427 protein-coding genes, 1 tRNA gene, 2 pseudogenes and 2 riboswitches (2 of these 432 only partly in view) are annotated in these 457,647 nt (G+C 69.8%); of the genes and pseudogenes, 278 read left to right on the forward strand and 152 right to left on the reverse strand.

Translation table 11 applies throughout. From position 1 onward, the window contains the following. On the reverse strand, positions 1–67 hold the start of the coding sequence (locus BZB76_RS25755; RefSeq protein ID WP_420534820.1) for a LacI family DNA-binding transcriptional regulator. 956 nt of this gene lie to the left of the window's left edge; the window shows 67 of its 1,023 coding nt (coding positions 1–67); the start codon lies at positions 65–67; its stop codon lies beyond the left edge, outside the window. A 489-nt stretch (positions 68–556) separates the two neighbouring features. Between BZB76_RS25755 and BZB76_RS25760 the strand changes: the two genes are divergently transcribed. Further along, positions 557–787 carry a transcriptional regulator gene (locus tag BZB76_RS25760; RefSeq protein WP_067902439.1) on the forward strand — a complete coding sequence of 77 codons (231 nt, stop codon included), beginning with the start codon at positions 557–559 and terminating at the stop codon, positions 785–787. A gap of 454 nt (positions 788–1,241) precedes the next feature. Here BZB76_RS25760 and BZB76_RS25765 read toward each other — a convergent pair whose 3' ends face one another. Further along, complete coding sequence (locus BZB76_RS25765) at positions 1,242–2,168, reverse strand: C40 family peptidase (RefSeq protein WP_246007214.1); 927 nt, start codon at positions 2,166–2,168, stop codon at positions 1,242–1,244. A gap of 150 nt (positions 2,169–2,318) precedes the next feature. Beyond that, positions 2,319–2,524: riboswitch (cyclic di-AMP (ydaO/yuaA leader) on the reverse strand. 267 nt (positions 2,525–2,791) lie between these two features. Here BZB76_RS25765 and BZB76_RS25770 point away from each other — a divergent pair. The 6 genes from BZB76_RS25770 (at position 2,792) to BZB76_RS25795 (ending at position 10,417) form a co-directional block, all read left to right on the forward strand. Continuing rightward, positions 2,792–3,313 (forward strand): amino-acid N-acetyltransferase, encoded by a 522-nt coding sequence (locus tag BZB76_RS25770; protein ID WP_420534821.1) that lies wholly within the window; start codon positions 2,792–2,794, stop codon positions 3,311–3,313. A 5-nt stretch (positions 3,314–3,318) separates the two neighbouring features. Further along, positions 3,319–4,116, forward strand: a complete 798-nt coding sequence (locus BZB76_RS25775) for an RDD family protein (RefSeq protein ID WP_121437024.1) — start codon at positions 3,319–3,321, stop codon at positions 4,114–4,116. A 4-nt stretch (positions 4,117–4,120) separates the two neighbouring features. Continuing rightward, positions 4,121–4,843, forward strand: coding sequence for an RDD family protein (locus BZB76_RS36080; RefSeq protein ID WP_246007215.1), 723 nt, complete (start codon positions 4,121–4,123; stop codon positions 4,841–4,843). A 1,077-nt stretch (positions 4,844–5,920) separates the two neighbouring features. Beyond that, positions 5,921–6,244, forward strand: coding sequence for a histone-like nucleoid-structuring protein Lsr2 (locus BZB76_RS25785; RefSeq protein WP_117404450.1), 324 nt, complete (start codon positions 5,921–5,923; stop codon positions 6,242–6,244). Positions 6,245–7,111: 867 nt separating this feature from the next. Continuing rightward, entirely contained in the window at positions 7,112–9,649 is a 2,538-nt protein-coding gene (locus tag BZB76_RS25790; RefSeq protein ID WP_121437025.1) for an ATP-dependent Clp protease ATP-binding subunit, read from the forward strand. Between the two features lie 102 nt (positions 9,650–9,751). Then, complete coding sequence (locus BZB76_RS25795; RefSeq protein WP_121437026.1) at positions 9,752–10,417, forward strand: nucleotidyltransferase domain-containing protein; 666 nt, start codon at positions 9,752–9,754, stop codon at positions 10,415–10,417. On the opposite strand, the gene add is transcribed toward BZB76_RS25795, so the two are convergent. Beyond that, a complete protein-coding gene (gene add, locus BZB76_RS25800) occupies positions 10,404–11,408 on the reverse strand; it encodes an adenosine deaminase (protein ID WP_121437448.1) in 1,005 nt (334 codons plus the stop codon). The two genes, BZB76_RS25795 and add, sit on opposite strands and share 14 nt — an antisense overlap. Positions 11,409–11,829: 421 nt before the next feature. Next, positions 11,830–12,708, reverse strand: coding sequence for an HhH-GPD family protein (locus BZB76_RS25805; protein WP_121437027.1), 879 nt, complete (start codon positions 12,706–12,708; stop codon positions 11,830–11,832). Between the two features lie 69 nt (positions 12,709–12,777). Here BZB76_RS25805 and BZB76_RS25810 point away from each other — a divergent pair, with 69 nt between their 5' ends. Next, positions 12,778–13,386 (forward strand): hypothetical protein, encoded by a 609-nt coding sequence (locus BZB76_RS25810; RefSeq protein WP_121437028.1) that lies wholly within the window; start codon positions 12,778–12,780, stop codon positions 13,384–13,386. Positions 13,387–13,629: 243 nt separating this feature from the next. On the opposite strand, the gene disA is transcribed toward BZB76_RS25810, so the two are convergent. From disA to BZB76_RS25830, 4 genes are all read right to left on the reverse strand, one after another. Continuing rightward, positions 13,630–14,712 carry a DNA integrity scanning diadenylate cyclase DisA gene (gene disA / locus BZB76_RS25815; RefSeq protein ID WP_121437029.1) on the reverse strand — a complete coding sequence of 361 codons (1,083 nt, stop codon included), beginning with the start codon at positions 14,710–14,712 and terminating at the stop codon, positions 13,630–13,632. Positions 14,713–14,825: 113 nt separating this feature from the next. Further along, complete coding sequence (radA, locus tag BZB76_RS25820; protein ID WP_121437030.1) at positions 14,826–16,253, reverse strand: DNA repair protein RadA; 1,428 nt, start codon at positions 16,251–16,253, stop codon at positions 14,826–14,828. A 31-nt stretch (positions 16,254–16,284) separates the two neighbouring features. Beyond that, complete coding sequence (locus tag BZB76_RS25825) at positions 16,285–17,421, reverse strand: alpha/beta fold hydrolase (RefSeq protein WP_121437031.1); 1,137 nt, start codon at positions 17,419–17,421, stop codon at positions 16,285–16,287. Between the two features lie 65 nt (positions 17,422–17,486). Further along, positions 17,487–18,185 (reverse strand): class I SAM-dependent methyltransferase, encoded by a 699-nt coding sequence (locus tag BZB76_RS25830; protein ID WP_121437032.1) that lies wholly within the window; start codon positions 18,183–18,185, stop codon positions 17,487–17,489. A gap of 185 nt (positions 18,186–18,370) precedes the next feature. On the opposite strand from BZB76_RS25830, the gene BZB76_RS25835 reads away from it, so the two are divergent. From BZB76_RS25835 to BZB76_RS25900, 14 genes are all read left to right on the forward strand, one after another. Continuing rightward, positions 18,371–19,255, forward strand: a complete 885-nt coding sequence (locus tag BZB76_RS25835) for a sugar phosphate isomerase/epimerase family protein (protein ID WP_121437033.1) — start codon at positions 18,371–18,373, stop codon at positions 19,253–19,255. Further along, positions 19,252–19,884: a TetR/AcrR family transcriptional regulator gene (locus tag BZB76_RS36465; protein WP_121437034.1), complete on the forward strand. Its 633-nt coding sequence runs from the start codon at positions 19,252–19,254 to the stop codon at positions 19,882–19,884. Before BZB76_RS25835 ends, BZB76_RS36465 begins: the two co-directional genes overlap by 4 nt. Positions 19,885–19,994: 110 nt before the next feature. Next, positions 19,995–21,224 carry an LCP family protein gene (locus BZB76_RS25845; RefSeq protein WP_121437035.1) on the forward strand — a complete coding sequence of 410 codons (1,230 nt, stop codon included), beginning with the start codon at positions 19,995–19,997 and terminating at the stop codon, positions 21,222–21,224. Positions 21,225–21,300: 76 nt separating this feature from the next. Further along, positions 21,301–22,221 (forward strand): proline dehydrogenase family protein, encoded by a 921-nt coding sequence (locus BZB76_RS25850; RefSeq protein ID WP_121437036.1) that lies wholly within the window; start codon positions 21,301–21,303, stop codon positions 22,219–22,221. Positions 22,222–22,288: 67 nt separating this feature from the next. Next, a complete protein-coding gene (gene proC / locus BZB76_RS25855; protein WP_117401572.1) occupies positions 22,289–23,083 on the forward strand; it encodes a pyrroline-5-carboxylate reductase in 795 nt (264 codons plus the stop codon). Positions 23,084–23,164: 81 nt separating this feature from the next. Next, positions 23,165–23,599 carry a hypothetical protein gene (locus BZB76_RS25860; RefSeq protein ID WP_121437037.1) on the forward strand — a complete coding sequence of 145 codons (435 nt, stop codon included), beginning with the start codon at positions 23,165–23,167 and terminating at the stop codon, positions 23,597–23,599. A 79-nt stretch (positions 23,600–23,678) separates the two neighbouring features. Then, positions 23,679–24,899 carry an acetoin utilization protein AcuC gene (locus BZB76_RS25865; protein WP_121437038.1) on the forward strand — a complete coding sequence of 407 codons (1,221 nt, stop codon included), beginning with the start codon at positions 23,679–23,681 and terminating at the stop codon, positions 24,897–24,899. Between the two features lie 7 nt (positions 24,900–24,906). Next, positions 24,907–25,758 (forward strand): phosphatase, encoded by an 852-nt coding sequence (locus tag BZB76_RS25870; protein WP_420534822.1) that lies wholly within the window; start codon positions 24,907–24,909, stop codon positions 25,756–25,758. 330 nt (positions 25,759–26,088) lie between these two features. Then, positions 26,089–26,292 (forward strand): helix-turn-helix domain-containing protein, encoded by a 204-nt coding sequence (locus BZB76_RS25875; RefSeq protein WP_021591693.1) that lies wholly within the window; start codon positions 26,089–26,091, stop codon positions 26,290–26,292. A 390-nt stretch (positions 26,293–26,682) separates the two neighbouring features. Continuing rightward, positions 26,683–26,781 carry a 30S ribosomal protein bS22 gene (locus BZB76_RS25880; RefSeq protein ID WP_018654693.1) on the forward strand — a complete coding sequence of 33 codons (99 nt, stop codon included), beginning with the start codon at positions 26,683–26,685 and terminating at the stop codon, positions 26,779–26,781. A gap of 38 nt (positions 26,782–26,819) precedes the next feature. Continuing rightward, positions 26,820–27,827: an NAD-dependent epimerase/dehydratase family protein gene (locus BZB76_RS25885; RefSeq protein ID WP_121437450.1), complete on the forward strand. Its 1,008-nt coding sequence runs from the start codon at positions 26,820–26,822 to the stop codon at positions 27,825–27,827. Further along, the gene (locus tag BZB76_RS25890; protein WP_121437039.1) at positions 27,824–28,666 is read left to right on the forward strand and encodes a lysophospholipid acyltransferase family protein; all 843 of its coding nucleotides are present in this window, start codon (positions 27,824–27,826) and stop codon (positions 28,664–28,666) included. Before BZB76_RS25885 ends, BZB76_RS25890 begins: the two co-directional genes overlap by 4 nt. A gap of 103 nt (positions 28,667–28,769) precedes the next feature. Then, entirely contained in the window at positions 28,770–28,949 is a 180-nt protein-coding gene (locus BZB76_RS34950) for a low temperature requirement protein A (RefSeq protein WP_170180741.1), read from the forward strand. An 87-nt stretch (positions 28,950–29,036) separates the two neighbouring features. Beyond that, on the forward strand, positions 29,037–29,534 hold the full coding sequence (locus BZB76_RS25900; RefSeq protein WP_147449545.1) for a hypothetical protein: 498 nt from the start codon (positions 29,037–29,039) through the stop codon (positions 29,532–29,534). 43 nt (positions 29,535–29,577) lie between these two features. Here BZB76_RS25900 and BZB76_RS25905 read toward each other — a convergent pair whose 3' ends face one another. After that, the gene (locus BZB76_RS25905) at positions 29,578–30,153 is read right to left on the reverse strand and encodes a hypothetical protein (protein ID WP_147449546.1); all 576 of its coding nucleotides are present in this window, start codon (positions 30,151–30,153) and stop codon (positions 29,578–29,580) included. 252 nt (positions 30,154–30,405) lie between these two features. Here BZB76_RS25905 and BZB76_RS25910 point away from each other — a divergent pair, with 252 nt between their 5' ends. From BZB76_RS25910 to BZB76_RS25925, 4 genes are read left to right on the forward strand one after another with little or no spacing between them, the layout of a single operon-like run. Beyond that, a complete protein-coding gene (locus tag BZB76_RS25910; RefSeq protein WP_121437042.1) occupies positions 30,406–31,443 on the forward strand; it encodes a permease in 1,038 nt (345 codons plus the stop codon). Beyond that, positions 31,440–32,159 carry a TIGR03943 family putative permease subunit gene (locus tag BZB76_RS25915; protein ID WP_121437043.1) on the forward strand — a complete coding sequence of 240 codons (720 nt, stop codon included), beginning with the start codon at positions 31,440–31,442 and terminating at the stop codon, positions 32,157–32,159. The genes BZB76_RS25910 and BZB76_RS25915 overlap by 4 nt, the downstream gene beginning before the upstream one ends. A gap of 53 nt (positions 32,160–32,212) precedes the next feature. Then, positions 32,213–32,638: a helix-turn-helix domain-containing protein gene (locus BZB76_RS25920; protein ID WP_121437044.1), complete on the forward strand. Its 426-nt coding sequence runs from the start codon at positions 32,213–32,215 to the stop codon at positions 32,636–32,638. Further along, positions 32,631–32,993, forward strand: coding sequence for a DUF4180 domain-containing protein (locus BZB76_RS25925; RefSeq protein WP_211343190.1), 363 nt, complete (start codon positions 32,631–32,633; stop codon positions 32,991–32,993). Before BZB76_RS25920 ends, BZB76_RS25925 begins: the two co-directional genes overlap by 8 nt. A 22-nt stretch (positions 32,994–33,015) precedes the next feature. Here the strand turns inward: BZB76_RS25925 and BZB76_RS25930 are convergent, their stop codons facing one another. Then, complete coding sequence (locus tag BZB76_RS25930; protein ID WP_121437045.1) at positions 33,016–33,945, reverse strand: phytanoyl-CoA dioxygenase family protein; 930 nt, start codon at positions 33,943–33,945, stop codon at positions 33,016–33,018. Between the two features lie 143 nt (positions 33,946–34,088). On the opposite strand from BZB76_RS25930, the gene BZB76_RS25935 reads away from it, so the two are divergent. After that, the gene (locus tag BZB76_RS25935) at positions 34,089–34,808 is read left to right on the forward strand and encodes a response regulator transcription factor (RefSeq protein WP_121437452.1); all 720 of its coding nucleotides are present in this window, start codon (positions 34,089–34,091) and stop codon (positions 34,806–34,808) included. Further along, entirely contained in the window at positions 34,795–36,561 is a 1,767-nt protein-coding gene (locus BZB76_RS25940) for a sensor histidine kinase (RefSeq protein ID WP_211343191.1), read from the forward strand. The genes BZB76_RS25935 and BZB76_RS25940 overlap by 14 nt, the downstream gene beginning before the upstream one ends. Before the next feature lie 10 nt (positions 36,562–36,571). On the opposite strand, the gene BZB76_RS25945 is transcribed toward BZB76_RS25940, so the two are convergent. From BZB76_RS25945 to BZB76_RS25955, 3 genes are all read right to left on the reverse strand, one after another. After that, a complete protein-coding gene (locus BZB76_RS25945) occupies positions 36,572–37,465 on the reverse strand; it encodes an HAD family hydrolase (protein ID WP_121437046.1) in 894 nt (297 codons plus the stop codon). A 9-nt stretch (positions 37,466–37,474) separates the two neighbouring features. Next, positions 37,475–37,663, reverse strand: a complete 189-nt coding sequence (locus tag BZB76_RS25950; protein WP_121437047.1) for a hypothetical protein — start codon at positions 37,661–37,663, stop codon at positions 37,475–37,477. 122 nt (positions 37,664–37,785) lie between these two features. Next, positions 37,786–38,427, reverse strand: a complete 642-nt coding sequence (locus BZB76_RS25955; protein WP_121437048.1) for a sigma-70 family RNA polymerase sigma factor — start codon at positions 38,425–38,427, stop codon at positions 37,786–37,788. A gap of 195 nt (positions 38,428–38,622) precedes the next feature. On the opposite strand from BZB76_RS25955, the gene BZB76_RS25960 reads away from it, so the two are divergent. From BZB76_RS25960 to BZB76_RS25995, 8 genes are all read left to right on the forward strand, one after another. Further along, a complete protein-coding gene (locus BZB76_RS25960; RefSeq protein WP_121437049.1) occupies positions 38,623–40,008 on the forward strand; it encodes a putative quinol monooxygenase in 1,386 nt (461 codons plus the stop codon). A gap of 37 nt (positions 40,009–40,045) precedes the next feature. Continuing rightward, positions 40,046–40,291 (forward strand): glutaredoxin family protein, encoded by a 246-nt coding sequence (locus BZB76_RS25965; RefSeq protein ID WP_121437454.1) that lies wholly within the window; start codon positions 40,046–40,048, stop codon positions 40,289–40,291. 257 nt (positions 40,292–40,548) lie between these two features. Continuing rightward, positions 40,549–41,292 carry a redox-sensing transcriptional repressor Rex gene (locus tag BZB76_RS25970; protein ID WP_121437050.1) on the forward strand — a complete coding sequence of 248 codons (744 nt, stop codon included), beginning with the start codon at positions 40,549–40,551 and terminating at the stop codon, positions 41,290–41,292. Between the two features lie 49 nt (positions 41,293–41,341). After that, positions 41,342–42,844, forward strand: a complete 1,503-nt coding sequence (locus tag BZB76_RS25975; RefSeq protein WP_121437051.1) for a glutamyl-tRNA reductase — start codon at positions 41,342–41,344, stop codon at positions 42,842–42,844. After that, on the forward strand, positions 42,841–43,803 hold the full coding sequence (gene hemC / locus BZB76_RS25980) for a hydroxymethylbilane synthase (RefSeq protein WP_121437052.1): 963 nt from the start codon (positions 42,841–42,843) through the stop codon (positions 43,801–43,803). The genes BZB76_RS25975 and hemC overlap by 4 nt, the downstream gene beginning before the upstream one ends. Before the next feature lie 26 nt (positions 43,804–43,829). Further along, positions 43,830–45,431, forward strand: coding sequence for a bifunctional uroporphyrinogen-III C-methyltransferase/uroporphyrinogen-III synthase (locus BZB76_RS25985; RefSeq protein WP_281273921.1), 1,602 nt, complete (start codon positions 43,830–43,832; stop codon positions 45,429–45,431). A 32-nt stretch (positions 45,432–45,463) separates the two neighbouring features. After that, the gene (gene hemB, locus BZB76_RS25990; RefSeq protein ID WP_121437054.1) at positions 45,464–46,468 is read left to right on the forward strand and encodes a porphobilinogen synthase; all 1,005 of its coding nucleotides are present in this window, start codon (positions 45,464–45,466) and stop codon (positions 46,466–46,468) included. 104 nt (positions 46,469–46,572) lie between these two features. Next, positions 46,573–47,235, forward strand: a complete 663-nt coding sequence (locus BZB76_RS25995; RefSeq protein WP_121437055.1) for a bifunctional DNA primase/polymerase — start codon at positions 46,573–46,575, stop codon at positions 47,233–47,235. A gap of 4 nt (positions 47,236–47,239) precedes the next feature. Here BZB76_RS25995 and BZB76_RS26000 read toward each other — a convergent pair whose 3' ends face one another. Next, positions 47,240–48,967, reverse strand: coding sequence for a serine/threonine-protein kinase (locus BZB76_RS26000; protein WP_121437056.1), 1,728 nt, complete (start codon positions 48,965–48,967; stop codon positions 47,240–47,242). A gap of 110 nt (positions 48,968–49,077) precedes the next feature. Here BZB76_RS26000 and hemL point away from each other — a divergent pair, with 110 nt between their 5' ends. After that, positions 49,078–50,373 (forward strand): glutamate-1-semialdehyde 2,1-aminomutase, encoded by a 1,296-nt coding sequence (hemL, locus tag BZB76_RS26005; protein ID WP_121437057.1) that lies wholly within the window; start codon positions 49,078–49,080, stop codon positions 50,371–50,373. An 18-nt stretch (positions 50,374–50,391) separates the two neighbouring features. On the opposite strand, the gene BZB76_RS26010 is transcribed toward hemL, so the two are convergent. Together BZB76_RS26010 and BZB76_RS26015 are read right to left on the reverse strand one after the other, a co-directional pair. Further along, on the reverse strand, positions 50,392–51,258 hold the full coding sequence (locus BZB76_RS26010) for a dihydrodipicolinate synthase family protein (protein WP_121437058.1): 867 nt from the start codon (positions 51,256–51,258) through the stop codon (positions 50,392–50,394). A 6-nt stretch (positions 51,259–51,264) separates the two neighbouring features. Further along, entirely contained in the window at positions 51,265–52,185 is a 921-nt protein-coding gene (locus BZB76_RS26015; RefSeq protein ID WP_121437059.1) for an EamA family transporter, read from the reverse strand. Positions 52,186–52,257: 72 nt separating this feature from the next. Here BZB76_RS26015 and BZB76_RS26020 point away from each other — a divergent pair, with 72 nt between their 5' ends. The 8 genes from BZB76_RS26020 to BZB76_RS26055 all read left to right on the forward strand — a co-directional run bounded on the left by BZB76_RS26020 (position 52,258) and on the right by BZB76_RS26055 (position 59,603). After that, positions 52,258–53,184, forward strand: coding sequence for a LysR family transcriptional regulator (locus tag BZB76_RS26020; protein WP_121437060.1), 927 nt, complete (start codon positions 52,258–52,260; stop codon positions 53,182–53,184). Between the two features lie 90 nt (positions 53,185–53,274). After that, a complete protein-coding gene (locus tag BZB76_RS26025) occupies positions 53,275–53,913 on the forward strand; it encodes a histidine phosphatase family protein (RefSeq protein WP_121437061.1) in 639 nt (212 codons plus the stop codon). 64 nt (positions 53,914–53,977) lie between these two features. Next, the gene (locus BZB76_RS26030) at positions 53,978–54,574 is read left to right on the forward strand and encodes a TlpA family protein disulfide reductase (protein WP_121437062.1); all 597 of its coding nucleotides are present in this window, start codon (positions 53,978–53,980) and stop codon (positions 54,572–54,574) included. A 46-nt stretch (positions 54,575–54,620) separates the two neighbouring features. Next, positions 54,621–55,364 (forward strand): cytochrome c biogenesis CcdA family protein, encoded by a 744-nt coding sequence (locus tag BZB76_RS26035; protein WP_121437063.1) that lies wholly within the window; start codon positions 54,621–54,623, stop codon positions 55,362–55,364. A gap of 1 nt (position 55,365) precedes the next feature. Beyond that, a complete protein-coding gene (gene resB, locus BZB76_RS26040) occupies positions 55,366–57,090 on the forward strand; it encodes a cytochrome c biogenesis protein ResB (RefSeq protein WP_121437064.1) in 1,725 nt (574 codons plus the stop codon). 15 nt (positions 57,091–57,105) lie between these two features. Next, entirely contained in the window at positions 57,106–58,119 is a 1,014-nt protein-coding gene (gene ccsB, locus BZB76_RS26045) for a c-type cytochrome biogenesis protein CcsB (protein WP_121437065.1), read from the forward strand. Between the two features lie 139 nt (positions 58,120–58,258). Next, complete coding sequence (locus BZB76_RS26050) at positions 58,259–59,275, forward strand: hypothetical protein (protein ID WP_121437066.1); 1,017 nt, start codon at positions 58,259–58,261, stop codon at positions 59,273–59,275. A gap of 49 nt (positions 59,276–59,324) precedes the next feature. Next, on the forward strand, positions 59,325–59,603 hold the full coding sequence (locus BZB76_RS26055) for a hypothetical protein (RefSeq protein ID WP_121437067.1): 279 nt from the start codon (positions 59,325–59,327) through the stop codon (positions 59,601–59,603). Positions 59,604–59,716: 113 nt separating this feature from the next. On the opposite strand, the gene BZB76_RS26060 is transcribed toward BZB76_RS26055, so the two are convergent. Next, positions 59,717–59,920, reverse strand: a complete 204-nt coding sequence (locus BZB76_RS26060) for a BldC family transcriptional regulator (protein WP_117401189.1) — start codon at positions 59,918–59,920, stop codon at positions 59,717–59,719. Positions 59,921–60,166: 246 nt separating this feature from the next. Between BZB76_RS26060 and BZB76_RS26065 the strand changes: the two genes are divergently transcribed. From BZB76_RS26065 to BZB76_RS26155, 19 genes are all read left to right on the forward strand, one after another. After that, positions 60,167–61,207, forward strand: a complete 1,041-nt coding sequence (locus BZB76_RS26065) for a threonine ammonia-lyase (RefSeq protein WP_121437455.1) — start codon at positions 60,167–60,169, stop codon at positions 61,205–61,207. 19 nt (positions 61,208–61,226) lie between these two features. Beyond that, positions 61,227–61,466: a DUF4229 domain-containing protein gene (locus tag BZB76_RS26070; RefSeq protein WP_121437068.1), complete on the forward strand. Its 240-nt coding sequence runs from the start codon at positions 61,227–61,229 to the stop codon at positions 61,464–61,466. Then, a complete protein-coding gene (locus tag BZB76_RS26075) occupies positions 61,463–62,164 on the forward strand; it encodes a demethylmenaquinone methyltransferase (RefSeq protein WP_121437069.1) in 702 nt (233 codons plus the stop codon). Before BZB76_RS26070 ends, BZB76_RS26075 begins: the two co-directional genes overlap by 4 nt. Positions 62,165–62,268: 104 nt before the next feature. Continuing rightward, entirely contained in the window at positions 62,269–63,543 is a 1,275-nt protein-coding gene (locus BZB76_RS26080; RefSeq protein WP_281273922.1) for a geranylgeranyl reductase family protein, read from the forward strand. A gap of 214 nt (positions 63,544–63,757) precedes the next feature. After that, on the forward strand, positions 63,758–64,117 hold the full coding sequence (locus BZB76_RS26085; RefSeq protein ID WP_117401193.1) for an NADH-quinone oxidoreductase subunit A: 360 nt from the start codon (positions 63,758–63,760) through the stop codon (positions 64,115–64,117). A 2-nt stretch (positions 64,118–64,119) separates the two neighbouring features. Next, on the forward strand, positions 64,120–64,665 hold the full coding sequence (locus BZB76_RS26090; RefSeq protein WP_117401194.1) for a NuoB/complex I 20 kDa subunit family protein: 546 nt from the start codon (positions 64,120–64,122) through the stop codon (positions 64,663–64,665). Next, on the forward strand, positions 64,665–65,411 hold the full coding sequence (locus BZB76_RS26095; protein ID WP_121437456.1) for an NADH-quinone oxidoreductase subunit C: 747 nt from the start codon (positions 64,665–64,667) through the stop codon (positions 65,409–65,411). Before BZB76_RS26090 ends, BZB76_RS26095 begins: the two co-directional genes overlap by 1 nt. Next, positions 65,408–66,754 carry an NADH-quinone oxidoreductase subunit D gene (locus BZB76_RS26100; RefSeq protein WP_121437071.1) on the forward strand — a complete coding sequence of 449 codons (1,347 nt, stop codon included), beginning with the start codon at positions 65,408–65,410 and terminating at the stop codon, positions 66,752–66,754. The genes BZB76_RS26095 and BZB76_RS26100 overlap by 4 nt, the downstream gene beginning before the upstream one ends. Before the next feature lie 281 nt (positions 66,755–67,035). Beyond that, the gene (gene nuoE, locus BZB76_RS26105; protein ID WP_121437072.1) at positions 67,036–67,815 is read left to right on the forward strand and encodes an NADH-quinone oxidoreductase subunit NuoE; all 780 of its coding nucleotides are present in this window, start codon (positions 67,036–67,038) and stop codon (positions 67,813–67,815) included. Then, positions 67,812–69,110: an NADH-quinone oxidoreductase subunit NuoF gene (gene nuoF / locus BZB76_RS26110; protein ID WP_121437073.1), complete on the forward strand. Its 1,299-nt coding sequence runs from the start codon at positions 67,812–67,814 to the stop codon at positions 69,108–69,110. Before nuoE ends, nuoF begins: the two co-directional genes overlap by 4 nt. Continuing rightward, complete coding sequence (locus tag BZB76_RS26115; RefSeq protein ID WP_121437074.1) at positions 69,107–71,551, forward strand: NADH-quinone oxidoreductase subunit G; 2,445 nt, start codon at positions 69,107–69,109, stop codon at positions 71,549–71,551. The genes nuoF and BZB76_RS26115 overlap by 4 nt, the downstream gene beginning before the upstream one ends. Then, entirely contained in the window at positions 71,548–72,882 is a 1,335-nt protein-coding gene (nuoH, locus tag BZB76_RS26120; protein WP_121437075.1) for an NADH-quinone oxidoreductase subunit NuoH, read from the forward strand. The genes BZB76_RS26115 and nuoH overlap by 4 nt, the downstream gene beginning before the upstream one ends. Then, positions 72,869–73,498 (forward strand): NADH-quinone oxidoreductase subunit NuoI, encoded by a 630-nt coding sequence (gene nuoI, locus BZB76_RS26125; RefSeq protein ID WP_121437076.1) that lies wholly within the window; start codon positions 72,869–72,871, stop codon positions 73,496–73,498. Before nuoH ends, nuoI begins: the two co-directional genes overlap by 14 nt. Beyond that, the gene (locus BZB76_RS26130) at positions 73,495–74,415 is read left to right on the forward strand and encodes an NADH-quinone oxidoreductase subunit J (protein ID WP_121437077.1); all 921 of its coding nucleotides are present in this window, start codon (positions 73,495–73,497) and stop codon (positions 74,413–74,415) included. Before nuoI ends, BZB76_RS26130 begins: the two co-directional genes overlap by 4 nt. Beyond that, complete coding sequence (gene nuoK / locus BZB76_RS26135; protein ID WP_117401203.1) at positions 74,412–74,711, forward strand: NADH-quinone oxidoreductase subunit NuoK; 300 nt, start codon at positions 74,412–74,414, stop codon at positions 74,709–74,711. Before BZB76_RS26130 ends, nuoK begins: the two co-directional genes overlap by 4 nt. 13 nt (positions 74,712–74,724) lie before the next feature. After that, on the forward strand, positions 74,725–76,641 hold the full coding sequence (gene nuoL, locus BZB76_RS26140; RefSeq protein WP_121437078.1) for an NADH-quinone oxidoreductase subunit L: 1,917 nt from the start codon (positions 74,725–74,727) through the stop codon (positions 76,639–76,641). After that, positions 76,638–78,218, forward strand: coding sequence for an NADH-quinone oxidoreductase subunit M (locus tag BZB76_RS26145; RefSeq protein WP_121437079.1), 1,581 nt, complete (start codon positions 76,638–76,640; stop codon positions 78,216–78,218). The genes nuoL and BZB76_RS26145 overlap by 4 nt, the downstream gene beginning before the upstream one ends. Next, positions 78,215–79,822 (forward strand): NADH-quinone oxidoreductase subunit NuoN, encoded by a 1,608-nt coding sequence (gene nuoN / locus BZB76_RS26150; protein ID WP_121437080.1) that lies wholly within the window; start codon positions 78,215–78,217, stop codon positions 79,820–79,822. The genes BZB76_RS26145 and nuoN overlap by 4 nt, the downstream gene beginning before the upstream one ends. Positions 79,823–79,832: 10 nt before the next feature. Then, entirely contained in the window at positions 79,833–80,867 is a 1,035-nt protein-coding gene (locus BZB76_RS26155) for a polyprenyl synthetase family protein (RefSeq protein WP_121437081.1), read from the forward strand. A 14-nt stretch (positions 80,868–80,881) separates the two neighbouring features. Here the strand turns inward: BZB76_RS26155 and BZB76_RS26160 are convergent, their stop codons facing one another. The 7 genes from BZB76_RS26160 to BZB76_RS26190 form a co-directional block, all read right to left on the reverse strand. After that, a complete protein-coding gene (locus tag BZB76_RS26160) occupies positions 80,882–81,508 on the reverse strand; it encodes a GTP-binding protein (RefSeq protein ID WP_121437082.1) in 627 nt (208 codons plus the stop codon). After that, positions 81,489–81,935, reverse strand: coding sequence for a DUF742 domain-containing protein (locus BZB76_RS26165; protein ID WP_121437083.1), 447 nt, complete (start codon positions 81,933–81,935; stop codon positions 81,489–81,491). The genes BZB76_RS26160 and BZB76_RS26165 overlap by 20 nt, the downstream gene beginning before the upstream one ends. Further along, on the reverse strand, positions 81,932–82,357 hold the full coding sequence (locus tag BZB76_RS26170) for a roadblock/LC7 domain-containing protein (protein ID WP_121437084.1): 426 nt from the start codon (positions 82,355–82,357) through the stop codon (positions 81,932–81,934). The genes BZB76_RS26165 and BZB76_RS26170 overlap by 4 nt, the downstream gene beginning before the upstream one ends. Further along, positions 82,354–84,831 (reverse strand): sensor histidine kinase, encoded by a 2,478-nt coding sequence (locus BZB76_RS26175; protein ID WP_121437085.1) that lies wholly within the window; start codon positions 84,829–84,831, stop codon positions 82,354–82,356. The genes BZB76_RS26170 and BZB76_RS26175 overlap by 4 nt, the downstream gene beginning before the upstream one ends. A 212-nt stretch (positions 84,832–85,043) precedes the next feature. Beyond that, on the reverse strand, positions 85,044–86,819 hold the full coding sequence (locus BZB76_RS26180; RefSeq protein WP_246007217.1) for a prenyltransferase/squalene oxidase repeat-containing protein: 1,776 nt from the start codon (positions 86,817–86,819) through the stop codon (positions 85,044–85,046). Then, positions 86,816–87,697, reverse strand: a complete 882-nt coding sequence (locus BZB76_RS36095; protein ID WP_121437086.1) for a terpene synthase family protein — start codon at positions 87,695–87,697, stop codon at positions 86,816–86,818. The genes BZB76_RS26180 and BZB76_RS36095 overlap by 4 nt, the downstream gene beginning before the upstream one ends. Next, on the reverse strand, positions 87,694–89,064 hold the full coding sequence (locus BZB76_RS26190; RefSeq protein ID WP_121437087.1) for a cytochrome P450: 1,371 nt from the start codon (positions 89,062–89,064) through the stop codon (positions 87,694–87,696). Before BZB76_RS26190 ends, BZB76_RS36095 begins: the two co-directional genes overlap by 4 nt. Before the next feature lie 619 nt (positions 89,065–89,683). On the opposite strand from BZB76_RS26190, the gene BZB76_RS26195 reads away from it, so the two are divergent. Further along, positions 89,684–90,889: a hypothetical protein gene (locus tag BZB76_RS26195; protein WP_246007218.1), complete on the forward strand. Its 1,206-nt coding sequence runs from the start codon at positions 89,684–89,686 to the stop codon at positions 90,887–90,889. Further along, the gene (locus BZB76_RS26200; RefSeq protein ID WP_121437089.1) at positions 90,873–91,637 is read left to right on the forward strand and encodes an alpha-ketoglutarate-dependent dioxygenase AlkB; all 765 of its coding nucleotides are present in this window, start codon (positions 90,873–90,875) and stop codon (positions 91,635–91,637) included. Before BZB76_RS26195 ends, BZB76_RS26200 begins: the two co-directional genes overlap by 17 nt. Positions 91,638–91,644: 7 nt before the next feature. On the opposite strand, the gene rarD is transcribed toward BZB76_RS26200, so the two are convergent. Further along, positions 91,645–92,529, reverse strand: coding sequence for an EamA family transporter RarD (gene rarD / locus BZB76_RS26205; protein ID WP_337959773.1), 885 nt, complete (start codon positions 92,527–92,529; stop codon positions 91,645–91,647). A gap of 75 nt (positions 92,530–92,604) precedes the next feature. Between rarD and msrA the strand changes: the two genes are divergently transcribed. Next, on the forward strand, positions 92,605–93,261 hold the full coding sequence (gene msrA, locus BZB76_RS26210) for a peptide-methionine (S)-S-oxide reductase MsrA (protein ID WP_121437091.1): 657 nt from the start codon (positions 92,605–92,607) through the stop codon (positions 93,259–93,261). 402 nt (positions 93,262–93,663) lie between these two features. On the opposite strand, the gene BZB76_RS26215 is transcribed toward msrA, so the two are convergent. Then, positions 93,664–94,029 (reverse strand): hypothetical protein, encoded by a 366-nt coding sequence (locus tag BZB76_RS26215; protein WP_147449547.1) that lies wholly within the window; start codon positions 94,027–94,029, stop codon positions 93,664–93,666. After that, the gene (locus tag BZB76_RS26220; protein ID WP_147449548.1) at positions 94,019–94,387 is read right to left on the reverse strand and encodes a hypothetical protein; all 369 of its coding nucleotides are present in this window, start codon (positions 94,385–94,387) and stop codon (positions 94,019–94,021) included. Before BZB76_RS26220 ends, BZB76_RS26215 begins: the two co-directional genes overlap by 11 nt. Before the next feature lie 226 nt (positions 94,388–94,613). Between BZB76_RS26220 and BZB76_RS26225 the strand changes: the two genes are divergently transcribed. The 4 genes from BZB76_RS26225 to BZB76_RS26240 all read left to right on the forward strand — a co-directional run bounded on the left by BZB76_RS26225 (position 94,614) and on the right by BZB76_RS26240 (position 96,214). Further along, on the forward strand, positions 94,614–95,420 hold the full coding sequence (locus BZB76_RS26225) for a helix-turn-helix domain-containing protein (RefSeq protein ID WP_170180753.1): 807 nt from the start codon (positions 94,614–94,616) through the stop codon (positions 95,418–95,420). Further along, on the forward strand, positions 95,417–95,605 hold the full coding sequence (locus tag BZB76_RS26230) for a DUF397 domain-containing protein (protein WP_121437095.1): 189 nt from the start codon (positions 95,417–95,419) through the stop codon (positions 95,603–95,605). The genes BZB76_RS26225 and BZB76_RS26230 overlap by 4 nt, the downstream gene beginning before the upstream one ends. Before the next feature lie 127 nt (positions 95,606–95,732). Then, complete coding sequence (locus BZB76_RS26235) at positions 95,733–95,918, forward strand: DUF397 domain-containing protein (protein ID WP_121437458.1); 186 nt, start codon at positions 95,733–95,735, stop codon at positions 95,916–95,918. Positions 95,919–96,034: 116 nt separating this feature from the next. Then, the gene (locus BZB76_RS26240) at positions 96,035–96,214 is read left to right on the forward strand and encodes a DUF397 domain-containing protein (protein ID WP_121437096.1); all 180 of its coding nucleotides are present in this window, start codon (positions 96,035–96,037) and stop codon (positions 96,212–96,214) included. A 249-nt stretch (positions 96,215–96,463) separates the two neighbouring features. Here BZB76_RS26240 and BZB76_RS26245 read toward each other — a convergent pair whose 3' ends face one another. Beyond that, positions 96,464–96,973: a pyridoxamine 5'-phosphate oxidase family protein gene (locus tag BZB76_RS26245; protein WP_121437097.1), complete on the reverse strand. Its 510-nt coding sequence runs from the start codon at positions 96,971–96,973 to the stop codon at positions 96,464–96,466. Between the two features lie 188 nt (positions 96,974–97,161). On the opposite strand from BZB76_RS26245, the gene BZB76_RS26250 reads away from it, so the two are divergent. Beyond that, positions 97,162–97,923, forward strand: coding sequence for a methylenetetrahydrofolate reductase (locus BZB76_RS26250; protein ID WP_121437098.1), 762 nt, complete (start codon positions 97,162–97,164; stop codon positions 97,921–97,923). Here BZB76_RS26250 and BZB76_RS26255 read toward each other — a convergent pair. Continuing rightward, the gene (locus BZB76_RS26255) at positions 97,920–98,531 is read right to left on the reverse strand and encodes a response regulator transcription factor (protein ID WP_121437459.1); all 612 of its coding nucleotides are present in this window, start codon (positions 98,529–98,531) and stop codon (positions 97,920–97,922) included. The genes BZB76_RS26250 and BZB76_RS26255 overlap by 4 nt on opposite strands. Beyond that, a complete protein-coding gene (locus tag BZB76_RS26260) occupies positions 98,528–99,616 on the reverse strand; it encodes a sensor histidine kinase (RefSeq protein WP_121437099.1) in 1,089 nt (362 codons plus the stop codon). Before BZB76_RS26260 ends, BZB76_RS26255 begins: the two co-directional genes overlap by 4 nt. Positions 99,617–99,899: 283 nt before the next feature. Between BZB76_RS26260 and BZB76_RS26265 the strand changes: the two genes are divergently transcribed. The 3 genes from BZB76_RS26265 (at position 99,900) to BZB76_RS26275 (ending at position 102,556) form a co-directional block, all read left to right on the forward strand. Continuing rightward, positions 99,900–101,063: a tannase/feruloyl esterase family alpha/beta hydrolase gene (locus BZB76_RS26265; RefSeq protein ID WP_246007219.1), complete on the forward strand. Its 1,164-nt coding sequence runs from the start codon at positions 99,900–99,902 to the stop codon at positions 101,061–101,063. Between the two features lie 371 nt (positions 101,064–101,434). After that, positions 101,435–101,830 carry a VOC family protein gene (locus BZB76_RS26270; protein WP_121437461.1) on the forward strand — a complete coding sequence of 132 codons (396 nt, stop codon included), beginning with the start codon at positions 101,435–101,437 and terminating at the stop codon, positions 101,828–101,830. Positions 101,831–101,929: 99 nt separating this feature from the next. After that, entirely contained in the window at positions 101,930–102,556 is a 627-nt protein-coding gene (locus tag BZB76_RS26275; RefSeq protein ID WP_246007220.1) for a TetR/AcrR family transcriptional regulator, read from the forward strand. On the opposite strand, the gene BZB76_RS26280 is transcribed toward BZB76_RS26275, so the two are convergent. From BZB76_RS26280 to pdhA, 3 genes are read right to left on the reverse strand one after another with little or no spacing between them, the layout of a single operon-like run. Continuing rightward, positions 102,543–103,916, reverse strand: coding sequence for a dihydrolipoamide acetyltransferase family protein (locus BZB76_RS26280; protein ID WP_121437101.1), 1,374 nt, complete (start codon positions 103,914–103,916; stop codon positions 102,543–102,545). The genes BZB76_RS26275 and BZB76_RS26280 overlap by 14 nt on opposite strands. Continuing rightward, complete coding sequence (locus BZB76_RS26285) at positions 103,913–104,926, reverse strand: alpha-ketoacid dehydrogenase subunit beta (protein ID WP_121437102.1); 1,014 nt, start codon at positions 104,924–104,926, stop codon at positions 103,913–103,915. Before BZB76_RS26285 ends, BZB76_RS26280 begins: the two co-directional genes overlap by 4 nt. Beyond that, positions 104,923–106,023: a pyruvate dehydrogenase (acetyl-transferring) E1 component subunit alpha gene (gene pdhA / locus BZB76_RS26290; RefSeq protein ID WP_121437103.1), complete on the reverse strand. Its 1,101-nt coding sequence runs from the start codon at positions 106,021–106,023 to the stop codon at positions 104,923–104,925. The genes BZB76_RS26285 and pdhA overlap by 4 nt, the downstream gene beginning before the upstream one ends. 108 nt (positions 106,024–106,131) lie before the next feature. Between pdhA and BZB76_RS26295 the strand changes: the two genes are divergently transcribed. Together BZB76_RS26295 and BZB76_RS26300 are read left to right on the forward strand one after the other, a co-directional pair. Further along, entirely contained in the window at positions 106,132–106,650 is a 519-nt protein-coding gene (locus BZB76_RS26295; RefSeq protein ID WP_121437104.1) for an Lrp/AsnC family transcriptional regulator, read from the forward strand. Positions 106,651–106,769: 119 nt separating this feature from the next. Further along, positions 106,770–108,281 (forward strand): MDR family MFS transporter, encoded by a 1,512-nt coding sequence (locus tag BZB76_RS26300; RefSeq protein WP_121437105.1) that lies wholly within the window; start codon positions 106,770–106,772, stop codon positions 108,279–108,281. 86 nt (positions 108,282–108,367) lie between these two features. Here the strand turns inward: BZB76_RS26300 and BZB76_RS26305 are convergent, their stop codons facing one another. The 3 genes from BZB76_RS26305 to BZB76_RS26315 are packed head-to-tail and all read right to left on the reverse strand — an operon-like array spanning position 108,368 to position 111,071. Next, positions 108,368–109,030 (reverse strand): hypothetical protein, encoded by a 663-nt coding sequence (locus tag BZB76_RS26305; RefSeq protein ID WP_121437106.1) that lies wholly within the window; start codon positions 109,028–109,030, stop codon positions 108,368–108,370. A 30-nt stretch (positions 109,031–109,060) separates the two neighbouring features. Continuing rightward, a complete protein-coding gene (locus tag BZB76_RS26310; RefSeq protein WP_121437107.1) occupies positions 109,061–109,834 on the reverse strand; it encodes a methyltransferase domain-containing protein in 774 nt (257 codons plus the stop codon). A 34-nt stretch (positions 109,835–109,868) separates the two neighbouring features. Then, the gene (locus BZB76_RS26315; RefSeq protein ID WP_121437108.1) at positions 109,869–111,071 is read right to left on the reverse strand and encodes an erythromycin esterase family protein; all 1,203 of its coding nucleotides are present in this window, start codon (positions 111,069–111,071) and stop codon (positions 109,869–109,871) included. Positions 111,072–111,211: 140 nt separating this feature from the next. Between BZB76_RS26315 and BZB76_RS26320 the strand changes: the two genes are divergently transcribed. From BZB76_RS26320 to BZB76_RS26340, 5 genes are all read left to right on the forward strand, one after another. Beyond that, positions 111,212–111,526 carry an ArsR/SmtB family transcription factor gene (locus BZB76_RS26320; RefSeq protein ID WP_121437462.1) on the forward strand — a complete coding sequence of 105 codons (315 nt, stop codon included), beginning with the start codon at positions 111,212–111,214 and terminating at the stop codon, positions 111,524–111,526. A gap of 44 nt (positions 111,527–111,570) precedes the next feature. Beyond that, complete coding sequence (gene arsB / locus BZB76_RS26325; RefSeq protein ID WP_121437463.1) at positions 111,571–112,599, forward strand: ACR3 family arsenite efflux transporter; 1,029 nt, start codon at positions 111,571–111,573, stop codon at positions 112,597–112,599. Continuing rightward, the gene (locus BZB76_RS26330) at positions 112,592–113,038 is read left to right on the forward strand and encodes an arsenate reductase ArsC (RefSeq protein ID WP_121437109.1); all 447 of its coding nucleotides are present in this window, start codon (positions 112,592–112,594) and stop codon (positions 113,036–113,038) included. Before arsB ends, BZB76_RS26330 begins: the two co-directional genes overlap by 8 nt. Further along, a riboswitch (cobalamin riboswitch) is annotated at positions 113,026–113,221 on the forward strand. (Overlaps the previous gene by 13 nt.) A gap of 32 nt (positions 113,222–113,253) precedes the next feature. Continuing rightward, a complete protein-coding gene (gene bluB, locus BZB76_RS26335; protein ID WP_121437110.1) occupies positions 113,254–113,868 on the forward strand; it encodes a 5,6-dimethylbenzimidazole synthase in 615 nt (204 codons plus the stop codon). 97 nt (positions 113,869–113,965) lie between these two features. Then, a complete protein-coding gene (locus tag BZB76_RS26340; RefSeq protein ID WP_121437111.1) occupies positions 113,966–114,175 on the forward strand; it encodes a hypothetical protein in 210 nt (69 codons plus the stop codon). A 271-nt stretch (positions 114,176–114,446) separates the two neighbouring features. On the opposite strand, the gene BZB76_RS26345 is transcribed toward BZB76_RS26340, so the two are convergent. Further along, a complete protein-coding gene (locus BZB76_RS26345; protein ID WP_170180754.1) occupies positions 114,447–117,671 on the reverse strand; it encodes an RHS repeat-associated core domain-containing protein in 3,225 nt (1,074 codons plus the stop codon). A gap of 815 nt (positions 117,672–118,486) precedes the next feature. Between BZB76_RS26345 and BZB76_RS26350 the strand changes: the two genes are divergently transcribed. The 6 genes from BZB76_RS26350 (at position 118,487) to BZB76_RS26375 (ending at position 124,089) form a co-directional block, all read left to right on the forward strand. Continuing rightward, positions 118,487–119,068 (forward strand): M15 family metallopeptidase, encoded by a 582-nt coding sequence (locus BZB76_RS26350; protein WP_211343194.1) that lies wholly within the window; start codon positions 118,487–118,489, stop codon positions 119,066–119,068. Beyond that, positions 119,065–120,195, forward strand: coding sequence for an alanine racemase (alr, locus tag BZB76_RS26355; protein WP_121437113.1), 1,131 nt, complete (start codon positions 119,065–119,067; stop codon positions 120,193–120,195). Before BZB76_RS26350 ends, alr begins: the two co-directional genes overlap by 4 nt. After that, positions 120,192–121,178 carry a D-alanine--D-alanine ligase family protein gene (locus BZB76_RS26360; protein ID WP_121437114.1) on the forward strand — a complete coding sequence of 329 codons (987 nt, stop codon included), beginning with the start codon at positions 120,192–120,194 and terminating at the stop codon, positions 121,176–121,178. The genes alr and BZB76_RS26360 overlap by 4 nt, the downstream gene beginning before the upstream one ends. A 62-nt stretch (positions 121,179–121,240) precedes the next feature. After that, on the forward strand, positions 121,241–121,936 hold the full coding sequence (locus tag BZB76_RS26365) for a response regulator transcription factor (protein ID WP_121437115.1): 696 nt from the start codon (positions 121,241–121,243) through the stop codon (positions 121,934–121,936). Beyond that, positions 121,929–123,077 (forward strand): sensor histidine kinase, encoded by a 1,149-nt coding sequence (locus tag BZB76_RS26370; protein WP_121437116.1) that lies wholly within the window; start codon positions 121,929–121,931, stop codon positions 123,075–123,077. The genes BZB76_RS26365 and BZB76_RS26370 overlap by 8 nt, the downstream gene beginning before the upstream one ends. A gap of 52 nt (positions 123,078–123,129) precedes the next feature. Continuing rightward, entirely contained in the window at positions 123,130–124,089 is a 960-nt protein-coding gene (locus tag BZB76_RS26375) for a carbohydrate kinase family protein (protein WP_211343195.1), read from the forward strand. A gap of 22 nt (positions 124,090–124,111) precedes the next feature. Here BZB76_RS26375 and BZB76_RS26380 read toward each other — a convergent pair whose 3' ends face one another. The 6 genes from BZB76_RS26380 to BZB76_RS26405 form a co-directional block, all read right to left on the reverse strand. Then, positions 124,112–125,662, reverse strand: a complete 1,551-nt coding sequence (locus tag BZB76_RS26380; protein ID WP_121437117.1) for an MFS transporter — start codon at positions 125,660–125,662, stop codon at positions 124,112–124,114. Next, positions 125,659–126,225, reverse strand: coding sequence for a TetR/AcrR family transcriptional regulator (locus tag BZB76_RS26385; RefSeq protein WP_121437118.1), 567 nt, complete (start codon positions 126,223–126,225; stop codon positions 125,659–125,661). Before BZB76_RS26385 ends, BZB76_RS26380 begins: the two co-directional genes overlap by 4 nt. Before the next feature lie 66 nt (positions 126,226–126,291). Beyond that, the gene (locus tag BZB76_RS26390) at positions 126,292–128,148 is read right to left on the reverse strand and encodes a PucR family transcriptional regulator (RefSeq protein WP_121437119.1); all 1,857 of its coding nucleotides are present in this window, start codon (positions 128,146–128,148) and stop codon (positions 126,292–126,294) included. Positions 128,149–129,179: 1,031 nt separating this feature from the next. Further along, complete coding sequence (locus BZB76_RS26395) at positions 129,180–129,647, reverse strand: DUF3515 domain-containing protein (protein ID WP_246007221.1); 468 nt, start codon at positions 129,645–129,647, stop codon at positions 129,180–129,182. Positions 129,648–129,714: 67 nt separating this feature from the next. Then, on the reverse strand, positions 129,715–130,392 hold the full coding sequence (locus tag BZB76_RS26400; protein ID WP_121437120.1) for a hypothetical protein: 678 nt from the start codon (positions 130,390–130,392) through the stop codon (positions 129,715–129,717). Further along, positions 130,389–131,228, reverse strand: a complete 840-nt coding sequence (locus BZB76_RS26405; protein WP_211343196.1) for an ATP-binding cassette domain-containing protein — start codon at positions 131,226–131,228, stop codon at positions 130,389–130,391. Before BZB76_RS26405 ends, BZB76_RS26400 begins: the two co-directional genes overlap by 4 nt. A gap of 489 nt (positions 131,229–131,717) precedes the next feature. Here BZB76_RS26405 and BZB76_RS26410 point away from each other — a divergent pair, with 489 nt between their 5' ends. The 17 genes from BZB76_RS26410 (at position 131,718) to BZB76_RS26490 (ending at position 150,617) form a co-directional block, all read left to right on the forward strand. Then, on the forward strand, positions 131,718–133,253 hold the full coding sequence (locus BZB76_RS26410; RefSeq protein WP_170180755.1) for an ABC transporter substrate-binding protein: 1,536 nt from the start codon (positions 131,718–131,720) through the stop codon (positions 133,251–133,253). A gap of 72 nt (positions 133,254–133,325) precedes the next feature. Continuing rightward, positions 133,326–134,270 (forward strand): ABC transporter permease, encoded by a 945-nt coding sequence (locus BZB76_RS26415; RefSeq protein ID WP_121437122.1) that lies wholly within the window; start codon positions 133,326–133,328, stop codon positions 134,268–134,270. Further along, positions 134,267–135,196, forward strand: a complete 930-nt coding sequence (locus BZB76_RS26420; protein WP_121437123.1) for an ABC transporter permease — start codon at positions 134,267–134,269, stop codon at positions 135,194–135,196. The genes BZB76_RS26415 and BZB76_RS26420 overlap by 4 nt, the downstream gene beginning before the upstream one ends. Further along, positions 135,193–136,212, forward strand: coding sequence for an ABC transporter ATP-binding protein (locus tag BZB76_RS26425; RefSeq protein WP_121437124.1), 1,020 nt, complete (start codon positions 135,193–135,195; stop codon positions 136,210–136,212). The genes BZB76_RS26420 and BZB76_RS26425 overlap by 4 nt, the downstream gene beginning before the upstream one ends. Beyond that, a complete protein-coding gene (locus BZB76_RS26430; protein ID WP_121437125.1) occupies positions 136,209–137,300 on the forward strand; it encodes an ABC transporter ATP-binding protein in 1,092 nt (363 codons plus the stop codon). Before BZB76_RS26425 ends, BZB76_RS26430 begins: the two co-directional genes overlap by 4 nt. A gap of 102 nt (positions 137,301–137,402) precedes the next feature. Beyond that, entirely contained in the window at positions 137,403–138,083 is a 681-nt protein-coding gene (locus BZB76_RS26435; RefSeq protein ID WP_121437126.1) for a GntR family transcriptional regulator, read from the forward strand. A 53-nt stretch (positions 138,084–138,136) separates the two neighbouring features. Beyond that, positions 138,137–139,267: a thiolase family protein gene (locus tag BZB76_RS26440; RefSeq protein WP_121437127.1), complete on the forward strand. Its 1,131-nt coding sequence runs from the start codon at positions 138,137–138,139 to the stop codon at positions 139,265–139,267. A 13-nt stretch (positions 139,268–139,280) separates the two neighbouring features. Continuing rightward, a complete protein-coding gene (locus BZB76_RS26445) occupies positions 139,281–139,709 on the forward strand; it encodes a Zn-ribbon domain-containing OB-fold protein (RefSeq protein WP_121437128.1) in 429 nt (142 codons plus the stop codon). A gap of 15 nt (positions 139,710–139,724) precedes the next feature. Further along, the gene (locus tag BZB76_RS26450; RefSeq protein WP_121437129.1) at positions 139,725–140,531 is read left to right on the forward strand and encodes an enoyl-CoA hydratase/isomerase family protein; all 807 of its coding nucleotides are present in this window, start codon (positions 139,725–139,727) and stop codon (positions 140,529–140,531) included. 14 nt (positions 140,532–140,545) lie between these two features. Then, positions 140,546–142,852, forward strand: a complete 2,307-nt coding sequence (locus BZB76_RS26455) for a CaiB/BaiF CoA-transferase family protein (protein WP_170180756.1) — start codon at positions 140,546–140,548, stop codon at positions 142,850–142,852. Further along, complete coding sequence (locus BZB76_RS26460; RefSeq protein ID WP_121437131.1) at positions 142,849–144,021, forward strand: thiolase domain-containing protein; 1,173 nt, start codon at positions 142,849–142,851, stop codon at positions 144,019–144,021. Before BZB76_RS26455 ends, BZB76_RS26460 begins: the two co-directional genes overlap by 4 nt. Beyond that, positions 144,021–144,455, forward strand: a complete 435-nt coding sequence (locus BZB76_RS26465; protein ID WP_121437132.1) for a Zn-ribbon domain-containing OB-fold protein — start codon at positions 144,021–144,023, stop codon at positions 144,453–144,455. Before BZB76_RS26460 ends, BZB76_RS26465 begins: the two co-directional genes overlap by 1 nt. Positions 144,456–144,492: 37 nt before the next feature. Continuing rightward, positions 144,493–145,887, forward strand: a complete 1,395-nt coding sequence (locus BZB76_RS26470; protein ID WP_211343197.1) for a 3-oxoacid CoA-transferase — start codon at positions 144,493–144,495, stop codon at positions 145,885–145,887. Positions 145,888–145,894: 7 nt separating this feature from the next. After that, the gene (locus BZB76_RS26475; RefSeq protein WP_170180757.1) at positions 145,895–147,325 is read left to right on the forward strand and encodes an amidase; all 1,431 of its coding nucleotides are present in this window, start codon (positions 145,895–145,897) and stop codon (positions 147,323–147,325) included. Then, positions 147,322–148,761: an aldehyde dehydrogenase family protein gene (locus BZB76_RS26480; RefSeq protein ID WP_121437134.1), complete on the forward strand. Its 1,440-nt coding sequence runs from the start codon at positions 147,322–147,324 to the stop codon at positions 148,759–148,761. The genes BZB76_RS26475 and BZB76_RS26480 overlap by 4 nt, the downstream gene beginning before the upstream one ends. 9 nt (positions 148,762–148,770) lie before the next feature. Continuing rightward, positions 148,771–149,817: an Ldh family oxidoreductase gene (locus BZB76_RS26485; RefSeq protein WP_121437135.1), complete on the forward strand. Its 1,047-nt coding sequence runs from the start codon at positions 148,771–148,773 to the stop codon at positions 149,815–149,817. Next, on the forward strand, positions 149,814–150,617 hold the full coding sequence (locus BZB76_RS26490) for an N-acyl homoserine lactonase family protein (protein WP_121437136.1): 804 nt from the start codon (positions 149,814–149,816) through the stop codon (positions 150,615–150,617). Before BZB76_RS26485 ends, BZB76_RS26490 begins: the two co-directional genes overlap by 4 nt. Positions 150,618–150,718: 101 nt before the next feature. On the opposite strand, the gene BZB76_RS26495 is transcribed toward BZB76_RS26490, so the two are convergent. Then, positions 150,719–152,098, reverse strand: a complete 1,380-nt coding sequence (locus BZB76_RS26495; protein ID WP_121437137.1) for a carbohydrate-binding protein — start codon at positions 152,096–152,098, stop codon at positions 150,719–150,721. Between the two features lie 344 nt (positions 152,099–152,442). On the opposite strand from BZB76_RS26495, the gene BZB76_RS26500 reads away from it, so the two are divergent. From BZB76_RS26500 to BZB76_RS26515, 4 genes are all read left to right on the forward strand, one after another. Then, positions 152,443–153,459 carry a helix-turn-helix transcriptional regulator gene (locus BZB76_RS26500; RefSeq protein ID WP_121437138.1) on the forward strand — a complete coding sequence of 339 codons (1,017 nt, stop codon included), beginning with the start codon at positions 152,443–152,445 and terminating at the stop codon, positions 153,457–153,459. A gap of 373 nt (positions 153,460–153,832) precedes the next feature. Further along, positions 153,833–154,999, forward strand: a complete 1,167-nt coding sequence (locus BZB76_RS26505; protein WP_121437139.1) for an NAD-dependent epimerase/dehydratase family protein — start codon at positions 153,833–153,835, stop codon at positions 154,997–154,999. Positions 155,000–155,013: 14 nt separating this feature from the next. Further along, positions 155,014–155,781 (forward strand): class I SAM-dependent methyltransferase, encoded by a 768-nt coding sequence (locus BZB76_RS26510; protein WP_121437140.1) that lies wholly within the window; start codon positions 155,014–155,016, stop codon positions 155,779–155,781. Beyond that, entirely contained in the window at positions 155,781–156,287 is a 507-nt protein-coding gene (locus BZB76_RS26515) for a GtrA family protein (RefSeq protein ID WP_121437141.1), read from the forward strand. Before BZB76_RS26510 ends, BZB76_RS26515 begins: the two co-directional genes overlap by 1 nt. Here BZB76_RS26515 and BZB76_RS26520 read toward each other — a convergent pair. Beyond that, positions 156,176–157,003 carry a glycosyltransferase family 2 protein gene (locus BZB76_RS26520; protein ID WP_121437142.1) on the reverse strand — a complete coding sequence of 276 codons (828 nt, stop codon included), beginning with the start codon at positions 157,001–157,003 and terminating at the stop codon, positions 156,176–156,178. The two genes, BZB76_RS26515 and BZB76_RS26520, sit on opposite strands and share 112 nt — an antisense overlap. Beyond that, positions 157,000–157,947, reverse strand: coding sequence for an NAD-dependent epimerase/dehydratase family protein (locus BZB76_RS26525; protein ID WP_246007222.1), 948 nt, complete (start codon positions 157,945–157,947; stop codon positions 157,000–157,002). Before BZB76_RS26525 ends, BZB76_RS26520 begins: the two co-directional genes overlap by 4 nt. Positions 157,948–158,044: 97 nt before the next feature. On the opposite strand from BZB76_RS26525, the gene BZB76_RS26530 reads away from it, so the two are divergent. Then, a complete protein-coding gene (locus BZB76_RS26530) occupies positions 158,045–159,316 on the forward strand; it encodes a hypothetical protein (RefSeq protein WP_121437144.1) in 1,272 nt (423 codons plus the stop codon). Here the strand turns inward: BZB76_RS26530 and BZB76_RS26535 are convergent. From BZB76_RS26535 to BZB76_RS26550, 4 genes are all read right to left on the reverse strand, one after another. Beyond that, positions 159,259–159,954 carry a LamG domain-containing protein gene (locus BZB76_RS26535; protein WP_121437145.1) on the reverse strand — a complete coding sequence of 232 codons (696 nt, stop codon included), beginning with the start codon at positions 159,952–159,954 and terminating at the stop codon, positions 159,259–159,261. The two genes, BZB76_RS26530 and BZB76_RS26535, sit on opposite strands and share 58 nt — an antisense overlap. Before the next feature lie 4 nt (positions 159,955–159,958). Beyond that, positions 159,959–161,149, reverse strand: coding sequence for a non-hydrolyzing UDP-N-acetylglucosamine 2-epimerase (wecB, locus tag BZB76_RS26540; RefSeq protein WP_121437146.1), 1,191 nt, complete (start codon positions 161,147–161,149; stop codon positions 159,959–159,961). Positions 161,150–161,326: 177 nt separating this feature from the next. Continuing rightward, positions 161,327–162,577: a glycosyltransferase family 2 protein gene (locus BZB76_RS26545; RefSeq protein ID WP_121437147.1), complete on the reverse strand. Its 1,251-nt coding sequence runs from the start codon at positions 162,575–162,577 to the stop codon at positions 161,327–161,329. Further along, a complete protein-coding gene (locus tag BZB76_RS26550; protein WP_121437148.1) occupies positions 162,574–162,810 on the reverse strand; it encodes a hypothetical protein in 237 nt (78 codons plus the stop codon). The genes BZB76_RS26545 and BZB76_RS26550 overlap by 4 nt, the downstream gene beginning before the upstream one ends. A gap of 273 nt (positions 162,811–163,083) precedes the next feature. Here BZB76_RS26550 and BZB76_RS26555 point away from each other — a divergent pair, with 273 nt between their 5' ends. After that, positions 163,084–164,901 (forward strand): DUF2334 domain-containing protein, encoded by a 1,818-nt coding sequence (locus BZB76_RS26555; RefSeq protein WP_211343198.1) that lies wholly within the window; start codon positions 163,084–163,086, stop codon positions 164,899–164,901. 269 nt (positions 164,902–165,170) lie between these two features. Here the strand turns inward: BZB76_RS26555 and BZB76_RS26560 are convergent, their stop codons facing one another. Continuing rightward, on the reverse strand, positions 165,171–166,040 hold the full coding sequence (locus BZB76_RS26560; RefSeq protein WP_121437149.1) for an alpha/beta fold hydrolase: 870 nt from the start codon (positions 166,038–166,040) through the stop codon (positions 165,171–165,173). Between the two features lie 293 nt (positions 166,041–166,333). On the opposite strand from BZB76_RS26560, the gene BZB76_RS26565 reads away from it, so the two are divergent. The 11 genes from BZB76_RS26565 to BZB76_RS26615 all read left to right on the forward strand — a co-directional run bounded on the left by BZB76_RS26565 (position 166,334) and on the right by BZB76_RS26615 (position 177,667). After that, the gene (locus tag BZB76_RS26565; RefSeq protein ID WP_170180758.1) at positions 166,334–168,070 is read left to right on the forward strand and encodes an amidohydrolase; all 1,737 of its coding nucleotides are present in this window, start codon (positions 166,334–166,336) and stop codon (positions 168,068–168,070) included. A 432-nt stretch (positions 168,071–168,502) separates the two neighbouring features. Then, positions 168,503–170,041: a peptidase inhibitor family I36 protein gene (locus tag BZB76_RS26570; protein ID WP_147449549.1), complete on the forward strand. Its 1,539-nt coding sequence runs from the start codon at positions 168,503–168,505 to the stop codon at positions 170,039–170,041. Then, entirely contained in the window at positions 170,038–170,655 is a 618-nt protein-coding gene (locus BZB76_RS26575; protein WP_121437152.1) for a helix-turn-helix transcriptional regulator, read from the forward strand. The genes BZB76_RS26570 and BZB76_RS26575 overlap by 4 nt, the downstream gene beginning before the upstream one ends. Then, positions 170,655–171,269 carry a Pvc16 family protein gene (locus BZB76_RS26580; RefSeq protein ID WP_121437153.1) on the forward strand — a complete coding sequence of 205 codons (615 nt, stop codon included), beginning with the start codon at positions 170,655–170,657 and terminating at the stop codon, positions 171,267–171,269. Before BZB76_RS26575 ends, BZB76_RS26580 begins: the two co-directional genes overlap by 1 nt. Next, the gene (locus BZB76_RS26585; protein ID WP_121437154.1) at positions 171,266–173,257 is read left to right on the forward strand and encodes an ATP-binding protein; all 1,992 of its coding nucleotides are present in this window, start codon (positions 171,266–171,268) and stop codon (positions 173,255–173,257) included. The genes BZB76_RS26580 and BZB76_RS26585 overlap by 4 nt, the downstream gene beginning before the upstream one ends. Before the next feature lie 143 nt (positions 173,258–173,400). Then, complete coding sequence (locus BZB76_RS26590; protein WP_147449550.1) at positions 173,401–173,787, forward strand: hypothetical protein; 387 nt, start codon at positions 173,401–173,403, stop codon at positions 173,785–173,787. Continuing rightward, complete coding sequence (locus tag BZB76_RS26595; protein WP_211343199.1) at positions 173,753–174,286, forward strand: DUF6879 family protein; 534 nt, start codon at positions 173,753–173,755, stop codon at positions 174,284–174,286. The genes BZB76_RS26590 and BZB76_RS26595 overlap by 35 nt, the downstream gene beginning before the upstream one ends. Before the next feature lie 21 nt (positions 174,287–174,307). Further along, positions 174,308–175,195, forward strand: coding sequence for a helix-turn-helix domain-containing protein (locus BZB76_RS26600; RefSeq protein ID WP_121437156.1), 888 nt, complete (start codon positions 174,308–174,310; stop codon positions 175,193–175,195). Positions 175,196–175,347: 152 nt separating this feature from the next. Then, positions 175,348–176,469: a radical SAM protein gene (locus BZB76_RS26605; RefSeq protein WP_121437157.1), complete on the forward strand. Its 1,122-nt coding sequence runs from the start codon at positions 175,348–175,350 to the stop codon at positions 176,467–176,469. A 78-nt stretch (positions 176,470–176,547) separates the two neighbouring features. Then, positions 176,548–176,733 carry a hypothetical protein gene (locus BZB76_RS26610; RefSeq protein WP_121437158.1) on the forward strand — a complete coding sequence of 62 codons (186 nt, stop codon included), beginning with the start codon at positions 176,548–176,550 and terminating at the stop codon, positions 176,731–176,733. Positions 176,734–176,881: 148 nt separating this feature from the next. Further along, positions 176,882–177,667 carry a GNAT family N-acetyltransferase gene (locus BZB76_RS26615; protein WP_170180759.1) on the forward strand — a complete coding sequence of 262 codons (786 nt, stop codon included), beginning with the start codon at positions 176,882–176,884 and terminating at the stop codon, positions 177,665–177,667. 181 nt (positions 177,668–177,848) lie between these two features. On the opposite strand, the gene BZB76_RS26620 is transcribed toward BZB76_RS26615, so the two are convergent. Continuing rightward, on the reverse strand, positions 177,849–178,037 hold the full coding sequence (locus BZB76_RS26620; RefSeq protein WP_121437160.1) for a DUF397 domain-containing protein: 189 nt from the start codon (positions 178,035–178,037) through the stop codon (positions 177,849–177,851). Further along, on the reverse strand, positions 178,028–178,936 hold the full coding sequence (locus BZB76_RS26625) for a Scr1 family TA system antitoxin-like transcriptional regulator (protein WP_121437161.1): 909 nt from the start codon (positions 178,934–178,936) through the stop codon (positions 178,028–178,030). Before BZB76_RS26625 ends, BZB76_RS26620 begins: the two co-directional genes overlap by 10 nt. Positions 178,937–178,971: 35 nt before the next feature. On the opposite strand from BZB76_RS26625, the gene BZB76_RS26630 reads away from it, so the two are divergent. Next, positions 178,972–179,364 (forward strand): ATP-binding protein, encoded by a 393-nt coding sequence (locus BZB76_RS26630; protein WP_211343201.1) that lies wholly within the window; start codon positions 178,972–178,974, stop codon positions 179,362–179,364. A gap of 73 nt (positions 179,365–179,437) precedes the next feature. Here BZB76_RS26630 and BZB76_RS26635 read toward each other — a convergent pair whose 3' ends face one another. Then, complete coding sequence (locus tag BZB76_RS26635) at positions 179,438–180,895, reverse strand: COG1470 family protein (RefSeq protein ID WP_147449552.1); 1,458 nt, start codon at positions 180,893–180,895, stop codon at positions 179,438–179,440. A gap of 387 nt (positions 180,896–181,282) precedes the next feature. Between BZB76_RS26635 and BZB76_RS26640 the strand changes: the two genes are divergently transcribed. The 12 genes from BZB76_RS26640 (at position 181,283) to BZB76_RS26695 (ending at position 195,587) form a co-directional block, all read left to right on the forward strand. Beyond that, on the forward strand, positions 181,283–182,122 hold the full coding sequence (locus tag BZB76_RS26640) for a toxin glutamine deamidase domain-containing protein (protein ID WP_246007267.1): 840 nt from the start codon (positions 181,283–181,285) through the stop codon (positions 182,120–182,122). A gap of 140 nt (positions 182,123–182,262) precedes the next feature. Further along, the gene (locus BZB76_RS26645; RefSeq protein ID WP_121437164.1) at positions 182,263–183,831 is read left to right on the forward strand and encodes a phage tail sheath family protein; all 1,569 of its coding nucleotides are present in this window, start codon (positions 182,263–182,265) and stop codon (positions 183,829–183,831) included. Between the two features lie 44 nt (positions 183,832–183,875). Further along, positions 183,876–184,325, forward strand: a complete 450-nt coding sequence (locus BZB76_RS26650; RefSeq protein WP_121437165.1) for a phage tail protein — start codon at positions 183,876–183,878, stop codon at positions 184,323–184,325. Further along, positions 184,325–184,729 (forward strand): hypothetical protein, encoded by a 405-nt coding sequence (locus BZB76_RS26655; protein ID WP_211343202.1) that lies wholly within the window; start codon positions 184,325–184,327, stop codon positions 184,727–184,729. The genes BZB76_RS26650 and BZB76_RS26655 overlap by 1 nt, the downstream gene beginning before the upstream one ends. Then, positions 184,726–184,869 (forward strand): DUF6760 family protein, encoded by a 144-nt coding sequence (locus BZB76_RS34955; RefSeq protein WP_170180762.1) that lies wholly within the window; start codon positions 184,726–184,728, stop codon positions 184,867–184,869. Before BZB76_RS26655 ends, BZB76_RS34955 begins: the two co-directional genes overlap by 4 nt. Before the next feature lie 3,594 nt (positions 184,870–188,463). Beyond that, positions 188,464–188,889, forward strand: coding sequence for a phage tail protein (locus tag BZB76_RS26660; protein ID WP_121437166.1), 426 nt, complete (start codon positions 188,464–188,466; stop codon positions 188,887–188,889). Further along, entirely contained in the window at positions 188,889–189,593 is a 705-nt protein-coding gene (locus BZB76_RS26665; protein ID WP_117401291.1) for a CIS tube protein, read from the forward strand. The genes BZB76_RS26660 and BZB76_RS26665 overlap by 1 nt, the downstream gene beginning before the upstream one ends. A 2-nt stretch (positions 189,594–189,595) precedes the next feature. After that, positions 189,596–191,431 (forward strand): VgrG-related protein, encoded by a 1,836-nt coding sequence (locus BZB76_RS26670; RefSeq protein WP_121437167.1) that lies wholly within the window; start codon positions 189,596–189,598, stop codon positions 191,429–191,431. 13 nt (positions 191,432–191,444) lie between these two features. Next, on the forward strand, positions 191,445–191,882 hold the full coding sequence (locus BZB76_RS26675) for a GPW/gp25 family protein (protein WP_121437168.1): 438 nt from the start codon (positions 191,445–191,447) through the stop codon (positions 191,880–191,882). Further along, on the forward strand, positions 191,882–193,834 hold the full coding sequence (locus BZB76_RS26680; protein ID WP_121437169.1) for a putative baseplate assembly protein: 1,953 nt from the start codon (positions 191,882–191,884) through the stop codon (positions 193,832–193,834). Before BZB76_RS26675 ends, BZB76_RS26680 begins: the two co-directional genes overlap by 1 nt. Then, complete coding sequence (locus BZB76_RS26685; RefSeq protein WP_121437170.1) at positions 193,831–194,382, forward strand: phage tail protein; 552 nt, start codon at positions 193,831–193,833, stop codon at positions 194,380–194,382. The genes BZB76_RS26680 and BZB76_RS26685 overlap by 4 nt, the downstream gene beginning before the upstream one ends. Further along, complete coding sequence (locus BZB76_RS26695) at positions 194,379–195,587, forward strand: NADase-type glycan-binding domain-containing protein (RefSeq protein WP_147449554.1); 1,209 nt, start codon at positions 194,379–194,381, stop codon at positions 195,585–195,587. Before BZB76_RS26685 ends, BZB76_RS26695 begins: the two co-directional genes overlap by 4 nt. 182 nt (positions 195,588–195,769) lie before the next feature. Here the strand turns inward: BZB76_RS26695 and BZB76_RS26700 are convergent, their stop codons facing one another. The 9 genes from BZB76_RS26700 to BZB76_RS34325 all read right to left on the reverse strand — a co-directional run bounded on the left by BZB76_RS26700 (position 195,770) and on the right by BZB76_RS34325 (position 205,188). Beyond that, positions 195,770–196,354, reverse strand: a complete 585-nt coding sequence (locus BZB76_RS26700; protein WP_121437173.1) for a hypothetical protein — start codon at positions 196,352–196,354, stop codon at positions 195,770–195,772. Then, positions 196,351–196,569, reverse strand: coding sequence for a hypothetical protein (locus BZB76_RS26705; RefSeq protein WP_121437174.1), 219 nt, complete (start codon positions 196,567–196,569; stop codon positions 196,351–196,353). Before BZB76_RS26705 ends, BZB76_RS26700 begins: the two co-directional genes overlap by 4 nt. Before the next feature lie 338 nt (positions 196,570–196,907). After that, a complete protein-coding gene (locus BZB76_RS26710) occupies positions 196,908–197,873 on the reverse strand; it encodes a hypothetical protein (protein ID WP_147449555.1) in 966 nt (321 codons plus the stop codon). A gap of 342 nt (positions 197,874–198,215) precedes the next feature. Further along, on the reverse strand, positions 198,216–199,124 hold the full coding sequence (locus BZB76_RS26715; RefSeq protein WP_246007223.1) for a DUF5753 domain-containing protein: 909 nt from the start codon (positions 199,122–199,124) through the stop codon (positions 198,216–198,218). Between the two features lie 363 nt (positions 199,125–199,487). After that, positions 199,488–200,303, reverse strand: coding sequence for an SAM-dependent methyltransferase (locus BZB76_RS26720; protein ID WP_246007224.1), 816 nt, complete (start codon positions 200,301–200,303; stop codon positions 199,488–199,490). A gap of 374 nt (positions 200,304–200,677) precedes the next feature. Beyond that, complete coding sequence (locus BZB76_RS26725; protein ID WP_121437177.1) at positions 200,678–201,142, reverse strand: hypothetical protein; 465 nt, start codon at positions 201,140–201,142, stop codon at positions 200,678–200,680. Positions 201,143–201,355: 213 nt separating this feature from the next. After that, positions 201,356–203,818 (reverse strand): M28 family peptidase, encoded by a 2,463-nt coding sequence (locus BZB76_RS26730; protein ID WP_211343203.1) that lies wholly within the window; start codon positions 203,816–203,818, stop codon positions 201,356–201,358. 293 nt (positions 203,819–204,111) lie between these two features. Then, the gene (locus BZB76_RS36550; protein WP_211343204.1) at positions 204,112–204,861 is read right to left on the reverse strand and encodes a hypothetical protein; all 750 of its coding nucleotides are present in this window, start codon (positions 204,859–204,861) and stop codon (positions 204,112–204,114) included. Between the two features lie 120 nt (positions 204,862–204,981). After that, complete coding sequence (locus tag BZB76_RS34325) at positions 204,982–205,188, reverse strand: hypothetical protein (RefSeq protein ID WP_147449556.1); 207 nt, start codon at positions 205,186–205,188, stop codon at positions 204,982–204,984. Positions 205,189–205,270: 82 nt separating this feature from the next. Between BZB76_RS34325 and BZB76_RS26740 the strand changes: the two genes are divergently transcribed. Then, positions 205,271–205,999, forward strand: coding sequence for a L,D-transpeptidase family protein (locus BZB76_RS26740; RefSeq protein ID WP_121437178.1), 729 nt, complete (start codon positions 205,271–205,273; stop codon positions 205,997–205,999). Positions 206,000–206,020: 21 nt separating this feature from the next. Here BZB76_RS26740 and BZB76_RS26745 read toward each other — a convergent pair whose 3' ends face one another. Next, positions 206,021–207,283, reverse strand: a complete 1,263-nt coding sequence (locus tag BZB76_RS26745; protein WP_147449557.1) for an alpha/beta hydrolase family protein — start codon at positions 207,281–207,283, stop codon at positions 206,021–206,023. Between the two features lie 181 nt (positions 207,284–207,464). On the opposite strand from BZB76_RS26745, the gene BZB76_RS26750 reads away from it, so the two are divergent. From BZB76_RS26750 to BZB76_RS26770, 5 genes are all read left to right on the forward strand, one after another. Then, entirely contained in the window at positions 207,465–208,664 is a 1,200-nt protein-coding gene (locus tag BZB76_RS26750) for a sensor histidine kinase (RefSeq protein WP_121437180.1), read from the forward strand. Next, on the forward strand, positions 208,661–209,452 hold the full coding sequence (locus BZB76_RS26755) for a response regulator transcription factor (protein WP_121437181.1): 792 nt from the start codon (positions 208,661–208,663) through the stop codon (positions 209,450–209,452). Before BZB76_RS26750 ends, BZB76_RS26755 begins: the two co-directional genes overlap by 4 nt. A 51-nt stretch (positions 209,453–209,503) precedes the next feature. Then, positions 209,504–210,073: a hypothetical protein gene (locus BZB76_RS26760; RefSeq protein WP_147449558.1), complete on the forward strand. Its 570-nt coding sequence runs from the start codon at positions 209,504–209,506 to the stop codon at positions 210,071–210,073. Positions 210,074–210,328: 255 nt separating this feature from the next. Continuing rightward, on the forward strand, positions 210,329–211,099 hold the full coding sequence (locus tag BZB76_RS26765; RefSeq protein WP_211343205.1) for an AAA family ATPase: 771 nt from the start codon (positions 210,329–210,331) through the stop codon (positions 211,097–211,099). A gap of 319 nt (positions 211,100–211,418) precedes the next feature. Beyond that, entirely contained in the window at positions 211,419–214,253 is a 2,835-nt protein-coding gene (locus tag BZB76_RS26770) for an AfsR/SARP family transcriptional regulator (protein ID WP_121437184.1), read from the forward strand. Positions 214,254–214,430: 177 nt separating this feature from the next. Here the strand turns inward: BZB76_RS26770 and BZB76_RS35400 are convergent, their stop codons facing one another. Next, on the reverse strand, positions 214,431–214,730 hold the full coding sequence (locus BZB76_RS35400; RefSeq protein WP_211343206.1) for a hypothetical protein: 300 nt from the start codon (positions 214,728–214,730) through the stop codon (positions 214,431–214,433). Between the two features lie 276 nt (positions 214,731–215,006). Here BZB76_RS35400 and BZB76_RS26780 point away from each other — a divergent pair, with 276 nt between their 5' ends. From BZB76_RS26780 to BZB76_RS26795, 4 genes are read left to right on the forward strand one after another with little or no spacing between them, the layout of a single operon-like run. Continuing rightward, positions 215,007–216,500: a DUF3375 domain-containing protein gene (locus BZB76_RS26780; protein ID WP_121437185.1), complete on the forward strand. Its 1,494-nt coding sequence runs from the start codon at positions 215,007–215,009 to the stop codon at positions 216,498–216,500. Continuing rightward, on the forward strand, positions 216,493–217,164 hold the full coding sequence (locus BZB76_RS26785; RefSeq protein ID WP_121437186.1) for a DUF4194 domain-containing protein: 672 nt from the start codon (positions 216,493–216,495) through the stop codon (positions 217,162–217,164). Before BZB76_RS26780 ends, BZB76_RS26785 begins: the two co-directional genes overlap by 8 nt. Then, positions 217,161–220,505: an ATP-binding protein gene (locus BZB76_RS26790; RefSeq protein ID WP_121437187.1), complete on the forward strand. Its 3,345-nt coding sequence runs from the start codon at positions 217,161–217,163 to the stop codon at positions 220,503–220,505. Before BZB76_RS26785 ends, BZB76_RS26790 begins: the two co-directional genes overlap by 4 nt. Next, positions 220,502–221,737 carry a Wadjet anti-phage system protein JetD domain-containing protein gene (locus tag BZB76_RS26795; protein ID WP_211343207.1) on the forward strand — a complete coding sequence of 412 codons (1,236 nt, stop codon included), beginning with the start codon at positions 220,502–220,504 and terminating at the stop codon, positions 221,735–221,737. The genes BZB76_RS26790 and BZB76_RS26795 overlap by 4 nt, the downstream gene beginning before the upstream one ends. Positions 221,738–221,752: 15 nt before the next feature. On the opposite strand, the gene pntB is transcribed toward BZB76_RS26795, so the two are convergent. Beyond that, a complete protein-coding gene (gene pntB, locus BZB76_RS26800; RefSeq protein ID WP_121437189.1) occupies positions 221,753–223,210 on the reverse strand; it encodes a Re/Si-specific NAD(P)(+) transhydrogenase subunit beta in 1,458 nt (485 codons plus the stop codon). A gap of 3 nt (positions 223,211–223,213) precedes the next feature. Next, complete coding sequence (locus BZB76_RS26805) at positions 223,214–224,746, reverse strand: Re/Si-specific NAD(P)(+) transhydrogenase subunit alpha (protein WP_121437474.1); 1,533 nt, start codon at positions 224,744–224,746, stop codon at positions 223,214–223,216. A 311-nt stretch (positions 224,747–225,057) separates the two neighbouring features. On the opposite strand from BZB76_RS26805, the gene BZB76_RS26810 reads away from it, so the two are divergent. Then, positions 225,058–225,681 (forward strand): DUF305 domain-containing protein, encoded by a 624-nt coding sequence (locus tag BZB76_RS26810; RefSeq protein ID WP_121437190.1) that lies wholly within the window; start codon positions 225,058–225,060, stop codon positions 225,679–225,681. 94 nt (positions 225,682–225,775) lie between these two features. Further along, on the forward strand, positions 225,776–226,147 hold the full coding sequence (locus tag BZB76_RS26815) for an SCO4402 family protein (RefSeq protein ID WP_420534825.1): 372 nt from the start codon (positions 225,776–225,778) through the stop codon (positions 226,145–226,147). Positions 226,148–226,154: 7 nt separating this feature from the next. Here BZB76_RS26815 and BZB76_RS26820 read toward each other — a convergent pair whose 3' ends face one another. From BZB76_RS26820 to BZB76_RS26835, 4 genes are read right to left on the reverse strand one after another with little or no spacing between them, the layout of a single operon-like run. Beyond that, the gene (locus BZB76_RS26820; protein WP_121437192.1) at positions 226,155–226,394 is read right to left on the reverse strand and encodes a hypothetical protein; all 240 of its coding nucleotides are present in this window, start codon (positions 226,392–226,394) and stop codon (positions 226,155–226,157) included. Positions 226,395–226,403: 9 nt separating this feature from the next. Then, positions 226,404–228,536 (reverse strand): alpha/beta hydrolase family protein, encoded by a 2,133-nt coding sequence (locus BZB76_RS26825; protein WP_121437193.1) that lies wholly within the window; start codon positions 228,534–228,536, stop codon positions 226,404–226,406. Further along, positions 228,533–230,122, reverse strand: a complete 1,590-nt coding sequence (locus BZB76_RS26830; protein ID WP_121437194.1) for a peroxidase family protein — start codon at positions 230,120–230,122, stop codon at positions 228,533–228,535. Before BZB76_RS26830 ends, BZB76_RS26825 begins: the two co-directional genes overlap by 4 nt. Before the next feature lie 2 nt (positions 230,123–230,124). Continuing rightward, positions 230,125–231,384: a cytochrome P450 gene (locus BZB76_RS26835; protein ID WP_121437195.1), complete on the reverse strand. Its 1,260-nt coding sequence runs from the start codon at positions 231,382–231,384 to the stop codon at positions 230,125–230,127. 194 nt (positions 231,385–231,578) lie between these two features. Between BZB76_RS26835 and BZB76_RS26840 the strand changes: the two genes are divergently transcribed. From BZB76_RS26840 to BZB76_RS26860, 5 genes are all read left to right on the forward strand, one after another. Next, the gene (locus BZB76_RS26840) at positions 231,579–232,526 is read left to right on the forward strand and encodes an acyl-CoA desaturase (RefSeq protein ID WP_121437196.1); all 948 of its coding nucleotides are present in this window, start codon (positions 231,579–231,581) and stop codon (positions 232,524–232,526) included. 62 nt (positions 232,527–232,588) lie between these two features. Further along, on the forward strand, positions 232,589–233,071 hold the full coding sequence (locus BZB76_RS26845; RefSeq protein WP_121437197.1) for an MSMEG_6728 family protein: 483 nt from the start codon (positions 232,589–232,591) through the stop codon (positions 233,069–233,071). Between the two features lie 127 nt (positions 233,072–233,198). Beyond that, on the forward strand, positions 233,199–233,765 hold the full coding sequence (locus BZB76_RS26850; RefSeq protein ID WP_121437198.1) for a response regulator transcription factor: 567 nt from the start codon (positions 233,199–233,201) through the stop codon (positions 233,763–233,765). After that, positions 233,752–234,294, forward strand: a complete 543-nt coding sequence (locus BZB76_RS26855; protein ID WP_246007225.1) for a helix-turn-helix transcriptional regulator — start codon at positions 233,752–233,754, stop codon at positions 234,292–234,294. Before BZB76_RS26850 ends, BZB76_RS26855 begins: the two co-directional genes overlap by 14 nt. Before the next feature lie 140 nt (positions 234,295–234,434). Continuing rightward, positions 234,435–236,300 carry an AfsR/SARP family transcriptional regulator gene (locus tag BZB76_RS26860; protein WP_170180763.1) on the forward strand — a complete coding sequence of 622 codons (1,866 nt, stop codon included), beginning with the start codon at positions 234,435–234,437 and terminating at the stop codon, positions 236,298–236,300. A gap of 503 nt (positions 236,301–236,803) precedes the next feature. Here BZB76_RS26860 and BZB76_RS26865 read toward each other — a convergent pair. The 6 genes from BZB76_RS26865 to BZB76_RS26890 form a co-directional block, all read right to left on the reverse strand. Then, complete coding sequence (locus BZB76_RS26865) at positions 236,804–238,771, reverse strand: TOMM precursor leader peptide-binding protein (RefSeq protein WP_121437201.1); 1,968 nt, start codon at positions 238,769–238,771, stop codon at positions 236,804–236,806. An 85-nt stretch (positions 238,772–238,856) separates the two neighbouring features. Beyond that, positions 238,857–239,072 carry a hypothetical protein gene (locus BZB76_RS26870; RefSeq protein ID WP_199487592.1) on the reverse strand — a complete coding sequence of 72 codons (216 nt, stop codon included), beginning with the start codon at positions 239,070–239,072 and terminating at the stop codon, positions 238,857–238,859. A 13-nt stretch (positions 239,073–239,085) separates the two neighbouring features. Next, the gene (locus BZB76_RS26875) at positions 239,086–239,259 is read right to left on the reverse strand and encodes a thiazolylpeptide-type bacteriocin (RefSeq protein WP_121437202.1); all 174 of its coding nucleotides are present in this window, start codon (positions 239,257–239,259) and stop codon (positions 239,086–239,088) included. A gap of 23 nt (positions 239,260–239,282) precedes the next feature. Then, positions 239,283–239,456 carry a thiazolylpeptide-type bacteriocin gene (locus BZB76_RS26880; protein ID WP_121437203.1) on the reverse strand — a complete coding sequence of 58 codons (174 nt, stop codon included), beginning with the start codon at positions 239,454–239,456 and terminating at the stop codon, positions 239,283–239,285. A gap of 36 nt (positions 239,457–239,492) precedes the next feature. After that, a complete protein-coding gene (locus tag BZB76_RS26885; RefSeq protein ID WP_121437204.1) occupies positions 239,493–239,669 on the reverse strand; it encodes a thiazolylpeptide-type bacteriocin in 177 nt (58 codons plus the stop codon). A gap of 11 nt (positions 239,670–239,680) precedes the next feature. Next, entirely contained in the window at positions 239,681–239,866 is a 186-nt protein-coding gene (locus BZB76_RS26890; protein ID WP_246007226.1) for a thiazolylpeptide-type bacteriocin, read from the reverse strand. A 218-nt stretch (positions 239,867–240,084) separates the two neighbouring features. Here BZB76_RS26890 and BZB76_RS26895 point away from each other — a divergent pair, with 218 nt between their 5' ends. From BZB76_RS26895 to BZB76_RS26930, 8 genes are all read left to right on the forward strand, one after another. After that, entirely contained in the window at positions 240,085–240,978 is an 894-nt protein-coding gene (locus BZB76_RS26895) for an ABC transporter ATP-binding protein (RefSeq protein ID WP_121437206.1), read from the forward strand. A gap of 25 nt (positions 240,979–241,003) precedes the next feature. Next, positions 241,004–241,744, forward strand: coding sequence for an ABC transporter permease (locus tag BZB76_RS26900; RefSeq protein WP_121437207.1), 741 nt, complete (start codon positions 241,004–241,006; stop codon positions 241,742–241,744). 306 nt (positions 241,745–242,050) lie between these two features. Then, positions 242,051–244,108 carry a TOMM precursor leader peptide-binding protein gene (locus BZB76_RS26905; RefSeq protein ID WP_147449559.1) on the forward strand — a complete coding sequence of 686 codons (2,058 nt, stop codon included), beginning with the start codon at positions 242,051–242,053 and terminating at the stop codon, positions 244,106–244,108. Position 244,109: 1 nt separating this feature from the next. Continuing rightward, positions 244,110–246,035 (forward strand): TOMM precursor leader peptide-binding protein, encoded by a 1,926-nt coding sequence (locus BZB76_RS26910; RefSeq protein ID WP_170180764.1) that lies wholly within the window; start codon positions 244,110–244,112, stop codon positions 246,033–246,035. Positions 246,036–246,061: 26 nt separating this feature from the next. Beyond that, positions 246,062–247,681, forward strand: a complete 1,620-nt coding sequence (locus BZB76_RS26915; protein WP_121437210.1) for a SagB family peptide dehydrogenase — start codon at positions 246,062–246,064, stop codon at positions 247,679–247,681. A gap of 27 nt (positions 247,682–247,708) precedes the next feature. Beyond that, a complete protein-coding gene (locus tag BZB76_RS26920; RefSeq protein ID WP_246007227.1) occupies positions 247,709–250,519 on the forward strand; it encodes a lantibiotic dehydratase in 2,811 nt (936 codons plus the stop codon). Between the two features lie 25 nt (positions 250,520–250,544). Continuing rightward, a complete protein-coding gene (locus tag BZB76_RS26925; protein WP_121437211.1) occupies positions 250,545–251,687 on the forward strand; it encodes a lantibiotic dehydratase C-terminal domain-containing protein in 1,143 nt (380 codons plus the stop codon). Further along, a complete protein-coding gene (locus BZB76_RS26930; protein ID WP_121437212.1) occupies positions 251,684–252,847 on the forward strand; it encodes a M50 family metallopeptidase in 1,164 nt (387 codons plus the stop codon). The genes BZB76_RS26925 and BZB76_RS26930 overlap by 4 nt, the downstream gene beginning before the upstream one ends. Before the next feature lie 3 nt (positions 252,848–252,850). On the opposite strand, the gene BZB76_RS26935 is transcribed toward BZB76_RS26930, so the two are convergent. Next, entirely contained in the window at positions 252,851–253,207 is a 357-nt protein-coding gene (locus BZB76_RS26935) for a hypothetical protein (RefSeq protein WP_121437213.1), read from the reverse strand. Positions 253,208–253,312: 105 nt separating this feature from the next. Continuing rightward, positions 253,313–253,885 carry a hemerythrin domain-containing protein gene (locus BZB76_RS26940; protein ID WP_121437214.1) on the reverse strand — a complete coding sequence of 191 codons (573 nt, stop codon included), beginning with the start codon at positions 253,883–253,885 and terminating at the stop codon, positions 253,313–253,315. A gap of 199 nt (positions 253,886–254,084) precedes the next feature. On the opposite strand from BZB76_RS26940, the gene BZB76_RS26945 reads away from it, so the two are divergent. After that, complete coding sequence (locus BZB76_RS26945; RefSeq protein ID WP_121437215.1) at positions 254,085–255,278, forward strand: hypothetical protein; 1,194 nt, start codon at positions 254,085–254,087, stop codon at positions 255,276–255,278. 188 nt (positions 255,279–255,466) lie between these two features. Further along, on the forward strand, positions 255,467–255,817 hold the full coding sequence (locus tag BZB76_RS26950) for a hypothetical protein (protein ID WP_211343208.1): 351 nt from the start codon (positions 255,467–255,469) through the stop codon (positions 255,815–255,817). A 4-nt stretch (positions 255,818–255,821) separates the two neighbouring features. Here BZB76_RS26950 and BZB76_RS26955 read toward each other — a convergent pair whose 3' ends face one another. Next, the gene (locus BZB76_RS26955; protein ID WP_121437217.1) at positions 255,822–256,244 is read right to left on the reverse strand and encodes a MarR family winged helix-turn-helix transcriptional regulator; all 423 of its coding nucleotides are present in this window, start codon (positions 256,242–256,244) and stop codon (positions 255,822–255,824) included. Positions 256,245–256,328: 84 nt separating this feature from the next. Between BZB76_RS26955 and BZB76_RS26960 the strand changes: the two genes are divergently transcribed. Together BZB76_RS26960 and BZB76_RS26965 are read left to right on the forward strand one after the other, a co-directional pair. Next, positions 256,329–257,321, forward strand: a complete 993-nt coding sequence (locus BZB76_RS26960) for a quinone oxidoreductase family protein (RefSeq protein WP_246007228.1) — start codon at positions 256,329–256,331, stop codon at positions 257,319–257,321. 121 nt (positions 257,322–257,442) lie between these two features. After that, the gene (locus BZB76_RS26965) at positions 257,443–259,407 is read left to right on the forward strand and encodes a pectate lyase family protein (protein ID WP_147449560.1); all 1,965 of its coding nucleotides are present in this window, start codon (positions 257,443–257,445) and stop codon (positions 259,405–259,407) included. 23 nt (positions 259,408–259,430) lie between these two features. Here the strand turns inward: BZB76_RS26965 and BZB76_RS26970 are convergent, their stop codons facing one another. Both BZB76_RS26970 and BZB76_RS26975 read right to left on the reverse strand, forming a co-directional pair. Then, positions 259,431–260,255, reverse strand: coding sequence for a CHAT domain-containing protein (locus tag BZB76_RS26970; RefSeq protein ID WP_121437219.1), 825 nt, complete (start codon positions 260,253–260,255; stop codon positions 259,431–259,433). A 769-nt stretch (positions 260,256–261,024) separates the two neighbouring features. Continuing rightward, entirely contained in the window at positions 261,025–261,879 is an 855-nt protein-coding gene (locus tag BZB76_RS26975) for a hypothetical protein (RefSeq protein WP_147449561.1), read from the reverse strand. An 83-nt stretch (positions 261,880–261,962) separates the two neighbouring features. Here BZB76_RS26975 and BZB76_RS26980 point away from each other — a divergent pair, with 83 nt between their 5' ends. Together BZB76_RS26980 and BZB76_RS34965 are read left to right on the forward strand one after the other, a co-directional pair. After that, a complete protein-coding gene (locus BZB76_RS26980) occupies positions 261,963–262,442 on the forward strand; it encodes a hypothetical protein (protein WP_121437221.1) in 480 nt (159 codons plus the stop codon). Position 262,443: 1 nt separating this feature from the next. Beyond that, entirely contained in the window at positions 262,444–263,943 is a 1,500-nt protein-coding gene (locus BZB76_RS34965) for a CpaB family protein (RefSeq protein WP_170180742.1), read from the forward strand. A 6-nt stretch (positions 263,944–263,949) separates the two neighbouring features. Here BZB76_RS34965 and BZB76_RS27000 read toward each other — a convergent pair whose 3' ends face one another. Beyond that, entirely contained in the window at positions 263,950–265,182 is a 1,233-nt protein-coding gene (locus BZB76_RS27000) for an acetyl-CoA hydrolase/transferase family protein (RefSeq protein ID WP_121437225.1), read from the reverse strand. A 176-nt stretch (positions 265,183–265,358) separates the two neighbouring features. On the opposite strand from BZB76_RS27000, the gene BZB76_RS27005 reads away from it, so the two are divergent. Both BZB76_RS27005 and BZB76_RS27010 read left to right on the forward strand, forming a co-directional pair. After that, positions 265,359–267,731: a phosphoketolase family protein gene (locus BZB76_RS27005; protein ID WP_246007229.1), complete on the forward strand. Its 2,373-nt coding sequence runs from the start codon at positions 265,359–265,361 to the stop codon at positions 267,729–267,731. Positions 267,732–267,735: 4 nt separating this feature from the next. Then, the gene (locus BZB76_RS27010) at positions 267,736–268,854 is read left to right on the forward strand and encodes an acetate/propionate family kinase (RefSeq protein ID WP_121437226.1); all 1,119 of its coding nucleotides are present in this window, start codon (positions 267,736–267,738) and stop codon (positions 268,852–268,854) included. A 155-nt stretch (positions 268,855–269,009) separates the two neighbouring features. Here the strand turns inward: BZB76_RS27010 and BZB76_RS36470 are convergent. Beyond that, a pseudogene (locus BZB76_RS36470) lies at positions 269,010–269,207 on the reverse strand (glyceraldehyde 3-phosphate dehydrogenase NAD-binding domain-containing protein); the annotation flags it as partial. A gap of 338 nt (positions 269,208–269,545) precedes the next feature. Here BZB76_RS36470 and BZB76_RS27020 point away from each other — a divergent pair. From BZB76_RS27020 to BZB76_RS27035, 4 genes are all read left to right on the forward strand, one after another. Beyond that, positions 269,546–270,424 (forward strand): universal stress protein, encoded by an 879-nt coding sequence (locus BZB76_RS27020; RefSeq protein ID WP_121437227.1) that lies wholly within the window; start codon positions 269,546–269,548, stop codon positions 270,422–270,424. Between the two features lie 107 nt (positions 270,425–270,531). Continuing rightward, positions 270,532–271,416, forward strand: a complete 885-nt coding sequence (locus tag BZB76_RS27025; RefSeq protein ID WP_121437228.1) for a universal stress protein — start codon at positions 270,532–270,534, stop codon at positions 271,414–271,416. Then, entirely contained in the window at positions 271,413–271,937 is a 525-nt protein-coding gene (locus BZB76_RS27030) for a flavodoxin domain-containing protein (protein ID WP_211343209.1), read from the forward strand. The genes BZB76_RS27025 and BZB76_RS27030 overlap by 4 nt, the downstream gene beginning before the upstream one ends. Before the next feature lie 11 nt (positions 271,938–271,948). Continuing rightward, positions 271,949–272,989, forward strand: a complete 1,041-nt coding sequence (locus BZB76_RS27035) for a zinc-dependent alcohol dehydrogenase family protein (protein ID WP_121437230.1) — start codon at positions 271,949–271,951, stop codon at positions 272,987–272,989. Between the two features lie 65 nt (positions 272,990–273,054). On the opposite strand, the gene BZB76_RS27040 is transcribed toward BZB76_RS27035, so the two are convergent. Beyond that, the gene (locus BZB76_RS27040; protein WP_121437231.1) at positions 273,055–273,741 is read right to left on the reverse strand and encodes a response regulator transcription factor; all 687 of its coding nucleotides are present in this window, start codon (positions 273,739–273,741) and stop codon (positions 273,055–273,057) included. Between the two features lie 191 nt (positions 273,742–273,932). Here BZB76_RS27040 and BZB76_RS27045 point away from each other — a divergent pair, with 191 nt between their 5' ends. Further along, a complete protein-coding gene (locus BZB76_RS27045; protein WP_246007230.1) occupies positions 273,933–274,940 on the forward strand; it encodes an Acg family FMN-binding oxidoreductase in 1,008 nt (335 codons plus the stop codon). A 219-nt stretch (positions 274,941–275,159) separates the two neighbouring features. Next, positions 275,160–275,723 (forward strand): DoxX family membrane protein, encoded by a 564-nt coding sequence (locus BZB76_RS27050; protein WP_121437232.1) that lies wholly within the window; start codon positions 275,160–275,162, stop codon positions 275,721–275,723. Between the two features lie 81 nt (positions 275,724–275,804). Here BZB76_RS27050 and BZB76_RS27055 read toward each other — a convergent pair whose 3' ends face one another. Beyond that, positions 275,805–277,292: a bifunctional aminoglycoside phosphotransferase/ATP-binding protein gene (locus tag BZB76_RS27055; RefSeq protein ID WP_121437233.1), complete on the reverse strand. Its 1,488-nt coding sequence runs from the start codon at positions 277,290–277,292 to the stop codon at positions 275,805–275,807. Between the two features lie 33 nt (positions 277,293–277,325). Next, the gene (locus BZB76_RS27060) at positions 277,326–277,766 is read right to left on the reverse strand and encodes a universal stress protein (RefSeq protein WP_121437234.1); all 441 of its coding nucleotides are present in this window, start codon (positions 277,764–277,766) and stop codon (positions 277,326–277,328) included. A gap of 158 nt (positions 277,767–277,924) precedes the next feature. On the opposite strand from BZB76_RS27060, the gene BZB76_RS27065 reads away from it, so the two are divergent. Beyond that, on the forward strand, positions 277,925–278,350 hold the full coding sequence (locus BZB76_RS27065; protein WP_121437235.1) for an OsmC family protein: 426 nt from the start codon (positions 277,925–277,927) through the stop codon (positions 278,348–278,350). A gap of 121 nt (positions 278,351–278,471) precedes the next feature. After that, positions 278,472–278,957, forward strand: a complete 486-nt coding sequence (locus BZB76_RS27070) for a Crp/Fnr family transcriptional regulator (protein WP_211343210.1) — start codon at positions 278,472–278,474, stop codon at positions 278,955–278,957. Between the two features lie 136 nt (positions 278,958–279,093). Here BZB76_RS27070 and BZB76_RS27075 read toward each other — a convergent pair whose 3' ends face one another. Then, positions 279,094–279,948 carry a universal stress protein gene (locus BZB76_RS27075; RefSeq protein WP_121437236.1) on the reverse strand — a complete coding sequence of 285 codons (855 nt, stop codon included), beginning with the start codon at positions 279,946–279,948 and terminating at the stop codon, positions 279,094–279,096. 18 nt (positions 279,949–279,966) lie between these two features. Next, entirely contained in the window at positions 279,967–280,194 is a 228-nt protein-coding gene (locus BZB76_RS27080; RefSeq protein ID WP_121437237.1) for a hypothetical protein, read from the reverse strand. 250 nt (positions 280,195–280,444) lie between these two features. Here BZB76_RS27080 and BZB76_RS27085 point away from each other — a divergent pair, with 250 nt between their 5' ends. After that, the gene (locus BZB76_RS27085; RefSeq protein WP_121437238.1) at positions 280,445–281,314 is read left to right on the forward strand and encodes a universal stress protein; all 870 of its coding nucleotides are present in this window, start codon (positions 280,445–280,447) and stop codon (positions 281,312–281,314) included. 1 nt (position 281,315) lies between these two features. On the opposite strand, the gene BZB76_RS27090 is transcribed toward BZB76_RS27085, so the two are convergent. Then, positions 281,316–283,631: a heavy metal translocating P-type ATPase gene (locus BZB76_RS27090; RefSeq protein WP_121437239.1), complete on the reverse strand. Its 2,316-nt coding sequence runs from the start codon at positions 283,629–283,631 to the stop codon at positions 281,316–281,318. A 235-nt stretch (positions 283,632–283,866) separates the two neighbouring features. Between BZB76_RS27090 and BZB76_RS27095 the strand changes: the two genes are divergently transcribed. The 3 genes from BZB76_RS27095 (at position 283,867) to BZB76_RS27105 (ending at position 289,395) form a co-directional block, all read left to right on the forward strand. Continuing rightward, entirely contained in the window at positions 283,867–284,715 is an 849-nt protein-coding gene (locus BZB76_RS27095; protein WP_121437240.1) for a universal stress protein, read from the forward strand. Between the two features lie 111 nt (positions 284,716–284,826). Next, complete coding sequence (locus BZB76_RS27100; RefSeq protein WP_121437241.1) at positions 284,827–286,545, forward strand: GAF domain-containing sensor histidine kinase; 1,719 nt, start codon at positions 284,827–284,829, stop codon at positions 286,543–286,545. 198 nt (positions 286,546–286,743) lie between these two features. Beyond that, positions 286,744–289,395 (forward strand): winged helix-turn-helix domain-containing protein, encoded by a 2,652-nt coding sequence (locus BZB76_RS27105; protein WP_121437242.1) that lies wholly within the window; start codon positions 286,744–286,746, stop codon positions 289,393–289,395. Positions 289,396–289,406: 11 nt separating this feature from the next. On the opposite strand, the gene BZB76_RS27110 is transcribed toward BZB76_RS27105, so the two are convergent. The 3 genes from BZB76_RS27110 to BZB76_RS27120 form a co-directional block, all read right to left on the reverse strand. After that, positions 289,407–289,637 (reverse strand): hypothetical protein, encoded by a 231-nt coding sequence (locus BZB76_RS27110; protein ID WP_211343211.1) that lies wholly within the window; start codon positions 289,635–289,637, stop codon positions 289,407–289,409. A 41-nt stretch (positions 289,638–289,678) separates the two neighbouring features. Next, entirely contained in the window at positions 289,679–290,236 is a 558-nt protein-coding gene (locus BZB76_RS27115; protein ID WP_170180765.1) for an HdeD family acid-resistance protein, read from the reverse strand. 146 nt (positions 290,237–290,382) lie between these two features. Further along, positions 290,383–292,023: an MFS transporter gene (locus BZB76_RS27120; protein WP_121437244.1), complete on the reverse strand. Its 1,641-nt coding sequence runs from the start codon at positions 292,021–292,023 to the stop codon at positions 290,383–290,385. Positions 292,024–292,204: 181 nt separating this feature from the next. Here BZB76_RS27120 and BZB76_RS27125 point away from each other — a divergent pair, with 181 nt between their 5' ends. After that, positions 292,205–292,618: an SHOCT domain-containing protein gene (locus tag BZB76_RS27125; protein WP_121437245.1), complete on the forward strand. Its 414-nt coding sequence runs from the start codon at positions 292,205–292,207 to the stop codon at positions 292,616–292,618. Between the two features lie 91 nt (positions 292,619–292,709). Here the strand turns inward: BZB76_RS27125 and BZB76_RS34970 are convergent, their stop codons facing one another. Beyond that, positions 292,710–292,868 (reverse strand): hypothetical protein, encoded by a 159-nt coding sequence (locus BZB76_RS34970; RefSeq protein ID WP_170180766.1) that lies wholly within the window; start codon positions 292,866–292,868, stop codon positions 292,710–292,712. Between the two features lie 242 nt (positions 292,869–293,110). On the opposite strand from BZB76_RS34970, the gene BZB76_RS27130 reads away from it, so the two are divergent. The 4 genes from BZB76_RS27130 to BZB76_RS27145 all read left to right on the forward strand — a co-directional run bounded on the left by BZB76_RS27130 (position 293,111) and on the right by BZB76_RS27145 (position 296,812). Beyond that, positions 293,111–293,701 carry an RNA polymerase sigma factor gene (locus BZB76_RS27130; protein WP_121437246.1) on the forward strand — a complete coding sequence of 197 codons (591 nt, stop codon included), beginning with the start codon at positions 293,111–293,113 and terminating at the stop codon, positions 293,699–293,701. Next, entirely contained in the window at positions 293,698–294,639 is a 942-nt protein-coding gene (locus BZB76_RS27135; RefSeq protein ID WP_121437247.1) for a hypothetical protein, read from the forward strand. Before BZB76_RS27130 ends, BZB76_RS27135 begins: the two co-directional genes overlap by 4 nt. Before the next feature lie 357 nt (positions 294,640–294,996). Then, complete coding sequence (locus BZB76_RS27140; protein WP_121437248.1) at positions 294,997–295,983, forward strand: FkbM family methyltransferase; 987 nt, start codon at positions 294,997–294,999, stop codon at positions 295,981–295,983. Between the two features lie 16 nt (positions 295,984–295,999). Then, positions 296,000–296,812, forward strand: a complete 813-nt coding sequence (locus BZB76_RS27145) for a class I SAM-dependent methyltransferase (RefSeq protein WP_121437249.1) — start codon at positions 296,000–296,002, stop codon at positions 296,810–296,812. Positions 296,813–296,986: 174 nt separating this feature from the next. Here BZB76_RS27145 and hpaD read toward each other — a convergent pair whose 3' ends face one another. Further along, on the reverse strand, positions 296,987–298,003 hold the full coding sequence (gene hpaD, locus BZB76_RS27150; protein WP_121437250.1) for a 3,4-dihydroxyphenylacetate 2,3-dioxygenase: 1,017 nt from the start codon (positions 298,001–298,003) through the stop codon (positions 296,987–296,989). A 252-nt stretch (positions 298,004–298,255) separates the two neighbouring features. On the opposite strand from hpaD, the gene BZB76_RS27155 reads away from it, so the two are divergent. Both BZB76_RS27155 and BZB76_RS27160 read left to right on the forward strand, forming a co-directional pair. Continuing rightward, positions 298,256–298,897 carry an ABC transporter ATP-binding protein gene (locus tag BZB76_RS27155; protein ID WP_121437251.1) on the forward strand — a complete coding sequence of 214 codons (642 nt, stop codon included), beginning with the start codon at positions 298,256–298,258 and terminating at the stop codon, positions 298,895–298,897. Further along, on the forward strand, positions 298,894–300,315 hold the full coding sequence (locus tag BZB76_RS27160) for a DUF6297 family protein (RefSeq protein WP_121437252.1): 1,422 nt from the start codon (positions 298,894–298,896) through the stop codon (positions 300,313–300,315). Before BZB76_RS27155 ends, BZB76_RS27160 begins: the two co-directional genes overlap by 4 nt. Before the next feature lie 130 nt (positions 300,316–300,445). Here BZB76_RS27160 and BZB76_RS27165 read toward each other — a convergent pair whose 3' ends face one another. Continuing rightward, positions 300,446–300,706, reverse strand: a complete 261-nt coding sequence (locus BZB76_RS27165; RefSeq protein ID WP_121437253.1) for a DUF397 domain-containing protein — start codon at positions 300,704–300,706, stop codon at positions 300,446–300,448. A 168-nt stretch (positions 300,707–300,874) separates the two neighbouring features. After that, complete coding sequence (locus tag BZB76_RS27170; RefSeq protein ID WP_147449562.1) at positions 300,875–301,534, reverse strand: hypothetical protein; 660 nt, start codon at positions 301,532–301,534, stop codon at positions 300,875–300,877. A 423-nt stretch (positions 301,535–301,957) separates the two neighbouring features. Between BZB76_RS27170 and BZB76_RS27175 the strand changes: the two genes are divergently transcribed. The 4 genes from BZB76_RS27175 to BZB76_RS27190 all read left to right on the forward strand — a co-directional run bounded on the left by BZB76_RS27175 (position 301,958) and on the right by BZB76_RS27190 (position 309,442). After that, entirely contained in the window at positions 301,958–302,803 is an 846-nt protein-coding gene (locus BZB76_RS27175) for a helix-turn-helix domain-containing protein (protein ID WP_246007231.1), read from the forward strand. 176 nt (positions 302,804–302,979) lie between these two features. After that, positions 302,980–303,447, forward strand: a complete 468-nt coding sequence (locus BZB76_RS27180; RefSeq protein WP_121437256.1) for a hypothetical protein — start codon at positions 302,980–302,982, stop codon at positions 303,445–303,447. Continuing rightward, on the forward strand, positions 303,444–305,720 hold the full coding sequence (locus BZB76_RS27185; RefSeq protein ID WP_121437257.1) for a M48 family metallopeptidase: 2,277 nt from the start codon (positions 303,444–303,446) through the stop codon (positions 305,718–305,720). The genes BZB76_RS27180 and BZB76_RS27185 overlap by 4 nt, the downstream gene beginning before the upstream one ends. Positions 305,721–306,508: 788 nt before the next feature. Next, positions 306,509–309,442: an AfsR/SARP family transcriptional regulator gene (locus BZB76_RS27190; RefSeq protein WP_121437258.1), complete on the forward strand. Its 2,934-nt coding sequence runs from the start codon at positions 306,509–306,511 to the stop codon at positions 309,440–309,442. Positions 309,443–309,560: 118 nt separating this feature from the next. Here BZB76_RS27190 and BZB76_RS34975 read toward each other — a convergent pair whose 3' ends face one another. From BZB76_RS34975 to BZB76_RS27200, 3 genes are all read right to left on the reverse strand, one after another. Then, on the reverse strand, positions 309,561–309,737 hold the full coding sequence (locus BZB76_RS34975) for a hypothetical protein (RefSeq protein ID WP_170180767.1): 177 nt from the start codon (positions 309,735–309,737) through the stop codon (positions 309,561–309,563). Between the two features lie 116 nt (positions 309,738–309,853). Further along, complete coding sequence (locus BZB76_RS27195; RefSeq protein WP_147449563.1) at positions 309,854–310,480, reverse strand: hypothetical protein; 627 nt, start codon at positions 310,478–310,480, stop codon at positions 309,854–309,856. Between the two features lie 148 nt (positions 310,481–310,628). Then, positions 310,629–310,949 carry a hypothetical protein gene (locus BZB76_RS27200; RefSeq protein WP_121437260.1) on the reverse strand — a complete coding sequence of 107 codons (321 nt, stop codon included), beginning with the start codon at positions 310,947–310,949 and terminating at the stop codon, positions 310,629–310,631. 385 nt (positions 310,950–311,334) lie between these two features. On the opposite strand from BZB76_RS27200, the gene BZB76_RS27205 reads away from it, so the two are divergent. Next, the gene (locus BZB76_RS27205; RefSeq protein WP_121437261.1) at positions 311,335–311,532 is read left to right on the forward strand and encodes a hypothetical protein; all 198 of its coding nucleotides are present in this window, start codon (positions 311,335–311,337) and stop codon (positions 311,530–311,532) included. A gap of 103 nt (positions 311,533–311,635) precedes the next feature. Here BZB76_RS27205 and BZB76_RS27210 read toward each other — a convergent pair whose 3' ends face one another. Then, complete coding sequence (locus BZB76_RS27210; RefSeq protein ID WP_246007232.1) at positions 311,636–312,319, reverse strand: LysR family substrate-binding domain-containing protein; 684 nt, start codon at positions 312,317–312,319, stop codon at positions 311,636–311,638. Positions 312,320–312,374: 55 nt separating this feature from the next. Between BZB76_RS27210 and BZB76_RS36475 the strand changes: the two genes are divergently transcribed. The 3 genes from BZB76_RS36475 to BZB76_RS27220 all read left to right on the forward strand — a co-directional run bounded on the left by BZB76_RS36475 (position 312,375) and on the right by BZB76_RS27220 (position 314,256). Further along, the gene (locus tag BZB76_RS36475; protein ID WP_281273913.1) at positions 312,375–312,500 is read left to right on the forward strand and encodes a hypothetical protein; all 126 of its coding nucleotides are present in this window, start codon (positions 312,375–312,377) and stop codon (positions 312,498–312,500) included. Then, positions 312,497–312,757, forward strand: coding sequence for a DUF5997 family protein (locus tag BZB76_RS27215; RefSeq protein ID WP_246007233.1), 261 nt, complete (start codon positions 312,497–312,499; stop codon positions 312,755–312,757). Before BZB76_RS36475 ends, BZB76_RS27215 begins: the two co-directional genes overlap by 4 nt. Before the next feature lie 290 nt (positions 312,758–313,047). Beyond that, entirely contained in the window at positions 313,048–314,256 is a 1,209-nt protein-coding gene (locus BZB76_RS27220; RefSeq protein ID WP_147449564.1) for a PIN-like domain-containing protein, read from the forward strand. 141 nt (positions 314,257–314,397) lie between these two features. Here BZB76_RS27220 and BZB76_RS27225 read toward each other — a convergent pair whose 3' ends face one another. From BZB76_RS27225 to BZB76_RS27235, 3 genes are read right to left on the reverse strand one after another with little or no spacing between them, the layout of a single operon-like run. Next, entirely contained in the window at positions 314,398–315,030 is a 633-nt protein-coding gene (locus tag BZB76_RS27225) for an isochorismatase family protein (RefSeq protein WP_121437263.1), read from the reverse strand. Positions 315,031–315,079: 49 nt separating this feature from the next. Beyond that, complete coding sequence (locus BZB76_RS27230; RefSeq protein ID WP_211343212.1) at positions 315,080–315,727, reverse strand: NAD(P)H-dependent oxidoreductase; 648 nt, start codon at positions 315,725–315,727, stop codon at positions 315,080–315,082. Then, positions 315,724–316,812, reverse strand: a complete 1,089-nt coding sequence (locus tag BZB76_RS27235; RefSeq protein WP_211343213.1) for an LLM class flavin-dependent oxidoreductase — start codon at positions 316,810–316,812, stop codon at positions 315,724–315,726. The genes BZB76_RS27230 and BZB76_RS27235 overlap by 4 nt, the downstream gene beginning before the upstream one ends. 147 nt (positions 316,813–316,959) lie before the next feature. On the opposite strand from BZB76_RS27235, the gene BZB76_RS27240 reads away from it, so the two are divergent. Together BZB76_RS27240 and BZB76_RS27245 are read left to right on the forward strand one after the other, a co-directional pair. Further along, positions 316,960–317,412 carry a MarR family winged helix-turn-helix transcriptional regulator gene (locus tag BZB76_RS27240; protein ID WP_170180768.1) on the forward strand — a complete coding sequence of 151 codons (453 nt, stop codon included), beginning with the start codon at positions 316,960–316,962 and terminating at the stop codon, positions 317,410–317,412. A gap of 147 nt (positions 317,413–317,559) precedes the next feature. Continuing rightward, a complete protein-coding gene (locus tag BZB76_RS27245; RefSeq protein WP_246007234.1) occupies positions 317,560–319,404 on the forward strand; it encodes an FAD-dependent monooxygenase in 1,845 nt (614 codons plus the stop codon). A 429-nt stretch (positions 319,405–319,833) separates the two neighbouring features. Here the strand turns inward: BZB76_RS27245 and BZB76_RS27250 are convergent. Together BZB76_RS27250 and BZB76_RS27255 are read right to left on the reverse strand one after the other, a co-directional pair. After that, positions 319,834–319,909: transfer RNA gene (locus tag BZB76_RS27250), tRNA-Lys, on the reverse strand. Between the two features lie 43 nt (positions 319,910–319,952). Further along, positions 319,953–321,227 carry a cytochrome P450 gene (locus tag BZB76_RS27255; protein ID WP_121437485.1) on the reverse strand — a complete coding sequence of 425 codons (1,275 nt, stop codon included), beginning with the start codon at positions 321,225–321,227 and terminating at the stop codon, positions 319,953–319,955. Between the two features lie 18 nt (positions 321,228–321,245). Between BZB76_RS27255 and BZB76_RS27260 the strand changes: the two genes are divergently transcribed. Next, entirely contained in the window at positions 321,246–321,647 is a 402-nt protein-coding gene (locus tag BZB76_RS27260; RefSeq protein WP_211343214.1) for a PaaI family thioesterase, read from the forward strand. A 1-nt stretch (position 321,648) separates the two neighbouring features. Then, positions 321,649–322,326, forward strand: coding sequence for a dienelactone hydrolase family protein (locus BZB76_RS27265; RefSeq protein WP_121437266.1), 678 nt, complete (start codon positions 321,649–321,651; stop codon positions 322,324–322,326). Between the two features lie 365 nt (positions 322,327–322,691). Here BZB76_RS27265 and BZB76_RS27270 read toward each other — a convergent pair whose 3' ends face one another. Next, the gene (locus BZB76_RS27270; protein ID WP_121437267.1) at positions 322,692–325,481 is read right to left on the reverse strand and encodes a helix-turn-helix transcriptional regulator; all 2,790 of its coding nucleotides are present in this window, start codon (positions 325,479–325,481) and stop codon (positions 322,692–322,694) included. Between the two features lie 101 nt (positions 325,482–325,582). Here BZB76_RS27270 and BZB76_RS27275 point away from each other — a divergent pair, with 101 nt between their 5' ends. Beyond that, positions 325,583–326,656: an alkene reductase gene (locus tag BZB76_RS27275; protein WP_121437268.1), complete on the forward strand. Its 1,074-nt coding sequence runs from the start codon at positions 325,583–325,585 to the stop codon at positions 326,654–326,656. A 928-nt stretch (positions 326,657–327,584) separates the two neighbouring features. On the opposite strand, the gene BZB76_RS27280 is transcribed toward BZB76_RS27275, so the two are convergent. After that, the gene (locus BZB76_RS27280) at positions 327,585–327,929 is read right to left on the reverse strand and encodes a C40 family peptidase (protein WP_246007235.1); all 345 of its coding nucleotides are present in this window, start codon (positions 327,927–327,929) and stop codon (positions 327,585–327,587) included. 879 nt (positions 327,930–328,808) lie between these two features. On the opposite strand from BZB76_RS27280, the gene BZB76_RS27285 reads away from it, so the two are divergent. The 3 genes from BZB76_RS27285 to BZB76_RS27295 all read left to right on the forward strand — a co-directional run bounded on the left by BZB76_RS27285 (position 328,809) and on the right by BZB76_RS27295 (position 330,494). Further along, positions 328,809–329,420, forward strand: coding sequence for a nucleotidyltransferase (locus tag BZB76_RS27285; RefSeq protein WP_246007236.1), 612 nt, complete (start codon positions 328,809–328,811; stop codon positions 329,418–329,420). A 61-nt stretch (positions 329,421–329,481) separates the two neighbouring features. Next, a complete protein-coding gene (locus tag BZB76_RS27290) occupies positions 329,482–329,736 on the forward strand; it encodes a BON domain-containing protein (protein WP_121437270.1) in 255 nt (84 codons plus the stop codon). Further along, positions 329,733–330,494, forward strand: a complete 762-nt coding sequence (locus BZB76_RS27295; protein ID WP_121437271.1) for a metallophosphoesterase family protein — start codon at positions 329,733–329,735, stop codon at positions 330,492–330,494. Before BZB76_RS27290 ends, BZB76_RS27295 begins: the two co-directional genes overlap by 4 nt. A gap of 3 nt (positions 330,495–330,497) precedes the next feature. Here BZB76_RS27295 and BZB76_RS27300 read toward each other — a convergent pair whose 3' ends face one another. Together BZB76_RS27300 and BZB76_RS27305 are read right to left on the reverse strand one after the other, a co-directional pair. Next, positions 330,498–331,520: a DNA topoisomerase IB gene (locus tag BZB76_RS27300; protein WP_246007237.1), complete on the reverse strand. Its 1,023-nt coding sequence runs from the start codon at positions 331,518–331,520 to the stop codon at positions 330,498–330,500. Positions 331,521–331,549: 29 nt separating this feature from the next. Continuing rightward, entirely contained in the window at positions 331,550–332,398 is an 849-nt protein-coding gene (locus BZB76_RS27305) for an SDR family oxidoreductase (RefSeq protein ID WP_121437273.1), read from the reverse strand. A 222-nt stretch (positions 332,399–332,620) separates the two neighbouring features. Here BZB76_RS27305 and BZB76_RS27310 point away from each other — a divergent pair, with 222 nt between their 5' ends. The 5 genes from BZB76_RS27310 to BZB76_RS27330 all read left to right on the forward strand — a co-directional run bounded on the left by BZB76_RS27310 (position 332,621) and on the right by BZB76_RS27330 (position 340,265). Then, complete coding sequence (locus tag BZB76_RS27310; RefSeq protein ID WP_121437274.1) at positions 332,621–333,394, forward strand: SDR family NAD(P)-dependent oxidoreductase; 774 nt, start codon at positions 332,621–332,623, stop codon at positions 333,392–333,394. Positions 333,395–333,406: 12 nt separating this feature from the next. Further along, a complete protein-coding gene (locus BZB76_RS27315; RefSeq protein ID WP_121437275.1) occupies positions 333,407–334,216 on the forward strand; it encodes a crotonase/enoyl-CoA hydratase family protein in 810 nt (269 codons plus the stop codon). Positions 334,217–334,308: 92 nt separating this feature from the next. Beyond that, positions 334,309–337,227, forward strand: coding sequence for a helix-turn-helix transcriptional regulator (locus tag BZB76_RS27320; protein WP_121437276.1), 2,919 nt, complete (start codon positions 334,309–334,311; stop codon positions 337,225–337,227). 304 nt (positions 337,228–337,531) lie between these two features. Then, on the forward strand, positions 337,532–339,364 hold the full coding sequence (locus tag BZB76_RS27325) for a M4 family metallopeptidase (protein WP_211343215.1): 1,833 nt from the start codon (positions 337,532–337,534) through the stop codon (positions 339,362–339,364). A gap of 97 nt (positions 339,365–339,461) precedes the next feature. Beyond that, positions 339,462–340,265 (forward strand): SAM-dependent methyltransferase, encoded by an 804-nt coding sequence (locus tag BZB76_RS27330; protein ID WP_121437488.1) that lies wholly within the window; start codon positions 339,462–339,464, stop codon positions 340,263–340,265. A gap of 83 nt (positions 340,266–340,348) precedes the next feature. Here BZB76_RS27330 and BZB76_RS27335 read toward each other — a convergent pair whose 3' ends face one another. Beyond that, positions 340,349–340,717 carry a nuclear transport factor 2 family protein gene (locus BZB76_RS27335; protein WP_121437277.1) on the reverse strand — a complete coding sequence of 123 codons (369 nt, stop codon included), beginning with the start codon at positions 340,715–340,717 and terminating at the stop codon, positions 340,349–340,351. A 102-nt stretch (positions 340,718–340,819) separates the two neighbouring features. Between BZB76_RS27335 and BZB76_RS27340 the strand changes: the two genes are divergently transcribed. Beyond that, positions 340,820–341,317, forward strand: a complete 498-nt coding sequence (locus tag BZB76_RS27340) for a winged helix-turn-helix transcriptional regulator (RefSeq protein ID WP_121437278.1) — start codon at positions 340,820–340,822, stop codon at positions 341,315–341,317. Here BZB76_RS27340 and BZB76_RS27345 read toward each other — a convergent pair whose 3' ends face one another. The 6 genes from BZB76_RS27345 to BZB76_RS27370 form a co-directional block, all read right to left on the reverse strand. After that, positions 341,318–341,911, reverse strand: coding sequence for a hypothetical protein (locus BZB76_RS27345; protein ID WP_121437279.1), 594 nt, complete (start codon positions 341,909–341,911; stop codon positions 341,318–341,320). A 256-nt stretch (positions 341,912–342,167) separates the two neighbouring features. Further along, positions 342,168–342,593: an alternative ribosome rescue aminoacyl-tRNA hydrolase ArfB gene (arfB, locus tag BZB76_RS27350; RefSeq protein ID WP_121437280.1), complete on the reverse strand. Its 426-nt coding sequence runs from the start codon at positions 342,591–342,593 to the stop codon at positions 342,168–342,170. A 606-nt stretch (positions 342,594–343,199) separates the two neighbouring features. After that, complete coding sequence (locus BZB76_RS27355) at positions 343,200–344,744, reverse strand: sensor histidine kinase (protein ID WP_281273914.1); 1,545 nt, start codon at positions 344,742–344,744, stop codon at positions 343,200–343,202. Continuing rightward, entirely contained in the window at positions 344,744–345,472 is a 729-nt protein-coding gene (locus BZB76_RS27360; RefSeq protein WP_121437281.1) for a response regulator transcription factor, read from the reverse strand. The genes BZB76_RS27355 and BZB76_RS27360 overlap by 1 nt, the downstream gene beginning before the upstream one ends. A 119-nt stretch (positions 345,473–345,591) precedes the next feature. After that, positions 345,592–346,122, reverse strand: a complete 531-nt coding sequence (gene def / locus BZB76_RS27365; protein ID WP_246007238.1) for a peptide deformylase — start codon at positions 346,120–346,122, stop codon at positions 345,592–345,594. A gap of 79 nt (positions 346,123–346,201) precedes the next feature. Continuing rightward, complete coding sequence (locus tag BZB76_RS27370; protein ID WP_121437490.1) at positions 346,202–347,161, reverse strand: DivIVA domain-containing protein; 960 nt, start codon at positions 347,159–347,161, stop codon at positions 346,202–346,204. A gap of 533 nt (positions 347,162–347,694) precedes the next feature. On the opposite strand from BZB76_RS27370, the gene BZB76_RS27375 reads away from it, so the two are divergent. From BZB76_RS27375 to BZB76_RS27395, 5 genes are all read left to right on the forward strand, one after another. After that, positions 347,695–348,216, forward strand: coding sequence for a gamma carbonic anhydrase family protein (locus BZB76_RS27375; RefSeq protein ID WP_121437283.1), 522 nt, complete (start codon positions 347,695–347,697; stop codon positions 348,214–348,216). Positions 348,217–348,319: 103 nt separating this feature from the next. After that, on the forward strand, positions 348,320–352,270 hold the full coding sequence (locus tag BZB76_RS27380) for an AAA family ATPase (protein ID WP_147449565.1): 3,951 nt from the start codon (positions 348,320–348,322) through the stop codon (positions 352,268–352,270). A gap of 213 nt (positions 352,271–352,483) precedes the next feature. Further along, the gene (locus BZB76_RS27385; RefSeq protein ID WP_337959774.1) at positions 352,484–352,666 is read left to right on the forward strand and encodes a hypothetical protein; all 183 of its coding nucleotides are present in this window, start codon (positions 352,484–352,486) and stop codon (positions 352,664–352,666) included. Positions 352,667–353,081: 415 nt separating this feature from the next. Beyond that, positions 353,082–353,699 (forward strand): DUF47 domain-containing protein, encoded by a 618-nt coding sequence (locus BZB76_RS27390; RefSeq protein WP_121437285.1) that lies wholly within the window; start codon positions 353,082–353,084, stop codon positions 353,697–353,699. Beyond that, the gene (locus tag BZB76_RS27395; RefSeq protein WP_246007239.1) at positions 353,696–354,892 is read left to right on the forward strand and encodes an inorganic phosphate transporter; all 1,197 of its coding nucleotides are present in this window, start codon (positions 353,696–353,698) and stop codon (positions 354,890–354,892) included. The genes BZB76_RS27390 and BZB76_RS27395 overlap by 4 nt, the downstream gene beginning before the upstream one ends. A 37-nt stretch (positions 354,893–354,929) precedes the next feature. Here the strand turns inward: BZB76_RS27395 and BZB76_RS27400 are convergent, their stop codons facing one another. Beyond that, positions 354,930–356,609, reverse strand: a complete 1,680-nt coding sequence (locus tag BZB76_RS27400; RefSeq protein WP_121437493.1) for a bifunctional metallophosphatase/5'-nucleotidase — start codon at positions 356,607–356,609, stop codon at positions 354,930–354,932. 98 nt (positions 356,610–356,707) lie between these two features. Here BZB76_RS27400 and mshD point away from each other — a divergent pair, with 98 nt between their 5' ends. Next, positions 356,708–357,568, forward strand: a complete 861-nt coding sequence (mshD, locus tag BZB76_RS27405) for a mycothiol synthase (protein WP_121437494.1) — start codon at positions 356,708–356,710, stop codon at positions 357,566–357,568. Positions 357,569–357,670: 102 nt separating this feature from the next. Here mshD and BZB76_RS27410 read toward each other — a convergent pair whose 3' ends face one another. Then, positions 357,671–357,937: a hypothetical protein gene (locus tag BZB76_RS27410; protein ID WP_147449566.1), complete on the reverse strand. Its 267-nt coding sequence runs from the start codon at positions 357,935–357,937 to the stop codon at positions 357,671–357,673. Positions 357,938–358,320: 383 nt separating this feature from the next. Here BZB76_RS27410 and BZB76_RS27415 point away from each other — a divergent pair, with 383 nt between their 5' ends. The 5 genes from BZB76_RS27415 to pstB all read left to right on the forward strand — a co-directional run bounded on the left by BZB76_RS27415 (position 358,321) and on the right by pstB (position 362,741). Beyond that, on the forward strand, positions 358,321–358,545 hold the full coding sequence (locus tag BZB76_RS27415; RefSeq protein ID WP_147449567.1) for a hypothetical protein: 225 nt from the start codon (positions 358,321–358,323) through the stop codon (positions 358,543–358,545). 321 nt (positions 358,546–358,866) lie between these two features. Then, positions 358,867–359,970 carry a phosphate ABC transporter substrate-binding protein PstS gene (pstS, locus tag BZB76_RS27420; protein WP_121437288.1) on the forward strand — a complete coding sequence of 368 codons (1,104 nt, stop codon included), beginning with the start codon at positions 358,867–358,869 and terminating at the stop codon, positions 359,968–359,970. A 92-nt stretch (positions 359,971–360,062) separates the two neighbouring features. Then, on the forward strand, positions 360,063–361,058 hold the full coding sequence (pstC, locus tag BZB76_RS27425) for a phosphate ABC transporter permease subunit PstC (protein WP_121437289.1): 996 nt from the start codon (positions 360,063–360,065) through the stop codon (positions 361,056–361,058). Beyond that, positions 361,055–361,939, forward strand: coding sequence for a phosphate ABC transporter permease PstA (gene pstA / locus BZB76_RS27430; protein ID WP_121437290.1), 885 nt, complete (start codon positions 361,055–361,057; stop codon positions 361,937–361,939). Before pstC ends, pstA begins: the two co-directional genes overlap by 4 nt. 25 nt (positions 361,940–361,964) lie before the next feature. Then, positions 361,965–362,741 (forward strand): phosphate ABC transporter ATP-binding protein PstB, encoded by a 777-nt coding sequence (gene pstB / locus BZB76_RS27435; RefSeq protein ID WP_121437291.1) that lies wholly within the window; start codon positions 361,965–361,967, stop codon positions 362,739–362,741. Positions 362,742–362,747: 6 nt separating this feature from the next. Here the strand turns inward: pstB and BZB76_RS27440 are convergent, their stop codons facing one another. Further along, on the reverse strand, positions 362,748–363,461 hold the full coding sequence (locus BZB76_RS27440; protein ID WP_121437292.1) for a winged helix-turn-helix transcriptional regulator: 714 nt from the start codon (positions 363,459–363,461) through the stop codon (positions 362,748–362,750). Positions 363,462–363,622: 161 nt separating this feature from the next. Next, positions 363,623–364,363, reverse strand: a complete 741-nt coding sequence (locus BZB76_RS27445) for a hypothetical protein (protein ID WP_121437293.1) — start codon at positions 364,361–364,363, stop codon at positions 363,623–363,625. Positions 364,364–364,483: 120 nt separating this feature from the next. On the opposite strand from BZB76_RS27445, the gene BZB76_RS27450 reads away from it, so the two are divergent. From BZB76_RS27450 to BZB76_RS27490, 10 genes are all read left to right on the forward strand, one after another. Continuing rightward, entirely contained in the window at positions 364,484–364,744 is a 261-nt protein-coding gene (locus BZB76_RS27450) for a MoaD/ThiS family protein (protein ID WP_121437495.1), read from the forward strand. Between the two features lie 116 nt (positions 364,745–364,860). After that, a complete protein-coding gene (locus BZB76_RS27455) occupies positions 364,861–365,562 on the forward strand; it encodes an LmeA family phospholipid-binding protein (protein ID WP_121437294.1) in 702 nt (233 codons plus the stop codon). 18 nt (positions 365,563–365,580) lie between these two features. Then, a complete protein-coding gene (locus tag BZB76_RS27460) occupies positions 365,581–366,123 on the forward strand; it encodes a sigma-70 family RNA polymerase sigma factor (protein WP_117401437.1) in 543 nt (180 codons plus the stop codon). Next, complete coding sequence (locus BZB76_RS27465) at positions 366,120–366,821, forward strand: anti-sigma factor family protein (RefSeq protein WP_121437295.1); 702 nt, start codon at positions 366,120–366,122, stop codon at positions 366,819–366,821. The genes BZB76_RS27460 and BZB76_RS27465 overlap by 4 nt, the downstream gene beginning before the upstream one ends. 50 nt (positions 366,822–366,871) lie before the next feature. Then, the gene (locus BZB76_RS27470; RefSeq protein ID WP_121437496.1) at positions 366,872–367,294 is read left to right on the forward strand and encodes a thioredoxin family protein; all 423 of its coding nucleotides are present in this window, start codon (positions 366,872–366,874) and stop codon (positions 367,292–367,294) included. A gap of 117 nt (positions 367,295–367,411) precedes the next feature. Next, complete coding sequence (locus BZB76_RS36755) at positions 367,412–367,477, forward strand: putative leader peptide (protein WP_353819285.1); 66 nt, start codon at positions 367,412–367,414, stop codon at positions 367,475–367,477. 76 nt (positions 367,478–367,553) lie between these two features. Further along, positions 367,554–367,991 carry a DUF4395 domain-containing protein gene (locus BZB76_RS27475; protein ID WP_121437296.1) on the forward strand — a complete coding sequence of 146 codons (438 nt, stop codon included), beginning with the start codon at positions 367,554–367,556 and terminating at the stop codon, positions 367,989–367,991. Next, complete coding sequence (locus tag BZB76_RS27480) at positions 367,988–368,827, forward strand: sulfurtransferase (protein ID WP_121437297.1); 840 nt, start codon at positions 367,988–367,990, stop codon at positions 368,825–368,827. The genes BZB76_RS27475 and BZB76_RS27480 overlap by 4 nt, the downstream gene beginning before the upstream one ends. A 31-nt stretch (positions 368,828–368,858) precedes the next feature. Next, a complete protein-coding gene (locus tag BZB76_RS27485) occupies positions 368,859–369,167 on the forward strand; it encodes a DUF1416 domain-containing protein (RefSeq protein ID WP_121437298.1) in 309 nt (102 codons plus the stop codon). A gap of 117 nt (positions 369,168–369,284) precedes the next feature. After that, a complete protein-coding gene (locus tag BZB76_RS27490; protein WP_147449568.1) occupies positions 369,285–370,589 on the forward strand; it encodes a hypothetical protein in 1,305 nt (434 codons plus the stop codon). Between the two features lie 459 nt (positions 370,590–371,048). Here BZB76_RS27490 and BZB76_RS27495 read toward each other — a convergent pair whose 3' ends face one another. Both BZB76_RS27495 and BZB76_RS27500 read right to left on the reverse strand, forming a co-directional pair. After that, positions 371,049–371,642 (reverse strand): hypothetical protein, encoded by a 594-nt coding sequence (locus tag BZB76_RS27495; RefSeq protein WP_121437300.1) that lies wholly within the window; start codon positions 371,640–371,642, stop codon positions 371,049–371,051. A gap of 8 nt (positions 371,643–371,650) precedes the next feature. Beyond that, positions 371,651–372,250, reverse strand: a complete 600-nt coding sequence (locus tag BZB76_RS27500; protein WP_121437301.1) for a hypothetical protein — start codon at positions 372,248–372,250, stop codon at positions 371,651–371,653. Between the two features lie 162 nt (positions 372,251–372,412). On the opposite strand from BZB76_RS27500, the gene BZB76_RS27505 reads away from it, so the two are divergent. After that, positions 372,413–373,558, forward strand: a complete 1,146-nt coding sequence (locus BZB76_RS27505; RefSeq protein WP_121437302.1) for a S8 family serine peptidase — start codon at positions 372,413–372,415, stop codon at positions 373,556–373,558. A 244-nt stretch (positions 373,559–373,802) separates the two neighbouring features. Here BZB76_RS27505 and BZB76_RS27510 read toward each other — a convergent pair whose 3' ends face one another. From BZB76_RS27510 to eccCa, 5 genes are all read right to left on the reverse strand, one after another. Next, entirely contained in the window at positions 373,803–374,249 is a 447-nt protein-coding gene (locus tag BZB76_RS27510) for a YbaB/EbfC family nucleoid-associated protein (protein ID WP_121437303.1), read from the reverse strand. Between the two features lie 29 nt (positions 374,250–374,278). Further along, complete coding sequence (locus BZB76_RS34330) at positions 374,279–374,836, reverse strand: hypothetical protein (protein WP_147449569.1); 558 nt, start codon at positions 374,834–374,836, stop codon at positions 374,279–374,281. A gap of 17 nt (positions 374,837–374,853) precedes the next feature. Continuing rightward, on the reverse strand, positions 374,854–375,540 hold the full coding sequence (locus BZB76_RS27515; RefSeq protein WP_121437304.1) for a hypothetical protein: 687 nt from the start codon (positions 375,538–375,540) through the stop codon (positions 374,854–374,856). Positions 375,541–375,593: 53 nt separating this feature from the next. Continuing rightward, the gene (locus BZB76_RS27520; RefSeq protein ID WP_121437305.1) at positions 375,594–375,899 is read right to left on the reverse strand and encodes a WXG100 family type VII secretion target; all 306 of its coding nucleotides are present in this window, start codon (positions 375,897–375,899) and stop codon (positions 375,594–375,596) included. Between the two features lie 257 nt (positions 375,900–376,156). After that, on the reverse strand, positions 376,157–380,140 hold the full coding sequence (gene eccCa, locus BZB76_RS27525) for a type VII secretion protein EccCa (protein WP_121437306.1): 3,984 nt from the start codon (positions 380,138–380,140) through the stop codon (positions 376,157–376,159). 261 nt (positions 380,141–380,401) lie between these two features. On the opposite strand from eccCa, the gene eccD reads away from it, so the two are divergent. The 11 genes from eccD (at position 380,402) to BZB76_RS36105 (ending at position 394,429) form a co-directional block, all read left to right on the forward strand. Further along, positions 380,402–381,799 (forward strand): type VII secretion integral membrane protein EccD, encoded by a 1,398-nt coding sequence (gene eccD / locus BZB76_RS27530; RefSeq protein ID WP_121437307.1) that lies wholly within the window; start codon positions 380,402–380,404, stop codon positions 381,797–381,799. A gap of 8 nt (positions 381,800–381,807) precedes the next feature. Beyond that, positions 381,808–383,217, forward strand: coding sequence for a type VII secretion protein EccB (eccB, locus tag BZB76_RS27535; protein WP_121437308.1), 1,410 nt, complete (start codon positions 381,808–381,810; stop codon positions 383,215–383,217). Positions 383,218–383,464: 247 nt separating this feature from the next. Then, positions 383,465–383,785, forward strand: a complete 321-nt coding sequence (locus BZB76_RS27540; protein ID WP_117401452.1) for a WXG100 family type VII secretion target — start codon at positions 383,465–383,467, stop codon at positions 383,783–383,785. Positions 383,786–383,827: 42 nt separating this feature from the next. Beyond that, positions 383,828–384,115: a WXG100 family type VII secretion target gene (locus BZB76_RS27545; RefSeq protein WP_117401453.1), complete on the forward strand. Its 288-nt coding sequence runs from the start codon at positions 383,828–383,830 to the stop codon at positions 384,113–384,115. A 158-nt stretch (positions 384,116–384,273) separates the two neighbouring features. After that, a complete protein-coding gene (locus BZB76_RS27550; protein WP_121437309.1) occupies positions 384,274–384,642 on the forward strand; it encodes a hypothetical protein in 369 nt (122 codons plus the stop codon). Between the two features lie 31 nt (positions 384,643–384,673). Continuing rightward, the gene (locus BZB76_RS34335) at positions 384,674–385,894 is read left to right on the forward strand and encodes a hypothetical protein (RefSeq protein ID WP_147449570.1); all 1,221 of its coding nucleotides are present in this window, start codon (positions 384,674–384,676) and stop codon (positions 385,892–385,894) included. 139 nt (positions 385,895–386,033) lie between these two features. Continuing rightward, positions 386,034–387,344, forward strand: a complete 1,311-nt coding sequence (locus BZB76_RS27565) for a S8 family peptidase (RefSeq protein WP_170180770.1) — start codon at positions 386,034–386,036, stop codon at positions 387,342–387,344. Between the two features lie 507 nt (positions 387,345–387,851). Further along, on the forward strand, positions 387,852–389,054 hold the full coding sequence (locus BZB76_RS27570) for a S8 family serine peptidase (RefSeq protein ID WP_170180771.1): 1,203 nt from the start codon (positions 387,852–387,854) through the stop codon (positions 389,052–389,054). A 484-nt stretch (positions 389,055–389,538) separates the two neighbouring features. Next, entirely contained in the window at positions 389,539–390,759 is a 1,221-nt protein-coding gene (locus tag BZB76_RS27575) for a S8 family serine peptidase (protein ID WP_170180772.1), read from the forward strand. 351 nt (positions 390,760–391,110) lie between these two features. Then, positions 391,111–392,460: a S8 family serine peptidase gene (locus tag BZB76_RS27580; RefSeq protein ID WP_121437315.1), complete on the forward strand. Its 1,350-nt coding sequence runs from the start codon at positions 391,111–391,113 to the stop codon at positions 392,458–392,460. A gap of 1,063 nt (positions 392,461–393,523) precedes the next feature. Next, positions 393,524–394,429, forward strand: a complete 906-nt coding sequence (locus tag BZB76_RS36105) for a MinD/ParA family ATP-binding protein (protein WP_246007241.1) — start codon at positions 393,524–393,526, stop codon at positions 394,427–394,429. A 23-nt stretch (positions 394,430–394,452) separates the two neighbouring features. Here the strand turns inward: BZB76_RS36105 and BZB76_RS27590 are convergent, their stop codons facing one another. After that, positions 394,453–395,250, reverse strand: a complete 798-nt coding sequence (locus tag BZB76_RS27590; RefSeq protein WP_170180773.1) for a hypothetical protein — start codon at positions 395,248–395,250, stop codon at positions 394,453–394,455. A 249-nt stretch (positions 395,251–395,499) separates the two neighbouring features. Here BZB76_RS27590 and BZB76_RS27595 point away from each other — a divergent pair, with 249 nt between their 5' ends. Then, positions 395,500–395,940 carry a hypothetical protein gene (locus BZB76_RS27595; protein WP_121437318.1) on the forward strand — a complete coding sequence of 147 codons (441 nt, stop codon included), beginning with the start codon at positions 395,500–395,502 and terminating at the stop codon, positions 395,938–395,940. Positions 395,941–395,957: 17 nt separating this feature from the next. On the opposite strand, the gene BZB76_RS27600 is transcribed toward BZB76_RS27595, so the two are convergent. Continuing rightward, a complete protein-coding gene (locus BZB76_RS27600; protein ID WP_121437319.1) occupies positions 395,958–397,397 on the reverse strand; it encodes a DUF1266 domain-containing protein in 1,440 nt (479 codons plus the stop codon). An 80-nt stretch (positions 397,398–397,477) separates the two neighbouring features. Further along, a complete protein-coding gene (locus BZB76_RS27605) occupies positions 397,478–398,419 on the reverse strand; it encodes a DUF6177 family protein (protein WP_246007242.1) in 942 nt (313 codons plus the stop codon). 144 nt (positions 398,420–398,563) lie between these two features. On the opposite strand from BZB76_RS27605, the gene BZB76_RS27610 reads away from it, so the two are divergent. Together BZB76_RS27610 and BZB76_RS27615 are read left to right on the forward strand one after the other, a co-directional pair. Then, positions 398,564–400,003, forward strand: a complete 1,440-nt coding sequence (locus BZB76_RS27610; RefSeq protein WP_147449572.1) for an LCP family protein — start codon at positions 398,564–398,566, stop codon at positions 400,001–400,003. Between the two features lie 179 nt (positions 400,004–400,182). Beyond that, positions 400,183–401,166 (forward strand): glycosyltransferase, encoded by a 984-nt coding sequence (locus tag BZB76_RS27615; protein ID WP_121437322.1) that lies wholly within the window; start codon positions 400,183–400,185, stop codon positions 401,164–401,166. Positions 401,167–401,270: 104 nt separating this feature from the next. Here the strand turns inward: BZB76_RS27615 and BZB76_RS27620 are convergent, their stop codons facing one another. Both BZB76_RS27620 and BZB76_RS27625 read right to left on the reverse strand, forming a co-directional pair. Next, positions 401,271–404,429 (reverse strand): beta propeller repeat protein, encoded by a 3,159-nt coding sequence (locus tag BZB76_RS27620; protein WP_147449573.1) that lies wholly within the window; start codon positions 404,427–404,429, stop codon positions 401,271–401,273. A 90-nt stretch (positions 404,430–404,519) separates the two neighbouring features. Then, entirely contained in the window at positions 404,520–406,025 is a 1,506-nt protein-coding gene (locus tag BZB76_RS27625) for a sulfatase family protein (RefSeq protein ID WP_170180774.1), read from the reverse strand. 158 nt (positions 406,026–406,183) lie between these two features. Here BZB76_RS27625 and BZB76_RS27630 point away from each other — a divergent pair, with 158 nt between their 5' ends. Next, the gene (locus tag BZB76_RS27630) at positions 406,184–407,668 is read left to right on the forward strand and encodes a family 43 glycosylhydrolase (protein WP_170180775.1); all 1,485 of its coding nucleotides are present in this window, start codon (positions 406,184–406,186) and stop codon (positions 407,666–407,668) included. 6 nt (positions 407,669–407,674) lie between these two features. Here BZB76_RS27630 and BZB76_RS27635 read toward each other — a convergent pair whose 3' ends face one another. From BZB76_RS27635 to BZB76_RS27645, 3 genes are read right to left on the reverse strand one after another with little or no spacing between them, the layout of a single operon-like run. Then, positions 407,675–408,709 (reverse strand): glycosyltransferase, encoded by a 1,035-nt coding sequence (locus BZB76_RS27635; protein WP_121437326.1) that lies wholly within the window; start codon positions 408,707–408,709, stop codon positions 407,675–407,677. Next, positions 408,706–409,902, reverse strand: a complete 1,197-nt coding sequence (locus BZB76_RS27640; RefSeq protein WP_121437327.1) for a hypothetical protein — start codon at positions 409,900–409,902, stop codon at positions 408,706–408,708. Before BZB76_RS27640 ends, BZB76_RS27635 begins: the two co-directional genes overlap by 4 nt. Continuing rightward, positions 409,899–411,260 (reverse strand): hypothetical protein, encoded by a 1,362-nt coding sequence (locus BZB76_RS27645; RefSeq protein ID WP_121437328.1) that lies wholly within the window; start codon positions 411,258–411,260, stop codon positions 409,899–409,901. Before BZB76_RS27645 ends, BZB76_RS27640 begins: the two co-directional genes overlap by 4 nt. Positions 411,261–411,391: 131 nt before the next feature. Between BZB76_RS27645 and glf the strand changes: the two genes are divergently transcribed. The 12 genes from glf to BZB76_RS27705 all read left to right on the forward strand — a co-directional run bounded on the left by glf (position 411,392) and on the right by BZB76_RS27705 (position 430,428). After that, the gene (gene glf / locus BZB76_RS27650) at positions 411,392–412,597 is read left to right on the forward strand and encodes a UDP-galactopyranose mutase (RefSeq protein ID WP_121437329.1); all 1,206 of its coding nucleotides are present in this window, start codon (positions 411,392–411,394) and stop codon (positions 412,595–412,597) included. Continuing rightward, positions 412,594–414,645: a glycosyltransferase gene (locus BZB76_RS27655; RefSeq protein WP_246007243.1), complete on the forward strand. Its 2,052-nt coding sequence runs from the start codon at positions 412,594–412,596 to the stop codon at positions 414,643–414,645. The genes glf and BZB76_RS27655 overlap by 4 nt, the downstream gene beginning before the upstream one ends. Then, positions 414,642–415,511, forward strand: a complete 870-nt coding sequence (locus BZB76_RS27660; protein WP_121437330.1) for an ABC transporter permease — start codon at positions 414,642–414,644, stop codon at positions 415,509–415,511. The genes BZB76_RS27655 and BZB76_RS27660 overlap by 4 nt, the downstream gene beginning before the upstream one ends. A gap of 3 nt (positions 415,512–415,514) precedes the next feature. Further along, the gene (locus BZB76_RS27665; RefSeq protein WP_246007244.1) at positions 415,515–416,309 is read left to right on the forward strand and encodes an ABC transporter ATP-binding protein; all 795 of its coding nucleotides are present in this window, start codon (positions 415,515–415,517) and stop codon (positions 416,307–416,309) included. Positions 416,310–416,372: 63 nt separating this feature from the next. Then, positions 416,373–419,051, forward strand: a complete 2,679-nt coding sequence (locus BZB76_RS27670) for an HAD family hydrolase (RefSeq protein WP_121437331.1) — start codon at positions 416,373–416,375, stop codon at positions 419,049–419,051. Positions 419,052–419,091: 40 nt separating this feature from the next. Beyond that, complete coding sequence (locus tag BZB76_RS27675) at positions 419,092–420,159, forward strand: class I SAM-dependent methyltransferase (RefSeq protein ID WP_211343216.1); 1,068 nt, start codon at positions 419,092–419,094, stop codon at positions 420,157–420,159. Between the two features lie 8 nt (positions 420,160–420,167). Continuing rightward, on the forward strand, positions 420,168–421,790 hold the full coding sequence (locus BZB76_RS27680; RefSeq protein WP_170180777.1) for a DUF2142 domain-containing protein: 1,623 nt from the start codon (positions 420,168–420,170) through the stop codon (positions 421,788–421,790). Position 421,791: 1 nt separating this feature from the next. Further along, positions 421,792–422,616, forward strand: coding sequence for a class I SAM-dependent methyltransferase (locus tag BZB76_RS27685; protein ID WP_147449574.1), 825 nt, complete (start codon positions 421,792–421,794; stop codon positions 422,614–422,616). 399 nt (positions 422,617–423,015) lie between these two features. Next, entirely contained in the window at positions 423,016–425,025 is a 2,010-nt protein-coding gene (locus BZB76_RS27690) for a hypothetical protein (RefSeq protein WP_121437334.1), read from the forward strand. 70 nt (positions 425,026–425,095) lie between these two features. Then, positions 425,096–428,122 carry an ATP-binding protein gene (locus tag BZB76_RS27695; RefSeq protein WP_121437335.1) on the forward strand — a complete coding sequence of 1,009 codons (3,027 nt, stop codon included), beginning with the start codon at positions 425,096–425,098 and terminating at the stop codon, positions 428,120–428,122. 102 nt (positions 428,123–428,224) lie between these two features. After that, positions 428,225–430,057 carry a hypothetical protein gene (locus tag BZB76_RS27700; RefSeq protein ID WP_147449575.1) on the forward strand — a complete coding sequence of 611 codons (1,833 nt, stop codon included), beginning with the start codon at positions 428,225–428,227 and terminating at the stop codon, positions 430,055–430,057. Next, entirely contained in the window at positions 430,054–430,428 is a 375-nt protein-coding gene (locus BZB76_RS27705; protein WP_121437337.1) for a DUF5955 family protein, read from the forward strand. Before BZB76_RS27700 ends, BZB76_RS27705 begins: the two co-directional genes overlap by 4 nt. A 3-nt stretch (positions 430,429–430,431) precedes the next feature. Here the strand turns inward: BZB76_RS27705 and BZB76_RS27710 are convergent, their stop codons facing one another. Next, positions 430,432–431,169: a hypothetical protein gene (locus tag BZB76_RS27710; RefSeq protein WP_121437338.1), complete on the reverse strand. Its 738-nt coding sequence runs from the start codon at positions 431,167–431,169 to the stop codon at positions 430,432–430,434. A gap of 242 nt (positions 431,170–431,411) precedes the next feature. Then, on the reverse strand, positions 431,412–433,163 hold the full coding sequence (locus tag BZB76_RS27715) for a hypothetical protein (RefSeq protein WP_121437339.1): 1,752 nt from the start codon (positions 433,161–433,163) through the stop codon (positions 431,412–431,414). Between the two features lie 431 nt (positions 433,164–433,594). Between BZB76_RS27715 and BZB76_RS27720 the strand changes: the two genes are divergently transcribed. The 4 genes from BZB76_RS27720 to BZB76_RS27735 all read left to right on the forward strand — a co-directional run bounded on the left by BZB76_RS27720 (position 433,595) and on the right by BZB76_RS27735 (position 436,717). Continuing rightward, positions 433,595–434,845 (forward strand): Mur ligase family protein, encoded by a 1,251-nt coding sequence (locus BZB76_RS27720; RefSeq protein WP_117401485.1) that lies wholly within the window; start codon positions 433,595–433,597, stop codon positions 434,843–434,845. Beyond that, the gene (locus BZB76_RS27725; protein WP_121437340.1) at positions 434,835–435,545 is read left to right on the forward strand and encodes a type 1 glutamine amidotransferase; all 711 of its coding nucleotides are present in this window, start codon (positions 434,835–434,837) and stop codon (positions 435,543–435,545) included. The genes BZB76_RS27720 and BZB76_RS27725 overlap by 11 nt, the downstream gene beginning before the upstream one ends. A 145-nt stretch (positions 435,546–435,690) precedes the next feature. After that, the gene (locus tag BZB76_RS27730) at positions 435,691–436,185 is read left to right on the forward strand and encodes a pyridoxamine 5'-phosphate oxidase family protein (RefSeq protein ID WP_121437341.1); all 495 of its coding nucleotides are present in this window, start codon (positions 435,691–435,693) and stop codon (positions 436,183–436,185) included. A 184-nt stretch (positions 436,186–436,369) separates the two neighbouring features. Continuing rightward, on the forward strand, positions 436,370–436,717 hold the full coding sequence (locus BZB76_RS27735) for a hypothetical protein (RefSeq protein WP_233526208.1): 348 nt from the start codon (positions 436,370–436,372) through the stop codon (positions 436,715–436,717). A gap of 59 nt (positions 436,718–436,776) precedes the next feature. Here BZB76_RS27735 and BZB76_RS27740 read toward each other — a convergent pair whose 3' ends face one another. Continuing rightward, a complete protein-coding gene (locus tag BZB76_RS27740; RefSeq protein ID WP_121437342.1) occupies positions 436,777–437,412 on the reverse strand; it encodes a PepSY domain-containing protein in 636 nt (211 codons plus the stop codon). Between the two features lie 144 nt (positions 437,413–437,556). Between BZB76_RS27740 and BZB76_RS27745 the strand changes: the two genes are divergently transcribed. From BZB76_RS27745 to BZB76_RS27755, 3 genes are read left to right on the forward strand one after another with little or no spacing between them, the layout of a single operon-like run. Beyond that, a complete protein-coding gene (locus BZB76_RS27745) occupies positions 437,557–438,336 on the forward strand; it encodes a response regulator transcription factor (protein ID WP_121437343.1) in 780 nt (259 codons plus the stop codon). Further along, positions 438,337–439,794 (forward strand): sensor histidine kinase, encoded by a 1,458-nt coding sequence (locus BZB76_RS27750; RefSeq protein WP_211343217.1) that lies wholly within the window; start codon positions 438,337–438,339, stop codon positions 439,792–439,794. An 11-nt stretch (positions 439,795–439,805) separates the two neighbouring features. Continuing rightward, entirely contained in the window at positions 439,806–440,525 is a 720-nt protein-coding gene (locus BZB76_RS27755) for an SDR family oxidoreductase (protein ID WP_121437344.1), read from the forward strand. A gap of 8 nt (positions 440,526–440,533) precedes the next feature. Here BZB76_RS27755 and BZB76_RS27760 read toward each other — a convergent pair whose 3' ends face one another. Continuing rightward, entirely contained in the window at positions 440,534–441,550 is a 1,017-nt protein-coding gene (locus tag BZB76_RS27760; protein WP_121437345.1) for a TerC family protein, read from the reverse strand. Positions 441,551–441,846: 296 nt separating this feature from the next. Between BZB76_RS27760 and BZB76_RS36845 the strand changes: the two are divergent. Continuing rightward, positions 441,847–442,272: pseudogene (locus tag BZB76_RS36845) on the forward strand (DUF2238 domain-containing protein); the annotation flags it as partial. Positions 442,273–442,296: 24 nt separating this feature from the next. Here BZB76_RS36845 and BZB76_RS27765 read toward each other — a convergent pair. Both BZB76_RS27765 and BZB76_RS27770 read right to left on the reverse strand, forming a co-directional pair. Beyond that, entirely contained in the window at positions 442,297–442,659 is a 363-nt protein-coding gene (locus BZB76_RS27765; RefSeq protein ID WP_117401492.1) for a DsrE family protein, read from the reverse strand. Between the two features lie 157 nt (positions 442,660–442,816). Further along, positions 442,817–443,485: a GIDE domain-containing protein gene (locus tag BZB76_RS27770; RefSeq protein ID WP_170180778.1), complete on the reverse strand. Its 669-nt coding sequence runs from the start codon at positions 443,483–443,485 to the stop codon at positions 442,817–442,819. Between the two features lie 112 nt (positions 443,486–443,597). Between BZB76_RS27770 and BZB76_RS27775 the strand changes: the two genes are divergently transcribed. From BZB76_RS27775 to BZB76_RS27790, 4 genes are all read left to right on the forward strand, one after another. Beyond that, entirely contained in the window at positions 443,598–444,083 is a 486-nt protein-coding gene (locus BZB76_RS27775) for a heme-binding beta-barrel domain-containing protein (protein WP_121437347.1), read from the forward strand. 327 nt (positions 444,084–444,410) lie between these two features. Continuing rightward, a complete protein-coding gene (locus tag BZB76_RS27780) occupies positions 444,411–444,827 on the forward strand; it encodes a Fur family transcriptional regulator (RefSeq protein WP_117401495.1) in 417 nt (138 codons plus the stop codon). 9 nt (positions 444,828–444,836) lie between these two features. Beyond that, the gene (gene ygfZ / locus BZB76_RS27785) at positions 444,837–445,823 is read left to right on the forward strand and encodes a CAF17-like 4Fe-4S cluster assembly/insertion protein YgfZ (RefSeq protein WP_121437348.1); all 987 of its coding nucleotides are present in this window, start codon (positions 444,837–444,839) and stop codon (positions 445,821–445,823) included. A gap of 80 nt (positions 445,824–445,903) precedes the next feature. Beyond that, a complete protein-coding gene (locus tag BZB76_RS27790) occupies positions 445,904–446,383 on the forward strand; it encodes a hypothetical protein (RefSeq protein ID WP_121437349.1) in 480 nt (159 codons plus the stop codon). Between the two features lie 2 nt (positions 446,384–446,385). On the opposite strand, the gene dtd is transcribed toward BZB76_RS27790, so the two are convergent. Beyond that, entirely contained in the window at positions 446,386–446,811 is a 426-nt protein-coding gene (gene dtd, locus BZB76_RS27795) for a D-aminoacyl-tRNA deacylase (RefSeq protein WP_121437501.1), read from the reverse strand. 19 nt (positions 446,812–446,830) lie between these two features. Here dtd and BZB76_RS27800 point away from each other — a divergent pair, with 19 nt between their 5' ends. Continuing rightward, entirely contained in the window at positions 446,831–447,658 is an 828-nt protein-coding gene (locus BZB76_RS27800) for a beta-keto acid cleavage family enzyme (RefSeq protein WP_121437350.1), read from the forward strand. On the opposite strand, the gene BZB76_RS27805 is transcribed toward BZB76_RS27800, so the two are convergent. Both BZB76_RS27805 and BZB76_RS27810 read right to left on the reverse strand, forming a co-directional pair. Beyond that, entirely contained in the window at positions 447,645–448,490 is an 846-nt protein-coding gene (locus BZB76_RS27805; protein ID WP_121437351.1) for a PaaX family transcriptional regulator C-terminal domain-containing protein, read from the reverse strand. The two genes, BZB76_RS27800 and BZB76_RS27805, sit on opposite strands and share 14 nt — an antisense overlap. Next, a complete protein-coding gene (locus BZB76_RS27810; protein WP_211343218.1) occupies positions 448,483–449,040 on the reverse strand; it encodes a GNAT family N-acetyltransferase in 558 nt (185 codons plus the stop codon). Before BZB76_RS27810 ends, BZB76_RS27805 begins: the two co-directional genes overlap by 8 nt. Positions 449,041–449,280: 240 nt before the next feature. Between BZB76_RS27810 and BZB76_RS27815 the strand changes: the two genes are divergently transcribed. Further along, a complete protein-coding gene (locus BZB76_RS27815; RefSeq protein WP_246007245.1) occupies positions 449,281–450,480 on the forward strand; it encodes a DUF418 domain-containing protein in 1,200 nt (399 codons plus the stop codon). On the opposite strand, the gene BZB76_RS27820 is transcribed toward BZB76_RS27815, so the two are convergent. From BZB76_RS27820 to BZB76_RS27830, 3 genes are read right to left on the reverse strand one after another with little or no spacing between them, the layout of a single operon-like run. Further along, on the reverse strand, positions 450,434–450,640 hold the full coding sequence (locus BZB76_RS27820) for a BldC family transcriptional regulator (protein ID WP_420534827.1): 207 nt from the start codon (positions 450,638–450,640) through the stop codon (positions 450,434–450,436). The genes BZB76_RS27815 and BZB76_RS27820 overlap by 47 nt on opposite strands. After that, complete coding sequence (locus BZB76_RS27825) at positions 450,637–450,849, reverse strand: hypothetical protein (RefSeq protein WP_121437354.1); 213 nt, start codon at positions 450,847–450,849, stop codon at positions 450,637–450,639. Before BZB76_RS27825 ends, BZB76_RS27820 begins: the two co-directional genes overlap by 4 nt. Then, a complete protein-coding gene (locus tag BZB76_RS27830) occupies positions 450,846–451,283 on the reverse strand; it encodes an ATP-binding protein (protein ID WP_337959775.1) in 438 nt (145 codons plus the stop codon). The genes BZB76_RS27825 and BZB76_RS27830 overlap by 4 nt, the downstream gene beginning before the upstream one ends. 59 nt (positions 451,284–451,342) lie before the next feature. Between BZB76_RS27830 and BZB76_RS27835 the strand changes: the two genes are divergently transcribed. The 4 genes from BZB76_RS27835 to BZB76_RS27850 are packed head-to-tail and all read left to right on the forward strand — an operon-like array spanning position 451,343 to position 452,813. Then, positions 451,343–452,158: a helix-turn-helix domain-containing protein gene (locus tag BZB76_RS27835; protein ID WP_121437356.1), complete on the forward strand. Its 816-nt coding sequence runs from the start codon at positions 451,343–451,345 to the stop codon at positions 452,156–452,158. Further along, positions 452,146–452,340: a DUF397 domain-containing protein gene (locus tag BZB76_RS27840; RefSeq protein WP_121437357.1), complete on the forward strand. Its 195-nt coding sequence runs from the start codon at positions 452,146–452,148 to the stop codon at positions 452,338–452,340. The genes BZB76_RS27835 and BZB76_RS27840 overlap by 13 nt, the downstream gene beginning before the upstream one ends. Before the next feature lie 48 nt (positions 452,341–452,388). Further along, on the forward strand, positions 452,389–452,574 hold the full coding sequence (locus BZB76_RS27845; RefSeq protein ID WP_281273916.1) for a DUF397 domain-containing protein: 186 nt from the start codon (positions 452,389–452,391) through the stop codon (positions 452,572–452,574). A gap of 53 nt (positions 452,575–452,627) precedes the next feature. After that, on the forward strand, positions 452,628–452,813 hold the full coding sequence (locus BZB76_RS27850) for a DUF397 domain-containing protein (protein WP_281273917.1): 186 nt from the start codon (positions 452,628–452,630) through the stop codon (positions 452,811–452,813). A gap of 62 nt (positions 452,814–452,875) precedes the next feature. Here the strand turns inward: BZB76_RS27850 and BZB76_RS27855 are convergent, their stop codons facing one another. Next, positions 452,876–453,964 carry a methyltransferase domain-containing protein gene (locus BZB76_RS27855; protein ID WP_170180780.1) on the reverse strand — a complete coding sequence of 363 codons (1,089 nt, stop codon included), beginning with the start codon at positions 453,962–453,964 and terminating at the stop codon, positions 452,876–452,878. A 672-nt stretch (positions 453,965–454,636) separates the two neighbouring features. On the opposite strand from BZB76_RS27855, the gene BZB76_RS34340 reads away from it, so the two are divergent. Beyond that, on the forward strand, positions 454,637–455,143 hold the full coding sequence (locus BZB76_RS34340; protein ID WP_147449576.1) for a hypothetical protein: 507 nt from the start codon (positions 454,637–454,639) through the stop codon (positions 455,141–455,143). A 63-nt stretch (positions 455,144–455,206) separates the two neighbouring features. On the opposite strand, the gene BZB76_RS27865 is transcribed toward BZB76_RS34340, so the two are convergent. After that, complete coding sequence (locus tag BZB76_RS27865) at positions 455,207–455,656, reverse strand: RICIN domain-containing protein (RefSeq protein ID WP_121437362.1); 450 nt, start codon at positions 455,654–455,656, stop codon at positions 455,207–455,209. 122 nt (positions 455,657–455,778) lie between these two features. Between BZB76_RS27865 and BZB76_RS27870 the strand changes: the two genes are divergently transcribed. Beyond that, the gene (locus tag BZB76_RS27870; RefSeq protein WP_121437363.1) at positions 455,779–456,732 is read left to right on the forward strand and encodes an asparaginase; all 954 of its coding nucleotides are present in this window, start codon (positions 455,779–455,781) and stop codon (positions 456,730–456,732) included. On the opposite strand, the gene BZB76_RS27875 is transcribed toward BZB76_RS27870, so the two are convergent. Next, entirely contained in the window at positions 456,722–457,129 is a 408-nt protein-coding gene (locus BZB76_RS27875) for a hypothetical protein (RefSeq protein WP_121437364.1), read from the reverse strand. The genes BZB76_RS27870 and BZB76_RS27875 overlap by 11 nt on opposite strands. A 41-nt stretch (positions 457,130–457,170) precedes the next feature. Next, on the reverse strand, positions 457,171–457,647 hold the final stretch of the coding sequence (locus tag BZB76_RS27880; RefSeq protein WP_246007249.1) for a CynX/NimT family MFS transporter. The gene runs 780 nt beyond the window's last position; the window shows 477 of its 1,257 coding nt (coding positions 781–1,257); the start codon falls outside the window, past its right edge; its stop codon occupies positions 457,171–457,173.

A 457,647-nucleotide genomic window follows, 5' to 3' on the forward strand; every position in this document is an offset into this window, starting at 1 on the left:
CATTCGAAACGGTCCCAACTGAGACTCCAGCACGCCTCGCGACCTCACGAATACTGGTCTGTGGCAACTCGCTCCTCGTCCCGTCCCGGGACTGTTTCCCCAGGTAGTGGCGTTTTGCAGGGTGCATTGGCGGATAGGCGGTCACGTACCGCTACCATCCGTGCACGCATTGCACTGAACCAGCGCTTGACGGGCCGGATCCGGCCGCCTAGCGTTCCGAGCCGAAGCGTAGCTTGAAACGATTCACGATCTTCGACCACGGCGAGATCTGGCGAGTCCAACGAGAAGGGCGGGGGCGGATGGCTGGCGATCTCATCCCGACTCCCTCGGCTGGCCAACGAGTGAATCGTGACCCGGAGTTCCCCCCTACACCCCCGCAATCGGCCCAACGGCCACCTCCGGCCAAGCGCGCGAGACCGAAAAAACCCCCGATGATCTAAGTCCGGAGGACCTCCGGACCCGGCAACCCAACGCGCGTACAGATCGAGGCCAACCCGTGCCTGTGCAGCGGACGGCTGCATCCCCGCGGTCATCACCACGGACGAGGGAGGACGGAGTGGAACAGGCCACACTCGCACGTCGTGGCACCGACGATTTCGGGCTGAGCGAGGAGGAGATCCGCCTGCTCGCTCAGATCGCCAGCGGTGTCACCGCCGATGTGGCGGCACGAAAGCTGGAACTGAGCGCCCGGACCTTGCGGCGCCGGTTGCGGACCATCTGCGACCGGCTGGAGGTCAACACCCCTATCGAGGCCGTGGTGTGGGCGGCCCGAAGGCAGCTCATCTAGCAGTACGACCCACGACGCTCGTCCGGGGAGGACGGCGAGCGTCACCGAAATCCAGGCGGCGAGATCTTCTGAACTTCCGTCCGCCCCCGCGGCGGCGGCGCCCACAGCCCGGCAGGTAGGTCCCTGCTGAAGGCGTCGCCGCGGACGGTGTTCAGAAGACGCCCCGGATTCAGTCGAGCGTGCCCTGCGGGGCTCGCCAACGTCCGTTCGGCGCTTCCGTCTCCGGCGAGCGCCCCGCCGCCCGTCTGGCCCGCTCCCAGACGGCGGAGGCCCGAGGCGCTTCGCCGCGCCCACGAACGCCATGCCGTGCCGCGCGAGTGCGACGCCGTCCCGCGCGAGTGCGAGGCCGTCCCGCGCGAGTGCGAGGCCGTCCCGCGCGAGTGCGACGCCGCCGGTTGTCTCCCGTCGGGCGGCGCGTTCCCGTCGGACGACGCGTTCCGGTCGATCGTGGCGGTCAGGCGACTCGAACGCCTCCGGCGAAGGGACGTCCACCCATGGGAGCGATCTTCACGACGTCACCGGTGCGGGGTGCGTGCAGCATCTTGCCGTCGCCGACATAGATGCCCATGTGGTGCAGGTCGGAGTAGAAGAACACCAGGTCGCCCGGCTGGAGTTCGCTGCGCGACACGCGGGTGCCCGCGTTCCACTGGCTGCCGGTGTAGTGCGGCAGGTTGATGCCGACCTGCTTGTAGGCCCACATCGTCAGACCCGAGCAGTCGAAGGAGCTCGGCCCTTCGGCGCCCCACACATACGGGGAGCCGATCTTGGTCATCGCGAGGCGGAGCGCCTGCGCGGCCTTGCCGGTGCCGATGACGGGAAGCTTGGCGAGCTGGGTCGGGTCCCGCTTGACGAGCTGGCCGCGAACCTTCTCGTAGGCGTCGGTGACCTTTTTGCGCTGCGCTTCGAGCTGTGTCCGCAGCTCGGTCACCTGCCGGGCGCGGGCCTCGGCGGACTTGCGGGCGCGCTGTGCGGCCTGCATGGCCTGCATCAGCTCGAGGACCTTGCTGCTGTCGCGCGTGGCGAAGTAGCGGAGCGTGGAGGCCTGGTCGAGGACGGCCTGCGGGTCCTGGGAGGCGACGAACGAGACCGTCGGGTCGGAGCCGCCCTGCATGTAGCTGGTGGCGGCCAGGGAGCCGACCTTCTCGCGCAGGGTCTCGAGGGTCTTCTCCTGCCGCGCGGCGTTGTCGGCGGCGACCTTGGCGGCGCGCTGCGACTGCTCGAGCTTGACCTTCAGGCCGTTGTACTGCTCGGTGAGCTGCTCCAGCTGGTCGGCGAGCTTGAGCGCCTTGGACCGGAGTTCCTGCGTGGACGGCTCGGGGTCGGCATGGGCCACGGTGATCGTCTGCGGTGCGATCGAGAGGGCGACCAGCGCGCCCGCCACGGTGATCGCCCGACCACCGAACCGCGCCGTTCGGCTCCGACCGGATCCGGACGCCGAGAGCCGGGAGCCCGGCCGACGGGAGCCGGTCCGGGCGGATCGCGTACGAGCAGTAGAACGCGAAAGGGAACCAGGGCGCGACGGTTCCACGAATTCTCCTCTCCTCGTCCGCCTACCGGGTTAGCTGACGGGTTCGGGCTGGAGCAGCCCGTCCGCGGGCGCACGCGGAGCGTTCTCCACGCGGGCTGCGGATTCACCCCTCACGGTGTCAGCCCGGGAGGATCCCCGAACGCTCCGGAAGTGGGTCCCCGGCTCCTCGGAGCGCTGGTTGCGGCCCGGGGACTCGGCGGTTCGGCCTCCGTCCTGCGGTCGGCCGTATGTCAGCGCAGGACACTAACGGAACCGGCATCGAATGCCAACCAGAACCCGGAAACTCGCTGGTGGCGAGGCCTGTCGGCCGACCGGCACCGGGTCGCGGCAAGGGGCCGAAAGTGTGGTCTCCGTCACGAGAGGCGAGGCTTGATCGTATCTCGATGTACCTGCCCGATCACCTGGTGTCGTCGGCGGCGTCCCCGGGGGCCACCGGCGGTCGGCGGAGGCGCGGCGTTCGATAATCTCGCCTGTTTGTGGAGGTCGTGATCCGGCGAGCCCGTACCGCCGACGTTGCCCAGATCCGCCGGCTGGTCGATCTGTACGCCGGGTCGGGACGACGGCTGCTGAAGAAGTCCACGGTGAAGCTGTACGAGGACGTCCAGGAGTTCTGGGTCGCCGAGGACGTCCAGCACGGTACGCCGGGACGAATCGTGGGGTGCGGGGCCCTGCACGTGATGTGGGAGGACCTCGCGGAGGTCCGCTCGGTCGCCGTGGACAAGGAGTACGGCGGTCGCGGCATCGGGCACCGTATCGTCGCCCGCCTCCTGCAGACCGCCCGCGAACTCGGCGTGCGGAGGGTTTTCTGTCTTACCTTCGAAGTGGAGTTCTTCGCGCGCCATGGCTTCCAGCAGATCCTGGGGACTCCGGTGGCGCCAGAGGTGTACGAGGAACTCCTCCGTTCCTACGACGAGGGCGTTGCGGAGTTCTTGAACCTCGATCGGGTCAAGCCCAATACGTTGGGGAACACCCGGATGTTGCTTCGCCTGGAGGACTGACCCAAATGAGCGATTACCCCGACCGCGGGCGGCGATACCAGCCGCAGCAAGGGCAGGGGTCCTACGGCCCGCCACCCCCCTATCAGGGTCCCCAGTGGCAGCAGCCCCAGCAGCAACCCCCACCCCCGCAACAGCCGCAGCAACAGTGGCAGGACCAGTGGGGGCAACAGCAGCCCGGTCACCACGAGCCGTATGACGCCTCGTATGACCAGTACGGCGGTTCCCACGATGGTGACCAGCCGCTGGCACCGATCCACCGCCGTGCGGGTGCGCGCCTCATCGACAACGCGCTCGTGGCGGTCTTCGGGTTCGCGCTCGTCCTGCCGATCACGATCGGCGCCTTCGGTTTGGGCAAGCCGGGGAGCAAGACCGAGGACGAGGGCGGCGTGTGGAACTGGCCCATCATTTTCACGCTCTTCTGTGTTCTGTCGGTGTTGCCGTTCCTCTATGAGGCCGTTCAGTTGTCCATGTCCGGACGGACGCTCGGCAAGCGCGTCATGGGGCTCGGCATCGTCCAGGCCCCCGCCGGAGGGCCCCTGACCACCACACAGGCCATCTGGCGTGCCGGAATCGTCCATGTGGCCTACCAGCTCGGTGTCTTCTTCTTCCTCGTCATCGCGGTGATGGTGTGGGCCTACGCCGCGTACGGGATGGTGCTGGTCTGGGCGGGCGCGCTGATGGCCTACCTGTGGGCGATCTGGGACCAGCCGCTGCACCAGGCTCTGCACGACCGCTTCGCCGGGACGCTCGTCGTCGACGAGCGGATCGGATACGACGAGTACGACGACGAGTACACGGGATAGGCCCGTGACGGAGGCACCGCTCGCCGAGCCGGGGCAGCGCCTCCTGGCGCGCATCGTCGACACGCTCGTCGTCGGTGTGCCGGTCATCATCGTCGTCCGCGAGTTTGTTTCCGGGCCCACCGTGGACGTCGTCGCTCCGCCCGCTCTAGCCGGATGCCTGTTCCTCTATGAGGCCGTCCAGCTCGCCATCTGGGGACGGACGCTCGGCAAGCGTTTCGCAGGTATAGAGGTCGTCGCCGTCCCCGACGTGTTGCCTGTGCCCGACGCGGCGCAGGCTCAGGCGCAGGCGCGTAGTGGCGAAACCGCCGGGCCGACGCCCCCCTCAGGGGGGTCAGGGGACGAGACGGACTCAGAGGCGATCACAGCGACCTCCGAGCCCGCCACGCCCCTTGGAGAGCCGGGTGGGTTCGGTGGCGTCATGGACGCTGAGATGACGGCTGAGGCGATCCCGGAGGCGGACGTTCGGCCAGAAGACACTCGGGACGCCGAAACGGACTCGGTTCGGGCTTCGCATCGTTTGGGCGTTGTCCGCGCAGTTGCCCGTGCGGCGGTCTATTCGCTGCCGATCGCGGCTCGCCCGATTCCCGTTGCGGGGGTACTCGCGAGCATCTTCTGGGTCGTGAACGCGGGAGCCCTGTACGAGGGCCCGCTTCGTCAGGCCGGCCACGACAGGCTCACCGGGACGGTGGTCGTAAAACGCCCGCCCACCGATTCATCGGCGTTCTGAGATCGTCTCTCGCGCGTCTTCGCCCGGACGGGCGGCGGCTGATCCGACTCCGCCCGTCCGGTGATCTCTGAGGGATGTGGACTGGGCTCGCGGGTCCCTCCCGGCTTTCGTGGAGATGCCCGCTCTGTTTCGGACGCACCGCGCGCCGGCGGCGAATGCCAGCTCGTTCAGGTTACGGCCCTGAATCGACGCGGGATGTGCACCGTCCCGGACGCTTCCTCCGCTTTGAGTGGCCGCTTCGAAGCCCGCTTCCGAAGCGCTTCCGAACCGTTGCCTTCGGTCCGCTCCTCGTCCTACTTAGCGCACTGGACTTACTTCGGATGTGACGCCGCCTCCCATGGAACGGACCTTTCGCCCGGCGTGTGCGGCGGGCGTTGGTCGTACCTGTACGCGTTCGGTGGCCAGTCCCGGACGCGGCTTGAAGAAGTGGAGCGAAGGTGGGATTGTGGCGCAATCTCCTGATTCCCAGAGGGACGAGTGCCGACCGCTTCTACGTAAGGACCGCGGATGGTGACTTCCCGTCACGAGGTGATGGCAACAGTTTTCGGTACCGGCCGACCGGCCGTTATCCGTCCACACCGCGCGGCGCGGACGTCGATCAGTGGCCGGGGTGGAGGTCTGTCGATGCCCGGCTCATTACCGTCCAGGTGCGGTTAGTGCCGTTACGGCAGAGATAATCGATGGGGGCGGTGCCGCTGTGCCCGGCCTGTTAAGGTCGTCGCGCAGGGCCTTTTACCCCCGGACGGCGCCTGCCCGAAAGCCGGAGCGACCGTCCACAAACCCCCGGTCAATGCGCGGGCGCCGCCCCAGGTCAGCGCGGCGCGTCGTGACATCGGTCACGCCCGAAAACACCACGGCCGCGTCGGCGGACAAGGAATTGACGGGTCGCCTCCGCTTGCCCGTACACGCCACCGGACGAGCGGGAAACAACGAGACGATTACGCCCGGTCACCGCCACGAAGGTGACTTGGTCACGAGTACGGGTTCAAGTCTGGCGGTTGAATTGTCATCGGCGCGCATCTCGGTATATGTTTGTCAACCGAATGCAGTTTGCTCAAGCCGAAAGGGTCTGTCCCCATGGCACAGAAGGTTCAGGTGCTTCTCGTCGACGACCTCGACGGTGGCGAGGCGGACGAGACCGTAGCGTTCTCGATCGACGGCGCCTCCTACGAGATCGACCTGAGTGGCGCCAACGCTACGAAGTTGCGTGATTCTCTTAAGCCGTTCGTGGACAAGTCGCGCAAGGCGGGCACGGGCACCCGCCGTCGTAGGCAGCGCGGCGCGTCCAGCCGCGAGCGCAGCGCCGAGATCCGCGCCTGGGCCAAGAACAATGGCATCAAGGTCAATGAGCGCGGCAGGATCCCGGCCCATGTGATCGAACAGTACGAGGCGGCCAACTGACCCCTCGACGTCCGGCGGCCCGTCTCCGTTCGTGAGACGGGCCGTTCGTGTGCGGTGCCGTTCGTTGTTCAGTTCACTTCACACGCCTGTTCGGTCGGCGACTTCACGACACGGTTGCGTTCCCTTGGCGACGTTCACACGGCACCGACGAACACACGGCACCCGTGTTCCTAACGCCGCTGTTCCCTAAGCCTTCGCTCGATGGGTCTTGAGGTCCGGCGTTCCTCTGTGGCCCATTGGCTGCGCCCGTTTCGCTCGTAACACCGTTCTCTTCGGCGCCACTGCCGTTCGCTTAGCCGACGCGCCCGGCCGTTGGCATGGACGACCCCTTGTCCGCATCCCGTGGCATGTTTCGCTTGCGACGTGGTTCGCCTGCCGCACGCCGCCTTCGCGCGTTCCTCGTCCCCGTGAACTCATCCTGTCCTCAGCGGGGTTCGCGTGGTCAATTTCCCGCACAGCACCCTTCACCGCCCAAGTTCTCCCAGGGGCTCGTCTGGGCCCCGGACGCTCGTCTTCCGAAGACTGTTCGTTCGGGAGCGCCATCTGGATGCGTTCGCTTATGGCGAAGCGCGCGGACGGTTCGCGCCCGCGCGCGAGAGGTACGGAGGCCGTGCTCGTGCACCGTCACCCCCATTCGGCGCCCTGGTCCCGACGCCTTGATCCACCTGCGGAAAGGCACCGTTCGCTTGGGGCGTAGCGGGAACACGACGCACCGATGCGGTAGTTGGATGAGACTGAACAGCGCTTAGCTGGGGAACGTCTCCTGGTGGGAGTGCACCGGGTGGCCTCCTCGGGGCGGGCTAGCATGCGGAAGGACAGGTTCGGACGTTCCGGACACTGGCCAACCGCTCTGTGAGGAGCGACGAGATGTTCGAGAGGTTCACCGACCGCGCGCGGCGCGTTGTCGTCCTGGCCCAGGAGGAGGCCAGGATGCTCAACCACAACTACATCGGCACCGAGCACATCCTCCTGGGCCTGATCCATGAGGGTGAGGGTGTCGCCGCCAAGGCTTTGGAGAGCCTGGGAATCAGTCTCGAGGCGGTGCGCCAGCAGGTCGAGGAGATCATCGGCCAGGGGCAGCAGGCGCCGTCGGGGCACATTCCGTTCACTCCGCGCGCCAAGAAGGTCCTTGAGCTGTCGTTGCGTGAGGCGTTGCAGCTCGGCCACAACTACATCGGCACCGAGCACATCCTGCTGGGTCTGATCCGTGAGGGTGAGGGTGTCGCCGCGCAGGTTCTGGTGAAACTGGGCGCCGACCTGAACCGGGTGCGCCAGCAGGTCATCCAGTTGCTGCACGGCTACCAGGGCAAGGAGCCCGCCGCCTCCGGCGGTCCTTCGGAGTCGGCACCGTCCACCTCCCTCGTCCTCGACCAGTTCGGCCGCAACCTGACCCAGGCCGCCCGTGAGGGCAAGCTCGACCCGGTGATCGGTCGTGGCAAGGAGATCGAGCGGGTCATGCAGGTCCTGTCGCGCCGGACCAAGAACAACCCGGTGCTGATCGGCGAGCCCGGCGTGGGCAAGACCGCCGTGGTGGAGGGCCTGGCCCAGAAGATCGTCAAGGGCGAGGTGCCCGAGACCCTCAAGGACAAGCAGCTCTACACCCTCGACCTGGGCGCGCTGGTCGCCGGTTCCCGCTACCGCGGCGACTTCGAAGAGCGCCTGAAGAAGGTCCTCAAGGAGATCCGCACCCGCGGCGACATCATCCTGTTCATCGACGAGCTGCACACGCTCGTCGGCGCGGGCGCCGCCGAGGGCGCGATCGACGCCGCGTCCATCCTGAAGCCGATGCTCGCCCGCGGCGAACTCCAGACCATCGGCGCGACGACGCTGGACGAGTACCGCAAGTACCTGGAGAAGGACGCCGCCCTGGAGCGGCGGTTCCAGCCGATCCAGGTGGCCGAGCCGTCGCTGTCGCACACGATCGAGATCCTCAAGGGTCTGCGGGACCGGTACGAGGCGCACCACCGTGTGTCGATCACCGACAGCGCGTTGGTCGCGGCGGCGCAGCTCGCCGACCGGTACATCTCCGACCGGTTCCTGCCCGACAAGGCCATCGACCTGATCGACGAGGCCGGCTCCCGGATGCGGATCCGGCGGATGACCGCTCCGCCGGACCTGCGCGAGTACGACGAGAAGATCGCGGACGTGCGCCGGGAGAAGGAATCGGCGATCGACGCCCAGGACTTCGAGAAGGCCGCCGCGCTGCGCGACTCCGAGAAGAAGCTCCTCGGCCAGAAGGCCCAGCGGGAGAAGGAGTGGAAGGCCGGCGACATGGACGTCGTCGCCGAGGTCACCGACGAGCTGATCGCCGAGGTGCTGGCCACCGCGACCGGCATCCCGGTGTTCAAGCTGACCGAGGAGGAGTCGACCCGGCTGCTGCGGATGGAGGACGAGCTGCACAAGCGGGTGATCGGTCAGGAAGACGCGATCAAGGCGCTGTCGCAGTCGATCCGCCGGACCCGTGCCGGGCTGAAGGACCCCAAGCGTCCGGGTGGCTCGTTCATCTTCGCCGGCCCGTCCGGTGTCGGTAAGACCGAGCTGTCCAAGACGCTGGCGGAGTTCCTGTTCGGTGACGAGGACGCGCTGATCCAGCTGGACATGTCCGAGTTCATGGAGAAGCACACCGTCTCGCGGCTGTTCGGCTCCCCGCCCGGATACGTCGGGTACGAGGAGGGCGGCCAGCTGACCGAGAAGGTCCGGCGCAAGCCGTTCTCGGTGGTGCTGTTCGACGAGATCGAGAAGGCCCACCAGGACATCTTCAACAGCCTGTTGCAGATCCTGGAGGACGGTCGTCTCACCGACGCCCAGGGCCGCGTGGTCGACTTCAAGAACACCGTCATCATCATGACGACGAACCTCGGGTCCAAGGACATCTCCAAGGGCGTGTCCATGGGGTTCGCGCGGCAGAACGACGAGCAGGGCTCGTACGAGCGGATGAAGGCGAAGGTCTCGGAGGAGCTCAAGCAGCACTTCCGGCCCGAGTTCCTCAACCGCGTCGACGACACGGTGGTGTTCCACCAGCTCACCCCGAACGAGATCATCCAGATCGTGGACCTGATGATCGCCAAGGTCGATGACCGGCTCAAGGACCGCGACATGGGGATCGAGCTGCAGCAGGAGGCCAAGGACCTGCTGGCCATCCGCGGCTACGACCCGGTGCTGGGCGCGCGTCCGCTGCGGCGCACGATCCAGCGGGAGATCGAGGACCAGCTGTCGGAGAAGATCCTCTACAGCGAGCTGAAGGCCGGGCAGATCGTGCTGGTCGGCACCGAGGGCTTCGACCCGGACGACAAGGAGAACTCGGCCGAGAACGCCAAGTTCACCTTCAAGGGCGTGCCGAAGCCCACCACCGTCCCCGACAGCCCGCCGCCCATCGAGGGCGCGGTCAACTTCAACAAGGACTGACCAACGTCCAGAGGGCCCGCACCGGATCCGTCCGGTGCGGGCCTTCCGCACGCCCGGGCGCCTCCGCTCCGTGATGTCGGACGCGGGCCGTAGTGTTCGAACATGCGATCGAATCCGGCGGGATCTCGACGGGAAGGACCCTCGTATGGGACGCGGGTCGCGCGGGCGTTCCCGTGCGACGTCCACGCCCCCGCACCGGCCCAACTACCGATCTTCCGGTCGCGCCTGCAGGGCGAACTCCTCGCCCGGCTGCTGCTGGGCCCGGAACGCGAGATGTCGATGCTCGACCTCGCCGTGATGCTCCACACCGACCTCGCCTCCGTGATGCGCGAGGCGGAGCCGTTGGCCCGGGCGGGCATCCTCGCCCTCCGCCGCACCCTGGCCGGACGCCTGGTGAGACGAAACGTCGACAGCCCGCTGTACGAGCCGCTCGCCCATCTCCTGATGTTGACCTTCGGCCCGGCCGCGGTGGTGGCTGAGGAGTTCGGTCGGCTGCCCGCCGTCCGGCGGATCTATCTCTTCGGCGCTTGGGCGGACCGGTACGAGCACCCGTCCGGCCCGCACCCGGTCGATGTCGACGTCCTGGTCATCGGGCACCTCCCGCCGGACACCGCGTTCGACGCCGCGCAGGAGTCCGCCGCACGACTCGCGCTCCCCGTGCACCCCGTCGTCCGCACCCCGTCCCAGTGGCGGGACGACACCGACCCCTTCCTCCGCGAGATCCGCAACGGCCCCGTAGTGGCCGTCCAACCCCTCAGCCCGACGTGAAGGGCCCGGCGGGGTCAGCGGGAGCGGTTGTTAGCCAGGTCGTGATCGCCGCGTGGAGGCGGGCCTTGGTGGCGTCGGGGGCGAAGGAGGCGTCCACACCGGCGCGGGCGAGGTCGGCGAGGTCCCGGTCGCCGTAGCCGAAGGTGTCGCGGACGCGGGCGTACTCGGTGGCGAGAGGCGTGCCGATGAGCGCGGGAATGTCGGTGTTGAGGGTGACGGTCAGACCAGCGTCGCGAAGGCGGGGGAGGGGATGTTCGTCGAGGACGGCGAAGCCCAGCGCGACGTTCGACGACGGGCACACTTCGAGCGGTATGCCGCGTGCGCGGACCTCGGCGACAAGGTCCGGGTCGTCCAGGATCCGGATGCCGTGGCCGAGACGCTCGGCCCCACCCGGGCCCAGCGCGTGCCGGATGCTGGCCGGGCCTTCGCTCTCGCCCGCGTGATGAACGACATGAAGGCCCGCGTCGCGAGCGGCGACGAACACCTCGTTGAACGGGTCGCCGGGATGGGCCTCGTCGCCGGCGAGCCCCACGGCGACGACTCCGTCGTGGCGGCGGGCGAGATCGAGGGTCCGCCAGGCGCGTTCGACGGATCGGCGGCGGGAGTGATCGAGGATGAGGCGGCACTCGATCCCGAACGCCTCCCGTCCGGCTTCCAGGCCCTCCAGGACGGCCGCCAGCGGCATGTCCAGGTCGCCGAGCCGCTCGCCGTGCGCGGCGGCGGTGAAGGACGCCTCGGCGTAGCGGGTGCCCTGCGCGGCCTCGTCCGCGCAGAACTCGTAGGCGATCCTGCGGAAGTCGGCGGGACGGCGCAGGCAGGAGCGCACAAGGTCGTTCTGCGCGAAGAAGGCGGCGAAACTGCCGAACGTCCCCACATCGTCGGGCACCCGCACGCCGTTGGCCGCGCCGATCTCCCGCAACGTGGCCCACCGGACGGTGCTCTCCAGATGGACGTGCAGGTGGGCTTTCGGCAGGCTCAGCAGATCGCGCACGCTCGCACCGTAGGCAACACCGGACACTGCTGACCAGTCATTTTCGCGCTGCCAAAGTCCGATTGACGCGCGGCCGGCGGTGATCCAGACGCAAGCGCGTTCCCACGTGTACACCAGTCGGTGCAAGCGCCGCGGCCGTCGTTTCGAAGTGGCCTCAGCCCGCACGTGAACGCGTTACCCGCCCGGTGTAGCGATGCTGAAGGCGAGCAGAACCGGGCGGATCGCGAAGCGATGCGCGTTCGCACCAGGACAGGTCACGTAGCGAGCCGCCAGGCGAGCGCAGTGGGCCTGGCCTGCAATCAACACAGCGAGCCGCAAGGCGAGTGCAGTGGGCCGGGCCTGCGATCAACACAGCGAGCCGCAAGGCGAGTGCAGTGGGCCGGGCCTGCGATTAATCGGGCCGGGCCTGCGATTACTACGGTCAGGAGGGGAGGGCGTAGCGGCCGTCGTCCAGCGGGTCGACCAGGCCGTCCGCGATCAGGCCGTCGAGGGCGCGTTCCCGCTGGGGGCCGTCCGACCAGACGACGTCGATGGCCGGTTTCGGAACCGGGCCCTCTGCGTCGCGGAGGACGGCGAGGATGCGGCCCCGGCACTGGCGGTCGGTGCCCGCGTAGGTCTGGCCACGGCGCGGTGGGCCGTCGTAGGCGGGCCGACCGTTCCGCTGCCACGCGCACCTGTCCAGGACCGGGCAGTCGACGCACCGGGGCGCTCGGGCGGTGCAGACCAGCGCGCCCAGCTCCATGGTCGCGACGGACCAGCGGGCGGCCGTGGGCGGATCGGCGGGCAGCAGAGACTCGGCGAGCTTCACCTCCGCCCTCGTCTGGGACTTCGGCGGATACTCGTCGCCGGACAGCAGCCGGGCCAGGACGCGCCGGACGTTGGTGTCGAGGACGGCATGCCGCTGCCGGAACGCGAAACTCGCGACGGCCGCGGCGGTGTAGGCGCCGATGCCGGGCAGCGCGAGCAGGTCCTCGTGCGACGACGGGACCTCGCCGCCATGCCGTTCGGTGATCGCGCGGGCGCTCTCGTGCAGTCGCAGCGCGCGGCGCGGGTAGCCGAGCCGTCCCCAGGCCCGCACGGCCTCCCCGGACGGTTCGGCGGCCAGCGCGGCGGGCGTCGGCCAGCGGGTCAGCCAGGCGTCCCACACGGGCAGGACACGCGACACCGGTGTCTGCTGGAGCATGATCTCGCTGACGAGGACGCCCCACGGTGTCGCGTCCGGGGCCCGCCACGGAAGGTCACGGGCATTCGCCTCGTACCAGTCGAGGATCGGGGCGGTGTAGGCGGTGTCGTAGTTCATGGCGCGCCGCCATTGTGGCACGCGGCGGGTCGTCCGCTCTTTCCGGTCCGGGAAATGCATACTGACCGTATGGGGTTGGACGCTGAACGTGACCCTGGCGGTTCTCGACTCAATCCATACCGGCGGCGTCGCGCGGCGGCCCTGGCCTGCGCCCTGGTCGTCGTCGGCGCGCTCGCCTGGGCCTGCACCGGTGACACCGGGGACGAGGAGCCGGTCCGGCAGGCGGGCGCGGTCGCCGGCGCGACCTCCGCGCCCCCGCCGACGGCGATGCCGACGGTCACCGTCACCGCGACGACCACCCCGCGACCGCCGGACGGCGGAGGCCCCTGCCGTGCCCGCGACCTCGTCGTCAACCTGTCGGCGGGCAGGGACACCTACTCGGGCCGCGCCCGGCCCGAGTTCCGGGTCACGGTGGTCAACATGGGCGGCGGGTCATGCTTGTTCGACCGCGCCTCGATGGATCTCCGCGTCACCTCCGGCTCCGACCGGATCTGGTCATCCGCCGAATGCCGCCGCGGCGAGTCGTCCAAGACGACACTCCGACGCGGCATCCCCCTGGTCGAGACCATCATCTGGAACCGCGGCCGCGGCTGCGCCCGCACCACCCCCGCCCGTCCCGGCACCTACGTCGCCACCCTGAAGGGCCACGCCAAACGCCAGGTCTTCTACCTGCGCTGACCGACGCGGGGGCCTTGAGACGTGCCATTGTGCGCAATCGACGTCTGAGCCATGAGCGCGGCTCCCAGCCTGTCCCGACGCTTATGCCGCCGACCCGAGGGGCCCCGACGTCAGGGGGCAGGTTGAGGCGGGGGCCGTTTCGCGTGCCGTTGGTCGGTATCGTCGGCTGCGGTCGCGGCACCTACGTCGCGCCCTGAGGGGCGCGCGACGTCGCGCGGCAGGTTTCGGCTGGGCTGGGCGGGGTCAGACGTAGCGTTCGAGGATGGAGGATTCGGCGAGGCGGGAGAGGCCTTCGCGGACGCTGCGGGCTCGGGACTCGCCGACGCCGCCCACGGCCTGGAGGTCGTCGATGCTGGCGGCGAGGAGTTTCTGTAGGCCGCCGAAGTGTTCGACGAGACGTTCGACGACCATGCTCGGCAGGCGGGGGACCTTCGCGAGGAGCCGGAAGCCCTTCGGGCTGACGGGCAGGTCGAGCGCGTCGGGGCCGGAGAAGCCCATCACGTCGGCGACCGTGGAGAGGTCGAGCAGTTCGGTGGCCGAGAGGGTGTCGAGCGCCGAGAGGATCGCGGCTACGCCGCGGGCGCGGGTGTCGTCGGACGGGTAGTCGCGGACGATCAGTTCCCGGTCGACGTCGACGCCGGAGACCAGTTCGTCGAGCTGGAGGGAGAGGAGGCGGCCGTCCGTGCCGAGTTCGACGACATAGCCCTCGATCTCGTCGGCGATGCGGCGGACCATCTCCAGGCGTTGGACGACGGCGCTGACGTCGCGGACGGTGACGAGGTCCTCGATCTCCAGTGCGGAGAGCGTGCCGGACACCTCGTCCAGCCGCAGTTTGTAGCGTTCGAGCGTCGCCAGGGCCTGGTTGGCCTTGGAGAGGATCGCCGCCGAGTCCTCGAGGACGTAGCGGATGCCGTCGAGGTACAGCGCGATGATGTGCATCGACTGGCTGACCGAGATGACCGGACAGCCGGTCTGGCGGGCGACGCGTTCCGCGGTGCGGTGGCGCGTTCCCGACTCCTCGGTGGGGATGGTCGAGTCCGGCACGAGATGGACGGCGGCGCGGACGATGCGGTTGTGGGTGTCGTCGAGGACGATCGCGCCGTCCATCTTGGCGAGCTCGCGCAGCCGGGTGGCGGAGAACTCGACGTCGAGTTCGAAGCCGCCCGTGCACAGGTCGCGGACGGGTTTGTCCCACCCGAGCACGATGAGGCCGCCGGTGTGGCCCCGCAGAATCCGCTCCAGTCCGTCGCGAATCTGGGTGCCCGGGGCCACCGCGGCCAATGTGGCGCGGCGGCGTTCGTCATGACCCTTGTCGTGTGATGGCACCTGACCCCCGGAGGTCGCTGGACGGCGTCAGTTTACCGAGGAGGGCCGGGCGCCGGTTCCTCCCCTGGTCGCAAGCGTCGATCGCGCTGAGTGACACTCTAGTGCCATTCGCGTTACGGTGCCGTGAAAGAGACCTGTAGGGCCTGCTGGAGGCTGTCCACTTCCATGACCTTCATTCCCTCGTAGCTGGTGAGCTGCGGGTCGGCGCGGCGTAGTGGCCCGTCGGCGAGTTCGAGGGAGCCGCGCGGGACGACGGCGTGCTTGAACCCGAGCCGGGCGGCCTCGCCGAGGCGTCGTTGGACGCCGGGCACGACACGGACCTCACCGGCGAGCCCGACCTCGCCGAGGGCGATGAGGGTGCTCGACAGGGACTGTTCGACGGTCGATCCCGCGACGGCGAGGGCGAGCGCCAGGTCGACGGACGTCTCGGTGAGCCGCACTCCGCCGACGGTCGACACGTACACGTCCTGCTCGTGCATGGAGATCTTGCAGCGTTGCGCGAGGACGGCGAGGACCATCGCGACACGGGAGGTGTCCAGCCCGGACGTGGCGCGTCGCGGCGAGGGCAGATGCGACTTGGCGACCAGCGACTGCACCTCGGCGACGAGCGGACGGCGGCCTTCGAGCGTCACGGTGACGCAGGTGCCGGGGACGGGCTCGTCCCGCCGGGTGAGGAACAGCCCGCTCGGGTCGGGCAGCCCGACGATGCCGACCTCGGACAGGTCGAAGCAGCCGAGTTCGTCGGTCGGCCCGTACCGGTTCTTCACGGCGCGGATCATGCGGAGCCGGGAGTGCCGGTCGCCCTCGAAGTACAGGACGACGTCGACGAGGTGTTCCAGCAGCCGGGGCCCGGCGATCGCGCCGTCCTTGGTGACGTGGCCGACGAGCACGACGGTGATGCCGCGTTCCTTGGCGACGCGGATGAGGTTGGCGGCGACCTCGCGGATCTGTGTCACGCCGCCGGGGGCGCCGTCGACCTCGGACGTCCCGATCGTCTGGATGGAGTCGACGACGAGCAGCGACGGCTCCACCACGTCGACGTGCCCGAGGATGGCGGACAGTTCGGTCTCGGCCGCCAGGTACAGGTCGTCGGTGATCGCTCCCACACGGTCGGCGCGCAGCCGCACCTGCTCGGCCGACTCCTCACCCGTCACGTAGAGGACGCGTGACTTCTCGTCCGGTTCGCGCTTCTCCGTGGACGAGGCGAGCGCGGCGACCTCCAGCAGCAGCGTCGACTTGCCGATGCCCGGCTCGCCCGCCAGCAGCAGCACGGCCCCCGGCACGATGCCGCCGCCGAGGACCCGGTCGAGTTCGTCGAGCCCCGTGGCCTTCGTCCGCGCGGACCGCACGTCCACCTGACCGATCGGACGGGCGGGAGCGCTGACCGGCCCGGCGGACACGACCCGCGCCGGGGTGGCGGACGCCGCCTCGGTGACCGTGCCCCAGGTCTGGCACTCGCCGCAGCGCCCCACCCACTTGGACGTCTGCCAGCCGCACTCCGAACACCGGTAGGCGGCCTTCGCCGTCTTCGCCTTCGCCATGGCGAAAGCGTAGAGCCGCCATGTGACAACTTCAGGACGCGGCGGACGGCGGCACCGACAGCAGGAGCTTCTGGAGATGGTCGGTGACCAGGTCGGGGCGTTCCATCATGACCATGTGGCCCGCCGCCGGGACGATCTCCAGCCGCGCGTCCGGCACACAGGCGGCGATCTTGAGGCTGTGCTCGATCGGGGTGAGCCGGTCGTGCTCCGCGCCGATGACGAGGTTGCGGGCGCCGGCCAGGGACGCGCAGTCGCTGATCAGCTCCGTCGTGATCATCGAGCGGAGGAATCCGGCGAACGCGTCCATCCGGGTCTCGACCATCATCCGTTCGGTGAAGGCGACGGCGGCGGGCCCGGCGTCGGGACCGAACGCGATCACGTCCTCCAGGAGGGTGACGGCGCCGCGCCCGAGATGGCGGACCCGCTCGACGGCGGCGGACCCGACGCCGAGCGCGGCGAGCGCGCCGGGCAGGACCCGGTGGGCGGTGCGCGCGAGCAGCGCGGGGCCGCCGAAGGTGAGTTCGCTGAGGCCGCTGGACGAGGTGCACAGCAGCGCGGTGGCGGCGATCCTGCCGCCGATGAGGTCGGGGTTCTCGTCCGCGTAGCGCAGGATGGTCATGCCGCCCATGGAGTGGCCGACAAGGACGATCGGCGTCCGCTCGGGGACGGTCGCGTCGATCACGGCGGCGAGGTCGGCGGCGAGTCGGGAGAGCGCGTAGCCGTCGCGGGCGCAGCCGCCGGACCGGCCGTGGCCCCGGTGGTCCCAGAAGACGAGACGGGCGTGGCCGCGCAGGGCCCTGCGCTGGAAGTGCCACGAGTCCTGGGTGAGCGTCCAGCCGTGGCAGAACACGACGGCGAGGTCGGTGCGGTCGTCGCCGTCGATCTCGACGTACAGGCGGGTTCCGTCGCCGGCGCGGACGGAGACGGGACGGCCGCGCAGCGAGCCGAACGGCTCACCCGCGAACGGGTCGGGGCGCAGTTCGAGGCGGCGCAGGGCGCGGCGCTGGACGGCCAGCCCGGCGAGCCCGGCACCGGCGCCGGCGGTGCCGAGCGCCGTGGCGGCGAGGAGTCCGCGCAGGGCCCGGCCCCGGGCGACGGGTCGGGGAGCGGCGTGGTCCCGGGGGGTCGTGGTGGGGGCGCTGGGGCTCGACTTGGCGGCACGGCCCATGGTCGATCCTCCGTATCTCAAGGTCGCGGCACGCCGTCCGACAGGCTGTCCGACCCGCCGGTAATTCAGGGGCAACGCCACCACAAATTGACCGCATAGTCCACCTCCAGGCCGGGGTGCTCGCGCAGGCACGCGTCCGCCACTTCAGGAGGAAACTCGATGCGTAGGACGGCGGCGAAATCCTCGCGGTTCCGAAAGGACCAGCGGATCGTCAACGGCTTCCGGGTGTAGCCGCGCCGCGTCCAGAACCGCTCGACTGCGTCCGGTTCGTATTTCGGCAGGCTGCGCCTGAACCAGCGGCCGAACGTGGACCGTGTCGCGTCGTTGTCGATGATGAGGATCGCGCCGCCGCGCCGGACGACCCGGTCGAGTTCCTTGAGGCCCGGCTCGCAGCCCGGTCCGAAGAAGTACGCCCATCTGGCGTGGACGACGTCGACCGACGCGTCCGGGAGGGGCAGCGCCTGCGCGGTGCCGACGCGGACGGTGACGTTCGGCAGGTCCCGCGTCCGGCGCGCGGCCGCGGAGGCGAGGCCCGCGTGGGGCTCGACACCGATCACCCGGCGCGCGTCGGCGGCGAAGAACGGCAGGTGGAAGCCGGTGCCGCAACCGACGTCCAGGACGTCCGACCCCGTCCACGGGCGGATCGCGCGCATGGCGTCCGCGAGCACGCCGTCGGGGTCCACGGCGCGGTTCTCCAGCTCGTAGATGTGGGGCGTGTTCCAGATGTTGGGGCTCGGCACGGCGCCCCGGGCGATCTCGGCCACGGGCACAGAGGGTAGCCGCCACGCCGGTTACCACGGGCCGGTGCACTCCGGTGCAAGAGATACCGGCATCACGCGGGGCAAGGGTTTCATCACCGCGGAGTCCGCATAGGCTTTGCTTGCGTACAGCACCTTTCGACCGTCGGCCCTACGAACACTGTCGAGCGACCATTCCTGGCGAGGAAGCCTTGACCGCGCAGCACAATGGCGTCCCTTCACCGGCCCTTCGCGTCCCGGACGCGCCGATCACGCTGTCCACCGCGTCGGTGTACCCGGAGAAGGTTCCGAGCGCGTTCGAGATCGCCGCGCTGCTCGGCTACGACGGCATCGAGGTCATGGTCTCCACGGACGCCTCCTCGCAGGACCTGAACGTCCTGCGCCGGCTGTCCGACTACCACCAGATGCCGATCACGTCGATCCACGCGCCGTGCCTGCTGCTCACCCAGCGGGTCTGGGGGCGTGAGCCCTGGGGCAAGTTGGTGCGTTCCAAGGAGGTCGCCGAGGAACTCGGCGCCGAGGTCATCGTCGTCCACCCGCCGTTCCGGTGGCAGCGCGAGTACGCGAAGGAGTTCGTCGACGGCATCGCCCGCATGCAGGACGAGACGGACGTGCTGTTCGCGGTGGAGAACATGTTCCCGCTCAAGGCGCGCGGCGCCGAGGCGGGCATGTACCTGCCCGACTGGAACCCGGTCGACCAGGACTATCCGCATGTGACGCTCGACCTCTCCCACACCGCCGTCTCCGGTTCCGACGCCCTCGACATGGCGGAGTCCCTGGGGGACAGGCTGCGGCACATCCATCTCGCCGACGGCGTGGGCATCACGAACAAGGACGAACATCTCGTGCCCGGCCGTGGCAACCAGCCGTGCGCGGAGATGCTGGAGAGCCTCGCCGAGGGCGGTTTCGGCGGACATATCGTCATGGAGATCAACACGCGCCGGGCGTCGAGCCGGGTGGAGCGGATGGAGGATCTCGCCGAGGCGCTGGCGTTCACCCGGCTGCACCTCGCCGCCGCCGACCGCACCTGGCAGGTCACCCCGGCGGGGGAGGTCACCCGCCGAGGCTCCCGGTGACCGACCCCTCGCGAACCGCGGGCGAACAGGGCAGGGCACGTTCCGGACGCGATCCCGAACGCAGGCCCGGTCGGCGACCCGGACCCACGGAGACGCGCGAGGAGATCCTCGCGGCGGCACGCGACCTCTTCGCCGAGAAGGGCTATGACGGGACGTCGCTGCGCGCCATCGCCCGCGCCGCAGGAGTCGACCCCACCCTCGTCCACCATTTCTTCGGCAACAAGGAAGGCGTGTTCGTCGAGGCGCTGCGCTTTCCGGTGGATCCGGCGGTCGTCCTGTCGCGCGTCGCGTCCGTCCCCAGGGACGAGGTCGGTGAGCTGATGACCAGGACCTTGCTGGAGGTCTGGCGGGACGAGGAGCGCCGCGCGCCGCTGCTCGCGATGCTCCGCTCGGCGATGACGAACGAGCGCGCGGCGGCCCTGCTGCGCGAGTTCGTCACGTCCGTGCTGTTCAGCCGGGCGGGCAAGACCATCGACGCGCCCGCGCTCCGGGTTCAGGCCGCCGCCGGTCAACTGATCGGGTTGATGATCCTGCGCCATGTCGTGCGCGTCGAGCCGCTGGCGTCCGCATCCGAGGACGAACTGGTCGAGCTGGTGGCGCCCGCCGTCCAGCGTTATCTCGCGCCCTGACGACCCCTGCGCCGGTGGTTGGGTTTACCCCGGCCCCGTGGGTCGCCTGATTCGGACATCCCGCTCGGCTTAGGCGTTCCCGGCCTGATCGGGCTGGTAGCTTCGGCGGCATGACCTCCGGAGATCTCCCCGGCGCCACCACGCCACAGCAGTCCGGCGAGCCACGCGAGGGCGGCGCTCCGGGCGGCGGTGCAGGCGGCGGTCCGGGCGGCGGTGCAGGCGGCGCTCCGGGCGGCGGTGCAGGCGGCGGTCCGGGCGGTGGGGCCGGGACGGACGGCGCCGAGAACGCGGTGTTCTGGGGGGACGGCGGCGGCGACGGCACGCGGACGCGTAAGCGCCGCTGGCCCCGCCTCCTGATCGCGGTCGGGGTGTTCATCGCCCTTGTCGTGGCGGGCGTCGGCGGGCTGGCGTGGCAGCGGCAGTCGGCCTACAACGGCAACATCGACCGCATCAAGGGCGTGATGCCCGCGGGGCCGCAGCGGCCGGGCCCGAACGTGGAGGGCACCGAGAACTGGCTGCTCGTCGGCTCGGACTCGCGCGAGGACGCCGCCACGACCGGCGAGGGCAACCAGGTCTGGAAGCCGGGGCAGCAGCGCACCGACACGATCATGCTGTTGCATCTGCCGGCGGACCGGAAGAAGGCGTACATCGTCTCGTTCCCGCGTGACTCGTGGGTCGAGATCCCCGGCTACGGCAACCAGAAGATCAACGCGGCGTTCTCGTTCGGCGGGCCGAAGCTGCTGATCGAGACGATCGAGAACCTCACCGGCATCCGCGTCGACCACTACGGGGCCATCGACTTCGAGGGGTTCAAGTCGATGACGGACGCGCTCGGCGGCGTCACCGTCAACATCAAGCAGAGCGTGTACGACCCGGCGCGCAAGAAGCAGTGGACGGCGGGCAAGCACAAACTCGACGGTGAGGAGGCGCTGCTGTTCGTCCGGCAGCGCTACAACCTGCCGAACGGCGACTTCGACCGGATCAAGCGGCAGCAGGCCTTCCTCGGGGCCCTCGCCCGGCAGGCCTCGGCCCGGGGGACGCTCACGAACCCGCTCAAGCTCGACCGGTTCCTGTCGGCGCTCACCAAGTCGATCAGCGTGGACGAGGAGGTCTCGGCGGGCGACCTGCGTTCGCTGGCGCTCAGCATGCGGGGCGTCCGGGCGTCGGACGTGGTGTTCTTGACCGCCCCGCACAAGGGCACGGGCACGCGCGCCAAACAGAGCGTCGTGTTCCTGAACCAGGAGAAGGCGAAGGCGCTGTTCGATGCGGTCAAGACGGCCCGCATGGACGAGTACGTGCAGCAGTACGGCGGCGGGAACGGCCTCGACACCGTGTCCTGAGCGGGAGCCTGAGCGTCGGGCTTCTCAACGGCGAAGATAACCTGGTCGTGAGGTCCGTTAACGAGGAGTTCGCACAGTGCTTCGTCAGGCGTTGCTCGCCGCGTCGCGCAGTGGCGGCGCGCGCAGGGTCGTGGAGACCGCGCCGTTCACGGACGACGTCGTCCGCCGGTTCATCGCCGGTGAGACGATCGAGGACGCGGAGCGCGTCACCACCGACCTGACCGGCGAGGGCCTGCTCGTCACCCTGGACGTGCTGGGTGAGGACACCCACGACAAGGGTCAGGCGGAGACGAGCGTCCAGCGGTACGTCGAGCTTCTGGAACGGCTCGAGTCCACCGGTCTCGGTACACGCGCCGAGGTGTCGCTGAAGCTGTCGGCGGTCGGGCAGACCTTCGACGAAGACCTCGCCTTGGACAACACGCGTCTGATCTGCCTGGCGGCCCGTTCCGCCGGTACGACGGTCACGCTCGACATGGAGGGGCACACCACCGTCGATTCGACGTTGCGGATCGTCCACGAACTGCGGCGCGACTTTCCCGACGTGGGCGCCGTCGTCCAGGCGTATCTGCGGCGAGCCGAGGAGCACTGCGCGGAACTGGCGTACGAGGGGTCGCGGGTCAGGCTGTGCAAAGGCGCCTACGCCGCGCCCGCGTCCGTCGCGTTCACCGACAAGGACGAGATCGACAGGTCGTTCGTGCGGTGCATGAAGGTGCTCATGGCAGGTAAGGGCTATCCGATGCTCGCGACGCACGATCCGCGGCTCATCGACATCGCCGGCGCGCTGACCGTGCTGAACGAACGCGACCCCGACACGTTCGAGTACCAGATGCTGTACGGGATCCGTCCGCAGGAGCAGCGCAGGCTCGCCGCGCAGGGCGCGCAGGTCCGTGTCTACGTCGCGTTCGGGCACGACTGGTACCGGTACGTCATGCGGCGTCTCGCCGAGCGGCCCGCCAATCTCCGCTTCTTCATGCGCGCCCTGGTCGGACGCTCCTGAACCGCGCCGGGAAAGGGCGCGGCGATAGGCTGGACCGATCGATGTTCTCCCACGTCAAGGTATGCCGATGATCGCGATTCTGGGTGCCGGGAAGATGGGCGAGGCGCTGCTGTCCGGGGTGCTCCGGGCCGGGCGCCGCCCGTCCGAGCTGATGGCGACCGTCCGCCGCGAGGAGCGGGCCGCGCTGCTGCGGGAACGGTACGGCGTCGAGATCGTGTCGAACGCGGAGGCCGCCGCGACGGCCGAGACGCTGGTCCTCGCCGTGAAACCCCAGGACATGGGCGTCCTGCTGGACGAAATCGGCGCGCGGGTCCCGCCCGGACGGCTGGTGATCTCGATGGCGGCGGGCATCACGACCGGGTTCGTCGAGGCGCGGCTGCCGGAGGGCGTGCCGGTGGTGCGGGTCATGTCGAACACGCCGGTCCATGTGGACGAGGCGATGAGCGTGATCTCGGCCGGGTCGCACGCCGGGGAGGAGCATCTGAAGCTGGCGGAGGAGCTGCTGTCGCCGGTCGGGAAGGTGCTGCGCATCCCCGAGTCGTTGCAGGACGGCGCGACGGCCCTGTCCGGCAGCGGCCCCGCGTACTTCTACTACCTCGTCGAGGCGATGGTGGACGCGGGCATCCTGCTCGGCATGCCGCGCGCCGCCGCGCTGGAGATGGTCGTCCAGTCGGCGGTGGGCGCCGCGGTGATGCTCCGCGACTCCGGGGAGCATCCGGTGCTGCTGCGCGAGGCGGTCACGTCCCCGGGCGGGACGACGATCTCCGCGATCCGCGAGCTGGAACGGCATGGCGTCCGCGCCGCCGTCCTGGAGGCCATCGAGGCGGCCCGGAACCGGGGCCGCGAGCTGGCCGAGGGGTGAACCCGGCCGCCCCGGCCGCCCCCGAGCGAAAGTTCATCTTTCAACATTGAGCCGATCCGGGGTTCCGCCCGTGTAGGAGGTATGGGACTCATACTCCGCCTGCTCGTCGCCGCAGGACTGGCGGCCGACGCGATCGTGCACTGGAGATTCGCCCCGGAGATGGCCTTCGTCCAGGGCGGTTCCATCGACGGTGACCTGCTCTTCCGTGTCCAGGCGGCGATCGCCGGGGTCGTCGCGGTGGTGATCCTCGCCTACGCGACCCGCTGGTCGTACCTGCTGGCCTTCCTTGTGGCGGGCAGCGCGGTCGGCGCGCTGGTGTTCTACTACTACGTCGACGTCGGCGCGATCGGACCGCTGCCCTCCATGCACGAGCCCGTCTGGTACACCGAGAAGACGATCAGCCTGGTAGGCGAGGGCGTCGCGACGGTCGCCGCGCTGATCGGGTTCCTCACCGCGGCACGTGGGAGGCGCCGGGACGACGAGGCCCCGAGCCGCGAGCACGCGGGTCACGCCTGACCCGGCGGTTCGGTTCCCGGACAAGCGTTCGCGGTGCGCGCGAAGTAGGGCCGTCAGCCGGCCGCGATACCGTGAGTCCATGTGCAGTGCCGCGTCCGCCGGGCCGTCGAGGCCCGAGAACTGCGGGTTGGAGATCTTCTGGGACGAGCGGCTCGTCTCCTACGACTTCGGCTCCGGCCATCCGCTGAACCCCGTCCGCGTCGAGTTGACGATGGCGCTGGCCCGGGAACTCGGCGTACTGGACCGGCCCAACGTGCGGGTGTCGGGGTTCGAGCCCGCCGACGACAAGCTGCTCCGGCTCGTCCACGAGGAGCCCTACATCGCGGCCGTCAAGCGGGCGGGCGCGACCGGCGCGGCCGATCCCCGGCACGGGCTCGGCACCCCCGACAACCCCGTGTTCCCGGGCATGCACGAGGCGTCCGCGCTGGTCGCGGGCGCGTCCGTGGCCGCCGCGGAGGCGGTGTGGTCGGGACGCGCCGAGCACGCCGCCAACATCGCCGGTGGCCTGCACCACGCGCTCGGCGGGGCCGCCAGCGGCTTCTGCGTCTACAACGACCCGGCCATCGCCATCGCGTGGCTGTTGCGCAACGGCGCCGAGCGCGTCGCCTACGTCGACATCGACGTCCATCACGGCGACGGCGTCCAGGCCGCCTTCTACGACGACCCGCGCGTCCTGACGATCAGCCTGCACGAGACGCCGCGGACGCTGTTCCCCGGCACCGGGTTCCCGGACGAGACGGGCGCCGCGGGCACGTCCGCCAACATCTCGCTGCCGCCGGGCGCCGGCGACGGGCCATGGCTGCGCGCGTTCGACGCGATCGTCCCGCCGCTGCTGCGCCGGTTCCGCCCGGACGTCCTCGTCACACAGCAGGGCGCGGACGGCCACACGCTCGACCCCCTCGCGCATCTGACCCTCAGCGTGGACGGGCAGCGGACGGCGTACGGGCTGTTGCACGGGCTCGCGCACGAGACCGCGGGCGGCCGCTGGGTCCTCACCGGGGGCGGCGGCTACGAGCTGGTGCAGGTCGTGCCGCGTGCCTGGACCCATCTGCTGGCGGAGGCGGCGGGCGCCCCGATCGCGCCGGAGACGCCGACGCCCGGAGGGTGGCGCGACTTCGTCCTCCAGCGGACCGGGCAGGTCGCTCCCCGCAGGATGACCGACGGGACGGACACGGCGAAAGTGGAGGTCAACAGGTGGGGCGACGGCTACGACCCGGCGAGTCCGATCGACCAGGCGATCCTGGCGACGCGGCGGGCGGTGTTCCCCGAGCATGGAATCGACCCGATGACGGACGAGTGACGGCCCGATGACTTCGATCCCCCCGGTCCCGTCCCGAGACGAGCTGCGCGCCCATATCGTCCGAAACATGATCGCGGGCGAGGTGGCGACACCCCGCGAGAACAACCTGCGGCACTACCGGCGAATGGTCGCCGGGCACCCGTACTACCAGTTCGGCCTCGAACTGAAGCCGTCGTGGACGGAGGAGACCGTCCTGGAGATGATGGTCGAACGCTGCGGCGTCGACCCCGACCCCCGCCACGAGACCGGGGTCGACACGATCGACCCGGAGATCACGCTCGACACGCTGGAGGCGATGGGCGACCGCATCGGTCTCGCCGCCCGCCGCCGCGAGAACGTGGTGCTGGCGACCGGCCACCCGGCGACGTTGGCGCCGCTGTACCAGACGGTCGCGCTGGCACTGGAGCGGGCCGGGTGCCGTCTGCTGACTCCCGCGGCGGGCTGGACGTACGAGATCGAGACCTTTGACGGCGGCTCTGACCTGCGCCGTATCGTCTATGCCCAGCCGGGCGTGGCGATGCTGGAAGACGATCACCGGACGCATCACACGCATGATCCGCAGCCGATGGAGGCCATGCTGCGCGAGCTGGCCGATAGCGTTTCCATGGACTCCACGAAAGCTAAACCTGATTTTTGGCCGGATCTGGCCATTGCCGACCATGGCTGGGCCGGAGCCGCCGGACAGGCGGGCATCGACACCGTCGGATTCGCGGACTGTAACGATCCGGCGCTGTTCGCCGGCGCCGCCGAAGGCAAGATCGACGTGGTCGTTCCGCTCGACGACGGCGTGTCTCCGCAGCTCTACGCGCCGCTGACCGCCTACATCCTGGGGCGCGCGGGCCTGCGGCACCCCGGCTGACCTCCCGGCCGGGGCGCCCCGTCTGTCACTGCCTGTGACAGGGCTGCCGTATCGGGACGCATGAGCTTGCGCAACACCATCGGGAACGTTGGAACCGCAGGTCAGGCCGGGGTTCCGGTTGACAACCGTTCGTCTGCCACTCCTTGTGCCGTCTTGTCCACGCTGTGTGTGGAATCAGCACTGTGTCCTCCAGGTCAGGTCGGGATACGGAAATGTGCGGAACTCCCCTCTTGCGACTGCCGGTGCGCGATTTACGCTGGAGGATGTACACGTGCGTGATCAAAGTCACCCGAAGGGCCGGTGCGCGGCACGTGTGGAAGAGGGCGTCCGATGACCTCAGGCGAGCGACCTCTGAGCGAGGTCAGGTTCCTGACCGTGGCCGAAGTGGCGGCGGTGATGCGGGTGTCCAAGATGACCGTCTACCGCCTCGTCCACTCGGGCGAGCTTCCCGCGATCCGCGTGGGCCGCTCGTTCCGGGTTCCCGAGCAGGCCGTTCACGACTACCTGCGCGACGCGTACATCGAAGCCGGATAACGGGTAAGGGCGGGGAATGGACCATGACCCCGCCGCCTACTCCATACCCGGCCGTGCAGGGGGCGTCGGGACGGTCCCCAGGGATCGTCCCGAAGCTGGGGAAACAGAACGAGGACCGGTAAAACGGTCCGGACATCGAGTGGGACGGGCGGTGGCGGCCACGGCCACCGGGCAAGCCCGCCCACGCGGAACGGTGCCCGGCGCCGCGCGACGCGCGGTGCCAGGCCCCGTACGCTCATCGGATCCCGCGCGTCCATCACGCGGCCCAACGCGAGAAACCTCTCGGTACAGCGGTACCCTTGGGCGGCGGACCGTGCCCGCGTTTCGAGTGATGCTCGCCTGCGGCACGTCCGTCTCCTGCACACCACCGGAAATGCCGAGCGAGGTCTCGTGGGCTCTGTCATCAAGAAGCGTCGCAAGCGGATGGCCAAGAAGAAGCACCGCAAGCTGCTGAAGAAGACGCGCATCCAGCGACGCAACAAGAAGTAGCCGTCACGCCGTAAGGGGTGGGGCGCACAGTGTCCTCCTTGCCCGCCGCCGCGGCCCGTGTCGTCCTCGTCACGGGCGTGTCCCGTTTCCTGGGGGCGCGGGTCGCGAACACGCTCCAGGCCGATCCCGGCATCGAGCGTGTCATCGGAGTGGACACCGTGCCGCCCGACACGTCGCACGGCGTGTCCCTCGGCCGCACCGAGTTCGTCCGCGTCGACATCCGCACCCCGAGCATCGCGAACCTCATCGCGTCGGCCGGGGTCGACACCGTGGTGCATCTCAGCCTCGTCACGTCCTCGTCCGTCCCGCGGGCGAAGGCGAAGGAGCTGAACGTCATCGGCACGATGCAGCTGCTCGCGGCGTGCCAGCGTTCGTGCGACATGCGCAAGCTCGTCGTGCGGTCATCGGCGGCCGTCTACGGTTCCTCCCCGATGGACCCGGCGGTGTTCACCGAACGGGACGAGCCGGTCGAGGCGCCGCGGTCGGGCTACGCCAAGGACGCGGGTGAGATCGAAGGCTACGTCCGCGGGCTGATGCGGCGCCGGTCCGATTTGACCGTGTCGGTGCTGCGGTTCGCGAACTTCCTCGGCCCCGGCGTCGACTCCCTCGTCACCCGGTATCTGCGGCTGCCGGTCGTCCCGACGGTGCTGGGCTTCGACCCGCGACTCCAGTTCGTCCACGAGGACGACGGCGTCGAGGTGCTGCGGCGCATGACCGTCGAGGACCATCCCGGCTGCTTCAACGTGGCCGGAGACGGTGTGATGCTGCTCTCCCAGGCCCTTCGCCGCGCGGGACGCCCGTACGTTCCCGTCCCGTCGCCGTCCCTGTCGGTGCTCGGCGACATGGGACGACGGTTCGCCGGACTGTCCGGGTTCTCACCGGAGCTGCTGCGCTGGCTCAAGTTCGGCCGTGTCATCGACACCGCGGCTCTGGAGAACGAGCTGTCGTGGCGTCCCAAGTACAGTACTGAGGCCGCCTTCGCCTACTTCACCGCCGCCCAGGGCCACGGCCCGCTGACCGCCCTCCTCGGACGGACATCGCGATGACCGAACGCGGCGCTCTGGAACGCGGTATCGCGTCCGGTCTGGCCTTCCTGCGGCGTCGCCTGTCCGGTGACTACGAGGTGGACGAGTTCGGCTACGACCCCGACTTCACGTCCGCGGTCCTGCTGCCCCCGGCCCGCGCCCTGTACGAGCACTGGTTCCGCGTCGAACTGAGCGGTGTCGACAACATCCCGGACGGCGGCGCGCTCCTCGTCGCGAACCACTCCGGCACCATCCCCGTCGACGCGATCATGCTGTCGGTCGCGGTGCACGACCACGTGGGCCGCCGGGTCCGCCTCCTCGGCGCCGACCTCGTCTACCAGATCCCGATCCTCGGGCAACTGGCCCGCAAGGGCGGGCACACGCTCGCCTGCAAGTCCGACGCCGCCCGGCTGCTGGCCAAGGGCGAACTCGTCGGCGTGTTCCCCGAAGGGTTCAAGGGCGTCGGCAAACCGTTCTCCGAACGGTACAAGCTGCAGCGCTTCGGCCGTGGCGGCTTCGTCGGCACCGCCCTGCGCGCGGGCGTCCCCATCGTTCCGTGCGCCATCGTCGGCGCCGAGGAGATCTACCCGAAGATCGGCGACATTCCGGCGCTGGCCCGCCTGCTCGGCCTTCCGTACTTCCCGGTCACCCCGACGTTCCCGTTGCTCGGCCCGGCGGGCCTGATCCCGCTGCCGTCCAAGTGGATGATCAGGTTCGGGGAACCCATGACCCTCGACGAGTACGACGCCGACACCGCCGACGACCCGATGACGGTCTTCAACATCACCGATCACGTGCGGGAGAACGTCCAGGGAATGCTCTACGAGACCCTCCTCCGCCGGGGCCCCGCGTTCCTTTGACAGAGTGAGCGCACGGATGCGCTCCGTAGCCGGATGGTCGCCCGGGACGTGGACGAGCCACCGAGGAGGACCACACCGGGGACGCCGTACCGCCGTTCCTCTGGTGTTCTTGGCCATCTGGTGGGCGTGGATGAGCTTCACCTGGTTCGCGTCCTCCGTCCCGCCGATCGCGGAACGTGCGGGCACGACGACGTGGCATCCGCACCACATCGGCGAACGCTACGGGCTGTTCACCATCATCCTGCTGCTCCTCATCAGTCGACCGAAAACAGCCGCCCTGTGAGAACCGGGAATGGACGATGACGGCGTCCCCTCGACGCCATACTGAAGGTCTCATCTGTAGGTGTGGATAACGGGAGTAGAGACCTAGATGAGGCTTGACCGATTTCATCCATGGGCAGAGCAGACCCTCGCCGATGCGAAGAGTGCGGCGATTTCTGGGATGGAGTCCGGTGTGGATGGGCTTGCGTTCGGTACGCGTATCGTCCTGGCCAACAAGGCGCAGGTGCACATTCAGTGGGTGCGTACCGCGCCGCCCAGCGGGGACGCGTCCGGCTCGGCCGAGAAGATCGTCAAGGGGGAGTCGCCCACGCCGGTAGATGTCCCCGACCTGCCGCCCACGGGGCCTTACGCCACCGCGGACGTGGAGCGTCACCTGGCAGCGTTGCTGAACAACGGCGGTAACGACGAACTGGCCGAGGTCCGTGGCTACTCACAGGACTCCAAGCTCGGTACGACGCAGCAGCCGTTCGGAATCCGGGTCCTGTGCCATTCGGGCGCGGTCGTCTTCGGACTCTTCCGCCACACGCTGGGCGCCGGGCAACAGCCCACCAAAGAGGGCGCGTTCAAACAGCGAGAGACCCTCTGACACGACGGTGGCCGTTGCCCGGCGAAGCTATGCCGGCCCGGCGTCAGGCGTCAGGCGTCAGGCGCAGAGCTCGGACGAGGTCGGCGACGTACTCCTCGCACGGAGGCAGGATGTCGTCGCCGAGCAGGAGGACGGTGAAGACATGGTTGAGGCAGGCGCCGAGCAGCAGCCGGGCCGTGCCCAAGGTCTCCACGTCCGCCGCGACCCGTCCCAGCTCCTGCTCCTGGCGCAGGTAGGCGGCGACCGCCTGCTCCGCCTGGTGGGGGCCGAGTTGGCGGGGGAGCATCACCTCCCGCAGCCGGACCAGTTGCGCGGGGCTGGCCAGGACCGCCGCCTTCGCGGTCAGGACCTCGCGGTAGAAACCGATGGTCGCCTCCGCGACCAGCATGAGGTTCTTGCACACGTCGGCCTGCCCGACCTGGGAGTGGAGATCGGTGACCGTGCCCACGTAGATCGGTAGCCGGTCTTGCAGGAGCGCGAGGTAGAGGTGCAGTTCACCGTGTTCGACGTGCCGGACCGAGGACATCGCGTCGCTGACGGCCTCGACCACACGGCGCCGTACGAGGTCGGCTCGACTTTCGGGGACGGGACCGGTCGCGGGTTCCGGTAAGGGCCGCATGATCTCCTTAGATCATTTTCGACATTTCGTGTCGCGTAGGGTGCACGGGTTCCCGGGCGGAACGCATGCCCGAAGCCGCGACATCTAATGATCGTTACCGCCGCGGCAAGGGCGCGGTCGGTACCAGCAATGGCCCCAGCCACGATAATGGGCCGCGCGTTTTCTCGGGCCCGGAAACGCAATTTCGCATGGAATCAGTGTGCTTCGTGTCATGCCGGAGTTCGGTGAGGTCGTCCGTCCGCCTCTGGAACGATGACGGGCATGAGCGACCGCGCCGGCCTCCGGGTGGCCGAGGACGACCTTCTTCCGCCGCCGGACTGGGGACGCCGTGGAGCCGCCGCGCCCGGTGTTCGCGCCGCGTGGACGTTCGGCCCGCTCGCCGCGTTACTCGTGGCCGGACGGATCTGGGTCGCCCCCGAGATCGGCGCACGCGAGCTGGACGCGTGGGCGACCATCTTCGTGGCGGTGTGCGTGCAGGCGCTGCCGTTCCTGGTGTTCGGGGTGGCGCTGTCGGCGGCGATCACCGCGCTCGTGCCGGCGTCGGTGTGGCGGCGGGTGCTGCCGCGCCGGCCGGGCGCCGCGGTGCCGGTCGCGGGCGCCATGGGGGCGGTCCTGCCGGGCTGCGAGTGCGCGTCGGTGCCGGTGGCGGGCGGGCTGATGGCGCGCGGGGTGGCCCCGGCCGCCGCGCTGACCTTCCTGCTCGCCGCCCCCGCGATCAACCCGGTCGTGCTGGTCGCCACCGCGGTCGCGTTCCCGGGGAACCCGGGGATGGTCGTCGGCCGGTTCGTCGCATCGCTGCTGGTGGCGGTGCTGGCCGGATGGACATGGCTGCTGGTCGGGAAGGGCGAATGGCTCAGGATCCCGTCCCGGCCGCACGCCGAGGGCACGGCCGGGCGTCTGGAGGCGTTCCGCCAGGACATGCGGCACGACGTCCTGCACGCCGGCGGCTTCCTGGTGGTCGGCGCCGCCGGTGCCGCCACCATCAACGTCGTCGTGCCCGCCGAATGGGTCGACGCAGCGGCGGGAAGCCCGTGGCTGTCGGTGCTGCTCCTGGCCTTGCTGGCGGTGCTGATGTCCATCTGCTCGGAGGCCGACGCCTTCGTCGCGGCCAGCCTGACGCAGTTCTCGACGACGGCCCGGCTGGCGTTCCTGGTGGTGGGGCCGATGGTCGACCTGAAGCTGATCGCCCTCCAGACGGGTTTCTTCGGCCGCCGGTTCGCCGTCCGTTTCGTTCCGCTGACCTTCTGCCTCGCGGTCGGGGTCAGCGTGGCCGTGGGAGGTCTGCTGTGAGCAGGGCCGCGCAGAACCTGCTGCTGATCCTGGTCGCGGGGGCGATGTTGTGGATCACCTTGGGCAGCGGCGAGTACGTCAACTACGTCAGGCCCGGGTTCCGGTTCCTGCTGGTGCCCGCCGCGCTCGCCCTGCTGGCCCTGGGCGCCGCCGGACTGCGCCGCGAGTGGCGGCACACCGCTCCGGCCGACGACGGGCACGAGCACTCGCGGGGGCCACGGGCGGCCTGGCTGCTGTGCCTTCCGATCCTGGCCGTCTTCCTGGTCGCCCCGCCCGCGCTCGGCTCGTTCACCGTCAGCCGCGACACCGGCCGCGCGGCGCCGCCACCCGTCCGTCCGGACGAGGGGTTCGAGAGACTGCCCTCGAACGGGCCGCCGGTCCCCATGACCATGCAGGAGTTCATCGGCCGCGCGTGGGAGGCGCAGACCCGCGACCCCTCCAAGCTTGAGGGCGTACCGGTGCGGCTGACCGGGTTCGTGACCCCGGACCGGCGGGGCGGCTGGCATGTCACCCGACTAAAGATCGCGTGTTGTGCGGGGGACGCCGTGCCGTTCCCGGTGCGCGTGCGCGGCCTTCCACGGCCCCCGGAGGACACGTGGGTCGAGGTCGTCGGCGTCTGGCGGCCGCCGAAACCCGGCACGAAGGCCACGGTCGTCCAGGAGTTGAGCGGCCGCTCCCTCCAACGGATCAGGAAGCCCAAGAATCCCTACGAGTGAAGAGATTCCCTAAACGTACGTATCGTTCCCTATATCAGGTAACTTAGGGGGTGATGGAGGATAAACTGTACTCGGTCGAGGAGGTCGCCGACCTTCTGGGCCTGCACGTCCGCACCGTGCGGGGTTACATCCACGCCGGACGTCTGCGCGCGGTGCGGATCGGCAAGCAGTACCGGATCGCCGCCGCCGACCTTGAGGCTCTGATCGGGCGGCCTCGGGTCGGTGGCTCCGCGTCGGTCGAGGTGTCGAGCATCGTGCAGGTCGAAGGAGTCGACCGGCTCGCGGCCGACCGGCTCGGCACGCTCGTGCTCGCCGCGGTGAACACCGGTGGGAACTCCGGTCGGCAGTTGCGGGTGCAGGTCGTCCACGACGTGGAACGGAGCCGGATGAAGTTCGTGATTCTGGGCGGTGCCGCCGACACCGCCGACGTACTGCGACTCCTCGACGACGTACTCGCCCAGGAGGACGACGGTGGCTGACGAGATGCGCGAACTGGGCGGCACCCAGGTGCTGGTCTGCGACCCGGACGGCCCGCCCGTGGCGACCGTGGACGACGCCCTCGACCTGATCGGCGCGGTGTTCCTCGGCGCGGAGGTCGTGGCCCTGCCCGCGTCCCGGTTCGACGAGCGCTTCTTCGAACTCGGCACCCGGTTCGCCGGGGAGGTCATGCAGAAGTTCGTCAACTACCGGCTGCGCCTGGCGGTCGTCGGCGACATCTCCCGGCATGTAGAGACGAGCAAGGCCCTGCGCGCTCTCGTCCAGGAATCGAACGGCGCCGGACACGTGTGGTTCGTGCCCGACCTGGAGGCACTCACCGCACGACTGCGCGGGTAGCCGTTCCCGAGGGGCGGGGCGGTCAGCGCAGGTAGTGGTGGCTGCGGTCGAGCAGTCCCCGGGCCTTCAGCTCCGCGCGCAGCGGGATGGCGTCGTCCCACACCCCCGACTCCAACGTGAAGCCGAAGTGGCTGGCGGCCTCGTCGGCGTCGCCCAGCAGTTGGCGGCGCAGCGGGCTCAGCCGCCGCCACCAGTCGCCGTGGCGGTTGATCGCCACGTCGTCGCGCCAGCGGATCCAGCGGTAGGTGTAGCAGAGGAACACCATCTTGCGGGTGACGGTCGACAGGTTGGCCGAGCGGGAGTGCCGCAGCCGCCGGTCGAACACGAACGCGTCGCCCGGCTCGGCGGAGATCTCCACGGTGCCGGGCGGGCGCGGGTAGTGACCGTCCGGACCGGGCTCGGTGCGCTCCAGGGTGTTGCCGTACTGGCTGCCCGGCAGGACCAGGGTGCCGCCGCGACCCGGTTCGGACAGGTCGCTGAGCACGTACGCGACCTTGAGGGAGAACATCGGCCGCGGCTCCATGTCCAGGTCGGCGTTCTGCCGGTAGCCGTCCTGATGCCAGCGCCAGGCGGGCGGCTCGTCCCGGGTGACCGGCGGGTTGACGTCGATGTGGCTGTGGTGCACGTAGATGTTCCAGCCAAGCTGCCCCCACACGCAGGGGAACGTGGCGGGGAGGTCCAGCAGTTCGGTCAACGTCTCGTCGCGGAACACCGCGCCGAGCACGTGCATGTCACCGTTCGGACCGAGTCGTCCGGCCCGCCGCTCGCCCGCATAAACCCGGTCCACCGCCTGCTCGACGCGGTTCCGCAGCGGCTCGTCGAGCGCGCCCCGGACCAGCAGATAGCCCTGCTCGGCGAAGGTGCGGCGGTCGGCGTCGCTGAGACGCGCGTACCGGTCGCCGTACGGGCGGGACGCCTGCTCGGCGGGCGGTGGGGGCGTGGTCTGGGCCATGTCGCTGTCCCTTCGGAGGGCAATTCCGGCGGGAGAAGACTGAAACCGATGACCATGAAGATCCGATGAAGAACCCGCGGAGAAGCGATCATGGTCGCGGCACGGGCGCGGAGCGGATCGGCCGGGAGCGCTACGGTCGGGGCATGCGCAGCGGCTCACGCGTCCTGGTCGCCGAGGACGACCCCAAACAGGCGCGGCTCGTCCAGGTGTACCTGGAACAGGCCGGACACAGTGTGATCGTGGTCGGCGACGGTCGGCGGACGCTGGAGGAGGCCCGTGCCCGCCGCCCCGACCTGCTGGTGCTGGACGTCATGATGCCGAGCGTGGACGGCCTGGACGTGTGCCGGATCCTGCGCGCGGAGTCACAGGTGCCGATCCTGTTGCTGACCGCCCGCTCCCGCGAGGAGGACCTGCTCCTCGGCCTGGACCTCGGCGCCGACGACTACGTCACCAAGCCGTACAGCCCGCGGGAGTTGACGGCGCGTGTGCGGGCGCTGCTGCGCCGGGCCGGGGCGCTGCCCGGGGTCGGCGCGGGCCCGGCAGGTGGGGAGGCGGTGCTGCGCGTCGGCGAACTGGAGGTCGACCCGAACCGGTTCGAGGTGCGGGTGGCGGGACGCCGGGTGGAGCTGACCGCCAAGGAGTTCGGGATAGTGCAGATCCTGGCGGGCGAGCCCGCCCGGGTCTTCACCCGGGCGCAGATCCTCACGCTCGCCTTCGGGTTCGACCACCACGTTCTGGAGCGGACCGTGGACGCGCACGTGATGAACCTGCGCCGCAAGATCGAGCCGGATCCCGCCGACCCGGTCTACGTGCAGACGGTGTACGGGCGCGGGTATCGGATGGGGCCCGGTGCCGCGCCCTAGGCGGTCGGTTCCCGGACTGCGCCGCTTCCGGGTCCGGGTGTTCGCCCTCATCGTGCTGGTCACGCTGGTCGCGACCGGGGCGACCGCGTGGCTGACGGTCCGCGCGACCACCGCGCAGCTCACCGAGTCCGTCGCGGTGGAGAAGCGCACCGCCGATCTGATCAACCAGACCCTGGTCGACTACGCGACGCTGCACGGCACCTGGGAGGGCGTGGCCGGCGTGGTCCAGGGCCTGGAGGAACGCACCGGGCAGCGCATCCGGTTGAGCACGCTCGACGGGATCGTCGTCGCCGACACCGACATCTTGAAGGGGTGGACCGCCCGGGCGCCGTCGACCCGTCCGGCGACGATCCTGGACGCCCGACCGCAACTGTCGGTCGACCAGGTCATCGTGCGCTTCGGTGCGCCCTCCCCGCGGCCGGGCGCCACGGACTCGGTCGGGTTCCTCAGACTGATCGAGCAGCGGCGCCATGTGCTGCGCCTGGCCGCCTGCCTGACCCGTGACCGCATCCCGATCAACCGGCGGGTCGTCTACGGCGTCGGCTGGACGGTCGAGGCGTCGGGCGGCGTCAACGAGGGGACGCTGGAGCGTTGCCACCGGGAGAGCCAGAGCACCGCGACGGAGCGGAAGGCCGACCAGAGGGGTTACACGGACTGCCTGGCGAGAACCCGGCCGCCGCCCCACGGGACGTCCGCCCCGAACGGGGACGCGCTCCGACGCTGCACCGAACACGTCTACGCCCGGCGGCTGGAGCCGGTGGCGCCGGTCCCGTTGCAGCTCAAGCTCGGTTTCAGCAACGACCAGGCACGCCGGGTCAGCATCGAGCCGCAGCGGGCCCTGGCCGCGGCCGGGCTGGTGGCCGCGTTGATGATCGTGAGCACGGTGCTGCTCAGCCGGCGCATGCTGTCCTCGATCGCCGCGGTGAGCCAGGCCGCGCGGCTGCTGGGCGCCGGCGACCTGTCCGGGCGGGTGCGGGTCCGCGGCGACGACGAGATCGCCGACCTGGCCGTCGCGTTCAACCGGATGGCCGACTCGCTGCAACGCGGCGAGGAACGGCAACGCCGGATGATCAACGACATCGCGCACGAGCTGCGCACGCCGCTGGCCAACATCCGCGGCTATCTGGAGGCCTTGCACGACGGGGTGCTGCCGCCGGACCGCGAGCTGTTCGCCTCCCTGCACGAGGAGGCGGTGCTGCAACAGCGGCTGATCGACGACCTCCAGGAGCTGGCGTTGGCGGAGTCGGGCGAGCTGATGCTGAACCGCGTCCGGGTGGACGCCGAAGAATTGCTGGAGACCCTGCGGACCGCGCATCGCGCGAACGCCGAGACCGCCGGGGTGGCGCTGGAGGTTCTAACGCCGGAGTCGGATCCGCCGCTGGTCGACGCCGACCCGGACCGGTTGCGCCAGGCCATCGGCAATCTGGTGACGAACGCCGTGCGGGCCGCGTCGCCGGGCGGCTCGGTGACGCTCGCCGCGCACCGTTCGGACGACCCGCGCAAAGGCGGCACGGTCATCACCGTGGCCGACACCGGGCACGGCATCGCGCCGGACGACCTGCCGAACGTCTTCGACCGGTTCTGGCGCGCCGACAGCGCCCGGGGCCGCGACACCGGCGGTCGCGGGCTCGGCCTGGCCATCGCCCGGGAGATCGTCCTCGCGCACGGCGGGACCCTCGCCGCGGAGAGCACCCCGGGGACGGGCTCGACGTTCACCATCTGGCTGCCCGTCGCCGACTCCGGGGAGGGCTGAGCGGGGCCCGTCAGTTCGCGCGGTAGAGGCGGCGGAGGGCGATGCCGGCCGCGACGCCGCCCGCGAGGGCGCCCGCGCCCGCGGCGGCGGGGAGGGCGATCATCGTCACGCGGCGGCCGGTGCGGAAGTCGTGGATCGGCCAGCCGTTCGCCCTGGCGTGCTCGCGGAGCGCGGCATCGGGGTTCACGGCGTGCGGGTGGCCGACCGCCGTCAGCATCGGCAGGTCGTTGATCGAGTCGCTGTAGGCCGAGCAGCGGGCCAGGTCGAGACCCTCCCGCTGCGCGAGGGCCCGGACCGCCTCCGCCTTCGCGGGCCCGTGCAGGAGGTTCCCGACGAGCCGTCCGGTGTACACGCCGTCGCTCGTCTCGGCGACGGTGCCGAGCGCGCCGGTGAGGCCGAGCCGGTGCGCGATCGTCCGGGCGACCTCCACGGGCGTGGCGGTGACGAGCCACACCTGCTGGCCCACGTCCAGATGCTGGAGGGCCAGCGTCCGGGTGCCGTGCCAGATCCGGTCGGCCATCACCTCGTCGTAGATCTCCTCGCTGAGCCGGACGATCCCGTCGACCTTCTGCCCGGCGACGAACGCGAGCGCGGCCTCCTTGGCGCTGCCGATGTGCTCGGAGTTCTCCGTGCCCCGCACCCGGAACGCGGCCTGCCCCCAGGCGAACATGGCGAGGTCGCGCATGGTGAACAGCCGGCGTGCCGCGAGCCCGCGCGCGAAGTAGTAGATGGACGCCCCGCGCATCATCGTGTTGTCGACGTCGAAGAACGCCGCCGCGGCGGGGTCGGGCGCGGGCAGCGGCGCCTGGTCGGCCGCGGCCGCGGCGGCGGCCGCCTTACCGGCACGGACCGGATCCTCGTCCCTGCCGCGGGCCCAGAACGGACGCTGCCTCAACGAGATCATGGAGTGAGCCTAGTCAACCGCCTCTCCCCGGCCGTCGCCTCGCCCGTGGTTGTGACAGTCCTCGCTCCGGTCGCCCGCGGCCGCGACGAGCCGCGCGCGCAGCACCTCCCGGAAGCGCGGGTCGGGCCCGGCGTCGCCGACCCGCAGCCGGGCCAGCGCGTTTCCCTGTTGGACGATCTTTCCTCGCCCGGCTCTCACTGGTCGCTCCCTTGCGGAATCCAGGCGTCAACGCTCTCTTGCCCGCAAAACGATCGGGGGGACGGGGGGTTACGGGTGGGTCGACCGGACGGTGCGCCCGGGACGTGCCGGCGAGGGACGGGTCACTGGCGGAGGTCGTCGGGAAGCAGGCGGGCCAGGGACCGGACGGCCCGGTACTGCAGCGCCTTGATCGCCCCCGCCTTCTTGTCCATGATCAGGGCCGTCTCGGCGACCGACAGGCCGTGCAGGAACCGCAGGACGATGCATTCCTGCTGCTCGGACCCGAGTCGGCGGACGGCCTCCAGAAGGGTCCGGTTCGTCATCGAGTCCAGGACGGCCCGCTCCGGCCCCTCCTGCGGGCGCTCCGGCTCGACCAGTTCGGCGGTGCAGACCTCAAGCCGGTAGCGGCTGGACTTGAAATGGTCGGCGACCAGGTTCCGTGCGATCGTGACGAGCCAGGCGCCGAAGTCCTTGCCCTGCCAGTGGAAGTCGCAGATCCGGCGGAGCGCGCGCAGGAACGTCTCGCTGGTCAGGTCCTCGGTGAGCGAGTGCGTCCCGACCCGGTAGTAGACGTAGCGGTAGACCAGTTCGACATAGTGGTCGTAGAGGGAGCCGAACGCCTCGGCGTCGCCGTCCCGGGCCCGCAGAACGAGTGCCTTGAGGACCTCGGCGCGGTCGCTGTCCCGTTCGGCGGCCCGGTCGGGGAAGCCGCGGGCGGGCCGGGGGAGCGGAAGAAGTCCGGCGTCGAGGGACAAGCTGCTCATGCAGTTCTCCTCGGGGCGTACACGACCTCCGGCGTGATCTGCCACTCTAGATACCGAGAGGTACGCGGGGCAATGGCGGACGGCGCCCAAAGCCGTCCGATGACGTCCGGAGGTGTCCGGTCGCGGCCGGCGGCGGAACGCGTTCACCGGACGCGGTTACCCCTCCGACTCCCGCATCGGGCACCATGGGGCGCGATGGTCGATGCTCTGCTCGCGCTTCTCGCGGCCCTGGGTGCCTTACTGGCCACCGGGTTGCTGATTTCGCGTGCCTCCAAGGAACGGCTGCTCTACCTCATCGCCTGGTCCTTCACCCAGGTCGGGCTGTCGTTGGCGCTGCTGTCCATGGGGATCGGCTTTCTGGCGGGGTTCAACGGCCTGTTCTTCCGCGTCATGGAACTGGGCGCCGCGCTGATCGGGCCGCTCTGGCTCGCGCTCGGCATGATCGAGCTGATCGCACGGTACGTCCAGGTACGGTTCGCGGCCTGGCTGTTCGTGATCTCCTACACGGTCGTCGCGACCGTCATCCTCATCCTCGACCCGCTCAAGGGCACCCTGTCCAAGGACCTGCCCAAGCCGGGCTCCACCTACGACGCGCTGCCGCTGCTGCTGATCGACGGCGCGCATGTCGTCGCGGTGATCGCGCTCGTGGGCTGCACCGGGGTCACCGCGTGGCTGGCGAGCAAGCGTGACCGGGAGGCCGGTGACCTGCTCATCCCCGTCGCGCTGGTCGCGCTCGCCGGGGTGCTGGTGGTCAGCGGCACCCGCGGGTTCCTGCCCGCGCCGATCGCGGTGATCGCGCTCGGCGCCGCGGCCGGGCTCGTCTGGTACGGCGCCATGCGCACGATTCCGGTGTACGAGGACGACGACGGCTACGAGGACTACGACGAGTACGACGACCGGAACGACTACAAAGACGAATATCGGGAGGAACCCGTGACCGGGTACGAGGAGCAGGGCTACACACCACCGCGGCACGAGCCCGTCCCGGCGCCGACCCCGCAGCCGGACCCGAGGCGCGGGGAGCTGCGGTTCCCCGACCCGGTGCCGCCGGCTCCGGTGCCGCCCGCCGCGGCGGAGGAGCTGCGCTTCCCCACCGAACCGGCGGAGGAGTTCCGCTTCCCGGGCGACCCGGCGGGCCCGACCGCCGTGGACGGCGTCGACCTGTTCGGCGGGCCCCTGGCCGCCGCCGGCGTTCCCGAGCAGGCGCCCCCGGCCCCGCAGCCCCGGCGGGCCATGGGCGGCGAGCTGTCGGGCGCCTGCGGCCAGATCACCGTCTACACGCTGCTGGACGGCCGCGAGGAGGCCTTCGACCGGCTCGCCACCGAACTGGTGAAGGCCGCCCTGGTCGCCGAACCCGAAACGATGATCTTCGCCTGCCATGAGGTGGTGGGCAGCCCGACGCAGCGGATCTTCTACCAGCTTTTCCGCAACGACTCGGCGTTCGCGGCGCATCGCCGGCAGCCGCATCTACAGCGGTTCCTGGCGGAGTCCCGCACGCATGTGCTGACCACAAACGTGATCGAGCTGCGGCTCGGCCCCGCCAAGGTGCCGCTGGCCGCGCCGGAGTTCCCCGGGAGGTGACGCCGTGACGCCCGTGCCGGAAGGCGGCGGCGCGATCATGATCACGCTGCTGGGGAAGCCGGGCTGCCATCTGTGCGACGACGCCCGCGCGGTGATCGAGCGGGTCGCCCGTGACCTGGACGTCCCGTGGGAGGAACGTGACATCACCCGGTCGGAGCGGGACACCGAGCTGTACTGGGAGCAGATCCCGGTCACGCTGATCAACGGTGTCCAGCACGACTTCTGGCGGGTCGACGAGCAACGCCTCCGCGACGCCGTCGCGGCCCTGCGTTCCGAACGCTGACCGAATGTCTGGTCGGTCACATCCGGCCGCCGTCCGGCCCGCGCGCCGGGCCCGGGAAGCCCCTGTTGGCACGGGCGTTTCGTGATCACGCCCGGCCCGGCGCGGAACCGTCTCCCGGGACCCGACTTTGTGCGCGTATTCACAAGGGCTTAACCTGGGGGACAGCCCCGGAGCGGTCGGGCCGCGGCCGTCCGGCCCGCGCGAACCGGGGCGCGGGGCGCGCGCCCCGTCCCCAGCGTCGAGCCGAAGAGCAGGCCGTGACATCTCGACAGAACCGCCAACGCGACCGCGCGGGCCGCGGCATCCCCGAAGCCACCGTGGCGCGGCTGCCGGTGTACCTGCGGGCCCTCACCGGGCTCCAGGAGCGCGGCGTCGCGACCGTGTCGTCCGAGGAGCTCGCCGCGGCCGCCGGGGTCAACTCGGCCAAGCTCCGCAAGGACCTGTCCCATCTGGGCTCGTACGGGACGCGCGGCGTCGGGTACGAGGTCGAGTACCTCGTCTACCAGATCTCCCGGGAACTCGGCCTCACCCAGGACTGGGTCGTCGCGATCATCGGTGTGGGTAACCTGGGCCGTGCGTTGGCGGGCTATGGCGGTTTCGCCTCCCGCGGCTTCCGCGTGGCGGGCCTGCTCGACGCGGACGACTCCATCGTCGGCCAGGACATCGCCGGGATGACGGTGGAGCACATCGACCGGCTGGAGGACATCATCGCGGACCACGGCGTCTCCATCGCCGTGATCGCGACCCCCGCGGGCGCGGCCCAGGGGGTGTGCGATCGCGTCGTCGCCGCGGGCGTGACCAGTGTCCTGAACTTCGCGCCGGTCGTGCTGACGGTCCCCGACGGGGTCGACGTGCGTAAGGTCGATCTGTCCATCGAGCTGCAGATCCTCGCGTTCCACGAGCAGCGCAAGGCCGGGGGCCCCGACGGTCTCGCCTCCCTGACCGGGGGCGACGCGCCGCCCGGCACCAAGCAGTACGTGGAGACGGTCGTCGAGGCATGAGGGAAGCGAAGCGCCGGGTCACGCGCCCGGAACACGCGGGAGGCAGGCCGTGAGCATTCTGGTCGTGGGGCTCAGCCACCGGAGCGCGCCCGTGGCGGTGCTGGAGCGGGCGGCGGTGGCCGGGGACGACCTGGTGAAGTTGCTGCACGCGGTGCACGCGTCCCCGAACGTCGCCGAGGCCGCGATCGTCTCGACGTGCAACCGGGTCGAGATCTACGCGGTGGTCGACCGGTTCCACGGCGGTGTCTCGGCGATCTCCGAGCTGCTGGCCCTGCACTCCGGCGTCCCGACGGACGATCTGACCCGCCATCTGTACGTCCACTACGAGGAACGGGCCGTCCAGCACGTGTTCGCCGTGGCGTGCGGGCTGGAGTCGATGGTCGTCGGCGAGGGGCAGATCCTCGGGCAGATCCGGCAGGCGTTCCGCGTCGCGCAGGAGGAGGGCACGCTCGGCCGTGACCTGCACGACGTTCTGCAGCAGTCGCTGCGCGTGGGCAAGCGCGCCCACCACGAGACGGGCATCGACAAGGCGGGCGCGTCGCTGGTCGGCGTCGGCCTGGACGTGGCGACGCGGTATCTCGGCCCGCTGGAGGGCGTCCGCGCGCTGGTGGTCGGCGCCGGTTCGATGAGCTCGCTCGCCGCGGCGACGCTGAGCCGCGCCGGGGCCCGCGAGGTCGTCGTGGCGAACCGGACCCACGAACGGGCCGTGCGGTTGGCGGAGTCGCTGGACGCGCCGTCCCGGGCGATCGAACTCGACGTGGTCCACTCCGCGATCCCCGACGCCGACCTGGTCGTCTCGTGCACCGGCGCGACCGGGCTGGTCCTCACGTCGCAGCGGCTCAGGGAACAGGGCGTCGGCGCCGACGGCCGCCGCCGCTTCTTCCTCGACCTGGCGTTGCCGCACGACATCGACCGGTCCGTCCGCGACCTGACCGGCGTCGGGTTGGCCGGGCTCGACGACCTGCGGACGGCGGAGGAGGCCGCGCACGCCATCGGCCCGGCGGCCGTCGAGGCCGTCCGGCGGATCGTCTGCGACGAGGTGGAGGCCTATGTCGGCGCGGCCCGGGCCGCCGCCGTCGCCCCGACGGTCGTCGCGCTGCGGAGCATGGCCGCCGATGTCGTCGAGGCCGAGCTGTCCCGCCTGACGGGACGGCTGCCCGAGATGGACGTCCGTGCCCGCAGGGAGATCGAGCAGACCGTCCGGCGCGTGGTCGACAAGCTGCTGCACGCGCCGACCGTCCGGGTCAAGGAGCTGGCGGCGGCGCCGGGCGGCGACTCCTACGCCGACGCGCTGCGCGAGCTGTTCGACCTCGACCCGAAGGCCCCGGAGGCGGTGGCCCGCGCCGACATGCGCGAGGAACCGGCGGCGGGGTGGAGTGCTCCCTCGTACACGTCCGTGGACTGCGCCGAAGCCGACTGTGTGAGCACGATGCCGTCCGGCCCGGACGGTCAGGGCGTGACGACCGTACAAGACGTGAACGCGCAAGCCGCGAACGTCCGGGCGGTGAGCACCCGTGAATCCGTGGCCGGGCGCGAAGGAGACGAGGGATGAGCGGAGAAGAGAGCGCGGAGGCGGTCCGGGAGGGGAGTCCGCTCGGCGCGGGCACGCGTCCGCTGCGCCTCGGTACGCGCAAGAGCCTGATGGCGATGACGCAGTCCCAGCAGGTCGCGGACGCGTTGACGGCGCGGACCGGGCATGGCGTGGAGCTGGTCGGGGTAACGACGCAGGGTGATGTCTCCAAGGCCCTGCTCGCCCAGATCGGCGGCACGGGGGTCTTCGTCAACGCTCTTCGTGACAGGGTGCTGTCCGGCGAGGTGGATTTCGCCGTGCACTCGCTGAAGGACCTGCCGACGTCGGAGTCGCCGGGCATCGTCCTCGCGGCGACGCCCCTCCGCGACGACCCGCGCGACGCCCTGTGCGGCCCCGCGAAGCTCGCCGATCTGCCGCGCGGGGCGCGCATCGGCACCGGCTCCGCGCGCCGCGCCGCGCAGTTGCGCGCGATGCGACCCGACCTGGACATCGTCCCGATCCGCGGCAACGCCGACACCCGGCTCCGCAAGGTCGCCGACGGTGAGGTGGACGCGGTCGTCCTCGCGTACGCGGGGTTGAAGCGGATCCGTCGCCTGGACGCGGTCGCCGAGGTCTTCGAGGCCGACCAGATGCTGCCCGCCCCCGGGCAGGGCGCGCTCGCGCTCGAGTGCCGTACCGACCGCGCCGACCTGCGGGCGCTGCTGGAGGCCGTCGACGACCCCGCGACCAGGCGTGCCGTCATCGCGGAGCGGACGGTGCTGGCCGTGCTGGAGGGCGGGTGCTCCGCGCCCGTGGGGGCGTACTCGGTCGAATTTGATGAAAGGCTGCATCTGACGGCGACCGTCGTGTCCTACGACGGCAGCCGCCAGCTGAGGCTGTCCGCAAGCGGCCACCCGGATGACGCCGAACGGCTTGGACGCGATCTCGCGAACCGGCTGCTCGCGCAGGGGGCCGACCAGTTGATAGGGGAGCGCGATTGAGCCCCGCCACGAAGAGCACGGCCCCGGTGGGCACCGCCGGTACGGTCACGAGTTCAGAGGGCGCCGCGAGCACGACCGTCGAACAGGGGCGGGTCGCGATCGTCGGAATGGGGCCGGGAGATCCCGGTCTGCTGACGCTCCGCGCCGCCGCCGAGCTGGAGCGCGCCGACACGGTCATCGTGAACCGCGCCCACTGCCCGGCCGAGATCCTGGCGCACTGCCGTTCCGATGTGGAGATCATCGATTCGGCGGACGGTGACCCGGTCCAGCACGCCCGGCGCGCGGCGCGGGAGGGACGGCGGGTCGTGCGGCTGCTGCTGGGCGACCCGGGCCTGGCGTGCGGGCTGGCCGACGAGGGCGGCGCGCTGGCGCAGGCCGGTGTCCCGTTCGAGGTGGTTCCGGGCGTGTCCGCCGTGACGGGCGTGCCGGGATACGCGGGCATCCCGCTCACCGACGCCGACAACCGCGAGGTCAGGGTCATCGACGTCTCCCGGGGCGGGGTCGACTGGGAGCGGTTCGCCGCCTCCGGCGCCACCCTCGTGATCCTCGGCGCGGAGAACGCGGTCGGGGACGTGTGCAAGAGCCTCGTCGCCGCCGGACGGCCCGACTCGACGCCGGCCGCGATGACGAGCCACGGCACGACCACCGAGCAGGAGACCGTCGTTTCGACGCTGCAGAAGCTGGCGTCCGACACCAAGGGCATGGAGTCTCCGGCGCTGATCATCGTCGGGGACGTGGTGGGCTGGCGCGACCGGCTGTCCTGGTTCGAGACGAAGCCGCTGTTCGGCTGGCGGGTCCTGGTGCCGCGGACGAAGGAGCAGGCCGCGTCGCTGTCGGACCAGCTGCGCGCGTACGGGGCCGTCCCCGACGAGGTCCCGACGATCTCCGTCGAGCCGCCGCGCACCCCGCAGCAGATGGACCGCGCCGTCAAGGGCCTGGTCACCGGCCGGTACGAGTGGGTGGTGTTCACCTCCACCAACGCGGTCAGAGCCGTCCGGGAGAAGCTCGTCGACTACGGGCTCGACGCCCGCGCGTTCGCCGGGCTGAAGGTCGCCGCCGTCGGTGAGCAGACCGCCGCCGCGCTCGTCGAGTTCGGCGTCCAGCCCGACCTGACGCCGTCCGGGGAGCAGTCCGGGGAGGGCCTCGCGCGGGAGTGGCCGCCCTACGACGAGGACCTCGACCCCATCAACCGGGTGCTGCTGCCGCGCGCCGACATCGCGACCGACGTGCTGATCGCCCGGCTGACCGAGCTCGGCTGGGAATGCGATGACGTGACCGCCTACCGCACGGTCCGCGCCGCGCCGCCGCCCGCGCCGATCCGTGAGGCGATCAAGGGCGGCGGGTTCGACGCCGTGCTGTTCACCTCGTCGTCCACGGTGAAGAACCTGATCGGGATCGCGGGCAAGCCGCACAAGGTGACGATCATCGCCGTGATCGGACCGCAGACGGCGAAGACGGCCGAGGAGTACGGGCTGCGCGTCGACGTCATGGCCGAGAAGCCGTCGGCGGCGGCGCTGGCGGAGGCCCTCGCCGAGTTCGGCACCCGCTGGCGGGCGAGCCGGGCGGAGGCGGGCGAGCCGCCCCGCAAGCCCAGCCAGATGCGCCGCGGCGCCCGCCGCCGCAGGTGAGGGGATCCACCGCAAGGAACGGGGAGAAGATCATGTCCGCTCGGTTTCCGGTCGCGCGGCCGCGGCGGCTGCGGCGCACGCCCGCATTGCGCCGGATGGTGGCCGAGACCCGGCTCGATCCGGCCGGTCTGGTGCTGCCGATGTTCGTCAAGGAGGGCATCGCCGAACCGCAGCCCGTCTCGTCCATGCCGGGCGTCGTCCAGCACACGCGCGACAGCCTGCGCAAGGCCGCGCACGAGGCGGTCGAGGCGGGCGTCGGCGGGATCATCCTGTTCGGCGTTCCGGCGGTGAAGGACGGCACCGGCTCCGCCGCCGACGACCCGGACGGCATCGTCCAGCTCGCCCTCCGCGATCTGACGTCCGACCTCGGCGACGCCACAGTGATCATGACGGATCTGTGCCTGGACGAGTACACCGACCACGGGCACTGCGGCGTCCTCACCGCGTCCGGTGAGATCGACAACGACGCGACCCTGGAGCGGTACGCGGCCATCGCGCTCGCGCAGGCCGAGGCGGGCGCCGCGGTCGTCGGCCCGAGCGGCATGATGGACGGCCAGGTCGCCGCCATCCGCGCGGCGCTCGACGGCGCCGGCCGCACCGACGTCGCGATCATGGCGTATTCGGCGAAGTACGCGTCGGCGTACTACGGCCCGTTCCGTGACGCCGCCGAGTGCGCGCCCCGGTTCGGTGACCGCTCCACCCACCAGCAGGATCCGGCCAACGCGGACGAGGCCGTCCGCGAGGTGCTGCTCGACCTCGACGAGGGCGCCGACATGGTCATGGTGAAGCCCGCGGGCGCCTACCTCGACATCATCGGCCGCGTCCGTGACACCGTGGACGTCCCCGTCGTCGCCTACCAGGTGAGCGGCGAGTACGCGATGATCGAGGCCGCCGCCGAGAAGGGCTGGATCGACCGAACCCGGACGATCATGGAGTCGTTGATGTCGATCCGCCGGGCGGGCGCCGACATCACGCTCACCTACTGGGCCACCGAGGCGGCCCGGATTCTGCGGGCGTCGAACGTTCGGGATGTCTAGTCACTTGGGGTCGTTTCGGGGGGTTGCCGTGTCGACCCCCACCCTCGCCGGGCATCATCGATAGCCAGGAACCCACGTTCGACCTTGGGGTATTGGGGGCGGAGATGCTGGCTGTCTCGGGGAACAGGCGGTTGAGGGCGGCGCGCGACCGGATGGCCTCGGCCGCGCGGGAGTACGCCGAACTCGGCTGGTCCTGCTTTCCCGGCGCGCATCCGCCGCGAACCGGTGTGCGCAAAGGCGGTGACCGGGCGTGTTCGTGCGACCGGATCGGCTGTCCCGACCCCGGTGCGCATCCGGTGTCGGCGGCGTGGGCGCACCAGGCCACCGTGGACTCCGCCGTCATCGAACGCTGGTGGTCCGAACGTCCGCAGGCCAACATCATCCTGCCGACCGGGCGGGTCTTCGACGTGTTCGACGTCCCCGCCGCCGCGGGCGCCGCCGCCCTCGACCGGATCGACCGCGACGACCTGCCCGTGGGGCCGGTCGCGTCGTTCGGCGGCGACCGGCACCTGTTCTTCGTCGCGACCCGCGGCGCCCCGGTCGACGAGGACGAATGGTGGTCCTGCCACCTCGACTGCTTCCCGGAGGACGTCCTGGAGACCCCCGGCATGCGGTGGCACTGCCGGGACAGTTACGTGACCGCGCCGCCGTCCCGGCTCCCGTCGGGGCGTGAGGTCGCCTGGCTGAGGCCCCCGACGACCGGACCGCTCCCCGACCCGCTCCGCCTCCTCGAAGTCCTCTCCGACAGTTGCGACACCGCCGGCTGAGCGGTCAGGGGGCGTTCGGGGGCGCCTGGATGGCGGGCTTCTGGCCCCACCCGGTGTAGGAGCCGCGCAGCGTCTGGTTGCGGCCGTTCTCCGGCCCGGCACGGACCCAGAACTTGATGGGCCGGTGTTCGGTGTCGAGTTTGATGGCGAACGCGATGTCCTGGGCGCCGGTCGCCTGCGCCATCCGCGTGTACATGGGGCCGACGCCGGGGTTCTGCGCCAGCGCCGCGGCCGGGGCCGCACCTTCGTAGATCACACCGGACTTGTTGGACGAGGTCTGCGTGAGCTTCGTCGCCGACCGCAGCAGCACGGTCAGGTTCGCCACCGAGCTTCCGACGCGCACCTGGTCGGCGAGCGCCGGGTAGCCGCGCCCGCCGAGCGGCGACGACTTCCACGTCTTCCCGGCGCGGACGTAGAGCCGGTCCTGGACGATCACGGCCCGGACCGGTTTGCGGGCCGCGCCCGTCCCCGACAGCGTCAGCGTGTAGGACGGCCGCCCGCCGGGGACCACGCCGAGCGTTCCCTTGCCGGCGGCGCCGGGGAGGCCGCAGCAGCCCGTCTGCCGGTAGTTGAACAGCGCGCCGGGCGCCTGTGTGACGGCCTGGTCGATCCGCGCGACGAGCGGCGCCGGGTCGACGCCTCCCTCCGGCAGCGTCGGCTGCGGGGTGCTGACCTGCTGCGCGGACGTCGGTTCCGGCGGCGGCTCCTTCTCGCCGCCGGTCAGCAGCGTCACGGCGCTCACCACCGCGATGACGACGGCGAGGGCGGCGACGGCGGGGACGGCCCACCGCGTCCGGGAGCCCGCGCCCCGGTTTCCGGGGACGACGATCGGGTTGCGTCCGCTGCTGCGCGGCGGCTTCGGTTTCGGCGGCTCGGGCCGGAGGGCGGCCTGCGCGGCGAGTTCGGTGACGCGTCCGCGGCCCTGCGCCTCCCAGGACGGCCCGTACGCGGACACGGCCGCCTCCTCCAGCGCGGCGAGGTAGTCGGCGGCCGACGCCGGGCGCTGAGCGGGATCCTTCGCCAGGCCCCGGTGGATCAGGTCGCGCAGCGGGCCGGGGACCTCGTCGGCGGGGATCGGCGCCTCCCGGTGCAGCCGCGCCATGTTCCGTCCGGCGAACGGGGGCTGCCCGGTGAGACACTCGTAGAACACCGCGGTGGCCGCGTACAGGTCGGTGGCGACGGAGACGGACGCGCCGTCCCACAGTTCGGGCGCCGCGTACGGTGGACCGGACTGCGCCACCGTCCCGGCCGACGAGGTGCCGAAGTCGGTGAGCCGCGCGTTGCCCTCCTTGTCGATCATGATGTTGCCCGGGCGCAGCGCGCCATGGACGAACACGGCGTGCTCGTGCACCGCCGCGAGGCCGAGGAGCACCCCGCCGAACAGGGACAGGGCCGCGAGCGGCCCGGTCGGGCCCTGTACGCCGAGGACGTGTCGCAGGCTGACGCCCTCGACGTACTGCATCACGATCGCGGCGCCGTCCGGAGTCTCCACGAAGTCGTACAGGTCGACGACGTTGGGGTCCTCGAGCTGGGACAGGCTCCGCGCGGCGGTGCGGAACCGCGTCAGGAACACCTCGTCGGCGCACAGCGCGCCGTCGAGATACTTGATCGCGACCTTGGTACTCGTCAGGTCGTCGACCGCGAGTACCACCCGGCCCGTGGCGCCGTCACCCAACTCCCGCTCGTGGGTGAAGCCGGGGACCGTCCAGCCGTTGACCACCGTGAAAGCCATCCCCCTCCGAAGAACACCCGCCCGGCCTCGATGCCGTACTTGGTGGAATATCGGCCCGTACCCGGCGAGGTCAAGGCAAGTCGCCGAACTGCAACTGAGAGACTGAACCGGTGACTGGTATTGATCTCTCTCAGCAGTGGTTCGATCGTGCCGTCGATGTGGTCCCCGGTGGGGTGAACTCGCCGGTTCGGGCGTTCGGCGCCGTCGGCGGGACGCCCCGTTTCATGGCGTCCGGGCGCGGCCCGTACCTGACGGACGCGGACGGCACCGAGTACGTCGACCTGGTCTGCTCGTGGGGCCCGATGATCCTCGGTCACGCGCATCCGGCCGTCGTGGCGGCGGTGCGGGACGCGGCGGGTCGCGGCACCTCCTACGGGGCGCCGACGCCCGGGGAGGTCGAGCTGGCCGAGGAGATCACGGCACGGACCCCGGTGGCGAAGGTCAGGCTCGTCAACTCCGGCACCGAGGCGACGATGTCGGCGATCCGGCTGGCGCGCGGTTTCACCGGACGCACCAAGATCGTGAAGTTCGCGGGCTGCTACCACGGGCATGTGGACTCGCTGCTCGCCGCGGCGGGCTCCGGCGTCGCCACGTTCGGGCTGCCCGACACCCCCGGCGTGACGGGCGCGACCACCGCGGACACGCTGATCCTGGCGTACAACGACGTCGCGGCGGTGGAGACGGTGTTCGACGAGCACGGCACCGACATCGCGTGCGTCATCACCGAGGCCGTGCCGTGCAACATGGGCGTGGTGCCGCCGCTGTCGGGCTTCAACGCGCTGCTGAAGCGCCTCTGTGAGAGGTACGGCGCCCTGCTGGTGCTGGACGAGGTGCTCACGGGCTTCCGGGCGTCGAGGTCCGGATGGTTCGGCATCGAGGGCGTGGCGGGCGACCTCATGACGTTCGGGAAGGTGATGGGCGGCGGGCTGCCCGCCGCCGCGTTCGGCGGACGCGCCGACATCATGGACCAGCTCGCCCCGGCCGGGCCCGTCTACCAGGCGGGCACCCTGTCCGGGAACCCGCTCGCCACCGCCGCCGGGCTGGCCACGCTGCGGCACGCGACCGACGAGGTGTACGCGGCGGTCGACCATGCGGCGGAGATCGTGTCCAAGGCCGTGTCGGAGGCGCTGACCCGGGAGGGCGTCCCGCATTCGGTGCAGAACGCGGGCAACCTCTTCTCGGTGTTCTTCACCGACGGGGCGGTGGGCGACTTCGCCGCCGCGCAGCGCCAGGACGTCAAGGCGTACGGCGCGTTCTTCCACGCGGCGCTGGAACGCGGCGTGTACCTGCCGCCGTCCGCGTACGAGGTGTGGTTCCTGTCCGCCGCGCACGACGAGGAGGCGCTGGGACGCGTCCTGGACGCCCTCCCGCACGCCGCCCGAGCCGCCGCCAGGTCGGCCGCCTGACGAGGCCAGGGCGGCCGCCTAGCCGACGCGGAGGGCCCGCAGGGCGGCGGTGACGGACGCGGGGTCCGGTGCGTGCAGGGGCGCGCGCACCGCCGGGGTGTCGATCAGGCCCTCCTCGGCCAGGCAGGCCTTGAGGACGGACGGCGACGGCTCAGCGAACAGCGCCCGCACCATCGGAAGCAGCGCGTTGTGGATCGCCAGCCCGCGCGCCGCGTTGCCGTCGCGGACCGCGCGGTCCATCGCGGCGTAGGCGGCGGGCGCGAGACAGGCGGACGCGGCGACGCCGCCGGACGCGCCGAGCTGGAGCATCGGATAGATGTACATGTCGTCGCCGCACAGGATCCCCTGGTCCGCACCGGCGGCGAGCAGGGCGATGGTGTCGGCGTCGACGGCGCCCGCGCACTGCTTCATGCCGGTGACGCAGTCCAGCGCGAGGATCTTGAGGAGGGTGTCGGCGCCGAGCTGCTTTCCCGTCCGGTAGGGGATGTTGTAGGGGACGAGCGGGACGTCCACGGCCGCGCCCACGGCGGCGAAATGGTCGACGACGGCGTCGTCGGACGGGCGCAGGTAGTACGGGACGACGACGAGCAGCGCGTCCGCCAGCGGGGCGCGTTCCCGGGCCTGCCGGATCGAGTCCTCGGTGCCCATCGTTCCGGCGCCGACGATGAGCGGCGTCCCGTACGTGATCGAGACGGCGCGGCACACCTCCAGCACCGTCCGCTGCTCGGTGGGGCTCAGCAGCGCCGCCTCGCCGGTCGTGCCCAGCGCGACCAGGCCGTCCGCGCCGTTCTCCAGGCAGTGCACGGCGAGCCGTTCGAGCGACTTGGCGTCCACCTCACCGGAGTGGGTGAACGGCGTCACGAGCGACGCGTGGATTCCGCGCATCGTCTCTCACCTCGTTTCGACGGGTTGGGGTTCGGGCGGCGCGATCTGGACGCGGGGCCGTGTCCGGACGCTGCCCGCGGCGACCCCCGCGATGATCAGAGCCGCGGCGACGAGCCGGGGCGCGTCCACGTGCTCGCCGAGCAGCAGGGCGGCCGAGACCAGCCCGAACGGCGGGACGAGCAGCGAGTACATGGCGACGGTGCTGGCCTCGTACCGGCGTATCAACCAGCCCCACACGCCGAAGCCGAACAGCGTGGAGATGTAGGCGATGTACGCCAGCGAGCCGAGCCCGGTCAGGGACAGGTCGCGCGCGGCGTCCGGCACCGCCCCCGGCCCCTCGAAGATCAGCGACAGGCCGAACAGCGGCAACGGCGGCACCAACGACACCCACACCATGAACCCGAACGCGTCGATCGGCCCGGTGGCCGCCTTGTTCATCTGCCGCATCCCGACGTTCGCCAGCCCCCAGCAGGCGGCGGCGCCGAGGCAGACGAGAAAGGCGTCGACCGGACTGCCGCCTTCGGACTGCACCATGCCGAGCAGCGCCACGCCGCAGAACGCGACGGCCATGCCCGCGACCTGCCGGACGCCGAGCCGTTCGCGCAGCAGCAGTCCCGCGAACAGCGCCGTGAAGATCGCCTGGATCTGCAGGACGACCGACGCCAGCCCCGCGGGCATCCCCATGTGCATGCCGACGAACAGCAGCCCGAACTGCCCCACGCCGAGCGGAAGGCCGACCAGGACGAGCCAGCGCGCCGGAACCGGCGGACGCCGCACGAAGAACACGGCGGGCACCGCCGCGAGCACGAAGCGCAGCGCGGCCATCAGCAGCGGCGGGACGTCTTCAAGAGCCCAGTGGATGGGTACGAAGTTGAAGCCCCACAACGCCGCGATCAGCGTCGCCAGCAGGACATGGCGCAAACTCATAACTTGATCGTGAGGAAACACTTGCTTTAGGACAAGCGAGAACTTCTTGACACCTCGATTTAGTATTGCTTCATGCTTGATCTGGAACGGCTGCGTGCGCTGCACTCCGTCGCGACCTACGGTTCGGTCAGCGCGGCCGCCGACGTCCTGCACGTGACCACCTCGGCGGTCTCCCAGCAACTGGCGAAGCTGGAGCGGGAGACCGGTCAGAAGCTTCTCGAACGCAACGGCCGGGGCGTGCGCCTCACCGACGCCGCCGAACTGCTCGTCGCCCACGCCGCGCGGATCCTGTCGCTCGTGGAGCAGGCGCAGGCCGATCTGGAGGCCCACCGCGGCTCCGTCGTCGGGCAGCTCACCGTGGCCGCGTTTCCCACCGCGATCCGCGGGCTGATGCCCGCGGCGCTGCGCTCCCTCGGCGTCGAGCATCCCGACCTGCGCGTGCAGGCCATCGAGGAAGACCCGATGCGCAGCATGCCGCTGGTGTCGCGCGGCGATTACGACATGGCCGTCGTCCAGGACTGGAACAACGAGCCGCTGCCGCTGCCAGAGGGCCTGCACAAGGGCGTCATCTGCGACGACGTCGCGGACGTGGCGGTCCCGGCGACCCATCCGCTCGCCGGACGCGCCACCGTCGACCTGAAGGAACTGGCCGGCGACCCGTGGATCAGCTCCTCGCCGGACAGCATCTGCTGCCACTGGCTGCTGCGAACGCTGCGCGCCGTCGACAGCGAACCCAGGATCGACCACATGGCCTACGAGTTCGCCACACAACTCGCCCTCGCCGCCGCCGGTCTCGGTAACGTCATCCTGCCGCGCCTCGGCCGTTGCGACGTCCCGCCCGGCGTGGTGATCCTGCCGCTGGCGGCGCCGCTGTCGCGCCGCGTGTACGCGGTCTGGCGCGAGGAGGCCGCCCGCCGTCCCGCCATCCGCGCCGCCGTCACCGCGCTGCGCGCCGCCGTCCCCGCCGACATTCCCGCCGTCGCGCCCGTGCCGCACTGACCGCCCGTCCGCGAACGAGACGAAGCGCACGTCGCCAAGGGCGTGGCCGGTGGGTAGGGCGAGGCAGGGGCGTAGGTAATCTGACGAGCGATGACCGAGAAGACGATCGTTCACCTCTTGCGGCACGGTGAGGTGCACAACCCCCAGGGAATCCTGTACGGGCGACTGCCCGGCTACCGCCTGAGCGAGGACGGCGTCCTCATGGCGAAGGCCGCCGCCAAATGGTTCTCCGAACGGGACGTGGCCGCCCTGTTCTCCTCACCGATGCAGCGGGCGCTGGAGACGGCCGCGCCCCTGGCCGACGCGTTCGACCTGCCCGTGACGGTGGACGACCGGCTGATCGAGGCCGGCAACCATTTCGAGGGGCTGACGTTCGGGGCCGGGGCCGGTTCGCTGCGCCGTCCCGAGCACTGGCGGCACCTGGTCAACCCGTTCCGGCCGTCCTGGGGAGAGCCCTACAAGGAACTCGCCGCCCGGATGCGCTCCGCCGTGATCAGGGCGCGGGAGGCGGCGCGGGGCCACGAGGCCGTCTGCATCAGCCACCAGCTGCCGATCTGGGTGCTGCGGCTGCACGCCGAACGCCGCCGCCTCTGGCATCACCCGCAGCGGCGGGAGTGCGGGCTGGCGAGCCTCACCAGCCTCACGTTCGAGGGCAGCCGACTGGTGGACGTCGCCTACTGTGAACCCGCGGCCGGGATCGCCAAGGGCCCCAGTGTCGCGGGTGCCTGACCGCACCACTAGGTTGTGTACTACATCCTGTAGTAGCACATGGACGGTGAAGTAGGAGGGTCCGTTGAGCCCCCGAGTCTCCCCACCGCGCGCCGTCGTCGCGGGCGTCGCCGTGGCGCTCTGCGGGCTGCTGGCCGGGTGCGCCGGGACCAGCGCCTCCGAGAACGGGCAGGGCGACGACGACACGCGGTTCGTGTCCGGCGACGGCAGCCTGACCGAGTTCAAGCCCGGCGCCCGCAAGAACGTCCAGGGCGTCGGCGGTCAGCGGCTGGACGGGACACAGGTCAAGCTCACCGATCTCAAGGGCAAGGTCGTCGTCGTCAACTTCTGGGCGTCGTGGTGCGCGCCCTGCCGCGGCGAGGCGCCGTCCCTCCAGCAGGTGTACGACGCGAACAAGGCCAAGGGCGTCGAGTTCCTCGGCGTCAACTTCAAGGACTCCAAGGACAACGCGCTGGCGTTCGAGCGCCGGTTCAAGGTCACCTATCCGAGCCTGTTCGACGCGGACGGGCAGGTCACCCTGGCGTTCCGGGAGGTGCCGCCCAGCGCGATCCCGAGCACGCTCGTCCTCGACCGGCAGGGACGCATCGCCGCCCGCGTCATCGGCGCGACGACGTACTCCAAGCTGAACCCGCTGGTCACCAAGGTCCTCGCGGAGAAATGAGCCGGTGAGCACACGAGCATGAGCGCAGGATCATGAGCACGGGCACATGAGCACCGTCACCGAGACGGTCGTCAGCGGGTCGCTGGTCGCGGCGGCACCGCTGGCGGCGCTCGCCGGGCTCGTCTCGTTCGCCTCGCCGTGCGTCCTGCCGCTCGTCCCGGGCTACCTGTCGTACGTGACGGGCATGTCCGGCGCCGACCTCGCCGACCAGCGGCGCGGCCGGCTCCTCGCGGGCGCGATCCTGTTCATCGCCGGGTTCAGCGTCGTGTTCGTCAGCTACGGCGTGATCTTCGGCGGGCTCGGACGCTGGCTGCTGGAGTACCAGGATCCGATCACCCGCGTCCTCGGCGTCATCACGATCGTGTTCGGTCTCGCGTTCATGGGCCTCATCCCCGGGCTGCAACGGACCGTGAAGTCGGGCCGGCTGCCCGCGGCGGGGCTCGCGGGCGCGCCGCTGCTCGGCGTGCTGTTCGGGCTCGGCTGGACGCCCTGCATCGGCCCGACGCTCGGCGCGGTGCAGAGCCTCGCCGTCACCGAGGCCAGCGCCGGACGCGGCGCGCTGCTGTCGCTGGCGTACTGCGCGGGGCTCGGCCTGCCGTTCATCGCCGCGGCGATCGCCTACCGCCGGGCGCTCGGTGCGTTCGGCGCGGTGAAACGCCACTACCCTCTGGTCATGCGGACCGGCGGCGGCATGCTCGTGCTCATCGGAGCGCTGCTGGTGAGCGGCCTGTGGGGCGACCTGACCATCGAGCTGAAGTCGTGGATCAGCGGCTTCCAACCCGTTATTTGAGATGACTGACATCTGGGACGACGTCAAGGAGTCCGAGCCCGAGTCGGGCACGCGGGCCCCCGCGGCGCGGCAGGCGCCGGAGGAGGTGCCGCGCCCGAGCGGCATCGGCCCGCTCGGCTGGCTGCGCTGGGGCTGGCGGCAGCTGACCACGATGCGCACGGCGCTGATCCTGCTGTTCCTGGTGGCGCTCGGCGCGGTTCCCGGGTCGGTCCTGCCGCAGCGGGGACAGGCGCCGGAGAAGGTCGTGGCCTACCTGGACGAGCACAGGACGCTCGGTCCGTGGCTCGACCGGTTCTCCATGTTCGACGTGTTCGCCGCGCCGTGGTTCGCGGCGATCTACATCCTGCTGTTCGTCTCGCTCGCCGGATGCGTCATTCCTCGCGCGGGCAAGCACTACCGGTCGATGCGGGCCCGTCCGCCCGCGGCACCCCGCCGTCTGGAACGGCTGCCGCAGTCCGCGCGGTTCGAGACGGACACGTCCCCTGACGACGTCCTCGCCGAGGCCCGCAAGGTGCTGCGCGGGCGGCGGTTCCGGGTGGACGTGTCCGACGGCGCGGCGTCCGCCGAGAAGGGCTACCTGGGCGAGACCGGCAACCTGCTGTTCCACCTGGCGTTGCTGGCACTGCTGTTCGCGCTCGGCCTCGGGAACCTGTTCGGCTACCGGGGAGACGTGCTGCTGACCGAGGGCAAGACGTTCGCCAACTCCCTCAACCAGTACGACCAGTTCACGCCCGGACGGGCCTTCAACGACGGCGAACTCGCCCCGTTCACCATCAGCCTCGACGACTTCAAGGCGACCTACGAGACCGAGGGCGGCAAACGCGGCCAGGCCACCGGGTTCAACGCCGCGATCCGCTACCGGGCCGAGCCCGACGGCAAGGACGAACGGTACGACCTGCGGATCAACCATCCGCTGAAGGTCGGCGGCACCAAGGTCTACCTGCTCGGCCACGGGTACGCGCCGGTGTTCACCGTCCGGGACGCCAAGGGCGACGTCGCGTTCCGGGACGCGGTGCCGTTCCTGGAGATGGAGCCCAGGAACCTGACGTCCGAGGGCGTCATCAAGGCTCCCGACGCCCGGCCGGACCAGCTCGCCTTCTACGGGATCCTGTGGCCGACCGCGATGGCCGACGAGAGCGGCAAGCAGATCGTTTCGGCGTTCCCGGCGCCGCTGCGTCCGGTCGTCACGATCTCCTCGTTCAAGGGCGACATCGGCCTGGACACCGGAACCCCGCAGTCCGTCTACCGGCTGGAGGGCATCGGCAAGACGCTCCAGCCCGTCAAGGACGGCCAGAAGCTGCTGGAACCGGGGGAGACGTTCAAGCTCCCCGGCGGCGCGGGCTCGATCACGTTCGAGGGGCTCAAGGAGTACGCGACCCTGTCGGTCAACCACGACCCCGGACGCGTCCCGGCCCTGATCGCGGCCATTCTCGCGGTGCTGGGCGTGGTGGCCTCGTTCATGGTGCGGCGGCGCAGGGTGTGGGTCCGTGCGAGCGCCGAAGAGGGCGGGCGTACGGTGGTCGAGGTCGGCGGCCTCACGTTGGGGAACCCGACCGCGGAGTTCGACGACATCGTGACCGCGCTGCGCGGCCCGGAACAGGAGCCGGAGCCCGAAGCCGACCAGGACGCCGCCGACCAGAACGACGACGCCGAGCCCGAGCCCGAAGCCGAGCCCGAAGCCGACGCCGATCCGGACTCCGGCCCGGCGACAGAATCGAAGGAGTGACGAGGTGAGCAACAGGTGAACAGCGCCGACCTCGCGAACCTGAGCGACAAGCTCATGCTGACCACCGTGGTGATGTACATCGTCGCGCTGGTCGCCTACGCCGCCGACATGGGCTTCGGTCGTCGCGGCGCCGCGACGACCGCCGTCGCCAAGGCGTCCGTCCGGGAGAAGGCCGAGGCCAAGGTCCTGGTCGGAGCCGGTGGCGCCGAGGCCATCGCCGACACCGCCGACACCGCCGCTCCCGCCCCCGCCACGGACGCTCCGGACGGGGAGGAGCCGGGCGGCTCCCGGTTCGACTGGGCACGCCTCGCGGTGTTCCTGAGCGTGCTGGGCGTCGGCGCGCACCTCGGGGTGCTGGTGAGCCGCGGGCTGGCCGCGGAGCGGTGGCCGTGGGGCAACATGTACGAGTTCCTCACCGCCATCTCGTTCGCCGCCGTCACCGCCTTCATGGTCGTGATGGTCAAGTACAAGGCCCGCTTCCTCGGCGTGCCCGTGATGTTCGCCGCCGTCATCGCGTTGGGCGTGGCGAACATCTACCTGTACGACTCGGTCGGCCCGGTCACCCCCGCGCTGGACTCCTACTGGATCGCCATCCACGTCACCGCCGCGATCATCGCGACCGGGGCGTTCACGGTCGCGGGCGCCGCGACCGTCCTCTACCTGCTGAAGGCCCGCGAGGACGCCCGTGGCGGCGCCCCGAGCGTCGCGCTGGCCCATGTGCCGTCGGCCGAGACGCTCGACCGGCTCGCGATGCGGGTCACGATGTTCGCGTTCCCGATCTGGACGGCCGCGATCATCATGGGCGCGATCTGGGCCGACCAGGCCTGGGGCCGCTACTGGGGCTGGGACCCGAAGGAGATCTGGTCCTTCGTCACCTGGATCATCTACGCCGCCTACCTGCACGCCCGCGCGACCGCCGGATGGAGGGGACGCAAGGCCGCGATCCTGTCGCTGGTGGCGTTCGCCGCGCTGCTGTTCAACTTCTTCGGCGTCAACTACATGTTCGAGGGGCTGCACTCCTACGCGTGACGTCCATGCCCGGGAATTTCGTCCTTCGTGACACCCGGGGATGACGGAGTGTCGGGTTCCGGCTTACCCTTCCTCCGGGACCCGGTCGCGCGGCGGACGCCGCTCGATCCCCCGCGGGTCCCGTGGACAGAGGAGCCCGATGCGCTTCAAAGGCGTCCATCGCAAGCCCCGGGAGCCGCGGCACCGGGAGTGGCCGCGTGCCGGGCGGAGCCGCGGTGACGGCCGTCCCGGGGGAGACGCCTACGCGCCCTCGCCGCCCGACTCCGGGCAGGTGCGGCCGCGCAGCAACCAGCCGCGCGACCGGTTCGGCCGGTTCCGCAAGGCGGGCCGCGACGACGACTTCGCGTTGGGCCCCGGCGGCGCACCGGACGACCGCGCCGGACGTGACGGCCCCGACACGGGCGACACGGCGGGCGACCCGCCGGGCGGGTTCACGGGCAGGTTCGGCAGGCGCAGGCGGGGCAGGCCCCGGCAGGGCGACTACTCGTGGAGCGACTTCGAGCTCGAGGACGACCGGCTGCGCGTGGAGCCGTACCCGCCGGGCACTCCGCATGTCGCCGACGGCCGCCGCCACTGCGGCGTCCTGGAGAACGTCCTGTACCGCCAGTGGGACGTCCGGGAGGGCCCGCCGAGCCCCGAGGTGATCGCGGCGGTGGACAGCCTGGCGTCGCTGCCCGAGCCGCTGAAGGAGAAGCTCGCGGCCGGGCTCGACGGCATCTATGTGGGGCCGGGCGGCGTTCCACAGCTCGACGACATGGGCCATCTGCGCGACCGTCCGCTGCCGTCCGGCCGCGCCACCTGGGACATCTGCGCCGGCGCCTATGGCGACCACAAGATCATCGTCGGTGATCGGCCGTCGCCGACGCCGGACGTGATGCTGCACGAGGTCGGGCACGCGCTCGACGACCTCGACGGCGAAGGCGACGAGTGGGCCTCCGACAGCCCCGCCTTCCAGCGGCTCTACGAGGAGTGCCTGCCGCATCTGGCGAGCGCCTTCCACCGCCAGCCGAACACGCTCGGCCGCCGGGAGTTCTTCGCGGACGCGTTCGCCGCGATCTCCTCCCGGCAGCGTCCCGCGCTCGTGGATATGCTCGCCGGCAACATCAGATTGGCATTGGAGGTCATGCTCTTCTTCAACCGCGGATTCGGGATCTAGGACACCGGCGAAGGTGAGCGGCAATGGGAAATCGCGAGGGTGATCGACGATGTATGTGATCCGGCTTCCCGACGGCACGCTCCGGGTACCGCACAGCGTCCTCGCCGATGTCGACGAGTCCGGGCCGCAGGCGTCCCAGGGGCGGATCATCGCCGACGCCTATATCGAGATCAAGCCGGGCGACCCCGACTACGACCGGCTCCTCGCGGAGTCGCTGACCGAGCAGGAACTGGCGGACCGGCGGCGCCGCTGGCGGGACGGGGACGCCGACCTGCTCCGCCGTTTCGAGGAATGGGCGGCGAACGACGCCGAGGGGAACGCGGACTGAGCCCGGAAACGGAAGCGGCCCCGGCCGCCCGGGCGAGGGACTTCCCCCTGAAGGACTACCTCACGCGGCGGTCCGGGCGGCAAGGGCCGAATACGTACAACGCGCCCCGCGGGTCAGTGTGCCGAATGCTCGGCGATGGGCTCCTCGCCGCGCAGCAGCGCGTGCACCTCGGACTCGCGAAAGCGCCGGTGGCCCCCCGGTGTCCGGATGCTGCTGATCCGGCCCGCGGCGGCCCACCGGGTGACCGTCTTCGGGTCGACCCGGAAGAGGGCGGCGACCTCTCCTGGGGTCAGCAGGCGCTCGCTCGTGCTCTCCACGTTTTCTCTCCCCCTTTGTCCCGCTCTCGGCGCGGGTGGACTGTTTAACAGTGTGGCGGGTCAAGACCGATTTCTCCCTATGTTTGGGAAAAGATCACGGAGAGTAGTCGGCCTATCTGGCCGGATCACCCACGGTGCGCGCCCCATGCGGAGCGAGCCTCCCTTTGACCGCACTCGACCTGCCAGGTCAGCACCGGAACGAGCTTAGGCCGCGACCGGTGCGGCGCTCGAAGTAGTCTCTTGATCATGTCCGATCTGATACCTCTGCCGGAGATCGAACGGGCCGCCGAGCGCATCGCCGGCGTCGCCGTCCGGACTCCGCTCGTCCCGTTCCGCCATGACCCCGCCGCCACGTCGGCGACCGGCTCGGCGGGCGGTGCCTCGGACGGTGCCTCGGACGGTGTCTCGGGGGGCACGGGGGGCGGGCCGTCGCTGTTCGTGAAGGCGGAGTCGTTGCAGCCTATCGGCGCGTTCAAGCTTCGCGGCGCCTACTCCGCCATCGCGTCTCTCACACCCGAGGAACGGGCCCGCGGCGTCGTGACGCACTCCAGCGGCAACCACGCGCAGGCCGTCGCGTACGCGGCCCGCGCGCTCGGCGGCAGGGCCGTGCTGGTCATGCCGAACACCGCCCCGAGGGTGAAGGTGGACGCGTGCGTCGCGCTCGGCGCCGAGGTCGTGTACGTGGAGCCGACCATGCGGGCCCGGGAGGAGACCGCGGCCAAGCTCGCCGCCGCGCACGGCTTCGCGGTGATCCCGCCCTTCGACGACGCCCGGGTCATTGCGGGGCAGGGCACGGTCGGGCTGGAGATCGTCCAGGACCGCCCGGACGTGGACGTCGTGCTCGCCCCCGTCGGCGGGGGCGGGCTCGTCTCCGGGGTCGCCGCCGCCGTCAAGGCGCTGCGCCCCGAGGCGCTGGTGGTCGGCGTCGAACCGGAACTCGCCGCCGACGCACAGGAGTCGATGGCCGCCGGACATCCCGTCACGTGGGAGGCGGAGCGGACCGGTCGCACCATCGCCGACGCGCTCCGCCTCCAGCGGGTCGGCGATCTGCCGTTCGCGCACATGCGCGCTCATGTAGACCGTGTCGTCACGGTCACCGAGGACCAGATCCGCCTCGCCATGCGCCGTCTCGCCCGCGAGACCCGGCTGGTCGCCGAACCCGCCGGGGCGGTCGCCACCGCCGCGTTCCTCTACCGGCGCGCCGAGCTGCCCGAGGCCCGCACCTACGTCTCGGTCCTGTCCGGTGGCAACGTCGACCCGGCCCTGTTCCGCGACGTGCTGAGGTAGGCATTACTCTCGAAGGACCATGCGTTCCGTCATCTTCTACACCGTGGCGCGGCTCGCGATCTTCGCGGTGACCGCGGGCGTGCTGGCGCTGTTCGGGGCCCGCGGGTTCCTGCTCCTGCTGCTGGCGCTGGCGATCAGCGGCGTCGTCAGCTACGTCCTGCTGTCCGCCCAGCGCGACCGGATGTCGGCCGCCGTCGCGCACGGCGTCCGGTCGCAGCGACGGCGGTTCGAGAAGTCGATGACGAAAGAGGACGCATGAGCCGCGCCTCCCTCGACAAGCGGCCCGCCGACGTCGCCGCGATGTTCGACGGCACCGCCGCGCGCTACGACCTGCTGAACACGCTGATGACCGGCGGGCTCGACCGGCGGTGGCGGCGGGAGGTCGTCCGGGCGGTCGGCGCCCGGCCGGGCGAACGGATCCTCGACCTCGCCGCCGGGACGGGAACGTCCTCGGTGCCGTTCGCCGAGGCGGGCGCCGAGACGGTGGCGTGCGACTTCTCGCTCGGCATGCTGCGCGTCGGGGTGCGGCGCCAGGCTGGGGTCCGGGGGCTGAGCTTCGTCGCGGGGGACGCGCTCCGCCTCCCGTTCGCGGACGGCTCGTTCGACGCGGTGACGATCTCGTTCGGCCTGCGCAACATCGTCGACACCGGGAAGGCGCTGCTGGAGTTGCGGCGGGTCGCCAAGCCCGGCGGGCGGCTGCTGGTGTGCGAGGTGAGCCACCCGCCGAACGCGCTGCTGGCGTTCGGGCACCGCACGCATCTGCGGTACGGGCTGCCCTTGCTGGCGCGGGTCAGTTCCAATCCCGACTCCTACAACTATCTCGCCGAGTCGACACTGGCGTGGCCCGACCAGGCGGGGCTGGCGCGGCTGATCCAGGAGGCGGGTTGGGACGACGTGCGCTGGCGCGACCTGACGTTCGGTGTCGCCGCGATGCACCGCGCGGTCAATCCGGGCTGAGCCGCGGGTCACTTCAGCCGTGACCGGCCCTGAATTACGCACCGGTCGTGATAAGGGAATAGACTCCCCTCGGAACCTTGTGAAGTACTTCACAAGCGAACGAGCTGAAGAGGACATTCGCCGTGACCGACTCCGCCCGGCACGCAGATGTGATCGTCGTCGGGGCAGGCCCCGCCGGGGCGTCGACCGCCTACTGGTTGGCGCAGGCCGGCCTGGACGTGTTCCTGTTGGAGAAGGCCACCTTTCCCCGCGACAAGATCTGCGGCGACGGCCTCACCCCCCGCGCGGTGCGCGCGCTCATCGGCATGGGCGTCGACGTGAACGACCCGGCGTGGGGACGCAACCGGGGCCTGCGCATCTACGGCGGCGGCGTCAAGGTGGAGCTGCCGTGGCCGGAGCTCGCGAGCTTCCCCGACTTCGGGCTCGTCCGCAAACGCACCGACCTCGACCAGCTCCTCGCCGAGCACGCCGCCAAGGCCGGCGCCCAGCTGCTTCAGGGCTGCAACGTGACCGGCCCGATCGTCGACGAGCGCACCGACCGCATCGTCGGCGTCACCGCCGAACACGAGGGGGAGGAGGTCGAGTTCCGCGCGCCGCTGGTCGTCGCCGCCGACGGCAACTCGACCCGGCTGTCCCTCGCCATGGGGCTGCGGCGGCGCGAGGACCGTCCGATGGGCGTCGCGGTCCGCCGCTACTTCCAGACCCCGCGCCATGACGACGCGTTCATGGAGGCGTGGCTGGAACTGTGGGACGGTCAGCGTCTCCTGCCCGGCTACGGCTGGGTCTTCGGGGTCGGGGACGGCACGTCCAACGTCGGCCTCGGGCTCCTCAACACCAGCAAGGCGTTCCAGAACGTCGACTACCGCGGCATGTTGAAGCGCTGGTGCGCGCAGATGCCGGAGGACTGGCAGTTCGACGAGGACCACGCCACCTCCAAGATCCGCGGCGCGGCGCTGCCGATGGGCTTCAACCGGCAGCCGCACTACACCCGGGGCATGCTGCTCGTCGGCGACGCCGGCGGCATGATCAATCCGTTCAACGGGGAGGGCATCGACTACGCGCTGGAGTCCGGGCGGCTCGCCGCCGACGTCATGGTGCAGGCGCTCGCGCGCCGCACCCCCGCCCAGCGCGAACGGACGCTGTACGAGTACCCGCGCATTCTGAAGGACGAGCACGGCGGCTACTTCACGCTGGCCCGACTGTTCGTCCAGGCCATCGGCGACCCGCGCGTCATGAAGTTCCTCACCGCGCACGGCCTGCCGCACCCGACGCTGATGCGGTTCACGCTGAAGCTGCTCGCCAACCTGACCGACCCCAAGGGCGGCGACGCGATGGACCGCGTGATCAACGCGATGCAGAAGGTGGCTCCCGCGGCATGAGGCACGGCATGGAAAGGCAAGCTTCCGCAGGTGAGCGGACTACAGTGCAAGACCGACCCCCTGAGGGGAGTTCTATTGATCGCCTTGGCTAGGGTGGCGGCGGCTCGCGGAGGGGCCGACTCGTCGAGCGGAGCTCGTCCGTTGAATGGTGGTGGGTGGGGGCTGGAGGACGGTCCGTACACCGTTGTACGTCGCGAGGAGAGGCTGTAGAGACATGGATCTCTATATTCCGGTCATTGTGCTGGGGGTGCTCGCCTTCGGCTTCGCCGGGTTCTCGGTGGTGATGGCCTCGCTCACCGGGCCGAAGCGATGGAACCGGGCCAGACTCGACGCCTACGAGTGCGGAATCGAGCCGACTCCGCAGCCGGTCGGCGGCGGGCGCTTCCCGATCAAGTACTACCTGACGGCGATGCTGTTCATCGTCTTCGACATTGAGATCATCTTCCTTTACCCCTGGGCGGTCGCGTTCGACCGGATGGGGCTGTTCGGCCTTGTCGAGATGGTCCTCTTCATCGTCACCGTGCTCGTCGCGTACGCCTACATCTGGCGGCGCGGCGGTCTGGAGTGGGACTAACCATGGGTCTTGAGGAGAAACTCCCCAGCGGCTTCCTGCTGACCACGGTCGAGCAGGTGGCGGGCTGGGCGCGAAAGAGTTCGGTGTGGCCCGCGACGTTCGGGCTGGCGTGTTGCGCGATCGAGATGATGGCGACCGGTGACCCCCGGCACGACTTCTCCCGGTGGGGCATGGAGCGCGCCTCGGCGACGCCCCGGCAGGCCGACCTGATGATCGTGGCCGGCCGGGTGAGCCAGAAGATGGCCCCGGTGCTGCGCCAGATCTACGACCAGATGACCGAGCCCAAGTGGGTCATCGCGATGGGCGTGTGCGCCTCGTCCGGCGGCATGTTCAACAACTACGCCATCGTGCAGGGCGTGGACCATATCGTCCCGGTGGACATCTACCTGCCCGGCTGCCCGCCGCGCCCGGAGATGCTGCTGGACTCGATCCTGAAGCTGCACGACAAGATCCAGAACACCAAGCTCGGTCCGCAGCGCGCGAAGCAGATCGCCGAGCTCGAAGAGGCGAAGCGGCGCAGGCTGCCGCTGCTCGGACAGGGGGCGTGATGAGTTCGCAGCACCCGGAGCAGCAGGCCGAGCAGGCCGCCGACCGGCTCCCCGCGCACGCCGAGGAGGACCGCCGGGAACAGCCGGTCGTCCGCAGGGGCATGTTCGGCGCCAAGACGACGGGCGACACGTCCGGGTACGGCGGGCTCGTCATCCGGCAGAGCCCGAAGGTGTCGGCGTCCCGCCCGTACGGCGGGCCCGGCGGCACCGCCGAGCCCGGCGAGTTCGACGAGATCGCCGACGAGTTGGAGCGCGCCTACCCCGACTTCGGCGACGCCATCGAGCGGGTCGTGGTCGACCGTGGTGAGCTGACGTTCTTCGTGAAGCGCGAGCATTTGCGCGAGGTCGCGAAGACCATGCGGGACGAGCCGTCCCTGCGTTTCGAGCTGTGCTCGGGCGTGTCGGGCGTGCACTACCCGCAGGACGAGGGCGCCGAGCTGCACTCCGTCACGCACCTGCTGTCGATCACCCACAACCGGCGCGTCCGGCTGGAGACGACCTGCCCGGACGCCGACCCGCACGTCCCGTCGCTGGTGCCGGTCTACCCGACGAGCGACTGGCACGAGCGCGAGACCTACGACTTCTTCGGGATCATCTACGACGGTCATCCCGCGCTCACGCGCATCGAGATGCCCGACGACTGGGTCGGCCATCCGCAGCGCAAGGACTACCCTCTCGGCGGTATTCCCGTCGAGTACCGCGGAGCGGAGATCCCGCCGCCGGACGAAAGGCGGTCGTACGTATGAGTTCGACCAAGTACACCGAGTACGACGCCTACGCCGCCGACGAGGCGGCCGAGGGCAGGGTGTTCGACGTCGGCGGGCAGGACTGGGACAAGGTCGTCGCCGGGGCCGAGGACCTTGGCGACGAACGGCTCGTCGTCAACATGGGGCCGCAGCACCCGTCCACGCACGGCGTGCTCCGGCTGATCCTCACGCTCGACGGTGAGACGGTGAACGAGGCCCGCGTCGGCATCGGTTACCTGCACACCGGCATCGAGAAGAACATGGAGTACCGCACCTGGACGCAGGGCACCACGTTCTGCACCCGAATGGACTACCTCGCGCCGATCTTCAACGAGACGGCGTACTGCCTGAGCGTGGAGAAGCTGCTCGGCATCACCGACCAGATCCCCGAGCGGGCCCAGATCATCCGCGTGATGATGATGGAGCTGAACCGGATCTCCTCGCATCTGGTCGCGATCGCCACGTTCGGGCTGGAGCTCGGTGCGACGACCGTCATGCTGAACGGGTTCATCGAGCGCGAGTACACCCTCGACCTGTTCGAGGAGATCACGGGCCTGCGGATGAACATGGCCTACGTCCGTCCGGGCGGGGTCGCGCAGGACCTGCCGAGCGGCGCCACCAGCAAGATCCGCGACTATCTGGACCGGATGCCGAAGCGGATCCAGGCGCTGCGGAAGCTGATGGACGCCAACCCGGTGTTCCTGGCCCGCACGAAGGACGTCGCGTACCTGGACCTGACCGGCTGTATGGCGCTCGGCGTCACCGGACCCGTCCTCCGCTCGACCGGCCTGCCGTGGGACCTGCGCAAGTCGCAGCCGTACTGCGGTTACGAGACCTACGACTTCGAGGTCGCCACGCAGGACACCTGCGACGTGTACGGCCGCTACCTCGTCCGGATGGACGAGATGGAGGAGTCGCTGAAGATCGTCGAGCAGTGCCTGGACCGGCTGCAGACCGCCAAGGGCCCGGTGATGATCGAGGACAAGAAGATCGGCTGGCCCGCGCAGCTGGCGATCGGCGCGGACGGCATGGGCAACTCGCCCCGCCATATCGCGCACATCATGGGCACCTCGATGGAGGCGCTGATCCACCACTTCAAGCTGGTCACGGAGGGCTTCCGGGTCCCGGCGGGGCAGGCGTACGCGCCGATCGAGTCGCCGCGCGGAGAACTCGGCGCGCATGTGGTCAGCGACGGCGGCACTCGCCCGTACCGCGTGCACTTCCGCGAGCCGTCATTCGTCAACCTGCAGGCCACACCCGCGATGTCGGAGGGCGGCATGGTCGCCGACATCATCGCGGCGGTCGCCAGCTTGGACCCGGTGATGGGAGGCGTGGACCGATGAGCATTGCGCGTGGTTCGGCCTGCGGCATGGTCGCACCTGCCAGCTTCGCGGCGGTCGCCAGCTTGGACCCGGTGATGGGAGGCGTGGACCGATGAGCATTGCGCGTGGTTCGGCCTGCGGCATGGTCGCACCTGCCAGCTTCGCGGCGGTCGCCAGCTTGGACCCGGTGATGGGAGGCGTGGACCGATGAGCATTGCGCGTGGTTCGGCCTGCGGCATGGTCGCACCTGCCAGCTTCGCGGCGGTCGCCGGCCTCGATCCGGTCATGGGGGGAGTGGACCGATGACGTACGAACCCGACGTTCGCGCACGCCTGGAGCGGGACGCGAAGGAGATCATCGGCCGTTATCCGCGGCCGAGGTCGGCGCTGCTGCCGATGCTGCACCTGGTGCAGTCGGTGGAGGGACATGTCACGCAGGACGGCATCGAGTTCTGCGCGGAGCAGCTCGGGATCACCCCGGCGCAGGTGAAGGGCGTCGCGACGTTCTACACCCAGTACAAGAAGGCGCCGGTCGGCGAGTACCACGTCGGCGTGTGCATCAACACGCTGTGCGCGGTGATGGGCGGCGACCAGATCTGGGACGAGCTGAGCGAGCACGCCGGGGTCGGGCACGACGAGGCCACCCCGGACGGCAAGGTCAGCCTGGAGCGGATCGAGTGCAACGCGGCCTGCGACTTCGCGCCGGTGATGATGGTCAACTGGGAGTTCTTCGACAACATGACTCCCGAGAAGGCCAAGCAACTCGTCGACGACCTGCGGGCCGGTAGGCCGACGCGGCCGTCCCGTGGCGCGGAGCACCTCGCCACGTGGAAGGAGGCGTCTCGGGTGCTGGCCGGGTTCCCGGACGGACGCGCCGGAGAGGGCGTCCAGGCCGGGCCCGAGTCGCTGCGCGGTCTGGAGCTGGCCAAGGAGCGGGGCTGGACCGCACCGCGCGCGGACGTCGACCGGGAACGGCCGGAGGAACCGGTGAAGCCGGAAGAGATGGGCGAGCCGCCGCACGAGCCGGGCAAGCCCGTCACGGGTGAGGCCAAGCCCGGCAGCCAGGAGGGACGGAACCAGTGACCACGCTCACCCCCGTTCTCACCGGCAACTGGGACCAGGCCGACTCGTTCACCCGCGCGGGTTACGAACGCGACGGCGGGTACTCGGCGCTGCGCAAGGCGCTCCGGATGGAACCGGACGAGATCGTCCAGGCGGTCAAGGACTCCGGGCTCCGGGGCCGTGGCGGCGCGGGCTTCCCCACCGGCATGAAGTGGGGCTTCCTGCCGCCGACCAGCCCGAACCCGCGCTACCTCGTCGTCAACGCCGACGAGTCCGAGCCGGGGACCTGCAAGGACATCCCGCTGATGATGGCCAACCCGCATGTGCTGGTCGAGGGCGTCATCATCAGCTCGTACGCGATCAAGTCGAACCAGGCGTTCATCTACGTGCGCGGCGAGGTGCTGCACGTGATCCGCCGCCTGCACCAGGCGGTCGCGGAGGCCTACGCGGCCGGCTACCTCGGCAAGGACATCCTCGGGTCCGGCTACGACCTGGACGTCGTCGTCCACAGCGGCGCCGGGGCCTATATCTGCGGCGAGGAGACGGCGCTGCTGGACTCTCTCGAAGGGTTCCGCGGTCAGCCCAGGTTGAAGCCCCCCTTCCCCGCGGTCGCGGGCCTGTACGGCGGGCCCACTGTCATCAACAACGTCGAGTCGATCGCGTCGGTTCCCTCGATCATCGGGAACGGGCCCGACTGGTTCGCGTCGATGGGCACCGAGAAGTCGCAGGGCTTCGGGATCTTCTCGCTGTCCGGGCATGTCACCCGGCCCGGCCAGTACGAGGCGCCGCTCGGCATCACGCTGCGGGAGCTGCTCGACATGGCGGGCGGCATCCGCGAGGGGCACCGGCTGAAGTTCTGGACGCCCGGCGGATCGTCCACGCCGATCTTCACCGAGGAGCATCTGGACGTGGCGCTGGACTTCGAGTCCGTCGGCGCCGCCGGGTCGATGCTCGGTACCCGGGCCCTCCAGATCTTCGACGAGACGACCTGTGTCGTCCGGGCGGTGCTGCGCTGGTCGGAGTTCTACGCGCACGAGTCGTGCGGCAAGTGCACGCCGTGCCGTGAGGGCACCTACTGGTACAAGCTCATGCTGAAGCGGCTGGAGGCCGGTCAGGGCACCGAGGAGGACCTGGAGACGCTCCTCGACATCTCCGACAACATCCTCGGCCGCGCGTTCTGCGCCCTCGGCGACGGCGCGACGAGCCCGGTCGTGTCGTCCATCAAGCTGTTCCGGGACGAGTACCTCCAGCACTTCGAGCAGGGCGGCTGCCCCTTCGACCCGGCCAAGTCCACCCTCTGGGGAGGTGCCAAGTGACCGTCACCGACGACAAGGGGGCGGTGGAGAAGGCCGTGGAGATGGTCTCCTGCACCATCGACGGCTTCGAGATCGAGGTGCCCAAGGGCACGCTGATCATCCGGGCCGCCGAGCTGCTCGGCATCCAGATCCCCCGGTTCTGCGAGCATCCGCTGCTGGACCCGATCGGGGCGTGCCGCCAGTGCCTGGTGGAGATCCCCGACGCGGGCAACGGCCGCGGGATGCCGAAGCCGCAGGCGTCGTGCACCACCGCCGTGATGCCGGGCATGGTCGTCAAGACCCAGCTCACCTCGCCCGCGGCCGACAAGGCCCAGCACGGCATCATGGAGTTCCTGCTCATCAACCACCCGCTGGACTGCCCGGTCTGCGACAAGGGCGGCGAGTGCCCGCTCCAGAACCAGGCGATGTCGAACGGACGTGGTGAGACCCGCTTCGTGGAGACGAAGCGGACGTGGCCGAAGCCGCTTCCGTTGTCCAGCCAGGTGCTCCTCGACCGCGAACGCTGCATCCAGTGCACCCGCTGCACCCGGTTCTCCGAGCAGATCGCCGGCGACCCGTTCATCGACCTGTTCGAACGCGGCGCGAAGGAAGAGGTCGGGGTCGCCGACGACCGGCCGTTCCAGTCGTACTTCTCCGGCAACACCGTGCAGATCTGCCCGGTCGGGGCGCTGACCGGCGCCGCGTACCGGTTCCGGTCGCGTCCGTTCGACCTGGTGTCGACGCCGAGCGTGTGCGAGCACTGCGCGTCGGGCTGCGCGATGCGGACCGACCACCGGCGCGGCAAGGTCACCCGGCGGCTCGCCGGGGACGACCCGCACGTCAACGAGGAATGGAACTGCGACAAGGGCCGCTGGGCGTTCACGTACACGACGCAGCCGGATCGGCTCACGCACCCGCTCGTCCGCAACGAGGACGGCGTGCTGGAACCGGCGTCCTGGCCGGAGGCGCTCACCATCGCGGCCGAGGGGCTCGCGGCGGCGCGCGGCTCCGCGGGCGTGCTCACCGGCGGCCGCGTCACCCTTGAGGACGCCTACGCCTACGCCAAGTTCGCCCGGATCGCGCTCGGCACCAACGACGTCGACTTCCGGTCCCGCCCGCTGTCGGACGAGGAGACCCGGTTCCTCGGCTCGTCCGTCGCGGGACGTCCCATCGAGGTGTCGTACGCCGACCTGGAGAAGGCGCCCGCGGTCCTGCTCGCCGGGTTCGAGCCCGAAGAGGAGTCGCCGATCGTCTTCCTGCGGCTCCGCAAGGCGTACCGCAAGAACCGGCTGAAGGTGTACGGCGTCGCGCCGTTCGCGACGCGCGGGCTGACCAAGCTCGGCGGCACGCTGCTGGCGGCGCGGCCCGGCGCTGAGGCCGAGGCCCTCGGCGACATCGTCGGCGACTCGGGACGCGCCGACATCCGCACGCTGCTGGAGACGCCCGGCGCCGTGATCCTCGTCGGTGAGCGGCTCGCGACCAGCCCCGGCGCGCTGACGGCGGCGGTGCGGCTCGCGCAGGTGACCGGCGCGAAGCTGGCGTGGGTGCCGCGCCGGGCCGGGGAACGCGGCGCGATCGAGGCCGGGGCACTGCCCGGGCTGCTGCCGATCGGCCGTCCGGTCACCGACCCGGACGCGCGGGCGGAGGTCGCCCGCAGATGGGGCGTCGCGGAACTGCCCGCCGCGCCCGGCCGGGACACCGACGGGATCGTCGCGGCGGCCCTGGACGGTCAGGTCGGCGCGCTGCTCGTCGGCGGCGTCGACCCCTACGACCTCGCCGACCCGGACGCGATGCTGCGGGCCCTGGACGCCACCCCGTTCGTGGTGAGCCTGGAGCAGCGGCCGAGCGCGGTCACCGACCGCGCCGACGTCGTGTTCCCCGTCGCGGCCGTCGCGGAGAAGTCCGGCACCTTCGTCGACTGGGAGGGCCGTGGCCGCCAGTTCGACGTCGTGCTGAAGGCGGCGGGACGGATGGCCGACCTTCGGGTCCTGGACGCGCTCGCCGACGAGATGGACGTCCATCTGGCCCTCCCCGAACCGGCCGCGGCCCGCCGCGAACTGGCCGAACTCGGCGCCCACCGCGGTGAGCGTCCAGAGCCGCCGGGCGTCGCGCAGCCGCTGCCGCCGCACCTCGAGCGGGGCGAGGCGCTGCTGGCGACCTGGCGGCTGCTGCTCGACCGGGGCCGACTCCAGGACGGCGAGCCGTTCCTCGCGGGCACCGCCAAGGCCGCGGTCGCCCGGCTGTCGCCCGCGACGGCCGCGGAGATCGGCGCGACCGACACGGTCACGGTCTCGGGCCCGCGCGGTGAGGTCACGCTGCCGCTGGAGATCACCGCGGACCTGCCCGACCGGGTGGTGTGGCTGCCGACGAACTCGGCGGGCTGCGCGGTGCATCGTGACCTGGGCGCGGTCGCCGGCGGCGTCGTGCGGATCGCGAGCGAGAACGCTGGAGGCGTGAAATGAACCCGTCGGCCCCCGCTCAGACGCCACTGGAGGGCTTCGGCAACGACCCGTGGTGGCTGATCGGCGGCAAGGTCCTCGTCGTCTTCGCGTTCCTCGTCGTGACCGTGCTGATGACGATGTGGATAGAACGCCGCGTCATCGGCCGGATGCAGCTGCGCGTCGGCCCGAACCGCGCGGGACCGTTCGGCCTGCTCCAGGGCCTCGCGGACGGCGTGAAGCTGGCGCTGAAGGAGGACATCGTCCCCCGCCAGGTCGACAAGGTCGTGTTCGTCCTCGCGCCCGTCATGGCGGCGGTCCCCGCGTTCGTCTCGTTCGCGATCATCCCGTTCGGGCCGCAGGTGTCGATCTTCGGCCATGAGACGGCGTTGCAGCTCACCGACCTGCCGGTCGCGGTGCTGCTCGTCCTGGCGATGTCGTCGATGGGCATCTACGGCATCGTGCTGGCGGGCTGGTCGTCGATGTCGCCGTACTCGCTGCTCGGCGGGCTCCGCTCGTCCGCGCAGATGATCTCCTACGAGATCGCGATGGGCCTGTCGTTCGTCGCGGTGTTCATGTTCGCGGGCTCGATGTCCACCTCGGAGATCGTCGCGGCGCAGCAGGACAAATGGTTCGTGATCCTGCTGCTGCCGTCCTTCATCGTCTACGTGATCACGATGATGGGCGAGTCGAACCGCATCCCGTTCGACCTGCCCGAGGGCGAGGGCGAACTGGTCGGCGGGTTCCACACCGAGTACTCGTCGCTGAAGTTCGCGATGTTCTTCCTCGCGGAGTACATCAACCTCACGACGCTGTCCGCGCTCGCCACCACGCTGTTCCTCGGCGGCTGGCGCGCCCCGTTCCCGATCTCCACGGTCTGGGCGGGCGCCAACTCCGGCTGGTGGCCCGTCCTGTGGTTCCTGATCAAGATCTTCCTGTTCATCTTCTTCTTCATCTGGCTGCGCGGCACGCTCCCGCGGGTTCGCTACGACCAGCTGATGAAGCTGGGCTGGAAGGTGCTGATGCCCTTCTCGCTCGGCTGGATCCTGCTGGTCGCCACCATCCGCGCGCTGCGCAACGACGGCTACGACATGCGGCAGATCGTGATCTACGCCGCGGTGGCCGCGGCGGTGGTGCTGGTCGCCACGGTGATCTGGGAGATGGTCCGGGGCGGCGAGGACCGCAAGGAGGCCGCGCCGGGCGCGGCGGAGGCGGGCCCGCGGCCCGATCCGGCCGCCGGCGGTTTCCCGGTGCCGCCGCTGGACGCGCCCCACTACCACGGACGGGCCCGCGAGCCGGCCGGGGCTTCCACGTTCCCAACCCCTCCCGAGGAGGTCACCCGTGGGACTCACTGATTTCCTGAACCCGGTCAAGGGGTTCGGGGTCTCGTTCCACCAGATGTTCATGAAGAGCGAGACCGTTCAGTACCCCGAGGTGAAGAAGCCGACCGCCCCGCGCTTTCACGGGCGGCACCAGCTCAACCGGTGGCCGGACGGTCTGGAGAAGTGCATCGGCTGCGAGCTGTGCGCCTGGGCGTGTCCCGCCGACGCCATCTTCGTCGAGGGCGCCGACAACACCGCCGACGAGCGGTACTCGCCCGGTGAACGGTACGGCCGCACCTACCAGATCAACTATCTGCGGTGCATCCTCTGCGGGCTGTGCATCGAGGCGTGCCCGACGCGGGCGCTCACGATGACGAACGAGTACGAACTCGCCGACGACAGCCGCGAGAGCCTGATCTACACCAAGGAGATGCTGCTGGCGCCGCTGCGCGAGGGCATGGAGGCGCCGCCGCACGAGATGCGGCTCGGCGACACCGAGGAGGACTACTACCGCCTCGGCCTCCAGCAGCAGGACGACGCCGCCGCGCCGACCGCCCCGACCATCCCGTCCGAGGACGGCGGCCGGGCCAGCGTCGACCAGGCCGTGAAGCGCGAGAAGGCGAAGCGCAGAGGCGGTGAGAAGAAGTGACCTCCGCTCACCTTCTCGCCGCACCTGTACTCGCCGCAGAGGTCGCGGACAAGCAGTCCGGGGAACCGTTCTTCTTCTGGCTGCTCGCCGTCGTGTCGGTCTGCGCCGCGCTTGGCATGATCCTCGTGCGCAAGGCGGTGCACTCGGCGCTGCTGCTGGCGACCGTGATGCTGTCGCTCGCCGCGCTGTACGCGGTCCAGAACGCGCCGTTCCTGGCGTTCGTGCAGGTGATCGTGTACACCGGCGCGGTGCTGATGCTGTTCCTGTTCGTGCTGATGCTCGTCGGCGTCACGTCCACCGACTCCCTGGTGGAGACGATCCGGGGGCAACGCTTCTGGGCGGTCATCGCGGCGGTCGGGTTCGCCGTCCTGCTGACGGTCGGTCTCGGGAACGCGGCGCTGAGCAACGCGGCGGGCCTGGACCAGGCCAACGCCGAGGGCAACGTCGTGGGCCTCGCCCGGCTGCTGTTCTCCAAGTACGTGTTCGCGTTCGAGGTGACCAGCGCGCTGCTGATCACCGCGGCGCTCGGCGCGATGGTGCTGGCGCACCGGGAGCGGACGGAGCCGAAGCCGACGCAGAAGGACCTGTCCAAGGGACGGTTCCTGTCCGGCGACCACCCGGGCCCGCTGCCCGGCCCCGGCACCTACGCCCGGCACAACGCCGTCGACATGCCGGCGCTGCTGCCCGACGGGACGCCGTCCGAACTGTCGGTCAACCCGGTCATCGCCGCCCGCACCGACACCGCGGAGCGGCACGCGGACCTGTACGGCGGCACCGAGGAAGAGGCGGTCGAACGCGATGTCCGCGCCGTGCGGGCCGCGACGGAGGAGGCGAAGGACGCGGACGCCGAGTCCCGCTCCGTCAAGTCCGGGTCGCCCGCGACAGGCGGCAATCGTGAAGGCGAGGCTGGTTCATGAGTCCGGGGCACTACCTGGCGCTCTCGGCGATCCTGTTCACCATCGGAGCGCTCGGCGTCCTCGTACGCCGCAACGCGATCGTGGTGTTCATGTGCGTCGAGCTCATGCTGAACGCGACGAACCTGGCGTTCGTGTCGTTCTCCCGCATGCACGGCAACCTCGACGGCCAGATCATCGCGTTCTTCGTGATGGTGGTGGCCGCGGCGGAGGTCGTGGTCGGCCTGGCGATCATCATGACCGTCTTCCGGACCCGCAGGTCGTCGTCGGTGGACGACGTCAACCTGCTGAAGTACTGAGAGGCCGGACGGAATGAAAGCGGAAGGCATCCAGGCCGCGTCCTGGCTCCTCATCGCGCTCCCGCTCGCGGGCGCCGCGATCCTGCTGCTCGGCGGGAAGCGCACCGACAAGTGGGGGCACCTGCTCGGCGTCACCATGTCGGTCGCGTCGTTCGCGGTGGGCGCGGCGATGTTCGTGCAGATGCTCGGGTACGAGGCCGAGGAACGGCGCCGCACCCTGCACCTGTGGGACTTCATCGACGTCGGCTCGTTCAAGGTCGGCATGGACCTGCTGGTGGACCCGCTGTCCATCAGCTTCGTCCTGCTGATCACCGGAGTCGGGTCGCTGATCCACATCTACTCCATCGGCTACATGGCCGAGGACCCCGAGCGGCGCAGGTTCTTCGCCTACCTGAACCTGTTCGTCGCGGCGATGCTGCTGCTGGTGCTCGGCGAGAACTTCCTCGTCATGTTCCTCGGCTGGGAGGGCGTCGGCCTCGCCTCGTACCTGCTGATCGGGTTCTGGCAGTACAAGCCGACCGCGGCGACCGCCGCGAAGAAGGCGTTCGTCGTCAACCGTGTCGGCGACATGGGGCTGATCATCGCGATCGCGCTGATGTTCGCCACGTTCGGGACGGTCGACTACGGCTCGATCCTCGGCACCGGCGCCGAGCACGCGGGGCTCGCGACCAAGCTCAGCACCGGCACCGCCACCGCGATCGGGCTGCTGCTCCTGCTCGGCGCGTGCGGCAAGTCGGCGCAGCTGCCGCTCCAGTCGTGGCTGCTGGACGCGATGGAGGGCCCGACGCCCGTGTCGGCCCTCATCCACGCCGCGACGATGGTGACCGCCGGGGTGTACCTGATCGTCCGGTCCGGGCCGATCTTCGAGATGTCCGACACCGCGCAGCTGGTGGTGACGATCGTCGGCGCGGCCACGCTGCTGTTCGGCGCGATCATCGGGTGCGGCAAGGACGACATCAAGAAGGCCCTCGCCGGGTCGACGATGTCGCAGATCGGCTACATGCACCTCGCCGCGGGCCTCGGCCGGGCCGGGTACGTGTTCGCCATCGCGCACCTCATCGCGCACGGCTTCTTCAAGGCGGGCCTGTTCCTCGGCGCCGGTTCCGTCATGCACGGCATGAAGGACGACGTGAACATGCGCCACTACGGCGCGCTCCGCTCGGTGATGGTCCTCACCTACGGCACGTTCGGGCTCGGGTACCTCGCCATCATCGGGTTCCCGGGCCTGTCCGGCTGGTTCACCAAGGACGGCATCATCGAGGTCGCGTTCGACAAGGGCGGCACGTCCGGCGCGATCCTCGGCTCCTGCGCCCTGATCGGCGCGGGCATCACCGCGTACTACATGTCGCGGGTGATGTTCATGACGTTCTTCGGGGAGAAGCGGTGGTCGGAGGACGTCCACCCGCACGAGTCCCCGGCCGTCATGACCTGGCCGCTGATCCTGCTGGCCTTCGGGTCGGTCTTCGCGGGCGGGTTCCTCGTCCTCGGCGGGTTCGGCGACTTCATCGAACCGGTCGTCGGGGCGCCCGAGCACGCGCACGAGTTCAAGCCGCTCGCCATTCCCGGCATCGCCACCTTCGTGCTGATGGTCATCGGGGTGGCGATCGCGTGGCGGCAGTACGGCGCCCGGAAGGTGCCGCGTGAGGCGCCGAAGGGTTCGTTCGTCACCGTCGCGGCCCGCAAGGACCTGTACGGCGACGCGCTCAACGAGTCGCTGCTGATGCGTCCCGGCCAGTGGCTGACGCGGCTCGCGGTCTGGTTCGACGGGCGCGGCGTCGACGGCGCCGTGAACGGCACCGCCGCCGGGATCGGTGGGACGTCCGGCCGGTTCCGGCGCGTCCAGACCGGCTTCGCCCGCTCCTACGCCCTGTCGATGTTCGTCGGCGCCGCCCTCGTCGTCGCGACGCTCCTGGTGGTGAACGTTTCATGAGCGACTTTCCGTGGCTGAGCGTCCTCATCGCGCTGCCGCTGGTCGGCGCGGTGCTGCTCAGCGTCATCCCGCGCGAACGGGAGACGCTGGTCAAGCAGTTCGCGCTCGGTGTCTCCCTCGTCGTCGCGGCGCTCACCGGCGTCATGGCGGCGGGCTTCGACCCGGACGGCGCCCGCTTCCAGTACGAGGAGAAGTACTGGTGGATCAAGGAGTTCGGGGTCCACTGGGCGCTCGGCGTCGACGGTGTCGCGCTGGTGCTGATCCTGCTGTCGGTGATCCTCGTCCCGCTGGTGATGCTGGCGTCATGGACGCAGGACGACCGGTCCGGCGGTGTGGACGTCCCCGCGAAACGGTCCGTGAAGACGTACTTCGCGCTGCTGCTGTCCCTCGAAGCGGCCATGATCGGCGTGTTCGCCGCGACCGACGTGTTCCTGTTCTACGTCTTCTTCGAGGCGATGCTCATCCCGGTGTACTTCATCATCGGGTACTACGGCGGCGCGCAGCGTTCCTACGCGGCGGTGAAGTTCCTGCTGTACTCGCTGTTCGGCGGGCTGCTGATGCTCGTCGCGGTGATCTGGCTGTACCCGCTGTCGAGCAAGCCCACCTCTGAGGGCGGCCTTGGACGCGGCACGTTCATGTTCGACGAGCTGTCGCAGATGAACATCGACCCGACCACGGCGAAGTGGCTGTTCCTCGGCTTCTTCGTCGCGTTCGCGATCAAGGCGCCGATGGTGCCGGTGCACACCTGGCTGCCGGACGCGGCGCAGCAGTCCCCGCCCGGCGCCCTCGTGCTGATCGTCGGCGTCCTCGACAAGGTCGGCACGTACGGGATGCTGCGGTTCTGCCTGGAGCTGTTCCCCGGCGCGTCGAAGTGGGCGACGCCGGTCGTGCTCGGGTTCGCGGTGCTCAGCATCATCTACGGCGCGGTCCTCGCGATCGGGCAGGTCGACCTGAAGCGCCTCATCGCCTACACGTCGGTGTCGCACTTCGGGTTCATCGTCCTCGGCATCTTCGCGATGACGTCGCAGGGCCAGTCCGGCTCGGCGCTGTACATGGTGAACCACGGGTTCTCCACCGGCGCGCTGTTCCTCGTCATCGGCTTCATGATCGTCCGGCGGCGGTCGGCGAAGATCTCCGACTATGGCGGGGTGCAGAAGGCGGCGCCGGTCCTCGCCGGGACGTTCCTCGTCGCGGGCCTGTCCGGACTGTCGCTGCCCGGCCTGTCCACGTTCGTCTCGGAGTTCCTGGTGATCGTCGGGACGTTCGACCGCTACAAGTGGGCGGGTGCGCTCGCGGTCAGCGGTGTCGTCCTCGCCGCGATCTACATCCTGTGGATGTACCAGCGGACCATGGGCGGCCCGAAGGCCCCCGCGGTCGAGGGCATGAAGGACCTGAACGCCCGGGAGAAGTGGGCCGTCGCCCCGATCATCGCGATCATCATCGCGATGGGCGTGTTCCCGCAGCCGGTGCTGAACGTCATCAACCCGTCGGTGAAGGAGACCCTCGTCCGGGTCGAGAAACAGGACCCGGCGCCGGACATCACCGGCAATGTCGCCGAGAACGGAGCCCGCCCATGAACACCGGCGGTCAACTGAGCGCCCAGGCAGGCGCCGCCCTCGCGCCGGGGGGTGACATCCCCGCGCCGCACATCGAGTACGGGCAGCTCGCCCCGATGCTGCTCGTCTTCGGCGTCGCCGTGGTGGGCGTCCTGGTCGAGGCGTTCGTCGGGCGCCGCGCCCGCTACTACATCCAGGTGCCGCTCGCGTTCCTCGGCCTCGCCGGGGCGTTCGCCTGGACGGTCGTGCTCGGCTGGCGCGACGACCCGCACCATGTCGCCGCCGAGGGCGCCCTCGGTGTGGACGGCCCCACCCTGTTCCTCCAGGGCACCATCCTGATTCTGGCGCTCGTCAGCCTCCTGCTGATCGCCGAGCGCGGCGACGGCCGGGCGGGCGCGGTCGGCGGGCACTTCGCCGCGCAGGCGTCCGCGCTGCCCGGCTCGGAGGCCGAACAGCGCACCGCCCAGGCGGGGATCACCCAGACCGAGGTGTTCCCGCTGATGATGTTCGCCGTCGGCGGCATGATGATGTTCCCGGCGGCCAACGACCTGCTCACGATGTTCGTGGCGCTGGAGGTCCTGTCGCTGCCGCTGTACCTGCTGTGCGGGCTCGCCCGCCGGCGGCGCCTGCTGTCGCAGGAGGCGGCGGTCAAGTACTTCCTGCTCGGCGCGTTCTCCTCGGCGTTCTTCCTGTACGGCGCGGCGCTGCTGTACGGGTACGCCGGGTCGGTGCGGCTGTCGGACATCTCCGCGCAGATCGGCAAGGACGCCGGCAACGAGACGCTGCTGCTCGCCGGTGTCGCGCTGCTGTCGGTGGGGCTGCTGTTCAAGCTCGGCGGCGTCCCCTTCCACATGTGGAAGCCGGACGTGTACCAGGGCGCCCCGACGCCGATCACGGCGCTGATGGCGTCCTGCACGGTCGTGTCCGCGTTCGGCGCGATCCTGCGGGTCTACTACGTCGTGTTCGAGACCCTCGAATGGGACTGGCGGCCGTTCATGTGGGCCGTGGCGATTCTCACCATGGCGATCGGGTCGATCATCGCGATCACGCAGACCGACATCAAGCGGATGCTGGCGTACTCGTCCATCGCGCACGCCGGTTTCCTGCTCATGGGCGTGATCGCCGCGTCGCCGAACGGCCTGTCCAGCACCCTGTTCTACCTGCTGGCCTACGGATTCACCTCCGTCGGCGCGTTCGCGGTCGTCACGATGGTGCGGGACGCGGGCGGCGAGGCGGGCCACCTGTCGCGGTGGGCGGGGCTCGGCAAGCGGTCCCCGGTCGTCGCGGGCGTGTTCGCCTTCTTCCTGCTCGCCTTCGCGGGAATTCCGCTGACCAGCGGGTTCACCGGGAAGTTCGCGGTGTTCAAGGCGGCCGTGGAGGAGGGCGCGACCCCGCTCGTCATCGTCGCGGTCGTGTCGTCGGCCGTCGCCGCGTTCTTCTACGTCCGTGTGATCGTCGTCATGTTCTTCAGCGAGCCGGACGCGGACGGGCCGGTCGTCGTGGCCGGGCCCGCCACCGCGGTCGCGGTCGCGCTCGGCGTGACGGCTACTGTGGTACTCGGCGTGCTCCCACAGCCCGTGTTGGACCTTGCGGGACAGGCCACGACCCACATGTTCGTCCGGTAGGGAGACCTGGGTGAGCCACCCGTCCACCGAGAGACCCGGCGGGCCGGAGGAGACCGGCCCGTTCGGGCTCTCCCTCGACGCCGCGCTCGCGGCCGACGCCACGAAGCGTCTCGGCGCCGTCGAGACGCTGCTCCTCGACTGCGTGCGCGGCGAGGACCCGCTGCTCACCGACGCGTCCAAACACCTTCTGGAGGCGGGCGGTAAGCGGTTCCGGCCGATGCTGGTGCTGCTCGCGTCCCACTTCGGCGACCCGTCGGCGCCGGGCATCGTCCCGGCCGCCGTCGTCGTCGAGCTGACGCACCTCGGCACCCTCTACCACGACGACGTGATGGACGAGGCGACCGTCCGGCGCGGCCAGCCGTCGGCGAACCTGCGCTGGACGAACACCGTCGCGATCCTCACCGGCGACTACCTGTTCGCCCGCGCGTCCGACCTGCTCGCCGACCTCGGACCCGACGCGGTCCGCATCCAGGCCCGCGCGTTCGGCCGGCTCGTCCGCGGCCAGATCCAGGAGACCGTCGGGCCCGCCCCGGGGGCCGACCAGCTGGAGCACTACCTCCAGGTCGTCGCCGACAAGACCGGCTCGCTCATCGCGGTCTCGGGTCATTTCGGGGCGCTGCTCGCGGGCGCTCCGCCGGAGGTCGTACGGACCGTCACGTCCGCGTGCGAGAAGATCGGCATCGCGTTCCAGCTGTCCGACGACATTCTCGACATCGCGTCCGAGACGGAGGAGTCCGGCAAGACACCGGGCACCGACCTCCGCGAGGGCATCCGCACCCTGCCGGTGCACCACGTGTTCGGCGGTGTCGGCTTCGGCCCGGACGACGCCCGGCTCCGGGAACTCCTCGTCCAGGACCTGACCGACGACGCGCTGCACGGTGAGGCGCTCGCCCTGCTGCGCGCCCACCCGGCCATGGACCGCGCCCGCGCCGACCTGCGCCGGTGGGCCGAGGACGCCCGCCGGGAGCTGCTCACCCTGCCCGCCATCCCCGCCCGGGACGCGCTGACCCACCTCTGCGACTACGTCGTCTCCCGGACGGGCTGAGCCGCCGCGGCCGCTCAGGCCTTCTGGGGCTCGGCCTCGGTGAGTCCGCGGTACTTCATGGCATGCAGGACGAGGTTGATCAGAACCTGCTTGCAGGACTCCAGGCTGCGGGCGTCGCAGAGCATCACCGGGACCTTCGGGCCCAGGTTGAGCGCCATCTCGATCTCGGCGAGCTCGTACTGTTTCGCGCCCTCGAAGCAGTTGACGGCGACGACGAACGGCGTCTTGCGGCGCTCGAAGTAGTCGACCGAGGGGAAACAGTCGGACAGGCGGCGCGTGTCGGCGAGGACGACGGCGCCGAGCGCGCCGAGCGTGACCTCGTCCCACATGAACCAGAAGCGTTTCTGGCCGGGGGTGCCGAACAGGTAGAGGACGTACTCGTCCCGCATCGTGATGCGGCCGAAGTCCATCGCGACCGTGGTGGTGTCCTTGCGTTCCACGCCCGCGACGTCGTCCACGCCGATGCTCTGGTCGGTGAGGAGTTCCTCGGTGCGCAGCGGCCGGGTCTCGGAGACCGTCCCCACCATGGTGGTCTTGCCGACCCCGAAACCGCCCGCGATCACTATCTTCACCGCGGTGGGGAGCCGGCGGGCGCGCACACCGCGGTTCGGCGCGTCGCGTCTAGAGGGCCCGGAGACCATCGATCACCGCCTTGTAGAGCCTGATGTCGTGCATGTCCGCCTCCGGTTCCGGTTCCTGCAGGGAGACGAACCCCTTGTCGAGCAGATCGCCGAGCATCACCCGCACGGTAGCGACGGGAAGGTCGAGGTGTCCGGTGAGTTCGGCGACCGACATCACGTTCTGGCAGAGCCGGATGATCGCCAGATGTTCGGGCCCCAGCCCGATCGTGGTGTCGGGTTCCACACCGACCGCGACCACCAGCGTGATCAGGTCGAATTTGCCATGGGACGGCTCGATGCGACCGCTCGTCATCACATACGGGCGCACCATGGGGCCGGCCCGGTCGTCGAGCCAGCGTTCGGCGTTCTCCGGCGCCGGTGCAGGCGCGGGCGGCTGCGGCGGGTCCTCGGACCAGAAGTCTGGCGTGGGGTCCTCGGGGGGCATCATGTGGAGCGTGCCTCCGTGGCGACCTCCGCGCGGGACGGAGACGTGAGGTGGTGCCCCATCGCCGTGACGAGCATGGCCATCTCGTAGGCGATGAGGCCCACGTCGGCGTCCTCCTCGGCCAGCACCGCCAGGCACGCGCCCTTGCCCGCCACCGTCACCAGCAGGTACGCCGACTGCATCTCGACGATCGTCTGCCGGACCGGCCCACCACCGAACCTGGTTCCCGCCCCCTTGGCGAGGCTCTGGATTCCCGCGGCGACGGCGGCGAGATGCTCCCCGTCGTCCTGGGTCATGCCCTCCGACGCCGCCATGAGCAGGCCGTCCGCCGACAGGACGACGGCGCTACGGGCATGCGGCAACCGGTGGACGAGGTCGTCCAGCAACCATCCCAGATCGGATGCGGAACCGGTCTTCTGCGTCACTGATCTTCCTCGCCTTCCGCTGCGTTGCTGTGGTCACGCTGCTGCGTCCGGGCGGCGTCAGAGCGGCCCTGCCTGCTGCCGCGCTGATAGGAGCCCATGATCCGCTGGATTTCCTCGGGAGAGCGGCCGGGGTCGTCAGGCTCCTCCGGCTCTTCGGTGACGACCGGTTCGTCGGTGCGCAAGGGTTCGGCAAGGTTCGCCTGCGGCACCCGGACGGGAAGACCGGACGGGGTGGTGGAGATGTCGGGCACGGGTGGCTGGTCCTCCGACTGGGGGTGCTGGTCGTCCTCCGGCAGGGGCCGCGGATCCGGGGGACCCGGGTCCGTTCGAGGCGCCGGATCACCCTGGGGCGCCGGGGCGGCCTGGATCGGTTCGACGATCGGTTCGACGATCGGTTCGACGATCGGCTCGGCGGTCGGTTCGGCCTGGGACGGCCGGTCGACGCGGGCCGGCGGCACCGCCATCAGCGCGGGCGGGGCGGTCGGTGAGGAGGCGACCGCCGAGTGGTGCGTTCCCGTCGTGGCGCCGACCGTGGTGGGTCGGCGGACCTCCAGCCCGTTCTGGGTGGTGGCGCGGACCGGGGCCGGTTTCTCCTCGACGACGAGTTCCCTGGGAATGACGATGACGGCCGTGGTCCCGCCGTAGGCGGAGCGCTTCAGCGAGACCTGCACGTTGTACCGCTCGGCGAGCTTGCTGACCACGAACAGGCCGAGCTGGACGGAGCTCTGCAGGTTGAAGTCGGGCGGGTTCGCGATCCGCTCGTTGATCTCGGCGAGCTTCTCGTCGGTCATGCCGAGCCCGCGGTCCTCGATGTCGATGGCGTAGCCGCTGGCGACGAGGTGCCCGCCGACCTGGACGATCGTGTCCGGCGGGGAGAACGACAGCGCGTTCTCGATCAGCTCGGCGAGCAGGTGGGTGATGTCGCCGACCGCGCGTCCGACCAGCTCGACCGGGCCGAACGGCAGCACGGTGACGCGGGTGTAGTCCTCGACCTCGCCGACCGCGGCGCGGACGACGTCCACCATCGGGACGGAGTTGCGCCAGCCGCGGGCGGGCAGCGCGCCGGACAGCACGATGAGGTTCTCGGCGTTGCGCCGCATCCGGGTCGCGAGATGGTCGAGCCGGAACAGCTCCTCCAGCTCCTTGACCTCGATGTCGCGGCGGCGCTCCATGGTGTCGAGCATGGCGAGCTGCCGGTGCACGAGGGTCTGGGTGCGGCGGGCCAGGCTGAGCAGGACGTCCCGGATGCCGCGGCGCAGTTCGGCCTGCTCGACGGCGGTGCGGATCGCGGTCTCCTGGACGACGTTGAACGCCCGCCCCACCTGCCCGATCTCGTCGGTGCCGAACTCCAGCGGCGGCGCTTCGAGCGCGACGTCCACCTTCTCGCCGTGCCCGAGGCGTTCGACGACGCCGGGCAGCCGCTGCTCGGCCAGTTCCCGCGCCGCGTTGCGGAGCCGTTCGAGCTGCCGCACCAGCGCACGCGCGGTGGTGATCGACACGATGACGGACGCGATGACCGCGAGCAGCCCGAGCCCACCGGCGAGCGCCAGCCGGATGATGACGCCGAGGGCGATCGGTTTGGCGCGTTCGACCAGCCGGTCGCCGGCGTTCTGGATGGTGGTGCGCATCTCGGCGAGCGCGGGTTCGGTGGTCGTCCGCCACTCCTCGGCGGTGACCCGGAACCGGGGGACGGGCCTGCCCGGCCTGGCCCGCGAGAGCAGGGCGTCTTCTAGGGCCCTGACCTCCGCGAGCCTCTTGTTGCCGGTCAGCTCGATCCAGGCCCGCCGGTCGGCGGGTTCGAGGTCGACCATGGCACGGTCGAAATGCAGCCGCCGGGCGCCGACGGTCTGGGCGATCTCCAACTGGTCGGCGGTGGTGTACCGGCCGGTCGCGAGCACCCCGGCGATGACCGCGTCCTCGTGGGCCAGCAGTTCCCAGGACCGGTTGACGGCGATCTCCGCGCGCAGTGCGGTGGTGAAGCCCCTGTCGTCGAGCGTGGTCGTTCCGTCGTACATACGGAAGATCGACTCGATGGCCGCGGAGTAGATCTGGATGACCTTGCGGCGGTCGGCGGTCCCGGTGTCGATCGCCTGGCGGTCCTGGTCGAGGCCGCGCAGCAGTTCGACCATGTCGTCCAGCCGTTCGTCCATGGCGTCGTCCGCGGCGCGGTGGACGGACCCGCTGTTGGCCCGTTCGATCACCACGGACCGTTCCCGGTCGGTACGGGCGCGTTGGGCCGCGAGCAGGTCGGGACGGCGCTGTCCGGACGCGATCAGCGTCACCGTGAGGCGGCGTTCGTGTTGGAGTTCGACGAGCAGCGGGTCGCTCGGGCCCACCACGCTGTCGAGGGTGCTCACGAACAGCAGATTCACACCTTCGCGCAACGTCACCCAGGCGGCGAAGGCCCATAGCGCGGTCATGGAGACCAGCAGGGCCACAATCTTGGTCCGCAGCCGTGAGTTGCGGAAACGCATGATGATCGCCCCAACAATTGTCAAGGTGTCCGCAATGCGAGGGTGCTCTGGCCCGGCTGCGAGACACTGGTGGCGGTGAGTGCGGGTGGCGCTCTGCCGGGTGACCGGTCAGCGCACCGCTGAACCTTACCAACGCCACCAAATCACCTCAAGGTGAATGGTTTACCTTTCCCAGGTCGGGACGTGGCGGTAGCGGAGTGGAGTGATGCAATTCACTTTCTGGAAACGTGGATGTCAGCTACTTCGTACCGGGCGAGGTGAAGAGCGCTGAGAACCGCCGCCTGCACGATCGTTATAGGACGATATAGGTCCTTATCGTGCCAAAGAGGTGGTTTGTCGGAGTCGATGTCCCCGAACCCGCTGGTCGAAGCCGTGCGCACGGCCGCGCGTAGGTAGGCGGTGCCGCGCCGTACGGCTCGTCCGACCGCCGCCGTCCGTGCGGGGTCGCGTCCGGCCCGGGGGAGAGTCAGGATCTGGACGGCGTAGGCGGTCTCCTCGGCCGTGCCGCCCCATCGTCCCCATGAACCGTCGGCGAGTTGTCCGTCCAGCACCCATCCGGCCGCGCGATCCACGGCGTCCGCCGATTCCGGCCCGCCGAACGCGTTCAACGCCAATGCGCAGCAGGCGGTGGCGTACATCGGTGAGGCATGCCAGCGGTCCTCCCACCGACCGTCCTCCTTCTGCCGGTCGATCAGCCATGAGGTCACTTTTCGGATGGTCGCCACGTAACGTTTACGAGGTCCGGTATCCGCACACTGCAAGTAATGGCCGAACGCTTCTAGGACGTGGGCGTTGGTCGTGACCGAGCGCCCGTTTTCACCGGGCCAACTGCAGAAATGCGTGTCCGTTTCGTACTGCCAGAGCAGGTCGGGCGGGTGCGGTTCACCGAGCAGTGAGAGCGCGTAAAGAAGACCGGAACTCGTGTCGGCGTCGCGTGGCAGGCCCGGCCCGCCCGGTGCCCCGTCCTCCCCGAGCGCCGCCCGCATCTGGCCGAGCAACTCCGGCGGCACGCTGAGCGGAATTCCGGCCCGCGCGAGCCAGCTCAGCACCCAGCCGCGCTCGAAGTTGGTCATCGGCACCGTCACGGGCACCGGGCCGTCATGCTGCTCGACGGCCGCCTCCAGATAGCGTCGCACCGGTGCCTCGTCGCGTGGGCCACGGCCGCAGTGCGCGGTCCGGACGCCCTGCGCGGCGCGAGGCCCGCCCAGCCAGGCGGCCGTGGCCGCGGTCGACGCGCCGACGGTCGCGAAAGTCTTGCGCTCGTCCTCTGGGCCCGGCACCGGACGCGCCGGTATGGGGATCGACACGGGACGGACCGCGCGGGCACGTCCCGCGACGGGGCCCGCGATCTCCAGGGCGTGCAGCATCTTCGGCGGTACGGCTCCGCCCGTGCCGAGATGGTCCCGGACGGCGGCGACGACCGCGCCGTCCATTCCCGCGGGCGGGCTCAGCCGGCCGCTCGGACACCAGAGGGCCAGGGCGCCGGGCGCGTGCGGGCGCAGCCGGTCGAGATGCCCGTTGATCTGCTCGACGAGCACCGGGGTGATGTGTTCGATGGCCGGGACGTCCGGGTAGTCCGCGGCCTTGCTGCCGTCGAGGCGGCGCGCCAGGGTTCGCAGTGCCCTGCCGACCGCCCGCACGATCTCGGTGTGCAGCGGACAGTACGGCCGGAGTCTTTCGTGCGGACGCAGGGTGGAGAGAAGGGCCTCGCTCGCGCTCAGTGTCGGGACGAGCGCGTATCCGGGGTCGGGTGGGCCCCATGTGCCGTCCCGCCGCTGCGTGTCCAGCAGGAACCGGAGCCGTCGAGCGTGTCCGGTCAGCCATGGGGCGAGGCTCACCAGCCGTCCGGTCTCGTACACCGACGGGGAGGACCGTCCCCATGGTTCGTGGACGAGCCCGGTCACCAGCGCGGCCGCGGCCGCGGTCAGATCGTCGGGGTCGGACGCGACCGTGTCGGTGGACGCCGGATTCGCCTCTTCAACGGTCACAGTGACCCCCAGTAGTCGCTCAGGCCGTAGAACCCGGTGCTGTAGCCGATCTGTCGTTCGAGGTAGGCGACCGCGTCTGGGCAGTCGGCCCGAAGCGGCCGGAGCAGTTCCCGGCAGCGCGCCACGATCTCGTCGATCCTGGCGGTGATCGTGGCGCGGTCCACACCGAGCATCTGGGCGTTCAAATCGCCCCATGTCATGTCGCGCTCGTAGGTCGCCAGGTCGTTCAGCAGCCGGAGGACGCGTTGCACCTCCCGGCTCACGACCTGGAGTTCACCGATGTGGGCGAGGACGCCCTCGTCGGCGTGGACGATCCAGTGCGAGACGTTCACCCAGGCCGAGCCGTAGTTGTCGGCGTTGTCCAGGTACTCGTCGAAGGTGGGCCAGTTCGCCCGGTCACCCGACTTCCACGTCCACTCCCGGGCCCCGCACTCCAGCAGCCTGCGGAGCTGCGCCAGCCAGTCGTCGCGCAACACCTCGAAGGCGGACGACTTCGCGGCGTCGTCCCGGATCTCGGCCAGGAAACGGGTGAGGCCGTCCCCCGGCACGGGCGGGCCGCCGGCCGCGACGGCGAGGCAACGCCGGTTGACGTCGTCGACGACGGACCGTTCCGCGGCGACATGATCCACCAGCCAGTCCAGGCCGAAGATCCACAGCGAGGTACGGGCCGCCATCCGGATGCCGGCCGCGTCGAGGTCCGGCGACCCGAACGCGTTCGCGCAGGCGACCGCGTTGAACAGCGTCTCGTCGATCGGCTTGGCGTCGAACAGGTCGGGGTAGGCCGCGGCGCGGTCGGCGAGATCGCGGGCGCATCTCACGGCCCGGGCCATGACCAGCCCGGCGTCGCGCGCTTCCGTGAGTGCGTCCGGCCGCGTCACCTCTCCCGCCCGACGGGCGTCAGCGTCATCTCCAGCGACTGCCGCGGGCGCAGGGTCGCGCCGATACGGGGCATGGCCGGGATCGTCTCCGAGAGGGAGGGGCGGAATCGGCTGAGAATGCTCGTCAGGATCATCTGCGCCTCGACGTTGAACACATGCCGGCCGAGGCATTGGTGCGGTCCACCACCGAACGGGAAGTAGGCGTAGCGGTGCCGCTTGCGGGAGTTCTCGGGCGTGAACCGCTCCGGGTCGAACTCCAGCGGCCGGTCCCACACCGACGCCAGCCGGTGGGTGAGGAACGGACTGATGAGCACGGGATCGCCCGGCTCGATGGGGACGCCGCCGAGCACGGTCGGCCTGGTCGCCATGCGCGGGAACATCCAGCCGACGGGATAGAGGCGCAGGAGTTCCTGGACGACCCGGGACACGTACGGCAGGTCGGGCAGGTGCTCCGGACGGACGCGTGCGCCGCCGACGACGCCGTCGATCTCCGCGACCAGCCTCTCCTCGACGTCCGGGTGGTCGTGCAGCAGCGGCCACAGCCAGGTCAGCGCCAGCGTCGTCGTCTCGGTGCTGGTGGCGAACATGGCGAGCAGGTTGTCGCGGATCCACCGGTCGTCGGGCGGGCCGCCGTCCTCGGTCGGGGCCTGGCAGAGCGCGGTGAAGATGTCGCTGCCGTCGCCCGGATCGTCCCGGTACCGTGCCACGAGGTCGAAGAGCACCTCGTCCATCACCCGGACGGCGTCCTTGAACGCCCGGTCACCGGGCAGCGGGATCGCCCGCGGGACGAACGGCAACAGGAACCGGAAAGAGATCGACGTCGCGATCTGGTCGAACGTGGGTATCAGCCGGTCGGCGTCGGCGGGCGAGATCTTGTCGCCGAACAGGACCTTGATCACGGTCTCGTTGACGATGCGGCCCATCTCCGGCAGCACGTCGATCGGCCGCCCCTCCCGGGCCGGTTCGTCGAGCGCGTCGACGGCGTCGTTGATCGCCTCGGCCATCAGCCCGGTGAGCCTGTTGACATTGCGCGTGGTGAACACCGGCTGCAGGGTCCGCTTGCTGTGCTCCCACTCGGCGCCCTCGGCGAGGATGCTGTCGCCCATGAGGTCGCGCAGCGGGCGCCAGAAGACGCCGTCCCGCTGGAAGTTCTCCGCCTCGCGCCGGAGCACCTGCTGCACATGGTCGGGATGGGTGGCGAGGTAGGGGCGCGATGCGCCGAGGTCCAGCCGGATGAGCCGGCCGTCTCCCGCCGTGCTGATCCGCTCCAACTGCTGGAGCGGGTCGCGGACGAACCCGGCGACCGTGCGATAGAGCGGGAAGTTCTTGGGCTTCTGGCGTGAAACCGCGCCGACGTCAACGGACATGTACCGATGGCCCCTCGGGTTAAGCGTCGCGTCCTGTGGCTTGCGCACGAGGAGGTCCGCCACCCGCAGCACAGGCTCGGTCACACTCCCCGTTGGGTCGGATGGGTGTTAAGAGTCTTCTGTTGCTTCTTGCGATCTATGGGCGATATGTAAGTTTCGCTGGAAGTATCACATGATCATTTAACATCAACAAGGTTTATCACGTTAGGTATTTTGGTCGCCACTGGGTGACTCGTGTCACTATCTGGATGGGTTGTCTCATTTGTTGCGTCAACTTGACGCGTCCGCCCAGGTGGGAGCGCTTCGACCGGACCGCGGCGCCTCGGCGAGGTCCTCCGGGCGGGGGGAGCTCGGGCCGACTCAGGCCAACCACTTGCGGGCGTCTCCCACCGGGAGGCCTCCGAGCGACGCGCGATGATCTTGAATGGCATAGGCGCGACGCCCAACTCGAAGCTCCGCCACACCATGATCACTTTCGGGCCTCGCCGGCGGTGAGCACCGTGGCCAGGGCATGATCAGCTGTAGGCTGCGGACCATACGTCCGCTACTGTCCGGTTGTCGCTGAGATGGGTCGGACGAAGTGCGAATGGCGAGTACGGGGTTGGACACAACGGAGCCGGTGGAAGCCGACATCGACGATGCGAGCAATATTCTGGTCGTGCCGTCGGCGTTTCACGATGATGACCTGACCGGAGCCTTCTTCGGGTCGACGGTCACGCTGGAGGAACTCGCTTCAGGGTCGGTGGAGCTTGCGGAGAAGACCGTCTACCTTTGTGGCGATGTCTCCGGGATCAGTGGCCGCCAACTGCATGCGGCGGATCGAGTGTTCGTCGTCCGGGAACATTCACACGGCTACCACGACGAGGACAACAAACCCTGGACCGTCGTCGACCTCGGCCGAGTCCCCATCCGCGTACACGGCGCCGGCGTGTACTACCGCCGCTTCTTCGACCCCGACGCCGATCACATCAAAAAGATCTGTGCGGAGCACGAGTTCCAATCACTGACGGAGTCGACCAAGCCCGGAACGGCCCGTCGCAGTGGTATCTATCTAACACCCGTCACACAAGACGGGGATGAACTACATTTTCGCCTGCTCCGATGCTCCACGAATCTCTCGGGCCCGACCGAGAACTTCGGCCCGACCGACACACGCATCGTCGAGGCCCTGAACCGCGAGGCCGTCACCGTCTTCCGAAACCAGGCGCCGCTCAATCACGTCCTCGCTCAGATCTACCACAACACCCCTGCCACCGCCGGGCGCAAGCAGTCCAAGGCCAAAATCTCCTCCCACGCCGACAAGACCAAGGACATGCCCGCCAACGGCATCATGGCCTTCTGCACCTTCTACGACCGGCTCGACAGATTGCAGCGCCGCGCCGAAGACCCCTTCGACCACGGTATGCGGGGCACCAGCGGCCTGACCAAGCTCCACTTCCGCCTCAAAGAGCCGACCGAAGCACGCGCCGGAATCCCTTCGAAGTTCGACCTGACGCTTTACCCCGGCTCCGTGTTCTTCATGCCCCTGTCCACCAATCGCCTGTACACCCACGAGATTCGGCCCTCAGCACTGGACGCGGAGTCGCTCCCCATCCGTCTGGGCTACGTGGTGCGCTGTTCGAGCGCCGAAGCCGTCCACAAGAAGGGTCACACGTACCTCATAAAAGACGGAGACCGGGTGAAGTTGGGCCCACCCACACCCGAAGGCATGAAAGAGCTGCGCAGGCTGTACGCCGAAGAGAACAGAACCTCGTCCTTCATCGACTACGGCGACGATCTCCTCTTCAGCATGAATACAGGAGACTACGTTGCCCCTCGAGTCTAGAATCTCGGCCGAAATCCTGACGCACACGTTGTCGACCAACGAGAACCTATTCGCACAACTCTCCGCATCGGTTCATTGGGAAGACGTAGGAAAAGGCCGGCGAGGCGCCGTCCTCATCAGGATCGACGAGACCGGCGGCGTACCTCTCGTACGCACCACCACGCGATACAACAGCCCAACGCAGTGTTTCCAGCCGACACACGAACGCCTGGCGCAACAGATTCAAGAGAAGTTGGCGCTTCCGGCCGACTTCAACAACGCCCTCATCGAGATCTACACGAACGCGTACAGGACCATGGGCGGCCACTCCGACCAGGCCCTCGATCTGGCCGACGGATCGTCCATCGCCGTCTTCTCCTGCTACGAGCACCCCGAGGCGGGCCCACCAAGAAAGCTGATCTTCGAATCGAAAACTCCCGGCAACGAAAGATTCGAGGTCACCCTCACCCACAACAGCATCGTCGCGTTCTCCCTCGCCTCGAACCGTCGACTCAGACACAAGATCGTCGCGGACACGTCCACAGCGGAAAACCAGTGGCTCGGAGTCACCTTCCGAACCTCCAAGACCCTCCTCCACTTTCACGACGGGCACGCCCACCTCCCCCAAGGCGAGCGCCTCACGCTGGCCGACGACGACCAAAGACGCGACTTCTACCGGCTACGACGCCGCGAGAACACCGAAGTGGACTTCACCTACCCCCCGCTCACGTACACCATCAGCGAGAGCGACCTGCTTCCCCCCACCTGACCAAGGACTAGGGCGTTTCGAGGACGGGCTCACGCCGCGCGGCGTTCAAGCCGTCCCAGGTCAGCATCACCAGCGCGACCCACACCAACAGGAACCCCGCCCACCGGCTCGGGGGCATCTCCTCATGGTGGACGGTCAACCCGATGACGAACTGCAACATCGGCGCCAGGTACTGCAACATGCCGATGACGGACAGCGGCAGCCTGATCGCCGCCGCGTTGAACAGCAGCAGCGGGACGGCCGTCACTACACCCGCCAGCGCGACCAGCACCGCGTGCCCCACGCCGTGATGCCCGAACGCCGCGTCCCCCCGCCCCTCCAGCACGAGCACGAACCCCAACGTGGGGAGGAACAGCATGGCCGTCTCCACCGCCAGCCCCTCGGCCGAGGGCATGTCGGCGAACTTCTTGAGCAGCCCGTAAATCCCGAATGCGAAGGCCAACACCAGGGCGACCCAGGGCGGACGCCCGTAGTCGACGGTCAGCACGAGCACCGCCAACGTCCCCATCCCGACCGCGCACCACTGCCACGTCCGCAGCCGCTCCCGGAAGATGAGGACACCGAACACCACGCTGATCAGCGGGTTGATGAAGTACCCCAGAGCCGACTCGATCGTCTTGCCGCTGTTGACGGCATAGATGTAGGTGCCCCAGTTCACACTGATCACCACCGCGGCCAGCGCGAGCAGGACGCCCTGCCGGACGGTCAGCGTCCTGACCCATCCCCACCTGCGCCGCAGGGCGAGCACCGCGACCACCGCGATCAGCGACCACATGATCCGATGCGCCAGGATCTCGACGGCCCCCGCGGGCTTCAGCAGCGGCCAGTAGAGGGGGAACAGCCCCCAGAGCACGTACGCCCCGGCCCCGAACGCCATCCCGCGCTTCACCACGCAGGCAACCTACCAGGACGTAATCAGCCAAAAAGATCCACGCTCATGACTCCGCCCGCGAGCTAACCTGAAGGCATGTTCGGCTTCGCGAAGACCCAGATGGTCACCCCGGAGAAGGCCCTCCCCGGCAGGGACCAGCCACTCCCGGTACCGCCGCGCCACGAGGTCCTCGACGCCCCGCTGGCCCCGCCCTTCCCGGACGGCACGGAGATCGCCGAGTTCGCCCTCGGCTGTTTCTGGGGCGCCGAACGCAAGTTCTGGCAGACCCCGGGTGTCGTCTCCACCGCCGTGGGCTACGAGGGCGGCTACACGCCCAACCCCACCTACGAAGAGGTCTGCAGCGGCCGAACCGGCCACACCGAAACCGTCCGCGTCGTCTACGACCCCACCGAGGTCACCTACGACGACCTGCTCCGCGTGTTCTGGGAAGCCCACAACCCCACCCAGGGCATGCGCCAGGGCAACGACATCGGCACCCAGTACCGCTCAGCCGTCTTCTACCGCACCGACGCCCAACAGAAGTCCGCCGAAGCCTCCCGAGACGCCTACCAGGCTGTTCTTACGAAGGCAGGCCACGACCCCATCACCACCGAAATCACCGAGGCCACCGACTTCTACTACGCCGAGGACTACCACCAGCAGTACCTCTCGGACACCAAAAACCCCAACGGCTACTGCGGACTAGGCGGCACCGGCCTGACCTGCCCCGTAGGCGTAGCCCACACCGAGTAACGACCGATCAATCACGCCTCGCCCCGTCTGAGCACTCCACTCGGACGAAGACCCCGGTGTTTCTGCGTAGAGCTGACGACGTCGGCCGCTCCCCGGAGCCGGATCTCTCGTGTCCGGCTCCTCCAGCGGGACGGTGCGGGACCCCGGGCCTGGGCTGGCAACGATCGACAGGGGCACACGGACGGCCCCCGGGAGTGCCGATGATCCCGGGGGCCGTCCTCCTGTCCGGGTGACCTCGCCCGTATGGCCCACCCCACCTACGGGGGTCACGCGCCGGACAGCGGCCCCTTCCACGCTCGTGCTGCTGCGAGACCTACACGCGCGGATCGGGGCGATGGGTGCCCCGGGACTCAGATCGGGGGAACGGGTCCCGGGGCGCTCACGCGAGGGGACGTCGGGGGATTACGCCCGCCGCGTGAGGGTTCGGAAGCCAGAAAGAGACTCCGGGGTCGTCTCGGTCTCGTTCAATGTGTCCCGCATGATCCCGGACGCCAGCGACCGCAGCCGGTTCGCGGTGTCCGGGAGGTAGCCCTGCGTCAACAGAACTGAACGCATGACGGGGTGCACCACGTCGCACGCTGTTCTGAGAGCGTCGCTGGCGCGCGTCTCCGCAGTCGCAGCCAGCAAACCCCGGGCCTCGTCCTCTGCGATCGCGAGAACGACATGCCCCAGCCTCATGGGCATCCGCTCTGTACGCCATGCCTGCTCGTACGCGGCGACCGCCACGGGCACCAGTGCCTCTGGACGCGCGGTCAGTTCACCGGTCACGGCCCGGCCCTCCCACCAAGAGCTCAACCACTGCGCGCGCCGCGTAGTGGAGCCGATTGACGTCGGCGATCCAACGCGTGTTCTCGCCCCAGCCGGTCACGAACCACCAAGCGCCAAGGCCCCGGTAGTACGCACATCCGACCAACAGGGACCCGCGCCCGTCCAGCCGTGCGACGCGCAACGCCGGATACCCGCGATCCTCGGTGATGACGGCTGCGAGCCGCCTGTCCGGCGTCAGAATCTCCTGCAATTCTCTGAGCGCCGCCAGCCGCTCAGTATGCACCGGCGAAAGCACCTGAAGGATATCCAGCATCGCGGACGCATCCGGCACATCGGGCACATCCGGAATACGACGCACGGTGTGCTGCTGTGTCTCCTCACGGGCATTTGGATCCTGCCTTGCCGTTCCAGCCTGTGCCGTTTGAGCTTGCACTGGCGGTCGGACGGAATGCCTTCCATGCATGCTCATGCCCGATACCAACTCCCAGGGCAGATGTTTGTATCTCGGGCCACAAGAATGCGCTCCTCCGGTATAGGTTCTCTACGTTCGCGAACCTCAGTAACACTCGGAGGTGCCCGTGGCAGTGCGTGAGGAACTGGATCCGGACCGCTCAATCTGGCACTTCATATCCCTTGAAGTGCTGCGACTCCGCAAGTTGTCCGGTTTGACCGGCCAAGCCCTTTCCGACATCGTGGGATGCCATCGTTCTTATGTTTCCCGCGTAGAGAACGCATCCATCCATCTGTCGATCAAGTACGCGGAACGGCTGGACGAACTCTGGAAGCCCGTGATCCCGTTCGCGCGGCTCGTACGCTGGGCGGAAGCGTCTGACGACGGCGACTGGTTCACGGGCCTAACGTGGCACGAGGCACGGGCGACACGTCATCGCATGTGGGAAGCGCTTCTAGTCCCTGGCCTGTTCCAGACTGAGAACTACGCGCGGGCCGCACTGGCTACGGGGATGGTTGATGACGTCGAACGAGCCGTGAAGACGAGACTCGCTCGGCAGGAAGCCGTGTTCGGGCGACCCGACCCGCCACGCTTCACGGTCATCCTGAGTTGGGCGGTGCTCGCTCAACCCGTAGGGGACAACGACGTGATGAGCGAGCAGCTCAGCCGCCTACTTACAGTCGCGCAGCTACCCAACGTCAACCTGCGTATTCTCGAGCGAAGTGCGAGGTCCCATGTCGGCCTTGACGGCTCATTCTGCATCATGACGGTGGATGATAGGGATGTCGCATTCGCGGACGCTCCGGAACGCGGACGGCTCGTCACCGACCTAGGGGACGTCCAGAAGTACGCGGTAAGGTACGACCGGATAAGCGACACGGCGGAAGGAATCGGCTCAACCCGGGCCATCCTCGAACGAGCTTTGGAGACCTATCGATGATCGTTTGGCGTAAGGCGTCACGTAGCAACACGTCTGGAGGCCAATGTGTGGAGGTTGCGCAGCGTCCAGGAAGCATCGGAGTACGGGACAGCAAAGACCCGAACGGCCCTAAGCTCGCACTTCCCGCCGCGCGCTTCCATGAGCTGGTGAACTCGATCAAACGCGGGGATTTGGACATGGCCTAAACCAAGCTCGGCGGCCCATCCTGGATGGGGCCGTGCCCGCGGCTTAGGCGGCACCGGGCCTCTTCAGGCCCGCAGGCGTGACCCAACGAGTGACTTCGAGAGGTTGTCGAGGTACTTGGCAATGATCATGTGGAGGAAGTCCAGCCGTAGCGCCAACTCCGGGGATTCGGGTTGTGTGGAAGTAGCGGCACTTGCCCGTGACATCGGCGTGCGTGACTCCAAAGACCCCGACGGTCCCCGCGTCGCGCTCCCTGTCCCGAAGTTCCGCGAGCTCGTGACAGCGATCAAACGCGGCGACCACGACATGCCCTAGCAGGCAGGTAACGGCTCCGTCCCTGGACGAGCCTGGGGTGGGGCCGTGCACGCGGCCTGAGCGGCACCTGTCGGCAGGTCGCGAACCATCCTCAAAGAGAGCATGGAGACCTATCAATGACCGAGTGGCGTAAGTCGTCTCACAGCGGCACGGGCGCGCAGTCCGATTGTGTGGAGATGGCGGCCCTCCCCGGCGCGGTCGGCATCCGCGACAGCAAGGCTCCGGATGGGCCGAGGTTCGCTCTCCCGGCGTCCGCCGCGCGTGAGTTGCTGACTCGTATCAAGCGGGAGACCTAGGCACGGTGTAACACTCGCACGCCAGGGCCCCGCCGGTGACTCTGTCTGGGCGGGGCCTCGTCATCCCTGCCGGACTGTCCGGCACTCATGCGGTAGGTCTGCGCGGGGGCTGCCTCGGGTTGCGCGGTGCGGTACGTGCGACCGACCACGCACCCGGTCCCCGCGGCTCGGATACCAACTACCGTTCGCGATGCGGGTGGCGGTGGGGAGCTCTGCTTCGCGGGGGTTGGTCGTTGACGGCTGGGATTCTTAGGCGGGGAAGTTGTAGGTGGTGTGGGTGAAGGTGCCCTTGCCGAAGGCGAGGATCTTGGTCGGGTGCACGGCGAAGACCAGGGCTGTTTCGGAGGCTTCGTGAGAGAAGCCGGTGTCGGTGGGGTGGAATTGCCATTGGCCGTCCCACTTTGTTGCCCATACAGTGGCTAGGCGTTCGAGGGTGGGGCGGTCGGTGATGCGGTGGGTCTCGCCTTCGACCATGACGTCCAGGCCCTCGTTCCAGGTGTTGCAGCCGGTGGTCAGGACGACGTGGGGATTTGTGGTCAGGTTGTGCGCCTTCTGCTCGCCGGGGCCGGTGCAGAAGTGAAGGGCGTCGTCTAGCCAGACGGCGACCAAGGGTGTGACGTGGGGGTGTCCGTTCGCGCGGACGGTTGTGATCCAGAACAGTTGCGCGTTCTCCAGTGTTTCGCGTGTGGTCGCCCAGGGGGTGGCTTGTGCGTCGGGGTCGCTGAACCGAGGGTCCAGGGTGGGTGTCGGGTCGGACATGGCACTCCTGAGTGGTGATTTGGCCGATGTCCGACGGGGTGTGGGTCGGACGCCTTTGCGGTGTAGAAGAGCGTGACCTGCATAGCATCTCGGAGGAGGGGGTGATCAGGCCTGCTCTTCGGGGGTGTGGTGGTCACGTTTTTTTGGTTGCGAGGGACGGGGGCGGACACGCCCGGTACGGTCGGGGGATGGGATTTGAGGTGGTGTGTGAGGTTGAGCCGCCCACGCGGCCGGATTTGACGCGGGTGCGGCATCAGATCGGGGTGTTGAGTCCGGTGGCGGACTCGTTTCTCATTCCGGACAACCACATTGGGCGGGCGACTGTTTCCAGTGTGGCGGTGGCGCATGAGGTGCAGGCGATGGGGGCGCGGGGGATCGCTTGTTTGAACTCGCGTGATCGTAATCTTCTGGGGTTTCGTCGGGATCTGTTGACGGCTGCTGCGTATGGGGTTGAGCGGTTTCTGTTTGTATATGGGGATAAGCCGTCTGTGGGGGGACGGACCAGTGAGTTGACCGTTCGGGCGATGATGGATGAGGCTCGGGACGCTGTTTTTCCTGGGTGTGAGCCGTTTCAGGTTGGTGTGGCGGCCGGGCTGCGGAAGGTGCCGGAGTGGAAGCGGGCGGCCGACTTCATGTTCGTGCAGGTCAGTTATTCGATGGAGAAGCTGCTGCGGTGGCGGGAGAGTGTTGGGGTGGACGGGCCCGTGTACGCGGGTGTGATGGTGTTGGCCAGTGCGGGCATGGCCCGGAGACTGGCGGGGGCCATTCCGGATATCGAGATTCCCGAGGAGCTCGTCAACGCCGTCGAGCGGGATCGGGCTGCGGGGGTCGCGGCGGCGTGTGAGCAGGTGCTCGCCATTCGGGACAGTGGCGCGTTCGACGGGGTGCATTTGGTGCCGGTGAGCCGGTATCGGGAGGTCGCCGCTGTTTTGGAACGCGAGCTGGGCTAGAGCAGGTTCTGGTCGCGGGCGTAGAGGGCGGCCTGGGTGCGGTCGCGTAGGCCCAGGCGTTGCAGGATGCGGGAGATGTGGTTCTTGACCGTGCCTTCGCTGAGGTAGAGGCGTGCGGCGATCTCCTTGTTGGTGGCGCCTCCGGCGATCAGGCGCAGTACCTCCGTTTCGCGGGGGGTGAGGACGCCCGGGTCGGGGAGGGCGGCGGCGAGGCGGCGGGTGATCGTGGAGTCGAGTTGGGTGATGCCGGAGGCGGCCAGGCGGGCGGCGGCGGCCAGTTCGGCGGCCGGGAGGTTCTTGAGGAGGTAGCCCGCCGCTCCGGCCCGCATGGCCTGGACGACGTACTCGTCGTCGTCGAAGGTTGTGAGCATCACGACCTTGCAGGACGGGTGGCGGGCGAGGATCTGCGTGGTGGCGGTGACACCGTCCATGCCGGGCATGCGGACGTCCATCAGGACGACGTCGGCGGACGCGGACGCGTCCAGGGCGGTGGCCCCGTCCGCGGCGGTGCCGATCACCTCGATGCCGGGTTGGATGCCTAGGAGTGACGCGATGCCCTCGCGGACGAGTTCCTGGTCGTCCACGACGAGGACGCGGACGGGCCTCACCACGGCACCTGGATCGAGATCGTCGTTCCGGCGGAGGTGCTTGCCAGGTCTAGGTGGCCGTTCAGGGCCGCGATGCGTTCGCGCATGCCGCGCAGACCGAACCCTTCGCGCAGGTCGAAGCCGTGGCCGTCGTCGGTGACGGTCAGGCTCGCGCCCGAGTTCTCGTAGGAGAGGGACAGGCGGACGTTGGTCGCGCCGGAGTGGCGGCACGCGTTGGTGAGGGCCTCCTGTGCGGCGCGGTACAGCGCGTGGAGGGGGGTCAACGGGCGGCCGTCCTCGTCGCCGGTCACGTCCAGGCTGACGGTGAGGCGGTCGTTGTTGAGGTGGTCGATCAGTTCGGTGAGGGCGTCGGTGAGCCGGAAGGGGCGTTGTCCGAGGGCTCGGACCGAATGCCTGACCTCGGTCAGGGCCTGGTTCGCCGACCAGCGGGCGCTGGCGACGGCGTTTTGGGTGCTGTTCGGGTCGAGGTCGGCGAACGCGGTGGCCTTCTCCAACTGGACGGCGATCGCGGTGAGGTGGTGGCCGAGGCTGTCGTGGATCTCGCGGGCGAGCCGATTGCGTTCCTGGGCGGCCGACAGCGCCTCGACCTCGCACAGGGTCGCTTCGAGGCGGACGCGGGCCTCCCGCTCGCGGACGGCTACCGCCGCCATCGTGATCGCCAGGACGATGCCGAGCGCGAACATCACGACGTCGGACACGCGCTCCGCATTGGTCTGCCAGTTCGGGATGGTGAGGCTGAAGAGCAGCGGCAGTGCGGTGATGCAGCCTGTGCCGAGGATGATCGCGGTGCGGGGGCCGAGGGTGAAGTACGCGGTGAACGGGACGAGGACGATCAGGGCGCGCGAGATGCCCGAGTCGTCCAGCGTGTTGACGGCGATATAGAGCGCGGCCTGGACGAGGAGGAGCGCGGGCGCGGGGATGTGGCGGTCTATGAAGTCGAGGCCGATGAGGAGGAGCAGGAGCGCGGTGAAGCCCGCGAGGTGGAGTGACGGGCCGTCGTCCACGAGGGCGTAGTACGCGCCGCCGACCAGTACCGCCAGGCAGAGGAGGGGCGACACCCACGGCACCGGGCGCGTCGAGGACATGGACGGAGATTACGCGGGGCGCGGACCGCCCGACCACCGGCACGGTGAAAACAGGCCGAAGGTCATGTGCCGTTCGGAGGGGGCGAGTTCGGCCGTTTCGCACTTACCCGCGAAAGGCGGCGCTTATTACGGTGCGTGAATTCCCTCACGGAAGGTGTTCGACATGTTGCGTGCCCTGGCGCTTGTTCCCGCTCTGGTGGCGTCACTGGCCGTTCCGGTCTCGGCGGATACGGGTTGTGGAGAGAAAGGGCTGCGGGTTCCCGGGGCTGCCCGGTCTGCTGCCGTGTGTCTGACTGATCTGACGACGGCCGGGACGGTCCCGGGCGGGCACACCGATCCGGCGGACTGGGCGGGGTTGGAGGCGCCCGGGACGGTCAATCCGTCGGGTGTTCCCGGAATCCAGATCGACGGCTATTTCCCTGACTCGTCCAAGACCAACGTCACGCATGGGTGGAATCACGACTCGCAGTTCGTCATCCGGCTGCCTCGGCGTTGGAACGGGGGGCTGGTCGTGAGCGGTCCACCAGGAGTCCGGGAGCAGTACGCCAACGACCGGATCATCGGTGACCATGTCCTGGCCAGGGGATACGCGTTCGCGGCTACGGACAAGGGCAACACCGGGTCCACCATCTACAAGGACGGGCGCCGACCGGGTGACGCCATCCAGGAATGGCACTGGCGGCTGGCCGAGTTGACGCGGGCGGCCAAGCGTGTCGCGGCGCAGAGGTACGGTCGTCCGCCGCGCCACACGTATGTCGCGGGACTGTCCGCCGGGGGTTATCTCGTTCGGGGACAGCTCGAACGGTTCCCGTCGCTGTACAGCGGAGGCGTCGACTGGAATGCGTTGTTCTTCGCGGCTGAAGGGCCCAGTCTGCTGACGACACTGCCGCCTGCGCTGCGCGCCTATCCTCGGTACGCGGCGGGCAAGCCGGGGGCGCGTGAGGAGATGCTCGCCGCCGGATATCCGGCGGGGTCGGAGCCGCTCTGGGAGTACCACCACAAGAATCTGTGGGACTTCCTGCAGCGGATCGTCCGGGAGGAGCTGGACCCGTCCTATGACGGTCCCGGGGAGGCGGGAACGCCGTTCTGCCAGGAGGGTTCGGGCGCGGGATGCGACACCGACTATCGCTATGAGTCACGTCCGCGGGAGGTGCACGCAGCCGTCCGGCGGGTGTCGTTGACCGGGCGGATCGCCCGTCCGCTGATCAGCGTCCAGGGCACGCTCGACGTTCTGACGCCGAGCAGTGAGTACGGCGACGTGTACGCCGGGATGGTCCGGAAGGCGGGACGGGAGAAGCTGCACCGGTACTACCGAGTGCCCGGCGGCACGCACACCGATGGGCTGAGCGGCGCGTTTCCCGGGCTCGTCCGGCCGATGCAGTCCGACTTCCTGACCGCGTTCGACCGGCTGGTCGCGTGGACGCAGCGTGGCGTCCGTCCGGAGTGATCGGGTTGAAACGGTCAGTACGGCAGGAGGCGGCCAGATGGGGTCCGAAGGTCGGGTGGGCTCGGTTGACGCGGGGGTCTGGGGCGTTTGATGAGCTGCTGCCGTGCCATGTTGATCATCTCCCCTCGCCGGGCCCGGATGTAACCCGGCGATTCGAGCCGATGTCGCCGCCGCACTAGGTAGGACGCCCGCACCGCATGCGAGGTTCGCTGAGCTTATGCGACAAACTCTGCCTTTTCGACCGATTTTCAAACCATGATCGTCGCGTTGCGTGGCCGGACGGGCGCGCAGGGCTCTGGCCAGGGCGGACCCGTGCGAAGCGATCAGGAATCGAGAAGCGGCCGGATCAGGCCGCGCCTAGCGTGAACCGCATGAACACGAAACTGAAGGTGAGCGCCATAATGCTCGGCGTCGCGGACGTGGCCCGCGCCAAGAAGTTCTACGCCGAGGGGCTGGGCTGCGAGATCGTCCAGGACTACGGCGACTACGTGAAGTGCGACCTCGGCGACGGGTCCTCGGCGCTGGTCCTCTACCGGTGGGAGGCGGCGGCGCAGGACGCGGACGTCTCCGCGGAGGGCTCGGGGTTCCGTGGCTGCTCGTTCCACTTCGTCACCGACTCCAAGGACGCGGTGGACGAGGTCATCCGCGCCGCGGTGGCCGCCGGAGGCGCCGTCGTCAAGGAGGCGGCGGCGGTCGAGTGGGGCGGGTACTCCGGCTACTTCCGCGACCCTGACGGCCATCTGTGGAAGGTCGCCACCGGCGCCTGAAACTTCGACGGGTCCGCCGTCCGAGCGTTCGGCGGGCCCGTCCGGAGGAACCTACCGGCCGTTCGGTCAGAGGGCGGCGGCGCTGCGATAATGGCGACCGTGAACAATGTGCGCGACGGGCGGGCGACCCGGCGAGGACGGCCCGGCTACGACAGGGAGTCGCTGCTGCGCGTCGCCGTCAAGGTGTTCAACGAGCGCGGCTATGACGGCACCAGTATGGACGAACTGGCCAAGCGCCTCGGCATCAGCAAATCGGCGATCTACTACCACGTGTCCGGCAAGGACGAGTTGCTGAGGCTCGCCGTCGACCGCGCGCTCGACGGGCTGTTCGCCGCCGCCGACGAGGCCGCCGCCGTGGAGGGGCGCGCGATCGACCGGCTGGAACACCTGGTCAGGGCCAGCGTCGCCGTCCTCGTCGCGGAACAGCCGTTCGTCACCCTGCTGCTGCGGGTGCGTGGCAACACCGCCGTGGAGAAGCGGGCGCTGGCGCGGCGGCGGGAGTTCGACCGGCTGGTGGCGGGGCTGGTCGAGCAGGCCGAGGCGGACGGCGACATCCGTCCCGACATCGACCCGGCGATCACGGCACGGTTGCTGTTCGGCCTGGTCAACTCGCTGATCGAGTGGTACAGGCCGCGGCGTGGCGGAGCGGGCGCGGACGAGATCGCCGACGCGCTGTGCAAGGTCGCGTTCGACGGGCTGCGCCGCCGCGCCGCTACAGGTGGGTGACGAGCGTCTCGGGACGCTCCACGCAGTCGGCGACGAAACGGAGGAACCCTCCGGCCACCGCGCCGTCGCAGACCCGATGGTCGAAGGTCAACGACAACTGGGTGATCTTGCGTGACCGGACCTTTCCCTTGTGCGTCCAGGGCCGGTCGGCGATCCGGCCGACGCCGAGCATCGCGGCCTCCGGATGGTTGATGATCGGGGTGGAGCCGTCCACGCCGAACACGCCGTAGTTGTTGAGCGTGAACGTGCCGCCGGTGAGGTCGTCCGGTGACAACCGGCCGTCGCGGGCCGCGCCGGTCAACCGCTTCAGCTCGGCGGCGAGTTCCGCCAGCGTCAGGCGGTGCGCGTCGCGGACGATCGGCACCATGAGGCCCCGGTCGGTCTGCGCGGCGAACCCGAGATTGACCTGCGGCACCTGGACGATCTCGTGGCGTTCGACGTCCACATGGGCGTTGAGCTCGGGGAATCGGCGGAGCCCCGCCACGCAGATCCGGGCGAACAGGGCGAGCATCCCGACGGCCGCGTCCGGGTCGGTGCGCTGGATGTTCCTCCTGAGTTTCAGCAGGCGGGTGGCGTCCGCGTCGACCCAGGTGGTGGCGTCCGGGATCTCGCGGCGGCTGCGGGTCACCCGGTCCGCCGTCGTCCGGCGCACCCCCCTGAGCGGGATGCGCACCACGTCCGCGCCTTCTCCCGGGGACGTTGTCGCGGCGGCGGCCTCCTCGCGGGCCCTTTCGATGGCCGCCTCGACGTCCTTGCGGAGAATGACGCCCCCCGGGCCGCTCGGCACGAGCGCGGCGAGATCGACACCGTGCTCCCTGGCCAGACGCCGCACCACCGGGGAGATGACGCGCGCTGTTCCCGCCCGTGAGGTCTCCACCCGTGGTGTCTCTGCCCGTGGTATTTCGGTGCGTGTACTTCCAGAGCGTGAGGCTTCCGGACGGGAAGTCTCAGAGTGTGGAGTCTCCGGGCGTGGAGTTTCTGGGTGTGGGGATCTGGAGAGACGGGTGGCGGCGCGGCGGGAGCGGCGGGTCGTGCTTGTTCCGTAGCCGACGAGGACGTTGCCGGATCCGGCCCGTTCCTCCTCCCGGTACCGCTCGGCGGCCTCCGTCCCGGCGGGCTTCGGGGCGGTCACCGCGATGAGGGGCGCGCCCACGTTCACGACCGTCCCCGCCTCGCCGTACAGCCGCGTCACGGTGCCGGCGATCGGGACGGGCACCTCCACGGCCGCCTTCGCGGTCTCCACCTCGACGACGGACTGGTCGACGGTCACGACGTCCCCGACCGACACCTTCCATTCGACGATCTCCGCCTCGGTGAGCCCCTCACCCAGGTCCGGCAGCCGAAAGATCGATTCGCTCATGCGGCACCGTCCCGGACGTCGAGGTACCGGGTGTCGGGACGGTCGTCGCGCTGGAGCCGGTCGAGGGCGTCGAGGATGCGGTCGACGTCCGGCAGATGGTGGTGCTCCAGCATCGGCGGCGGGTACGGGACGTCGAAACCCGTCACGCGCAGCACCGGCGCCAGCAGGCTGTGGAAACAGCGTTCCTGGACGCGGGCTGCGATCTCCGCGCCGACCCCGGCGAAGCCCGCGGACTCGGCGACGACGACGCAGCGTCCGGTGCGTCGCACGGACGCCGCGACGGTCGCGTCGTCGAACGGGACGATCGTCCGCAGGTCGATGACCTCCAGGTCCCAGCCCTCGGCCGTGGCGGCGTCGGCGGCCTCCAGCGCGACCGGCACCCCCGGCCCGTACGCGACGACCGTCGCGTCGGCGCCGGGGCGGCGTACGGCGGCGCGGCCGAACGGTTCCGTGCGTTCCAACCGCTCGATGTCGGCCTTCGACCAGTACAGCTTCTTCGGTTCCATGAACACGACCGGGTCGGGGTCGTCGATCGCCTCCAGCAGGAGCGAGTACGCGTCCTGGACCGTCGCGGGAGTGACGACTTTCAATCCGGGCGTGTGGGCGTAGTAGGCCTCGCTGGAATCGCTGTGGTGCTCGACGCCGCCGATCCCGCCCGCGTAGGGGATGCGGATGACGAGCGGCAGTTCGATCCGGCCGCGCGTACGGTTGCGCATCTTCGCCACATGCGAGGCGATCTGCTCGAAGGCCGGGTAGGCGAACGCGTCGAACTGCATCTCCACGACGGGCCGGAAACCGCCCATCGCCATTCCCACGGCGAACCCGACGATGCCGGATTCGGCGAGGGGGGTGTCGAAGCAGCGGTCGTCCCCGAACTTCGCGGCGAGCCCGTCGGTGACGCGGAACACGCCGCCGAGGGCCCCGACGTCCTCGCCGAACACCAGAACGCGTTCGTCGCCGTCCATGGCGTCCTGGAGTGCCGTGTTGAGGGCCTGCGCCATTGTGGTCATGACAGCGCCTCCGGAGTGGAGTCGAGTTCCGCGCGGAGCAGCGCCCGCTGCTCGTCGAGTTGCGGTGTCGGTGTGCCGTAGACGTGGTCGAACAACCCCAGCGGGGCGAGTTCCGGATCGGCGTTCATGCGGGTTCTGAGGCCCTCGGCGAACTCCTCGGCCTCGGTGGAGAACGCGGCGACATCGGTGTCGGTGAGGTGGCCGCGACGCCGCAGATAGGCCTCCAACCGTGCGATCGGATCGCGCCGCCGCCATTCCTCGGCCTCCGCCTCCGTGCGGTAGCGGGACGGGTCGTCGGCGTTCGTGTGCGGTTCCAGCCGGTAGGTGTGCGCCTCGACGAGAAACGGCCCGTTTCCCTCCCGGGCGTGCTCGACGGCCGCCGACAACACGGCCAGCACGGCGACCGGGTCGTTTCCGTCCACCCGTTCGGAACGCACCCCGTATCCGATTCCCTTGTGGGCCAGTGAGGGCGCGGCGGTCTGGCGTTCCAGCGGCACCGAAATGGCGTACCGGTTGTTCTGGACGAGGACCACCACCGGCGCCTTGAACACGGCGGCGAAATTGAGCGCCTCATGGAAGTCGCCCTCGCTGGTGCCGCCGTCGCCGACGCACACCAACGCGACCCGTCTGGTCCCCTTGCGGCGCTCCGCGTACGCGAGCCCGGCCGCGTGCAGTGCCTGCGTCGCGAGCGGCGTGCACTGCGGCGCCGTGTGGTGGCGCCGGGGATCGTAGCCGCAGTGCGAATCGCCCCTCAGGAGGGAGAGCACCTCGACCGGGTCGATGCCGCGCGTGACCAGCGCGACCGATTCCCGGTAGGTGGGGAAGAACCAGTCGTTCTCGTCGAGGACGAGCGCCGCGCCGACCTGGCACGCCTCCTGCCCGCGGCTGGACGGGTACACGGCCAGGCGCCCCTGCTTGGTCAACGCGGTCGCCTGCGCGTCGAACCGCCGTCCGACGACCATCGCCCGGTAGGCCCGGCGGAGGAGTTCGGGGTCGGGCGCCGGGTAGTTCGTCCGTCCGCGTGCCGCCGCACCGCTGTCGGTCAGGAACCGCACGGGCTCCGCCGAGGGGAGCAGCGTCTCCGTTCGACCGGCCATCGACCCCACCTCCGAACTCGATCGATGCTAAAAATATGAACCGGGCAGAACATAAGTCTCAAGACGCCGCCGCAAAATGGGACACTTGGTCGATCAAAGGGGAGCTTCATGGACCAATCGTCTTCCGAGGCGCCGTTGCCGCCCGGTTCCGCCGGACGAACGCCGCCGCCCCTCGACGACATCGACCGGGCGATCCTGCGCGAGTTGGCCGCCGACGGTCGCCTGTCCATGCGGGCGCTCGCCGAACGGGTCAACGTGTCGCGCTCCAACGCCTACACGCGCGTCGAGCGGCTGATCGCCGACGATGTCATCACCGGTTTCACCGCCCGGGTGAACCCGGCCCGGGTGGGCCTCGGCACCGCCGCCTACGTTCTGATCAACATCGAGCAGAACTCATGGCGGAACGTGTCGGCGCAGCTCCGGAGGATCCCCGGAATCGAGCACATGGCCTTCGTCGGCGGCGATGTCGATCTGATCATGCTGCTGCGCACGCCCGACAACGCCTCGCTCCGCGAGATCGTCCTGTCCCGCATCCATACGGTGGAGGGCGTCCGCTCCACCCGCACGTGGCTGATCTTCGACGAGACCCCGCCGGTCCCCGACGACGGCCCCGCCGCGACCGCGTAGACGACGGCGGCGCCGTCCGCACCGACGAATCGGTCGAGGTCGGCGCCCGCTTGACGATTACGTGGACGAATCTTGGCGTCGACCGATGAGTTCTCGCGGCGGCACGGGTCTACCCCGGCATGAAGAGCTCACCCGAACCCGCCGCCCCCAAGCAGGGCGCCCGCCATGGCGTCCCGTCCGGCCGAACCTCCCAGACCCGCAAGACCCCCGCCGTGGTCCGGCTGCTGGTGCTCGCGACGTTCGTGGTCATCCTCAACGAGACGATCATGATCAACGCGATTCCGCGGTTGATGACGGACCTGGACATCACCGAGCAGGCCGCGCAGTGGCTGTCGACGGCGTTCATGCTCGCGATGGCCGCGGTGATTCCGGTGACCGGTTGGTTCCTGCAGCGGGTCACCACCCGCCGCGCCTACGCCATCGCGATGAGCGTGTTCCTCGGCGGCACCGCCCTCGCCACGGTCGCGCCGGTGTTCGAGGTGCTGCTGTTCGCGCGGATCGTCCAGGCGACCGGCACGGCGGTGATGATGCCGCTGCTGATGACGACCCTGATGACCGTCGTGCCGGAGGAGGACCGCGGCCGGGTGATGGGCAACGTCACCATGGCGATCTCCGTCGCCCCGGCGATGGGCCCGGCGATCTCCGGGGTGATCCTGCAACTCGGCTCGTGGCGGCTGCTGTTCGCGGCGGTCCTGCCGATCGCGGGGTTGATCACCTGGCGCGGCATGGCGAAGCTGGAGAACGTCGGTGAGCCGCGGCTCAGCACCATCGACTGGTTCAGCGTCGGCGCCGCGGCCTTCGGTTTCGGTTCCCTGGTGTACGGGCTGAGCCGCTTCGGTGAGGGCGGCGCGACCGCTCCCACGCTGATCGTCCTGGTCGGCCTGGCCACCATCGCGATCTTCGTCGTCCGGCAGCTTCGGCTCCAGCGCCGCGGCACGCCCCTGCTGGACCTGCGCATCCTCCGCCACTCGACCTACACGCTGTCGCTGGTGCTGATGTCGCTGGGCTTCATGGCGATGCTGGGCTCGATGATCCTTCTGCCGCTCTACCTGCAGAACCTGCGCGACCTCACCCCGCTGGAGACCGGCCTGCTGGTGATGCCGGGCGGGCTCGCGATGGGCCTGATCGGACCGTCCGTCGGACGGCTCTTCGACCGCTACGGCGCCCGCAAGCTGATCATCCCCGGCTCCATGGTCATCGTGCTCGCCCTGGCGGGCCTCAGCCGGATCTCCATGGCGATGCCGTACTGGCAGATCCTCGGCCTGCACGCCGTGCTGATGGTCGCGCTGGCCGCGACGTTCACCCCGGTGTTCACCCTCGGCATGGGCGCGCTGCCCGCCGACCTGTACTCCCACGGCAGTTCGATGCTGGGCACCCTCCAGCAGGTCGCCTCGGCCCTCGGCACCGCCCTGGTCGTGACCGTGATGGCGGGACGCGCGGAGAGCCGGATCGCGGACGGTGTCGGCGCGGCCGTCGCCCAGCTCGACGGGATGCGGCTGTCGTTCGTCGTCATCACCGCGCTGTCCGTCGTGACGATCGGCATCGCGTTCCTGCTGCCGAAGCGTCCGAAGCCCGCCGAAACGCCGGACGCCGCCACCGCGGACGACCCGGAATTCGAACCGGTCTGCTGACCTGCCCGACCCAACGCCCACGGCGCCGATCACGCGATCGGCGCCGTGGCGCGTCCGGGAATGGTCGGCGACCCTCGCCGAAAAGATCAGCCGGATCCTCCCGACGGGGTGAATTCGCGACTGACCAGGTAATGGACGACGGGCATGGCCAGGATTGCCGCCACCACCAGTACAGCCAGGACGGTGCTTCGCAGCCACAGCGGTTCCAGCAGGGCTGCGGCGCCTCCGATTCCGGCGGCGACCAGGTAAAGGACGAACGCCACCGCGATGGCGGCCAGAACGCAGCCGTGCCGCCTCAAAGCGGGATCGAGGTCGGCGTAAATTCCCTGGGCCTCGTCGATTTCGATCCGGTTCCTCGCCAGTTCCCGCATACGGTCGGCGGCCATCCAGCGGGCCACGCCCAGGCCCGTCGTCGCCAGTCCCGCTCCGGCCCCGACCGCGGCGACCAGACGGGCCCACCGCCTTTCCCGGCCGAGCCACCGCACGGCCAGCGCACCGGCGATCACGGCGCAGACCTGGCCCACCTCGCTTCCGGAGGTGTAGGCGAGCACGGCCGCGCCGCGCCATGCCGCCAGCCGCTGCCGGTCGTCCTGCGGGTCGGTGACGAGATCGAGCCCGACATCGACGCTGAAGTCGAACAGAACGACGGCCGCGAAACCGGTGATCAGAAGCAGGCCCCCGTACGCGACACCCAGTACGGCATTGCGCCGTACCGCGGGTGATAACCGAACAAGCTGTGGGCTCGTCATCCACGCACCCTACTCACAAAACACGAATGTTCATCGGCGCGTGGCGGCGGTCACGAACATGGGGAGGGCGAAGAACAGCCGTCCGTTCCGGCCTCGGTCACGTTGCTCGTCGATCCAGGATTCGGCCTGCGCGTCACTGATCGCCCCGGCCGCGTGCGCCTTTCCGGCCAGGTCGACCAGTACGGGCAGCATCGTCTCGTCGGTGAAGACCGCCGTGTGGACCTCGACGGTGATGTCGGTGAAGCCCGCGTCCAGCAGAAGGTTGCGGGAGCGGCGGACGACGCGAGGATTCACGACCTGGTCGGCGCGGGCGTGCACGATGGTGCGCGTGAGCGCCGGGTCGTCGGCGTCGATGACGAAGGTGTCCCAGTCCTGCCCGACCAGCACGACGCGTCCGCCGGGGGCGAGCACGCGTCGCGCCTCTTCGACCGCGCGGGCGGGGTCGTCCAGGACGTGGAACACCTTGTCGGCCCGGTATCCGTGCAGCTCCCCGTCGTCGAAGGGCAGCTCGTAGGCACCGGCGACACGGAAGTCCATGGTGGGCCAGCGCCTCCAGGCCACTCCGACCATCCGCTCGTTGGGATCGACGCCGACCGCCCGCGCGCCGTGTGCGGCCAGCTCCGTGACCGCTCGTCCGGCCCCGCATCCGACATCGACCACCCCCGCTCCGGGGGTGATTCCGAGCAACTCGTAGGAACGCGCGCGCAGTTCGCTCGCCTGAGGCAGGGTGTCCGCGAGGTCGAGCAGGGCGATGAGCGCGTCGGTGGCATCGCCGGTACGGTCGGTGGCCTGGTTCGTGTCCATGCCCCCGATCGTGCGACTTCAAGTTCGCTTGAAGTCAAGCCGGTGAGCGGGCGTCCTTGACGAACACGATCCCGTCCTCGTGCGCCGCGCGGACCGGGTCCAGCGGGAAGTAGCCGAACCAGGGGGACTCTCGGGCAGCGGGCGTCGCGTCGCCGAAGGCCTCCGCCAGTCGGCGGGGGTCGACGACGCATCGGTCCTGGGGGAGCGCGTACAGGAGCCCCTCGACGGTGTCCGGCGGCGGGGCCCCGACACCCCGATGCCAGATCGTGCCGAGGGCCGTGGCCACGAAGGCGTACCCCTCGCCCAGCCGAGCGCTGACGATCGCCCCGGCGCACCACCATTCCTGCGGCTGACCGCCCATCCGCATCGAGCTCTGGTGCCGCTGGAGATGGAGGTTGTGGGCGCTCACCAAGGTCGGGCCCCGGTCGGCGAGGGCGAGCAGGTTGGCGGCCATCATCGAGTCCCGCCCCGCGAGCAGCCTGGCCATACGGGTCGGTGACGTGTCCGCCATCCAGTGGTGGTACCGCAGCAATCCCGTGGCGGTCCGTCCGTACATGCGCGCACGGTCCCAGTCGTCTGGTGAGGACGTCGCGACCAGGCGCGGTGACTGCGCGTCGAGCAGGGCGACCAGGTCATCGACGAGCAGCCGCAGCCGCTGGGCCTCGTCCGTCCGCCCCACGGACTGGGACGGCTCCATCATCGCGGCCGGATTCGTCCATTGGTCGTCGGCGCCGAGTAGCTCGTCGAGTGTTTCCGCTGTACAGGGCAGCAGGCCGCCGTCGACCCGTTCGGCGAGATACGCGTGGAGCGCCGTGACGGCCTGTCGTGGGCTCGCGGCGCCGGTGATCTCCAACGGGCCGTCGAACCCGGCGAACCGCAGCCGCTCGGACGCGGGACGTTCCGCGTTGTACGCGCGCATCCAGCGCACCAGTTCGCGGTTTCCCGGGAAGGCGCCCCACTCGTGGCTGAATCCGCGCGCCATGACGTCGTCGAGGTCCCCGGTGCCCGAGGTGACGTGGTCGTCCACGATCAGGCCCATCATGCAGTCGCTCTCGATCGTGATCGTCCGGTAGCCCTCCAGCTCGACGAGTTGCCGGAAGAGTTCGTTGCGCACCGCGAGCAGATCCTCCTCGCCGTGCGTGGGTTCCCCGAGCGCGAGCAGCCGCGGCCGAGCCGAGAGCAGCCCCATGACAGTGGTGACGTCAACGGCATGGACGGCGTTCTCAATGGCAGTCATGCCTTAAACGCTAGCGTTGAAAGGACGATAAGTACTTTTTGGAGAAAACGCCAGGAAAGCCGGTTGGAACTCTCAAACGCGAGTACATGTCGGTTGGCGTGGTCGCTTCCGGGGTGGACGGTCGGATAACGTATCAGCCTATGGTGATGTCAGTAGAGGCTGATGTGTTGAAGGTGCTGGCGGATCCGCTTCGGGCCAGGATCGTGACGTTGCTCGCCGAGGAGGCGTTGTGCACGTGTCACCTGGTCGAGGAGACCGGGGCCAGGCAGACCAACGTCTCCAACCATCTGCGGGTGCTGCGGCACGCCGGGCTGGTGGAGGCCGAGCCGTCCGGGCGGTTCACCTACTACCGGCTCCGGCCGGACGCGCTGGACGCGGTCGCGGTGTGGCTCGGTGAACTCGCCGCCACGGCCCGTGCCGTCCAGGGCGAAGGTCGCAGGAGGCCCTGCACGTGACCGCGCGGACCGGAGCCGAGACCGGGCTGGTCGGAAGGCTGTCCATGCTGGACCGGCTGCTGCCGGCGTGGATCATGGTGGCCATGGCCGCGGGGCTCGGACTCGGCCGCGCTGTGCCGGGGCTGGACGACGTTCTGTCCGCGGTCGAGGTCGGGGGAGTCTCGCTGCCGATCGCGGTCGGGCTGCTGGTCATGATGTACCCGGTCCTGGCCAAGGTTCGGTATGACCGGCTCGACACCGTTACGGGCGACCTGCGGCTGATGGTCTCGTCGCTGTTGCTCAACTGGGTCGTCGGGCCCGCGGTGATGTTCGCGTTCGCGTGGGTCTTCCTGCCTGACCTGCCGGAGTACCGGACCGGGCTGATCATTGTCGGGCTGGCCCGCTGTATCGCCATGGTCATCATCTGGAACGACCTGGCGTGCGGTGACCGGGAGGCCGCAGCCGTCCTCGTCGCGTTGAACTCCGTCTTCCAGGTCGTCGCGTTCGGTGCGCTGGGTTGGTTCTACCTCAAGGTGCTGCCGGGGTGGCTCGGCCTGGCCACTGACGACCTGCACCTGTCGACCGGCAAGATCGTGGTGAACGTGCTGGTATTCCTCGGGGTGCCGCTGGCAGCCGGGTACTTCACCCGCCGCGCCGGAGAGGGGGCGCGTGGTCGGGACTGGTACGAGAACCGGTTCCTGCCCCGGGTCGGTCCGGTCGCGTTGTACGGTCTGCTCTTCACCATCGTCGTACTGTTCGCCCTCCAGGGCGAAACGATTACCGACCGGCCCTATGACGTCGCCCGCATGGCGGTGCCGCTGCTGATGTATTTCGCGGTGATGTGGGGCGGAGGGTTCATCGTCGGTCGCGCCGTTCGGCTGGCCTATGCGCGGACGGCGACGTTGGCGTTCACCGCCGCCGGAAACAATTTCGAACTCGCCATCGCCGTCGCCATCGGCACTTTCGGTGTCACCTCCGGCCAGGCCCTGGCGGGTGTGGTGGGGCCGCTCGTCGAAGTGCCCGTCCTGGTGGCCCTGGTGTACGTCTCCCTGTGGGTTCGCCGCCGTACGGAAGCGAGGACGATCGATGCCTGACAAGCCCAGTGTCCTGTTCGTCTGCGTGCACAACGCCGGGCGTTCGCAGATGGCCGCCGCATACCTCACCCACCTCGCCGGGGAGAGCGTCGAGGTGCGTTCTGCGGGGTCGATGCCCGCCGAGCACGTCAATCCGGTGGTGGTCGAAGTAATGGCGGAAGAGGGAGTCGACATCACCGCCGAGACGCCCAAGGTGCTCACCGTGGACGCCGTCCAGGCGTCGGACGTGGTCATCACCATGGGGTGCGGCGATGTCTGTCCTGTCTTTCCCGGCAAGCGTTACCTGGACTGGCGGCTCGACGATCCGGCAGGACAGGGGGTGGACGCCGTCCGCCTCGTCCGCGACGAGATCCGTGCCCGGGTCGAAACCCTCGTCGCCGAACTCGCCGCCGGACACCGCGGCGGCGGACACCGGTACATTCGAGGCGGCATGTACTGATGCGAGGTGCCCCTTGTGGGGAGAATCGGGAAGCCGGTGAAATTCCGGCACGGGCCCGCCGCGGTAACCGGGGAGCCGTCGTCCATGCGCGTCACGCGCGGTCACTGACCGTCAGGTCGGGAAGGCGGACGATTCGAGCGTCGATCCGGAAGTCCGAAGACCGGCCTCGCTCCGGCGGCCACCATCATGGTGGCCCTACGCAGCGGGAGCCTGCCTTGAACATCTACGACGTCATCCACCGCCGCCGCGACGTGCGCGCCGAGTTCACCGGGGCGCCGATTCCGAACGACGCGCTCGACCGCGTTCTCGCGGCCGCGCACGCCGCGCCCAGCGTCGGGTTGTCACAACCCTGGGATTTCGTCCTCGTCACCGATCCGGCCGTACGGCGCGCCTTTCACGCGCACGTCCAGACCGAACGCGCGACCTTCGCCGCGACCCTTGAAGGGGACGCCGCGGACCGGTTCGCCGGAATCAAGGTCGAGGGAATTCTGGAGTCGAGTCTCTCGATCGTGGTCACCTACGACCCCGAGCGCGGCGGACCGGCGGTTCTCGGACGCCATGCGATCGCCGACACGGGCCTGTACTCGGTGTGCCTGGCCATCCAGAATCTGTGGCTGGCGGCGACCGCGGAACGGCTGGGAGTCGGCTGGGTCTCGTTCTATCGGGAGCCGTTTCTGCGTCGCCTGCTCGGCATTCCGGCGACGATTCGTCCGGTGGCCTGGTTGTGCGTCGGCCCGGTCACCCGCCATCACGACACCCCGGATCTCGAACGGCACGGCTGGCGCCGTCGCCGGCCCTTGAGCGAGGCCCTCCACCACGACCACTGGTAAGGCACCGTCGAATCGTCGTGCCGGCCCGGCGTCGTTTGGCTCGACCAGTGAGGGAATAAGGAAGGGTCGACGCCGAACTCAGCGTGGGTGATACAGCATGGACGCGATCTTCGTGGTGGTACTCGCCTTCATGATCATTGTGATGGCGGTGACGTTGTTGAGACTGCGGAAGAGAGGACCCGGGCCCGCCGTGCTCTGGGTCCCGCGACGCCTGCGTTCTCGCGTCAACCGCAATTACGCCGAGCAGGGCTGGTCAACGCCCTACGACGAGCGAGGCCACCGGAAACGGGACCGCGAACTTCCTTGATGCCGGGCGTCGGCGACGATCACCGTCCACAATGATTGGAGGCTTGCGATGCGCGGTCCGATATCCGCCGGGAACATCATCGCGGCCAACGGAATCAACAGTCCGATAGCGGTGGTTCTGACCGCGGTGCTGATCGTGGGAATCCTCGTGATGACCCTTGTGACATTGTCCCGGATGGCGCGGCGGAAGTGACCAGGGCCGGCGTGGTCCCGGCCGCTGCTCCACAAGGGGAGAACGGCCGGGACCACGCCGTCACGGAAACACGCGGACGTCACATGGTGAACGTCTCCTCCAAGGCACATCCGTACTCGGTGCCCGTGGTCACCCCCGCGCTGGCACCGGCCTCGCCGGTCATCGAGATTTCGGACGCGGCGGTGAGGCCCGGTGCGCTGCAGCTACCACCGACCGTGAGCCCCGACTGGACCTGGCCGGTGTTGGCGGTCGCGGAGCCGCCGACGCCGACGTCCAGGCCGAGGCCCACCGAGCCGATCGGACGTGTCCCGCCGTCCCCGGTCGCGACCCCGACCCCGACACAGGCGAAGTAGCAGACATCGATCTTGAACTGCTCGTAGAAGTGTCCGGTCGGATCGAGGTTGTTGATCGGATTGTCGCCGGCGTAGGCGTAGCGGTTGCCGGTCCTGGGGTCGCCGATGGCGTTGACGACGTCCTGTTGGGTGAAGCGGCCCCGACCCTGGTCATAGAAGCGATCACCGAGTTTGAGCAGGCCGCTCGCCGGTTCGTGAAGACCGCCCGTGTAGCGCATGAGGTTGAGGGCCGACTGCGGGCCGTCGTCCGCGGTGGTCTCGCCGTACGGACCGTAGGTGTAGGCGGCCTCCCGCGTGCCGGCCTGGGACACGATCGAGGTGACCGAGCCCAGGCCGTCGCTTCCGAACGCGTGCGGCTTGCCGTCGTCGAGGTAGCCGAGCGGAGTCCCGCCGCTGTCATGGATCATCCAGAAGGTGGTGCTGCCGTAGGTGTAGGAGACGATTCCGCCGCTCGTGCCCGCAGACCGCCCGTAGACCACCGACAGGCCTTTCGCGCTTGTCATCTCGGCCTGGCCGGGGCCGGCGTACGCGTACGGGATCGTGCTGGTCCCCCGGGTGAACCGGGTGGTCTGGCGGGCCGCGTTGTAGGTGCCTTCGAGACCGTTTCCGGCGGTGCGGTTGCCCGCGGCGTCGTAGGTCTCGCCGCCGGTCGTCACCTGGTTGGCGGAGTTGAAGGTCAGCCGCTGTGTCTCGGTTCCGTCCCTAGTGACGGAGGTGCGGTTGCCGCGTTCGTCGTACCGGTACTCGTAGGTGTGTCCGGCGACGTTGGTGGCCTTGGTCAGGCGGTTGCCCTTGTCGTAGGTGTAGTCGCTGATCGTTCCGGTGAGGTTGTCCTTGCTCCACTGCCGCAGACCGCTGTCGTTGGACTTGCCGGTGTCGCACGACGTGGCGGAGCCCCGTTTGGAGTAGCAGTAGGAGACATCGGAGATCTTCTTGCCGTCGTCACCCGCCCGCGAGGTGACGATGCGGGTGATCCGCCCGGAACCGTCATAGGTGTTGCGGGTGTGCATCGCCCATGCGGTGGAGGAGGTCCGGTTGAAGTAGGTGTCGGTGCGGTTGCCGTCGTCGTCGTGGTCGAACTCCCACGTCCTGCCCGCGTAGTCGGTCATGCTGGCCAGCAGGTTGCGGACGCTGTGCACGTAGTGCAGGGTGCCGGCGTCGTTGAGCTGGTCGACCAGGTTTCCGGTGGCGTCGTACTGCCAGGTGATCTCGCCGCCACCCGAGGTGGAGTGCCGCCCGCCGAGCAGGTTGCGTTGGGTGTACGTCCAGGTGGTGGTGCCGGTCGCGTCGGTCCGGGTACGGACGTTGCCGGCCCGGTCGTACGTGTAGGTGACCGACGGGGTGCCGTCGGAGTAGGCGATCGTCAGGACGCGGTCGTTGTCGTCGTAGGTGTAGCCGGTCTTCTTGCCGTTCCCGTCCGTGACGGTGTCCAGCCGCCCGTAGCCGTCGTAGGTGAAGCTCTTGCGCCCGAGGCTGTTACCGGTCGGCGGGGTGACCGACTTCAGCTGGTGGCCGTCGTCGTAGGAGTAGGTGGTGGAGTTGGTGCCGTTGCCGGGGTCGGTGGACTCCTTGACGGTGCCGTCGTCGTTGTAGGCGAGCTTGGCCTCGGCCGCGAGCGCGTTCTTGGCCGAGGACAGATTCCCCGGACCGTCGTAGGTGTAGGCGCTGGCGTTCCCCTGGGTGTCGGACCCGGCCGAGGGCTGGTACGCGGCGGTCGGGTTCTGGTCCGTGGGCGAGTTGCCGTACGTGAGCGACGACGTGGCGCCGGTCGGCGACGCGGACCGGGTCGGCGACTCGCCGCCGTTGGCGCCGAAGGTGTTGGAGGTCATGCCCTGGTTGGCGTTCTCGTACGAGGCGACGTCGCTGAACGGGGTGTAGGTCTTGGAACGGGTCTTGCCCGCCGGGTCGACGGTCTTGGTGACCCGGTCGTTGGAGTTGAGCGTGTAGGTGGTGTGCGGGACGTCCTCGACGGGCTTGGACTGGTCGGTGTTGGGGTCGGCCACCTGCGTCTCGGTGTCGGACGGGTAGGCCAGTCTCGTCACCTGCCGGTTGGTGGACCCCACCCGCGTGACCGACAGGACGCGGTGGTCGCCGTCATAGACCAGTTCGGTGACCGCGCCCTTCCCGTTGGAAATGGAGTTGAGCCGTCCGGAGCCGTCGTAACCGAACGACATCACCTCACCCGCCGGCTCCTGGATTCGCTGGAGCCGGTCGGCGCCGTCGTAGGTGTAGACCGCGATACGGCGACCGCCCCCGGCTTTGTCCTGGGCGTACCGGGTGAGGCGATCGCCGTACGAACCGACCTTGATCTGCCGACCGGTCGTTTCCCCCTTGGGTTTGTAGGTGATCGTGGAGATGTTTCCGGAGGTGTAGCCGAAATCGGTGACGTTGCCGTTGCGGTCCTCAAGTTTGGTCGGCAGGCCCGAGGAGTCGAAGTAATGCCGCTGACCCGAGCCGTGGTCGGTGTACTTCCATCCGCCGCCGGACTGGGTCACCAGGTCGCCCTTGAACTCCTTGGGCGAGGTGTAGCCCGATCCGGACGGGGTGAACACGCCCGACACCCCGTCCGGTCCGGTGAAAGTGACCGAGTCGTCGCTGTTCTCATATAACCGGACGTCCTGGCCGAGGCGGGTGCGCCAGCCCGGCGAGACGACACCGGTCGGCGCGTCGGCGGCATGCAGCAGGCTGTTGTAGGCGGCCCCCACCGTCACGTTGCCGCCGACCCCGGGAAGCGACATGTCGGTGGTGCGCACCATCGCGTTGCCGGAGCCGGTGTTCACCTTGAGTTGCAGGTAGTCGGCCAGGTTGAAGGAGAGGAAGGTACCGTTGCGGACCGGGCCGATCCCCACCGGTACCGACGCGAGGGCGGCGGTCCTGGGGGTCCGGGTGCCGGACGGCGCGCGCGCCGGAATCCTCGTCTTGGAGGCGTCCGCGACCGTTCCCGGACTCACCAGGCGCACTCCGCCTCGTTTGGACGGTCCTAACCTGGGATTGGCCGCGTTCGGAGATCCGATTTCCGGGTACAGGCGCTGGAATTGGTGGGCTCGCGGGGCGTCGGCGACGGTGTCGGCGGTGGCGGGTGGCGCGAAGCCAGAGACCGTGAGCGCCGAAACGGCGACCCACGTCGCAGGTTTTCTGAACACGTTCGTTTCCTTCTTTTCGGCGTAGAGCGCCGTACCGGTTTCACCCCAGGGCATGGCGAAAGAATTTCGCGTTGTTCTGTGATGCCCGGGGGAGGCGAGATGGGCGTGGCCGTGCCGACGGCGATGCTTGTCGGACAGGACGGAAACCGGCCGGCCGGAAGGCCCTTTCTGCGGGGGGTAGGAGGAGACGTTTTTTCGCCGTGATCTTGACGACATGGATTATGGTGGACTTGAAATCATCAAAAGTAAACCCCCTGGAACGGGTTTGAACGGATGGCCGCAGGCGGTTGTCGGAATTCTTTCCGACAACCACCTGCCGAGAGCGGCAGGGCGTGACCCGTCTCCCGGATGGCCGAGAACGGTTGGAAGGTCCGCCGGGGCGAGGGCGCCGCGGTCGGAACCCGCGTCGATGTATCGCGGGTGTATCGAAAACCGGATACGCCCTGACAACGGCCCGCCGCCTTCAGTGGAGGCATGGACCACAGCGCATCTCCGTCATCACCGTCCCGTTGTCCGCGCGGATCCGTGCCGGTCGTCGGCCCGGCGATCCTCGGTGGCGGGCCCTGCCGAAGATCGGACGGTCGTCGTCGCGATCGGGGTATCGGCGAGCGCGGCGGTGAGCGGTGAAGACATCGTCCCTGGAAATCAAGGTTCGCGTCCTGGCCGTCCTCACGCGGCTCGTCGGAGTGCTGCTGGTGCCGGTCGCCTGGTGCCGTGCGCCTGGCCAGGCCCGGTTCCTGGCCTGCCAGTGGGCGCTGGGGATGCGTTTTCCCGCCGAAGACCTGCGTGGGCTGGCACCGGAGGCGTTGGCGGCGTTCACCCGCGCGCGGACCGAGGCGTTCTGGCGGTACGGGCAGTTGATCGGCCTCACCTCGGGGTACCGCGACCCGGCCGAGCAGTACCAGATCTTCACGAAGGAGGTGCGGCGCACCGGCTCGGTGGCGGCGGCGCGGCGCCGGGTGCTGCCGCCGGAGGAGTCCAGCCATGTGCGGGGGCTCGCGGTCGACGTCCGGCCGACCGAGGGCGCGCGGTGGCTCGAACAGCACGGTGGACGGTACGGGCTCTACCGCGTCTACGACAACGAGTGGTGGCACTTCGAGTACCGCACGGTTCCCCCGGTCCGGTTGCCGCATCCGGGTGAACGGCATCCCCGTGCCGCAGGCGACGGTCGCCCTCCGATGTTCACGCCCGGGACGCGCCCGTGAACGGGGTCACGGCCGCCCCTGAGCGCCGCGCGGAGACTCTGGAGCCGCCGACCTTGCAGACGCTGCCGGTGGCGTTGACCGCGAACGTGGCCAGGATCCGCGCGCGGACCCAGAGCACGATCATGGCCGTGGTCAAGGCCGACGGCTACGGTCACGGCGCCGTCGCGGTCGCCAGGGCCGCGGTCGCCGCCGGTGCGGGGTGGCTGGGGACGACGAGCGTCGCGGAGGCCTGCGCGTTGCGCGCCGCGGGGTTGACGGTGCCGATCCTGACCTGGCTGCACCCCGATGGGATCGATGTCGGGGCGGCGGTGGCCGCCGGGGTCGACGTCGCGGTCGGGTCGGTGGACGAACTGGGTGCGCTCGTCGCGCGGGCCACGTCGCCGGTGCGGGTCCATCTCCACATGGACACCGGGATGTCGCGGGGTGGTTGTCCGCGCGGGCGGTGGGACGAACTCGTCGATCTCGCTCGGCGGGGTGGTGAGGCCCGCAAGGTCCGCGTCGTCGGGATCATGGGGCATCTCGCGCTGTCCGACCGGGCCGATCCCGCCGCGAACGTCCCGGCGGTCGCCGCCATGCGGCAGGCGCGGCGGGCCGTCCAGGCGGGCGGGCTCGGGTCGCCGCCGGCCCATCTCGCGGCCACGTCGGGGACGCTGACCGACCCGGCGACCCACTTCGACATTGTTCGCGTGGGGGCGGGACTGGTCGGCATCGATCCCTCCGGAACCGTGGACATGCACGGCGCGTCCCGTCTGACCGCGCCGATCGTCCACACCACGGCGGTCCCTTCCGGTACGCCGGTCGGATACGACGGCGCGTACGTCACCGACCGCGCCACCCACCTCAGCGTCCTGCCCGTCGGGTACGCCGACGGGATCCCACGAGAGTGCTCGTCCGAGGCCGGTGTCGAGGTCCATGGGTGGCGTTTCCCGGTCGTCGGACGGATCTCCATGGATCAGATCGTGATCGACACCGGCGCTCGGGCGTTCCCGGTCGGCACGTCCGCGACCCTGTTCGGGCCGGACGGGGGAGCGACGCCCACCGTCCAGGACTGGGCCCGCTGGGCCGGGACCATTCCGCACACCATCGTCACCGGCATCGGGCCGCGCGTGCGAAGGAGCATCGGATGACACGGCGGATCGTGGTGGTCGGTGGCGGCGAGAACGCCGAGCACGACGTCTCCGTGGCCACGGCCGGGGCGATCGCGCGGGGGCTGCGCGAGGGCGGGTTCGACGTCGAGGAACTGATCATCGACCGTGACGGGACGTGGCGAGCGGGGGCCGCCGCGCTCGGATCGCGGGTGGCCTGCTCCCTGGCGGCGGCGTTGGGTGTGATCGAACGCGCCGACGTCGTCTTCCCGGCGGTGCACGGCCCGTCCGGTGAGGACGGCACTCTCGCGGCGTTGTGCGCCCTGGCGCACGTCCGGATGGTCGGCTCCGCCCTGCGCGCCGGAGCGGTCGGCATGGACAAGTGGACGACCAAGCTCGTCGCCCAAGCCGTGAACATCCGCACCGCACCCGGCCGCCTGGTCGCGGCGACGGACATCGCCGGTATCGGGTTCGAGAAGGAGGTCGTGGTGAAGCCCGCCTCGGCCGGGTCGAGTTACGGTGTCGCCCTGGCCCGCGACGCCGCCGAACTGCGCGAGGCGCTGTGCCACGCGGCGCGGTTCGACGACCGGATCCTGGTCGAGGACGTCGTGGCGGGACGGGAGATCGACGTGGCCGTCCTGCGCGAGGCCGATGGCCGTCGATGGGCGTCGCCGCCGCTGGAGATCCACGCCGACGGCCTGTTCGACACTCAGGCGAAATACGACGGGTCGGCCCGGTTCACCGTGCCCGCCGATCTTGACGCCGCCGACCGGGCGGCCCTGACCGACGCGGCGCTGCGGATGTTCGACGCGCTCGGCTGCGCGGGCGTCGCCCGCATCGACTTCTTTCTCACCGACCACGGGCCCGTCCTCAACGAGATCAACACCATGCCGGGCATGACGGCCCACTCGCAGGTGCCCAGGATGTTCGCCGCGGCCGGGCTGCCCTACCCCGGGCTCCTGGCGCGGCTGGTCGACGCGGCCACCGTGCCCGACCCCACCGGCGCGGTGCGGCGAGACTCATGATCCCTGGCAGGGGGTCCCGTTTGCATATGCTGGCGATATGTCCTGTTGCATACCCTTCGGGGATGCGCGTGCTGATCGTAGAGGACGAGCCCTACCTGGCCGAGGCCATCCGTGACGGCCTGCGGCTGGAGGCGATCGCCGCGGACATCGCGGGCGACGGCCACTCGGCCCTGGAGATGCTCGGCGTCAACTCCTACGACCTGGCGGTCCTGGACCGGGACGTCCCCGGGCCGTCCGGCGACGAGATCGCCCGCAGGATCGTCGCCTCCGGCAGCGGCATCCCGATCCTCATGCTGACCGCCGCCGACCGGATCGACGACAAGGCGTCGGGGTTCGAACTCGGCGCCGACGACTATCTCACCAAGCCGTTCGACTTCCGGGAGCTGGTGCTGCGGCTGCGGGCGCTGGACCGCAGGCGCGCGCACGCCCGGCCTCCGGTCCGCGAGATCGCGGGCCTGCGGCTGGACCCGTTCCGGCGGGAGGTCTTCCGCGACGGACGCTATGTCGCGCTGACCCGCAAGCAGTTCGCCGTGCTCGAGGTGCTCGTCGCCGCCGAGGGCGGTGTCGTCAGCGCCGAGGAACTGCTGGAGCGGGCCTGGGACGCCAACGCCGACCCCTTCACCAACGCCGTCCGCATCACCGTTTCCGCCCTGCGGAAACGTCTCGGTCAACCATGGCTGATCGCGACGGTACCGGGCGTCGGCTACCGCATCGACACCGGCGACGATCCCGCCGGCCCGGGTGGCGCCCGTGACTAGGCGCCCGGGGCTCAGCGCACGGCTGAAACTCACCCTGAGCTACGCCGGGTTCCTCATGGTCGCCGGGTTCATCCTGCTGGCCGTGGTGTGGGTGTTCCTGCTGCGCTACGTGCCCGACGGGGTCCTCGTCCTGGAGCCGCGCCACGAGAGGTACGGCGGGCCGCCCCAGCCGAACATGCCGAACCGCTCCGATCTCCAGGCCGCCTTCGTTCCCCGCGCGACCCAGGCCCTGTTCTTCCTTCTGGTGTTCGGGCTGGTGGGAGGGTGGCTTCTCGCGGGCCGGATGCTCGCGCCCCTCAACCAGATCGCGGACGCGGCGCGCCGGGCCGCCAACGGATCGCTGTCCCACCGCATCCGGATGGACGGCCCGAACGACGAGTTCCGCGAACTCGCCGACGTGTTCGACACCATGCTCGGGCGGCTCGAAGCCCACGTCACCGAACAGCAACGGTTCGCCGCGAACGCCTCCCACGAACTGCGCACGCCGCTGGCCATCTCGCAGACGCTCCTCGACGTCGCCCGCAGCGATCCCGCCTGGGACCGCGGCGAACTCCTCGAACGCCTCCGTACCGTCAACACCCGGGCGATCGACCTCACCGAGGCCCTCCTGCTGCTCAGCCGCGCCGACCGGCAGAGCTTCGCCCGCGAGTCCGTCGACCTGTCGCTCATCGCCGAGGAGGCCGCCGAGATGCTGCTTCCGCTCGCCGAACAGCGCCAGATCACCCTTGAGGTGACCGGTGAGAAGACGCAGATCCACGGCTCCCCGGAGCTTCTCCTGCGGATGGTGACGAACCTCATTCAGAACGCGATCGTCCACAACCACCCCACCGGCGGCACCGTCACGGTCCACACCCGGACGCAGCATGACGTGAGCGTGCTGTGGGTCGAGAACTCCGGTGAACTGATCTCGCCGGAACTCCTCCCCACCCTCACCGAACCCTTCCAACGCGGCACCCAGCGCGTGCGGGCCGAGGAACACGCGGGGGTCGGTCTCGGGCTGGCCATCGTGCACGGCATCGTCCGGGCGCACAACGGAGCCCTCGACCTCGCTCCCCGCCCGGCCGGCGGTCTTCTCGTCACGGTCCGGCTTCCGCACACGTCGCTGGCGCCGTCCCCGAACGGGGTCCACCAGACCGGGTGACGGACCCGATCCCGATTCGGCCACAGACGCGACCGCCGGCGCGAAGGAGAATGTGGACGCCGCCGGAGGGACGGCGGACGTCCGGCGAGGCCGGCTGCTGAGGAGGGACGCGATGGCCCGGATCGTGGTGGTCGGCGAGGCCCTGGTCGACCTGGTCGGAGACCCCGGCGGACGGCGGTTCCGCGCCGATCCCGGCGGTGGCCCCGCGAACGTCGCCGTCGGGCTGGGGCGGCTCGGCATCGCCGTGACGCTCGTGACGGGCCTCGGCGACGACGCGTTCGGCGGCCTGGTCACCGAGCATCTGACCGGGTCCGGGGTGACGCCCGCCGGGTGGGCGGAGCCGTTCACCCCGCTCGCCGTCGTGTCGGTCGACGAGCTGGGCGTGCCGTCCTACGACTTCGCGATCTCCTGGACGTCCGCCCGGCCGGAGCCGCCGCCGGGCACGGCCGTCCTGCATGCCGGGTCCATCGCGGCGGCGCTCGCGGCGGGCCCGGTCGAGGCGGCGATGGCGGCGGCGCCCACGGTCAGCTACGACCCGAACATCAGGCCGCCGTTGCTGCGCGACCGGGCGTCCGAACGGCGGCGGGTCGAGCGGCAGGTGGCCCTCAGCGACGTGGTCAAGGCCAGCGACGAGGACCTCGCATGGCTCTATCCGGGGGACGACCCGGTGGAGGTCGCGCACCGGTGGGTCCGCCTCGGCCCCGCGCTCGCCGTCGTCACCCGCGGCCCCGGCGGGTGCGTCGCGGTCACCGCGACCGGGCAGGTCGAACGGCCCGCGCCGGTCGTCGAGGTCGCCGACACCGTGGGCGCGGGGGACGCGTTCATGTCGGGCCTGCTGTCCGGCCTGCTGAGCGGGGGCCTGCTCGACCCCGCCCGCCGCGACGAGCTGGCGCGCGGTGACGCGGCGTCGCTCTCGGGCCCGCTGGCCGCGGCGCTGGCGTCCGCCGCGATCACCTGCACGCGTCCCGGCGCCGACCCGCCGACCGCCGACGAACTCGACGCGGTGCTCTGAGCACCGGCGGGCCGCGGAGGGGTCAGTGCTCGGTGTCGGCGATGTCCAGATCGCGGGGCGTGAGCATCCAGACCACGGCCGCGGCGGCGAGCATGAGGGCACTGCCCGCGAGGCCCGCCCAGCTCAGCGAGGTGGTGAACACCTCCTGGGCCCGGGCGGCCAGCTCGTTCCCGGCCGCGCCGGCGCCGCGGGCGACCTCCATCGCGCCGCCGAGCGACTCCCGGACGTCATGCGCCGCCTGCCCGGTGACGCCGTGCCCCGCGAGGTCGAAACCGGACAGCCCGTCCCGGTACACGGCGGCGGCGACACTGCCCAGGACCGCGACGCCCAGCGTCGCGCCCAGCTCGTAGCCGGTCTCCTCGACCGCCGCCGCGCTGCCGGACCGTTCGGGCGGTGCCCCGGCCATGATGACCGCGGACGCGACCGCGAGCGCGCCCATGCCGACACCGACCAGGAACGTCGAGAGCGCGACGGGCCAGTAGCCGAGCGGCTCCCCGGCCACGAAGATCACCAGATAGCCGATGCCGCCGACGGCCAGCCCGCCGGCCAGGACCGTCCGGGCGCCGAGCCGGGCGGCCAGCGCGGGCGCCAACGGTGAGAACACGGCCGCGCCGACCACCTCGGGCAGCAGCCGGATACCGGTCTCCAGCGCCGAATAGCCCTGGACGAGCTGCATCCACTGCGCCAGCAGCAGCATGATCGCCGCGATCGAGAGACTGGAGACCAGCGCCACGACCGTGCCCGCGGTGAACGCCCTGCCACGGAACAGCCGCACGTCCAGCAGCGGTTCCGGACGTCGCAGGCACCGCCGGACGAACCAGCCCAGCCCGGCCACGGCCACGACCCCGGTCACGACGTTCGCGCCGGTGATCCCTTCGTCCCCGACGTCCTTGATCGTGTAGACGAGCGCGGTCATCCCGACGATGGACAGCGCGGTGCCCACCGCGTCCCAGCGTCCCGGCCGAGGATTGCGGGACTCGGGCAGCAGCCACAGCGCGGCGACGATCGCGACCGCCATCACCGGCACGTGCACCAGGAACGCCGAATGCCAGCTGAACGCCTCCAGCAGCAGCCCGCCGATGATCGGGCCGAGGGCGGCGCCGAGCGCGGCGGTGGTGGCCCACACCCCCAGGGCGGTGGCACGTTCCCGCGGGTCGGTGAACAGATGCCGGATCATCGACAGCGTGGACGGCATGATCATCGCACCGCCCGCACCGAGCAGCGCGCGGATCGCGATCACCTCGCCGGGGGAACCGGCGACCAGGACCCCGAGCGAGGCGAGCCCGAAGACCGAGAACCCGGCGACCAGCATCCGCCGGCGTCCCCACCGGTCCCCGAGCGCGGCCGCCGTCACCAGCAGCCCCGCGACGACCAGCGAGTACGCGTCCACCATCCAGAGCAGCTCGACCGCGCTTGGCCGCAGGTCGGCCGACATCTCCGGCAGCGCCACGTTGAGGATCGTGATGTCCATGACGATGAGTAGCAGGCTCGCGGACAGGACCGCGAGCCCGGCCCACCGGTGCGGGTGCGGCGGGACGGCGCCGACGCCCCGCGGCGACACGGTGGCGGTCATGAGGAGGACCCGCCGACACCGGCGCGCAGGGTCGTCAGGACGTGCTCCTCGATGTCGCGCCGGGCGACGCTGCCCTGGCGGAGGCTTTCGCGGACGGCGACCATGAGCCCGTACACATGGTTGCTGATCCAGGCGCCCGGCAGGTCGGACCGGATCACACCGGCGCGCTGCGCGGCGGTGTAGAAGGCGATCTCCCGCCGTTCCAGCCGGTCGGTCCGGTCGACGAGGTCCGGGAGGGACGCGGTGGTGTGCGCGGTGAGTGCGTAGCCGTGTTCCTCGGCGTCGGCGACGAACCGGCGGATCAGCGTCTCCAGCGCGGCGGCGATACGGACCGGATCACCGGACGCCCCGGCCTCGTCGATTCCGGCGAGGTCCTGGCTGGTCTCCCAACTGTCCAGCGCCCGGGACCCGAGCGCGTGCATGAGCGCGTCGCGGGTGGCGAAGTGCCGGTGCAGGGTGGCCCGGCTGACGCCGATCGCCTCGGCGAGCCGTCCCATCGACAGCGTCGGGTCCGTGTTCAGACACCGGATGGCCGCGATGACGATCTCGTCCTGCTGGCGCATGCCGCTCCAATCATGCCTCGTTTGCGACAATTCTGTCGCAAACTGTACATGATTGTTCAGAGTGGGTCAGTGCCGGTCGTGGACGTGCAGCGCGATCCACAGGTCGTACCGGACGGAGGGCGCGCCGAGCAGCGATCGCTCCAGGAGCCCCTCGATGCGGACGAGACGCTTGCGCAGACCCGGTACCGAGATGCCGAGGCTCGTCGCCGCGGTCTTCAGGTTCGCGTCGCTGTCCAGCCAGCATCGCAACGTGTCGAGGAGCAGCGGTGAATCCTGGTCGACGAGCGGCTGGAGCTGGTTCTTCGCCCAGTGCCGCACATGGTCCGTCGCGAGGAGGGCGTCCAACGTGATCTCCTTCGCGTCCTCGTCCTCGGGAGAGCCGACCAGCCGCAGCGCCAGATGCACCTCGGTCTGCGTCGCCAGATCGGTCAGGTCGCACCCGAGCAGCCCCTCGATCCGGCGCAGGCGGGAGGCCAGCGTGTTGCGGTGGATCTTCAGCACCCTTGCCACGCCGCTGGAGAAGCTCAGCCAGGAGCGCAGTGTCTCCGTCAGTTCCGCCGCGCCGGGGTCCTGCGGGCGGTCCGGCCGGTGGCGCAGGAGCGGGCGGAGTTTCGCGAGCGCCCACCGACGGCCGTCCGGGCCCAGCAGCCCGGCCAGCGATTCCTGCGGATTGAACCGTGCGAACCGGTCGGCGCTGTTCCGGGCGACGGCCAACGCGTGGTAGGCCTGCTCCCATCCGGTGCCCGTGTCGGCCAGCGGGACCGGCAACCCGACGCCCACGCACACGTCGCCGCGGCGGGGGACGAGTTCCTGGAGCGCCCGGGTGAAGGGGTCCTCCCGGCTCTGCGATGCGGACACCGGAGCGAGCACGATCACATGTTGCGCGTAGAGGGGGCACCGGACGACCCACGCCCGGTCGTCGGTCGCCTCGACGCACCGCGCCACGAGCCGGTCTCTCGCCTTCTTCGGCCCCTCCGCCACATGGACGCGGACCATGTCCGCCAGCTCAGGTCGCAACGCGCCCGCCGTACGACGGGCGGCCGACAGCTGACCGGTCATGAGGAAGTGCAGCACGGCCTCCCGGTTCCGCAGATCCACCTCCTCGACCCGCGCCTGCCGCCGGGTGAGCTCGTCCAGGCGCCAGCGCGTCCCGATCAGCCGGGCCGCGTCCGTGACCAGGCGCCGGGCCTCCGGCGTGAACGGATCACCTCCACCGACGACCAGGACCGGAGAACGTCGCTGCTCGCCGATCGCCAGCACATGGACATGATCGCCCCGGTAGCTGACGGAGGCCGAGCTGATCTGCCCGTCCGCGACCCGCCGGACGTCGTCGCGCACATGCCGGAGAAGACCGTCAGGTACGCGTGGACGACCCGAGTGCGGCCGTCCGGACCGATCGACGAGAACGGCGTATCCGTCCAGGTGCCGGGCCAGGAGTTCCAGCAGGCGTGGCAGACCGTCCGGCCGGACGAGTTCGCGTTGCATGTCCCGCAGGGCGTCCGAATCCTCGTGCCGGCGGCGTTCGTCGAGAATCGCCGCGTGGACGGCCGCGGACGTCCACGGTCCGTCGTCGGCGACGACCAGCAGAGGCAGGCCGCACCGCTCCCCGGCGGCTATCCATCGGTCCGGCGGGCTCCCCGCCCGCAGGATCACACCGGCGACGTCGAGATCGGCCAGGCGTCCCAGCAACTCCTCGACACGTCCGGCGGCCTGATCGAGGAGGGCGGGGGAGACCAGGACGAGAAGGAACCGGAGCAGATCACGGTCCACGGCGGTCTCGCGCCGTCGAAGGAACTCGTCGAGCGGCAGTTCCGGCTGGACGACGCCGTCCACCGGCCGGTCTCCGTACCGTTCCTCGTCCGTGTCGGTGAGGAACCGCAAGTCGAGACCGGGCCGGTGCACCAGCGCCCCGAGAGTGGTCAATGGACACCTCCCTTCAGCTCGACCGTCGGTGCGAGCAGCCCGAAGGCCAGACCTAGCTTTACCAGGACTCCGACAGGCATGAAGAAAGGACGCCGCCACTCGTGCGGGTCACGCCGGGCGACGATGACGCGGCCGGCGCGAACGGCACCGGGCCCGCCCCCCCCAGAGCCCGGTACGGTCCGACACTAGGACCGCGGTCACACGACGAACCAGGATCACTCTGCACAGTGAGCCCGCCATCCGGTACGAAAACGCTGAGTCAGCCGCACACCCCGGCAGGTCAGCCACGTACTCACGGCGACTCGATCGCATGGGAAATCGCGACGTCATCCGCTCCGAAACGGACCGATGTCCTCGGCCTGCTTTGTGCGGTTGCGGCACCTGCGAAATATCGGCTGCTCGATGCGTTGTTCGTCGAAATCTTCGACGTTTGTGGACGAACGACGGGGATCACTTGCAGGAAAACGCGGATTCGACCGACGGCTTTCGAAGGATCGGTCGAGAGCGGCGATTTTCGGAAGACGGCCGATTTTGTTTCGATTAAGCTGATCGTGATAAGGCCCTCGGGTTCCATCCTCACTGAAAGGATGTGGCGCACATGCGCCGAAAGATCGCCACCTTACTCGCCCTGACCGCGGTCGCTCTCGGTTCATGGACGTCCCTTAATGTCACGCTGGCCATGGCGCGGTGATGTAAAGAGTGGACCGACAAGAACACGCATGGAGTGGCCTGCTACGGCTATACGCAGAAATACTACGCCGCCATGGCGCGATGCAATAATCGCAAGGTCGTTCAAGGGGCGACCCGGAGGATGGGCAGCGGTGTGTGGTCCTACGCCTACTGCACCAGCGTCAACTCGTCACTCACGTACGGCTACCACAAGGTGTGGGGATGATGAAGCGCTCGGCCGTGCGCCCTGACCTACATGCCCCCAGGCCAGGGCGCTTCTGACGCGTTCAGTTCGGCCGGCCCCCGATGCTGCTCTCAACCTTGGGAAGGAACCCACCGCCGCATCGGGGGCGGGCGGGCTTTCAGAGTTCGCCCTCGGGTTTTTCGGGCATGGCCGCCTGTACGGCCGGGTTGAATTCCATGAGGATCTCTCCGGCGGCGCTTCCCTCCTTGGTATAGGAGTGCGGGATCGTCACCTCCACATAGGCCTTTCGTCCCACGGCCGTAAAGGTGACGGGTCTCGTCTGTGGCGTTGGCAACCATTGCACGCCGTTGATGACGGCGATCATCGCCCGCATGTCGTGTCTGGGGAGCGGAACCCCGCAACGTAACGCGATCGCGGGAGATCCCCAAGCCGCAGTGAACGTCGATCGCGGGCTCACCTCGCGTCGCGTTCGGCCGTGGACCTTGTCCGGCAACTTGAGTCTCTTGCACAGTTCGGCGGCGGCGACGTCCGGCCGCGGCACCGGCACCTGAACGACGCCCGCACCGCAACCGGTAATTGTCGCGGCCAGAGCAAGGGCCGCAGAGACGCCGGGCAAGGTTCGCACGCGTCCATATTAGTGCGGACCTTCAATCGTTTCCGGGCTTACCGTCCATTGAGAAAGAACGCGCGGGTCAGTTGCGGCGGGTCGTGATGGTGTTCGTTGCGACTACGGAGGCGGTCAGGAGGAGGGTGGCGACCAGGGCCAGAGCGAGGAGCGGGGAGGCGACGTCTTCTGGGGATCGGTCGCTGAGCAGGAGCTGGACCGTTGGGCGGACGGGGGTCAGCCACGGCACCAGCACGGCCGCGAGCGCGGCGGAGACCGCGGCCGCCACCGCGTAGCCCTGGCGGGCGATGACCGGCCGGGAGCACACCAGGCCCACGGCGACCCCGACCGCGGCGGTCGTCAGTTGCGCTCCGGCCCCGACCGCGACACCGGTCGCCGTCACCACGTGCTTGCCCGTCATGGCGGGGTAGCCGGCGCCGAAGACGGTGAGAAGGGCGCAGCAGGTCACCGCCACCGCGGCGGTCGCCGCGAGCGGACGTGCCGAGCCGCCCGCGCTGACGATCGTCACCCCGCGCTGCACCGGGTCCTCGCTGTTCACCAGCGTCGCCGTGAGCCAGATGGCGCACAGGAACATGAACATGGCGCACAGCGAGTAGGCGCCGATGAGTGGGCCCGAGTCGGCGCTCGTCCCGACCACCACCGCGGTGCAGAAGAGCAGGGCGGGAGCCGCATAGCGCTGCGAGAGGACGAAGCCCGTGAAGCTGTAACGATAGAGGGCGAACACGGTGCGTTCCCGTCCTCTCATGTCTCGCTGGTGACGGCGGTGATCGACCAGCCGTTCTGCAACGCGGTGAGGAGAATGGCCTCCTGGTGCTCGCCGAGGACGTGTATCTCCACTTCCTCGCCGCTGCGCCGAGTTCGAAGCACACCCTGCATGTTCGCCCAGTCGAGTTCGCAAGAGGCCGCCGGCGGTTTGGGAACCACGGCGACTCTGAATACTTTCCTGGGTTGTTCGGCTTCTGGAGGCGAGGTCGCCGGTTCGAGGGAGCCTTCGGTGATTCGGCAGATCCTGGTGGCGTTCTTCCGCACGAATTCGTCGTGATGCTCGGTGAAGAGGACGGCGCCGCCCGACGCGGCCTCGCGCAGGAGGTCCGCCAGCACCCCGTGGACGGATTCGGCCAGGCCGGAGGCCGGTTCGTCGAGGACGAGCAGCCGGGGCGGCACCATCATGGCCTGGGCCACCGCGACCTTCTGGGCGTTGCCCTTCGACAGTCGCCGCAGGGGCGTGCCGCTGCCGCCGACGAGTTCCAGCCGCTCCAGAAGCTCGTCGGCGCGGAGCCGCGCGGCCCGGGAGCGTAGCCCGCGGATTCGCCCGATATGGCGCAGGTAAGAGGCCGCCGACATCCGGTCATGGCAGGGAAATCGTTCGGGGACGTAACCGATCGCGCCTTTGGGCGACCGCACGGTTCCGGTCGAAGGACGGGACAGTCCGACGACGATTCTCAGCAGCGTGGACTTTCCCGAACCGTTTCCGCCCACGATGGCCAGGCGTTCTTCCGGCGCGACCTCCAGATCGACGTCGCGAAGGATCAGCCGGTCTCTTTCGTAGCGTTTGGAGATCCCCTGTAGCTGCACCACCACGACGCCCTCCGGCTGCTCTGGTCACCCGCCCTCACCATAAATGGTCTTGGTGGCGGGGGGTCTCGTGGTCGTCCCGGCGGTCCAGGCGCCCGCCCGGCGACGTGCAGGTCCTCGCGCCGGCGATCCCGGCCGAGCACAGGCCGATTCACGTTCTTGACTGGCAAGCAGACGTATGTTCTCATTCATCAGACAAAGTACGAACTTGGCAGCACGGTGACACCCAGGCAGCCCCCGCAGGGACGCCCCTGCGAACCGATCGGTCCCGTCTCCGCCGACCGCAGGAACCCTGCGCAGCGATCGGGTCCGCTTTTCCGCTGACTCCCTCTCTCACTCGATCTAGCCCGATCTCTCCTCTCCGTCTCGGACGTCCGGCACTTCTTTCACCGGAGGGCAAGGCCACCCCCCATCAACGCCACATCCCCTGCTTCGGAGGACCCCTAGATGCGGAAACAGCTCATCGTTGCGGCTGCCGCAACATTTGTGATGCTCGTGAGCGCGTGTAGCGCTGACAGCGGCGATCCGGACGGCGGCGGCGGTGGTGCGGCCAAGCCGAAGCAGAACGTCGCCTGCCCCCCGGTGGACCAGGCGGCGATCGACAAGAACGCGACGTTCACCTGGATGTACAGCGTCGCCAACACGAGCTTCGACCCGGACAAGGTCACCACCAGCAACAGCTGGATGTACCTCTATCCGGTCTACGACACGTTGATCCAGATCGACGCCAATGGCGAGCCGCGGCCGATGCTCGCGAAGGAATGGAAGATCGGGGACGCCGGTAAGACCCTGACCCTGACCCTCATCGACAACTGGAAGTACCACGACGGGACGCCGTTCGACGCCGCGTCCGTCAAGGCGAACATCGACCGGCACCGGGCCGACAAGAGCTTCAACAAGCAGGCCCTGAGCGACGTCACCGAGGTGGAGGTGGTCGACAAGGCCACCGTGAAGATCGGCACGAAGCAGGGCGCGGCGCCGCTCGTCGGGATCCTCGCCAGCTCGGCGGGCATGATGATGAGCCCGAAGGTGTTCGACGACCCGAGCCAGGCGAGAATGCCCACCGGCGGGTCGGGCGCCTTCAAGGTGACCGCCTACGAACCCGCCACCAAGGTGGAGTACACGCCGGTCCCGGGCTACTGGGATCCGAAGGCCGTCAACGTCGCCAAGATGGTCTTCCTGATCTCCAGCAACGACAACGCGCGCCTGAACGCCACGATCACCGGCACGGCCGATGTCACGTTCCTGCGTTCCAGCATGTACCAGCCGGCCAAGGACGCCAAGCTCGTCGTGTGCCAGAAGCCGAGCCTGGCGAGCTTCACGATCGCGCTGAACGTCAAGAAGGCGCCGTTCGACAAGAAAGAGGTCCGGCAGGCGCTGAACTACGCGATCAACCGGGAGGCGGTCAACGAACTCCAGGGCGGTTTCTGCCAGCCGGGCGTCCAGATGTTCCCGACCGACTACTACGCGGCGGACCCGTCCCTCTCGCCGGACGCCTACCGCTACGACCCCGGCAAGGCGCGTGAGCTGCTCGCCAAAGCGGGGGTGAAGGACTTCTCGTTCACGCTGGAGACCAACAACCTCGACGCCTACACCAAGGTCGCGGAGCTGATCCAGGCGAACCTGCAGGAGGTCGGCATCAAGATGACCATCCGGCCGGTCGAGCTGCCGAAGCTGATCGAGGGCTTCTCCGTCAACAAGTCCGTGGACGCGATCATGGTGCAGCAGAAGGCCGACGCGGACCCGAGCATCCAGGTCTCCTCCTACTACCTGCCCGACGGTTTCAGCAACCCGGGCGGCTACTCCAACCCGACGATCACCGACCTCGCCACCAAGGCCAAGGCCGCCGAGACGCGGCAGGAGAGCGCGAGCATCTACAAGCAGCTGTTCCGGACGGCCCACGAGGACGCGGCGCAACCGGTCACGCTCTGCCACCTCAACACGCCGATGGCGATGAACGACAAGGTCATGGGGCTCCAGATCTTCGTCGACGGTTCCCGCCAGTTCCGCGGCATCGCCATCAAGAAGTGACCCGCCGATAGCGAGCGGGTCCCGGCCGGTCCGTGCCGGCCGGGACCCGCTCCGACAGAACGGAGGCACCGGGTGCTGCGGTTGCTCAGTGTCCGACTCCTGGCGATGATCCCGTTGCTGGTCATCGTCAGCTTCCTTATCTACAGCCTCATCGCGTTGGTGCCGGGCGGGCCGGAGGTGGTGCTGGCCGGCGACAACCCGACGCCCGAGAGAATCCAGGAGATCCGCGAGGAACTCGGCCTGGACGATCCGTTCCTCGTCCAGTACTGGAACTGGCTGACCGACGTGCTCCAGGGCGACCTGGGGAACTCCTTCGTCGACGACCAGAGCGTCTGGTCGGCGGTGGCCGCAGGTTTCCCGGTCACGCTGTCGCTGGTCGCGCTCACGCTGCTCATCGCGGCGGTGCTGGGGCTGGCCCTCGGTCTCGCCGCCGGGCTGCGTCCGGGCAGCTGGATCGACCGGCTGTCGACCGTCACCGCGAGCGCGTTCATGGCGCTGCCGTACTTCTGGGTCGGCATGATGCTCGTGCTCGTCTTCGCGATCCAGGTGCGGATGCTGCCGGCCGTCGGGTACGTGCCGTTCGCGCAGAGCCCGCTGGAGTGGCTGCAACATCTCATCCTGCCCGCCTTCTCGCTCGCGACCGTGCCGACCGCCGTCGTCGCCCGGCAGACCCGCGCGGCCGTGACCTCGGTGATGCAGGAGGACTACGTCCGCACGGCGCGGGCCAAGGGCCTGCATCCCCGGCGGGTGGCCGTCAAGCACGTCATGAAGAACGCCGCCGTTCCCGTGGTCACCGCGTTCGGCGTCGAGGCCAACCGGCTGATCGGGGCGACCGTCGTCATCGAGCAGCTGTTCGCCCTGCCGGGCGTCGGGAAGCTGGCGTACTTCTCGGTGTTCTCCCGGGACTTCCCGATGGTGCAGGGGATTCTGCTGATCACAGCCGTTCTGATCATGCTCGTGAACCTCGCGGTCGACCTTTCGTACGGCTACTTCAATCCGAAGGTCAGAACGTCATGACGCCAAGTGAGAGCGTGGACATCAGCAAGCCGGTCGCCGTACCGGTCAAGGACGGCGAGGAGAGCGACGCCGCGGGGCACGTCTCCCGGACGCGCGCGGTCGTGCGCCGCTTCCGGGCCAACAGGTCGGCCGTCGTCGGCGGCGTCCTGCTCCTGCTGATCATCATCGTGACCGCCGCCGCGCCCCTCATCGCCCCCTACGGGCCGACCCAGGTCGACATCAGCGACCGGCTGTCGGGACCGACCGCCGAACACTGGCTCGGCACCGACTCGCTGGGACGCGACACCCTGACCCGCCTCATGCACGGCGGACGGGTGTCGCTCGCCGCCGCCGGGCTCGCCGTCCTGATCGCGACCGCCATCGGCCTGCCGCTCGGTCTGATCAGCGGTTACTTCGGCGGCGTGGTCGACTGGTTCCTGGACCGCGCGGCGGACGTGCTGATGTCGTTCCCCGCGATCGTCCTGACGATCGCCATCATCGCGGCGGTCGGTCCGGGGTTGACGACCGCGATGGTGTCGCTCGGCATCGTGTACGCGCCGCGTATGTACCGGGTGGTCCGCGGCAGCACCATCGAGGTCCGCCGGGAGGTCTACATCGAGGCGTCGACGAGCATCGGGACGCCGAGTTTGGTGATCCTGCGCAAACGGGTTCTGCCGAACATTCTGCCCGCCACGCTCGTCCAGCTGTCGTTCCTGCTGGCGTCGGCGCTGCTGGCCGAGGTGACCGTCAGCCTGCTGGGCCTCGGCGCCCTGCCGCCGACGGCGAGCTGGGGCAGCATGCTCGGCCAGGCGTTCCAGGAGATGCGCAGCCAGCCATGGCTCGCCGTGTATCCCGGCATCGCGATCGCGATCGCGACCCTGTGCTTCAACCTGGTCGGCGACGGGCTCCGGGACGCCTTCGGCCGCGAGACGAGGAAGGCCTCATGACGACGAAGAAGAAGGACGAGCGGGACGACGGGGAGCTGCTGCGGATCGAGGACCTGCACGTCGACTTCCTGACCGACCGCGGCTGGACGAACGTCGTCGCGGGCGTGTCCTTCGACGTCGGTCCCGGCGAGATCGTGGGTCTGGTCGGCGAGTCCGGCTCGGGCAAGAGCGTCACCAGCCTGTCGGTGCTGCGGCTGCTGCCGAACGCGTACTCCCGCACCACCTCGGGCCACATCTGGTACCAGGGGCGCGATCTTCTGAAGATGCCGGAGCGGGCGCTGCGCGACGTGCGCGGCAACGAGATCTCGATGATCTTCCAGGAGCCGATGACGAGCCTGAACCCGGCCTTCACGATCGGCGACCAGATCGCCGAGGTCTACCGGCGGCACAAGGGCGGCACGCGGCGCGCCGCGTTCGCCCGCGCCGCCGAGATGCTCGACCTCGTCGGCATCCCGGACGCGGGCAGCCGCGTCAAGGACTACCCGCACGAGTTCTCCGGCGGAATGCGGCAGCGGGCGATGATCGCGATGGCGCTGGCCTGCGAGCCCAAGCTGCTCATCGCGGACGAACCGGCCACCGCGCTGGACGTGACGGTGCAGGCCCAGATCGTCGCGCTGCTCTCCCGGCTCCGCGACGAGACCGGGTGCGGGATCCTGTTCATCACCCACGACCTCGGGCTGGTCGTCGAACTGGCCGACCGGGTCGTGGTGATGTACGCGGGCGAAGTGGTCGAGACCGCGGCGGCGCTCGACCTGTACAACGCGCCGAAACATCCGTACACGGCCGGGCTGCTGAGCGCCATGCCGCATCTCGGGGTGCGCGGAAAGGAACTGCCGACGATCCCGGGCCGCACCCCCGAGCCGTGGCGGATGCCGGAGGGCTGCCGGTTCGGCCCCCGGTGCGGGCACACCAGCGAGGAGTGCGTGGCCGCCGCGCCCGCGCTCCGGATCGTCGAGGCGGGTCGCAGCAGCCGCTGTTGCCGTACCGAGCAGCTGAACTTGGCAGGTTCCCCATGAGCGTCGAAGGTGTTGAAGGTTCCGGCGCGAAGGCGCCGTCGTCGGGCGCGCCGGTGCCGGAGTCCACGACCGGGCCGCTCGTCGACGTCCGCGACGTCAGCGTGGTGTTCCGGAAGAGGCGGACGCTGGCGGCGGCACGGCAGGTGCGTGCGGTCAACGACGTCACCTTCCACATCGCGGAAGGCGAGACGTTCGGCCTGGTCGGCGAGTCGGGGTCGGGCAAGTCGACGACCGGACGCGCGCTGCTGAAGCTGGTGCCGACGGAGAGCGGGTCGATCAAGGTCGCCGGGCACGACGTCACCCACCTGCGCGGCGGGAACCTGCGCAGGGCCCGGCGCAGTATGCAGATGGTCTTCCAGGACCCCTACTCGTCGCTCGATCCGTCGTCCACGGTGGCGGCGAGCATCGCCGAGCCGCTCGTCGTGCACGAGAAGTTGTCGGCGAAGGAGGCGCGGAGCCGGGTGAACGACCTCATCGAGATGGTCGGGCTCCGGGCGAGCTACGCCGAGCGCTATCCGTACGAGTTCTCCGGCGGGCAGCGGCAGCGGCTGGCGATCGCGCGGGCGATCGCGCTGAACCCGCGGTTCATCGTGTGCGACGAGGCCGTGTCCGCGCTGGACGTCTCCACCCAGAACCAGGTGATCAACCTTTTGGAGAGGCTGCGCGCGGAGTTCCGGCTGACCTATCTTTTCATCGCGCACGACCTGGCCATCGTGCGACACATCTCGCACCGGGTCGGCGTTATGTATCTGGGACGGATCGTCGAGACCGGCCCGGCGGAACGGGTCTACTCCGCTCCGGCGCATCCGTACACGCAGGCGCTGCTGTCGGCCATCCCGGACCCGCGCAGGCGGTCGGGACGGATCGTCCTGGAGGGGGATCTGCCCGACCCGGCACGGCCGCCGGTCGGCTGCCCGTTCCAGACCCGGTGCGGGTTCGTCATGGACATCTGCAAACAGCGGGTGCCGGAGCACACCGCCGTCGAGGGCGGGGGAGAGGTGGCGTGCCATCTGCAGACGACCGGCCCCACGCTCGCGGGCTCCCCCCTGCACGATCTGATGCCGACGCGTGCCACGTCCACCTCGTAAAGGCCCTGCTCGGGGCACTGGCGGTCGTGACTCGCCCCACATTGACCGACATAAATCGGAAGACATACTCTGTACTATGTCAGACAAACGCAAAGGACTGCCGTGACCGACCCCAAGCTCGACCTGACGATCGACCGCCCGGCCGAATCCGTCCCGGAGATGGTCGTCCGCCGAATCCGTGACGCGATCGCCGCTGGGCTGCTCCCACCGGGTCGTCAACTCACCGAGCGTGAACTCGTGGAACTGACCGGTGTGAGCCGTACGTCGGTGCGGGAGGCCATGCGGCACCTCCAGACCCTGGGTCTCGTGGAGCCGTCGCCGAGCCGCGGCGTCCGCGTCGCCAGGCTCGGCAGCGCCGAGGTGCGGGAGATCTACGAGGTACGGGACGCCCTGGAGCCCGCCGCCGCCGAACTGTTCGTGCTGCGCGCGACCGACGAGGAGGTCGCCGCGCTCGTGGAGAAGGTCCAGCCGCGCGCCTCCGGCGAGGAACGCCTCCAGGCCATATACGAGTTCGACAACCTGCTTCTCGCGGGCGCCCGCAACTCGTTGCTGAAGTCCATGCTGGAGCCCCTGCACACGCGGATCCACGCGCTCCGCAGCCTCTCGGTGACCATCCCCGGGCGGCACGCCGAGTCCCGGCAGGAATACCTCGACATCGCCGAGGCGATCGCCGCCCGTTCGCCCGAACGCGCGTCGGAGGCCGCGCACCGCCATGTCCGGGCGGCCGCCAAGGCCGCGCTGAAGGCCGTGGAAATCCTCGAGAAGCAACACCCGAATTCATAAGTCCACATCGTGGCGTGAAGCCACGTCGGCACGAGTGCGAGGGTGATATCGCCATGGCCCTGAAAGATGTGGCAATCGTCGGCGTCGGGTCGTCGGACTTCGGACGGCTGTACGCGGACAAGAGCCATCCGAACGACGCGTACGAACTCGCCGCGGAGGCGTTCAGAGAGGCGTTGGACGACTGCGGAGTCACCCAGCGGGACATCGACGGCCTGCTCTGTATCAACATCAAGTACGGCCAGTTCGGGGAGACCGTCGGGCTCACCGCCCCGGGATTCGTCCACGACCTGGAGGGCACCGGTCGCATGAGCGGTGTCGCGTTGCAGGAGGCATACGCCCTGATCCGCTCCGGAATGGCGGACATGGTCGCCTGCGTCTACGCGACGAACGGACGGTCGGCCGGTCTGAAATACGGTGGCGGCGACGCGGACCCCGCCGGGGCGTACGACGCCATGTACGGAATGACGTCCACCGGCGCGTACGTGTCGATGATGTACCAGCGGTACAGCCGCCTTTACGGGGCCCCGGAGGACGCCCTCGCACCGCTAGCCGGCAACAACCGCGCGAACGGGGCCCGCAACCCGATCGCGGTGTTCCAGAAGGAGATCGACCGGGACGAGTACATGGCGTCCCGGTTCATCGCCGAACCGCTGCGCAAACTCGACTACTGCATCATCAACGACGGCGCGGTCGCGTTCATCGTGACGTCCGCCGACCGGGCCCGCGGGCTGCGGAAGAAGCCCGTGAAGGTCGCCGCCACGGCCGGACGTGCCGAACTGAGCCGCAGCTACATCAGCCCCGACTTCTACTTCTCGACGAGCGCCGCCGTGGCCGACGAGCTGTACAAGAAAGCGGGAATCGGCCCTGACCAGATCGACTGCATGCAGGTCTACGACAACTTCCTGCCGACGATCCTGTTCACCCTCGAAGGCTTCGGTCACGCGCCTCGGGGAGAGTCCTGGGAATGGGTCCGGGACGGTCGTATCGAACTCGGTGGCGAGCGGCCCCTCAATACGTCCGGCGGACATACCAGCGAAAGCTACATGCAGGGCTTCGCGCTGCATGTGGAAGCGGTACGGCAACTGCGCGGCGAAGCCGGCGACCGGCAGGTCGAAAACTGCAACACCGTGCAGTACATGTGCGTCTCGCCCATCGTGACTTCGCACATCTTCACGACCGAATAGGGAGGGGCAGTCGATGGACGTCGCGGCGTACGAGAAACTCTTGCCGGACATCACCCCGCGGAACAAGCCGTTCTGGGACGGCTGCGCCGCGGGCGAGCTTCGGCTGCAGCGGTGCACCGACTGCGGCCGGTACCGCTTCCCCGACGCGCCGGTGTGTCCGCAGTGCCTTTCCGGTTCGGCCTCCTGGGAGGCGGTGAGCGGAACCGGGACCCTCTGGTCGTGGTGCACGATGCACCAGAAGTATTTCGCCGCCTTCGCCGACGAGGTCCCCTATCGGCTGGTCTATGTGCGGCTGACCGAGGGCCCGCTCGTCATCAGCGTCCTGGCCGACGAACCGGACGAGCCGCGGCTCGACCAACCGGTTCGCGTGGTCTTCCGTCCGAGCCCCGGCGGACGTGTCATTCCGCAGTTCAGCACCGGCGACCTGGTCACCGCAGCCTAAGGTTGGGAATTTTTCATGGACTCGATCGCTGATCACTCTCTCGTCCGCTACGAGGACCTGTCCGACGGCGTCGCCCGCATCACGTTGAACCGGCCCGAGAAGCGCAACGCGATGAGCCGTGCCGCGCGCGCCGCGCTGCTGGAGGTGCTGGACCGCTGTGACGGCGAGGTCAAGGTGATCATCTTGACCGGTGCCGGGCCCGCGTTCTGCGCGGGCGTCGACATCAAGGAGGCCGGAGAGGAGCCCATCGACACCGACCGCCGTGGCGCGGGCAGGCACACGAGCTGGCTGACCGTCCAGAACCGGATCAGGTCGCATTCGGCGATCGTGATCGCGGCGGTCAACGGGTTCGCGCTCGGCGGCGGGCTGACGCTGATCAACTCCAGCGACCTTGCCATCGCGGCGGAGGACGCGCCCATCGGCATGCCCGAGGTCGGCTTCGGCCTGTACCCGGGGCTCGCGGGCCCGTCCACGCAGCTGCGGCTCGGGGCGAAGCGGGCCGCGTGGATGGTGTTGACCGCCGACCGGATCACCGGCGCGACCGCGGCGGAATGGGGCCTGGTGAACCAGGCCGTTCCCGCCGACGAGCTCCAGTCGGCCGCGCTGGACCTGGCGCGGCGCATCGCCCGGCACAACCAGGTGACGCTGGCGTGGTCGAAGCGCGCGCTGCACGAGATCCCCATGTACATCTCGGACTGGACGAAGGCCATCGAGTACGGCGAGGACGTCCGGTACCAGATCTCGGCGCGCACGGACGTTCTCGACGACCCGGAGGCGACCCACCGCAAGGCGGTCGGCCGCGCGGGCGACGGCGTGCGATGAGCGGACCAGAACACGTGGGCCCGCTCCTTCGGGTGGTGGAGCTGGCCGAAGGCGTGGCGGGCCAGGTCTGTGGACGGCTGTTCGCGGGCTTCGGCCACACCGTGATCAAATGCGAGCCGCCCGGCGGTGATCCGCTGCGGACGAGGGAGCCGGTCGACGCCGACGGCCTCGGCTACACCTTCACCGCGTTGAACGCCGACAAGCAGAGCGTGTGCGTCGACCCGGAGAGCCCGGACGGCCGGGCCCGGCTGGCGGAGCTGCTGTCGTCCGCCGACATCCTGATCACCGACTTCGGTCCGGGCCGCGCCGCGCGGACCGGCCTGACACCGCACCGGCTGCGCTCGGCGCATCCCCGACTCGTGATCGTCGCGCTCACCCCCTACGGCGTCGCCGACGAACGCTCCGACGTCCACGGCGACAGCCTGCTCGCCGAGAGCTACGGCGGGCTCGCCGCGATGGTCGGCGAGCCGGACCGGGCGCCGCTCAGCCTCGGCGGCGAGCAGACGGCGCACGCCGCCGCGTTCGTCGGCTTCTACGGCTCCATGCTCGCGCTGCGGCGCCCGGGCGGGGACGTCGTGGACGTCGCGCTCTGCGACGTCGCCGCGTACATCGACTGGAAGAGCGACGTCGTCTACGCGGAGACCGGTCAGATCCCCACGCGGACGGGCACGAACATCGGACGCTGGCGAACCGTCCGGGCCGCGGACGGATGGATCGGGCTCATCTACACGCCCGAGCAGTGGGACAGCGTCGTCGAGCTGATCGGTGACCCGGCGCTCGAGGATCCCCGGCTGCGCGGCGACAAGGCACGCCTGGACCTCGTCGACACCTGGTGGCCCGCCGTCGAGAGATGGGCCGCGGCGCGCACCAAACGCGAGATCTACAACGAGGCGCAACGCCTCGGCCTGCCGTTCGGGTACGGCGCCGACCTGGCCGACCTTGTCGCCGACCCGCAGTACCGGGCGCGGTCCTTCGTCTCGGACGGCGCCGCCCGGCTCGCTCCCGTCGTCGGCCTGCCGTGGAGGTTCGGTTCCCCCCGGGACCTCCACGGCACCGGCGAGACGACCGGGCCGCGCCCCCCGATCCGCGGGGGCGACGGTGCCGCCGCGGGTGGCGATCCGGCCCCGCTGGCGGGCGTCGTCGTCCTGGACCTCGGCACCATCACGGCCGGGGCCGCGACCGGACGGCTCCTCGCCGACTACGGCGCCACCGTCATCAAGATCGAGTCGATGGGACGTCCCGACGCGTTCCGGGTGTGGCCCGTGCCCACCGAGGGGGACGCCGACGTCACGGAGGAGTCGCCGCTCTTCGAGTCGAACAACGCCGGCAAGCTCGGCATCACCCTCGATCTGAAGACCGACTCCGGGCGGGCGGAGATGCGGCGGCTGGTCGAACGGTCCGACGTCCTGATCGAGAACTTCACCGTCGGCGTCACACGGCGGCTCGGCATCGACTGCCCGACACTGATGGAGGTCAACCCCCGCCTGATCTACCTGTCGCTGTCCAGCCAGGGGCAGTCCGGCCCGGAGTCGGGCACCCGCTCCTACGGTTCCAGCCTCGACCTCCTGTCGGGTCTGGCGTCGGTGACGGGATACCAGGGTGGGCGGCCGATGTGGTCGTCGGCCGACATCAACTATCCCGACCAGATCGTCTCCCTGTTCGGCGCCGGGCTGATCGCGTACTGCCTCGCCCAGAACCTGCGCGGGACGTACCTCGACGTGTCACAGCGGGAGCTGGTGAGCTGGACGCTCGCCGACCGCATCCTTGAACACCTTGACACCGGGACCGTTCCAGAACCGACCGGCAACCGGCGTCCCGGCAGCACCCCCCACGACGTCTACCGCTGCGCCGGCGACGACCAGTGGATCGCGATCGCCTGCCGCACCGACACCGAACGGGCCGCGCTGGCGACGCTCGTCGGCGCCGGCGGCATGGCGAGCCGACCGTCCCCCTGGTGGGAGCGGAACCACGAAGAGGTCGACGCCGCGATCAACGCGTGGTCCGGGAGCCGCTCGAAAGAGGAGTGCCTGCGCGAGCTGACTCTGGCGCGGGTCCCGTCCGCCCCGGTGCTGTCGGCGCGGGAACGGGCCGAGGACCCGCACTTCCGGCGCCGCCGGGTGTTCCTCGACGAGCCCCGCCGCCAGAAGGGGTTCCCGCTGCGGCTGCTCGGCTACGAGCCGCCCCCGCCGCGCCCCGCCCCCCGACTCGGCCAGCACGACGCCGAACTACGCGATGGTCACTGGCCGGGCGCCGAGGCCCGGCCCGCCGCGGGGCGGGTCTCCGTCGAAGTACCGCCCCAGCGTTCAGGAGGATCGACATGAATGCCAACGATGCCGCCGTCATCATCGGAGCGTACGAGCATCCGGGGCGTGAGCTGCCCGACAAGTCGCTCGCGCAGATCCACGCCGAGGTCGCGATCGGCGCGCTCGCGGACGCGGGTCTGACGCTCGACGACGTCGACGGCTTCTTCCTCGGGCACGACGCGCCGGGCTATGGCGGCGGCTGGGTCTCCATGGCCGAGTACCTGGGGCTTCGCAACCTCACCTACATGGACTCGACCGAGAGCGGCGGGGCCTCGCCGATCTACCACGTGTCGCACGCCGCGGCGGCCATCGCGGCGGGCAAGTGCAACGTCGCGCTGATCACGCTCGCGGGCAAGCCGCGCACCGGCATCCAGCCCGGCGGCGGTGGACCGTTGCGGCCCGAGGACAGCTTCGAGATGGGCATGTTCACCGGCGCCGGGCTGGTCAGCACGTACGCGCTCGCGGCCCGCCGCCACATGTACGAGTACGGCACGACCAGCGAGCAGCTCGCCGAGATCAAGGTGGCGGCGACGATCCACGCCTCCCACAACCCGAACGCCTTCCTGCAGAAGGTGATGACGGTCGAGGACGTCGTCAACTCGCCGCTCGTCGCGGACCCGCTGCACCGGGCCGACTGCTGCCTGGTGACCGACGGCGGCGGCGCCGTGGTCGTGGTCAGCCGCGAGGTCGCCCGCAGCCTGAACCGGCAGCCGGTGAAGATCCTGGGCCAGGGCGAGGCGGCGAAGCTCACCGACGGCGGGCGGGTCGACCTCACCTACACCAGCGCCGTCCAGTCGGGGCCGCGGGCGTTCGAGCAGGCGGGCGTGACCGTTCGCGACATCGACTACGTGTCGATCTACGACAGCTTCACCATCACCGTCCTGGAAATCCTTGAGGACCTCGGGTTCTGCGAGAAGGGCGAGGGCGGCCGCTTCGTCATGGACGGGACGCTCGTCGCCCCGCACGGCCGCCTCCCGTTCAACACCGACGGTGGCGGGCTCAGCAACAACCATCCGGGGCACCGCGGCGGCATCACGAAGATCATCGAGGCGGTGCGGCAGCTGCGGGGCGAGGCGAACCAGGGAGTGCAGGTGCCCGACTGCGAGATCGCCCTGGTGCACGGTAACGGCGGCGACCTGGGCACCCGGATGCGCAGCGCCACGATGATCTTGGGAAGGGACGCCTGATGGGCGAAGTACGGACGCCGGTTCTGCCCGCGCCTAAGCCGGTGGTGAACCCGGACACCGCGGAGTTCTGGAAGGCGACGGCAGAGGGACGGTTCCTCGGCAGGCGCTGTGACGACTGCGGGGCGGCGATCTGGTACCCGCGGCCGATATGCCCGTTCTGCCACAGCGCGAACACGCGGTGGGAGGAGTTCACCGGCCGGGGCAGCGTCTACTCCTACAGCGTCGTCCACCGTGCCGGGGGCGAGTGGAAGGGCGTCACACCGTACGTCCTCGCCTACGTTGAGTTGGACGAGGGCCCCCGAATGATGACGAACATCGTCGACTGCGACGTCGACAGGGTCGCCATCGGAGACAAGGTCGAAGTGGTGTTCGAGGACACCGGCGACGGCAACGCGCTGCCGCGCTTCCGTCCGGTGCAGAGCCAGTCGGCGTAGAGCCAAGCGGTGCAGAGCTAAAGGAAGTTGGACAGGCATGACCATCAACAAGGTGTACGAGTCTCCGCTGGCCGCCGTCGCCGACGTCCCCGACGGCGCGAGCGTGTCGATCGCCGGGTTCGGCAAGACCCACAGTTTCCCGACGAGCCTCACCGTCGCGTTGCGCGAGCACGGCGCCCGGCAGCTGTGCCTCGTGGCCAACTCGCTCGGCGAGGGCCCCTACCGTTCGATCAGCCTCGTTGAGAACCGGCAGGTCAACAGGCTGATCGTGTCGTTCTCGGCACGTGCGGGGGAGGCGACCTCGGCGGCCGAGAAGCAGATCGCGGCGGGGGAGATCGAGGTCGAGCTGGTGCCGCAGGGCACGCTGGTCGAGCGGCTGCGCGCGGGCGGCGCCGGGATCGGCGCGTTCTACACCCGCACCGCCGTCGGCACGGCGGTCGCGGAGGGCAAGGAGACCCGCGTGATCGACGGCGTCGAGCACGTCCTGGAGCACGCCCTGAAGGTCGACTACGCGTTCATCCGCGCGGCCCGCGCCGACCGCTTCGGCAACCTGGAGTTCGACGGCGTCGGCCGCAACTTCATGCCCGCGTTCGCCAAGGGCGCCGAGATCACGATCGCCGAGGTGGACGAGATCGTCGACGGTGAGCTGGACCCGGAGCGGATCGGCCTGCCCGGCATCTTCGTCAGCCGGGTGGTCCGCAAGACGGTCGAGGTCGAGCACGACTTCCCGGTCGTCCGGGAGGGACGCGGCGCCGACAGCGCCCGCACCTACAACGGGAAGCAGGCGCTGACCCGCCGGCGGATGGCGGAGGTGGCGGCGGGGCTCGTGCCGAGCGGCAGCTACATGAACCTCGGTCTCGGCATTCCCACCCTCATCTCCGACTACATCTCCGGACGTGACATCGTCCTGCACTCGGAGAACGGCGTCCTCGGCTACGGCACCATCGCCTCCAAGGACGACTACGACCCCGAGATCTACAACGCGGGCGGCCAGTACGTGCACCTGGAGAAGGGCGGTTCGTTCTTCGAGAGCGTGACGTCCTTCGAGATGGTGCGCGGCGGGAAGGTCGACTACGTCGCGCTCGGCGCGTTCGAGGTGGACGCCGTCGCCAACCTCGCGAACTGGACGACGCCGAAGATGGTGGGCGGCGGCATCGGCGGGGCCATGGACCTCGTCGCGGGCGACGTCAACGTGATGGTGCTGATGACGCACCTCGACTCCAAGGGACGGCCGAAGCTCGTCAAGAGCTGCGAGTACCCGCTGACGGGACGCAACTGCGTGAACATCGTCGTCACCGACCTGTGCGTGCTGCGCCGCGTCGACGACGTGTTCAGGCTGGAGTACGTCGCACCGGGCTTCACGGCGCAGGAGGTCGCCGACCTCACCGACTTCGAGTTCGACTTCGGTGACTTCGCCACCGCAGGTGCGTAGGTCCGCCGTGTCGGATCTCGTGGGGATGAGCGCCGCGGAGCTGGCACAGGCGTACGAGCGGCGTGACGTCTCGCCGGTGGAGGCGACGCGGGAGGCGCTCGCCGCCATCGAGGAACGGGACGCGGAGCTGAACGCGTTCGTGCTGGTCGACGCCGACTCGGCGCTGCGCGCGGCGGCCGAGTCGGAGGCTCGCTGGTCGGCCGGGACGCAGCTCGGCTGGGCGGACGGCGTCCCGACCACCGTCAAGGACCTCGAACGGACCCGGGGATGGCCGACACTGCGCGGCAGCTGGCTCGCCGACGAGTCGGGGCCGTGGACGGAGGACTCGCCGAGCGTGGCGCGGCTGCGGGAGGCGGGCGCCGTCCTCATCGGCAAGACCACGACCCCGGAGTTCGGGTGGAAGGGCACCACGGACTCGCCCCGGTTCGGCGTCACCCGGAACCCCTGGGATCCGGCGCTGACGCCCGGCGGGTCCAGCGGCGGCTCGTCCGCCGCGGTCGCGGCGGGAATGGGCACATGGTCGGTCGGCACGGACGGCGGCGGCTCGGTCCGGCTCCCGGCGGCGTTCACCGGCACGGTCGGGTTCAAACCGACCGGCGATCTCGTCTCGACGTATCCGCCGGGCAGCAACGGGACGCTGTCCCACCGCGGGCCGATCACGCTGTCGGTGCTGGACGCCGCCGTCATGCTCGACGTGATCGGCCGGCCCGATCCTCGCGACTGGGCGGCGGCGCCCGCCCGCGACGGGTCGTTCGTCGTCGGAATCGACGCGGGCGTCTCCGGCCTGCGGGTCGGGTACTCCCCGGACCTCGGCTACGGCCGAAACGATCCCGAGGTCGCGGCGCTGGTGACCGCCGCCGTCGGCGTGCTCGCCGAGCTGGGCGCGCACGTGACGGAGGTCGAGCCGATCTTCGACGATCCCGTCGAGGCGTTCCAGACCCTGTGGTGGTCCGGGGCCGCGCGTTCGCTGGGGTCGTACGCCCCCGAGCGGCTCGAACGCGTGGACCCAGGGCTGATGGAGTGCGCGGAGCGGGGGCGCGCGGTCTCCGCCGTGGAGTACCTGGACGCGATGGCGGTCTGCGCCGACCTCGGGCTGCGCATGGCCCGGTTCCACGAGACCTACGACGTCCTGGTCACGCCGACCGTGCCGACCGTCGCGTTCGAGGCGGGACGAAGCGGCCCCGGCACGGAGCCGCCGCACCTCTGGGCGTCGTGGACGCCCTACACCTATCCGTTCAACATGACCCGGCAGCCGGCGCTGAGCGTGCCGTGCGGCGTCACGCGTTCCGGACTTCCGGTCGGGCTCCAACTGGTCGGCGCCCGCCACCGGGACGGCCTCGTGCTCCGGGCCGGACGCGCCTACGAGCGGCACACCGGCTGGTCCCCGGTCACCGAGGCCTCGCGAACGCGGGACACGAAGAGAGGACAGCTGAGATGACCGAGCTACCCACGGTCGCGAACCTGGTCAACGGAGAGTGGCTGCGCAGCGACCACGAACGCACCGTCCACCACAAGTTCACCGGCGAACCGATCGCGACGGCCTACGACGCGACGCCCGGCATGGTCGCCGACGCCGTGTCCGCGGCGCGGGAGGCGAGCCGCACCCCGCTGAACCCCCTCGAACGGTTCGAGATCCTGCGGGCGGTCGCGGACGCGATCGCCGAGAACCGCGAGCGGCTCGCGCTCGATGTGGCCCGCGAGTCGGGGTTCAGCGTGAAGGACTGCCTCGGCGACACCGACCGGGCCGTCCAGACGATGCTGATCTCCGCCGAGGAGGCCAAGCGGATCGACGGCGCGGTCGTGCCGATCCAGGCGGCGCCGGGATTCGCGCACCGGCTGGCGTTCACGATCCGGCAGCCGGTCGGCGTGGTCGGCGCGATCACCCCGTTCAACTCGCCGCTGAACACCGTCGCGCACAAGGTCGGTCCGGCGCTGGCGGCGGGGAACGCCGTGGTGGTCAAGCCGTCGCCGTTCACGCCGATCGCGGCGGCGGAGCTGTGCCGGATGCTGCTGGACGCGGGCCTGCCGCCCGGCCTGCTCGGCCTGGTGCTCGGGCCGGGCGACCCGGTCGGGCACGCCCTCGTCGACGACGAGCGGGTCGACTTCATCACCTTCACCGGCAGCACCGCCGCCGGTAAGGCCATCTCCGCGCGGCTCGGGATGCGGCGCGCGACGATGGAGTGCGGCAACGTGTCCGCGACCATCGTGTGCCGGGACGCCGACGTCGCGTCCGCGGCGCAGCAGTGCAGCCGGGGCGCGTTCCGCAAGTCGGGGCAGGTGTGCACGTCGGTGCAGCGCCTCTACGTCCACGCGGACGTGCTGGACGAGTTCCTCACCGAACTCACCGACGCGGCCGGCAAGCTCGTGCTCGGCGACCCGGAGGACCCGGCGACCGACATCGGCCCAATGATCACCGAGGCGGCGGCGAAGCGGGCCGAGGAGTGGGTGAACGCCGCGGTCGACCAGGGCGCCACGGTCGTCACGGGCGGAACGCGGTCGGGCCCGGTGATGCACCCGACGATCCTGGTGGACGTGCCGGGCGAGGCGCGGCTGCTCTGCGAGGAGGCGTTCGCCCCCGTCGTGTCGGTCGTTCCGTTCGAGGACCTCGACGCCGTGATCGACGCGGTCAACGACACCCCGTACGGCCTCCAGGCGGGCATCTTCACCCGCGATCTCGACACCGCGCTCACCGCGGCTCGGAACCTTCGGATGGGCGGGGTCGTCATCAATTCGACGTCCAGTACACGCGCGGACCTGATGCCCTACGGCGGGGTGAAGGACAGCGGGTACGGGACCGAGGGCCCTCGTTACGCCATCCGCGAGATGACGGAGGAACGGCTCATTCTGATGGAGCCCGCGGGCGGGCCGAGGTGAGGACGGACGATGCCGGTACGGATCTCCGCTGACGAGCTGCGGGACGCCGCGACGCGGATCTTCATCGCGTGCGGGGTCCCGTCCGGCGACGCCCTGCTGGTGGCCGACAGCCTCGTGCAGGCCGACCTGTGGGGCCACCAGTCCCACGGGGTGCTGCGCGTCGGCTGGTACGTCGACCGCATCCGGGCCGGCGTCATGACCGGCCAGACCAAGGCCGAGATCGTCTCCGGCACCGGCGCCGTGGCGACCCTGGACGGCCGGGACGGCATCGGCCAGGTCATCACGGCGCAGGCGGCGCGGGAGGCCGTCGACCGGGCCGGGCGGCACGGCGTCGGGGTCGTCGCGGTGCGCAACTCCAACCATTTCGGCACCGCCGCGTACTTCACCAGGATGGCGCCGCCGCGCGGCTGCATCGGCATCCTGACGACGAACTCCAGCCCGGCGATGGCGCCGTGGGGCGGACGCGGGAAGCTCGTCGGCAGCAACCCCTGGTCGATCGCGGCGCCCCTCGGCGGCGACCGGCAGTTCGTGCTGGACATCGCCAACACGGCCGTCGCCAGGGGGAAGATCTATCTCGCGCGGAACCGGGGCGAGGAGATCCCGGACGGGTGGGCCGTCGACGCGGACGGCACGCCCACCCGCGACCCCGAGGCGGCCCTGCTCGGCGCCGTGCTGCCCATGGCGGGCCACAAGGGCTACGGCATCTCGGTGATGATGGACGTCCTCTCCGGGGTGCTGAGCGCGAGCGGCTTCGGGTCGGCCGTCAACGGGCCCTACCAGTCCGAGAAACCGGGCCGTTCCGGACATCTCTATATGGCCCTCGACATCGCCTCCTTCAGCCCGGTGCCGGAGTTCGAGGAGCGCATGTCGGCCCTGGTGGCGGAGCTGAAGGCCGGCTCACGGGAGGGGGAGGACGAGGTGCGCTACCCCGGTGAGATCGAGGACCTCGCCGAGGCGCGGAACGCTCGGGAGGGGCTGTTGCTTCCCGAACGGACCGTCGCCGACCTACGCCGGGTCGCCCACGACCTGGGCGTCGACGTTCTGGAGGGGCGATGAGCGTCACCGTCAACGCGATCCGCGTCGGACGGTCGGAGAACGTCCCGCTGGCCGCCGCCGTCTACGGCTCGGCCAGCGACGAGACGATCGACATCCACATGTTCATGTTCGTGATCGAGGCCGCGGGCACGCGCGTCGTCGTCGACACGGGGACGCTCGCGCCCGAGTACGTCCGGGCGCACCACCCCTACGCGTTCGTACGCACACCGGAGGAGCTGCCCGAGACCGCGCTCCGCGAATGCGGAGTCGACCCCGACGACGTCGACTACGTCGTCAACACCCATCTGCACTGGGACCACTGTTCGAACAACGCCCTGTTCCGCAACGCCCGGATCCTGGTAGGGCGCCGCGAGCTCGAATACGCGATCCATCCCTTGCCGCTGCACGAGCGCGCGTACGAGAAACTGCCGGGGCTCCAGGCGCCCTGGATGTCGGCGTGGGACCGGACCGAGGCCGTCTCCCACGAGCAGGAGATCTGCCCGGGGGTGACCGTCGTTCCGCTGCCCGGGCACACGCCGGGCTCCCAGGGCGTCCTCATCGAGACCGACGCCGGACGCTACCTGCTCGCCGGTGACGCCATCGGCGTCTACGAGAACTGGGACCCGCACGACTGGCGCAAGTGCGTCGCGCCGACCATCCACACCAACCTCTTCGAGTGCTACGACACCTTCCAGTTCGTCGCCGACCTGGACTGCGAGGTCATCCCGAGCCACGACCACCGCATCCTCGACAGCCCCCTGTTCCAGCGGCGGCGCCGGGACGACGTGGTCCCGGCGGGTGACGTCCAGGCCACAACGTGAGTGGGCCTCCCCCCAGCGGCAGCTGGGAGGAGGCCCGGGGAGCAGCGCCCCGTCAGCGGTACGGGGCGCCGTTTATCACGGATGCCGGGTCGTGCCCGTCATCACACTCGCTCCCACAGCGCCGGTACATTCGCCGGGGTCCAACCCGAGATGGCCTGGTGGGCCTGGATGCACCGGTACTGGACGCCGTTGTAGGTCACGACGTCCCCGACCTTGTAGACGGTTCCCTCGGCCCAGGAACCGCTCGGGTCACCAGGGTCGCCCGGGTCAGGATCGCCCGGGTCACCGGGGTCGGTGGCGCCGGTGTACAGCGTCAGGCCGTACACCTGGAGCAGCTCGTTGATCGGCTGGAAGAACGTCGTGCCGCCACGGCTGCAGTCGCCGGAACCGCCCGACGTCACGCCCTGCGCCTGGGTACCGCTGATGTACGAGCCGCCCGAGTCGCCGGGCTCGGCGCACACCGTCGTCTGGGTCACCCCGGTGATGGTGCCCTCGGGGTAGGTGACGCTGGTGTTGAGCCGCGTGATGGAACCGCAGTGCCAACCGGTGGTGGAGCCGGACCGGCAGACCTGCTGGCCCGCCTGCATCACGGTCGAGCCCTCCACGGCCCGGTCCGCGACCTTCCCGTAGCCGTTCACCCGCGCGGTGGGCGTCCACTGGCTGTTGGCCGCCACCCACGCGTAGTCGTTGCCGGGGAAGCTCGAACCCTGGAAGCTGCCCAGCTGCGCCCGGTTGTGGCCGCTGACGCTCGTTCCGGCCTTGCCGCAGTGCCCCGCGGTGGCGAAGCCCGCCTGCGTGCCGCCCCGGGTGACGGGGAAGCCGATGGAACAGCGTCCACCGCTGCCCATGTAGTAGGCATCGCCGCCGCGCAGGTCGTACAACGGGCGCGGCTGGATGTTCGAGCGCTCGATGGTCACCATGCCGAGGCTGACCCCGGCGGCCTTGGCGAAGGCGCGTGCCTTCTCGGGAGCGGAGGTCTGCAGCACGACCCTGTTGCTGCGGACGTCCACGGCCCAGACGGGCGTGTGCGAGGTGTCACTCCCCGCACTGGCACGGTCCAGTTTGGCCTTGGCGGCATCGAGCTGCGCAAGGCTGTACTTGACGACCGTCGCCTTGGCGCCGTGCGCGGCGATCACCGAGGCCTTGCCGCGATCGGTGGTGGACACGTGCAGCGTTCCACCGGTCTTGCCGGTGACATAGCTGCCCGCGTAGCTTCCCGCGAGCCTCAGCTGGAGCTTGCCGGCGGTGGCGCCCGTGTCGACCTGGTTGGCCAGCGCCTGCTTCGCCTCGGCCGCGGTGAGGCCGAGGTCGCGCTGCATGGCCTGGAGCATGGCCGCGGGGACGTTCGCCGCCGTCGCCGCGGAGTACGGCGAGGGCTGCTGGGGAGCGGACGGTTGGGCCGTGGCGACGCCCTGTGTGCCGGCGAGGCCCAGTACGCCGACGGCGAGTACGGCGACCCGAAGGCCGCGTCTGTGAGACATGTGTCTCTCCTCGTGTGGGGGGTGCGGCAAAGGTAAATGGCCGAGCCCGGACGAGAAAGCCTCTTGACGCCCGCGTTCTGGCGAGTTGTCGCCGGTGTCGATCTTCGCCACCGCACCCACTTGCCCCGCGGGCCGACCGGGCGGAAAATCCAATTGCTCATTTGGTGTTTCGGTCGAGGCGGCCTGGAAGTGGAAGACATACGGGCGAAGCCGCGGCCAGGGTAAGATCTTCCGCGTTTCGGACGTGATCTCCGGCCCGCATGGCCGCGCCGCACGAGAAATGTGGGCATTTGATGGGCGGTAGAGGCTTGGCTGCCTCCCGCCACTGCTAGATAATCCCGTCCATGTCTCCCGCCTCCGCGACCGGTGAGAATCCATTCGCGGCGCTCGGTGTCACCGCATCGCAACAGTCCATTTACTCTGCGTTGCTCTACCATCCCGGCAGCACGTTGGGCGAGCTGGTGAAGCTGACGGGCGAGCCACGGGCCCGTCTGGCGGCCCTGCTCACCGAACTGGAGTCGCTCGGCATGGTCGGCGTCGACGCCTGCGCCGGTCCGGCGGCCGGCGAGCGGACGGATCCGAGATACCTCCCCTACCCTCCGGACGCCGTCGTCGAGGCGCTGATCCACAAGCGGGAGACCGAGTTCATCCGCGCGCGCATCGAGGCGAAACGGCTCAGCGGCGACCTGCTGGCCGCCGAACAGCGCACGAACCCGCAGAAGCTCGTGGAGGTCATCGACGGGACGGACGCCGTCGCGCAACGCTACGAGCAGGTGCAGCGCCGCGCGGTCAAACAGGTCAAGGCCATCGACAAGCCGCCCTACGCCGTCGACCCCGTCGGCCCCAACGAGATCGAACGCGAACGACTCGCGAGCGGGGTGGAGTACCACGTCATCTACACCCCGGAAGCGCTCGCCATCCCCGGGAAACGCGACGTGGTCCGGCAGGACGCAGTCCTCGGCGAACAGGCCCGCGTGCTGGAGAACCCGCCGACGAAACTCGTCATCGTGGACGACGAGATGGCGCTGATGCCGCTCCAGGGCGACGAGCCGGGGATGACCGCCGTCATCCGTCCGTCGACACTGCTCGACATTCTCATCAGCGTGTTCGACAACTGCTGGGAACAGGCCACGCCGCTGTACGCCGACAAAGAGTCCTGCGACGTCTGGCCCCGGCTGTCCGACGCCGACCGGCACCTGTTGACCCTGCTCGCCGCCGGTCTGAAGGACGAGGCCGTGGCCCGGTACACCGGCATGGGCGCGCGCACCGTCAGCCGGCACGTCGCCCGACTGCTCCGCACGCTCAACGCCCGGACCCGGTTCCAGGCGGGGGTGCACGCGGCCCGCCGTGGTCTGATCTGACCGCGCGCCGTCTACGATCTTCAGTGCCCCCGATCGAGGTGCGTGCCGCCGCGCACCGCTAGGAGACGTCCGGTGAGTTCGACCATGCCCCACCGCTCGACCTCGGGCTTCTCGATCTCCGGACGGCGGCCCGTACATGACGGGGCAATGTGGGAACTTCCGGCGGTGCCCGTTCGGTTACGCAGATGATGCGACCACGGTGGGGCGGTCTGTAGGGTGTCCGCCTAGGTGAGCCGGGAAGCCTGGTCGGCATGGCGGTGACGGCTCGGCTCATGTGAGGGAATTCATGCTTATCGCGGTCTTATCCGGCCTGCCTTCAGACTGAGGCGGTTCCGGTTCCCTTTTCACACCCCTGTACCAGCGGGAGAGATGCATGCGTGTTCTAGTTCTCGGCGGCGACGGATACCTCGGCTGGCCGACGGCCCTCCACCTGTCGCGCCGTGGCCACGACGTCGCGGTCGCCGACAACTTTGTCCGGCGCCAGTACGACTACGAGTTGGGTGTGGAGAGCCTGGTACCGATCGAGTCGCTCCAGACCCGGATCGCGGCGTGGAAAGACGTGACGGGCGAGTCGATCGGTATTTACGTCGGTGATCTGACCGACCCCGACTTCACCTACGAGATGCTGCGCGACTTCCGTCCGGAGGCCGTCGTGCACTTCGCCGAGCAGCGGGCCGCGCCGTACTCGATGATCGACCGCAAGCACGCCGTGTACACGCAGGTCAACAATGTCGTCGGCACGCTCAACCTGCTGTACGCCATCAGCGAGGTGGACCGCGACATCCATCTGGTCAAGCTCGGCACGATGGGCGAGTACGGCACCCCCGAGATCGACATCGAGGAGGGCTGGCTGGAGGTCGAGCACAAGGGCCGCACCGACCGCGTCCTGTACCCCAAGCGGCCCGGGTCGTTCTACCACCTGTCGAAGGTCCACGACAGCCACAACATCGAGTTCACCTGCCGGATCTGGGGCCTGCGCGCCACCGACCTCAACCAGGGCGTCGTGTACGGGCAGCAGACCCCCGAGACCGTGCTGGACGACCGTCTCGCGACCCGGTTCGACTACGACGCCGTGTTCGGCACCGTCCTGAACCGGTTCGTCATCCAGGCCGTGCTCGGGCACCCGCTGACCGTCTACGGCACCGGCGGCCAGCGGCGCGGGATCATCGACATCCGCGACACCGTCCGGTGCATCGAGCTGGCCTGCGAGAACCCCGCCGAGCGCGGTGAGTTCCGGGTGTTCAACCAGATGACCGAGGCGATGTCCGTCCAGGAACTCGCCGACACCGTCGCGCGATGTTTCCCGGGCGGCGTCGAGATCGACCACCTCGACAACCCCCGGGTCGAGAAGGAAGAGCACTACTACAACGTCGTCCACACCCGGCTGCTGGACCTCGGCCTGACCCCGCACCTGCTCTCCGATACGCTGATCACTTCGCTGTTCGACGTCGCCAAGCGGTACGCGGACCGGGTGCGCCCCGAGGCTCTGCTACCGAAGGTGAACTGGCGTGACCACGCCAGTCCCGTGCAGGAGACGTGACGATCGGGAGCCCCATGAGCGACGCACAGGGCGCGTTCACGCGCGCCACCGGCCGCGGCCTCGGTGATCGGGACGCCGAGGCGGCCGGGCCGGACAAACCCCGCTACCGCCGCTACCAGTTCGACCTGATCGCCCCGCACTGCGGTGCCGCCGTGCTGGAGGTCGGCGCGGGTCTCGGCGAGTTCTCGGCCCAGTTCTCCGGCCTCGCGCGGCTCGTCGTCACCGACGTCGATCCGGGCGCGGTCGAGTCGGCGAGCAAACGCTTCGCGTCGGACGGACGCGTCGCGGACGACATCGAGGTCCGCGTGTTCGACCTGGACGCGGGCGACCTCCTCGACCGGCCCGTCGACACCGCCGTCGCCATCAACGTGCTGGAGCACTTCGAGGACGACGCCGCCGTCCTGGCCTCGCTGGCGCGTTCGGTCGTCCCGGGCGGCACGATCGTGCTGTGGGTTCCCGGCTATCAGAGCCTCTACAGCGACTTCGACCGCAAGGTCGGGCATTTCCGGCGGTACACGCCCGCGACGCTGCGGGACGCGATCGTCCGCGCCGGTCTCGGCTGCGAACTGGCGCGGCCGGTGAACCTGCTCGGCGGGCTCGCCTGGTGGACGGCCATGCGGCTCGGCCGGGCCCAGCAGCCGAACTCCGGCGCCGTCGGCGTGTACGACCGGGTGATCGTCCCCGTTACCCGGGTGCTGGACCGCGTCCTGCCCGTGCCGTTCGGCCAGTCGGTCCTCGCGGTCGCGCGGGTCCCGGCCGACGCCGGGACCGCACCCGACTGATGCGCGGCTTCCGGCTGATCTTCACCCGCTACACGGTCGGTTCGGTGCTGGCCGCCGTGCTGAGCGAGGCGACGCTGCTATTGATGTACGGCCCGGGGCTGCTCGGCCCCGGTGCCGCGTCCGTGGTCGCCTGGGGCGCGGGCGCGGCGCTGAACTACGTCCTCAACCGGTGGTGGGCGTGGGGGCGGCGGGGACGCGCCTCACTGTGGCGCGAACTGGTGCCGTACTGGGTGATCGCCGTGGCGAGCATGGCCCTGTCCGCGTGGGCGACGGACGTGGCGGACCGGTACGCCCCCCGACTGGTGGAGTCCGACGTGTTGCGGACCGCGTTCGTCGGCGGGGCGTTCCTCGCCGTCTACGGTGTGATGTTCGTGGTGAAGTTCGTCCTGTTCCACTACTTCGTCTTCGCGGGCGCTCCGACGACCCGTTCCGCGGAGGCCGGGGCGGAGACGACCGGTTCGGCGCGGCGTTCCCGCCACCAGGTCCCGATCACGACCCGCGAGTAGCGGAAGCCGTACACGAGGTTCCCGCCCTTCTTCGTCGTCCCGGCGGCGCGCAGCCGCATCGTCGCGGGCACCTCGCGCACCCGGTATCCGCGCGAGATGACACCGATGAGCAGCTCGGACGACTGGTACTGCGGCTGCCGGAGCGTTACCGTCCCGGTGACCTCCGCCCGCATGGCGCGCAGCCCGAACGAGGTGTCGGTGATGCGCTGCCCGGTCAGCAGGCTGACCACCCACGCGAAGACGTGCACGCCGACGCGGCGGACCCGGTCGTAGGTCTCCTGCCGTCCCAGCAGCCGCGACCCGGTGACGAAGTCGGCCTCGCCGTCCAGCACCGGCCGCAGCACCCGCGGTATCTGCGCCGAGTCGTACTGGCCGTCGGCGTCGGTGGTGACGATGAACTCGGCGCCGCCCTCGCGGGCGAGCCGGTAGCCGAGGCGCAGCGCCGCGCCCTGTCCGCGGTTGACGGGCACGTCGCAGACCATCGCGCCGTGCTCGCGGGCGACGGCGGCGGTGCGGTCGGACGCGCCGTCCACCACCACGATCACGGCGGTGTCATGCCCGGCGACGCTCGGCGAGATCGACCGGACGACGTCGCCGATGCCCCGTTCCTCGTCGTAGGCGGCGATGACGACCGCGATCGGGGGGAGCCGCGTCCCGTACTCGGCGGTGAAGGCGGCCACGGCCGCGCGGTCGATGCCGACGTCGTCGCCGCTCATGCGACTTCCACGGGCGCGAAGTCGGGCCACACGGTCTCCATGCCGGTGCGCAGGTCGTGGCGCGGCTCGTAGCCGAGTTCGCGCGCCAGGGAGATGTCCAGGACGACCGCGGGCATCTCACCCGCCTTGGCCGGCACGTACTCGGTCGGAATCGGCGCGCCGGTCACCGCCCTGGCCGCCTCGATCAGGTCGTTGACGCTGGTGGACAGGCCCGATCCGACGACGAGCGGGCCGGTGTGCCCGGTGCGCCACGCCAGCAGCACGGCCTGCACCACGTCGTCGACGTGGACGTAGTCGCGCAGCTGGGTGCCGTCGCCGTACACCTGGACGCCCTCGCCGGCGCTCGCGGCCCGCATCAGGCGCGGCACGAAGCTGTCCTTGTGCCGCATCCCGGGGCCGTAGACGTTCGCGAAACGCACCGCGCAGGTCTGGATGCCGTACACGCCGGTGTAGGCGCTGAGCAGCATCTCCGCCGCCGCCTTCGTCGCCCCGTAGGGGGTGAGCGGCCGGAGCGGCAGCCGCTCGTGGATGGGGGTGCCGCCGACGTCGCCGGTGACGGCGTTCGTCGAGGCGAACACCACGCGCGGCACCTCACGCTCGCGGCACAGTTCCAGCAGGCCGGCCGTGGCGTCGACGTTCAGGCGGTAGACCCCGGCCGGGTCCTCGATCGACCGCAGGACCGAGGTGGCCGCGGCGAGGTGCACCATGCCGTCCAGGTCCGCGGAGACGGCGGCGTCGCGCACCGCCGGGTCGCACAGGTCGCCCACGACCGAGCGGACGGCGGGATCGGGATGCGGACGCTGATCGACGACGACGGGTTCCGCTCCGGCGGCCAGCAGCGCCCCGACCAGGCGCCCGCCGATGAAGCCGGCCCCTCCCGTCACCAGCACCCGCCTACCCGCGAGGCCGGCATCCTCCTGCCGGTCCATCGCCGTTCCGCTCATGGGTTCACCCGCCGTACGCTCGTGGACATATGATCGCCGACCCTAACGGAACCGGACGCCGGACACCGAACTCCGCCCGGTGGATGAGAGGACAGCGGTGACCCATGTTCTCGTGATGGGCCTGCCGCTGGTGGCGGGACTCGCCCTGGCTCTGCTCGCCGAGCGTGGTCGGTGGGCGCCGCCGCTCGCCGTGGCGCTGGCCGTGGGCGCGGTGCTGCGCGTCACGGTGATGCTGATCGCCGCGCAGGACACCTTCCAGCCCTACGACCTCGACGAGGACTTCCGCAGCACCGCCGACACCGTGCTCGACGGCCGCGACCCCCTCTTCCACCTGCGCGAAGGCGGCTGGCATTTCCTTCCGATGCTGGCCTACGTCCTGGCGGGCGTCCGGTACCTGAGCGAGTTGGTGGGGCTGCCGTGGGAGGTGGCGGGACGCGTCGTGCCCGTCCTCGCCGACCTGGCCCTGGTGCCGTTGGTGGCGAAGCTCAGCTCGGACCCGTCGTCGCGGGTCCGCGCGCTGCGGGGTTTCCAGTACGCGTGCGCGCCGGTGGTGCTGATGGTGAGCGCCCTGCATGGCCAGTTCGCGCCGATCACGTTGGCGTTGGGCGCGGCGGCGCTGCTGGCGGCCCGGGGCGGGCGGGCGCATCTGGCGGGCGTCCTCATCGGGCTGTCGGTGACGTCGGCGAGTTGGTCGGTGCTGCTGTTGCCGGGCGTCCTGCTGACGCTGCCCGCGCTGCGGCGGCGGATCGCGGTGCTGGCCTGGACGGCCGTGGTCCCGCTGGCGTTCCTGCTGAGCAGCGTGCCGCTCCTCGGGACGCCCGCCGGCCGGCTGCGCGAGAGCCTGTCGGCGTCGATGGGGACACGGCCCGTGGCGGGGGACTGGGGATGGTCCGCGGTCGTGACCGGCGGCGACCAGGTGGTGTCGCCCGGGTTCGGGACCGTCGGCACCCCGCTGCTCGCGGTCGCGTTGCTCGCCGCCGCGTGGTGGTGGCGCCGCGCCGATCCCGTCTCCCTGACGCTCGCGCTGCTGCTGGTCTTCCTGATCGTCACCTACCGGTTCGGCGCGCAGTATCTGGCGTGGCCGGTGCCCTACCTGCTCATGCGGTCGAGCCGCGGCACCCTGCCCGTGCTCGCCGTGACCGGCGTCTGGGCCGCCTTCGGGTACCTGTACATGTCGCGGCTCGAACCGGTCGCCTGGAGGGAGGCGCACGTCTGGTGGGCGCTGTCGTCGCTGCTGGTCATCGCGCTCTTCGTGTACGCCCTGCCAGGGCGGCGCCGGGACGGTGACGCCTCCTCGTCCGGTTCGCCGGGTCAGGGACGAGGGTGGACGGTGATGTCCCGGAACTCGACCTCGGCGTCCTCGGTGTAGAGACCCACGGACCCGCCCATGTACGGGCGTTCGGTGTCGGTGAACGTGGTCAGCAACTCACCGTCCACCCGTACGGCCATGCGGGCACCGTTGTGCACGACGCTGACCGTGTACTCGCGGTCGATGGAGAAGCGGCCTCCGCCGGTGGCCAGGAAACGCTGGCCACCCGGGTAGGCGGGATCGCGTTTGCCCAGCTCCCAGCCCGTGGGTTTCAGGATGAAGTAGTAGAAGTGGCCGTCGTCGGAGTAGGCCCACACGATCCAGGCGGCCTCCCAGGGGTTGGGCTTCCCCGCCCGTAGCTGGGCGACGGTGCGGGCGCGCAGGCGGAACTCCATGTCGCCGTGCCGTTCCCGGGAGACCACCAGACCCGCGTGCGTCTTCGCCGGGTCGGTGGCCTTCTTCGGACGCAGCGAGATGACGTCCCCGCGCGTGCCGTTGAGGCCGTGCCCGTCGTACACCGAACGCCAGGGGCCGTGGACGGTGCCGTCCCGCCACCGGACGAACGCGTCCTCGCCGCCGCGGTCGGCCACGATCGACACGGCCGCGACGGTCAGGAGGGCGACCAGGGCGAGCGCGGGCGACCACCGGAGGGCCCGGGTCGCCCGGTGGGTGGTGGGGCGGTCGCCGACGTCCGGCATGGCATCAGTCCGCCGCCACGGTGCCGTCTGCCATGGTGCGTTTCGGCAGGTCGTCCGTAGCGGTGCCGGTCGAGACGGCGGCGTCTAACGCGGAACGGTTCTCGGTGTCCGGCCGGAGGCAGTCGCGGATCATGGCGCCGATGATACGGTCCGCGGCCTCGCCGTCGCCGAAGGGATTGACGGCGCGGGCCATTCGGTCGTGCTCGTCCGCGTCGTCCAGCAGGAGGGACGCCATGGCGAACACCTCGTCCGGGTCGGTTCCGACGAGCCGCGCCACGCCCGCGTCGATCGCCTCGGGCCGTTCGGTGGTGGCGCGCAGGACCAGCACCGGTTTGCCCAGGCTGGGGGCCTCTTCCTGGACGCCGCCCGAGTCGGTCAGGACCAGGTCGCACGCGGCCAGGGTCGCGGTGAAGTCGGGGTAGCCGAGCGGCTCGCAGATCGTGACGCCGGGGTGGCCGGACAGGCCGGGCAGCAGCGACTCGCGCACCGTCGGGCTCTTGTGCAGCGGCAGCAGCACCTCGCAGTCGCCGCGGTCGGCGAGGCGCCGCACCGCGCCCGCGAGCCCCCGCATCCCGCTTCCCTGGTTCTCGCGGCGGTGCAGCGTCACGAGGATCCGCCGTTTCCCGGTGGTGCGGAACGCCTGCTCGCCGGTGCCCTGGCGGAGCATCCAGTGCAGGTTGTCGATGACGGTGTTGCCGGTCGTGAGGACCCCCGCCGCGGGAATCCCCTCGGCGCGCAGGTGGGCGGCGGCGCGTTCGGTCGGCGCGAAGTGCCAGCGGGCGATGCGGCCGATGAGCTGCCGGTTGAGTTCCTCGGGGAACGGGTTGTACAGGTTGCCGGTCCGCAGCCCGGCCTCGACATGGGCGACGGGGATCTGTTCGTAGGAGGCGGCGAGCGCGCCGCACATCGCGGTGGTGGTGTCGCCCTGGACGATCACCACGTCGGGCTTCTCGTCGCGGATGACGGTGTCCAGTGCGGTGACGAGCCGTCCGGTGAGTCCGGACAGCCGCTGCCGGTCCCGCATGACGCCGAGGTCGGTGTGCGCCCGGACGCCGAGGGCCGTGAGCATGGGCGTGAGCATCTCGCGGTGCTGGCCGCTGTTCACCACGATCGGTTCGCAGACCGGGGAGGCGTCCATCGCCCGGACGACGGGGGCGAGCTTGATCGCCTCGGGCCGGGTGCCGAGTACGACCATGGCGCGAACCGTCGTTTCGGCCGCGCCGTTTCGTGGCCGGTTCCGGGCAGGGGGACGCGGGTCGAGAACGGCCATGTTCTGGTCCTCGCAGACGTGTTCGGGGTCGGTCGGGGGCGCGTGAGGCCGAACGAAGGGCTCCGGGCCGTCACGCCGAGAGTGGTCGATGGAGGGGGTCGGCTAGGTCCGCGCGGTCTTGAGCCAGCTGTGTCTGCCCATCAGGACACGGCCGAGGGCCCACCAGCCCGAAACGAACCAGATATAGCCGTAGAGCACGTAGAGGTGGCCGAGCAGCAAGGAGTACGTGCGGCTCACCGGCTCACGTTTGCGGTAGACGAACGCGTAGGCGGCCGCCATGCCGAAGGTCATCACATAGAACCAGGGCAGCCACCACGGCGAGAGCAGGCTGTGCCCGGTGCGGATCGACGCCACGGCCGTGTCGCCGATCATGAGGGCGAACGAGATCGGCAACAGCGACGTGAGCAGCAGCAGCGCGGGGCTCGACAGGTGGTAGAGCAGGTCCGCCGCCGGGCGCGGCGCGATCCCGCGCAGGATCAGCGGCGCCAGCCGGGAGGCCTGGATGTGCCCCTGGAACCAGCGGGATCTCTGCCGTAGCAGTCGCCCGAGCGTGAGCACGGCCTGCTGGTGGACGGCGGCCGTGCCGCAGTAGGCGTTGCGCCACCCGGTGGCGATCAGCCGGACGCCGAGGTCGAGGTCCTCGGTGAGGCAGTCGCTCCAGGGCCGGCCGGGCAGTGACCGCAACGCGGCCAGGCGCATGAACTGGCCGTTGCCGCCCATGCCGACGCTGCCGAGATGGCGGCGGGCGTTCTGGAAGATCTCGCCGTACACGACGAATTCCATGTCCTGTAGGCGGGCGAGAAGCCCTTTGCGGCGGTTGTACATGCGCACGCCCACCTGGACGGCGCCGATGCCTATGTCGTTGAAGTAAGGGTCAACTTGCTCGGCGGCGTTCTTGTCAAGTCTGCCGTCAGCGTCGATGACACAAATGATGACATCTTGTGGATCCTTGCCGTCGAGGGTCCCCGATTCGCGTAACCAATCCAGCCCGGCGTTGAGGGCGGCGCCCTTTCCTTTGCGGGCGTCCGGGAAACTGCGCTGGTAGAGGTGGACTCGGCCGGGTTCGGCCGCCTCGGCCGCCGCGGTGACGATCTTGGCCGTGCCGTCGTCGGACGCGTCGTCCACCACGAGAACCAGAAAGTCGTTCAGTGGCAGACCGGTGAGGCGTGCCAGGCTTTCGCCGATCACCTTTTCCTCGTTCAAGCACGCCAGCATGAACACATAGGTGCGTGTCCTGTCGGTCGCGTCCGGCTGCGGCGTCCGGCGTCGGGACAGGGCGAACATTCCACTGTTGTAGGCGACGGCGAGCACGATGATAGCGAGGCTCCCGGCCACCGCAAGGTGGCCTATCATGGCCACTCGCTGGGCTGACGGGGCTGTGACTCGGCGGCGGCGGTCGGCTGGATCCGCATCCAGAGACCGGTGAGGAAAAGGCCGATAGCGGCCAGGCAGTAGAAACCGAAACCGATTCCAGTGATCTGAAGAAAGACGCGTGCGACCCGCATGACCGGCGTCTGCTCCGGAGATGCCAGGATCCCGGTGAAGACCAGCAGTACGCCGATCGTTGATTTCAGGTACACCGCCACTGACCCCCGCTTCCTAACATGACGATGAGTGGACGCTCGGTTACTTCGCAGCTCCCCACTACGAAGCAGAGCGTCCGATGGTCCGAACCGGACCGAGGCTCCGCAAGTGTTCCGAGGAAACGGTACCTCGAAGTAAAGTCCCTTCAAAATCCAGAGGATGGGAAAGCTTCGAAACGGCCGGATCGCGCCACCCTGAACCGATTAACCGGGCTCCCGGCGCGGTATGTCGTCAGAGTACGGAGCTTTTCACTCTTCGTTTATGGACGTGGAGGCATGACCATGAAATGGCGCAGCCGAAAAGCGGCGGCCCTGCTGGCGGCGATGCTGTCGCTGGCCCTACCGGCGGCGGTGACCCCGGCCGCCGCCGCGACCGGGAACACGGCCGCACCACATCGGGACGGCCCGAAGTGGCGGCATGGCGATGAGTTGGCTCCCACCCGCCCGGCCTCCTCGCTGAAGCTGCGGGACTGGGCGAAGGCGCAGGTCGCGGCCGACAAGCGCAGGATGCGCGGAGCCACCGCGGTCCGTCCGCTACGGGGCGTCAAGGTCGCGCCCCGCACGAAGGCGGCGCGGAAGGCGGGGGCCACCTCGGCCCTCGTGCTCTATGACACGACGGGACCGTACGGGTTCCTCGGGGAGCTGTACGGGATGGCCACCGCGAACCTGGCGGGCCACTTCGGCGCGGTCACGGCCAAGCCCGTGTCGCAGTACGCCGCCGGGGAGGTCGAGCAGCACACCGCCACCATCTACATCGGCTCGACCTACTACGGCGGTTCCATCCCCGACGCCATCCCGAACGCGTTCTACTCCGACGTCGCCGCCACGGCACGGCCCGTCGTGTGGATCAACGACAACATCTGGACGCTCGCCGGGAAGATCGGCACCTCGGCGTTCGTCCGTAAGTACGGCTGGGACCCGACCCGGTCGTCCTTCGACCCGATCGGCGCCGTGACCAAGGTCGACTACAAGAGCACGCCGCTGACCCGCATCATCCCCGCCGGGGGTGACGGCGGCATCCTGCGTCCGCACATCAACGACCCGGCGGCGGTGACCACGCTCGCGACGGCGCATGACACGAGCACCTCACCGGCGACCACGTTCCCGTGGGCGATCAGGTCCGGCAACCTGACCTACCTCGGTGAGATCCCGTACGCCTACACCAAGGAGACCGACCGGATCATCGCCTGGCACGACCTGCTGTTCGACGTCCTCGCGCCGGACACGCCCACCCGGCACCGCGCGGTGCTGCGGCTGGAGGACATCAGCCCGGCGAGCGACCCGAACGAGCTGATGGCCGTCGCCCAGTACCTGGCCGGACAGGGGATCCCCTACGCGTTCCAGGTCATTCCCGTCTACACCGACCCGAAGGGCGTCTACAACGGTGGCGTCCCGGAGACCATCACGCTGGCCCAGCGACCGCAGGTGGTCAACGCCCTGAAGTACATGGTCGCCAACGGCGGAAAGATCGTGGCGCACGGCTACACGCACCAGTACAGCGACGTCGAGAACCCCTACACGGGTGTGACGGGCGACGACTTCGAGTTCTTCACCTCGCATGTCGACGCCAACGACAACGTCATCTTCGACGGACCGGTCCCGGAGGACTCCGCCACCTGGGCGGCGACGAGGATCAACACGGGCAAGGCCGCCTACGGGCCGGTCGGGCTGCCCACGCCCACGCTCTGGACGACCCCGCACTACGCGGCCTCGGCCGTCGACTACGACGCCGTCAAGCAGGCGTACGACGCCCGGCTGGAGCGCAGCCTGTACTTCTCCGGTCAGCTCTCCGGCGGCCCCATCGACGGAAAGCGGTACATCGGCCAGTTCTTCCCGTACCCGGTCCGTGACGTCGGCGGCGCGACCGTCCTGCCCGAGAACCTCGGCAACTACGAGCCCGACGCGCAGAACAACAACCCGCCACGTCTGCCCGCCGACATCGTCCGGGCGGCCCAGTACAACCTCGCGGTCCGTGACGGCTTCGCGAGCACCTTCTACCACCCGTACTACGGAACCGGCCCGCTCACGGAGATCGTGAACGGCATCCGGGACCTCGGCTACACCTTCGTCGACCCGACGACCCTGACCCCGTAGGGCAGGACGGCGAGTCCTCCGGCGCACCGGTGACGTGCCCCTTTTCGGCGCGCGGTCCGGCGCCGGAGGACTCGCTTCTCCCCGTCGAACTCACCCGACGTCGCCCAGAACCCCCTAAGGCCCACGGCCGAACGCCCCGCGTCCGGCGTAGCCGAATACGCGGCTGGCGAACCCGCCGTAGTGGCCGGGGTGCCCCTATGCGTGCCGGCCGAACGTTTCCGCCGTGGCGGCTGTGGTTCGTCCGGTGGAGGTGTTCGCGGGTTCCCCGCTTAGTCGGTGTTGTCGAGGACCTCGTGGAGCTTGCGGGCGAAGGCCTCGGGTTGTCCGGCGTAGCCGAACTCGCCACCGAGGAAGCCGCCGTGGTGGCTGGGGAACACCGTCGCCTCCTGGCCGAGAAGTTCGGCCGTCGCGACCGCGGTCCGTCCGGTGAAGGTGTTCGCGGACTCCTCGCCGACCGCGACCACGATCCGGGTCGGCGCCGCGGTGAGAGCCGCGACGTCGGGACGGTAGTCGGTGACGGCCCACGACCGGTCGGAGAGCAGCGGGTCGTCGCGGGAGCCGTCGTCCTCGGTCGGCAGCCCGAACGCGCTCGGATCCGGGGCGGGCTGGGCGAAGTAGTCGTCGGTGAGCTCGCCCTGCCAGGACGCCATCGCCATGAACCTCGCCATGCCCGCGCCCATGCCGTGCTTCTCGTAGGCGTCCCGGATGTCGGCTCGGGCGCGTTCGACGGCCTTCGCGTCCGGAAGCGCCGTCATCAGCGGCGGCTCGTGCGCGACCAGCGTGGTCACGTCGTCGGGATGCGCGGTGACGAGGGCCAGCGACGTCACGGCGCCGCCGCTGCTGGCGAAGATCTCGACCGGGCCCGCGCCGAGCGCCCCGATGAGGGCGTGCAGGTCGGCGGCCTGGGTCTCGGGCGAGTGATCGGTGCGGCCGTCCTTGCGGGTGCTGCGGCCGAGCCCGCGCGGATCGTAGGTGATCACGGTGCGGTCGGCGAAGTGCGAGGCCAGGGTGGTGAAGCCGGCCGCCTCCATCGGCTGGCCGACCATGAGCAGCGGTGGACGCCCGTCGGCGGTCGGCAGCGGGCCGTGCACGTCGTAGACGAGGTCGACTTCGGGTGTCTCAAGGGTTCGAGTGTCCATGCCCGTAGGGACCGTCCGCGCGTCCGAAACTCATCGATCGCGCTTGCGAAATTTGCGCGTGATGATGTTGGCAACACCAGCGCCGTTTTTCCTTTACAGCAGGGCGATGATGAGCCTGATCAAGAATGATCACTGTTGACTTTATCAACAGCACGGCGGAGACTACTGCCATCCGGCGCGGCCATCCGTCCAGGGGTTACGGACATGCCGCCTCCGCCGTCCGTGGCGCCGTCCCTGGACACCGGTTCCGTGCCCCGGTGTCGAACGAGACGGGACGAGCACGGAGGAGAAGGATGACGCGGACCGACCATGCGGACGGTGACGCCGATCTCGTCGTTCACCACGGACGCGTGCTCGTCCTCGACGAGCACTTCCGCGAGGCGGAGGCCGTCGCGATCCGCGACGGCCGTGTCCTCGCCGTCGGAACGGCCCGCGACATGCTCCGGCACACGGGACGCGGCACGGACGTGATCGACGCGGGCGGCGGCACGGTCCTCCCCGGCATCAACGACGGCCATCTGCACCTCAACGCGCACGGGCTGAGCGTTCCGCCGTTCACCATCGACGTCGACCGGGCCACGATCGGAGAACTCGTCGCCGAGGTGCGCGCCGCCGTGGACGCCGCGCGGGCGCCGGACGCGTGGATCCGGGGCCGGGGTTGGCAGGAGCTACGCCTGCCACGTGCCCCGGTCGCCGCCGACCTCGACCCGGTCTCGGGAGACCGCCCGGTGGTCCTGGACGACTTCTCCGGGCACGCCGTCACCGTGAACTCGGCCGTGTTGCGGAGGGCGGGCATCACGCGCGAGACCGTCCCGCCGTCCGGTGGCGTCATCGACAAGGACGCGGACGGCGAGCCCACGGGCGTCCTGCGCGAGACCGCGCAGGATCTGGTTCGTCGTGTCGTCCCGTCCTTCACCCGCGAGGAACGTTCCCGGGCCGTCGACGCCGCGGTGCGGATCCTGCACTCCCGAGGCGTCACGAGCGCCACCGAACCCGGCATCGACCTGGCGACCCTCGCGCTCTACGCGGAGAAGGCACGTGCCGCCGACCTGCCCCTACGCCTCACCGCCCTGCTGAGCGCCGGCACCGGACCACGCTCGCTCCGCGACGTCCTCGCCGGCTACGAGCCCCCGCACGGGGTCGACCCGCGGACGCTCCGCGTCGCCGGGGTGAAGGTCTTCGCCGATGGGATCCCTCGCTTCAGGACCGCCTGGATGAACAGGCCGTACCTCGACGGCCAGAACGGCGCTCTCACCATCGACGGGGCATCGCCCGAAGAGCAGATCGCCAACCTCCGCGAGATGGTCGAGATCGCGGCGCGGGCCGGGCTTCAGGTCGGGACGCATTCCTGCGGCGACGCCACGACCGACGCGGTCGTCGCCGCCTATGCCAGGGCGGGCGACCACCACGCGCTCCCGGTGGACCCGCGCCACTACGTCATTCACTGCAACTTCCCGTCCGCCCGGACGCTGTGGACGATGGCGCGCCACGGCATCGGCGCCAACATGAACGCGGAACTGCTCCACCTCCAGGGGCGCGTCCTCGAATCGATCATCGGGTCCGACCTGGCGGAGTACCAGTGGCCCTACCGCAGCGCGCTGGCGGCCGGGGTCAACGTGACCTCCGGCTCGGACGCGCCCGTGGTCGCTCCGCACTGGCTCCGCGGCGTCATGACGGCCATGCTCCGCGAAGGAGCCGACGGGAGCGTCGCCGGAGAGGCCGAGCGCGTCACGCTGCCGGAGGCGTTGGCCACCTACACCCGGACGGTCGCATGGCAGGACCACGCGGAGCACTGGAAGGGCACCCTCGAACCGGGAAAGGTCGCCGACCTCTGCATCGTCGACGGCGACCTCCTCGACACGGCCCCACGTGACCTCCCCGACCTTCGGGTGACCACGACGCTGGTCGGCGGACGCGTGGTCTACGAACGGGAGAGCACCTTGGCGTTCGCCGCGACCGGCGTGAACGGGCACGCCTGCGATGGCGGCGAGAAATGCTGTTGCCGGGTTTCCGAAGAGATTCTCCGGTAACGGGCAGGGGCGCCGTTGAGCCGGGGAGGCGACCGAGACCTCCCCGGCGTTCCGCGAGACCACCCTATGCCCACGATCATGGGATAGCGGTTACCGGACATCCGTGGCCATCGCGTGCCTCCGCGCCGGACAGGGCCTGAACTGCGTGATCGCCGGTCGCGTATAGGAGGCTGTACCGCGGTTGGGCAGCCTACGGGGCTTAGGAGGCTGTACCGCGGTTGGGCAGCCTACGGGGCTGCGGTGGAGAACGGGGTTCGCGAGGCTGATCCCCATGAAGTCGACGTGTGAACGCGGCGGCCCGCGGGGCCGTCGCGCGGGGGGCGCCGGGCGAACCGGGGGCCGGGGCGTCGGGGTGGACGCCGTCGAGGGTGAGCGGTGGTCGGCCATGGAAGCGAACGCGGGCGTTCCGGCGGCTCGGGGGTCGAGCGGGGCATGAGGGACGCGTTGCCGGGCCCATGGTCGAGGGCCGGTGCGGTGTGCGGCGTGCTGGCCGTGGCGTTCGCGGTGGTGGGTTTCCCGGGCGGCGCCGTCCGGGCCGACGCGCGGGCCGACACGACGTGCCGCGACGATGACGGCTGGTGGTGCCTGTACGGGAAACCGGACCTGAAGGACGGCGGCGGGCTCATCGCCACCAACAACCCTGACACCGACCTTAAGATGGACGAGAACTGGTCCTTCTTCAACGACGCGACCCGCTCGGCGAGCAACCGGACCAGCAGCTTCGTCGGGCTGTACGACGATATCGAGTTCCGGGGGATGATGGCGTGCCTGCCGCCCGGGACGTGGGTGGGAGGGCTTCGCGCGGGTGTCAGTTCCCTGCGCATCCACCCCGGCCGCGACGAGGCGTGCACCGGTCCCCGAAGCGGGGCGTTGCCCCGGCCGGTGAGGTTCGACCCGGAGACCGAACCGACACCGGAGGGCGACGAGGAGACCGGAGAACGTGAGGCTCCGAAGTCCCCGTCGGGGAAACCCAAGCCCACCAAGAAGCCCGTCAAGCCGAGCGCGTCACCGAAGCTCGACCTGCCGCCCATGGTCGCCCCGTCGTCGCTGCTGCCCCAAGCGCCGCCCCTCGCCGTGCCCAGGGCCGCCGCCGAGAAGGACGACGGTGTCCCGCCGGCGCTCGCGATCGCCGTGGTGGCGTTCCTGGCGCTCGCCGGGCTCGGGATCGGCGGATGGTTGTTCGGCCTGCGGCGTTACGGCGCCGGGCCGGTGCCCCGGACCGCCACCGACCCGGGCGCGATCTTCCGCGTCCACCACGCGCTGCTGTGCATGGCGGACTGGTGCGAACAGGACGGACGTGATGTACCGCGGGTACGCGCCGTGACCATCGACGCCACCGAGGTGACCCTGCATCTTGCGGCCTCCGACGTGGAGGCTCCCGGGCCGTGGCGGGTCGCTCCCGGAGGGAGGACCTGGCACCTGTTCGTCTCCGACATCGACGGGCTCACCACCGGCACCGACCGGCTCGCGCCGTATCCGCTGCTGGTGCCGGTGCGTCCCGGCATGTGGCTGAACCTGGCGGCGTTCCCGGGGCCGGTCGCGCTGACGGGCCATCGGAAGGCCGCCCGCGGCGCCGCGGTGACGCTGGCGCGGCGGCTGCGGGAGAGCCCGTGGCGGGAGGGGGTCCGCGTCCGGACGGTGGGCTTCCCGCCGGAGGCGTCGGTCGAGGCGGAGGCGGGGACCGAACTCGCCCGGGTCGTGTTCATCAACGACGGCATGCAGGTTCCCGGCAAGATCCCGCCCGGTTCGGCGGTCGTCGCCGTCGGCCTGCCGGACGGCGCCGGAACGGTGTGGCGCGTCCGGTTCGGCGGCTCCGTCGTGCCGCCGGCCGAGGTGTTCGGGAAGAGCCCGGACCGGACTCCGGTCGGTGTCGGCAGCAAAGGCTCCAGCTCAAGCTCGGCCGGGACGGGCTCGGACGACTCGGGCTCGGACGGCTCGGCTTCGGACGGTACCGGTGGAGGGGACGGATGACGATGGAGACGATTCCCGTGGCGGTCCACGCGCCCGACCCCATCACCTACGAGGGAGTGGTCGGCGGGCTGCGCCGCCGCCCCGAGCTGACCCTGGTCGCCGAGGCCGACGCCGTCGTCGCCGTTGTCGTCGCCGAGGCCGTGGACGACCAGGTCAAGGGGGTCCTGCGGCGGTTCTCGCGGTCGATCGGCGCCCGTCCGGTGCTGATCGTCAGCGATCTGAAGGAGGCGCACCTACTGGAGATCGTGGAGTGCGGCGTCGTCGCGGTGCTGTGGCGGCGTGAGGCCGGGCCCGACGGCATCGCCCGCGCCATCGTCGCGGTGGCGGGCGGTGACGGCAGCCTGCCCCCGGACCTCCAGGGCCGCCTGCTCAAGCAGGTCGCCCGGATCCAGCGCCGCATGGACGCCCAGGGGCTCACCGCCACCGGACTCGCCGAACGGGAACGCGAGGTGCTCTGCCTCATCGCGGATGGCCTGGACACGTCCGAGATAGCGGGGAAGCTCGCCTATTCGGAACGGACCGTCAAGAACGTCCTGCACGGCCTGATGACCCGTTTCCAGCTGCGGAACCGGGCCCACGCGGTCGCCTACGCCCTCCGCGAGGGTTACATCTGATGTTCCACGAGGTCGACGAGGCGCTGCGGAAGCTGGTGACGACCCGCGCGTTGGGCGGCGGTGACGTGCGCCTGGTCTTCGACGCGCCGACCCGTGACTGGGCGGCGCAGCGCAACACCCCCACCGTCAACGCCTACCTCTACGACATCCGCGAGGACGTGGCGCGCCGGGAGCACGGGCCGGTCCGCGTGCGGGAGGAGAACGGCCGGGTGACCCGCTACCGGCAGCCGCCCCGCCTCTACCGGCTCTCCTACCTGATCACCGCGTGGACGAAACGGCCCGAGGACGAGCACCGGCTGCTGTCGGCGGTGCTGGGCTGCCTGCTGCGGCATGACACGCTGCCCGCCGACATGGTGCCGCCCGGCGGCCTGCTGGCCACGGCCGGCATGTCCATCCCGATCTTCGCGGCCGTTCCGCCGATGGACCCACGGTCGATCAGCGACCTGTGGTCGGCGCTCGGCGGTGAACTGAAACCGTCGCTGGACCTCGTGGTCGTCGCGCCGTTCCCGGCGTCGCCGCAGATCCCCGCGGGACCGCCCGTCACCGAGCTGGAGGTGACGGTGCGCGACGGCGGGCACGGGGTGTCGGAGACCCGGCGGAAGTCACTGGCGTGACCGACTCGACCGGCTACCTGCTGGCCCGGGTCGAGGCGCTCCGCACCCGCGTCCGGCTGCTGGTCGAGGCGCGGTCGGGCGCCGACCCGTCCGCCGCCGACCCGTTCCGCGGCCTGCACGTGACGCCGGAGACGGCACTGCGGCTGGCCGCGGGACCGGGCGCCGGACCGTCCCGCGACGGGGAGTACGAACGGGCCGTCGAGGAGCTCGCGGAGACCGCGGGCACCGGGAGCCGCCTGCACCGGCTCGCCGGGGCGTTCGGCCTCACCGAGCTCGACCTGGAGATCCTGCTCGTCGCGCTCGCGCCCGACGTGGACCGCACGTTCGAGCCGCTGTACGGCTACCTCAACGACGACGTGAGCCGCCGCCGCGCCTCCGTCGGCCTCGCCCTGGACCTGTGCGGCACGGCCGTGGCCTCCGCGCGGGCGCGGGCCCGGTTCGCGGTGGGCGCTCCGCTGATCGCCGGTCGTCTCGTCGTCGTGCAGGACGGGGACCGTCCGTTCCTGAGCCGCGCGCTCCAGGTCCCCGACCGGGTCGCCGCGTTCCTCCTCGGCGACGACACGCCGGACGGCGAACTGGCCGGCGTGGTCCGGCCGGCCGACGCCGATGCCGCCGCCGCGGACCCCACGGGACTCGCGGGGCTCGCGGCCCGGCTGCGGGCCGACCATCCGCCGCTGGTCTACCTGCACGAGGCCCGTCCCGGCTCGGGCGTCGCGGCGGCACGGTCCGCCGCGGCGTCCGCCGGGCTGCCCGTGCTGGTCGCCGACCCGGCCCGGCTGGACGCGGCGCTGGTCCCGGCCGTGCTGCGCGAGGCCACGATGCGGGGCGCCGCCGTGGTGGCCGGGCCGCTGCCGGACGGCGCCCTGGTGCGGGCCTTCGCGGAGGCGTCCGCACGGGTGCCGGTGCTGCTGGCGGGGCCGCAGCCGTTCGACCCCGGGTGGACCGAGACGCAACCCCTGGTCCTGGACGCTCCGGCGTGGGAGCACGCCGCCGGCGCGTGGCACGCGGAACTGCCGGGCGAACTCGGCTTCGACCTGGACGAGGCCACCGCCACCTACCGCTTCACCACCGACCAGATCCGCCGCGCGGTGCGCTCGGCACGCGACTACGCCGCACTCGACGGCGCGCCCCTGGCGGCCGCGCACCTGCACCGCGGTGCGCGGCTGCAGAACTCCGGGGGCCTGCACAAGCACGCCGAACGGATCGTGCCGGCGGTCGGCTGGGACGACCTGGTGCTGCCCGACGAACCCGCGGGGCAGCTCCGCGAACTCGTCCAGCGGGCCCGCCACCGCGACCTGGTGCTCGGGGAGTGGCGGCTGCGCAGCGGCGGCGGCCGGGGCCGCGGCGTGGTGGCGCTGTTCGCCGGGGAGTCCGGCACCGGCAAGACCATGTCCGCGGAGGTGCTCGCCGCCGAGACCGGCCTGGACCTGTACGTCGTTCAGCTCCCGGCCGTGGTCGACAAGTACGTCGGCGAGACCGAGAAGAACCTGGAGCGGATCTTCACCGAGGCGGACCGGATGGACGCCGTGCTGCTCTTCGACGAGGCCGACGCGGTGTTCGGCAAACGCTCCGATGTCAAGGACGCCCGGGACAGGTACGCCAACCTGGAGAGCGCCTATCTGCTGCAGCGGCTGGAGTCGTTCGGCGGGATCGCGGTGCTCACCACGAATCTGCGCGCCAACATCGACGACGCCTTCACCCGGCGCCTGGACCTGGTCATCGACTTCCCGTTCCCCGACGCGGCACAGCGCCGGGCGCTGTGGGAGCACTGCCTGGCCCCGCCGGTCCCCGTCGCCGACGACGTCGACCTCGACAGGTGCGCGCGGGAGTTCGAACTGGCGGGCGGCGCGATCCGCGGCGCGGCCGTCACCGCGGGCTACCTCGCGGCCGCCGCCGACCGTCCGGTCGCCATGGAGGACCTGCTGGCCGGCGCGCGCCGCGAGTACCGCAAACTGGGCCGCCTGCTGCCCGGCGACATCCCCACCTGATCCCTACCGTCGGGGCCGCGGCTGCTCGTCGCTACTCGGTGGGCCTGAGGTGCATCGATCTTGGGCACCGTGACGAAGACCTGAACACCCTATTAGCGAGGTCCGAGGGGTGGTCGGTCGTGATGCCTCGTACCGTCGTCTCCATGTACGCGACCTCGCTGCGTCTGGCCGCACGCGGCCAGCCCGGTTTGGGTGGTCGACCTTCGGCGGAAAGATGGCGTTGCACGATGCTGCATCGCGGAAGTGTGGAGACGGACATGCCTCTAGAGTTCATAGGGACCGATCCCGGCAGCGAAGAGGGCCAGTCGCCGACCGTGTTCATCGACCGCGCCAGGCGTGAGATCGTGATGCAGTCGTGGATCGCAGACGACGAAACCTTAAAGGCGGTCGAGGAACTGTTCCGGACGGTACCTGGACACGAGACGGTCATCCGCGTGCCTGATCGGATGATCCCCGCCCTCCGCCGAGCCTTGGCCGAATTGGAAGGGGGCGACGGTGTTGGAGAAGCTTCCCCCGCTGCTGGACCGTGAGGGGTGGACCGAACTCTTCGGCTCGGCCACCACCACGCTCGACCACCTCGAACTTCGTGACTCCTATGCCGTGGACACCGAGAGCCCGGCATACCAGCACTGGCGCGAGAACCAGGACAAGCCACGTCCCCCTCGCGAAAGCTACTGGCAGAGTCTCGTCACCGACACCGTGGGGCGCGGTGTGGTCATTCGACGTCTTCGGGTCGTATCGCTGCCCCCGACCGACTACATCCGGTTCGAGCACGCCGGCACTTGGCAGACCGTCGAAGCCGGCGAAGACGTGCGCTGGCTGCCACGGGAGGATGCTGCCGGCCTATTCGTGCCATCGAACGATTTCTGGCTGACCGACCGTGAGCGGATCATGTTCAACCTCTTCGATGGCGACGGACGTCCGAACGGCAGGTTCTTGACGGAGAACATCGACCTCGCCAAGGCCATCAGCGAGGCATTCGACGCGCTGTGGGCATTGGCTACACCGCACGAGGAATTCGTGCTCTGATCCACGCCTGTCCCCTCCGCCATGTCGCCCAAGCAGCCCGGTCGCCTCTACCCGCCTCGGCCGCCAGCAGATTCGCCTGTCCAGCAAGCCCGCAAAGCACTCGCCGACGATCTACGTGAGCTTCTTAAGCGGTCGGGGTCGTCCGGGGCTGAGCTGGCGCGCCACGCCGGTTGGGATGTCTCCAAGACTTCGAAGATCCTCACGCTCGTCACCTCTCCGAGCGTGGACGACATCCGCGCCTGGTGCGCGTTCTGCGGAGCACCGGATCGGGCCGACGACCTCATCCAGAAGATGCTGAACGTCTCCTCGGCGTACGTCGAGTGGCGGCGGCGCGAGAGAGCCGGGTTGCGCAGCGTCCAGGAATCCTACGTCCCGCTGTGGGAACGTACCGAACGGTTCCGGATCTACGAAACCAGCGTCATCCCTGGAGTCCTTCAGACCGAGGGCTACGTCGCAGCCATGCTGCGGACTGTCATCGCGTTCAAGAAGCTCCGAAACGATCTCCCCGAAGCCGTCGCCGCACGACTGAAGCGCCAACACGTCATGCGCTCGGGCGCCCGCACCTTCATCGTCCTCATCGAGGAGGCCGCCCTAAGGGTCGGCTTCGGAGGCTCTGCCGTGATGCGCGAACAGCTCGCCCGCCTGTCCGCCGTCACCGAGTGGCCCAACGTCCTCCTGGGCATCATTCCCTTCACCGCGGACCGCACCGGCCGTCTCTGGGTACCCAAGTCCTTCTGGATCTACGACACCGAGAGAGTGATCACCGAACTCCTCACGGCCGAGGTGACCATCACTCAACGGTCCGAAATCGAGATCTATGAGAGTGCCTTCAACACGCTCGCCGAGCTTGCCGTCTACGGCGGTGAAGCCCGCGCGATCCTCCAGGCGGCTTCCAAGTACTACTCGTGAAACAGAAACTGCTGCAAGGTTCTGCACGATCGTGGTCCGTCTGGGCTGCCCTGCGTCAGGGTCGAGTCAGGTTACACGACTCTTCCTCAACGCCCGATCCGGAGGCCCACCCAAATGGCGCATGAGCTATGAAATCGCCCTCCTCGCCGCCAATGCACGAGATTATCGTCAGTCCCTACATGGGACGCCACGTCATGGTCAAACCGGGCAGCAAGGCAGGCGGGACCATGCCTGCCTACCGGTACCGGGAGCTCGCCGAGGCCGCCCCGGACGCACCGGCCCCGAAATGGCTGGCCACCGCCGCGCGAAAGGCGTGGGGGGTCGAACTGGAGGGCAAGGCGCTCTCACCTCACGTCCTGGTACGTGACGATCCCGGCCTCGGGTACGGGCGGGCGTCGTGGGAGCTGAACCTGGGCTGCAACTACGGGTGCCCCCACTGCTACCTCGGCGTCAAGAAGTTCGAGGGGCTGGAGCTGGAGGACCGCATCAAACTTCTCCTCACCCTGCGAGACGCCGGGGTGCTCTGGCTCCAGATGACGGGCGGCGAGCCCATGGTGGACCGGCTGTTCGTCGAGACCTATACCACCGCCTACGACCTGGGCATGATGATCACGCTGCTCTCCAACGGCTCGCGGCTGTTCCTGCCGGGAATTCTCGATCTGCTGGCAAACCGTCCGCCCGACCGGATCACCCTAAGCGTCTACGGCGGGACCGAAGCCGGCTACGACAAGACGACCGGCCGCAGAGGCGCGTTCCGGCTCTTCTCCAAGGGCCTGGCCGCTGCGCACGAGGCTGGGCTGCCCCTCTCGCTGTCGATGATCGTGACTCACGACAACGCGGACGAGGTGGACCTGATGCGCGCGATGGCAGAGCAGATCGGCGCGCCGATGGACGAGTACACCAACATGGTGCCCACGATCTATGGCGGGGACGAAACGCTCCCGACCCAGTCCGCCGCTCACTTGCGAAAGCGGAAGGTCTTCACCGGCTGCAAGGCCGGGCACACGTTCTTCCACGTCAACCCGTTCGGCAAGGCGTCCATCTGCAAGGTGGGGCGCGACCCGAACATTGACCTGATCGCCGAAGGCGTCGAAGGACTGCGCGGCCTGGGAGTGATCGCCGACTCTCTGCTGTTGCGGCAGGGCGGCTGCACCGGCTGTCAGCTCCAGGGAACCTGCGGTACCTGCATGCCGCTCGTGCAGCTCTATCGCAAGGCCAAGGCCCCCTTGGCAACGTACTGCCAGCACCGAGAGAAGGAGGCGGCAAGCACATGACAGCCACACCCAGAGCCCCCGGGTGCCCCAACCCTACGAATGGCTCGGTCAACCCGTACGAAGAAAGGTAGGGCAGACATGACCACCGCAACCACTTCCGACCAGGCCCTTCCCAAAACGGTCGAGCCGTCCGCCGTGGCCCTGGCCGTCCCGGCCGTGAGGGTCGCGATCGAGGCGCCCGGTATCACTCTGATCGCTAACGTCGACGACCTGTCGGAGGGCAACCTTTGCTCCTGTGCGGCAGGGGACGACAACCCGTTCTAGCCCTGCTCACCTCTGATGAGGCCCCGGACCGTTTCGGTGATCCGGGGCCTTGCCACGTGGGACGCTCGGTAGCCTTCGGGACATGGGATTTCGCTGTGACTGGCTTGAGCCCGTGATACGCGTCCCGTATGTTCCGACGCTCGGCCCGATGCCACCTGAGACCGTCTGTACCGACCTGTTCGACGCCGTTCTCGACGTTGCGCGCACCGGCCAATTCCTCCCGTTCGACAAGGACCGCCGGTGGACGGCCACAAAGGACGAACGGGTCCTCGTCGGCGACATCGTTCACACGGCCACGGAGACGAACGTCCCTGCGCTGAGCACGCGCGGCGGCGGCCTGGTGAAGGTCTACCACTACAGCGCTAAGGAGCCCGACCTCCCAGCACTGGCGCGCTTGGGCGACCGGTTGGCGAAGTTCCACAGCGCCGGGGTCGGCAGCAGAGTGATCTGGTTCTCCGACCGTCCGGACGGGGCACGCGGCAGGGTGATGGTCAAACGCTTCTCCTCCGATGACGAGCGACTGACGCGCAGCGTCCACCCCCTCACCGACTGCCCGGTCGCTGACACATTCGGCGCGTTCGCCGACGAGATCGGGCCGGACGGCTTCCAGTTCCTCTACCAGCGGATGAAGGCCGGGCACCAGGACGGCCCGACCCTCGTCACGGTCACCGACGATCGGATCGTCGGAGCGGTCGGTCCACTCACGACCGTCGCAGGGCCGGACGGCCACGCGATCCAGCAGCCCGCCTACTTCGCCGTACACCCGGCGTACCGGGGCCGTGGTCACGGCCGGAGCCTCTGGCGGGCGTCGATGGCCTGGGGACGCGCCCGTGGCGCCGAGGTCAAGGTGCTCCAAGCGTCTCGCGGCAGCGCCGCCGAAGAACTCTACGTCTCCGAGGGGCTGGAGACACACGGATACGTCTGCCAGATGTAGCGCTCCGGCGGTCGCGCCGCCTGGACCCGTTTGGAGCACACGGATCACCAATGCGGGACGGCTCATGGCGATGAGTAGGCGCGCTGCGCGACCAGTCTGGCCGGGCGACCGGGGGCACGGCATTGTCCTGGACGATTCCAGCCGCCTGTCACCCGCGTCGCCGGGTGGTTGGTGCTGCTGGTCAGTGCATGTCGGTGGTGGACTGGACGGCCGTTCGCAGGGTCGTGCGGTTCAGTAGGAGGATGGGGCCGTTCGGGTCCTTGCTGTCCCGCACCGCCACCACCCCGGCCACGTCCGCCAGTTCGACGCACTCACCGCCGTTGGGCCCGCTGTGTGTGCTCTTGCGCCACTTGACGTTTGTCAGGTCCATCTTTCCTCGATGACCTCTCGGATCAGTTCACGCGACATCTCCTGCGAGAGCGCACGAGAACGGAGCTCGAACAAGGTTCGCGCCAGGCTAGACAGATCGGCCGGGTTGTCCGTGGTGATACCTCGGATCGCTGTCTCGATGTACGCGATCTCGCTCCGATCCTCCATCGTCGCAACCACGAAAGCGCCTAAAACGCCCTCATGCTGGCCACTAGACAACACTACTTGAACCGTGACGTTGGGCAAGAAACTCAGCTCCAAGAGGTGTTGGAGTTGTTCCCGCATCGTCTCGGGCGTCCCCACAGGGGTGTGGAGCACGTGCTCGTCGAGCAGAAACGCGACGATCGGCGGAGTGGAGTCCGTGTCTGCGGTGAGAATGGTTTGGCGGCTGATGCGGGCGTCTGCGGCCTCTTGGTTGCCTCCTAACAGCGCCAATGCGTAGGCCGGGGTCTGGGCCAGCCCAGGGATCACGGAGGGTTGCCAGCAGACCAGCATGGCCGCGTCGGCCTCTACCTGTGGCCAGTCGAACCACAGCGGTACCGGGTGCCCGTCCTTGTTCAAGTCCTCCCACAAGCTGATGAGGGAGCCGCCCGCTTCCAGGTAGTCGTCCACTGCGATCACGAACGACCGTGTGGCGCGCTTCTTCCCGGTCTCGATGCGGCTGACCTGGGGGCCGCTCACCTTCGTTAGATGAGCGATGGTCTCCTGCTTGACGTCTTTGGCCTCCCTCAACCGGCGCATCTGACGGCCGAAGGCGACGAGGGCGGGCGACTCGCGGGGGCGTTGGCGTCGCGGGGGCATGGTCCTACCTCTCGGCGGAATCTGTCGAGCTCGGGGGATGAGATACCACTGCCTTCCACCTGTCAGCGGTAGGCACATCGTAACTCGAAAATGGCGCATTGTATTCCCCACGTCACACACAGTGAGGAGAAATCATGGGCGAGGCGGCCGTGGAGAACGCGATGGTGGTGAAGCAGGACCTCAGGGTGGTCGGGGAGGTGCGGCGGTTCGTGCGGCTGGTCACCGGTCAGTGGGGCATGGACGACTTCGTCCCGTGCCTGGTGGCGAGCGAGCTCGTCACCAACGCATTCCAACACGCCTCCACACCCGACGACGACGTGACCCTGCGGCTGGGCCGCACCGAGGATGGCGCGCTGTGGATGGAGGTCCAGGACCCCACCACCGATCTGCCCAACCTGCGGGAGACCGACGCGCTCAGCGAGGCGGGCCGGGGACTGCTGATCGTCGACCAGTTCTGCCGCTGCTGGGGCGTCCGTCCCCTGTCCGGCAACGCCGGCAAGGTCGTCTTCGCGGTCATCGACCCGTGAAGATCACGCGGAGGGGCGGTCGGAGGGGGCCGCCCCTCCGCGTCCCCCAACCCGGCCCCTCCGAGACGACGGGCTAGGGGATCGGGTCGAAGGGGATGCGGAGCGCGGCGATCATTTCCTGGTCCACCGGGACGTTGGAGCGCACCTCGATCGGGGAGTCGCCCGACCTGACCCAGAACCCGACGCTCAGCTTGCCGCCCTTCAGGTCCTGGAAGTTCTCGCCCTCGGCGAACTCCAGGCCGACCTCCTCGGTGTACTTCTGCCATTCCTGGTTCGGCTCCAGCTTGAACGGCTTGAAGACCTGGCGGCGCTGGAGCACCTCCTTGTCCCCGTCGAAGTTCCAGTCGAAGATCACCGAAACGCTGGCGTCGGGATCGCCGTTGGAGCGCACCCAGAAGTCGAAGGTCGTCTCGGTGTCCGGGTTGTAGGTGTCGTTCATGCCGCAGAGGGTGTACCGCACGGGACTCCACGTGCACCCCCATGTGTCGCCGACCCGCTCGAACCCCGGGCTCTTGACGGGGAAGCTCCAGACGGCGGGCTCCTCTCCCGGCTCGGGCGGCACGGGCCACGGGCTGGACTTGCTCAGATAGAACAGGTTGTTCCCGGGGCCGCCGAGGGGACGTTCCTCGCCGTCGCCGTCGCCCTCGCCCGCCGGGGGAGGCTCGGCGCCGCCGCCTTCGGGCGGGGCCGAGGACTCCTGCCGGGGCTCCTGGTCGGGTGGCGGGGCCTTGTCACCCGGGAGGCTCAGCGGGTTGCCCACCGGAACCATGGCGCCGTCCCTCGCCCGTGAACCGAACTTGGGCGTGAACGTGAACCAGGCGATGGTGAACGCGACGGCGGTCGCCACCAGCAGGCCCAGGAACCCCAGGAGCCAGCGCGGCATGACCGCCCCCTGCACGAAGACGCCCCCGACCTCGACCGGCTCGACCCCCGAGCGCAGCACGTTCAGCGTGTAGGGGTGCGACTCGCGGTGCCCGAACCAGGTGATGGCGCCCGGGGTGATCCGTCCCTGGACCCATGCGGCCCGGCCCGGTTCGATCTGCACGTGGGCCGGACGCAACTCGAAGCCGAGCCGCCCGCTGTTGTCCTTGCCGGTCAGCGACGCGGTCAACCGGGTGTTGCCGAGGTTGTCCACGGCGAACTTCGGCTTGGCCCGGAACCGGCCGCGCACGGTGTGCGGCAGCAGCTCCGCCCGCACTTCGGTGAACGGCGTGACCGTCAGGTGTCCTTCGACGACGGTCTTGCCGGCGGGCTGTTCGGTCGGCGTCACCTCCACCGCGAACGGGTGCCCGCCCGCGACCGCGTCCGGCGTCCTCGGCGGCCGAAAGGTGATCTCCGCCGTTCCGGTCGTGCCCGGGTAGAGCCGCAGCGTCCGCGGCTCCACCCGGGCCCACATGCCGGGCCCGCCGGCGACCCCGATCCGGTACTCCTCGACCAGATCGGTCGTGTTGCGCAGCTTCAACGTGACGGTCGCGGCGTCGCCGGGGTCCACGGTCGCCGACGCCGGGTCGAGAGAACTCCAAATGCTCACCGATCGGACGCTAGCCCGCCGTGAAAAGCACCGGTATGTCCCCGCGTGCACCTTCGGATGCACGCCTCCCTGCCCGTACGGCCGCGCGGTGCCCCGCCGTGCGCGCACGTGCCGTGGCCGCGTCCGTCCGGCACCCGAGTTCTGGCACCGGACGGCCGAGCGGGCGGCCGGGAGGTCCCGCGATGGTGCCCTTCCGGACCCTCCCGCTGACGCGCCCCACCCGGTAGGTGTACGACGAAACGGCAGGAAGGTGATGTTGCCATGGATCTCAGTGAACGGCGAGAGCGGTCCCGATCCCGGGCCCGTGCCCCATCGGCCACATCCGCGCGCGCGGGCGAGGAGCGGGCGAACCCCGCGATCCCCGGCCAACCTCTAGGTGTGTCCGACATGCTGGCGCTCCAGCGGTCCGCGGGCAACGCGGCCGCGTCCCAGGCGGTGGAGGGCCGGCGGCCCGGTCACGGGCCCGGGGTGACCGTGCAGCGAGTCCCGACCAGGCCGATCGGCGCCCTGCCGGACTTCCCGCGGGACTACGGCACGAGCAATCTGGCCCCGCCCGACCCGCAGGACCAGGAGAACCTGGAGAACATTTTCCCTTCGTCCGACGGCGTCTACACGCAGTTTCCCGACCCGACCACCTTGGGCTTCTCCCTCGTCCAGGGCATATCCAGAGCGTTCAAGAAGGTTTCCCGTCCCGACTCCGACGCTCCCGCCGGTTCCGCTTCCACCGCCGCCGACTGGGTGAAGGGGATCAACTCCCAGCGGGACGACCCCACGGACGCCTACCGGCGCAACTGCATCGACGCCGCGCGGAGCTTCATCGCCTCGTGGTCCGGCAACCCGACCGCGGCCGCCTCGATCGCCGGCGCCGGAGTGGAGGCCGGCGGCAACGAGCGGACGAAGGCCTGGCTGCAGACCGAATGGAAGACCGATGACGATGTGGCCGGCCCGCAGGAGCAGGTCAATGGGGTGTGGGAGGCCGTGGCGACCCGACTGAAGGAGGCGGGGCACGGCGCGTCGAGCATCGTGGTGTTCAGGCGAGTGGAGTCCCAGAATGTCCACGCCGTCTGCGGTGTCAACCACAACGACAAGGTGGTTTGGATCGACCCGCAACTCGGGCGGGTCAGCTCGAAGCCGATGTACAACGGCGACCTCTTCATGACGATCACGCTCACGCCTCAGGGAGCACCGATCGCCGCGCCTCAACCCATACGGACCGGACTGTTCTGAGCCCCGAAAGGGCCGCCGGAGGGTCGCGCGGGCAGCGGACGGTGCCCTCCGGTTGGGACGGACGGACGTTCCGGCGAGGGCGGCTGGACGGCAGGGTTTCGATGAACCCACATCCGTCCCAACCGGGGGAGTAGCTGTCAATGCCCACGTACCTGTCACCCGGCGTCTATGTCGAGGAGGTGGCCAGCGGGGCCCGCCCGATCGAAGGGGTGGGCACGGCTGTGGCGGCCTTCGTCGGATTCGCTCCCGAAGGCCCCCTGAACGAACCCGTGCTGGTCACCAACTGGTCGCAGTACGTCGCCTCGTTCGGGGACTTCACCGACGGCTACTACCTCGCCCACGCGGTGTACGGGTTCCTCAACAACGGCGGCAGCACCTGCTACGTGGTCCGCGTCGGCGGGGCGTCGCAGAACGGTGCGCGGAACGGCGCGAACGCCGGACCCAAGGAGATCGCCGCGGCGGCGCCCTCCCGGCTCGGCGGGTTCAGCGTCGCCGCGCTCCCCTCCGGCGCCGGCGGGACCGTCACCGTCGAGGTCGCCGACATCGACGGCGGCGACAAGGGCGGCGACAAGCCCGACGACCGGTTCAAGCTGATCGTCAAGGTCGACGACACGGTGGCGGAGAGCTTCAACGTGTCGACCAAGAAGAACACCCGCACCTACATCGTCACGCAGGTGAAGGAGCGTTCGAAGCTCATCACCGTGACCGAGGCGGCCTCCGGGCAGATCGCCAGGCCCGACAACCAGAGCGTGACGCTGGCCGTCCCCGCGGCGCCCGCCGCGCCGACCGCCGACGGCCAGGCGGTCACCCCCGAGCACTACCTGGGCGACGCCGCCGACCGCACCGGCTTCGGTGGGCTGGAGGCCCTCGACGCGGTCACCATGGTCGCGGCCCCGGACCTGATGAGCGCCTTCCAGCGCGGCGCCATCGACCTGGAGGGCGTCAAGGCCGTCCAGCTCGGCATGATCGCGCACTGCGAGCTGATGGGCGACCGGGTGGCCATCATCGACCCGCCACCCGGCCTGAACGCCCGGCAGATCCACGAATGGCGGCAGGAGACCGCCGGATACGACTCGCGCTACGCCGCCCTCTACTACCCGTGGATCAAGGTCTTCGACCCGTCGTCCGGGAAGACCGGGCTGATCCCGCCGAGCGGTCACCTGGCCGGCATCTGGGCCCGCAGCGACGTCGAGCGCGGCGTCCACAAGGCCCCCGCCAACGAGGTCGTCCGCGGCGCCGTGGACCTGGGCCTCCAGGTCACCAAGGGCGAGCAGGACCTGCTCAACCCGATCGGCGTGAACTGCATCCGCTCGTTCCCCGGCCGCGGTGTGCGGGTGTGGGGCGCGCGGACCCTGTCGTCCGACCCGGCCTGGCGCTACCTGAACGTCCGCCGGTATTTCAACTACCTGGAGGAGTCGATCCTGCTCGGCACCCAGTGGGTGGTGTTCGAGCCGAACGACCACGCGCTGTGGGCACGGATCCGCCGCAACATCGCCGCGTTCCTGGTGACCGAGTGGCGCGACGGCGCCCTGTTCGGCGCCAGCGAGGAGCAGGCCTTCTACGTCAAGTGCGACGAGGAGACCAACCCGCCCGAGTCGGTCGACCTGGGCCGCGTGGTCTGCGAAATCGGCGTCGCACCGGTCAAACCCGCCGAGTTCGTCGTGTTCCGGCTGGCGCAGATTTCCGGCGGCGGCGAACTAGAGGAATAAGGCATCCCCGTCAATAGACGACTTTCCCAGGTAGGAGGAGAACCATGCCATTCGAAAAGGGCGACTCTGCCGTCTCGCACAATTTCGGGATCCAGATCGACGGCGTGATGGTCGAGTACGTGCACCGGGTGACCGGGCTCGGTCAGCGGCAGGACGTGATCGAGTTCAAGCAGAACACGGCCCAGGGCGAGCCGGTCACCGCGAAGATGCCCGGCGTCCCGCAGGCGGGCGAATGCACGATCGTCCGCGCCGCGACGGGCAGTTCGGCGTTCACCGAGTGGATCAAAAAGTCGTTCGAGGGCGACATGAGCTCGGCCCGCAAGGACGCCACGATCATCATGATGGACTACCAGCAGAACCCGGTCCGCCGCTTCAACCTCCGCAACGCGTGGTGCAGCGACCAGCAGTTCGACGACCTGGAGGCCGGTGGCACCTCGCCCGTCACCGAGACGATCACCATCACGTACGAAGAGATGAAGATCGAAGAGAGCTGATGCGCCGCTCAGCCCCCCTCGTGGACACGGTCCGGATGCGGACCGAGTTCACCTTCGAACTTCCGCGCGGGTACGTGGACGACGCCGGAACCGTCCATCGCGACGGCACGATGCGCCTCGCCACGGCGAAGGACGAACTGGTCCCCCTCCAGGACGTGCGCGTCCGGGAGAACCCGCCCTACCTCTCGGTGGTGCTGCTCGCCCGGGTGATCACCCGGCTGGGGTCGCTGCCGAGCGTCCATGACGGCATCGTGGAGGGCCTGTTCGCCTCCGACCTGGCGTTCCTGCAGGACTTCTACCGGCAGATCAACACCGAGGGCCACACCCTGGCCACCGTCGACTGCCCCTCCTGCGCGGAGTCCTTCGAGGTGGACCTCGCCGGGAGCCGCCTGGGGGAATCGTGACGTACCCGCCGGAACGCCTGCACCGGGAGATCGCCTACATCGCCTACCACTTCCACTGGTCCCTCGACGAGATCATGGACCTGGAACACCCGGACCGGCGCCGGTACGTCACCCAGATCGCCTCGCTGGTGAGCGGCTGACCATGGGCATCCGTGATCTGTTCTCCCGCCGCCGCCCTCGCACGGCGGCGGGACCCGCCACCATCGAGGCCCCCGACGCCGGTTGGCGCGCCCTGCCGCCGCCGCGCCGCCCACCCTCGATGGGCACGGTCACCGACACCTCCTTCGGCGCGTCTCTGTCGACGTGGCAGAACCCCTTCCTCTCGGGGGAGATGACCCGCCAGGTGCGCCCGGACGCGCCGAGCAGCGTCGGCGAGGACCCGCCACGCCCCCGCCACGCGGGCACGTCCCCGCCCATGCCGCTGGCGTCCACCCCGGAGCCGCCCCCGGCGACCCCGCTGACCAGCGCCCGCGGGCACAGGCGTCCACCCCGCCAGACCCGCGCTTTGAAGGCCCGGCCGCCGTCCCCGCCCGCCCCACCGCCCCCCGCCGAACCCGAGCCCCCCAACGCTCCGGAACCACCGCCCGGCTCCGATGCGCCCGCGCTCCCTCCGGTGCAGCGCAAGGCCGCTCCCAGAGGCGTGCGACTTTCAGAGTCTTCGCCCGTGCAGTCCCCGGGTACTCCACCCTCTCCCGAGGTGCCCGACGTTTCGGAATCCCCGGCTGGTTCGGTTGCTCCGACGCGTCGTCCGGTGCAGCGCAAGGCCGCGCCGAAAGGCGTGCGGTCGTCGGATTCTCCGCCCGTGCAGTCGCCGGGTGCTCCACCGTCTTCCGGCGGTTCTGAGGTGTCCGGCGTTTCGGATTCTTCGTCCGGCTCCGGTGCGCCCGTGCTCCCTCCGGTGCGGCGCAAGTCCGCGTCCGAAGGTGTGCGGTCGTCGGATTCTTCGCCCGTGCAGTCCCCGGGTACTCCACCCTCTCCCGAGGTGCCCGACGTTTCGGAAGCCCCGGCTGGTTCGGTTGCTCCGACGCGTCGTCCGGTGCAGCGCAAGGCCGCGCCCGAAGGTGTGCGGTCGTCGGATTCTCCGTCCGTGCAGTCGCCGGGTGTTCCACTGTCTTCCGGCGGTTCTGAGGTGTCCGGCGTTTCGGAGTCATCGGCTGGTTCGGTTGCTCCGACGCGTCGTCCGGTGCAGCGCAAGTCCGCGCCCGAAGGTGTGCGGTCGTCGGACTCTTTGTCCGCGCACTCCCCGGGTGCTCCACCGTCGTCCGCCGGTTCTGGGGTGTCCGGCGTTTCGGATTCTTCGCCCGTGCAGTCCCCGGGTACTCCACCCTCTTCCGAGGTGCCCGATGTTTCGGAAGCCCCGGCTGGTTCGGGTGCCCCCACGCGTCGTTCAGTGCGGCGCAAGGCCGCGCCCAAACGCGTGCGGTCGTCGGATTCTCCGTCCGTGCAGTCGCCGGGTGCTCCACCGTCGTCCGCCGGTTTTGAGGTGTCCGGCGTTTCGGATTCTTCGTCCGGGTCTGGTGCGCCCGTGCTCCCTCCGGTGCGGCGCAAGGCCGCGTCCGAGGGTGTGCGGTCGTCGGATTCTTCGTCCGTGCAGTCGCCGGGTGCTTCATCGTCTTCCGGTGGTTCTGGGGTGTCCGGCGTTTCGGAGTCATCGGCTGGTTCGGTTGCCCCGACGCGTCGTCCGGTGCAGCGTAAGGCCGCGTCCGAAGGTGTGCGGTCGTCGGATTCTTCGCCCGTGCAGTCGCCGGGTGCTCCATCGTCTTCCGCCGCATCTGAGTTGCCCGACGTTCCGGGACAACCGCCCGGGTCGAGCGCCCCGGCGCGACGTCGGGTGCAGCGAAGGTCTGCCGCCGAAGGCGTGGGTCCGTGGGATTCTTCGCCCGCGCGATCCCCGGGCGCTCCTCCGGAACCGTCCGAACTGCCGGTCCAGCGCTCGACGGCGGGCGAGACGCGAGGACGCGACGCCGCGCGTCCGACGACGGGTCAGAGGTCGTCGGCGGTGCCGAACGAGGACACACCGGACCCCGCAGGGGACGACAGCCCAGCGCCCAAGGCGCCGAGGCCCGTTCGAAGTGTCGGGCTGGGTGCGCCACTGCCTGCGGCTCCGCCCACGGGCCGGCCGATTCAGCGCAGACCCACGAGTGCGTCCGAGGGCGTTCAGCCGCCGGTCGCGGACTCTGCGCGCTTTCCCGAGTCTCCGTCTTCTCCGCAGGAAGCCGCGCCGTCGTCCCGCGAGTCCACGCCGTCCAGTCCCAAGCTTACGCGGCAGGATTCGCCGCCTTCGCGTGAGGCCGCGCCGTCTTCGGGCGGGGCTGGGTCGTCGGCGCCCTCGGTTCCGAGGCCGGTTCGGCGTGCTGGGCTGGGTGCGCCGCTGTCCGCGGGTCCGTCCACGGGACGTCCCGTTCAGCGCAAGTCCTCTCCTGAGTCCGCGTCGTCTCCGCAGAAAGTCGCGCCGTCGTCACCCGCCACGCCGTCCAGCCCCAAGCCCGCGCGGTCTACGCACGAGGCCGCGCCGCCTTCGAGGGAGGCTGGGTCGTCGACGCCCACGATTCCGAGGCCTGTCCGGGGCCCTGGGCTGGGTGTGCCGCTGTCTGCGGGTCCGTCCACGGGACGTTCCGGCCAGCGCAAACCCACGAGTGCGTCCGATGGTGACCAGCCGCCGAGCACGGACTCCGCGCGCTTTCCCGAGTCCGCGTCGTCTCCGCAGGAAGGCGCACCGTCTTCGGGCGAGAGTGCGCGGCGTCCCGCGGCGTCGAGTTCTTCGAGCGGTGCTCCGCACGCCGGAGGCGGGGAGCCGCCCGTGCAGGCGCCCGGCGGGCCGGGTGTCGTCCGGCCGGTCCAGCGCACCGCTGGGCCGTCCGGCGAAGCGCATTCTGATCGCCGTCCCGCACTGCCGGGACGGTCGGAGCTTGGATCAGTGGGGGAGGACGGCGGACACGGCCTTCCCCACGTTCCAGGGGCCCCGCCCGCCGCGCGGCCGGCGCGGCGGGCGGGGCTGAACGCTCCGGTCCAGCGGTCGGACGCCGGGCGTCCGACCGGGGGTGGGAGGGCGGGGCGGAGCCAGGCCGCCCCGCCCGCCAGGACTCCCGGCGTAGAGCCGAGAGCCGAAACGTCCGAGTCAGGTGTTCCGCCGACCGCGCCCCGACAGGGTGATCGCGAAGCCCGGCGGGCGGCCCCCGCACGGCCGGTTCCTCGGCCGGGGCGAGCGGGCCCGGTTCGTCCGGTCCAGCGGTCGCAGCGCGCGGCCGCTCCGCTCGGAGCGCGGGTGGGGGCCGTTCGGGCGGCTCGACCGACCGCCATCAGACGGCCGCCGGTTCAGCGCGCCGCGGTGCCTCTGCTCACCACCGCGTCGCATGATCCGGTGAGCCGGGTCCCCGGAGTCGGATCCGCTCCGGGCGTGCCCGTCGCGAGCCCGGGGGGCTCCTCCGGGAGCTCCCTTGCTCCGGAGACCCCCGGGCTCGCACCCGACCGTCCCGTGCAACGCGCGGCGGTGCCGCCGCCGAAGCGGGAACCGGCGCCCGCGCCGACAGCGCCGCCCGTTCCGGTTCAGCGTGAGCAGGCGCCGGCGCCGCCTCCGGCGAAGGGCGGAGCCGAGCGGCCGGCGGACATGGATCTGGACGAGCTCGCCAGACGCCTGGTGGGGCCGATGTCACGGCTGCTGCGGGCCGAGTTGCGGATGGACCGGGAGCGGGTCGGGCGGTTGCGCGACCAGCGGAGCTACTGAACGGAGTGCGATGACGACGAAGAAGGACCCGGGCTCGACGGTCTTTTTCCGGCTCACCATCGACGGGCAGAGCCTGGGCAGCTTCAACGGGTGCGACGGGCTCGCCGCCCAGGTGGAGATCGAACAGCGGGAAGAGGGCGGCAACAACGGGCACGTGTGGCAGCTGCCCTCCCGCGTGCGGCACTCCAACGTCCGGCTGACCAGGCCGCTCACCGAGGAGACCACCAAGGTGATGGCCTGGATCTCGTCGGTCGCCACCGGGATCAAGCGGCCGACGGCGCAGATCGAGGCGCTGCGCGCGGACGGATCGCTGGTCGCCCGCTGGGGGTTGCTGGACGTGGTGCCGGTGAGCTGGACGGGCCCGACCCTCGACCCCAGCAGCCCGGCGGTGGCGACGGAAGTACTGGAGATCGCGCACCACGGGTTCACGAGCTGATGGCGGGCAGGACGAGCCACGTCCGGGCGACGCTCAGCATCCACAACCCGCCGGCGGGCGCCGGGACGCGTCCGGGCGGGCTGATGAGGCGGGTCAAGTTCCAGTTCAACCCGGCGCAACTGGAGCTGACCAAGTCGGCCAACTGGCAGTACACGCCCGCGGTCGCGACCCGGGCGGCGGCGAAGGTGGAGTTCCTTGGCACCAACCAGCAGACCCTCGAACTGGAGATGTTCCTCGACTCCTCCGACCGTCCCGGGCGCCCGAAGGTGCGCAAGGACGTCGAGGCGGTGCTGGCGTGCCTGCGGCCCGCGCCGTCCAGCCTGCCGGACCGCGCGTCGCCCCCGTGGGTGATCTTCGAGTGGGGCGGGTTCACCACCGTGCGGTTCGTCGCGTACGTGCGGCAGGTGAGCGCGTCGTACACGCTGTTCAGTTCGACCGGGGAGCCGGTCCGCGCGGTGTGCCGGTTGTCGCTGGAGGAGATCCCGCGGGACACGCCCGGCCAGAACCCGACGTCGGGGGCGCTGACCGCGCGCAGCGTGCACACGCTGGTGGCGGGCGACACGCTGGCGTCCCTGGCCTGGCGGGAGTACGGCGACGCGACCGCGTGGCGGGTGATCGCCGAGGCCAATGAGATCGACGACCCGATGCGGCTGGTGCCGGGGCGGGAGCTGCTGCTGCCCGCCGCCGAGGAAATGAGGGCCTGACGGTGGGGGGACAGGAGCCGGCGAGCTCGTACACCAACCAGCTCGTGGTGACCATCGACGGGCGCCCGCTGACGCCCGAACAGAAGGGAAGTCTGGTGGAGGGGTGGGTGGATTCCAGCGTGAACATGCCCGCCTCCTTCCAGTTGAGCTTCCGAGACCCGCACCAGCGGGTGCTGGGGGAGCTCAGGGTGAAGCTCGGGTCGAAGGTGGTGCTGCGCGCGATGGCCGTCGGCAAGGACGGCGGCAAGCCGCTGTTCACCGGGGAGGTCACCGCGCTGGAGGCCGACTTCGACGGCACCGGGAAGTACAGCGTGGTGCGGGGCCACGATCCGGGGCACCGGCTGCTGCGCAACCGGCGGGTCGAGGGGTACGAGAACATGACGGCGTCCGACATCGCCCGCAAGCTGGCGAGCCGGAACAAGCTGAAGGTCGGCCGGATCGACCCGACCAGGACGGTGTACGACAGGATCACCCAGCCGAACGTCACCGACTGGGACTTCCTCACGAGGCTGGCCCGCGAGAACGGCGTCGACGTCTACTTCTCCGACCAGGGGATGTTCCAGTTCGTCGAGCCGAAACCGGCGTCGGGCGCGCCGGGCAAGGGCACCAAGGCCGGGTCCAGCCCGTACGTGCTGGAGTTCGGCGTCAACCTGCTGCGCTGCCGGACCGGGGTCACCGCGTCGGACCAGGTCGACCGGGTGCGGGTGCGGGGCTGGGACGTCCGCCTGAAGAAGGGCGTGGTCGGGACCGCGACCGCCACCACGAACCCCGAACTGGCCATCGGCCTGACCGGCAAGGCCGCGACCGGGCCGTTCGGGAAGGCGGAACTCGTCGAGACCGGCGTGCCCTACGACACCTTCGCGCAGGTCCAGGAGGCCGCGAACGCGCTCGCCGCCGATGTGAGCGCCGCGTTCGCCGAGCTGGAGGCCGAGGTGCGCGGCGACCCGAAGCTGCGCCCGGGGCTGCCGGTCGCGTTGAACGGGATCGGCCGCCCGTTCGAGGGCAAGTACACCGTCACGTCCGCCCGGCACGTGTTCATGAACGGGGAGCGGTACGAGACATGGCTGACGGTGTCCGGCCGCCAGCACCGCTCGCTGTTCGGGCTGGCCTCCGGCAGCGCCGGGCCCGCCGCGCCGAAGGTCCCGGGAGTGGCGTCGGCGATCGTCACCGACATCCAGGACCCGCGGAACGAGGGCCGCGTCAAGCTGCGCTTCCCCTGGCTGGACGGGACGTACGTCAGCGACTGGGCGCGGGTCGTGCAGTTCGGCGGGGTGCGCGGCGGCGGGCTGCTCATGCCCGACGTGAACGACGAGGTGCTGGTGGCGTTCGACCGCGGCGCCCTCGACCACCCCTACGTCATCGGCGGCCTCTACAACGGCCACGACCGGCTGCCCCGGTACCAGCCGATGCCGGTGGTCGGGCCGTCCGGCAGGGTGAACTGGCGCAGCGTCGCCTCCCGCACCGGCAACCGGATCGAGCTGCTGGACGCGCCCGCCCGCCAGGGCGTCAAGATCTCCAGCGGTGACGACCGGATGACCGTCGAGATGCGGGAGACCGGCACCCGGCTCACCGTGCGGAGCGACGGCACCGTCGACATCTCCGGCACCCGGGCGGTGACGATCGACGGCTCGGTGGTGACGATCAAGGCCGCCACCCGGCTCGACCTGCGGTCGGCGAGCATCGGACTGAACGCGGCGAACATCGCGCTCAACGGCGCGAGCATCGCGCTGACCGGGGCGAACATCAGGCTCACCGGGATGGTCGAGGCCATGGGAAAGATGAACGTCACGCCGATGCTCACGATGAACAACAAGCTGGTCATGATCGTGCCGGTCTGAGCGAGGGGACGTGATGGGGGAACAGTTCGTCGGCGCGGGATGGGGATTTCCGCTGCGGGTCAGCGCGTCCGGCGGGATCGTGCTGGTCACCGGGGAACGGGAGATCGAGGAGGCGATCCGGCTGGTGCTGGCGACGGCGCCGGGCGAGCGCCCGGTCCGGCCGGAGTTCGGCTGCGCGATCCACGACCTGGTGTTCGCGCCCGCCAACGAGGAGACCGCGGGCCGTATCGCCTACGAGGTGCGCGCCAGCCTGGACCGCTGGGAGCCGCGCATCGACGTCTCCGACGTGCGGGTGAGCACGTCGCCCGACGACGGCGCGGTGCTGTTCATCGACGTCACCTACGAGATCCGCGGTACCAACAACCCGCGCAACCTGGTCTTCCCGTTCTACGTGATCCCGTCGCACGACGACCCGTCGGAACCCGGCCCGTCCCCCGAGAGCGGAACCTGATGACCCTGCCCGTGCCCAACCTCGACGACCGGCGTTTCCAGCAGTTCGTCGACGACGCCAAGCGCTACATCCAGCAGCGCTGCCCCGAGTGGACCGACCACAACGTCTCCGACCCGGGCGTGACGCTGATCGAGGCCGTCGCGCACATGGTCGACCAGCTCGTCTACCGGCTCAACCGGGTGCCGGAGAAGAACCATGTCGCGTTCCTCGACCTGCTCGGCATCACGCTGCTGCCGCCCGCCGCGGCCCGCTCGGACGTGACGTTCTGGCTGTCGGCGCCGCAGGAGCAGGACGTGCTGCTGCCCACCGGCGTGGAGGTCGCGAGCGAACGCACCGAACACGAGGAGGCCATCGTGTTCACCACCGAACGCGACCTGCGGATCGTGCCGTGCGAGTTGACGGCGATCGCCGTGCAGCCGGAGGGGAGACCCGCGGTCGACCACACCGCCGACGTCCAGGGCGGGGAGGACTTCGCCTGCTTCTCCGCCGTGCCCCGTCCGGGGGACGTGCTGGCGTTCGGGCTGTCGGCGGCGGTCCCGTCCTGCGCGGTGCTGCTCACGCTGGACAGCCGGGTCGACGGCGTCGGCGTCGACCCCCGGCAGCCGCCGCTGCGCTGGGAGGCGTGGACCGGTGAGGGCTGGCGGTGGTGCGAGGCCGAGTCCGACGGCACCGGCGGGCTGAACCGGCCTGGCGAGGTGATCCTGCACGTCCCGGACGGGCACGTGAAGTCCCGGCTGGGCACCCGGGAGGCCGCGTGGCTGCGCTGCCGGGTGACCGATCCGCAGACCGGGCAGCCGTTCTACTCGGTGTCGCCGACCGTCCGATCCGCCGAGGCCGCCACGATCGGCGGCACGACCGGCGCGATCCACGCCGAGACGATCCTGGACGAGATGCTCGGCGAGGCCGCGGGAGTGCCGGGGGAGCGGTTCCGGATCGAGCACGCCCCCGTGGTGGCCGGAGACCCGCCGCTGGTGCTGGAGTCGTCCGACGGCGACGGCTGGGAGGAATGGCAGGTCGTCGAGCATTTCTCCGCGTCCAGGCCCACCGACCCGCATTTCCGGCTCGACGCGGCGACGGGCGAGATCTCCTTCGGCCCGGCCGTCCGCACCCCGGACGGCAGGCTCCAGCAGCACGGCGCCGTCCCGACCAAGGGCGCGGTGCTGCGCGCGAGCCGCTACCGGACGGGCGGCGGTCGCGCCGGGAACGTGGCGCGCGGGGCGCTGAGCGTGCTGCGCACCTCGATCCCGTACGTCGCGCGGGTGGAGAACCGGGAGGCGGCCCGCGGCGGCGTCGACGCCGAGACGCTGGAGGAGGCCAAGGTCCGCGCCCCGATCGCGTTGCGCGCCCAGGACCGGGCGGTGACCCCCCGCGACTACGAGGAGCTGGCCCGCCGCGCCGCGCCGGACGCCGCCCGCATCCGCTGCCTGCCCGTGGACGGGTCCGGCGCGGGCGCCGTGCGCGTCCTGGTGGTGCCGCAGGCGGTCGCCGACCCGGGCGGCCGGTTGCGGTTCGAGCAGCTCGTGCCGGGCGACGACCTGCTGCGCCGGGTCACCCGGCATCTGGACGAACGCCGCCCGATCGGGATCAGGCTGGCCGTGGGCCCGCCGTTCTACCAGGGCGTCACCGTGGTCTCCACGCTGCACGCGTTCGGCGGCACCGAGGCCGAACGCGTCCGCCTCGCCGCGCTGGACGCCCTGTACGCCCACCTCGACCCGCTGACCGGCGGCGCGGACGGCCGGGGCTGGCCGTTCGGGCGGCCGCTGCAGTCGGGCGAGGTCTTCGCCGTCCTGCAGCGGGTGCCGGGGGTGGAGCTCGTCGACGAGGTGCGGCTGCACGCCGCCGACCCGCTGACCGGCAAGCGCGGCGAACCCGTCGACCGGATCGATCTGGACGCCACCGCCCTGGTGTTCTCCTACGACCACAAGCTCCGGGTGCTGGGCGGCGCGTCATGAGAGGCGCCGTCGACGGCCTGCTCTCGCCGCTTCCGCTGGGCCCGGCGCTGCCGGCGGTGTTCGCGGAGGACGACCTGATCCAGCGGTACGTGACCGGTCTCGACGACCTGTTCGCCCCGCTGCTGTCGGTGCTGGACTGCCTGGAGGCGTACTTCTCACCGGACCTCGCCCCCATGGACTTCGTCGGCTGGCTCGCCGGATGGGTCGGCGCGGAGCTGCACGGAGAGGAGTCCGAGCGGCAGGCCCGCGGCGCGGTCGCGGCGGCGACGGCGCTGCACCGGATGCGCGGCACCCGCCGCGGGCTGGCCGCCGCCGTCCGGATGGGATTCGGGGTGACGCCCGAGATCGTCGAGAGCGGCGGCGCGGCCTGGTCGGAACGGCCGCGCGGCGAGTTCCCGGGCGACCGGGAACCGCGCCTCGAAGTGTTCGTGAGGGTCCCCGACCCCTCCACGGTGGACGTGCGGAGACTGGACGCCCTCGTCGGTGCCGTCCGTCCCGCCCATGTCCCCTACGCCGTACACGTTGTGAAGAAAGGGGCCGAGCAGTGACGACGGCCGGAATCTGCGGGAACTGCGGGGCCACCCATCAGGGCGGCTCGTTCTGTGACCGATGCGGCGCGGTGCTGAGCTGGGCGAAGTCCGAGGACCCCGCCCGGCCCACCGCGTCCTCCACCCACCCCGACCCGGTACCCGGGCCGCCGCCCCCCGACCGGGTGCCCGGGCCCCCGAACCCGGCGCCCGCGCCGCCCACGGCACCGCCCCCGGTGTCCGCGGAGCCGCCGCCCACGGCGATCCCCGGGCAGGAGCCCGGGGACGTGCGGGTCTTCCCGCAGCCGGGACGGCGGCCCGCCAGGGACGAGCGGGCCCGGCGGCTGGTGATCCCGGTCGCTCCCGAGAACCCGGCCGCCGCCGCGCCCGGCCCCGCTCCCGTGCTGCCCGGCCGTCCGGAACCCGCCAGGCCGCAGGTGCGGCGCGCCGAGCGCGCCGACTGGTCCGGGGGCATCCCCTGCCCGTGGTGCGACACCCCGAACCCACCCGGCCGGAACTTCTGCCGCCAGTGCGCGATGGCGCTGTCGGCGGCGGACAAGGACGGGTACCGCACCCGCACCTGGTGGCAGCGGCTCTTCGGCGGTGACGTCCCCCGGGAGGCGCCCTGGGCGGGGGAGCGGCCGAGGCTGCGCCGCGGTGGCCGTGCCCGCCTGCTGTCCTGGGCCGCGCTGGTCCTGCTCGCCGTGCCGCTGGTCTGGACGGCGGCGGTGAAGACCGACGACGCGGTCAACGGGGTCGTCGACCATTTCGTCAAGCGGGCGCCCGCGCCGACGAGCGCGGCGAAGGCGTCGCACACCGACCCCAAGCACGGGCCCAAGTTCGCGTTCGACGCGCTCAAGAACACCTTCTGGGGCACCGGTCACGGCGGCAGCGGGCAGAACATCTTCCTGGAGGCGACGTTCGCGCAGCCCCGCCGCCTGCTCAACGTGATCATCACTTCGGGGATGTCGACGCAGCCGGACAAGTACGCCACGCAGGCCCGTCCGCAGAGCCTGCACGCGACCGTGTTCTCCTCCGACGGCAGCAGCAGGACCACGACGCTGCACCTCGACGACGTCCCAGGGCCACAGAAGCTCAAACTTCGCGGTGACAACGTCGTCCGGGTCCGGCTGACGATCCGTTCCGCCTACGGCGTCGCGGACGACCGGCAGGTCTGCATAGCCGAGGTCGAGTTCTTCACCCGGTCCACCGCCAAGACGCTCTGACCCCGAGGGGAGGACGGTCACCCGGGGTCGTGTCTCGTCGACGGCCGGACCGTCGCGTTCCCCGGCACCTGCGGGCGGCCGGCACCGATGATCGAGGACGTGTCGTTCGGCCTGAAGACCGGTGACACGCCGGGCACCGTCCGGGTCGACGGCGCCGACCATCCGAAGGGTCGGTCATCGCCTCATGAGCCGGACGGAATGTAGGTCCAGGCGTTGGTGTGGGTCTCCTTGACGTCCACGCAGGTCGCGGTGAAGTCCTTCGAGTCGATCAGGCGGTATCCGGTGGCGGTCTGGTAGACCGAATCGGAGATGATCAGCCCGAAGTCGGCGCTGCTCTCCTCCAGCTGTCGCTTGAAGGTGTCCGCCTCCAGGAGGCGGAAGAGCAGGTTGACGGCCTTCCCGGACACGCCGTAGGGGTCCTGGTGCACATAGCCGTCGGTGAGCGCCATGCGTAGCTGGAGCTCGTGTTGCGGATCGATGACGCACCGGTTGTGGAGCCTGATTCCGGTGAGGGTCTCTTGCAGGAGGGGCGTCAGCAGCGTTTCCAGGCCCGCCGAATTGAGGACCATCAAGATGCCGTCGCCGCGATCCTCGTGCCGGATCGTGCGCCAGGGGACACCGGCCGCCTCGCACGCGTTCTTCGTGATCCTGTACAGGGCCTGACGGAGGACGATCTTCGCGGCCTCGTCGCGCCGGGAGAATCCGGGGATGTCGTTGGCGGCCAGCAGGCGATGGCGCGGCTTGGCCTCGGTGCGGTTCTCGATCAAAGGGCACCTGCTGTTTTCGTGATGGGTTCGGCGAACGGGTCGTCCCAGAACTCGACCAGTTCCTCGGCGCTGAGCTCGTGCAGAACCGGCCGGCGGTCGATGAGCCGGCCCGTCCTGAGCATCCATACGGTCGTCAATGCCATCGCCAGCGCGGACTCGTCCGGGCACCGGGGGCCGGTGTCGTCGGCGGGCACCTCGTTCTCCCGGTCGAACACGCGATTACCGCACGGTCGTGAACGAGACCGGAAGGCGCAATGGGCCGCGCGACGAACGGTGGTCCTGAATGGCAGCAACGAATTTCTCCAGCATGGTCTTGCCCATCGGGAGTTCAGCGACGCGACGAACTATTCCGTGCCGTTCGCGGCCGTCGCCCATGCTTCACCGACAATGGGCGATCGGCGAACGAAAAAATATGTCCGGGAACGGCGGTGAACGTCGGCGAACGCCGGTGAACGATCGCGTACGCCCGCGGACGAACGACAACGCCGCTGCCTTGTAGTGATATGTCCGTATGTGTGCGCCGTGCCGGAGTCGGTGGACGCGAACCGGCCCGTCAGCGCGGCTCGTCGCCCTCCGCCGCGATGGGGACCGCCCTGAGAGCGGCCTGCTGGACGCAGGACAGGAAGAACTCCAGCGCCGCCTCATGCCCGCAGCCCTCGGCCCGGCGGGCCAGCTCCTTGGCGCGGGCACGGGCATCGTGGACGTCGATGCTCCGGCCGGGTTCGGGGACCAGGCCGGCCGCCGCCGGATGCCGGGCGGCGGTGGCGCTGACCAGCCAGGCCTGGGCCCGCGCGCAGTGATCTGGGTCGAGGGCGAGAGCGACGGCGAGCTGGTAGAGGGCCTCGGGGTCCCCGATCCTGGCGTGCTCGGCGAGGACGAGGCCGTAGTCGCCATGGGCGACGAGCGCGGCCGACTCGTCGGGCGTCAGATGCACCGGATCGGTGTGACGGGTGGTGCCCGGCGGAACCGGCGGCGACGCCGTCGGCATCACCGCCAGCCGGCTCCCGCCTTCCACCGGGCCGGGAGGGACGACGGGTGCGGTGGCGCCACCGCTGCCGGAGGGTTCGGCCGTGCCGGTGGCGGTCGAGGAGGTGCCGGCGTCCTGCCGTCCGCCGTGCCGGGGGAGCGGCGGCTCGGGCCGGTTCTGCCGCTTGGCCTGGCGGAGCCGCGCCTGCCAGGCCTCCAGAATGCATTCCCAGTCGTGCGGGGTGCCGGTCTCCGGGTCGGATCTGATGCTGCCGTTCTCCACCGCGCAACGCAGATGGCCGAGTATGAGCGCCGCGGTTATCCCGGCGGCGGGCAGGGTGCCCTTGGAGCCGGTGAAGAACTGGCTCATGGCCGATTTCGACAGGGTGCGCGGCACGCTCTTGCGGCCATGCTTGAGGGGAAATAACTGTTCCAGTCGCGCGACGTTGTCGAGGACGCTGGAGGAGTCGGGCTTACCACAGTCGGCGCGGAACTGCCGGAAATCCTCGAAGATGTCCTCATGACCTGCGGGATAAAATGGCCGGTGAGTCATGTCGTCCCGATCGATAGCACTGTCGTATCGCCTGGTGGGTTCCGCCGCCGGGCGGAAGTCACATGGTGAGGGTCACCGTGTTACGCGGAGCGCTCAGCACAGGTGGGCGGTACGACCGCCCCTACGGGTTTCACGGTGCGGCGCACTGCGCACGTCGTGGGCGTGACCAACCGAGTCAACACGCCTCCCTCACCATCCGGCTACGACCGACCGATCGGACACCGCTCATGGGTGCCGCCGGGACTTCGCGGTCGGACGCGTCCGCGTGGACCGCTGACCCCCACCCTGACATGGGGTGAGGCGTGACGTCTGTGCCATATGACACCTTACGATGTCATTTGATCACAGCGTGTCGATCATTTGGCCCAGGACGACCGGGGTGCGTTCGGGGGGTAGGGCCTGCGTCCCCAGGAGGTTCATGACGTGACGGTAGAAGTCGCCGTCACCGGGTCGGCGCGGATACACGGCGCTGCCGAGCTGCTCCAGGAAGACGAGATCGGCCAGTTCGGACTCGCGCCACCGCAGCAGGGCGATCGGTCCGGCGAGCGCCGGATGGCCCCCATGGGCGAACGGCAGGATCTGGACGGTGATGTGCGGTAGTACGCACATGTCGCGCACATGCTTCAGTTGGGCGCGCATCGTTCTCGTCCCGCCCACGGGCCGGCGCAGTGCCGCCTCGTCGATGACCGCCCAGAGCCGGGTGGGCGGATCCTGATGAAGGATCCGCTGGCGTCGTATCCGCAACCGCACCCGGGACTCGATCTGCCCCTCGTCGGCCCCGCCGGACAGCAGCCTGATCTGGGCGCGTGCGTACTCCGGAGTCTGGAGCAGGTCCGGAACCGCCTGGACGCTGTAGGTCCGAACGATCGCCGCCGTCTGTTCGGCGCCCAGGTACGGCAGGAACCATGCGGGGATCACCGGGCGGAAGGGCTGCCACCAGCCGGGACGATGCGTCTGGCGAGCCATCTCCACCAGGGCGACGCGGGTGCCGTGCTGCTCGACCTCGTAGAGGTCGCACAGCGCCACCACGTCGACGAGCCGGGAGCCGGTCAGGCCCAGTTCCATGCTCACCAGCCGGGCCTCGGAGCCGACCACCTCGGCCGCGTGGAGCCGGTCCAGCCCGCGCTGCTTGCGCAGCCGCCGCAGCCGGGCCCCGAGCAGCAGCCGCGGCATCGTCGGCCCCGGAGCCTTGTCGGCGCTCATCTGATCCGACAGTTGGGTGATGAGCAGGCCCCCCGGCGCCACGGTCACTCGTCCTCCCTCGCACATGCCACCACGGCCGCGTCGGCGGCGCGCCGCCACCCCTTCCCACGTTTCGCGTGCGGTGCGGGACGCGTGATTTTCATTCCCGGCCGTACCGGTTCGCGCCCCTCCCTCCAGCGCCATAGAAGTACAACCCGCGAAACCGTCCCGGACGGTTTTACGGCCGGGGGATGAATACCATCAGGCATCTTTCTCCCCGCCGGAGGCCTCATGCTTACCGAGTTCTCGATCACCGACCGGTCAGGTTCCGCATGACCTGCCGATGATGGCCTGCCCACGCCGTTGTGTGCAAGGAACCACCAAGGCCATAAGGGGCCAAGGAAAATGTCATCCGACGTCGTGACGACCAGATCAGGGTTTACGTGCCACCCCGCAGTACTGGTCGGACTCGGCCGGTTCACCGAACGGCAGCGCCTCGGGACGCCAGCGCGTGCACGACACGACTCCGGGCTCGACCAATTCCAGCCCCGTGAACAGGGCCTTGATCCGCGCCGGGCTGCGGTGGATTCCCGGTGGCTTCCCGAACCGGTTCCATTGGCGGATCGCCTCGGCCATCCTCTCTCCGGTGACCTCGATCGTGGGGTGGGCGATGGCCAGGTGGCTGCCCGGCGCCGTCTCGTCCATCAGCCGACCGATGATCCGGTGGGCCTCCCGGTCGTCGGTGATGTGCCACACCACGCCCAGCATGGTGACCGCCACGGGCCGGGAGAAGTCCAGGGTGTCGCGCGCGCCCCGCAGGATCGTCTCCGGGTCGTACATGTCGGCGTCGAGGTAGGCGGTCTCTCCCTGGGCGGTGCTGGTCAGCAGTGCCCGCGCGTGCGCGAGGACCAGGGGGTCGTTGTCGACGTAGACGATTCGCGATTCGGGAGCGAGACGTTGCGCCACCTCATGGGTGTTGTCGACCGTCGGCAGGCCCGTTCCGATATCAAGGAACTGCCGAACTCCCTGCCCGATGAAGTACTCGACCACCCGCTTCAGGAACCGGCGATCCGCGCGGGCCTGTTCGACGATGTCGGGAAGCACTTCGGCGATCTGGTCGCCCAACCGGCGATCGACGGGATAGTTCTCCTTACCGCCCAGCCAGTAATCCCATATCCTCGCCGAATGTGACACCGATGTGTCGATGCTCGGGGTCGACTGTAAATCTGGTGCACGTGATTCGTCCACGACGAACGTCCTCCGCTGCCACCGAGTGCGCCTCATCGTATATCTTTACCGGCGGGAACTGAACCCCTCGCCGTGGAAATCTGTTCCGAGCATCACCGATGGTGAACAATCGCACCATTATCCAACGATGTCGGTTCGTCAGATTGCTCATTCGGCATAACGTCTCGCACACGTTCAACTACCGACACCGTGGTAGGCCGCCGTCCCGCGTACCCGTGGGGGGAGCGGGCGACCACGTCGGCGGCGGCGCGAGCCGTGATCCGGGCCCGGCGGTCGCTACGGAAAGTGGCAGGAAACAGGCCGGGGCGTGACGGCGTTCGCGTGGTTCCGCCCCGCCGGGGTCCAGCGCGGCGGGGCGGTGTCCTCGGAGGGTTCTACGACGCGGGTTCGTTGTCGCCCGACTTGTAGATCGGGCTCAACGACAGGGCGCTGAAACGGAACGGGCGGTCGACACGGTTGAACCCGAGCGGGCAGTGCTTGACGCCCGCGGGGATGTAGACCGAGCCGCTCGTCGTGATGGTGTGCCGGACGCCCTCGATGTCGAGGTAGATCTCCGCTCCCAGGTCGTCCACGTTGTCGGGGTCGTTGCCGTGCCAGATCAGGACCTCGTCATAGTCGTGCACGTGCTCCTTGACCCAGAGCACGGGACTGTCGCACTCCTTGATCCACGTATAGGTCAGATGGATCTTGCTTTCCGGCACCTCCTGCGCCCGCATGAGGGCGAGGGCCTCGCCCACGTTGTCCGGTTCGTCGACACCGGCGGCCTCGCCCTCGTTGACGAGGTCGTTGAGGCAGTTCTGCATCTTCCTGACGAAGAGATGCTCGTACGGACTGGGCATCGGCCCCCACCTTCCCGCGGAAGTCTGTGGCGAAATGTCGCGAGCGTAACAGTCCTGGTGACAGCCGTACCGGCCCGCCACGCTCGACTTCGTTCCTCGTTCGCGCGAGTGACATTGCGGAAGCGCCCGGTCCGGCCTTCCTACCCCCTGCGGAGAAAGGCCGGACCGGACAGGCCCTGGTCGGGGACCGGGCGTCACCCGGTCCCCGGACGGCTAGGTCCTTCTCTTGCCGGAACCCGACTGGGCTCCCACCGCGACCTTCCACAGGGCGTGGGCGATCGCGTCGGAGCAGCGGTCGAGGGCGGTCGTGTTGATGTTGTTGGGGTAGTTGTCGCAGGCCTGGTGGTAGCACCGGTCGAACGCCTGGTTCGCGGTGCCGCCCCACTTCTGCGCCTGGGCGGCCGACTTGCGCGCGGGCGCGCCGGTGAACAGGAACGTCGTGGCGATTCCGGCGTCGCGGAACGACCCGTCGTCACTGCAGCACTCGACGACCTCCTCCGTGGGCACGTTGATCGAGTCGAAGTGCTCCTTGAGGTTCTTCGCCAGCGGCGAGTTGATGTTGTCGATGAAGTAGCCCGGGTTCGGCGAGCCGACCATGTCGAAGTTGAAGTAGCCCTTGATCTTCGACCGGTCGGCGGCGGACAGGCGGCTCACGTAGAACTTGGAGCCGCGCAGGCCCTGCTCCTCGTCCGTCCACCAGCCGAACCGGACGTGGTTCAGCATGGTGGGCTTGGACTGGGCGAGTTGGAGCGCCGTCTCCAGCAGCGCCGCGGACCCGGTGCCGTTGTCGTTGATGCCGGGACCCGCGCCGACGCTGTCGAGATGGGCGCCGAACATGTAGACGTTGTTCTCGTTCCCGCCGGGCCAGTCGGCGATCAGGTTCGGCCCGGCCCCGGCGGTGCATCCGGACGTGCAGGCCTGGCGGGTCACGGTGAACCCGGCCGCCTTCAGCTTCTGCTCGATGTAGGAGACAGACCCGGTGTAGCCGCCGCCGGTGGAGCGACGGTTGCCGCCGTTGCTGCTGGCGATGCTCTGAAACTGCTGCAGATGCGCCTTGACGTTCTCGACGTTGATGTCAGGAGCCGCTGCCGCTTTTGGGGAACCACCACCCAACACCGTGTAGCCGGCGTCCTTCGCACCCGCCGTACAGCTCGGCTCACCGGACTGCGCGCCCAGCTGGACGGCGTCCCAGGCGGCCTTGACCTTGTTGTACGCGGCGCAGGAGCTGTCGAGGTTCTTCGCGGCGGTCAGCGTCATCACCCGGTACCGGGCGTAGCTGGTGCCGGACGTCTTGAGCATCATCGCGTTGTAGAAGATCTTCGCGGCTTCCATGACGCCGATGCCCGTCAGCTGGCCGCCCTGGCAGACCGGGCTGTTCGGCTTGCCGCCGCCCGGGTTGGAGCCCTCGGCGAGCAGGTAGAACCAGTGGTTGCCCGGCCCGGCCGCCTTGTGCACCTCCATCCGCGGCACGGACGAGGAGTAGCAGTTCGGGTCGTTGTTGACCTGCGACGGGTTGTACATGTTGCGGATCGGGCCGCGGCCCACCAGGTCGACCATCTCGCCGACGGTGTAGTCGGGGGTGTCGGCCGGGTTGTTGAGGACGTGCTCGGTGACCGCGCCCCACACGTCGCCGACGAACTCCTGGGTGCCGCCACCGGACATGCCGCCCGGGGTGAAGTTGTCCAGCCCGTGGCCGAACTCGTGGTTCACCACGTCGGTCGAGGTCAGCCACTGGTTGCGCTGGTTGTGGCCGAACTGGGCGTCCCGGCCGTTCCAGTAGGCGTTGACCGCGTTGAGGCCGACCCTCGCCGGGGCCCACTGACCGTTCTGGAGGCCGGTGCGCCCGTAGGACTTCAGCAGGTCCCAGAAACCGGCGGCGGAGTACATGACGTCCACGCAGCCGGCTTCCTTGTCGGTCTTGGACGAGCTGCCCCAGACGTCGTCCGGCCCGGTGTAGATGCCGCCGCTGTAGTCGGCGCACGTCAGACCGGGACGGTCGGGGTCGCGCATCGAGTAGCTGCTGCCGGACTGGGTCGTCCCGATCTTCAGGTTCGGGCCGCCCCAGATGCCGGTGCCCGTGCCCGCGACGACGGTCTCCTGCTCGGCGAACCGCTTGCCGGTCAGGGCGTCGACGTACACCTTCTTCCGGCTCGGCTGCGCGTCGTCGCTGCCGCTGACGACCGTCTCCCATGCCAGCCTGGGCTTGCCCAGCGCGTGCACGACCAGGCGCGGCTTGAGTTCGGCCTTGTCGGGCTTGGTCAGCGCGGCGCGGGAGCGTCCGGCGGCGTCGGCCGCGTTGACCTTCGCCGTGGTGCCGACCCGGATCTGCTGGTTCTGCGCGACCGAGAGGGTGCGCACGCGGCCCTTGCCGTCGGTGGCGACCACGAAGTCGCCGCCGACCACGGGAAGCCCCTGGTAGGTGCGCTCGTAGGCGACGTAGTACTGGTCCCACGGGGTGCCGACGACCTGGGTGCGGATGTACTTCTCGTTCTCGCCGACGAACAGGTCGGCGGAGTTGTCGGCGATCAGCCGATCGGCCGACGCCATCGCGGCGACCTTGGGGTCGGCGTCGGGCTTCTTGCCGGTCTGCGTGGACGTCATGGCGGGGGGCGCCATGCCCGTGACCGCGAGCGCGGCGGCCACCGAGGCCACCAGGAACTGACTTCTGCGTTTCACAGCCGCATGCCTCCATCGAGCGGGGGTGAGGCCGTCCCGCGGGGGACGGGACGGCGGCCGACGCGACGACGGAACCGGGGAGCCGCGCGCACACGGATCGGGGAGCTGTGCGCGTGTGGACGGCCGTCGCGTCCTGCAAAGATCACAGTGTCATCTCAAGAACGACTGCGGACCATCACAATTGGTCATAGCTCCGCGTTATGGGGAATGAACTGCGCCTTTTGACGGCTCGTCGGCTTGATTACCGAACAATTACCTGCGCCGGGAGGCCCACGGTGCCGGACGTGCCGCGGTCACGGGGAGGCGAGGGCCGTGGTCGGCGGGAGCCGGGACGCGTGGACGGCGGGGTGGCAGCCGGCGAGCACGCCGACGACGAGCGTCGCGGCCCCCGTACCGGCGAGCGTCCAGAAGGGAAGGCGCCGGCGGATGGCCGCGCAGGACGGCGTAGGCCATGGTGACCAGGGCGCCCATGCCCAGCCCCGCGACGCCGCCCAGCGCCGACAGCAGGAAGGACTCGGCGGGGAACTGGACGCGGATCTGACCGCGGTTCCCGGTCGGCTCATCGGCCAGCAGCGGCGGCGGATCGCCCGAGCACCGCGCGGGCGAGCGCGTCCCGCTGCCGCTCGCCCCCCGGGGAGCCGGTGCGGCCGGTGGCCCAGCCGGTGCCCGAGCCCGACGCGGTGGAGGGCCTCGCGGGCCCGCTCGCGCCGCTCGGCCGGCGGGCGGCCCGCGTACGGCGGCCCGGCGGCGACGTTCTCCAGCGCGGACGCGCCAGGGGCCAGGTGGAACTGTTGGAACACGAAGCCGGCGCGGGTCGCGCGCAGCGCCGACGGCCCCCGGTCGGACATGCGGGTGGTGTCGTGCCCGGCGGCTCCCCGGTAATGGTCGGCGAGAATCCGGCGGGTGACCGCGTAGAGCCACAGCCTCGCCTCGTCGCCCGGCGGGACGACGTCCAGGCGGCGCCAGGCCGTCAGGAACGTCTCCCCCGAGGACGTCGACGGTGTCGTCCGATGAACTCGTCCGGCGCGACCGTAGCGCGCCACGGCGTCATAGTGCCGCCGTGTACATCTCCTCGAAGCACCGGCGGTCTGTTGCGGCTCGGCCCACACGGTCCTCCTTCGGCCTCCAAGCCGGCAGATGTCCGGACCGGCGCCCGCGTCACACTACCCGTGCGAACTTTCTCCGCCCACGTCGTCGGCGGTCAACCCGGCTTCCGCCCGGCCGGTGCGAGCCGGCGTGCCGGGCATTCCGGGCACCTTCTTCTGGGCGATGACGAAAGCGCTCCATGCGTCGATGTTGGATTTGTAATTTCGTCGCACCGGCGGTGTGACCTGTGGCAATGTCCAATAAACGGGCGTCGTCGGGGTCATGGAAATATCCCGATATCTCGGGATATTCACGCGCAAGAAGGGCGAGCCCATGTTCCGTCCGCTGGTTAAGAAAGGAAAATTCATGAGATACGGGAAGAAGGTCCCGGTCGCGCTCGCCGTCGCCGCGTTCGCGCTGCCCGTCGCTCTCTCCGGTCCGGTGTCGGCCGACGTCGGGGAGGCGGACGGTGCCTGCGCGGCGCTCAACGAAGGAAGGTCGCGCTACCACGTGGGCTTCGGCAGGCGCGTGCTCCTCGCCGTCGCGTCCGACTACGGGACGACCGAGGTGACCGTCACCGAGTGCGTGCGCAAGCACTTCAGCGCCCGGTGGAGGACGTTCCTGACCACCACCGGGCATGTGGGACGGAGCGGGTTCGCCGCGCCGGGCACCAAACGGGAAGGCGACGGCAAGTCCCCGACCGGCTCGTACAGCCTGACCGAGGCGTTCGGCGAGGGCGACCCCGGGACCGCGCTGCCCTACCGGCGGCTCCGCGAGACCGGCGACTGCTGGGGCTCGACGATCGGCGACCGCCGCTACAACCGGTACTACTCCGGCAAATGCCTGCCCGCCGACGAGAACCTGTCGGCGATCATGAAGAGCGGGCCGTACCGGCAGGCCGTCGTCGTCAACTACAACCGGATGCCGGACACGCCGATCGTGCAGGGGAAGGGCTCGGCGATCTTCATTCACATCGGTTCGGGGCCGACCTCGGGCTGTGTCGCCTTCGCGCGGCCCGAACTGGAGACCGTCATGAAGACCCTGCGCCCGCACGACCGCATCATCATGGGCACTCAGGCGGCCCTGTTCCGCTGAGGCGGCCGTGCAAGGCGACGGTCAGGGCGTCACGCCGTCCCACCAGGTCAGGATTCGGGGGAGCGCCGCGCGCTTGGACTCACCGTGGAGCACGTCCCCGAAGTCGGTGAGCGGCGCCTTCACGCCGTTGGCGCGGAGCGCCTCGACGCAGTGCTTGGCGTTGCGGACGGTCACGTCCTTGTCGCCGGTCGCGGCGTAGACCCTGACGGGCGCCCGCGGCTTCCAGTCGGTACAGGTGGTGTCGTTGGAGCGCAGGGCCTTCAGCAGGCTTCCGGTGGGGTCGGACGCCCAGGCGATGAACCGTGGGGTGAGCAGCTCCCGCGGTGTCGCGGGGAGCGCGGCGGCGATCTCCGGGTAGGTGTGCTCGCCGTCGAAGAGCCCTTCGACGGTCGCCGCGTACGGTTCGTTGAACACCTCCGACGGCTCGTCGTAGAACTGGTGGATCCGGTTCATCGCGGTCAGCGAATAGGCGAAGTACAGCGTGCTCTGCTTGGGGTTGAGCGAGGTGCCGTACAGCGCCTCGGGCATCTGCGCGTGCTGGACGTCGTACGCGCCGCTGACCGGGGCGACGGCGCCCAGACGGTAGTAGCCGTCCTCGCCGCGCTGGAGTGCCCGTCCGAGGCCCATCGCCGCCGCGCCGCCCTGGGAGAACCCGGAGACCAGCACGCGATGGTGAAGGCGGCGCTGCTTCTCCGCCGTGAACGTTCGGGCGGCGCGCAGCAGGTCGATCGACGCGGTCACCTCGGACGCGACGTCCCCGTACGGGTGGCGTCCGGGGCCCAGCCCGAGACCGAGGTAGTCGGGCACCACGGTCGCGTAACCGGCCGAACCGAAGAAGAACGCGTCGGCGCGCTGCTGTGGATGGACGGACGGCGCCTGCGCCTTGGTGACCATCGTCCCGTGCTCCCACGCGACGACCCGAAGGTCACGTCGGTCGTTGCGGGGCAGCACGACGAGGCCGCTCGCGGTCGTCGGTCGGCCGTCGGGTTCGATGGTGCGGTAGACGATCCGGTAGGCGTCCAGGCCGTGGCGCACCCCGGCGGTGTCCACGCCCGCCTGCGTCAGGTACTGGACGGCCTCGTCCCGGGTCAGGCCCGCGACGGCCTCGGTGGAGACGATGGTCCCGCGCGCCGTGCGCTCGACCGGATGGGAGGCGGAGGGTGGCGCGTGCGGAGGGGGCTCCGCCTGGGCCCGCACCGCCCATGCCGCGGGCATCGCGGCGGCGATCACGGCGGCGGCGGCAAGGGCGAGGGGACGCCTTCGGGCGCCGGTCAACGTTCTCATTCGTTCCCCAACCTCCTGATCAAACGGCGGGCCCGTGCCCGCGCCGGTCAGTTGGAGACGCTAGGAGGGCGGGGTACGGCGGGGCCTCGGCTCAGGAGACGGTCTTGGACCGTCCGGCGCAACCTTCGATGCGTCCGCAAGGATGATCACCGGACTCTCCGAGTGCGCCTACTCTGCCGCAATGAGGACAGCTCGGACGGCGGTCACCCTGCGGAACGCGCGCCGTCGCCTCGCGAAACGACCACGGCTCGGCGACGCGTTGCTCGGTGTCGGTCTGACCGCGTTCGACGTCACGGCGATCCTGTTCCGGGAACCGTCGCCGAGCGCGACGGGCGTCGTGCTGTGGGGGGCGCAGAGCCTTCCGCTCGTGTGGCGGCGCGGCCGTCCACTGGTGGTCCTCGCGACGATGACCGCCGCGTTCGTCGCCTTCGAGGCGACGCGCGCCATCCCGCACCTCACGCCAGGGCCCTACTTTCTCGCCCTCGCCGTGTACTCCGCCGCCCGCCACGCCCCCTGCGCGTCCAGCCTGGGCGGGACGACGCTCGCGGGGCTCGTGGCCGTGGCGACCACGCTGCTCACCCGGGACGACGCCGCACCACGGCTGTGGGCGATGGAGCCGGTCAACGCGACGACGTTCGTCGTGTTCTTCGCCGTCGCCTGGCTCGTCGGCGCGGGCCGCCGCCGCATCGACGGCGACGCGGCCCGCCTCAGGGACCTCAACGAACGCCTGCGGGCCGAGCAGGAGGAGAACGCCGAACGCGCGGTGCTCACCGAACGGGCCCGTATCGCCCGCGACCTTCACGACGTCGTCGCCCACCACGTGTGCGCCATCGCCGTCCAGGCCCGCTCCACCGAAGAGGTGCTCCAGGACGACCCGAACCTGGGACGCCATGGTGTGGCCCTCATCGCGGACACGGCCGACGTCGCGCTGGAGGAGATGCGGCGCATCCTCGGGCTGCTCGCCGCCCGGGAGGAGGGCCTACGACCCGGCCTTTCCCCGCGTGCCCTCGACGAGCTCGCGCACATGCTGGAGGCCGCGGGTTGCCGGGTGAGCGTGGCCCTGGACGAGGCGACCGGCGACGTTCCCGAGGCGACCCGGCTGTCGGCCTACCGGATCGTGCGGGAATGCGCGATGAACGCCGTGAAGCACGCCGCTCCCACCGAGGTCCGGATCGGGGTGTGCGTCGACGCGGGCGCGCTGAGCGTCCGGGTGGAGAACGGGCCGCCGCCGGCCGGGCATCGGCCCGTCCCCGGCTCCGGTCTGGGGTTGATCGGCATCCGCGAGCGTGTCGCCGCCTTCGACGGCGACCTGGCGGCCGGTCCCCGCCCGGACGGTGGCTGGCGCGTCCACGCCACCCTCCCGCTCGGAGGGCGCCGATGACCGTCCACGTCCTTCTCGTCGACGACCAGGACATGGTCCGGGCGGCACTGCGCGCCGTCATCGACCGCCGCGATGGTCTCCACGTGGTCGGCGACGCCGCCGACGGGGAGAGCGGCGTCGCCGAAGCGCGACGCCTGCGGCCGGACGTCATCGTCATGGACGTCCGCCTGCCCGGAATGACCGGCGTCGAGGCGACGCGGCGGATCCTCACCGACTGGCCGCACCCCGAACCGCCGCCACGCGTCCTGATGCTGACCACGTTCGACCTGGACGAGTACGTCCACGCGGCGCTCCGTGCGGGCGCGGCGGGCTTCCTGCTCAAGAACAGCCCACCAGACCAGCTCGCCCACGCCATCCGTGTCGTCGCCGACGGCGAGTCGATGCTCGCCCCGAGCGTGACGAAACGCCTCATCGACGCCTTCTCGGCGCTGCCACCCGGGGTCGTGGACGGAGCGCCCCGCGCCACGCCACGCCTCCCGGGCCCGCTCGGCAGACTCAGCGAACGGGAACTTCAGGTGCTCGTCCATGTCGCGCATGGGCTGTCCAACGCGCAGATCGCCGCGGAGCTGGGCCTGACGGAGGCCAACGTCAAGAGCCGCATCAACCGCGCCTTCACCAAGCTGGGACTGGTCAACCGTGTGCAGGCGGCCATCCTCGCCTACGAGGCGGGCCTCGTCCCAGCCGCCCACGGGTCTCCACCGCCCGGCGAGAACACCGCGCGTACGCCCGACGACCGAGGGCGGAGACGACACGACCCCGACCCGGCGCCGAACCGATACGCGGACTGATGTTCGCTCCGCCACCAAGATTGGACGCTAGTGATCACAGGGTGTGACACCGTGCTCATCTGTGCGCAGTCTCCAGCACTCGCCGTGAGGCTGTTCCTGGAGCAGCTCCAGCGGGACCTTCCAGAGCTGCGCGTGGCCGTCGAACCGACGGACGACTCGTCCTTTCGGCGCTGGGATTTCGAGCGTGAGATACCCGCTGAGAGCGCCGAGCTGCTCATAGCGGAGAACGATGAGATGGTCCAGCGCTGGGACCAGGACGGCTACTACCTGTCCCCGACCGGCGCCGGCCCATTGAGGATCGGCTTCGAGCCGTGCCGGGTGCCGCGACTCAGGGCCCGCGTCATGGAGAACCCCTACGGTGACGACGGCTTCGGCTTCGACCCCTACGAGGTCACGCTGATCGGAACGGACTTCTTCCTGGCCACGATCGTCACTCCCGATCTCGACAGTGCGTATTCACGGTCGGCGATCGGCAGCTTCACCGACTGTCTGACCTCCACCGGGCATTTCTGGTGCCCCTCGGTCGGCGCACAGGAGCAGGGCGCACAGGAGCAGGGTGCGCGGGAGCAGGGTGCACAGGAGTATCGCCTTTGCCCCGGCGTATGGCCTCCTCCCCGCTGACGGCGGGGACGCGGTCGGGTGGGGTCGTCTCTTCCGCTCCCGCCCACCGCATGGACCGGGCATGGATCAGGCATGGACGGCGCCCGGCAAGCTACGCGCCAGAGACGCCTACCCAGGCAAGGCGCAGGCGTACGACAGGCGACCCAGAGGTGCCGGAGCGATCCGGAAAGCGCGCGCAGCCGAAGCAGGCGGGGCCTCGGCGCCCGGACGCCGGCTGCGGGGGAAGGTTGGTCGCCGACTCTGCAAGGAGTGAACGTGATCGAAGATGAACTGAGGCTCGCGGTTTCCGGGACCTTTTCGACCGGAAAGTCGACTACGGCCGAGATACTGTCCATCGCCACGGGCATTCCGCTCACACGTGCGATGACCGCTCACGAATTCTTGCGGGATCTAGTTCCAGGAGGGGGTTCTGAGGAACTGTCGGCGCGGGAGCTGGCCGCTCTGGGGCTCGGGAGGTTGGAAGCGCGTATCCACCGGGAAGCCGCTCAGTCGGGCTCGTTCGTCTCTGATGGATCCGTCATCCAGGAGTGGGTCTACGGTGTTGCCAAGATGCAGCTTGGCGTCGATCCGAAGGCCGTGCTGCCGCCCAGGCTCCTGACTGGTATCGCCGGCACCCCCCGTCGTAAGACGTACAAGCAGTACATGGATGCGTACGGGGCAATCGTCAAAGCCTATGCAAAACGTTCCTGCGACGGCTACGTCCACCTGCCGGTAGAGTTCCAGCCTTCTCCGGACAGGCGCCACCCGGTCTCCGAGAGGTTCAGAAAACTGTCCGATGAACTTCTCGTTCAGACCTTCAACGAACTGAACGTCCCTCATCTGACCGTCGGTGGCACGATTCGGGAGCGTATTGCAAGAATCATCGATCTCTTCGGTCTCCCGCTGAGGATGTCGCTCGATGAAGCGATCAGTATCGGCAAGGGTCGAGTAACAGGAGCCGCAGAACTTGTTGACATGAATGCGTGGGCGCACACCATGTGCAGGCCCGGCGCGAAACTGCGCCGTCTGAAATACGCCATGCTTTGATGATCTCAAGTGTGGTCTTCGGCTGCGACGGAGGCGTGGTCGTCCACGTCATCCGGCGACCATCGCTGAAGCGAGTTCGTCGACTTACGGAGCGTCCACCTTCGGGGCGGTTCGCGTGGTCGCGGACGTGATCCGACGTTTCCGCTGTCCCGGCATAACATCGGGGGCGAGATCGGAATACAGAATCAGGTGGGATATGTGAAAAGTACGTTTATCGATCGGTAACGACACTAATCTGTATCGGTGTTGCATCTGGCGTCAGTGTCGAGTTGGGTGGTGACTCGACCTTGCCTGCTGGGATGCCGAGAGTTGATGTCGTATGCCTGAAGAATTCAGAATTCTGGGGCCGCTGGAGGTCTGGGCCGGTGGGAAGCAGGTGAGGTTGCGGGGGGCCGGGCGGCAGAAGGTGCTGGCCGCACTGCTGCTGTCCGCGGGCCAAGTGGTGCCGCTGAGCCGGCTGGTGGACGCGGTCTGGCCGCAGGAGCCGCCCCCCACCGCGGAGAAACGCGTGCGCAATCTGGTCTCCGACCTGCGGAGGCTGCTCGCCGAGGAGAAGTCGGCCGGGCTGGCGGCGGCCGGGACCGGATACCGGCTGGACATCGCGGAGGACGCCCTCGACGCCGCCGTGTTCGACCGCCGAGTGACGCGGGCGCGCCAGTACGCCGCCGATCGGCGACCGGCGGAGGCGGTGGCCGAGTTCCGCGCCGCCCTGGGCCTGTGGCGGGGGCCGGTGCTGGCGGGCCTCGAATGCCCGGCGCTGGAGCCGCAGATGAACAGCTGGGAGGAAAGGCGGACGGCGGCGCTGGAGGAGGACATCGAACTGGAGTTGGACCTGGGCCGGCACCACAGCGTGATCAGCGAGCTGGCCGAGCAGGTCGCCGCGCATCCGTTGCGGGAACGGCTGGCCGGGCAGCTGATGTTGGCTCTGCACCGAGCCGGCCGGCGCGCCGAGGCGCTCCAGGTCTTCCACGACATCCGCGTGGCGCTGTCGGAGGAACTGGGCCTCGACCCCGCCTACCAGCTACGGCGACTGCACGAGCAGATCCTGGGCAGCGACCCCGGCCTGGCGGCGCCGGCGCCGGCGCCGGCTCGGGGGAAGCGCGTCCAGCAGCTGCCCCGCGACGTCGCCGACTTCACCGGCCGTGCCACCGAGCTGAACCGGCTCCTGTCGGCCCTGCCGGACGAGGGGGAGGCGGGCACCGCGGTGGTGATCAGGTCCATTGACGGGATGGCCGGGATCGGCAAGACCGCCCTGGCGGTGCACACCGCGCACCGGCTCGCCGACCGTTACCCGGACGCGCAACTGTTCATCGACCTGAAGGCGCACGCGGCCGAAGCCCGGCCCACCACCACGGCCGCCGCCCTGGACACGCTCCTGCGCGCGATCGGCGTGCCGGGGGAGCGGATCCCGGACGAGGTGGAGCAGCGCGCCGGGCTGTGGCGCGCCGAACTGGCCGGTCTCCGGGCGTTGATCGTGCTGGACAACGCCGCCACCGCCGAACAGGTGAGGCCGCTGCTGCCCGGCGGCCCCGACACCCTGGTACTGATCACGAGCCGCCGCCAGCTCACCGACCTGGAGGCCGCCTTCACGCTGTCCCTGGAGGTGCTGCCGCCCGCCGACGCCGCCGCGCTGTTCACCCGAATCGTCGGCGACGCGCGCGCCGCCGGCGAACCGGAGGCCGTCCACGAGGTGGTGCGGTTGTGCGGCTTCCTGCCGCTGGCGGTCCGGATCGCCGCCGCCCGGCTCCGCACCCGCCCCACCTGGACCCTCGCCCACCTGGCGGAACGCCTGGGCGACCAGCGGCGGCGGCTGGGCGAGCTGTCCACGGGGGACCGCAGCGTGGTCACCGCGTTCGCCCTCTCCTACCGGCATCTCGCCCCCGTCCAGCAGCGGTTGTTCCGGCTGCTGAGCCTGCACCCGGGCACCGACTTCGACGTCCGGACCGCCGCCGAGATCGCCGACATCTCGTTCGAGGAGGCCGAACAGATCCTGGAGAACCTGCTGGACATGCACCTGCTGCAACAGCGCGCCGTGGGCCGGTACCGCTTCCACGACCTGTTGCGCACCTACGCCGCCCAGCTCACCCGGGAAGAGGACACCGAGGCCGACCGGCGCGCCGTCCTGGGCCGCGTCCTCGACCACTATCTCGCCTCCGCCCGGCACGTCTACCGGCTGGAACGGAACGGCTGCACGCTCGCCGACGCGTTCGCCGCCACCCACTCGCCGGGGCTCGCCTTCGCCGACCTGGCCGAGGGGCAGGCGTGGGTGCTGCACGAGCTCGACGGCATCCTGGGAGTCGCCCGCAGGGCCGCCGCGGACCCCGGCCTGCCGATCGCGGCCGCCGCGGACCTGCTGCTGGCCCTCGACCCCGTGGGCGACTTCGCGTTCCTGTGGCCGCGGCTCAACGGCCCCGCCGCCGAGGTCGCCGACGCCGCCCGGGCCCGCGGCGAACCGTCCGCCGAGGCCCGGGCGCGGTACCTGCTCGGTGGCGGGCTCTGGCAGGTCGGCCGGATCGACGAGGGCGAGGCGCAGATCCGTCGCGGCATCCAGGCCGCCAAGGACGGCGGCGAAACGGCCGTCCTGGACCGGCTGCTCAACGTGTCCGCGCTGCTCGCGCACGCCGGTCAACGCCCTGAGGAGGCCCTGCGGACCTACCGGGAGAGCCTGGCGGTCAGCGAGCGCTCCGGCAACTGGGCGGCGCACCTGGAGGTGCTCAACAACATCGGCGCCGTCTACATCCGGGGAGCCGGGCGCCCCGCGGAGGCGCTGCCGTGGCTGGAGCGCGGGTTGGAGCTGCTGGACCGGGTCGGCGGGCAGCCGGTCGTCAGGCAGTACCTGATGACCAACCGGGGACGGGCGAAGATGGAACTCGGCCGTCCGGACGAGGCGGTCGAGGACTTCCGGGCCGTGGTCGCCGCCAGCCGCGCACTCGCGTTCCCCTTCCAGGAGGCGGCGGCCCTCCAGGAACTGGTGCACGCGACCTGGCGGCTCGGACGTCCCGAGGAGGCACTCGACCACGCCGAGGCGAGTCTGGCCATCTGGCGGCAGCTCGGCCAGGAGACCAGGCAGGCCGAGGTCCTGGCCGTCCAGGAGACGATCCGCGCGGAGTTGGGAGAACCCCGTCCACCAGCCACCAGAGCGGGCCTCCACTGAGGACATGGAGGCCGGTGAGCCGGTCACACACGCGGCTCCAGGGGTCACGATCACCGTCGGTTCGCAAGCGGACCTGTCCGGTCGAGGCCGTCAGGGCGGCGCGGTGCGGCCGGCCGGGCGCGTCGAGGGCGGTCTCCAGCCGTCCGAGCAGGCCGTCCACGGTGTCGGCGAGATCCGTCAACTCGTCGCGGGGCCGTCGAAGGCCAGCCGCTCGCGCACGTTCCGCGCCGAGATGGTCTGGACGGTGGTGGTCATCGTGCGCAGCGGGCGCAGGACCCGTCCCGCGACGAACCAGCCGAGCGCGAGGGAGACCACCAGCATGATCGCCAGTGCGGTTCCGGCCTGGACGAGGAACTCGTGCGCCTGCGCCTGCTGTCGCTCCCTCCAGGTGCTCACCGAATCGGCCGTCTCGATGGGCGTGCCGGCCATTCGGGCGGCACAGTCCTCCGCCTTGAGGTCGAAGCACGGCACGCTCATCTTGAAGACCGCGTTCCGCTCCCCTGCTACCCGAAGGCGATCCGGCTCGGCGGCATCACGGCCAGGGAGGTCTACTGCAGCGCCAACCCGAGGATGGCGCAGAGCCCCAACGGGTTCGACGTGATGGTCACCTTCTTCCACCCCCTTCTACAAGCCCTGCGACGTCACCCTGGACTTCACCGGCATGACCGTCCACATCGTCCGCGGCAAGGCCGCCTGACGGCGGTGTCGGGTCCGGGCACCCGGTGTCGGCCGTAGGTCTTACTCTGGTCGGCGATGGCTACAAGAGGCGTGGAGGGCGCGTATCGGGGTGCGCTTCGGGCGTTCCAGAACCCGATGCTCGATCTGCTTCACCGGACCTACGCGCCGTTCGTGGTGACGGTCCTGGCGATGATGTTCACGCCGGAGCGGACGACGGTGGCGGTGGCGGACGCCCACGCGGAACTCGCCGACGCGCTCGACCAGTTGCGGGCCGCCGGCTACGGCGACGACGGTGACCAGCCGTTGCCCGCCGGGAACGCCCGTGACCTGTGCAGGCAGTGGGTGCAGGCGGGCTGGCTGGTGCGGCAGGTCGCCGACGACGTCGAGGTGTACCGGCTGTCCGCGCACGGCGTCGGCGCGCTGGAGGTGGCCGGACGGGTCGGCGGCGCGCGGACACGGGTGTCGGAGTCCCGGGTCCGGACGCTGCTGGAGGCGGTCGAGCGGCTCGCGCAGGACGCCGACCCGGACGTGATGGCCCGGATGGCGCGCCTCCAGACGGAGATCGATCAGCGCCGGCGCGAACTCGACCGGCTCGAACGCGGCGGCGAGGTCGAGACCGTCGCCGACGACCAGCTTCTTGAGGCGGCCGAGAACGTGCTGCATCTGGCGCGCGAACTGCCCGCCGACTTCGCCCGCGTCGCCGAGTCGATCAAGGCGATGCAGCGTGATGTGGTCGCCGACCTGCGGCAGGACGTCCGGCCGACCGGTGAGGTGCTGCGCGAGTACCTGGAGCGCGGGCGGCAGATCATGGACGCGACACCGGAGGGCCGGGCGTTCGCCGGGGCACTGCGCCTGATCGGCGACCCGGCACAGATCGACGACCTGTGGAACCTGTTGCGGACCGTGCTGCGGCACCGGTTCACCGAGCTGATGCCGGAACAGCAGCGGCGGGAACTCGCCGAGATCGCCCGCCGGATCGAACAGGGCGTCAAGGACGTGCTGGTCGCGCAGCGGCAGGCGTCGCACGTCATCACCACCCAGGTCCGCAACCATGACCCGATGCGAGACCGCCAGGTCGACGAACTGCTGCGAGAGGTGATGGCCGGACTCCACACCTGGGTGCCGGGGTCGCGCCGCGGCGCGGTCGTCACCCCGCTGCGCCGCCTGCCGGTGGCCGACGTCGGGCAGCTCCGGCAGACCGTGAGCGATCCCCGGCCGCTCCAGCCGCCCACGCCGCTGCGGGAGTGGGACGAGGAGGAGGACGTCCCGTCCGCCGACACCCGGGCCTGGGGTGGTCCGCAGTACGCCGAACTGCGCGCCCACCTGGAGACGTTCGCGAGCGACGACGGCGTTGACGTCGCGGCCGCGTTCACCGCGGCGGACGAGCGGATACGGCGGCCGGTGGACCTGCTCGGCCTGCTGGAGATCGCCCACGACGTCGGCATGACCGACACGGCCGAGGTCGCGGTCGTCGAGGCGGTCCGGCCCGACCAGACCCGGCGGCGGTTCGCGTTCGGCGGCGTCCGAGCCGCGAACCCCGCCGCCGAGGAATCGGGCGACGATGAGTGAACCGGACGACGCCGGCGACGGCTGGTCGACCGGTGCGGAGGCCGGGTTCATCGAACCGGTTCCGATGGAGGACGACCCGTCCGAACTGTTCGCCGGTGACACCGGCACCCTGGACGTCGACGTGCGACGGGTGCTGGTACGGCTGCTGAAACGCAGGTTCCTGCTGGCCGAGAAGAACCAGGCGCAGTGGCGCACGCTGCTGGAGAACCAGCAGATCATCGAGTCGCGGTTGCACGACCTTTTCGTCCGCCTTGTGGTCGATCACGACCGGGGCATCGCCTACAAACAACAGGTGCGCTCGGCGGAGCTGGACGTCCCGATCCTGCTGAAGGACGACCCCTACAGCCGGGCCGAGACCCTGGTACTGGTCCATCTGCGAACCGTCTACCAGCGGGAACGCGGCACCGGCGAGACGTCCGCGCGGGTCGACATCGAAGAGCTGGAACAGACCGTGCTGACCTACTTCGATCCGGACGACCACAATCTCGCCCGCGGCCAGCGCGAGATCCGCAACGCGGTGCAGCGGCTGGTCACCGACGGCCTGCTCGTGGAGGAGTCCGCGGGCCGGTACCGGATCACGCCGCTGGTCGAGGTGGTGCTGAGCACCGAGAAGCTCGCCGAGCTGAACCGGTGGCTGCGGGAACAGAACGAGGTCGCGCCATGAGCATGATCGACACCCTGTTCGGGTTGATTCCGGCGGCGTCGCGGGGGCAGCAGTGGGTGGCGCGGGATCTGCAACTGGTCAACTGGGGCGGCTACGACGGGTATCACCGCATCCGGTTCGCCCCCGGCGCGACCCTGTTCAGCGGCGGTTCCGGGTCGGGCAAGTCCACGCTGATGGACTCCTACATCGCGTTGCTGATGCCGCACACCACGCCGTTCAACGGGGCGTCCAACGGCGGGGTGGTCGGCCGTCCCCGGGGCAAGGACCAGCGCAACATCCTCTCCTACGCCCGCGGGAAGCTCGACGAGTCACGGACGGGCGGCGAGACGAAGTCGCGGGTGCTGCGCGGGGACGGCCGCGACACCTGGTCGGCGATCGCGATGACCTGGGCCGACCCGAGCGGTGCGGTGTTCACCGCGTTCCGGGCCTGGTACGTGCCGTCGTCCGCGCGCACCCTCGACGACGTGGTGGTCGTCCGCGCCACCCGGGACGACGACTACGACCTGCGCGACCTGGACGGTCCCGCGAGCCGCAGGCTCGCCCGCGCCGCGGTCGTCGCGACCGGCGTGACCTGCTTCGACACCGACCGCGACTTCACCGCCCGGCTGCACACCACGCTCGGCATCGGCGCCGCCGGGGACGGTCACAAGGCGGTCGCGCTGCTCGGCAGGATCCAGGCCGGTCAGCAGATCACCACCGTCGACGCGCTCTACAAGACGATGGTCCTGGAGGAGCCGACCACCCTGGCCACGGCCGACCAGGTGGTCCAGCAGTTCGACGAGCTGTCCGGCACCCGCGAACGCATGATCACCGCACAGCGGCAGGTGCGGGCGCTGACGCCGATCCGCGAGCACCGGGAGGCCATCGACCGCGCGGTGACACGGTCGCGGGTGATCGACGACGTCGGCTCGTTCACCGACCCGACGTCCCCGGCGGCGCTGTGGCGGCACGAACGCCGCCTCGACCTGCTCCGCGAGGCCGAGCGGGATCTCACCGGACGCCGCCGCCGCGTCGAGAAGGAGGTGGCGGAGACCACCGCGCTGATCAAGGCGGCGGAGTCGCAGCGGGACGCCGTGCTGGAGACCCTGCGCGCCTCGGGCGGCGACCGCCTGGACACCGCGCTTCGCGAGGTCGACAGGGCCGAACAGCGGCTGGCCGAGGTCGAACGCGCACGGCAACGACTCGACCGTCTCCTGGACACCGTCGGCGCGACCGTTTCGACCGGTCAGGAGTTCGCCGCGCTGGTCGACACGGCGCACCGGGCGCTGGCCGACACCGACGCCAGAAGAACCGCGCAGAACGAGTTCGCCAAGGCGACCTCGGAACGCAACGCCGCCGAAGGCGACCTGGCCGGGCTCCGCGCCGAGCGCGACGCGGTCAAGGCCAGGCGCGGCAACATCCCCACCGACCTGCACGCCGCCCGCGACCTCCTCGCCGACGCCGCCGGGCTCACCCCGGACGACCTGCCGTTCGTCGGTGAGCTGATCGAGGTGCGGACGGAGTTCGAACCGTGGCGGGAGGCGTTCAACCTCGCGCTCGGCGGGTTCGCCACCCGGATGCTGATCGACATCGGCCGGTTGAACGAGTTCCGCGAGGCGATCAACACGGTGTCCGTGGCCCGGCGCGTCCAGTTCGAGGGCGTCCGCACCGGGATGCGCGACGAGGTCGGGCTGGACGACAAGACGCTTCCCGGCCGGCTCGACTACCGGCCGTCGCCGTTCACCGCATGGCTGAAGAGCGAACTCGCCCGCAGGTTCGACTTCGTCTGCGTCGAGACGCCGAGACTGCTCGGGCAGTACTCGAAGGCGCTCACCATCACGGGCCAGACGTCGCAACGCGGCCGGGGCGCGCATGGCGGTCACGGCCGGGCCAACCTGCTGGGATTCACGAACACCAGGCTTCTCGCCGACCTCGACACCCGGATCGACCGCGCCCTGGACCGGCTCGACGACGCCGTCGCTCGGGCGACGCAGGCGGAGCGGGACCTCAACTCCTTCGAGGAACGACGCACCGCCTACAAGACCCTGACCGAACTGTCCTGGGACCAGGTGGACGTCGAGTCGGTCACCACCGAACGGAACCGCTGGGCGGACGTCATCAAGGAGGTCCGTGAGGGCAACCCGGAGATCGACCGGTTGCAGCAGGAGGCGGAGGAACTCAAGGAGCGGTTCAGCCGACTGACCGAGCGGGTCGGTCGGCAGAAGGAAGAGGTGAAGCGGCTCGACGAGGCATGGAAGACGATCGTCGACGAGGTGGACGCCGCCCAGCAGGCGCTCGACACCGCCGAGACGGCCGGCACCGAGGTGAGCCGGGAACACCGGGAGTACCTCGCGGGCCTGTTCGACGACGCCCCGGCCGACACCGACCCGGCGACGGCGCTGAAAGAGTTCGACGCGGCGCACCGGCGCGGCGTCGAACGGATGCGTGACGACCGGAGGTCAGCGGAAGAGGCGATCGAACGGTCACGGAAGGCGCTGCGCGACACGTTCTCGACGTTCGTGGAACGCTGGCCGAACCCGAACCTCGGCACCGACCCGGAAGCGTCCTACCGTGACTTCGACCGCCTCCTCACCGACCTGGAGACCAGCGGCCTGCACGAGCTGGAGACCGAGTGGCGCGACAGCCTCCTCAAACTCTCCGGCAACGACCTGACCAGCCTGGACAGCGAACTCGCCGCCGCCGTCCGGGAGATCCGCGACCGGATCGACCCGGTCAACCGCATCCTCTCCGAGCTGCCGTTCGCCGACGACGGGCACCGGCTGCGCATCGACCCGCAGGAAAGCCACTCCGCGGTCCGGGCCAGGTTCCGCAAGGAACTGCGCGATGTCCGCGCCGCCATCGACAAGGCCGCCACGGACGCCGACCGGGAACGCGCCTACCACCGGATGGCCAAGGTGATCGACCGCATTCGCCGCACCGCCCCCGACTTCGCCGACCTGGTCGACGTGCGCAACCATGTGCGGATCAGCGCGGAGAAACGTGACCTCGCCGGCAACCATGTCGCGGTCTATGACCACATCGGGGAGAAGTCGGGCGGCGAGTCCCAGGAGCTGGTCGCGTTCATCGTCGGCGCCGCGCTGCGCTACCAGTTGGGGGACGCGGGCGCCGAACGTCCCCGCTACGCCCCCGTCTTTCTCGACGAGGCGCTGATCAAGGCGGACGCGCACTTCACCGGCCGCGCCATCGGCGCGTGGCGCGGGCTCGGCTTCCAGCTCGTCATCGGCGCCCCCAACGACAAGCACAGCGCCATCGAGCCGCATGTGGACGCGGAATACCTGATCCTGAAGAACAGTGAGGGACGGTCATGGGCGAAACCCATCGTCGCGGTTCCCGGCGCGTGACGTCCCGTCTGGTCACCCCGGCCGACGCGGTCGAGTCGTTGCGCCGGAAGATCCACCGGAAGTGGGCGGAGGCCGTGTGCGCCGATCTCGGCTCCGGCGACCCGGTCATGTTCTCCGTCCCGCTCCGACCCGGAGTGTCGACCGGCACGGGTGTGACGCGGATCGGTCCCGAGGCCTGGCACGAGTGGCATATGAGCTGGCGCGAGTTCGCCGACCGGGATCATCCCGAGGGCGTGGTGATCGTCCGCAAGCCGGTGTCCGTTCGGGGTGTGACGGCCGACTACCCCGCCACCCTCGTCGTCGACCTGGACGCCGCCGTCGCCCTCACCTCCGAAACCGGGCCGCCGACCGAGCCGCCGACCGTGGACGTCGCCCGCGCCCGCGAACTCGCGTCGTCGCTGCGGTCCACCGGCGCGCTGCTCACCCCGGCCACCATCCGGGCCGCCTACCGGATCGGAGCAGACGACGCCGAGGTGCTGCTCAAGGCGGTGGCCTGGCTGCGTCGGCACCGGGACGCGGGCGCGTGGACCGCGCGTCAACTCCCGGTCCCCGGCATGCACTCCAAGTGGCTCGACACCCATGGCGCCTTACTGCGCGACATCGCCGGACGCGACGTCCGAACAGAAGTCCGGCCCCGCCCGGCCGTGCTGCACCTGACCTACGTCGACCCCGACCACGCCGCGTCCGGTCGGCGCAGACATGACGCGTGGACCACCGGCGACGTCCACGACCTCGCCTACCGCCCGCGGGTCGTCCTCGTCGTCGAGAACCGCGACTCCCGGCTCTGGTTCCCGCCGGTACGGGACACGATCGTGGTCGAGGGCGGCGGCAAGGCGGCCGCCGCCCTGCTCGCTGACGTGCCCTGGATCCGCGCCGCGGACCACGTCGTCTACTGGGGCGACATCGACGCGGACGGTTACGCGATCCTCGACCGGTTCCGCGCCGCGCTCGCCGACCCCGGCCCGGACGGCGCTCCACCGAAAGAGGTCACCTCGATCCTGATGGACGACACCGACCTGCACCGCTACGCCAAGCACGGGCTGAACCACGACAAGGAGGGCCGCCCCCTCAAATCGCGCGGGGCGACCCTGCGACACCTCACCGAGGCCGAGGCGACCGCCTACGACATCGTCACGACGGGCCAGGCCTCGTTCCGCCGGATCGAGCAGGAGGCCATCCCCCTCGCCGACGCCGCCGCCCGGCTGCTGGACGTCACAGCACCGGAGCCGTGACAGCGACGGGACGGCTCAGGACCGCGCGCCGGCCTTGGCGCGGCCGACCACCGGCGTGAGGGCCTGGAGGATGTCCTCCACTCGTTCCTTGGCGTCTCCGAACAGCATGTGGGTGTTCTCGCGGAAGAACAGCGGGTTCTGCACTCCGGCGTACCCGGTCGCCATCGAGCGTTTGAACACGACGACCTGCCGCGCGTTCCACACCTCCAGGACGGGCATGCCCGCGATGGGACTCGTCGGGTCCTCCTCGGCGGCCGGGTTGACGATGTCGTTGGCGCCGATCACCAGGACCACGTCGGCGGTGCCGAAGTCGTCGTTGATCTCGTCCATCTCCAGGACCAGGTCGTAGGGCACCTTCGCCTCGGCGAGCAGCACGTTCATGTGTCCGGGCAGGCGACCGGCGACCGGGTGGATGCCGAACCTGACCTGGACGCCGTGGTCGCGCAGCCGCGCGGTCAACGCCGCGACCGGGGCCTGCGCCTGCGCGACGGCCATGCCGTAACCCGGCACGATGATGACCGAGGAGGCGGCGGCGAGCGCCCCGGCGGTCTCCTCCGCGGTGATCTCCCGGTGCGTGCCCTGGTCGTCGCCGGAGGATGCGGGCGCCTCCAGGCCGAAGCCGCCGGCGATGACCGACAGGAACGAACGGTTCATCGCCTTGCACATGATGGCCGACAGGTACGCGCCCGAGGACCCCACCAGCGCCCCGACGATGATCAGCAGGTCGTTGCCGAGCAGGAACCCGGACGCGGCGGCGGCCCACCCGGAGTAGCTGTTCAGCATGGAGACCACCACCGGCATGTCACCGCCGCCGATGGACGCGACCAGATGCCAGCCGAGCAGCAGCGCCACCACGGTGACCGCGATGAGCGCCCACGGGTTGGGCTCGACGACGAACACGACGGTGAGCGCGACGAACGCGACGAGCGCCGCGACGTTCAGCGCGTTCTTGCCCGGCAACATCAGCGGCGCGGACTTCAACCGGCCCGACAGCTTGCCGAACGCCACGATCGAGCCGGTCAGGGTGACGGCGCCGATGAACACGCCGATGAACACCTCGGCGCTGTGGATGCCGAGCATGTCCTCGCCGGCGAGCTTGGCCGCCTCCGCTCCCTCCGGGTGGTGCTCGACGTGCAGGTAGCCGCTCCAGCCGACCAGGACGGCGGCCAGCCCGACGAAGCTGTGCAGCAGCGCGATGAGCTCGGGCATCGCGGTCATCTCCACCGCGCGGGCCCGGTTCAGGCCGATCAGCCCACCGGCCACGACCGCGGCCACGAGCAGCGCGAACGCCGGAAGGCCGATGTCGCCGTCGATGGTGAGCGCCACGGTGGCGACGAGCGCCACGGCCATGCCGAGCATGCCGTAGGTGTTGCCCAGCCGGGCGGAATCGTGCCGGGACAGCCCGGCCAGGGCACGGATGAAGAACAGGGCGGCGACGATGTACGCCGCGGTCGCCGTGGTCGCGATCGTCATGGGCTAGCTCCTGACGAACATGGCGAGCATGCGGCGGGTGACCGCGAATCCGCCGAAGACATTGATGCTCGCGAGCAGGATCGCCGCGAGTGAGAGCACGGTGATCGCCGCGTCGCCCGTGCCGATCTGCAGCAGCGCGCCGACCACGATGATCCCGGAGATCGCGTTGGTCACCGACATCAGCGGGGTGTGCAGCGCGTGGTGCACGTTCCCGATGACGTAGTAGCCGATCACGATCGCGAGCGCGAACACGGTCAGGTGCACCTGCAACGCCGCCGGGGAGAGCGCGATCAGACCGAACGTCGCCGCGGCCGCGGCGGCGACGCCGAGCCGGCGCAACAACGGATTCGTCGTGCTTTCCGGGGCGTCCGCCTCGACCTCCTGCCTGGCCGGCCGGGTGTTCGTCGGCGCCGCCGAAACCGCCACCGGAGGCGGCGGCCAGGTCAGCTCACCTTCGCGGACGACGGTCATCGACCGTTGCACGACATCGTCGAAGTCCAGGACGAGCTGCCCGTCCCGCTGCGGGGTCATCAACTTCATCAGGTTCACCAGGTTGGTCCCGTACAGCTGGGACGCCTGCGCGGGCAGCCGCCCGGCCAGGTCGGTGTAACCGAGGATGATCACGCCGTTGTCGGTGACGACCCGCTCACCGGGAACCGTGCCCTCGACATTGCCGCCGTTCGCCGCGGCCATGTCGACGATCACCGAACCCGGACGCATGGTCGCCACCATCTCCGCGGTGATCAGCCTCGGCGCGGGCCTGCCGGGGATCAGCGCGGTGGTGACGATGATGTCGACCTCACGACACTGGTCCGCGTAGAGGGCGGCGGCGCGAACGTTGTAGTCGTCCGACATCTCCTTGGCGTAACCGGTGTCCGGGGTGTCGTCCGGCTCCGGCTCGGCGACGGCGAGATAGTCACCGCCGAGCGAACGCACCTGGTCGGCGACCTCCGGCCGCGGGTCGGTGGCCCGGACGATCGCGCCCAGGCTTCCGGCCGCGCCGATCGCCGCGAGCCCGGCGACACCGGCCCCCGCGACCAGCACCTTCGCCGGTGGAACCTTGCCCGCCGCGGTGATCTGACCGGTGAAGAACCGTCCGAACTCGTGCGCCGCCTCGATCACCGCCCGGTATCCGGCAATGCCGGCCATGGAGGAGAGCACGTCGAACGACTGCGCCCGGGAGATCCGCGGCACGGCGTCCAGGGACAACGCCGTGATGGGACGCTTGGCGAGGTCCTCCACCAGTTCCGGCTTGAGCCGGGGGTTCAGCAGACCGATCAACGTGGCACCGGGTCGCAACGCGTCCAACTGTCCGGGCGCGGGCGGGTTGACGCCCAGCACCACATCGGCGGCGGCCGCGTCGCCGATGGCGGCCCCCGCCGCCTCATACTGATCGTCGGGAAAACCAGCCCCGGCTCCCGCGCCGGACTCGACGACCACCTCGTACCCGAGCTTCTGCAGTTGGGGGACGGTGTCCGGCGTCACCGCCACCCGCCGTTCCCCGGGTGGATCCTCCTTCAGAACCCCAATGATCATGACGACCACTCCACCTCTCTCGCCCATCGCGGGCCCCGAGCGGGGTGCGACCCGCCGGTGCGGGCCCGGACGGCGTCAGATATCTCGGCATCAACATAATTCTGCCGCGAACGAGCCCGCTTCCGCATTGCGCTGTGTGCCAGTCTTGGCCATGAAAGTTTGGGCACTTGAACTAAGCGCCACCGCGCACGGTGAGCACGATCGTACGTTCAGGCGAACAGTCACATCGAAGGGACGTCCATGCGAAGAACCAGCGCGTACCCCCGCACCGGTCCGAACCCCCGCTACCGCAACACCCACACGAGTTCCCTATGACCCCGAAGCTCCCGCACCCCCACCCCGCCACCCGCCACCCCCGCTCCCGGCACAGCGTCCTCGCGGGAATGCTCGCCGCCCTCGCCGTCCTGTCCACGGCGTGCGGCGGCACGAGTGATCCTGCAGAGGCGAAGCCCAAACAGAGCGCGCCGGCCGACCACGACGCCGACGACGTCATGTTCCTCCAAATGATGATCGCGCACCGTCAGCAGGTGCTCGACATCGTCCGGCTGGCCCCGGACCGCTCCAGTCGCGGGGAGGTCCACACGCTGGCCACGACCCTCGAGAAGGACAGCACCACCGAGATGCGGCAGATGACCTCGTGGCTCACCGCGTGGTCGAAGCCCACCACCCTCCAGGGCCCGGTGAACTCCCACGCCGCCCACGGTGGCCTGCCGCTCATCGGCGAAGCGGAGATGAAGTCACTGAAACAGGCCAAGGGCCGTGATTTCGACACCACCTTCCTCAACCTGCTCCTCGGTCACCAGCACAATGCGGTGCAGATGGCCCAGGTCGAACTGAAGAAGGGGGTCAACCCCGTGGCCAAGAAATACGCCGACGGCGTCATCAAGAACACCACCCCCCTGGTCAGCCGCCTCCTCGACCTGATCAACAGCTGACAAGCACATCCGCAACACGCCTCCGCGGCCGTGAGCGTGTCCCCCGAGAACACGCTCACGGCTCCGCGGACGAACAAGAGGCTCGGAGAAATTGTTGATCGAATTTCCACAGATGCGAGAGATGGTGGTGGAGGTGGTCCGCACTCTTTCCGATATCGAATATCAACAAAAGATGTGGGTCGACGAGAGGTATCAACACCCGAATCTCATAGAGGACCTTGATGAGAATCTCAGCGCCCTCTACGACCTCACCTCGGTCGCGGAGTGTCCGCACGATTACATCGGTGCGGTTTTGGTGGATATCGATGAGGCCGAAGCGATGGAGGCCCTGCATATCGCGATTGAGGAGTTTCTCGGCTCCGTCGACGGCTCGCTTGAGGATGCGGTACTCATCGCCATGCCAGGCTGGCGGAAGGTGGTCGATCAGGCCCAAGCCACGCTTCGGGTTCTCACGCGGGAACGGTAAAGGATGCTCACCTCGTGGCGCTTTCGGAGAGGGCTTGGAGGTGGGTGGCGGCTCGGACCAGGTCGGTGGCGGCGATGGTCGTCGCCGTCAGGTGGGCGTCGGCGACGGCGGCGAACCACGGGGGTGTCGTCGGGTCGTCCCGGAGCTGTCGGGCCAGGGCGCGTAGGCGGGACGTGGCGGCGTTGACGGCCTCCGCGTCGGCCAGGAGGAGGGCGGCGGAGTCGGCGACCGAGCGAGGGGTGGGCATGGCGGCCTCCTAGGCGGGGAAGACGTGCGCGCCCGCGTCGCGGCGGAGTAACTGGTGCGGGCTGCGGTGACAGAGGAACGGGCGGGCGCCGTCCAGGCCGAGGGCGCGCAACGCGTCGGCGAGAGGGTGGTCGCCGTCACCGACGTGCAACCGTGCGCGAGGCGCGAGATGCAGGCGGGACGGTCCTTGGGCGTGGACGACCGAGCGCAGGGTGGCGTCCGCCAGCATGGAGTACAGGACCGGTTCGCCGCAGCGTGACCGGTTGCTCGGGCCGAGCGGCCCGGAGAAGGTCAGGGCGCGGTCCTCGCGGGCGCCGACCGTGACGGCGGCGGCTCGGGCGTCCAGACGGACGTGGATCGGGACGGTGAAGGCGTGCTCGCTCCACAGGTTCCGGTGGGCGGCGCCCGCGGCCGGAGTGCTCAACGCCGTGGCGAGCGTCCACAGGCCGGCGCCGCGCCACTGCGGCGGGCGCCGCAGGTCCCGCCAGACGCCGACGGGCCGGGGACACCACGGATCGTGGATCAGGACACCGAGGGTGACCTCGTGATGTGGGCCCAGCGTGCTCTCCCGATGGTCGCGGACGTCCAACGCGACCAGCGACCGCCTACCGGCGCGCACCGGGACGGCATCGTCCAGCACGGCGGCGGCCGACGCGGCGTCGACCGTGAACCACGCCGTCAGGGCCGCCGCGTCCGACGTGCACACGGGCAGTTCCACCGGCCCGTCCGGAGTGGGCTCGACGCGGGAGGCGACGGTGAGGAACGGGAAGCCCGCCGGGCGGCGCGCGTCGTCGTACAACTGGTAGAGGCGGCGTTCGACGACGGGACCGTTGTACGGCGCCAGTTGCCGTTCGATGTGCGCGCGGGCCTCCGGGAGGTCGTGTTCGACGTTGGCGGCGTACTGCTCCAGGCTGTGGCAGGCGGGGAACAGGTGCGTCGGGTCGGTGTAGTCGACCACGTACCGGCCGGGCTGTTCCGCGAAACAGTTCCCGGCGCCCTGTCCGTCCAGGCTGGGGATGATGTCGTGCTGGTTGGTGATGCTGACGACCCACGTCGCCGGGTTCACGGGTGCCTTGAAGTCGATCGGCGAGCCGATCGCGATGACGTGGGTGAGGCGGTACCTGGCGTTGAGCGCGGCGTCCTGGCTCAGGCTCATGACCGCGGCGCCGCCCGCGCTGTGGCCGATGAGGGCGAGGTCGGCGCCGGCCGGGATCCGATGGTCGGCGATCGCCTTGGCGAGGGAGCGGCTATAGGGGCCGCTGTCCAGGACGGTGGCGCTGAACGCGCCGAGCAGGTCGGCGGGGGAGGCGCCGTCGGGTGTGCCCATCCGCATCCCGGGGGCCAGCAGCACGTACCGTTCGACGTCGTCGGGTCCGCGCACGGTGAGGATGAGCGCGCGGCCGGACGTCCCGATCGCGATCAGGTCGCCGAGCAGGCCGAGCAGGGACGCCTCCGAGCAGAACCGGGCGGCCTCCGGCCCGGTCGGCTCGGCGCGGACGGCGGCGCCCCGGCCACGGTCCAGGCGCGCGATGACACGGTTGCTCAGCCCGGTCAGCGGGTCGGCGGTCGCGGCGCCCATGCCGGTGGCGATGAGCCAGGCGGTCTGGTCGTTCAGCGGGTTGCGGTCGAGCAGCGCGCGTAGCGCGAGGATCTCGCTGAAGACGGGTGACACGGCGGTGAGGGCGCGCTTTCCGCCCCGGTCCTTGACGAGGGTGCGCAGCGCGCCGACCACGTCTGCCTGGCCTGCGCCGACCGCCTCGATCAGCCGGTGCACCAGCGGATCCTCGGTGAGGGTCGGGTCGGCGTGGGCGACCGCGGCGATACGCAGCCGCAACGACGTGACCATGATGGAGACGGGCAGGCTCGCCGCGCCGGCCAGCCCACCGACCTTCGCGCCGAGGACGCCGAGCACGCCGCCCGCCGGGGCCCAGCCGAGCCCGGCGGGATCGGTGATGGCGCGGGCCAGCGATCGTTGCGCCCGCCATCCCGCCTGCGGGGCCCGGCACGCGGCGGCGGCGACCCGCGGATCGGCGAGCGCGGCCGTGGCGTGCGCGGACGCCTCACGAAGCGTGTGCGCGATCTCGGCGAGTTCCCGTGCGGCGGCCCGTAGCCGTTGTGCGGCGTCCTCACCGCCCGGGGTCATCGCTGCGCTCCTCGCCACGTCATGCTCACGAACCGGGGCCGCGGGTCCTCCGGGGTGTTGCGGGCCAGCACGTCGCCGATCGTGCGGGTCTCGGCGATCGTCCGCAGCCCGGTGCGGGTGAAGGTCTCGGCGGTCAGCACCCGGGGGGCCAGCAGCGGGTTGGTGAGCGCCTGCGAGAACGCGTCGATGGCGATGATCTTCGTGAGCAGCGGGGGCAGGACGGCGGCGGGCGACGCGGGCTCCTCGGCGAACAGGCCGACGTACAACTCCAGGTCGTCGACGCTCCGGTAGCGGTCGGCCAGCGCGTCTCGAACACGCGGGACGCCCGAGACCTGGGAGAAGTCGCGTGCCCTGGGGAACCGGCAGTGGGCGCGGTAGTCGTTGTAGGACGCCAGCCCCAGGGCACGGCCGTCGGCGATCGAGGAGAGTTCCACCTCCTGCAGGATCGGGTCGGTGTTGAACAGGCCGATGCGTCCGGCGCGCTGCTCTGCGGCGTCCTCGAACAGCCGACCGAGCCCAGGCTCGGGCAGCAGCGCCGACCCGAACAGCGTCCGGACGGTGGGAAGTTCGGTGTCGCCGACGACCAGGCTGGACGGGACGAGGCTGTGCCAGCGGTAGACGAGGTTGAACTCGACCGACGCCCAGTTCTGGCGGTGCCACGGCGCGCGCGCCAGCATCCGGCTGAGGCGAGGGTCGAGTAAGAAGCGGAAATGGTACGGCGTGATGTGGTTGATGTACTCCTCGACGACCAGCCGGATGACCTCGACGATGACGATGTTGCGGGCGGTCTGGAAGAGGCGTTCGTCGTCCCAGCCGGGGTTCTCCGCCGCGAGCGTCCGCGCCACCCGGTTGTGCTCGCGCAGGAACAGCACCGTCAGCATCGTGAAGCCGATCTGGACGTTGCCGCGGTCGCCGCCGGTCGCGAAGAGGGTGTCGCGCTGCGCGTCGGTGAGCCGTTCCATCCGGACGGCCGACAGCGCAGAGAACTCCGGCTTGACCTTGCCGTGTTCGCAGAGGAAGGGCGGGAATTCGCCACCGTTGAGGAGTTGGCTCTTGAGCAGGCCGCCCTCATGGGCACGGATGGCGTCGGTGGCCTCGGCGTTCAGCCCGTACAGCGGGTTGAGGTCGATCTCGTGGTTGGACGTGCTGCGGCGCGGGTCGCGAGGTTCGTGGGACTCCCCGCGCAGGAACCCGTCGGTGAACCACTGGGCGAAGTACGCGAACAGGACGGTCGAGCGGGGGCAGGGCGTCATCTCGCCGTCGCGGACGAACAGGTCCGCGGCCCGCTCCACGGTCGGACGGCCGCTCTCCTGGTCGGCGACGGGCGGCAGGTGACGGCCGCTGTAGGTGCGGTCGGTCAGCGACGACCAGGACGTGTACGGCGCCATGGTGCTCAACGGTTCGGGGCGCGGCGGCATCTCCCGGATCGCCTGGTCGATCACGGTGGCGTTGATGCGGCGGCGCAGCGCGGTCGAACTCTCGGCGAGCCGCCACAACGGACGCCCGCGCGTGAGCGCCAGATATCGCAGCCGGTTGCGGGCGCCGTCGGAGGCGAAGCCGCGGGCGCTCCGGTACGTGTCGCGCACGGTCAGGCCCCCTCGCGCGCCGGGGCGTCGAACCGCAGGACGAGGCCGTCGGGGAAGACGCCCCGGTCGCTGCGCACGTCCCCCTCCGCGCGCAGACCGGGCCGCATCATGACCCTGCGGACGGTCTCGGCGAGGACGACCCTGCCCGGGTGCACGCCCAGGCAGGCGTGCGGACCGTGACCGAAGTGCAGCCACTCCCGCTCGGACCGGTCGGTACGGAAGGCCGCGGGCTCCTCGACCACGGTGTCGTCGAACATGGCGGAGGCGACCGCGGCCATGACCAGGCGCCCGGCCGGGACGGTCGCCCCACTGGGCAGCACATGGTCGCGCGCGCAGTAGCGGACGATCATCTTCAGGAAGGGATCGAACCGCAGCGCCTCCCAGACATGGGGGTCGAACCGCTCGGGATCACCGGCCGCGGCGGCGGCCTCGGCGTGCAGCTCGGGCCGGCCGAGCAGCAGGGACACCACATTGGTCATCGACCCGGCGGCGTTCTCCACGAACCCGAGCAGCATCCCGGCGACGTTGACCGCGACGCGCTCGTCGTCGAACCCGAGTTCGGCGGGCAGCCGGGTGCGGACCAGCCGACCGAGCACGTCGGTGCCGCCGTCGCCGCCCTCGCCGCCGTTCGCCGCCCGTCGCTCGGCGACCAGACCGCGCAGGTACGCCATCATCTCCGCGCCCGCGGCGACCGACGCGGCCCGCACGCCGGGCTCACCGGCGAAGTTGGTGGTCACGTCGGTCATGATGGCCCGCGACCAGCGGGACAGCGTCGGCTCGTCGGGCCCCGGAAACCCGAAGTAGCGGGCGCAGACCCGTAGCGGGACGGCCCGGAACAGGCCATGGACCGCGTCGATCTCCCCGTCGGCCTCGTCCAGGGCCTGTTCGGCGAACTCACCCGCGAGCGCGCGCACGGCGGGGACGTCCTCGGGCGCGAGCATGACCTGCATCAGGCCCTTCTCGCGCCAGTTCATCGGGGTTCCGTCGAGGCTCAGCATGTGCGGGGCGCCGACCGCGGCCTCCAGCGCCGGACGGTAGGCGCTGACCGGGAACGAGTCCGGACGCGACAGCACGTCGAGGACGTCCGCGTGCCGGGTGACCAGGCTGAAGGCCGGGGTCGTGAGCACGGGCCGGTCGGCGCGCAGCTCGGCGAACAGATCCCGCCACCCGGTCCGTAACCAACCGGCCAGCCTGACCTGCGCGGCGGACGGATCGTCCCGCACGAGCGCGTCGTAGGTGGCGAGATACCCGTCAGTTCGCATGGCCTCAACTCCGCGCTCGTAGCCGCCGGGTTCCAGAGAGTAGCCAGAGACTAGGGAGTCCCGAGCCCGTTCGCCAAGACTTCGTAAACGTGGAGTAGCTAAATAGATTCAAAGGGTGACTGTTGCCTATCTGTCAGGCAACTGCCGTTCGCCTCACCTCCGCAGTTCAATGAGGTCCGACCTTGGGAGGAACGATGGCGGACCGGTCGATGGGGGAGACGGTCGCGGTCTCCAGGTCGCGCAGACACGCCTACCTGATCGTTCTGGTCGTGCTGCCTCCCGTCGTCCTGCTCGCCGCGGTGGCGGTCGCCTGGGGCCGCGCGATCGGGCCGCTGGACGTCCTGCTCGCGCTGGTCATGTACGTCGTCAACATCTTCGGGATCAGCGTCGGCTATCACCGGCTGCTGACGCACCGCTCGTTCCGGTGCCCCCGCCCGGTCCGGGTGACGTTCGCGCTGGCGGGCGCGCTGGCCCTCCAGGGCCCGCCAACGCTGTGGGCAGCCGAGCACCGCAGGCACCACAAGTACTCCGACAAGCCCGGCGATCCGCACTCACCCTGGGCCTTCGGCGACTCCGGCCTCGCCCTGTCACGCGGCCTGCTGCACGCCCAGGTCGGCTGGTTCTACAGCGCCCGCCGCAGGTCCAACCGCGCGCACTGGGTGCCCGACCTGCTCGCCGACCCCGACATCCGCCGCGTGGACGCGGCCTATCCGGCGATCGTGGCCGCGTCGTTCCTGGTTCCGGCCGCCGCCGGGGGCCTGCTCTCGTGGTCGTGGACGGGTTTCTGGACGGCGCTCTTCTGGGCGGGGCTGGTCCGCTACGCGGTCGTCCACCACGTCACCTGGTCGGTGAACTCGGTCGCGCACTGCTTCGGTGACCGGGCCTTCTCCACCCGCGACCGCTCGTCGAACGTCCGCTGGGTCGCTTTGCTGACCTTCGGGGAGGGCTGGCACAACTGGCACCACATCGAGCCGACCAGCGCCCGCCACGGCGTCCTGAAGGGGCAGGTCGATCCCAGCGCCGCCCTGATCCGCCTGCTCGAGAGGCTCGGCTGCGCCCACGACGTGCACTGGCCGTCCCCGGCGCGGATCGAGATGCAGGCGAGCCGTCACCGGGCGAGAACCGGCGTCCCGACCCGCTGACCGGGGTGACCGCGGGCTGACCGGACGATCGATCCTTCGCACAGCGGGTACCGGGACAGACTGTGCAGACCTTTCTTCCGCACGCGGACTTCGCCGCCACGGCCGGGGTCCTCGACCAGCGCAGGCTCGGCAAGCAGCGCGTCGAGGCGATCCAGGTCCTGCGCGGGCTGACGGTTCCGGGCTACGGCTGGCGGAACCACCCGGCCGTGCGGATGTGGACCGGGTACGAGGAGGCGCTGGTCCGCTACGGGCTGGAGATCTGCCGCTCGTGGTGCGCGCTCGGGCACCGCGACACGTGCGCCGCCACCCTGACGGCCGCGCTGGCGGAGGTGGCGGGCATCGAGCGGCCCCGCGACCAGGAGCGGCTGGCCGCCGCCGGTGAGCTGCCGCCCTGGCTCGGTGACCACGCGCTGCACCTCAGCCATCGCTCCGCGCTCGTCCGCAAGGACCCCGGGTTCTACGGGCCGATCTTCCCGGGCGTGCCCGCCGACCTGCCCTATGTCTGGCCCCGCTCGGACCGCGAACCAACGGCCCGCCCGTCCTGACCGCCACGAAACCGTTGACCGCCGATCCCGACGGCAACGGATCGTCGCCGTACCTGCCTCGCTCGACCAGCAACCGGACGCGGACGTTAGCCACCCGTTAGGGGGTGTGATCTAACGTGCAACGATCATGGACTCGCAGACTCTGGATCTGGACGACTACCAACGCATATTCCGTGTTCTCGAGACGTCCGCGGACGCGGTGGGACAGGACCGCTTCTTCGAACGTCTGGGAGACGCGCTGGCGCGGCATCTCGACTGGAAACACGCCCTGGTGACCACCGGCACCCCGCCCACGGGGCGAAGACCCAGACCGGAGAACTTCGCCAGAACGCTCAGCGGCACGATCGAGGCGACCCCGAACACCAGGGTGCTGATCAGCGTTTGCTTTCCGTACGGACCGGGGCCGGGGGAACGCGAGCGCGCCATCCTGCGCCGGCTCCAGTCCCATCTGGCGCCGTGGTTGTCCGAGCATCTGTCCGGCGTGCGGCGGAACACGGCCCTGATATCGCTGACCAGGCGGGAGGAGGCCGTGGTGCGCCTGGTCGCGCAGGGCATGTCGAACCGCCGGATCGCCGACCGGCTCGGCGTCACCACCGACACCGTGAAGAAGCATCTGACGCACGCCATGGCCAAGGCCGGCTGCCGTGGGCGCGCCCAGCTCGCGCTGTGGTGGCATGACCATGAGCCCGCTTGATCCCGCCGACTACAAACGGATGCTGCACGTCCTGGACGATGTGCGCGGAGCGGCCGACATGGCGTGCTTCGGCGACCGGCTGCGGACCGCGCTCGCCGAGCATTTCGGCTGGACGGACGCGACGGTGCGGCTCCAGGAGGTCACCGGCGCGACGGACTCCCGGGACGACGGCCGGTCACGGTTGCTCGTGCCACTGGCGGACGGAAGCGGCGACCGGCTTCTCGTCATCGTTCCGAGACCCGGCACGGCCCGGCGGCGGACCGTCCTGGAGTTGCTCGGACGGCAGCTCGCGCCGCTCGCGCGCGACGCCGCCCGGATGCCCGCGCTGCCGTTCCTGACGCCGCGGGAGACCCAGGTCGCGGAGTTGGTCGCGGAGGGGCTGGGCAACCAGCAGATCGCGGTACGGCTGGGCATCACGGTGAGCACGGTGAAGAAGCACGTGTCCCGCGTGCTGGCCAAGAGCGACTGCGACTCCCGGGTGCGTTTTGCGCTGTTATGGCGGCGATTAAGCGATTCTTTAGCTGATTAGTCTACGTCTACACGAAGATGTTCCACCTTCGGACAGTACCGATTCCGGTTCCGATCGGAGAGACTCGGCCGCATACGGGGATACGGGGACGTCCAGCGGAGCACGCCGCCGCTGGACGAACGACTGCTGTGGAGGACACGGTGGTTGCACAGTTCAGACTGCTGGGATCGGTGGAGATCGCGAACGGACGGCACGCGTTTCCACTCCCGGCCACGAAACCGAGCGTCGTCCTGGCGGCGCTGCTCCTGCACGCCAACGAGTTCCTGGGCAACGAACGGCTGACCGAGATCGTGTGGGGGGACGCCAACCCGCGCAATCCGCGGTCCAGCCTGCAGACGTACGTGATGCGCCTGCGCCAGACCCTCGCGGCGAACGGGACGCCGGGAAGCTCCATTCTCACGCTGCCCGGGGGCTACAGCCTGGAGGCGACTCCGGAGACGTTGGACCTGCTGCGCTTTCGCCAACTCGTCGAACGGGCCAGGCGCGGCGGCGACCCCAGGGAGGAGTCCCGCCGCCTCAACGAGGCGCTCGCGCTACGGCGCGGGCCCATGCTCGCCAACATCCCGTCCGATGTGCTCCTTCGCGAGGAGGTGCCGAAGCTGGAGGAGGAGTGGCTGGCCGCCCGCGAGCGGCGGATCGACATCGACCTGGCACTCGGCCGCCACCGCGATCTCGTGGCGGAGCTGCGCGGACTGACCGCGACCTACCCGCAGCGGGAGCGGTTCTGGGAGCAGTTGATGGAGGCCCTGTACCGCTCGGGACGGCAGTCCGAGGCGCTGGCGGCCTATCACGAGATCAAGAACATCCTGCTGGAACAGCTCGGCGTGGACCCGGGGCCCGGCCTGCAACGGATGGAACTCGCCATCCTCAAGGGCGAGATCCAGCTGACCGAGTTCGCCGACGACCCGGCGGGGCGTCCGGCCCCGCACATCGCGGGCCCGCCCGGTCTCGGCCCGCCCGGTCCAGGTCCGCACGCACTGGGTGCGCCGGCCCTGGGGCCGCACTGCCGGCTCCCGCCGCAGCCGCCCGGATTCGTCGGACGCGGCAAGATCGCCGGACGGATCGCCGACGAGCTGGCCAGGAGCGCCGGAGACGGAACGGCGGCGGTCACCGCGATCCGCGGCGAACCCGGGGTGGGAAAGTCGGCCCTCGCGCTGTCGGTGGCCTACGACGTCGCCGGGCTCTTCCCGGACGGGCAGTGGTACCTGCGGCTCAGCACCGAGGCCGGGCGGCCGCGCCCGCCGGTGGAACTGCTGGGCGAGCTGCTGGGCATCGCGGGACTGCGACCCACCGACCTCCGCGAGGACCAGGCCGAGCGGGAGGCGGCCTACCGCGCCATGGTCCGGGATCGCCGGGTGTTGCTCCTGCTCGACGACGCCCAGGACGCCCGGCAGGTCGAGCCGCTGCTGCCGGGCAGCGCCGGCAGCGCGGTCCTGGTGACCAGCCGGACCAGCCTGGGTGAACTCACCGCGCGGTGGCGGGTGCGCTCGTACGAGATCGGGCCGCTGCCCACGGAGAGTTCGCTGGAGTTACTGGCGGGCATGCTGGGACGCGAGCGGGTGGAGCGGGAACGCGCGGCGGCGGTCGCGCTCACCGAGATCTGCGACGGGCTGCCGCTGGCGCTGCGGATCGCCGCGGCGAGGTTCGCCGGCCGTCCGGGACAGGACCTCGCCGACTTCGTCGCCTGGCTGGCCGCCGACCCGCTCGGTCGGCTGGCGGTGGGACGGCGACCGCGGATCTCCGTGCGCCGCGCCTTCGAGGTGTCATGCGAGCGGCTCGGTCCCGACGCGCGGCGCCTGCTGTTCGCCCTCGCCGAGACCCGGGCCCGGTCGGTGTTCGGCCCGGACGACATCGCGGACCGGGCGGGCACATCGCTGCCCGACACCGAGGAGGCACTGGAGGAGCTGTTCGACGCCGGACTTCTACGCGGCCACGGCCTCGACCGCTTCGCCATGCCGACCCTGCTGCACACCTACACGCGTTTATTGCAGGACCGGTTGTGTTAATTGCAGGACCGGCCCACTTCGCTCGCCTGGCGGCTCGCTGTGTTTATTGCAGGACCGGCCCACTGCGCTCGCCTGACGGCTCGCTACGTGACCGTCCCTGAGGCGAACGCGACATCGCTTCGCGATCCACCCGGCTCCGCTCGCCTCCGGCATCGCTGCACCGGGCGGGTAACGCGTTCGCGCGCGGGCTGAGGCCGTCTTTCTTGCAGGACCGGCCCACTTTGCTCGCCTGGCGGCTCGCTGCGTGACCGTTCCTGGGGCGGACGTGGTATCGCTTCGCGATCCGGCCGGTTGCACTTGCCTTCGGCTTCGCTGCACCGGGCGGGTAACGCGTTCGCGTGCGGGCTGAGGCTGTTTTTATTGCAGGAACGGCCCACTTTGCTCGCCTGGCGGCTCGCTGCGTGACCGTTCCTGGGGCGGACGTGGTATCGCTTCGCGATCCGACCGGTTGCACTTGCCTTCGGCTTCGCTGCACCGGGCGGGTAACGCGTTCGCGTGCGGGGTTAGGGGAAGGGGTGGGGGACGCGGTGGAGGTCCTCGTCACGGAGGTCGTTGCTTCGCCGTCCAGCCTGTCGGAATGCTGTTTTCAGGCGTGACATCTGCAGGACGCGTTGTTTGCTCCAGCCGAAGTCGATGGGTACCAGGCCGGGGACGATCACGCAGACGTTGCGCAGGCCGGAGATCGCCTGTTCCGGGGCCGTCTGGTCCACCGCGATGACGTCGAAACCGGCGCCGATGAGCAGGTCACGACAGAACCGCACGTCGTCGAGGAGGTTCAGGGTTCGGGGACGGTCTCGTTCCCAGTCGCGGTAGAGGTCGGCCATGTCCTGGAGGGGACGGTCGGCGAGGAAGGTTCGCGCGTGCGGGGCCATCTCCGGCAGGCCGAACAGGGCGGCGTGGTGGGTGAGATGCGTGACCTTGGAGAAGTCGCGCGCCATCTCGGTCAGCTCGTCGCCGAGCCGGGTGACCCGCTCGGGCATCGTTGGGATGTAGGAGGCGATCTCGCAGAGGGCGCCGCGCACGGCGGCGGCCGGGTCGAGTCCGGCGCCCGCCGCGAAGCACAGCGTGCCGACACCGCCGTCGCGCCGGACGGCGACGGCGGTGACGACCGGGATGGGCAGGTCCACCCGGTTGTCGAAGAGCCGGACGTCGTAGCCGTGCATCCGCATCCGGTCCATCATGATCCGGGCGGACGGGTCCGGTACGGTCTCGGGGTCGATCTCGGGGAGTTCCGCCCCGCTGTACCAGGCGAGGAGGAAGGCGTCCCGTTCGATGAGCTCCAGCATCCCGAACAGGACGGCCTCCTCCAGGCAGCCGCCGACGGCACAGCCGTTCGAGCACTCGTGGACGAAGTCGCCGTCCCCGGCCCGCCGCTCCATGTAGTAGGAGATGCGTTCAGGGACGAGCAGGGGCCGCTCGTCGCGCAACGAGTACCCCCAGACCCAGGAGATCGGCCGGTCCGGGGCGAAGGCGGTGAACATGGGGTCGGTGCGGTAGACCTCGTCGTCGTACACGCCGCAGTCGCGTGGGTCCAACGCGTCGGGGGCCAACCGCTCGTAGGTGTCGACGACGACGTCGTCGACACCTCGCCGCTGGCCTCCCGCGTACCGTTCGAGTCCCTCCAGGACGCCGCAGGCCAGACTGTCGTCGAAGGAGTCGGAGTGACCGCTCCAGTGCACGTCGAAGAGCCGGTCGGCGATGCGCAGTTTGAGCTGTCCGTTGACCGGCGCGGTGGTCGGGCTGGTCACGTCATGGTGCGCCGCGCGTCCGAGCACCCCGCACACGGGGTTGACCAGGGCGTCCATCGGCAGGTCGTAGTCCGTGGCGGACCGCAGGTGGTAGCTGTCGGGTGCGCGCTTGGCGCGGTCGACCAGCTCCAGCCGGGCGGCGTCGCGGTCGCCGGGACGCGGCCGGCGGCAGGTGGGGCAGTCGGGGTCGGCGAGCAGCCGGTGGCGCCGGACCCGGAGGGTGTCGAATCGCAGCTCATGGACGGGCGGTACGCGGGCGTCGTCCGCCGGCGCCGAGGCGACCTGTTCGAACAGGTGCCACGTCATCTCCAGCGCCGACGCCGTGAGGTAGGGGGAGTCGGCGACGGAACGGATGTCCAGGCCGTTCTCCAGCGCCTCCCGCTCCTCGGCGCTCTGCAACCGCTGCCAGCGCCGGGCCAGACAGTCCGGACACGGCGCCGGTGCGCCGTCCGTCACGGCCGGGCCGAACAGCGCCGAGAACGGTGTCAGGTGGATCGGGAACGTGCCCGGGGCGAACGGCGCGTCCGGTCGCGCCCCGGCCGGAGTGTGCGTGGCGCGCAGGACGTCGGTCTCGCCCAGGACGGCGATCCGCGGCACCACCCGCAGGGGGGACCGGCTCGCCCGGTCCAGCAGGAACGCCTCCACCCGCGCCCTGTCCCGCTCCCGCGGTGTGGAGGCACCGGCCGTCCTCGGATCGGTCCTCGCCACGGTGGCTGTGTTCACATCGGTCCCTTCTGCGGCGTGCCGGCGCGTGGCGGGCGGACCGCTGGTCGGCGGCCCGCCCTGGAGTACTCACGTGCGGTCGTGCTCACGCACAACTTGCGGTGCTGGTGCAGCTGGTCGTGCTGCTGCTCGTGCTGGTGCTGCTGGTGCTCGATCCGGTGCTGGTGCTGCAGTCACAGCTCGTCCAGCCCAGCAGATCCTCGGTGGCCTCGACATGGTCGCGGATCTCGAACGTCTCGGCTTCGAGCGTCGCCATTCCGCTACGCAGATCCGAGAGGCGGTCGTCGCCCGTACGTGCCATGGCACACCACCGCCTACGCGCAGCTTGCGGTGCTGGTGCAGCTGGTCGTGCTGCTGCTACAGCTACAACTGCTGGTGCTGCACCCGCCGGCCAGCATCTCGGGACCGTCCTCGTAGTCGAGGATCTCGAAGGTCTCCGCATCCAGCAGCTCGAAGTCGCTGCGCAGATCGGCGAGCTTGGTCTCCATCCAAGTCACTCCCTTCCGTCCGGTCACGCGCAGCTTGCGGTGCTGGTGCAGCTGGTCGTGCTGCTGCTGGTGCTACAGCTGCTGGTGCTGCACCCGTCGGCCAGCATCTCGGGAGCGTCCTCGTAGTCGAGGATCTCGAAGGTCTCCGCATCCAGCAGCTCGAAGTCGCTGCGCAGATCGGCGAGCTTGGTCTCCATCCAAGTCACTCCTTTCCGGTGTCGTTCGCTGCCCGGTCACGAACAGCTGGTGCTGCTGCTACTGCTGCAGCTACTGGTGGTGCTGGTGCAGCTCGTGGTCGCGGCGACCTCGTCCATCACCTCGACGTAGTCGGTGATCTGGAACGTCTCCGTCTCCAGCAGTTCGAGTTCCTCCCGAAGCACGGAGATCGTGCCGGTGTTGTTCTCGTTCATGGCGGCTCCGTCTAGTCGCAGCAGCTCGTGCCGCTGCTGCTGGTGCAGCTGCTGGTGGTGCTGGTGCAGCTGGTGGTGGCGGCGGCCATCTCCTCCACGCCACCGGTGTGGTCCTGGATCTCGAAGGTCTCGGCCTCCAACAGGTCCAGCCCGTCCTTGAACTCCGACAGCGCCGGAGCCGTTCCGTCTTTGCGCACGATCGATCCTTTCTCTCGGTTGGGGCAACTGTTTCGAAGCATGGCAGTGGCCGGTCTCAGCGCCGGAGTACCGCGCTCACAGATCACTGTCAGCCTGCTGTCGGATCGCTGTATTCGGCGCCGTGGCGGTCGACGAGAAATTTCCGGTGCTGTTCTACTTGGCGCTGCGGATTCGGTTTTCGCGGTGAATGGAAGTCCGTGAAGAATGGAGGCCCGTTATGGCCGAGACGCTGGCGCGCGCCGTTGCCGCGACCCGCCGGTACGGCGGCATCGTGGCCGTCGACGAGGTGTCGGTGGAGATCCGCGCGGGCGAGCTGGTCGGCCTGCTGGGACCCAACGGCGCCGGTAAGACGACATTGATCAACATGCTGATCGGGCTGCGCCGTCCCACCTCGGGAACCGTCGAGCTCTTCGGCGGCGATCCGCGTTCTCCGGCCGGTCGGCGAGGACTCGGGGTCACCCCGCAGGAGACCGGCCTGCCCGCGACGCTGCGGGTCGCCGAGTGCGTCGACTTCGTCGCCGCGCACTACCCCGATCCGGTGGACCGCGACGAGCTGCTCGGCCGGCTCGGGCTGGACGGGTTGCAGCGCCGCCAGACCGGTGGCCTGTCCGGCGGGCAGCAGCGGCGGCTCGCGGTGGCGCTGGCGTTCGTCGGCCGTCCCCGGCTGGTGGTGCTCGACGAGCCGACGACCGGGCTGGACGTCGAGGCCCGGCACGCCCTCTGGCAGGGCATCAGGGACTACCACGCCGACGGCGGGACGGTCCTGCTCACCAGCCACTACCTGGAGGAGATCGAGGCCCTCGCCGAGCGGGTCATCGTGATGGGCGACGGCAGGATCCTCACCGACGGGTCGCTGGAGTCGGTGCGCGGCATGGTCGGCATCCGCCGGGTGAGCCTGCGGATCGACACCGTCCCCCCGCTGGACGGGCTGCTCGGTGTGGAGCGCGAGGGCGGGCGCACCAGCCTGCTGACCCGGGACGCCGACCGGCTCGTCCGCGACCTGGTCGCCGCCGGGGCGGTGTTCTCCGACCTGGAGATCCGGACGACCTCGCTGGAAGAGGCGTTCCTGTCCATCACCACCGCCGGCGACGCCGACGCCGCCGCGGTCTGAGCGCGGCCGACGAGGGAGCGAGTCCATGCTGCAACTGGTGGCCACGCACGCCAAGTACCAGATCTTGGAAACGGTGCGGATCCCGATCGCCGTCATCGGCAACGTGTTCTTTCCGGTGGCGGTGATGCTGTTCTTCGTCGTGCCGTTCACCCGGGACGATCCCGCGGAGGCCACCCAGGCCACGGCCTCGGTGGTGACGTTCGCCCTCATGATGAGCTTCCTGTTCACCTACGGGGTGGGCGTCGCGGAGGACCGGGGGAAGCCGTGGGACTCCTACACCCGCACCCTCCCGGCGGGGTCCGTCCCGCGGTTCGCCGGCCGGATCCTGTCCGGATTCGTGTTCATGGCGCTGTCGCTGATCTCGGTGGTGGTCGTCGCGGTCGTCGCCACCCCCGCCACGCTGTCGCCCGTCGAACTGCTCGCGGCGCTCGGCGCGCTGGTGGTCGCGGCGATTCCGTTCGCCCTGCTGGGGCTGGCGATCGGCTACTCGATGCCGTTCAAGGCGGCGCTGGCGTTCACCCAGATCGTGTTCTTCCCGCTCGCCTTCGGCGGGGGGCTGCTCGGCCCGCCGGGTGACGGTCCCGGGTTCGTGGAGACCGTGGCGCCGTACCTGCCGACCCGTGGCGCGGTGGAGCTGGTGTGGGCCGCGGTGGGCGACTACGAGATCAATCCCACGGCGATGGTCATGCTCGGCCTCTGGATCGCGGGCACCGGCGCCCTGGCGATCTGGGCCTACCGGCGGGACGAGGGGCGCCGGTTCAGCTGAGACACGCCGGTCCGCCGGCGTCGGTTCAACGGCAAGGAGACCACGGCAGTGGAGACCACGACGGTCAATGGAGAGAACGCTCGGGCGACGGGTGCCGTCACCGAGAAGAACATGGCAGGCGGAGATCTTGCGGATGTACGTCCGCGGCTTCGTCACGACGTATTGTTCGCCGACACCGGTAGCGGTGTGCTGTTCCGCAACAGCGAAAACGGATTCATCGTTCAGGGACGGACCGCATACCGTTTCGCCGCGATGTTGGCGCCGCATCTAACCGGCCACAATTCCGTACGAGAACTCTCCGCCGGGTTGAATACGGCGCAGCGCACGATGGTCCTCGACTTCGTGCGCGCCCTTCTCGACCGCGGCTTCGTCCGCGACAGCCGTCCGTCCGGCGCGTCGACGCTGCCGGAGCCCGTCGCGCGGCACTTCCGGTCGCAGCTCGACTACGTCGAGCACTACGTTGACGACGCGGTGGGAAGGTTCGCCGCGTTCCGCGACGCCGACGTTCTGGTCCTCGGCACCGACCAGGTGGCGGAGGCGGCCGCGTTGAGCCTGCTGCGCAACGGGCTGCGCACGGTGCACACGGTGTTGGACGGGCCGGCGGCCGGCGCGGTGCGCGCCGAGGCCGCGCGGCTGACCGAGCAGGGATGTGAGGCCGAGGTCCGGTCGGTGGCCGTGCCGGACCTCGATCCGGTCGGGTACGACCTGGTGATCGCCTGTGGCCTGGGCGCCGACGCCGGAACGGTCCTGCGGACCGTGCGGGCGCCGCGGCGGGGGGTCGTACTGCCCGCGACGTCCGTCGGAGACCTTCTGGTCGCCGGTCCGCTGCTGCGCCCCGGCACCACGCCCTGCTGGACGTGCGCCCTGCTGCGGCTCGGCGACAACGAGGACCCGGCCGCGATCGCGGAGCTATGGCGCGGGATGACGCTGCGCGGCGCCGGACCCGACCGTCCGGGCCCCCGCCCGCCGGTCGCGGGGATGTTCGGCACGATGCTCGGGTACGAGGCGTTCCGGACGCTGACCGGTTGCCTTCCGGCCGAGACCGAGGGCGCCGTCATCGTGCAGGACCGGCTGACCCTGGAGACGGCGCGCGATCCGCTGCTCCCGCATCCCGGCTGCCCCGACTGCGGCCCCGGCGAAGCGGAACTCGTGGCGGACGGGCACGCCCGGGTGCGGCACGCGACCTTGGGCGACCTCGAGCCGGAGCGTCCGGAGCCGTGGCGTCCCGACCCGGAGGGCCCCGACCCGGAACGGCCGGCGGCGGCCTCCGCCGCGACGGTCACTCCGGAAACGCTCAGGGACGAACTGATCGCGATCCAGGACCTGCTGTCGGAGCACGTCGGGGTGTTCGGCGCGTTCGACGACTCGGCGCTCGACCAGTCGCCGCTGAAGGTGACACGGCTGCGGGCCGGGTCCACGGCGGACCCGGCGGCGCCCGCCCGCCTGATCGCCGCAGCCGACCTGCACTATGTGCCGCGGGCACGGACACGGGCGTTGCTGGCCGCCGCGCTCGCCTATGTCGCCCGGAGCGGACCCGGTGCCTGGGCCGCCGCCCCGGTGGAGCGGCCGGGGCCCGATGCCGTCCCACTTGATCGGCTCCTCATCTCGACCGGTCGGGCCTTCGACGACCGTGACGCGGGCGGCCCCTGGCCGGCGGCGACGTCCCTGCTGGACGGTGCGTCCCGGCATGTCCCGGCCGCCGCCGTCCACCCGTTCTCCCCGGCCAACGCCGCCCTGCACGTCGAACCCACGGCCGCGGGCGACGGCGCCGGAACCGGCGAGGCCGAGGCGATCCGGCAGGGCCTGCTGTCCGCGCTGGCCTACGAGGCGCTCCGGGAGGCCGCCGCGGGCGCCGTCGCCGAGACGATCGACGTGACCGCGGCAGCGGACGGATCGGAGATCGACTTCCTGGTCCGCACGGCACGGAACCTGGAACTGACGGTCGAGCTGGTGGATCTCGCTCCGCGGCGGCCCGCCCATCTGGTGCTGGCCCGGACGACCGGTGACGGTGACGAGCGAGGCGACGGCCACGAGCCGGTGCCGTGGGCCGTGGGCGCCGCGCTGTCCCGCGATTCGGCGGTGACGATCGCGCTGCGTGACCTGATCGCGGCCGAGCAACTGCGGCGGGCGCTCGGTGAGACGGAGACCGTGGACTTCGGCGACCCCCTGTTCCCCGCGCTCGATCCTCGGGCGATCCGCTCCGGGGCGGTGGGAACGTCCCGTCCGGAGACGACCGTGGCCGCGCTGCTGGACGACCTGCGCGCCCGCGACCTGGACGCGCTCGTCGTGCCCACCACCACGTCCGACCTGCTCCGCCACGGTCATCTCGTCACGGTGCGGGTGCTGCTGGCACGGGGGGTGTGAAGTGACCGTGACCGCGGACCGGGAGGACTCCCGGCCACAGGTGCACGAGCGCCTGCGCGGGCTCGTCGGCGCGGACGGGCCGCGGATCCACGTGACCCGGCTCGGACTCGTGGACGCGCTGTCCCGCCCCACGCCCGTCCCCCCGGACGCCGTTCCGGGGACGGCGTTGGTCCCCGTCCACCTGCACGACGACAAGGCCGTCGTCGGACCGTACGCGACCGTGCTGGACGGCGGACGGTGGACCCGCCCATGCCCCAACTGCCTGGCACGGCGGTGGCAGGCCATCCGCTCCACCGACGAACGCGACGTCCTGGAGTACGGTGCCCCGTTGCGGGCCGTCGGCGAGTCCCCCTTCCTCCACGGGTTCGGGCTCGACCGGGTGGCGCGGGTCGCGTGCGCCCTGGCCGCGGAACGCCCGACCGACTTCGCCGGGCACCCCTACGTCTACGAGGTCGACCTCGGTTCGGCGCAGACCAGACGCTTCCCGCTGCTCGCCGACTCGGGCTGCCCGCTGTGCGCCGACCGGCCGGCGGACGACCCGGAGCGGACCGTCGCAGATCTGCGGTCCCGGCCGAAGCGCACCCCGGACTCCTTCCGCCGCAAGGCGCCCGACGCGTACGGCCTGTCGGTGGACGCCTACGTCAACCCCGTCTGCGGTGCCCTCGGACCGCAGGTGCGGCACCGCTTCGAATGCACCACCACCGCTCCGGCGATCGGACACATGGCCGTGCGCGGTCAGGGCTACATGCACGACTCCTTCTGGGGAGGACACGCGTACAACTTCGACGAGAGCGTGCTTCTGGGCGTCCTGGAGGGTCTGGAACGGCATGCGGGCATGCGCCCGCGTTCGGTGACCACGGCCGTCGTCGACTCCTACGAGAACGTCAGGGACGACGCGGTCGATCCGTTGGAATGCGGGGTCTACGCAGACGGCTTCTACGACGGCAACGACTACTTCGTCCGGTACACCCCGCAACTGAAGATCCCGTGGGTGTGGGGACGTTCGCTGCGCGACGACCGGCCCGTCCTGGTACCGGAGATCGTGACGTACTACCACGTGCACGATCCGGTGAACAAATACCTGCAGGAGTGCTCGAACGGCTGCGCCACCGGCTCCTGCATGGAGGAGGCGATCCTCTACGGGCTGCTGGAGTTGATCGAGCGGGACGCCTATGTCCTCAGCTGGTACGGCAGGGCCCGGCTGCCGGAGATCGCCACCGACTCGCTGACCGACACACGATCCCGGATGCTGGTCGACAGGATCGCCCTGGGCGGCTACGACGTCCGGCTGTTCGACACCCGCATCGAGTTCCCCGTCCCCGTCGTCACGGCGGTCGGGGTACGGCGGGACGGCGGCATGGGCACGCTGTGCGTCGGCGCCGGAACGAGCCTGGACCCCGAGGCCGCGGTGAAGTCGGCGCTCGGCGAGATCGCCAACACGATCCCCGGATTCGACGTGCACTCGGCCGCCGACGCCGACCGGTTGCGCGCCCTGGCCGCCGACTACTCCCGGGTGGAGACGCTGGCCGACCATCCGAGCCTGTTCGGGCTGCCGGAGATGGCCCGGCACGTGGACTTCCTGCTCGACGACCCCGACCCGCGGCCGATGGCGGAGGTCTACCGCGACTGGTCCGACCGGCGCCCCTACCATCTCGACCTGCTCGACGACCTGCGCTATCTGGCGGGCACGGTGACCGGGGCGGGCTTCGACGTCATCGTCGTCGACCACACCTCGCCCGAGCAGCGCGACGCCGGGGTGCGCGGCGCGGGCGTCATCGTCCCCGGCCTGTTGCCCATCGACTTCGGGTGGGGACGGCAACGCGCCCTGCACATGCCCCGGATGCGCACCGCGTTCCGCCGGGCGGGCCTGCGCACCACCGAACTCGACGACTCCGAGCTGCACCTGGTGCCGCACCCGTTCCCGTGACCACCGGCCAGCGAAATGAGAATCCGATGAGCGTCGTGCACGACTATGTCAACGCGATCGTCCGCCGCCGCCGCGAGCCCATGGAACCGATCGGCTTCGAACCCGACTGGGCCGACAAGCCGCGCCGCCACAAGGTGTACCGGGAGGCGACGCGGTTCCCCCTGCCGGGCCCAGCGGGCGCGCCGAGCGAGCGCACCACGCTGGACGCGGCGCTGCGGCCCGGTCCGGCAGGCGGGCGCTTCTCGCTCGACACCCTGTCGGAGCTGCTGCGCGACTCCTACGGCCTGCTGGGACGCAGGCTGGGGGTGCAGGCCAACAGCGACGAGCAACTGCTGCCCCAGTACCGCAGCGCGGTGTGGTGGCGCGGGACGGCCTCCGGCGGCGGCATGTACCCGGCGGAGATCTACTGGGTGACCGGCTCTCGCGGGCCGATGCTGCCCGGCGTCTACTACTACTCCGCGCCGCACCACGCGATGCAGCGCCTGCTCGCCGGGGACGTCGTGGACCAGGTCCGCGCGGCCCTCGGCCCGGACGGCTCCGTCCCGACCGACCAGTTCCTTCTCGTCAGCCTGAAGTTCTGGACGAACGCGTTCAAGTACAACAGCTTCTGCTACCACGTCGTCACCATGGACATCGGGACCCTGCTGGGGACCTGGCAGATGACGTCGCGGTCCCAGGGCATCACGCTGCGACCGATCCTGAACTTCGACGAACTCGCGTTGAACCGGCTGCTCGGACTGACCTCGCATGCCGAGAGCGTGTTCGCGGTCGTCCCGCTGCCCTGGGACGTCCCGGACGCGACGCCGGAACCCGCGGCGCCGGAACCCGTGCCGGTCGCCGAGGTGAACCGTCCGCGGGTGCACCTCCAAGAAGAGGAGCGTTCCCGAAGGGTGATCCGGTTCCCGCAGGTGGAGGAGGTGCACGCGGAGATCCTGGCGGCGGACCGGCCACGTCCCACCGCCGCGGATCTGGCCGCCGCGATCCCGGCGCCTCCGGTGCGTCCCGCGGCCGAACGGCTCGCGCTGCCCGACCCCGAACCGCTGCGGGCGAGTGTGCCCGAGGCGCTCAGGGGAAGGCGCAGCAGCTTCGGCCGGTTCAGCGCGCACCGTCCCCTCACCCGGGCCGAGTTGAGCGCCCTGCTGGTCGCGGGCACCGCGGGCGGACGGCTGGTCTCCGACGTCAAGGACGAGTCCGGCGGACCGGGGCTCACCCGGTTGGCGGTGTTCACCAACCATGTGGAGGGCGTCGCCCGCGGCGGCTACGACTACGACCCGACCCGCCACGAACTGGGTGTGGCGTCGCCGGGTGACGCGGCGCTGTTCCTGCAACGCAACTACTTCCTGCCCAACTACAACCTTGAGCAGGTCGCCGCCGTGCTGGTGGTGCTGGCCCGGCCGGAGGCCGTCATGGAGGTCGCCGGGCCGCGCGGTTACCGCTTCGTCAACGCCGAGGTCGGCGCGGTCGCGCAGGCGGTCTACACCGCGTCCGCGGCGCTGGGCGTCGGCTGCGGCGCGGCGCTGGGGTTCGACAACGTCTCCTATGCCGAGCGGCTGGGCATCGAGGGCACCGGCGAATGGCCCCTGCTGATCCTGATGGTCGGCAGGGAACGGCCGGGCGAGCCGAACATCGACCATCGGCTGGCCTGAGGGAGGTCGAGAACTGTGGGAGAGGCTTTGCGAACGGTTCCGGATACCGCGTCCGCTGACGCGCTGAGCCAGGCGTTCCAGCCGGACGACAGGGCGGGTTGGCTGCTGACGCCGCTGTTCATGCTGCGACGGGGCGGACTGCCGATCGACGCCGTGCGGCCGTTGCGCTTCACCGAGACGCTCCGCTGGACGGCGGACGTCCTGGAGTTGGAAGAGCGACTGGACCGGCACAAGGGCGGGGCGGCCGACACGCTCGCCGACGCGGTCGGCGGCCTGGTCGACGAGCGACTGCGGCGGGACCTGCTCGCGCTGCGCCGCGACGTCTTCAACCGGCGGCTGCCACGCGACCTCGCACGGGCCAGGCGGCTCACCGAGGAGCGCGGCCTGCGGCGCGTCGGCGAATGGCTGGACCTGCGGGTGCGGTACGAGGACGTGCTGGCCGCGGGCGTGCCGATGCTGGACGGTGAGCTGCGGCAGCGCCGCGAGTACGTCCGCGGGCTCGCCCGGGACCCGCGGCTGCGGCACGGTCTGCTGCTGGCGTCCCCGTCGCTCGACCGCTACCTGTCGGCCTACCTGGAGGCGCCGCCGGGCCCGCTCGGCAAGCGCGCCCGGCGGATCGAGCGATCCCTGCTGGAGTACGTCTACCGCAGCGCGTGCAAGACGAGTCCGTTCAGCACCTTCACCACCGTGGCCTTCGGCGGGTTCGAGCCCGACGGACCCGACGGACCCGACGGAACGGTGGCGGCCGGGGAGTGGACGGGCGCGATGCTGGCCGCCGACGACATCGGCGGTCCGGGCAGCAGCCATGTCCGGATCAATGTGGCGATGCTGGCCCGGCTGTCCGAGGTCATCATGGAGGACGCGGCGCTGCGCGAGGACCTTCCCGTCGAGGCCACCTCCGGTTGGAGTGGCGAACGCGACCGGATCCGTTACGTCCGCCGCACCCACCGGTCCGGCGACACCGAGGCCGCCGTCACGTTCGACTCCCTGCGCGAGGACCTGTTCTACCTGTCCCGCGGATCGGTGCTCGACGAGGTGCTGCGCCTGCTCGAGGACCATCCGCGGATCCGGATGGGAGAGCTGGCCGAACGGCTGCGTGCGGCCGACCCCGAGCGACGCGACCGCGAGGCGATCGAGCTGTACCTGAGCCGGCTGTTGCGGTTGAGCCTGCTGACCGTGCCGCTGCTCCAGGTCGACATCCACAGCGACGATCCGCTGCGGGGTTTCCGTGACCGCATCGCGCGGATCGACCGCCCCTGGGCGGTCGACCTGGCCGAGCGGCTGGACCTGGTCGCCGACCATCTCGCCCTGTACGGCGCCGCCGACCTCGACGAGCGACGGCGGCTGGTGGACTCCGTCCGCAGCGAGTTCGTGGAGGCGCAGCACGAGCTGGGCCTGAACGAGGTCACCACGCCCCGCACGCTGGTCTACGAGGACGTCTCGCACCCCGAGGCGCGCATCACCGCCGACCGCGAGGGCTGGGAGCGCACGCTGCTGCCGTCCCTGCGGGGGCTGTCCAGGGTCCTGCCGCTGTTCGACATGACGCTTCCGCAACGGCTGAACCTCAAGGGGTTCTTCCTGGCCCGCTACGGGCGGGGCGGCCGGTGCGAGGACGTGCTGCGGTTCGTCCACGAGTTCCACCGCGACTTCTTCGACCAGTTCATGAAGGCGTCCCAGCGCCGCCGGGCCTTCGACGCCGACGGCGAGTACGTCCCGCTGGACAACTGGCTGCGGCTGCCGGAGATCACCGCGCTCGACGAGGCGCGCCGCACACTGGTGGACCGGATGCGCCGCGCGTACGACGCGCTGCCCGCGGACGCCGACGAGCTGGTGCTGGACGACGAGTTCATCGACGCGGTGGCGAAGGAGCTGCCGCCGTCCCTGGACGGCTTCGACCCGCGCAGCTTCTTCCTCCAGGTCGCCGATGACGGGGGCCGTCCGCTGGGCGTGCTGAACCGCACGTACTCCGGGCTCACGCTGCTGTTCTCACGGTTCGCGCACTGCTTCGGCGGTGATGAGGGCCTGGCCGGACGGATCCGGCAGATCCTCGCCGACCTCCAACCGGACGGCGCGGTGTTCGCCGAGCTGACCGGCGGCTACGACACCACGAACCTGAACCTGCACCCCCCGGTCACCCCGTACGAGCTGGTCTGTCCGGGGGAGACCAGCTTCCGTCCGCAGAACGCCCAGGTCCCCATCGCCGACCTGGTCATCGAGCACGACGAGGAGACCGACCGGGTGCTGCTGCGGTCCCGCACCCTGGACACCGAGGTGATCCCGGTCTACCTCGGGTTCCTCGTCCCGATGGCGCTTCCGGAGGTGCAGCGGGGGCTGCTGCTGTTCTCGCACACCACCATGGCGTCGCTCGACCTGTGGCACGGCGTCGACAAGCCGCTGCTCGGCGCGGCGATCGGCGGCCATCCGCGGGTCCGGTACCGGGACCTGGTGCTGACCCGGCGCACCTGGAAGATGGTGCCCGACCACCTGCCGGACCGGGCGTCCGCGTCCTCGGACGCGGAGTGGTTCCTGGCCTGGCAGCGCTGGCGCCGCGACAACGATCTGCCCGCCCGCGTCTTCGCCGCCGTCGACGCCGACGCGCCGGACGGGACGGCGGGCGAACGTCCGGCGAACGCGCCCCGCAAACCGCAGTACGTGGACTTCGACAGTTACTTCTCGCTCGGCATCCTCGACCAACTCGCCCGGCAGGCCGGCAGCCGGGTGGTCATGCAGGAGATGCTGCCCGACCACGAACAGCTCTGGCTGCGCACCGCGGAGGGCTCCTTCGTCACCGAGCAGACCATCGAACTCACCCGGGTCGAGAACCGGCCCGGGAAATAGGCAAGGCGGACCAAGGGAGGTCACGATGGACGCGACGACGACGGCCACCGAGCCCGCCGTGGCGGAGGGGCAATGGGAGGCCATCCACATCTTCTATGCCAGCGATCCGAAGCCGCTGCTCGGTGAGTGTGTCGCTCCGCTGGTGGAAGACCTGCGCGAGCGCGGGCTGCTGGCCCGCTACTTCTTCATCAACTACTGGCTGGAGGGGCCGCATGTGCGGCTTCGGCTCAAGCCGATCACCGAGGAGGCCGCGCCCGAGGTCCGCCGGATCGCCGAGGAGGCGATCGACGCCTTCCTCGCCCGGCGACCCGCCCTGTACGAGGTGGACGAGGACTTCCTCACCGGCTTCTACGACGACATGTTCCGGCTGGAGTACAGCGAGGAGGAGCGGGTCGCCCGGTACGGCACCGAAGGCCGGATGCCGCTGCGGCCCAACAACACCCGCCACTACATCGAGTACGAGCCGGAGTACGACAAGTACGGCGGCCCGCACGGCGTCGAGCTGGCCGAATGGCATTTCGAGCACTCCAGCGACCTGGTTCTGCGGCTCATCGACCGGGCGAACCTGCATCTGCGGCCGTCCACGCTCGGCATCGCCACCCAGCTCATGACGATCATGTCGATCTCGTTTCTGGCCGACCGGACCCGGGTCGCCGACTTCATGGTGCGGTACCACCATTTCTGGCACGACTGGTTCAAGCTGAGCACGGGGCAGCGGGACACCGCGTACCAGGAGAACTACGCCGAGGTGGCGGAGGACCTCCGGCGCCGCTTCGACGAGATCTTCACCGCGATCACCGAGAACCGGCCCGACCGGCTCACCGGCTTCAGCCAGAGTTGGGCCGAGCACTGCGCGCTGCTCCGGGAACGGGTCGTCGACCACGCCGAACGCGGACTGCTGGTCTTCCCCCGCGCGGACGGCGGTCGCGCGTGGCCCGCCGCCGGCGCCGACGTCCGGCGGGAACCCGTCACCGACCCGGCGGTGGCGCTGCGCATCCTGCTCACCCCCTACATGCACATGACCAACAACCGGTTGGGCGCCAACGTCGTCGACGAGTCGTACCTGTCGTACCTACTGCTGCGCTCGCTCAGGGAGGACGAGCCGTCTTCGGGGGACGAGCCGTCCTCGGAGGAGGCCTCCATGAACGCGACGGCGGACCGCCGGTGAGCAGTGCCGGGGAGGCGCTGGCGGCGGCCCGCCCGCGGCTCCGCGACGACATCGTGCTCGGCCCGGCGGTGCGCAGCGGACCGGCCCTGGTGCACAACGTGAAGGACCCGGTCGTCGGCCGGTACTACCAGATCGGCCCGCGCGAGTACTTCGTCATGAGCCGCCTGGACGGCAGCACCTCGCTGGAGGAGATCGGCGTCGAGTACGCGACGGAGTTCCGCCGGCGGCTCGGCGAGGAACAGTGGCGGCAGATCCTGTCCACCCTGGCGGCCCGCCGCCTCCTCACCGGCACCGAGGCCCCGGCCGCCGGGGCCGCCGACGGCGCGCCCACCGTCCCGGGGCCCCCGGCACCCGCGCCGGACAAGCGCACGCTGCTGAACGCGCGGGTGGCGCTGCTGGACCCCCAACGGTTCTTCGACCGGATCCTGCCGTACCTGCGTCCGCTGTTCTCCGCGCCCTTCATGGTGCCCGCGCTGCTGGCGGTCGCCGGGCTCATGGTGATGGTCGTCGTGGAGGCCGGCACGCTCGCCGGTGAGGCGAAGCGGCTGTGGGAGGCCCCGGCGGCGGGGGTGACGGTCGCGCTGGTCCTGTGGCTCAGCGTCGCCGTGCACGAGGTGGCCCACGGCCTGACGGCCACGCACTTCGGCGGGGGCTCGTCCGAGATCGGCGTCTTGTGGCGCTTCCCGGTGCTGGCGCCCTACTGCCGGGTCAGCGACGTCCTGCTGTTCCGGCGCCGGTGGCACCGGGTGTGCACGGCGTTCGCCGGGGTGTTCGCGAGCCTGCTCGTGCTGCTTCCGGTGGTGCCGCTGTACTTCCTGGCGCCGGAGGACGGCGTCCTGCGCCATGCCGCCGCCACCCTGCTGCTGTTCGGGACGCTCTCGGCGGTCGCCAACTTCATCCCGTTCCTCCAGCTCGACGGCTACTTCATGCTCAACCACGCGCTCGGCATGCAGAACCTCAGGCTGGAGAGCTACCGGTTCCTGAAACTGTGGGTCGGCCATGTGCGGCGCCGCGACGGCGCCGCCGCCCTGGGCCGGTATCCACGGCGGACGAAGATCGCCTACACCCTCTACGGGGTGGGTTCGATCATCTTCGGGGCCGTGCTGGCCTGCTGGTTCGCGATCTGGCTGCTGACCCTGGCGTGGGGCCTGCTCGACTGAGGGTCAGCGGGGGCGGCCACCGACGATGACGGCGACATTGATCACGGCGACCACGATCCAGACCAGCAGGACGGCGGGCAGCCCGTCGGAGCCCATCGTCCCGCCGATCGCCCCGGTCGTCAGGAAGCCGCCGAGCATGGAGAAGAACACCGGCTCCGGGGAGGTCCCCCGGCGTTCGGGTCGGGTGGCCGCGCGCTCGGCCAGCCGGGCCTCGACCCGAGCGTCCACCCGGGACTCGATCGTGGCGTCGAGCCGGTCGAGGAACGACTCGACGAGTTCGGGTTCGAAGTCGTGTCCGAGTTCCCGCCGCGCGGCCAGGGCGGCCCGCAGCTCCTTCCCGACCTCATCGTGAGCCGTCATATCAAAGCTGTATCCCGACTTCCGGAAACTGTCCAGAAGTGATCGAGAAACAGTCGTCCCGATATGACGTTCGAGGGGAGGGAAAGTGAAATTCGCGCCGACCGGTCAGCCCTTGTCCCGGGCGTCGCGGATCAGGTCGCGAACCCGGTCGACCACGGCGACCACGGGACCCGCGAGCAGGTTCTTGGTGGCGCTCTCGGTACCGGGATGGGGACGGGTCGGCGCGGTGGCCTCGGCGGCGCGGACCGCGGCGGCGAAGCCCCTGAGCTGCGCGGGGCTGAACTCGTCCTTGAGCCGGTCGAACTCGTAGCGCTCCTCGGCGCGGGCATGGGTGAGGACGTCGATGCGCAGTTTGTCGATCGACTTGAGGAATCCCGGATCGTCGGTGTCCATGCCGTCCAGTTCGGTGAGGAGTTCCTTCGCCGCGCGTTCCTCGGCCAGCCGGTCGTCCACGATTCCGTCGCCGCCGGGCAGCCGCCGCGCCATCGGGTGGATGATCTCCTCCTCGGCGGTCTCGTGCACGGCGAGAAGCCGCACCAGCGAGCGAAAGGCGTCCTTGCGCTCCTCGCCTTCGGTGTTCATCACCTGGTCGAACAGGTCGCGGATCCGGCCGTGCTGGGCGCGCAGCAGGTCGATGACGTCCTCGGTCGTGCGCGCGTCGGTCGGTGTGGTCTGCATGTGCTCTCCCGGCTTCAGGGTCGTGGTCGCGCCCGGCGGTGGGCGACCCGCGTCCCGTACCCGAGGTTCGGACGCCTAAGCGAGCCGAATGGCGAGCCCGCAAAATCTTGGCCGGGATTCGGATCGGATGTGCGTTGCCGCATTCCTCGGGTAGGGGCGGTTGCGCCGACACGATCAGACCCACAGGAAGGTGAGCCCGGTGGCGTTCAACCCGCTCGAACATCGTGGCATCCCGTTGGACGACCAGCTGCGCAACTGGGCCCAGCTGGACGTCGCCCCCGTCGACCCCGACCGTTCCGACCCGTACACCAAGTGCCGGATCATCGCGATGAACGGGATCGAGGTGGAGGCCATCATGTTCAGCCACCACTTCGCCCGGGTCTGTCCCGATGTCGAGGTCAAGCAGCAGCTGGCCAAGGTCCGCTATATCGAGGCGCAGCAGCAGAAGGTCGTCAACTGGCTCCTGCCGGGGCAGGCGTCGGTGCTGGAGACCACGATCAGCTACGAGCAGGTCGCCGTCGACCTGACCGGCTGGGTCGCCCGCATGGAGCCCGACCCCTACCTCAAGCAGGCCTACCAGTTCGGGCTGCTGGAGGACTTCGACCACCTGTACCGGTACGCCAACCTGTACGAGATCATCGAGCACCGCAAGGCCGAGAAGGTCATCGACCAGCTGACCGAGGTCATGCCGGGCCGTCCCGGATACCTGCAGCACCGTAACGCGGTCGACAACGTCCGCGAACCCTACGACAAGGACGCGGCCGCGCCGATCTCCAAGCTGCACGCGCTGACCATCATGGCGGCCGAGCAGCAGACGATGAACTTCTACATGAACGTCGGCCCGATGTACATGGAGCCGATCGCCCGGCAGCTCTACCAGGAGATCGGCCTGGTCGAGGAAGAGCACGTCACGCACTACGAATCGCTGGTCGACCCGGGCGAGACCTGGTGGGAGCGCCTGGTCAACCACGAGTACAACGAGTGCTACATGTACTACTCCTTCATGCAGACCGAGACCGACCCGCGCGTCAAGGGCATCTGGGAGCTGCACCTGAACATGGAGCTGGAGCACCTGCGGATCGCCTGCGACCTGATGCGCCGCCACGACGGCCGCGACCCCGAGAGCGTGCTGGCTCCGCAGCTTCCCGAGCCGGTCACGTTCGAGCCGAACAAGCACCTGGTCCGTGAGCTGCTGTCCACCCAGATCGACTGGACGACGCTCGGCACCGGCTACGTCCAGGAGGCCCACCGCCGGTTCGAGGAGTACCAGGACAAGATCAACGCCGAGCGGGGCGCGCAGGAACGTGTCATCGACGAACACCGCGACAAGTTCGGCGACGAGTACCGCCTCGCCACCGAAGGCCCCCACCCCGTCGAACGCCTCCGCGACTGACCGGGCCACGGCAACGGCACCGGCGGCTTCCGCCTCACCGGCCTGAGCATCCAGTGCAGATCAGGGTGTCCTGTGGTGCGGTCGGCGGGATCTGCTGTTTGGGGGGGTGGTGTGCGGTGCTGACCCGGCTTCCCTCCGAATTCTGGGATGTTCGGTATGTCGGGGCCCGGTTTCCGGGGTCACCGGCCGTGGCCGCGGAACCCGGCATCGCCGCCGGTGCCAACTGCCAACTGTTCGCCTATCAGGTGCTCATGCACTTCGGGCTGGACGCGCCCGCGCTGCGGTCGAGCGAGTTGTGGGCTGACACGGAGTGGACGACTCGGGTGCCGGCGGCACGGCCGCTGGACTTGGTCCTCTTCAACGCCACCGGCGATGCCTGGGGCGCCCATGTCGGTGTCTGGGTCGATGACGACCAGGTTCTTCATCTCAGTGATGAAGTCGGGTATCCGGTCGTATGGAGCATGGACGACTTCGCGGCACGGGCCCGGTACCGCACACTGATCGGCTTCAAGCGCGTCACCCGCAGGCTTGTGGAATGAACCGTCACCCCAGGGCTTTTCGCAGCAGCGCCGTCAGCTGGTTCTGCTCGTCGGGGGTGAGTCGTTCGACCGCCGTCCGGCCGAAGGTGAAGGCCTTCGCGAACCGCTGGTTCATCTCGTCCCCCTGAGGGGTTCGCACGACGATCCGCGCGCGACGGTCCTGGGGGTTCGGTTCGCGCACCGCGAGCCCGAGCGCTTCGAGCCGCGCGACGATCTGGGTGATGTTGGACGCGTCGCACCCGAGCTCCTCGGCCAGGGCTCCCATCCCGCATGGCTCGTAGAGGCGGCCGAGCAGACATGCCTGCGCCGGGCTGAGTCCCAGCGTCGCCGCGGCCGCCTCGTAGGCGCGTTCGTAGACGTCGACCAGGTCGAACAGGACGGTCTCGGCCTCGGACGAGGTGCTCGCGGGTCTGCTCGGCAGCGACATGCCCCCAGTCTAGAGGATCGCTTGATTCTCTCAAGTAATCGTGCTCCAATGTGCTTGATCCACTCAAGCAATCAGGAGGGCCCGATGGGCGGCAAGGCTCAGGACACGGCGAGCGACGCGAGCGTGCCGACGGAGATGAACGCGGTCGTGCTCGACCGGTTCGGGGGCGTCGACGAACTCGCGCCGCGCCGGATTCCGGTTCCGGAGGTCGGCGACGACGACGTCCTCCTCCGGGTGGAGTACGCGGGGGCCGGGTCCTGGGACGTCATCGAGCGCGAGGGGCACTACGACGGTGCCTTCGGCGCGAAGTCGACCTTCCCCTTCGTCCTCGGTTGGGACGCGGCGGGCACGGTGGCCGCGGTCGGGCGCAACGTCACCCGCTTCGAGGTGGGCGACCGTGTCTACGCCGCGACGATCCCGTCGGTGCGGAGCGGCTGCTACGCCGAATACAGCGCCGTCGAGGCCGAGTACGTGGCGCATGTGCCCGACCGGTTGCCGACCGACCAGGCCGGTGCGCTGGCCTGGGACGCCCTGACCGCGCTGACCGGTTTCGACGTGCTCGACCTCCGGTCGGGCGACTCGCTCATGGTCTTCGGGGCCAGTGGAGGCGTCGGGCACATGGCCGTGCAGCTGGCGCGGCACAGCGGCATCCGGGTGCTGGCCGTCGCCTCCGGTGACGACGGTGTCGCCCTCGCCCGCCGGCTGGGCGCCGACGCCGTCATCGACGGCCGCAAGGTCGACGTGCTTGCCGCGGCTGCGGAGTTCGCACCGGACGGGCTCGACGGGGCCTTCATCACCGCAGGGGGCGAAGTCGCCGAGCGGGCGCTCCGCGCGGTGAAGGACTCGGGACGGATCGCGTGGCCGAACGGCGTCGATCCCGCACCCTCGACGACCCCGGCGGCGAAGGTGTTCCACAACGACGGGGATCGCACCGCCACCGATCGGCTGAACGCGATCATCGAGGCGAGTTCCTTCGAGGTCCATCTCGCCCGGACCTTCCCGCTGGAGCGGATCGCGGACGCGCATCGCGCCCTGAACGAGCACTATGTCGGGAAGATGGTTATCAAGATCGGGTAAGACGCCGGGCGGTCGTTGACATGTTCTGCCCGATTCGTTGATCGGACGCCTTGGGTCTTGTGCATCGGAAGTCCGCCGCTGATGCTTGGTCGACTTGATCAAGTGTGGAGGCGGCGGTTCGATGCGTGCGCGCCGAGGTTCGGCGATGGTCGTGGCCGGGCTGGTGAGCCTGGGCGGCGCGATGCCGGTCGTGCCGGACGAGCCGCCCGGTCCGGCGCTGACCGACCTCGACCTGACCGCCGCCAACCGTCGCCCTCCGGTGGACGGGCTGTACGACTGGTCCAAGGCCGGATACCGCGCGGGCGCCCGGCTCCCGACCGAGGCGGAACTCACGTCGGACACCGACTGCCTCCTCAGGCCGGAGACGCTCGCGAGCAAGTACGACGTCATCCCCGACGACGAAGGCGATGATCGCGCTGGGATCCAGCGGGCGATCGACCACGTCCGCGCCGAATGCAGTCCCAAGGCCGGTTACACGAAGCTGAGCCGGATCCGGCTTCCCGCCGGACGGCTCCTGGTCGACGCGCAGATCAGGGTCGATGCCGACTACCTCGTCCTCACCGGCGCGGGCTCGGATCCCGCCACGGGAACCAGGATCGTGTACACGCCCAATGCCGACACCCGGTATGACGCCCTGACCGCCGGCAACGCCGACTGGGACGAGGACGGCATGGTGTGGGGCTCCGCGAAGGGCGGTTGGATCTGGCCGGGGCGGAGCTTGTTCGCGGTCGCCTCCCGTGAAGTGGCCGCGAGGTACCGCGCCGACGCGCCCCGGCCGGAGCCCCAGAACTACGACAACGCCCCGGCCAACCGCCGGGACCTGTTCGAGGGCACGGTGAACGCCCACTGGGTCTCCGGTGCCACACTGCGGGCGATGCCCGGCGAGACCGCCTACGCGGGCAGGAAGGGCCAGACCAAGGTCTATCTCAACACCGGGACGACCGGCGCGATCATGGGCGGCTTCAAAGTGGGCGGCCATGTCAACATCCGGGCGGCCAACAGCGTGAGGTTCTACGGCGAGATGTCGGTCCCGGCCGATCACGCCTCCCTGCAGAACCTGCACATGCGGCAGCAGATCTTCGGCATCACCGAGGTCGACACCACCGGCAAGGTGATCACGCTCGACAAGCCCCTGGAGTTCGACGTGCCGGTCGACTCGACGTCGGACGGATCACCCATGATCGACGGACGGGTGTACACCTCGAAGGCGGCCCCGCTGATCGATCCGGTGGTGGGCGTCGGCATCGAGAACCTGTACCTCACCCAGACGGCACCCAAAGGCAAGACGGCGAAGGACGCCGTGCACGACTACGGCAATCTCGACCCCGCAGGCCAGATGCACGGCATCGTCCTGAAGGGTGCGGTGAACGACTGGGTTCGAGGCGTCCGCTCGGACATGACCGGCTCGCATCCGATCGTCACCGAAGAGGCCAAGAACCTTTCCATCGTTGACAACACCCTCGCCGGGTCGTGGAACAAGGGCGCGGGCGGCAACGGCTATTTCCGTGGTTCCCGCGTCTGGGACTCGGTCTACGCCGGTAACACCACACGCAACCTCCGGCACTTCACGTTCCAGTGGTCGGCCTCGGGCAACGTCGCGATCGGCAACAGCTTCGACTCGGACCTGAACCTGCACGGCGGCTGGGAACGCCACAACCTTTTCGAACTCAACAACGTGACCGTCCCGTACGAGCACCGGCCGGGGAGGTGCAGCGTCAACTGCGGTGAAGAGGGCGGCGGCAAGCCCGGCGACGGCACCTGGTACCCCATCTATTGGTCCGCGGGCGCCAAGGCGGTGAAATGGTCGGGTTCGTCGGGGCCCGACAACGTCTTCTTCCGCAACGCGCTACGGAAACAGGTCGACGGCCCGAACGCCCCCTACGTCGACTACTACGCCGCCCGCCAGAAGATCCACCGGTTCGGCGTGGACGGCTCCGGCGCCTGGCACCACCTGGACGTCGACGGGAAACCGATCAGCGACTGGCTCGACAACGAGCGGCACGACTACACCGGCGGTCACGGCGTCGACGACACCGCGACGTCCGAGTACCCCTCTCTCTTCCTGTCCGCCCTCCCGAAGCGGTAGACGCCCAGCCTCGGTGCGGCCGCTCAGCGGCCCACATGGACGAAGGGTGCCCACAGGTCCACCTTCTCGGCGCCGAGCAGGTCGCGGAGGTCCAGGGTCGCGGCATGCAGGGCTCGCGCCACGGTGTCGGGCGAGCGGACGCCCGGCTCGGCGGCCAGCGCGCGGAAGACGTGCCGGGCGGCGAGGGGGACCGCCCTGTCCTTCGCCGGCCACAGGGTGCCGACCACGTCCTGCCAGCCCGCCAGGCGCAGCGCACCGGCCAGACTGAGTGCCTCGTCCAGGTTGAGCAGGCCGCCCACCGCGGTCTGGCAGGCGCCGAGGAAGGCGACTTCACCGGACTTGGCGGCACCGATGAGCCGGCCGACGGTCAGCAGACCGTCGGAGAGCCGCAGCCCGCCCATGACCGGATGCTCCATGTCCTGGTGACCGTGGCACGCGAAATAGACGTAGGAGTGATGCTCCAGTTCGGACAGGACCCGCTCCCGTGTCGCGGTCTCGTTCTTGAGCGAGGTGTGACGTCCCGCGAAGTCCCTCTCAAGGAACTTCGTCTCCACGGGGCGCAGTCCTTCGTCGGCGATCGCGGTGATGAGCAGCCGTGGCGGCTCGCCGGTCGACGGTTCGTCCCGCGCCGGGCCGGACAGGAACGACAGTGCCGGAGTGTAGGACGACACCACCCGGTCGGGGACGTTCCCACCGCCGTCGTCGCCGTACCGGCCCGCCGCGTGCAACGGCACCATGGACAGGAAACTGGTCGGGCACCACCAGATCCGCGGCGGCGCGACTCCGTCGCCCGGGTCGCGGTCGTGGCCGAGTTCCGACAGGACGGCTCGGCGATCACGTCCCAGCACCAGGCGAGGAGCTTGCCCGTGTGCGTGCGCGGGTCACCGGGGAAGTCGTCCTCGTCGAAGGAGCGCAGGAAGTCGAAGACGATGTCGAGCCCGGCCTCGAAATCCAGCCTCGGCAGCGGCACGACCCGTACGCCGTCGGCGGAGACGATCAGGGCGTCACCGCGCCAACGGCTCAGGTTGACCACGACCGCAGGTCCGTCCACCGCCCAACCCGCGACCAGGTCCGCCGCGGTGGGCGGGGCGACGGGCGCTCCGGCCGCGTCCGCGCGATCCCGCGCGTGCAGCACCAGCCGGCCGCGTTCCAGCAGTTCCACGGCGAGTTCGGGCTCGTCCAACTGGAGGGCGCAGGCGGCGGCGTCGACGGACAGGCCCGGCCAGGCGCGCCGGGCCAGTTGCACCGTGCGGTCGGAACGGCTCAGATGCGGGCCTGCCAGGTCATGCAAGGTGTCGAGGGCCGTTCGGTAGGCGTCCATGGCCGACTCCCAACGGCCGCGACCCCCCTCGAACAGGCTCCATTTCTGCGCCGCGTCCAGCCTCGTCCACGCACTGCCGCCGGGTGTGACAATCGCCTCGCGCAAGGCCGCGACGGCTGCCTCGGCGTCGGCGGGGTCGTCGGTCAACTCGAACCGTGTCCGCTTCGCCGTCCCGAGGTTGGTGAGGACGGCGGCTCGGGCTGGATGATCGGGCCCGGCGGCCCGCTCGGCGATTTCGGCGCTGCGGACGGCGTCGTCCGCGAGGTCGGGTTGTTGCAGCATCTCGGCCGCGTTCATCAGCACGCCGGTGACATGGTTGAGCAGGTCGACGTAGTAGGGGCTCTCGGGAGAGATCTCCGGCAGGGCTCGCCGGATCTGCCGGACGGCATCCCGGGCCAGCTTCCGCCGCCGGCTTTCCCAGCGTCGGGCCCGGTGATGTAGATCAGCGCGGCGGTCGCGAGGATCTCGGGCGGCGGAGGCATGCGCAGACTCGTCAGCATGCACGCTTCCGCGGCGTATTGCACCGCCTTGTGGAGTGCGGCGGCCTCGTCGGAGGCGTCGAACAGGGCGCGGTGGGCGGACGCGAGATCGATCGTGGCCTGGGCCCGTTCCGGGGACCGCCTCCCGTGGCCCTGGTACACGAAGTGGCGCAGTTCCACCCCGCGATGCAGATTCGCCAGACGACTCCACGCCTGCCACGCGGTCATGTGGGCGTCCGCGACGGCGTTGGCCAGCTCCAGCGGGCGGTCCCGCTCTGGCAGAGCGGCAAGGAACGCCTCGCCTGCGGCGACGGCCTCGTCGAGGCGAGCGTTTTGGTCTCCCGCCAGGAAGGCGATCCGCTCCGCGACCAGAACGTGGGTCAGAGCAGCCGGGTACAGGTCGTGGTCGCCGGAAAGGGCCTCGAACGTCGCCCTCGCCAGTTGCCGGAACCGGGTGAGGTCGTCGGACGAACCGGATCGCTGGAACCGGATCAATAACGCCTGCTGGAGCGCGACCTGTCGTGCCGGATCGTCATCGCCGCTCTCGACCGCTGCGGTGTGCGCGTCCACGAGTTGGTCGAGTTCGGCACCCGCCGGCATCGGCCGGGCGCGGGTGAACATTCCGGTGAGCGACGCCGCATCGCTCAAAAACGTCGAAAACCGTCTGGTCATTCGGCACCCTTGCTGTGAAGCCTACGCGCGGCGCCCGGCGAGCAGTAGGGAAACGATGTGATCGGTACGCGGAACGGAGATTCATGACGGAACGCATGATCGCTGAGTTGGCGGTCGAGGCTCATGTGGCTCATGTCGGCGAGCCCGCGCACGACGGGGACGTCACCGTCTTCGTCGACGATGACGGGCGTCCCACCTCGGCGCTCGGCCCGCGCGGGTCACTGGAGATCCTGAGCGTCGAGCCCGGGGCGTCGCTGGACCAGGTCACCGGTCTGCTCGAAGAGACCGATCTGATCGAGCGCGTGCTGGACCGGACCGTCCTGGTCGTCCTGGTGGCCGACGACGGCACGATCACCGGCGTCGTCCCGCCGCGGGTTCTGGCGAGCGCGCTGATCGAAGAGAGCGACGTGCGCTCCGACCCCGAACTGCACGGTCAGGACGACGTGCCGGTCGGAACGTCCGTCGTGTACTGCGAGGAGTGCGGGCATCCCGGACGCTACCGCGAGGTCGAGCCCGGAATAACGCGGTGTGTCCACGGCGACCATCCGGTGCGGCGGAGCTGATTTGGGCGGTCTGGTGGAGGGTGCGGCCGGGCTGCTGAGCAAGCGCCTGGTGGTCACCACGTGGATCCCGTTGTTCGTGTTGTTCAGCGCGCTGGCGGCCTTGGTCGCGGCCGGAGCCGGGTGGGATGCGGTCACCCGGACGTGGGACGCCGTTCCGGCCGACCTTCGGCTACTCGCGGGGTTGGCGCTGCTCGCGACCACCACCCTGCTCGCCCATCTGCTGAACGCGGTGCGACCTCAACTGTTCCGGCTCTACGAGGGGTACTGGCCGGAGCGGCTCGAAAACCGCTACCGGAAGCGGCACGTCCATCGTCATGCGGAGCTGCGACACCTCGAAACGGATCCTTGGCCGGTCTCTTATCCGAGGAGCCAGGACAGGGTGCGCCCGACCCGGCTGGGAAACGTCCTGTGCGCGGCCGAAGAACATCCATGGTTCCAGTACGGGTTGTCGGCGAACGCGATCTGGCCGCGCCTGTACGCCGCGCTGCCCGAACCTTTCGTACGGACGTTCGCGGGGGTCGCCGCCGCCGTGGAACTGATGGTCACGTTGAGCCTGCTGGCGCTCGTGTTCGCCTGCGTCGGGGCCGCGCTGGCGCTCGCCCTGCTGCCCTGGTTCGTCGCGCCTCTGGTCATGCTGTGCGGTGCCGCGATCTCTCGTGTCTGCTACCTCGCCGCCGTGCGCGCGGCCGTCCCCTACGCCAACCAGATCCGTGCGGCCTTCGACGTCCACCGCTGGAAGCTGCTGCAGGCCATCGGGCTGCGATTGCCGACCTCGTACGCCGAGGAGCGCGAGCAATGGCGTCAGTTGCGCAAACTGTGGTTCGGGGCTGGGCCCGACTCCGAACACGAGGGAGCGCTGCGCTACCCCGAAGAAGAGGGGCCCGTCGTCCTGAGCCTGGCGCCGCCCGCCGCGCCTCCTGCTCCGACCCCCGCCCCCGCCCCGACACCGGCACCGGGCGGTCCCGTCCCGTCGCCCGCGCCGTCCGCTCCTCCGGCCGCGGTCCGATCGCCCAGCCTGGCCCGCGATCTCGCGCTCGTCCTCGCCGCCGCCCCGCTGTGCGTCACGGCCGCCGGGGTGGTCCGCGCATTGACCGCGTCCGAGCCGACCGAGACCCGCCGGGCCCTGCCCGCCTACCACCAGCTGAAGGCGGACGACCTCACCGGACCGGACGCGGGACTCGTCAACCGCTACACCCTGGGCTCCGTGAAGGCCGGTGAGCCGCTGACCAAGGACGACCTCGGGCCGCGCCTGCCTCCGAACGCCCTCGCCCAGCGGTCGATCAGCGTCGTCACCCTCGCCCCGGGAAGCGCGGAGCTGGTCCGCCCCGGCGACCACGCGACCCTGCGATGGACACCGGACAAGGACCGGGACGAACCCGTCCGGACGGTGGGCGACGCACTCGTCCTCCGCGTGGGGCCGAAGGATCGCGCGGTCGTCGCCGTTCCCGACGCCCGGCTGGCCGACCTGCCGACACGAACCCCCGTCCAGATCGCCCGATGACGACCGTCAGCGCAGGCGGAAGCCCAGTTGGCGGCCCGCCTCGCGCAGTTCGTCGCGTGCGGAGGGGTGGGCGACGCGGTCGATGAGCTGTTGCGCCTGGGACGCGGCGTCGTGGCCCCAGATCGTCGCGGTGCCCTGTTCACTGACGATGTAGCTGTGCTGGAACGAGGTGACCGGGCCCGCCAGGCGGGGGATGACGGTGGAGACGTCGGCGCGGGGATGCCAGGACGGCAGGGCGATGATGGCGTGGCCGCCGGGGGAGTGCAGGGCGCCGACGACGAAGTCGGTCTGGCCGCCGAAGCCGGAGTAGATGACGCCGCGCACGCGGCTGGCGTTGGCCTGGGCGTACAGGTCGACCTGGAGGGCGGAGTTCACCGAGACCAGGCGGGGGCGGCGGGCGATGAGGTTCGGGTCGTTGGTCTTCTCGGTGCGCAGCATCCGGACGCGTTCGTTGCGGTCGGCCCAGTCGTAGAGTTCGCGGCTGCCGAACGCGAACGATGCGGTGATGGGCGTCGCGGAGTCGAGCGCGCCCGCCTTCTCCAGGGCCAGGACGCCGTCGCTGAACATCTCCGACCACACGGCGAGGCCCCGGCGGCGCAGCAGGGAGGCCAGGACCGCGTCCGGGATGGCGCCGATGCCCAGTTGCAGCGTCGCGTGCTCGGGGACGAGGCGGGCGACCCGTCCGCCGATCTCGCTCGCCGCCTCTCCCGGCGGCCGGACCGCGGGCGATTCGAGGGGCTCGTCGCTCTCGATGGCGTAGTCGATGTCGTCGGTGGCCAGGACGGCGTCACCGTAGGTGTACGGCATCTGGGGGTTCAGTTGGGCGATCACGAGGCCGCCGCGGGCCCGGACGGCCTCGATCGCGGCGGGCAGGACGTTGACCTCGATGCCGAGTGAGACCGTCCCGCCCGCGGGCACGGAGGTCTGCACGACGACGACGTCGGGCGGCAGCCCCGCCTTCAGGAGGTTGGGCACCAGCGACAGCCGGGAGGGGAAGTACCGCAGGTTGGGACGGTCGCGCATGCCCGCTCCGACGAACGGTGTCTCCAGGTCGACGCCGTCCCGGTCGGGCAGGTCGCCCTGGGCGTTCAGCATGAACAGCCGATACTCGGGGAGCGCGCCGTCCACGATGGTCATGAGACGGCGGGGGGTGGCGAAGTTGCCTCCGGCGACCACCCGCGGCCGTCCCGGCAGGCCCGCCAGGATCGCGCTGAGCCGCTCTTCCGAGATCACGCGCATCGGCGTTCCTCCTCGTTCACTTTCCTCACAACGAATACCCCGAGCGTCTCGCACACAACGGACGAAGGTCCCTGCGCGTCCCCGATGGACGGACGGTCCGCCAGAAGTGACCTTCGGCCCTGATCTTGGGGCGGCGCCGTGTGATGCGCTGAGATCAACGAGCGCATGGAGGAATTGTGACGTCGACGAGCGCGAACGGCACCCTGCCGGCCGGTTCCGAATTCGACCTGATCGACGCCTATTGGCGGGCCGCGAACTATCTGTCGGCCGGACAGATCTATCTGCTGGACAATCCGTTGCTGCGGGAGCCGCTGCGGCCCGAGCACATCAAGCCCCGGCTGCTCGGGCACTGGGGCACCTCACCCGGGCTGAACTTCTGCTACGCGCACCTCAACCGGGTGATCAAGGCCCGCGACCTGGACATGATCTACATCATGGGGCCGGGGCACGGCGGCCCCTCGGCGGTCGCGAACGCGTGGCTGGAAGGCACGTACAGCGAGGTCTATCCGCTGGTCTCCCAGGACGCGTCCGGGATGCGACGGCTCTTCCGGCAGTTCTCCTTCCCGGGCGGCGTGCCCAGCCATGTGGCGCCGGAGACGCCCGGGTCGATCCATGAGGGCGGTGAGCTGGGCTATTCGCTGGCGCACGCGTACGGGGCGGCGTTCGACAACCCGGACCTGGTGGTGGCGTGCATCGTCGGCGACGGCGAGGCCGAGACGGGTCCGCTGGCGGCGAGCTGGCACTCCACCAAGTTCACCGACCCGGTACACGACGGAGCGGTGCTGCCGATCCTGCACCTCAACGGCTACAAGATCGCCAACCCGACCGTGCTGGCCCGGATCCCCGAGGACGAGCTGGTCCGGCTGTTCGAGGGGTACGGGCACGCCCCGATCGTGGTGTCGGGGGACGATCCGGCCGTCATGCACGAACAGATGGCGACCGCGCTGGACCGGGCACTGGACGAGATCCGCCGCATCCAACGGGCGGCCAGAGACGAGGGCGCGACCGACCGCCCCCGCTGGCCCATGATCATCCTGCGGACGCCGAAGGGCTGGACGGGCCCGAAGGAGGTCGACGGGCTTCCCGTGGAGGGCACCTGGCGGTCCCATCAGGTGCCGCTCGCGGGCGTCCGGGACAACCCCGCCCACCTCGCGGAGTTGGAGGCGTGGCTGCGCTCCTACGGCCCGGACGAGCTGTTCGACGAGAACGGCCGGCCGGTCGCGACGCTGCGCGACCTGGCACCGGTCGGGGAACGGCGGATGAGCGCCAACCCGCACGCCAACGGCGGGCTGCTGCTGCGCCCGCTGGAACTGCCCGACCCGCGCACGTACGCGGTGCCGACGGACAAGCACGGCACGGGCGTCGCGGAGGCGACCCGCGTGCTCGGCGACTATCTGCGCGACGTCGTGGCGGCCAACCCGCGCACGTTCCGGATCATGGGCCCGGACGAGACCGCGTCCAACCGCCTGGGCGCGGTGTTCGAGGTGACCGACCGGGTCTTCGAGGGCGAGGTCCTCGACACCGACGAGCATCTCGCCCGCGCCGGACGGGTGATGGAGGTGCTGAGCGAGCATTTGTGTCAGGGCTGGCTGGAGGGCTATCTGCTCACCGGGCGGCACGGTCTGTTCAACAGCTACGAGGCGTTCATCCACATCGTGGACGCGATGTTCAACCAGCACGCCAAGTGGCTGAAGGTCACCCGCGACCTGCCATGGCGGCGCCCGATCGCATCCCTGAACTACCTGCTCTCCTCACACGTGTGGCGCCAGGACCACAACGGCTTCACCCACCAGGACCCCGGCTTCCTCGACGTCGTCATGAACAAGAAACCCGAGATCGTCCGCGTGTACCTGCCACCGGACGCCAACACCCTCCTGTCCGTCGGCGACCACTGCCTCCGGTCCCAGGACAACGTGAACGTGATCGTCGCCGGGAAGCAGCCCGCGCCGGTCTGGCTGCCGATGGACGAGGCCGTCGCGCATTGCACCCGGGGCATCGGGATCTGGGAATGGGCGTCCACGGACGGTGACGCCGAACCCGACGTCGTTCTCGCCTGCGCGGGCGACATCCCCACCCTGGAGACCCTGGCCGCGGTCGATCTCCTGCGGGGGTTCTTCCCCGAACTGCGGGTCCGGGTCGTGAACGTGGTCGATCTGATGCGGCTGCAGCCGGTCGAGGAGCACCCGCACGGGCTGTCCGACACCGAGTTCGACGCGCTGTTCACCACCGACAAGCCCGTCATCTTCGCCTTCCACGGCTACCCGTACCTGATCCACCGGCTCACCTACCGCCGCGCAGGACACCCGAACCTGCACGTCCGCGGCTACAAGGAGGAAGGCACCACCACGACCCCCTTCGACATGGTCATGCTCAACGACCTGGACCGCTTCCACCTGGTCATGGACGTCATCGACCGCGTCCCCACCCTCGGCGGACGCGTCGCCCACATCCGCCAACGCATGGCCGACGAACGCCTCCGCCTACGCGCCCACACCCGCGAACACGGCGAAGACGCACCCGAAATCAGCGACTGGACCTGGCCGTACTGAGCCGATGCGGATCCTCACCGTGAATCCCGGCTCCAGCAGCGTCAAGTTCAGCCTGGTGGAGGCCGATGACACCGTCCGCTCACACGTCGAGATGCCCACCGGCGGCGCGGACCGGGTGGCCGAACGCGTGCTGGCGTCCGTGGCGCGGCTGCCGCGCCCGGACGCGGTCGGCATCCGCTTCGTCCACGGCGGACGCGACTTCACCCGACCCGTGCTGATCGACGACGACGTCACCGAACGGCTGCGCGGGCTGACCGGACTGGCGCCGCTGCACCAGCCGCTGTCGCTGTACGCGCTGGGCGAGGTCCGCCGGGCGTTCCCCGACGTCCCGGCCGTGGCGTGCTTCGACACCGCGTTCCACGCCACCCTTCCCGAGGCCGCCGCGACGTACGCGCTGCCCGCCGAATGGCGGGAGAAGCTCGGCATCCGCCGGTACGGCTTCCACGGACTGTCCCACTCCTACGCGGCCCGCCGGGCGGGGGAACTCCTGGACGCCGACCCCGCCGACCCCGCCGGTCCCGCCGACCACGGCGGCCTTCGGCTGGTGGTGTGCCATCTGGGGGCGGGCGCCTCGCTGTCGGCGGTGGCCGGCGGCCGGTCGGTCGACACCACGATGGGCTTCACGCCGCTCGACGGGCTGGTCATGGCGACCCGGGCGGGCGGCATCGACCCGGGCATCCCGATGTGGCTGCTGGCGCACGGCGTCCCCGCCGATGAGATCCGCGACGCGCTGGAACACCGCTCCGGGCTGAGCGCACTGGCCGGAACCGGCGACATGCGGGCACTGCGGTCCCGCGCCGCCGACGGGGACGAGGCGGCGGTGTCCGCGTTGGCGGTCTACCACCACCGGTTGCGCGGCTGCGCCGCCGCGATGACCGCCGCGCTGGGCGGGCTGGACGCGCTGGTGTTCACCGGCGGTGTCGGCGAGCACGATCTCGATGTTCGCCGGCGCCTGGTCGACGGTCTAGCCTATCTGGGCGCCCGGATCGACCCGGAGCGCAATGCCGCCGTCCACGGCGACACGGTGATCAGCCCGCCGGACGCGGCGGTCGCGACGGTCGTCGTCACGTCCCGCGAAGACCTGGAGATAGCCGCGGGAACCCGCTCGGTGATGGGCGGCTGAGAAAGGGACTCGGCCTGAGAAAGGGACACGGCCCGGGACCGCTCGTGCGGTCCCGGCCCGTGGGCTTGGGCGTGCCGGTGGACTCGATCACGATCTCGGCTCCCACCGCATCCCGGTCGAGGTCGGCCGGGTCGCGGTGCGAGGTGGGCGGGAACACGCCGCCCATCGATGATCAGCGCGGCTCCGTCGTGCTCCACCGTCCGGCCGAGCCGCCCGTGGGTCGAGTCGTATTTCAGCAGGTGAGCCAGCGTGGCGGTGTCGGTGATGTCGTTGACGGCGGCGATCTCCTGCCCGCGCTCCAGGGCCAGACGCACGTAGTTTCGACCGATGCGGCCCAGTCCGTTGATCCCTATCCGGGTGGCCTCTCGTCTCCCTCATGGTGGTGCGGTGCGGACGCTTCCAGGCTCCGTCGGGCGGGAGAACGGCACCAGGGACCTTGGTCGCGACCACCCGTACCGCACTGCACGTCGACGGGGGACCTTCGTCCCTGATGCGGCCGGTGGCGCTGAGGTTCACTGGAGGTGAGTGGGGGAAGCCTGGGTGAACGGCACGGAGAACGGGAGCCCGCGCACCCGTGCAGCGAGTGACGTCGCACAAGCGGCGCCGGACTTCCCCCACTCTCCGGAGCCGATCTTCAAGCGCCGGACCCGACCACGGGCCCCGGCGCCGAGGAGTGGGGGGAGGCCTGGCGATGGTCGCGCCGCAGAGAGCCCAACGGTCGCACGTCCTGCTCGGATACGACGGGACCGGGGACGCCGCCTTGCGCTGGGCGGTGGAGGAGACGCGGCTTCGCGGGCTCGACCTGACCATCTGCCACTGCTGGCACTGGCCGTATCCGGAGGGGCACGAGGACCCCCGCGTCAAGGCGGCGCTCCAGCGGGCCGGAGAGAACCTCCTGCGCCAGGGCGTCCGCCAGGCCGGTGACCTGGGGGCACCGGGGAAGGTGCACGGGCTGCTCAGACGAGGGCCGGTGAGCGACACGCTGGTCCGCGAGTCCGGCGACGCGGAACTGATCGTGGTCGGCTCCCATGAACGGCGCCAGGTGCCCGCCGGATCGACGGCGGTGCGGCTGCCCGCGTGCACGCATCGTCCCGTCGTCGTGGTCCGGCGGTACGGCCGGCCGCGGGGGCTCGTCGTCGTCGGCGTTGACGGGTCCGAGAGCGCGGACGCGGCCCTCGGCTTCGCGATCGAGGAGGCCGCGTTGCGCGAGAGCGATCTGCGCGTGGTCTACGCGGCGTGGGAACCCGGTGTCGTGCCCGACTGGGAACTGCCCCTCTTCACCGACAGGAAGAAGCTCTACCGGGCACGGGCCGCCGAACTCGACGAACTCGTCCGGCCATGGACCGAGCGTTATCCGAAGGTTCCCGTGGAGGTCTCGTTGCTGTTGGAGCGTCCCAGGGAAGTGCTGCTGGACGCGGCGGACGGCGCCGACCTGCTGGTCGTCGGAGATCGCGGCGTCGCCGGCGTCGACCCGCTGCTGCTGGGCGCGACCAGCTCGGCGATGCTGCACCACGCTCCCTGCACCGTCGCGGTCGTCCCTCCCCGCGATGCCGCTCCCCGCGCCGCCTGACCGGCGGTCCCCGGGCCCTTAGGGCCGAAGGTCCCTCGAACGGCGGACCCACGCCTCTGAACCCCGCGTCCGCGTAGGGCGAGGCTGGAAGCCCAGGAGGTGACGAGATGGACGGACGAGAGGTCCTGGTCGGATTCGACGCATCACCGGCCGCCGAACACGCGTTGCGTTGGGCCGCGGTCGAGGCGTCCCTGCGGGGCGTTCCCCTGCGGGTCTGTCACGCGTGGAACTGGCCGTATCCGCGACGTCCCGCGGACGACGACGCGAAACGGGTCGTCCGCGGCATGGGGGCGCTGACCCTGGACGACGGCGTACGGCTCGCCCGCGAGACCGTCCCCGGCCTCGACGTACGGTCGGTGCTGCTCGACGGGACGCCCTCGGCCGCGCTGCTGACCGCGTCGACGGACGCGGCGCTGATCGTGGTCGGCGCCCGTGGGGCGGGTGGATTCGACAAGCTCCCCCTCGGATCGGCGGCCGTGCACGTCCCGGCGCACGCGGACCGTCCGGTGGTGGTCGTGCCCGCCCACGCGGGCCCGGCGCGGGCGAAGCGGATCGTCGTCGGGATCGACGGCTCCCCGGCCGGCGTGGCCGCGCTGCGGTTCGCGCTCGCGGAAGCGCGCCTGCTCGGCGCCGTGGTCACGCTGGTGTGCGCGTGGTGGGACCCGGGCGCGCTGCCCGGCCCCGACCGGCTTCCGTTCACCGACCCGCAGGCCGTCAGGGAACAGGCCAAGGCGCGGTTCACCAGCGCCGTCGGGCCGTGCCTGGTCGATTACCCCGATGTCGCGGTCGAGGAGCGGTTCGTGCGGGAGCGCGCCGCGCGCGTCCTGGCCGACAGCGCCCGCGACGCGATGCTGCTGGTGGTGGGCGACCGCGGGATCGGTTCGTCCCCAGCCACTTTGCTCGGCGCGGTGACCCGGGCCGTGCTGCACGAGTTGCCGTGCCCGGTCGCAGTCGTCCATGAACGCGACCCGAACCCCGAGGAGTCGTCATGATGCGGGTGCTGGTGGCCTACGCCTCCGAACGCGGCGGAACCGCCGAGATCGCCGACTGGATCGGCGCCGCGCTCCGGGAGGCGGGGCTGGACGCCGATGTCCGCCCGGCCGGCGAGGTCGCGGCGCTGGACGGATACGACGCCGCCGTCATCGGCGGTGCCTTGTACGCGGGGCGCTGGCATCGGGAGGCGCGGCATTTCGTCCGCCATCACGCCGACGCGCTGGCGCACCGGCCGGTGTGGCTGTTCAGCAGCGGGCCGCTGGACCACACCGCCGAGGAGAAGCAGATCGCGCCCGCACCCGGCGTCGCCAAGATCGCCCGGCGGCTCCACGCCCACGGGCATGCCACCTTCGGTGGACGCCTGTCCCCCGACGCCCACGGCTTCCTGGCCTCCAGGATCGCCAAGCGGGCGAGCGGCGACTTCCGCGACCACGACCAGGTCGCCGAATGGGCCGCCGGCATCGCCCGGGAACTCAGGGGAGCCACAAAGACCGGACACGGCCGCAGCAAGATCGACTAAGGAGCGACGACATGCGAGCACTGGTGTACCACGGCCCCGGGAACAGGGCGTGGGAGGAGGTCACCAAGCCGGAGATCATCGAGGACGGTGACGCGGTCATCCGGGTCGACGCGGTGACGATCTGCGGCACCGACCTGCACATTCTCAAGGGCGACGTGCCGGCGGTGACCGATGGGCGGATCCTCGGCCACGAGGCGGTCGGCACCGTCGAGTCCGTCGGTCCGGGCGTGCGGACGGTCAAGCCCGGCGACCGGGTCCTGGTCTCGTGCATCACCGCCTGCGGGACGTGCCGGTTCTGCCGTGCGGGCCGCTACGGGCAGTGCCTGGGCGGCGGAGGCTGGATCCTCGGCCACAAGATCGACGGGACCCAGGCCGAGTATGTGCGGGTGCCGTTCGCCGACACCTCCGTCCACCCGTTGCCCGAGGGCGTGCCCGCACAGGACGTGCTGATGCTGGCCGACATCCTGCCGACCGGTTACGAGGTCGGCGCGCTGAACGGCGCCGTCCGGCCGGGTGACGTCGTGGCGGTCGTCGGCGCGGGCCCGATCGGCCTCGCGGCGATCATGGGCGCGCGGTTGTTCAGCCCGAGCCGCATCGTCGCGATCGACCTGGCCGACAGCCGGCTGGAGGCGGCCAAGGCCTTCGGCGCCGACGTCACGGTCAACAACTCCCGCCAGGACCCGCTCGCCGCCGTCCGCGACCTGACCGAGGGGCTCGGCGCGGACGTGACGATCGAGGCCGTCGGCGTCCCGGAGGCGTTCGAGCTGACCGTCGCCCTCGCCCGTCCGGGCGGACGGATCGCCAACATCGGCGTGCACGGCGCCCCCGCGACACTGCACCTGGAAGAGCAGTGGATCCGTGACATCACCATCACCACGGGCCTGGTGGACACCTTCTCCACGCCGACCCTGCTCCGCCTGGTGGCCGGGGGGCAGCTCGACGCCGGACGGTTCATCACCCACAACTTCACGCTGGACGAGTTCCCGAAGGCGTACGACGTCTTCGCCGACGCCGCCCACACCGGCGCGCTCAAGGTCGTCCTGACCCGCTGAACCGGAACCGCGAAGCCTCGGCCGTTTCCGCGACGGCCGAGGCTTCGAAGGTGGGCGACCGGCTCCTACTCGCGCCTCTCCTTGGTGGAATCGGTCTTGAGTTTGGCGGCGAGGGCGGCGGCCTGGGTGCGGCGGCTCATTCCGAGCTTGGCGAAGATGTTGGAGATGTAGTTCTTGACGGTCTTCTCGGCCAGGAAGAGCCGCTCGCCGATCTGCCGGTTGGTCAGCCCCTCGCCGATCAGCTCCAGGATGTGACGCTCCTGCTCGGTCAGGCCCTGAAGGGGGTCCTTCTTCTTCTCCTGGCGGGTACGGATGCGTTCGAGCATGCGGGCCGTGCTCCGGGGGTCGAGGAGCGACTGGCCGGTCGCGACGGTGCGGACGGCGCCGACGAGGTCCGAGCCGTGGATCTGCTTGAGGACGTAGCCCGCCGCCCCGGCCATGACGGCCTCGAACAGGGCGTCCTCGTCGTCGAACGAGGTGAGCATGAGGCAGGCCAGCTCCGGCATCTGGGAGCGGATCTCACGGCAGACGCTCACCCCGTCGCCGTCGGGGAGGCGGACGTCCAGGACGGCGACGTCCGGCCGGGCGGCGGGAATCCGCGCCAGCGCCTCCGCCGCCGTGCCGGCCTCGCCGACGATCTCGATGTCGTCCTCGGCGGACAGCAGTGCCGCGACGCCGCGCCGGACGACCTCGTGATCGTCCATCAGGAAGACCCGGATGGTCCGTGGGCTCTCTTCGGCTTGACCGGTCATGGCAGATCGTTCCCTCGGCTCGGCGGTGACGTGGACGACGTTACCCAGCGACCGGCGAACGGTCACAGGGACCAACGTCCCCGCCCCGGCCGCGCCGGACACCAACGGACGGCCCCTGCCGCCGGGGACCTTCGACCCTGCCGCAGGTCAGGGCGCGAATGGTGGGCTGGAGGGGTGACCAAGGGGGAGTGATGATGCCTTCGAAGAGCAGGGACGTCGTGACCGACGTCGTCCGCCGCGCCGTGGAGGACGCCGTCTGGGCGCCGTCGGTGCACAACACCCAGCCGTGGCGCTTCGGGGTCAGCGGCACACGGATCAGCCTGCGCGCCGACCCGGACCGCCGGCTGGACGTCGCGGACCCGGACGGCCGCGAGATGCTGATCAGCTGCGGGGCCGCGCTGTACAACCTGCGGCTCTCGCTGCGCGTGCAGGCGTTCGAGCCCGTCGTGCGGCTGCTGCCCGACCCGGACCGGCCGCATCTGCTCGCCGACGTCCACCTGGAACCGCTGCGGGAGCGGGCGGGCGACGTGGCGGAACGCGAGTACGCGCAGATCCGGCGGCGCCGCAGCCACCGCGGCGGGTTCCGGCCCGACCCGGTCGCCGCCGGAGTCCTGACGTCGCTGCGGCATGCCGCCGAGCAGGAGGGCGGCCGGCTCGTCCAGGCCGTCGACGCCAACGTCAAGGGCGCCTTGGCGGCGTTGACCGCCGCCGCCGAACACGTGCAGCGACGCACGTCCGCGTACGCGACGGAGATCGCCCGCTGGGCCCCGGCACCGGCCACGGCCCGCAAGGACGGCGTCCAGCAGGGCGCCTACCCCCGGCAGACCCCGCGCACCGAGCCGCACTTCCCCGCCCGCGACTTCGCCCGCGGCCAGGGCTGGGGCGTCGAACCCTCCACCGACGACGGGACGGTCCTCGCCGGAGCCGTGGTCCTGCTGGTCACGGCCGACGACACGCCCGCCGCCTGGCTGGACGCCGGGCAGGCGCTGCAGCGCGTGCTGCTGCGGGCCGCCGAACACGACCTGGCCGCCGCGTACCACACGCAGGCCCTGCAGGTTCCGGAGCTGCGCGCGTTCGTCCGGACCCGCTTCTGCGGCGACGCGTACCCGCAGATGCTGCTGCGCCTCGGCGTCCCGGACAAGGAGGACCTGACCACCGTCCGCCGCCCCGTCGACGAGGTCCTCACCGAGGAGAACTGACCGGAAAGGCTCGCGCCACCCCCGCCGCCGTAATGGCCGCGGGGGTGGCGCTACGCCATTTCGGCGCCATTCCATCGTGGGACGTTCAGCTCTGCGAAACCACCGTGACACGGGGACCTTGGTCCCGATGCGCAGGTCCTAACGGACCTACAGCGCCGAATCCCCAGACGGTTGAGTGAGTAGTGAGGAAATCAGCGATGCGATGGAAGGTGAGAGGCGATGGCAGTCTCCGAGCACAAGAGCCGTACCGGGCGCAGCACCCTGATCCAGGTGGTGACCCCCAAGCCGCTGACCGAGTCCCCGGCGGCCCGCTACGTCTGGGCGGTGGCACGGTTCGCGGTGGGCTGGGTGTTCGTCTGGGCGTTTCTGGACAAGCTGTTCGGGCTGGGCCACGAGACCCCCGCCGCCAAGGCGTGGATCGACGGCGGCAGCCCCACCGAGGGATTCCTCGCGAACGCCCCGAAGGGCCCGTTCGCCGGCTTCTACCACGACATCGCCGGAGCGGCCTGGGCCGACTGGCTGTTCATGATCGGCCTGGGGGCCATCGGCGCCGCGCTCATCCTCGGCATCGGCATGCGGATCGCCGCCGTGACCGGCGCGGCCCTGCTGGTGATGATGTGGACCGCGGTCCTGCCCCCCGAGAACAACCCTTTCATGGACGACCACCTGATCTACGCGATCCTCCTCGTCGGCCTCGCCCTGGTCAGCGCCGGCGACACCCTCGGCCTCGGCCGCTGGTGGGGCGATACCCGCCTCGTCAAGCGCCTCCCCCTCCTCAAGTAATCCCCTCCGAAACCCTGAAGGGCGCCCACCGAGGTGGGCGCCCTTCAGGCATGTCGGCCGGGGGATGTCGGCCGGGGGATGTCAGTCGGGGGAGAGGAACGGGCGGCGGGCCCACAGGACGTCGGTGCCGTACGGCCGGACGGCGTTGAGGGCCTGTTCGACCGCGTCGCCCAACTCCCCGTCGGTGGCGATGGTCGCCGCTTCGGGCCACGGTGCCGCCTGCGCGCGCATGGCGGCGGCGACCTCCGGGTCGGCGTCGGACGGGCCACGCGTTCGGGTGCGGATCCGGTCGGCGGTGAGCGCCTCGGGGGCCTCGCAGCGCAGGGACGTCAGATGCGCGTGTTCTCGTTCGGCCGTCGCCGCGAGAAGGTCACGGGGTTCCTTGGACGTCCACGAGGCGTCCAGGATGACCGTCTCGCCCATGCCGAGCAGGCGAGCGGCGCGGTCGGCGAGTTCGCCGTAGGTACGGCGGTTCCACTCGGGGGTGTAGATGCCGGCGCCGTAGGGGGCGGCGCCGGAGTCGAGTGGAGCGAGCCCGGCCAGTTCCTTGCGGACACGGTCGCTGCTGAGCAGCGAGCAGCCGAGCCGGTCGGCCAGCGCCCCGGCCAGCGACGACTTCCCGGTACCGGGAAGTCCGCCCACCAGGATCACCCCGACGCGTCCGGCGCGCAGGTGGCGGAGCGCGATGGCGCTGTAGGCGCGCGCGTCGGCGGCCGCGGACGGATCGCCCTGGGCGTGCCGCAGGCAGGCGACCTTCGCGCGGACGAACGCCCGGTAGGCGACATAGTGGTGGCGCAGCGAGGGCGGCGCCGGATCGGCGGCGAACTCGGCGTACCAGTTGACGAACCGTTCGGCGAGGGCCGGGGCGTCGAGCCGTTCCAGGTCCATGGCCAGGAACGAGGCGTCGTCGAGCCCGTCCAGGCTGCGCAGCTTCTCGTCGAACTCCAGGCAGTCCAGGACTCGCGGGCCGTCGTCCAGGCAGAAGACGTCGCCGGTGAGCAGGTCGCCGTGCCCGTCGACGACACGACCGTCGGCGATGCGCGCGTCGAACAACGGCTCGCGACCGGCGAGGAACTCGGTGACGAGCTCCTCGATCTCGGTGGCCGTCGCCGCGTCGATGACATCACCGTGGAAGGGACGGACCTGCTCGAAACCGTCGTTCCAGCGGCCCTGGAGAGCGTCACGGGTGCCCTGGGCGGAGATCTCGGCCCCGCGGGGCGCCCGCGCGTGCCAGGCCGCCAGAATCCGCGCGACGTCGCGCAGCGCGTCCTCGACGGGCGCACCGGCCCGAACCAGGGTGGCCAGGCGCCGGTCGGCGGGCATCCGCCGCATGACGACCAGATGGTCGCAGACCTCGCCGTCGGGCCCGTGAACGTCGGCGACGCCCAGGTAGACGTCGGGCGCGAAACGGCGATTGAGCCGGACTTCCTCATGGCAGGCCCGTTCGCGCGACTCGCGTGTACTGAAGTCGAGAAAGCCCAGATTCACCGGCTTCTTAACCTTGTAGGCGCGGTCCGCGGTGAAGAAGACGGTGCCGATATGGGTCTCGCTGACGGCGGCGCTGTCCATGGACTCATCCTCTCGGATATGTCGCTCCCGTCATCAGCCGACCTGGGACGCGGCGGTGTGGTCGGCGCAGACCAGGAGGGCGCAGCGCGCGTGTTCGCGCACGACCGGGACGGTGTCGCCGCCGAGCGGATTGCCGTACTCGGAGTGCGCTCGGGCACCGACGACCAGCAGCTCGGCGTGCTCCGCCGCGTCCGCGAGCGCCCTGCCGGGTGTGCCGTGGACGATCCGGAGCCGGGTGCCGAGGTGCTGGGCGCGCGGGATCGTGTGCGCCACGAGACGGCGGAGTCTCAGCCACTCCCGCGCGGTCGGCAGCAGGCGGATTCCGGTCGCGCCGTCGGTTTCCAGGACGCGGACGACGTCCAGCCGCGCGTGGCGTTCGACGGCCTCCCGCGCGGCACGCCGCAACGCGGCCATGGAGTTGGGGGAGCCGTCCACCCCCACGACGACGGAACGGTGCTCGGGCATGATCCTCATCGCTGTCCTCCCTTGTCATCTCCACCGTCGCAGGCGCGGCGGCCACGGAGCAGTGCCGAGCGTCCTGACGGGGTGGGACCTTCGGCTCTTACCTGCGCAAACCCCCGCGAGGGACGCTGGAGACGGACCAAGGAGATCGGAACGCGGGAGGTGGCCCGATGGGTGAGATGACAGTCATCCACCGTGAGAACAGCGAGTTCGCCGTGCTCGTCCGGGACCATGTCGTTTACCTGGACCAGCCGTACTCCGCGGGCGGCATGGACGGCGGACCCACACCGGTCGAGCTGTTCGTGGCGTCGCTGGCCGCCTGCGCGGCCCACTACGCGCGGCGGTACCTGCAGTGGCGTGGCCTTCCCGCGGACGGGTTGGAGGTCACCGCCGACTACGCCATGAGCGCGGGCACTCCGGCGAGGGTGTCCAGGATCGGGCTGCGGCTGCGTCCCCCCATCTCCCTGGCCGATGGCGACGCCGAAGAGATGCGAAGGGCGGCGGAGGGCTGCACGGTCCACAACACCCTGGTGGACCCGCCGCGGATCGGCCTGGAGGTCGTCACCGAGGCGAGGGCCGCCGAACCGGCCGCCTGAACCCGCCGGCGGAGGTCCCGGGGCGAAAGGCCGTTCGGCCCTGCCACGGGAACATCGCCGGGCGGTGTGATGGAACCCAGGAGCACATGCGGGCTCGGAGACCATGAGGGGAGTGAGGCGGATGAGCGTTGTGACCGGGGCGGATCTGGCCCGCGAAACGTTCCTGGGCGGCATGAGAACCGCCGACCTGACCAGGCTGGCCAAGGCGGCCCGGTTCGTCGACGTCCCGGCGGGACGGCGCATCTTCAACGAGTCCGACCCGGCGGAACGGTTCTGGATCATCCGGGACGGGACCGTGGCCGTGGACCTGCACATCCCCGGACGCGGTTCCGTCGTCATCGACACCTTCGGCCCCGGCACCGTCCTGGGCTGGTCATGGCTGTTCCACCCCTACCGGTGGCGGCTCGGAGGAGTCGCCGCGACACCGCTCCAGACGATCGAGTTCGACGGACGCCTGGTCCGGATGTTCTGCGCGGTTGACCCGTCGCTGGGCTTCGAGCTGACACGCCGCTTCGCCGAACTCGTCGTGGAACGGCTTGAGGCGACCCAGAAACGGCTACTGGAACTCTCCCACGTACAACTGGTGAACGACGCGTCCCTGTCCTAGGTCTTCTCCGTCCCAGGACAGGGACGTCCACCCGTCCACCACACGTCCACACCTTGCTCCACACGTTCACGACCGGGCCGCGGCGGTAGGCGAGACCTACCGCCGCGGCCCTCTTACTCGCCCCCCAGCTTCGGGGTCAGTCCTCGTAGGGGCGGACGACCGCGACCGGGGCGAGGGCGTGGTGGATCAGGCCGTGGCTGACCGAGCCGAGCGGGATGGAACGGCCCCGGGAGCCGACGACGACCAGGGCGGCCTTCGCGGAGGCGGAGGTCAGTTTGTCCGCCGGGTGGCCGATGACGACGTCCTCGGTGAGCTTGACGTCGGGGTACCGGTCCCGCCAAGGGGCCAGGACGGAACTCATACGGGTACGGAGGATGTCGGTGACCAGCCGCGACTCCACCCGCGTCTCGATGGCGAGCACCGGGGGATACCAGGCGTGCAGGGCGCGCAACGGGGCCCCGCGGGCCGCAGCGGTGGCGAACGCGTAGTCGAGCGCCGGGGTCGGGTCCTCGGTCAGGTCCAGGCCGACCACGACCTCGTCCGCCGTGGGATCCTGTTGGTCGCGGACGACGATGACCGGGCCGGGGCAGTGCCCGGCGAGGCGCAGGCCGGTGGAGCCGAGCAGCAGGCCGGCGAAACCTCCCCGCCCGCGATGGCCGATCACCACCGCCGAGGCCTCGTCGGCGTACTGCCGCAGCCCGGCCTGCACGTTCTTCTGGCGGATGAGCATGGTCTCGACGGTGAGGTCGGGCTGCCGCTCGTGGGCGATGGCCTTCCCGTTGCGGAGGACCTGGTCGCCGGACTCGGCGAGGGCCTCGGCGATGCCGTCGGTGGTGTGCCCCGGGACGTCCAGGGTCGTCGTCTCCACGACGTGCAGGATGCGCAGGGTCTGCCCGGTCCGGGCGGCCTCGTCGGCGGCCCAGGCGATGGCGCGGTCAGAGGGTGTGGAGCCGTCGGCTCCGACGATGACGGTCGCTCGTTGGGTGGACATGTCGTTCCTCCTGGACGGTCAGTGCGGGCGGATGTGCGTCAGGGGCGGCAGCAGGAGCAGCTCGTGTGCTCGCCGTGCCGTCGCAGCGGTGTCGCCGTCGTCAGGTGGGTCCAGCGGAGTTCCCTCCAGGGCCGCGGCGAGCAACCGGGTCGCCTCGGTGAGCGCGGCGACCTGCCGCTCCAGCGTCGCGACACGGTGCTCCAGGGCCAGATCGGAGTGACCAGGAGTCGTGATCTGCCTCGCCATCGCGAAGCTCCTTCCGGGTCGGCGTGCCGTCCGGTGGCGGCCCACGGTGCCGATTCCAGCGTCGTCCTCGGCCCGGGCGGGGCCGTAGGGACCTTCGTCCCCTGGTCACCGCCGTACGGCCCGCGTCGCCGCGATCATGCGCGAGAGGGTCGAAGGTCCCTCATTCCGCGGACCGACGCCCCTCTCGGGGTAGGGCCTTCGCAGGTCAGGGTGAAGGTGACCGAACAGCGACTCGCGAGGGGTGGGAGACATGAACACTGAGCCGATCACGGGTGTGGTCGTCGGCTATGACGGCTCGGAGGGCAGTGTTCGGGCCGTGGACTGGGCCGCCGACGAGGCTCGGGCCCGGGGCGTCCCGTTGAGCGTCCTGCACGCGTGGGGCGTCTACCATGGCGGCCCGGTCGCCGTGCCCGTCCTCGACCTGCAGGAGATCGCGGAGGAAACCCTGAACGGCGCCCTGGAGCATGTCCGGAAGGTGGCGCCCGACCTGAAGGTGCGGGCGGTGCTGAGGCGCTGGCCGGCGCCCGCCAGCCTGATCGAGGCGAGCAGGACCGCGGATCTGCTCGTCCTGGGCCCGCGCGGCCTCGGCGGATTCGCCGGGCTGGTGCTCGGTTCGGTGGGCGCGCAGGTGGCCGCGCACGCCGCGTGCCCGGTCATCATCGTCCGCGGCGCCCCGGAGCAGGGGGCCGGACGCGTCGTGGTCGGGGTGGACGGTTCGGCGGCATCGCGGGCGGCGCTCTCGATGGGCTTCGCCGAGGCCGACGCGCGCGGACTGTCGCTGAGCGCGGTCGTCGCCTGGGATCAGGAGCCCGCCAAGGGGCTGCCGCCGTTGGTGGACGAGACGGGCCTGCGCGAGGCGACCAGGACCGCCCTCGCGCGGCTGATGATCCCGCTGCGCGAACTCCATCCCGGGGTGGACGTGCAGACCGAGGTCGTGATCGGGTCTCCGCGGGAGGTCCTGATCGCCGCGTCGGAGGGCGCGAACCTGCTGGTCGTCGGCTCGCGAGGGCTCGGCGGCTTCCGGGGCCTGGTGCTGGGGTCGGTCAGCCATGCGCTGGTCCACCACGCGCCCTGCCCGGTGGCGGTCGTCCACGCACCCGACAAGAACGACACCGCCTGACTCAGCGGGTGGTCTCGTCGTGGACGTCGGCCAGGACGAAGTAGTTCTCCTCCTCCTGGGCGAAGTGCAGGCGCAGGACGCCGTACAGTTCCAGGACCGTCCGACGCAGGTCGTCCGCGGGCTCGACGGACGCGGGGTTCGTCTCCAGTTCGGTGATGAGCGCCTCGACGCGCCGGGTCAGCTCGGCGATCTGCGTGTGCCCGCGACTCATCGGTCCGGTCGGGTCGGAACCGCCCAGAACTCGCGCGACGGCGGGATAGAGCAGCCGTTCGTCCTTGCGTTCGTGGGCGGCCAGGTCGGTGAGGAACGCCCTGAGCGTGTCGGTCGCCGCGTCCCGGTCCTGGCCGGGGGACGCGGCGATCGTGTCGGCCAGGGCCGGCAACCGTTCGATCCGCGGCCACAGCGCCCGGTGTTCCTCGTCCAGCCGCCGCACGAGGTCGGCCTCGTCGCCGTGCAGCCGCGGGGCACGGTCGCGTCCCGGGCCGAGCACCCGCAGCGCGGACAGGATCGCGGCCACGTCGATGCCCTCCTGGAGCAGCGCGCCCGCCGCCGGGGCCAACAGGCCGAACGCCGCCGCGACCATCGCCGCCAGGGACGCGCCCATGCCCACCAGCACGCTCTGCAGGGCCACCGACCGGGTGCGCCGCGCGATCGCCAGCGTCTCGGCCAGCCGCTCCAACCGGTCCACCGTGATCACCACATCGGCCGCCTCCGAGGAGGCCGTGGCGCCGCGGGCGCCGAGCGCGACGCCGACACCGGCGGACGCCAGCGCGGGCGCGTCGTTGACGCCGTCGCCGACCATCACCGTCGCCGCGCGGGCGCTCTCGGCCCGGGCGACCTCGACCTTCCCTGCGGGGGTCAGCCCGGAGTGGACGGCGTCGGCGCCGACGAGCGCGGCGATCGGCTCGGCGACGTCCGCGCGGTCACCGGTCACCATGACCGTCCGCGCGATGCCCGTGCGGCGCAGCAGCCGGAACGTCCGGGCCGCGTCCGGGCGGACGCGGTCCTGGAGCAGCAGCACGGCCGCGATCCGCCCGTCCACGCCGACGAACACGGTGATCGCGCCGCGTGCGGCGGCCCGACCGCGGACCCGGTCCAGCCAGGCGGCGTCGGCGTCTCCGGCCCAGCTCGCCTTGCCGACGCCGACCCGATGACCGTGGACGGTCCCGAGCACGCCCCTCCCCGGGGTCTCGGTCACGTCGGACGGCTCGGCCAGCGCCAGCCCACGCTCGGTGGCGCCGCGCACGATCGCCGAGGCCAGCACGTGCGGGGAGACCTGGTCGAGCGAGGCCGCGAGCATCAGCGGGTCGGTGCCGGGCTCCGGCTCGGCGGTGATGACCTCGGTGAGCGCGGGACGTCCGGTGGTGACGGTGCCGGTCTTGTCGAACAACAGCACGCGGGCACGGGCGAGACGCTCCAGCGCGCCGCCGCCCTTGACCACCACGCCGCGGCGGGCGCAGCGCGACAGGCCGGAGACGAACGCGATCGGCGCCGCGATGATCAGCGGGCAGGGGGTGGCGACCACCAGCACCGCGACGGCCCGCACCGGATCCCCGGAGGCGAGCCACGCGCCCCCGGCCAGCAGCAGGGTGAGCGGAAGGAAGATCGCCGAATACCGGTCGGCGAGCCGGACGAACGGCGCGTTCTCGGCGGCGGCCTCCTCCGCCAGCCGGACGATCCCCGCATAGGTGCTGGACCGGGCGTCGCTGGTCGCGCGCAGCCCGAACGGCCCGCCGGCGTTGACCGTCCCGGCGCGGGCCGTGTCCCCGGCGGGACGCTCCACCGGCAGCGGCTCCCCGGTCAGCGTCGACTCGTCCAGGACGGCGGTCCCGGCCTCGACCTGGCCGTCCACCGGCACGGTCTCCCCGGACCGGACCATGAGCCGGTCGCCGGGCCGCACCTCACCGACGTCGACGGTGTCCAGCCCGGCGCGGGTCTGGCGGTGCGCGACGCGGGGCGCGAGCGACAGCAGCGCGGCGAGGTCACGGCGGGCGCGCCGTCCCGCGCGTTCCTCCAGCAGTTGGCCGCCGGTGAGCATCACGGCGATCACGGCACCGGCGAGCGCCTCGCCGACGGCGATGGTCCCGGCCAGGGCCAGCACCGCGATCACATCGCTGCCGAATCTCCGCCGCACCAGGCCCGCCACGACCCACCAGACGGCCGGGACGAGCGCGATCACCGTCACCAGCGACCAGACGGCGTCACCGGCCTCCGTGCCGACCGTCCAGCGCAGCACGGCCCCGGCCGCCAGTCCCGTGCCGGTCACGGCGAAGAGCAGGTCGTGTCCGTGCCGCGTGAGCGTGCCGCGTACGTTCATCTCGCCCCTCTCCGAAGACTTCGGGCCCTTTCACGCTCGACGGTCATGACTTGGGTACCCAGCGGCGAATGGGACGCCACAGGTTCGCCGACCGGCTCGTCCTCGAAGGGCCGGTGGCCCCGCGGGGGAGGGACCTACGGCCCTACGGCGGCGGCGTCCCGCGAGGAAGCGTGGAGACCGGTGGCCGTGCCCGGCGGCACGGTGACCGACCGACGTTCACCAGGAGGAGTACCCGATGTCCGAGCCGATCGTCGTCGGTGTCGACGGATCCGAGCAGGCGAACCGAGCCCTCGACTGGGCCGCGGCCGACGCCGTCCTGCGCGACCGCCCGCTGCACATCGTCCACGCCGTGGAGAGCTGGCCGTACAAGGCGCCGATCTTCGTCCCGCCCGAGACGCCCGAGTACCTGAACCATGTCGGACGCAGGATCCTGGCCACCGCCAGGGAGAGCGTCCAGGAGCGGTGGCCGGACCTGGTCACGACGACGGCCCTGGTCACCAACGAGGCGCCGCAGGCGCTGCGGGAGCAGTCGGAGAAGGCGTTCGAGCTGGTGCTGGGCAGCCGCGGGCGCGGCGGGTTCGCCAGCCTGCTGCTGGGCTCGGTGAGCCTGCGGATGGCCGGACGCTCGCCCGTCCCGGTCGTGATCGTGCGCGGGGACGCCACCGACCGCGGCGAGGTCGTCGTGGGCATCGACCTGCTCGGCGACGCCGAGGCCGTCCTGGACCACGCCTTCGACGCCGCCAACGTGCACGGCGCCCGACTCCGGGTCGTCCACGCCTGGCAGACGTTCGCGACCCTCGTCGAGGCGGGCTACGCCTTCGACTACGGGCAGATCGAGCTGGGCATGCGCAACCAGGTCGTCGCCGCGTACGAGCCCCTGCGGGCCGAGTACCCGCGGGTCGAGGTCGTGGACGAGGTCGTCATGGGGCACCCGGTCACCGCGCTGTCCAACGCCTCGCGCAACGCACGCCTGCTGGTGGTGGGAGCCCATGACCGGCGCTGGAACGTCCCGCGCCTCGGATCGGTCGGCCACGGCGTCATCCATCACTCCGAGTGCCCGGTCGCCGTCGTCCCGATCGGCTGAACCCGCGCGATAGTCGAGATCCGCGCGCCCGTCCAGAGCCCCGACGTCGATCATTCGATCTTTCGCCGGCCCCGCCCTGACTCCCCGGCAGCCGTGGGTGATACTGGCGGTGTGGCTGAGGAATCCGACATCGGCAGGGACCCGGCGCGGCTGATTCTGCCGCAGCTGCAGCTGGACGACCTGCTGACCGAACTTCAGTCGCGGTTGGAGGCGGCGCGGTCGACCCGGGACCGCGTCCACGCGCTGCTGGAGGCCGTGGTCTCGATCGGCAGCGAACTCGACCTGGAGTCGGTGCTGCGCCGTATCACCGAGGCCGCGACCACGCTGGTCGACGCCCGCTACGGTGCGCTCGGCGTGATCAGCGAGGAGGGCGAGCGGCTCGTCCAGTTCGTCACCGTCGGTGTCGGCGACCAGGAGATCAAGGCGATCGGGCACTGGCCGCACGGCCACGGGATCCTGGGGCTGCTGATCCGCGAGCCGCACCCGATCCGCATGCCGGACCTCGGCGAGCACCCCGACTCATACGGTTTCCCGCCGGGCCATCCGCCGATGCGGACGTTCCTCGGCGTCCCGATCCGGGTGCGGGACGAGGTGTTCGGCAACCTCTACCTGACCGAGAAGGCGGGCGGCGGCGAGTTCGACCAGGAGGACGAGATCGTGGTGACCGCGCTGGCCACCGCGGCCGGCGTCGCGATCGAGAACGCGCGGCTCTACGAGGAGACCCGGCGGCGGGAACGGTGGCTGGAGGCGTCCCAGGAGATCTCCACGGCGCTGCTGTCGGGCACCGACCCGCACGAGGTGATCGCGCTGGTGGCGCAGCGCGCCCGGGAGATCGCCGAGGCCGAGCTGGCGACGGTCGCGCTCGCCGAGGAGGGCGACACGCATTTCGTCGTGGAATGCGCGGACGGCGCGGGCTCGGAGGACCTCATCGGGTTGCGGCTGCCGCTGGACCACTCCGTGGCCGGGCCGGTGTTCGCCGACGGTGTGGCGCTGCGGCTCGCCGACGGGAGCGAGGCGGCCCGCGAGGCGAAGGTTCCCGAGCAGGTGCGGGTCGGGCCGCTGATCCTGGTGCCGCTGGGCGTGGGCGCCGCGGCGCGTGGGGTGATCTCGGTGATCAACCCGCCCGGCGGCGCCGTGTTCTCCGAGGGGACGCAGCGGCTGCTGGAGGCGTTCGCCGGGCAGGCGGCCGTGGCGCTTGAGCTGGCCGAGCGTCGCCGGGACGCCGAACGGCTGATCCTGCTGGAAGACCGTGACCGCATCGCCCGTGACCTGCACGACACGGTCATCCAACGGTTGTTCGCCACCGCGATGGGACTGATGGCGACCCTGAAGCTCACCCAGCGACGGGAGGTGGCGGTACGGGTGCAGCGGGCGGTGGACGACCTGGACGACACCATCCGGCAGATCCGCTCGTCCATCTTCGCCCTCCAGGGCCCCGACGAGGAGGAGTCACTGCGCAGCCGCCTGCACGAGCTGGTCGACAAGGCTGCGGAGCAACTGGAGTTCGCGCCGTCGGTGCGGCTGGACGGCCTCCTCGACACCGCGGTCGACGACGAGACCGGCGAACATCTGCTGGCCGTCGTCCAGGAGGCGCTCTCCAACGTGGCCCGGCACGCCCAGGCCACCGAGACCTCGGTGACCATCGATGTCGGTGACGATGTCACGGTGCGGGTCGAGGACAACGGCGTCGGCATCCCCGACGGCGGCCGCCGCAGCGGGCTCCGCAACATCGACGAGCGCGCCAAGGCCTTGGGCGGCTCCTGCGCGGTCGAGCCACGACCCGGCGGCGGAACCACCCTGACATGGCAGGCGCCCGTCAGGAAGGACTGACCGGCGCTCCTGCTCCATAAGGGCCCACGGCATCCCCTTCCCCCTCACCGCCCCTTGTTCCGGAACTTCGCCCTTCTTTCCACAATTATGGTTTTGTCATAGGTAACTCCAAAGAATTACCCAGTTACCGTCATATACGAATTTGCTGGTTTTCCTGGTCTAGTGTGCAGCCCTCTCGTAGTGGGGGGAGGAGCCGTCATGAGCGAGGCGCCGGCGCAGGACCCGGCCTCCGATCGCGGACGTCCGACAGCGCCGGCGCCGATCGCCAAGGCGAAGGTGCGCGTGCCCGGCCGACGCGGCTGGTTCATCACCCGGTACCGCCTGACGGAGCGGCTCGACCAGGGCACGCGGGGCCCGCTCACGGTCGTGACGGGACCTCCCGGCGCGGGCAAGACGGTCGCCGCCGCGTCGTGGGCGACCGTGGGCGACAGCCCCGGGCCGGTCGCCTGGGTGTCCCTGGACGAGGCGGACCATGAACCGCACGCGTTCTGGAGCCTCGTGGTCGCGGCGCTGGAGCAGGCAGGTGTGACCGATCTTCCTCGGCTCGCCGAGCAGGGCCACGACATGTTCTGTGCGCGACTCATGTTCGCCCTGTCCGGCCGCGCGGCCCCGGTCGTCCTCGTCCTGGACGACTTCCGTCCACCGGTCGGCTCCGAGATCGCCCGCGATGTGGCCCGCGTCCTCAAAGGGGCCGGTCCGGTGCTGCGGCTGGTGCTGATTTCCCGGACCGACCCGCCCTTTCCCCTGCACCGTTACCGGTTGACCGGTGAACTGGTCGAGATCCGGAGCGCGGATCTGGCCTTCGACGACGGCGAGACCCGGACCCTGCTCGCCCACCATGGAGTGTCCGCCGCCCCGGAGTCGATCAGCGCCCTGTGCGAACGGACCGAGGGATGGGCGGCCGGCCTGCGCCTGGCCGCCATGACGATGGAGGGCCATCCGGATCCCGACGGCTTCGCCGCCGAGTTCGCCGGAGACGACCACGCCGTCGTCGACTACCTCGTCGCGGAGGTGTTGAACGCGCAGGCCGCCGCGGTCCGCCGGCTGCTGCTCAGGCTCAGCGTCGTGGAGCGCTTCGACGCGGAACTGGCGACGGAACTCGCCGGGCCGGACGCGGGCGAACTGTTCGCGGGCCTGGTCCGCGAGAACGCCTTCGTCCTGCCGGTGGAGCATGGGTGGTACCGCTTCCACTCGGTGCTCGGTGCGGCGCTGAATCTGACGCTGCGCCAGGAGTGCCCGTCCGACGTGCCGTTGCTGCATCGGCGTGCGGCGGAATGGTTCAGCCGCATCGGGGCGCTTGAGGAGGCCGCCCGGCACGCCGTCCTGGCAGGGGACCCGGCCTATGCCTCCCGGCTCGTCGTCGACGGTCTGGCGATCGGCCGCGTCCTCGGCCTGTCGGACGGACGGGTCCTCGCTCCCCTTCTCAACGATCTTCCGGAGCGTGCCCTCGCCGAAGCCGCCGAGCCCGAACCACACCTGGTGGCCGCCGCGGTGTCGGTGGACCGGGGAGACGACGCGGGCCGGGCCGTCCACCTGACCCGGGCCGAACGACTCCTCGCGGACCTACCGGACGACCAGGCGATCCCGGCCCGGCTGGCGGCGGGACTGATCAGGCTCGTCGCCGCCTGCCCGGAGCGTCAGCGGGACCTTCGCGACCTCGTCCACGACCTGGACGCCTTGTTGGACACCCTCCCGCACGGGTCGCGGCGCGACCTGCCCGAGCTGTCGGCCCTGGTCGGCTACGCGCACGGCCTCCTGGAACTGCGCGCCGGTCGGCCCGCCCGCGCCGAGGAGGAGCTGAGACGCGCCCTGCCCGCCGCGGAGACCGGTGGCGATCTTCAGCGTCGCCGGTGCCTGGGCGCGCTGGCCCTGGCGGAGGCGCTGCAGGGCGGCCTCGGCCAGGCGTCCCGGGTGACGGCGGCGGCGGCGCGGCTGCCCGAGGTGTCCACCGATCCCGCGGGGCGGCGGGTCGCGGCGGTCCATCTCGCCTGCGCCTGGGTGGCCCTGGAGGACGTCCGCCTGGACGAGGCCCGCACCGAGCTGGACAAGGCCCGCGTGGCGAACGCCGAGTCCCCCGACGCTCTCCTGTCCGCCCTGCACGACCTGCTCACCGCGCGCCTGGACGTGGCGGCCGGCCACCCCGACCGGGCACTGTCCGTGCTGGACGCCATCGGCGGGGACGCCGCGTCCACACCGTGGTTCCGGCGCAGGATGCGGCTCGTCGAGGCCGAGGCGCACCTCGCCGGTGACGCGCCGGTGCAGGCGAAGCGGGCGGCCCGTGCGGTCGGCGGCGCGGAGGGCGCGGTCACGCTCGCCCGCGTCCACCTGCACGAACGACTTCTGGAGGCGGCGTCCCGTACGGTCCGTCCCGTGCTGAGGGAGCCGTCCGCACCGGCCGCCGTCCGGGTGGAGGCGTGGCTGCTGGACGCCTGCCTGGCCTACCGGGAGGACGATCCCTCCCGGGGCCGCCGCTCGCTGGAGCGCGCGCTGCGGCTGGGGGAGCGGGAGAGGATCGGGCTGCCGTTCGCCAGGGCCCGGAACTGGCTGCTTCCCACGTTGCGTCAGGATCCGGAGCTGACGCGGCCGCACCGCCGGTTCCTCAGACCGCTCGGCCTGGGCGGAAGTCTGGACGAACCGGATGCCGACCCCGCCGTCGTGGCCCGGCTGAGCGAGCGGGAACTGGAGGTGCTCAGCCTGCTCTCCAGGATGCTGACGACGGACGAGATAGCCACCGAGATGTACATATCGGTCAACACCGTGAAGACCCACTTGAAGAACATCTACCGGAAGCTCGCGGTGACGCGCCGGGGCGAGGCGGTCCGCCGCGCACGTCGGTACCGGCTGCTGTGACCTCCTTCCTACTAGGACGGGAGTCGGCGAACCTCGACCAACTCGAACCCGAGCGCCTGGATCCGGTCCAGGATCCCGTAGAGCGCCGCCTGATCCAGTGCCCGCCCGCGCAGGACCGTCTCGGCCGGATGGAGTGTGACGCTGAGTTCCTCGAAGGCGAGCCGGAGCGATTCACCGACCCGTCCATGAATCGTGATCTCGTAGTCGCACGCCCGAGGTGCTCCATTGTGGGATGTCGGCACGTCGCCTCCTCTCAGCCCGTCCGGCGCGGAGTTCCGCGGGGTCACCGGGCGGACGCCGCCCTCCTGTCGGCATGCCGGATCCAGAGGGTGACGAGCACGCCGACGATCCCCCACGTGATCAGCCAGAGACCGAACAGCCAGGTCAGGGCCACGAGACTGGCCGCCGGGTAGGCCAGGACGACGATTCCGGCGAGCGCCGAGAGGCAGGCCAGGAACAGTTCGGGACCGCGTCCGGGCCGGTTCCTGTCCGAGAGCACGGCGATGGCCTCGATGATCCCTCCGACCAGCCAGAACATGCCGAACAGCACGGCGAGCACGGTGACGGTCTGGAACAGGTCGCGCAGGGCGAGAACGCCGATCGCGAGCGAGAGGACCCCGAGCACGGCCATGAGCGTCCGGGTGCCCGCGGTGAGGCCGCCGGCGACCGACTGCGCGACGCGGACGACGCCGTTGAAGATGAGCTGGAGCCCAACGAGCACGGCCAGCACGCCGACGGTCACTTCGGGCCAGGCCACGACGATGACGCCCAGCACGAACGAGATACCGCCGAGTGCCAGGGCCATCGCCTGATGCTCGTTCACCGTGTGGGTGAGCGTCATGCGTTGTCCGCGGTGAGGGACGGTTCCACCCGTCCTCGGAGATGTCGTCGACATTGCCGCTCCCGTGTCGTCATACCGCGTCTGGATTTCCGGGCTCCTGGACGACTCGTCCGTCCTCGAAGGGCCCTCTAGCGGAATGACACCGTTCACGCAGGTCGCGCCGCATCCTCCGCCGCGGGTGATTGAGGCGCCAACGCCCCGACCGTGCGCGGAAGGTCGCGGGTGAAGGCCAGCGAACCCAGCACCAGCAGCGCGGTGGCGACCAATCCCGCCTTCAGCGACAGGATCTGCGCCTCCCCGTAGTCGTCGACGAGCGCGTCGGTCGTGGCCTCATCGAGGCCCGCCTTCCGCGCGGCCGCCCCGATCTGGTCGGTGGAGACGAAGTCGACGCCGGTGCCGGCGGCCACGCCGACCTGTTGGGCGACCTGGGCGCTGACACGATCGTCCTGCTTGACCTTCGACATGAACGCCCCGGTCAGCCCGGCCAGGACGATCGCACCGATGAGCGCGATACCGAGCGAGGACCCGAGCTGCTGGCCGGTGTACTGCAGGCCGCCCGCCTCCGCCCGGCCGGACGAACCGACGGAGGACTGCACCAGATTCCCGAGCTGGGAGACCATCAACCCCATGCCGGTGCCGAGCACACCCATCGAGACCGCGAACGCGCCGCCCGCCAGGTCCGGCCGGACGGTCGCCATCAGCGCCAGAATCGCTCCGCCGGTGAGCACCAGCCCGGTACGGACGATCGTCCGCACCGAGTACCGGGTCGACAGCCGGGAACCGGCCGCCGCGGCGACGAACATCATGATGGAGACGGGCAGCATCCTGACGCCGGTGTCCAACGCGTTCATGCCGAGAACGAGTTGCAGGTACAGCGGCATGACGAAGAAGACGCCCATGAGGATGAGGTTCTGGGACAGCAGGCCGATCAGACCGGCCCGAAGCGGCGGAGACTTCAGCAGGTCGAGATGCAGCAGGGGATCCCCGGCGCCACGCTCGCGGTGCCGCTGCCAGGCCGCGAAGCCCCACAGGAGCGCGCCGCCGAGCGCGATGACGAAGAGCGTCGGCGAAAGGCCGAACGGCTCCACCGGGGCGTCCTTCGGCCGGATCCACCCCCATGAGCTCGACTGGAGGGTGCCGAGCACGATCGTTCCGATTCCACAGGCCGACAGCACCGTGCCCACGAGGTCGAGGCGGGGCGCCTGACGGTCGCGGGCGGACTCCGTCAGCAGCCGCGACATCACGAGGACGAACGCGACCAGAACCACCTCACCGACGAAGATCACCCGCCAGGTCAGCTCGGTCGTCGCCCAGCCGCCGAGAATCGGGCCCACCGCTATCCCGGCGCCCGCGACCCCGCCGATCACGGCGTAGGCGGCCGCGCGCTCCCGTCCGGTGAAGTTGTCGGCGACCAGAGCGACCAGCGCGGGCAGGACCATCGCGGCACCGACGCCCTCCAGCACCGACCAGCCGAGCGCGAGCACGGCCAGGGTCGGCGCCGCCGCGGTCAGCGCCGAGCCACAGGCATAGACGACCAGTCCGGTGACAAAGGCGCGGCGCCGCCCGATGATGTCGCCGATCTTGGCTCCGGTCAGCATGAACATCGCCATGACCAGGCAGTAAAGGGTGATGACCGCCTGGATCGCGGAGACCGTCGTGTCGAAGTCGTCCACCAAGGTGCTGATCGAGACGTTCATCACCGACTGGTCGAGGACCATGACGAACTGGGCGGTCGCCAGTGCGATCAGCGGCCCTCGTCCTCCCACCGTCCCGGTTCGATGCGCCATGCCCCCCACCACCCTCCGTATTCGGCTGACCTTCCCGGTGAGCGGTCCGTCATGCGGCCGCCCCGCGCCCGAGGGGCGGCCGTGGCTTCGAGAGCCACCCGCCGCGGGTGATGTAGAGGCAGGACGGCTGTAAGGAGCATGGTCCGCATCGGAGGCGAACGCCCACGACTGGAGGACCACCATGAACGACTTCGCCGGACCCATCGCCGCGACGGACTACCCTCTGCTGAACGTTTTCTGGACCATGCTCTGGTTCTTCCTGTGGGTCCTGTTCCTGATGCTGATTTTCAGGATCATCGCCGATATCTTCCGCGATGACCGATTGAGCGGTTGGGGAAAGGCGGGGTGGTCGATCTTTGTGATCGTGCTGCCATTCCTCGGCGCCTTCGTCTACCTGATCGCCCGCGGCCGGGGCATGGGCGAACGCGACCTACAGGCGATTAATAAGCGTGACGAGCAGTTCCGCAGCTATGTCCGCGAGACCGCCGGAACCCCGACGAGCGCCGACGAACTGGCCAAGCTCGCGCAGCTCAGAGACCACGGCGACATCAGCGAGGCGGAGTACCAACAGGCGAAGACCAAGGTCCTCGCCTGACCTCACGGCCCACCGCGGGTAGGCCCACCACCCAGGCCCCGGCACCGCGACAGCGCCCGAGCGAATCCGAGGCGCGGCGACGGTTCCGGGGCTACGGTGCGCCCGCCTGGCAACCGGCGGCCGTGCTCGGAGCGGCGAGGACGTAGGGCTGTGCCCGTCCGTACGCGGAGATCGTCGCGGCCCGCCCCTCACGGACCGGTTCCACGTCCTGCCGCCCCTCTGGAGCCGGGGCTCCGGTAGGTCCGCCCACCCGTGACTCCTCGCGTCGTGACCCTTCGGCCGTGGAGATGACTCGGTCGGCCAGGAGTGTGCGCACTCGGACGGCGGTTCGGCGTGAAACAGGGTTGTTCATATGGAATGGGCTCCGGGACGCGCCCTCCTGACCGCGTACGCGCGGACCCGGACGCGCCTGAAATGCTCTTCCGTGAGCCGGACACTCCCTGACCGTCGGGCACGCGGCGTCCCTGCGGGCGCCCGCCGAGAGGAGATGGTTTGGGGAACGAACGCTCGGCCCGGTTCGAGAAGCTCTACGAAGCTCACCTCGGACACGTCACGGGCTACGTGCGGCGGCGCACCGGCGATGCCGATGACGCGGCGGACGTGATAGCCGAGACCTTCCTGGTCGCCTGGCGTCGCCTCGACGACGTACCACCTGGCGAAGAGGCGCGCTTCTACCTGTACGGCGTCGCGCGGCGGACGCTTGCGAACCTGCACCGCGGGCAGCGACGACACCGGGACCTGACCGACAGGATCGGCCGGAACCTCGCCCGGGACCTGGCGGCGACGCCGCTCCCCGAGCCGATCCGTCCCGAGCTCGGGGCGGCCTTCCGCGCGCTGCCGGAAAGGGACCGGGAACTGCTCGGTCTGACGTCCTGGGAGGGGCTCGACAACGGCCAGATCGCCACCGTGCTCGGCGTGAGCCGCAACGCGGTCCGGATCAGGCTCCATCGGGCCCGCCGCCGGTTCGCCCGCGAGCTGGAACGCCGCGGGGCCGGCCACATGATCGCCGGGTCGACCACCGAACACTCCGATCGTCTCGCACCGGACGCCCGGGTGCCGTCCAGAAGGGTAGGGTCCGCATGACCACCGAACTCGACTCCCTGATCCGTTCCGTGGCGCCGCTCTCGGACGCCGAGGCCCTGCGGCCGGTGCCCGTGGACACACGGCGGGAACTCCTCGAACAGATCACCGCCGCGGACACCGGTGACGCCACCGCGGCCCGGTCGCCGCGCGCCCGCCGCCGCTGGACGATCGGCCTGCCCGTCGCCGCGGCGGCCGCCTGCGCCGTCGCCGTGACGGCCCTGCTCGTGCAGCCCACCGAGAACGCCACGCGACCGCATCCCGGACCGTCCACGAGCGTCCGGTCCGGCACCTTCGACCCACGGCCGGTCGCGGCGCTGAGCTTCGTCAAGCGCAAGGACCACATCGAGGTCCGGATCAAGGACCCGCTCGCCGATCCGCGCCGCTACGAGCAGGAGTTCGCCGCCCATGGCATGAAGATCACGCTGAGCACGGTACCGGCCTCGCCGAGCGCGGTCGGCACGATCGTCGCCCAGGACGGCGACGACGGCCCGGACACGAGAAGGATCGAAACGATCGAGGAGGGCCGTTGTGTGACCGGTGGCGGCGGCGACGGGAAGTGCCTTCGGGGACTGCGCATCCCGATCGGCTACCGCAACACCACCGGGATCACGTTCGGCCGCGAGGCCCGTCCCGGCGAGCAGTACAGCAGCACGAACAGCGCGTTCGCGCCCGGCGAGGTCCTGCACTGCTTCGACGTCAGGGGACTCACGGTCGAGGAGGCGGACCGGCGGCTCAAGCAGCGCGAGGTGACCGCCACGATGTTCCACTGGGAAACGAGCAACTACGGCTACACCGTGGCACGCGACAAACTCCCCGGCAACTGGTACGTCACCGACGCCGATCCATGGGCCCCGGGGCAGGTCATGCTGTCCATTCAGAAGGACCGGCCGGTCATCAAGAACAGCCCGTACTGGCAGGCCCTCTTCAAGGGCTGCTGACGCCACAGAACGACAAGGCCAACTGCCCCGTCCTTTAAGGGGCGAGCAGTTGGCCTTGTCGTTCTGAGGTTATTCCTCAACCACATCAGGACCCATCGCTTGTGTTCATGTGGCGACTGGAGCAGACTCTGACAACCGCGTCCGCTGTTGGTGAAGGGCTATGTGAAGTCGGCGTGTGGCCCGTGTTCCACCACCGAGTGAGGTAACTCGAACCAGTCTGGGGCGGCAGCTCGTCAACTCTGACCTGCGAGCGGTACGGGACGACGCGCCACTGCGCGGCCGAGATCCGGGGGAGAGCGACCCGGACTCTGTGGCGAAGTACGCGTGACCGCGTCCGCAGCCCAAGGAGACACACGCATGACAGATCTGAGGACCTCGGTTCTGAACTGGGCGATAAAGCGGTTCGGCCCGTTCATCAGACGCCATCCGCGGTTGCGCGCACCGGCCCGCCGCGTCCACCGGCTGATACGGCCCGCACCGCCCGCACGGCCGGTGAAGCGACTCGCACTCCCGCTACCACCGGACGACGACGGGACGGGTCCGGCCACGATCATCGTGCCGCCGACCAAGGGCCACTCGCTCCTCAAGCTGCTGCTCCGTGACGGAATCGGAGGTTACGAGCCCGATACCGCCGCCTGCTTCCTCGCCGCCCTCCGGCACGCGCCCGCCGGTGCCGCGCTGGACGTCGGAGCCAACATAGGCCTGTACTCCGTCCTGGCCGGCTGCCGATCCGACCGCCCGGTGTACGGTTTCGAGCCGACCCCCGCCCTCGCCGACCTGATGCGACGGATGGCCGCCACCAACGACCTCCGGTTCCATACCGAGCAGCTCGCCCTGGGCGACGCCAACGGAACCGCGACCCTCTATCTGTCCAACAAGACGGACTTGTCCAACTCCCTCGCCGCGGGATTCCGCACGCCCATCGGACAGCTCGACGTGCCGGTCGAGACCCTCGACCACTGGTGCGCGCGGCGAACCACGATCCCCGGGCTGATCAAAATCGACACCGAGACCACGGAGCCCGCTGTGATCAGGGGCGCCCTCCAGACGATCCGCAGGCACCGACCATGGATCTTCTGCGAGATCCTCCCCAACCGCAGAGTGGAGGAGCCCGTCATGGAACTGCTACGCGATCTCGACTACCCCTGCTGGTACCACATCGCGGGCGACCCTCCGTACGAGCCGCGGGAGAAGATCGTCGGCGACGACACCTACGAGTACATGATGTGGCTCTTCACACCGGAGCCCGTCGCCCCGGAAGTCTGGCGACTCACCTCCGCCTGGCGGACGAGCCTCGCACGAACCCGCGTCCCACCCGCCGATCCGTCCACTGCTCCGACGTGAACGACAGAATGGTTCGATGGCGAACCGTTCGCGACGTGACCTCGGCCGCGTGTTCAACGAGGTGGCGGAGCTCTACGACCGGGTCCGGCCGAGTTATCCCGACGAGATGTTCTCTGACCTTGTCTCCATCACGGGCATGAGCGAACGGTCGTCGGTACTTGAGGTGGGTTGCGGTACCGGTCAGGCGACGCGCTCGCTGGCAGCGCTCCGATGCGCGGTGACCGCGATCGAGCCGGGCGCGGAGATGGCCGCACTCGCTCGCCAACGACTCGCGACCTTCGGCAATGTCGAAGTGGAGAAGTCGACATTCGAGAAGTGGAACGACCACGGCAGACGATTCGACGTCCTCGTGGCCGCGTCGGCGTGGCGCTGGGTGGACCCGTCGATCGGCTGGCGGCGAGCCCACGACGTGCTCAACCCCGGAGGTTGGATGGCGCTGCTCGGCAATGTCGTCGTCCGCCGACCGGAAGAGCCGGAGGTGTACGCCGAGACCGCTGATCTCCATGAGCGGTTCTCCCCGGAAAACCCCGACTGGGGCGATCCGCCACTCGAAGAGGACGTGCGCGCCACCGATGGCGGTTGGGGGCAGGTCGAGGATCCCGGCGGACTGTTCGGCCCAACGATCGTCCGCTGGTACCCGACCGTTCAGTGGTTCAACGGGGACGACTTCGCCGATCTCCTTCGCTCGACGTCGCCGTACCGAAGACTCGCCCGCGACATCCGTGAGCCCCTGCTGGACGCCATCGCCGAACGCATCCGCACGCGCATGGACGACCGAGCATCCCGCCGTTACCTGAGCGTCCTCCGCATTGGCAGGCGCACTGAGTGAGGCGTTGAGAACCGCTAGGTACAGCTGGGGCCGAGCCATGGTTCACCTGGCTGCGCATGACGTGCTCTCAAACAGGCACGGGTAGCGAACGCTACGGCAGCCGGCACCAGCGAGCGCGAGCCGCCTGGGGGAGCAGGCCCGTGGCGCCGCCACGCGCCACGGACCCTCAGCTCGTCAGGACGGCTTGACGATGCCGAGGCCGTCGGCGCCGACCTTGATGGAGAACTCGTCCAGGTTCCCCTCGGCGATCGGCTGGAGGTGGCCGTCCAGGTCGCGGACGGGACTGGCCTCCTTGTACCAGGATTCGATCACCGCGTTGCCCCAGAAGTCGCGGCGGCGGTCGTCGTGCACGTTCCACCGGTACGTCTCGTAGTCGGGGTCGCCGGTGAAGTAGTCGGACGTGTAGACCTCCACCCGATGCCCGTCGGGGTCGCGAAGGTAGACGTAGAAGGCGTTGGAGACGCCGTGCCGTCCGGGCCCTCGTTCGATGTGGTGCTCCTTGCCCAGCGCCCCGAAGATGTCGGCGGTCCGCAGCACCTGGTGGGACTCGTGCGTCGCCATCCCGATGTGGTGCAGGTACGGGCCGGGGCCATGGGTCAGCGCGACGTCGTGGACGGTCGGCTTGCGGAACATCCAGGCGGCGTACAGTTCACGCTCGCCGTCCCCCTCGATGGTCTCCGAGCAGCCGAACCCGAGCGACTTGTAGTACTCGTAGGCCGCCGGGATGTCGGGCGTGCAGATGTTGTAGTGGTCCAGCCGCGCGATCTGGGCGCCGCGGTGCAGGTCGTAGCGCTGGATGAGGCGCTCGCCGCGGGCGATGTCATGGAAGAACTCCACGGGGATGCCGAGCGGGTCGACGACGCGGACGGCGTCGCCGACTCCGCGCGTTCCGGTCCCGGCCGGGACGCGGCGGACGGGACGGTCGAGTTCGGTGAAGAACCGTTCGGCCCGGTCGACGTCCTCCGGGGTGCGGACCCGGTAGGCGATGTGGTCGAGCGCCGCCACGGGTGCGGTGCGCAGCACGATGGAGTGGTGGGTCAGCTCGTCGGAGCCGCGCAGGTAGAGCGAGACCTCGTCCTCGTACTGGACGTGCATGCCGAGCATGTCGACCCAGAACCACCGGGACGCCGCCAGGTCGGTGACGGTGAGCTGCACGTAGGCGGAGCGGATGACATCGGGGGCGGTACTCATGATTCCTCCTGAACACCGAGACGAGAGGCGTCCGCCCGGTCACGGAGCGCTGTACGACGATGGTCACGCCCGCCGACCCACAAAAAGTAGGGACCTTCGTCCCTCCACCCAGATCCTTTGGTCCCAAACGACATGCATATGGCCAGGTAGGCGGGTTGACCGCGGTCCAGCGGTCGGCAGAGCCCCCCCGGGCCGATCCCGTGTTGCTAGCGTGTCGCCGATGAATGCCGACCCGGCGACGAGGTCACTCCCATGAGCACACCGGCCGCCCCGGACCTCTTACGCGTCTCGAACCTCCACAAGTCCTATTTCGACATACCCGTTCTGAAAGACGTCGGTTTCACGCTCCGGGCCGGTGAGGCGGCGGCCGTCGTCGGCCCCAACGGTTCGGGAAAGACAACGCTGCTGAAGTGCGTCGCCGGAAGCGAGGAGCTTGACAAGGGCAGTGTCGAACTGGCCGGCAGACCACTCCGCGAGTCGGATCCGGCGGTTCGCTCCGCGATGGCCTGCCTGCTCGACGATGTCGACTATTTCCCCGATCTGTCGGTCGTCGACCACCTGAGCCTGTACGCCTGGGCGCACGGTACGCCCGACCCGTCCAAGACGGTCCAATCCATATTGGACGAGCTCGAGTTGGCCGTGGCAGCCGACCAACTTCCCGCCACCTTGTCCAGCGGACAGCGACACCGGCTCGGTCTCGCCTCCTGCCTTGTGCGCCCGCGCCGACTGCTGATCCTCGACGAACCGGAACAGCGCCTGGACGCCGAAGGACGGGCCTGGCTGGCAAACCGGATCAACAGCGAGAAGGCCGCCGGGGTGGGCGTCCTGTTCTCCTCCCACGATCGGGAGCTGATCGACGCGACGGCGGACCGGGCCATCAAGGTCGCACCGTGACGATCGCCAACCTGTACGAGACCGTTCCGAGCGCAGGCGACCTGCGCCGTCGAATACGGTCGAGCAAGCCGCGGAACTCGCTGACCGCCACGCTGTCCCTGCTCCTCGAACGCGCCCTCTACCTGGCGGTACTCGGCGGCCTGGTCTGGGAGGTCGTGCACGACGGACTCGAGCGCATCGACCAGGGAGGGGGAGGCACGTCTTCGCCGTCCGAAACGTCGGTGATCCACCTGACCTCCGCGGTCGTCGCGGTCCTCTGCGTGGCCCTGCTGGCCAGGACGCTGCTGGCGTTCGGTCCGCTGTACACCGGCGCCGCGTCACGAACCTGGCTGCTGAGCACACCGATCGATCGAGGACGGTTGCTGGCCGTCCACTTCGCCGCAGTCGTGACGAGCGGCACGGTGGCGTGCGCCGCGATCGGCATCGCCTTCCTCCTGACGGCCGGCCTCACGGCCCCGTTCGTGCCATGGCTGGTCCTCTGGTCGTCGATCGGCACCATCGAGACGTGCCTGTGCGTGCTCGCCCAAGCCGAACCGCGATCAATGCGACGGCTCCAGCGGGTACTCGGCATCGTCGCCTACCTGCTCGCCGCCATCGCCGTGGCGATCCCGATCCTGCAACCCGGCTACCTACTGACAGAGCTGGAACGGGCCGGCACAACAACGTTCACAACGTGCGCGATCGTGTCCGTGATCGTGGCCGCGCTCGCGATCCACACGGCCCACCGGAGCCTGGACGGGCTTACTCGAGCATCGGTGTCCACCGGGACCGAACTGGCGACCGCGACCCAGGTCTCGGTGTTGTCCCTGGACTTCACCTTCTTCTCGTCCATCGTGCTGGAGCGCCGAGCACGCATGACGGTGAGAGTCCGTCCGGCGCCGATCAGAGGGGGACGTCCGGCTGCGCTGGTGAGAGCCGACCTGGCCCGTGTGCTGCGCATGCCCACCGGCCTGTTCATCTGGGCCGCCTTGATGCCGGTGCCCTACGCGGCCCACGTGATCGGCCTGACAACGCTCCTACCCGCCTTACACCTGGTAACGGCGTTCCTAGCAGTGGACAGATTGGCCGGAGGACTCCGCATAATCGCGCGCTCGCCCGCAATCCGCCGGGCACTGGGCGGCTCGGACCGATCCCTGCTACTCGCGCATCTCGTGGTCCCGGCAGCGGGGGCAACAGTCTGGTCATCCGTCACCGCGGCACTGGTGCCCGGCGTCTCCGCTCTCACCGCCGCGCTGTCAGCCGTGGGGGCAGTCCTCGTCACCTACCGAATAGCGACGAAACGACCAACCGACTACGGAGGTTCCCTGATCGATTTCGGAGCCTTCGGCCCGACCCCGATCAGCCTGCTCCTGCAGCTCGCCCGCGGCCCCGCCCTACTGGCCGTGCTCGCCCTCGTCCAGACGACACTGACAGGATGACGCGAGAACTCGCTCCACACCTTCACGATCTGGCGGGCGTCCCATATGAACGGGTCATGCCACAGAGACCCGGAAGCCGCACGATGCGACCTTCCGGGCCCCTGTAATTCTCAGAAGAAGATGTTTCGTTCTACTTCAGATCGAACTGTCCGGCTTTGATGCGCCCGAGGAATCCGGCCATAACAATCCGGTCGAGTGCGATGACAGGGCTCGAATCGTCAAGGACACTATCACGGATGCCGGTTATTCCAGCACCCAGGGGACTCACTTCGAGGCAACCGGTGTTGGCGCCGCAGAACCGGCTTTTGCGCCACCCGGTCCGCTCTGGCGGCAAACCGAGGGAGTGAGTCTGTGTCTTTGGCGGTTCGAACTCCGCGGCGCCCGCGATCATCTGGCTCCTTGTCGTGTGAGATGTAGCACAACGCGGCCGCGCTCTCGCATCTTTGACGAAGAGCGAGAGCGCGACCGCACGTCGAGGAAATCATCTCAATACCGCCTACGGGTACGCCAACTTCAGCGCCCGTAATGTGTCCAACGTTTTAGCCGATCGTAACCAATGCTAAACTCCTTTAATGAATTCGAAGTCGTTTAGCGGGTCGAGGTCGCCGGTAGCTGGTATGTGGATCCAGCCGTAGCGAGTGAGGCCGCAGACGTTGATCTCGACCGCGCGGTGGTACGTCTGCGGGCACAGGCCGGAGTATCCGTGGATGACGATGGCCTCGTAGATCTGCTGGGACACGACCAGGGCGAGGGGGGCGCTCGCTTGCCGCAGGGCCGAGCGCACCGCGTCGGCGTCGAGGAGGCGAATCGCCGCGTCGATCTCGGCGCCGAACAGCCCGTGGTCGTCCCGGAGCACATCGCCGGCGTGGACGACCGCGCGCATGCGCAGCCGGTGCGCGGGACGGTCGGCGTCCGGCAACGCGGCGTTGTAGCCCGCCAGCAGGCGGGCCAGCTCCGGGATGAACGGGTCCAGCAGACGTGACCTCGGCACCTCGTCGGTCGGCTGGACGAGGACGAGGACGCCGTCGCCGCGGTCTTCGATGGGCTCACAGAACCGTTCGTCGAGGCCCGCCGTCCGCATCGCCCGATGCAGCAGCAGATAGAGCTGATTTCGCAACTCGACCTTGATCAGATCCGTGCGGGTCGACGAGCTCTCCAGGTCGAGAGCCAGGATGCTTCGGTGAAGGGGGCCGCAGAGGGGCAAGGTTCGTCCTCCCATCCCCAGTCGGCGGACGGTAGTCCACGACGCAGAGGTCGCCACCTCTGAGGTGGCATGTACCGATACCGTGCCATCGCGAGCACGGCACTCGACACAATGCTTCGCCTCGGGTGGTTGGACCCGGGGCGACCTATCTCCCCTTGCTCCAAATATGCCCGACCTGCCGCGCCCGTGCATCATGCACGGCTTGATGCACCAAGCTGTTTATGCAAATCTATCCTTGTGGTGACACGCCGTTTTGGGATTCTCATCAACTTTGGACGAATCTTAAGGTAAGATCTGCGGTGCAACATGCACCGAGAGTTTCACGTCAAAATGGTCGACCATTATCCAACACCTCAGAAAACCGCAACTCCAGGTGGTCGTCGCCATTCCTGGTCACCCTGAGAAGAGTGGAACGTGCCGACATCCCAAGCTCCGTCCGTGCGCCGTCGACGCCTGGGGGTCGCGCTGCGCCGCATGCGCGAGGCCAGCGGCCTCAGCATCGAGACGGTCGGACGGCGTCTGCGCTGGTCGGCCAGCAAGGTTTCCCGTATCGAAACGGCGCGGATCGGGGTGCGGGAGTCCGACGTCAAGCGCATGCTGCGGCTCTACCAAACCGAAGAGCACGCGATGGCCGAGTTGCTCGCCCTGGCGCGCGAGGCGGCCAGACCCGGCTGGTGGACTCAATACCCGGGCCTGCCGGCGGACCAGGCCGCCTACTGCGCGCTGGAGGACGAGGCCGACCTCGCACTCGCCTATGAGGCGCAGTTGGTGCCGGGGCTGTTGCAGACAAAGGATTACGCGCGCTGCGTCATCCAGGGATGGGCGGAGATCGTTCCGGTGCCTCCGGCGGTCATCGAGCGCGATCTCCAGGTGCGGATGAAACGCCAGGAGCTCCTGGAGGCACCGCGTTCCCTCCGGCTGTCAGCAATCTTGGATGAGGCCGTGCTGTTGCACCGGATCGGGCATACCAAGATCATGCGTCGGCAACTGGAGCACCTGATAAAGATTGCAGGTCTATCCAATATCGAATTGCGGATACTGCCTTTGGGTGCCGACCACAGCGCCGCCCTCCACGCGTTCACTCTCCTGGAGTTCGCGCCGTCCTTCGAGGTCACTTTTCCCACCGTCGTGCACAGTGAGAGCCATCCGCTGAGCCTCGTCCAGGACGAGACGGTCACCCACGAGCACCGCCGCGTCTTCGACTGGCTGGCGCAACGAAGCCTCACCCCCGCGGACTCGGTCAACCTGATCGAGCGAACCGTCACTCGAACCTGGCGCGCCTGACCGCCCCCGGCATGTCGCGGACGATACGTTCCGCGGCCAGTCCAGCATCAGAGGGAGATACCGCTACTTGGGCTATGAGGTGGTCGCGACCACGGTTTCGGTTGTGTGCTCAAGTGCATGGAAGTGGGGGACGGCCGGCTCCTAGGGTGGTCTCGGCAGCGGTTCGGAGAGCGAACATGGCGGAGGTGGACGTGCACGAGTCACACATACGCCAGATCGCTCAGGATGTGATCTCGGAGGTCGCGCCAGAGGAGAGGGCGGCCTTCCCCGTGGTCGCCGACCGGTTCTTCCGCTCCGAGGAAAAGGCGCTCTCCGGTCATGGGCGGCGACACGGAGCACCGATCAGTTGGGGGCTCGGCGAGGCCGTCCCGCTGTTGACGCCGGTCGTGCTCTGGGTGTTGAGCCGGGCGATCGAGGAGATCACCGGTGAGGCCGTCCGGGCGCCGGTGCGGCCGTTGGGCCGGGTGCTGCGCCGATGGACGGGCCGGGAGGACGACCGACCTCGGCTTGAACTCACGGACGACCAGGTCGCTCATATCGGGCGGATGGCCGAGCAGATCGTGGTGGACCATGGACATGAGCCGGCCACGGCCGAGAGCGTCGCGGCGGTGCTGGTACGGCGACTGAGGCAAAACTCCGAGTGAGGCCACCCAGCGGGACCACGACCCGGTTCTTCCTGCTCATCGCGGCGGTCCTCGCGACCGGTTCGCTGGCGTTCACCGCCCTGTACTTCGCCGTCCCCGAACATCAGAACCGCCAGCAGGTCGCCTCCGCGTGCGAAGTCCGCGCGAAGGCCGCCATCACGCCGCTGCGCACGGCAGCCGATGTCGAGCCCTACGCTCGTGGCCTGGATCGCATCAAGCGGTGTCACCTGCCCGTCTACCGCGACCAGATCCGCTGGGTAGTGGTGGGGGACACCGCGATGCTCGGCCTCGCGGGGTTGCTGTACTTGCTGCACCCGTGGTGGCGGGTGCGACGCTGGCGGCTGGCGGAACTGCGTGATGTCGACGATCCGGAAACCGCCCAGCGGCTGGACGCGCTGAGCCGGAAGATGGGCCTGGCCCGCCCACCGACCTGGATGGTGTCGGCTGACGGCGGGGTCGACGGTCTGGCATTCGGGTTACCGGGACGGCGGCGGGTGATGCTCACCGCCGGGCTGCTGAAACAGGCCGGCACCGACCTCACCGTCCTGCGCGCGGTCGCCGGGCACGAACTGGCCCATCTGCGCAATCGGGACGTCGATGTCACCTACCTGACCATCGCGCTGTGGTGGGCGTTCGTCGCGGTGTCCCTCGTCCCGACCCTGGTGGTCACCGCACATCCCGAGGTGCTCACCGACCCGCTCGGCTGGTCCCCGGGAACGCTGTGGCGGACGGCGCTGATCGAGACGCTCCTTCCGCTGGCGGTGCTGACGGCGATAGTGGTGCTGACCCGCAACGCGATCCTGCGGGTGCGAGAGGTGCACGCCGACGCGACCGCGGCCACGGTGGCCGGGCCCGACGGCAAGCCGGTGATGGAGCGGACACTGCGACACGTGCCCGAGTCGGCGTCCCGGTTCTGGCCCGGCTGGACGCGCATGCACCCCACTCCGGAACAGCGGCGCGCGGCTCTGGCGAGCCCGTCCATGCTCGCGAGACCGTCCCTGTGGGAGATGGCGGGAATCGGGCTGACGGCCGGCCTGTTCGCCATACCCGCCACGTTCGAACTGAGCGCCGCGTTGGTCACCCGTAACCTGCTGCAACCGCAGGCCATCATCGGGCTGGTCACCTGGCTGCTGGTCACGGGACTGCTGACCACGACGCTGTGGCGATGGGTCGCGGACCGCCCGCAACACCGGCCCGACCTGCGGACATGCCTGGCGGTCCCCACGGCCCTCGTCGCCGGATTCATGGCCGGCGACCCCCTCAGCTTTCACGGCGGTCATCTGCTGTGGTCAGAAGAATCAGCATGGTGGCTGTCGCTCCTGACCTACGCCAGCGCCGGGCTCGCGCTTACGGTGGGCATGACCGCTGTGACGGTGTGGACGGTGTCCACGATCCGCCACGCTCCGCCTCGGACGGCTCCGATACCGGTCACGGTGGCAACGGTCGCCGGGGCGCTGCTCTTCATCAGCTGGTGGCAGAGTGTGAGTTCCGGGTGGGGGCCCGTCCGACTCGGTGCGCCCCCTCGGCCGGCCGGCTCCAGCGCCTGGTACACGCCGGTCACCCGGCTGACCGGAACCGACTGGCCGCCGGTGCAGGCACTGGTGTTCAGCCCTGCGGTACCGGTGGCGGTGTTGCTGCTCAGCGTCGCCCCGCTGCTGACCGCCGTGCGGCGCGGCTCACGACCGAGCCCGGCGCTGCGGATCGGGCTGGCGAGCGGCCTGGCGGCGGCGTCCCTGACCATCGTTCTCGTCTTCGCGGCCGAGACCGCCCTCCCCACCACCGTCCGCTGGGCAGAGGACTGTCATCTGACGCTGACCTGCACCAGTTTCCTGGTCGCCTTCACCGACACCCAGATAGCCGTGATGCTCCTCGTGCAGGGCGTCGTGGCGTTCGTGGTCGCGGCGCGGCACCGCGCCCACCGACCCGCACTGGTCCTGCTGGCCACCACGGTCTCCGCGCTGGTGGCCACCGCCGGATCGGTGTTCGTCGCCACGCCGCTGGTCCGTTGGACGGGGCTGATCAGCCCGCCCATGGACGACTGGCTCGCGATTCCCGGCACGGCCGACTTCGCCACCGGCACCTTGTACACGGTGCTGGTGCAGGGCCTGGTGATCGTGGTGCCCTGCGCGGCACTGGGCGCGCTGCTGAGCCGCCGCTTCGCCCACACCGGCGAGACACCGCTACCCGGCCGCCCTGCCGTCCTCGCCGTCACGGCCGTACTCGTCCTCGCCGCCGCGTTCCGTATCCCCACCGCTTGGACCTTCTGGGCCTGACCGGACAGTGAGCCCCGAAGTTCCCTGGGGCCGTCGAGCACGGCTCGATAGGCGAGCGCATGGAGCCTTTCACGGCCTAAGAATGATCTTGCCGTGGGCCTCGGTGCGGGTTGACTAATTGAATATAGGACGAAGGAAACGGGCCTGTAGGAGCACCGTGCCGTCTGGCCGCCAATGGACGAGCCGTACGAAGAGTTGTTCGCCGCAAAGGAGTACGGCGTACCGAGTCCTGCCCTCTCGGCCGAGCGAATCACTGTGGGCCGAAGATCAGGGCGCCCCTGACACGGGAGGTCATTGACGCTGAATGGGGACGGCACGTCGCTCGTGCCGTCGGCGCGGAAGCCGATGTCGATCGAGCCGCCAGGCCGGGACCACGGCATTCCACCGCTGGTCGCGCGTGGCGCCCACGCCGCCGTCCGACAGCAGGTCGCCTTTCCAGAAGTCGACGACCGTCGCGCTCAGGTCCGGCGAGAACCTACGAGGGCCCAGCCGTTGACGGTTTCCATACCGATGTTCCGCACCATGATCGCAGCGGTGAACCCGCCGGTGTACCCAGACGGTTTGTAGGAACACCTCGTACACCACGAGAGCGTCGGCTCGGACGGTTCCGACGGCCCCGACGATGCCCGCCACACTCGGCGCTGTCTGTCCGATTTGCGACATATGTGGTTGATCTCTATCGCTTGTACCGGATCTTATAGATAAGCTATCGCCGAGCGATTTTTTAACAATAGATCGGACCGGAAGTGGACGCGAGATCGACACTACGGATCCAGGTACTAGGGCCGATGCGCGCCTGGCTCGACGACGAGCCGCTCCTGCTCGGGCCGCCCGCCCAACGCGCCGTGCTGGGCCTGCTCGTGCTGGCCGGCGGGCAGCCGGTCGGCCTGGCCGGTCTGATCGACGCCCTGTGGGGTGATCAGCCACCGGCCAGCGCCGTCAATGTCATCCAGACGCACGTGAAGCGGCTCCGCCGACTGCTGGAACCCGGGCGGGCGCCGCACTCCCGCAGCGAGGTGCTGCCCTATCTGGGCGACAGTTACCGCCTCGGCGTCCCCGCGGACCAGATCGACATCACGCGCTTCCGCCGCCTCGTCCGCCAGGCCGCCGACGCCGGGGAGGTGGCGGCCCTGACCGAGGCGCTGGCGCTGTGGCAGGGCCGGCCCTTCGCCGATCTCCCGCTGCTGGCCGAGCACCCGCGGGTGCTGTCGATCGTGGCGGAGCACCGGGCCGCGCTCGGCCGGTACGGCGCCGCCATGCTGGCCACCGGGGCGGTGGACCGGGCGATCAGCGCGTTCGAGGAAGTCGCGGCGGCCGACCCGCTGGACGAGATGGGGCAGGCTCGGCTCGTCCGCGCGTACGCCGCCGCCGGCCTCAGGGCACAGGCGTTCACCACCTACCACGCGGTGCGACGCCGGCTGGCCGACGAACTCGGCGTCGCACCGGGCCCGGAGTTGACCGCCGCGTACCAGCAGATCCTGGACGAGGATTCGCGGGCCCACGTGCTGACCGGGCCGGCGCCCGTCGCGGCCGACCGGACGGTGCCCGCCGAGTTGCAGGCCGACGTTCCGGTCTTCATCGGACGGGCGTACGAGCTGGGCGAACTCGACCGGCTGACCATCGCGCCGGAACCGGACACGGTCGTCATCGTCGTCGTGTCCGGCCCCGCGGGCGTCGGCAAGACCGCTCTCGCCACCCGGTGGGCGCACCGCGCCCGCGACCGCTTCCCGGACGGCCAGCTCTACATCGACCTGCGCGGCTACGACCAGGAGCAGCCGGTGTCCCCCAGCGCCGCCCTCTCCAGGTTCCTGCGCTCGCTCGGCCTGCCGGGCGAGCAGGTGCCGGGTGACGTCGAGGAGCGCGCCGCCCGGTACCGCAGCCTGCTCAACGGGCGTCGCATGCTGATCCTGCTGGACAACGTCGCCTCGGTCGACCAGATCCGGCCGCTGCTGCCCGGGTCGGCCGACAGCGTCGTCCTGGTGACCAGCCGCGACAGCCTGCCCGGCCTGGTCGTCCGGCACGGTGCGCGCCGCCTGGACCTCGACGTCCTGCGCCGTGAGGACGCGCTGGCGCTGCTGCGGCGACTGGTGGGACAGTGGGTGACCGTGGAGACCGGCGCGGCCGAGGCGCTGGCGACACAGTGCGCCAGGCTGCCGCTCGCGGTGCGGATCGCGGCGGAGCTGGTGCACCGCCGAGCACCGGTGGACCTGGCCGAGGTCGTGGGCGAACTCGCCGACCACCGGAGGCGGCTGAACCTGCTGTCCACCGGAGATCCGCACTCCGACATCGGCGTCGTGTTCTCCTGGTCGTACCGAGACCTGCCGCCCGTCGCGGCCCGCATGTTCCGGTTACTGGGGCTGCATCCCGGTACTGATGTGGACGTCTTCGGAGCGTCCGCCCTCCTCGGCGGCGAGGAGGCGACGGCACGGGAAAGCCTGGAGCTGCTCGCCGGCAGGCACCAGGTGCAGCGCAACGGGGATCGGTACGGCATGCACGACCTGCTCCGGGCGTACGCCAAGGATCTGGCCGTCCGGAACGGCGAGGTTGACCTGCCGCACCGCGTCCTGGAGTTCTATCTGCACACCGCGGCCACGGCGATGGACGTGTTGTATCCCGCCGAACGGCACCGGCGGCCCCGGGTCCCGCGTCCCGCGGGAGCGTTGCCCACACTGCACGACGAAGGCACGGCGCTGGCCTGGCTGGACGCCGAGCGCGCCAACCTGGTGGCCACCGCGGTGCACGCGGCGGAGCACGGGCAGGCCTGGTACCCGGTGCAGCTCGCCCTGATACTTCCGCGCTACCTGGAAACCGGCGGCCACTACGCCGATGCCGTCACCCTGCACGAGCACGCGTTGCGGGCTTCCGAGAGCGTGCCCGACCACCGCAGCGCGGCACGGCTGCGGATCAACCTCGGGGGCGTCGCCATCCACCAGGGCCGGTACGCCGAGGCCGGTGCCGAGCTGCAGCGGGCGCTGGAACTCGCGTACGAGGTCGGGGACGATCTCGCCCGGATGCGCGCGCTCGGCGATCTCGGGCACGTCCACCAATGGCAGGGGCGGTATCCCGAGGCCGCGCGGCTGCTCGCCGAGGCGATCACCCTGGCCCGCCTCACCGGCGCAAAGAGCACCGAGGCGCGCGGCCTCGGTGACCTCGGCCATGTGCGGTTGCGCCAGAACCGGTACGCCGACGCGGCGGACGACCTCCGCGCGTCGATCGCCATCTGCCGGGACATCGGCGACACCGTGGGCGAGGCCTACGCGCTGGCGTACCTCGGCCATGTCCAGTCCGCCCTCGGCCGGTACGACAGGGCGAGCGAGCACCACGCGCACGCTCTCACCCTGTTCCGCTGCGCGACCGAGCCGGCCGGCGAGGCCTACGCACTGGACGGCCTGGGCGGCGTCGACCTGTTGCGCGGTGAGCACGAACAGGCCCTCGACCACCTCAGCGAGGCGCTCGCCCTGTTCCGGCGGGTCAGGGATCGTGCCGGCGAGGCGCGGGTGGCGAACAGCCTCGGGGAGGTCGCCGCGGCCATGGGCCGCCTCGCCGAGGCCCGGGGACACCACCTGTCCGCGCTGCGCCTCGCCGAGGACGTCGGCAACCGGTACGAGCAGTCACGCGCCCGGGCCGGCCTGGATCCGCAGGTAGAGGCCGAGGACCAGCTCGCGTCGAGCGGGGAGACACCCACCATGCTCGACGATCCGGTGAGCAGACCGGCGCTGTAGAACGTCCGGGGCGAGGCCGGCGAAACGCAGTCCGTGGGTCAGGTCACCATTCGAGGCCACCCCGCCGACGGCCGGAATCCAGATGACACTCCCGCGCCGTTACCGCACACGTGAAGGTTCACGCCTGCCTGCAACCCCACATCCACTTCGTGAAATGCGCGCCGTCCGCGAGTGCGGCGCTGGAGCCGCCGAGCAGGAGCATCACGGCGGCCGCGTGGCCGTGGCGAATATCATCAGAACCCGCCGTGCCGCACCTCATGATATGCAGCGTGAAAGAAAGGGTTTCATCTGCCACGGGCCGACCCAACCAGGTTCGGCGGCGACCGGTGCCGGTGCCTGCCCGGAACCAATCGCCGCCGTCGTCAACGCATCATCGGGTGGGTCAGCCTAGAACCCACCGAGAGGCCTTGGTCAGATCGGCTCGAAGTCGATCGGGACGTCGTCACCGTCCTGGTCCTTGGCGCCGCCGGAGTCCGGGTTGACAACCGTGAAATCCTTGGTCTTTCCGTCGAGTTCCAGCCTCAGCGTCTCGAACCCGATACGCAGGGTGGACACCCCGCGCAACGCGGCGGCTTTGACCCGGAACGTGATGTCGATATTGACATCGATCAGCTGCTCCCGGCGGAAGACCTCCTTCAGGACGCTCTGACTGGTGTCCTTCTTGAAGCTGAGACCCCAAACCTTGTAGCCGGCCGATGACGGAAGGTTGTAGACCTGCCACAAGCTCTTGAAGTCGTGGCTGCGAAGCTTGCCCTGAATACGTCCTTCGAGATCGAAGCCCTGGGACTGGATCGTGAGTTTCTGGAAGGTACTGAAACCGTGGAACGCGGTGACACTGTCCCCTGCCGCCAGCCTCCCGACCTGAGAGTTCGAAAGAATGACGTTGAACCGACCGTTGGTGACGTCGATCACCGGCGTGCTAGACGAGCCGGCGGCGCCGGCCGGGCCGGCGACCAGAGTTCCGCCCCCGAAGGCCACGACACTGGCGGTAATCGCCACCGCGATCCGGGCACAAGCTTTCCGCAAACGACTGCGCATGTCCCTTCCTTCATTTCCGGTGTGATGTGATCTGTTGCGGTATAAGCTATTCAGCCGCACTGGACATGCGCTGGACGACCACTGGACACCATCTGAACGACGCGTCCGAACCTGGGGACTGCTGCCCGGGTCGGTGTATTTTCCCAGCTCAACGGGTGCGCTCGGCGCAAATTTCGTCCTGAATGAAGCCGGCGGCCAACTCTTTGACGCACTTTCCATCGACGAAAACTGACCAGGAATCGCTCGCAGCAGATAGCGGACGCCGGAGGTCGCCGACCCTCGATTGAGTTACGCACGAGAATTGTTCGACGGCGCCATCAAAAAGCAATTGCTGATCACGGAGCGCCACCTGATCGACGAAGGCGCGCCACGACGGCAGGGGACCGGTGGCGCGCACGTCCCTCACCTGCGTAAGCGACGTGACGATCGGGCCGGCCTCGCAAGTGAACTTCACCGCCGAGGCCGACACGCCGTCGATGATGGACTGGCGCGGGCATCAGCCGAGTCCTTGGGCGCCGCCGACAGATGTTCGGCTGGTCAGCGGCGCTCGGCGCGCCGGCGGAGCGGTCGGTGCGGAAGGAGGGGCAGTGGTAGTCGGCTGGGGGATTGGCCTGCGGTGTGTGCGGAGAGCCGGTTCATCGCCGGGTGGCGCCTTTGACGGCTTCGGCGGCGTGGTTGGCCAGTGGAGTGCCGGTCGGGATTCTCCGGTGGTAGTCGGAGTGTCGTCGAGAGCATGGCGGTCGCACGCGAGACGTTGGTGACATGACACACCCGGCCCGATTTGCTTAACTATGCACGATCTTGTCGTTACTGTCGTACCCCCAGGGTCGGCGAAGCGGTCACCGGAGGTAGCGATGAGGTCCGGACGGTGGATGCTCGTCGCCTGGCTGATCGTAGGAGCGCTCGCCGCGGGACAGCGCCACTACTACACCCAATTCGACGGCAGCTGCGCCAGAATCGCCACGATCGGAATCACCTTGGCCTCCGGTCCGCTCAACTACATCGGCCTCAACCCCACCGCCGACTGCAAGGTCCCCCAGCCGAGCAAATGAGCCTCGATTCTTTGTGAGGTCGGTTGGTCGTGGGGCGACACCGGGCGGCTCTTCGTGTCGGCTTCCTGCGCCCCCGTACCGAGGCGCTGGCGGTGAGCGCGACTCACCTCCGGCGGCGCTTGTGGCGGCGGTGCTTGGAGGCGGGGCGCTGTTGCGCTGGCTTCTTACGGGTGGACTGTTGCGGGGCACTGCGGCCACGGGAGCTGTTGGGGGTGCGGCCGCGGACGATGCCGATCAGTTCCTCCATGAGGTCGGTCGTCACGGCCTCGAGCCAGGCCAGGCCGATCTGGGACTGGGGAGCGTCGGTCACGGTGCGGTAGGTGAGGTCTCTGCGGTGGTGGAGGCGGGCGAGAGACTGCGGGAGCAGCAGGACACCGGTTCCCGACGCCACCAACCCGATCGCGTCGGCGGTGCTCTCAGGACGGGTGAAGGCGGGTTGCCCGGGGCGGTCGTCCCAGGTCAGAACCTCGTCGAGTGGCTCGAACACGTCCTCGTCGGCGAGATCGGCGAGTTCCACCTCCTCCACTGCGGCCACCGCGTGATCCTTCGGTACCACGACCACGGTCGTCTCCAGGTACAAAGGGATCACATGGAGGGCCTCGCGGTCGACGGGCAGGCGTACGAACGCCGCGTCCACGCCACCGCTCCGCAACAGGGGGACGATCTCGGCCGCCGGCGTCTGCACCAGGCGAAGCGGCACCTCCCGGACCCGCTCGGCCCATACCCCGGCCCACTTCCCGGGCGTCACGCCCGGTACGTAGGCCAGCCGGAACTCACCATCGCTCACTCCGCCACCCTAGTCACGTCCAGACGATTCCCTCCCGCTGGCTACTCTTGAGGTCATGGGCACGTCCAAAGCAAAGACCCCGCAGACCATGAAGTCCGCGACCGCGGCCAAGAAGCTGGGGATCCTGCTGTCGGCAGCACCCGCCGAGTCCAGGAAGGCCCTGTCTCCCGGGACGAATTGAACGCGCTCCAAGCCGACCCGCCCTCATGGCTGGCGGACCTGCGCCGGCACGGCCCCCACCCCCGCCAGGTCGTCGCCGCCAGGCTCCGCGTCTCCATCTCAGGTCTGGCCCGTGCCGGCATCACGGGCCCCCTCACCACAGTCGAGATCGAGGATCTGAAGGCCGAAAGGCCCGACTGGCTGGAACGCGAGCAAGCGGTCCAAGCCGAAGTCCGCAAGGAGGAACTCCGCCTCAAGCAGCAGCGCGCCAAGACCTGACCCACGGAACGCCTTCCGGCCGCACGCACCGCTGGTCGCAATACTCGGTCAAAGCGCCCTACATGGACGTGCTTCTCAGCAAGCGCCGAGCCCGCGTACACCTCATACAGGCGGTCGCGCTTCTTCCGACTGACCGCGAGCGAGTCGACCCTGCCTCCCCGGCTAGTGGATGGGCGGCGGCACTTCCTTCGTGGGCCCGCTGAAGGTGCGCGCGGGCCTCTCCACCAGGAGGTGATCGACTCACCGAAAGCGGAGGCGCGCAGGTAGTACAGCGCTTTAATCTCGCTCGTGTGGCTCAAGACAATCCGCCGACAGCCGAGACGTCGTCACTCCGCGACCTGTTCCCCTGGCACTTCGGTCCGCCTGCCGGTGACCGACTCGCACGGTTCTTGACCGAGGGCCTTGTCGTGTTCGACACCAACGCGCTGTTCGACGCCTACCGGCTGAACTCGCTGGGAAGCACGGAGTTCGTCCGCACCCTCGGCCTTCTGGGTGACCGGTTATGGGTTCCGCACCGCGTTGCCGACGAGTTTCTCAAGGGTCGTCTCGGCATCATCGACGAGTGCGCCAAAGCCGTTGCGAAACTGGGCAGTGACCTCGGCAGCTCCTTCCGTAAGATCAAGGACGACCTCCAGCATTTCGGTGGCCGGCGCGGTCTGGGCAAAGATCAGGTCGGCGAGCTGGTGAAGGTTTTGCATGAGACCCAGGTGCATATCACCGACAAGGTCGCAGAGCTCTACCGGTTCGACCTCAAGGCGGCCGCCAGCCAGGCCCATGACCCGATCCTGGCGGAGATCGAGAAGCTGCTCCAAGGTCGGATCGGTCCGCCGCTCGCGGACATGCGGAAGGTCAGGGAAGAGGCCGCGTACCGGTACGAGCGGCAGATCCCCCCTGGCTACGCCGATGCGGACAAGCCGGTCGAGCAGGCCATCGGGGACTACGTGCTGTGGGTTCAGCTCTTGGAGGAGGTGGAGCGCCGCCCCCTTCCGGTGCTGTTCGTCACCAACGAGAGCAAGACGGCCGAGGACTGGGTCGTCCAGCAGCCGGGCGGCCGATCACCGCTCCCGCGGGCCGAACTGTCGGCCGAGGTATGGGAACGTGCGAGGCAACCCTTCCACATCGTCAATGTCCGTTCGTTCTTGGAGTTGGCGAACGAGTTCCTGGACGCGCAGGTCAGCAAGGAGACCATTACACAGGCTCAGGAGATCGTAGAAGCGCTCGACGTTTCGTCGGTAGAGCGAAATTTTCGCGATTTTCTCGCGACGAATTCTTCTAAGAATCCGGTGCTGGCCGAGAACAGCCGCAGCGGCGAGGCACTCGCCAACTACTTGGCTTCTCTGCCCGAAGACAGCCTGGAAGCGAGATATCTACGCGGCGAAATCCAGGAACCCAGCAAGGCTCTCTCGTGGTTCGTGCTGCTCAAAGGCACTCTCGACTACCTTACGCAGCAACGCACGAATGATCCGGATACGGCTGCCGACCCTGACGAGCCTGAATAGACCGTGCGTTGACAGGCAATGGCCGTTCGGTCTTCGGCGCTGAACGGATCTACCACTCCCATCTCGAGCACCGGCAGAGAGGCCGGCTGGGCCGGGCGGCCCTTACACGGGGCACGCCCGGCCCGGGGTGCGGCTCGGGGACTACTTGGTGGCGTACTTCGCGATGGCGTCGTTCGCCACGTGATGGTGCCGCCAGGACGGCAGGTGCTCGTAGATCAGCTCCCCGAACGCTGGTGCGAGCGGCTGGTCGACCCAACCGCGGAGAATCTCCGAGCCGACGGCAAGCCAGTTGACGGGGATCGCGCCGGCCTGAACAAGGCGCATGACCGCCGTGTCGTGTGTCTCCTTGGTGGTGGCCGCAGAGGCGTCTACGACGATGTAGACCTCGTAGCCACGGTCGAGCGCGGTCAAGGCGGTCAGGGCGAGACAGATGTCGGTCTGGATGCCCGCCATGATCAGCTTCTTGCGTCCGGCGGTCTCGATGGCCGCGGCGAACCGGTCGTTCTCGAAAGCGTCGAAGAGCGGCGGACGGTGGATGACGGGAGTGTCGCCGAGGACTCGGGCGAGCTCGGGGTAGAGAGGACCTGCGGGAAAGTCCTCGGGAGCGGCGGTGACGATCAGCGGTAGGTTGAACAGCTTCGCGGTTCTGGCCAGCGCGAGCGTGCCGTTGAGGTTCTCTTCGATCGTGTGCGATCCGATGAGGTTCGAGAAACCGACCTCGTGATCGATGAGGACGACCGCGCTGTTGTCGGTGGTAAGTGGCGTGTGCGGCATGGCTTTCTCCTTGCTTGTATTCCTTGTGGTCACCGTGATGCGGCCGGTGTCAGTCAGCCGGTCTCCCGCGAGTCGCCACGAGCGTGAGGATGTCGCTCACGTCCTCCACGGCCATTTCGATGCGGCCGTAGACGCGCGGAGTGAGGAGCGTGGTGCCGTCGAAGTCGCCGGAGGATGCGAAGACGGCGACCGGGAGGGTCATCGATTGGAAGAACCCGAACAACGGGCGAAGGGCGTGTTCCAGGACCAGCGCGTGGTGATCTCCGCCGCCGGTGGCGGCGAGGAAGACCGGCTTGTTCGCGAGTGCGTACTGGTCGACCAGGTCGAAGAAGTGCTTGAACAGGCCGGTATATGAGCCGCGGAACACCGGGGTGGCGGCTATGAGCAGGTCGGCTTCCTCGGCGCGGCGGAGCGCGTCCTCGATCTCGGGGGCGATGCCCTCCCTCGCGAAGGCTCCGGTGAAGGCGGGGCCGAGCCGGTAGACGTCGATCCGGGTGTGCTGGACCGCGACGTCGTGGACGGCGAGCACGCTGGTGAGTGTTCGCAGCACGACGCCGACCAGTCCGACGGTCTTGGACTTCTCGCTCGGGCTGCCGTTGACGACCACGACCCGCAGTGTCCGAGCCTCCTCCCGCGAGGGGGCACGGCCGGTGCGGCCGCCGATGAGAGCCCGTTGGTCGCTCACGGTGGCGGTCACGCCGCCCGCTCCTTCCGGGAGTCGACCTCGCGGCGTACGACGGGGGCGACCTCGGTGCCGAGCAGTTCGATCGCCTTGAGGACGTCCGCCTGCGGCATCCCGCCGAAGCCGATCTGGATCAGGGCGCGGTCCAGGCCGTAGAGCTCGTGGTAGGCCAGCAGCTTCTCGATGACCTCATGCGGGCTGCCGACGACGAGACCGGCGTTGGGGGAGGTCTGGGCCTCGAAGGCGGCCCGCGGTATCGCGAACCCGCGGCCACGCCGGTGGTTGTTGGCCATCATTCCCTGCGCGAAGTAGGGGTACATCGTGTCGCGGGCGCGCCGGCTCGTACGTCCGACGTAGCCGTGAAGGTTGATGCTGGTGCGCAGTGTGGCGGGGTCGTGCCCGGCCTGCCGCGCGGCCTCCCGGTACAGGTCGACGGTCTGCCGGTGATGTGTGATCGGCCCGAGCAACAGCGCCATGGCCATGGGGAGGCCGAGTCGGCCGGTGCTGATGGCGGACGCGGGGGTTCCTCCGACGCCGACCCAGATCGCCAGTTGCTCCTGCATCGCGCGGGGACCGATGTCGGCGGCGTCCAGTGCGGGGCGGAACCGCCCGTTCCAGGTGAGCGGGTTCTGCGCGCGGATCCGCAGCAACAGGTCGAGTTTCTCGCGGAACAGGTCGGCGTAGTCGGCCAGATCGTTGCCGAAGAGGGGGAAGGACTCGGTGTAGGAGCCGCGGCCGACGATGATCTCGGCCCGGCCTCCGGACAACTGGTCGAGTGTGGCGAACTGCTCCCAGACCCGCACCGGGTCGTCGGAGCTGAGCACGGTGACCGCGCTGGTCAGCCTGATGTTCGTGGTGGCCTGGGCGGCCGCGGCCAGGACGACGGAGGGGGCCGAGCCGACGAAGTCGGTGCGGTGGTGCTCGCCCATGGCGAACAGGTCGAGCCCGACCTCGTCGGCGAGCCGCGCCTGCTCGATGGTTTCCCGGGCGCGCTGGTGCGCGGAGGGAAGCGTGCCGGTGCCCGGCTCGGCGGTGATCTCGGCGAAGGTCATGAAGCCGATCTCGAAGGGAGATCGCTCGCCGGTGACGGTGGTGGACAACGTGCTCTCCTTACGGTCCCGTGCGGACGCCGTTCGACGTCCCGAACCCAATAAGATGTCTGCGCAGGCAAATATTCCAACCCACTTGCTGCCTGCGCAGACATGTGTTCCATATGCCGAGGACGGCCGTCGCGGTACACTTCGGAAGTGGCGACTCCACGTCTGAGCGACCTTGAGAACGATGCCTGGCAGGGCTTCCTGTACGCCCACGACCGCATCTGGCGTGAGATCGAGGCGGGGATCGCCCCGCTGGGCGTGAGCATGGCCGAGTACAGCGTCCTGTCCCTGCTCGGTCGAGCCGGTCGCTCCGGCATGCGGATGTCCGAGTTGGCCAGGGACCGACTGATGTCGACCGGTGGTTTCACCCGGCTCGCCGACCGGCTGGAGCGCCGTGGACTCATCGAGCGTCAGCGTGCGGCCGAGGACGGACGCGGCTACGTCGCCGTCCTGACACCCGACGGGCGCAACCTCCTGCGCAAGGCATGGAAGCAGCAGCATGCCGACCTGCGCCGACTCTTCCTCGACCGTCTCGACGACGACGACCTGCGCGCCCTCACGCGGATCTGGTCACGCCTCGGGCAGGAGAGCGACGAGGGGTGAGCCCGCGGTGACCGCACCGGCCTCGGGTGAACCACTCGCCGATCACCCCTGCCCGGCGAACACCGGAGCACGGGTGATGATGGCGACGGCCTCACCCCGTACCGCCCGCGCGGCGGGCACTCCCCCGTCCACGCCGACACCGCCGTGTTGATCGCCACGTCCGGCTCCACCGGCGCCCCCAAATTCGTCGAGCTGTCCGCCGCCGCGCTGCGGCACTCCGCCACCGGCACCTGGCACACCGCCGGGGCGAAGTCCTCCCCGCTGCGCCGGATATCCGCGCGCCACCTGCGGAAGCGCACCCTCGGCCGGCCGGCCGGTCTGGTCGCGAGCCACGAGGAATCAAAGGCAGGCAGAACATGGCCGGCGCCGCCATCGCTGACGCCCGGCTCCGGTGATGCTGACAGTGAGCCCGGGCGGGGCGCCGCGAGGGCTCACTCCCGGCTCGAGCCGGTCCTCATCGCCGGTGCCGGGCCCGTCGGCCTGGTGACGGCCCTCCTCCTGGCACGTTTCGGTGTGCCCACGGTCGTCCTCGAAGCCGCCGAGCGGCGCGACCCCACGGGATCCAAGGCGATCTGCTTCCAGCGCGACGTCCTGGACATCCTGGACCGGGTCGGCTGCGCCGAGCAGATGATCGCCCGGGGCGTGACCTGGACGACCGGCCGGACCTATTACCGCGACACCGAACTCTTCGCGGTCACCTTCCCCGATCCCGGCCACAGCACGGTGCCGCCGTGGATCAACATCTCCCAGACCGAGGTCGAGGCGTACCTACAGGACTTGGTCGACGCGCAACCGCTGGTGGACGTCCGGTACGGCCACCCGGTGACCGGCCTGCGGCAGGACGCTTCAGGCGTAGAGGTGGACATCGCCGGCAGGGCCGTCGTACGCGGCAGCCACCTCGTCGCGGCGGACGGCTTCCGAAGCACCATCCGGGAACTGCTGGGCATCGGCTTCCCCGGCCGCTCCTTCAGCGACAAGTTCCTCATCTGCGACATCCGCGCGGACCTGCCGTTCCCGAGCGAACGACGGTTCTACTTCGACCCCGTGTGGAATCCGGGTAGGCAGGTCCTCGTCCATCACTGCCCTGACGGAACGTGGCGGATCGACTGGCAGGTCCCCGCCCACTACGACCTGGACGCCGAACGGGAGAGCGGGGCGCTGGACGCCCGCATCCGAAGGATCACCGGCGACATCCCTTACGAGTTCGTGTGGACCTCGGCCTACCGCTTCCAAGAACGGCGCGCCGAGAGGTTCGCCGCCGGACGGGTCTTCCTGGCAGGGGACGCGGCACACCTCTACGCCCCCTTCGGCGCCCGCGGCCTGAACTCGGGCGTTCAGGACGCAGAGAACCTCGCCTGGAAACTCGCGTTCGTCCGGCACGGCTGGGCCCCGGAGGACATTCTCACCACTTACCACACCGAACGCTGGGCCGCGGCAGGGGAGAACCTCCGCGTGACCACCCAGACCATGGAATTCCTCGTCCCGCACACAGAGGAACAACGCAAGCGACGGGTCGAGGCACTGGAGCGCGCCCTCACCGACCCCGACGCACGAGCACTCATCGACTCCGGAAAGCTCGCCGAACCGTACTGGTACCCGGACTCGCCATTGACGACGCCTTCACTCCCGACCAGCGAATTCCCGCACGAGCCGGGAGCCGTCCGTCCACCGCTTTCCGGCGTCCTGTGCCCGGACGGCCCCTGCGCCGTCGACGGCCAACCCACCCGGCTGCGCCGCCTCTTCGGCACCGGCTTCGTCGTCCTGACCGGAAGCTCCGGCCACGACAGGGAAATCGCCGAGCTTTCAGCGCAGATCCCCGTGGCGGTGCACCCCCTACCGGAGATCGACACCGACGATGTGCTCCGCCCGGCGCTGCGAGCCGGCGCGAACACCGTCCACATCATCCGTCCAGACGGCCACCTCGCAGCCGTCCTCCCCGACTACCGCCCCGATGACTTCAAGCGAGCCCTGCACCGGGCCTGCGGTCACTAGACGACCGGGCGCTTCTCTCGGCCTACCGGTTCTCCGGCGCGGGGCGTGTGTTGAACGGCCAGACGAGGCGGGACGGCGGCGTCACGGGAGGTGGAAGGCCTCTGGCGGCAGTAGCGCGACCGCGCCGATCGAATCTGGTCCGAATACCAGGTTCACGACGCACTCGTCAGCATCCAAGCCTTCGAACGAGCGCAGCAACTCCGGCAATCACAAGCCCGTGGCAGTCACACCAAGAGTTTCCAACCCATGCCGGCAGGGGCAGGAGGGGAGTGGTCAACTCCCGCAGGGCTGGCCAGCGAAGCCCAGAAGAGCTAATCCGTCCCGAGCCCGGAGCGAGCCGCCGAGCAGGCCTCGAACAACCGCAGGGACGAAGTGGGCACGCCGGGCGCCTGACAACCGGGCATCTTTGCTGTTCGCCCTGGTCACAGCTGGTGGGTCGCGTGGGACTCGAACCCACAACCTACGGATTAAAAGTCCGGAGCTCTGCCAATTGAGCTAGCGACCCGTCAGGCAAGGGTACCGAGATCGGGGAGGGGTTTGCGACGGGGTTACGGGGCCAGGTGGACGGGGAGGTGCTTGAGGCCGTTCTGGAAGTTGGAGGCGAGGCGGACGGGCGGACCGGTGCGGGTGACGCGGTGGGGGAGGAGTTCGCGGAAGATGGCGCGCATCTGGGTGCGGGCCAGGTGGGCGCCCAGGCAGAAGTGGGGGCCGAAGCCGAAGCTGACGTGGTCGTTGGGGGTGCGGGTGATGTCGAAGCGGTCGGGTTCGGGGAAGGCGGCTTCGTCGCGGTTGGCCGAGGCGTGGTAGACGACGACCTTGTCGTTGGGCTGGATCTCCTGGCCGCCGAGGGTGGTCGGTCGCGTCGCGGTGCGGCGGAAGTTCATCACGGGCGGCCAGTAGCGGAGCATTTCCTCGACGGCGGAGGGGAGGAGGGACGGGGCGGCGCGGAGTCGGGCCAGTTCGGACGGGTGGTCGAGAAGGGTGAGGAGCCCGCCGGGGATGCCGTTGCGGAGGGTCTCGTTCCCGGCGACCGCGAGGAGGAAGAACATGTTCTCGAACTCTTCGGTGGTGAGGCCACCGTCGAGCATGCGGGACATGATGTCGTGACTCTGGCGCTTCTCGGCGGCGAGGGCGTGGGCGTAGGCGAACATGTCGGCGAGGGCGGGGTAGGAGCGCGGGTTGACCGGGCGGCCGTCCGGCCGGTTGGACGGTGTGGGACGGTGCCGCATGGCCGCGCGGGCGATGGGGCTCATGGAGGCGGTGTCGGCGGTGGAGAGGGCCGCGTACTCGGTGTCCTGGTAGCCGATGACGCGCGACGCCCAGTCGTAGAGAAGGCGGCGGTCGGACTCGGGGACGCCCATGATGTGCGCGAGCGTCCAGACGGGGAGGTCGGCGGCGAGTTCGACGAAGTCCGTCTCCGTGTCGACGGCCGAGGCGATGAGGGTCCGGGCGCGGTCGTTGATGGTCTCTTCCAGAGCGCGGACGGCGCGTGGGGTGAACGCGGCGGCGACGATGCGGCGGAGACGGACGTGGTCGGGCGGGTCCTGGTTGAGCATCATGGCGCGGACGAACGCGAGGTCCTCGGGCGTGTCGGGGTCGCGGATCTGGGTGGCGCCGAGGTTGGAGGAGAAGAGGTCGGGGGAGCGCAGGACCTGTTTGACGTCGGCGTGTCGGAACACCGCCCAGTAGCCGGAACCGGCGGGCCAGGAGCCGACGGCCGGTTCGGGAATCCAGGTGACGGGGGAGGTGGCGCGCAACCTCCTGAACGTGTCGTAGGGGACCTCGGACGCGTAGGTGGCGGGTAGGAAGATCTCCTCGTCCATGTCCTCAGCGTGCATCATGTGACGGTGAAGCCCGAAGAGATCCTGCGCGACAATTTCGCGCCGTGGGTGCTGGAACTGGGATTGGTCGTCGAGGACGTGGGGGACGACGGCGCGGTCGTACTGCGGTTGCCGTGGTCGGACCGGTTGGCGCGGGAGGGTGGCGCGCTGTCCGGGCAGGCGTTGATGGCGGCGGCGGACACGGCGGTGGTGATCGCCGTGTCGGTGGCCAAGGGCGGCTTCGTGCCCATGACGACCGTGCAGCTCAGCACGTCGTTCCAGCGGCCCGTGACGGGACGGGACGTGCTGGTGGGCGTCCATCTGTCGAAACTGGGACGAACGCTGGCGTTCGCGGAGATCGACATGACGGTCGACGGAACGACCGTCGCACACGCCAGTGCCGTCTATGCGATCTTGGAGTGATATGTCGCGCGTTGAGAAGGTCATCGTTCCGGACGGCGAGTTCAACCTGCACGTATGGGGCGACCGAGGACCCGGCATCCTGCTCGTCCAGGAGATCTTCGGGGTCGGTGAGTACATGGAGGCGGTCGCCGAGGATCTGGTGGCACTCGGATACGTCGTGGCCGCACCCGACATGTTCTGGCGAATCCAGCCGAACTGGACGATCCCGCACAGCGAGGAGGCGATCCCCAAGGGGGTTTCCATGGCCTCGCGATTCGACTGGGAGAGAGGCGTCGAGGACGCCGCAGCGGCGCTGGCCGTCCTGAAGACGCTGCCGGGCGTGGGCAAGGTCGGTGTTCTGGGTTTCTGTTTCGGTGGAACCCTCGCCTATCTGCTGGCCGCCAATGCCGAAGTAGATTCGCTCGTTTCGTTCTACGGATCCGGTGTGCCGGACGCCCTGAATTTGATCGATTCCATTCAGGCTCCCGCGCAGTTCCACTTCGGTGGGAACGACCCGTACATCCCTCGTGAGGACGTCGCCAAAGTGGAACGTGCCATACGGGACGGCATGGAGATCCACGTCCACGAGGACGGCGGCCACGCCTTCCACAACCGCAAGGCACCCATGTTCTACCAGCCGGCACCGGCCGAACGCGCATGGCGACTAACCGAACAATTCCTCACCCGAACCCTCTCCTAGATCTCAGGGCGGAGCGCCATGGGGTGCACGTCTGAGAGGTGGTGCGTGCCTTCCACAACCGCAAGGCACCCATGCTTTACCAGCTGGCACCGGCCGAACGCGCATGGCGACTAACCGAACAATTCCTCACCCGAACCCTCTGCTAGATTTCAGGGCGGAGCGCCATGGGGGTGCACGTCTGAGAGGTGGTGCGTGCCTTCCATAGGCGCAGGGTGCCGACGTTCTACCGTCCGGGAACCGGTGGAGTTTGTGGCGGCTCGCAGGCGATGGTTCGCAAGGACGCTGCTTTGAGTTTCGGGGTGTGGTGGTTTGGGGTGCTTTGTTGGCGGCGGGGCGTTCATGTTCTGGGGGCAGTGGTTGGTGTTTTAGTGGATGATTTCTTTTCTGGGCTCCGTCGTTGGGTGCAAGGTTAGGCGGGAGAGTTCCTTGCGGGATGAGATGCCTAGCTTTGGATAGGCCTTGTAGAGGTGGTATTCGACCGTGCGTGGGCTGAGGAAGAGTTGCGCGGCTATGTCGCGGCTGCTTGTTCCCGTGGCTGCCAAGCGGACGACCTGGAGTTCCTGCGGCGTGAGGCGGTCCAGAAGGTCGGGGGCGGTCGGTGTCGAGCCTCCGGATTCGCCGGTGGCGCGCAGTTCGGCGCGTGCGCGGTCCAGCCAGGGGGTGGCGCGGAGGCGTTCGAAGATTTCGATGGCCGTGCGGAGCGGGACACGCGCGGCGGCGCGGCGGCGGGCGCGCCGTAGCCATTCGCCGTAGAGGAGCAGGGTGCGGGCCCGCTCGAACGGTCGTGTCGCCTGCTCGTGTAGCCGAAGCGCTTGTTGGTACGGCTTCTCGCTGTCGGTCAGCAGGCCCTCGCAGCGTAGGGACACCGCGAGGGCCCACGGCTGCTCCCCCGCCTCGGCCCAGACCTGGAATCGTTCGAAAGCGGCCTTCGCGCGGGCGGGGTGGCCCGCGCGTACGGCCGCCTCGACCTGGTCGGCGGCGGACGGTGGGGCGTGGCCCGCGAGTTCCTCGTAGCGGCGCAGCGCGTCGTCGCAGCGGCCGAGTCCGAGGTCGAGGAGGGCCAGTGCGCTGTCGCCGAGGCCGGCGTGCGGCGGGGGGATCTCGGCGACCAGTTCGCGGAGCCGGGTCTCGTCGCCCTCGATCGCCGCGATCCGTGCCAGGACGGCGCCGAGGCGTCCTTCGCGGTGGGGGCGGCCGGTGTCGCGGGCGAGCGCGATCGCCTCGGCGACGGTGGCCTCCGCGTCCGCGTGCAGGCCGACCGCGATCTGCGCCTGGGCCAGCGTCTGCAGGATGTTCGGCAGCGCCCCGATCAGGCCGTGCCGGCGGCAGTGCGCGACCTCGGCGCCCGCCAGTTCCAGCGCGGCCTCGTCCGCCCCGACGATCAGCGCGAACTGCGCGCTGCGTACGCGTTCGGCGCTGTCCGCGGCGGGCTCCTCATTGGTGCCGGTCGGATGCGCGGTTCCGTTGGCGCCGCGCACCCGAAGCGCGCTCGACACCGCGGCGGCGGACGTTCGCGAGTAGTCGCCCGTCGCGGGTGAGGCCTGCGTGCTGCGCGGGTGTGCGGCTCCGTTACGTCCGCGTGCTTCCTCGACGAGGTCGGTGAGCAGCGGGACGCCTTGTGCGTGGTCGCCGCGGGCCAGCAGGGCGAGGGCCTGGACCGTGCGGTCGCCGGGGAGTAGTTCGGCGGCGCGCAGCACGGCCGTCGGCTCGCCGGACGCCCACCCGCACAGGGCACCGGCCCGCAGCATGGCGGCGTGTTCGCCGGGTGCCGCGTCGGCGGCGTGGTCGACCAGCATGCGGGCCGCCGCGCGGGGGTCGCCTCGTTCGTACTCCACCGTGGCGTGGACGCGGGCGAGCCGGGCACGCTCGGCGGGGTCGCGGGTGAGTCCGTCGGCCTGGACGGCGAGGTCCGCCGCCTCGTCGAGCCGTCCCGCCTGGAGCGTCAGGGACGCGGCGGCGCCGAGGCGCGCGGCGCGGGCGTGGGCGGACGGCGTCAGGTCGGCCGCCTGCCGGTAGAGCGTCGCCGCCGTCGCGTAGCCCATGCGGTCGACGGCGCGCCGCGCCGCGCTCTGGACATCGGCGGCGACGTCCTCGTCCGGTGCCATGGCCGCCGACGCGCGGTGCCGCGCACGGCAGTCCTCGTCGTCGGCGGACTCGGCGAGCGCCCGATGGACGGCGACGCGCTGTGCCGCGACCGCGCCGTGGTACGAAGCGGTCCCGATCAGGGGGTGGCGGAACTCGATGCTGCGCCCGTTGACCGACACCAGCCCGGCGCGTTCGGCCGCCTCCAGGTCGGCGAGGCCCACGCCGAGAAGCCCCCCGGCCCTCAGCTGGGACGGCATGTGCCCGCGCCCCTCGGCCGCCGCGATGAGCAGCATCTGCCGGGTGCCGGACGGTAGCCGGCCGATCTGGTCACGGAACGAGGCGAGCACGCGGTCGGCGACGGGCAGCGGGTTGGGACCGTCCGATGGCCGGGCCCCGGACGCGCCCAGCTCCTGGAGCGCGAGGGGGTTTCCGGACGCCTCCCGGAGAACCCGGGCGCGGACCGTGGGCGACAGGCCGCGTGCCGCGAGGAGCCGTTCGGCGTCGCGGCGTTCGAGCCGTTCGAGGCGCAGCTCGGGCAGGCCCGTCCCGGTGAAGGCGTCGTCGCGGGTCGCGAACAACATCACCACGCCCTCGGCCGCGAGCCGCCGCGCCGCGAACAGCAGCGTCTCGGCGGTCGGGGTGTCGAGCCACTGGGCGTCGTCCACGACGCAGAGGAGGGGGCCGCCTTCGTCGGCGAGGTCGGCGAGCAGGGTGAGGACCGCGAGCCCGGTGGTGAACCTGTCCCGGCCGGGTGCGGCGTCCGGGCCGCCGAGCGCGGAGCGCAGGGCGGCGGCCTGGGGGGCGGGAAGCGTGTCCAGGCGCTCACGGACGGGCCACAGCAACTGGGTGAGACCGGCGAACGCGATACCGGACTCCGCGTCGACCCCGGTGACCCGCAGGACATGCGGGACGCCGTCCGTGGGGAGGAGCCGGGCCGCCTCGGCGAGGAGCGCCGACTTGCCGATGCCGGCCTCCCCGCGGAGCACGAGCGCTCCGCTACGGCGATGATCGCGTGCCTCGGTAAGAAGCCCGGCGATACGTGCCTGTTCGTTGTTCCGCCCGTAGAGCACGCATCCAAACTACGGGGCCGAACTACCGAATCCATACGGATTCGCCCCGTGCATGGCGGCTCATACGTTCCTGAGCGAAGAGAAATCGCTAGGAGGAAGCCATGCAGGAACTGTTCGGACCCTTGTCCGTGGGAAAGCTGGAACTGCCGAATCGGCTGGTGATGGCGCCCATGACTCGCAGTCGCGCGGGCGAGGACGGCACGGTGACCGAGTTGACCGCCGAGTACTACCGGCAGCGAGCGAGCGCCGGGTTGATCATCACTGAGGGCACCCAGCCGAGCGTTCGGGGCCAGGGGTACATCTCGACGCCGGGATTGCACTCGGACGAGCAGGTGAAGGCGTGGCGCGGGGTGACCGACGCCGTGCACGCCGCGGGCGGACGCATCTTCGTCCAGCTGATGCACGCCGGACGGGTCGGCCACCCCGTGCTGTACCCGGACGGGGGGCTGCCGGTCGCGCCGTCTCCCATCGCGTCCGGTGAGCGGCTGTACACCCCGGACGGGTTGCTCGACCACCCCGTCCCCCGCGAGATGACCCTGGACGACATCGCGCAGGCCGTCGAAGAGTTCGTCGCGTCCGCGCGCAACGCCGTCGAGGCGGGGTTCGACGGCGTGGAACTGCACGGCGCCAACGGCTACCTGATCCAGCAGTTCCTCGCCGACGGCAGCAACATCCGCACCGACGCGTACGGCGGGACGGTCGCGAACCGCGTCCGGTTCGCCGTCGAGGTCGCCCGCGCCGTGTCCGAAGCGATCGGGGCCGACCGCGTCGGCTTCCGTGTGTCTCCCGGTAACACCGCGAACGGCATCAGTGAGAGCGACACACCCGAGCTGTACTCGGCGCTGGTGGCATCCCTCGCCCCGCTCGGACTCGCCTATCTGCACGTGATGGAGGTCGCCGGCCGGGACATCACGCGGCGTATCCGCGCCGAGTGGCCCGGCACGCTGATCCTGAACCCGCACCCGACCCCCGACTCGTACCCGGCGAAGCCGGAACACGGCGTCGAGGCCCTGCGCGATGGAGTCGCGGACGCCATCTCCCTCGCCGAGATGTGGCTGGCCAACCCGGACCTGCCCGCCCGCATCCGGGCCGGCGGTCCCTACAACGAGGCCCACCCCGCGACCTTCTACGGCGGCGACCACCGCGGCTACACGGACTACCCAACACTCGACTGACGACCACGGCCGTCGCCGAGCTACGACCTGACCGGACGCTGAACACCCGGCGCCGAGCGAGAAAACCAACGCGGGACCTCGGCCGATCGCACCCCGAATCAGAGACCAGACCAGAGACACGGTCACAGTCCGGTCCACTGATGGGCACGAATGGTGCGGGGACGGGTGTGCCCGGACGGTAAAGGTCCCGTGCCGGGCGGAGGCAGCGGCGCGGGGTCGCGGTTGGATACATCTCGGACCAGAGACCGGGCCAAGGGCCTGGTCAGAGGCCGGGCCACAGTCGGGCGCAGCCCTGGTCGGGGACCTGGTGAGAGAGCGGCCGGTGACCGGGCCGCTGGTGGGCGTGGACGGTGTCGCGTTGAGGTGTGGCCGGACCGTGAAGGTCCCGCGCTCTGCAGGAAAGCGGCGCGGGGGCTCCGCCGAAGGCGTCCCGAATCAGAGGTTAGGCCAGAGGCTCGGTCAGAGTCCGGGGCACAGTCTTGGTTCGGGGCGGGCTGGGGTTCGGGCCGTTGGTGGGTGTGGACGTGTCGGGTTGCGGTGTGTCCGGGGGTGGAGGTTCCGCGCCGAGTGGGGAGAGCGGCGCGGGGTCGCGGTTGGATGCATCTCGGACCAGAGACCGGGTCAAGGGCCTGGTCTGAGGCCGGGCCACCGTCGGGCGCAGCCCTGGTCGGGGACCTGGTGAGAGAGCGGGCCGGTGACCGGGCCGTTGGTGGGTGTGGACGTGTCGGGTTGCGGTGTGTCCGGGGGGTGGAGGGCCCGCGCCGAGCGGGGTGAACGGCGCGGGGCCTCCGGCGAGTGCACCCCGGATGAGACAGCAGACTCACGGTCGGGTCGGTGGCTTGGGCTGGGGCCCGGTCGGAGATCTGGTCTCGGGTGGGATCCGGGGTGCGGTTTGGAGCGGAGTCCCGGTGTGAGACCGGGGGCCTGGTCAGAGGCCGGGGCGGACGCCGCCCTTGAAGTTGCGTTTGTAGTAGGAGGTCAGTTTGACCTTCTTCACTCGTTTGCCGCGGCCGGGGGCGTGGATCATGTAGCCGTTTCCGGCGTAGATGCCCATGTGGGTGCGGCCGCTGTAGAAGAAGAGGAGGTCGCCCTTGACGGCTCCCTTCCAGGAGACCTTCTTCTTGACCGAGCGGTAGATCTGCTGGGTCGTGCGTGGGAGCTTCACGCCGGCCTTGCGCCAGGCGCCACCGGCCAGGCCGGAGCAGTCCCATGTGTTGGGGCCGGTTCCGCCGTAGCGGTACGGGTCGCCGATCTGTTTGGCGGCGTAGTTCACGGCGTAGGCCGCGCGTTTCTTCTGCTTGGCCGCTCGTGCCGTGGAGGACTTGGTTGCCGCGGTGGGGGCGAGTTGTGCGGTCGCCTCCGCCGGGACGGCGGTGATGAGGGACGCGCCGAGCGCCGTCGTCGTGGTCAGGACCAGACCGCGGGTGATGATCCCGGGCTTCAGGCGGTATCGGGGGGTATGCAGAATGACTCCAGATCTCGCGGGTGATGCCTACCGGGCAGCCGTCACCCACGGGACGTTCGTCAGGGGGTTCGGCCGCCGCGACCGGTCGGTGTCCAGGCGCGCTTGGGTAGGGCGCGGCTGGATCGGGGTCGCTTCCGGTTCCGTGCCTCTCGTCTGCACGGATTCGGCTTCCGACGGCGGCGTCTCGGGCGGCGTGGTCCGGGGGGACGACCGGTGTGGTCCGCGCGGGCCGTCTGAGGACGGCCCTGCACGCCGCGGCCGCGCGTCGGTATGCGTGTTCTGTTATCCGGGCGGCCAGTTGGACCGCTTGAACCGAGCAGGAACGTATGCACTCTCCGGCGAGCATGGCAAATCCCCCTGGCCGATTTCGTGTCGGCGGGCATCGCGAAGTCGGCGACCTTACCGCCTTGGCCTGCGCTGATTCCCGTCATATTTTCGTTTGTGTGAGCCGGGTCACAATTTTGGAATCGGGGCTCAAAGGTTATGGTCGCCCGGTCGTTGCTCGGGGAGTAGTGGAACGGTGTTCTGTGGATAACTTCGACGACTCGCTGTGAAAATTGTGGGGTCTATCACAGGTCGGCAAAGTCGTCCGATATGGCGTGTTTGTTCGGTCTCGGTGGACGCCGGCGGGCATGACATGCGCGTCCGGGGGTACCGCCATGGCGAGCGTCGTCGAGCGAGGAACGCGTGGGGGTCGTGCAGACCGAACCCAAGGTCAGGCCGCGGGGGTCCGGCGCCGCGGGCTCGGACGCGGAGGGCCTGCTGTCCAGCCTGAAACGCGCCGCCGCCGCGCTTCGCGACGCCGGTGTCGAGTACGCGCTCGCGGGCGGGTTCGCCGCGTACGCGCACGGAGCGGCCGTGTCGACGCACGATGTCGACTTCGTGGTGCGGGAGCGGGACGTTCCGGCGGCGTTGGACGCGCTCGCGGACGCGGGCATGAGGCATCTGCGGAGCCCGGAGAACTGGCTGGAAAAGGCGTGCGACGGTGAGCGGGTCATCGACCTGATCCATACGCCGTCCGGCCGTCCGGTGGACGGCGGGCTCCTCGACGGGGCCGAGGAGATGATGGTCGGGGCGGTGCTCATGCCCGTGCTGCCCGCCACCGAACTGGTGATCATGCGGCTGCTGGCGTTCACCGAGACCGCCTGTGACTTCAGCGGGTTCCTGCACGTGAGCCGGGCGCTTCGGGAACAGGTGGACTGGCCGCACGTCGCCGCGGAGACCGCTGGGTCCCCGTACGCGTACGCCTATCTGACGCTTCTCGCCCGGCTCGGCGTCATCAGCCCGGACGTCCTGTGACCGCCGGGTGTGGGTGCCGGTGGGCGGGAAGGTACTCCGGTATGTACGGAGGGGGCCGATCATGACGGACATGGCCGATCTGCCCGGATATGTATCCGCGCACATCCAGGAGAGGCTCGCCGCCCAGGCGTACGAGCTGGGCATCCGCGTGGACGTTCGCGGCGACGTGGTGCATCTGCGTGGCGAGGTGGTGAGCGAGGAGCGTCGCCGGCTGGTCGAGGAGATCGCGCGGGGCGCCGCGGCGGGACGTGAGATTCGCAACGAGGTGCATGTCGTCGCGGTCGGCGCGCCGGACGACGAGGAGCGGCTGTCATGATCCGGGTGGCCGCGGCGGGGGACCTGCATGTCGGGCCGGAGGTGGCCGGGACGTACCGGACGCGGCTGTCCACGCTCGCCGAGCACGCGGACGTGTTCCTGGTCGCCGGCGACCTGACCCGCCACGGGACGGTCGAGGAGGGCCGGGTCGCGGCCGGTGAGCTGCGCGATCTCGGGGTGCCCGTCGTCGCCGTCCTCGGCAACCACGACTACCATTCCGGCGCCGAGAACGAGATCACGGACGTCCTGCGCGAGTGCGGTGTGATCGTCCTCGAAGGCGGCGGCACGGTTCTCGACTGTGGTGGGACGAAACTGGGCGTCGCCGGTGGCAAGGGGTTCGGCGGCGGGTTCGAGGGCCGATGCGCCAGCGATTTCGGTGAGCCGGAGATGAAGGCGTTCGTCTCCCACACCAAGGACTTCGCGGGACGGCTGGGCGCCGCCCTCCTCGACCTGGACGCAGACTTGATCGTCAGCCTGACCCACTACTCGCCGTCCGCGGACACCCTCGAAGGGGAGCCCCTGGAGATCTATCCGTTCCTGGGCAGCTACCTGTTGGGGGAGGCGATCGATTCGGCCAGGGCGGATCTCGCCGTCCACGGTCATGCCCACAAGGGAACGGAGAAGGGCCTCACGTCCGGGGGTGTTCGGGTACGGAACGTGGCGCTGCCAGTAATCCAGCACGCGTACGCCCTGTACTGTCTGGACCTTCCCGCGAGGGTTGACAGCACCCATGCCGGGGAGCGTGTCTCTGCCTGGTGAGCGTCAGTTGGTAGAACGGAGCAGCTCTAGAACGGCCTGTTCCACCGGGCCCTGCGTGGCCAGTTCGCCTTCCGCGGTCTCCATGCCCAACGTTTCGAGGGCAGGGGCGATCGTTTGGTCGTTCTCGTAGAGGTCGATGACGCGCGGGTCGATGTAGGAGGCCCGTGCCACGGCCGGGGTGTTGCCCAGATAGGCGGCGACCTCCTTGACGACCCTGACGATGGCTCGTCTACGGGCGGTGTCGCTGTCGCCGGCGCGCACCGACACCGCGAGGCCGACGGCGGCGAGGACCGTGGCGTGCCAGGTGCGGAAGTCCTTGGCGGTGAAGTCGCCGCCGGTGACCTCCCGGACGAAGTCGTTGATGTCGGTGGTCGTGACGTCGTGCCAGCCGTCCGGCGTCCGGTAGGCGAGCAGTTCGGGGGAGTCGTCGCGGCGGCGTTTGAGACCGCTCACGACCTTGCAGACGTCCTCCTCCGCGACGGACTGGTAGCGCTCCTTCGACCCTTTCGCCGGATACTCGAACGCCACTTCGCGGCGCCTGCAGGTGACGTGTTCGCGCAGGACGGTCGCGAGCCCGAACGTTCCGTTCCCGGCCGCGTACTCCTCACCGCCGATCCTGAAGAAGCCGAGGTCGATGAGGCGGACGGCGGCGGCGAGGACCCGCTCCCGGCCGTAGCCGCGTCCGGAGAGATGCTCGGTGAGCGTGTCGCGGACCCTGGGCAGCCGCTCGGCCAGTTCCAGGACGTGTTCGTGTTTCTCCTGGTCGCGCTGTTCCCGCCATGCCTCGTGGTACAGGTACTGGCGCCGTCCGGCCGCGTCGGTGCCTGTCGCCTGGATGTGGCCGTCCGGGTCCGGGCAGATCCACACGTCCTGCCAGGCGGGCGGTATGACCAGAGACTTGATTCGTGTCTTCTCGGTGGGGTCGGCCAGAGGACGGCCGTCCATGCCTAGATACACGAAACCCTTGCCGGACTTGCGGCGTCCGTAGCCCGGCTCCCCAGGGTCGCTGCGCTGCAATTCCGTCAAGGCGACTCCATCGGAACGGCCATGTCCCGTCATCCGGGGTGGATCTCACCGCCCGCAGGTACAAGGGTCTGGCCGGTGTAGTACGACGACTGCCGGTTGGACGCGAAGAACACGTAGGACGGTGCGATCTCGTCGGGGTCGGCCGCGCGTCCCATCGGCGCCTGCTGTCCAAAGCCCTCGACGCGTTCCTCGTCGAACGTCGCGGGGATGAGCGGAGTCCAGACCGGGCCGGGCGCGACGCAGTTGACGCGGATCTCACGGTCCATGAGGTTCTGGGCGAGGGACGTGGTCAGCGCCATCGCCGCCGCCTTGCTGGCCGAGTAGTCGATGAGCGTCTTGTTGCCGCGCAGCCCGTTGATGGACCCGGTGATGATGATGGACGACCCGCGCCCCATGTGGTCCAGTGCCTGCTGGACGGTCCAGAACAGGGCGAACACGTTGACCGCGAACGTCCGCTGGAGTTGGGCGTTGTCGATCTCGCGGACGTCCTTCACCGGCGTCTGCGTCCCGTGATGCAGAACGAGCACGTCAAGCCCGCCGAGGTCGCTGACGGCGCGTTCGACGACGTCCCGACAGTGCCGTTCCTCCGCCAGGTCGCCCCCGAACGTGAAGCAGCGGCGCCCGGCGGCCTCGACCAGGTCGGCGGTGTGCCGGGCGTCGTCGTCCTCCTCCAGATACGTGATCGCCACGTCCGCGCCCTCCTTGGCGAACGCGACCGCGGTGGCGCGTCCGATGCCGGAGTCGCCGCCGGTGATGAAGGCGCGGCGCCCGTCGAGCAGGCCGCTGCCCGTGTAGTCGCGCATCTCATCGCGGGGCTCGGGGGCCATGTCGCCCGTCCGTCCCGGGTAGGGCTGGCTCTGTGCCGGACGTTCACTCATCCCGTACGCCTCACTGCGGTGTTCCTTTCCGCGGCACGACTGCCGCGGTCGCCTCATGGAGAGCGGGGTGCCCGACGCGGCGGCGAGCAAACGCGCGCTTTGCGGAGACCCAAGAGTGACTCCGTCGTCCGTGACCCGCCGGGGTGGGCGTGCCGGGCGCGGCGGCGGCATCTCGATAGCATCACTCCGAACTGGATTCGGTCTCTATGTAAGGTGCTGCCCATGGACCTGAACGGAGTTTCCGCCGTCGTATCCGGTGGCGCGAGCGGCCTCGGCGAGGCCACCGTCCGCGCGCTGGCGGCCGAGGGTGTCAAGGTGGTCGTCGCCGACCTGAACGAGGACAGGGGGACGTCCATCGCCGATGAGGTCGGCGGTGTCTTCGTCAAGACGGACGTGTCCGACGAGGAGCAGGTGCAGGCAGCCGTGCAGGCCGCCGTAGACACCGGACGGCCGCTGCGCGTCATCGTCAACAGCGCGGGCATCGGCTGGGCGTCCCGGACGGTGAACCGCGACGGAACCCCGCACGACCTCGGGAAGTTCGAGACCGTCATCCGGGTCAACCTGATCGGCACGTTCAACCTGATGCGGATCGGCGCCGCCGCCATCGCCAAGACCGAGCCGGTGGACGAGGACGGCGCCCGCGGCGTGGTGATCAACACCGCGTCCATCGCCGGGATCGAGGGACAGACCGGGCAGGTCGCCTACTCGGCGTCCAAGGGCGGCATCATCGGCATGACGCTGCCCGCGGCCCGCGACCTCGCCGCGATCGGCGTGCGGGTGAACACCATCTGCCCCGGCATCATCGACACGCCCATCTACGGGCAGGGCGAGGAGGCGGAGGCGTTCAAGGCCAGGCTCGCCGCGCCCGTTCCGTTCCCGAAACGGATGGGCCGGGCGTCGGAGTTCGCGCACCTCGTCAAGTCCCTGGTCGAGAACGACTACATGAACGGCGAGACGATCCGTTTCGACGGCGGTATCCGGTTCCAGCCGAAGTGAGGTCCTGAAGAGATGACCGACGCCGTGTCCACCGAGGGTGGACGACCCCCCACGTCCCCCGACGCAGCCGTGCTGACCCACGAGGACGGCGGTGTCCTCGTCGTCACGATCAACCGTCCGAAGGTGCGCAACGCGATCAACGGCGAGGCCGCACGCGGGATCGCCGCCGCCATGGACGAGCTGGACTCCCGCAAGGACCTGTCCGTCGGCATCCTGACGGGCACGGGCGGCACCTTCTCCTCCGGGATGGATCTCAAGGCGTTCCTCACCGGGGACGTCGCCTCCGTCGAGGGACGCGGGTTCGCGGGCGTCACCGAGCGGCCACCGGCCAAGCCGCTCATCGCGGCCGTCGAGGGGTACGCCCTGGCGGGCGGCTGTGAGCTGGCGCTGGCCTGCGACATGATCGTGGCGGCGCGGGACGCCCGGTTCGGGCTGCCCGAGCCGAAGCGCGGGCTGATCGCCGCGGGCGGCGGCCTGCTGCGGCTGCCCCGGCGCATCCCGTTCCATATCGCCATGGAGATCGCCCTGACCGGCGACGCGTACCCGGCGGAGCGGATGGCCGAGCTGGGGTTCGTCAACCGGCTCACCGAACCGGGCGGCGCGCTCGCCGCGGCGCGGGAACTGGCCGCCACGATCGCCGGGAACGCGCCGCTGTCGCTCACGGCGACCAAACGGATGATCGTCGAGTCCGCCGACTGGACGTCCGACGACATGTGGCGCAGGCAGCAGGAGATCGCGCTGCCCGTCATCACGTCCAGGGACGCCCGGGAGGGGCCGACGGCCTTCGCCGAGAAACGCAGGCCGAACTGGCAGGGCGAGTAGCTCCAAGATGTGTGGAGTATGGCCGTTGTAGGCGTCCCTCCCGGTGGTTATTGTTCGGGACGGCGTCCGATTCCTCCGGAAGGGAGCGAGCCATGGACGTCGGTGCGGCGCCGGCGAGAGTTCGCCAGGGAGCACCGCCTTCGCTGGTCGGACGTTCGGCACTGCTCGCGTCCATCGAGGCCCGCCTCACCGCGAACGGCAGTGCCGTTCTGACGGGTCCGAGCGGCATCGGCAAGACCGCCCTGCTCGAAGCGGTCGGGGCCGCGGCGGCCGCGCGGGGAGAACTCGTCCTGCGGGTCGCGGGCACGGAGACCGAGCGGTGGGTGTCCTGCTCGGGGCTCGCCGAGCTGCTCGACCAGTTGCCCGACCGGCTCATCGCCGATCTGCCGCGCGACCGGCTGACGGGGTTGCCCGTGCCGCATTCGGCGGCGTCCGGTGACCGGGCGCCGGACGGTTCAGCCGAGCCTTCGCCCGGCCGGTCGTTCGCGGACCGATCCACGACCGACCATGTCGCGTGCCGGTTGGCCTTCCGGGGGCTGCTCGCCCGCTGCGCCGAGGAACGCCCGGTGCTGCTCACCGTCGACGACGCGCAGTGGTTAGACACCGAGTCGGTGCACGCCGTCCGATACACCGTGCGCAGGCTCGCCGCACGCGGTGTGCGGGCCGTCGTCGCGGGACGCTGGCCGGACGGTTTCGCCGCCGGCGACGGGGGCAGCGCGCCCTGGGCTCCCACCCCCGACGCCCTGCACCTGCCCGTCCCGCCCCTCGGGCCGGACGAACTCGCGGAGATGTTCGACAGCTACGGGCTTCCCGTCCGCGTCGTGAACACCCTGCACTCCGACTCCGGCGGCAACCCCTACCTCGCGCTGGCGCTCGGTGGCGCGTTCACCGACCGCATTCCCCGGCACTGGCGTCCGGCCCCGCTGCCGCAACGCGTCCAGGCCGTGATCGCGGAGCGGCTGGCGCGGCTGCCCGCGCAGGCGCACGAGACGCTGCTGATGGCGGCGCTGGCGATCCGGCCGACGATCGACCTGTTGCGCCGGGCCGGACGCGCCGAGGCCGCGCGGGACATCCGGCACGCCGCCGGCCTGGGCCTGCTGATCACGGAGGGCGGCGGGCTCAGGTTCACCCCGCCCGCCGTCGGCACCGTCCTCGCCGAGTCCGCCGACGCGCGGCATCTGGCGCGGGTGCACCGGGCGCTCGCGGACGTGGTCCCGGACGCGGCGGGACGGACCAGACACCGCGCCCTCGCCGACCCCGGCCCGAACGCCGAACTCGCGCATTCGCTGGTCACCGCGGCGGAACAGGCCGTCCGGCAGGGGGCGCACCGGATGGCCGCCGAGCTGTACCGGCTGGCCGCGGACCGGTCACCGGCCGAACCGGCGGCCGAGCGGCTGGAGTGGCTGGTCGCGGCGGCCGAGACCGGCGCGAACGGCGGGCTGCCCGACCTCGTGCACCGCGCCGCCGAGGCCGTGCTCGCGGCCGACGCCACCCGGGCGCAGCGGGTGCGGGTCAGGCTCGCCCTGCTCGACCTGTCCGGCCAGGGGCTCGCCGAGATGGGCGAGGTGTTCGCCGCCGCGCTGGTGGACGCGGACGGCGACCCGGCGTTGCTCGCGCCGCTCCGGATCCGGATGGCCCTCGGCGCGCTGCTGAACGGCGCGCCCGACCGTGCCGAACACGAGGCCGACGGCGCGCTGGCGAACGCGCGGGCCGCGGGCGACACGGCGCTGGAGGCCAAGGCCCTCGCCCTGCGCGCCAACATCGCGCTCATCGAGGGACGCGGCGACTACGTCGGCGACATGCGGCGTGCCCTGCGCCTGCCGGAACCGCCCCTGGACGGCCAGTTGCACACCACCCCGCGGTACATCGCCGCCTACTGCGCCATCACCGAGGACCGGCTGACCGAGGCGCGCGCCGAACTGCTGCGGATGCTGGCGCTGGTGGAACGCGGGTCCGGCGAGGAGGTCGTGCACGTCCTGCGGAACCTGACGGAGATCGCCGTCCGCACCGGCCGGTGCCGGGAGGCGCTGGACTTCGCCGACCGGGCGATGCGCGTGACGAAGGAGGCCGCGTTCAGCCCCGGACCGGCCTGGTACCACGGCGCGCTGGCGGAGCTGGCGGGCGGCGGCATCCACCGGGCCGTGGCGCTCGCCGAGCGGGGATTGCGGGCGTCCGAGCAGGAGAACGACGTCGTCTTCCAGACACGGCTGCTGCACGTCCTCGGTGTCGCCCGGATGCGGCTCGGCGACGTCCGCGCCGGGGTCGACACCCTGTGGCGGATCGACGCGCTCGCCGCCATGGACGGGCAGGGCCGCGGGCTGCGATCGCCGATGGTGCTGCGCTGGCACAGCGACCTCGCCGAGGGGCTCGCGGCGCTCGGCGAGGTCGACCGGGCCGAGGAGGTGATCCGCGCGACGCGCGCCGCGGTCGGCGGACGGGCAAGGGGCGTCGGCGTCACCGGCCGGCTGGACCGCGCGGAGGCCTGTGTGCGCGCCGCCCGCGGCGAACCCGACGAGGCCGTGGAGCTGCTGCGGCGGGCGACGACGCTGTTCGAACGGCTCGGCCAGCCGCTGGAGGCGGGGCAGTGCCTCCTCGAACGGGCCCGGATCGAACGCCGGCGCCGCCGCGCCGGGGCCGCCCGGCAGGCCGCGGCGGAGGCCCTGGAGATCTTCGTGCGGTGCGGGGCGCGGCCCTGGGCGGAGCAGGCGCGGCACCGGCTCGCCCGGCTGGACATGGGCCTCCAGGACGGGACGGTGCCGTCCGGTTCGATGGCGCACACGGCGCTGACGGAGGGGGAGCGGCGGATCGCGCTTCTCGTCGGGCAGGGCGCCACGAACCAGCAGGTGGCGAACCGGTTGTTCCTCAGTGTTAAGACCGTCGAGGCGTCCCTCACCCGCATCTACCGCAAGTTGGGCATCCGGTCGCGCACGCAGCTCGGCTCTCTACTGGGCTCCGGCCTGGACGGGCTCGGCGGCGGCCTGGACGGCTCGGGCGCGACCCTGTCCCGCTAGCCCTCCGCCACGCCCGCTGAGCGGCCTTACCGGGATTCCCCCTGTGTTGGCGGGCACCTTCTCCCGATTTCAGCCCCCTGTCCACCCCTACGGCATGTAGGGGTTTCCCTTGTTTTCGTCCCGATCTCCCTATGTGTGGGGCGCGCGGCGAACTTTACGGTGACATGCACACAAATGCATGCGATCGTTCCCGAGTCAACCATTCTCCGGCACTCCGGAGCTCCACCGGCGCCTTTCCCGCGTCCGGCGGAGCGAGCCCCCCTCCGCCGTCACCCCCCAGACGGCCGGTAGACAAGGAGACCGTGTGAGATCCACACCCCCCCGACGCGTGCCAAGGCGCGTCACGACCGGCACCGCGCTGGTCACCGTGGCCGCGATGGCGGTACTCGGCATGCAGACCGTGTCCGCCGCCGCCCAGCCCCCCGCCCGGCCCCCCGCCAAGGGCGACCCCGGCCAGATGCCGGCGAAGGTGAGCCCACAGGAGTACAAGGCGCTCATCGGCAAGGCCAAGGCGCAGGAGGACGAGACCGCGTCGCGGTTGAAGCTCGGCGGCGAGGTCGAACTCAGGGTCAAGAGCGTCATCAAGAACCAGGACGGCAGCACGCACGTCCGCTACGCGCAGACGTACGACGGCCTGCCCGTCCTCGGCGACGAGGTCATCGTGCACCGCGCGCCGTCCGGCGCCATCACGCGCGTCACCCAGTCGGCCATCGGACCGCTGAAGGTGGACACCGCGCCGAAGACGCTGGCGTCCACCAAGCCGGCGACGCCGAAGGCGGAGGGCAGCAAGGCCCCCCGCAAGGTCGTCTGGATGGGCGAGGACGGGAAGCCGGTCCTGGCCTGGGAGACGGTCGTCGGCGGGACGCAGAAGGACGGCACCCCCAACCGGTTGCACGTCGTCACCGACGCCGGCACCGGCAAGAAGATCATCGAGTGGCAGGGCGTCCACACCGGTACCGGCCGCAGCATGTACTCCGGCACCGTCGAACTGGGCACGTCCGGCTCCGGCGGCTCCTTCGTCCTGCGGGACACCGGGCGCGGCAACCACGAGACGACCGACCTGCGCGGCGCCCAGTCGGGCAAGGGCACCGTGTTCACCGACAGCGACGACACCTGGGGCAACGGGACGGCGAGCGACCGCCAGACCGCCGGTGTGGACGCCGCGTACGGCGCCGGTCAGACGTGGGACTACTACAAGACCGTCCACGGTCGCTCCGGTATCCGCGGAGACGGTGTCGGCGCGTACTCGCGCGTCCACTACGGCCAGGCGTACGTGAACGCCTTCTGGGAAGACAGCTGCTTCTGCATGACGTACGGCGACGGCAAGGGCAACAACAGCCCGTTGACCGAGCTGGACGTGGCCGGACACGAGATGACCCACGGCGTCACCTCCAACACGGCCGGGCTGATCTACCAGGGCGAGTCCGGTGGTCTGAACGAGGCGACGTCCGACATTCTCGCCACCGCCATGGAGTTCTGGAGCAACAACCCCAGCGACGTGGGCGACTACCTCATCGGCGAGAAGATCAACATCTTCGGCAACGGTACGCCGCTGCGGTACATGGCCCGTCCGAGCCAGGACGGCAACTCGCTGGACAACTGGTCCTCCCGGGCCGGGAGCGTGGACGTCCACTACTCCTCGGGCATCGCGAACCACTTCTTCTACCTGCTGTCCGAGGGCAGCGGTAAGAAGGTCATCAACGGCGTCAGCTACGACTCGCCGACCTACGACAACAAGCCCGTGACCGGCATCGGCCGGGAGAAGGCCGCGGCGATCTGGTACAAGGCCCTCACCGAGGAGATGGGGCCGAGGACCAACTACGCCGACGCGCGCCGCGCGACCCTGGAGGCGGCCGCCGGGCTCTACGGCGAGCAGAGCGCCGAGTGGGCCGCGACCGCCAACGCGTGGGCCGCGGTCAACGTCGGGGCGCGCGTGAACCCGCCCGACGACAACGAGCCGCCGGACGACAACGAGCCGCCGGACGACGGCACCGCCTGGGCCGCCGGCAAGGCCTACAGCGCGGGTGACGTGGTGACCTACGAGGGCGTGAAGTACCGCTGCCGCCAGGCCCACACGTCCATCCCCGGCTGGACCCCGGCCAACGTTCCGGCCCTGTGGGAGGCGATCTCACGGTAGTGACCTGACGAACGACCTGATGTGATTCCCTTCCGGCGCCGCGGTGCCCGTGCTCGCACGGGCACCGCGGTGTTTCGCGGGCGTCTATTCTCGGTTCATGATCAACGACGAGGGCGAGATCGTCCCCCACGGAATCGACGTCACCACCCCGCACATCGCCCGCATCTACGACTACTGGCTCGGCGGCAAGGACAACTTCGCCGCCGACCGGGCCGCGGCCGAGCGGGTGATGGCCGCCACGCCGACGATCAAGCCGGGCGTCACCGCGAACCGTGCGTTCCTCAGCCGGGTCGTCCGCTTCATGACCGGGGAGGGAGTCACCCAGTTCCTCGACATCGGGACCGGCATCCCCACCGCCGACAACACGCACCTGGTCGCGCAGGCGGTGAATCCCGCGAGCCGCGTCGTGTACGTGGACAACGACCCGATCGTCGCCAACCATGCCCGTGCCCTGCTGGCCGGGGTGACCGCGCCCACCGCGTTCATCGACGCCGATCTCCGCGACACCGACCGGATCCTGGAGGAGGCCGCAGGTCTCCTCGACTTCGACCGGCCCGTGGGGCTCCTGCTCATCGCCATCCTGCACTGCGTCCCGGACGACGACGACCCGCGCGGCATCGTCCGCACCCTCATGGACGCGCTCGCCCCCGGCAGCTTCCTGGCCGTCACCCATCCCGGGATCGACCAGCTTCCGGAACAGATGTCGGCCGCGGAGAAGACCCTCACGAAGGCCATGGGCTACCGGGTCACGTTCCGCACCCGCGACGGCGTCGGCGAATTCTTCACGGGCCTCGACCTGCTCCCGCCGGGGGTCGTCCCCGTCCAGGACTGGCGTCCCGCGCCCGACGCCCCGCCGACCGCGATCACCGGTATGTGGGGCGCCGCCGCCCGCAAATCCTGACCGGTCGACCGGCGCCCGGACCACCCCGGACCACCCCGGGACCACCTCGGGCCATCCGGTCAGCGGTTCAGCGGTTCAGCGGTTCAGCGGAAGTCGTTCTCCTTGAGTTCGGTCACCCAGGCGCGGCGCTCGGCGATCTTGCCGTCGCGCATGACGAAGACCTCGGCCATGGACATGCGCATCTCCCCGCCCTCCGCGCGGCGCGCGACGCCGTTCACCTCGGCCATGATGACGTCGTCCTGCTCGACCATGCGGACGACCTCCAGCTCGGGAGGGTCGATGAAGTGCGGCGCGCCGTCGATCGCCTTGTCGTAGGCCTCCTTGCCGGTCAGGCGGAACGCGCCGAAGACCGTCCACACGATGTCGTCGGTCAGACAGGACAGGATCTGCTCATGGTCGTTCTTGCGGAAGCCGTCCAGATACCTGGTGACGGTCTCGACGTTTCGTGACATGGTGCTTCGTCCTCCACCCTCAAACCGCTTGCTCCATGCAAGCACTCCGGATCGTAGTGAGATCTGGTTGTAAAGTGCAAGCAGCTCGTCTCTGGAGGTGTCATGGCCGAGGTGCCGCGTTCCGGATGCCCGATCAACGCCGCGGTCGAGGTGCTCGGCGACCGCTGGACGCTCCTCATCCTGCGGGACATGGTGTTCGGCGACCGCCGCCACTTCCGGCGGCTTCAGTCGCAGTCGGCGGAGGGCATCGCGTCCAACATCCTGGCGGACCGGCTGCGGACCCTCGTCGAGACGGGCCTGCTCACCCGCGACGACGCCGGACGCGGTCAGCGCGCGACCTACACCCTGACCGAGGCCGCCATCCAGCTCGTGCCCGTGCTGGTGCACCTGGGCGCGTGGGGTGCCCGCAACCGTCCGACCAGCCCCGAGCTGCGGGCGGGCGCCGAGCTGATGGAGGCGGAGGGGCCGGAACTCTGGAACGACCTGATGGCGGAACTCCGCGAACGGCATCTCGGCGTTCCGCGGCCCGACACCGGCGGCCCGACCGCCACCGAACGCCTCGCCGCCTACGCGGAGGCCATCACCGGGTCGAGCCGCTGATCAGAGGATGTCCAGTACGGCGGCCAGCAGACCCGCGCGAGTCTCCTCGCGCATGGCGTCGATCTTGGTCAGCCCGCTGGTGGGCAGATTGATCACCTTGCCCAGGCTGATCTCCTCCTTGGAGACCACGCCGAGCGCCCACACGACGTCGCCGCCCGGGATGGAGTTGAGCGCCGGCCCGGAGATGACCACCGCCGTTCCGTGGCCGTCGGTCACGATGTCGCCCTGCCGGAGGTGGTCGCCGACCCGCAGCGCCTCCCGGTGCGCCTCCTGGAGTTCCATGGGCGTGTTGCGCCAGGGTTGGTCGCCGGAGATGCCCCACCGCACCCAGTCGAGGGCGTCGGACACGTACTCCTTGCTCGCGGAGTCCAGCTCCTCCGGATCGAGGTCGGCCTGCGGGACGTGATCCAGCGCGGCGAACGACAGCGCCTGACCGTCGCCCCGCGTGCGGAGCACCCACACGTGCTTCGTGTTCGGCAGGCCGTTGTACCTGTCGTTGGACACCACCAGGCACGGCTGCTCCCTGGTGACAGTGAGGATGCCGCCGAGACTCTTGCGCTGGATCAGCGCATAGTGGAACGTGCCCTGTCGCATCGCGCAATTACAAGGCGCAATACACGCGGGTGTCAATACATCCATTTATGAGCCACGCCGTTTGTCTCGGACAGCGCCCCCCTAATCACTCAACGTCCGCATCGGGGACCACCGAGCCACCGCCCCCGCCTGCTGAGGTGTGCGGCTCGCCCGGTCGCGGGACAATGCCGGAATTCCGGTGACATCTCGTGTGGGGAGCGCCGTGCCGGGCCTTGTGAATTGGCGGCGGCCGGTGTTCGAGGGCGCCCGGGGTGGGTCAGTCCCAGCGCGTGGCGCGTTGGCGTTTTACCGCGCTGCGGCGCTTCTTGTTCTCCAAGCGGCGTTCGTTGATGCCGCGGGGAATCTTCTTGGGGATGCGCTTCTTCGGGGGCGGGGCGGTCGCGTCGGCCAGCAGGGTCGCCAGGCGGGTGCGGGCCGCGTCGCGGTTGCGCTGCTGGGAGCGGTACTCCTCGGCGCGGATGGTGAGGACGCCGCGGACCAGGCGGTTCGCGAGACGGTCCAGGGCGCGGGCCTTGAGATGGTCCGGCAGGGACGGGGAGTTCGCGACGTCGAAGGAGAGTTCGGCGGCGGTGGCGCTGGTGTTGACATGCTGCCCGCCCGGCCCCGAAGAACGGGAGAAACGCCAGCTCAGCTCGGACTCCGGAATGGAGACCGAGCCGCGGACGTGGACACGATCGGACATGTTCCCATTGTCGCAGGGATGAGTGATCTTGTCGTCCGAGTAATCCGCGCGCGGGCGTGCGGCCGCGGAACGTCGTGTGCGATCCCGCGGCCGCCCTCCCATGCCGGGTCCCTTCCGGCCCGGCCCGGCCGGAAGGGACCCTCTGCCCGGTTCGCCGTCCGTCCGCCCGCTCCCCCCAGAGCTTGGCCGGTCGGCGTCCCGGGTCAGCCCGGGGTGCCGGCGATGTCTCGCCGGCGGTGTCGGCGTCGACGACCCGCCCGGGGCGGGCGGAGCGCCGTCCGACCGCGGGAACGCCGCCCGGCGGGTTCGCGGGCGTCCTCCACGACATGCGCGTTCATGCGGTCCCCTGCCGTCCACTCACCATGGAGCGTGCGCGGCGCGGCTGCAGACTGGCTGGAGCCAACCTGAAAGTGTGCTGAAAGCGGACATCAACCAAAAAACCGCGGTCGAGGGGACGTGCGGCGTGGCGTCCCCCCGACCGCGGGTGCCGGTACGGCGCGGGGTACTGCTGGCCAGGGCGCGACCTCCCGTTCCCCGTCGGGAACGGGGCGCGCCCTGTGCCGACCACTTAAACGCACGTAGCTGAACGTTGGCTGAACGCCATCTTCAGTCATCGTCCAAAGGAAGGACGACCCGGAACGTGGCGCCCTCGCCGGACGAGGAGTCGGCCTCCACCAGCCCGTCGTGGGCGGCGACCAGCGCGGCGACGATGGCGAGGCCGAGGCCCGTGCCGCCACCCGCGCGGGAACGGGCCTCGTCGGCCCGGTAGAAGCGTTCGAAGACGCGTTCCGCCTGTTCGGGGGCGAGTCCCGGGCCCGAGTCCGCGACCTCCACGGTCACGGCGGGCGCGTCCCGCAGCCTCCCGGGGAAGAGACGCACGTCGATCGGCGTGCCCTTGGGGGTGTGCGTGAGGGCGTTGGTGAGCAGGTTGCCGAGCACCTGCCGCAGCCGCGCCTCGTCCCCCCGCACCTGGTACGCCAAACCTCCCTCCAGCGAGAGGTCGATCTTTCGGTCGGGTGCGAGGACTCTGGCGTCCTGGACGGCGTCGGCGGCGACGGCGAGGAGATCCACCGGGCGCCGCTCGATCGGACGCTGCCGGTCCAGGCGGGCGAGCAGCAACAGATCCTCCACCAGCAGGCCCATCCGGGACGCGGTGTCCTCGATCCGGCCGACCAACCGGTCGAGTTCCTCGGGGGTGCGGGCCGCGCCCTGCCGGTAGAACTCGGCGAAGCCGCGGATCGCGGTCAACGGGGTGCGCAGCTCATGGCTGGCGTCCGCGATGAACCGCCGCATCCGCTCCTCCGACCGGCGTGCCGTCTCCTCCGACCGCCGGGCCGCGGCCTCGGAGTCGGCGCGGGCCCCGAACGCCGCCTCGATCTGCGCGAGCATCGTGTTCAACGACCGGCCGAGCCGTCCCATCTCGGTCCGCGGATCGCCCTCCGGGACACGGCGCGACAGATCGCCCGCCGCGATCGCGCCCGCCGTCTCCTCCACCGCGGCGAGCGGGCGCAGGCTGGCCCGGACGACCAGCACGCCGAGCCCGACCAGGACGCTCAGCACCAGCAGGCCCACGATGGCGTCGATCGTCACGAGACTGCGGACGGTCCGGTCGACCTCCTCCAGGCTGAACGCGAGGACGAGCACACCGCCGGTGACCGGCGCGGCCAGGATCCGCCACTGCGAACCGCCCGTCCCGTTCACGGTGAACGGACGGTCCATGCGCTCGCTCATGTCGTCCGGCAGCCGCGGATGGCCCGACTCGCTCCACGCCGAGTTCTGCCACACGATGCTGCCGCTGGTGGCACGGACCTGCGCGTACATCTCGCTCGGAATCCGGACGTTGATCTCCCGCTGTCCGCTGCGCAGCCCCTCGACGACCTGGTCGACCGCGCGCCCCACCGAACCGCGCAACTGGTCGTCGGCCCGTCCGACGAGGTATTGCCGCAGGACGGACGCGCCCGCCGCGGCCATCACGGTCATCCCGAGCGTGACCAGGACGAGCATGCCCGCGATCAGCTTGACGCGCAGGGACGTCCGGCCCCACAGACGGGCCATTTCGCGGCGCGGCCACGGATGCGGGCCCGCGCCGGGAAGGTCCGTCCGTGCCGGCGCCGGCCGGGAGGCCGTGGACGCCGGGAACCGCGTGGCCATCAGCCCGATCTCGACGGCTCGCGCAGGACGTATCCGACGCCGCGCAGGGTGTGGATGAGCCGCGGCTCGGCGTTGTCGACCTTACGGCGCAGGGCCGACACGTACGACTCGACGATGCCCGCGTCGCCCCGGAAGTCGTAGTTCCACACATGGTCGAGGATCTGCGCCTTCGACACGACCCGCCCCGCGTTGGCCATGAAGTACCGCAGCAGTTTGAACTCCGTCGGCGACAGTTGGATCGCGCGCCCGCCGCGCCACACCTCGTGGCTGTCCTCGTCGAGTTCGACGTCCGCGAACACCAGTCGCGGCGGTGGCTCGGTCATGCCGCCGCGGAACCGCCGCAGCACGGCCCGGATGCGCGCGATGACCTCCTCCAGGCTGAACGGCTTGGTGACATAGTCGTCCCCGCCGATCGTCAGCCCCTTGACGCGGTCCTGCACGGCGTCCCGCGCGGTCAGGAACAGCACGGGGGTGTGGTCGCCGCCGGACCGCAGCCGCCGCGCGACGTCGAAACCGTCGATGTCGGGCAGCATCACGTCCAGGACGATGAGGTCCGGGCGATGCCGCCGTGCCGACTGGACCGCGTCGGCGCCGTTGGTCGCGGTGACCACGTCGAAACCGGTGAAACGCAGGCTGCCGGCCAGGAGCTCCAGGATGTTGGGCTCGTCCTCGACGACGAGCAGCGTCGCCTCCGCCGCCCTCCCGCCGTTCGCCGTCCGATCAACCAATGGCACAGTCCCCCCTCGACACTTACCGGAGAGGTTCCCACTTCAACCTGAATGTCCCCTGAATGTTCCCCGGGTATCGGTTGAGCGCGCCGGATCGGCGGTCCGAACGGTCGAGCGGGCTAACGGTCGAGCGCGCGGATGGCGCGCATCGCCTCGCGCCGCGCGTCGCCGGACAGGACGTCGATGTAGACGCCACCGTCTAGGTGCCCGCACTCGTGCTGGAGACAACGGGCGAAGTAGCCGGTGCCCTCGACGCGGACGGGCCGCCCCTTCATGTCGACGCCCTCGACGACGGCGTGCGCGTGGCGGGGCGTGTCGAAACGCATCCCCGGGACGGACAGGCAGCCTTCCGGCTCGACGAGCATCTCCCCGTCGGCGACCACGAGCCTGGGGTTGACGACGTGACCGACGTGCCTGCGTCCGCGGTCGTCCTCACAGTCGTACACGAACGCCCGCAGACCCACGCCGACCTGGTTGGCGGCCACGCCCGCGCCGTCCTCCTCGTACATGGTGACGAACATGTCGTCGACGAGCCGTTCCAGCGCGGCGTCGAACGTCCGGACCGGGTCGCACTCGGTGCGCAGAACCGGATCTCCGAGGATTCTGATCGGACGGGCGTTTCCGCCCCGCGTGTGGGTCCTCTTGCTCACCCCAAAGATCTTATAGACGACGATGTCCGCCCAGGGACGCCCCTGGGCGGACATGTCACCGTCCGGCGTCGCGGACGGCCTACAACTCGATGGGCCCCCGGGGCTGCTGCGGCGGAACGACCGGGGTCGTGCCGGCGGGCGGCGGCGGGGCGATCGGCGCGCTCGGCTCCTCGACCGGACGGGCGTGCTTGGGCTGCTGGGGGGTGGCCGCGACCGGGATGTCGGCGGTCGGCTCGGGCTTCTTCACGGGCGGTGTGCTCGGCTGGGCGGGACCGGCGGCGGCCGGCTTGGCCGCGGCCGGCGCGGGCTGGGCCGGCTTGCTCCGGGGCGCGGTCTGCCGGACGGCGTCCTCGACCATCTTCTCCAGCGGGCCCGCCTCGTTCTCCGCGGTGAGGAGGCGGTGCAGGGTCTCGCTGATCTCGGTGAGGCGCTGCAGGGCCTGGGTGTGGTTCTTGGTGAGCGACGTCAACCGCTGCGTCGCGCCCTCGTTGATCACGCTGGCCCGGCGCTCGGACGCGGTGAGGGTGCGCTCGGCCTCCAGCCGGGCGCTGGTCACCGTCTGCTCGGCCTCCTGCTTGGCGGACGACAGGACGTTGTCGGCCTCCTTCTTGGCGGAGGCGAGCACGGTCTCGGCCTTGTCCTGCGCGTGGGCGAGATTCTTCTCGGCGTGCGCGCGGGCCTCGTCGATGATCCGCTTGGACTCCTGCTCGGCGTCCTTGCGGATCTCCGCGCCCTTGGTCTCGGCCTGGGCGACCTTGTCCTGGGCCTCGTCCTCGGCCAGGTTGATGATCTGGCGGAGCCGGTCGCTCAGGTCGTCGCCGGTGGGCTTGCGCGCCTCCCGGAGTTCGGCCATCTCGCGGCGGAGCCGCTCGGAGTCGTCGTGGGCACGGGCGAGCCGAGCCTCGAGCTCTCGGTTCTTCTGGAGGAACCGCGCGATGTAGTCGTCGACTTGGCGGCGGTTGTAGCCGCGCATGACGATCTCGAACTCGTGCGCGTCGTCTTTGAGGAGGTTCGGCAGGATTTCGGCTTCGTTGCTCATGATGCCTTGGGGGTCGTTGGCGGGGGTCATCACCCCGTCAGGGTCGGGTTGCTCTCCTCACCCGCCGGTGAGCGGGTCCACATGCGGAAACGTCAGGACGACTCTTGTCCGGTCCACCCCATTCGCGCAACCGGAACGCGCTTCTCGCCGCCGTTTCTTCACCTGGTGAGGCGACAAACTATCCAATCTCGGAAAATTCGTGCTATCTCGACAGGGCGTGTCGCGGGCCGGTTCCGGCCCACCCGGCGGACGCGCGCGGGCCAGGACCTGTTTCGAGGTGGCCTCAGCCCGCGCGCGAACGCGTGACCCGCCCGGCGGAGCGACGCCGGAGGCGAGCGCAGCCGGGCGGATCGCGAAGCGATGCGCGTTCGCCCAGGCACGGTCACGTAGCGAGCCGCAAGGCGAGCGAAGTGGGCCGGGCCTGTAGTAAACACAGCCGCAAGGCGAGCGAAGTGGGCCGGGCCTGTAGTAAACACAGCCGCCAGGCGAGCGCAGTGGGCCGGGACTTTGCAACACCGCTTAGCATCGGCCTCATGAAGTACCTCGGATCGTTGGGTGAGGACCGGCCGGACGTCGACCCCGAGGCGTGGATCGCGCCCGGCGCGGTCGTCGTCGGCCGGGTCAGGCTGGGACGCGCGTCCAGCGTCTGGTACGGCTCGGTGCTGCGCGGTGACGACGAGGAGATCGTCGTCGGCGAGGAGTGCAACGTCCAGGACCTGTGCTGCCTGCACGCCGACCCGGGGACGCCCGCCGTCCTCGAAGACCGGGTCAGCCTGGGCCACAAGGCGATGGTGCACGGCGCCCATGTGGAGACGGGCTCGCTCATCGGCATCGGCGCGATCGTGCTGAACGGGGCACGGATCGGCGCCGGGACGCTCATCGCCGCCGGAGCGCTGGTGCCACCCGGCAAGAAGATCCCGTCCGGTGTACTCGTCGCCGGAACGCCCGGCCGGATCGTCCGCGAACTGACCGACGACGACCGGCTCGTCCTGACGCACACCCCGCAGGTGTACGCGGAGAAGGCCCGCCGCCACCGCACCGCCGAGTGGCACTGACCCCGACCAGGCGCCGTCAAGGCCGGATTGGGACCCTTCTGACCTGCGGAGACGTGACGAACGTCCCGGTGAGGGAGAGCCCCGGCGTTTTCTGCTGACTACGATGACCATCGTGGTTTGGGGACCGGGTTATGGCAGTGCTCCGCCGCCCAGCCCCCCGACGGGGCAGGATCCGTTCGCGGAGGCAGAGCGGGACACGAGGGCGATGGTGGCCGCCGCGTGGTGGCCGTCGGCACCTCCGCAGCAACGCCATCACTCCATCGGCGGTCGCCTGCTCGCCCTTCCCGACGGCACCTGGTGGCTGTTCGGCGCCTGGGCCCGCTGGTACCGGCTGCATCCGTCCGACGGGCAGTGGTACCTGTGCCCGCCGCCCCGCACCCCCGCGGTCCGGATGGCGGCGCGGCCCGCGCATCAGGGGTCCGGGCGGATTCCGCACCTGCCGCCGCATGTGATCCCCGCCGGGCCCGACTTCGCCTATGACCCTCCGGCGGGCCTGCCGTTCGTCGGGCACGGGTTCGCCACCGAAGTGACGGCGCGCGTCCGGTCGACCGTCGAGTCCGCCGCCGCGCTGCACGCGCCCGACTACCCGCACTGGTCGCCGGAGTTCTCCAGCGACACGCCGTCCACCGTGGCCCTGGCGTGGGGCGTGATGTTGTGGTGCTCGTCCGCGCCCGCGTTCGACTCGCGGCTGGACGCGCAGATGCTCGACCTGTGGAAGCCCTACCGGGCCAAGCCGCTCCCGCACGTGGACGGCCCCCGCTGGCTCACGCCGCCGCCCCTGGAGGCCCTGGTCGGGCTGTACGCCGAGCGGTTGCGGGCCAGCCGGGTCGACGCGGCGGTCGTCGTGCTGCGGACGATGTGGGCCGTCGCCAGCGCCCTCCGCGACGACGTCCGGTTCCAGATGCGGGCGGACGCTTTGCTCGCCATCCTGAGCACCACGCTCGCCAACCCCACGGTCGACTACGGGGCGCTGCCCTACGGCGACCAGGCGATCGTCCAGCAGTGGCTGACGCGGTGCCCGCCGAACCTGGTCCCCGCGCTGCGGAACGAGAGTTCGCCGGGCGACAACTTCCGGCACGCGTTCTACACGCTCAGCGAACTGGTGGCCGACCTGTCCGGCGACCCCGTGGACCCCGCCTACATCGAGCCGCGTCTCGTCGCCGCCGCGCTGCTCGCCGCCGACCTGGACGTCGTCCGCAAGGACGTGGCCGGCTCCATCGTCCCGTGGCTGGACCCGGAGATCCGCTACACCGTGCAGGCGGTGTCGGAGCAGCAGGGGCATCCGCTGCGCCGGTTGTGGCCACAGGACATGCGCCTGCCGGAGCCGCTGCGGTCCGCCGCCGGGTCCGGGCCGGGTGCCGAGACGTTGCTGGCCGCGATGTACGAGCTCGACCTGGCCTGGTGCCGCCTGGGCGGGATGCCCGCGCGCCCCCGCGGTTTTCCCGTTCCGACGGCGATCGTCGCCGGGATCATCGGCCGCAACCGGGCCCGCGCGACGGCCGCCGCCCCGACCGCGACGCCGCCGCCGAGCCCGGCCCCGGCGCAGCCCGCCCCGTTCGGGATGCAGAGCCAGCCGGGGCTCGCCCCCGGCACGCCTCCACAACCGCAGGGGTCACCGTCCGAGCCCGACCGTCCGTTCGTCCAGCCGCCCGCCCAGCCGGGGTGGGAGAACGCGCCGGGCCCGCGGGCGGACGACCAGATGGCGGGGCAGGGGCAGCAGGCCGCGTTCGCCCATCCGGACCCGATCATCGGCGGTCGGCAGCCCGCCGAGGAGGACCGGGACGAGGGGAGCGTCGCGCCGCCCTACACCGAACTCGGGTTCCAGCGTCCCGGCGCGGCGCCGCCCGCACCGATGCAGAGCACCCCACCACCGCCGCAGCCGCCTACGCCCGCCGTGCCGGAGCAGCAGCTCGGCGGCTACTCGCCTCCGGAGGACGACACGCCGGACGGGAGCGTCGCGCCCCCGTACACGCAGCTGGGCTACCAGCCGGCGGGTGCCGCCCCGCAAATGCCGCAGCCGCCGCCCAACGTGCCGCAGCCACCGGCCCAGCCCCAGGCGCAGGCGCAGCCTCAACCGCAGGCACAGCCTCAAGCGCAGCCGCAGCCGCAGGCACACGCGCAGCCGGCTCCGGCGCCCGCCTCGTTCGATCCGCATGCCACGCGGATGGAGGGCTCGGGGGCGCCGCCGGTCCCGCCGGGCCCGCCCGGCACGCGCGTGTTGCAACCCGGTGACCTGGAGGCCGACGACCCCGCGCAGCCGCCGCCCTCCGCACCGGGCGCCGCGCCGCCGCCGGGGACGAAGGTCATGTCCAAGACGATGATCGGCGACTTCGACTTCCTGGACGACACCCCGGCGCCGGAACAGCCCGTCCACGAGATCCCGCCCCCGCGGGACCGCGGCGAACGACGCGTCCTGGAGCGGTTCGGGTTCGGGTTCGTGTACGGCGACCACGACGTGACGGACCTGCTCGCCGAGCTGCGCCGCCAGGTGCTGGAGCGCAACGCGCCCGTGAACGACGGCATCGAGGCGACCCGGGTGGACGGCGCGCCCAGCTCGATCAAACCGGCGGTGCCGGGCGTGCTACTGGTCGGCGGCCCGCACTCGGGGCAGCGCCGCCTCTCCCGGATGATCGCGTTGACGCTGGCGAACGCGGGCCTCGGCGACGGGTCGATCCGCGCGCACGACGCCGAGGACGTCCGGGACGCGCCCGCCGAGCGGATCGGCCGGATCCTCGCCCAGCCCGGCCCGGTGATCCTGTTCGAGCGGCTGGACGTCGCGATCCGCTGCGCGCCCGACCAGGGCGCGGTGGTCGGCGCGGTGCGCCGGGCCCGCCGCGACCCGGTGAACACCACGCCCGTCATCGCCACCTGCGAGCCGCAGGCGTACAAACAGCTTCTGCGGGACCATCCGAAGCTCGTCCAGGCGTTCCGCGTCCACCGGCTGCCCGACTTCAGCGATCTCGACAACCGCATGACGCTGCTGCACCTGCTGGCCGAGGAGCGGCGCGTCACCATCGGGGCGTCCGCGCTGGAGGTCGCCCGCGAGGACCTGAACCGGCTCCGCGGGCCGGGCGATCTCGTCAACGCGCGGCTGGTCGAGGCGTACCTCGACCAGGCGGCGCAACGGAACATGGAGCGCGCGGGGGCGTCCCACGACCGGCTCGTGCTGACCCCCGACGATCTCACGGGCGTCGCCGAGGGCATCGAGCCCGCGCTGCGCCCGCCCGGCGACATCGACGGCTACCTGCGGCAGCTCGACCAGCTCACCGGGCTGGAAGAGGTGAAGGACGCCGTGCACGAACTCGCCGAGGAGGCGGGGCTCGTCGCCGACCGGGCCCGGTACGGGGTGTCCGCAGGGGAAGGCCGACACCTGATCTTCGTGGGGCCGCCCGGGACCGGGAAGACGACCGTGGCGGGTCTCATCGGCGGCATCTACGCGGCACTCGGGCTGCTGGCGTCCGGGCATGTGGTCGCGTGCCGTCCCGTCCACCTGGCGGGACGTGACCGGGTCGACACCGAGAACCGTGTCGCGAGCATGGTGGAGCAGGCGCTCGGCGGGGTGCTGCTCGTCCAGGAGGCGTACCGCCTCGACCGGAGCCCGGCCGTCGTGGCGGAGCTGCTGCGCCGGATGAACGCGGCCCGGGGCAGGTTCGTGGTGGTCTGCTCCAGTCCGGCGGCGGAGATGGAGGGCTTTCTCGCGGGCAACCCGACGTTCCGCGCCGAGTTCGGCCGGACTCTGGAGTTCACCGGGATGGGCGACCGCGACATGGTGAAGCTCTTCCAGAGCTATGCCGAGCGCGACCTGTACATGCTGGACGAGGAGCTGAGGGTCGAGCTGCTGACCCGGTTCGAGCGGATGCGGGACGACCCGCAGTTCGCCTACGCGCGGACCGTCCGGGCGCTGTTCGAGCAGACGGTGGCTCGGCAGGCGGCTCGACTCCGGGGCGCCGACGTCAACGCCGCGACCGTGGCCCGGCTGACGGCCCGGGACCTGCCCGAGACGGCGCTGGAGCAGATGCTCGGCGACTTCCGTCCCGGGACGAACGGGACATAGGTATTAAACAGTCGATTGCTGGGAAGGCTTCCGGGAAGTCACCGCAGGGCCGGGGCGCGGCCCGGGACCGCACGGCCGCGGGGCCGGTGCGGAGCCCCCCGGATTGACAGGGTCACGTGTGGCCCTCGAATGGCCCTCTTGGGTCATGTGCCCGTCCAGGTGGGAAGCGTAGCCTCGGACCTGGGTGTGGGGAACGAACGGAGGTGGACGCTGGTGCGACAGTACCTCGATTTGCGCGTCCACGACCGTGTTGCGCTGGACGAGATCGAACTCTATGCCGAGATGCTCAGCGCGGTGGCGGCGGCGAAGCGCCCGCTGACCGTCGCGGAGATCGACATGGTGCTCGGAGTGCGGTCCGACGAAGCCGGTCGTCGCGAACTGATGCCACGGGACTGAGCGAGCGTCCCAGGGGGATCCGGAAGGGCGTCCTTCCGGAAGAAGAACGAAGAGCAGTCGCACGCGGCGAGCCGGGGACGCGTTCGCGGCGTCCCCGGCTCGCCTCATAGTGATCGACCCGCGACCCGCGAGCCGATGCGCCCCGTTCCGGTCGAACCCCTCGGCCTTCGCGCTCTGTAACAAATCTCACTGCTGACCTCAACCGGCCTTGACCGGAGGACCCCGCCGAACCGGCCCGAAACGCCGCCGTCCCCCGCAGATAGGGGTCTCGTGCGAGGTATGTACCCGATGATCCGGGGCAATCCTGGAAGTGAGAGGATGAAGGACACCAGCCGAAGCTGGGGCAAAGGTTCTTTTTACGGCTGGTAGCGCCTACGATCCTCTGCGGACTGTTCCGGCACATCAGGAGAACGACGTGCGCTTGCGTCTCACGCCGCGTGAGGACAGCTTCTACGACATGTTCGCCGATTCCGCGAACAACCTGGTCACCGGCGCCAGGCTGCTCGTGGAACTCATCAGCGACGGTGCCGACCGGGCAGCGATCGCGGAGAAGATGCGCGCCTGCGAGCATGCGGGCGACGAATGCACTCACGCGATCATGCGGCGGCTCAACGAAACGTTCATCACCCCCTTCGACCGCGAGGACATCTACCGGCTGGCCTCCACGATCGACGATGTGATGGACGAGATGGAGGAGGCCGCCGACCTCGTCGTCCTCTACAAGATCGAAGAGTTCCCGAAGGGCGTCGTCCACATGGTGGAGGTGCTGGAACGGGCGGCGGAGTTGACCGCCGAGGCGATGCCGAGGCTCCGGTCGATGAAGGAGCTCAACGAGTACTGGATCGAGATCAACCGGCTCGAGAACCAGGGCGACCAGATCTACCGCAAGCTGCTCGCGCAGCTGTTCAGCGGTGACTACGACACCCTGACCGTGCTGAAGCTGAAGCAGGTCATCGACCGGTTGGAGGACGCGGCCGACGCGTTCGAGCACGTCGCCAACACGGTCGAGACCATCTCGGTCAAGGAATCATGAGCGTGGGGGACGAGCCGCCGGAAGGGCGCGCCAGCGCCGTCGGCGGCCCGGTCGGCGTGGCGTTGACCAAGGACCAGCCCGCGGGCGCCGAACCGACGCTCGGTGAGCAGGTCCGCCGCGGCCCGGCCAGGTTCTGGCCCGTCCTGCTGATCGGCTTCCTCGCGGTGGTGCTCGCCGGGGCCCTCGGTCTCCGGTCGGACGCGCAGACCGCCGTGCTCATCCTCGTCGTCGTCATCGCGCTGGTCTTCGACTACACCAACGGGTTCCACGACGCCGCCAACGCCATCGCCACCTCGGTGTCCACCCGTGCGCTGACACCCCGGGCGGCGCTGCTGATGGCGGCCGTGATGAACCTGATCGGCGCGCTCCTCGGCGTCGAGGTCGCCAAGACCGTCAGCGAGGTCATCACCCCGCCGACGGGGCTGCACGGCCTCACCGTGGTCGCCGCGGGCGTGCTCGGCGCCATCACGTGGAACCTCATCACCTGGTACTTCGGGCTTCCCTCCTCGTCCTCGCACGCCCTGATCGGCGGCGTGGTCGGCGCCGGGTTCGCCTCGGCGTCCGCGGTGAGCTGGGGCACCGTCGTGGAGAAGGTCGCGCTGCCGATGGTGATCTCGCCGGTGGCGGGGTTCTGTCTGGCCTATCTCGTGATGATCGCCATCCTGTGGCTGTTCCGCCGCGCCAACCCCGGCCGGATCTCCCGCCGCTTCCGGATCGCCCAGTCGCTGTCGGCGGCGTCGATGGCGCTCGGCCACGGCCTCCAGGACGCGCAGAAGACGATGGGCATCATCGTCCTGGCCCTGGTCACCACCGGCCACTCCGACGGCAAGGACGTGCCCCTCTGGGTGATCGTCGCCTGCGCGAGCGCGCTGTCCCTCGGCACCTATGCCGGCGGCTGGCGGATCATGCGGACGCTGGGCCGCAAGGTGATCGAGCTGGATCCGCCCAAAGGATTTGCGGCTGAATCAACAGCCTCCATGATTCTTTACGCCACCGCATACATCTGGCACGCTCCAATTTCGACGACGCACACGATCACGTCCTGCATTATGGGCGTCGGCGCCACCAAGCGGCTGTCCGCCGTCCGGTGGGGGGTCGCGGGCAACATCGTCGTCGCGTGGGTCCTCACCATGCCGATGGCCGCGTCGGTGGCCGCCGTCGTCTACTTCGTCGTCCACTTCTTCGGAGGCTAGGACGGGCGTCCCGGCCCCCGAAGAAGCGGCCGCCGGGTCACCGCCCGGAGATACGGGTGAGCGGCGGTGGGGCGATGGTGCCCTGCGCCGCGAAGTAGGCGACGAGCGCGTCCAGGTCGATCGGACCGAGCACCTGGCCGGTCCCCTCGGTGAAGACGGTGAATCCGTCGCCGCCTCCGAGCAGGAAGTTGTTCGCCGCGACCTTGTAGGTGGCCGCCGGGTCGATCGGGGTTCCGTCGATGGTGATGCCGGAGACGCGGTCCCCGACCGGCCTGGACCGGTCGATGGTGAAGCTCAGGTTCGCCGACGGCTGGAGGATCTTCTCCCCGGCGGACGTCCACTGCTGTTCGAGAAGGGCGTCGAACCGTGCCCCGGTCAGGGACACGACGCCCATCACGTTGCTGAACGGCTGGACGGCGAACGCCTCGCCATAGGTGACCACGCCGTCGCCCTCCGAGCCGCTCGCCGCGAACGTCAGGTCGGTGCGGACACCGCCCGGATTCATCACCGCGACCTGTGCCCCGAGGCTCCTCATCGAAGCGAGCTGCGCGTCGGCGATGACGTCGCCGAGCGCGGTCTCGCCCGCCGGGGACTGCGCCCGAGTGAGATCGGCGCTGATCCTGCCGACGGGCTTGTCGGCGATCTCGGACACCCGCTCCTTCCACGTCTGGACGAATTGTTCCGTCGCCGGGTCCGGGGCGATGTCGCGGGTGACGACGTGGTTGTCGCCGCGCAGGCTGGAGCGGACGATGTCGCCCGTCCGGCGGTTCACCCGGAGGTCGACCTGGGTGATCACGCGTCCGAACGAGGAACCGGACGAGAACAGCCGCGGCCGTCCCCGCGGATCCTTGACGGTGCAGATGTACTGCTGGTGGGAGTGCCCGGACAGGACGACGTCGATCTCCGGATCGGCCTGCGCGGCGATCCGGGAACCGGCACCGGGCCGGACACCGCATTCGTCCGGCCGGGACCCGGGCTCGACCTGGTCGCCCTCATGGACGAGCAGGACCATCGCGCGGACGTCCCGCCGCCTCAGCTCCCGGGCGGCACGGTTCGCGGCGGCGACCTCGTCAACGAACTCCAGGTCCTTGATGCCCTCGGCGGTGACGATGCTGGGCGTGGTCTTGGTGACGACTCCGATGAACCCGACCCGAACACCATTGATCCGACGAATCGTCCATGGCTTCATGGCGGGCCTCTGATGCCGCTTCTTCAGCACGTTCGCGGCGAGGTAGTCGAACCGCGCACCACGCCACGTGCCCGCCGGAGAGCACCCGTCAACCGGGTGGCAGCCACCATGCTGGATGCGCAGCAGCTCCCGATACCCCTCGTCGAACTCGTGGTTGCCGACCGCGGAGGCCGTGACGCCCACGTCCCCGAGAAACTGGACGGACGGCTCGTCGTGATAGGCCGCGGAGATCAGCGGCGTGGCACCGATCAAGTCACCCTGCGCGACGGTGAGGGTGTCACGATCACGCAGCCGCTTGAGATGGGCCGCGACATAGGCGGCGCCCCCGGCGAGAACCGTGTCGCCGTTCTCGTCGATGACCCTGCCGGAGCTGCCGGACGGCGGCTCCAGGTTCCCGTGGAAGTCGTTGAGCGCGAGCAGCCGTACCGGTGCCGTCGGGGCCGGATGCGCCGCCGCGGGCTGCGCGGCGAGGCCCACGACGGTCAGCCCCGCCGTCGCGCAGGCCAGGAAGGTGCGTCGTCGAGTCATGCCGCGGACGTTAGGCGCGACCGGCATACGCCTCCAGGCGACCCGATGACGTTTCTGTGACAACTTGACCAGGGGATTCGCCGCATACAGTGTGGATCATGAACAAGGTGTGCCCGATGGGCGACGGCGAGGCCGCCGACGTGCTGGAACTGGTCGAGGCGGCCGCGGACGCCGACGGGGTCGGACCGCTGTCGGAGCACGCGCTGCTGGCCCTGCGGGGCGGCCGCGCGGGAACGGTGCTCCGCGACCGCGGCGTGATCGTGGCGTATGGACATCTCGATCCGCCGGACGGCGACGAGCCCGCGGCGGCGGAACTGGTCGTCCACCCGAAGCAGCGGCGGCGCGGACACGGCCGCGCACTCCTCCGTGCACTCCGCGCCGAGGCGAACGGCCCGCTGCGGATCTGGGCGCACGGCGACCTACCGGCCGCAGCGGCCCTCGCGGACGCGGAGGGCCTGACCCGGGCCCGCGCCCTCTTCCAGATGCGACGCCCGGCGTCGGGCCCGCTCCCGGAGCCGCACCTCGCGGAGGGCGTCACCCTGCGGACCTTCGAACCCGGCCGGGACGAACAGGCATGGCTGGAGGTGAACGCCCGCGCCTTCGCCGACCATCCCGAACAGGGCGCCTGGACGATCGAGGACGTCCGCGACCGCGAGGCCGAGGCCTGGTTCGACCCGTCCGGCTTCTTCCTCGCCGAACGCGACGGCCGCCTCGCCGGCTTCCACTGGACGAAGATCCACCCGGACGACATCGGCGAGGTCTATGTCATCGGCGTAGCCCCGGACGCCCAGGGCCTCGGCCTGGGCCGCGCCCTCACCCTGACGGGCCTGCACCACCTCCGCGACATGGGCGTCGACCAACTCATGCTCTACGTGGACGAGTCCAACACCGCCGCCGTCCACCTGTACGAGTCCCTCGGCTTCACCCACCACGCCGTAGACGTCATGTACGCGACCTGACATGGCCCCTCGATGTCGATTTCCATCTTCTCGACATCAGGTACGTCGCGCATAAGCAGTCCTTCTGTTGGGTGACCTCGGCTGGGGCCCAGTGATCCTGGCCTAGGAGCGCTGGGGGAAGCGTTGCCGTTTCTCGATCCGCATGAGCGGGCTTCCGTCGGGTGAGTGCACCATGAGGTCGAACCGGAAAGGACCGGGCTCCAGCGGAGGGGCGAGCCGCATCAGGCGTCGGTTCCGCCGCTTCGACTCGGTCGCCGTGGCCAGGATCTCCCGCTGATCATCGGCGAAGCTGTACCCCAGCAGGCCCGACTCGTCGTCGAAGCCCCTGTTGGTCACGATGAGCACCGGGGCGCGGGACATGGCAGTCATGGTCGTACAGTACGGCAGTTTCGCATTCGACTGACGAGCTTGTGACTCCATTGTCCGGCGCTAGCATCTTGTGCTGCCGTGCCGTTCGTCCAAAGCAACCAAGTTGAGCCCTGATGGAGAAGACCGTTGTGCCTGCCTACTCGGATGACCGAACATGGCCAACGGCTCCATGAGACAGTGGGCAAGCATCTCTAAATGGCTTGGAACGACCTGCAATCGTCTCGCGGCGGCATCAAAAGTGGATTCACCGCTTCCCCCTATGTCTTCGCTATGGCGTGTGCGGAGGCCGTAGAGGTCGCCTGGAGAGGGCCTGAAAACGAAGAAGTCTCTTAAATGATCGGGGCACGCTCGCCGAGGTGGAGTAGATCGTGATGGAGACTGGTATGTGTCACAACACTCCCGCGACCGATTCGCGTGGACGGGTGCCGAACTCCCTGGCATGGTGCTTCTCCCGACACGGCGCGAACAACTTCTCTCGGGGCTTCGGCCTGGTCGGGATGGCCCAGGCCGGGGGTGGCAGCAACTTCACCGAGCTGGTTCGGAAGCACGTTCCCGACTACAACAGGCGGGACGACGGGCTTTACAAGGATCCGCCGGCGGAGGGCTGACCGGTCGGGGCCGCCGGCCCGGCCTTGGCGTGTGGAGCGGTCCGGCGGTGGTGGGCGGGGACGTTCTAAACCTGGGTTGTCGTGTTCGGGGGAGTTCTTTGCGGTTGTGAGCTGCGCCGTTAATCGGGCGTACATGGCAAATCGGGGCATTCTTCGCGGGAGTGGTCATCCTCGTTCATCTGCCGTTCATCCGGATCGGTGGGGCTGGTCACCTGGCCTGCCTAGCGTCGCTGTCGACGGTGACCCCGGCGTCTGTAAAGAGCATCGGACCAGGACCGGCCCGGGGGGCCGACCGACGGAACATATAGAGGAGACCCTCCGGTGAAGAACGGTTCCCGACTTGCCGCCCTCGGCGGTGTGGTCGTCGCGGGGGCGCTGGCCCTCACCGCCTGCGGGAGCGACAACAACACGACGAAGAGCTCGGCCAACGCGCCGGCCGGTGGCATCGACTGCGCGAAGGGCAGTGTGAACGCGGCCGGTTCCAGCGCGCAGAAGAACGCGGTCGAGGAGTGGACGAAGGTCTACGCCAGTGAGTGCGCGGGCGCCAACCTCAACTACAACCCGAGCGGTTCGGGCGCCGGAATCCAGGCGTTCACGAGCGGTCAGGTGGCGTTCGCCGGTTCGGACTCGGCGCTCAAGCCCGACGAGGTCGCTCCGGCGCAGCAGCGCTGCCAGGGCAACCCGGCGCTGAACCTGCCGATGGTCGTCGGCCCGGTCGCGGTCGTCTACAACCTCCAGGGCGTGGACGGTCTGAAGCTGTCGCCCGAGACGATCGCGAGCATCTTCTCCGGCAAAATCAAGAAGTGGAACGATCCGGCCATCGCACAGGAGAACTCGGGCGCCAAGCTTCCGTCCTCCGACATCAAGCCGATCTACCGCTCGGACGAGTCCGGCACCACCGACAACTTCACGGACTACCTGAACAAGACCGCGCCGAGCGTCTGGACGTGGGAGAAGGCCAAGAAGTGGCCCAACTCGACCGGCCAGGGCGCCCCCAAGTCGGACGGCGTCACCAGCCAGGTGAAGAGCACCGCGGGCGCGATCTCCTACGTGGAGATGTCGTACGCGGAGAACAACAAGCTGCAGACCGCGCACGTCAAGAACGGCGCCGGTGAGTACACCGAGCTGTCGCCGGACAGCGCGTCCAAGGCCGTCGCCGGAGCGAAGATCGTCGGCACCGGCAACGATGTCGCACTGAAGATCGACTACACCACCAAGGAGCCGGGCGCGTACCCGATCGTCCTGGTCACGTACGAGATCGCGTGCACGAAGGGGCTGCCCGCCGAGCAGGCCAAGTTCGTCAAGTCGTTCTTGACCTACACCTCCAGCGCGGCCGGCCAGAAGATCCTCACCGACGTCGGCTACGCGCCGCTGCCGCAGAGCGTGCTGACCAAGGTCCAGGCGTCCGTGAAGGCCCTGTCCTGACGACGGACGACGTCCCCCGCCGCCCCGCCACCGACGATCTCGGTGGCGGGGCGGGCGTGGGTGCGGCCGATGTGATCCAAGGAGGACCCCCCATGAGCAGTGAGAGCGGTGTCGAGACGCGGGCCGCCGAGGGGCGGGTGGGCGCGCGACACCGCGCCGACGACGCCCGGATGAGCACCGGACGCGCGGGCGACAAGATCTTCGCCGGAGCCGCCCGCGGCTCCGGTATCACCGTGCTGGCGATCGTGGCCGCGATCGGAGCGTTCCTCGTCTGGAAGGCCGTACCCGCGCTTCAGGAGAACGAGGCGAGCTTCCTCACCAGCGAGGAATGGAACCCGAACGCGACGCCGCCGAAGTTCGGCATCGCGCAGCTGGCGTTCGGGACGGTGATGTCCTCGCTGCTGGCGATGATGATCGCCACGCCGGTCGCGATCGGCATCGCCCTGTTCATCTCGTTCTATTCGCCGAGGAGACTGGCGGCCGGACTCGGCTATGTCGTCGACCTGCTCGCCGCCGTCCCCAGCATCGTGTACGGGCTGTGGGGCCTCGCCTTCCTGTCCCAGCACATGGAGGGGATCAGCAGGTTCCTGAACGGCGCGCTCGGCTGGATCCCGCTGTTCGGCGGCGACAGTCCCGGCAAGAGTTCGATCTTCACCGCCTCGGTGGTGCTGGCGATCATGATCCTGCCGATCATCTCGTCCATCTCCCGCGAGGTGTTCCTCCAGGTCCCGCAGGCCCATGTGGAGGCGTCGCTGGCGCTCGGCGCCACCCGCTGGGAGATGATCCGCATGTCGGTGCTGCCCTACGGGCGGTCCGGCATGATCGGCGCGTCGATGCTCGGGCTCGGCCGGGCCATGGGCGAGACGATCGCCGTCGCGATGGTGCTGACCTTCGTGCCCGGGATCAACTGGCACATCCTGGAGAACGGCGGCGCCACGTTCGCGGCCAACATCGCCAACAGCTTCGCCGAGGCGTCCGTCACCGGGCGCGGCGCCCTCATCGCCTCCGGACTGGTCCTGTTCGTGATCACCCTGGTCGTCAACATGGCGGCCCGCGCGGTCGTCGCGCGCCGGAAGGAGTTCGTGTGACCATCCACTCCACGGGCCTGACCCCGGTCTCGCCGGGCCGGAAGGTCAAGGACCGGCTCGTCCAGGCCCTGGTCTACCTCGCGTTCGCGCTCGCCGTGATCCCGCTCGTGTCGGTGCTGTGGACGGTCGTCGTCAACGGCGCCAAGCGGTTCGACCTCACGTTCTTCCAGTTCTCCATGAACGGGGTCGGCGGCAAGGACTCGGGCGGCGGCGCCTACCACGCCATCATCGGGACGTTGGAGCAGGTCCTCATCACCAGCGTCATCGCCGTGCCCCTCGCCGTACTGACCGCGATCTACCTGGTGGAGTACGCCGGGAACGGACGGCTCGGCAAGGCGATCAGCTTCACCGTGGACGTGATGACCGGCATCCCGTCCATCGTGGCAGGCCTGTTCGTCCTCGCGCTGTGGCTGCTGACGGTCGGGTTCGGCTTCTCCGGGTTCGCGGGGGCGCTGTCCCTCACGATCCTGATGATCCCCACGGTGGTGCGGGCCACGGAGGAGATGCTGAAACTCGTCCCGAACGACCTGCGCGAGGCGTCCTACGCGCTCGGCGTGCCCCGCTGGCGGACGGTCTGCTTCGTCGTCCTGCCCACCGCCATGACCGGGATCGTCACCGGCGTGATGCTCGCCGTCGCCCGCGTGATGGGGGAGACCGCGCCGCTGCTGCTCACGATCTTCTTCACCAAGGCGATCAACAACAACCCGTTCGAGGGCCCGCAGGCGTCGCTGCCCACCTTCATCTGGGAGCAGGCGTCCGACCCCAACCAGAACTCGATCGACCGGGCGTGGACCGGCGCCCTCGTCCTGATCGGGATCATCATGCTGCTCAACCTGATCGCCCGGTTCGTCGCCCGGCGCAGCGCCCCCACCGGCCGCTGAACCCACAGAAAGGACCATCACCTCCATGGCCAAGCGGATCGAGGTCTCGGGGCTCCACGCCTACTACGGCGGCGTCCACGCCATCGAGGACATCTCGATGACGGTCGAGCCGCGCTCGGTGACGGCGTTCATCGGGCCGTCGGGCTGCGGCAAGTCGACGTTCCTGCGCACGCTCAACCGGATGCACGAGGTCATTCCGGGCGCCCGCGTCGAGGGCAAGGTCATGCTGGACGAGGACGACCTGTACGACTCGTCCGTCGACCCCGTCGCCGTCCGCCGCGTCGTCGGAATGGTCTTCCAGCGGCCCAACCCGTTCCCCACCATGTCGATCTACGACAATGTCGCGGCGGGTCTGAAGCTGAACGGTGTCCGCCGCAAGGGCAGGCTGGACGAGATCGTCGAGGAGTCGCTGCGCGGCGCCAACCTCTGGAACGAGGTCAAGGACCGTCTCGGCAAGCCCGGCGCGGGCCTGTCCGGCGGCCAGCAGCAGCGCCTGTGCATCGCCCGTGCCATCGCCGTCCAACCCCAGGTGCTGCTGATGGACGAGCCGTGCTCCGCCCTCGACCCGATCTCCACCCTCGCCATCGAGGACCTCATCGAGAAGCTGAAGACCCAGTACACGATCGTCATCGTCACCCACAACATGCAGCAGGCCGCCCGCGTCAGCGACCGCACGGCCTTCTTCAACATCGCCGGGACGGGCAAGCCGGGCAAACTCATCGAGATCGACGACACCAGCAAGATCTTCACCAACCCGGAGCAGAAGGCCACCGAGGACTACATCACCGGACGCTTCGGCTGACCCGGTTCAGGCGCGGGCGGGGCTCTTGTCCGGCGACTCGTCGGGCCGGTGGTCGGGAACGAAGCGGTAGCCGACGTTGCGGACGGTCCCGATCAGGGACTCGTACTCGGCGCCGAGCTTGGCGCGCAGCCGCCGGACGTGGACGTCCACCGTCCGGGTGCCGCCGAAGTAGTCGTAGCCCCAGACCTCCTGGAGGAGCTGCGCGCGGGTGAAGACGCGCCCCGGATGCTGGGCGAGGTACTTCAGCAGCTCGAACTCCTTGAACGTGAGGTCGAGGACACGGCCCCTGAGCCGGGCGGTGTAGGTGGCCTCGTCGATCGTCAGGTCGCCGCTGCGGATCTCGCCCGGTGTCTCGTCGGCGTCGTCGGACGCGGCACGTCCGGCGGCCAGCCGCAGCCGCGCTTCGACCTCGGCGGGCCCGGCGGTCTGGAGCAGCACGTCGTCCAGCCCCCACTCGGGCGTGAGCGCGGCGAGACCGCCTTCGGTCACGACGGCGAGGAGCGGGCAGTCGAGCCCGGTGGTGCGCAGCAGCCTGCACAGGCTCTTCGCCTGGACGAGGTCGCGGCGCGCGTCCACCATGACGACGTCGGCGGGCGGCGCGTCGATGAGCGCGGACGCCTCGGCGGGCGCGACGCGCGTGGAGTGCAGCAGGAGCCCCAGCGCGGGCAGGATCTCGTCGGAGGGCTCCAGCGCGTTGGTCAGCAGGAGCAGACTGCTCACGTGCCGCCTCCCGTCCACAAAAGACGTCAGGACCCAGGCGGCTCACCCTCAAGCCCGCCGACGGCCGGCGGCTCAAGGACGAGGCGGCCATGAAGGGCTCTCAGATGAACTCCATGGCCTCGTCGCCCGGATCCCTCCTCAGAGCATAACCGAGTCCCCTGTCACCGGGAGTGTCGGCCTCCTGCGGACCTGTGACCAAGCCAGCCACCGCAGGGCTCCGCGATGTCGCGGGGATCCTCCGTGCGCAACGTGGTCACGATGCGGTCGGCCTGTTCTTCGGCCGGTTCGTCCGTGACAGGGAAACGCAGCCTGTACTGGGTGTGCTCCAGCGGCTGACCATGCTGCTGCCAGTACTGGTGGATCGCCTGTCGGGGCGGGCAGGTGAAAAGAACCTGGACGTCGTCGCGCTGGTCGGGCAAGGAACCGACGCTGTCGAGGCCGCAGTTCCATTGCCGAAGTACCTCGGGCTGGGCGGCGAGGGAAGCCCGAGTGAATCGCGCGACCGTGCGCCCCCGCCATTCCCATGCCCGATCGTGGTGAATCCGGAGCAGTTCGGCCGTGTACTGGCCGGCGTCGAAGCGGAATTCACCAAGGGCGACGTTCCCGGTGTCGGGGTTGTGCCACCGGCTCCAGACGAACGCGTCGTCCTCGCGGTGGATGCGGACTTCGACGCAGCCGCAACAACCCCAGCTGCAAATCGCTTCGGCAAGGCGGACCGTCGTCGGGCCATTCGCGGCGATCAACGGACTCGGCGGAATGAGCAGCCGGTCGGGGTCCTCGCCGGGGCCCTTGTCGAACACCCGCTTGATCACGTCTTCGCCGTCGATGAGGAACCGCGATTCCACCCGCCGCCACGGGGAATCCTCGGGCGAGACCACCGCGATGTCGAGTCTGTTCGGCACTTCACCACTGTATCCGGCGGTAAATCCGCCCATTGACCGGCGATTGTTTCCGCACAGACGAGGAGTCCGGCACCTACCCGGGTGGAGAGGACGGCGCTGTGGACGCGGCAGTATGGACGTATGGCCATGGGGACGGTGCGGTACTGGGCGGCGGCGAAGGCGGCGGCGGGGACGCATGAGGAGTCGTACGACGCCGGGACGTTGGCCGAGGCGCTCGACGCGGCGGTCTCGAAGCGTGGGCGGGGCGGCGAGTTCGAGCGGGTCGTCGCGCGCAGCTCGTTTCTTGTGGACGGGACGCCGGTGGGGAGCCGTCCGCACGAGTCGGTGACGCTGCCGGAGGGCGGGGTCGTGGAGGTCCTTCCGCCGTTCGCGGGCGGTTGATCTCACCGTGGTGTGATATTTCGGGTGATGGCGTCATTCTCCGGTGCGACGCTTTTGTTGCCGTGCGCGCACTATGGTGTGGCGACGCGCACGCCGCAGCCCCCCGAAGGAGACACATGCGGAAGGTACTGCTCGTCCTGCTGATCCTGGTCGCCATCGGACTGGTCGCCGCCGACCGGATCGGGGTCCGGGTGGCGGAGGACAAGATCGGTGAGCAGGTGGCCGCGCAGTACAACATGCAGGAGCGGCCCGAGGTCACCATTCACGGCTTCCCGTTCCTGACGCAGGCGCTCGGCGGCGACTACGACCACATCGAGGTCGCCATCGGCGAATGGACCGACCAGGGCGTGACCGTCACCGGCGTCAAGGTGGAGATGCGCGGGGTGAACGCGCCGCTGTCGGAGGTCACGCAGGGCAGCGCCGCGAACGTCACCGCCCGCACCGCGACGGCGTCCGCGATCGTCCCCTACGCCGCGATCCAGAAGCGGGCCCCGGAGGGCGTCAAGGGGATCCGGCCGAAGGGCGACGACCTGGAGGTCGATCTGGAGGGGGTCGTCCTCGGCCGTTCCGTGTCCAGCACCGCCGTCGTCGCGGTCAAGCCGACCGCGCGGGGCATCGCGGTCACGCCACGGTCGGTCGCGTCCAACGGCGGCCCGCAGGTTCCGCTGGCCCTGGTGCGGCAGAAGTTGACGTGGACGGTCCCGCTCGCCGACCTGCCGGTCGGGTCGCGGATCAGCGAGATCCAGCCGACGCCGGACGGGCTGCGCGTGGCCGCCACCGCCGAGAACGTCCGGTTGAACGATCTCCAGCAGCGATGACGCGACTCCGGTGAACCGGTGAGGAAGCGCATCCGTGTCAGTGGTGTGGGTCCCACCGCGGATGAGGCGTTGCTGCGCGCCCTGTACAGCGAGCACGGCGGTCCCCTCCTCGGGTACGTCCTGCGGCTGACCGGCGGGGACCGCGCCCAGGCCGAGGACGTCGTGCAGGAGACGCTGCTGCGCGCCTGGAGGAACCCGCAGGCTCTCGCGGGACGTCCCGTCCGGCCGTGGCTGTTCACGGTCGCGCGGAACCTGGTGGTGGACGCGCACCGCGCCAAGCAGTCACGACCCCCGGAGACGGGCATCGACGACCATGTCATGATGACCGCGTCCGGATCGGACGACATCGACCGGGCCCTGGAATCCTGGACCGTCGCGGAGGCGCTGGCGGGTCTGAGCCCGCCGCACCGGGCCGTCCTCGTGGAGACGTACTACAAGGGCCGGTCGGTGGCGGAGGCGGCGAAGACGCTGGGCATACCGCCAGGCACGGTTAAATCCCGGACCTACTACGCGTTGCGGGCGCTCAAACTCGCACTGGAGGAGCGGGGGTTGGCGCCATGAACGACTGCGCTGACGTGCGCACCTCGCTGGGGGCGTACGTGCTCGGCTCGCTCGACCCCGCCGAGCGGGCCCGGGTGGAGTCCCACCTGCCGGGCTGCCCCGCGTGCCGGGACGAACTGGCCGGCCTCGCCGGGCTCCCCGCGATGCTCGGACGGGTCGACGAGGCGCAGCTCGCCCAGATGGCCGGGCCGCCGCCGGAACTGCTGGACGGCCTGCTGACCCGCGCCGCCGGACGGCGAACCGGACGCCTCACGTCCCTGCGGCGCCGCACCGGATGGGCGCCGCTCGCGGCCGCCGCGTGCCTGCTGCTGATCATCGGCGCCCTGTTCGGCGGCCTGGTGTTCCCGTCCGGGACGGAGGAGACCGCGGCACCGCCCCCGCCCTCGACCTCCGTCCCCGGCGCCGAGCGGATCGCCGCCACGAACCCCGAGACCAAGATCAAGGGGTATGTGCTGCTCAAGCAGAAGAAGTGGGGCACGGAGGTCGAACTGCATCTGGCGGGCGTCCCGAAGGGGTCGCACTGCCGCCTGCTGGTCGTCGCGCGGGACGGACGGCGGGACGCGCTCGGCAGCTGGTACGTCCCCTACGACAAGGGCTACGGCGCCTACACCGGCTCGACGATGTTCCCGCGCGGTCAGCTGTTCTCCCTGGAAATCGTCGGCCTGGACGGCACCCCGCTGCTCACGATTCCCACCTGAGACCCCACTTGAGGGGAAGAACACATGACCCGGGAGAGTTGTCCCTGTCGATGACGGGTGCACTGATCGCGGTGGCCGTACTCGCCGCCGCCACGCTTTTCGGCCTGCTGCGGCGGCGCCGTGACGGCGTCCTGCGCGGGCGGAACGGGGACGACGAGGTGAGCGAGACCCTGGCCGCGGGCGACCTCGGCGCCGACCTCGGGGAGAAGGCCACCCTGGTGCAGTTCTCCAGCGCGTTCTGCGCGCCGTGCCGCGCCACCCGCCGCGTCCTCGGCGAGGTCGCCGGCATGGTGGACGGCGTCGCGCACGTCGAACTCGACGCTGAGGCGCACCTGGACCTCGTCCGCAGGCTGAACGTCATCCGCACGCCGACCGTCCTGGTTCTGGACGCCGCCGGACGCGTCGTCCGCCGCGCCTCCGGCGCCCCGCGCAAACCCGACGTGATCGCGGCCCTGGGGGAGGCCATCCGATGAGCCATACCCGGATGACCTGGGCTAAGACGAATGTCACTGTCTCGGAAGGCGAGACGGATGTGACAGCGCGTGGATTGTCGGCTTAACATCGTGTCCGTGCGTGACTGGACAGAGCAGATGCTCACGAAGCGCCGCGCGGTCGATTTCTGCCGCGTGGCCGCCTCGCTCTGTCGCATGGCCTGAGGCATCGAGCCCGTCCGCCCCCGAGCACTTTCCACCCCAGCTCGTACGCACGCTTCCTCCGCCATGGAGAACCCCGATGCAGGTTGATCCGCGTGGGCCGCGCTTCGGCGCGTCGGTCACGTCAGCCGTCCTCGTCGTGGTCCTGGTGACCGGAAGCTGGGTCCTGCTCGCCGCCCAGGCCGTCGTGTTCGCCCTCGCGGCGTTCCTCGGCCTGCGGTACGCCCCGTACGGACTGCTGTTCCGAGTGCTGATCCGTCCCCGGCTCGCTCCGCCCAGGGAACTGGAGGCCGCGGCCCCGCCCCGCTTCGCGCAGGGCGTCGGCCTCGTCTTCGCCCTGGTCGGCACGGTCGGATACGCGACGGGGACCATCTGGCTCGGTATCGGTGCCACCGCCCTCGCCCTGGCGGCGGCGTTCCTGAACGCGGCGTTCGGGTTCTGCCTCGGGTGCGAGATGTATCTGTTCTTCCGCCGTGTCACTGCGAAGTTTCACTCCGAGAGGGAGGTCCCCGCATGAGCCGCTCCGACGTCCTGGTGGACACCGACTGGGTTGAGTCCCACCTGGACGACCCCGGTCTCGTTCTCGTCGAGGTCGACGAGGACGTGTCCGCCTACGACAAGGGCCACATCCGTGGCGCCGTGAAGATCGACTGGAAGACCGAGCTGCAGGACCCGGTCCGCCGCGACTTCGTCGACAAGACCGGGTTCGAGCAGCTGCTGTCCGCCAAGGGCATCGCCAACGACGACCTGGTGATCCTGTACGGCGGCAACAACAACTGGTTCGCCGCGTACGCGTACTGGTACTTCAAGCTGTACGGGCACGACAAGGTGAAGCTGCTCGACGGCGGCCGCAAGAAGTGGGAGCTCGACTCCCGCGAGCTCGTCACCGACGTTCCGACCCGTCCGACGACCGACTACAAGGCCCAGGAGCAGGACCTGTCGATCCGCGCCTTCCGCGACGAGGTCGTGGACGCGATCGGCACCAAGAACCTGATCGACGTCCGGTCCCCGGACGAGTTCAGCGGCAAGCTGCTCGCGCCCGCGCACCTGCCGCAGGAGCAGTCGCAGCGTGCCGGACACGTGCCGACCGCGCGGAGCATCCCGTGGTCGAAGGCGGCCAACGACGACGGCACGTTCAAGTCCGACGAGGAGCTTCGGGAGCTGTACGCCGAGGCGGGCGTCGACCTGAACAAGGCGACCATCGCCTACTGCCGGATCGGTGAGCGCTCGTCGCACACCTGGTTCGCGCTCCGCGAGCTCCTCGGCCTCCAGGACGTGAAGAACTACGACGGATCCTGGACCGAGTACGGGTCGCTCGTCGGCGTCCCGATCGAGCTGGGCGCCCCCAAGTAAGTCCACGCCTTTCCACCCGGATGGAGGAGTAATGACCCAGGGTTGCGCAGCCCCTGAGCAGACGGCGCATCTTCCCGCGACCGTCGATCTCACCAACGAGGCCGTCATCCAGGGCACCGTCACCCGTGACGGCGCCCCCGTGTCCAGCGCCTACGCCCGCCTGCTCGACTCGACCGGTGAGTTCACCGCCGAGGTCGTCACCGGCGAGGAGGGCGTGTTCCGGTTCTTCGCCGCCGACGGCGACTGGACCGTGCGCGTCCTCGCGGCGGGCGGCGTCAGCGTCGACAACGCCGTCACGGCCAAGACCGGTGAGGTCGCCGGCCTCGAAGTCGCGATCTGACCTGCACCGTTCAACGGATCCCGCCGTCCCGGCCACCCGGGAGGGCGGGATCCGTTGTGCGTGGGGTCGGCGTCCCGCCGTACGTTTCCGCTTCCTGAATGCCCTACGATCAGCGCGATGTTGCGAATGTCCGCGCGATCGCCGCTGATCCTGCCGTGGGCCACGCTGAAACTCGCGGGACGGTTCCTGCTGCCGCTCGCCCTGTGGTTCACGGTGGGCGAGTTGCTGCGCTACGGCGCCATGTACGGCGGCTACCGGCTCGGCTCCATGAAGGGGACGGCCGCGACCGTCGCCCCGATCGCCACCATCGGCCTCCTCGTCGTCATCACGTTGACCGTCGCGGTGCTGATGGTGCACAGCGTCCGGGAGGGCCTGGACGTCGTGCACGCCCGCGAGGCGGACGGCGACCTGACCCCGTGGGCCGTCGGCAACGAGGAGTCGGTGGTCGGCGCGCTGGGACGCGCCGCGCTCCCGTTCGTCATCTTCTACCTGGCATGGGGGCTCCAGGGCGAGGACGCCCGCGAGTTCGCCGACATGGCCGCGAGCCGCGGCTTCGCCGAAGGCGGCATCCAGGGGCAGATCGACAGCCTCGGGATGCTGCTCTCCCTGGAGAAGCACATCGGCCTCGCGATCGGCCTCACCGCCGGGTTGTTCGTGCTGAAGGTCGCGGCGGAATGGCGGCTGGAGGAACGGCTGCCCCGCGCCGTCGGCGCCCTCGTCGCCTTCCTTGAAATCAACTTCGCCCTGTTCGGCATCTTCACCATCGACCATCTGCGCAACAAGGGCACCGAGTGGTTCACCGAACGGCAGGCGTGGGCGTGGGTGACCGATGTCGCGGGCCCCGCCCTGCAACTGTGGGGGCCGTTCAAGGAGGCGGTCCTCGGCGCACTGATCTGGCTGGTCATCGCCGGTGTGATCCTCGGGCTGGACGCCAGGGACGAACAGATCGTCCTCGGACGAAGCAGGGCGGCGCAACGCCTCGCCCGCGCGGGCGGCGTCGACCGGGTGAACAGCCCCCGCGAGATCCTCACCCGCGGCCTCCGGGAGATGTGGCTGCCCGCCTGGTACGGGCTGCGGCTCGTCCGCCGCTCCGGAATGATGCCGTTCGCAACCTTCTGCCTACTCTTCGCCGGTCTGGACCTGGCCGAGGAGGGGTCGCGCCGCTTCGTCTACGAACTGATCGGCCCGCACGAGGTGACCTGGTGGATCCAGGCGCTGCCGTTCGTCGGATACGGAACGGCGCTCGTCTTCGAAATTCTCCGGATCTGCCTGCTCGCCGCCGCGTTCAACCTCGTCATGGCGAGGGTCACCGCTCGAACCGCAGCGAAGGCCGTGGATCCCCCTGACCCTTCCGTTCCGTCTTCGGGGCCCGTATCACCAGCTCCAACGAGCCCGCCATGGTACGGGGCACAGTCCCCTTGACGGTGACGCGGGACGCGACACCCGGCCGGGCCTGTCCGACCTGCGACCCCATCGCCGACCACTCACGCCCGTCATCGTCGACGAACCGGTAGACGAGACCGTACGAGCCAACCGCCTTGGCGCTGGCTGCATCCCCGGGACGGACGACGACCGCGAGCCGCAGCTCCGTCACGTCGTTCGAACCACCGCCCAGGGGCCGCCCTTCCGCGCGCTCCATCACCTTCCACTGCGCGCCGACAAGCTCACCGATCTGCCCCGGCCCGACTTTGCTCACCTTCTCCGGAGGTTCCAGGTTCTTCCGGACGTTGTTGGTCGCGTCCAGCCACTGCACGGCGAGAAAGGTGGAAACAGCACACACAAGGACGATCGCCTGCACGATACGCCGATCCAGGGGCCGCATCCCTCGCTCGTCCTCGGCATCCACTTGGACGATCGGCTGCGGCCTGGTCTCCGCCGCCGTCACGGCTCGCCCGCCTCGACGTCGTAGCGGTCGACGGCCTGCCGGACCAACTCGTCCACCCGACCACTCGTAAGACCCAAGTCGATGTCGGCCGCCGCGGACAACTGCGGCAACAACCCACCCGTCCCCACAACGAACCGTGCCCCCTCCAGCCGGCTCTTCGGCAACTCGAACACGAACACGGTCGACGTCCAGATCAGCGGCTGAAACGTCGGCGGGGACACCGACGACGCGGAACCCATGCGCGGGTCATCCCTGAACGTGTACCCACCGGGCGTCTCCAACTCCGCAGACCGCAACTGCAACGGCTCACGATGACTCGTCGCCCGAACCCGCACGATGAGGTAGATCCCGTCGGTGCCGACGGCTGGCGGGTTGCCGAGACTGAGCCCGGGTTTGAGTGACCGCGCCGCCTCCACCTTCTCGACCCTGACGCTGAAGAACCGGTTGCGAACCTCTTCCCCGACCGTCCCGCCGCTCCGAATCGGCTCCAACTCCGCCGCCCGCACCTGAGGCCGCAACGTATGCATCCACATCGCACCCGCGAGCAGCGCCATTCCACCGATCCCGGCCCCGCCTTTGAAAAGCACCATCCGCAAATTCATCCGCGTCCCACCCTGGGCTTCGGACCCCGCCGCGGACGCTTCACCCGCGGCTCGGCACTACGTATGGGCTGGCTCACGGCAAGCGTCAACCGACCGACAAGCTTGTCGTTCTCACGGTCGACCGTCCAGTTGTAGGTGCTGTCGGTGAACCCGTGGCCGTACGTCCATTTGCGGAGCCCCACAGTCAACTGTCGCGGCGCGTCCGCGGGCCCCATCTTCCACATGGCGGACGCCTCGACCGGCAGCCCCGGCTGGACCGCATCGGTCTTCGCGCCCCCGGCGACCCCCTCGACCTGCTCGGGTTTCACCCACTTGCCGGCCTTCGTCAGCGCCGCGACCCCATCCGCGAGCCCACCCGTGTTGAGCGGCTCGGTCTCCTTGCCCTTGTTGACGACCCTCATCCGCACGATGAGGAACCGCTCCTTCTCGCTCCCGAAGGCGGCGTCCACCACCCCGATCCGCGCGTCCCGGACGGTAACGGCGAACAACCCGAGATCAAGCGAACTCCCCGCAACCTTGACCGGCTGCCTCGGCCTCTCCTTGAACCCGCCCGTCACCCACAACACCGGAACGAGCACAGCCACCGCGCCCACCACACACAACGGCACCGCCCATCGCCGTCGTCCTCCGCCAGAACCTGGAGGAATCGTTGCATAGGACTGCATCCGCCAGATGGTAGTCCCCCGATGTCCACCAAAATCCCGACTCCTCTCGCATAGGCTGGGTCGATCATGCCGTGAGCTCCCGGAGGAACACCGATGCGGCGTCCGTCCACATTCGCTCTGGCGTCGGCCATCGCCCTGGGCGCCGCCTTCGCGTATCCGTTACAGGAAAGCCAGGCGGCGGCACCCTGCGAACAGGAACTGGTCTACGGCAGTCCCGCGCAGGAACTCCCACCACAGCTCTGGCCACAGGAGCGCCTGAACTTCACCGACGTCTGGCAGCACACCCGCGGCGCGGGCGTGAAGGTCGCCGTCGTCGACAGCGGCGTGGACACCACCCACCCGCAACTGAGGGGACACGTCAAGGCGTTCGACGTGACGAAGAGCGGCCTCAAGGACTGCGTCGGCCACGGCACCGCGGTCGCCGGCATCATCGGCGCCGCGGACATGCGCGACAAGGGCATCCCCTTCGTCGGAGTCGCGCCCGAAGCCGAAATCATCTCCGTGAAAATGGCGGTGAAGCCCAGCGGCAACGATTCCCGCTGGACCGCACAGGCGATCAAAAGGGCGGTCGACCTCGGCGCACGGGTCATCAACATCTCGTCCCAGTCGCCGGACCGACCCGACCTGCGACAGGCCGTCCACTACGCCCAGCAACGCGACGTGGTGATCGTCTCCGTCGCCGGAAACCTCACCGACCGAACCAAGCAGACCCCCCAGAAGGCGTACCCGGCGAGCTACCCCGGTGTGATCTCCGTCGGCGCCCTAGCCCAGGACGGGACACTGGCCGGCTTCTCCAACACCGTCACCCCCGTCACCGTCACCGCCCCCGGCCAGTCCGTCATCAGCACCTGGCCCCGCGGCTCCTACAAACTCGACGACGGCACAAGCCTCGCGGCCCCCTACATCGCCGGCACCGCCGCCCTGATCCGCGCCTTCACCCCGAACCTGACCTACCAACAGGTCAAGCACCGCATCGAAACAACCGCCGACGGCGCCCAGGCCCAAGGCACCGGCTCCGGCGTCGTCAACCCCCTCCGCGCCGTCACCACCGTGGAAACAACCACCGGAAACGCACCCCCACCCACCGCCAACATCCACCGCGTCTCCATAGACCAACCACCCCCCAAAGACACCATCGGCCGCAACCTGGCCCTCTCCATAACCGCCGCCGCCCTGGCAACCGCCGCCATAATCGCCACCGCAGCAATAGTAATCCCAAAATCCCACCACCGCCCCTAACCTTCCCAGTCAACCACCGACACGGCCCTCGCGAGGTGAACGCCTTACATGTAGGTGCTGCAGTCGCAGCCAACGGCACCTCGACCCCAACCAATGTTTGTGGTGCGCGGGCGGCCTTTGATCGAGCGGAAGGCGGTTCCGCCCAGAGAAATTGGGCAGCTAGTCGCTCACCGACCTCCCTGAGCGGGTCACGTCGCCTGGCCGCGCCCCAGCGCGCTGGCAGTATCGGCCGAAGCCGAGACGATCAGTCCTTGCTTTGACGCAGGCGACTGAGATCCTCCTCCATGTTGGCGAAGATGTCGGCTGCACCCTTCAGTGTCTCCTTCATTTCCTGCGGCATCTCGAAGGCGTTGTTTGCGGACAGCATGGACATCACTCCGTTATCTGAGCCGAGAATCGGCTGTAGGATCGCGTTGAGCTTGGAGGTCGCGTCGGCGGCGGCGGCTCGTGAGGCCTCGATGATCGCTTCTCCGAGCGCTTCGGAGCCCAGACGCATCGCCCTCGGGTTGATATTGACCTCTAGCAGCAGCCCGCCAGGGGCGGCGACCACCTCCACCTTTCCATCTTCGGCGGTACCGGTTCCTCTCACCTCCTTCATTTGGTTCTCCAGGGCGCCGATCTCCTCGAATTTCTGTTGCCAGCGCTGGGTGTCGCGTTTGATTTCTTCTTCGGTGGGCATGTCGGGAAACATGAATACTGCTCCTGATCTCTGCTGCTCAGTTACTCGGTCGGTAGTGATAGTCGGCCGGATGTAAAAGTGGCTATCTTTGTCGACAACTCACTGATCGGCTTTTGCCAGAATGCACTCAGGTTGATGAACAGTGGCGCGTCGTACTTGTCGAGGTTCGATCGCATTTGGTCCTGGCGTGGGTTTGGCGCATTCGCGAGAAAGTGGTTTACGTCGGTTGGCCTGATGCAGAACAACAGGTCCTTGGTTTCTGTTCGGCGAAGAAAGACGGATCCCACTTCGGGCCACAAGATCGTTTGACCGTCTCGAACGTGGATCCCTTCGGGGTCCATCCATGCCACCGGGCCATAAGCGCCCTGGCGGATTTGCACGAACCAGTTGAGGGTGGAAATAAGACTTCCGAAGAGCGAGATGACCCAGAGTGGGAGAAAAACGACCAGCATGGTGATGCCGAGGCCGGAGTCCAGGTCGGGAGTAGTCGCCCATAGAATCACGAGCGCGACCGAGCAGAGACCGAAGAGAGCGGTAATGATCCAGCGCCATGATCTGTGCGGTGCGGCGAACGTGACACGCTGACTGTCCGATTGCACTGGCTGCCCTCCGAGTATCAGGGCTTGGTTACCGTGACTACGGGGTACTTCAACTTAATCTTGGTGAAGTCAGAGCCCTGACCAGGTAGGTCATTGGTGTCCGTGAGGAACAGACCGCCTAGGAACTGTGTGAGAACCGCCGCCAGCGCTGCGCCTGCGGCCGTGAGCATCGCGCCCAGGGCGCTGACGGCTCCACCAGTGGCCGCTACGGCGGCCGCGCCCGTGGCTTCCGCGGCCGGCCTCGTCAGCGGCGTGCCGGCAGCCCACGCGATGAGTACGGCTCTGACGGCCCACCAGAACGAAATCATGGCGATGTACAGAGCGACATAGCCGGCCAGTACCGCCCACATGGCGGTCGCCATGTTCGTCCCTGCGGTTTTCACCTGCTCGAACTCTTGCTTGATTTTGCGGATCGCGGTGTCGAACTCTTCTCGGCCGGCTCCCTGCCAGTCCTCCTTCTCCAGGTCGGTCGGCCAGGCGGCCAGGGCTGTGCCGAGCGTGTTCTGCAGTTCATTCCACGCCATCGCGGCCTTTGCCATGCCGATCGGATTGGAGAGGGTGAGAGAGATGATCGGGATGGCGGCAAGGCAGGACGCGGCCAATGGGACAGAAGACTCGATAGTGAAGTTGAGCACAACGAAGCCGGACGCGACGATGGCCGCGCTGCCGAGGCCCATGGTGACCCCACCGGTGATGTCTGTCACGAGTGTTCCTTTCTGATCTTTTAGAACTTTTTCTTAATGTGAACCATGTTTGACTACTCGGTCATCGTTATTTGAATCTCACTGTTCTTATCTGCGAGTTCGATTGCTGTGGCTGTCTTGTTTAGTTTGTCCGCGATTTCGTCGATCTTCTTGAGTCCCGCTTCAAGTGTTTGGAGGTAATTATCTCGCGCGTTGTCGTAGAAGCCGCCGAATGGTAGGCCTATGATGCCGAACGCCGGCGTGTGAACAATGGTCTGCGGAAGGTGCGATTTTGCGTTCTCGAAATCTTTCTTGACCTCCCGGTAGGATGCCGCCTTCTTTTGCACGTTGGCTGGAATGCCCTCCAGCTCTTTGCTCATATCAGCTACTCCTTTGTTTTGGCTGGCTCATCGCTCCATTGACGGAAATCTGCCGCGTCGAGTTGGCTCTCGGAGAACGTCCTCACTGTGTGCGGGTGGAATGTAGCACCGACTCGCGACCAATAGCCACCTTGCTTGCGCTTTCTTGAGATCAACTACCTGCATCTTCGTGATCGGCGTTGTCCGGTCAGGTTGCCTCGTCGCCCTCATTCGTCCTGCCGCCAGTTTTCGCGCGGTCAACCGAACTGGACGGCCCGTCAAGGCGAACCATCGATGTCGTTGCGGTGGGGGGTTTGGATTAGGCGGGTGCCGGTGCGGCGGTCTATGTGGTAGCCGCGGCCTGGGGGGAGTTTGTGGGGTTTGATGTTGCCCAGGAGGATGCCCTCGTCCTTGTTGCCGGACATGAGGAGGCCGGGGGAGGCCATTTCCTTGATGCGGGTGATGGCGGGGTCGAACATGCCGCGGCCGGCGCCGCCCATGGCGCGAGCCAGGATGATGTGCAGGCCGATGTCGCGGGCTTGGGGGAGGAGTTCGACCAGGGGGCGTAGGGGGTTGTCGGACGTGGCGACCATTTCGTAGTCGTCGATGATGAGGAACAGGTCGGCGCCCGTCCACCAGGAGCGGGAGCGGAGCTGGTCGGGGGTCAGGTCGGCGGGTGGGAGTCGTTGCATCATGGCGCCGCGGACGTCGTTGATGAGGGAGGTCGCCGCGGGTGCGGAGGCGCCGAAGCCGATCTGGTGTTCGGTGTTCGCGACGTCCAGGAGGCTGCGGCCGTAGTCGATGAAGATGATGCGAGCTTGTTCGGGTGTGTAGCGGCTGGTGATGCCGGTGGCGATGTGTCGCAGCAGGTTGGACTTGCCGCATTCGGCGTCGCCGAGCAGGAGGAAATGCGGGTCCTGTGAGAAGTCCAGGTAGACGGGGGACAGGGACTCCTCGTCTATGCCGATCGGGATGCGCATGCCCGTTTCGGCCGGGGACGGCAGTTCCGACACCGGCAGGACGTCCGGAAGCATGCGGACCTGCGGGGCGCGCGGGCCCGTCCAGGATTCATTGACGGCCTGGACGAGTTTGAGCACGCCGTCGTTCAGCGATTCGTCGGCGCCGCCGCCGTCGATGCGCGGGACGGCGGTGAGGAAATGGAAGCCGTCACGGGACAGGCCGCGGCCGGGACGTCCCTCCGGAACGTTGTCGGCGAGCTTGCGGTCGATCTCCGACTCGTACGGGTCACCGAGCCGCAGTTCCAGCTTGGTGCCGAAGAGGTCGCGGACGTTGCTGCGGAATTCGGTCCACTTGTTGGACGCGGCGATGACATGAATGCCGTAGCCCAGGCCGCGGGCGGCGAGTTGGGTGATGGTGTCCTGTGTGGCTTCGTAGTCCTGCCGGAGCGTGAGCCAGTTGTCGACGACGAGGAAGACGTCGCCGTATCCGTCGCCGGGGTGTTCGCCGGAGGCGCGCATTCGGCGGTAGGTCGCGATGCCGTCGATGCCGCGTTCGGCGAATTCGCGTTCGCGCTGCTCCAGTAGTCCGCTGACCTCTGCGACGGTGCGGCGGACCCGGTCGGCGTCCAGGCGGGTGGCGATGCCGCCGACATGGGGCAGGTCGGCGAGGGCGGCGAGGGCGCCGCCGCCGAAATCGAGGCAGTAGAACTGCACCTCGGCGGGGGTGTGGGTGAGGGCGAGGGACGTGATCAGGGTTCTGATCGTGGTGGACTTGCCGCTCTGCGGGCCGCCCGCGATCCCGATGTGGCCCGCGCTGCCGGAAAGCTCCAGCCAGTAGGGGTCGCGTCGCTGGTGGAACGGCTTGTCGACGATGCCGGCGACGGCATACAGGCGTCCGCGACCGTCCCAACCGGGTGTGGTGAGGCCGTGCTCGCGGGTGACCTGCAGGGGCGGGAGGAGTTCGTTCAGTGCGGGTGCCTCGTCCAGTGGCGGCAGCCAGATCTGGTGGGCCTTGGCGCCGTGGCCGGCGAGCTGCCGGACCACCACGTCGAAAAGGACCTCCCGGTTCTTGTTCTCCTCGGGCTGCGGCTCCGGATCGGACGGCTGCTCGACGACCTGCGGACGCATGTAGCCCGGCAGGTACGGGACGATCTGTGTGGTGACCGTTCCGGTCGGTCGGCCACTGTTCTGCTGGTCGGGTTGCTCGTCGACCGGGCCCGACACGTACGCGGCCTTGAAACGCACCATCGGTTCGGTGGCGAACTTCAGATACCCGTTTCCGGGAGCCGGCGGCAGTTCGTAGGCGTCGGGGACACCGAGGACCACCCGCGACTCCATCGCGGAGAACGTCCGCAGGCCGATCCGGTAGGACAGGTGGGTGTCCAGTCCGCGCAGCTTGCCCTCTTCCAGGCGTTGTGAGGCCAGCAGCAGGTGGACGCCGAGAGAGCGGCCGAGCCGTCCGATCATGACGAACAGTTCCGCGAAGTCGGGCTTGGCGGACAGCAGTTCGGAGAACTCGTCCAGGACGAGGAAGAGCGTCGGCATCGGCGGCAGGTCGGCGCCGTCGAGCCGGGCCTTCTCGTAGTCGCGGAGTGAGGCGTAGTTGCCCATGGACCGCAGGTATTCCTGGCGCCGCACCATCTCGCCGTGCAGCGCGTCGTACATGCGGTCCACCAGCGGAAGTTCGTCCTCCAGGTTGGTGATGATGGCGGAGACGTGCTCCAGGCCGTCCATCCCGAGGAAGGTCGCGCCGCCCTTGAAGTCGACCAGGACGAAGTTCAGGATGTCGGGCGGGTGCGTCATGGCGAGCCCCAGCACCAGCGTGCGCAACAGCTCGGACTTACCGGAACCGGTCGCGCCGATGCACAGGCCGTGCGGCCCCATGCCGCCCTGCGCCGACTCCTTGATGTCGAGTTCGATGGGACGTCCTTCGGCGTCCAGTCCGATCGGCACCCGGAAGCGGTTGCGCTGTGCGCGTGGGCGCCACACCCGCGCCGGGTCGACCTCGTACGGGTTGTCGACACCGAGCAGGGACGTCAGCGTCATGTTGCCCGACAGGACGTCATCTTCCTCGATCGTGTCGCTCGCACTGGTGCGGAGGGGGCAGAGTTGCCGGGCGAGGCCCTCGGCCTGCTGGATGCTCACCTTGTCCGGTGCGCCGATCGGGGACGGGACGTCCTTCCCTGTTCGGTCCTTCTTCAGCATGTGGACGCGCCCGGGAACGACGTTCAACCGCAGCGTTCCGGCCTCCGTCGTGTGGCCGACGGTCTGCCCCAGATCGATGACGCAGACGCCCTCGATGCCGTCGGCGGCCAGTTGCGAGTCGTAGGACGCCATGCCACCGTCCACCACGACCACATGGAGCGGTAACTCGCTGGACGCACGGCCCGCCACGAATCGGGAGCGGTCCTTGACCTCCTGACCGAGCAGAACCTCCAGTTCGGACATCGTCGGTGCGATCCTGCGAACCTGCCCCGCGGCGTCGTACTCGGTCGGGTGCAGTGCGTGCGGCAGCCACTTCGTCCAGTCCCAGTGGGGGAGGTGTTCCTGGGACGTGCAGACGCTGATCTGGAGGTCGTCGGGGGAGTGGAACGCCGCCACCTGCATGAGCATGGCGCGGACCATGGCCCGCTTCGCCTCCGTGTCACCGGACAGGAAGATCCGTGAGAACGACCGCAGGTTGATGGCGACGGGAAGCGCCGGCACGGTCGAGTGCGTCCGCATGAACCGCCGGAGGGCGCCCGCGCTCATCGGTTCCAGATCTTCGACCGGTTTGGTCTCCGGCGCGACCAGTTGGACGGCGAGTCGCTGTGGACCAGCGCCTACCCGAACCTGGCCGAAATCGCCGTCCTCGGCGCGCCGTTCCCAGAGCCGGGCACTCATGACGATCGACCACAACCGCGAGGGATCCGGGTTGTACCACTCCAGCGCCTCCCGTTGCTGGGTGGCGGCCTTGCGAACCTTCGTCCGTACCTGCCCGAGATAACGCAGATAGTCGCGCCGTTCGCTGTTCAGTTTGGACTTCCGCTCGCCGGACTTCTGTCCGACCTGGCTGAACATCATGCCGAACATCGACAGGCCCATCATCCCGCCCGCCACCATCTGTAACGGGTTGGAGTTGGGATTCAGGAACATGAAGGCCATCGCGCCTGAACCAGCCGCCATCGGCAGGTACATCAGGACGTTGCGGAACCCGTCGTTCGTGACCTCGGGAAGTTCGGGCGGAGACTCCAGCAGGACCTCTCCCCGCGGCATCTCCGGCGGCTTCCTGCGTTCCTTGCGCCGCACCAGCACAGTGCCCACTGGACCGGGCTCCCCTCTTGCCGTGGGATGTCGCAGCCCGACATCATACGGAAAAAACACACCATCGGCCTTCGGGCATCAGGTGATCATCAGTGCGGGGTGGTCGGCAGGATACATCCCGCTCTACCGGACGGCCGATGCTGATACCGTCCACGACGGTGGAACGACCCCGTAGGCACGCGATGTCATGATTTGTCGCGTCATGGTTTCGCCGGTATCCGGATGCTCCCCAGGAGCCATGCTTACAGGTGAGGAAGATCAGTGGCCTCAGTCACCGGGGCGGAGCTGTGCAGGGTCACCATCGTGGCCCCAAAGCGTCGCATCGATATATCGCTGCCCGCTCATGTGCCGTTCGCGCAGTTCTTCCCCACGATCCTGCACTATTCCGGTACGCAGATGGCGGACGCCGGTCTCGCGCACGGCGGGTGGGTCCTGCAGCGGCTGGACGAGGCGCCGTTCGAGGGGGGAATGACGCCGGCCCAGGCCGGCCTCCGCGACGGTGAGGTCCTGTACCTGCGGCCCGGCATGTCGCAGTTGCCCGCGTTGGCGTTCGACGACGTGGCGGACGTGGTCGCGACCGCGATCAACGACCGCCGTGACCGCTGGCGACCCGAATGGACGCGGCAGTTCTCCCTGTCGGTCGGCGGTGGCGCCTCGGTGGTCGCGGCCGTCGTGGTACTGCTCGCCGGGCCGTCCTGGATCGTCCCGGCCGCCTCGGCCGGCGTCATCTGCCTGCTGTACCTCGCCGCCGCGGTCTCGGCCTCGCGCGCCGCGGGCGACGAGCGGGCGGGCACGGTACTGGGATTCGCCGCGTTACCGCACGCGTTCCTCGCCGGTCTACTCGCCCCCGCCCGCGACACCCCGTTCTCAGGCCTGGACGCCCTCGACGCGCTGGCCGGCTTCGGCACCCTGGTGCTCGCCTCCGTGATCGCGGTCGTGGGCGTCACCCGCGGCGCGTCGGTCTTCTGGGGGATGGTCCTCGGCGGGCTGCTCGGCACCGTCGCCTCCGGCGTCGCACTCGCGTTCGAGGACCTCTCCGCGACGGGAATCGCGGCGGTCACGGTGGTGGTCGCGATGATGCTCACGCCCCTGACCCCGACCCTGGCCTTCCGTTTCTCAAGGGTGACGCTTCCCCCGGTGCCGCAGAGCGCCGAAGACCTGCGGCGCGACACGATCACCGTGGACGGGCAGGAGATCCTGACCCGCACCGGCCGCGCCAACCGGTTCATGACCGGGTTCACCGCCGGGCTCGGCGTCATCGCGTTCGTCGGGCTCGTCCCGTCCGCCTTCGACGACGGCTGGCTCGGCCCGACCACCGCGGCGGTCGTCTCGGTGCTGTTGCTCCTGCGCTCGCGGCTGTTCCGCAGCCGGCCCCAGCGGCTGAACCTGCTGGTTCCCGGAATGCTCGGCGTAGCGGCGCTGGTGGTCGCGCAGGCATGGGACGCGTCGCCGACCGTGCTGGTGGCCGGTGCGCTGCTCCCGCTGATGGCCGTGGCGGCGACCGTGGTGGGCGTCGGACTCTGGCTCCCCGGCCATCGGCCCTCACCTTTCTGGGGTCGTGCCGGGGACATCCTGGAAATGCTCCTGCTGATCGCGCTCATCCCGCTCGCCCTCGGCGAGTGCGGTCTGTTCGCGTACATGCGCGGCCTCGCCGGTTAGGAGTCCGCATGCAGACCCGCAAGGACCTGTTACAAGCGCACCGGCTGATGAGCCAGCGGGCGTCGCTCGCCCTCATTTCCGGGGAGCCGGACAACCCCGAACTGCCGATGCGACGAATGAACATCGCCGCGTTCAGCGGCATCATGATCGGCATCCTGTGCATGGCCGCGTTCGGCATCTACGGCGTCATCCGTCCGGGCGGCGCCACGGGCCTGGAAAAGGCCGGAATGCTGATCGTGGAGGAAGAGACCGGCGCCCGCTACGTATGGTGCGAGAACGGCAGGCTGTGCCCGGTCAGCAACTACGTGTCGGCCCGCCTGGTCGCCGGTGAGAACTCCGACAGCCGCAGGACGGTCTCCACCGCGTCCCTCAAGAAGTTCGAGCGCGGCCCCACCCTGGGAATTCCGGGCGCACCGAATACCCTTCCCGAGCCGGACGAACTGACGCGGGGCCCGTGGGCGGTCTGCGTGCGAACGGTCGAGAGCACCTCACTGGGACGCCGATCGCTGGTCACGCTCACCGCCGAACGAAAAGTCGGCGGCACCCCGCTGACAGACGGCCAGGCCCTGGTCGTGACGGCGGACGGACATCACTGGTTGCTGTGGCGCAATTCGCGGATGCGGATACCGCCGTACGGGCTGGCGACGCTCGGAGCGACTCCCGTCCAGATCGCCGGCAAATGGCTGAACTCGGTGACACAGGGCCCGGATTTCGCCGCGCCGAAAATCCCCGGCATCGGGCATCCCGTGAACGGACCAGCCGGACGCGCGAAAGTGGGCCAGATCTTCAACCTGAGCACGGCGTCCGGCGCGTCGTCATCGTTCGTCCTTCTCGCGGACGGGCTCGCGCCGATCAGTCCGATCCAGCGGGACCTTCTCGTCGCCGCCCCGGAAACCCGCAGAGCCTACGGACCGGGGGGAGTCCGGCCGATCGAGATCAACGCGGGCCAGGTCAACACCGTCGGACGGTCCGCGCATCAGCTACGGGACCAGAGATTGGAGGGCAGGGCGCCGGCGATCGTCCCGTTCGGTGGCACGACCCCGCTGTGCGCGCTCTACAACGACCCGAGCGGCAACGACGGCGCCACTCTGACACTCAACGGCGCGCTACCCGCGCCCCCGGAGACAACGAGCCCCCAAGGCGCCGACCAGATCGCTTTCCCACCCGGAAGCGCGGCACTTGCCGGCCGTGTCCCGAGCCCCGGGAAGGCGGACCAGGTCAGCACTTATTACCTGGTCGCCGAAGGAAAACGATTCCCCATCAAGGACAGTGAAACGGTGGGAAAGCTCGGCTACTCGTTGCCGGGTGACGCCTCGAACGTCCCGGCCGGGGTTCTGGACCTGATCGTGCAGGGACCGGTCCTCGACCCGGCGGCCGTATCCGCCGCTCGACCAACGAATGCCCAGGCAGGGAACTGATCATTGAGCGATTTCGGATTGAATGAAACCGGAATGGGAGTCATCGCGTCTATGACTGTCGAAGAATGGATGGACAGCCGACGATGAAGATCCTAGGGTAGGAGGACAATCTGTGGTGCGACCCAAGCCTTCGGAGGCCGAAGGGCTGATTGCGCCACTAAGCGGGGGCAGGTTGGTGTTGGCCCGGCGCCTCTGTTCCGGACCGTCTTCGCGGGTCATGACGAAAACAAGTCACTGGAGGTGACTGATGGGGCAGCAGTCGGCCGTCGACAGAGCGGCAATGAAGCAGGCCGCGGACGACATCGACGCATCCGCGAACGTCATCAAGGGTTTGCAGACGCAGCTCGAAGGCCACAAACAGCAGGTCCGCTCGGCCTGGGAGGGTAACGCCTCGATGGCCTTCGAGCAGGTCTTCAACCGGTTCAACGAAGACTTCACCAAGGTGCTGCGCGCACTGGAGGGCATGCACCAGAGCCTCGTCCAGACGAAGATCACCTACGAGTCCAAGGAAGAGATGTCGGAGCAGGCCGTAAGCAAGGTCCAGTCCCTGCTCAACGGCACGACCTGACCGAAATTCCCATTAGGTGTCAACGCCTGGAGAAGGAGAGTCATGAGCTACACCAGAGCCAATTTCGGCGGCCTCACGGAGGGTGAGGCCCAGTTCAGCCAGGCCGCGCGTGCCCTGATGGACGAGCTGAGCGACCTGGAGGGCAAGCTCCGAACGAAGCTCAACCAGTGGGAGGGCTCCGCCCAGGAGGCCTACTGGGTCTTTCAGAAGCAGTGGGACGGGGCCGCCAAGGACATGCAGAACGTCGTGGCACAGCTGGGCCTGGCCATCCGCGACGCCCACGACAACTACCAGCAGGCCGAGCGGAGCAACTCCAGCATCTGGGGCTGAACCGCCGACGATGACCGTCCCGGGACACCCCGGGTGTGGCGACCCTGGCCGTGCGCACGGCCAGGGTCCGCTTCGCCACCAAGGAACCGGCATGCGGATCGGTGCCGTCTTGTCTCCCGGGGCAGCCGAAGAGGCAAGAGGCTGACTAGGAGGTAAGCATGGGGCACCCTAAGTACCTGCCCCCCACCGGGGGCAAGGAAATTAAGATCGACCACGACACGATCGACGACATCGTGAAAAAGCTCGAAAGAGACTTGAACGAGCTCAAGAGGCGCCCGACGCACAGCCAGCTCATCAATGACGAGACCCCGCCCGAGTCCGCGATGGGAAATTACCAGGCGGGCCGTACCATGTACGCCACGATCACAGCGGCCCGCGACCAGATCGGCAACACCTTCGACCAGTTCGTCACCGCCTACGAGCAGGTGATCGAAGCCATTCGTGCGTCGAACAAGAACCACCGCACGGCCGACGACGCGTCCAAGCACGGTGTGCAGGCGGCCGGTAATCCAAACACCGCCATCTGATCAGTCTTAAGTACGGAAAGGGGGATCCTCCGTGGGGAACAGCCAGCCAATCCGGAAGGAAGTTCAGTTCGGTGACGAGGGCACCGGTGGGCTCGACAAGTTCATGGTGTGGAAAGACAATTTCGACAAGGTGCGAGAAATTGTTGATTCCATGCAACCTGGCAAGATGTACACCAGTTCGACGGCCTACGGCAAGCTCGCCGCGCGGATGGACGAGTCCGTCGGCCTGATCTATAACCAGGCGACACGGCTGGTCGAGTCCTGGGGCGGCGAGGACGCCGAAAAGGCGATGACCCAAATGAATAAGGCCTACCGTCAAGCCCAGGAGATCCACGCACGGGCCGACACGACCAGCAAAGCACTCAAAACCCACGGGGAGCTACAGGACGGCTGGCAGAAGCAGTACGGCAGCGGCAGCAAGATGGACAGCTGGGTCAAGGACGCCTTCAACTGGGGCCAGCGCATCATGGCAACCAACCCCGTTACCGGCCCGGCCGCCGTCAGTTCCATGATCGGAAACAACTTCGCCGCTGACGCCGTCCTGGACCGCATCCACGACGGCACCAAGCAATCCAACTACAACTTCCCCGAGGACATCCGCCAAGACATGCCCCAAGCGAATCCAAATACCGGGGGCGCGGATCCGCTCAAGAATGGAACCGGCTCTCCCCAGCCGCCCAAGATGCCGGGCGGCGGTGGTCCGGGCGGCGGTCCCGGCGGCATGCCGGGTGGCCCTGGTGACCTGCCGGGCGGCCCTGGAGGTTCCGGTGACCTGCCGAGCGGGCCTGGAGGCGTCCCTGGTGGACCAAAGGGTCCCGGTGGCCTTCCGGATGGCCCAGGTGGGCCGGGTCTACCCGGGGGACCTGGTAGTGGCAGCGGTCTACCGGGAACGGACCTGGCCGGTCTACCGCCGGGTGGTCCTGGCGGTGGCCCTGGCCTCGGTGGTGGCGGCCTGGGAGGTGGCCCTGGCGGGGCTCCCGGACTTGGCAGTGGCGGTCCGGGCGGAATCCCCGGCGGGGCTCCCGGTCTCGGTAGCGGTGGGATCGGTGCCGGTCCGGGCGCCATGGGTGCTGGCGCGCTGGGCGGAAGCGGTTTTGGAGCCAGGGGCGGCATGACCGGTATGGGAATGCCCATGGGCGCCGGTGCCCGCGGCGGCGGGGACGGTAACGAGCACGAACGCAGCACCTGGCTGACCGAGGACGAGGACGTCTGGGGCGGCAACGACGACACCGCACCACCGGTGATCGGCTGACGCAGAGGAAACATGTGACGAACGTGACGGCTTCGGCAGACCTGGCCAACCCGTCTGCCGAGCTGTCGTTTAACCGCTCCATGCAAAGGGAGTGCAGATGTTGAGGCGAAGCCGAAGAGTGGCTCGTTCAGTCCTGGCCTTGCTCATCGTCGGAGCGATCGCCTGGCCTAGCTCGGCTTCGGCGGCGCCCAAGCCCCGGCCAGACCAGTGGTGGTTCAAATCCTGGGGTGTACAGAGCCACCTTTGGCCCTTGTCAGTGGGGACGGGCGTCACGATTGCCTTGATCGATACTGGCGTCCAGGCGAACCTTCCTGAACTCCAAGGTGTTGTACTTTCAGGGATCGATTTGGAGAACAGAACCGTCGACGGTCGCCAAGACCTTGATCGCTTTAACACGCCACCCGGCCATGGCACCGCGATGGCGTCGCTGATTGCTGCTCAAGGGGGACGAACCGGCCTGGTGGGAGTAGCGCCTGGGGCTAAGATCCTCCCGATTGTGGCCCAGAGCAATGATGCCTATGCAAAAGGTATCCGCTACGCAGCGGATCGTGGTACTCAGGTGATCAACCTTTCGCAGGCGATCCCCGGGCCGTGCCCTCGCAATCTACAAGAGGCCATCGCGTATGCGCTCGAAAAGGACGTAGTGATCGTCGTTGGGGCGGGAAACGATGGTGACGGTGCAAATTCCAGCAACGCGCCGGCCAACTGCATGGGTGTCTTGTCAGTGGGTGCGGTCGATTCCAAGTTTTCTCCGTGGATGAAGACACAGCGACAATCCTATGTAAAAGTTGCAGCTCCCGGCGTCGACATGCGGGTCCTTCTCAAGGACGGAGAGCTCTATCGAGGAAAGGGCACAAGCGACGCCGCTGCCGTCACCTCGGCTGCCGTGGCTCTTATTCGGGCCAAGTATCCGTCGATGACGAACCGGGAGGTTGTGCGGCAGCTCATTGCGTCCGCGTTGGACGTCTATGAGAAGGGTAATGATAATCGGACCGGGTATGGTGTCATTCGGCCTTACCGGCCGCTCGCGGGGAAAGCGCCGAAGGGCACCGCGAATCCGGTTTTTGACGAGTTTGATCGCTGGAAGAGGACTCACCAACCTGAGGGGGCGAAGTCTGCGGCCCCGGCGGCGTCCAAAGACGATGACTCCTCTTTGCCCTCCCTAATCGTGTTGATCGCGGTCGTTGTTGTGGTGGGGGCAGCCGCGAGTCTTTTCGGGTTCTTTTTCTCCCGCCGGAAGCGGGGCGGGCCGCCGCCCTTGGGGCCAGGGACCGGCTTCGGAGCGCCGCAGGCATTTGGACAGCAGCCGCCAGGCGGTCAGCATGGTCCGTACCCGCCGGTTCCACCGCAGGGCGCCCCGCCGCACTATCAACCGCACCCGCCGCCAGGGCAGCATCCGCCCGGCCAATGGCCGCCAGGTGGTGCTCCCCCGGCAAGGCCACCGCAGTAAGGCGAAGATCCTCTGTGGTCCATCTTCGGACGGTGCACCTCGTTTCCGCATAGCGAGGTTCGAAGTTCAACGGATGACGCGCTGGGCGGCACCACCTCGAAACCAGGGCGGCATGACCTATGGGTATGCCGATGGGAAGCGACGCACGCGATGACACGGTCGGCGAGGAACGCGAATGATGCCCATGACTGACCGCAGAACGACGATTTCTGTCACGGGAACGATGGCACGTTCACTCTCCGTGATTGGCTGACGCGGAGGCGGTCGTGTGGAGGACACGACGACAGCGTCATTCCAGGCTTGGTTGGTTTGGCGCTGGCCTAAGTTGAACGGTCACCTAGATGAGGAGTGCGAATGCTGCGACGGACTCGCAGGCTGGCTGTTCCAGCCTTGGGCATGCTTATCTGGAGTGCGGTCGTTTGCCCCGTCGCGGCTGCGGCTCCTCCTCAACCACGGGCAGACGAATGGTGGTTCAAGTCGTGGGGGGTACAAAGCCACATCTGGCCCTTGTCCACGGGCGAGGGCGTCACGATCGCCTTGATCGATAGCGGTGTTCAGGCGAACTTGCCGGATCTGCAGGGTGTCGTACTTCCAGGCACCAATCTGGATGGCGGAAGCGGCGACGGCACAGAGGACGTTGACCCCTTCAATAGCTCCGTGGGCCACGGTACAACGATGGCGTCCTTGATAGCCGCCCAAGGGCGCGGAACTGGGCTGGTGGGAGTCGCGCCGGATGTAAAGATCCTACCGATAGTGGCGCAGAGTCAGGCCGCCTTTGCGAAAGGAATTCGTTTCGCAGCGGACCGCGGTGCCCAGGTGATCAATATTTCGCAAGGACTGCCCGGTTCATGTCCTACCGAAACCCAGGAGGCAATTTCATATGCCCTGAGCAAAGATGCAGTGATCGTTGCGTCGGCAGGTAATGATGGAAACGGCTCCAATTCGAGCATTGCACCTGCCAATTGCGCGGGCATCCTCTCGGTGGGCGCCGTGGACCGGCGGTTCAAACCATGGGAGAAGACCCAGCGACAGCCTTATGTAAAGGTCGCTGCTCCCGGTGTTGGCATGCGCGTCGTCACGAGGAATGGGCAGCTCTATGCGGGGCGTGGCACAAGTGATGCGGCAGCGGTGACGTCGGCGGCTGTTGCTCTTATCCGGGCCAAACATCCGGACATGGAGAACCGGGAGGTTGTGCGGCAGATCATTGCCTCGGCGTTAGACATTGGGGAGAAGGGGAAGGACGACCTAACTGGGTACGGCATCATTCGTCCGTATCGGCCGCTTGCGGGGAAGGTGCCTGGGGGTACGGCGAATCCGGTGTTCGATGAGTTCGATCGCTGGAGGAAGACCCACGAACCTCAGGAGTCGAAGTCTGCGACTCCGGCCGCGTCGAAGGAGGACGACTCTTCGAGCTCCTTCATCGTGTGGGTCGCGGTTCTCGTCGTGCTAGGGGCGGGAGCAGGTCTTTTCGTGTTCTTCTTCTCCCGCAGGAGCCGGGGCGGGCCGCCGTCGATGGGGCCGGGGAGTGGTTTCGGTGCGCCGCAGGCATTTGGACAGCAGCCGCCGGGAGGTCAGGGTGCTCCGTACCCGCCGGTTCCACCGCAGGGCGCCCCGCCGCACTATCAACCGCACCCGCCCGCGCCGCCTGGGCAGCATCCGCCCGGCCAATGGCCGCCAGGTGGTGCTCCTCCGGCAAGGCCACCGCAGTAAGGCGAAGATTTTTTGTGGTCCATCTTCGGACGATGCACCTCGTTTCCGCATAGCGAGGTTCGAAGTTCAACGGACGACGCGCTGGGCGGCACGACCTCGAGACCAGAGCGGCATGACCCATGGGTATGCCGATCGGAAGCGACGCACGCGATGACATGGTCGGCGAGGAATGCGAGCGCAGCACATGACTGACCGCGGAACGACCCGGTCTGGCACGGCAACGATGGCACGTTCATGCTGCGTGATTGGCTGACATGGAGGCGGTCGTGTGGAGGACATGACGACAGCGTCATTCTAGGCTTGCTTGGTTAACGCTGGCCTGGGTCGAACGGTCATCAGATGAGGAGTGCGAATGCTGCGGCGGAGTCGAAAAGCGGTAAGTTGGGCCTTAGCCATGCTCGTCCTTGGAGCGGCCGCCTGGCCTGGGACGGCTGCAGCGGCACCCGCCCCGCTACCACAGCAATGGTGGTTCAAGACCTGGGGTGTGCAGAGCCATATTTGGCCGATCTCCAAGGGCGAGGGTGTCACGGTCGCCGTGATCGACACGGGCGTTCAGGCGAGCCTGCCTGAACTGCAGGGTGTGGTTCTCCCGGGCATGAATGCCGAGGACGGAACCGGCGACGGACGAGAAGATTTCGATAGTTTCAGCCCGTCACGTGGTCACGGGACGGTAATGGCTGCCCTCATAGCCGCGCAGGGTCGTGGCACGGGGATGATGGGGGTCGCTCCAGCGGCCAAGATCCTTCCGGTATACGCACAAGATAATCTTGCGTACGCCAAAGGCATCCGTTTCGCTGCTGACCGTGGTGCTCAAGTGATCAACCTTTCGCAGGCGGTCGCGGGGCCGTGTCCACGTGCTCTGCAGGAGGCCATTGCCTACGCGCTAGGTAAAGATGCAGTTATCGTGGCTGGTGCGGGAAACGACGGCAATGGCGCCAATCCGAGTAATTCGCCAGCGAACTGTAAGGGCGTTCTTGCCGTAGGCGCGGTCGACCTGAAGTTCAAGCCTTGGGAGAAGACGCAACGCCAGCCCTACGTCACAGTGGCCGCGCCCGGTGCCCATATGCAAGTGGTGTTCAAGGACGGGAAACTGCATTACGGTAGTGGAACCAGCGGTGCCACGGCCCTGGTGTCCGGTGCTGTTGCTCTTATCCGGGCCAAACATCCGGACATGGAGAACCGGGAGGTTGTGCGGCAGATCATTGCCTCGGCGTTGGACATTGGGGAGAAGGGGAAGGACGACCTAACTGGGTACGGCATTATTCGTCCGTATCGGCCGCTTGCGGGGAAGGTGCCTGGGGGTACGGCGAATCCGGTGTTCGATGAGTTCGATCGCTGGAGGAAGACCCACGAACCTCAGGAGTCGAAGTCTGCGACTCCGGCCGCGTCGAAGAAGGACGACTCTTCGGCCACCATCATCGTGTGGATCGTGGTCATCGTCGTCCTAGGAGCGGGAGCAGGCCTTTTCGGATTCTTCATCTTCCGCCGGAACCGGGGCGGGCCGCCGCCGATGGGGCCGGGGAGTGGTTTCGGTGCTCCACAGGCGTTCGGGCAGCCGCCGGGAGGTCAGGGTGGTCCGTACCCGCCGGTTCCACCGCAGGGCGCCCCGCCGCACTGTCAACCGCACCCGCCCGCGCCGCCTGGGCAGCATCCGCCCGGCCAATGGCCGCCAGGTGGTGCTCCTCCGGCAAGGCCACCGCAGTAGGACGAAGAGTCTCTGTGGTGCATCTTCGGACGGTGCACCTCGTTTCCGCATAGCGAGGCTCGAGTGCAATGGATGTTTCGATGGTCGGCACGATCTCGAAATCAGTGCGGCATGACCCATGGGTATGCCGATGGGAACCGGCGCACGTGATGACATGGTCGGCGAGGAATGCGAGCGCAGCACATGACTGACCGCAGAAGGACGATCTCTGTCACGACGATGACGCGGCCACGCCCCTTGATTGGCTGACATGGAGGCGGTCGTGCGGGGGAAATGACGACAGTGACGTTCCAGACCATGATTGGTTTGGCGCTGGCCTGGGTTGAACGGTCACCTAGATGAGGAGTGCGAATGCTGCGGCGAAGTCGAAAAGCGGTCAGTTCAGCCTTAGCCATGCTCGTTCTAGGAGCAGTCGCCTTACCCGGCTCCGCTGCAGCGGCACCTAATCCGCTGCCGCAGGAGTGGTGGTTCAAGACTTGGGGAGTGCAGAGCCATCTTTGGCGGATCACCAAAGGTGATGGGGTCACGGTCGCGGTGATCGACACGGGCGTCGAGGCCGGTCTCCCAGAACTCGAGGGTGCGGTACTCCCAGGTCTGAACGCCGAGGATGGACGCGGTGACGGTCGCCAAGACCTTGATCAGTTCAATTCGCCTCCCGGACACGGTACGGCGATGGCGTCGTTTATCGTCGGCCAGGGGAAAGGCACGGGGATGATGGGCATCGCTCCGGAGGCCAAGGTTCTCCCCGTGGTCGCACAAGGGCATCCTGCCTATGTCAAGGGCATACGGTTCGCAGCAGACCAGGGTGTGCAAGTGATCAACATGTCGCAGGGGCTTCCTGGTCCGTGTCCACCTGCTCTGCAGGAGTCGATCGCCTATGCACTGGGCAAGGACGCGGTCATTGTTGCCTCGGCCGGCAACACCGGTCACGCAGGAAACCCGACCACCGCGCCCGCCAACTGTGCAGGCGTACTGTCGGTTGGTGCGGTGGATCTGAACTTTCGGCCCTGGGAAAAGACCCAGCGCCAGTCATACGTAAAGGTGGCGGGCCCTGGAGTTCATACGACCGCACTGTTGAGAGACGGGAAGCTCCACGCTGGCAGCGGCACCAGTGACGCCGGAGCCCTGGTGTCCGGTGCTGTTGCTCTTATCCGGGCCAAACATCCGGATATGAAGAACCGGGAGGTTGTGCGGCAGATCATTGCCTCGGCGTTGGACATTGGGGAGAAGGGGAAGGACGACCTAACTGGGTACGGCATTATTCGTCCGTATCGGCCGCTTGCGGGGAAGGCGCCTGGGGGTACGGCGAATCCGGTGTTCGATGAGTTCGATCGCTGGAGGAAGACCCACGAACCTCAGGAGTCGAAGTCTGCGACTCCGGCCGCGTCGAAGGAGGACGACTCTTCGAGCTCCTTCATCGTGTGGATCGCGGTTCTCGTCGTCCTAGGGGCGGGAGCAGGCCTTTTCGTGTTCTTCTTCTCCCGCAGGAGCCGGGGCGGGCCGCCGCCGATGGGGCCGGGGAGCGGTTTCGGTGCGCCGCAGGCATTTGGACAGCAGCCGCCGGGAGGTCAGGGTGGTCCGTACCCGCCGGTTCCACCGCAGGGCGCCCCGCCGCACTATCAACCGCACCCGCCCGCGCCGCCAGGGCAGCATCCGCCCGGCCAATGGCCGCCAGGTGGTGCTCCCCCGGCAAGGCCATAAGACGAAGGCCGTTGTGGTCATCCTTAGCAGCACATGTTGTGCTCCGTGTATTGAGGTTTCGTAATGCGACGGACAAGGCGACGGACCTCGCGACCGGAGTGACATTCGCCGCATGGTCTCGACCATGGCAGCGCAAGCATACCGATGACGCCAGAATGATTCGCCATCCCTGGCTATCGAATGCCGTGGTCATTTCCGATTCTGAAACTTTGTTCACTGGAACTGTGCCAGGGAATGTCAGTCTCGTCCTGCATTAGTTGCGAAAGTTGATCGTAGCTTGCGTTTGAGTTCGCGGCTGTCGATCATTGGTACAGCCGTCACGCTTCCAGAGTTCGACGGCGGTCGAGAGTTCAGAGCCGCTATCGCGGTCTTGAAGTCGTCCATGCGTGGCGTGTGGATCCAGGCTAGACCTGGGTTGGGTGGCGGGGGCGGTTGGGGGTTGAAGGCCTAGGGTGGCAGGTGGATGAAAGGAGGGCGGGTGCCGGACACTGGCTGGCAGCACTCCGTGTTGCGTGATCTTGGGGTGTCTCAGCGTGGGTTGGTGGCCTTCGGGGCCGCGTCGGCGGTGCTTGCCGATGACCGTTGGGGGGCCGAGGCGGCTGAGCACAGTGCGCCGCCGCCGGCTGTGCAGGAGCCCATCGCTGCGCCTTCGTCTGTCGAGACTTCGGCGGAACCGGTTTATGCGGGGGGTGAGGTGCCTCCGCCGAACGAGTCGTTGCCTGCGCCGCCGGGTCCGCAGGAGCCTCGGGAGGACGGTTCGGTGGGTGTTCCGCCGCAGCCGGGGCCTCAGCCTGCCTGGGGGAATGAGTCGATTTCCGGGGTGCGGCAGCCTTCGGTTAACGAGTCGTTGCCTGCGCCGCCGCCGATGCCGGAGGAGGCTCGGGCGGTTGCGGGTGCTGAAGCGTCGCAGCGGGAGGGGGTGCCGCTGGTCAATGATGAGTTCAGTTGGGATGCGGCGATTTCTCCCATTGGGGGGACGGAGGCTGAGGAGAGGGTTGCGCCGGAGGCGGCGCGGCGGGGGGTGGCGGAGGCGCCTGTGGCGGGGCCGCCGCAGGTGCATGATGTGCCGAGGGCGGACGAGTTCGTTCGTAAGAACCAGCACGGGGACGCGCTGGTGCATCGGGTCGGACGTGGGGTTCGTAAGGCCGTCGGGTCGTCCGGGGATGCTCGGACGAGGGCGGAGATCGGGGACTTTCTGGGGCAGCCCGTCGGCGGAATCCGGCAGATCACGGTGGTGAGTGTTCGGGGCGGGGCGGGGAAGACGACCGTGGCCGCGTTGCTGGCGACGGAGTTGGCGCGGCACCGTTCTGATCGGGTTCTGGCGATGGACGCCGACGCCGAGCTCGGGTCGTTGCCGTTGCGGCTCGGGGTGCAGTCGGAGGCGTCGCTGTTCGATCTCGTCGCGCAGCGGCCGCGTACGTTCGAGGAGGCCGCGCGGTACCTGCGGCAGACCCGGGACGGGTTGTGGGTGCTCGCGGCGACGCGGGGCGGACGGATCACCGGTGAGATCACGTTCGAGACGTATCAGGCCGCGTTCAGTACGGTGAGCCGTTACGTGTCCACCGCGGTGACCGACTGCAGCGCGGGTGTTCTCACCGAACTGCACCGGGGCATTCTCGGGCAGTCCCATGGCGTCGTCCTCGTCACGCCGGGGACGGTCGACGGGGCGTTGAGCGCGCGGAGCGCGTTGGAGTGGTTCTCCCAGGGGGCGCGGCGGGGTCTGCTGCCCCGGACGGTGATCGCGATCGTGTCGCATGCGCCGCAGGTCGGCGCGGACCTCGAGCGGGCGACGGAGATGCTGACCGCGTGGGGGACGCCGGTCGTGCAGGTTCCTTACGACCGGCATCTCGCGACCGGCGCGGCGGTCGACATGTCGCGGCTCGGTGACGCCACCCGGAAGGCCGCCGGTCGGATCGCCTACGAGGCGTTCGCGCGGTCGTTGGGCGTCCACCAGGAGCCGGGCCGCTGACACGCGGCCCGGCATGGCCTGGCTCAGTCCGTCCAGAGGAGGCTGTTGGTCACCTCGACACCGAGTTCGCCGGCGGTGGCGAAGACGCTGCCGGTGCGGCCGCCGGTGTCGGCGCCGGTCGACCAGTACGACTGGGCGTAGATCACGTTGGAGCCCTGCGTCCAGGAACGCGTCCAGTAGGCGGGATCGGCGCGGGGCTGGGGGAGGCCGCTCGCGTCGGACGGCGTGAGCAGCAGCGGCCAGCCCTTGTCATTGGTGATCCGGCTGATGTTGCTCGCCGCCGTCGGGCTGGAGAACCGCGCGATCGACACCGAGGTGATGATCTGCTTGCTGGGGCTGGCGTAGACGGCGGAGTGCATCACGCCGACGCACGGGTACGAGCGCAGCGCCGTGCGCAGTTTGGGGTTGGCGCGGCTGGTGCACGTCGCGGTGCGGGTGCCCGCCCGGGTGAAGGTGTTCCCCTTCGCCGTCCTGATCGTCGGGCCGAGGACGGAGGACGGATCCGACCCGCCGCCGCTGCTGGTCTGCGAGGGCGTCGGCTCGGGGGAGGAGGACGGCGTGTAGGGCGTGTACGTGGGCTGCGAGATCGTTCTCGCGGGATCGTCGTCGTCGCTCCTGAGGACGAGGAAGGCGCCGACGCCGATGACCGCCAGGACCGCCACCATGCCGATGATCAGCAGGGGGACCAGGGCGCCTCCGCCGCCGCGCGGCGGTGGGGGCGCCGGGAAACCGGGGCCTCCGGGCAGCGGTGGACCCGGTGGTACGGGTGGTGGATAACCCGGCCCGCCCGGGGGCTGACCGGGCCATTGGGGGGAGTTCATGGAGGCTCCGTGCTGATGTCCGTTGCGTGACCGCGGTTTCGGATCGATCCAGGGTAGCGGTCAGAACGTGGCGATTTTATAAGGAATGGTAGTTATGTCGGGCATTGTAGGTTTTTGCGGACGCGGCGGTCCGCGCGAATGTCTCATAGGGTTGCGTCGGAGAGGGGAGGAAGGTGTCCGATTCGGTCGGCGCTCCTTCGCAGCGTGTGGTGACGGCCCGCTCGGCCCGTCCGACCCGGGGGTGAACCGATGAGCAGTGACCTGGTGGCGCTGGTTCGGCGCCGTCCGGATGTGCACGCCGTGGCCGATGGCATGATCGCCATGGGCGAGGCGCTGGAGCTGCGCGGCGGCGAGTCCGGGCCGATCCTCGTGTACGACACCGAGGGCCGGTTGCTCGTCTCGATCGAGGAGGCGGTGCCGGTTCCGGCGCAGAGTGAGATCCGGCGGCTGCTCGGCGACGACTTCGCCGGACGCGTGACCGCCCCGGTGTGGTGGGTGGACGTTCGCGCCGTCGCCGATCTGCCCGACGCGATCCGCGTCGCCCGCAGGTTCACCGAGTTCCTGGTGCACTGGGCCGGCGGCGCCGTCTACCCGGACGGGGTCGGCGAGGCGCCCGCGCGCAGTTGGAAGGCCGCCGGCGTGGACGGCCAGGACGGAGTCGCCTACCACGGCGGGGTCATCGGCGGCTGAACCGGCGGACGCCGGGGTCAGGGCCAGTCGCGGGTGAGGTCGAGGTTCCATGGGACGAGATTCCAGGGGCTGCGCGCGTCGGTCATGAGGTCGTCGATGAGACGTTCGTACTCGGCCTGCGCGTTCCCTCCGCCACCCGACCAAAGCAGGCGGCCCTGCAAGTAGCAGGTGGCCATGTCCTGCCAGGACGAGTAGCGCCGCTGGATGTCCAGCGCCAGCGGCAGCATCCGCTCCCAGCAGTACTCCTCCGTCAGCCAACCCACCATGTGGCCCCAGCGGTAGAGCATCAGGGCCCGCCCGTAGTCCCAGATGAGGAAGCGTCCGACGTTCGCGCGGAGCACAGGGTCGGCGAGGGCCTTCAGACGGTGCAGTTCCTCGGACGCGTGGTTGCGGTCGTTGAAGAGCTGGTGAAGGAAGAGGGCGAGTTCGGCGCCCTCCTCACTGGCGTCCGCGCCGGGTTCGTCGCGCAGCAGCCGCGGGACGAGCCGCGCGTACGAGCCGCCCTCGTCCCCATAGCGGACCCGCACCAGCTCGATCAACCGCTCGACGAACGGGGGTTCGAGCCGGTCGCGGGCGATGAGGTCGTCGACCTCCCGGAGCAGCGTTCCGTACTCCTCCTGCGCGGCGGGGGAACGGGCGGCGAGATCGGCGTCCTGGGCGAAGTCGGCGCGGTGCCCGTCCTGGACGAGCCAGTTGACGGCGCCGAGGAGCTGTTCGAGGTCGTAGGCGCCCCACGGATCGTGGAGGAGTTCCTGGGCGGTGCGGCGGTCGGTGGCGGCGGCGTCCGCGTCCGGCGCCACCCCGAGCCGGTCGAGCCGGAACCCGTTGATCGCGCCGTAGGGCGCACCGGCCGCGATGATCCAGCGCTGCACGGGGGTGAGGTCGTCCGTCTGCCGCGCGGCATGGGCGTGGACACCGGACAGGTCCGGCGCGGAGATCAGCTCCCACAGGCGTCGCCGGAACTCCTCCGCCTGTCGCTCCTCGGTGCCGAAGAACCCGGCGAGCTGTTTGCGCAACGATGGGTGCCGGATGTACAGGCGCCGGAAGACCGGGCCGTTCTTCCACACCAGATGCTCGGGCCGCAGATCGCCGAACGGGATGCGGGTCCGCCGGTGCACCATGGCCCGTTCCGTGAACCGCAGCTCCAGGGCCGACCACAGCGCGCTCAGCGGTGTGAAGCGCAGCAGCAGGACGAATCCGAGCACGAAACCGAGCATGATCGCGCCGGGGCCCAGTGCCCAGCGCGCCGCGTCCTGGAGTCCGGCCAGGGACAGGACGGCTCCGCCGAGGAGCAGCCCGATTCCCGTGATGCCGCAGGAGAGGAACCAGCTCGTGGTCAGGATCAGGGATCCCTGGATGCGGAGGACCGCCTCCTCGCCGTTGAACTCGAACGACCCTTCGGCGAGCGTCCCTTCGACGGCCCGCTCAAGCGCGTCGAGCTGACCGGCGTTCCCCATGGGCAGGACCGTACATCATCCCTGACGGGTAGATCATCAGCGGTGCGAGGCCTCTGTCGAGGTGACCGGTGTGGACCGGTTCACGCCGACCGGAGGTGCCGCATGAGGAGACTGTGCCGCTGCCATCCGTCTGCGGAGCGCCCGTCGCCGAGCGGGAAGAACGTGAGCGGGGAGCGCTGCGGTCCGACCTGCTGGCCGGGCAGGCCGGTCGGCCCGCTGACGGTGCCCGCGACGGCGAGGGCGACCGGCCCCGGCGCGCCGGTCCAGCGTGGTTCGGTGGTGAGGTCCGCGCGACCCGGGGTCAGCTGGACGAACAGGGACGCGATGGTCTGGTCGGCGGCGAGCGCGCCGACGAGCGTCGGCAGGTGCTGGAGGGGCGGCGGGTCCTCCGGCATGTAGCCGATGGTGACGGTGCCGACCTCGGCGACGGTGCCGCCCGCGTTGGTGGTGAACTCGCAGACGGCCTGTGCGGGACGGGGGCCGTCGCCGCCGACGATGAGCCGTGACCTGGCCCGTCCCCGCGCGTACTCGGTGAACCGGTCGGCGTTCCACGGGTGCTCCAGCGGCTCGGACGCGCCGAGCCCGCCCGGGTTCTTCCCGGTGAGCAGTTGCAGGAGGCGTTCGACGGGCCCGCTGAGGTGGCCCTCGGCCCCGTGCTTGGTGCGGTAGACGATGGCGATCTGCGAGCCGACCGGCGCGGCGGGACGGGTCCTGAACCCGGGCGAATAGTCGCGGGCCTCCGGTACCGGGACGAATGTCGCGCCGTTCCACTTCAGTGGCCGTCCGGTCAGCCCTTCGTAGTAGCCGTCGCCGTCACGGACGACCCACTGCATCTCCTTCTCGGACGCGGCGGTGCGGAGGGGGAGCGACAGCCGGGAGTCCAGGGGGGTGACGAGCTGCAGGGTCCGGTCGCTCGCCGCGCAGTCGCCGAGGGCCCTGTTCAGCCAGGCGGTCAGGGGCACCAGCGGCCTGTCCTGCAGCACGACCATGGCCTCGTCGGTCAGCGCGTCTACTGTGCTCATCGTCGGGGGAGTCTAACGACCGGGATCGGGCCGCGACGGCCTCCCCGAACTCCGGCGGACGCGACCGCAGGTGGCCGGGGGGCGGCGTGATCACTTTGTTGTGACGACGGTGGTGGCTGTCCCATCTGTGCTGAAATGTTACGGATGCAGCGAGCCGTCGCGCCGTCTCCGGTGTACTCCGCGCCCGCCCCACCGTCACCGGAACCGCCGGAGCGGGGGCGTCTGTGGCGCGTGCTCGGCTGGGTGTCGGTCGCGCTGTCGGTGGTCCTCGTCGCGACCAGCCTCACCGCGTACGGGTTCTGGCGCCGCCTCGACAGCCAGATCGACCGCGAGAACCTGGACGGCCGTCTCGGCGACGACCGTCCCGAGAAGCTCAACAACTCGTTGAACATCCTGCTGATGGGCTCCGACAGCCGGCAGGGTGAGAACGCCCGCTACGGCGTCGAGGCCGGGCAGCGGTCCGACACCACCGTCCTGCTGCACATCTCACCCGGCGGCGAGAGCGCGATCGGCATCAGCTTCCCCCGCGACTCGATGGTGCGGATGCCGTCCTGCGAGAAACGGAACGGCACCGTCGTCCCCGCCCAGTTCGGGATGATCAACGCGGCGTTCTCGAACGGCGGCCCGGCCTGCACCTGGAAGACCATCGAGTCCCTCACCAGGATCCACATCGACCACTACGTCGAGGTGGACTTCGCCGGATTCAAACGGGTCGTGGACGCGCTCGACGGCGTGGAGATCTGCGTGCCGCATCGCATCGACGACCCCAAGGCGGAACTGCGCCTCAGGGCGGGCCGCCAGACCGTGCGCGGCGAACAGGCCCTCGGCTACGTCCGCACCCGAAGCCTCGGCGACGGCTCCGACCTCGGCCGCATCAGACGGCAGCAGGAGTTCATGGCGTCCGTGGTGAAGAAGGCCACCGACAAGGGCATGCTCGCCGACCCCGGACGCGCCTACGCCACCCTCTCCGCCGTCGCCAGATCCATCAAGGTGGACGACAAGCTCACCCTGCCGGTCATGCAGAAGATCGCGAACAGCCTGCGGGGGATGAGCGCCGGGAAGGTCCGGTTCGTCACCGTCCCCGTGCAGGCGTACCCGCAGGACCCGAACCGCGTCCAGTTCAACCGGGCCCTCGCGGAACCGCTGTTCGAGGCCGTCCGGCAGGACAACAAACTGCCCGAACCGGCCCCGCCGCCCGTTCCGACGCAGAACGCGAACCAGCCCCCGCCGGTCCCGCCGCGAGAGGTCAGGGTCGGCGTCTTCAACGGGACGGGAACCCCCGGCCTCGCCCAACGCACCGCGGACCAGCTCACCGAACGCGGCTTCACCGTCGTCAAGGTCGGCACCGCCAAGAAGCGCTTCGACCGCACCCAGATCCTCTACGGGGTGGGCGCCGAACGGCAGGCGGCCCGGCTGGCGATCGCGCTGCCCGGCCATCGACCGCGTCCGTGGAAGTCCGCCAAGCCCGGCCATGTCTACCTCGTCATCGGCAAGGACGGCGCCGTGCTCCGCGGCCGGAACGCGACGGTGCCGAAGGTGGCCGGAGAGATCCGCGCGGACCGGGACAGCTGCGCGGGGGCCTGACGTGGTCGGCGATTGACATGCCGACCGTCGGGGCGCACCGGTATCTTGGCCGGGCCAACCAACACCCGGACTGAAACGTCACCCTTAAGACGGCCAACTGAATCCCCCCGATCGCCGCCCCGAGGAGCCGCCCCCCGCACCGGGCTCTAGCGGGTGCTCGCTCCCCCCGGAACGGACACATGCAGCCCGAACCCTTCTCCCTCCTGATGACCGTCTACGGCGGCGATCATGAGGAGCACGTCAGGGCCGCCTTCCACAGCGCGGTGCACGACCAGACACTCCGACCCGACCAGGTGGTCCTCGTGCGGGACGGGCCCGTCTCCGCCGAGCTGTCGTCCTGCCTCCGGGAACTCGTCGAGAACTGCCCCGTCGAGGTGTCGTACGTCCGGCTTCCCCACAACCGCGGGCTGGGCCCCGCCCTGGACGCCGGCCTGCACGCCGCGCGGCACGACATCGTCGCCCGCATGGACGCCGACGACATCGCCATGCCGCACCGGTTCCAGACCCAGGTGCCGCTGGTCCGCGCCGGCGCCGACCTCGTCGGCGCCGGCCTGCTGGAGTTCGGCACCGACATCTCCGACGTCGTCGGCCGCCGCATCCCGCCGAGCGACCCCCACGACATCGCCCGCTACTCCCGCCTGCACGACCCCTTCAACCACCCCACGGTCGTCTACCGCCGCTCCGCCGTCGTCGCCGTCGGCGGCTACGGCGATCTGCCGTTGATGGAGGACTACTGGCTGTTCGCACGAATGATCGCGAACGGCGCGCGGGTGGAGAACATCGCCGAGCCGCTCGTCTACTACCGCGTGGGGGACGGCGCGTACGAGCGGCGCGGAGGACGTGACCTGCTGCGTTCGGAACTGCGGCTCCAGCGGGAGATGCTCGGCGAGGGCTTCATCTCCCGCCCCCAGTACTGGCGCAACGTCGTCGTCCGCGGCGGCTACCGCCTTGTCCCGACCCTGATCCGGCGTCCCATCTACCGGATGGTCGTCGCCCCGTACGGTGCCCGCCGCAACCGCTCCCGTGAGAGCGTCGAGCCCACCGCGCCGACGGCGGCCCTACGCCATATACCGCGTCCCGCCCGTTCGCCCGAGCAGAGTCGCGCGCCGATGACGCCCTTAACCGCACCGCCGAAGCCGCCGCCGGGCCCGTCCGCTCCATGACGGCGGCGAGAAGGGCCGGGAAACACCGTCCCCGGCCCTCGGTGCCCGTCGTCCTCGAGGTGCCCGCCGTCCTCGAGGTGCCCGCCGTCCTCGAAGGGCCGCGATCAGCCCGCGCGTGACCAGAGCACGGGCTGGTCGCCGTTGGCGTCCGCGCTACGGCCCACGCCGAGCAGCGTGCCCTTGAACGCCGCGAGACCGGTGACCTCCTGGTGGCCGGCGCCGCCCAGACCGGTGCCGCCGGGTGTCGCGGTGGTCCATGACAAGCCGTCCGGAGAGGTCCACGACACCACGTCCGTCGCGCCCACCGGTCCGGTCGTTCCGGTGGCGGCGAACCCCTTCGTGGACGCGGCCAGGGCGGTGACGGAGACGATCGTGTCGCCGCTCGGTGAGTTCAGCGGTTTCCAAGTCTTGCCCGCGTCGGTGGACACGTAGCCGAGCCAGTTCAGGCCTTGCTGGGTCGCCGCGATGCCGGTGGCGACGAGCGTGTTCCCCTGCGCGGCGACGTGGGTGAGGTGGCCCGCGGTCACGCCCGCGGGCAGCTCCAGCAGCTGGAGCGCCCACTTCCTACCGTCGGACGACGCCCACACCGAGGGACGATTGCCCTGGGCTTCGTGACTGCCGCCGACGGCCGCGTAGCCGAACGGGCCGGCGGTGACGTCCAGTATCCAGCGCGGGGCGTTCTTGTTCCCCTGCAGCATGCTCGGGTCGACGCCGGTGCCCCGTGCCCATCGCGCGAGGTCCTTGGTGGCCCAGATGGCCGCCGAGTGGCCCTGCGTCCCGACGATCACATAGCTTCCGTTGCCGGCCGCGGCGGCGTAGGTGATCGGTATGCCCTCCTTGTCGCCCGCGAAGACGGCGGCGGAGTCGGCGGCCTCCCAGGTCGCGCCGTCCCTTGAGGTGACGACGAGCGGACGGCGCGGGGCCGCCTGGTCGTAACCGACCGCCAGCCAGCCGGACGCGCCGCCGGTGACGTCGGTCAACTGCTGCGGCCCCGGCCGGGTGAACGCGGCGCCGAGCCCCTGGGCCGGCTTCCAGGACGAGCCGTCCGGCGACGACCAGGCCGCGGCGTCGCCATGCGCGCTTCCCACGGCGACGGCGAGGTCGCCGGTCGCGCCGACCGATCGGACGGAATGGTCGGGTCGGATCACACCCGCGATCTTCGTCAGGTCGACGGGCACGGCGGCGCCCGCCGCGTCCCACACGCCGAGCATCGGGTCCATGTCGCCGCCGCCCGGCTCGCGGCCGACGAGGACGGACCGGCCACCGGCCGCGGCCGTGCCCGTGATCTCCAGGCCGGGCTTCGACTCGGCCATGCCCGCAGCCTTCCACGCCGCGCCGTCGGCGCTGCGCGACAGCAGCATGTCCCTGTCCCGGACGATGACGGCCACATAGCCGTTGGTGTCACCGACGACCCGGTGCGTCCGCAGGTAGCCGGAGGTCCGCAGCGCGCCGGCCGCGGTCCAGGACCGGCCGTCCTTGGACGTGTACGCCTGACCGTAGAGCTTTCCGCCCGACTTGATCTCGCGCACGGCCAGGAACCCGGGTTCGCCGCCGCCGACCACGAGACCGCGACTGCCCTTGGGAACCGGCACGTCGGAGGTCGACCACGTTCGGCCGCCGTCCTCGGAGCGCCAGACCAGCCGGTAGGGGCCCTGCTTTCCGGATTTGGGCGTGACCAGCCCCTCCAACAGGATCACGTCACCACTGGCGGCCGCCTCGACCAGCGAGATGGTGCCGTTGTTCACCCTGACGCCGATCTGGTCGCCGACGCGGGCCTCCCAGCGCCGCCCGTCGCCGGACAGCCACACGGCCGGTGCGGAGTCGGTGAACTGGCCGTTCTTGGAATTCTCGCCGATGGCGAAGTAGCCGCTGTCGGTGGCGACGATCCGCTGTACGCGGTTGCCCTTGCCGAACACGTCGCCGACGGCGTCGGGCTGCCTGCGCCACTCCGTACCGTTCTCGCTGGTCCACACCGCGCCGCTGAACTCGGTGCCGGAGCCGATGGCCACCCAGCCGCGGGACGAGCCGCCGACCGCCGAGGGAACCCCGCCGGACGGCGCGACGCCGCCGTCGGTGCCCTGCTGGGTGGCCGACCTGAACGTGCGGCCGCCGTCGCCGGAGGTCAGGAAAAGGCCACGGGCACCCTGCGGATCGGTCTCGCCGCCGACCGCGACGACGGTCGAGCCGACCGCCGCGACATCAGTGATCTGCTGGTCGCGGCCATCGGTTCGGGCGGTGCCGCCCACGGGGAACATCGAGGCGGCGAGTTTCGCGCCTTCGACCTTGTCGCCTTCGTCCTCGCCTTCGAACAGGCCGGGCACGACGAGGACGCCCGCGGCGGCCAGACCCGCCACGGCGAGCACCGCGACACCGATGAGGAGCGGCTTCTTGAGGCTCCTGCGGGGCCTGGTCGGCCCGACATGCGTCCGCCATGGCTCTTCGATCACCGGTGGCGGCGCCAGCGGCGGGACGGGGTTCGCCCCGGGCGGGCCCGCGTCCGGAATCTGCTGGACCCACGGGGACGGCTCCGGCGCCGCGGCGCCGGGCGGCGTGCCCGGAATCTCCTGCGCGTAAGGGAACGGTTCGGGGGCGGCAGGAGCGGCGGGAATCTCCTGGGCGTAGGGGAACGGCTCGTGGGCCGGCGGGCTCTGGGACGGTGTCGCAGGCGGGTGGCCGGGTGCCGGCCGCGGAGGCGCCGGCGGCTGGTGTGAGGGGAGCGGCTCCACCCGTGTCGCGTCAAGACTCGGCTGCGTGGACGGGAGGGGCGGCGGTGTCGGCTGCTCCACCCGTGTCGCGTCCGACATCTCCTCCGCGTACGGGAAGGGCGGCGGCGCCGGGATGTCGGTGGACGTGGCCGGAGGGGCGACGGCCGACGGCGGTCGACCGGCCGCGGGAGCGGTGGCGGGAGCGGTGGCGGGTGGCTGCGCCGCGTCCTCGTCGGGGGTCTCCTCGTTTGAGCCGCCGGCGCTCGGGGCGGCCGGGCGGGACTCCATGACCACCGTGTGCCGTGTCTCGTCCGGCTCCGAGCCGGAATCCGATGCTTCGTCCGCAGGGGATTCCCCCTCGGGGACGCCGCCTTCGGAGCCGCCGGTGGACGCGGCCGCGCGCTCCGGCTCGTCTTCGTCGTCGTCGAACTCGGGAAGCAGCGGACCGGTCGGTCCCTGCTGGTCGTCCAGCCACTGCGGCGGTGGTGGCTGGGCCGGCTGTCCGGGTTCGGGACGTTCCACCTCGTGGTCGTCATCCGGCTTTCCGGTTGGAGTCACACCCGCTCTCCCAGCATTAACTCAATTGCACGTGTCGCCGCGCGGTCGTGGTCGCCAGCGATGATAGCGGCGTACAAGAGACGCATTCTCTTACCGGCTTCTGCCTGCGGAGGTGCAGCCGACTCCGGAGCAGTGCGCCAGTACATCGAGAAGGTTCGAGAGGTATCGCCGCCGCTGCTCCGGCAGTGTGCCGAAGATGTTGTCCAGTTCATGAGGGTCGCGGCGGCGATCGTAGTACTCGCGTTCTCCACTGGCGTACTCGACGTAGAGCAGGTCGTCGTTCCGGATCGCGTTGTAGGTGGTCGGGGCGCCCGGGGCCGAGTCCTGCCGGTCCGGGTCCTCGGGGGACGGCGGCGGCTTGACGTGCTCGATCAGGGCGGTCTGCCGCCAGTCGGGTCGCTTCGTGCCGCGCAGGAAAGGAACGAGCGACCGGCCGTCGGTCGCGGGCGGCGGGCGCACGCCCGCGAGTTCCAGGAAGGTGGGCGCCAGGTCGGTGTTCTGCGCGACCTCCTCGACCCGGTGACCGGCCGGGACGTTCGGGCCGGTGACGATGTAGGGGACGCGGACGTCGGTGTCGTAGGCGGTCATCTTGCCCCCGGCCAGCCGGTGTTCGCCCATGTGGAAGCCGTTGTCGGAGCCGAACACCACATAGGTGTCGCGGTCGCGGCCGAGTTCCTTCAGTGTTGTCCGGATCCGGCCGATCATCTCGTCCACGGACTGGACCATGCGCACCCGGTCGCGGAAGCCGGCGTCGATGCGGCGGATCCTCGGTTTGCCCATCCGGGGACGCGACCGGAGCCAGGACGGCTTGTCACCGACATCGGCTTCGTTGAACGAGGCCGAGCGCGGAGCGCGGAGGGTGGGGAAGGCGCCGGCGTGCCTCGGCGCCGGAACGAACGGCCCGTGGGGTGCGAACGTCGAGATTTCCATGATGAACGGTTGCGCGGACGCGTGGGCCCGCCTGATGAAATCGAGCCCCTTGTTCGCGAGGACGTCGGTCAGGTAGTCCTGCGGTTCGTCGCCGTAGTGGACGAGCCGCCCGTTCTCGTTCAGGTCGTAGTTGAACTCGGGATAGCCGTTGCCGGCCACGTACCACTCGTTCCAGCCCGGCGGGACGTACGGTCGTCCGCCGCCCTGCGCGTCGTTCGGCTGATACCCGTTCATGTACTTGCCGAGCAGGGCGGTGCGGTATCCGGCCCGCTGGAGGAGGGGTGCGAACGACGCCTGCTCGCCGCCCTTCGCCTTGAAGACCTGGTAGCCGCCGTCGGGTGGGAAATTGGTGCGTACGCCCGTGTTGTGCGGATATCTTCCGGTGAAGATCGTCGCGCGGGAGGTGCAGCACAGCGAGTCCGCCACGAGGAAGTTGTCGAAGGTGAGCCCGTCCCGTTGCATCCCGCGTACCTGCGGCATGTGCTCGATCAGATTCCAGGAGAGGTCGTCGGTGAGGACGAAGACGATGTTCGGCTTCTTCGCCGGCGCGGTCCTCTTCGGCGTCCCGCCCCGATCGTCCTCCCGCTGGAAGCCGCTGCAGCCGCTGAGCCCGAGTGCCGCGATGACCAGGAGAATCAGGGTCGCGAGCCGCAGTTGCCGGATCAAACTCCGTCTCTCCTTCGGGCCGCGGACGTTGATCAAGCGTAACGAAGTGCCGGGATCTTTCGCGCATGAGCGACGTTCCCGGCGCGGTCCTGCCGCCGTGCCCGCGTGTCCTCGGCGGTTCGTCGTTCAGAGCGGGTTGTTGGCATGATTCGGGAGCTATGAGGAGGACGGGCGGGGACGTACAGGCGCTCGCGCCCGCGCTGCCCGTGGTCGCCGGAGCCGCCATCAGCGCGTTGGTGGCGGCGGTCGTCCTGTCCGCCGTCGCCTGGGGACCGGGGTCCGGCGGAGCCGGCGCACAGCCCTCGGCGGGGGCGTCGAACGGACGGTCGGAGCCACCGGGGCCGCCGCTGCCGAGTCCCGCCGGGTCGCCCGTGCCGATCGACCCGCCCGGCTACTCGCCGACGGAACCGGTGATCCGCGGCTCGTTCGCCGACCCGACCGTGATCAAGGTGGCGGGCAGGTACTTCGCGTACGGCACCAACAACCCGTCCGCGACGATGCCGGTCGCGACGGCACCGTCCCCCCTGGGGCCGTGGAAGATGTCGCCGGGCGACGGCCTCGCCCGGCTCCCCTCGTGGGCGACCGGGGGGCGGACGTGGGCGCCCGAGGTCGTCCCGCCCCGCGCCGGGTCGGGCCCGTACGTCCTGTACTTCTCGGCACGCCGCAAGGACAGCGACCACCAGTGCATCGGTGTCGCGACCGCGACGTCACCGGCGGGTCCGTTCATCCCGCACGAGGGGGCGCCGCTGGTGTGCCCGCTGACGCTGGGCGGCGCGATCGACCCGGCCTCCTACATCGAGGCGGACGGCACGCGCTACCTGCTCTACAAGAGCGACGAGCTGAAGACCGCCGCGATCTACCTCGTGAAGCTGTCGCCGGACGGGCTGAGCCTGGCCGGTCTGCCGAAACGGATCATGGGTCGGAGCGCGAACGAGCCGGTGCTCGTGGAGGCTCCCGACCTGGTCCGGCGGGGCGGCAAATACGTGCTGCTCTACTCGTCCGGGTGGTACTTCAAGCCGAACTACCAGACCCGCTACGCGGTCGCGTCCTCGATCGAGGGTCCGTACGAGAAGGCGGCGTCGCCGCTCCAGTCGACCGACGGCTACCGGCGGACGGTCGAGGGTCCGGGCAGCGCGGACCTTCTCACCGACGAGAACGGCGACTACCTGGTCTTCCACGGCATCCTGGCCTACCGCGGCGGCTCCAGGGTGAACCGGGGGATGTACGTCGCCCGGCTCGGATGGGACGGTGCGCGGCCCGCCGTCCGGGGCGTCCCCGTACGGCACGAGGCGGAGCGGGCGCGGCTGAACGGCTGTGTGCCCGCGCGGGCGCGGCCGAAGGCGTCGGGCGGCCGGACGATCGGCCCGTTCACCCACGACGGCTGCCGCGTGGACGTGCCGGTGTTCGCACCCGCCGCCGGACGGTATTCGATCAGCACGCGGTACGCGAACAGAACGGGCCACGGCGCCGACCTGGAACTCGCGGTGAACGGGTCCGTCACGGGGTCGGTGTCGTTGCCCTCCACGGCACGGCCCGGATGGGCGTCCGCGACGGCGGGAGTGACCCTCACGGCCGGGTGGAACACCATCAGCCTGCGAAGGCTCGCCGGGCAGGCGGAACTCGACTTTCTCGACCTTCGGTGAGCGCGGTCAGGCCGGGTCTTCGGTCCTGGTGGTGGAACCGCCTGGGACGACGGCGGGAACGGGAACGTCGACGCCGACCTCGCGGAGTAGTGCCGCGGTGGGTCTCGGGCGACCGAACAGCCCCGCCCTGATACCGCGGAGCATGGCTCGACCCAGCCTCGCCCGGTTCGAAGAGCCGGCGAAGGTGCGGGCCCACCGCCGCAGAGTGGATCCGGTGTAGAGGACGCGCTCCGCCGGAGCCAGGCCCGAACTCCTGCTGAACAGCCAGATCTTGTTACGGACCTCGTAGAAGAAGCGCTCGCCCGGGTCGGCGTCCGCCCCTCCGAACCGCTCGGTCTTGTGGACCGCGACGCTGGCCGGACAGAGCAGCCCACGGCGACCGCGCAGCAGCCGGGTCGTGAACTCGAAGTCGTCGTTCCAGAGGAAGTAGTCGGCGACCGGGAGCCCGCACTCTCGGACGACTGCCGCGTCGACCAGTACGGACACGAAGGACGCGGAACGGATCGGCACGCACCCCGCGGCACGCGCGATCCGTGACTCGACCGGCGTCGGTCGCGGCTTCGGACGCGGCGTGTTCATCGGATGATCGCGGCCGTCGGTCCATACGACCCGTCCGGCGACCAGCGCGGGCGGCCCGTCGGCACTGGTCGTGGCCTGCTTTCGCGCGGCCAGCAGCGCTTCGAGTGCCCCCGGTTCGGGGACCGTGTCGTCGTCCAGGAGCCAGAGGAGATCGGCGTCGCGTTCGGACGCGTCGGCGTCGGAGTCGGCGTCACCGTCCAGCGCACGCGCCATGCCCGCGCTGAACCCGCCCGCACCGCCGATGTTGCGCGGCAGCGTCAACAGGTCGACGTTCGGGAATCGGGCGGTGACCATCTCGGTGGTGCCGTCCGCGGAGGCGTTGTCGACGACGATGACCCGGTTCGGGGTGCGCGTCTGTGCGCCGAGCGCGGTCAGCGCCTCGTCCAGGAGTTCGCGCCGCTCGTAGGTGACGACGACCGCCGTGACGTGTTCGCCGCCGAGGACTCCCGGATCCGGGCTCACGGGTTTCGCCTGCCCGTGGCGCGCCGTACGGCCCGTTGGAGCGCCGGTGGGTGAGACGCGGACACCTCCAGAAGCCGTTGCAGGTTGTCGCGGACGTCGGCCATCTCGCTGTGCAGGTGCGCGAGCCCGATGCGTTCGTGCGCCAGCGTCAACTCTTTCAGCAGATGCGCCGCGACCTCGATGGACGCGGTCGCGATCAGCTCGTCGGAGACATCGCCCGGCAGCGTGCCGGAGCCCGGCTCACCGGACGTCGTCAGCTCGTCGAGGTCTCCGCGTATGTCATAGCCGCTGGTCCTCAGGGAGTCGGCGAGTTCCCGAGTGCGCGAGGCCGCCCACTCCACATGCCGCGCCGGCAGCCCCATCGGCCTGCGGTCGGTTCCGGTGAGCCCCTGTTTCATGAGGTACTCGCCGACAATGCGTTCGTAGTCGTCGCCCAGCGCCGGTCCGATTCGCTCGTTCAGCCGGCGCAGCAACTCCGCCTCGACCGCCGACAGCGGCTCGTCCGCGGGGATCCCCTCGACGTCGCACGCCTCGGCGTCCACGCCGATCAGGTCGCGCAGGCGGTTCCACAGAAGACCGTGGCCGCCGCCGGGCGCGGGCAGGGTGAGCACGTGGACGCGCTCCTTCGGGACGGCGGACTCCCACGTCCGGAGAACCCGGACCGGGTCGTGCAGCCCCCAGAACATCGGGCCGTACGGCTCCGGAGCGTCGATGCCGTGGGCGACGAGGTCGTCCACGAACCGCTCGAACGTGATCGTGTGGGCGTGCCGGACCTGCTCCTGCCAGTCCAGGATGAGCTGCCAACCGAGGTCGCGGGTGGCGAACACCACGTGCACCTCGGCCGGTTCCAGCGCCGCAACGGCCCGCCTGGCCTGCTGCTCGGTGACCCCGCCGAGAAGACCTTGGGAGAAGACCACGGTGCGGTCGTCCCACGCGCGGGCACGCTCGACCATTCGCGTCCACGCGCCGTCCCAGTCCGGTTCGCGCCGCCCGCCCCAGCTCATCTCCCGAAGATCCATGACGGCGCCGAAGTGCTCCTGCGGACCGGCGACGGGATAGCAGACGCCGACATCGGCGAGACGCCGCCGGTTCTCCCACAGGGCCCGGTGCAGGAACGCCGCGTCCGCCGTGGGCGCCCCCACATGGAGGTAGACGGACTTTCCGGACGCCGACCGCGTCATCGGCGCGCTCACCTCGCTCCCGTCTCGGCGTCGGATCGCACCATCCTGCCCTGCACCCTCCGATAGGCGCCGCGCAGCCGCCGCGCGGCGGGATAACGGTCGCCGGCGTTCCGCGCCGCCCACCGGATGAGCGGCACGGTGTTGTCCGCGAGCCTTCCGGTGGTCTCCACGAGGTCGGTGGAGTCCCTGCGCAGCAGGTCGATCCGGTCGCGAACCGGAGTCTGCGCGCCGGGCACGGCTCGGGTCTGCTCCTCTTTCTCCAGGATGCGCCGCAGCAGCGCCGAGATGGCGGTGACACCGGCGTCCGCCATCTCCGTCCAGCGTGCCTCGTCGGGCGGGGGCGCGGGCACGGTCCCCAGGGCGGGACCGGATGCGGCCATGGGCATCAGCTCGTACAGGTCGCCCACGACGTGGTAGCCCGCGGCCCGCAGTCCCTCCGCCATCTCGATGGCCCGTTCGGTCGCCCACGGAACATGCTCGGCGGGCAACTCGATCCGGAGCGGTGACGGCCGCGCCACGAGCACCTCCTGGGCGAGGAAGAGCTTGACGTCGTCGTTGTAGGCGTGCCAGCCGATCCGGTCATCGAGCGCGTCGTTCAACCGCAGCAGGAACTGCGTCTCAGGGAGACCGAGTGAGGAGTTCGCGAACGTGGCGGACAGGTCGAACTCGTCCGGGACGAGGCCGGTGACGGTGCAGAAACGCCGCCAGAGGACGTCGCGCGGAGCGCCGGGCGGGGGCAGCGTCACGACATGGACGCGTTCGGGCGGCAGGTCCGCGCCCCAACGCCCGAGGACGGCGACCGGGTCCTGGAGTCCCCAGAACAGCCGGGCGCTTTCGAACATGCGCCAGTTCTGCTGCCGTAGGGCCGTGACGAACTCGGTGAACGACGTGGTGAACCGGTTCTTGACGTCCTCCTGCCAATGCGCCGGGATCTGCCGCCCGAGGTCACGCACGGTGAAGATCACATGAACATCGGCGAAATCGAGGTCGCTCATGGCCTGCCGGACGTACTCGCGTCGGGCGGGCGCGAACAGTTCCTGGGAAATGATCACGCTTCCGGTCCAGTCGCGGGCCTCCTCGACCAATGCCCGCCACGCCCCGTGGTTCCGCGGATCGGACGCGCCGGAGAAGAACGTTCCGCGGAGGTCGAACGCCGCCCTGACATGGGCGGCGATGTCCTTACCCGGAAAAAGGACGCCGCGCTCCCGCAACCGGTCGCGGTTGTGCCACAGCGCGTGCTGGAGGAACGTCGTGCCGCTCTTCGCGGCCCCGACATGCAGAAAGACCGTGGGACGCGCCCCGTGCGCCGAACTGCGCGCCGGACCGTGCGCCGGACCGCGCGCCGCGCTGATGGAAGGAGATGGGGTCACCGCGATCCCTGGAACTGCGCCGCTACCGATCAAACCCCGGGTATCTTAGCCGCATCGGTATCTAGGGATCGGCCGGCGCCGGGTGCGCGGCCGGGTCCTCCGCTCCCCCCGCATGGGATGGACGCCGTCCAGTGAATATTGATCTCGTGGTGGTCGGTTCCGGTTTCTTCGGACTCACGGTCGCCGAACGGTGCGCGGCCGAACTCGGCCTGCGCGTGCTGGTGCTCGAACGGCGAGAACACATCGGCGGGAACGCCTACAGCGAGACCGAGCCGGTGACGGGCATCGAAATCCACCGCTACGGCGCGCATCTGTTTCACACGTCCAACGAGCGGGTGTGGGAGTACGCGAATCGGTTCACCGCCTTCACCGAGTACCGGCACCGCGTGTACTCCACGTTCAAGGGCCGCGTGTATTCGATGCCGATCAACCTTGGGACGATCTGCGAGTACTTCGGCCGGGTCTTCACACCGGACGAGGCGCGTGCGCTGATCGCCGGGCAGGCGGCGGAGGTGACGGCTCCGACCAACCTGGAGGAGAAGGCGATCTCGCTGGTCGGTCGTCCGCTGTACGAGGCGTTCATCCGCGGGTACACCGCGAAACAATGGCAGACCGACCCGCGCGAACTGCCGGCGGAGATCATCACTCGGCTGCCGGTGCGGTACACCTTCGACAACCGCTACTTCGACGACACCCATGAGGGCCTCCCCGTCGACGGGTACACGGCCTGGCTGGAGCGGATGGCCGACCACCCGAATATCGAGGTCCGGCTGAACACCGACTTCTTCGACGTGCGCGACGACGTGGTCGGCGACGTTCCCGTCGTCTACACCGGGCCACTGGATCGCTATTTCGACTACGTGGAGGGCGAACTCGGCTGGCGCACCCTGGACTTCGAGACGGAGATCGTGCCGACCGGCGACTTCCAGGGCACCCCGGTCATGAACTACGCCGACGAAGACGTTCCGTACACCCGGATCCACGAGTTCCGCCACTTCCACCCCGAGCGTTCCGGCTACCCGTCCGACAAAACGGTGATCGTGCGGGAGTTCTCCCGGGCCGCCGTCCGTGGCGACGAGCCGTACTACCCGGTCAACACCGCCCGCGACCGCGCTCGCCTGCTCGCCTACCGCGAACTCGCGGCGCGCGAGAACGGTGTGCTGTTCGGCGGGCGGCTCGGCACCTACAAGTACCTCGACATGCACATGGCGATCGCGAGCGCGCTCGGCATGGTCGACAACAGGCTGCGTCCCCGTTTCAGCGAGGGGGCGCGGTCGACGAACGGTGGCCTCAGGGCGGCGTCGCCCCAGAAGCAACACGGAGGTGTGGACGAGTGAGCCGATCCGCCGATGCGGCCGAGCCGGATGGTGCCGCCACCGCAGATCTACGCGTTCTGCAGCGGGTCGTGATGCCCGTGGACCGCGACCTGGACGTGCTCAAGCTGTACGTCGAGGGCGAGATCGCCCGGGGCGCGGAGGCCTTCGCCGCCGAGGCCGCCGTCGAGGCGGGTCTGCTCTCCGGCCTCGCCGAGAACGTGGGCCGGCGCAGTGTCGTCGTGCCGGTGGGCCGGCGGGTGTCGTTCGCCACCTACTTCAACGCGTTCCCGGCCAGCTACTGGCGGCGCTGGACGACGGTGGAGGAGGTGACCCTGCGGGTTCGGCTGCGCGGACAGGCCACGGTGATCGTCTACCGGTCCAGCGCGAAGGGCCACATCCAGCGCGTCGACTCCATCCGGATCGACTCGGCGGAGCCCCGCGAGGAGACGGTGCGGCTGCCCCTGCGCCCGTTCATCGACGGTGGCTGGTACTGGATGGACATCCTCGCCGGTGAGGAGGACGCCGTCCTGGAGCGGGCCGACTGGTGCGCCGACGTGAGCGCGACCGGTCCCGTCCGGCAGGGACGGGTCAGCCTGGGCATCACGACGTTCAACCGGCCGCGCTTCTGCGTCGACCAGCTCGTGGCGCTCGGTCGGGCCCCCGAGGTGCTGGAGGTCGTGGACGACATCTACGTCGTCGACCAGGGCACGCAGCGGGTCCGCGACGACGAGGACTTCGCGCTGGCGGCGGAGGCGCTGGGGCCACGGCTTCGCGTCATCGAGCAGGGCAACCTCGGCGGGTCGGGCGGTTTCTCCAGGGCGATGGACGAGACGGTCAGGGCAGGGAAGAGCGACTACGTCCTCCTGCTCGACGACGACGTCGTCACCGAGACCGAGGGCGTGCTGCGCGCGGTCGCCTTCGGTGACTTCGCCCGCACACCGACGATCGTGGGCGGGCATATGTTCAACCTGTTCGTCCGTTCGCAGTTGCACGCCTACGGCGAGACCATCGGACGGTACCGCTGGTGGTGGGAAGAGGCTCCGCACACCAGGCGGGAACACGACTTCGCCGTCCCGGCGAGCCCGGTCGTGGCCCCGAACCGGCGCGCCAAGACCAGCTCCGGAAGCCTGCGGGAGACGAAGTGGCTGCACCGGCGCGTGGACGTCGACTACAACGGCTGGTGGATGTGCCTCATCCCCACCGACGTGGTCCGTAAGGTCGGCCTGTCCATGCCGATGTTCATCAAGTGGGACGACGCCGAGTACTGCGTCCGCGCGGGCGAGGCGGGCTTCCCGACGGTCTCCCTCCCCGGGATGGCGGCCTGGCACGTCCCGTGGCAGGACAAGGACGACGGCATCGACTGGCAGGCGTACTTCCACGAGCGCAACCGGCTGGTCTCGGCGCTCCTGCACTCTCCGTACGAGCGAGGCGGCAACCTCCTCAAGGAGAGCTTCATCATCTCCGTGAAACACGCCCTGGCCATGCAGTACTCCACCGCGGAGCTGATGCTGTCGGCGATAGAGGACGTGCTGACCGGGCCGGAGCACATGCACGACGGGCTCACCACGAAACTGCCTGAGATCCTGGCGTTCCGGGCCGACTTCCCGGACGCGCGGAACCGTGTCAGCCACGAGGAGTTCCCGCAGGTGCGCAGGCGCAAGCCGCCGAGGCGGGGGCGCGGGTTCAAGCCACCGCGGGGGACGGCGAACGTGTTGGCGAGCGCGATGGTCGGCACCATGAAACAGCTCCGGCCCGTGGACGCGACCGCGCTCGACAACCCGCAGGCGGTCGTGCCGCACATCGACCGGCACTGGAGCCTGCTGGCCCAGTTGGACAGCGCGCTGGTCTCGTCCGCCGACGGCACGAAGGTGGCGTGGTACCGGCGCGACCCGGAGCGGTTCAGGACGTTGCTGAAGCGGACGTCGCTCCTCCACGCGCGGCTCAGCCGCGAATGGCCCGCGCTGAGTCGCCGCTACCGGGCGGCCATGGCGGAGGTGGCCTCGCCTGAGGCGTGGCGCGCGACGTTCGAAGCCTCGACTCCCGCCGATTCCGAGGACGCGCGGGGATGACGGTCACACCCATCGGCGCGGACGCGGAACTCCGGCCGCCCGGGAACGACGGCGGGCTGCGTCAGACGTTCCGGAACAGGTACCTGATGCGGCTGCTGGTGCGCCGCGAACTGCGGGCCCGGTACAAGGGGTCGCTGCTGGGCCTCGGCTGGTCGTACGTACGGCCGGCGGTGCACTTCGCCGTCTACTACTACGTCATCGGCGTCTTCCTCGGCATGGACACCCAGATCGAGCACTTCGCGGTCTACCTGTTCTCCGGCATGGTGCTGATCAACCTGTTCACCGAGACGCTGCATTCCGCGACCCGTTCGGTGACGAACAACGCCGCGCTGGTCCGGAAGGTGTTCCTGCCCCGGGAGCTCTTCCCGACGGCGTCGGCGCTGGTGTCACTGGTGCATTTCCTGCCCGGAATGACGATCCTTCTCGGCGCGACCGTCGCGACCGGGTGGCGACCGTCGCCGCAGGCCCTCGCCGCGGCCGTGTGCGGGTTCGCGATCATCGCCGTTCTCGGGCTGGGCCTCGGGCTGCTGTGCGCGGCCGTCAACGTGTTCGTCCGTGACCTGGAGCAGGGCGTGGACATCGCGATGATCGTCATCACCTGGTCGGCGCCGATGATCTACCCGTGGACGCACGTCCGGGAGCATGCGCCGGGCTGGGTCCTGGACGTGTACCTCGCCAACCCGCTCGTCAGCGCCGTGTCCCTGTTCCAGCGGGCCTTCTGGTTCCCCGGAACCGGTGGCGGCTTCACGTTTCCCCCGGATCTGTACGTCCGAGCCGGTGTTTCCATGGCCGTCAGCATTCTGGTGTTCGCCACAGGTCGCGCGGCGTTCGCGCGGATGCAGAAGCGTTTCGCGCAGGAGTTGTAGCCGTTGACTTCCTCGATCGTCATCGACCGCGTCACGAAGAACTTCACGTTGCGGCACGCGCGTTCGATCAAGGAGATGAGTGTCCGGGCGTTCCGTCGGCAGAGCCTCTCGGACCGGTTCCGCGCCCTGGACGAGGTGAGCCTCACGATCGGACGGGGCGAGACCGTCGCGCTGATGGGGCTGAACGGGTCGGGCAAGAGCACGCTGCTCAAACTCATCTCCGGGGTGATGCGGCCGGACGAGGGGTCGGTGCTCGTCCGGGGCCGTGTCGCCGGCCTGATCGACGTGGGCGCCGGGCTGCACCCGGAGTTGACGGGACGGGAGAACGTGTTCCTCAACGGGGCGATCCTCGGCATGTCCCGGGCGGAGATCACGCGGAAGTTCGACGCGATCGCGGAGTTCTCCGGTGTCGAACGCTTCCTGGACGACCAGGTGAAGTTCTACTCGTCCGGCATGTTCATGCGGCTGGCGTTCTCGATCGCCGCGCACACCGACCCGGACGTGTTCCTGATCGACGAGGTGCTCGCGGTCGGTGATCCGCCGTTCCGGGAGAAGTGCCTGGACCGCATCCGGGAGTTGCGTGGCGAGGGACGCACGATGGTCATCGTCGCGCACGACATCCGGATGCTGGTCGGGCTCTGCGATCGCGGTGTCACGATGCGCCAGGGCAGGGTGATCTTCGACGGGGCGACGGAGGAGGCCGGTCGGCTGGTACGCGAGGACCGTGCCGCCCGCCGCGCCGCCCCGACCGCACCGGGCCTTCCGGTGGGGCCCGCCAGAGGAGAGAACGGTGGATAGGGTGTCGCGAATCGCGGCAGGGGGCCGCGCGCGCCGGTACAGGACCAGGGGAGAGGTACGGCGTTGACCAAGCAGGAATCCGGGTGCTCGTTGCTCGAGAACGTCCACCGCATCATCGCCGACCGGGCGTGCACCGTACTGTCGCTCGACATCTTCGACACCGTGCTCTGGCGACGCGTCCCCCGCCCGAGCGACGTCTTCGCGCTGCTCGGCCACCGGCTGCGGGACGCGGACCTCTGCCCGCACTGGGTGACGGACGCGACGTTCCGCCGGATGCGGATCGCCGCGGAGGAGAAGGCCCGCCGCGGTCGCGACACCCTCGGCACCGAGGTCTCGCTGTTCGACATCTGGCGGGCCATGCCGGAAGGCGTGTTCGGCTCCGCGCCGCTCGAACAGCTCGTCGAGATGGAGTTGCGGCTCGAACGCGAACTGACGGTGGTGGACCTGGACGTCGCCGACCTGGTGAAGGCCGCGCGCAAACACGACGTCGAGATCGTCCTCGTCTCGGACACCTACTTCACGGAGGACCAGCTCAGGCACCTGCTCGACCGTCCAGGACTCGGTGCCATGGAGGAGGTGCGGATATTCCGGTCGAACCAGCACGGCGCCGCCAAGGCGTCCGGCCTCTGGGAGATCGTGCTGCGCGAGCTGGGACGCAGCCCGGAGCAGATCGTGCATGTCGGCGACCATGCCGTCGCCGACCATGAGGTGCCGTCCGAACTCGGCGTTCGCACCGTCCACTACCGCCGGGGCGACGAACCGTACCTGGACGTGCTGAAGCGCGAACAGGAACCCGACCACCCGTTCGGCGACTTCGCCCCCGACCTCGACGACCGGCACGGCGACTTCGGCCTGACCAGCCTGCGCGCCAAGGTCGTGCACACGGGTGTCCCGTTCACCACGTCCGCGCTGGAGGTGGCGTGGCGGTTCGGCGCGAGCGTGCTCGGCCCGGTCCTGACCGGCTTCGCGGAATGGGCCGCGGCCAGGGCCCACGAGTCCGGCACCCGGCGGTTGTGGTGTTCGATGCGCGAGGGCGAGTTGCTGTCCCGGCTGATCAACGAGGCGGCACGGGCCCGCGGTTGGGACGTCGAGGCCGGTCCGGTCTGGCTGTCGCGGTTCGTGACGTCGCTCGCGGGCCTCGACCCGCACGACACCGACGCGGTGCACGCGTTCCTGCGCACCGGCTACCGGCTGACCGTCCGGCAGACGCTGTCCGTCCTGGAACTGCATCCCGGTGACGTGCCGGGCCTCGCGACCGAGCTGGACACCGTCATCGACAACGGCGACATCGCCGACCGCGTGGCCCGCGCGCTGACCGAGACGCCGCACCTGCGCAACCGGCTCGCCGTGACGGCCACCACGGCCCGCGAACGCATGATCAAGTCGCTGCGGGCCGCCGGCGCGCTCGACGACACGACGCTCACCGCGGGTGAGCTGACCCTGGTCGACCTCGGCTGGGGCGGGACGATCCAACGCCAGCTCGCGAGGGCGCTGGAGATCGCGCGGATCGACGTCCGGGTGTCCGGGCTCTACCTGGCCACCGACACCCGGGCGGAGCGGGTGTACCTGGCCGGGTTGCGCGCCGAGGGCTACCTGGCGCAGGCCGGGCATCCGGCGCATGTCGCCGCGACCGTCACGCGGAGCCCCGAGATCGTGGAGCAGTGCGTCAACGCGCTGTGCGGTTCGCTGATCGGTTACACCGACGACGGCGAGCCGGTTCTCGGTGAGACGTCCGACTCGCCATCGCAGCGGGCCGAACGCCGGACGGTGCAGGACGGCGTCCTGGCGTTCCAGCAGTTGTGGAACAGGTATGTCGGCGCCGCCGACGGCGCCTGGCCCGACCTCGCCGGTCCCGGACCGGGCCGTGACCGGCTGGCGAGGATCCTGGTGGCCGCGCTGCGGTCCCCGACGCCCGCCGAGGCCGCCGTGTTCGGCAACTGGACGCATGAGGACAACTTCGGCTCTTCGCTTGTGACGACCCTGCTGCCCGCCGATCTGAAGTCGGCCATCCCCTACCTGTCGCCGGGTGACCTCGACGACCTGAACATGCGTGACTCGTTCTGGCCCGCGCTGATCGCCGCGTCCGACACCGGGCTCGGCGCCCTGGCCCGCGCCATCGCGGACGGCGCCATCGAGCCGGCGGCCCTGGAACCGACCGGTGAGCCGTACGAGACGCGGCTGCGCTACCGCACGGCGGACGATCGGTGGCACGAACCGATCCGCCGCCGGGTCAGGATCAACCACAACGGGTTGTCGTTCGCCCGCCTGGACTTCGAGCACCATGACACGGTCGACATCTCGTTGGCGATCCCGGGCCGGCCCGCGATCGTGCGGGTCGACTGGATCGAGGTCAAGGTCATCGCGGGTGGCCGCCGCCGCGAACACGTGCTGCGCTGGGACCGCCCGGAGGACTTCGTCGGCCTCCACTACGCGGACTGCCACTACCTCGGCGGCAACCTGATGCGGTTCGACACCTCGTACGCGGCGGTGTGGCTTCCCCTCGCCCGCCGCGCCGGTGTTCCGGCGGTGTCGTCGGGGCAGGTCACCGTCGCGTTCGCGATGCTGCCGCAGTCGATGACCGGAATGGCGCCGCGTATGCCCGTCGACAGGAGGGCGGAGCGGTCCGCGCGGGCCGCGCGCCTCACCGGAAGGCTCCGCGAGGAGTACCGGACGGCCGGTGTGAAGGGCGTCGCGGCCGGCGCCGGACGGATGGCCAGGAGGAAGCTCGGTGACACCCGATGAGTCCGCTCGCGAGTCCGGTGCGACTCGAACAGGGCACCTGGTGACCGGGTCCCCGGCGGATCCGGACGCGCAGGCCCGTGCCGCCCGCGAGCAGCCGTTGCTGCTGCACTCGATGTCGACGTTCCGGGAACTGTTCGAGGTCTTCTTCGCCCACCGCGAGATCGCCACGGTCGTGGAGGTCGGTGTGGAGTCCGGGCAGGTCAGTTCGCTGTACGCCGATCTCGGTGGGACGGTGTACTGCGTCGAACCACGCCCAGGGGACGACCTTCGCGCCGTCCTCGACGAGGACCCGAGACTGAATCTCGTGGAGGGGTTCTCCCCGGAGGTGCTCGGCGACCTGCCGGTCGCCGACCTGTACGTCCTGGACGGCGACCACAACTACGCGGTCGTCCGCGCCGAACTCGCGTGGATCATGAAGAACGCCCCGGACGCGATGGTCGTCCTGCACGACGTGCTGTGGCCGTGCGGGCGCCGGGACTTCTACTACCAGCCGTCCCCCCTCGCGCCCGAGGACACGCACCCCACTACCACGGAAGGGCCGACGGTCTGGCACGACGGCGTCACCCCCGCCGGGTTCGTCGGCGACGGCGTGTTCACGGTCGCCGCTCACGCGGGCGGGCCGCGCAACGGCGTCCTCACGGCCATCGAGGACGCGCTGGACGACGCCGATGACGACTGGCGCCTCGTGATCGTGCCCGCCGTGTTCGGGTTCGGTGTGCTGGCCAGGGCCGACGCGCCCGGCATGGAGAAGATCTTCGAGGCGCTACGGCCCCTGGCGTCGTCCAACCTGCTCGCGGCCATGGAGAACAACCGGATCGCTCTCTACACCCGTGTCCTGCAGTTGCAGTACGAGGCGGAGGCGCGGACCGAGGACGCGGACCGCCTGGCCGAGACCATCAACACGCAGCAGCAGGAGCTGGCCCGCCTACGGTCCGAACTCGACCGAATCAAGGCCGAGCACGCCGGCGCGCTCCAGGAGTTGCGCGAGCTGAGGAGCGCGTCCGCCGCCCCACCCGATCCGACCCCGGAGCTGGGAGTGGCGGTGGCGCAGCTGGGACGGGCGCTGTCGGCTCGCATGCGCACCAACCCCGGCGGGCCTCCGCGATGAGGCCGGCGATGTCCACGCGGCGGCTCCGGTCGATCGTGGCACTGGCGTTCCTGGGCTTCTTCGCGGTCGGCGCGGGCTGGGCGATCGCCCTTCCCTGGGACGGTGGACCGGACGAGCAGTCGCATATCACCCGCGCCGCCGGCGTTGTCGGTGGAGACATCGCCGCCCCTCCAGTGCGGCTGCCGGTACCGGGGCTGCCTCGGCCGCTGCCGGGGACGCACCAGACCGTGCCGGGTGGCGTCGCCCACCCTTCGCCGCCGTGCTTCGCCTGGAAACCGCGGCAACCGGCGAACTGCGTGCGCGTGCCCGCCAAGCCGAAGCACGAGCCGGTGGAACAGTTCACCGCCGGAGCCGGGCGTTACCAGCCCACCTACTACGCCGTCGTCGGCTGGCCGCTCAGATGGTGGCCCGGTGAGGGCGGGTTGCTGGTCGCCCGCCTCGTCAGCGCCGCGCTCTCCGCCGCCTTCCTGGCCGCCGCCGTGTACAGCGTGCTGGCGTGGTCCCGGCGACCCTTCCTGCTCGCCGGGCTCCTGGTCGCCACGACACCGATGGCGATGCATCTCGCGGGTGTGATCAACGCCAACGGTCTGGAGGTCACGGCGGCGATCGCGATGTGGACGGCACTGATCCCGCTCGTGCTCGACAAGGCCCCTCCCGACCGGCGGCAACTGATCCTTGTCGGCGTCTCGGCCGTGACCGTCGCGTGGAGTCGCCCCGACGGCCCGATGACCGTCGCGCTCGCCCTGGTGATCCTTGTGGGCACGGCCGGACGCGCCCGTCTCGCCGCCCTGGTACGGAACCGGGGAAGCTGGATCACGGGAACGGTCGTGACCTTGGCGTGCCTGGGATCGGCGATCTGGACGCTCGCGATGAAGGCCACCGAACTCGTCCCGGTTCCTGTCGGAGCCGGGCTCGGCCCCGCGGAGGCGCTGCGTCTGGTCGTGGTCGAGCGAACGTCCTTCTACCTGAAGTCCATGGTCGGGCTGTTCGGCTGGGTGGACGTCGAGATGCCGGACGCCTTCTACGCGATCTGGTTCGCCGCGACGGGCTTCCTGGTCATCGCGGCGCTCGCGTCCGGAAGCCGGACCGACAGATGCCGTCTGGCGCTCGTGGTGGCGGGCGCCTTCGCGCTGCCGCTGTGGATGGACGTCATGGGCGCCGAAAAGGACGGGATGATGGCGCAGGGCCGCTACATCCTGCCGACCGCGGTCGGCGCCGCGGTGCTCGCCGCCCATGTCATCGACGAACGTCAACTGCTCGACCCGCGGTTCGTCCGTTCGGTCACCCGATGGCTGGCGGTCGCGATCCTGCCCGCGCATCTGATCGCGCTGGCCTACGCGATGATCAGGTATCAGCACGGCCTGTACGGCAAGGTCCCGGCCGTGAACCCGCTGACCGGCGACTGGACGCCGCCCCTCGGCCCCGCCACGGCGCTCGGCGCGGCGGTGGCCGGACTGGCCGCGCTCGGCGCGATGACCTGGCTTGCCACAACCCCGACAGTGGAGACGGAACCCCACAGAGAGGCGGCTGGAGATGACGGACTACGTCTCGACCGTGGCGATGCATCGGGACACCTGGGGGACCTTCCTCGACCCCGTTCCCGGTTTGGCCGACGCCGAGAATCCGCATGAGGTGCTGGGAATCCCCATTCAGGGCGGACACCACGCCGACCTGGACACCTTCGCCGGCAAAAGCTCGATCTTCGACCGGACGGCCACCCGGATGCAGGGCGTGGACCTCGCCTACGAGGACCAGTGCAGCGCCTACCACTACTTCGACCTCTTCCGGCGCGTCGAACGCTGCCACGGCGAACTGTCCAGATTGGTCGACGTGGGTGTCTTCATGGGGGGTTCGTCGACGATTCTGGGCGGTTGCGTCGAGCCCATGGGATTGGAACTCGACCTCGTCGACGTCAATGACGCCTATCTGCAGTTCACCTACGAACGGCTGCGCCGCACCTTCCCGCGTGCCATGACCCGCGTGCGCATGTTCCACGGGGACGCGCCGACCTATGTGGCCGCCGTGCTCGGTTCCGAACCGCATACCCGCGCGTTGGTCCATCACGACGGGGCGCACAACTTCGACCAGGTCGTCAAAGACCTGAGCGCGCTGTACTTCGCCCGTGACCAGGTGCACGGCCTGGCGATTCAAGCCACCCACCTGCGCGGCGACATCAAGTACCTCAACTTCGTGGACGCCGCCGTCTACGCGATGTTCGGCGTTGACGTGAAGTACGAACCGCTCGGCGCGAACTTCCCGGCCGACGCCCCGGTGACCGTCCCCAACGAATGGGACGGAAACTACTTCCTCGCCGGCCAGCCCGAAGGCATGTACGTTCCCTTCGACAGCGTGGAATGGAAGTACCCGCACCCGACAATGGAGCTGGACGACTTCCTCCCGGTAAAGACCCAGCCCACCCCCCTAAATCCGCCGCCACCGGCGCCAGAGGGCTACTAAGCGCCTTCGGAACAAGAATTCGATGGTGGCCGAAGTCGGCGGAATGCGGCCCGGATGGATGTCATGTCCATCGACCTCTATGACCACCGTGGCCCCATGCTTCAAACGTGGCATCTATCGGCAAAGCCGTGCGCGAACTGTGTGCTGCGATACTTGCGCACGCCCAACGATGGCCGGAGGGGTGGCCGGATGTGGTCAGGGTGGGGGTGCGGTGGCGGTGCGGTTGGGCGGGTTTTGGGGGGTGGAGCGAGGATCTGGGGGGTGTTCGGTTGAACGGGGGGCGGGGACGCGGCAAGCTCTTTACCCTGGGCTGTGTAGACCTAGGTAGAAATCGACCTGGCCACCCCGAGGCGTTCCAAACATTCTCGCGACTCTCAGGGGTCTCTCGACGTGACGGACATGGCGAGCGGGTCCGCGATGGCGCGGCTGACGCAGCCCGACCGCGTCCATGTGGGCTGGCGGTACGCCCAGGTGCACCCCGATCCGGGGCCGCCTCCGGGGCGTCCCGAGCAGCCCGAGCGGGCGGCGGCGGTGCCGGCCGCCCGGCGGCCGCATGAGCATATGGCGGCGCTTCCGCTGCGCATCGTGTTCTGGGGCACGCTCGCCGGTGTCGTGCTTGTGCTCTTGTGTGGATTGGTCGGGTTGATTCCGTGGGCGTTCGCGGGTGTGACGTTGGTGGCGTTCGGGGGTGTGCTGGGGATCACGGGTGGTGCGTTGTGGCGGGACGAGCGGGGTGTGCGGGCGCGGATCGCGCGGGAGCGGGAGGCGGAGGAACGCGAGCGGGCGGAGCGGGAGCGGCGGCGGGACGCGGCCGAGAAGGCGTATGCGAAGGCCAGGGCGGAGTGGGAGCGGCGCCGGTCGGCCTATGAGGGGCAGCGGGAGTGGTACCCGGTCGCGGTTCCGCCGGGCGTCGACCGGGTGGACGTCGTCGGCGGGACGCTCGCCGGGTGGTCCGCGGCCGTCACGACGATGGGCGCGGCCCGGTTGGCGGTGGGGGCGCGGCTCACCGTCATCGACCTGTCGGAGGGGGCGGTCGCGCATGATCTGTTGCGGCTCGCGGCGGACCGGGGCGACGATCCGCTCGTGTGGGTGCTGCCCGACGACCTGCCGCGCCTGGACGTCACCCGCGGCCTGAGCCCGGAGGCCCTCGCGGACGTGCTGTCGCTGGTCGTCAGCGCGGGCGAGGCGGAAGGCGGGACAAGGGACCTGTCGTTCGACAACTCGATCCTGGAACGCATTATCGACGTTCTTGGTCCTGAGGCGACGATCCCGCGGATAACGGCGGCGCTGCGCGTCCTCGCCCAGGTCGGCGACCCCCGCGACGACCTGCGCAAGGGGCTGCTGACCGAGGAGCAGTTGGAGCGGATCGCGACGCTGTTCGGGCGGGACGCCACCGACCGGATCGTGGTGCGGCGGGCGTGGGCGCTGGAGGCGCAGCTCCGGAAGTTGGAGAAGCTCGCGACCGAGCCGGTGCGGCTGCCGCCGGCCCGGCTGCACGTGGTGTCGATGGACCGGCGTGCCGGAGTCCTCACCAACCGGATCCTCGGGACGTACGTCACGACCGCGCTCACCCACCGGATCAGGGAGGCCCCGCCCGGCGGACGCTGGGACCACACGCTGTTCCTCTGCGGTGCGGAGAAGCTGCGCGGTGACGTCCTGGACCGTCTCATCGACGCCTGCGAGGCCACCGGGACCGGGCTCGTGCTGATGTACCGGTCGATCCCGGGGCACGTCCGGGAGCGGCTCGGACGGCGCGGGCACGCCGCCGTCGGCTTCATGCGGCTCGGCAACCCGGAGGACGCCCGGGTCGCCGCCGAGCACATCGGCGCCGGACAGCCGCTCCTCATCGCCGAGATCACCGAGGCGGCGGGGGAGACGCTGCTCGACGTGGTGGGGGAGAGCTACGCCAGTACGGTCGCGTTCGCGCGGCCCCGCGGCGACGGGCTCACCGACCCGGTCTGGTCGCCGCTCCCCGCGCCCGCCGCCGACGACTCGGTGCTCGTCGAGGGCATCAGTTCGGCGACGGCGTGGGGCCGGACGGTCGAGGCTCGCGACGGCAAGCAGCGGTTCCGTGAGCTGAGGGTCGAGCCGCCGCAGCTTCAGGAACTGCCGCCGACCGCGATGGTGTTCACGCATTCGGGGGCGACGGGCCGCCGTGTCCTGCTCGTCGACGCCAACCCCGGCATCATCACTTTGCCGACCGCGCACTCGATGGAGTTCGAGGAGTACCTGCGCGAGCAGGAGGCACGTGACACCGAGCCTCCGCCGCCGGTTTCCGAACCAGAGGTGCCCGAGCTCGTCCGGCCGTCGCGGGCCCGGCACGCGCTGCCGCGCGGGGCGGCGCGTCCGGTTCGCGTCGTGCCGCCGCTCCGGCCGAACGGCAGGCACAAGGCCGACCCTCCAGGCTGATCGTCCGGTTTCGTTGGCGCGGCGGCGGGCGTGCGGTAAGGATGCTGGAGTGACTTCGCCGCCCCCCGGAATGCAGCCCTACCGAAGGGGAACGGCGCCCGCGGGGCCGCCTCCCGCGCCGCGCGGTGAGGATCCGCCGGGGCCCTGGTACCGGATCCAGGCGATTCCGGCGCCGCAGCGGGACGCGTCCGCTGAATGGGACTTCGTCAGCGTGCTGCCCGCCGCGCTGTCGGCGGCTCGGCTCGGCAGGTCGTTCGTCGTCGGGTGGCTGTCGGCGGGCGGTGGGGCGCCGCTCGAACTGATCACCAACGCGGGCCCGATCGGCACGCCCGAGCCGAGCGGGGAGGCGCACGGGCTGCTGTTCCCGAGCGGTGCGCGCGGGGCGCCGATCGGGGACGGGTGGTTGCGCCAGGCGGACCGCATGGTGTGGACGCGCTGTCCCGGCCGCCTCGCCCCGCAGGTCGGACGCGCGGACGCCGGCCCCGGCCTGTTCGAGGCGACGCTCGTGACGCTGATGGAGCGGCCGTTCGGCTGGTTCGTCGTCGCCGACCCGTGCGACGAGCGGCTCATCGACACCGAGATGCGGGAACTGCACCACGAGCTGCGGATGCTGCGGCGCGGTGAGGACGAGCAGGCGCGGCTGGCGGTGGCGCGGGCGGACCAGCGGCTCGCGGAGCTGGACGCGTTCCGCGAGGCGGGGCTCTGGCAGGTAAGGGTTCTGGCGGGGGCGGCCACGGAGGCGGAGCTGGGGCAGATCGCGCCGGTGCTGGTCGGGTCGATGGAACTCGGGCACCATCCGTACCGGCTGAGGTCCGGGTACGGCAGCGGTTCGTTCCGGGCGATGCTCCAGCGGGCGCCGAGCGAGGGGCCCGCCACGGTGCGTTCGGTCGCCGAGCCGGAGCAGCGGTTCCCGTTCGTCGCGACGGCGGGCGCGCTGGCGGCGTTGGCGGGGCTGCCGCGCCGCGAGGTCCCGGGCCTGCGGGTGCTGGACGCCGGATACTTCGACGTCACGTCCGAGACGGACGGCGACGTGGAGGAGACACGGATCGAGCTGGGCGCCATCCTCGACGGCCAGGACCGGCAGGTCGGACGGTTGACCGTCCCGCGTTCGACCATCAACCGGCACGTGTTCGTGACCGGGGCGACGGGCGCGGGCAAGTCGCAGACCGTCCGGCATCTGCTGGAGCAGTTGACGCGGGCGGGCATCCCGTGGCTGGCGATCGAACCGGCGAAGTCGGAGTACGCGGCGATGGCGGGACGCATCGCCGACCTCGGCGGCCCGGTCACGGTCGTGAACCCGTCCGACCCGGGTTCGGTGCCGCTGTCGGTGAACCCCCTCGCGCCCGAACCCGGCTACCCGGTGCAGGCGCACATCGACATGGTGCGGGCCCTGTTCCAGGCCGCGTTCGACGCCGAGGAGCCGTTTCCGCAGATCATGGCGCAGGCGTTGCAGCGCGTCTACGAGAACAACGGATGGGACGTCGTGACGGGCGCGGGCGTGCCCGGCTCGCTCATCGAACCGGCCGTGCCGACGCTGGAGCAGTTGCAGAACGCCGCGCTCCAGGTCATCTCCGACGTCGGTTACGGCCGGGAACTGATGGCGGACGTGCAGGGTTTCGTGGACGTCCGGCTCCGTTCGCTGCGCATCGGCTCGGCCGGACGGTTCTTCGAGGGCGGTCACCCGGCCGACATCGGCGGGATGCTCCGCGACAACATCGTCCTCGCCATCGAGGACGTCGCGAACGACGAGGACAAGGCGTTCCTCATGGGGACGCTCATCATCCGCATCGTCGAGCACCTGCGGATGCGGGAACGCGGCCGCGACGGCACCGACTCCTCGTGGGACCCGCGGCGCCGGACGGGCGGCCCCGCCCTCCGGCACGTCATCGTCATCGAGGAGGCGCACCGGCTCCTCCGCAACCGCGGCCCGGAACGCACCAGCTCGCACGCCGTCGAACTGTTCGCCGGGATGCTCGCCGAGATCCGCGCGTACGGGGAGGGCATCATCGTCGCCGAGCAGATCCCGACGAAGCTCGTCCCGGACGTCATCAAGAACACGGCGTTGAAGGTCGTGCACCGGCTGCCCGCGTTCGACGACCGGCACCAGGTCGGCGCGGCCATGAACCTCGACGACGACCAGTCCCGCGAGGTGGTGTCGCTGCGTCCGGGCGTCGCGGCCGTGTTCGCCGACGGGATGGACCGTCCGCTGCGGGTCCGGGTCCCGCTCGGGGAGGGCCGCGAGGGGGAGCGGCCGGGCCCGCCGCCGCCCGTGGACGGCCGCCGCTCCGCCGCCTGCGGCTGCGAATGCCGCTCCGGCCGGGCCTGCACCCTGTACGAGCTGCGCGAGGCCGACCTGGTCGCCGGGCATCCCGACTGGGCGTGGCTGCGGCTGTGGGCGGAGACGCTCGTCCTCGCGCATGTCGTGAACCGTCCGATGCCCGCCGTGCCGCCGGAACTCGCGCGCGCCTGGTCCCGGCTGACCCCGCGGCTGCGGGAGTGCGCGCTCGCGACCGTGCTGGAGCGCGCGGTGACACGGCGGTCCCGGGCGCTGCGGACCGCGTATCCGCCGGCCGAGCTGACCGCCGCCGTCGCCGAGGTCGCCGGACGGCTCCTCACGGGCGGCGCACCCGGCACTGCACCCGGCCCTGACTGGGTCATCCCGCAGGTCAGGTGGCTGCACGAACTCGACCGGCTGTTCCCGTTCGGCGGCGGCGCCCCTGACAAGCACGCGCCCGCCCCGCCGCTGGACTACCCGCTTCCCGGCCTGAAGCAGCCACCGGACCCGAAGCTCGGCCACCGCCTGCGCGCCCTGCGCCGCCACCCGCTGTCGATGGAACTCGAACGCAACCGGCCCGTCGCCCTCACCGCCCTCTACGGCGACGACGACCACGCCGGCTTCCACGAGGACCTGTCCGTCGTCGCGATCGGCTTCGAGGAGGACGAGCAGATCGCCCACGTCGCCGCGACGATGGGCGTCGTCGGCTGGCTGGATCCGGTCCTGAGCTGGTTCGAACGCTTCGTCGCGCCGTTCGAGGACCCGTCCGCCGGCCTCCCGTTCCTCGCCCGCACCCCGGATACCGAACCCGACGCCGAGTGACGAACCGACCCGTTCATAACTCACAGGCCGTCGCGCGTTGGCGCTAGGTTCTGTCATGGACGTACTCCGCACCGAACCTGTGGAGGGTCGAGCCTCTTGGACGTGCAGACGGACAGCCCCCCGAGCCCCACCTTCTTCCACCACGGGCCGAGCAGGGAACCTTCCACCGGCCCGATGCAGAGCCTCACCCGCTACCTGGCCGCGGCGACGTACCTGGACAAGGACCTCTGCGACAAGGTCATCAGGGAGTACGTGTACGACTGGCATCGCGCGATCGTCCCGTCCCACGGCTACGACCTCGAACCGGTCATCAGGCACGCCCGGCGGGCCCGCAGGATGCGGATCGTCCGCGACCTCCTCATCGGCGTGCTCTGGCTGTCCCTGCTGATCCTCCTGCCCGCCCTGATGGTCTCCTTCGCGCTCGCGCTGGGCTACTGGGCGCTGCTCTTCCGCCTCTGGCGCCGGCTGTCCTGGCCGGGACGGTTCTTACTCCTGCTCGCACCGACATTCCCGGCGCTGATCGCGGCGGTCCTGGCCACAGGCATCCGGGAGGCGGCGGTCAACGCGGGCGTCCCGCCGCTGGAATACGTGGTGGCCGCAGGCCTCGCCGTTCTGGTCGTCGCGGCGACGCTGTTCGGGCTGTTCTCCCTCGTGGTCGTCGGCCATCTGGCCCTGGTCCTGCGGCGGCTCGCCCGGGATCTCGGACCCGGGGCGGACGGCCCTGGGCCGGGCGGCGGCGGCACCCGGTTCGACAACGCGCTGGCGCGCGTCCGGGCGTCCCAGAACGGCAACGTCACCCTGTGCGAGGGCGACAACCCGTTCCTCGGCGCGGGAGATCCGCGCTCACCGAACGCGAAGGTGTGGTCGGTCATCCTCGAACTGGACCGGAGGGCGCCGACCCTTCTCGGTGAGCCGGCGTCGCCGGATCCGTCGGCGCTCGACCAGGACGCCGCACCCGCGACCGTCGACCCCGTGGTGATGCACGACCGCATCCGCGCGAAGCTCCTCCAGATGCGGGACGAGTCGGCGCCCGGCGACGACGGGAAACGTCCGCTGCCGACGAACGAGCGCATCCACGGGCTCGTCACCGGCTGGCACGTCGTGGCACGCGGCCGGTGCGTCCAGCGTCCGCGCCCGGTGGACGCCTTCACACGGGACGACTACGAAGGTCACCCGCTGATCGACCCGACCGGGCCCACCCCGTTCTCGGTGGCCTCGCAGGAGACCGTCGAGGCCGCGATCCGGCATCCGCAGGGCGGGGTCCGCTGTTTCCAGCGCGTGTCGGTCGGCGTCCAGGGCCAGTCGATCCGGACCCCGGACGGCCGCGTCGTCGCCCCCGCGGAGGAGCAGGACGCGGCGATGTCGGCGTTCGTCCACCTCGCCGTCGAGGGCCGGATGCTGTACGCGCGGTTCGTCGTGACCGTGCTGCCACCCGTCCATGACCAGTTCAAGATCGTGGATCAGTTGCCCGTCTGGGGCGGCGGACGGCTGGTGTGGAACGCGTTTCGCCTCGCCTTTCCCCGGGTGCTGCTCACCGCGCCGCTGCTCGGCCCCTTCCGGCTCGTCTCGGCGCTGTGGCGGATCATCCGGGAGGCGTCGGCCGCGGACGCGCCCGGCGACCCGCGAACGGACCTCGTCCACGAGTACGGCGCCCGGATCAGCGTCCGCGAACTGGTGGCGGACGCCGACGCCCGGGACCTGTTCCAGGAACTCGACGTCGACAAGTACACGCGGCTCATCGAACGCCGTGTCAACGAGGCGCTCCTGGACTATCTCGGCGACGAGTGCGGCATCGACGTGTCCACCTACCGGACACAGGCGAGCGTCATCATGAACCAGGGGGTCATCATGACCGGCGGCACCCTGGCAGGCCAGGTCGCCGTCGGGGAGCGCGTCCAGCAGCGACAGAGCGGCGCCGACCGCATCAACCCGTGAACGAACCGGAGGACGGCATGACCGAGTACGGCGACCGGAGCATCATCATCGGCGGCCACGCCCAGGTGTCCGGGATGATCGCCACCGGCGACAACGTCACCCAGAACCAGCAGGTCAACATCGCGTCGTCCGAGGAACTCGCGGTGGCGCTCGACCGGATCGAGCGGCTGCTGGAGCGGCACGCCACCGACGTCCCCGAACTCGAGGGGGCCCGCCGGGATCTCGCCGACGTGCGGACGGAGGCCGAGTCCGGCGACGCGGACACCGAACGGACGGAGAAGGCCCTGCGACGGCTCGGTCGGCGCGTGGGCGGTGTGGCGGTGCTGGCCGAGGCGGTCGGGCAACTCGGCGCCGTCATCGGTCTCGGCTGAACCTCAGATGTCGTCGGCCGTGCGCGCCGGCAGACCGGCCTGCCGCGCGATCGGCGACCAGTAGCCGATGAACTCGTTCTTGGCGTCGCTGGCCCGCTGGTTGATGTCCAGGACGTCGCTTTCGGGCGGGCAGCCGGGCGCGACGTCGAGGTAGCGCTGGTTCGACTCGGTGGACGCCTCCAGCGCGCGGACGAGCGCCTCCTTCATCTGGGTGCCGCCGGTGAGCGCGTCCACCTTCAGCGTGCGGGCCTTCTCCAGTTGGGACGTGCGGGCGTCCAGGACGCGTCGCAGACCGCTGCGCTCGCAGCCGTCGACGACCACCGTGCCGAGGTCGGACCGGGTCGTCGCCATCTCGGCCAGTAGGGCGTCGACCGCTCCGGCCTGCGCGTCGGACGCCTGCGTGTCGGCCGGTCCGCTTTCGGGGACGACGTTCGGGGTCTGCCGCGTCGACGCCCCGCCGACGTTTCCGGAACTGGCGGACGGCTCAGACCCGCTCGGCCAGAACACGATGCCGAGCGCCACCCCGACGAGCACGACGATGCCCGCCACGAGAAGGTAGGGGGCCTTGCTCCGCTTCGGTGGCGCGGGCGGCCGCCAGATCGCGGGTTCGTTCCACGGCTCGGGCGACAGCCGGGTCGACGTCTCGTCGGGCCGCGGCGGCATCGGGCTCGTGAAGTCGGGCGGCGCCGGGATGGTGAACTCGGGCGGCGGCGCCGGAGCCGTCGCGTCGGGCGGCGGCATCGGAGGCGGCATGGGCGGTGGCAACGGCGACGGGTCGGGGGCCGTCGCGTCACCGCCGGGCGGGACGTTGAGGGGCGCGTTGCATCGTGTGCACCGGGGCAGCGCCGACGTGGTGTCGCTGCCGCAACCCGGACACCGCATATGGCCCCCTACCCGGTGAGATTCGACCTTGACCAAGATAATGCGCCGTTACGGGACGGCGACCATCCGTGCCGAGGTCGAAACCGGGTCGTGACCGGCCGTCACACCCTTCGCCAGCTCCGTGGCGGCTGCCCGGTCTCTTTGGCGACCGGGTTCCACAGGACGACGAACCGCTTCTTCGCCGCCGTCGCCCGCCGCTCGATCGCGGCGCGGCCGGGAACCTGCGCCGCGCTCGGACGCGGTTTGCCGCGGCAGTCCCGCTGGTTCCGCTGCGCCCACTGCAGCAGGACCTGGTCGACCTGCAACGACGCCGTCAGCGCTTCGGTCAGCGACGCGCGGATACGCTCGCCCTTCGCCAACTCGTTCACCTGGAGCCTTCTGGTGCGGGCGAGTTGGTCCTGGCGTTGTTGCGCGACCTTCTGGAACCCCTGGATGGCCTGCGGCAGCGTCGCGCACTTCCCGGCCCGGGTGATCGCTCCCGCGAGGATGCGGCGGGTGCCGACGCTGTCGTCCAGCACCGCGTTCAGCGCCACGGCCTGCTCCTTCGTCCCCGCGGGGATCGGCTCCCCCTGCGCCACCGGCCGGTTGGCGGGCGTCTTCCGGGGGCCGGGCTTCTCGGACGGGTCGTCGCCGCTCGGCCACACGACGAACACCACGGCCCCGACCGCGACCGTGACCAGCGCCGCGGCGGCGGCGATGAGCGGTTTGCTCGGCGCGCCACCGCTCTTGCCCGGCGGCCGTCCGCCGGGCATGAGGTCGCCGCCCGGCCCGCCCTGACCCATCGGTGCCGGAGCGAACGCGCCGGGTCCACCCGGGCCCTGCCCCGTGGGGCCCTGGCCGAACGGCGCCTGGCCCATCGGCGCCGGAAGCATTTTCGGCCCGGCCGGGCCCGTCGGGCCGGGGCCGAGTTGAGGCGGGCCGAACTGGCCAGGCCCCCCGGGTTCCAGGCCCATCGGCGCCTGGTTCATGGGGGGAGGGGCGCCCATCGGGATCCCGGGGTCCGTTCGCGTCTGTTCGAGGTCGTCGCCGAACCCCAGCGGGCCGGACGCGATCTGCGTGGCGTCGGCGTCCGGTACGTCGACGTCCTGCGCGTCGGGCTTGCGCGGCTTCGCGAACCACGAGTCCGGGACGATCGACTCCGTGCGTTCGGGCGGCGGCTCCGTCCCGAACCCGGTCGGCGCGGCGTTCGCCGGTTCGGCCGCGGGCAGCGCGGGCTGCGCGCCGGACCAGGCGGACGGCGCCGGGAGCGCGTTCGGCGCGCTGAAGCCCCCGGAGGCGTCGTCCTCGTCGGGGACGAACGTCCACGCCGCGGTGTCCTCAAGGTCGTCGGCCGGCGCCGGGGACGACGGTGCGACCGGAGGTGACGCCGGCGCCGGGGACGGCTCCACGGGGAGCACGACCGGGGGCTGTGCCGCGGCGGGCGGCTCGGGCGCCGTCCGCTGCGTCGCCTGGTGCTGCACCGTGTTGAACTGCCCCGTGTTGTGCTGAACCGTGCCGTGTTGGCCTGTGCCGTGCTGAACGGCCGGGTGCTGTCCCGTGCCGTGCTGAACGACTGGGTGTTGTCCCGTGTTGTGCTGGACGGCCGGGTGCTGTCCCGTGTTGTGCTGCACGGCGGGGTGTTGCCCCGTGTCGCGCAGCGTCGTGTCGGGCTGCGCCCCGGGCATCGCCGAGATCGGCGGAATCGGCGTCGTTGGGGGCGTCGGGGTGCTCACCGGAGGCGGCATGGTGAAGTCCGGGGTCACCGGCGGCGGGGAGTCCGGCGCCCAGGACGACGCGGGCGGCGACGTCCACGCCGTCCGGTCGCCGATCGTGTCGGCGGGCGGCGCCGACAGAAGGGGCCCGACCGAGTACACGTCGATCGGCGCCTCACAGTGTGAACACTTGCCGAGCGTCCCTGGCGTGTCGTTACCGCACGTCGGACACTGCATAGCTCAGACCTCGCCTAATAGCCGCTTCGCCCACGCCTGCGATCAGGCCCGCCGTCGCGGCGGGCATCACGTCCCCGTGAACCAGCGCGGGGCTCCCGACAAAAGTAGTGGGTGACGCCGTTCTCGGACGCGTGGATGGGAATCTGGCACACCGCAGTCGGAGGCCGCACCAAATCACGACATCTCAGTACAGGTCAAGATCGCTCTCCAGGTTTACCCGGTCACTCTGTGATGATGATCACAATCTCATGCTGTTCGTCCGAGATGTCCGGAAGCCTGGTGTTGAGCCCTGCACGCCGCGCGCAGCGGCTAGGCTCGGAGCGGTTTTTCCAGCACATCCAGAGAAGACGGAGTCGATGAGCGATCTTCCGCTGCGTTCGCAGCTGGCCGTCGCGCTTGGTCGTACGGCCGCCAAGATGTCCCGCATGGCGGGCCGCGGGGACGGCTCGGTGATCGGCGGACGGGTGGGCCTCCGCCTCGACCCGGAGCTGCTGACCAGGCTGGCCAAGGACCGCAAGCTCGTCCTCGTCAGCGCCACCAACGGCAAGACGACGACGACCCGGCTGATCACCTCGGCGATGACGCCGCTGGGGGAGGTCGCCACCAACGCGTTCGGCGCGAACATGCCGACCGGTCATGTGTCGGCGCTCGCCGCCGCGCCCACGGCCCGGTACGGCGTCCTGGAGTGTGACGAGAAATACGTCCCGATGGTCCTACGGGAGACCGGGGCCAACATCGTCGCGCTGATGAACCTCAGCCGCGACCAGATGGACCGGGCCGCCGAGATCTGGCTGCTGGCCGGGAAGTGGCGCCGCGCCCTGGAGGCCGCCCCGCAGAGCCATGTGATCGCCAACTGCGACGACCCGCTCGTCACCTGGGGGGCGTCCACCGCCAAGAGCGTCACCTGGGTCGCGGCGGGCCAGCACTGGCGCGAGGACTCCTGGTGCTGCCCCGAGTGCGGGGGGCCCCTCGACCGGCAGGACACCGACGAGGACAGCGACTGGCGCTGCCGCCAGTGCCACTTCGCCCGGCCGCGCCCCGACTGGACGCTGAAGGGCGACCTCGTCACCGCGCCGGACGGCCGGACGTTCGGGCTCACCGAACTGTCCCTGCCGGGCCGCGCGAACCGTTCCAACGCGCTGATCGCGCTCGCGGTCGTCGCCCAGTTCGGCGTCCCGCCCGAGCAGGCGCTGCCCCTGCTGTCGCAGGTCACGTCGGTCGCCGGTCGCTACACCACGGTCGAGCACGAGGGCCGCAGCATCCGCCTGCTGCTGTCGAAGAACCCGGCGGGCTGGTTGGAGGCGTTCGACGTCCTGCAACCCGCGCCGGGCCCCGTGGCGTTGTCGATCAACGCGCAGGGCCCGGACGGACGCGACACGTCCTGGCTCTGGGACGTCGACTACCGCATCCTGCGCGGCCGTCCCGTCTGGGTCACCGGTGAGCGCCGCATCGACCTCGCGGCCCGCCTGGAGGCCGCCGACGTCACGTTCACCGTGGTGGACGACATCGACCAGGCGGTCATGGCCGTTCCCCCGGGTCATCTCGACGTGATCGCCAACTACACCGCCTTCCAGTCCATCCGAACGAGGTACGGCCGTGTCGTCTGACCGCATCAAGATCGTCTGGATCTATCCGGACCTGCTCAGCACCTACGGCGACCAGGGCAACACGATCGTCCTGGAGCGCCGCGCGGCGCTGCGCCGTATCCCGACGGAGACGGTCGCCCTCCGCTCGGACGAGCCCGTCCCCGCCGACGGCGACATCTACCTGCTCGGTGGCGGCGAGGACCGTCCGCAGATCCTCGCGGCGCAGCGTCTGCGGGGCGACGGCGGCCTCGCGCGGGCCGTCCAGTCCGGCGCCGTGGTGTTCGCGGTCTGCGCGGGATACCAGCTTCTCGGGCACGAGTTCGGTGGCGAGGAGGGGCAGCCCGTCCAGGGCCTCGGCCTGCTCGACATCCGCTCCACCCGGGGCGAGCGGCGCGCGGTCGGCGAGATCGTCGGCGATGTCGCGGCCGAGCTGAACGTGCCCCGCATCACCGGTTTCGAGAACCACCAGGGCGTCACGCACCTCGGCCAGAACGCCCGCCCGCTGGCGAAGGTCACGCACGGCATCGGCAACGGCGACGGCTTCGAGGGCGCCTACAGCGGCCGTGTCCTCGGCACCTACATGCACGGCCCGGCCCTCGTCCGCAATCCCGGTCTCGCCGACCTGCTGCTGCGCTGGGCGGTCGGGCACGACCTTCCGCCGCTGGACGACTCCTGGGCGGGCCGCCTCCGCGAGGAACGCCTCAAGGCCGTGGCGGGCTGACCCGCCCGACACGCCGCCCAGGCGGCGACCACGGTCGGCGTGGCCGAAAAGCCACGCCGACCGTCCTTTCGTCGCCATTCTGTGAATCGGCGATGAGTCGGAGCGCCCTGCCGAGTCAACCTTCCCGTCACGGAAGGAGACGCTCATGGATTACCCGCAGGGCGATGTACGCCTGCTCCAGACCGATATCGCGCGACGTCTGCTGAACTCGACCATCCCGGCCCGGGTCGCCTACACCGCGACCGACGGGACGCCCCGCGTGATGTCGTCCTGGTTCGTCTGGACGGGCGACGAGCTGGTGATGGCGACCTACCTGTACTGCCCGCCGATCGGAGTGCTGCGTCCGGCGTATCGCGTGAAGGCTTTGCGCGAACGTCCCGATGTGGCGATCACGATCGACACCGAGCCGCAGCCGCCGGAGGTGCTTCTGCTGCGCGGCCGTGTCTCGATCACCGAGGTGAAGGGAATGGTCCCCGAGCAGGCGGAGGCGGCCCGCCGCTTTCTCGGCGAGGAGGGCGGCGCGGGCTACGTGGCCGTGGCCGACCACCCGGAGACGCTCATGGCCCGCATGGCGCTGCGCCCCACGTGGGTCGGTGTCCTGGACTTCCAGACCCGGCTGCCCGACCTCATCACCACCTGACGCCCGCCCCGGACCGCCATTATGAGGCTTTTGATCAATCTGTCCGAAAGGTAGGTAATCTCATCTAAATAGCGAAGTGAACCATTCTGAAGGTGTGTTCAGGGTGCTTCAGTTCGGGCTCAGAAACGTTCGTCAGTGTGAACTCCATCGAAGCGTTCAGCGCACCGATCGGAGGAGAAGGCCGATGACGTTTCTCCTGGACGTCTCACGCGGGCGGACCGACGCCGAGGAGGGCCCCACCGGCCCTGAACTCCGCGAGATCCGCGGTCCGCGGGTGCACCCACAAAGCTCGCCCCTACGTGCGGGCGGCGTTCAGACGGCCACGGAGAAGTGGCGCTTTCACTGCCTGCGCTGCCTGCACGTGTGGGAGGAACTGTACGAGGCGCGGTACTGCGGTGACGCGGTGGCCTGGCGGTTGAGCGGGGTGGCCGCCCAGCCGCCCTGGGTCGATCGGGCGTGCCGGGGGTGCGACGGACTGTGGGTGAAGGCGCTCCCGGACGGCCTGGTGGCGCGACGCGTCACGGCGAAATGACCTGCGCGGCCTGCCCGGACGAACCGTCGGCGGCGTAACCGCTCCGGCTCCCGAAGAGATCAGCCGTCGTCCTGTCCGGCGGCGCCCGGGGTGACCTCGCCCGTCGCGGCGTTCACCCGCAGCGTGTGCTGCCCACCGTCGTCGGCGGTGATGTCGACTTCCCAGACCGATCCCGTCCGCCGGTACTCGAAGTCGATCGAGGTCGCGGTGCCGGACACGGTCGCCACGGCCGCCCGTGCCGCCCGGGAGGCGGTGATCTTCGCCGAGCGCAGGGCCGTGACCGGGTCCGTGTGTTCGGTGGCGCCGTCGTCGGGCTTGGAGTCGTCGCAGCCGTCCGCGTCCTCGCCCTCCTCGGGCGGGTCGACCTGATCGGCCAGCACCCGGCCGTCATGGGCGTCGATGTGCATCTCCCGCGCGGTGCCGTCGCCCGCCAGGACGTCGGCCTCCCAGATCAGGGTCCGGCCGTTGAAATCGATCTCCAGGCCCTCGATGTGGCCACCGGGCGCCGCCGCCAGCGCGACACCGGCGGCCCGCTCGACGTTCAGACGCGCGGCGACGGGTGAGACGCGCTCGTCGTCCCCGGCGGCGATCGCGGTGGCGGCGGCCCCCGCCGGTGCCGCCACCGCGCCCGCCGCGATCGCGGTCAGGAGCAGTCGCCGGCGGGCCGTCAGCGCGTTCTTCGCGGCGAACCTCATGCCTTCCCTCCCGCTCGAAGTCCGCGATCCCGAAGGGGCGGGACGTGAGGGTGCCCGGCAGCCCCGGGCCGCCGGTCACATCTCGACTACACTATGTTATCGAAGCGCCACTGAGTGCAATGGGCGACGAAAAGGGCTGGGCTGATGCGCCTGTTGATCGTCGAGGACGAGAAGCGGCTGGCCAGATCACTGGCACAGGGCCTGGCCGCCGAGGGCTTCGCGGTCGACCTGGCGGACGACGGCGAGTCCGGCCTGAACCGGGCACTGGAGAACGACTACGACCTGATCCTGCTCGACATCATGCTGCCCGGCATGAACGGCTACCGGGTCTGCTCGGCCCTGCGCGGGGCGGGCGACGACACCCCGATCCTGATGCTCACCGCCAAGGACGGCGAGTACGACCAGGTCGAGGGGCTCGACACCGGCGCCGACGACTACCTCACCAAGCCGTTCTCCTACGTGGTGCTGCTCGCCCACATCCGGGCCCTGCTGCGGCGCCGCACCCGGGGTGCGTCCCCCCTCATCGAACTCGGCGACATGTCCATCGACCCCGCCGCCAGGCGCGTGCTGCGCGCGGGCGTGCCGGTGGAACTGACGGCCAGGGAGTTCTCCGTCCTGGAGTATCTGGCGACCAACGCGGGCCAGGTGGTGTCGAAGACGCAGATCCTCGCGCACGTCTGGGACGGCGCCTTCGAGGGCGACCCCAACATCGTCGAGGTCTACGTGAGCGCACTGCGCCGCAAGCTGGACGCCCCCTTCGGCCGCAGATCGATCACCACGGTGCGCGGCGCCGGGTACCGGCTGGCCATCGACGGCGGCGCCGTCCACCCCGGCGGCGCCGTCCACCCCGGCGGCGCCGTCCACCCCGGCGGCGCCGTCCACCCCGGCGGCGCCGTCCACCCCGACGGGGGCGGGGGCGCCTAGATGTCCCGCCTGCTCGACCCGTTGGGCTCGGTGCGCGCCCGCACCACGATGGGCGCGACCGTCGTGGTCGCCGCCGCGCTGGTCGTCATGGCGCTGGCCGTGTTGTCCCTGCTCCGGGCGAACCTCGCCGGGCACGCCGACCTCCAGGCCGAGATGACCGCCCGGGGGATCGCCGCCGAGCTCGCCACCGGCACCCCGTACGAGCGGCTGGACCTGGACGACGCCGAGGAGCGCCCGGTCCAGATCGTGAACTCGTCCGGCCGGGTCCTCGCCGTGAGCGAGGACCTCCAGGCCATCAGCGGCACCGGCCATCCCGCGACCACCCCCGGGCCGGGGACCGCCGCCCTGGTGGCGGCGGACGGCGACACCCCGGACGAGGAGGACCCCCGTCCCGGCCAGGTCTCCGACGAAATCCTCCACACCGCGGGCCGCGTCACCGTGAACGGCCGCACCGCCGACCACCGGTTCGCGGCGGTGGAGGCCACCACGCCCGCGGGCCAGACCGTCACCGTGTACGCGGGCGCGAGCCTGGCCACCACACGCGACGCGGTGGCCGCGGTGGGCCGGGGCATGCTGGCGGGCCTTCCGCTGCTGGTGGCCGTCGCGGCGGCGCTGACCTGGCTGGTCACCCGGCGCGCGCTGCGTCCGGTGGCGGCGATCCGCGGTGAACTGGCGGAGATCACCTCATCGGGCGACCTGGCCCGCCGCGTCCCCGTGTCCAGGTCGCGGGACGAGGTGGCCGAGCTGGCGCACACGACGAACCAGACCCTGGCCGCGCTGGAATGCTCGGTGGCGCGGCAGCGCGCCTTCGTCGCCGACGCCGCGCACGAGCTGCGCACCCCGGTCGCCTCCCTGCGCACCCAGCTTGAGGTGGGGGCGGCGCACCCCCATCTGCTGGACGTGGCCGAACTGACCGAGGACGTCGTCCGGCTCCAGCATCTGGCCGCCGACCTGCTGCTTCTCGCCCGCCTGGACGCCGGTGACCGTCCCGCGTCGCCCGAACCGGTGGACGTGGCCGAGCTGGTGCGCGACGAACTGAGGCGCCGTCCGGCGGGCGCCCGCGCCCTCACCATCGAGGCCGACGTGTCGGACGCCCCCCGGGTGCTGGGCAGCCGTGTGCGGCTCGAACGCGTCCTGTCCAACCTGCTCGACAACGCCGAACGGCACGCCGCCTCCAGAATCCGCGTCAGCCTGGGCGCAGGGGACGGCGCGACGGTGCTGCGGGTCGCCGACGACGGCGTCGGGGTGTCCCCGGCCGACCGGGAGCGGATCTTCGAGCGGTTCGTCCGGCTCGACGAGGCGCGCAGCCGCGACGACGGCGGTGCCGGGCTCGGCCTGGCCATCACCCGAGACCTGGTCCGGGCGCACGGCGGTGACATCACGGTCGGGGACGCGCCCGAGGGCGGGGCCCTGTTCGAGATCCGCTTCCCCTCCTCCACGGCTCCGCCGAACGGCTAGTGTCCGCACGTATGACACTCAACGGCAAGACAGCTCTGGTGACGGGCGGTTCGCGGGGTATCGGCGCTGCCATCGTGCGGCGGCTCGCCCGGGACGGCGCGCGGGTGACGTTCAGCTACCGGGACGACGAGGAAGCCGCGAACGCGCTGGTACGGGACGTCGCGGGCACGGTCGCCGTCCGCGCCGACCAGGAGGACCTGGCGAGCATCGACGCGTTATTCGAACCGGTCGGCGACGGGCTCGACATCCTCGTCAACAACGCCGCCATCAACCCGCCGACCGCGATCCGCGACATCACCCCGGACCTGTTCGACCGGGTGATGACGGCGAACGCGAAGTTCCCACTGTTGGCGATGCGCCGGGCCGAGCCCCTGATGCGCGACGGCGGACGCATCGTCAACATCTCCACTTTGAACACCGTCCTGCCGGTGGCGGGGCTGGCGCTGTACTCGGCGAGCAAGGCCGCGTTGGAGCAGTTCTCCGCCGTCGCCGCCCGCGAGTTCGGCGCGCGGGACATCACGGTGAACGCCGTCTCGCCGGGCGCGACCGACACCCGGATGCTGCGCGACACCAACCCGCCGGAGGCCCTGGAGCAGACCGCGGCGTTCACCGCCCTGGGACGCCTCGGCACCCCCGCGGACATCGCCGACGTGGTCGCGTTCCTCGCCGGGCCGGACGGGCGCTGGATCACCGGGCAGAACATCCGCGCGACCGGCGGACTGATCTTCTAGCTCCCCGTTCAGCGGGCGGCGGGCTCCTCCTCGCGCGGCCTCTCGCGGCGCTTGCGCAGGGAGCCGGGGCGCGCCTTCTCCTCGGGGTGGTGGTGGACGCGAACCAGGCTCGCGGCCGTGGTGAACAGCAGAATCACCATGATCACGCCCAGCGAGAGCGGTGTCGGAATCTCCGGAACGGACTTCGTGACGTCCTCGTGCAGGAAATGCAGGATCAGTTTGACGCCGATGAACGCGAGGATCACCGACAGCCCGATCGACAGGTAGACGAGCCGTTCCAGCAGGCCCTCGATGAGGAAGTACAGGGCACGGAGGCCGAGGAGCGCGAATGCGTTGGCGGTGAAGACCAGGAACGGGTCCTTCGTCACGCCGAACACCGCCGGGATGGAGTCGAGCGCGAACAGCACGTCCGTGCTGCCGATGGCGACGAACACGATGAGCAGCGGCGTCGCCACGCGGCGGCCGTCCTCGTGCGCGAGCATCCGCCCGCCGTGGAAGTCGTCGCTCACCGGGAAGAGCTTGCGGGCGCGGCGGACGAAGAAGGTGTCCTCCACGTCGGGTTCCTCGTTGCGGTGCCGGACGAGCTGCACCGCCGTCCAGATCAGCACCAGACCGAAGATCAGGAAGGTGAAGGAGAACAGATTGATCGCCGCGGCGCCGACCGCGATGAGCACCGCTCGCAGGATCAGTGCCGCGGCGATCCCGAACAGCAGCGTCTTCTGCTGGTACTCCTGCGGCACCGCGAACCGCGACATGATGATCACGAAGACGAAGAGGTTGTCGACCGACAGGCTCTTCTCGACGATCCAGCCGGAGAAGTACTCGGTGCCTCCCGTCGACCCGGCCGCGGCCCACACGACGAGCCCGAACAGGACCGCGACGGCGATGTAGAACACCGACCAGAACGTCGCCTCGCGCAGCCCGACCGCGTGCGGGCGCCGCACCGCGACGACCAGGTCGAAGACGAACAGCGCGATGATCAGCGCGATCGTGGCGACCCAGGCCCAGAGGGGTACGTCGATCATCCGAAGGCTCCACTAGGTGTCGGGGCGTGCGGTGGTCCGGCCGTGTTCCGCTGATCTATATCCGTTCTGCGGTGCTTTTACCTTCCCTCCTGCCACGCCCCGCCGGTGTCTGGGTACGCGCACTCAGGCACATCTGAGTATCCGCACCGATGCGGGCGCTCTCACCTGACCGTCAGGCTGATGGCATGAACCCTTCCCGATGGCTTGTTCCCGCGCTCGTCGCCAAGGCGGCACTGGTAGGCCTCCTCGGCCTCGCCGTTGCCTTCCCCGAGTGGGACCGGTTCGCGGACAAGGCGATGGGGGCCCGCGCCGTCGCCTACCCCGCCGCCGCCCTGCTCGTCGCCCTGATCTGGGCAGTGCGCGGCCGCGCCAAGCCCTTCCCCTGGGACGTCGACCTCCTCGTGACCGCGCCGTTCGTCATCGACGTCGCCGGCAACGCCGTCGACCTGTACGACTCCGTGGGATGGTTCGACGACGCCTGCCACTTCGGCAACTGGGCGCTGCTGTGCGCCGCCGCGGGGATCGCGCTACGTCGGTGGGGTGGCCTCAGGTCGTGGAAGCTGGCGGTCTGCTGCGCCGGGATCGGGGCGGCCGCGGCGATCGTGTGGGAGGTCGCCGAGTACGGCCTGTTCATCCTCGACACCCCCGAGGCGACGACCGCCTACCGCGACACCATCGGGGATCTCGTACTCGGCCTCACCGGGGCCGTGGTGGCCGGTGTGGCCGTCGCCGCCGCGCCGACCCGGTCAGTAGACCAGCGCCTGGACGTCGTCCCGGGTGATCTCCTCGACGAACGTCGGGGCTCCGGCGATGCGGACGCCGGGCAGGACGTCGTCCGGTCCGATGTCGCGGCGGGCCGCGCACTGCGTGCAGAGGGTGACCTGGCCCGCGGTGAGGATCACGGTGAGCAGGTCGTCCAGGGGAGTGGCGTGCGGCAGTGAGAACTCCGCCGCGCGACCGGGCAGCGCGAACCACGAGGACTCGCCGGTCAGCCACAGCGACACCGGGACCCCGCTGGCGACGGCCGCCGCCGCGACCGTGAACGCCTGGTTGCAGCGCTCGGGGGCGTCCGCGCCCGCCGTCACCTTGATGACCAGTGGTCTCGCCATGCTCGAACTCTAGCCGGACGGTCGCGCACGGTCGCGCGTAGCATCGTCCGGTATGAGCGGGATGGTGAACGCCGGGATACTCGTCGGATTCCTCGGGTTCATGGCGGTCACCGCCGTGTTCCTCGTGATCCGCCTGGCCCGTCTGAGATAGGGCGGGTCAGTCCCCGTAGTAGATGTGGTTGACGAGGACGATCACGCCGCAGATGAGGACGATGAGCGATCCGCCGCCGTAGCCGATGCCCATGAACATCACCGCACGCCGCTGGAACTCCCGCCGCGTCCGCGTGGTGATGCTGTACTGGCCGGTCTCCTTGTCCTTGCCGATGGACCCGCCCGTCGACGTGCCGAGGACGTACAGGGGACCGTCGGCCGGCAGGATCCACTCCTCGTAGCGGTACTCCGCGACCTCCTCGTTCAGGCCGGGCAGGTTCCCGTTGTGGGCTCGCCGCTCGTCCATCGTCTGGACGGGCGCGTCCACGGCCGCGTTCTCCGGGACGATGGTCAGGTGCCCTGTCTTGTCCTGGAGGTAGAAGGGCGCCTTGGACTTCTCGTCGACGAAGACGCGCTTGCCGCCCGCCTTGGTCTTGGCCGTGGCCTTGATCTTGTACCAGGCGCACGGCGTCCCGGAGAACGGCGCGGGCTGGACGGCGAGGGCCGTCCCGGTCACCTGGCAGGGAACGCCGTCGTGAAGGGCGGCGACCCCGGCGCAGTTCGTCAGGGTGCCGCGCCGCAGATTGCGGAAACGGATCCGCCAGACCCAGCCCGCGGCCAGCAGAACGGAGGCGATGATGAGCGGGAGGAGCAGGACCACCATGAGGCTTGACACGTTCCAATGATTCGGAAGACGCGCGGTTCCGGACAGGGACGCAGGTCCCGAGTTCGCCGGGGGCACGACACCGGGACGCGCCGCGCCGCCTGCCCCACTACCCTCGGTGCTCATGGATCCTGAGCTGCACCCGGACCTTGAGCCGCTGAAGTTCCTCCTCGGCACGTGGGAGGGCGCCGGAGTCGGCGGCTATCCCACGATCGAGTCGTTCAACTTCGGGCAGGAGCTGTCCTTCACCCACAACGGGAAGCCCTTCCTCATCTACGCGAGCCGGACCTGGCTGATCGAAGAGGACGGCACGCTCGGGCGTCCGCTGGCGGTGGAGACGGGGTACTGGAGGCCGCGTCCCGACAACAGGGTCGAGGTCACGCTGGCGCACCCGACGGGCATCGTGGAGATCTACGTCGGCACGGTCGCGTTCAGCCGGGTGGAGTTGCAGACGGACGTCGTCGCCCGCACCGAGTCGGCCAAGGAGGTGACCGCCGGGCACCGCCTGTACGGCATGATCGGCGAGGATCTCGGCTGGGCCTACGACATGGCGGCGATGGGGGAGAAGCTCCAGTCGCACGTGTCGGCGCAACTGAAGCGGGTGGGCTGAGAAATGAACGATCCCCGGACCTTCCCGCCGTTTCGGGGGCGGGGCGATGGACAGGACGGGTCCATCGGTCCGGGGACCGGGTAACTGCCTGGGATTCGCCGGTCACCGTCGCGACCGGTTGCCACCGCCGGGGGCGGCGGCGCCGAGGCGGAACGGCGACTAGCGGACAGCCACCTCGCGAGTCCTAAGATCAACCATGTCTTGGACCACCTCCTTTCGCGCGTACTCCGCACGTTATGTGAGGCCCGCGCGGCCGGGCAAGCGGTTTTTTCCGCCGACCGGACGTCGCCGGTGAGGTTCCGGGCCGGCGGGATCTAGACTCGTGACATGGTCGAATCGTGGCAGGAGGAGCTGCGGGCGAAGGGGTACCGGGTCACCCCCCAGCGCCAGCTGGTCCTCGAAGCGGTCACCAACCTGGAGCACGCGACCCCGGAAGAGATCTGCGCCGAGGTGCAGCGCACCGCCCGCGGTGTGAACATCTCCACCGTGTACCGGACGCTGGAACTGCTCGAAGAGCTCGGGCTGGTCAAGCACGCACATCTCGGGCACGGCCCGCCGAACTACCACCTTGCGGCCGAGGCCGAGCACATCCATCTGGTGTGCCGGAACTGCCACACCGTCGAGGACGTCGATCCGCGCGCGGCGGGCGGCCTCGCCGACGTCCTGCAACGCGACTTCGGTTTCGAGACGGACGTGCATCACCTCACGGTCTACGGGCGGTGCAAGGACTGCCGCGCGACATAACCTGGTCGCATGGAGAGCCCGCTGCTGGAGTCGCCCGGAGCCGTCCCCGCCGACGCGCCCGACCAGGAGGTCGCCGCGCACTACGGGGAGCCCGCGCAGGAGCAACGCGCCCTGGAGGACGGGACGGCGTTCGTCGACCGTGGCAACCGGGGCGTCGTCAAGGTGTCCGGCCCCGACCGGCTCAGGTGGCTGCACAGCCTGTTGAGCCAGCACCTGGACGGGTTGAAGCCGTTCGAGCCGACCGAGGCCCTGCTGCTCGGCCCCAATGGGCACATCGAGAACCACCTCTTCCTGGTCGACGACGGTGAGGCGGTCTGGGCCCATGTGGAGCCCGGCGCGGCGGCCCCGCTGGTGGAGTTCCTCGACCGGATGCGGTTCATGCTCCGCGTCGAGGTCGCCGACGTGTCCGCCGACCACGCCGTGATCACGGTTCCCGGGCCCGCTCGTCCCGGCGAACTCGCGTGGCCGGACGTCGCCGGGACCGTCACCCGGATCGTCCCGCGCGGCGAGGTCCCCGAGGGCCTGCGACCGGCGGGGCTCTGGGCCTACGAGGCGCTCCGCATCGCCGAGCACCGTCCCCGCCTCGGCTTCGACACCGACCACCGGACGATCCCGCACGAGGCGGGATATGTGGAGACGGCCGTCCACCTGAACAAGGGCTGCTACCGGGGGCAGGAGACCGTCGCGCGCGTCCACAACCTGGGACGCCCGCCGCGCCGCCTCGTGTTCCTGCACCTGGACGGCAGCGTCGACCGGCTGCCCGCGCACGGCGACCCCGTCGAGATCCCCGGCGGCCGAACGGTCGGATTCGTCGGCTCGGCGGCCCGGCACCACGAGCTGGGCCCGGTCGCGCTGGCGCTGGTGAAACGGAACGTCCCGGTCGACGCGGAACTCCTGGCGGGCGGAGTGGCGGCCGCGCAGGAGATCGTGGTCTCCCCGGACACGGGCGCGAACGCGCAGATCGATCTTCGTCGGCGACCCGCGAAGTCCGGGTAGATCACCGAAGGCTGGGGCAATATCGTCTGATGTAGACGATTTCTAACCAGTTGTGGCGCGTGAAAGGCGGTTTCCTACCGATGGTGGCCAACCTGGGGAAAGAGGAACCGCCCGCGGCACGGAGGGGTGCCCGGCGCCTTCCCCGCAGGGAGCCCGCGGCGCTGTGGTGGGTCATGTTCGCCGTCTTCGCCGGAATCGCCCTTTGGTTGGGGTCGTGGCGGGTCGGGCTGCTCGTCCTTCTGGTGTGGTGTCTGTACCAGTTCATCCTCGTACCGACCGTGTGCCGGGTGCTGAAACCGCAGGGGCACTTCTGCACGGAACGCGTCCGGGGACGCCTGTTCGCCTGCGGGCCCGATCACCAACAGCTCAAGACCGACGCGCTGTGGCAACTCATCGGAATGCGGAACCCCTTCCGGAACCCGGACATCGAGGACGATTCAGGCGTCGTCCAGTCCCCCTATGTGAGCAGCCGCCTCACCAGCGCCGACCGCGTCCTGATCGTCCTGGCGGCACTCGGAACCCTCACCACCCTGGTCGGGATGATCTACGGCTTCCGCTGACCTCACACGTCCACGACCAACGTGATCGGACCGTCGTTGACGAGGGCGACCTTCATGTCCGCGCCGAACTCACCGGTCTCGACCTTCGCGCCGAGCGCCCTCAGTTCGTGGACGACCGCGTCCACCAGCGGCTCCGCGACCGGGCCCGGCGCGGCGGCCGTCCACGACGGGCGGCGACCCTTCCGCGCGTCCCCGTAGAGGGTGAACTGGCTCACGACGAGCAGCGGCGCGTTCACGTCCGAGCACGACTTCTCGTCCTCCAGAATCCGCAGCCCCCACAGCTTCGCCGCGAGCCTGCGGGCCTTCGCCGGATCGTCGTCGTGCGTCACGCCGACGAGGACCAGCAGGCCCGGTCCCTCGATCTCCCCGACGATCCGTCCGTCCACGGACACGCTGGCCTGGCTCACTCGCTGGACTACCGCACGCATGACCATGCATTCTGCCGCCATGGGAGCAACGACGCTCATCACGGTGGCGCCGACCGGCGCGGAGTCCACGAAGACAGCCGTCCCCGCCCTGCCCGTCACCCTCGATGAGCTGGTCAGGACGGCCGAGGAGTGCGAGGCGGCCGGAGCGGCGGTCATCCATGTGCACATCCGCGACGACGACGCCCGACCCACCCTCGACCTGCCCCGCCTCCGCGACACGGTGACGGCCCTGCGCGAGCGCACGGACCTGATCGTCCAGCTCTCCACGGGCGGCGCGGTCACCGACCCGTACGAGGACCGCCTCCGCGTCCTGGACGCCGACCCCGACATGTGCTCCCTCACCTGCGGGACGGTCAACTTCGGCGCCGACGTCTTCATGAACCCGTGGCCGTTCATGGTGGAGCTCTACCGGCGCACCCAGGCCCTGGAGATCGTCCCGGAGTTCGAGCTGTTCGACCTGGGCCACATCACCGCGCTGCACCGCCTCCTCGACAAGTACGGGCTTCCGTCCGGCGGCCATGTCCACTGTGATCTGGTGATGGGCGTCCCCGGCGGCATGCCCGGCGACACCCGCACCCTGGTCGCCGCCGTGGAGGCCCTCCCGTCCGGTGCGACCTGGTCGGCCACCGGCATCGGGCGCACGAGCGTCCCCGTCCTGCTGGCCGCCCTCTCGGCGGGCGGACACCTCCGGGTCGGCATGGAGGACACGGTCACCTTCGCCAAGGGCCAACCGGTCACGGCGAACGTCCAACTGGTGGAACGTGCCGCCCAGGCCGCGACACTGGCCCAGCGCCCACCGATGGCGTCCGACGAGGCCCGCGCCCTTCTTCACGTCAAGGCACGCTGACCGCTTCGTCGTAGAGACGGAACAGGCGAGGCGTTGACGGCGAGTCGGCGCGTAGAGCCGTCCAACACTCCTGGAAGAGTCGCCGGGCGTGGCTGCCGGGCCAGGGCTGGGGTAGCAGTTCCGGGGGCAGGAGCGGGTCGGGGGTCATGGCGCGGCCGAACTCGGCGGCGAGCTCAACGGCCAGTGTGAGCCGCTCGACCTCCGAAAGGCCCCGCGACAACTGCGCGGCGGACGAGCCGGCGAACGCCGCCAGACGTTCATGCCGTGCCGCGATCTCGTCCAGAGGCCATATCGCGGCCGCCAGGCTGCGGGGCTCATCGACGTCCCCGATGCGCAGGTCGGTGCTGGTGAGAAAGCTGACCGTATCGATGACGCCGAGATGACGGGCCTGCGCCTCGACCAGCTCGGCGATGAGATTGGCGCTGACGTACAGCCCGCCCTGGACGGGCGCGGCGCCCAGGTGCAGGAGGCTCTCCCGCAGAGCGTCACGGGCGGTGCGAAGCGACTCCGGGACGGCGAAGGCGAACAGATGCCAGGTGCCGTCCCAGGGCGCGAGCCCCTGGTCCTGCCGGTAGGCGTGGCGAACATATCCGACATCGGGAGCTATGGCACCGGTCGCATCGGCCACGGCCCGCAGGACGGCCTTGCGCCCCCGACCCACCTGCGTGAACCGGCCTTCGGCGACGAGCCGCTTGACGCACAGCCGGACCTGCTGGTCGGTCATGCCCAACAGCCTGGCGACGGCGTAGAGCTCACCGGCGTCCACGGTCCCGTCCTCGTGGAGCAGGGCGTGCACCAGCAGCCGCGTGGGAATCTCCGGACGCTCACTCATCGGTCACCTCGAAAGACAAGGCACGGTGCATGGTCGTCACCGCCCCGAACCCCATCAACCCTCGCAGAAAGGGTGTCTGCTGCGTGCGCACGGCGATGAAGCCATGCCGTTCGTACAGCGCCCTCGCACGCGGGTTGACGTCGATGACATCGAGCCGGATCCGGGAGCAGGCGTGCTCGGCGGCAATGGCGATGATCTCCCGCAGCAGCATGCCGCCGATTCCGGAGCCGCGGAGTTCCGCCGCGACGCAGATTCCGTCCATCACGAGTTCGCCCTTGGCGGGCGTCCGGGTGAACAGGGCGAGCGGGACCAGCCGCAGCACCCCGTTGAACACGCCGTAGGCGGACAGCACGTCTCGTGCCGTGCCGCCGGTCAATGCACGTCCCCCGAGGTTGTAACCGGCGACACCGACGACCCGCCCCTCGTCGTCCAGAACGGCGATGCCCCGATCGTGGTTCAGATGGGCCGCAAGAAACGCCCGCCCCTTCTCAGGAGGACCAAGCGCGGCCCCGAGCTTGCGCCCGAACGCCTCCCAGTAGAGCCCGGCCACCTGCCCTTCGGCCCCCTCGGGAATCCCCCTACGCAGACGAACGACACGACCGTCCCGACCCCTCGACCCCACACGCCCTCCCATCACCCGTCCAGAACCACCCTATAACGTTCGTTTTGAGAACGATCGTTTCTAAGATGATAGTTTCTCCATATGAGAACCCGGTCAAGGTCAAGGAACGGCCCCCCGCACCACGCCAGGTCAGCGTCGAGCCCTTCCACCGGAGCCCGGCTGGCGCAGGTGGACGCGCTGCGAGGCTTCGCCCTGTTCGGCATCCTGATGGTCAACATCACCTACATGGCGTCCGCCTACCACGGCACCGGCCTGAAGGACCCCGGCCTGGGCGGCCCGGTGAGCACTGCCGTCCGCTGGTTCGTGACGGTCTTCTTCGAGGCCAAGTTCTTCCTGTTGTTCTCGTTCCTGTTCGGCTACAGCTTCACGCTGCAACTCGACTCCGCCGAGCGACGCGGCGTCCGGTTCACGCCCCGCTTCCTGCGGCGCCTCACTGGCCTGTTCGTCATCGGCGCCGCGCACGCCGTCGTCCTCTTCCCCGGCGACATCCTCACCCTGTACGCCGTCCTCGGCCTGATCCTGCTCGCGCTGCGCCGTATCAAGCCCGCGACCGCGATGCGGACAGCCGCCGTGACCCTGACGGTCACCGCCGTCGCGTACATGCTCTTGGCGTTCGCCGTGGCGCAGGCGGGCGGGGGCACGATCCCGGAGTCCGTGGCCGTCTCCGCCGCGCAGATGACCGAGGACCTGCGCGGCGGACCGGCGTCCGTCATCGGCGCACACCTCCGGGACCTGCCGGACGTGGCCCTCTTGCTGATCTTCTTCCAAGCACCGTCCGCACTCGCCGCCTTCCTCCTGGGCCTGGCAGCGGGACGGCGGAAGGCGCTCGCCACCCTCGACCGGCGGTTCCTGCGGCGACTGCAATGGGCGGGTTTCACGATCGGACTGGCGGGCGGCATCGTGTACGGCCACGCGTCGCTGGACCATGCCGGATCCGCCTACCAGGTCTTCGCCCTGGGCCTCGACGTGATCAGCGCGCCCCTGCTGGCCGCCGCCTACGCCGCGACCGTGCTCCGAATCATCGAAGGCAGTGGTGGCCGGCCCCTGGTGAACGCGCTCGCCCCGGCGGGACGGATGTCGCTGACGAACTACCTCACCCAGTCACTGGTGGGCGCCCTGGTGTTCACCGGCTTCGGCGCCGCCCTGATCGGCCGTGTCGCGCCCCTCGGCGTCGCGGCGATCGCCGTAACCCTGTTCGCGGCACAGATGGTGATCAGCCGATGGTGGCTCCGACACCACGCCTACGGCCCGCTCGAATGGCTACTACGCGCCTGGACGGCACTGTCAATCCCCCCATGGCGCCCAACACCGACCATCGCCCCTAGGCCGGACCATGCAGCAGGAGGTACTCCACCTGCTCCCGGCTGAACCTGCGATGCCCACCGAGCGTGCGAACGGAGGCGAGTTTCCCTTCCACCGCCCACCGCGTCACCGTGGCACTGCTGACACCGAACATTCGGGCCACCTCCGTGATGGTCAGGAGGTGGCCGGGGCTGAAATCCCAGCCGTGGACATGCGTCTGGATCACTGGAAGGCCTCCCTGTCGTCGACCGGCACCGAGGGCAGCGGGTCCTGCACATTGCGCATCGCGAGCATGAGCCGCGCATGCCCGACCCGACCGGACGCGCGTGCGTGCTCATCACCCGGAACCAGACCGGACTTGCGGAGCCACGGCCCGTACACGCGTATGACGGCGATCTGAAGCCAGGTATCGACCGCCAGTTCGTCGGGGTTCATGCGATCGTCCACTCCGCGTAGACGACCTTCCCGCCCGTCCCGATGTGCCGCGCCCCCCACCGGCAGGCCAGCTCGCCGACCAGCAGAAGCCCCCGCCCACCAGACCCGGACGCCTCAACACCGCCCAACGGCGGCAGAGTCTCATCCGCGTCCCACACTTCCAGGACGTACCGGCGCCCCCGCGAGTAGGCGTGCACCCCGATCATGTCGCTCTTGGCATGCCGAATCGCGTTCGTCACCAATTCTGACGTGATCAGACAAACATCCTCACTGTCGACCGGCCAACTAGCCGTGATCTTGCCAATATGATCACGCGCCCTCTTGGCACTAGCCTTCTCACTCGGCAGAATGATCACTGAACTCCGCCCCTCCCTCCCGCTACCTGCTGATTCGCGGTTCCAAGATTGGACGGGCTGAACTAAGCTGAGAAGCACGGAGCACTTCAGCCGCCAGTTGTACAGACCCCCCGGCGCGAATTACGGAGGCTTACGGGATGGCTCCTCGTAACCACACCACGGCGACGCGTTCGTTTGGTATGGCGCTCAGGACCTTCCGAGAAGCCAGGCACCCAAAGATCAGTCAACGCCAACTCGCCGAGCGCATGCACGTCTCCGAGTCCCTGGTCGCCGCCTGGGAGTCCGGCCGCCAACACCCCAAGCCCGAGTACCTCCCCGCCCTGGTCGCCACCCTTGAGATCGGCACCGAGGACCTACTAAAGATCCTCGGAGACCTGATGGAAGGCGAAACCTCCCCAGAGTGGACCGATCGATGGCGCGCCATTGAAGAGACGGCGGACATGCTGCTGTCCTATGAGCACAGCTACGTGAACGGAATCCTGCAAACCGAGGAGTACGCCCAACCACTCATACAGTTCACGCAGCCGCGTGCCGACGTGAGCGGCAAAGTGAAGGAGCGGCTAAACCGCGCAGCGATCCTCCACAGCGACAATGCTCCTACAATTGTCTTTATCATGGATGCGCGGGTACTGTACAATCGAGTCGCTTCCGCAGATATCATGCATGCTCAGATGCTCGCCCTCATCGAAGCTTCGATGCTCCCAAACGTGATGATTCAAATCCATCCCGAGGATGCCGGGTTCCATCCCGGCCAAAACGGAGCCTTCATGATAGCGAAAGTCGAAGGTGCCGAGGTCGTCTATCAGGACGGTACATGGCGCGGACACGTTTTAGAGGATGACCACGACATCGCGCAGTTCGATCGAATTTGGATGACAATCCAAACGCAGGCCCTCAATAAGAGAGACTCACTCAAAGTGATCGAGGAGGCGGCAGAGAAATGGAAGAACTGAACTGGCGGAAGAGTACTAGGTCCGGAACGAACGGCGAAAACTGTGTCGAGTTGGCCCGCAAACCGACCGCAGTTGCAGTACGTGACAGCAAGACACCTGAAGACCCGCATCACACGCTCAGTGTCGCTGCGATGGCGGCGCTATTCGAAGAGATTCGACGCGGCCGCTACGACCTGACGTAAGACGGTAGAGCGTGTCGATCTTCGAGAGGCGGTGGAAGATTGGGGCAAGTGAAGTGGTGTAAGGCCACTAGGTCGAGCAGCAACGGTGAAAACTGTGTGGAGCTCGCCAAGCTCTCAAATGCCATTGGGGCACGCGATAGCAAGGACCCGGACGGGCCAATACACGCGTTCAGCGCGGTCGAGGTGGCGGCTTTGTTCGAGGACATTCGGCGTGGTCGCTACGACGTGCCTTGACTTTAATCGTTGGGCGCGCCGATCTTCTTGAGAGGTGGTGAAGGTTGGAGCGAGTGAATTGGCGTAAGAGCGCCAGGTCCGGTGCGAACGGTGAGAACTGTGTGGAGCTTGCGCGGTTTCCGTCCGTGATTGGTGCGCGTGACAGCAAGGATCCGAACGGCCCGTTCCACGCGTTCAGTGTGGTCACAGTGGCGGCGTTGTTTGAGGAGATCCGGCACGGCCGCTACGACCTGACCTGACGTTGCCTAACTTGTCCCCCGGGCCACCGGTTCGGGGGACACGTTGCTCAGTTCGGCGGAATCTACGCTCGGGCGAGTCGGGTGTGTTCGCCTTTGGGGGTGACGGTGAGGGTGTAGCGGGTGTGGTCGGGGCTGCCGTTGGTTATCCAGGCGAAGTAGGCGTTGAGGGCGTCGTCCCACAGGGCGCGGTCACCCGCCTGCTGGACGTCGTAGGACGCGCGGCCGGGTTCGTAGGTGGCCGTCGCCCAGGCGTCGGGTGCCCGGAGGCGCAAGGTGTAGCGGTCGCCGTCGCGGTGCCCTCGGGCGACGACACCGGGCAGCGCGGCACCCATCGCCAGGTCGCCTCCGGCGGGGGCGTAGCCGAGGGTGCGGGGGTCGATGCTCGTCGTGGACTGTCGGACGTCGAGCGCAGCAGGTTTCCAGTCGGGGTGACGGTGGTCGCGCATCATCATGTATGAGGCGTAGCCGGTGAAGCGGCCCACCGCCGTCCCGTCGGGTAGCACGACGAGCCGCAACTCGTGGGCCGAGTTGAACCCCGGGGCGTAGGGCGTGACGATCACCCCGCCCGGCCGCGTCTGCTCGATCCACGCGTAGGGCACCCGCGCAACCGCGCACGTGGCGTGCACGCGGTCGTAGGGGGCGTTGGGAGCCCACCCCTTCGCGCCGTCTCCGACCGTGAGCGTGGGCGAGATCTGGGCTCGTGCGAGGTTGGCCGCTGCTTGTTCGGCGATCCGTGGGTTTACTTCGACACTGGTGACGTTGCCCGGTCCGACAATGCGGGCCAAGAGCGCGGCCGTCCACCCGGTTCCGGTGCCGACGTCCAGGACGCGATGCCCGTCTTCGAGGTCGAGGAGTTCCAGCAACGAAACGACCGTGCTCGGCGCCGACAGCGACGAGGTGTACTGTCCGTCGCCGGTCGCCATGTCGGTGTCACCGTCGTCGAGCTGGGTGATGATCGCTTCGTCCGCGTATGCGAGGTCGAGCCACGCGTCCGGGTCGTTGGTCTGACTGACGCGTTCCCCCTCGCCCGTCCAGGCCAGTGTGGGCACGAAGAAGTGCCGGGGAACGTCAACCAGCGCGCTCCGGACCGCACCATTGGTGAGCCACCCAGCAGCGGTCAAACGCTCGGTGAGCGCTTCCAAGCGCCGCATGACGTCCCCGCTCATCATTTCCCTCGCTTGCCGTCACCCTTGTCGCCCTTGTCCGGGGGCGGCGGGATCGGCTTGTCGGGCTTGTGCCCGTTCTTCTCGGCCGGATCTTCGTGCCTACCCACTGCGCTCTCCTTCCGCCTCCTGAGCTTTGCCAGGCGCTAGCAGTTGGCACATCTACCGTACGATTACCATTCGCGTCCATCAAGACACGTAGAGTGTGCCGGCTGTCCGGTAAGATCGCGCGGCGCTTAACAAGATCGCTTTGGAAGAGGGGCGGAGCTACGTGCGGCAAAACTCGCATTTCGAGGTAAGCCCGGTGTGCCCCTGGCCTCGTCCAGTTGACAATTCAAGTTCCCGCATGATCGCACGCGTGAGCAAGGAGCCGGCACGGGCGGCCCTCCGAGTTCAAAAAAATTTGAGCGATCGGCAGACGATCAGAAGCGGTTCAACAAAGTTAGGAGGCTGAAAGACCTCAACGGCAACTCTGAAGGCAACCCTCCAGGCGCCATCCCAGGAGTGACCCCGGTATCGGACGGTCGACGCACCAGCTCATCCGGGTCGATAGAGCCATCGTCGCCGAGGCTACCGAGGGCTCGATCACATAAGCGGTCGAAAGTATGATGGTAGCTGCCACGGACATCGCGGCGGGCGCGAGTTAGCCGCGGACCGCCGATGCAGGCGAGCCACTGGGATAACATGAAAAGTGAGTTGATCTTCAGGGTTGAGGCGCCGGTCGATCCTTCGATGCCTTCGTTCACGGTGGGGGACGCAGGTCAGGGAGACCCTGAAGAGTTGCAGCGTCTCCTCAGGGAAATTCCAAGCACGGGAGCTGTGTTTAATTGGGTTCCTGAGCACTCTGCGCTCTGGGTCAACACCTCGGAGAATCCAGGGGTTTGGTTGACCGTCGAGGTCTGGGGTGGACCACCACCACAGGAGAGTACGGTCACCTGGCAGGTCGAGTCCTCAACTGTCTGGAACCGTGTGGAGGAACTCGCAGTCTCTGAGACAGGCACTGGTCGGTGGCCCTTGGCGGAAGTCACCTTCAACTGGCTGCCGTCAGGTCCCTACACCGTGCGTTGTCGCGGCTTCGGCCGCGCCGAGGATCCAATGATGGAGATTGCTGACGATGGGCAGGACCGGTACTTGCTGCAGCTCTGGCCGGTGACCACAGACTCATAACGATGGGCCCCTTCCGCTGCGCAGCGGTGGAAGGGGCCCATCGGGGTCGGTTCTGAACGGTGCTTACACGTCGGGCTGGTACTCGTACTGCTGTGCCGTGCTGTTGGTGCACGGCCGCAGGACCGGTACGTCACCGGAGTTCAGATTCCCGGCGTCGGCGCACATGTTCTGTGCGGCCAGCGGTTTGATCATGTAATGCGTGGTGCCGGGCAGATTGGTGAAGGTGAAGCTCTGTGCGGCGCTGCCGTTGGTTATCCAGGCGAAGTAGGCGTTGAGGGCGTCGTCCCACAGGGCGCGGTCACCCGCCTGCTGGACGTCGTAGGACGCGCGGCCGGGTTCGTAGGTGGCCGTCGCCCAGGCGTCGGGTGCCCAGAGGCGCAAGGTGTAGCGGTCGCCGTCACGGTGCTCTCGGGCGACGACACCGGGCAGCGCGGCACCCATCGCCAGGTCGCCTCCGGCCGAGGCGTAGCCCAGGGTGCGGGGGTCGATGCTCGTCGTGGGACTGTCGGACATCAAGCGGCGCGAGAGACCATTCCGGTTCAGTCGGCGCTGGGATGGTCGTTGGTCGGGTGGGTAGTTGGTGGTGAGTGGGGCCGCTGGTGCAGGGGGCGGTGGCTGTTCGGTGAGGGGGGCTGGTGGAGAGCAATCCGGTGTTGGTCGAGGTGGAACGGTCCGGGTTCGTGGAGTCGCGGCATCGCGGGGTGGCCGTGGGGCTCGCCGGGGACGGGGCGGTCGTGGTGCGGGCGGGGGAGGTCGAGGCGCCGATCTTTCCGCGGTCGGCCAACAAGCCGATGCAGGCGGTCGCGATGTTGCGGTCCGGGCTGGAGTTGGACGGTGAGCTGCTGGCGGTCGCGGCGGGGAGCCACTCCGGCGAGGACTTTCATGTCGAGGGCGTGGAGAAGATCCTCGCCGGGGTCGGGCTGGTGGCCGACGATTTGCGGTGTCCGGAGAGCTGGCCGCTCGATCCGCAGACGTGGCAGGACCGGGCGCGCAGCGGGGGTGGGGCCTCGCGGATGCGGATGAACTGCTCCGGCAAGCATGCGGCGATGCTCGCCACGTGTGTCGCCGCCGGATGGCCGACGAACTCCTATCTGGACGTCGATCATCCGTTGCAGGTCGCTGTGCGGGAGACCGTCGAGGAACTGGCGGGTGAGCCGGTCGCGGCGGTCGGGGTCGACGGGTGCGGGGCGCCGCTGTTCGCCGTGTCCGCGCTCGGGGTCGCGCGGGCGTTCCGGGCCCTTGTTCAGGGCGGGCCGGACAGTCCCGAGCGGCGTGTCGTGGACGCCATGCGGACGCATCCGCAGTGGACGTCCGGGACGCGGCGTGAGGAACGGGAGTTGATGGACGCCGTTCCAGGGCTGGTGGTCAAGTGCGGCGCGGAGGGCGTGGACGCGTTCGCGCTGGCGGACGGGCGCGCCGGGGCCGTCAAAATCGATGATGGGGCGATGCGGGCGCGGACGCCCGTCACCGTCGCCATGTTGCGCGCGCTCGGCGCGGAGGTGCCGGACGAGCTGGCGGTGGTCGACGTTCGCGGCGGGGAAGGAGTCGTCGGGGCTGTCCGGGCGGCGCCGGGCGTCTTCACGCGGTAGGGCGTGGGTCGTCCCCGCGCTGCTTCAGCTCCTCGAACTCCTCCTTGAAGATCGTCTGTTCGTACAGGACACCGTCCGGCCACGGGTTCTTCGGCTCCCGGCCGGGCTGCGGGTTGTCCTTGCGGAACTCCTCCCACTGCGACTCCCGGCTCGGCGGGTAGCTGTGGGAGAACATGCCGGGCCGGTAGGAGTACGTGCCGCCCTGTTCCATCCCGCGATGGTTGTGCTGGTCGTTCCTACGGTCCGGGTGGATCTTCCGGGACGACGCCAGAACCGTCATGCACAGCCGGCCGACCAGCGCGACGACCGCCACGACGGGAATGATGAACGCCCACCAGATCGGGCCCCGGGGAGCGGTCTCGGCCAACACCGGATCGGCAAGGATCGTGGAGAGCATGTCGGTCCACCTCCCGGCGGGATATTCGGCCTCACATGGGGTTATTTAGGGATGTGTCCGCTAAAAGCCGAGTTAATCCTTTTGGGGGCCGGTGGGGTGGGTTCCCCGATCGTGCGGGTGCGTCCCGCCGCCAGGCCGGGGAGGGCCAGGATGGCGCTGATCAGCACGACCACCGCCATCGGAACGCTCCAACCGCCGGTGGCGTCATGCAGTGCCCCGAGGGTCAGCGGGCCCGCCGCCGCGATGACATAGCCGACGCCCTGCGCCATTCCGGACAGTTGCGCCGCGACCCGCGTGTCGTGGGCGCGCAGGCCGATGAACGCCAGCGCGGTCGTGAACCCGAAGCCCTGGCCGATACCGAGGACGACCGCCCAGATCCACGCCGAGCCGATCGGCGCCCAGCCCATGCCCGCGAACCCGACCAGGGTCAGTGTCACGGCGGCGACCACCAGGGGACGCTGGTCGCGTGACCGGCCGGCCAGCACCGGGACGGCCAGCGAACCGACCGCCTGCACCGC

Origin of the sequence: Actinomadura pelletieri DSM 43383, from assembly GCF_003634705.1 — a bacterium.
GTDB lineage: Bacteria > Actinomycetota > Actinomycetes > Streptosporangiales > Streptosporangiaceae > Spirillospora > Spirillospora pelletieri.

Excerpts from the sequence above, each read along its gene's own strand:
- BZB76_RS26425 (WP_121437124.1), top strand. The coding sequence starts at position 135,193 with ATGACGACGAAGAAGAAGGACGAGCGGGACGACGGGGAGCTGCTGCGG.
- nuoN (WP_121437080.1), top strand. The coding sequence starts at position 78,215 with ATGAACACCGGCGGTCAACTGAGCGCCCAGGCAGGCGCCGCCCTCGCG.
- BZB76_RS27275 (WP_121437268.1), top strand. The coding sequence starts at position 325,583 with ATGCAGGAACTGTTCGGACCCTTGTCCGTGGGAAAGCTGGAACTGCCG.
- BZB76_RS25955 (WP_121437048.1), bottom strand. The coding sequence starts at position 38,427 with ATGAGCAGCTTGTCCCTCGACGCCGGACTTCTTCCGCTCCCCCGGCCC.
- BZB76_RS27050 (WP_121437232.1), top strand. The coding sequence starts at position 275,160 with ATGGCAGTCTCCGAGCACAAGAGCCGTACCGGGCGCAGCACCCTGATC.
- BZB76_RS27540 (WP_117401452.1), top strand. The coding sequence starts at position 383,465 with ATGGGGCAGCAGTCGGCCGTCGACAGAGCGGCAATGAAGCAGGCCGCG.
- BZB76_RS26230 (WP_121437095.1), top strand. The coding sequence starts at position 95,417 with ATGATCGTTTGGCGTAAGGCGTCACGTAGCAACACGTCTGGAGGCCAA.
- resB (WP_121437064.1), top strand. The coding sequence starts at position 55,366 with ATGACTGACATCTGGGACGACGTCAAGGAGTCCGAGCCCGAGTCGGGC.
- BZB76_RS27055 (WP_121437233.1), bottom strand. The coding sequence starts at position 277,292 with ATGGACAGCGCCGCCGTCAGCGAGACCCATATCGGCACCGTCTTCTTC.
- BZB76_RS26545 (WP_121437147.1), bottom strand. The coding sequence starts at position 162,577 with ATGATAGGCCACCTTGCGGTGGCCGGGAGCCTCGCTATCATCGTGCTC.
- BZB76_RS26875 (WP_121437202.1), bottom strand. The coding sequence starts at position 239,259 with ATGGAGACCAAGCTCGCCGATCTGCGCAGCGACTTCGAGCTGCTGGAT.
- BZB76_RS26510 (WP_121437140.1), top strand. The coding sequence starts at position 155,014 with ATGAGCGACGCACAGGGCGCGTTCACGCGCGCCACCGGCCGCGGCCTC.
- BZB76_RS26805 (WP_121437474.1), bottom strand. The coding sequence starts at position 224,746 with ATGATCATTGGGGTTCTGAAGGAGGATCCACCCGGGGAACGGCGGGTG.
- BZB76_RS26430 (WP_121437125.1), top strand. The coding sequence starts at position 136,209 with ATGAGCGTCGAAGGTGTTGAAGGTTCCGGCGCGAAGGCGCCGTCGTCG.
- BZB76_RS26710 (WP_147449555.1), bottom strand. The coding sequence starts at position 197,873 with ATGACTCACCGGCCATTTTATCCCGCAGGTCATGAGGACATCTTCGAG.
- BZB76_RS27065 (WP_121437235.1), top strand. The coding sequence starts at position 277,925 with ATGGGTGAGATGACAGTCATCCACCGTGAGAACAGCGAGTTCGCCGTG.
- BZB76_RS27595 (WP_121437318.1), top strand. The coding sequence starts at position 395,500 with ATGAGCAGTGACCTGGTGGCGCTGGTTCGGCGCCGTCCGGATGTGCAC.
- BZB76_RS27805 (WP_121437351.1), bottom strand. The coding sequence starts at position 448,490 with ATGAGTGAGCGTCCGGAGATTCCCACGCGGCTGCTGGTGCACGCCCTG.
- BZB76_RS25930 (WP_121437045.1), bottom strand. The coding sequence starts at position 33,945 with ATGGCCCAGACCACGCCCCCACCGCCCGCCGAGCAGGCGTCCCGCCCG.
- BZB76_RS26490 (WP_121437136.1), top strand. The coding sequence starts at position 149,814 with ATGAGCGTCACCGTCAACGCGATCCGCGTCGGACGGTCGGAGAACGTC.
- BZB76_RS26250 (WP_121437098.1), top strand. The coding sequence starts at position 97,162 with ATGGGATTTGAGGTGGTGTGTGAGGTTGAGCCGCCCACGCGGCCGGAT.
- BZB76_RS35400 (WP_211343206.1), bottom strand. The coding sequence starts at position 214,730 with ATGAGCGTGCCGTGCTTCGACCTCAAGGCGGAGGACTGTGCCGCCCGA.
- BZB76_RS27775 (WP_121437347.1), top strand. The coding sequence starts at position 443,598 with ATGGATCCTGAGCTGCACCCGGACCTTGAGCCGCTGAAGTTCCTCCTC.
- BZB76_RS27310 (WP_121437274.1), top strand. The coding sequence starts at position 332,621 with ATGGACCTGAACGGAGTTTCCGCCGTCGTATCCGGTGGCGCGAGCGGC.
- BZB76_RS27090 (WP_121437239.1), bottom strand. The coding sequence starts at position 283,631 with ATGAACGTACGCGGCACGCTCACGCGGCACGGACACGACCTGCTCTTC.
- BZB76_RS27800 (WP_121437350.1), top strand. The coding sequence starts at position 446,831 with ATGGGAGCAACGACGCTCATCACGGTGGCGCCGACCGGCGCGGAGTCC.
- BZB76_RS26025 (WP_121437061.1), top strand. The coding sequence starts at position 53,275 with ATGACCGAGAAGACGATCGTTCACCTCTTGCGGCACGGTGAGGTGCAC.
- BZB76_RS27865 (WP_121437362.1), bottom strand. The coding sequence starts at position 455,656 with ATGTCCGACAGTCCCACGACGAGCATCGACCCCCGCACCCTGGGCTAC.
- BZB76_RS26895 (WP_121437206.1), top strand. The coding sequence starts at position 240,085 with ATGGCCGAGACGCTGGCGCGCGCCGTTGCCGCGACCCGCCGGTACGGC.
- BZB76_RS27020 (WP_121437227.1), top strand. The coding sequence starts at position 269,546 with ATGGTCGCGCCGCAGAGAGCCCAACGGTCGCACGTCCTGCTCGGATAC.
- BZB76_RS27730 (WP_121437341.1), top strand. The coding sequence starts at position 435,691 with ATGGATTACCCGCAGGGCGATGTACGCCTGCTCCAGACCGATATCGCG.
- BZB76_RS27095 (WP_121437240.1), top strand. The coding sequence starts at position 283,867 with ATGTCCGAGCCGATCGTCGTCGGTGTCGACGGATCCGAGCAGGCGAAC.
- BZB76_RS27750 (WP_211343217.1), top strand. The coding sequence starts at position 438,337 with ATGTCCCGCCTGCTCGACCCGTTGGGCTCGGTGCGCGCCCGCACCACG.
- BZB76_RS26660 (WP_121437166.1), top strand. The coding sequence starts at position 188,464 with ATGACGACGAAGAAGGACCCGGGCTCGACGGTCTTTTTCCGGCTCACC.
- BZB76_RS25875 (WP_021591693.1), top strand. The coding sequence starts at position 26,089 with ATGACCTCAGGCGAGCGACCTCTGAGCGAGGTCAGGTTCCTGACCGTG.
- BZB76_RS25805 (WP_121437027.1), bottom strand. The coding sequence starts at position 12,708 with ATGAACTACGACACCGCCTACACCGCCCCGATCCTCGACTGGTACGAG.
- BZB76_RS27485 (WP_121437298.1), top strand. The coding sequence starts at position 368,859 with ATGACCCAGGGTTGCGCAGCCCCTGAGCAGACGGCGCATCTTCCCGCG.
- BZB76_RS26245 (WP_121437097.1), bottom strand. The coding sequence starts at position 96,973 with ATGTCCGACCCGACACCCACCCTGGACCCTCGGTTCAGCGACCCCGAC.
- BZB76_RS27745 (WP_121437343.1), top strand. The coding sequence starts at position 437,557 with ATGCGCCTGTTGATCGTCGAGGACGAGAAGCGGCTGGCCAGATCACTG.
- BZB76_RS27780 (WP_117401495.1), top strand. The coding sequence starts at position 444,411 with ATGGTCGAATCGTGGCAGGAGGAGCTGCGGGCGAAGGGGTACCGGGTC.
- BZB76_RS27320 (WP_121437276.1), top strand. The coding sequence starts at position 334,309 with ATGGACGTCGGTGCGGCGCCGGCGAGAGTTCGCCAGGGAGCACCGCCT.
- BZB76_RS26610 (WP_121437158.1), top strand. The coding sequence starts at position 176,548 with ATGACCACCGCAACCACTTCCGACCAGGCCCTTCCCAAAACGGTCGAG.
- BZB76_RS27115 (WP_170180765.1), bottom strand. The coding sequence starts at position 290,236 with ATGACGCTCACCCACACGGTGAACGAGCATCAGGCGATGGCCCTGGCA.
- BZB76_RS27735 (WP_233526208.1), top strand. The coding sequence starts at position 436,370 with ATGACGTTTCTCCTGGACGTCTCACGCGGGCGGACCGACGCCGAGGAG.
- BZB76_RS27295 (WP_121437271.1), top strand. The coding sequence starts at position 329,733 with ATGATCCGGGTGGCCGCGGCGGGGGACCTGCATGTCGGGCCGGAGGTG.
- BZB76_RS27060 (WP_121437234.1), bottom strand. The coding sequence starts at position 277,766 with ATGAGGATCATGCCCGAGCACCGTTCCGTCGTCGTGGGGGTGGACGGC.
- BZB76_RS27290 (WP_121437270.1), top strand. The coding sequence starts at position 329,482 with ATGACGGACATGGCCGATCTGCCCGGATATGTATCCGCGCACATCCAG.
- ygfZ (WP_121437348.1), top strand. The coding sequence starts at position 444,837 with ATGGAGAGCCCGCTGCTGGAGTCGCCCGGAGCCGTCCCCGCCGACGCG.
- BZB76_RS26820 (WP_121437192.1), bottom strand. The coding sequence starts at position 226,394 with ATGCCCACCCCTCGCTCGGTCGCCGACTCCGCCGCCCTCCTCCTGGCC.
- BZB76_RS25905 (WP_147449546.1), bottom strand. The coding sequence starts at position 30,153 with ATGCGGCCCTTACCGGAACCCGCGACCGGTCCCGTCCCCGAAAGTCGA.
- BZB76_RS27630 (WP_170180775.1), top strand. The coding sequence starts at position 406,184 with ATGAGGAGGACGGGCGGGGACGTACAGGCGCTCGCGCCCGCGCTGCCC.
- BZB76_RS25960 (WP_121437049.1), top strand. The coding sequence starts at position 38,623 with ATGGTCGATGCTCTGCTCGCGCTTCTCGCGGCCCTGGGTGCCTTACTG.
- BZB76_RS26160 (WP_121437082.1), bottom strand. The coding sequence starts at position 81,508 with ATGGTCTCCGGGCCCTCTAGACGCGACGCGCCGAACCGCGGTGTGCGC.
- BZB76_RS26445 (WP_121437128.1), top strand. The coding sequence starts at position 139,281 with ATGGACGTCGCGGCGTACGAGAAACTCTTGCCGGACATCACCCCGCGG.
- BZB76_RS27355 (WP_281273914.1), bottom strand. The coding sequence starts at position 344,744 with ATGGCCACGCGGTTCCCGGCGTCCACGGCCTCCCGGCCGGCGCCGGCA.
- BZB76_RS27695 (WP_121437335.1), top strand. The coding sequence starts at position 425,096 with ATGCAGCCCTACCGAAGGGGAACGGCGCCCGCGGGGCCGCCTCCCGCG.
- BZB76_RS26055 (WP_121437067.1), top strand. The coding sequence starts at position 59,325 with ATGTATGTGATCCGGCTTCCCGACGGCACGCTCCGGGTACCGCACAGC.
- BZB76_RS26070 (WP_121437068.1), top strand. The coding sequence starts at position 61,227 with ATGCGTTCCGTCATCTTCTACACCGTGGCGCGGCTCGCGATCTTCGCG.
- radA (WP_121437030.1), bottom strand. The coding sequence starts at position 16,253 with ATGGCGAAGGCGAAGACGGCGAAGGCCGCCTACCGGTGTTCGGAGTGC.
- BZB76_RS27495 (WP_121437300.1), bottom strand. The coding sequence starts at position 371,642 with ATGGTGCTTTTCAAAGGCGGGGCCGGGATCGGTGGAATGGCGCTGCTC.
- BZB76_RS26965 (WP_147449560.1), top strand. The coding sequence starts at position 257,443 with ATGCGTGCGCGCCGAGGTTCGGCGATGGTCGTGGCCGGGCTGGTGAGC.
- pstB (WP_121437291.1), top strand. The coding sequence starts at position 361,965 with ATGGCCAAGCGGATCGAGGTCTCGGGGCTCCACGCCTACTACGGCGGC.
- BZB76_RS26770 (WP_121437184.1), top strand. The coding sequence starts at position 211,419 with ATGCCTGAAGAATTCAGAATTCTGGGGCCGCTGGAGGTCTGGGCCGGT.
- BZB76_RS26560 (WP_121437149.1), bottom strand. The coding sequence starts at position 166,040 with ATGGACACTCGAACCCTTGAGACACCCGAAGTCGACCTCGTCTACGAC.
- BZB76_RS25900 (WP_147449545.1), top strand. The coding sequence starts at position 29,037 with ATGAGGCTTGACCGATTTCATCCATGGGCAGAGCAGACCCTCGCCGAT.
- BZB76_RS27340 (WP_121437278.1), top strand. The coding sequence starts at position 340,820 with ATGGCCGAGGTGCCGCGTTCCGGATGCCCGATCAACGCCGCGGTCGAG.
- BZB76_RS27305 (WP_121437273.1), bottom strand. The coding sequence starts at position 332,398 with ATGAGTGAACGTCCGGCACAGAGCCAGCCCTACCCGGGACGGACGGGC.
- BZB76_RS26680 (WP_121437169.1), top strand. The coding sequence starts at position 191,882 with ATGACCCTGCCCGTGCCCAACCTCGACGACCGGCGTTTCCAGCAGTTC.
- BZB76_RS26825 (WP_121437193.1), bottom strand. The coding sequence starts at position 228,536 with ATGACCCCGGGCGGTGAGGACGCCGCACAACGGCTACGGGCCGCCGCA.
- BZB76_RS27615 (WP_121437322.1), top strand. The coding sequence starts at position 400,183 with ATGCAGCCCGAACCCTTCTCCCTCCTGATGACCGTCTACGGCGGCGAT.
- BZB76_RS25965 (WP_121437454.1), top strand. The coding sequence starts at position 40,046 with ATGATCACGCTGCTGGGGAAGCCGGGCTGCCATCTGTGCGACGACGCC.
- BZB76_RS27475 (WP_121437296.1), top strand. The coding sequence starts at position 367,554 with ATGCAGGTTGATCCGCGTGGGCCGCGCTTCGGCGCGTCGGTCACGTCA.
- BZB76_RS27545 (WP_117401453.1), top strand. The coding sequence starts at position 383,828 with ATGAGCTACACCAGAGCCAATTTCGGCGGCCTCACGGAGGGTGAGGCC.
- BZB76_RS27415 (WP_147449567.1), top strand. The coding sequence starts at position 358,321 with ATGTGTCACAACACTCCCGCGACCGATTCGCGTGGACGGGTGCCGAAC.
- BZB76_RS27030 (WP_211343209.1), top strand. The coding sequence starts at position 271,413 with ATGATGCGGGTGCTGGTGGCCTACGCCTCCGAACGCGGCGGAACCGCC.
- BZB76_RS27045 (WP_246007230.1), top strand. The coding sequence starts at position 273,933 with ATGATGCCTTCGAAGAGCAGGGACGTCGTGACCGACGTCGTCCGCCGC.
- nuoH (WP_121437075.1), top strand. The coding sequence starts at position 71,548 with ATGAACCCGTCGGCCCCCGCTCAGACGCCACTGGAGGGCTTCGGCAAC.
- BZB76_RS26285 (WP_121437102.1), bottom strand. The coding sequence starts at position 104,926 with ATGACCACAATGGCGCAGGCCCTCAACACGGCACTCCAGGACGCCATG.
- BZB76_RS25785 (WP_117404450.1), top strand. The coding sequence starts at position 5,921 with ATGGCACAGAAGGTTCAGGTGCTTCTCGTCGACGACCTCGACGGTGGC.
- BZB76_RS26440 (WP_121437127.1), top strand. The coding sequence starts at position 138,137 with ATGGCCCTGAAAGATGTGGCAATCGTCGGCGTCGGGTCGTCGGACTTC.
- pdhA (WP_121437103.1), bottom strand. The coding sequence starts at position 106,023 with ATGGCCGGTCGAACGGAGACGCTGCTCCCCTCGGCGGAGCCCGTGCGG.
- BZB76_RS27520 (WP_121437305.1), bottom strand. The coding sequence starts at position 375,899 with ATGAGCAAAGAGCTGGAGGGCATTCCAGCCAACGTGCAAAAGAAGGCG.
- BZB76_RS26190 (WP_121437087.1), bottom strand. The coding sequence starts at position 89,064 with ATGTCCGTTGACGTCGGCGCGGTTTCACGCCAGAAGCCCAAGAACTTC.
- BZB76_RS26650 (WP_121437165.1), top strand. The coding sequence starts at position 183,876 with ATGCCATTCGAAAAGGGCGACTCTGCCGTCTCGCACAATTTCGGGATC.
- BZB76_RS26175 (WP_121437085.1), bottom strand. The coding sequence starts at position 84,831 with ATGCGTTTCCGCAACTCACGGCTGCGGACCAAGATTGTGGCCCTGCTG.
- BZB76_RS27550 (WP_121437309.1), top strand. The coding sequence starts at position 384,274 with ATGGGGCACCCTAAGTACCTGCCCCCCACCGGGGGCAAGGAAATTAAG.
- BZB76_RS26300 (WP_121437105.1), top strand. The coding sequence starts at position 106,770 with ATGAAGAGCTCACCCGAACCCGCCGCCCCCAAGCAGGGCGCCCGCCAT.
- BZB76_RS27345 (WP_121437279.1), bottom strand. The coding sequence starts at position 341,911 with ATGCGACAGGGCACGTTCCACTATGCGCTGATCCAGCGCAAGAGTCTC.
- arfB (WP_121437280.1), bottom strand. The coding sequence starts at position 342,593 with ATGTCCGATCGTGTCCACGTCCGCGGCTCGGTCTCCATTCCGGAGTCC.
- BZB76_RS26505 (WP_121437139.1), top strand. The coding sequence starts at position 153,833 with ATGCGTGTTCTAGTTCTCGGCGGCGACGGATACCTCGGCTGGCCGACG.
- BZB76_RS26780 (WP_121437185.1), top strand. The coding sequence starts at position 215,007 with ATGGCTACAAGAGGCGTGGAGGGCGCGTATCGGGGTGCGCTTCGGGCG.
- BZB76_RS27590 (WP_170180773.1), bottom strand. The coding sequence starts at position 395,250 with ATGAACTCCCCCCAATGGCCCGGTCAGCCCCCGGGCGGGCCGGGTTAT.
- BZB76_RS26605 (WP_121437157.1), top strand. The coding sequence starts at position 175,348 with ATGCACGAGATTATCGTCAGTCCCTACATGGGACGCCACGTCATGGTC.
- BZB76_RS27490 (WP_147449568.1), top strand. The coding sequence starts at position 369,285 with ATGTTGCGAATGTCCGCGCGATCGCCGCTGATCCTGCCGTGGGCCACG.
- BZB76_RS27400 (WP_121437493.1), bottom strand. The coding sequence starts at position 356,609 with ATGACTCGACGACGCACCTTCCTGGCCTGCGCGACGGCGGGGCTGACC.
- BZB76_RS27335 (WP_121437277.1), bottom strand. The coding sequence starts at position 340,717 with ATGTCACGAAACGTCGAGACCGTCACCAGGTATCTGGACGGCTTCCGC.
- BZB76_RS26790 (WP_121437187.1), top strand. The coding sequence starts at position 217,161 with ATGAGCATGATCGACACCCTGTTCGGGTTGATTCCGGCGGCGTCGCGG.
- nuoL (WP_121437078.1), top strand. The coding sequence starts at position 74,725 with ATGAAAGCGGAAGGCATCCAGGCCGCGTCCTGGCTCCTCATCGCGCTC.
- BZB76_RS25795 (WP_121437026.1), top strand. The coding sequence starts at position 9,752 with ATGCGATCGAATCCGGCGGGATCTCGACGGGAAGGACCCTCGTATGGG.
- BZB76_RS26145 (WP_121437079.1), top strand. The coding sequence starts at position 76,638 with ATGAGCGACTTTCCGTGGCTGAGCGTCCTCATCGCGCTGCCGCTGGTC.
- BZB76_RS27120 (WP_121437244.1), bottom strand. The coding sequence starts at position 292,023 with ATGGCGCATCGAACCGGGACGGTGGGAGGACGAGGGCCGCTGATCGCA.
- BZB76_RS26000 (WP_121437056.1), bottom strand. The coding sequence starts at position 48,967 with ATGGCTTTCACGGTGGTCAACGGCTGGACGGTCCCCGGCTTCACCCAC.
- BZB76_RS27375 (WP_121437283.1), top strand. The coding sequence starts at position 347,695 with ATGAAGTACCTCGGATCGTTGGGTGAGGACCGGCCGGACGTCGACCCC.
- BZB76_RS26535 (WP_121437145.1), bottom strand. The coding sequence starts at position 159,954 with ATGCCGGACGTCGGCGACCGCCCCACCACCCACCGGGCGACCCGGGCC.
- BZB76_RS26085 (WP_117401193.1), top strand. The coding sequence starts at position 63,758 with ATGGATCTCTATATTCCGGTCATTGTGCTGGGGGTGCTCGCCTTCGGC.
- BZB76_RS27035 (WP_121437230.1), top strand. The coding sequence starts at position 271,949 with ATGCGAGCACTGGTGTACCACGGCCCCGGGAACAGGGCGTGGGAGGAG.
- BZB76_RS26880 (WP_121437203.1), bottom strand. The coding sequence starts at position 239,456 with ATGGAGACCAAGCTCGCCGATCTGCGCAGCGACTTCGAGCTGCTGGAT.
- BZB76_RS26685 (WP_121437170.1), top strand. The coding sequence starts at position 193,831 with ATGAGAGGCGCCGTCGACGGCCTGCTCTCGCCGCTTCCGCTGGGCCCG.
- BZB76_RS27720 (WP_117401485.1), top strand. The coding sequence starts at position 433,595 with ATGAGCGATCTTCCGCTGCGTTCGCAGCTGGCCGTCGCGCTTGGTCGT.
- BZB76_RS27610 (WP_147449572.1), top strand. The coding sequence starts at position 398,564 with ATGCAGCGAGCCGTCGCGCCGTCTCCGGTGTACTCCGCGCCCGCCCCA.
- BZB76_RS27165 (WP_121437253.1), bottom strand. The coding sequence starts at position 300,706 with ATGATCGCGGGCGCCGCGGAGTTCGAACCGCCAAAGACACAGACTCAC.
- BZB76_RS26050 (WP_121437066.1), top strand. The coding sequence starts at position 58,259 with ATGCGCTTCAAAGGCGTCCATCGCAAGCCCCGGGAGCCGCGGCACCGG.
- BZB76_RS26640 (WP_246007267.1), top strand. The coding sequence starts at position 181,283 with ATGCTGGCGCTCCAGCGGTCCGCGGGCAACGCGGCCGCGTCCCAGGCG.
- BZB76_RS26495 (WP_121437137.1), bottom strand. The coding sequence starts at position 152,098 with ATGTCTCACAGACGCGGCCTTCGGGTCGCCGTACTCGCCGTCGGCGTA.
- BZB76_RS26450 (WP_121437129.1), top strand. The coding sequence starts at position 139,725 with ATGGACTCGATCGCTGATCACTCTCTCGTCCGCTACGAGGACCTGTCC.
- BZB76_RS26240 (WP_121437096.1), top strand. The coding sequence starts at position 96,035 with ATGACCGAGTGGCGTAAGTCGTCTCACAGCGGCACGGGCGCGCAGTCC.
- BZB76_RS26925 (WP_121437211.1), top strand. The coding sequence starts at position 250,545 with ATGGACGCGACGACGACGGCCACCGAGCCCGCCGTGGCGGAGGGGCAA.
- BZB76_RS27170 (WP_147449562.1), bottom strand. The coding sequence starts at position 301,534 with ATGGGAGGACGAACCTTGCCCCTCTGCGGCCCCCTTCACCGAAGCATC.
- BZB76_RS27765 (WP_117401492.1), bottom strand. The coding sequence starts at position 442,659 with ATGGCGAGACCACTGGTCATCAAGGTGACGGCGGGCGCGGACGCCCCC.
- BZB76_RS26810 (WP_121437190.1), top strand. The coding sequence starts at position 225,058 with ATGACCCCGAAGCTCCCGCACCCCCACCCCGCCACCCGCCACCCCCGC.
- BZB76_RS27710 (WP_121437338.1), bottom strand. The coding sequence starts at position 431,169 with ATGCCGCCGCCCGACGCGACGGCTCCGGCGCCGCCGCCCGAGTTCACC.
- BZB76_RS26295 (WP_121437104.1), top strand. The coding sequence starts at position 106,132 with ATGGACCAATCGTCTTCCGAGGCGCCGTTGCCGCCCGGTTCCGCCGGA.
- msrA (WP_121437091.1), top strand. The coding sequence starts at position 92,605 with ATGTTCGGCTTCGCGAAGACCCAGATGGTCACCCCGGAGAAGGCCCTC.
- BZB76_RS25945 (WP_121437046.1), bottom strand. The coding sequence starts at position 37,465 with ATGATCTCGTTGAGGCAGCGTCCGTTCTGGGCCCGCGGCAGGGACGAG.
- BZB76_RS26855 (WP_246007225.1), top strand. The coding sequence starts at position 233,752 with ATGAGCCCGCTTGATCCCGCCGACTACAAACGGATGCTGCACGTCCTG.
- BZB76_RS26960 (WP_246007228.1), top strand. The coding sequence starts at position 256,329 with ATGGGCGGCAAGGCTCAGGACACGGCGAGCGACGCGAGCGTGCCGACG.
- BZB76_RS25935 (WP_121437452.1), top strand. The coding sequence starts at position 34,089 with ATGCGCAGCGGCTCACGCGTCCTGGTCGCCGAGGACGACCCCAAACAG.
- BZB76_RS25790 (WP_121437025.1), top strand. The coding sequence starts at position 7,112 with ATGTTCGAGAGGTTCACCGACCGCGCGCGGCGCGTTGTCGTCCTGGCC.
- nuoE (WP_121437072.1), top strand. The coding sequence starts at position 67,036 with ATGACGTACGAACCCGACGTTCGCGCACGCCTGGAGCGGGACGCGAAG.
- BZB76_RS27790 (WP_121437349.1), top strand. The coding sequence starts at position 445,904 with ATGGTGGCCAACCTGGGGAAAGAGGAACCGCCCGCGGCACGGAGGGGT.
- BZB76_RS27380 (WP_147449565.1), top strand. The coding sequence starts at position 348,320 with ATGACCATCGTGGTTTGGGGACCGGGTTATGGCAGTGCTCCGCCGCCC.
- BZB76_RS27330 (WP_121437488.1), top strand. The coding sequence starts at position 339,462 with ATGATCAACGACGAGGGCGAGATCGTCCCCCACGGAATCGACGTCACC.
- BZB76_RS27740 (WP_121437342.1), bottom strand. The coding sequence starts at position 437,412 with ATGAGGTTCGCCGCGAAGAACGCGCTGACGGCCCGCCGGCGACTGCTC.
- BZB76_RS26630 (WP_211343201.1), top strand. The coding sequence starts at position 178,972 with ATGGGCGAGGCGGCCGTGGAGAACGCGATGGTGGTGAAGCAGGACCTC.
- BZB76_RS26165 (WP_121437083.1), bottom strand. The coding sequence starts at position 81,935 with ATGATGCCCCCCGAGGACCCCACGCCAGACTTCTGGTCCGAGGACCCG.
- BZB76_RS26470 (WP_211343197.1), top strand. The coding sequence starts at position 144,493 with ATGACCATCAACAAGGTGTACGAGTCTCCGCTGGCCGCCGTCGCCGAC.
- BZB76_RS27085 (WP_121437238.1), top strand. The coding sequence starts at position 280,445 with ATGAACACTGAGCCGATCACGGGTGTGGTCGTCGGCTATGACGGCTCG.
- BZB76_RS26980 (WP_121437221.1), top strand. The coding sequence starts at position 261,963 with ATGACGGAACGCATGATCGCTGAGTTGGCGGTCGAGGCTCATGTGGCT.
- BZB76_RS26320 (WP_121437462.1), top strand. The coding sequence starts at position 111,212 with ATGGTGATGTCAGTAGAGGCTGATGTGTTGAAGGTGCTGGCGGATCCG.
- BZB76_RS26260 (WP_121437099.1), bottom strand. The coding sequence starts at position 99,616 with ATGTCCTCGACGCGCCCGGTGCCGTGGGTGTCGCCCCTCCTCTGCCTG.
- BZB76_RS27315 (WP_121437275.1), top strand. The coding sequence starts at position 333,407 with ATGACCGACGCCGTGTCCACCGAGGGTGGACGACCCCCCACGTCCCCC.
- BZB76_RS26020 (WP_121437060.1), top strand. The coding sequence starts at position 52,258 with ATGCTTGATCTGGAACGGCTGCGTGCGCTGCACTCCGTCGCGACCTAC.
- BZB76_RS27265 (WP_121437266.1), top strand. The coding sequence starts at position 321,649 with ATGTCGCGCGTTGAGAAGGTCATCGTTCCGGACGGCGAGTTCAACCTG.
- BZB76_RS27105 (WP_121437242.1), top strand. The coding sequence starts at position 286,744 with ATGAGCGAGGCGCCGGCGCAGGACCCGGCCTCCGATCGCGGACGTCCG.
- BZB76_RS26835 (WP_121437195.1), bottom strand. The coding sequence starts at position 231,384 with ATGCGAACTGACGGGTATCTCGCCACCTACGACGCGCTCGTGCGGGAC.
- BZB76_RS26750 (WP_121437180.1), top strand. The coding sequence starts at position 207,465 with ATGAGGACAGCTCGGACGGCGGTCACCCTGCGGAACGCGCGCCGTCGC.
- BZB76_RS27070 (WP_211343210.1), top strand. The coding sequence starts at position 278,472 with ATGAGCGTTGTGACCGGGGCGGATCTGGCCCGCGAAACGTTCCTGGGC.
- BZB76_RS27760 (WP_121437345.1), bottom strand. The coding sequence starts at position 441,550 with ATGATCGACGTACCCCTCTGGGCCTGGGTCGCCACGATCGCGCTGATC.
- BZB76_RS26590 (WP_147449550.1), top strand. The coding sequence starts at position 173,401 with ATGTACGCGACCTCGCTGCGTCTGGCCGCACGCGGCCAGCCCGGTTTG.
- BZB76_RS26310 (WP_121437107.1), bottom strand. The coding sequence starts at position 109,834 with ATGGACACGAACCAGGCCACCGACCGTACCGGCGATGCCACCGACGCG.
- BZB76_RS27145 (WP_121437249.1), top strand. The coding sequence starts at position 296,000 with ATGGCGAACCGTTCGCGACGTGACCTCGGCCGCGTGTTCAACGAGGTG.
- BZB76_RS26625 (WP_121437161.1), bottom strand. The coding sequence starts at position 178,936 with ATGCGCCATTTTCGAGTTACGATGTGCCTACCGCTGACAGGTGGAAGG.
- BZB76_RS27450 (WP_121437495.1), top strand. The coding sequence starts at position 364,484 with ATGGCCATGGGGACGGTGCGGTACTGGGCGGCGGCGAAGGCGGCGGCG.
- wecB (WP_121437146.1), bottom strand. The coding sequence starts at position 161,149 with ATGGTCGTACTCGGCACCCGGCCCGAGGCGATCAAGCTCGCCCCCGTC.
- BZB76_RS26305 (WP_121437106.1), bottom strand. The coding sequence starts at position 109,030 with ATGACGAGCCCACAGCTTGTTCGGTTATCACCCGCGGTACGGCGCAAT.
- BZB76_RS27010 (WP_121437226.1), top strand. The coding sequence starts at position 267,736 with ATGCGGATCCTCACCGTGAATCCCGGCTCCAGCAGCGTCAAGTTCAGC.
- BZB76_RS27840 (WP_121437357.1), top strand. The coding sequence starts at position 452,146 with ATGGAAGAACTGAACTGGCGGAAGAGTACTAGGTCCGGAACGAACGGC.
- BZB76_RS27195 (WP_147449563.1), bottom strand. The coding sequence starts at position 310,480 with ATGCGCAGTCGTTTGCGGAAAGCTTGTGCCCGGATCGCGGTGGCGATT.
- BZB76_RS26365 (WP_121437115.1), top strand. The coding sequence starts at position 121,241 with ATGCGCGTGCTGATCGTAGAGGACGAGCCCTACCTGGCCGAGGCCATC.
- nuoK (WP_117401203.1), top strand. The coding sequence starts at position 74,412 with ATGAGTCCGGGGCACTACCTGGCGCTCTCGGCGATCCTGTTCACCATC.
- BZB76_RS26385 (WP_121437118.1), bottom strand. The coding sequence starts at position 126,225 with ATGCGCCAGCAGGACGAGATCGTCATCGCGGCCATCCGGTGTCTGAAC.
- BZB76_RS26485 (WP_121437135.1), top strand. The coding sequence starts at position 148,771 with ATGCCGGTACGGATCTCCGCTGACGAGCTGCGGGACGCCGCGACGCGG.
- BZB76_RS26010 (WP_121437058.1), bottom strand. The coding sequence starts at position 51,258 with ATGCGCGGAATCCACGCGTCGCTCGTGACGCCGTTCACCCACTCCGGT.
- BZB76_RS27600 (WP_121437319.1), bottom strand. The coding sequence starts at position 397,397 with ATGGGGAACGCCGGTCAGCTCGACGCGCTTGAGCGGGCCGTCGAAGGG.
- BZB76_RS27605 (WP_246007242.1), bottom strand. The coding sequence starts at position 398,419 with ATGAGCACAGTAGACGCGCTGACCGACGAGGCCATGGTCGTGCTGCAG.
- BZB76_RS26850 (WP_121437198.1), top strand. The coding sequence starts at position 233,199 with ATGGACTCGCAGACTCTGGATCTGGACGACTACCAACGCATATTCCGT.
- BZB76_RS26525 (WP_246007222.1), bottom strand. The coding sequence starts at position 157,947 with ATGAGCGGAACGGCGATGGACCGGCAGGAGGATGCCGGCCTCGCGGGT.
- BZB76_RS27835 (WP_121437356.1), top strand. The coding sequence starts at position 451,343 with ATGGCTCCTCGTAACCACACCACGGCGACGCGTTCGTTTGGTATGGCG.
- BZB76_RS27825 (WP_121437354.1), bottom strand. The coding sequence starts at position 450,849 with ATGAACCCCGACGAACTGGCGGTCGATACCTGGCTTCAGATCGCCGTC.
- BZB76_RS25870 (WP_420534822.1), top strand. The coding sequence starts at position 24,907 with ATGACTTCGATCCCCCCGGTCCCGTCCCGAGACGAGCTGCGCGCCCAT.
- BZB76_RS26100 (WP_121437071.1), top strand. The coding sequence starts at position 65,408 with ATGAGTTCGACCAAGTACACCGAGTACGACGCCTACGCCGCCGACGAG.
- BZB76_RS26280 (WP_121437101.1), bottom strand. The coding sequence starts at position 103,916 with ATGAGCGAATCGATCTTTCGGCTGCCGGACCTGGGTGAGGGGCTCACC.
- BZB76_RS26675 (WP_121437168.1), top strand. The coding sequence starts at position 191,445 with ATGGGGGAACAGTTCGTCGGCGCGGGATGGGGATTTCCGCTGCGGGTC.
- BZB76_RS25810 (WP_121437028.1), top strand. The coding sequence starts at position 12,778 with ATGGGGTTGGACGCTGAACGTGACCCTGGCGGTTCTCGACTCAATCCA.
- BZB76_RS27410 (WP_147449566.1), bottom strand. The coding sequence starts at position 357,937 with ATGACTGCCATGTCCCGCGCCCCGGTGCTCATCGTGACCAACAGGGGC.
- BZB76_RS26915 (WP_121437210.1), top strand. The coding sequence starts at position 246,062 with ATGAGCGTCGTGCACGACTATGTCAACGCGATCGTCCGCCGCCGCCGC.
- BZB76_RS26035 (WP_121437063.1), top strand. The coding sequence starts at position 54,621 with ATGAGCACCGTCACCGAGACGGTCGTCAGCGGGTCGCTGGTCGCGGCG.
- BZB76_RS26555 (WP_211343198.1), top strand. The coding sequence starts at position 163,084 with ATGACCATGAAATGGCGCAGCCGAAAAGCGGCGGCCCTGCTGGCGGCG.
- mshD (WP_121437494.1), top strand. The coding sequence starts at position 356,708 with ATGAACAAGGTGTGCCCGATGGGCGACGGCGAGGCCGCCGACGTGCTG.
- BZB76_RS26955 (WP_121437217.1), bottom strand. The coding sequence starts at position 256,244 with ATGTCGCTGCCGAGCAGACCCGCGAGCACCTCGTCCGAGGCCGAGACC.
- BZB76_RS25845 (WP_121437035.1), top strand. The coding sequence starts at position 19,995 with ATGACCTCCGGAGATCTCCCCGGCGCCACCACGCCACAGCAGTCCGGC.
- BZB76_RS27190 (WP_121437258.1), top strand. The coding sequence starts at position 306,509 with ATGCGCGCCTGGCTCGACGACGAGCCGCTCCTGCTCGGGCCGCCCGCC.
- BZB76_RS27125 (WP_121437245.1), top strand. The coding sequence starts at position 292,205 with ATGAACGACTTCGCCGGACCCATCGCCGCGACGGACTACCCTCTGCTG.
- BZB76_RS26665 (WP_117401291.1), top strand. The coding sequence starts at position 188,889 with ATGGCGGGCAGGACGAGCCACGTCCGGGCGACGCTCAGCATCCACAAC.
- BZB76_RS27205 (WP_121437261.1), top strand. The coding sequence starts at position 311,335 with ATGAGGTCCGGACGGTGGATGCTCGTCGCCTGGCTGATCGTAGGAGCG.
- BZB76_RS26580 (WP_121437153.1), top strand. The coding sequence starts at position 170,655 with ATGTTCCACGAGGTCGACGAGGCGCTGCGGAAGCTGGTGACGACCCGC.
- pstC (WP_121437289.1), top strand. The coding sequence starts at position 360,063 with ATGAGCAGTGAGAGCGGTGTCGAGACGCGGGCCGCCGAGGGGCGGGTG.
- BZB76_RS27140 (WP_121437248.1), top strand. The coding sequence starts at position 294,997 with ATGACAGATCTGAGGACCTCGGTTCTGAACTGGGCGATAAAGCGGTTC.
- BZB76_RS27465 (WP_121437295.1), top strand. The coding sequence starts at position 366,120 with ATGAACGACTGCGCTGACGTGCGCACCTCGCTGGGGGCGTACGTGCTC.
- dtd (WP_121437501.1), bottom strand. The coding sequence starts at position 446,811 with ATGCGTGCGGTAGTCCAGCGAGTGAGCCAGGCCAGCGTGTCCGTGGAC.
- BZB76_RS26620 (WP_121437160.1), bottom strand. The coding sequence starts at position 178,037 with ATGGACCTGACAAACGTCAAGTGGCGCAAGAGCACACACAGCGGGCCC.
- BZB76_RS26075 (WP_121437069.1), top strand. The coding sequence starts at position 61,463 with ATGAGCCGCGCCTCCCTCGACAAGCGGCCCGCCGACGTCGCCGCGATG.
- BZB76_RS27255 (WP_121437485.1), bottom strand. The coding sequence starts at position 321,227 with ATGGACGAGGAGATCTTCCTACCCGCCACCTACGCGTCCGAGGTCCCC.
- BZB76_RS27395 (WP_246007239.1), top strand. The coding sequence starts at position 353,696 with ATGAGCGTGGGGGACGAGCCGCCGGAAGGGCGCGCCAGCGCCGTCGGC.
- BZB76_RS26570 (WP_147449549.1), top strand. The coding sequence starts at position 168,503 with ATGAGGGACGCGTTGCCGGGCCCATGGTCGAGGGCCGGTGCGGTGTGC.
- BZB76_RS27155 (WP_121437251.1), top strand. The coding sequence starts at position 298,256 with ATGAGCACACCGGCCGCCCCGGACCTCTTACGCGTCTCGAACCTCCAC.
- BZB76_RS26575 (WP_121437152.1), top strand. The coding sequence starts at position 170,038 with ATGACGATGGAGACGATTCCCGTGGCGGTCCACGCGCCCGACCCCATC.
- BZB76_RS34325 (WP_147449556.1), bottom strand. The coding sequence starts at position 205,188 with ATGACCCCGACGACGCCCGTTTATTGGACATTGCCACAGGTCACACCG.
- hemB (WP_121437054.1), top strand. The coding sequence starts at position 45,464 with ATGTCCGCTCGGTTTCCGGTCGCGCGGCCGCGGCGGCTGCGGCGCACG.
- BZB76_RS26745 (WP_147449557.1), bottom strand. The coding sequence starts at position 207,283 with ATGAGAACGTTGACCGGCGCCCGAAGGCGTCCCCTCGCCCTTGCCGCC.
- BZB76_RS27680 (WP_170180777.1), top strand. The coding sequence starts at position 420,168 with ATGTCCACGCGGCGGCTCCGGTCGATCGTGGCACTGGCGTTCCTGGGC.
- BZB76_RS26235 (WP_121437458.1), top strand. The coding sequence starts at position 95,733 with ATGTGGAGGAAGTCCAGCCGTAGCGCCAACTCCGGGGATTCGGGTTGT.
- BZB76_RS26515 (WP_121437141.1), top strand. The coding sequence starts at position 155,781 with ATGCGCGGCTTCCGGCTGATCTTCACCCGCTACACGGTCGGTTCGGTG.
- BZB76_RS25995 (WP_121437055.1), top strand. The coding sequence starts at position 46,573 with ATGCTGGCTGTCTCGGGGAACAGGCGGTTGAGGGCGGCGCGCGACCGG.
- BZB76_RS26785 (WP_121437186.1), top strand. The coding sequence starts at position 216,493 with ATGAGTGAACCGGACGACGCCGGCGACGGCTGGTCGACCGGTGCGGAG.
- BZB76_RS26480 (WP_121437134.1), top strand. The coding sequence starts at position 147,322 with ATGACCGAGCTACCCACGGTCGCGAACCTGGTCAACGGAGAGTGGCTG.
- BZB76_RS26330 (WP_121437109.1), top strand. The coding sequence starts at position 112,592 with ATGCCTGACAAGCCCAGTGTCCTGTTCGTCTGCGTGCACAACGCCGGG.
- BZB76_RS25860 (WP_121437037.1), top strand. The coding sequence starts at position 23,165 with ATGGGACTCATACTCCGCCTGCTCGTCGCCGCAGGACTGGCGGCCGAC.
- BZB76_RS25825 (WP_121437031.1), bottom strand. The coding sequence starts at position 17,421 with ATGGGCCGTGCCGCCAAGTCGAGCCCCAGCGCCCCCACCACGACCCCC.
- BZB76_RS36475 (WP_281273913.1), top strand. The coding sequence starts at position 312,375 with ATGGGCACGTCCAAAGCAAAGACCCCGCAGACCATGAAGTCCGCGACC.
- BZB76_RS27225 (WP_121437263.1), bottom strand. The coding sequence starts at position 315,030 with ATGCCGCACACGCCACTTACCACCGACAACAGCGCGGTCGTCCTCATC.
- BZB76_RS27135 (WP_121437247.1), top strand. The coding sequence starts at position 293,698 with ATGACCACCGAACTCGACTCCCTGATCCGTTCCGTGGCGCCGCTCTCG.
- proC (WP_117401572.1), top strand. The coding sequence starts at position 22,289 with ATGATCGCGATTCTGGGTGCCGGGAAGATGGGCGAGGCGCTGCTGTCC.
- BZB76_RS34340 (WP_147449576.1), top strand. The coding sequence starts at position 454,637 with ATGCAGGCGAGCCACTGGGATAACATGAAAAGTGAGTTGATCTTCAGG.
- BZB76_RS25920 (WP_121437044.1), top strand. The coding sequence starts at position 32,213 with ATGGAGGATAAACTGTACTCGGTCGAGGAGGTCGCCGACCTTCTGGGC.
- BZB76_RS27690 (WP_121437334.1), top strand. The coding sequence starts at position 423,016 with ATGGCGAGCGGGTCCGCGATGGCGCGGCTGACGCAGCCCGACCGCGTC.
- BZB76_RS26615 (WP_170180759.1), top strand. The coding sequence starts at position 176,882 with ATGCCACCTGAGACCGTCTGTACCGACCTGTTCGACGCCGTTCTCGAC.
- BZB76_RS26090 (WP_117401194.1), top strand. The coding sequence starts at position 64,120 with ATGGGTCTTGAGGAGAAACTCCCCAGCGGCTTCCTGCTGACCACGGTC.
- BZB76_RS26755 (WP_121437181.1), top strand. The coding sequence starts at position 208,661 with ATGACCGTCCACGTCCTTCTCGTCGACGACCAGGACATGGTCCGGGCG.
- BZB76_RS27505 (WP_121437302.1), top strand. The coding sequence starts at position 372,413 with ATGCGGCGTCCGTCCACATTCGCTCTGGCGTCGGCCATCGCCCTGGGC.
- BZB76_RS27455 (WP_121437294.1), top strand. The coding sequence starts at position 364,861 with ATGCGGAAGGTACTGCTCGTCCTGCTGATCCTGGTCGCCATCGGACTG.
- BZB76_RS27875 (WP_121437364.1), bottom strand. The coding sequence starts at position 457,129 with ATGCTCTCCACGATCCTTGCCGATCCGGTGTTGGCCGAGACCGCTCCC.
- BZB76_RS26565 (WP_170180758.1), top strand. The coding sequence starts at position 166,334 with ATGACGCGGACCGACCATGCGGACGGTGACGCCGATCTCGTCGTTCAC.
- BZB76_RS26420 (WP_121437123.1), top strand. The coding sequence starts at position 134,267 with ATGACGCCAAGTGAGAGCGTGGACATCAGCAAGCCGGTCGCCGTACCG.
- BZB76_RS27480 (WP_121437297.1), top strand. The coding sequence starts at position 367,988 with ATGAGCCGCTCCGACGTCCTGGTGGACACCGACTGGGTTGAGTCCCAC.
- BZB76_RS26725 (WP_121437177.1), bottom strand. The coding sequence starts at position 201,142 with ATGCCCAGTCCGTACGAGCATCTCTTCGTCAGGAAGATGCAGAACTGC.
- BZB76_RS26465 (WP_121437132.1), top strand. The coding sequence starts at position 144,021 with ATGGGCGAAGTACGGACGCCGGTTCTGCCCGCGCCTAAGCCGGTGGTG.
- BZB76_RS27370 (WP_121437490.1), bottom strand. The coding sequence starts at position 347,161 with ATGAGCAACGAAGCCGAAATCCTGCCGAACCTCCTCAAAGACGACGCG.
- BZB76_RS26655 (WP_211343202.1), top strand. The coding sequence starts at position 184,325 with ATGCGCCGCTCAGCCCCCCTCGTGGACACGGTCCGGATGCGGACCGAG.
- BZB76_RS27510 (WP_121437303.1), bottom strand. The coding sequence starts at position 374,249 with ATGTTTCCCGACATGCCCACCGAAGAAGAAATCAAACGCGACACCCAG.
- BZB76_RS26740 (WP_121437178.1), top strand. The coding sequence starts at position 205,271 with ATGAGATACGGGAAGAAGGTCCCGGTCGCGCTCGCCGTCGCCGCGTTC.
- BZB76_RS26600 (WP_121437156.1), top strand. The coding sequence starts at position 174,308 with ATGTCGCCCAAGCAGCCCGGTCGCCTCTACCCGCCTCGGCCGCCAGCA.
- BZB76_RS27580 (WP_121437315.1), top strand. The coding sequence starts at position 391,111 with ATGCTGCGGCGAAGTCGAAAAGCGGTCAGTTCAGCCTTAGCCATGCTC.
- BZB76_RS27025 (WP_121437228.1), top strand. The coding sequence starts at position 270,532 with ATGGACGGACGAGAGGTCCTGGTCGGATTCGACGCATCACCGGCCGCC.
- BZB76_RS27855 (WP_170180780.1), bottom strand. The coding sequence starts at position 453,964 with ATGCGGCGCTTGGAAGCGCTCACCGAGCGTTTGACCGCTGCTGGGTGG.
- BZB76_RS26935 (WP_121437213.1), bottom strand. The coding sequence starts at position 253,207 with ATGACGGCTCACGATGAGGTCGGGAAGGAGCTGCGGGCCGCCCTGGCC.
- BZB76_RS27470 (WP_121437496.1), top strand. The coding sequence starts at position 366,872 with ATGACGGGTGCACTGATCGCGGTGGCCGTACTCGCCGCCGCCACGCTT.
- BZB76_RS25890 (WP_121437039.1), top strand. The coding sequence starts at position 27,824 with ATGACCGAACGCGGCGCTCTGGAACGCGGTATCGCGTCCGGTCTGGCC.
- eccB (WP_121437308.1), top strand. The coding sequence starts at position 381,808 with ATGCAGACCCGCAAGGACCTGTTACAAGCGCACCGGCTGATGAGCCAG.
- BZB76_RS26885 (WP_121437204.1), bottom strand. The coding sequence starts at position 239,669 with ATGAACGAGAACAACACCGGCACGATCTCCGTGCTTCGGGAGGAACTC.
- BZB76_RS27180 (WP_121437256.1), top strand. The coding sequence starts at position 302,980 with ATGGCGGAGGTGGACGTGCACGAGTCACACATACGCCAGATCGCTCAG.
- BZB76_RS25775 (WP_121437024.1), top strand. The coding sequence starts at position 3,319 with ATGAGCGATTACCCCGACCGCGGGCGGCGATACCAGCCGCAGCAAGGG.
- BZB76_RS26975 (WP_147449561.1), bottom strand. The coding sequence starts at position 261,879 with ATGACCAGACGGTTTTCGACGTTTTTGAGCGATGCGGCGTCGCTCACC.
- BZB76_RS26380 (WP_121437117.1), bottom strand. The coding sequence starts at position 125,662 with ATGACCGCCACCGTGTCGCCGCGGGGCGTCGGCGCCGTCCCGCCGCAC.
- BZB76_RS27040 (WP_121437231.1), bottom strand. The coding sequence starts at position 273,741 with ATGACCGGTCAAGCCGAAGAGAGCCCACGGACCATCCGGGTCTTCCTG.
- BZB76_RS26840 (WP_121437196.1), top strand. The coding sequence starts at position 231,579 with ATGGCGGACCGGTCGATGGGGGAGACGGTCGCGGTCTCCAGGTCGCGC.
- BZB76_RS26870 (WP_199487592.1), bottom strand. The coding sequence starts at position 239,072 with ATGGCACGTACGGGCGACGACCGCCTCTCGGATCTGCGTAGCGGAATG.
- BZB76_RS26065 (WP_121437455.1), top strand. The coding sequence starts at position 60,167 with ATGTCCGATCTGATACCTCTGCCGGAGATCGAACGGGCCGCCGAGCGC.
- BZB76_RS26315 (WP_121437108.1), bottom strand. The coding sequence starts at position 111,071 with ATGACTGCCATTGAGAACGCCGTCCATGCCGTTGACGTCACCACTGTC.
- BZB76_RS26015 (WP_121437059.1), bottom strand. The coding sequence starts at position 52,185 with ATGAGTTTGCGCCATGTCCTGCTGGCGACGCTGATCGCGGCGTTGTGG.
- BZB76_RS26360 (WP_121437114.1), top strand. The coding sequence starts at position 120,192 with ATGACACGGCGGATCGTGGTGGTCGGTGGCGGCGAGAACGCCGAGCAC.
- BZB76_RS27080 (WP_121437237.1), bottom strand. The coding sequence starts at position 280,194 with ATGGCGAGGCAGATCACGACTCCTGGTCACTCCGATCTGGCCCTGGAG.
- BZB76_RS26940 (WP_121437214.1), bottom strand. The coding sequence starts at position 253,885 with ATGCAGACCACACCGACCGACGCGCGCACGACCGAGGACGTCATCGAC.
- BZB76_RS27660 (WP_121437330.1), top strand. The coding sequence starts at position 414,642 with ATGACGGTCACACCCATCGGCGCGGACGCGGAACTCCGGCCGCCCGGG.
- BZB76_RS25865 (WP_121437038.1), top strand. The coding sequence starts at position 23,679 with ATGTGCAGTGCCGCGTCCGCCGGGCCGTCGAGGCCCGAGAACTGCGGG.
- BZB76_RS27755 (WP_121437344.1), top strand. The coding sequence starts at position 439,806 with ATGACACTCAACGGCAAGACAGCTCTGGTGACGGGCGGTTCGCGGGGT.
- BZB76_RS27075 (WP_121437236.1), bottom strand. The coding sequence starts at position 279,948 with ATGTCCACCCAACGAGCGACCGTCATCGTCGGAGCCGACGGCTCCACA.
- BZB76_RS26900 (WP_121437207.1), top strand. The coding sequence starts at position 241,004 with ATGCTGCAACTGGTGGCCACGCACGCCAAGTACCAGATCTTGGAAACG.
- hpaD (WP_121437250.1), bottom strand. The coding sequence starts at position 298,003 with ATGAGTACCGCCCCCGATGTCATCCGCTCCGCCTACGTGCAGCTCACC.
- BZB76_RS26645 (WP_121437164.1), top strand. The coding sequence starts at position 182,263 with ATGCCCACGTACCTGTCACCCGGCGTCTATGTCGAGGAGGTGGCCAGC.
- BZB76_RS26520 (WP_121437142.1), bottom strand. The coding sequence starts at position 157,003 with ATGAGCGGCGACGACGTCGGCATCGACCGCGCGGCCGTGGCCGCCTTC.
- arsB (WP_121437463.1), top strand. The coding sequence starts at position 111,571 with ATGCTGGACCGGCTGCTGCCGGCGTGGATCATGGTGGCCATGGCCGCG.
- BZB76_RS26095 (WP_121437456.1), top strand. The coding sequence starts at position 64,665 with ATGAGTTCGCAGCACCCGGAGCAGCAGGCCGAGCAGGCCGCCGACCGG.
- hemC (WP_121437052.1), top strand. The coding sequence starts at position 42,841 with ATGAGCGGAGAAGAGAGCGCGGAGGCGGTCCGGGAGGGGAGTCCGCTC.
- BZB76_RS25910 (WP_121437042.1), top strand. The coding sequence starts at position 30,406 with ATGACGGGCATGAGCGACCGCGCCGGCCTCCGGGTGGCCGAGGACGAC.
- BZB76_RS26400 (WP_121437120.1), bottom strand. The coding sequence starts at position 130,392 with ATGAGAGGACGGGAACGCACCGTGTTCGCCCTCTATCGTTACAGCTTC.
- BZB76_RS26270 (WP_121437461.1), top strand. The coding sequence starts at position 101,435 with ATGAACACGAAACTGAAGGTGAGCGCCATAATGCTCGGCGTCGCGGAC.
- BZB76_RS26460 (WP_121437131.1), top strand. The coding sequence starts at position 142,849 with ATGAATGCCAACGATGCCGCCGTCATCATCGGAGCGTACGAGCATCCG.
- BZB76_RS26340 (WP_121437111.1), top strand. The coding sequence starts at position 113,966 with ATGGACGCGATCTTCGTGGTGGTACTCGCCTTCATGATCATTGTGATG.
- BZB76_RS26500 (WP_121437138.1), top strand. The coding sequence starts at position 152,443 with ATGTCTCCCGCCTCCGCGACCGGTGAGAATCCATTCGCGGCGCTCGGT.
- pntB (WP_121437189.1), bottom strand. The coding sequence starts at position 223,210 with ATGACGATCGCGACCACGGCGACCGCGGCGTACATCGTCGCCGCCCTG.
- BZB76_RS27000 (WP_121437225.1), bottom strand. The coding sequence starts at position 265,182 with ATGCGCGTGATCTCGGAAGAGCGGCTCAGCGCGATCCTGGCGGGCCTG.